The sequence below is a fragment of the Paenibacillus hebaui genome, assembly GCF_051934385.1.
GTDB lineage: Bacteria > Bacillota > Bacilli > Paenibacillales > Paenibacillaceae > Paenibacillus.
The window spans coordinates 1,614,799-2,076,171 of record NZ_CP196836.1 but is presented as its reverse complement, the minus strand read 5'-3'; the positions used below and the strand labels follow the sequence as shown (position 1 = coordinate 2,076,171).

Below are 461,373 nucleotides of genomic sequence, written 5' to 3'. Positions count from 1 at the left end.
TTTTGGACCGCAAACGGAATGATTTCGGCATCCAGATGCATCGTGTATCCATACCGGGTATATCCATCCACCTCAATGACCATGACCAGAAGGTTCGAGGAGTCCAGATCAATGTGCAATTCGTTCCAGCGACTTTCATTCAGAAATCCCCCGATTTCATGACGCAACAAGCCCAGCAGATAGTTATGACGCTCATACTGACTGCTGGTCACCACCTTCTGCTCCAGCTGTTCAAGCTGCCTACACTGTGCCTGCTCTTCCTCGATTACCTGCCTTACCTTCAGCACGGCACCGAGTATTTCTTCAGGGGTAAACGGCTTGAGCAGATAATCGGAAGCACCCAGTTTGATGGCTTCCTGCGCATATTGAAAATCGGAGTAACCGCTGATAAAAATAAATTTGGATCGCAGTCCGGCATCCAATGCACGCTTCATCAGTTCCAGCCCGCTCAGCCGAGGCATTTTAATATCACTAATCACGATGTCCGGTTGCTGCTCGAGCAAAAGGGACCAACCGCGCTCTCCATTGTTAGCCGTGCCCACAATCCGGACCTGATGATCCTCCCACGGTATGGTTGAGGATAAGCCTTTTACAACCGCCTGGATATCATCCATAACACACATCGTCAAGTGGTTCATACAACCCCTCCTCAGGTGATCGGAATCGTAATGATAACTGTCGTTCCAGCATCTGTACTGCTATGAAACACAATCGAAGCCGCATCCCCATAGTGCAGGCTTAACCTGCCATGGAGGTTGGATAATGCGTAACCCTTACGGCCTCCGTCAGGAGCATCCTCTGTATTCATCGTGTCCACATCCATTCCACAGCCATTGTCAGTGACTTCCAGCCTTAATGTGTCACCCTGACGATCTATGCGGATCACGATAACACCCAAATCTTCTTTGTCACTGAACCCATGCAGGATGGAATTCTCCACCAGGGGTTGAAGCAATATTTTTAAAATATCAATCGTATAACAGGAGGGGTCGCCCACCTCGATCGTGTAAACGAACAATTCCTCATAGCATTTTTGCTGAAGCTGCATGTATTGCTCCACATGTTTGATCTCCTGCTCTACACTGGTGATGTCTTTCCCATCATTCAGTCCCAGACGGAACAGTAAGGATAAGGAGACGATCATCTCACTTACATCTTTTTTCTCTCCGCTCTCACTTTTCCAGAACATCGTATTGAGCGTATTGTACAGGAAATGTGGATCGACCTGCGCTTGAAGCGCCTTCACCTCAAATCTCCGCTTGTCCTGCTCGGTTGTACGTACTTCTTCAAACAGGACTTGAATCTGATCCAGCATCCGATTGAAGCGATGTCCTACAGCGCTGACCTCATCGTCATACTTGCTACGAAACCGCACATCCAGATCATTATATTCCACCTCAACCATTAGGCGTCGCAGCTTGTTCAGTGGCTTCAGCAGCGCGGAGGCCACTAGGCTGGACAACCCCAGTGCGAGCAAAATGCAAAACAACATGATCAGGATTACAAGCCAGCGAATCTTTTTAAGCGGGGACAGCAAGTCAGCCTTGGACTGCACACTGACCACGACCCAATCCTCGTTCATCGACAAGGCCGAATAGTTAACGAGCATGTCCTCTCCTTGAGCGTTCCTATAAGTAAAGTCCCCAGCATCCCCACGTCTGTACTGACTGGCGAAGTCAGGTTCTGTAATATAGTCGTAATTTCGCGATGAAGGCCGAATGACTTCACTTCCGTCTTTATGAAGCAAAAACAGTTGAATCTGGTTGTTCATGAGATCCTGCGCCAGAATGTCCCGCATCGCCTCTTCCTTCATATTGACGACCATATACACATTCGAAAAGGTATGGTTATCAATCACAACGGGTTTGAGCAATAAAGACAATACATTGCCTTTCGATTGGAACAATTCACTCTGATGTGAACCAAACCACATCGTATTCCAGCCTTGCTGCTTTACGAAGCGTCCATACTCCTTGTTGAACGGGCTATTTCGATTCGGAAAATCCTTTGTCGAGAAAAAATCACCAATCGGTGTCGTTACATATGTGGTATCGATCAGTGGTTCTACGAGCTTCAGCTGGGCAAACGACGTTTGCAACAGCGAGAGATTCTGATAATAATGGGAAGAATTATGATTTCGGACATCCCTCATGACTTGTGTGAACGTTTCATTGAGCATAAAAGAATACGAAGACACAACGATGTGCCTCAGATGCTCATCCATAACCTGAACCGATTTGTTCAGGAGTCCTTGCTTCAGTTCAAGCGCATTCTGCTCAATGCTTCGGGCAGCAAAAAGGTAAGAGCAAATCCCGGTCACACTGATGCATAGGACAACAAGAAAAATGTACAGCAGCTGTATTCTCTTTTTCAGGGACATCTTATAAAAATTGAATATCATCGGCGCTCGCTCCTTGAACACGGATTACCCGCCCGCTGTGAATTAAAATGAGTATAGCACAGCGGAATTGCCCGTAATACCGTTTCCAGTATGTAGTGTGCGCCTATCCTTTCACAGCCCCCAGCGTCACCTGCATGAATGATTTATTGGCGAAAATATAGACGATCAGCAACGGCAAAATGGATAAACATGCCCCGGCCATCATAAGTTGAACCTCAGCCGCAGCTCCGATGCCGTATCGCAGATTGGCCAGACCTACAGGCAGTGTCTGCAAATCCGGATTACTCATGGTGAACACAAAAGGAAGGATATATTCATTCCATGAGCTTTGGAATACCCCCAAACCCGCAACTGCCAGTCCGGGCCGCAGGAGTGGAAGAATAATTCGCCAGTAAATGGTGAAGAAATTGCAGCCGTCAATCATCGCCGCTTCATCCAGTTCACGCGGGATGCTCTTGAAGAAGCCAACCAGAATAAAATAAGTGGCAGCGTGGGCACTGATCAATATAATAATGACGCCCCACAACGTTGTATTCAGGCCCAACTTAACCATAAGATCGAATTGCGGACGCAACACGACGGCACCTATGGAAATAAACAGGGTGGATGCCATGAGCAGGGTGTACGCCTTTTTCCCTTTGAAATTCACCCGATCCACAGCATAGGCCGACATGGAAGCTATCATCAGCGTGCCTGCGGTTGTAATCACACTTACAAAAATACTATTCAGCGTGAAGCCTGAAAAATTGGCGGTCTTCCAGGCCTGAGCGTAGTTGGAGAACTGCCAAATCTTAGGCCAGATGGTTGCTCCTCCAGTCAACTCCTGGTTCGTTTTGAAGGAACCGAGCAATACGAGAATTATCGGGAAGAGGGACATCAAAGCGATCACAATCAGAAATAGCCAGAGTACAGTCCGTTTGGTCCAGCGAATGAGTTGGGGAGACCCTGAGGGCGTAAGCACGTTTTGAGTCATCATCGTTTCCTCCTGATTGCTTTTAGTAGACATCATTGAGCTTTTTCGATATGCGGAAGTAAATGAGTGTGACAGCCCCTACAATGAGAGCCGTTGTGAAGCCGACTGCACTGCCATAACCCAATTGCTGGAGAGATTGCGTATCGGCTGACACCGGAAATAACAGTTTGAACAAGTACAGATACATCACTTCTGTTTTTCCATATGGCCCGCCCTCGGTCAGTACCATAATACTCTCGTATCCTTTCAGTGCCGTGGTAATCGCCAGCATGATAATCATCTGCAGAACAGGACCAAGCAAAGGAATCGTCACATTGCGCAGCTTCTGAAACTCACTGGCTCCATCCAGTGATGCCGCCTCGTAGAGCTCTTCGGGAATGCTCTGGAGACCGGCAATGAACAACAGCATATAGTTCCCCACAGCACCCCAGATGGCAATGATAATGGTCGTGAGCATGGCATGTTCAGCGCCCAGCCAGCCGATCGGTTCGGAGATCACATGATACTTGAGCAGCAATTGGTTCAGTATCCCGTTATATGAATTGAAAATAATGAAAAATACAATCGCCATGACAGAGGCACTAAAAATGGTTGGAAGGTAATAGATCGCTCTAAACAGAGAACGTCCTCTCCACTTGCGATTCAAGATAATAGCGAGAATTAAAGACAACGGAATCGTAACAACGAGCTTGCCCAGGGCATATACACCCGTATTGCCTACTGAAGTCCAGAACTGCCCGTCGCGCATAATACGTCCAAAATTATCAAGCCCGATAAAGACAGGCGTCCCGATGCCTTGATAATCATAGAACATGTAACGCAGCGCCCATAACAAAGGATAGATACCGAATACCAGGGTTAGAAAAAGACTTGGAAAGATGAACATGTAGGCATGCATTTTGGATGGCTTCACCAGAATCGGACCCCCTATAGCTTTTGAATGAAGTATAGAGGGATTGTCGGAGAAAGCGGGATAGGGAAATCAACTTTCTACAGGGGAGAATGTGACTGCATGCCAAAACACAAAAAACCTGTATCCAACGAACTTCCGTTGAAAATACAGGTTTAAACGTATAAACATTTTATAAACATTCATCATCAGACTCAGCAAAATGGTACAGCGTGAGGGCTACTCCGCTTCATTATATAGACGCAGCAGTTCCGTAAAATCAGAGATCAGCACATCCGAGCCCGCAAGCTCCTCATCGCGGCCGAAACCGGCATAGGCACAGCCGATGACCGTCTGACCGTTCATTTTGCCCGCTTCCACATCAGAGGAGCGATCCCCTACCATCCAGGCGTCCTGAATTCGATGCTTCTCTAGCAAGATCTGCACCAGATTGATCTTGGAGGGAGTCTTGTACTGGCCTGCACTATATACCCCTTCAAAGAATGGCATAATCTCGTGTGCAAAAGCTACACCCTTCACATAGTCCTCCAACCCGTTACTTGCGACAAATAGCCGTATCCCTTGTTCTTTCAACGCTTTCAGCGTTTCCTTCACCCCGGGATACAATTGGGAGCTGCCTTGATCGAGCCCTTCAATCTCCAGTTGAAGCAGCAATTCGTCTGCACGACGATGTGCTGCTTCCGATGCTTCTGGCATGACCACTTTCCATATATCTTCAAGCATCATGCCCAAGCTTCCAAGCATCCGCTCTTCAGGCGGGGTCTCTCCTTCAAAATGCCCTTCGGCACGCAACGTATCAAATAACTGCTGGTAAGCTGGCAACAAGAGAGTCTCTGTCTGGAACAGCGTACCATCCATGTCAAAAATCATCGCTTCCGGTTTGCGTAATACGGTCTCTTCAGTCATGTCCAATGTTCCTTTCGGATTGGGATATGTATATGTTCGCGTAATCGTTCCCTTCCCATGATAAACATAACGTTTGAACGTGTAAACCGACGATTGTAAAACATCGGTGACAGGCTCATATGAGTCTCTGCTATGCTTCTTTTGTTTAGAGGAAATTATTCGCCGAGATATATCCAGGTACCTCTGTGTATCTTGCCTTTTCTTACTCGGATTACTCCGTGTTTCGAAGGGCTTCCAGCACAACCTGTGCCTGATAGCCATCGTTAAAATCGTATATTTTGGCGGGCTTCCCTTGAATCCGTGCAATGACATGTTTTAGTAAAGGCAGTTCACTGGAGGATTCAAGCACTTTCACTGGTGAAAGTGACTGTCCAACCAGGCCACTCTTCAATTCCTCCCAATTTTCCAGGGCAATCGTGCCTTTCGTGCCGTATACCACCATGGATACCCGTTCTTCCCCAGCAAATTGTGAGATGCCGTTCAGCTGAATTCGGGTCCCGTCTTCCAGCTCCAGAGCAGCCTGTACTTCAAGTTCACATTCTCCATTCTCAGGATATTGAACCTGAGTGCTTACTACCCGGATTGCACCAAACACGTGCTGAATCATATGAATCCAGTGGATTCCCACTTCAAGAATAAATCCACCCTGTTCCCGGCTCGTAATCCATGCATTCTGTTGCCATGGTCGTGGCCACTGTGGAAATTGTAGAATCAGGTCTATTTTGCGAATCCTGCCCATTGTGCTCTGCTCGATCATCTCTTGCAGTTTCAGCACTGAAGGTTCATGGGGCATGGAGAAATGGATGGCGTGAACGACGCCAGCCTGTTCCGCTGCTTCCAGCATCCCTTTGGCTTCTTCTACACTATTGGCCAGTGGCTTCTCGCAGAACACATGAATTTTGCGCTCCAGTGCTTCCATGACAACTGGATAATGAAATTTGGGCGGAACTGCAATATACAGCAGTTCAATCTGATGTTCATTCATCAATTGCTTGTAATCGCTATACGTCCTAACCGCCGGATGGGAAGCTGCAAAAGCCGCCAAACTTTCCTTATTCGTATCACACACCGCTACAATCTCAACCTTCGTGTCCATCTTCGTATTCTCGACTTCATGAACCATATGTAATCCCATTTTACCTAGCCCAATCAGAGCCATCTTAATGACTGTCATTCCATTCACCCCAATCCATTTCCAGTATAGCAGAAAGAGAAAAATTGCCCATTCTTTTCGCTGATACGAAAAGAGGAATGAAACAAGCTTCCAACTGCTGATTCAGGATGAATCCAACATTTCCAGCCATCAATTTCATTATATGTAATTCATCTCCTTATAGGTAATTAGATTTAGGAATATTTAACCAATTTATTTTTATTTACCCGACAAGCACTTAAGCGTTTCCAACCTAAGAATCAGGAAGTTTGGTTCATAAAAATAGATTGACAAAAAACCACAAAAAAAGCTACTCTTCCTATTAACAAGGATTTTTTTCCTTTTACAACCTTAGACAACGACCTGCATTCGAAAATATGGAACACGGCCTATGAGTCTGAAAACCTATTTCATGAAGCGAGGTGCCCCGCATGAGAACAGTTGCGGACTATTTAGCAGAAGCTCTGCGTAATTTAGGTGTTACTCACGTTTTTGGTATTATTGGAAAATCCATATGTCCTGCTGTCCTGAAGATGGTTGATTATGGCATGGAGTTCATTCCGGGTCGCCACGAATCCAGTTCAGGCTTTGCTGCATCGGGCTATGCCCTCCAAACGGGGAAACTTGGTGTTGCCTTTGCTACATCTGGTCCGGGTGGAACCAATTTGCTCACTGCAGCAGCCCATGCCAAGGCCAACAACTTGCCTGTCTTGTTTATTACGGGTCATCAATCCATTAAGGAATTGGGACTTCCCCAATGTCAGGACTCTTCCTCTTACTTGGCCGATCTGGCGGAAATGTTCCGGCCTGCCACGCTGTTCAGCAAGTTAGTGGAGCGGGGTGATCATTTTAGCACCCTATTGAATCATGCTCTTTCCATTGCGCTCGGCCCCAACAAAGGTCCGGTGCATCTCTGTCTTCCATTTGATGTACAAACAGAACAGCTCGCTGACTTCCCGGTTGTGATCCCTGAGCCAGAACCCCTGATTAGCGTATCCAATCTCAAGCGTGTCCTCCCCTTACTTCAACAGTCCAGTCATCCTTTAATTATTGCAGGTAAAGGCATCAGTCGTGCCAAAGCCCATAATGAATTGCTGCATTTTGCCGAACAAATTAACATTCCAGTTATTACAACTCCAGGTGGAAAAGGTGCCATTGCTTGGGATCATCCTCTCTACCATGGGCCTTGCGGTGTTGGCGGCTACCCTCATGCAGATGAACTGCTGAATCAAAGTGATCTCTACATCGTGCTCGGTTCCCGTCTGAGTGATATGACGCTATGTAATTTGAAGCCTGAAAACCATCCTGCACAGCTTATTCAATTCGACGCCGATCCTACGTTTGTAGGTAAAATCCTGAGCGCTCAAACCTTACATATCACCGGTGATTTGAAGGACAATATGCAATTTTTACTTGGCACCCTGACTGACCAGCCTGCGCTCCAAAGAGAAATACCAACCGTAGATTATACCGTGTCTCTCCCGGATCTGCCGAACCTTTCCCTCGCTTCCGTCCTGGAGGAGATGAGCGAGCTACTACCATATGATCATAAGCTGTTTGTCGATGATGGCAGCCATGGTTTTCATGCGGTACAGCGATATAAAGTGAGGAAACCCGGCAGCTTTGTGTTTGACGCCTACTTTGCCTGCATGGGTAATGCCATTGGCATGGCGATCGGAGCCAAAGCAGCTTCCCCTGAAGAGACCATTGTATGTATTACTGGTGACGGATGCTTCATGATGCTTGGAACCGAGATCAACACCGCTGTATGCAACAACCTGCCCGTCATCTTCATCGTTGTGAACAATAAACAGCTAGATATGGCACTCAAAGGTATGGAGAAGACAACAGGCAGAATCGATGGCACTTTGTTTGAGGTTCCCATGGATGCAGCGAAGTTCGCTGAATCCCTTGGTGCTGTTGCCTTTCGAGCGGAAACCCGCGACGAATTTACCTCTGCGCTCCAGGCAGCTCAGCACCTGAATCAGGTTACCGTCATTGAGCTTTTAACTGACCGTAACGAGATTCCCCCCACAGCCCACCGTACCGTAACTTTGAATTAGGAGGAGCAAAACATGAGTGAACAAGTGGCTCAAGGTTTAGAGCGTTTTGCAAAGCTTTCCGGTGAATATGGCGCCAGAGCACTGGCACCGATAAAAGATCAGTTTCCTGAGCTTGCCGAGTTTATTATGGGGACGGTTTATGGGGATATTTTTCAGCGAACCACGATTACAGATCAGTGGAAAGAAGTCTCCATTATCTCCTCATTGATCACACAGGGACAATATGAACAATTAGGCGTTCATTACACGATGGCACTTAGCGTGGGTATAACTGTGGATCAGCTCAAGGGAATTCTGCTTCATCTGGCGCCATGTGTGGGGGCACCCCGCATCATCAGTGCTTTTAATATATTGCTCGCTACACTGGACGAAATCCAATAATTCACTCTTCTACATTTTTATACATGATTCGACTTTTTTATTGATCTTTTTACATCTCTACCTTTATAATATGGTTAAATTATCCTTCGCATCAGCCTACAGCTCAGAAGCAGTCAACGAGTGCTTTATGCCCTGGTCTCGGTTGCAGGATAGCATTAACTCATTTATAAGGAGAGAGAACAATCATGGGAAGTTTTATACTAAAGACTGACGTTCCAAATAAGGTGCTCAATATTGAACTGGAGGGATCTTTCTCTCAAGAAGACGGTTTGCGTTCCATCTCAGCATACCAGGACACGATCGCTCAGATTAACACCAAGGAGTATCACCTGAACATTGATTGCAAAAGGTTAAATGTTACTGCTCCTGAAATTGTGCCTCTTCTTGAGGGCTGCCTGCAGATGTTCAAAAAAGATGAGTATAAAAACGTGGTATTGACGCTTGAGAACAACGCCATTCTGAAAATGCAGCTTTCCCGTCTTGGACGAACTGTCGGACTGGAAAATCTTGAGATTATCTCCACAGTTACTACTTAAATAAACCAGTCGGACAAGGTTAGCGTTTACCCATACGCTCAGGAGGAGAATGAAGATGGCCGGAATTCGTATTGTAGATATCGATATCTATCATCCGATGAACACGGTGGGCAATGATTTTTACATTGAACATTTTGATGCCAGAGGTGTAGATATTCGAGGATTGTTAAAGGCGCTTGGGCGAGATACACGTTACAAAATTGACAATGATGATGAAAACTCTCTAAGCATGGCTTTTGAGGCCGTCAGTAATTTACTGGAAAAAACCGGACTCTCTGGTGAGAACATCGATCTGATTGCTTATTCAAGTCAAACGCCAGAATACATCTTTCCTACGAATTCCTTGATGATTCATCGCCTGATTAACGGGGCCTCGCATACGATCTGCATTGACAGCAATGCCAACTGTGCAGGCATGACCGCAGCCTTCGAGCAGGTTAGCCGCCAGATGCTGGGCAATCCCAGAATTCGTCGTGCTTTGATTATCGGCTCGGATTATATCGCTCCACATGCCAGTCCAGATGATCCCGTATATTTCGCCAACTTTGGAGACGCAGCAGCGGCTGTCATTGTGGAACGGGATGAGAATGCTACGGGCTTTATTGATTCCATCTATCAGACGGATACCTGTGTATACGGCAATTCACTCTTTCCGGCTGAAGGTCTGGCGAAGCTGGGCCAAACCGGTGTCGATGCAGGTGCCTTTCATGTGAAATTCACACCGTTTGATGATTCCATCTGTGTAGGCGCAGCCTCTGAATCCATCCGTACGCTCCTTGGTCGCAATGAAATCGGAGCAGACGAGATCAAAGCCGCTTGTTTCTCCCAATTATCCATCAGCAATATTCAAGCGGTATCCGAGAATATTGGTATTGCCGAAGATATTGCCGTCTACATCGGAGACGAATTCGGATACACCTCAACCAGCAGTCCATTCATTGCACTTCATCGAGCAATAACATCCGGTCAGATTCAGCGTGGCGATAAAGTGCTGTTCTGGACCGTCGGCGCTGGGTGGCAAAATGTTGCCATGGTCATAGAATATTAGATAGAAACTTCAAAACCAACAAAACCATCCCTTGTACACGACTTGGGATGGTTTTGTTTTCCTCGCTTTCTCACCCATATCACTCATATCACTCATATCATTAAATCTTCAATATTCACCATTGTGAAATATGTCACTTACATATTATTACATAAAAACTATGATAGGAAAGTAATTAAAATCCATAAAAGGAGATGTTTGTTTTTCTAAAACTACCTATTCATTATCAAGTATTGCTGCATTAAGACGTAGTGAGGATGTATATTGCCGTTCTTCAAGACACATTTCATTTTTAGAGAGGGAGTTTTTAGAATGAAAATAAGAAAATCACTGACTTCTTTATTATCTTTAGCTTTGTTATTAACTCCATTAAATCTTGTATTCGCAGAAGGTAGTATTGACACGACTACCATGAACAATGAACTTAAAAAAAATATCGAAATCAACATAGATTCATCGATCACGGGAAATGAGCGAGAAGTGATTGCAGACGTTATGGCCCGACTTGACGAAGAAGATCGAGGAAATGTTATCTATGTCGCAGAAGATGGTGCCATATACTCTAACAAGATGGAACTCAAAGCGACTACAGAAGTTTATGACCTGGTTGATAAAAACACCTATCGAAGTGCATCCGGAAAAGAACTTGTTGGACCTGGAGTATCCACGAATGAATTTTCAGCGTCTGCCGTTAGAGATGACATACAAATTTCGCCCACTGCCGAAGCACCTACTCCAAGCGGAGGTTCCGGTCCTTACCGGAGAGTTTTCTCGAATAATGGCTATAACTGGTTAAGCACTTATGTGACCATTCCAGGTGCTCCATACGTAAGAGGTAATGTTTCTACGGATACGCCTTATGTATATTTGGGAGGATGGGGATCTAACGGAAATGGGATAGATGCAGGTTTACAATATAGTACAGCGTTTGATAATTGGTCTCCTACGACGTTGGCCAACGGAGCGATGGTTCCTAGCAATACGCGCTATCGATCAGGTCAGGACATTTATATGAAATTTTATGTGACTAATCCCAATGAATGTACGTTGGCTGTATCGGGCATTACAACGAGTGGTGAACAATTGACAACAACCATTGTAAGAAGCGGAGTAAGCGGCTGGGATAAAAGTGGCACTGGGATGAGAGTAAAAAGAATGACCACCATCGGCCAAAAACCCGAGAACATGAACACAGGATCAACCATTAAAAATGTGCGCTGGCACGATATTACTGTAGGATATTATTCAGGAAGCAATCTCATCTATAACAGCTGGGGCAGTGGACAAACCGGGGGGTATCACTCTGTACCTTCCAGTAAAGTAAGTGTGAATTATATTAGCCCTGGTGAAGAAACCGTCAGTATACAACTTTAGCTATCCATTGAATCTGAAAGAAAAGCTCTAAAGAGAAAAGTAGCAGTTCCAAGATTATTTAATCTTCGGAACTGCTACTTTTTCAAAAAAAATCATAAACCGTTGTTATACGAATTTTAACTATAAGTTAAATCTACCCTTTCTGATTATCTGTAAACGGTCCCTTCGTATCTTGCAGCAACAATTCCATCCACAGTATGATAACTAACCAACACCAAGGTTCCAACATAACCGTCAATCGTCCGATGATCCGTAAGATATTTCGGTACTCCAAAACCTACAGGGTAATAAAACACTACAGATTCAAATCTGCTTTCAAGCTTAGCAGCTACTACGTTTGATACACTTGTACCGGTACTCGGTTGAATATCTGCCGCAGACACGCCTGCACTTGAAATAGAAGTGGTCAGAATAAAGGAACATGCAGTCAAAATAAGAACTTTACTAAGTCTCACAATGATCATCTCTAAATAGAGTTTTTAACTACAATTTCATTGTATAATATGTAAATAGATTTTACGATAATATTTGTAAAGAATATAACAATTTGTAATTTTATTTTAAAAATTAATTATTTAAATATACTACTTATTCACACAAAAAAGCAGCCCTAATTGGACTGCCATACTACTGCCTTTTCCATACAATCAGAAAATCTTCTTTGTCTGCCGATCGTCTTTCAGAATCTCTACCGCCTCACGGAAACGCAAAGAATGAACAATCTCCCGCTCCCGCAGAAACTTCAGACTGTCTTGCAGATCCACGTCATCGGTCAGATCGATCAACCACTGATATGTAGCCCGGGCCTTCTCTTCCGCAGCAATATCCTCGTACAAATCCGCGATGGGGTCACCCTTGGCTTGAATATAGGTAGCGGTAAAAGGTACACCTGCGGCGTTGCTGTAAAAGAGGGCCTTGTCGTGATTAACGTAGTGAGCATCCAAGCCAGCTTGCTCCAACTGCTCCACGGTAGCATCTTTGGTGAGTTTATAGATCATCGTGGCAATCATCTCCAGATGGGCAAACTCCTCTGTGCCAATATCGTTCAACAGGCCAATAATCTTGTCCGGAATCGTATACCGCTGGTTCAAATATCGCAGGGCTGCAGCCAATTCTCCGTCCGCTCCGCCATACTGTTCCATCAGTAATTTAGCCATATGAGGATCACATTTGCTGACCCGAACGGGATATTGCAATTTTTTCTCATACACCCACATGCAGACGCCTCCCTTTACTTTATAAGTTCCATCCTTTTTCTGAACCCCGAGTTTCCCGGCCTGTAATCTTACTAGGAAACCCGAGGCTACTGAATCGCTGCATCAAACCTGCCAAGGCCAAGGCGTCTGAGACCATTCCCACGGATACTTGGAGAATGCATGACCAAAGTTCATCAGCGGTCCGTACAATTGTTGAAACTCATGCGCCACCTTCATGCGTTCCTGGCTGAATTTGTTGTACTGCTCAATACTCTGATAGTCACCCGGGTGGGTGTCCAGATACAGGTTCAGCTCCACCAACACAAAATCCAGAGCCTGAAGTTCCTCCAGCAACTCGTAATATTTAGCGTCACAGGCTTTCGATGTTTCAGGCTCCATCTGCTTCCACCTTCCTGCCCTTTGATTTCTTGGATGTATAAGGGCTGTATAATGCAGGCCATAACGTTCCCAGTCTCAGCGCTTCTGTCGGACTATACTGTGGCCAACCCATGGGCTGAAAAGGTATAAACAACTGCGGTGGAACAAGATACGTGCGGATTTCCATCGGTTTACAAGGATCAAACGGCCCCACAAAAGGGGCGTAGGCTCGAAGCTGCGGATCTTTCATTCGAAACGCCTCCTTCAACGATGTTTAACGTGCATCCCACATCACATTTCAAACCATTGCTTCCCGTCTCTCTATCCATATGTTTCAACTCGGTAAATTAATCCCCTTTCAGTCAAAACTGCGCAAAGGAATTTCTCAAGGCTTTTTCACTTCCATACAAAAAGACCCTTGAAAGCACCTCACCAGGCACTTCCAAGGGTCCGTATAATCGCAAATTCATTATGTTCACACTTCCTGTTTGACTCATCCTCGTTCTGCAACGAGAACTATTCGGCTGGTTCATCATCCGAATTCATATCTTGTGGGACAGATTGCTTGTATACCCGGACCCGGGTAATTCGCAGCCGAGTGGACTCCTCCACTTCAAAAACGTATCCATTCCGTTCACGCGTCTTGCCTTTGATTGGACTACCTTCAAGTTCCTTGAACAGCCATCCACCAATGGTGTCCACTTCTTCATCCTCAATGATGGCTCCGGTCCACTCATGAACCTCTTCAATGAGAGAACGACCATCGATGGAAAATGAATCCCCGCTGCGCTCCATATGGGGACGCTCATCCTCAAACTCGTCATGCAAGTCCCCAACAATCTCTTCCAGAATCTCTTCAGCAGTCAGCAGTCCAGCTGTACCTCCGTATTCATCAACAACCAGTGTCATCTGGGAATGCTTTTTCTGCATCAGCCGCAGCACATGGCTGATTTCCATCGATTCAGGAACGTTCAATATCGGACGGACAAGTGAAGCCAGATCATGTTGTTGCTCCGGTTCAGCCAGCAGCAGATCGGTAATATGGATAAACCCAATGATCTCATCCTTGTCTTCTACCGCGACAGGATACCGAGAATGTTTCGTTGCATTAATAATCTTCAGATTTTCTTCCAACGACATATGAGTATATAGACAGTCCATGTCTGTACGCGGCAGCATGACTTCACGTGCCAGCATATCGGAGAAATCAAAGATGTTATCCATCAGCTTAATCTCATCTTTATCGATAACGCCACTTTTGGCACTCTGCTTCATCAAGATGCGAAGCTCATCTTCCGAGTGAGCTTCGCCTTCGCCCGCAGGTTCAATACCCGCCAGACGCAGCAATGCATTAGCCGATGCATTAAGTACCCAGATGAACGGGAAGAAGATTTTATAAAACAACAGCAAGGGTGCAGACAAGAATAAAGCCACTCCGTCTGTTTTTTGAATGGCTAAGGATTTAGGCGCGAGCTCACCCAGCACAATATGCAGAAACGTAATGATACAAAAACCGATAATGACGGACACGGTCGATATAAGCCCTGTATCTCCTACACCGAGCTTAAACATGAGCGGCTCGACGAGCAATTCGGAGATGGCCGGTTCTCCCAGCCACCCGAGTCCAAGCGATGTCAGTGTAATCCCGAACTGCGTTGCCGATAGATAGGAATCCAGTTTACCATTCACCTTCAATGCATAACTGGCCATACGGTTTCCTTCACTCTGCAACTGAGTTAAACGTGTCTGTCTTACTTTCACCAGGGAAAACTCCGCTGCAACAAATACGCCATTCAAAAATACGAGCAAAAAAACACAGACCAGATTAAACACCAGCTGTCCAAAATGAAATTCGGTATGAATATCCAAGTTGAAACTCCCCTTTTTGACCTATTTCAGGAATACACCTGGAACATCAACGTGTGATTGCCTTTCTCGACTTGAAATCCACACCTTTGTAATACATATCTGCCACCAGCAGATTTGGTCCGCAACAGGATGCCATATCACAATGGCAGTTGACCGTCTGATTCAACGGATGCTCAGCTGACCATTCATGGAATACATCATCCAGTTTCCGGTCACGAATGTTGCCAAATGCCGGGATATCCGCAAAATCCGTCACATACACATTGCCGGTAAACATGTTGACGTTAACGCGGTTGCGTCCATCCGGATCATTACGTACCGTCACATTTGGCTCGTTGTACAGGCGATTGATTAGTTCACGATCCTGCTCTGCTGCACTGCATGCAAAGAACGGGAGTGTACCAAACAGCATCCACATATCCTTGTCACGTGCATCGAGCAAACGATGGATCGCTGCCCTCATATGGTCCAGTGATAACACTGGCAGTGAAGAAGCAAAGTTTGAATTATACATCGGATGCACTTCATGACGGACACAGCCCATTTCACGAATCAATTGATGAATACCATCCAGCTTGTCGTGTGTACGGAAGTTAATCATAGACTCAGCAGAGATAAACATGCCTGCTTCACTCAATTTGCGGGAATTTTCAATCATTTTCTCATACATCTTCACCGCTACTTCTCGTTTCACAGGTCTGCCACTATTCGCAAATCCAACTTGATGGAAATCGTCAGCATTCAGATAGTTGAATGAGATGTGCATAACGTCCAGATAAGGTAATAGTTGCTCGTACCGACTAATATCTAGCGTTAGATTCGAATTGATCTGGGAACGGATTCCACGTTCCTTGGCATATTTGAGCAATGGGATGATCATCTCATCCACTGTTTTCTGGCTAAAGCTTGGCTCGCCGCCCGTCAGACTGATCGTCTGCAGATGCTCCACTTCATCCAATCGTTTCAACATCAAGGGTAGCGGAAGCGCCGGCGCTTCACGCATCGTAAGCATATCTCCCACGGCACAGTGCTCACATCTCATGTTGCACAGATGTGTCACCGTCATTTCTACACTGGTCAGCACATGGCGTCCATATGTACGCAGAGAGCCAATCGGATCCCATGGATCATTGGTCGGCGATAAAGGCATCGGTTGTACCGATCCTGAGTTTAGCATGGTCATTGTTCTTCACCTTATTCCTTTTATTAACCTAAAAAATTTTCTTTACAACATACTCCGTATTCTTTTTTTGGAGTTATCTTTAATCATAGCACAATTTTCAATGCTTCGGCATGAGCATGCTCTGTCCATTACATGACAAAAAAACGCCCCCGCAATTCCTGGACGGGATCAGCCAGGATATTACGATATGAGCGCTGACCCGTGCTCCGATAGACATCAGCTATCAAAGAATTTTCCGTGGGCTGAAGCTGGCGGTGAGTCTTCCACACCTTCGACACCTATAATCATAACAGACAAAGCTGTAGACAGATCTATTTCATAGGGAGCGCTCAACGTCTGTCCATCCGCATTCTTGAGAACACGAATGCGCGGACGTTGTGGAACACGCGGATGAATGGCGGCAACGACTCCCACCTCTCCTGTACTAAGTGTGACAGTAAGACCCATAGGGTAGATCGCTACACAATCCCTGAACTTCTCAAGCATCCGTTGCTCATAGAGAGTTCCTGAACCGGTATATAGCACCTCCACTGCCTGATGCGGCAACAAGGCTTGCTGATATACCCGGTTCGTTGTCATGGCATCATACGAATCAGCAAGCGCAATCCACTTGGCATATTCATGGATTTCATTGTCTTTCAAACCAAACGGATAACCACTGCCATCAATCCGCTCATGGTGCTGCAACGCACAATGCGCAGCCAGGAGCGGGATACCCGGTTCATCTTTGAGAATACGATGTCCATATGTAGTATGCTGCTGTATAACTTTAAATTCTTCATCACTCAACCTGGAAGGCTTGTGCAGAACTTCTGGAGCTATCTGTGTTTTTCCAATATCATGCAACAGGGCTCCCAGACCAATCTCCATTAATTGCTGACGCGTATACCCCGCTGCGACTCCGAGAACCAGCGTATACACACATACATTCAGTGAATGTTTATACAGGTCAAAATCACTGGAGTTCATGTCCATTAACATGATCATTGCTTCCTTCTGGCTACCAATGTCATCCAAAATCGTATTCATCAACCCGCTGAGTGCTTTGCCAAAGTGTGGAATCCGACCTTTGGTTTTCAGACCCGACATGCCCTGAAACTGCTGCTTGATTTCAACGAGCGCTTTACGCCTGGTTTCTTCCTGAAGCATATCCGGAATGATGATATCTTCTGTTGCCGCATCATTAATATACACATATCCGATCCCCAGATCCTTCAGACGGCCAATTAACCGGCTGGTGAGCTCTACTCCCTCACTGAGCAGAACCAGCCCCTCTTCACTATAAATTCGTTTCCCCAGCTTCATGCCAGGCTGCAATAGGTTTATTTGTACTAAACGCACAGCCTATCCTCTCCCGCTCCGTAGATGTAATTTCCACTAGCCGCCGCTTCAGCAGAAGGCAAGTACTTATCCGTTTTCATGCCAGCGGGATCGCAAACTGTCTTCCAGCGCCCCTGGTCTTTTCAGTTCCATTTCAAGTAGATCTCGTATGAATTCCGGAAGTCGATACAACGTATCGCTCCCAAGCGCAAGGGAAGGATAACCCACATTAAACGTAAACATGTCGAGTGTTCCCACCACATACTCATCTTCATCCCGGATGGGCTCACCATCAATATATATAGCACGAATCTTCTCATAAGGCAGTGCATGTGGATCATACTCCACTTCCATGCCATCCATGCACAATGTCCCAAGAATGTCCCCGCGAAATCCAAACCCGATGATCGGCTTAGCTGAGAACTCTGGCAACAGTGACTGCTCCAGTGCCTCACGAATCTGATTTCCATTCAAATATATTGTACAGGCATTGATGGGAGATGGACATAGGGAATGTAACATTCCCTTGGTGACATTCCCCTGTGGAAGATCCCCAAGAAGCTGACCGGCATTGACAAGAGACAACTGCGCTCCAGTAAACTGACGAACTGCCTGCGCCAGCAAAGACCCAAATGGAGATTCATGTTCGTAATCTATAGGTAGCATCCTGTCTGTAATAACGGCCGTCTGATCAAGCACACGCTCGGCCTCTGTACGATGAGTGGCTATAGCCAGTGAGACCTTTTCTTCCAGCATCATGCTCTGTACCGGCACGCAGCCACTGCTCACAAGTGTAGGTTCATTCTGCCCGCTTTCCCGCTCCAGTACCACTTTACCGAGCCACTGACCAAACTTCCCCGCTGCTCCGAGCACAGTCTGCCCAATGACCAATGGTTCTTCCAGAACATGATGTGTATGTCCGCCCAGAATGACATCAATGCCTGCGATCTGCTCGGCCAATCTGCGGTCTGTGGAAAGCCCCAGATGTGATAAAATAACCACGACATCCACTTGAGAACGCATAGCCTCAACTTGCTCACGCAGCGTTTCCACTGGGTCCAGCACATCCCATCCCAGAAGTTCGTAAAATGCTGTGAAGGGGGCTGTAGCGCCTAGCAGACCAACGCAGAATGGCCCCTTCTCCAGAATAAGAGAGGATTTCATCCAGGCTGGTGGCAGGCCCGTTGCCTGCTCTATAACATTGCCGCACACCACAGGAGACAGAAGCCCCGAGTAAGAATGCGCCAGCTGTTCCGGTGTGAATGTCAGTCCTTCGTTGTTCCCGATCGTTATGGCATCATAACCGGTCAGGTTGATCACATCCACGTTCGCGGCTCCCAAGGTCCCTTCCGTCTCAACCGCCATCCGGTCCATATGGTCCCCGATGTCCAGTACGAGAACCTCTCCAGCCTGTGCCCTCTCCCAAGCGATCATGGCGGCGATCGAACTCATAGATCCAAAATGACTATGAATGTCATTGCTGTGTAGAATCGTTAAAGTTTGCGTCTTTCTGGTGCTCATCACACCGCCTCCCCCTTATCCTCTACTAACGTACATTCCTCTAATGGATAAGCATAACATTTTCCGCGTCGTTATGATATATTTAAAGGGTTTAGAGATTAAAAAGAGGTGAGTAATTCGTATGAAATTGACCATTCAACTATTTGCGGGAATCGCTGAACGTCTGGGCACCTCTCTGCTTGAATATGAGTACCCTGGAACCAATCCAACGGCTGCCCAGTTAAAAGAAAGCTTGAGCCTTGCCTATCCTGAGGCGGCTTCTCAGATACGCACTTCCTTTCTGGCAGTCAATCAGCAATATGCTCCTGCTGATTCTACAATCAAGGCTCAGGATGAACTTGCATTGATTCCACCTGTATCGGGAGGAGACGGTACGAATATGGCGGATACCGAATATCCGTCTTCCCATCCAGAGCATCGCACGGATGACGGATTGTTCCTCATAACCGGGTCCCCTTTATCTGTGGAAGCGACAACAGCGTTAGTCATTACAGCGAATCATGGAGCGGCCCTTACATTTGTAGGCACTACTCGTGAAATGACTGGACAACAACGTACCGTTCACTTGGAATACGAGGCCTATATCCCGATGGCGCTTTCTCAAATGTCCGCGATCGGTAACGAAATCTCTGAACGCTGGCCAGGTGTTCGATGTGCCATCAGCCACCGGATTGGACAAGTGGACGTCGCAGAAATCAGCGTTGTTATTGCTGTTTCTTCCCCTCATCGCAATGACTGTTATGATGCAAGCCGCTATGCGATAGAAAGGCTGAAACAGACTGTCCCGATCTGGAAAAAAGAAATATGGGAAGATGGTTCCGAATGGAAAGGTCATCAACTAGGACCCTGGAACCCCATCGACAATTAAAAATTAGTCATTCCACCTCTTGATGGGGTGACGAAATTAGTAAATAAGTCGTTGTCAACCCATTTTTTTCTTGTTATTATAATTATATGTGTCGATATTAGTCGAGGAAAAGGTGATTTATACGTGAGAGTGCATGTTACTGATCTTAAACCTGGAGACCTGTTAAAAAATGATGTGTACAATAATTCGGGTCTCCACATGCTGATGAAAGGTGCCACACTCAGCGAAGATGATATTTCCAAGCTGCTGCAGCACGGGATCGATTACGCAGATGTAGAGCATACAACATCCAACCTACACTCTGATGCACAAACCTTACCTTCCGATCAAACCGTTCTGTTAACTACCCTGTTTAACGATACGATCAAAGGTACTGAATCTCTGTTCCAACAAGCGATGGAGAAAGGTTTTATTGATGAGACCCAGGTCGATGAGATTTTGATAACCCTAACGGGACAGCTTGAAAAACAAAAGGATGTTGTCTCCTTGCTGCTTATGCTCGACGGGGATAACGAATATACTTACAACCATTCATTACAAGTCGGAATGCTCGCTTTTTATATCGCTGGCTGGATGGGTTACGATCCTGAGGAATGTCTGACTGTTGCCAAAGCAGGGTATCTTCATGATATCGGCAAGTCCAAGATTCCTTCTGAAATTTTACATAAACCGGGTAAACTGACTCCGGAGGAATTCCAAGAGATGAAGAAGCATACGTTCTATGGCTACGATATCATTAAAGAATCGACCCAGAGCGAAATCCTTGCAACCGTGGCACTTCAGCATCATGAGCGTGAGGATGGTAGTGGCTATCCTCATGGACTAAAAGGCGATGAGATCCATCCATATTCCCGTATAACAGCTGTAGCAGACGTTTACAGTGCCATGACAACCAATCGGGTATATCAGACCAAACAGGAACTTATCTCTGTTCTATGCGAACTGTACAGCCTTAGCTTCGGTCAGTTAAACGCAGAAGCCACTCAGGAGCTCATCAAGCATATGCTGCCCAATTTTATTGGAAAAAGGGTTCTGCTTACAACAGGCGAAACGGGTCTGATTGTCATGAACAATCCAGCGGATTACTTCCGCCCACTCGTTCAGACCTCTACTGCCTTCATTGATTTAGCGAAAGAAAGAGATGTAGCCATCGTTGAGATTTATGTACAGTAGCATAAGCTGCACAGTTAGTTATGCGAAGTAATAGTCACACCAACTCAACATTAAGAGGATTGAACTGCGTTTGCTATACGTGAGAAAAAGGGAAGCCACAGTGGCTTCCCTTTTTGAGTATTCTGATCGTTCATGCTGGATTAAACGCAGAATGCTTTCGTGATGATAACCAACAGAATGAACAATACCAGGATCGCACCAGTGTTTGTGAACATATTGTATCCACCTACGCCACCTACGTTGCCCCCACAGCCATATCCTACTTCGCTCATGTGATTGCCTCCTCTTCATCAGGTATACCCTAACATATGACTTTTCCAGTGGGATGAACCGGGCAAACTGGCAACATTCGATAAATGGTTGTCTGCCTGCTACTGCATGAATAAATCGAACTTCACGATCACTCCTGATCCGTGAGCGGAGTTGAGGAAGTGGGAGAAACCCTAATTCCCTTTTCCTTGCGATACATAATGACAAGCAATCTCCAATAATCATAACTGCCTGTATCGTTCATAATAAACGGTTGGTAGTAGGTATAGGCTTCTCTCGCCCAAGCCGGACAATCCATTTGGGTCAGTTTCTTCTGTTGCTGAATCCAAGCTGCTTGAGTTTCCAGTGTCTTTTGCATCGCTTCAAATGTCTTCTTCTCAGCAGTGGTCAATGGCGTGTCCTCCTCTCCTCCGATGGATGAACTATATTCTGATTTCAAGTACATTCCTGGATCAACCACTCCGTTCTCGTTAGCTGTATATCCGTAGGATGGTGCACTGGCTTTACGTATCTCATAATGTACATGTGGTCCTGTGCTTTCTCCGGTACTCCCCTGATTGCCAAGAAGCTGACCTCGCTTCACCTTTTGTCCGACTTGCACAACCACACGAGAAAGATGCGCATAACAATGCAGGGCGCCCCGGTGATCCTGCACAGCAACGGTAAGCCCATAACCGCCGAATCCCGACCCCGTAGCGCCTTCTGCAGCAAAACGTACTATCCCGTCCATAAATGCATGTATGGGCCCATTCCACGGCTCTGTGACCAGATCAATGCCTCGATGAAACGTCTGCCCTCCAGAAATCGGATGAATACGGTAGCCAAATGAACTTGTAATTCGATAGCCTTCGAATGGATTCATGGTCATACACTCACATCCTTTTCTATCATTAGATGCTTAAATCTAGTAAATGGCTTGTGCTATTAGTCTTATTTTATTACAAAAAAACACCACTCAGAATATCATTGGAAAAACCATGCGGTCCTCCAACGTATATTCCAAGCGGCGCAGCTATACCGTTACGAACGCTCTATGAGATGTACATATTATGATTTCATTCCGATGAATACTCACTCCTCATTCAGAGGTCTGTATATGACACCAAGCTGATCCAACTCCTGTGCTGCTCTTCCATAAAATCCGGCAATATACCAACCTGCTGGTGCCTCAAGTTGGATTTGATCCGACGTCTTTTGCCCGCCTTCGATTTTATTTCCAAGATTGGTGGCCAACTCCACGTAAAAGATTCGTTTATCTCCATTTCGTGTCCCCTGACCAATCGTCGCCTGGGTTAAGTATTCTCCGTCTGCCAGATTTAGTGTGGCTGTGTTCGAATTGCCGCCATGTATCAGATTCGTTCCATCCCTGTACAAGGTTGAGATACCGTCTACACGGTTACCCGAGTTGAGCGTAACGGAACCAGGTCTGGCATCAGGTACATGATTCAGATCATTAAAACCGGTTCCCCCGGAACCTCCAATCGTTGAACTAAGTTGGTATTGAGGAGAAGTACTGTACACCAATTCCGCTGTAATCGGATAATGATCGGAGAGTTGATTCCCACTCGGGTCAACAAACGTTTGATCTTCCAAGCGGTAGCTCGCTGCATTAAGGGACAATGCCTTGCTTCCGCGATACAAAATTTTATCCACGATCTCATAGTTCGGCCCATTTATATTTGATGCATCCATAAGTGCGTCACCATCAGCGGGAATATCCCCACCCCGAATCAAATCGATCCATGGATCTCTTAATCCATTCTCAGACATGAGTAGCTCTATATTGTCAGAGGCACGGGTATACCGTGTATTCGTGTCTCCAAATACGATAACCGCGTTACCGTCCGAGTGTTCTTTTATGTAATTGGAAAGCTGTTTGATATTATCTCGTCTTGCCTCAAGCGACTTATCGTCGCCCCCTGCGTCCGCATGCAAATTGTACACATCCACCTTCACCTGGGGTGCAACTTCATAAGTAGCTGCTGTAAATCCTTTCGGAGTCAGTTCATCACTTCCATTGTCAAAAAGACCGGATCTCTTATTCCAGGTAATCCGCTTCAAGTCGCGGAATGGAAATTTGGATAAACTGTTTAGCCCACTGCCAAAACCTGCAACTCCGCTTGTTTTCGTTAAATACGGCAGCGTGACTTGGGAGATCAGTTCATGATGATAATTAAAGTCCTCTTGCACATTAATGATGTCATAGTCATTTAATTTGGGGGAAATCTGAACCGTGTACTCCTTGGGGTTTGAACTGGAGACAAGATCGGGAAGGCCACCTACATTATAACTGAGGATGTTGAAAGAACCGGTTACCGTTTCCCCAGTTGCAGCACTTGCAGGAGATGAAAATAGCGGTAGACTGCTCATAGTGACAAGTGCAGATAATAACAGGGCTGCTCCCCTCTTGGCTAATTGCTGTTTCATTAAGCTATCCCTCCTCATATTTGTATCCATTCAAATATATGTAACATTCATTAACAGGAGAATAACTCTAGTCTATGCATTTGTATAATTATGTCTTCTTGATAACTAAAACGAATCGATTGAACCTTCGTTCCACTTCTCGCCCTCTTTGGACAATAAAAAAAGATCAAGGGAATATCTCCCTTGATCTTGCTTGAGTTCATATGTGATCACCTGAAAAGGAGTCGGCACAACATCTGCACGATCCAGATTCACGGTTCCGAAAAGGCTATAGCAGTCGGATTAACCGATGGAGCCTTCCATTTCGAATTTGATCAATCTGTTCATTTCTACCGCGTATTCCATCGGCAGTTCCTTCGTGAACGGTTCAATGAAGCCCATGATAATCATCTGTGTGGCTTCTGCATCAGTCAGACCGCGGCTCATCAGGTAGAAGAGCTGATCCTCAGATACTTTGGATACCGTAGCTTCATGCTCCAGCATGATGTTATCATTCATGATTTCATTGTAAGGAATCGTATCGGATGTGGACTCATTATCCAGAATGAGCGTATCACATTTGATATTGGATTTTGCACCTTCCGCTTGGCGACCAAAGGAAGCCAGACCACGGTAGGTAACTTTACCACCATGTTTACTGATCGACTTGGATACAATCGTTGATGTTGTATCTGGAGCCAAGTGAATCATTTTCGCACCTGCATCCTGATGCTGGTTTTTACCAGCTACAGCGATGGACAGAACCGAACCTTTTGCTCCACGGCCTTTCAGGACAACGGCTGGATATTTCATCGTCAGTTTGGAACCGATGTTACCATCGACCCATTCCATCGTTGCATTTTCTTCCGCAACCGCACGTTTGGTAACCAGGTTGTAGATGTTTGGTGCCCAGTTTTGAATCGTTGTGTAACGAACACGGGCATTTTTCTTACAAATGATCTCAACAACCGCACTGTGCAGTGAATTCGTACTGTAGATTGGAGCTGTGCAGCCCTCTACATAGTGAACGAAGCTGTCTTCGTCCGCAATGATGAGTGTACGCTCGAACTGTCCCATATTCTCGGAGTTGATCCGGAAATAAGCTTGCAGAGGCACTTCACATTTAACGCCCTTAGGTACGTAGATGAAGCTTCCTCCGGACCATACCGCACTGTTCAGTGCTGCGAATTTGTTATCCGTTGGTGGAATCACGGTAGCGAAATATTCACGCAGGATTTCCGGGTGCTCTCTGAGAGCTGTATCGGTATCCATGAAGATTACACCTTGGTCTTCCAATTCCTTTTGCATGTTGTGGTATACAACCTCGGACTCATACTGAGCCGATACACCCGCGAGGAACTTTTGCTCTGCTTCAGGGATACCCAATTTATCAAAGGTTTCTTTGATTTCGGAAGGAACTTCTTCCCATGTTTTCCCTTGCTTTTCAGAAGCACGAACATAATACTGAATTTCATTGAAATCCAACCCATCAAGATCTCCGCCCCAATTCGGCATAGGCATCTTTTCGAATTGTTTCAGGGATTTCAAACGGAATTCCAACATCCACTCCGGTTCGTTCTTAATTTTGGAAATCTCGGTAACGACTTCTGCAGTCAGACCTTTACCGGTTTGAAAGATGGATTTGTGTTCGTCGCGAAAACCATATTTATACTCTTCCATTTCTGGTGCTTTTTTAGCCATCTTGCTCTACCTCCCTATCGTTTTTGTACATTGTCCTCTTCGTCAATTCCTTTGCGTAATGCATTCCAGGCCAGAGTGGCACATTTGATGCGTGCAGGGAACTTGTTCACACCGGATAGGGCTTCGAGATCTTCATAATCGTCGAAATCGACTTCTTCACCTTTCATGAGTGAGGAAAAACGGTCTGCCAGATCGAGCGCCTGTTCCATCGTTCTGCCTTTGACTGCCTCCGACATCATCGATGCCGAAGACATGCTGATGGAACAGCCTTCGCCCGTATACTTGGCGTCCTGAACGATTCCGTCTTTCAGCAAAAGCTGCAGTGAAATCCGGTCGCCGCACGTAGGATTGTTCAAATTCACCGTGACAGCATCATTCTCAAACGTTCCGCGGTTACGCGGGTTTTTATAGTGATCCATTATGACACGCCGGTACAGATCATCAAGTTGCATCGCCAAAGTACTCCTTTGTCTGGATTAAGGCGCTGACAAGCCGGTCCACGTCTTGTTCGTTATTGTATAGATAGAAACTCGCACGAGCTGTCGAGCTAACTTCCAACCAGCGCATTAATGGTTGACAGCAATGGTGTCCGGCACGAATAGCTACGCCACTCGCATCCAGCACTGTTGCCACATCATGAGGATGAACATCACCGAGGTTAAAGGTAACGACTCCGACATGACGCTTGGCTGGTCCATAGATGGTTAACCCATCAATTTCCGACAGTCGTTCGGTTGCATAAGCTGCCAGCACACTTTCATGGTGAGCGATCTCATCCATACCTATCTGCTCCAGAAAATCAATGGCAGCCCCTAATCCTACCGCACCTGCGATAATCGGGGTTCCGCCTTCGAACTTCCAAGGGAGCTCTTTCCAGTTGGATTCGTACAGACCCACATCATCAATCATTTCACCGCCGAACTCAATCGGCTCCATGGACTCCAGCAGCGCCTTTTTGCCGTAGAGTGCACCGATTCCGGTTGGTCCGCACATTTTGTGACCAGACAATGTGTAGAAATCACAGTCCAGATCCTGCACGTCCACCTTCATGTGAGGTGTGCTTTGTGCGCCATCGACAACGATAACTGCACCATTGCGATGTGCAATTTCAGCAATTTGTTTTACGGGATGAACTAAGCCCATCACATTGGATACATAAGCGATTGCCACAATTTTAGTATGGCTCGTAATCGTCTTCTCTACATCAGCAAGATCAATATGACCGTCCGGCTGAAGCGGAATGTATTTCAATGTGGCACCTGTCTCCTTGGCAACCTGCTGCCATGGAATCAGGTTACTATGATGCTCCATTTGCGTAATTACAATTTCGTCGCCTTCTTTGCAATTTGCGCGCCCGTAGGATGAAGCCACCAAATTCAGAGCTGTTGTTGTCCCACGAGTGAAGATGATCTCCTGCGTACGGCGGGCATTGATAAACTTGGCTACCTTTTCACGAGCACCTTCGTAGGCGTCCGTTGCACGGCTTCCAAGCGTATGAACACCGCGGTGTACGTTGGAGTTCTCATATTCATAGTAATGTTTGACTGCTTCAATCACAGCGTGAGGCTTCTGTGAAGTTGCAGCACTATCTAAATATACGAGCGGGTGTCCGTTGATTTCCTGGTGGAGGATCGGGAACTGCTCACGAATGGACGGGTTCATTGTCCAAGTTTCCGTTCAATGAGAGACTGCAATTGGGTACGCAGTGCTTCCAGAGGAATATCCGCCACCACCGGAGCCAGGAAGCCGTAAATGATCAGGCGCTCGGCATCCGCACGGTTAATCCCGCGAGACATCAAGTAATGAATTTGCTCCACATTGACTTGACCTACAGAAGCCGCGTGACCAGCTGTTACATCATCCTCGTCAATAAGAAGAATTGGGTTGGCATCTCCACGAGCTTTCGGGCTCAGCATCAGTACTTTCTCTGTTTGCTGTCCATCGGCTTTGGTAGCGCCTTTCTCAATCTTCGTGATTCCGTTAATGATCGCAGAAGCTTCTTCACGCATAACTGCACGTGTGATCATCTGGCTTGGCGTGTTTTTGCCGAAGTGACGAGCTTCTGTGGTGTAGTTAATTTTCTGCGAACCGGAACCAACAGCGATGACTTTGGAGTCAGAGCTTGATCCGTTGCCCTTGAGCACAGTCATCGTATTGCTCGCTGTATCGCCGTTGTTCATCTCACCAACGATCCACTCGATTGAAGCATCATTCTCCACCACTGCACGGCGGAATGATACGTCCGTAACATTCACGCTCAGCTGGTGAACCGATGCAAAGCGAACTTTGGCACCCGACTTCACGAATACTTCCACAACACCGTTATGGAAAACAGGTGCGGACAGTTCTCCGGATACGTAGTTATCCACGTAAGTTACAGAGCTGTTAGACTCCGCAACAACCAATACGTGAGGGGCAAACGTTGCAGATGCATCATCCGTGAGCATTACCGCTTGCAGTGGAATCTCGATCTCCACGTTTTTCGGAACATACAGGAATACTCCACCATTCCAGAGTGCTGCATGTAACGCAGCGAGAGAATGTTCATCCGCTTTAACAGCTGTATTCAAGTATGGTTTCACCAGATCGCTGTGTTCGCGAACCGCTGTAGCCAGATCCGTAAAGATAACTCCTTTGGCCGCCAAATCAGCAGACAACTTGGAGTACACCGTACCGGAATTGCGCTGGATTACCAGACTGCCTTCAGCTTGATCCTGAACCAGATCTTTAATCGAAGCAGGTACTTCTTCCAAAGAAGAAATGGCTTCGCTTGCTTTATATGTGCCGTACTCGCTGACATTCCAGCGTTCGATTTTTTGTTTTTCCAGTTTAGGAAGCGCAAGCCCGCTTGCAAGCTTTAAAGCTTCAAGCCGCTGTTCGGTCAACCAGCCGGGTTCATTGTTACTTTCCGACAAGGCGCGAAGCGCTTCAGATTCAACCGGAAGAATTGTTTGTGTAGTCATTGATTAACCTCCTCCGTTTTGTCTTTACGCTTCTTGGCCTACAGTTTCGTCTGTTATTCCCAACTCTTCCTTAACCCAGTCATATCCTTCTGCTTCCAGACGGTGAGCCAGTTCAGGTCCGCCGGACTTCACGATACGTCCTTGCATCATTACATGGACATAGTCAGGCGTAATGTAGTTCAATAGGCGTTGGTAGTGAGTGATGATCAGGAAGCTGCGCTCTTCGCTCTTCATAGCATTTACACCGTTTGCTACAATTTTCAGAGCATCGATATCCAGACCGGAGTCAATTTCATCGAGTACTACGATTTTTGGATCAAGCAGCATCATTTGCAGAATTTCGTTACGTTTTTTCTCACCACCGGAGAAACCTTCATTCAGGTAACGGTGAGCAAACTCAGGGTTCATGTCGAGTTCTTTCATTTTACCTTCCATTTGACGAATGAACTTGATCAGGGAGATCTCGTTACCTTCTTCACGACGTGCATTGATAGCACTGCGCAGGAAGTCGGAGTTCGTTACACCCGCAATTTCACTTGGGTATTGCATAGCCAGGAATAGACCTGCACGCGCGCGCTCATCTACTGCCATATCCAGTACATCTTCACCGTCAAGTGTTACTGTACCCTCTGTTACTTCGTATTTAGGATGTCCCATCAATGCAGAAGCCAATGTTGATTTACCTGTTCCGTTCGGTCCCATGATCGCGTGGATTTCTCCACCTTTCATTTCCAGGTTGATGCCTTTCAGGATTTCCTTACCTTCGATCGTCGCTTTCAGACCTTCAATGACGAAATTCGTAGCCATGTGTATTGTTTCCCTCCATTGATTAAATTGATATTTACTGTCGAAAACGAAAAAGCACCTATTAATTATCTAAACAGGGCTTCCCCTGAATTTCTCCTGTAGTCCGTACTACTTCTCCAAAGCAAGAATCACTTTAGAATAATTCTAAACTGATTCTCAGTGATAATCAAGTCATTTCCTAAGAACTCTTGTCCCGTACAGGAAACATTATTCTACCTGATTCTATCTTAAAAGCCCGTTTGAATCAAATGAGAAAACATCTCCGTCAGAAATAGACAGTGAGAAAAATCACGAAAAATCCACCTTTATCGAATCGGTTTCTATTACAAAAAAGGACTTATCCATATCATGGACAAGTCCTTTTGATCAATAATATTACATCTTGAGCGCTTTGTTAATCTTCTGTACCTGTTCGTCAAAATCCGCAACGTCCACCACCGGCGTCATTTCGCGCGGCACCGGACCATTCGGAATGGAAATCCATGAGCGGCAACCATGATATTCAGACAATACTGGAATCTCCATCGGTTCATTCAAAAGGTACACACGTAAAATCAATACATGGAGCGGATCTTTCCGTTTCCACTTAAGACGGTCTTCGGCAAAATCCGCTGTCCACATATGAAAGTCAAGAAGTTTATCCAGCATTTCCTGATCTCTGATCTCCAAATCCTGCGTTACCTCAGCATATGCCGTAACACGGATGGTCGAAGCTTCGGGCACCCATTCGGCCAGTGAATCCTCAACATAGGAATGATCAGAGGACTTTATCAGTTCTTTACGCTGATGTTCATAAGTCGGATACAGATAGAACGCTGGACTTTTCAGTTCAAAATGTCTGGTTTCCTCCACAATCCCGCCTTTACGCATCACCATAATCTGGCGACCATTTTCTAAAGCTTTGATTGTGGAGGCCCATTCTTTTAATGCCGGTATCGTTGTGCCTATCATAAACGTTCTCCTCCCGGAATCAGTCTTGTCAGCAGTATAGACGCTCGGCGTCTTATTGACAACTTGATGAGGGATTAAGGAGCAACTTTATATCCATAAGGCGATGGACTGACTTGGCTATCAAAGGGTGTGATCAGCCCAAGAAGGATCTAAGCATCCACATATGTTTCTCCAGATCTGCCTTGAAGCCTGTCAGCATATCGGATGTTGGTTGGTCTTCCGCAGCATCTGCTACTTCGATACCTTCCTGATATTCGTTCGAAAGTGTAGCGAAGTCCTCGATCAGGTTCTGCACCATCGTTTTGGCATCTTCGCCACCTGCCGCTTCCTGAATGGAGGAGAGTTCCAAATATTCTTTCATTGTAGCAACAGGGCTGCCTTTAAGCGTGAGAATACGCTCAGCAATTTCATCCATTTGTACAGTCACTTCATTGTAGAATTCTTCGAATTTCACATGCAGTGTGAAAAAGTTAGGACCTTTTACATACCAGTGATAATTATGGATTTTGACGTACAGGACGTTCAGGTTTGCCACCTGACGATTAAGTACTTGTTCCACCGATTTTGCTTGATCTGTTTTGTTTTTTGTAGCCATATTAATCCCATCCTTTTATTATAAAATTAGTCTATCATGCATTGCCAGGGTTCAACCTGTCATGCATAACAGAGATTTAACATCTCGGCACCGCTGAAATGCGGCGAGCCATGTCGGCGGTATTTCAGTGTACCGTCCGGCCTATTTATTTTTACCCTTACACATGAAGTTCGAAACAAGTCTGGCATGACCTGTCTCAAAAAAAGGTACAAAATCACAGCCATTTCCGATATACTGACATATACCAAGCAAAGAAGTGGGTTTTCCTGTTTCTTCATATATATGGAGGTGGCATCCTTGTCCAAATATCACCCTTTATCACCCCAGGAAGCAATCGAACTGGCCAAAACATTACCGGGTCCGTTTGGGGCAGATGCAAATCTGGAATGTCGTGAGATCGGCGACGGCAATCTGAATTTGGTATTCCACATCACGGATCTGAACTCCGATAAAAGTATCATTATCAAACAGGCGCTTCCTTATGCGAAAGTGGTTGGAGAATCATGGCCGCTGTCTCTGGTACGTGCACGAATTGAACGGGAAATTCTTCAGGAAGAGTACCGGCTGTGTCCGGGAATGGTACCTGAAGTGTACCACTATGATGATGACCTCGCCCTAACCGTGATGGAAGATTTGAGTGATCATGTGATTATGCGTAAAGGCCTCATGGATGGCGGGTCTTATCCTCTTTTTGCACAACACATTGGGGAATTTATGGCAAGAACATTATTTTTCACCTCCGATCTGGGTATGAACCAGCAATTAAAGAAGGAAAAGCAAGGCAGATTCGTTAATCCGGATCAGTGCAAAATAACGGAAGATCTGATCTTCGATGAACCCTACCGAATCGCCGAGAAAAATAATTATGATGCTTCAATTGAAGACGAAGCCGAAGCACTTCGTACGGATGGAGAACTTCATCTTGAAGTGGCCTTGCTACGGGAAAAATTCCTGACTCATGGTCAAGCTCTGCTTCACGGTGATCTGCATACCGGCAGTATTTTTGTTACTCCTGAATCCACAAAGGTGATCGATCCGGAATTTGCCTATTATGGCCCGATGGGATTCGATGTAGGCGCTGTGCTTGCTAACCTGCTTCTCCATTACGCTTCCTTGCCAGGTCGCATTCAGGATCAGACCGCTCTTCGGGAGCGTGAAACGATCTTGTTGGATATGGTTCGTGACGTATGGAATGAATTCGAATCCCGCTTCCGCGCCCTGTGGACTTCCGATCTGGTTGATCCTATGGCTAAGGCGCCTGGATACGAAGACCTTTATATGCAAAAATTATTCAGAGACTCTGCCGGCTTTGCGGGCGCTAAAATGGTCCGTCGTATTGTCGGCCTCGCTCATGTCGCAGATATTGATACGATTGAAGATGCAGCAGAACGGGAATGTGCTCAACGTAAAGCTCTGGCCATCGGTAAAGCGCTCATCATACGAAATCGCAACCTGAATACCATCGGTGAGTTGCTGGATACCGTAGCGACTGCGGTCACTTCCATTAAAGCTTAACTTATAGAGGTTGTTTAAAAAGTCCGCTTTTGATTACGAATCATGCCTAGCGGCATCATCAGCATCGAAGTTGAAATTTAGCCGAAATGTCCGTTGCTCACGTAGTTTCCCCTACGCTCCGCTACTCCATTTCTAGCTTCATTCCATCTTCTCGGTACTGAAAAACAGACTTTTTGAACACGCACTTAAAGAAACTCATACGGCTTAACTCAAGGAACGGAGGAACACCCATGACAACCCCTAAACATCAGCCTCTGTCCTCCCTTATATGGAAACAGGACAAGCTTGAAATGCTCGACCAGCGTCTCCTGCCTGAAACCATTCTGATGCTGAAGCTATACACGCCCGAGGAAGTATGGGAGTCCATTCACTCGATGAAAGTACGCGGTGCTCCTGCCATCGGAATCGCTGCTGCCTTTGGTGTAGTACTGGGTGCCAAATCGTATGACGGACTTGCTATTCAAGGCTGGCTGGATCATGTGAAATCGATCTGTGCTCATCTTGCCACTTCGCGACCAACTGCTGTGAACCTGTTCTGGGCATTGGACCGTATGATGCAAAAAGCAAGTGAGCTCGCTGAATCCGGCGCCAACATTGACGACAGCAATGCTGCTCTCGAAGCTGAGGCTCTCCTGATCCAGAAGGAGGACGAGGAAGTTTGCCGCATGATCGGTGAAAACGCTCTTCCTTTGTTCGAAGATGGCATGGGTGTACTCACGCACTGTAACGCAGGCGGACTGGCAACAGCCAAATACGGGACAGCGACTGCACCGATGTATCTGGCTCATGAGCGTGGCATCCATCTTAAAGTATTCGCCGACGAAACTCGTCCTGTCCTTCAAGGTGCACGCCTCACGGCATTTGAGCTGCAACAGGCTGGCATAGACGTTACGCTGATCTGCGACAATATGGCAGGTATGGTGATGTCCAAAGGGTGGATTCAGGCTGTAATCGTCGGTACAGACCGTGTTGCTGCCAACGGGGATGTGGCTAACAAAATTGGAACATACAGCGTTGCCGTGCTTGCCAAGGCACACAATATTCCGTTCTATGTAGCCAGCCCATTGTCGACCATCGACTTGTCCACACCATCCGGGGACCTTATCCCGATTGAGGAACGTGCTGCGGAGGAAGTGACTGAAGGATTTGGCAAACGTACAGCACCGCAAGGTGTGAAAGTATACAATCCGGCATTTGACGTCACGCCTAATGAATATGTAACAGCCATCATTACGGAAAAAGGTGTCATTCGCGCCCCTTTCAAAGAGAATCTGGCTGCGCTGTTTGCGAAGGAAGAAGTTTAATCAGTGAATATACTGTTTAATATAGAAATGCCAGGATTCATGTAAAGAAGGGCTTCCCAATTGTTCCAATTGGGAGCCCTTTTTTATTTGTGTAGATGTAGAGTTAAGAAACGTTGAGATATTTACTGTTTTTGCGGAACTCGATTAAAACAAAAGGACTGACATCCATAATTATTCGTAGTCATCCATGGACTCAGATCATCTTCAGCAATGCTTCTACACCCGTCATGCCAACCGTAATGCCCATGGCTTCCGCTTCCGTTGTTACCGACTCCATAGGTGCATGCAGCAACTGTTCCAATGTGCGCACACCAACCGCCCGAGCTGCAATAATTTTGCGATCTCCAAGCTTCTCATTAAGTAATCCTACGTCGAGTGCTCCGCACATGATATATCCTTTGGATGTATTAATTGTTAGTAATGTCGTTTTGGGCAGCTTCACTTCTACCCCAACCAAAACATGTTCTCCAACCACAATCGGCTCCATCGTCACCATAATTTCCCGATCCACCTCCTCTTCCACAGGTCACGATAATTGTATGCCTCATTCCGGTTTACCGTGTGGACACCTGCGGAAAAGCTGTAGAAATGCATTTTTGTTTGCTGGAAATCGGAAGTTAGCCCTCATTTACTGCGTCCCTAGTACTATGATTTTTACCCTTTTAATGATATAGTGTATTGAAGCGTTTAATCGCTGACATATCTTTAAACGGGGCTGGGATGAATGAAAGAAACCTTATCCAACGAAGAAGAAATCGGCTTTTTATTCAATGTCGATATTCTTATTAAGAGCCGCTCGAATGCATTGGCACTGCAGTCCCTGTTGGAGTTCATTAACAAAGAGGAACAAATTGCAGACTTTCGGATTCAATCCGGCATAGAGCTTGGCAAAATTATCGAAGTGACACTTCAGTCCAAAAAAGACTCCTTCGTCACACTCCACAACGAACGAAAAAAAACACAATCCAATGCAGGACAGAAGACGTCTACACCGACTCAAACGACGACCACACCTATTCCAGCCAAACCACAGAATCAGCAAGAAACATCGGCTACCCAGAAGGAAACTTCTCCCGAATCACCTACGGTCACCCCTGTTACCACTGGAAATTCATTCGACGCGTGGATCGACACCCTTATCAAAGAGAATCGTCTTACACGAATTGTTGTGAATAATAAGAACGGTAAACATCAGAGCATTCCATGCCGCATTTTGAATTTTGATCGGGATAATAATGTTGTAAGCGTCTATCACGTAGATGAAAAACAAGTGTATACCTTCCGAACCAATGAAATCGATGAGTTTCTTTGATTCAATGACCATTCAAACTAAAAGCAACTTACGGGGAATTCTCATACCATTCCCACGCAAGTTGCTTTTTCAGGTTCATTCATGTAACACGTAGCTAACACATCTTAATTTGCGAATAGCTTTGTTTATGTAGCACTGTATATCCTTCAAGAGCGATCTTTTCCCCGTTGCCACACGTCTAGTGCGAATAACAACCATCCAGCAATAAAAGCTACCCCACCGATTGGCGTAATGGCTCCCAACACTTTAATCCCTGAAATACTAAGTACATACAGACTGCCCGAGAATATGATAATTCCGATTAAAAGCAGACGTGCTGCCCACTTGAGCTTGGTAGACATCCCAAGCTGGCCTGCCGTCAAGCCAATGATCAGCAGAGCAATCGCATGTATCATGTGGTACTGTACTCCGGTTTCATACACAGCTATGGCATCTGCGCTTATAGTTCCCTTGAGCATATGTGCACCGAACGCACCTATAGCCACAGATAACATAGTAAGTATAGCACCCAGCATCATCCATTTCCGTTGCATTTGCATTCTCTCCCTTACTCATCTCTCCACCCTTATTTTAGCGAATACTTGCCGCGTTTACCAGCAAGCTACGCAGGACGGGAAGCATTCATATGTCTCGATATATATAATTTACTTGCCTTTTGCCCCAAAGTTGACGAAAACAGGCGTCTAACCTTGATTTTTATCGATAATTATGGAAAAGTAAACAGATATGCAATCGTTCTCTTCATGAGAAGCAACACATCCAGATGAGGTTAATTACACTCATGAGCCATGATTAGGGGAGGTTTATTACATTTATGGATAATCAAAATAACCAGAATAACTTCAATTCCTATCATTCGGGTTCCAGCACGAATCATTCAGATCCCCATAATAACGACATGTTCACACCATACCCACCTGTACCGGAGGATCCATCCCTGGGTCGACTGAAACATTCTGGTCCCGGTATCGCGAGTTTTGTAATCGGGTTGGTCTCCCTTGTCGGTTACATGCTGACTTTCTTCATTGCCACAATGGCTGTAAACAGTTCAGTTGGCGTCATGACCACGCCGATCCAACTGGAAGAGATCGCATTACATCCAGCTGTCGCCCTGGCTTCACTGTCTACTCTGGTCTGTCTGGTGCTCAATCTGGCAGGAACCATTCTCGGCGTCATTGGTCTTGTTCTCAAAAACCGGAAGAAAGTCTTCTCCATCATTGGGACCATACTTAATGGAATCATGATTTTGGCCTTTGCAGGGCTTATTATTGTAGGCATCTTCATCATGTAAATATTCTTACAACCAAATTCTCGTATCCAAAGGAGATAGACATGTCACGAATCAAAATTTTCACGGACAGCACCAGTGATCTGGCTCCAGCATGGATCCAGCAGCACGATATCGGCATCATACCTTTATATGTGGTATTCGGTGAGGAATCACTGAAAGACGGTGTTGAGATTACGCCAGAGCAGCTATACGAACGTGTCAGCAAGGACGGCCGTCTCCCCAAAACGGCTGCACCGTCCCCTGCTGATTTCATAACGGCATTTCAACCCTATATAGACTCTGGAGATAACATCTTATATATCAGTTTGTCCTCTGAACTTTCTTCAACTTATCAAAACGTGAGATTAGCCACTTCCGAGTTTCCAGAAGGACGGATCTCTGTTGTCGATTCCAAAAATCTCTCATCCGGGATCGCCCTGATGGTGATGAAGGCCGTACATGCTGCGGAAAAAGGGCAGAATCTGACTGAAATTACACATCTCGTTGAAGCCCTCAAACCGAATGTACGTACTGAATTTGTCATTGATACCCTGGAGTATTTGCACAAAGGCGGGCGCTGCTCTGGCATGCAAAACCTGATTGGCAGTCTGCTGAAAATCCGCCCTGTCATTCGGGTAACGGATGGCAAGATGGCGCCAGCGTACAAAGTCCGTGGCAAACGGGAAAAAGCCCTGGAACAAATGCTGCAAAACACACTTAGCCATAAAGAGCAGATTGACCCGGATCTCGTTATTGTAGTTCATACCTTGGCTGAAGAAGATGCACTTGTTTTGCAGAAGTCTCTACAGGAACAGACAGGTGCACGAGTTGAATTGACTACTGCGGGTTGTGTAGTATGTAGCCATTGTGGCCCCAAAACGATCGGCATCATTTATAACACCGTACTATAAAAAGGCTACTGTTACGGATCAGCAGGTTTTCCCCATAAGTCATAAGTATCCGATTAACATTGGCAAACTCTTACAAAATCAAAAGAAAAAGGGCATCCCAAGCTACAATAGCTCAGGATGCCCTTTTTCTTTTGTAAACATATTAATAGCTTTTTGTTTTTAGATCATTCAGGTTTTTGAATACATAACCCTGTTTGCGTGCTTCATCAATAATGGAGCCGAGAGCCTCCGTATTGTCTTTGGATACGGAATGAAGCAAAATAACCGCTCCTGGATGCAGCTGTTTGAGGACTTGCTGACGCGCATATTCTGCCCCACGCTGCACTTTCGTATCCCAATCTTTATAAGCAACGGACCAGAACACATTCACGTACCCTTGAGCATGGCTCTCCGCAAGAGTCCGGTTGTTGAAAATCCCGCGTGGCGGCCGCAAAAAGGCCGCTTGTTGTCCAGTCAACCGATTCACCTCGGAACGCACCTGATCAAGCTCTGTTCTCAGCTTGTCATTAGAGACTCGGGTCATATCCGGATGGCTCCAGGAATGATTGCCCACTATATGTCCTTCTGCTGCCATTCGTTTGACCAGCTCAGGTTGATCTTTCAGATAATGGCCCGTCACAAAGAAAGCAGCCGGTACTTTCTTGGCACGCAGAACATCCAAAATAGCTGGAGTAAACCCATTCTCATATCCATTATCAAACGTGAGATACAGCTCTTTCTGTTTTGTATCCCCCAGGAAAATAGCATCGTTATGCTGCAAAATCTGCTTGAAGCCTTCCTGATCAATGGAGGGTAACTGCCCATTCTGGCTTTTTTTGAAGCCAAAATGATAAGCGCCAGTAACCGGCGACGCTTCAGTTTGTGCCGGTAATATACCAAATGACAATATAGCCAGCAACATGTAAAGAACCATTCGCTTCATTGTAATCCGCTCCTGTTCCTGAAAATTCGGTTTTTCGTTTCCTCTCACGAACACCTTCAGGTAATATGCCACAGGAACAGATAATGTATGTAAATATCCCATCACACACTACATCATACACATGAATCCATGTTTATCCATGCTACCCATTTCATTGTTCAAACTTGTTTTCCCGCTGGGGTTGATGAAGCAATTCCAGTAGTGTTTGGGGTTGCCCACTGGAAACCAGCCACTCTCTGACCGTTTCAATGGCACGAGTCTGCCCGTCACCACTATCCCTCCAGGTCAGCAGTTCAATGACTTTAATAATTAAGGCAGACATATTATGGTTATCATGTTCGGACCGATCTGCCCGTATTTTTTGATACAATGCCTCCCGCTCCCAATCGAGCAAGATTTCGTCGCCAATGGTTGGCTTCAACAATGTATATGCTTTGTCACATAATGAACAGCGAACCCCACTTATCTGCTCTTGAGCAAAGCTCACTTGAATATCCTGTTCGCAATCTGCGCACTGGAAAGAAACTTGTATATTGTGTATTTTATTGTTCATATGGTCTTCCTCCTGCATATGTATATACTACATATATACCCGAAATGTCGTGGATTCACGCTAAATTCCGTCAAATTCAGAAGGTGCTATAAACTTGTAAATATGTTAAAATATTATACATATCTTGAACAGGAAGAGGCGGAAATCCATGTCGAAGGAAGAACGTAACATTACCTGGCAGCAATCCAACTTGAATAGGCAGGATAGGGAGAAACATCACGGTCATCGCAGCCGGGCCCTATGGTTCACCGGTTTATCCGGTGCAGGAAAATCCTCGCTTGCATTTGCCCTGGAGCAGTATTTGTATGAAAAAGGGGTTCACAGTTATGTCCTCGATGGGGATAATGTACGTCATGGACTGAATCGGGATCTGGGCTTCACAGCCGAGGATCGGCAAGAAAATTTGCGCCGGATTGGTGAAGTATCCAAGTTGATGGTGGATGCCGGTTTGTTTGTTCTTTCTGCCTTCATTTCTCCTCATGCACAGGATCGGGAGATGGTTAAACAATTGTTTGACCCTGATGATTTCATTGAAATATATGTACAATGTTCGATTGAAGAGTGTGAGCGGCGTGATCCGAAGGGATTATACAAAAAAGCCCGGAGTGGTGACATACCACATTTCACAGGTGTTTCAGCACCCTACGATATTCCAGAAAACCCTTCGCTCATTATTGATACCGAACAGCTCTCCCTTGAAGAAGCCGTGCATGAAATTGTTCAGCATCTGGAACGTACAGGGGCTCTTCAGCTGCCGCATTCGGTCAGCAACGCAATCTTTCACTAAACCATTCGCTGAGAATATGGACCACCTCTTATAATAAATGAAAGGCGCAGCCTCAATGGTGCGCCTCTTTGCTGCGTGAGAATTTCTGAATGAATCACTGAATCATGATACTGACTTATGACTGTAGACTTATGACTTTATCTCAAGTGTGTTAGTTCACTTCACTGCCCCACGACACCCGCCTGCATATTCAGCAGTTTGCTGAACGTTCCTACGGGGTCTGTAGACAACTGCTGATATCCACCTTGTTGGATAACCCGCCCTTCATCCAATACAATAACCCGGTCAGCTGTACGAATGGTCGATAGCCGATGGGCTATCACAATAATAGTGACATGTCCTTTCAGACGTTCCAAAGCCTCATGGATGTACTGTTCGTTCTCACTGTCCAGGGCACTCGTCGCCTCATCCAACACCAACACAGATGGATTACGGAGCATAGCCCGGGCAAGCACCAAGCGCTGACGCTCGCCACCCGATAAACGGATGCCTCGATCACCGATAACGGTATCCAATCCTTGCGGAAGTTTGCGGACAAATGTGGCGGAAGAAGAGAACTGTAACGCTTGCCACATTTGTTCTTCACTCGCATCCGGATCAACCAGACGCAAATTCTCACGAATGCTCGTATGAAACAGGAAAGGGTCCTGAGAGACATACCCTATTGAACTTCTCCAGGCCAGCAATCGATCCTCTGACAAAGGCACACCGTCAATGATAATCTGTCCACTCTCCGGACGGACAAGTCCCATGATCAGATCCATCATGGTGCTCTTCCCCGCACCGGACTTACCTACAATGGCTGTCATTCCCTTGGCCGGGATCGATGCACATACTTCGAGCAGCGAGTAGGTATCACTGCCTTCATAGCGGTAATTAACATGTTGGCACTCAATGGACTCCTTCAGCACCAGTGGTTCGATGGGACCAGCAGCCCCCTGTTCGTCCAGATCTGCATTTGCCTTACTTCTGACCGAACGTGGACCTGAAACCATGAAGTTCTGCTCATACGTTCCTGAGGTATTGTTAACCGTATCACTAATTTCACGGCTATTTTCGGTCTCCATCTGCAACTGTCTCACAATCTGAAACGCGGGCAGCATGGAGCTCATATACTCCAGATTGGACTGAATGGACGTGAATCTTGGCCACAGCCGGGAGAAAATAAGAATAATAAGCAGCAAGCTTGCTGGAGGCACAGCGAGCACACGAAGGGATAAATAGATAAACGCAGCAATAATGACAGCTGCCGAGACCCGATGAATCAGTTGTGTACCACTGTTTAGCTGACTAAACTGAATCACGTTACGTTCAATTCGTCCACAAATGCGCTCAAACCAGTTGATATGTGACTTTTCGAGCATGTTGCTCTTAATGTCCTTAATTCCGTTAAAATGCTCTGTGATGCCGTTATAATAACTTTGAGAATATTCGGACGTTTGATCTCCAATATGTTTTGCCTGCTTGACGAATTTTCTCAAAACAACAAATAATACCAATCCGCAGACCAGTACAAGGGCGGTTAACTTGGCGGACAACCAGAAAGCCAGACCAACCTGAATTCCCGTGAAGATCAAGGAAGCCGCCATTTGCAGCATAATATTCGTTCCCTGACTAACTCGCGCAAGTTCGGTCGTTAATATATGATTAAAATCGGATTTTCGTTTTTGGAGAAAAAAAGACCATTGTGCCATAATGATGGCACGATAGGTTTCCATGCGCAGCGTTCGAACAAATTGCTGCTGGATTCGGGTGTTCCGAATCGTCTGGAGACGCTGGAGCCAAGCCTGTCCGGAGACAATCACTACAAAGGTCAACAGCACCAGCAACAGGCGGCCATTTTCAGGAAAACGATTTAACACTTCTGAAACCCAGGGCAAATTTAAACCTGTTGAACCCATTTGAAATATACCAATGAGACTTAACATCGGAACAAGCATATATATGCCGATGCCTTCCATGAGACTGATGCATATCATACCCAGCAAGTTCCAATATAATATCGGACCCGTTACATGATGCAGCTTCCGCATAAAGAATCGCATTTCCAAAAACATACGTTATCCCCTCTCCGTCATCGTGTTCCTTCTTATGCGCCGCCAGAACCAGAGAAACGGACGTAATGGAAAATACAAAAAATACAATGATCGTGGAAGCGGAAATTGATCTACATCCCAGGTACTTGGATATAAACGTTCAATGAAGAAAAACAGCTTCTGCTTGGTACTTCGGAGTGCAAACAGATAAGAACGATAACTCTTCAGATCTGCAGGACTCTCAATCATCTCATTCATGAATAGTAGACCCTGTCCGGCTAAGCTCTTTCCTGCACGTTCGTGGGACGCCATCAAGGCAAGGTAGTCCTGATCTAACGGGGTATCCAGCAATATCGAGGCGAGACGAAGAGCTTGTGAACCGATGGATAACCTTCCTTCTGATTTCAGGCGTCGCTCCATTTTCTTCACGTCCAACGGCATGGAGCGAATCATCTGGTCGATATCCAGCAGCCACCGCAGTCTGAACCATCCATGCCTTGCTCCGTGAGTCACCAAGTAAGCCCATAGGTCTTCCCTTTCCAGCATACGGACAGGCGTCTGGGTGTAGGTGCTGAATCGGCTTCGTTTCCATAGTAACTCGAAATCGGTCTCTCTTCCGGAATCCGGATTAAGCCGCCAGTGGATTTCCACTTGAGTCCTTTTGACCGGGTGTATGTAACAGATATGATGCTCCCGCCATTTCCAGCTACGAACTGTGGCTGTTCGCTTGCCTTCCTTGGGTTCATAGCCAAGCGTTTCGAGGATCTGCTCGGCGGACTCCACATCATTGAATGGAATGAGGATGTCCAGATCTTTTGATGTCCGCAAGGAGATATCTCCGTAGAGATCATGAGCTAGCGCAGGTCCTTTCAGCGTAATATTACGAATTCCCCGTTCACGGAAGGCACCACATACCTGCTCCATTTCAGCCGTCAGATGTAACATGCGGAACGTATTGGCCGTATATTGCTGCCTCAGGTTATCCACAACAGCCGCAGGGATAATAGCGGAATCCAGATCTTTAATTTTCAGATAGAGAACAGAGTACAAGCGATGATGATAGGCTAGCTGCAAAAAGAGTTGCCAGTCTGTACCCTGCACCAGCTTTTCCACGTCCTCACGAGGTAAATCTGTCAGGTCGCTTCTAATCATGTTCAAAATCAGCTTCAGTTCCTGCGGAAAACCTGTTGTATAACGTTCGAATTCATGTGTCATAGACAATCTCCCCAGATCCCTTCTCTGGACACCGTTTGCCAAACACGCCGACAACCGTATATTGGTCCATAGTATCTGCTCCGGTCACGATCAATTTCCCACTTCGCAGCCAGGCATGAGCCATCATTTGTCCTTGTTCATTCCGCGCAGTTCCCATATAAAGCGTGCTGTCGATTTTACGACGTTCCAGCATCTTCATCGCAGCGATTGCCATCACAAGACAGCGACTTTCCCACAACGTGTATCTGCTGGCCGATAATATGGCTTTGGAGACGTTTCGTACGGTCTTCACCTCACTACGCTGGAGCCCCATCATCGGCGTTTCGTGCATTGAGGTACCCAGGCCCGGGGCAATCTTGGCAAAAGGCATCGCCTTAAGTATTCGCGCCCATCCAAGATGGATGTAGGCTTCCCATATCAATCCACGTACTTCTCGTGGCAATGAGCGATATGCTTTTATTTTTCGTAACATGGCTCTACTCTCCGGAAGAAACGTCAATTAATCCCTCACGGGTCAGATGCTCAAGGAATTGCACAACCTGCTCGCGGCATACCGCTGCTTCAATCTCGTATTCAGAGGCCAGCACTTCAACCAATTCATCCAGGGTACGTTCTTCACTCAGCAGATCCCAGATCCGTCCACCGGTACTGCCCAGATTATAGTATTTTCCGCTATCAATACTCATCATGACTTTCTCGCCACCCATGTCACTGACAAGGTTACCTTCCTTGCGCGTTACACGGTCTTCCCCATTTAGCGGCTTGGTCGCTGTCATTGTCCCGTATACACTCCTTTGCGTACATGATCTGTAATCCGATCTGCCATCTCAAATGCAGTAAAGTCAGAACCGGACCTCGTAATTCTGCTAACTTCAATACTCGCGGATAACCGTGAGACCGTCTCAAACAACCACTGTGCCAGACCTTGCCTGTAGACGAGTCCACCACGAAACGTATGAGAGCACAGCATGTGAAGTCGTTCCAATCCCGTAACTTCATCCAGTTGAATGGGGCTCTGCAATTCTTCAGGCCTCGGATTGAGTTCAAAAACCCCTGCAAGGGGAACCGGTCTCTCATAAAAATAGTGCTGAACAGGTATTGCATACTTCGTAATCTCCGCATGAACTGTTGCATAATTCTGTTCCTTCATCCCGAATCCGTCCAGACTGGGCTGCCACAGCTTTTGCTGTGGATATCCCGGCGATACGATCGCTCTTCCCCCTGCATCCCACGTCAGTGCCACCACGTCATCCGTCAAGAGCGGGTAGCCGCGTGAAGCAAGTGCAGCAGATAATGTTGACTTGCCCGCACCGGAATGTCCAATGAAGGCATACGCCCAGCCATCAATGACCACCGCGCTTCCGTGTAGCGGGAGGATGCCACGTTGCATCATGATGACAGCCATACACGTGCCCAGTACGAATAATCTAACCTTCTTTTCATCTGCTCCCAACTGAGGGTGCATCACGATGCGTCGCCCTTGTTCCATAAGAAACAGTCCCGTATCCTCGATTCGAAAAAAAAGACTGCCATTCTGAGCCACAAAGTTGTCACTCCCCACATTCCACTCATCCCACAATGAAGTTAGATCTGCTAACTGAATGTGTACATCAACACGAGCCTCATCAACATCTGTACCGTTCTGTACGGTTTGGAGTTCAGGCATTGGAATGTGGCTCAACCAACGCAAGCCATAAGCTTCATACTGCACAGGCAACAATGTATGACTCCTCCTTTGCAATTCTGATGTAGAAAAAAAACCCTTATATTTATATTGCTCAATATAAGGGCGGAGGCGAAAAGTTGTTTTTCCGCCCTTTAAGTATGATGGCACATGTTAAAACTTATTAACTATCGTAGAGGTCAGCATCGTGAACGGTAACCCAGTCGATTTGTCTGTAACCTGTTCCCGCCATGGTTTGGTTTACTTCCAATACTTCCAGTGCTGGTGCTTGCCATTCCTTTTTTTCCATTTGCATCGTGTTCACCTCCTTTCATGAGTCAAATGAATGATGAATCCGCGTCTACAAGGATGAACTCAATAGCTAGGTCAGAACTGTCGGATAAATCGGTATACGATTAGACTATGCATCATTAATCGCAAATCTGGATGGGATGCAAGCTCCGGCCTTGGGCTTGGAAAATTGGCGAGTGCCGATCGAATTCGCTCTGTGTTCAATATGCCGGCTACCCGGCTGTCAGAACATAACTCACGTAATTCGGCAGTGAAGGCACCCCAATTGGGAATCATTCGGTGCAACCAATCCGCAGGCTGAACACCTCGCACACGCTGGTTTAATCTCACTTTATCAGGCAGCTCCGGTGAAGTAGCCCGCCGAATTAACGCCCGGTCCGTTCCTTGATTAACATACTGCTCGATGGGCACGGACAGACAGAACCGAATGACTCTCGCGTCGCTCGTCGGGTCCCGCTCCCATGCCCGATAACGAAGAGAACATTTGGTGGCAACAGCACCATTTTTGTTAGCAATGGCCAGGTTGTTGAACTTCTCAGCCCTCACCTTGAGCGCATCCGCCTGAGTACCGCTTTGCAGAACAATCATCGATTTGAGGCGTTCCAGTACCCCCGTCCGCCTAGCAAAATCCGGATGGATTAATTGCACAGCTGCGGCCTGAGCTGCTCCATTGGACATGGATTTGAACATTTCCGGATACGCCTTTCGTCCTGTAATTTTGGCAATTCGCGAGAATTTCATCCCTGTCCGTTCACTGTACTGTTGCATTTCCCGGAAGCACCGGAACCAATGCCCGGTTTTGAGCAAACTGGCGTAATAATCCAAGGCTGGTCCCCAGGAGATGGTGAAATTGCCTCGAGCTCCAGTCAATAGAATACCCGCATCCTGCTGGCTCGCTTTTTCATAAAACCCGCGAATCCAGAACGAGTTCTCAAAGTATTTATAAGGCATTTCCATCATATTCAGCCAGGTATCCACTTCACTGAGAGGGCTTCTTCCTTCGAAATCAAGATAATTCTCGGAGATATTACCTACATGATCAACAGTCGATCGTATAAACGGGCGTTCATCTGCCAACAACGTTTTTTTAGTATAATCTGTAAAATCAGGTACCGGCACATAGCTATACGCATTCAATCTTTTCCCTTGGCTCCGCAGTGTTCCAGAGGCAAAACCAACGACGGCTCCAGAATCCAACCCTCCGCTTAATGCAGCAGCTACCTGTCTGTGTGTCCGTAAACGCGACCCCACAGCTTGACCAAATACCTCACGGAAAGCTTCGACATACTCCCCATCCGATTTGAGTCTTAGAGGCTCCACTTCATCCCAGCGATGATATTGTTTCTGTTCCATCCTTCCATTCCTGAAGGTAAGCGTATGTGCAGGAGGAAGCTGGCTTACGCCCCGATAGACAGTGGAATGAATATCCGCTGAATCATGCATATCCGGAATGGCAAGAAACTCGGATAACCAAGTCTCATCCAGTTCTTTATGTACACCCTCCAGTTGAAGCAATGGGTTCATTAATGTACAGAAGGCAAACCGCTGACCATCATGCCGATAATAAAAAGATCTCATGCCGGTGATGTCTCTTGCGGCAAAAAGCGTGCGTTTGCGATCGTCCCAGATCGCGAAGGCGAAGTCTCCAAGTAATTTGTCAGCTACATTTTCTTCCCATCGCTGATAGGCTCTTAAGATCAGCTCACTATCCGACAATCCCGCTAACTCTGCTCTCGATATTAGCAATTGGTCTGCCAGCTGTTCCCGATTATCCAGAATCGCATCAGCCGTAATCGTCAGACCGCTTACCTCATCATATAAAGGTAATTGCTCCCTGACCGACTCGGGTGTAATCCACTGGGCATGGCAACTCAAGAACGCTTCATTCCCTTTCCATACCCCCGTAGTATCCGCCGGGATATGGCCCAGACTGGCGTACAGGCGCCAACTGTCCTCCCATAACGCTTGCTGACCATCGGTGTGAACAATACCTGCTATAGCGCTCATGACTTTCCTCCCCGGAGTATCTTGCGCTGGGAAGCCCAGGCACTTATCTGATGACCGAACGGTATCCACGACTTGATACGTTGAATCTTGCTATGAGCTGAGGCGAGCTGTACCTTCAGACGTTCCCGCTCGTTGTAACCTCGCTCCAGTCGATTATCCGCTGCCCGCAATGCGGCTTCCAGCTGCCTGATCGTTGCCAATGCGGCAAGAGTCGGATCAGGTGCAATCGCTTCTCTATCATTTCTGTTTCCATTCTGATCGTTCCCTGTGACATCTGCAGGTTGCATCCGGTACTGTTGCTGCCAGCGACATCCCGTTGCTTCAGAGAACTGACGTATAAGCCGCTCTATGGCTTCCTCGTCGGGACTGGCCTCGTAACGGACACCCGTCCATTGCTCAGCCTCTTCCAGCTGTTCACTATATCCCATTCGATGGAACAGGTCTGCACCCAACACGCGACAGTAACCTTCAACTTCCTGTTGATTCAGTGTGTTTTTCCAGTTGTTAACAGAATCCTTGTGTGCTCCCTGATGCGAAGAAAGGAATGGGTCACCTACCCCCATACTGTAGAACATATTAGACTTCGTACTGTCCAAAAACCGTCCATATTGCTCCATGCCTTGCTCATATCCGATGCCAAGAAATCCGCATATCTTTTCGATTTCTTCTTGAGGTTTAGAGACGAGTTGTTCATATTGAATTTCATAGGCATTCGCGTGTTTATCCGCAAAATAATCGTTCAAACGGAGCATACCTAGTGTTAGGTCAATGGCTTTCATATCTAATTGTGGACTCTGCAGGCTATGGATAAGATCATATCCTTCTCCGGTATGCCGGTTCACCTTTTTGTAAGATGCAGCTATGGAAAGGGGATTACGCTGGAGATGAATGCGCTTGGACTGAGGAAACAGACGATCCAGCCATTCCAGCATATAATAATAACGAGGAGATTTATCCACGATGAAGTCTGCCCCGCTCCCCTCCAGAAATCCATTATAAATTTCAAGAGCAAAGCTTCTGCATGCCTTCTCAAAACCTTCGTCAGAGACCATGGCGCTGTAAAACTGACGGATGATTGCACTTCCGCCATAGGGGCGGGAATCTGCTTTCTGCAAATCTACAAGATTCATTAGAAACCACATTTCCTGTGTAGCAAATACACGGCTGTGATTTTGCAGCATCACGGTGGATAATGAACTTCCACTGCGAGGTACACATAATAAAAAGACAAGTCCGTTACCGTGAACATCTACCAATGGCAGCCTCTCCTCTGTAAAATTAAAATAAGCATGCAGTTGGTATAGCTCTCTATATATCAGCATTTTGTAACATCCAATTACATATCATGATGGGAAACAAGCAAAATGCTTATGTACTTTCGACAACTTTCAGATACAGTATGTATTCATAGTTTTACTCTATGATACAAATTGTATCGTGTCAATCTTTTATTTTCATCTTTTCATCATTTCTTTCTTAATCACTGTATTCCATTGTTTGTCGTTTCAGCACTGCTTGCATATTCAATAGTTATTTCGGTTTATAACATTTGCGCAAGCATGAAAAAGCCCCAAGTGATGTGTCATTCATTAACACACCATTTGGAGCTACGATTATTAAAGCTAACCCTCCGTTATACATTATCGTTCATATCTCATCCCATTGCTTTGCATCCGACATTCCCTGTTGAACCTTAACCGTCAACAAGACAGCGATACCTGCAATGAAAAAGAAGAGCAGCGACAGAATCCCAAAGCGGGTTGAACCCGTGATTTGGCCCACCCAGCCGAAGACAAACGGTCCAAAAATCGAAGAAAATTTTCCAGTAATATTGACAAAACCAAAATACTCTCCTGTTCTGTCGGAGGGCATCAGATTGCTGAACAAGGAACGGGCCGTCGATTGACTCACACCCTGCACTACGCCAACAAGTCCTGCGAGCATATAGAAATGGATTGCTTCCGTCATGAAATAACCCAGAATCACAATACATATGTAGATGGACAAGCTCACCATTAATACCTGCTTTGCACCCCATCGCCCTGCCCATGCCCCCAACAACAAGGTACATGGAAAACCGATGAACTGGGTAAGCAGTAGGGCTAACATCAAGTCAGCAGTACCTATCCCGATGCTTGTTCCATAGATCGTTGCCATCAGGATAATGGTGTTAATGCCGTCATTGAAGAACCAGAAAGCGACCAACATCCGAATCAACTGGGGTAAACGCCGCATCTGACGAAAGGTTTGACAAAGTCTACGCACGCCCACACCCGCATATCCTTTCCACGACTTCGGCATGTCCGGTGCTGCTGGTCGACGCGGAGCATAACGAAAGATAGGAATGGAGAACAGTAACCACCACAACGAAACAGAGATAAAGGCAAGCCTAGTACCTGCGAGTGTACTCCCCATCCCAAACCAGCCGGGTTGCTGAATCATCAGCATATTGACTGCAAGCAACAGCCCTCCCCCAATGTAACCATAGGCATACCCCTTGGACGAGACCCTGTCTCTTCGCTCTACAGGTACCAGATCGGGCAGCATCGCATCATAGAAGGTATTGCCACCCGCAAAACCGATGGTCGAAATGACCAGCAAAGCGGAAGCCAGCAGCCAATCGCCCTCCCCAATTATGCTGAACCCAAGCGTAGCGATAATGCCAATGATGGAGAACACCCGCAGAAAATCGCCCTTGCGTCCGGATAAATCCGCCAGTGTACCCAACAGAGGCGTTAACAAAGCCACGCATAACATGCCTATGGAATGTGTATAAGCCAGATAAGATGCCGCCGTGCCCGCATCCAGTGTAGCGGCTGCTACAGAAGCGTAGAAGACCGGAAGTACGGCTGCCAGCACCGTCGTCGCATAAGCCGAATTGGCCCAATCATACATAATCCAAGCCTTAACTGCCCGTTTATCCAATGGGTATCCATCCTTTGCACGCATCCTTCAAAGAGATGCCAAGTAAATGCCTGTTCTTATTGTAAAGGAAGTCCATCACACATGTTCACCGTTTCTGTAAATAAGTCCTGCATAATCTGTGCATTCCAGATGATCCCCGAAGTAAAACTCGCGTAATTGTATCATTTTATCTACTCACTCACTCACATATCGTCCCCGCCCGTGAATATACTTAATTACCGACAGGCCAAACTGTGCCGCGTAATCAATGGGGGGTGCCTACATGTCAAATTCACACCAGCCTTACTCGTTCGTCGTATCCCGGGAAGATTGGTCGCTTCACCGCAAAGGGTACCAGGACCAGCAGCGCCATCAGCAAAAGGTGAAAGATGTCATCAAGCAGAATCTGCCTGATCTAATTACCGAAGAGAACATCATTATGTCTGATGGAAAACAAATCATTAAGGTACCAATCCGCAGTCTGGATGAGTACCGTTTTGTGTATAACTACCAGAAGCAAAAACATGTGGGTCAGGGAGACGGTGACAGTCAGGTCGGTGATGTCATCGGACGTGATCCTGCTTCACAGAAACCAGGCAAAGGCGAAAAAGCCGGCGATCAGCCTGGTCATGACATTGTGGAAGCCGAGGTTAGTATTGAGGAATTGGAAGATATGCTCTTCTCTGAGCTGGAGCTGCCTGATCTGAAGCAGAAAGACAAGGACCTGATTGAGACACATACCGTTGTATTCAACGATATTCGCAAAAAAGGTATGCAGTCTAATATTGATAAAAAACGTACCATTCTGGAAAATCTGCGGCGCAATGCGACAACCGGTAATCCGGGTATTCATCACATCAGTCCGGACGACCTACGTTACAAGACATGGGAAGATAAGATCATTCCGCAATCCAATGCGGTCATTATTGCCATGATGGACACATCCGGGTCCATGGGTTCCTTTGAGAAATATTGCGCACGCAGCTTCTTCTTCTGGATGACCCGGTTCCTGCGCCGTCAGTATGAGAAAGTCGAGATTGTTTTCCTTGCTCATCATACCGAAGCCAAAGAAGTGACCGAAGAGGAGTTTTTCACCCGCGGCGAAAGTGGAGGCACGATCTGCTCCTCTGTATATATGAAGGCATTGGATATTATTGACAGTCGTTACCCACCCTCCAGCTACAATATCTACCCTTTCCACTTCTCCGACGGGGATAACCTGACCTCGGATAATGAGCGGTGTGTGAAACTGATTGGTGAGCTGATGAAGCGCAGCAACATGTTTGGGTATGGCGAGGTGAACCAGTACAACCGCAGCAGTACACTGATGTCCGCTTATCGTCATATTAAGATCGACCAATTCATGTATTATGTGATCAAAGAAAAAGGCGAAGTGTACAAAGCTTTGCGCAGCTTTTTCCAGAAAAGGGAAGGAGGCAGCGTAAGATGACAGAAGAAATCCGCGACCTTGAATACGCCATTGCCGAAATTATGGAAATTGCCGACGGGTTCGGCCTGGATTATTATCCGATGCGTTACGAGATCTGCCCGGCAGATATTATTTATACGTTCGGGGCTTACGGCATGCCGACCCGGTTTAGTCACTGGAGCTTCGGGAAAACTTTTCATAAAATGAAGATGCAATACGACTTTGGGCTCAGTAAAATTTATGAACTCGTTATCAACTCCAACCCTTGTTACGCCTTCCTGCTGGATGGCAACTCATTGATCCAGAACAAGCTGATCGTCGCTCACGTACTGGCTCACTGCGATTTCTTCAAGAACAACGCCCGCTTCTCCAAGTCCAACCGTAACATGGTGGAGAGTATGGCGGCCACCGCTGATCGGATCAGCAACTATGAGATGGAATATGGCACCGAGGCAGTCGAAGCGTTCATCGATGCGGTCATCGCCATTCAGGAACATGTCGATCCACAGATCATCAAACCCCGTCATTTGGACAAACAACGCTATATGGAGATGAAAATGCGGGAACAGCGTGGTGAGAAGGCTCCTCGACCGGAAGGGCAATATGATGATTTATGGTCATTAGATGATGTCCATACGGAAGAAACACCTGCTGAAGGAATTCAGGTGCATCACTTCCCGCCTGAACCGGAAAAAGATGTCATGTGGTTTATACAGGAATTTTCCGAAGTGTTAACGGATTGGCAGCGGGATATTATGAGCATGATGCGTGAGGAAATGCTTTATTTCTGGCCGCAGATGGAAACCAAGATCATGAACGAAGGCTGGGCCTCCTACTGGCATCAACGTATTATACGCGAACTTGATCTGAACAGCGAGGATACGATTGAATTCGCGAAGCTCAATTCCTCCGTCGTCCAGCCATCCAAGCAAAGTTTGAATCCCTATTATTTGGGGCTGAAAATTTTCGAGGATATTGAACGCCGTTGGGATAACCCCTCCCGGGAGGAACAGGAACGTTGGGGGCGTCAACCCGGTCAGGGTCGTGCCAAAATGTTCGAGGTGCGCGAATTCGATTCCGATACCTCGTTTATCCGCAATTACATGACCAAGCAATTAACCGAAGACCTCGACCTTTACGTATTTGAGAAAAAAGGCCCGGACTGGAAAATTACCGACAAGTCATGGGAAAACATACGGGATCAGCTTGTATTTTCACGCGTTAACGGCGGTTCTCCTTATCTGGTGGTTCAGGATGCTGATTACCTGCGGACGGGAGAACTTGTACTCAAACATCAATATGAAGGCATTGAGCTGGATCTGAAATATATGGAACGGACCCTTCCCTATCTGTACCGCCTATGGGGACGTACCGTACATGTGGAAACACGTGTCGAGGATAAACCGATCTGGTTCACGTATGACGGGAAAAAGCACCATCGCAAGTTTTTGTGAGGTTTTGGATGCCCCTTTTTTTTGCAAACGACCCTCTGAATGCGCTCATCTTGGATGAGATGATTCAAAGTTAAGCAAATAAAGCGGCAAGTCCCTGACACATGACAGGAACTTGCCGCTGGTATTATGAAGATGATGTTATCGATATTCAATCAAGTAGTGGTACAGGTTGGATATATCATGAAGCCATTTAATAAATTGTATTACAGTTTGATGAAAAAAGGGTTTGTATTCATTTCCAATATTTCTGTTTTTGATGAAAAAGATGGTAGACCGAGTTTGATGATTCATTGCCCTAACATTACAAAAGCAGAACTTGAAGAAGTGAAAGAATATTTGTTAACAAATTCCTTTTGGATGTCACTCATTACATCTGAAGGAATTTTACTAATGGATTCATTAATTTTAGCATCAGTTACTTGGGAATGTGAAAATGTGAAATTTTTAATTTCCGGAGATACTTGAATTGCCTTTTTTAAGAAATCAAAAAAATTCAATTTAGTATAATCTTTAATGTTCCCCAACGGATCTGAGGAGATGCCTTTTTATTGAATAAATAGGAATGGAACATTTGTTTATCCTTAAACATCAGTTCTATTCTACGTTCAGGTAAATCTCTTCCAAGAGAAGAAGAGTTGTCATAAAACAGCGCAAAGCTAGTTCTGGAAGAAACTTCATCTCTGACTATTCCAAAGTTATCCTGGTGTCTATCTGTGTTCCCTATAAGAGTGTCAAATATAATCATTTTATACAAATCATCCAACATGTCTCTCTAAGCAAACAACTTTAATAATAAATGATAACTATATATTTCTGTATTTCCCTTCAAACGCTGGCGATCGTAACTATCATCAAATTCCATAATCATATCAGCACCCTCAACAAGACTCTCCAAGTCTTCCTCAATAAACGAATGACATAATGCACCGTATATTAGGGCGTGTCTTCAAACTCAAGCAAGCCACACCATAATGAATGCCAAGGTCAAAAAAGACTTGAACGTACATGCTAATTTATCATAACGAGTCGCCAAACGACGATAATTCTTCACTTTATTAAAGAAGCATTCCACCAAATGGCGCTCTTTGTAGACATCCCGATCATATTTTAGGGTCACTCGGCGATTTTTCTTTCCCGGAATCACCGGTATGGCCTGTTGTTCCTTCAAAAAGGTCCGAATCGCATTCGTATCATACGCTCGGTCGGCTAACACTTGCTTCCGGGTCAGTTTCATGCTTTTAAGGATGGTGAAACCTTGGACGGAGTCATGTGCTTCACCTCCGGTCAAGTCGAAGCGAAGTGGATTCCCTAGCGCGTCAACTACCGCATGAATTTTCGTGCTTAATCCACCTGGGGAACGTCCGATCGATTGCTTGCTTTGCTCCCTTTTGCGCCTGATCCATGTTGGTGAACTCGCACAATCGTGGCGTCAATCATCACGCTTTCCTCGTCAGGATCTAGGGAAATCTGCTTTAACACTTCATCCCAAATGCCCGCTTTCTGCCAGCGTCGAAAGCAAGTGTAGACGGATTTCCAATGGGGGAAGTGGCCTGGGAGATCACGCCAAGGGGCGCCTGAACGAGCCACCCATAGCATTGCGTTTAACATGATTTGATTGTCCACTGCGGGACGTCCTCCTTGTGGTTTTCGTTCAGCTGGAAACAAATCTTGAATTAGGCGCCATTGTCTATCTTGAATTTCGTATCGTGTATTCATTTAATATAATTAACCCATGTATTACTATTCAATCAGTTTGAAGACACTCCCTAATGAGATACCTTTAAACCTTTCTTCATCTAAATAATAATCTCGAAAAAAACAGGACTTGCTTTAATGCACCCTATATCACTATGTACATTGAATCCTAATATTCCTCCCATATCAGAAGCTAATTTCTCAGACCACATCTCTCCTGTTACTTCCTCTACAATACTAATTCCACTTGTCAAAGACACGCGCAATTTAAATAAAACTAATTTATTATTTTCTGGCTGACCGTAGGATTACTAACAACGAATTAGCGTTCGTCGTATGGCAGTTAACGCCAGGATTCAAGAAACCGCAGCGGACATTATGAAACGGGCAATGCTTAACCTTCATGAATACGTAACTTCGAAGGGTTGGCGCATTGCCGGGACTGTTCATGATGAAGCTTTACTTGAAGTATCCTGTGCAATCACATGGGAAGAAGTAAAAGAAATTGAAAATTGTATGATGTGCGCCGCATCACTTGATATTCTTTTGAAAGTGGACGTTGAACTTATAGAACGTTGGGGTGAAGGGGTTAAACAGAAGATTAATGTAAGACGTATTTGTAAACTTTTTTATGTGTTGCTAGAGAAAAGGTGTCGTGTTACTTGTCTTTCAAAAGTTCCCCACATAATTCTGAAAACATAGATTGTCTATGCATAGCTTTTAATAGATATTCTGGATTAATATCATTGTTCATAAATTTTTCAATATAACCAGCAAATTCGATGTAATTAGGCATACTATTTGCATTTAATTCTTGATCTGTGATACCCAGATGTTGAAGCTTATTTAATGTATGTTCAGGAATCAAAACTGTACCATCATCTACTTCTTGACCATTTATTAAACAATGTCGGCGGTTATTCATTGAAGCTAACAAACTGTGAAGCAACTTCGATTGCTCTTCTGTTACATCATGATCTAGTAAATACATGAAATAAGGGTGACTATCACCGCCTATTACCATTTTCAACAGTTTAATTTGATACTTCAAAAGTTCAATATCTGCATTCAAATGATCACTTCCTTTATTTAGTAGTGTAGTGACGCTTGAGGATAACTATTGAATAATTATAGCAAATATGCAGAGAGTGCGGAAGTAATGACTCTAGCATACCCTTGCGGTATGTCACATTTAAATATTAAGAAGTCTAGCAATCTCTTCTCGAGTTCATCAGCTGTTTCTTCAATAAAATCAGCTATTTTCCCTGCATTTTTTGTAAGATATTTAGCTTCGGCACTATCAATTCCAAGCCAGTCTAGAACATTATCAAGGGCTTTTCCACCATATCGTAATGCCTTAACTATTACGTCTTTTTTGAGTCCCATTGTTTGAATTGGCTCATCGACTTGTGTTGGTGAAACTTGGGGCTGTGATACTTGGATTTGAGGTGTAGCCGCGTAGGATAATGATGGGCTAACAAAACTAAAACCTAAAGCAACCACTAGCGTTGCAGCAACATACTTAAATTTGCTAAACATAATTTTTCCCCCATTTAATTAAAAATTTAACTCAAGCGTCGTAAACAATACTATATTCTTCCAATATATATGTAAATAAAAATTATTTATTCTAAATTTTAGTTAAATATATATAAAGAAACTCGTCTTATTGATTGATTTATGGGTTTCGAGATCATTGTAATTGAAGGAGAGGTCATTCAAGCCTTTCCAATAAAATTCATGCAAAACGGTTTGTTTCAGTTGCATAAAAATAATCGGAATTCAAAGGGGGGAAGTCATGGAAAAGAAATCGCTTATCACTAAGAAGGCGAAGGATGCGAAAACTGAAATCGGGAAGGAAAAGAAGACGGTTGGTCGATCGTATCGCGCTCAAACTCTAGTGTCCATTATGTGTTCTGGTACTCGTGAGATGGCCGTCCAGCTCTCAACACACAGGAACACAAAAGCGGCAAGTCCCTGACACATGACGGGAACTTGCCGCTTGGCATTTCATTAATATTTAGAGAAGGGACGGCGTTCCATTTCCATGCTGCCGCAGCGGTACAAAAAAGTCATGCTCCACTTCATTTGCAGGCAATGGACGGCTGAAATAATACCCCTGTATTTCCTGGCAATCATTATGCATCAGAATATCCAGTTGGCCCTTCGTCTCAATCCCTTCTGCAATCACTTCCATCTTCAGATGCTGTGCCATCGAGATAATCGTTGCCACAATGGCCTGGTCACTCCGACTCTCGGTAATGTCCGTTACGAAAGAACGATCAATCTTCAGCTTGTGAATCGGAAAATGCTTCAAATAACTCAGGGAGCTGTACCCGGTGCCGAAATCATCCAGGCTGATTTTGACCCCGAGAGCTGTAAGTTCATTCAGAATTCCTGTAGATACCGTTGCATCCATCATCATACTCTCTGTGATCTCCAGCTCAAGATAACGGGCTTCCAGCTCTACCTCAGTAAGTGCATTTTTGACCTGATCCACCAGATTGGATTGATGGAACTGCAGGCTGGACAAGTTAACCGATACCGGAATGAGCGGTCCGCCACTGGCGTGCCACAGTTTCATCTGCCTGCACGCTTCCCGCAGGGTCCAGTTGCCGATCTCGTAGATCATGCCTGTCTCCTCTGCGAGCGGGATGAATACATTCGGTCCCAGCATGCCTTTAAGTGGGTGATTCCATCGAATAAGCGCCTCCACACCAATGATGCGGCTATCCTCGGTACGAATCTGTGGCTGATAATACAAGACCATCTCATCGCGCTCCAACGCTTTACGCAAATAACCTTCCAGTTCAATTCGTTCATATAATTCGGAATCCAGTTGGGTTGTGTAAAACTGAAAACCATTCTTGCCGTTCTTCTTCACTTCATACATGGCGGAGTCCGCATGTTTGAGCAGGGCGTCGGCTCCTTCTCCATGATTAGGGTACATCGCTATCCCGATGCTGGCTGTAACGTAAAAGTCATTTTCCTTCAATCGGTAAGGCAACCGGATCGCTCTGACAATCTGTTCTGCAAGTTCGGCCACCCGTTCCACAACCCCTTGCTCATTCGATACAACCAATGTGAATTCGTCGCCGCCCATACGGGCAAGCATGACATGTTCCATGGCTTTTGGGTCAGAAGCTTCTATCACTGTTATGATCCTGTTGCTGACTTCTCTAAGGAATACATCCCCGATGGAGTGACCGAGGGAGTCATTAATCATTTTGAAGCGGTCTATGTCCATTACCATAACGGCAAATGTATGCCCTGTTTCTTCTGAAGCTGCGATCGTACTCGCCAACACTTCGTCCAGCTTGCGCCGATTGGGAAGACCCGTCAGCGGATCATGCAAAGCCTGGTGACGGATACGCTCCTGAGCCTGCTTTTCCTCGGTGACGTCTTTGATCAGAATGTGGCTACCCTCATGTTTTCCATCAATCAGTACCGGTACGACAGTAATATTAAGGTCCAGAAGTTCATTCTGTACATTCCTCATCTGGGCTATGTAATGTAACCGCTCCAGACGATTGTCGTTCCAGTTGATCGACTGAAATTCAGTTATCCATTGGTTATCGATACGCTGAGCAATCTCATTAATGGTACAATGAATGACCTCTTCCTTAAGGTATCCCGTGATGCTTGTGACTGCAGCATTGATCCCCTTCACGGTCCCTTCTTTATCCACTGAAATAATGGCATCCGAATGATTATGATACAGAGCCTGATACCACTGCTCATTTTCACGAATCCGCTGATCCTTCTGAGACAGGTGTTGATTAATAAAGATACCGAACAAAGTCAAGCCCAAGGCAGTAAAGGTACCTGCCGCGATCAGATACGCAAGGATCGAAGGTCCAATCTGCAGCCCTGAGCCTGCCATTGCTTCATGTGCATGGTGGAATTGTGCCGCTGACATCCCCGTATAATGCATTCCCGTGATACCAACACCCATAATAAGTCCACTACCCAACTTGTATATCCACATGAACCGTGATTGATGCTGCTGGAAGAAAAACATAAGCCACAATGCAGCAAATGAAGCTAACGCCGCAATCAGCACAGATAATACCACTCTTCCTGCCTCATACGTAATGGAAACCGACATGGCAGCCATTCCCACGTAATGCATGCTGCTGATGCCTGTTGTCATAAGCACTCCTGCAATAATAAGCTTACTTATTTTGCCGGACTGCTGCCCTGCAATATTTAATGCTACACCTGATGCAATAATGGCAAGCAGAACGGAAAAAATGACCTCACCTGTGGAATAGGACACGTGCATCGGGAGAACAAAGGCCAACATGCCCACAAAATGCATAGACCAAATTCCCAGGCCCATGGAGACTGCCCCGCAGGTTAGCCATACATGCCGGGACATTCCTTTAGCCAGACTTACCCGGCCCGCAAGGTCAAGTGCTGCATAAGAAGCGAGCGTTGCAATAATGTAAGATAAAATAACCAGTTCTAAGTTGTATGTTCCATGTAGGTGCTCCACTCACTCTGTCCTTTCAACCGGGAAATGTCTCGTATGTATGCAAAATGTGAAATGAAAAAAAGAAGCGAGTGCGCTGTCTGGATGACAGGCACTCCCTCCGCATCACTTGACTTGTGACCACCGACTCATCTGAGCCCGCGCCATACATCTGGAACCCGTTTAATATGAATGTTTATAGTCTAAACGTCCCAGACTTTTAAATCAACACTTTTTTCCAGAAAAACAGATGTTTTATACGAACCATTTCCTTACAAAATGCCTTGGAGGCACTTATTTTCGAACCAGCAACAAGTTGCCAAAGCCAGATGTATCCATATAGGAGTTACCCGAGCGATCACTCCAGATCGACACACTGCTTCGCTGACCATTCCCAGCCTGATCGTCGTTCACCTGCAGGTCGAATCCGATCCATAAATTCTTAGCCGAAGGGACATGATCCAAAGGAATTGCTGCCTCAATAACATACCCTCCACTTGTCAGACGGGTAGCCGACTTGAATCGCTCCTTTATGGCATTTCCTCCAAAGGAAGATTCGTTATCAAAGTTAACCCGGTATTGCACGTCATCCTCCTGATAGTGGGTGGTCTGATTGTGGTTAGGGTCGATAAACATTTCGACGGAGTCCTGCTCATGTGCATTTTTGCTCACTTTGCTTAATAAAGGATCTTTGACATCTGCCAATACATACAGGTATTTCTCATCCCATAACAGCTGTACAGTCGCCGTTGCCCCCGAGTTTCCAATCACCCAGGTATCTGTCTTAACAGATGCTGCCTTTTTCCAGATGCCTTCCTTTTTCGCGTCAATTACAGGTTTACCATAAGTGACCTTGGTTTGTTTCAGTACGGAACCCAGCTTCAGTTTGCCCCGATTAGCAGGTTTATCGGGCTGCTGGTTGGAAATATCATTCCAAACGATGGTTGCTGTCTGTCCAGCAGCATGTTCATCCGTAATTCGATAATCCAGGGACAAGACCTGTCCTTCGGTAAGTAAAGCGGCTGACAAAGGCAGTGATGCGTATACGACATAACCCGTTTTTGTCTCCTGTACGCTGTATGCATTCTTATCCTTGCCTTTGCTGCCCTCCCGTTTGAACGTATACTGACCATTCGCGGGCGGCGGATTTTTCTTCTTGGCAGATAGATTATCTTCAGAGGTTGCAGCGACCGCATCCTTTACGTCTTCCGCAAGGAACACCTGCACCTGATCACCTTTGCGACGTGTAGTATCCTTCACTTCCACACGCATATTCACTTTTTTGGCATCCCACAGCACGCGAGCCTCACCAGTAACCCCTGATGTACCTTCTGCCAGATGATTAATAGCCAGCCCTTTCACTGCGCCCCAAAGAATATCCTCCTGTCCTTTGCGATCTGGTAAAGAAGGGCTGGCCTTCAATGCTGTCCATTCATTACGATAGATCGGAAGAGTGGTAGGGTCCACCAGTGCCCAATAGGCCGGTTTTGCTTTTAATTTACGATCAAACAGCAACGGTGCATCTTTGCGTCCTTTGACGGGATGGTTGTCAAGCCATGTACCATCGTCCGCAAGTCCCCAGACCGTAACACTGTCCATAACGCCTTGTTTTCCCAACTCATCGAACAGGTCAAATAGCTCACGATAACGATAGGCCTGTTGCAGCATTAATTCATCTGTTACCGGCATCTCCTGCTCGGAATTATTTGAATAGATCGAAACGTCCAGCTCTGTAACCTGTACATTCACACCAAGAGCGACAACTTTGTTAAAAGCCTCACGAATCAGCTTTACATCCGGTCCGTACATGGACACATGCATCTGGAATCCAACCGCATCAATCGGTGTGCCTTTAGCCAGCAGCTTCTCTACAAGCTTCACCATATCATTCAGCTTGCTTCCACTGCCCTCCAGTCCATAGTCATTAATCACCAGTACAGCATCGGGGTCAGCCTCGCGGGCATATCGGAAAGCCAGCTCAATGTAATCACTGTCATCTCCGTCGCCATCCACATCCCCAATAATATCTCTCCACTTGGAATTACTGGCCTCATTCCGCAAGCCGCCTCCGTCCGAGATGACTTCATTGACCACATCCCATGTATGAACCTTTCCTTTGTACCGGGTCATGATGGTTTGAATATGGGTTTTCATCCGTGCAAGCAACTGTTCCCGCGTGGCAGGTTTCGATGCATCATTCGGATCAGTAAAGAACCAATTCGGCACCTGACTATGCCATAACAGCGTATGACCTCTGATCTCCATGTCATTCGCTTTGGCAAAGCTCACCAGACGATCCGTCTCTGACCAGACAAACTGTCCTTCCTGGGGCTGCATCGCATCCATTTTCATAAAATTGTCCGCTGTAATACTATTAAAATGTTTCGTCAACAACTGGGAATGCTGGTTTTCCGCGTCTAGTGCAGACTGGTTGATGGCAGCTCCCATTGCGTAATTTTGTCCCACGATATCGACCAGATTCGGAATATTCTTTTCAATCTCAATTTTCTGAGCAGCCGTAATCAGAACATCATCCACGTAAAAAGAAATCGTATCTGCCGGCGTCACTTCCTCTGACGTCTTCCAAGGTGTCTCCACATACATTCGGAATCCGGTGATGCCACTATTTTCTTCGGGAATAACCACATCGGCCTCGACTTTTTTCCACTGTCCTTTGTTTAGGGTGGCGGAGGCAAAGGTAGCATATTCAAGACCCGAAGCGTCCTTATTGTATTCTTTCTCCAGTGCACCGTTAATGACCTGACTGTCAGGCCCTTCATCATACATGGCCCAAAATGAAATATGAACCGTGCTGCCCTTCTGTACATGGTCCAGCACCTCAATTAAGGGTCCATGGAACGTTTCAGTACGGGATGAGGTTTTCAGGCTGCGTGTACTGTCGTGGCCCACTCCAGACACAATCTCGAGCTTCTCACTCGCGCGTGCACGCCATTGTCCCAACATACCCTCTTCAAAATGAGCCTCAAACAGCGGTTCATCCCCTTCGCCTGCCTTAACGTCCGCCGCCTGAGCACGTGCCCCTCCTGTTCCCATACTCGGTAACAGACTTAAGACCAATACAGCCGCCAAACACAAGCCCCACCATTTTCTCAAATGCATCCGATCTCCTCCTTGGTTGTTTGTTAGACTAACCTTTACTCCGTCATGTGTCAGCCCTTTACAAGATCGTTGTTCAGGATTAGATAGACGTTAATGACCGGAAAATTTGTAAGCACTTTCATTATACGATTACAAACAAACTTTGTTTACCCGTTAAACTATAGGACTTGCTCTACAATGCTTAGGGATTCGAGTCCATTCCAGGCTCCTCCAACGGCATAATGATCTCCACACGTGTGCCTTTACCAAGGGTACTATCGAATCGGATGTGAAAACGGTGATCATATATCAACTTCAGACGATAAATCACATTCTGTACACCAACACGGTCCCCCATGGAATCTTCCGTCTGCACATAAGCAAGCAGCTGATTTATTTTTTCCTCCGTCATGCCTGCTCCCGTATCTTCCACAACACAGATGAGTTGCTTCTCCGTAAGTTTAATACGAAGCCGTATCTCACCCCCCACCTTTAGGGGTTCAATACCATGAATGCTGGCATTCTCGACAAAAGGCAACAGTGTCATCTTGGGAATCAAACATTGACCTGCTTCCGGGTCCAGTTCAATGGAGTAATTCAGCTTGTGCCCAAACCGATATTTCTGAATTTCGATAAAACAGGTCACATACTCAAGTTCTTCCTTTACACTAACTCGGTCACGATTCCAGGTCAGAGCATTTCGAAAAATTTTGGCCATATACTGGATAATTCTAGCCGTCTCATCTTCATCTTTCATCAGGCTTCGCATACGGATCGTCTCCAGCGCATTGAACAGAAAATGTGGATTGATCTGGCTTTGCAACGCATTTAACTGGGCATGGCGCCGCTGCAACTCCAGATTTTTATGTTGAATATCTGCCATATACACATCATTGATCAAGCGGTGAATCGTCGTCGTCATGCGATTGAACTCGGCCGTGAGCTGGCCGATCTCATCCGACGTTTCCGGTTGCCTGATTGGCTCGAATCGTTGAAGCTTCACTTTTCTCATATGCTCCAGCACATGTGCTAGCCTCACATGGATGTTTCGGGTCGTCCATATAATAATCCAGGTTGGCAGAATGATATTCAAACAAGCCAGCAGAATGACCAGATGAAGCGGTTGCCTCAGTTCTCTGTAAATTTCCCTTTCATCAAACAAACCAACAATTTTCCATCCCGTCAGTTCGCCAGATAATGGATAGACCATCTCAAATTCCTGTTTGCTCAGTTGACTCCTGATGTGGCTGTACTCCACATTTTGACTTGTCCAGGGAACATTCGAATCAGTCGCGTAATCCACTCTGTCAGCCGAATTAACCAGATACAGACGTCCTGGAGTGGTGATATTCGTAAAAATTTGGCGGATCGTTGACGTCTTCAAGTCCAGCCGAACGAATTTCTCCTTCCAACCCGAATTCGTAGCATAATAATCCAGTCTGCGGAGTATGCTGAAGGTCTGGTGAGTTCCTTCGGGACTCCATCGTATGAAAATGGGGGAGAATTGCGGGCCGACTGTCAACTGCCTGTAAGCCTCGGATTTCCTGATCTTCTCGTTCAGGAACTCAACTCCCCCGGAGGGCAATACCGATGTATTATCCACATAGATGGTTAGGCCCTGAATCGAATGAAAGCCGGAATGATACGTATTCAGGATTTTGCGGAGATACAGCGTATAGGCTTCAACGTACTGAATGGGATGGGCATACTCCTTGTCCAGCATGTCCGTCAACAGACTATCCGTGTACAAGTTGGATGAGATATCGACGGCATTGCGAATTTCACTGGTTAAATTGTTGCGCACCTGTTCCATTGCCTTGGATAGATCGGACATACGTTGTGATTTGACATTCGCAGTGGTCACCTGATAGAAAATAACATTACTGAGGATGACCGGTATGAGTACAAAAAAGACATACAAAATCAGCATCTTGTTCCGCAAACGAATATTGCTGAGAAAATTCAGCTTCAAGATCGCATCTACCCCTCACCCATCAAACGGTTCCGATATTCCGTGGGCGAGGAAGCCTCTGTTTTCTCGAATTGAGTGGCAAAATAATCACTGCTCCCGAATCCTACCCGCTCGGCCACCTCATATACCCGCAGATCCGTCTGTCTCAGCAGCCTTTTGGCTTCATCAATGCGAAGTTGAAGCAAAAAATCATTGAAATACATGCCATATACCTTGCGGAAGCGTTGCCCCAGATACACCGGATTCATATAAAATTCAGAGGCAATGCTCTTCAGACTTATATTCTTGCTATAGTTTTCCTCAATGTAACTTTTGATCTTGGGCATGGCTCCCTTCTGAATCAGCTGGCGCTGTTCAGCCAACCGCCGAGCTCCTTCCTGCATAAAAGACGTCAGCAATTGTTTGGCATCCGCCAGCCTTCCCCGTTCGGATTGCCAGTCCAGAACGGGTTGAATCGTAGTCATTGTACTCACGTCTGCTTGAACCGATTTCAGCATCGATACAATGGTAGACACCAGTTGATGTACAGCGGACGTCACGGCTGCCGGAGCATAACAGGAAGTCCGCATTTCAGTGAACCAGTCACCCAGCGTCACTTCCATGGCCTCCATCTGTTGCTCTTCCATCAATCTTAGCAACTGCTGCTGCTTTTCCTGATCTGTATGCATCCATTGCACTTGTTTATGCTGTACGTCATCGAAGAGCACGATCCCGTCATCCTCTGAAATGAACTTGTAGGCGATCGCTTTCAATGCTGTTTGATAGGCATGCCCAATGAGCAGCGGATCTTGACAGGTAGCACCTGCATAGATGCATACTCGGACATTTTCCATTTCAGTGAAGCTGGACTGTATCTTCTCCACGGTCCTACGCAAATTGTTCGCATCAGGACGCAGATGTTTGCCCGTAAGCAGAACTCCCACACGTTCGCCATGCTGCCTCAAGTACAGTAGTGAATCTCGCGGATACATTCGCTTCAGAACAGCTCGCACAATTGGATTCAAGTTCTCGTAATTCCGAAGCGAGGCCACGCCTTCTTTGACCGTATGTGTGATGTCCGATACGTCAGAACATAACACCGGATTATGCTCAATAAGCAGATATGCGAGCAGATCCCCCATACGCGTATCCGCCAGCTCAAGCCATTGTTCAGCAATAGCCGAATCAGCCTCACCATACATCAACTGTTCCAGACACCGCATGTATTGTCGCTCTCGCTTCTCCTGCTCCGCAGATTTATGATGCTTCAGCGCTGCCGACAATTTACACAAGGTTGCCTCCAGCTCAATCTCATCAATCGGTTTCAAAATATAGTCCTGTACACCGTACCGCACCGCCTGTTGTGCATAAGTAAAATCATTATATCCGCTCACGATAATAAAATAGGGTGTTTTCCCGCCTATTCGATTTTGCTCCCCCTCCTGGATCGTCCGCCGAATTAACTCCAGTCCATCCGTTTCCGGCATTCGAATGTCGGTAATGACAACATCAGGATGTAACCGTTCAATCTGCTCGTAAGCCTCATCCCCGTCATTGGCTTCACCAATGACCTCAAACCCGCATGCTTCCCAGCGAATCAGCTTCCTAAGACCCTTCCGTGCGTATACTTCGTCATCCACCAAAAGCACCTGATGCATCAGATCACTCCCCTGATTGAATGGACCACAATACTTCGCTAATATCAACCGTACAAAGTAAGCGGTTACAAAACTATGTTTATGGTATTTATTGTTAGTTACACGGTGGCAAAAAGTCAACAGCTTTTCCTGTCATTTGAATGGGTCAAGCTCATTCAAGCTCACGAACCCATATTCCCACAGGCAGATCCAGAACGCCAAAAAGCACAGCCTGTTAGCTGTGCTCCTGAGCTCCGTGTCAACGTCTTTACATTTTGACAGGTGCAGTCGTTTGACGAATCACCAGATTGGACGGCTCCGTAACAACCGGAGGAGAATAAGCCGGATTCTCAATCATAGCAATCAGATATTCAATCGATTTGATGCCAATGGAATGAATATTTTGGTTAATTGTGGTTAACCCCGGTTTAAATACCTCAGCATAATACGTGTTATCGAATCCGACAACAGATATATCGTCAGGCACACGAAGGCCATGCTTCTCAATTTCATGAATTGCACCGAATGCGGCCATGTCTGAGGCACAGACAATTCCCGTTGGTTGATCTTTCAGTGCAAGTAATCGACGGGCAGCCTTACTACCCCCATCAAAGGAGTAGTCACAAACCTCCAGGTACACGGTTGAATACGGAATGTCGCAGACACGCAACCCCGCCCGGTATCCATCCAAACGTAGGTTAGCTACTGCTGGTCCAAGTGTACCCGAAATATAGGCAATCCTGTGATGACCCAGTTCATGCAAGTGTTTAACGCTCATCATTATGGCATTTTCATTATCCGTCGTAATGTATCCTGCCCGCTTGCCAAACAAATCGGTATCAATGAACATCGTCGGGATCTCCGCTTCAACCAATTCCTCAATATTCTTATTATCTCTTCCTTCTCCGAAAACAACAACGCCATCCACATTCCGGCTACGGCAATGTTTAATAAACGAGTATCCCGGATCATCAAAGCGTGTAGACAATCGAACCAAATCGTAACCACTGTTCTCCAGCGCTGTCTTGATCCCTTCGAGCAACTCCGATACAAACGGATTCGTAAAAGGAACTGTTAAGAGTATACCAACCGTCCATGAACGGCGTTTTACAAGTCCACGTGCAACCACATTGGGTTGATATTTCAATAGTTCGATGGCTATATTGACTTTTTTGCGGGTTTTGTCACTTACATCCGGATAATCGTTTATCACCTTGGAAACGGTTGCAACAGATACGCCCGCTTCTTTGGCTACATCATGGATAGAAGCCATCTGATCACCTCAACCTCTTTCAGATCCCCTGTCTCCGGCTGCATTCGCTATAACATCGGCAGGTTTGTCTACCCATTATAGCTCAAAACAACCAGAAACGGTATCGTCAGCTCTATGTCGTGTTACAGCCTATTTCTGTTGATCGAGTTTTCTTAGGTCCAGTGCCAGTTTCTCCATTGTCGTAGCGAATACCGCAAGCTCTTCTGAGCGGGATGCCTGACGTTTCGCACCCGAGGATGTATGCTTGTATTCCTGTTGAACACTGCTCAGCTTCTTCATGATCTGTTCCAGATTCGACTGAATTTTCCCCTGAGCATCACGAGAACTGGCTGCAAGCTTACGAACTTCACTCGCGACCACTTCGAAGCCCCGACCGAACTCTCCTGCATGTGCAGCTTCAATAGCTGCATTCAAACCCACAAGATGGCTTTGATCCGAGATCTCACGAATGAGTTCACCCATTTTGCCGATCTGACTGATCTCTCCAGTCAATTCTCCCAGCAACTCATGAGCTTGATCCTGAGAAGCTGCTGTTTCTCTGGCTACGTCAGAGATGGCCTGAGCATTTTCGTTTAACTCGCTAATCATGCCCGTCAACTGCTGGGTAATCTGCGTAATTGCCTGCAAAGTATGCTGCTGATCGTTGGCGAGCTGATGTAATTTTTCCTTTTCCTTCTTCTCGTAAGCCTCAAGTACAAGCTGGGAATCGAGATTAAACATTTTGCTGAGCGCCTGAATCACAAGATGCCAGGAATCAGGAATAACTTGTTGCAATATGCTTGTTGCAATATCGAGATAGACCATGTAAGTTCCCAGATAATAATCTTCAGACAATCCGATTCGGGAATGAACAAGTCCAATGGCTATACGCTGATCAATATAAGCATCATCAACCACACCTTCAGTCATGGACATCCAGTACGTCTTCTGTGTTTCTTTCAGGCGGTCAATGGAAGAGAACCGAGCAATAAGATCGACCAAATCTGGATAATTTCCCACGTGATTGTAAAAATGGTCCACGACTTCGTTAACGACTTTCTGAAAAACGGGTCGATGATCGGCAAGCAGTTGAAGATCCTTTGCGGATAGTCCAATATAATCAAGTTGCTTCTGTCTTGTTGCGGAAATACTATTCATAACGTGTGCAGTCAGCTCCTTAATAGCCCCTAAAAAACTTTAAATTGTAAATATATGTATTGATTATAGACTAAAATACCTAAATTAACATATACCATTAGAACTAATTTATCATAAAACCTACGGCAGCGTCAAGATTTTTGTGTAAATGAAATAACCTTTTCTTATGTAGGGTGATGTTACTCTTTTGTGGTGAACATGGCTAGCAGTTCTGCTCGTGCTTGATCGAAGCCAATATGACAACGGGTAGCAAAACGTTGGTTATAGCTTTCAAACTGGGAAACCAGGAATTTTTCTAATGCCTCTTCATGAGGGAATTGTTCTTTCCGATTCGTGTATTTCTTGATTTGCTTGTTAAACGATTCGATCAGATTCGTCGAATACAGGCTTCTCCAGATGGGTTTGGGAAAGCTGTAAAACGTGAAAATATAGGGATTCTCTCTCAACGATTGAACCACTTTGGGATAGGTGGCTTTCCATTTGTCACAGAAGGTAGTCAGAGCAGCCTTACCTGCTTCTTCATCCTCAGCACGATACACGGACTTGAAATCTTCACAGATCTCTGCTCGATCCGTCACCCGAACTTTGTGGGCGATGTTACGAGATAAATGAACGCAACAGGTTTGGTACTTCGCTTGGGGATATACCTCTTGGATTGCATTCACAATCCCGGTCAGTCCGTCAGAGATAAACAGAAGGATTTGTTCGGTGCCACGCTGTTTGACGTCCTGAAGTAGTTCTTTCCAGATATAAGCGGATTCGGTCGGTGCAATCGCGTACGTAAGTACCTCTTTGGAGCCATCCTCACGAATGCCTACGGCAATATAGACCGCTTCCTTGGCTACCGTTTCACGCTTCACAGGGATGTACGTCGCATCAATATAGACGCAGACATAACGCTTCTCCAGCGGTCGTTTCATAAATGCATCGACATGCTGGGTCATGACTTTGGTCATGTTGGAAACCGTTTGAGGCGTGTAGTGATGGCCATACATTTTCTCGATGAGGTCAGCGATTTCCGTCATGGTGACCCCCTTTTGAAACAGGTGAATGACAAAGGATTCCAGGGTGTCATTGGAACGTTTATACGGCGCTACCGTCTGCTGTTTGAACACTCCATTCCGATCCCGAGGCATACTAAGCTGCAAGTCGCCATACTCGGTATGAAGCGTACGAGTGTACGATCCGTTACGAGAGTTGCCTGAATTCACGCCAGCACGGTCGTATTTTTCATAATCCAGAAACGCTGTAAGCTCCGTTTCGAGCAAGTGGTTCATGGCAGACTCTAAATGATTGCGAAATACTTCTGTAATATCTTGTTTGGTGACTAGAGCTTGAACTAAATCTGTTGTAAAATGATTCATAGGGAAGACCTCTCTCTGAATTGTTGTGTGGTAACTCAATTCTACTAGAAAAGGTCTTCCTTTTTCTATTTACACAATATATTTTACGCTCTCAAACCTACCCTCCTTGTCCGTTTATTAGATGCATTTGACCGTAATGGAAGTAAAAAGGCCCCGATCCTGCTGTGAAGGAGCCTCACAGCAGGCTTCTGGAGCCTGATCCGGAATGGTTCGATACAGATTAGCGATTCAACAGACTGCCCACATATCGAAGCAGTTCATTGGCGCTTGCAGCAGTGTAGCCATGTTCCTCAACCAATCGTTTAATCACTTCATTCATTCGTTTGAGCTGCGTTGCATCAGGTGTCTTGGTTGAAGTTGTAATCTTGACGATATCCTTCAAGTCAGTGAACAGCTTCTTCTCAATCGCTTCACGCAGGCGATCATGACTGCTGTATTCGAATTTACGCTCCTTACGGGAGTATGCGGAGATTCGGATCAGAATCTCTTCCCTGAACGCTTTCTTGGCATTCTCGGAGATACCGATCTGCTCCTCGATTGAACGCATTAAGCGCTCATCCGGGTCCATCTCCTCATCTGTAAGCGGATCACGGATTTTGGACCAATTGCAGAATGCTTCGATGTTATCAAGATAGTTCTCGAATAACGTTCTCGCTGACTCCTCGAACGAGTAGACAAAGGCCTTCTGTACTTCCTTCTTCGCCAGTTCATCATATTCTTTACGTGCCAGAGCAATAAAATTGAGATATCGCTCCCGCTCTTCCTTCGTAATCGAGGCATGCTGGTCCAGACCATCCTTGATCGCCCGGAGGATATCCAGCGCGTTAATGCATTCTAGATTTTGCTTGATCAAAGCGCTTGAAATCCGGTTGATGACATAGCGCGGATCAATGCCAGACATGCCTTCATCCAGATATTCATTTTGCATCTCACGCAGATCGGCTTCTTTGTACCCTTCAACTTCTTCACCGTCATACATCCGCATCTTTTTGACCAGATCCATGCCTTGTTTCTTCGTTTCTTTCAAGCGGGTAAGTATGGAGAAAATGGCTGCAGTCCGCAATGCATGCGGCGCAATATGGACATGCTTCATATCACTCTGCTGAATGAGCTTGCCATAGATCTTTTCTTCCTCGGAGACCTTCAGATTATAAGGGATTGGCATCACAATCATCCGGGATTGCAAAGCTTCATTCTTCTTATTGGAGATAAACGACTTATACTCCGATTCATTCGTATGCGCTACAATCATCTCATCTGCGCTGATTAATGCGAATCGTCCAGCTTTGAAATTGCCTTCCTGGGTTAAAGAGAGCAGATTCCACAGAAACTTCTCATCACATTTCAGCATCTCCTGGAATTCCATCAATCCACGGTTCGCCTTGTTCAATTCACCGTCAAAACGGTAGGCCCGCGGATCAGACTCGGAACCAAACTCGGTGATGGTCGAAAAGTCGATACTCCCCGTCAGATCGGCGATATCCTGTGACTTCGGATCAGATGGACTGAATGTTCCGATCCCCACCCGGCTATCTTCCGAAATGATGACCCGCTCCACCCGAACCTGGCTGATGTCGCCGCCATATTCGGTACGAAGCCGCATCTGGCAGGATGGGCAGAGATTGCCCTCAATGCGGACACCGATCTCGTTCTCCACTTCGGGACGAAGCTCAAGTGGAATCAGATGTAGCGGCTCTTCATGCATTGGGCAGCCCTCAATGGCGTACACGGCCCCTTTATCCGTACGCGAGAACTGTTCAAGACCTCGTTTCAGCAATGTCACCAGCGTTGACTTTCCTCCACTTACCGGCCCCATAAGGAGCAAGATCCGTTTGCGTACATCCAGACGGCGTGCAGCCGAATGGAAATATTCTTCAACCAGCTTTTCAATGGACCGATCCAGTCCAAAAATCTCCTGTTCAAAAAACTTGTAGCGTTTATGCCCACCCACTTCTTCTACACCAAATGATTCAATCATCTGGTACACTCTGGAGTGCGCCGTCATTGCCGGAGTCGGGTCCTCTCTCAGCAGTGCAATATAATCTTCAAATGTTCCGTTCCATGACAAACGGTCACTCTCTGCCCGATGTTCCGCAACGCGTTCAAAAATATTCATGCTTGGTACCTCCCATGGCTCCTTTAGTGTGATTGTCAACCATTCCGAATGGTATGAAGAAATCAATAGAATTACGGCTCCTGCTTGAATACCAATCTTGCGGTCCGGATTAGTCCCGCCACCCTCTGTCCAAACATCTTATATGGTTGTGAAAAGTGTATTACATACCTATGCGGCAAATCGGATAAGTTGACCTCTTTTTTTCAATCCGTGGGTCCCAATTTTGGCTTTTCCCCGTTCCTATCAAACATCTTATGCCCTCAGAAAAAAAAGACCGGATATGCTATAATGAAGGTTCTAAATTAAGGAAACCGGACAATACCTCGTCAGAGACAGACTACTTCAGGAAAGGAGCAACAACGATGGCGGTACAATACGAAACCGAATTATATTCGCCTGTTAAGGCTTTTTTTGAACAACGCGGCTTCGACGTGAAGGCTGAAGTCAAACATTGTGACCTCGTTGGGGTCAAATCGGATCAGCATGAACCTTTGATTGTGGAGATGAAAAAAACGTTTAACCTGTCTTTGCTGTTGCAGGGAATGCAGCGCCTGAAGCTGACGCCCTTCGTTTATCTGGCTGTTGAGCGGAACCGCAGCAAACGCGGGGCCGTCAACCAGCGCTGGGGTGAATTAACCGCACTGTGCAAACAACTTGGCCTGGGGCTCATTACAGTAACATTCTACAAAACCAAATCTCCCCTGATTGATGTATTATGCGAACCTACTGCTCAAGGTCATGGCGGCACCGGTATCCGTAAGAGTGGTGTCCGGCGACAACGACTGCTGCGAGAATTCGACGAGCGTAGTGGCGACTACAACACGGGAGGAAGCACACGCAGGCAGCTGGTCACAGCTTACAGGGAAAAGGCATTACGTATCGCATCTGCCCTGCGCACTCAGGGAGAAGCCTCCCCTGCCTCACTTGCCAAACAGACAAGTGTCGGTTCAGCCGCGGCTATTTTGCAAAAAAATTACTATGGCTGGTTCGAGCGACTATCCCGTGGGAGATACGTGCTGACGATTAAGGGCGTACAAGCACTGACTGAGCATGCTCACATGCTTGAGGATAATGATATGATCGATCGGAGCATAAATGAACTTGAAGTGGATTTTTCTCTGGTTCAACGTGAAGACGGTGAGTTGGAACAAATTGCGGAAATAGTGGAGCAATACCTGGTGAATAACGCAACATCTGAGTCCCGGTAGCTTACGGCAAACATGCAAAAAAAAGCCTGCCATCTCCAATGGAGATAACAGGCTTTTTCGTATTTCTATATGAAGCTATTAGAAGCTTGCTGCTACTTCGGAAGCCAATTTCAGACCCGCGTTAACGATTTCTTCAGCACGATCTGCAGAAGCGTTATGTCCTTCAACGATAACCACTTCAGGGTTTTGAATGCCCCACAAGCCGAGAACTGTTTTCAAGAAGTTCAGGGACATTTCAGCAGCTGCCATTGGGCCTTCGGAGTATACGCCACCACGTGCGTTAAGCAGAGCTACTTTTTTGCCGCCAGCCAGTCCTACAGAACCTTCAGCAGTGTATTTGAATGTTTTACCAGCTTGGCTCAGGTAAGAAATGTAGTTAACCAATGGTGCAGGAACGGTGAAGTTCCAGAGTGGGAATGCAAAGACAACTTTGTCAGCTGCCAAAAATTGATCTTGAAGTTGAGCTGCAAGTGAAGCTGCTTTTTGCTCGTCAGCTGTCAGTTCAAAACCGTTAGCTGCTTTGTAAGTACCAGTGATTGCAGTGTTGCCATAGAATGGGAATTCTGTATTGTAGAGATCCAGCTCGGTAACTGTGTCACCTGGGTGGGACTCTTTGTATGCGCTCAGAAATGCATCGTACAATTTAACACTGACTGCTTGATCCGCTGGGCGGTCGTTTGCTTTGACAAATAAAATATTAGACATGTTGATTTCCCCCGTTAAGTTAAAATATATGAGTGCTTCCCCTGAACTTGCAATGAATGCAGTTGGTATAAAGAAAACAACAACTCATTAATACATATTATATATAAAAATGTTAGTGGATGCAATAACGTAATCGCTTCGGCATGGATACAAAAGAAACCATTCCGTTGCCCGAAACGCAAAATAACCATTCCAGGCACGGATTTTGAGATATGAAGTATTTACTTTTTTCTATATTCGGTCTAGCTCCGGGCCGTAAACTCCGTTATGGACTCACTGATGAGGTTCATGCCAAGCAGCAATTCATCTCGGCCGGGATGGCTGAAGTTCAATCGGATGTGACGATGATCCTGCATCCCCGTAGAACAGAGGGAACCGGGAAGGAAAGATACCCCTTTTAACAAAGCCGCTTTGAGCAAGGCCCCGCTGTCCATTCCCTCCGGCAACTGTACCCAAAGGTACATTCCCCCTTCGGGAATACTGTACTGGCTCCCTTTCCAGCCCGGGCGCTTCAGCAGTTCGAGCATCAGCTTGAGTCTAGTTTTATACTCCTTATTCAGCATGGAAAGGTGATCGCTCCATTTAAAAGGAGACTGGGCCAGCAATTGATACAACAGCCGCTGATTCATCGGACTGGATTGTCCATCTGCTATCCGTTTTACTGAGGTCATAGCCTGAATCAGAGTCGGGTGTCCGGCAGCCCATCCTGTACGCAGAGCGGGTGCTACGGTTTTGCTGAACGAACCAATGTAAAGAACATGTCCACCCTGATCCGCTGTATCCAATGCGAACAGCGAAGGGTACCTGCGGTTGAAGTCTCCTGGCTCACGTCCATCGAAGTGAAGTTCACCATACGAATCATCTTCCACAAGCAACACACCATAACGTGAGCACAGTTCAAGCACAGCCTCACGCCGTTCCATGCTCCACAGCACGCCTGTTGGATTGGAGAAACTGGGTGCAGCAAAAAGCAGCTTCGGTCTCACCTGCTGCATGTGATGCTCCAAAAGATCAGGCAAAATACCATCAGCATCGCCTATCACTGGCACGATTTTGGCCCCCTGCATCTCCAGAACCTCAAGACAGCCCGGTGATGTAGGATGCTCAACCAGCACGGAATCCCCAGGTTCAAGCAGCAGACGCATCACCAGATCAATGGCCTGCTGGGTACCTGTTGTCAACAGAATCTGTTCCGGTACGGTTCGTATGCCCTTACGTGCATTCCAATCCTTGTCCAGCCACTCTCTCAAGGGTCTGTAACCTGCCGGCTCACCATACTGCAATGCGGAAGGTCCAGAACTAAACACAGAAACCGCTGCTGCTTCCAGCAATTTGAATGGAAACAGCTCCTCCGCAGGCAGCTCTTCTGCCAGAGAAATGAAATAATCTCGGCCAGACATCTCACGAATGTCCCTCAGCGGTGATGACAAAAGCCTGTTTGTACGGGAGGCGAAGAAATATTTCATCGGTCCGTTCCCCTTTCATCCCTATTCCGAACTATGCTCGCAGTCCGCGGCCCCCTACAACCTATTCCAGTTGAACACGTAATATGACCTGAACCAGACACTCGACGATTCATCGTTCATAAGGATTCATGGAACCATGCTCGTCAGGATATGGTTTTGGTCTGTCTTGCGTATAAAGCGTATCGCTCAATAGCCTGTGCTCTGCTGCTTACATCCAGCTTCACGTATATTTTACGCAGATAATTATCAATCGAACGCCTGCTAACATTAATCTCATTGGCTATTTTATCATAGGTTACGCCCTGGACAATTCTTTCCATGATAAAAGTTTCGGTTTCTGTTAATTCAACAACAAGTTCTTCAGCCGGAGACTCGATGGGCTGAGCCCATTCTGCACTGGTTAGCCAGGATAGCGGAATGGATACACAACCCTCACGCAGCCCGGAAATGAGATGAATGAGCTGGCTAGGGGAAGCCTGTTTGGACAGCATACCACTTACACCAAGACTCATCAGATGACGAAATAACTTTACATTGTCCTCATCTGTCAGAATAATGATGTGGCTATGCGCCGACAGATTTTTCATCTGGGCAATATATTGATCCGCCTGGCCCTCCGGAAGTCGATAATCCATAAGAATCAGATCAGGCTGGTGAATGTTCACCAGTTCGAGCCCCTCTGTCCCGGTCGAAGTCATTCCCCGCACCAACAGATCCTGTTGTTCTTCCAAAATCAATTTTGTACCCAGCATGCTGGTGGGGTGGATATCTACGATGACCACCTGCCATACTTTTTTCATTGTTGTTCCCCCTGTTATGTATTGGACAATTGCTTTTCACCCTTGTCTTGATGATGCCACTATGTCTGCGACAGTCCGAGTATAGAAGAAGCTCAAGTCGGATTATGTCGAAAAACAGAAAAACACTTGATAAAGCGGTATTAACAGCTCTATTTCTGCCATATTCCGCTGTAACAACATCAGGACTTTTGACTTTCGTGACTTGAAAAAATCAAAATATAGTATAAATTTCCTGCATTTCTATCTAAAAAAGTCGAAAAACATGCCCAAAGTTCCTACTTATTGCATCTATAAGAAATTGTATCCTAGGACTTCCTTCCGATGCAATCTCTTTTTATCCTATTACTTAAAGAATTTCATTTTTGCGTAATCAATAGTGGCATGATAGAATGAGGACTGGAAAAATTTTTGTACCTATTAATAACCAGGAGTGATGATATGAAACCTTCTGCCCAACCCTCTGACATCCATCACACCCGGAGCGCCAAAGGCAAGGCCGGATCTTCAATCAAGCTGTTTCTGGTAATGTGGATTGTTCTCATTGCACTTGGAGTACTTGGAACCTACTATTATAGTAACCACCTCCAGCAACAGATGATTACTCAGCTTCAGACCCATAATCAACAGCAGATTGCAACGCTCAAAGCCGACTACGAAAAGCAGCTAACAACGATATCGAAGGAAGTATCCGACCTGCAGGGACAAGTCCAGTCCTTTAATGAGTTGCTGACTTTCACTAAGGATAATGCAAGCAATAAAACGGATAACAGCAACAAACTGTATACCCAGCTGAGCGAAGTCAAAAAACAACTGGAGACACTCCAGAAAAAGATGGACCTGCTCAAATGATTACACCCGTCAAACAGGTTAATCGTTTATTTATGCTTGCACTTGCTCCTTTTGTTGGACTGATTTTATGTCTGCTGCTGATTCGTCCTCCGCTTGAACCCGGAGGCTTCATAGATTCCAATCTAGCTGAAGATTCCATCACACCCCGGACCCAGGCCATTAGCCAGGAGCTTTCAGGGGCAAAAGAAGCTGCGGTTCAGACTTCTTCTTCTATTAAAAGAACAACACAGCTATACACTCAAACAACAAGTACAATGTCTACGCTTGTACAGAAAGCAACAATCCAGGCTACTCGCCCGGAAAAGATCTATAATCAACGAATTTCATCCAAGCTGGGCGTTCCGTTTGAACGAGTGGATAGTGATCGGCTTACAATTGAACTGTATAGAGTCAATCCAGGCAGCTATAAGGGCTATGCGATGAAAATTAAGTTAAAAGACCCTACTGCCATGAAGATGGCTCTGGACAGCGAGCCTGGCCGATCTGAGACAACCATGCAGGCGGTCAAGCGCAACGGTGCTATTGCCGGCATTAACGCGGGAGGCTTCGCCGACAACGGGGGCAAGCGATATCCCCTGAGTACAACCGTTATGGATGGAAAATATGTGAATGGCTTTCAGTCCAGCTTTAAGGATCTTTTTTTTGTAGGTCTTAATGATACGGGTAAGCTGGTAGGCGGCAAATTTTTCGACAAAAGTTCCCTCGATCGCCTGCAACCGCAATTTGGAGCTACATTTGTACCCGTACTGTTACAGAGTGGACGCAAGACTGCGATTCCAGCCAAATGGAAAGTGTCACCCAAGCGGGCTCCACGCACCGTGATTGGCAACTACAAGGACGATCAATTGCTGATTATCGTTGTTGACGGGTATAACGAAGGCGGAAGTTCAGGAGCCACCCTTGAAGAGCTGCAAGGACGATTGTACAAGCTCGGTGTGGTGGACGCGTATAATCTGGATGGTGGCGGGTCTTCCTCGCTCATCGTGAACAACCGGGTTGTGAATAATCCTTCCGATGGTAACCTCAGACCGGTGCCTACTCACTTTTTATTTTACAAATGATGGTGTGAAGCATTCCTTTTATTCCTATTATGGTTATAATAGAAGTAAATGAGATTCTGCAGGAGGTGCCAAGAATATGTCATTTTCTTTGACATTTTGGATTATTGCAATTGTATTGACTCTTTTCATTACAGGCATTCTCACTTCATCCTACAACAATGACAAAACCAAGGGCCTCTAAGGGCCAAGCCTCTCCTCATGAGAGGCTTTTTTAATTGGTTCACATAAGTAAGAGACAAGGCTCCGAAGAATGCTACAATTCTTCTAAGCCTTGTCTCTTGCTATGTTGTCACCGTTTAATAAGCCATTCATGCAATAATGGACAAAAGGTACCATACTCAATAGCTTACCGCCTGCTCGCCCTGTACTTTCCCAGGGTAGTCCGTCTGAACCTGGAAATTTACCGAGCCACCCTCTACGAGTGTCACATAGATGCGCTCATGATCTACAGGTTCTCCAGCAATAATCTTGATTAATTGTTCGGCTGCCAGTGATCCCCATTTTCGTTTGGAATAATCGATGGTTACCAGCCTCGGCTGGACGTACTTGCTAAGCTCAATGTTGTCGAATCCGATGAGATCAATCTCCTGACCGATATTCAACTCACTCTCAGCGAGTCGATCACACATGCCAATGGCCATCTCATCATTAAGGCAAAACACTCCAACCGGTTGGGTATACTCCTGAATGATAAGATCAGCAGCCTGTTCTCCGCCACTTTTCTGGAAATCTCCAGTGATCTCAATCCATTCCACATTCGCTGCTCTCTCCGTTACCTGCCTTACAGCCTTCATCCGCTGTACGGAGTCAAATGAACCTTCCGGGCCTGTCACGACATAGATCTTCGTGTGTCCGCGCTCAATGAGATGCTCCATGGCAAGTGTTGCCCCTGCCTTGTTATCCAGCAAAACCTGATTGATGTTCGGGTGATCCAGCTCCCGGTCCAGAACAACAATCTTATGTCCTCTGTCCGCATATTGCATCAGTTCCTTGCTTGCAAATGTATGATCCAGAATAATGGCACCGTCAATCATCCGCTCTGGAAGCATTCGATGAGATTGTTTCCCGCTGCAGACGATCAGGTCATAGCCTTGTGCATTGCATACGGCCTTCATGCCGCTTAACAAGTCTCCATATACATCACCCCGAAAATCCGTCAGAAACACACCCAGAATTTTGGATTCTCTTTTCTTCAATGTTCTGGCAGCAGCATTGGGAACATAGTTCAGCTCTTTGGCGATGGCCAAAATTTTGGAACTGGTCTCATCTGTCACTTTGTTGCTGCCATTCAGCGCATACGATACGGTAGAGATCGAAACCCCCGCCTGTTTAGCGATATCCTTAATACTGACCACATTCTTCGCTCCCCTGTTATGTTCATCAGGCCCTCCGAATTCGAAGGACCTGACATCTTAAATATTAATGATTCATATAAATGCATCCAATTACACCAGCTTGAAGGTACTCTCCAATGTATCGCGGCTATTCGGCCCTACGAAGATGTGGAATGTCCCCTTGTCACTGCGATAGCTCAGATCAGAATGATGATAGCGAAGCTGTTCTTCATTTAACGTAAATGTAGCCGTACCACTTTCACCCGGCGCAAGTGCCAGCTTCACGTACCCTTTCAGCTCACGCATCGGACGTACCACTTCACCGGATACATCCCGAACGTACAACTGAACCGTCTCCACACCTGCACGCTCGCCCGTATTGGTTACACGCACCTTAATGGTCAGTGACTTATCAGCAGTCATCTCATGGCTCGATACTTCCAACTCACCATACTCATAGGAAGTATAGGAGAGACCGTAACCGAACGGAAGCAGCGGATCATTCGGGCTATCGATATATTTGGATACATAACGCTCTTCGGTCTTTTGTCGATTCAGTGGACGTCCTGTATTGAAATGATTGTAATATACCGGAATCTGACCTACCGATTGTGGGAAAGACATCGTCAGACGTGCAGAAGGATTCACGACACCTGTGAGCACATCCGCGATAGCCGCTCCACCTTCACTGCCCGGGAACCACGCTTCAAGTACAGCATCCGATTCTTCAAATACACCATGCAGATCCAGAGGACGTCCGTTGAAAATAACGCTGGCAATAGGTTTACCCGCTGATTTGAGCTGTTTAACCAATTCAAGTTGGGCCGCTGGCAGACGAATATCCGTACGTGAGCCGCCTTCACCGCTCATTTCGGAATCTTCTCCAAGCGCAAGCACAATCAGATCGGCTTTGCTAGCGACTTCAAGGGCTTCAGCGATCTGCTCCGTTGTAATCGTGTGAACGCCACTGCCTTGGGCAAAATATACCTGGCCACTAGTCAGACGTTCCTGTAAAGCCGTTCCCAGCTTAACGGCGTCTTCTTTGACACCTTCACAGGACCACCAGCCGAGAATATCCTCACTTTGGGCAAAAGGCCCAATTAACGCAACATGAGCTTCCGGCTTAAGCGGAAGAATGCTGTCATTATTCTTCAACAGTACAGCGGATTTGGTTGCCAGTTCGTACGATACCTGACGGTGCTCCTTCGAGAAAACAATCTCGCGCTCACGTTCAGGATCGGCAGCACGCAGTGGATTGTCGAACAATCCCAGCTTTTCTTTCAGTTGCAGAATTCTCAGAACAGCTTCATCAATAAGCTTCTCTTCCACTTCACCGCTCTCAATTAGCTCAGGCAAATGACGCACATAACAAGGTGTCATCATCTCCATATCTACCCCTGCAAGAATCGCACGATATGCCGCTTCACGGTCATCTTCGGCTGCGCCATGCGCAATCATCTCGCGGATCGAAGCCCAGTCAGAGATCAATACGCCTTCAAAGCCCCACTCCTCACGCAAAATACCCCGCATCAGCTTTTCATTGCCACTCGCCGGAATACCGTCGACCGTATTGAATGAAGTCATGACCATTTCCACGCCTGCATCCAACGCCGCTTTATAAGCTGGCAAATAGTACTCACGCAAGTTACGTTCAGACATGTCGACCGTATTGTAGTCACGACCACCTTCTGCCGCCCCATATGCCGCAAAGTGTTTTACGCAGGCTGCCAGACGATCCGGCTCATCCTTCAAGCTATCTCCTTGATATCCGCGCACAAAAGCAGCTGAAAACAGACTATTGAGATAAGGATCTTCTCCAGTAGACTCCATCACACGGCCCCAGCGTGGATCACGCACCAAATCTACCATTGGAGCAAAGGTAACATGCAAACCGGATACAGCCGATTCACGTGCTGCAATCTCAGCACTTTTCTCAGCCAGTTCTGTATCCCATGAGCAGCCAATCGCCAGCGGGATCGGGAAGATGGTTTTAAAACCATGCACAACGTCGGCCATGAACAAGAGTGGAATGCCCAGACGGCTTTTCTTCATATAAGCTTGCTGCACATCAATAATGGCCTGTGCACCGGACAACCCCAGAATGGAGCCACTGGCATCTACGGACTGCTCCGTGATTCCCATCTCTTCCATCGGCCCTGTGATCTGACCTTCGACATTCGTTCCTTCATAAAAGTTGGCAGTCAACTGAAGAAGCTGAGCTGTTTTTTCCTCCAAAGTCATCTGTTTCACCAGGTCTAGCAACTGCTCGTTATTCATAGACATTATCCTCCACTACATGTAGTTGAAATAAAAAACCCGGCTGCGTTCGGGGAGAGACCGCGCACCGGGTTCGAATTGACGTGACCGACAGAATACTCTGTCATGCCTTATCCTGCTAATTACTGAATGATTTACTTGAATTTCTCGTTCAGCTCATCCAGGTAAGGTTGGACCAGAGACTTTTTACTGTTGACCCACTCTTTCCAGTTGGCCTCCAGATCTCCATTTTTGAGGATCAAGTTGGCATATTCGTTCTGGTAGTCGAATGAAGCCTGACTTTTCGCTTTGGAATCATACAAGTTAACATCCCAGTCGTATGTTGCGAGCGATTTGCTCTCAGTACCGAGTTTTGCTTTTTCCTCGAACAATTTCACAGATCTTTCACGATATTCCTTTTTGATTGCAGGGTTTACCACACTGAAGTCGTCACCCAGCAGGTACAGACCTTCGAAACGTGCTGGATATTTGTCTTCCAAAACAGTTCCTTCTGGCAACAAGTTAACCAGTTCTTTGTTTTCATCATATTTCCAATCTTTTCCTTCGAAGCCCATGTTGATAAGCAGCTGTCCTTCTTTGGTTGCGGAGTAGTCGATCAGATCCATGATCCGTTCGAATTTCTCATCGCTGATCTCAGGGTTGAAGATCAGTGCGGACCAGAAGTTGGCTTGCTCCAGGTTACGGTATTTTCCGTCATCTCCAAGAACGATTGCCGTGTGGACCAGATCGTCACTGTTCACACCCAGATTTTTCTTTATATCGGAGTCCAGACCTTGTCTGTACGAAGCCAGTCCGCCCAGACTTGTTACTGCAGCCGTACCTGTTACTTTAAAGTTGTTTTGACCTTCATTGTTTTTCCAAGTGTAGAACTCAGGGTTAAGCAGTCCATCTTTATATGCTTTCTGCATCAATTTCAGGCCTGTCAGTGTCTCCTGATCAGCAGGTCCCCAGTGGAACTTGCCATCTTCACCTTTGTAGAACGGAGAGTCTGTCATGGCATGAACACTGTTCGGCATAATGATATTCGTCATGGCATCTCCTGCATTATAGGACAGTGGTACAAGCTTGTTCCCTACTTTGCCTGGATCTTTTTCTTTTACAAGTTGAGCGAATTCATTTAATTCAGTAGTTGTATAGGCATCCTTCAACTCAAAACCAACGGCTTTAGCCCAGTCCTTACGGAGTGCAATGACACCGATTTGGTTGGTGAGGGGATCAGCAGGTTTGTTCTCAAAATAAATCGGTCTAGGCAAGAGATACGTTCCACCTGTCAGTTCTTCCAACTTATCACCAAGTCCCGTTAACTTATACGCTGCGGCAACGTTTGGCCAGCGCTCTTTCCAGTCATCTGGGAATTTGTAGAACAGTCCTTGATCAATATTATTCAACGCATCGCCATGAACATAGTTCCATACCGATACATCCGGCAAGTCGCCCGAGTTGATCCACAGACGAAGTTTCTCACCCCATGAATCCCAATCGATGTAGTTGTAATCCCATGTTACATTGAATTTGTCTGTCCAGAACTTATGGAAATCATTATCCAGGTTCCCGTTTTTGATTTCCGTCAGGTTCGCTACGGAGATGGTGAGGTTGTCTTTGTAATTTCCCTCGGCATCTTTTTCGTTACCACTCGAAGCTCCTTGACTGGAACAAGCGGTCACCATCAGCATGACTGCACTCAGCGTGATGGCAAAGAGAGCTCTTACTGACCATTTTTTGTTCGTTTTCATGTTTTACCCCCATGTTATTAGTAGAATTTTAAGTCAAAATCCTATGCGTATATCAGGTCTTGATAGCCCCTGTTAATACCCCTTTGGCAAAGTGCTTTTGCAGCATTGGGAAGAAACACATAATCGGTACCATCGTTACAAATACCGCTGCCATCTTCATACCCATCGAGAAGTTACTCACTTGGGTTGCATCTACACTGGACGCGTTGGATGCATTGGTCTGGGATGTAACGATAATCGCCCTCAATACATTCTGCAGCGGTAACTGATCCGCTTTTCGTAGGAAGATCATGGCGTCATACCAACTGTTCCAGTAGGCTACTCCGTAGAACAGCGTGATGGTAGCCATAATCGGTGTTGCCAGTGGAAGAACAACCGAGAACAGAATTCTCCACTCTCCGGCACCATCCAATCTCGCCGATTCCATCAGCGATTCAGGCAAGGTGTAGAAGTAGTTCATCATCAAGATCATGTTGAATGCACTGAAGCTTCCCGCAAGGATGACGGACCAGAGCGTACCTGTAAGATGAAGTGACTTCATGATCAGATACAGCGGTACAATACCACCATTGAAGATCATGGTGAACAATACTAGGAAAAAGAGAAACTTTTTGAACGGGAAGTTACTGCGGCTAAGGCCATAAGCCATGCTTGTTGTCAGGAACAAGCTGAGCGGCAAGCCAATGACCAGCAAAATAACGGTGTTTTTGTACCCTGACAGGATTCTTCCGTCAGCGAATAGCGCTTTGTAGGAATCCAGTGTGAACTCTTTAGGGAACATCAGGAACGGATTTTCGGCATATTCTTTTTGTGTTGCAAACGAGATCATAATGACATTCCAGAATGGAATCAGAATCATCAGGGCAAGTCCAAGTAATATGGCAAATATGAAGTAATCGAGAAGTGTCATTCTTTCGGTGCCAATTCTCGGTTTTTTGTTAGCTTTCTTGCTCATCTCATTTCTCCTCCTCTCTTATCGGAACAAACCGTCTCCGCCAAGCCACTTGGCAAATCTGTCAGCGAGAAGCAGCAAGGCCATATTCACTAAGGAACGGAACAAGCTGACCGCTGTCGAGAATGAGAAATCGGTTGAAGACTGGAACGTAATCCGATAGATATATACATCCAATACTTCCGATACATTTTTGGTTGCGGCATTCGCTAAGTTGAAGATCTGGTCGAACCCCGAAGACATCAGTCCACCAACTGACAGAATAAACATGATCGTGATGGTTGGAAGGATGTTCGGCAAAGTAATTCGGAACATCTGTTGCATACGAGAAGCTCCGTCAATCTGTGCAGATTCATACTGATCCTGGTCGATACCGGAAATGGCAGCCAGGAAGATAATCGCACCCCATCCACTGGATTTCCAAATATCGGTCAACAACAGCATGGGTACAAAGTTGGACTCAGAACCCAGGAAGTTAATGGTGGGCAATCCAAGTAACCCGAGTGCGCTATTCACAAGTCCATCGTAAGCCAATACATTAATGACTACGCCGGATACGATGATCCAGGACAGGAAGTGAGGGAATGTAAGAACGGTCTGGAACAATTTCTTCCCTTTGCGCATCCGCAATTCATTCAGCAACAAAGCCAGAATAATCGGGAACGGGAACTGAATTATCAGTTTCAAAATATTGATGTACAGCGTACGCCATACTGCGTCGATAAAGGTTGGATCACGGAAAACGTATTTAAAATTCTCGAATCCGCTCCATGGACTTCCCCAGATGCCCAGGTTCGCCTTGTAATCTTTAAACGCAAGAGACAAGCCGCCCATTGGCATGTAGGCAAACAGGATCAGCCAGACGAGTCCCGGAATAAGCAGGGTGTACGTCATTCTGTGCTTCCAGATTTCACTCCAGAGCGAATTGCCTTTCAAGTTTCCCTTCAGCTTTTTGCTAGGTCCTTCGGCTGCAGGTTTCAAATTGCATCTCCTCACTCTACTATGGTCTTGTCGTTATACAGAAAATCAAACATCGTTCTCAGGTGTTGCTCCCAGAATCTCCATTCATGGGTTCCCGGTGTCTCGACATACCGAAACTTAAAATCCGTTTCCTGCATGTATTCGGCGAATGTGCGATTCATATCCACAAAGGGATCGATATCACCACAACAGCTTAGAATATCCGGTAAGGTTCCGCCCTGCTGCAATAGCTTGGCAGACAATGCGTACAGGTCCTGATTAGGTTTCACCTGTAACCGTTCTCCAAAAACCGCTTTCATTTCCTTGATCATGCCCGGGGACATATTTGGATCATGGAGCCGGGTCTGAATATCCGTTACACCTGATAAGGAAACCGCCTTGCGATACCTATCCGGGTAAGTCAGTGCACATTTCAATGCACCATATCCACCCATCGATAGTCCGGCAACATAAGTCTTGGCCGGATTCATATTCAGATTGAGCTGACGCCTGCACAATTCAGGCAGCTCCTGAGTGATGTAATGGAAGTAATTCAGGCCGTATTCCATATCGGTATAATAGCTTCGGTTCGCTTCCGGCATAATGATGGTACAGCCATACTGCTCTGCGTACATTTCAACTGTAGTCAAACGTTGCCATGTACTTGCATTATCGCCTGCCCCATGTAGCAAATATAGCGTACCGCCTGAAGTCTCTCCGGAGTCACTGGACACTACATGTATGCTTGTATTCATGCATAAAGTAGGCGATCCGGTTTCGATCGTTATATGCGCCATGTGTAACCCCTCTCATCATCGGCTGCTGTCTATACTCTTCTGTCTCTCTGCCCTTTTGTTGCAACCCATAGTGATTCCCCCGTACTTCACTTGGTTATCGAAACGATTTTCTCGAATCGTTTCAAACATAGCCAAGGTTGATTTACAAGGACTTGATTACAACACTTTTTATGTGGAAGCGATTTCTTCGAATCGTTTCGAATAAATCATAATCCCGAAGAGCAAACCCTGTCAATAACCTTTTTACAAATTTCGCGTTATTTTCTCGAAAACCTCTTTTTTTAGTTGAAAATTTGCGTCAAAAGGCACTTCAATTGTATAATTTTGTACATTTAGTAACCGGTTGTGCATTATTCATTGACATCAATTTGGGATTGTACTAACATAAATTCTAATTTTGCACCCAGATCACGGAAACGTTTCACCAGCCTGTTTAACTTGGGTTTTACTCGAAGGAGGAAGGTTATCATGTCTGAGAAACTCAAAGGTTTCATTCAATACATTATAGAACATCAATTGAACGTCTTCTCGGTTCGAGTACTACAGGGAGGGCATCTTTTTGACCAATGGCATCGTGACAGTGATCAGCGCCGCATACAGCATTCCATCAGTAAATCCTTTACCTGTATGGCTGTTGGTCTTGCGCTAGAAGAAGGTTTATTAACATTGGATTCTAAACTCGGTGATTATTTTACCTATGATCTTGTACCCAAAAAAGATCAATATGTACCTTTCCCTCAAGAACTAAAGCTACATGATCTGCTCCGCATGTCTTCTGGGCATGATTCACCGCCACTTCGGGCTGACGAACGCGCCTCTTTGACGGAGAAAGACTGGGCAAAGTATTACATGTCACTGCCTCTAGATAGAATACCTGGAGAACAATTTACATATAGCAGTGGTGATACGTTTATGATCTCTGCCATGTTTCAGGCAGCTACCGGTCAAACCGTGAGAGATTATCTAACTCCACGATTATTTGAGCCGCTTGGCATTCATGATGTGGAGTGGGAATCTTCCCCACTAGGGGTGACGTTGGGTTGTGCAGGTCTTTGGATAAGTAATGAAGAGTTGAGCAGATTCGGACAACTCCTGCTACAGGAAGGCCGCTGGGAAGGCAGACAGCTCGTCCCCGCCGATTGGATCAGAAAGGCTACTCAACAGCAGATCGAAACGACTGGAGACGGAGATTGGGGAAAAGGTTATGGCTATCAGTTCTGGATGTGTTCCCACGGCGCTTACCGTGCAGATGGAGCCTATGGTCAGTTCTGCATCGTGCTTCCCTCACAGGAAGTTGTTATCTGCATCAACAGTGAGGAAGAACAAATGCAAGGTATTCTCAATGCGGTATGGGATGAGATTTTACCTTTTTTTCATTTTGAACGATGCAGCCGGCTGGATAAATAGACAAAAAAAACGCCACGGAGTCTAATCGACCCCATGGCGTTTTTTCTTTACCCGTGCTGTGGAAGCTGGGTCATTTCATTTAAACATTGTGCGCATATGTAACGCTCTTTAAACTCATTGACTTCCTCAATAGATCCGCAGAAAATACATTTAGGACGATATCTTTCTAAGATAATATGGTCCCCTTGTACTAAGATCTCTACAGGATCTCCCTCATTCATTTGATACCTTTTACGCAAAGATTTAGGCAATACGATCCTACCCAATTGGTCAACTTTGCGAACGACTCCAGCTGGCTTCATAGCTACGGCACACCTCTCCTATCTTACTCTAAATTTCTAGGTACATTTGTACTATGTTTATTAATTCGCCAAGATTTTGTCGAATCCTGCTGGAAATAAACATTTTTTGTCCTTTTTTTTGAAAAATGTTTTTTTAGCGAATTTCAACCGGCATTACGAGTCTGATTTTATTAATCCAGACCCGGGAAATTCAGCTGACGTAATGCTTCATATACAATAATTGCTGCCGAATTCGACAGATTCAACGATCTCACATCGCCAGTCATCGGCATTTTCATACATGTGTCGGGATTCGCAGCAATCAATTCAGGTGGCAAACCTTTGGTCTCTTTACCAAAGACCAGAAAGTCACCATCCTGAAAATTAAAGTCGCTGTAATGATTCTTCGCCTTCGTGGTTGCATAGAAAAAACGTCCCTCCGGGTATTGCTCCTGAACCTCGGCAAACGAATCATGATATTCAATATGAACGGCATGCCAGTAGTCCAGACCAGCCCGCTTCAATGTAGCATCATCCGTCCGAAAACCCAATGGTCGAACGAGATGCAGATGAGTACCCGTTGCTGCGCAGGTACGGGAGATATTTCCCGTATTTGCCGGGATTTCCGGTTCCACCAGAACGATATGTAAAGCCATATGTGTTCAATCTCCTTTTTAGTCCATATAGACGACAATTCTCTAATCTTAAAGAAAAGCCCTCCACACGTCAATGTGGAAGGCTCTGGTAAGGCACGAGTTTGAACACTAAGGTTCATGCTTGCCGCCTCTTCTACTTATCCATTTGTCTTCTGAAAGTGGCTCATAAAGTCCGTCAGCGCCTTAACACTCTCATATGGCGCGGCATTGTAAATGGAAGCGCGCAAACCACCGACACTGCGATGTCCCTTCAGACCAACAAATCCTTCTTGCTCCGACGCCTTAATAAATTGTTTCTCCAATTCCTCGGAAGCGAGACGGAAGGTTACATTCATCAGAGAACGGTCTGCTGGGTCAACACAACCACGGTAGAAATCTCCAGAGGAATCAATGGCATGATAGAGCAGATCCGCCTTCTTGGTGTTCTTTTGCTCTATTCCAGTCAATCCACCCTGTTCTTCAATCCATTTCAACACCTCATTCACCATGTATACAGAGAAGGATGGCGGCGTGTTGTAAAGAGAATTGTTATCTACATGTGTGCTGTAGCGGAACATGGTCGGAATCGTTTTGGGTGACTCACTTACCAGTTCTTCACGTGCAATGATGACAGTAATCCCTGATGGACCCAGGTTCTTCTGAGCGCCTGCGTAGATCATGCCGAACTGATTAAGATCAAACGGCTTACAGAAAATGTCACTCGACATATCTGCAATAAGTGGTACCGAACCCGTATCCGGGAATGACTTAAACTGTGTACCCTCAATCGTTTCGTTGGATGTCAAATGAACATAAGCCGTATGATCCGGCAAGCTAAGATTCGACACATCCGGCAATTTCATGAATTTATCTGCTTCGGAAGATGCAGCAACCTGAGCCTCTCCGATCAGCTTCGCCTCAGACAGTGCCTTTTTGGCCCAGCTGCCTGTCATCACGTAACTTGCAGTCTGTCCTGCCCCAAGCAGGTTCATGGGCAGCATCGCGAACTGTGTGCTGGCTCCACCCTGTAAGAAGAGAACCTTGTATCCTTTGGGATTGCCTAGCAGCGACAACAAGCGCTCCTGAGCTTCATTATGTACGGACTCGTACACCGCTCCACGGTGAGACATCTCCATAATCGACATGCCTGTATTACGAAAATCAACAAATTCTGCTTGAGCACGCTCCAATACCTCAAGTGGCAGTGCCGCAGGTCCTGCATTAAAATTATACGCTCTGTTCGTCACAAAATCCCCCGCCCTTTCCATCCGTAACTGACATACCAAGTAAATATTATTGCTATGATATCAGTATTCCCTATCTGCTTCAAGGGCAATATGCACTGAAGCGTCGAATATAGCTCATCAAATTCCTTTATCACCCTGCAAAGTTAAAGCACTACATTGTTTAATTCAAGGAAAAGCCTCCGAGAGCGAGTCCCGGAGGCTTTGAGTTGGAACAGATCAATCTGTTCTGTTCCGACCCCGACCGATTAGCAGTCGAAGTAGAGGCTGTACTCGTGCGGATGAATGCGAATTGCTACTGCCTTTGCTTCGTCACGCTTGAGGTTGATGTAGTTTTCAATGAATTCTTTGGTGAATACGCCGCCTTCAGTCAAGAATTCGTTGTCAGCTGCCAGAGCATCAAGTGCTTCTTCCAAGGAAGCTGGCACGCTGCGGATATTTTCTTTGTCTGCATCAGACAAATCATAGATGTTTTTGTCCAGTGGACCGTATCCAAGCTCCGTTGGATTGATTTTACGTTTGATTCCATCCAGGCCAGCCATCAGCATTGCGGAGAATGCGAGGTAAGGGTTAGCTGTGGAGTCCGGTGTACGGAACTCAATACGACAACCTTTCGGTGTCACAGCTGCAACCGGAATACGCACTGCTGCGGAACGATTCCCTTTGGAGTAAACCAGGTTAACTGGTGCTTCGTAACCAGGTACGAGACGTTTGAACGAGTTCGTACTCGGGTTAGTCAAAGCGATCAGTGCCGGAGCATGGTACAGGATACCTCCGATATAGTGCAAAGCCATTTCACTCAGGTTAGCATATCCCGTTTTGTCATAGAACAATGGGGAATCACCATCGAAGATGGATTGATGCACGTGCATTCCGCTACCATTGTCACCGAACAATGGTTTCGGCATGAATGTTGCTACTTTACCATATTGACGTGCAGTGTTGTGCACGATGTATTTGTATGCAAGCAGGTTATCTGCTGTTTTCTTCAGTGTATCAAAACGGAAGTTGATTTCGGCTTGACCCGCTGTCGCCACTTCATGGTGATGACGCTCGATGGACAGGCCTGCTTCTTCCAAAAGACGACACATTTCGCTACGAATATCTTGTTGTGTATCCACTGGAGCTACTGGAACATATCCGCCTTTGGTGCGAACTTTGAAGCCCAAGTTTCCGCCTTCTTCTTTGCGGTTCGTGTTCCATGAAGCTTCTTCGGAATCTACGAAGTAAGAAGAACTGTTCGTGCCGCTCTCATAACGTACATCGTCGAAGATGAAGAACTCGGATTCAGGTGCGAAGAATGCTGCTGTACCTACACCGCTCTCTTTCAGGAAAGCTTCTGCCTTAACAGCGATGCTGCGCGGGTCACGCTCATAACGCTCGCCATCCGGAGTGAAGATATCACACATAACATTCAATGTAGGGTGCGCTGTGAACGGATCGACATAAGTCGCTTCAGGATCTGGCATCATAACCATATCGGACTCTTCAATTCCGCGGAAACCTTGGATAGATGAACCGTCAAAGGCTACTCCATTTGCAAAAGTGTCTGCATCTACTGCCGAAGCTGGCAACGAGATGTGATGTGCACGACCAGCTAAATCTACAAAACGAAAATCTACCCACTCGATGTTGTTCTCTTGAATTGATTTCAATACGTTTTCAACCGACATGTATTCGTCCTCCCAAGTATTCCGAACAATAAACAACCCCACTAAAGAAAATGTCCATATTCGAATTTTTTTCTGTCGTCATTATAAATTCTGAAACATGACATCGTCAATACTTATGTAAGGTATTTTTTGCGAGCATGTTAGATATACTCACATTTTATAAATCTATGAAATTCATTTAACAACATATAAACCATATATTTGACTGGTTTAATGCGGTAAAGCGCACATAATTAACACCTAAATTGTGGGAAAAACTTCACATCATAAATATTTCTTATCACTCTTGATTAATAAATGCGTTCAATAGCCCTTTGGACACAAAAAACCGGACATCCCCCGATTCCATTCTCTATGAATGAAGTCAGGGCCGATGTCCGGATTATATACTAACTGATGCTTATTGAATCATTATACGCCTACTCTGGCCGGGAAAAACTCCGCTGGTTGTTTGGGTGTGCTGAATGATTTACCCACGATTGGCGCCAATTTCTCCAGGTCCTGCAGCAGGTTGGCAAATTGGTCAGGGAACAACGATTGCACGCCGTCACCCGTCATGGAGTTGTCTGGATCTGTATGCATCTCAATAATCAATCCATTCGCGCCAGCAGCAACGGAAGCCTTGGTCATCGGTTCAACTAACTCACGGCGTCCGGTACCATGGCTCGGATCGGAAATGACCGGCAAGTGGCTAAGAGACTGTAATACAGGGATCGCCGACAAGTCAAGCGTATTGCGTGTGTAGGATTCGAATGTACGGATACCGCGCTCACACAGCATGACATTCGGATTACCACCAGCCAGGATGTACTCAGCAGCATTCAACAGCTCATCGTAAGTCGAACTGAATCCACGTTTCAGCAATACCGGTTTGCCGCATTCCCCCAGTTTGCGCAACAGATCAAAGTTCTGCATGTTACGTGTACCCACTTGCAGAATATCAGCGTACTCGGCACAGATATCCACATATTCAGGCGTCATCACTTCGGTAATGGTCAGCAGGTCATGTTTCTTGCCTGCTTCTGCCATCATGATCAGACCTTCTACACCTGTTCCCTGGAAGCTGTAAGGACCTGTACGGGGTTTAAATGCACCACCGCGCAGTACTTGCCCACCAGCAGCTTTAACAAGCCCGGCAATCTCATCGATCTGTGCAGCCGATTCAACTGCACAAGGTCCGCCCATAACAACGAGTTCTTTGCCGCCGATATCTACCCCTTTGATAGAAATCACAGTATCTTCCGGATGAAAGTCACGACTTGCCAATTTGTACGATTTAGAAATCTTAACAACGTTCTCTACGCCTTTCATTTGACGAAGGTGTTCCGCCATCTTGGGCTCCACTTTACCAATCAAACCAATGATGGTACGATCCTCTCCACGAGAGACATGAGCCTGAAGCCCTTCCTTCTCAATTGTAGCGACAATATCCTGGATCTGTTCCTCCGAAGTAGCCTTACCTGCAATAACGATCATTATAAATCCCATCCTTCCTTGTATAAGAACACTTAAAGAGGTTGTTCAAAAAGTCCGCTTTTGATTACGAAGGATGCCTAGTGGCATCCTCAGCATCGAATATGGAATTCAGCCGAAATGTCCGTTGCTCACGTAGTTTTCCCTACGCTCCGCTACTCCATTTCTAGCTTCATCCCATCTTCTCGGTACTGAAAACCGGTCTTTTTGAACACGCACTATAAGCGCGTCTGATTATTCTCCAAAACTCTGTCACGCTTAAACGCTTGTTCGCTTTTAAGCTTTTAAGCTTTTATTCGTTAAAGTAAATATAACATAATCCCCCTTTTTCGTCAAGCTTCCCTTCATCCATTCATGACAAAAAAAGAACCCTGCAGCCAGACACCGAATTTCGGTCTGTACTGCAAGATTCTTTAGAATGGTTACGTTGTACGTGTCTTCTCCCTCACCGGAGGCAGCAGCTTGCTCATGTTCACGGTACGCTTGATTTCCCACGTCTCCGGTTTATCATGTTCATACTGCTCCAGATAAAGGATAACTTCCTTCGTGATCGGTGTAGGCGTCGAAGCACCGGAAGTAACCGCCACCTTGTTTACCCCTTTGAGCCAATCCCGCTGGATTTCGGCGACATCCGATACACGGTAGGCGGTAACCCCTGCAATCTCTTCCGACACTTGTGCAAGCCGGTTGGAGTTATTACTGCGAGGATCACCTACAACGATGACAAGATCAGCCTGCCCCGCCTGTTCAGCAACAGCTTCCTGACGAACCTGGGTTGCCAGACATATCTCATTATGAACCTCTGCCCCCGGAAATTTCTCCAGTAGGCGACTCATAATGTGTTTAATGTCCCATTGACTCATTGTGGTCTGATTGGTAATGAGGATTTTGCCGGAAGGTACATCAAGTTCATTGATCTCCTCTTCCTTCTCAATGAGATGAACCTGATCAGGTGCAACACCAACAGCACCCTCAGGTTCAGGATGATTCCTTTTGCCGATATAGATAATCTGGTAACCTTCTGCCGTTTTCTCCCGAATGAGATCGTGGGTCTTGGTTACATCCGGACAAGTAGCATCTACTGTAGTCAAACCTTTGTCCCGCGCCATCTTGCGCACTTCGGGAGATACACCATGGGCTGTGAAGACCACGGTTCCACTCTCCACCTGACTCAGGATTTCAATCCGGTTGGGTCCGTCCAGCGTAATAATTCCCTCATCTTCAAAAGAGTCCGTGACATGCTGGTTATGCACAATCATACCCAATATATAAATAGGCCGTGGTAGGTCCAGATTGCGTGCCGCCTGGCGCGCCAACACCATTGCATCCACAACTCCATAACAATATCCCCGCGGCGAAATTCGCAGTACTTCCACTTGGTTGCCACCCGCTTTCTTTCTCGACAAGATTGCCGATGTAATTGCAGTCCAGTCTATTATACCTTTATTCGAGAGGCGGAGCAAAGACAACAGGCAACCAAATGATGAAGGTCGTTCCTTCCCCACGTTTGGTTACAACCTCAACAGAGCCTTGGTGTTCCTCAATGATCCATTTGGCGATCGATAGTCCCAAACCTATGCCTGGTGTGGCACCACGGGATTCATCCGCCCGATAGAACCGGTCAAAGATAAACGGAACTTCATCCCGATCCATCCCGATTCCCGTATCACTGATACGCAGTCCTACCTGACCTTTATATAATATGGCATCCAGGGTAACAGAACCCTCTGGTGTGTATTTGAAAGCATTCTCGATGAAAATAAATAACATCTGCTGCAGGTAATCCTTGCTTCCGTTCACATATATACCATTGAGAATCGCCAGATCTCCTGGACGCCAGTCCGCATGACGATCAAGGAATTGCGATCTTCGTGCGACTTCCTGTACCAGTATTTGCAGCGGAATTGGATTCAGTTCGATTTTCTGCCCCGTATCTGCTCTCGCCAGAGACAGCATGTCGCTGATCAGTCTGCTCATGCGTTTGCCTTCATCCGCCATATCCTCAATCGCTTCAAGAGACATCTGTTTAACCGTTTCTTCATCCAGATTCGGTCGGTCCGTGCTCTCCTGATCCCACAGCTTCTTCAGGAAATCCACATTCCCGCGAATGGTGGTCAACGGGGTTCGCAGCTCATGTGAGGCATCAGATACAAATCTGCGCTGGGCCACGTTGGTCTCCTCCAAACCACGGAAAGACAGTTCTGTACGTTCAAGCATGTTATTCACCGTTTCAATTAAACGTCCAATCTCATCCTTGGGACCCGCATATTGAATTCGGACACTAAGATCGTCACCCGATTGAATCTGATTCGCAGCATCGATGACATTGACGAGCGGACGCATCGATTTACGAGCCAGAACGAGACCAGAAGTAATGGCAAGCGCCATCGCAACAAGCCAGCCAAAAACCAAAATATTGCGTAAAGCTTCCAGCAATCTTTCCTGGGAACTGACATTTGCCCCAACCTGCAGAATTCCCCTTATTTCATTGGTTCCCTGAAGAGACAAGGGCTGCTGGTTCACCAGGAAAGGCGTCCCATTCACATAAATTTTGGATATTCCACGCTTTTCCATAATTTCATTGGATTTCAGAACGGGAAATTGAATGCGAAGCTTCTCCATGTTTCCCGATATCCTGCCAGATCTGCTCTGATAATCCCACAACTGGATGTAGATCTGTGCTTCCTGAAGCTGACTCTCGGTAAAAGGGTCCAGATCGAGCGACTGTGAAAGCGGGTTTACACCAATCTGATCCGTAATTCGCGAACTTTTATCTTTCAATTGCTGTTCAACTTCCTGATAGGTATTAAAATATACAAAAGCGTAGATCACGACGCCCCAAAAAATAAGCACGGCTGCCAGGATGCCGGAGTACCATGCGGTTAATCTTAACCGGATGGACATGTCAGGAGTCACCTCTCAGAATATAGCCGGCTCCCCGGATGGTCTGAATTAAACGTTTGCCACCGTATTCTTCGGTTTTTTGTCTAAGCATGGCGATATATACTTCAAGCACATTAGACTCACCGCTGTAATCATAACCCCAAATTTTATCCATAATCAGATCACGGGACAACACTCGCCGCGGGTTTTGCATAAACAGGTTCAACAGTTCGAATTCCTTGGCAGTAAGCTCAAGCCTTTGACCATCTCGCAGCACTTCTCGTGAATCATTGTCCAGTATAATATCCTCATACGTGAGACGGTTATCCGGCGTACCCGCGGTATCGGATTTGCGGCGCAGTAATGCACGGACACGTGCCAATAATTCTTCAAGTGCAAATGGTTTCACCAAGTAGTCATCCGCCCCGGTATCCAGCCCGGTTACCCGGCTCTGTACTTCATCCTTGGCTGTAAGCATCAGCACAGGAACCTTACTCCCCGCTTCCCTTAGCCTGCGACATACTTCGAACCCATCAATCTGTGGCATCATGACATCCAAAATAACGATATCCGGTTCTTTATCCATCAGTTTGCTAAGCCCTTCAGCCCCATTGGAAGCCGTTTGTACGTCATATCCTTCAAAAGCCAGCCCCCGCCGAAGCATGGACACAATTTTTTCATCATCATCAACAATCAGAATAGTTGAGCGCATTGGTGTTTCTCCTTTATCTCTAACGTTTTATTCCCATTGTAACAGGCCATACGGTAATCTGCATCTTCAAACGCCTTGTTACTTATCACACGCCGTGGATGGAATTCAACTTCATTCAGGGCAAAAAAAACGGAAGGGCCGTCAAACCCTTCCGTTTTCCTAAACTTATCCCATAACCAACGATCCGATTTATGGTTGCTGTTGCTGATTCGTCGTTTGTGAAGTATCATAATCATTTTTATTGCCGATTTTGAGTTTCACATCCAACTTTTTACCGTCCCGAACCACATTCAGTGTCACTTCACTGCCAATTTTCTGTTTCTTGATAAAATCAATCAGGTCCTGACTTGTGGCATATGGAGTGCCATTTGCACCTGTGATGATATCATAGGCACGCAGATCTGCCTGGTACGCAGGAGATTGATAGATCGTGCTAGCTACAACGGAACCTTCGGTAATATCTGTTCCCATTTGTTTAGCCACTTCAGGTGTGAGGGCCATTAACGATGCACCGATAAATGGTACGGGCTCTTTGGGAACTTCTTTGTTTTCTTTCAAATATTTCACGGCATCCGAGATAACGCTTGAAGGAATGGCAAATCCAATCCCTTGTGCATCTGCGCTTACTGCCACGTTCATACCGATAACTTCCCCATTCAGATTAAGCAACGGACCTCCAGAGTTACCGGGGTTTATGGATGCATCCGTCTGTAACAAGTGACTGTATTCACGAGTTTTGCCTGTTTCTTTGTCTGGAATGCTGATGGTACGTTCTTTGGCACTGAGTACACCGGCAGTAACTGTGTGCTCAAACCCTTCCGGATTACCAATCGCTACCAACCATTCACCTACTTTAGTATTGTTGGAATCGCCCAGCGGAGCTGCAGGGAAATCATTGTCACCGCTATTTTTCTCGATTTTCAATACCGCGAGGTCAAGGTCGAAGCTGCTTCCCAGCAGTTTGGCTTCATAAGGTTTGCTGTTGTTCTCCAGCGTAACCTGAATGACATCCGCACCCTGAACCACGTGTTGGTTCGTCAGAATATATCCTTCTTTGTCAAAAATAAATCCAGAGCCAATGCCGAGTGGAACTAACTGATTGCTACCTTGCTGTGGTTGCTGCTGGCTTTGGCCTTGATCGCTATCCATTCCGCCATTGCTTCCATTACCACCAAAGAAGTACTGATACAATGGGTCACTCATTGTGGAACCGCCCTGTCCGGTGCTGCCGCGTGTGGACTGCTTGGCGAGTGTTTCTATTTTGACTACAGCAGGACTGGTACTCGTTACCACGGAAGAAACATCTTCTTTACCGGTTGGCAGCAGCGATGCCGTTACATTGTTGCCACCACCCGTATTCGTGGAGGTTTCCTGACCCGAGCTTTGATTCTCAGCAGCTGTCAGCGCTTCCTGTGGTGTAAACATGTTGGTTCTGTCCGCTGTATACATCAGCACTGTAATGACCAACATCCCGGCGATGAAAGAGAACAGAAGCGATCTTACAGAAGAACGAGGTCGGCGATTGTTGTAATTCCAGTTACCGTTGTTCTTGCCGCCGTTCCCTTGATCTCCTCCGTTACCTGATCCATTCCCGCCGCCTCGAGCTGACTGGTTGGCCTGTTCAGAAGATTCGTTATTGTAGTAAATAGGTACTGGCTTCACGGGGTCAGGTCTTGTAATCTGCACATTCCCTTCATCACGTAGATTATTTTCTCCATTATAACTTGCTGTATCTTCCTGATTCACGGACTGAAACGGTCCATAAGAATAATAATAGGAGGAATCGTCCGTCCCGGATGAATTGCGATTCTCCGCTTGTTTAGTTTCGTTTTCCTCGTCTTGACGATTCGGTCTGTAATTACGTTCGTCCATGCCTCTCTACCTCCCAATCTCTTATTCGTAAGAGATATTCTTTAACTGTCCTTATTTTGTACTTTAAACCTTAACCGTACCTTAAAAACAATTAAAAAGGAGATAAAAGCAGACTGTTATAGACCATTTTTCCCGTCAATCTCACATTTCAACCCTTATTCTTCACCCAGCCCTGACGATGAGCGTAGATTGCCAGTTGGGTTCGATCATCCAATTCACACTTCATTAACAAATTGCTCACATGGGTTTTGACGGTTTTGATACTAATATGTAATTCTTCCCCGATGTCTTTGTTCGTTTTGCCCTCTGCAATCAGCAAAAGCACTTCCTTTTCCCGTTCTGTCAGCCCGGATTCATTCTCTCTCGCAGTGCGCTGTCTGATTCCACGGGTCAGTGCCTGTGATACATCGCCAGTCATAACAGGCATGCCTCTATAGGCTCCCTGCAGAGCATAGATCAGCTCCTCAGCAGATACGGTCTTTAAGACATAGCTGACTGCTCCTGCTTCAATCGCTTGTACTACAAGGTCGTCCTCCAGAAAACTAGTGAGCATCACAATCTTCATTCCTGGAAATTCAGTCATAATGGCTTGTGTTGCTTCGGCACCGTTCATCACAGGCATCATCAGATCCATTAGGATCAGATCGGGCATTTCACTGTCTTCCAGCTTCCGCAATTGATCAAGCGCAAGCTGCCCGTTTCCGGCTTCTCCCATCACATGAAATGTGGGTTCCAGCATCAAATAGGTTTTCAATCCCATTCGAACCATATCATGATCATCCACAATCATTACACTCACTTTTCCGTTCATTCCGTTTCCCCCTCTACTTCACTCAGGAACATTCGGGAATTTTGGGATGAGTACCCGTACCGTCGTTCCCGCTCCCGGCTTCGATATGATCTGCACCTGACCGCCAAGCTTCTCTGCCCTTTCCCTCATGGTGGATAATCCGTATGAACCTGGCCGTTCGGCTTGCTGTAAAAAACCTTGACCGTCATCGCTGATGCTCATGCTGATCTGATGTTCACTTTCCCGGATCGACAGGCTGACCAGTCCCGCTTCCGCATGCTTCACAACATTAGCAACCGCTTCCTGAATAACAAGAAACAGCTGGTGCTCAATGGCATCTGAAATTCCGCCATCCAGTTCCAGCTCTTTAACCCCTTTGAGGCCATTCTGTCTGCAATAATCCGGGAACCAGCTGTCCAAGGCCTCTGATAAATTACGCCCCTCCAGTTCCACTGGACGAAGCTGCGCTATAAGCCCTCGCATCTGCCGCTGTGCGATATGTGACATCTGAATTAACTGATCCAACACTTTACCACCATGTTCAGGATTCATCTCCAGCAGGCGCGGTAAGGACGAAGCAGACATATGCATTGCGAACAACTGCTGGCTAACCGTGTCATGCAAGTCTCTTGCCATACGTTTTCGCTCTTCAAGCACAGCTCGCTCGGAAGCCAGTTCCTTCTCTATGACTTCCTGCTCACCAAGGCGCTGAAGCAGTCTCATTTTTTTCTCAATCGAATCCATCATGACATTAAATTCCTGATATACTCGACCGAACGAAGCATCGTCTGCTTGAGGCATGCGAACCGCAAGATTACCCTTGGACACTTTCAGCATATTAAGATCCAGCAGGTCGATCTTGCGCTGAAGCCGTAAGGCAGCGATATAGCCGGTAATAATCGTAGCCAGCACGACAACGGCAACATAGGTCCATGCACGCTGTCGTCCTACTCCCATCAGCACCTCACCATACAGCAAGTAGAATCCTCCCAAAGTGATCAGCCCGGTCAGCGCAAAATACATCATCAGTTCCCACTTATTTGCCTTGAGAATCGTTCGAATCATGCGTTAACCCACCTTATTCACTTTGACATCTCCGATAAATACACTGACAATAATCCGCACCTTTTTGCCCGCTTCATTATAATGTGCAGTTTCGGCCTGAGCACTACTCAGAAATCCGCCGCGTTTTTGGTTTAACAATGACATGTCTCCAATGAACGAGTTGGTAGTCACCGTTACGCCCAGATCCATATCCTCAGGCACAAACACTTTCACATCTCCAATAAAAGATGAAATATTGATTTTCGTCTCTCCATATGGAATCTGCGCTTTCGTTAAGTCAATAACTGTATCTCCGATAAAAGCAGAGATATTCATCGGTTTCAGCGAGAACACTTCCTGGCCCATGTACAGATCGCCGATGAACGCTGATTTATTGATCGTATTTTCGTTGCCACCATAATAATGGGCATCATCATCATACTTGTCATCGTCATCGTATTTACCATGTCCATGCTTACCGGATCCATACGTGTCGTACTTCTGCTTTTGTTGATGTCCGTAGGACCCTTGATCTGCCTTACCTGTATAAAATGAGCCATGTGAATCGTTCTTCTGTTCCTGCTTCGGTTTGCCAAATGTCTTCTCGAATTGTTCATCAAAAGAAGATGGCATCTCCAGATCCTCCGGAGCGAGTGGCTGGTAAGGTTCCGGCGGTGGAGGCGGCTGCATTTTGTCATGATGCTTCCGGTCACGACGACGCGGTCCAACCAAAACAAACAATCCACCACCAATCAGCATCACCGGAATGAGATAACGAATGAACTCACCCATGGAGTACTCGATCCATCCCAGGTTACGCGCAAGAAAATATCCGCCAATCGCCAGTACAATAGCCGGTCCGATGAAGCTGTAACTTCCGTTGCGACGGATTTCCGAAATCCCCTTCGCTCCCCACCAGATTAAAAACAACGGCCAATATGTTCTAAAAATATATCCAACGTCAATGTCGTAACCTAATTGCCTGAACAAGATCATTGCACCAATAGCAATAAGAGGTATGCCAACCCACCAGCGGTCCCGCGTAGATCGTTTCATCGCTCATGTCTCCTTCTTCTTTATTCTGTATCCAGTGTACATCAGACAAGAGATGGTTAACAGCGGCGGCAGATGGAATTGATCTCGGTCTCCAGACCGAGTAAGAAGGATAATTATGTAAAATATTAAAAACACCCCGGAGCTGCTGCTCCAGGGTGCTGCCTAAATCTCTATTTATTTCTGGAATTTCCCTGCTCGGCCTACTTGGCCTGTGTTTTCTACACCGAACTCGGCATTGAATTTTTCATCAGGTGTTTGGAAATTTTCTTGTACTTTGTTTTGTTGCGATTGTTTTACTTTGCTTGCTGCACTCTCTTCACCAAATTCTGCATTGTACTTCTCGTTTGGCGTCAATGAACCTTGTGAATTCTTAGCCACGACGATCACCTCTCTCTTCATATTTACGCTGCATTTCTGCACCGTGGGGTTCGTCCCCAGAGATTATTATGTGAAAAGATCCTGACAGTTATTCATCCGAAAGAACTTAGCATCAAACCGCCTTGTCCAACCATGAATCAGGAACGGATTTGTACACATTGATGGCCTCTGATAACTCTTCCAGCATCTTTTCAGTGCATTTCCCTCCGCCCTGCTTAATTACTTGTACCTCAACGTCCTTTTTGCCCCATTCCTTATACACTTGCTTCGTTGTAGGGAAATACAGATCAATCTTATTGCCCTTAATCGCAGAGCCCGTATCTGCAACGATGCCATAACCGTATCCGGGAATATATAAAATGGAGCCCATCGGAAACAGCTTCGGATCAGCTGCAATCGTTGAGACCGTCTCTTTATCACGCCGTACTTTTACACCCGAATAGGTAATTCCGTATTGAGGATGTTTTGGTCCTTTTCCGGTTGATTCAATACCTGCCGTGTATCCGGTAGCAGTCACCTTCTGCGTAACCAGTACCTGTTCTGTACGTGGAGCGAGCACTGGTTTCGCAGGATCCATTACCCGCTTAACAGGTATCTCAGGTCTTGGAACAATCATGGGCTGTGGAGACCACAGTAAAGCCATATACACCATTGTTGTTAGTTGAGCCTCATCACTGAATACATGGCCTACATTTCCCCGAAGCTCCCCCTCAATCGGAGTTAAAGCTTGGTTGCTACGCTTCTCGACGTACAGCACTTCATTTTCCTCTTCAAATGTGTAAGCCTCCGCCTGATTCCAGCTCACCATAATACCGATACATATCACGCAACAAAAAATCATAAACCTTATGTTTGTCTTTTGAATTGAGAATAGCTTTTTCATTATAGAACCTCCCCCTTACTGCAAAGGTTTTCCAAAATGAAAAAATTCTATACTTTGAACATAGGGAAGCAAGCAGGCTGTCCGTTAACCCAGCGTAAAAACAATAAAAAAACCGTCTAAACCAGCACGGGTCAATCCATGCAAGTTAAGACGGTTTTATTTATAAAGCATGAGCAGCTAACAATTCTGGATTATACCAGTCGTGTTGTAATTTCTTCTTTCAGTTGAGCAACAATTTCGTCAAGCGGCTTCATGCCGAGATCGCCTTCTCCACGTTTCCGAACAGATACGGCCTGTGCATTGCGCTCGTTTTCACCGACCACAAACATATAAGGCATTTTCTCAAGCTGAGCTTCACGGATTTTGTATCCCAGCTTCTCGTTTCGCAGATCAGCTTCGGCAGAGATGCCTGCGCGTTTCAGTTTCGCTTCCACTTCACGTGCATAATCGTCGAAGTTCCCGGATACCGGAATGACCTTCGCCTGTACAGGAGAGAGCCACAGTGGCAGTGCTCCTGCAAAGTTCTCCAGCAAGAATGCTGTGAAACGTTCCATCGTGCTGATGACACCGCGGTGGATAACGACCGGACGATGCTTCTGCCCGTCATCTCCCACATATTCCAGTTCAAAGCGCTCTGGCAAAAGGAAATCCAATTGAACAGTCGACAATGTCTCTTCTTTGCCAAGAGCTGTTTTGATCTGCACATCCAGTTTTGGACCGTAGAATGCTGCTTCGCCTTCCGCTTCATAGAATGGCAGATCCAGCTCTTCCACAACTTCACGCAACATGCGTTGGGACATTTCCCACATCTCGTCATTTTGGAAATATTTCTCCGTATCCTGAGGGTCACGATACGACAGACGGAACCGGTATTCATGGATACCAAAGTCTTTGTATACCGTTTGGATTAATTCAATAACCCGCGCAAATTCTTCCTTGATCTGATCCGGGCGTGCGAAAATGTGAGAGTCGTTCAGCGTCATCGCACGTACACGATGCAGACCTGTTAACGCGCCCGACATTTCATAACGGTGCATCATGCCAAGCTCGGCAATCCGGATCGGCAGGTCACGGTAGCTATGCATGCTGGACTTGTACACCATCATATGGTGAGGACAGTTCATCGGACGGAGAACGAGCTCCTCGTTATCCATGACCATTTTCGGGAACATATCCTCCTGATAGTGCTCCCAGTGTCCAGAAGTCTTGTACAACTCCACATTGCCCAGAACTGGAGTATATACGTGCTGGTATCCAAGGCTTTCTTCCAAATCCACAATATAACGCTCCAATGTCCGGCGCAGCTTGGCACCATTAGGCAACCAGATCGGCAGACCTTGTCCAACCAGTTGGGAGAACGTGAACATTTCCAATTCTTTACCCAATTTACGGTGATCCCGTTTACGCGCTTCCTCTAGGAAATGCAAATGCTCATCCAACTGCGCTTTTTTCACAAAAGCCGTACCGTAGATCCGTTGCAGCATTTTGTTTTTGCTATCTCCACGCCAGTATGCACCAGCGACATTCATCAGTTTGAAAACTTTGATTTTGCTGGTGGATGGTACGTGTGGTCCACGGCACAAGTCGAAAAATTCGCCTTGCTCATAAATGGTGATCACACTGTCTTCCGGTAAGTCACGAATTAACTCAAGCTTGTAGGGATCGCCCACTTCTTCGAACGTTTTGATCGCATCAGCACGGCTGACCTCTTTGCGTACGATCGGCAGGTTCTCATTAACAATACGTTCCATTTCCTTCTCGATCTTTTGCAGATCTTCGGGATTGAGCGGTTGTTCCAGATCCATATCATAGTAGAAACCATCTTCGATGACAGGGCCAACGCCAAGGTGTACCTCTTTGTTTCCATATAGACGCTTCACAGCTTGAGCCATCAAGTGAGCTGTACTGTGACGCATTACTTCCAGTCCTTCCGGTGAATCCAATGTTACGATCTCCACCAATGCTCCCTCATGCAGCGTGGTGGACAAGTCCACTACGATTCCATCCAGCTTGCCAGCTACGGCATTTTTGCGAAGTCCGCTGCTGATCGAAGCGGCCACATCTTCAATGCTGCTTCGGTCGGCATACTCACGAACCGAACCATCCGGTAATTTAATGTTAACTGCCATTTGTCTCATTCCTCCTGTTAATGTATCCTGAATCCATTTATTGGATGGACTGATCATCTATTGCTGTTCCTGCCACACGGCAAAAGAACGCAAAAAACACCCGCCCCGGCAAAGGGACGAGTGTTATATACTCGTGGTTCCACCCTAATTCAGCTGCTTCATCCCTATCGGAAGTACAGCCCTCATTGGCATGACGGTAACGGGCATGACCCGGCATATCCTTACTCACGGATTATCACCAGTATAGGAACAGGTAACATTCATATCCGTTTTCAAAAATGCAGCTACAAAGGGGTAAACCAAACGTGGCATCCGGAGGAAATTTCAGCCTGGTTTCCTCTCTCTGCACCGACCGTGCGTGTGGCTCTTGTCTTTGTCAACGCTTTTGCTTATTGTCATCATTCATAACAATTAGATGAATGAAAAATTCATCAATCAACAGTTATTATAATTGCCGAGATCGCTTGCGTCAAGACTTGTCAATAATCCTGACCGCAGCACATCACACTCCGGGCAATGATGACATAATTGCACCTTGTCTTCAAAGATTTGACGGATGGTAGAAATGACTGGCAGATCCGGTGTACGTGTATGCAGCATCACTTTTTCAGGTGAGATGGATATAAGCGTGCTCACGATCATATCTTCGATGTCCATTTCCAATTCTAGTCCGGGCATCTCGACGACGACCTGTTCATCTTTTTGTACAGGTAATAAATTAAGGGCAGCATCGAACACCTGAAACTCATGCAAACCTTTGTGAACCAAATGTATAAGCGGGACTTTGGCTTCCTGAAAGAAGACAAAATATTTAAGCAGTCCCATAAACTCCTCATATTGACGATCCATCCAAAACTCATCAAGCGCATATTCCATCAGTTCTTGAAGCTCCTGCTTGTATTGCCGGATCCGGAAATTAAGAATGCCCTCCAGGTGGAAAAAATGAACGTCTTCCAAATCCTGTTTCAATCCGTTTGCCAGAGTAGCGCGGCGACGCTCCCGCAGACCCGGCTGATCCAGATCCCCATTCAATAATAGGGGCATGCAGATCCGATTTACCTTTTCTACCTCATGTTCATCCATAACAGAGCAGGCTTTTGCGATCATATCTTCCACCATGCTTCGCTCACGTGTATCCATAATAAAATCGGCTAATCCACGGGCTAACAAATCACTGATTTGAGGCAGCCATTGCTGAAAGTCAGCGTGATTCTCATTCCCCCTGCACACCCAGGCTGCTCTTCCATCATTATGCTTGAAGGTGAGCCGAAATCCTCTTTTGCTTATATGTAAACCTTTGGTTTTTTCCTTGACACAACGATAAAAATGATCCGCTTCCTCCTGACCCGAGACATCGGTCCATACGGCGAACAGTTCCATTAGAATCACTCCTTTCCATCCTCTTCAAAGTATATGGCAAGGCCGATAGGGATATACGAAGCGGATTGATGGAAAGCGTGTCATGATTTCTCAGTATATTATCAATTGGTTTGGAGTTGAGCCAAAATTGTGTTATTATTTTAATAACAGTATGTTTCACGGAAAAGGGGGGAAGCCAAAATGAGACAACAACCTAGAATAATGCGTTACGCCTTCATTGTCATTTTGTGCGTATTCCAAGCGTTGTCCTTCCCTATTCCGATGCAGTCGGAATTCGCTGTTGAGGTGACCGTTGAGGCTACTTCCAACAAGGAAGTACTGATCCACACATTGGAGTCTCAGCAGAAACCCGCCATTCGCAAAAACCCACAAGTGATGTCCAAGCTGATTGCGGTTACGCATAACAAGCCTGTATTTCTTGTAGTTGCACTGTTGTTGCTACTGCGAATTCCTACACCGCGTCTGCCCTTCAAACCGTTGATCTGTCTGTTCAAGCGCAGATTATTTCTGCTACCTATTAAATTCACCAGTATGTATGTGTCACCCACCCCTATTGCACCAAAATACGTGAGCGCTTTTAACTAATCGTTTCACCGTATTTTCAGGTTGCCTTGCATAGAGACACCTCTATCTATAAGACGGTGTGCTTATGCATAACTTATAACCCTTTTAGCAAACGTTAGATATTGACAATTTATACTTGTAATGCATATTTTGTTGTACTTTTTTTCAAACATTCCAAAACCCAAGTAATATGGCTGTGTGTCAGGAGTCCCTGGCTATGTTTACCCGCATCATTTAATGTTTCTATTAAGAGGTTGTTCAAAAAGTCCGCTTTTGATTACGAAGGATGCCTGGTGGCATCATCAGCATCGAAGTTGGAATTCAGCCGAAATGTCCGTTGCTCACGTAGTTTTCCCTACGCTCCGCTACTCCATTTCTAGCTTCATCCCATCTTCTCGGTACTGAAAACCGGTCTTTTTGAACACGCATTATACGTAACAGATCATTCTATTTTCGGGAAATAAGCCTGTCTTCTGTGGCCAGCCCTCAATTTAAGGAGGCAACTATCCATGGATGTACGCGAAACAGATTTGCCGGGAATCGGCAAGAAATTTCAGATTGAAACGAGCAGCGGAGATAAAATTATCATTATTATTCACGATGACGGCCGCCGGGAAATGTACCATTTTGAGTACGATGATCCAGACCAAAGCATTTCCATGATTACACTCGATGATTATGAAGCAAGACAGATTGCTGCGATTGTTGGCGGATTAACATATAGACCGAAGCAGCTTGATAATATTGAAGTTACGTTTGACAACCTGATTATCGAATGGTACAAAATTGAACCTTCCTACGGAAGTATAGGCAAATCCATCGGTGAATTGGATGTACGTCAGAACTCTGGGGCAACGGTTATTGCCGTTGTAGAGAAGAATCACAAAAAACATATCAGCCCCGGTCCGGAGGTAGTGATTAGTGCAGAATCGACGGTAGTAGCCGTTGGGGAACGCAATCAGCAGAAGCTATTTAAATCCCTCCTCCTGACTGGAAAGGGGTGAGTCGATGGATCATTTGATATTTGAAGTAGGTCTGGCACTTGTGCTTATTGCAGCAGCCGGCCTTTTATCAGCAAAACTAAGATTTTCGGTCGTTCCATTTTATATCTTGATCGGGATGGCCGTTGGACCACATGCCATGAAAATATGGCATCTGGACTTCCGCTTCATTGAAAGTCAGCCCTTTATTGAATTCATGGGCAGAATCGGTATTTTGTTCTTGCTCTTTTACCTTGGACTGGAATTCTCGGTTGGTCGTTTAATCAAGTCGGGCCGCTCGATCGCTGTTGGCGGTTCCATCTATATCGGTATTAACTTTACACTTGGATTGATCTTTGGTTTTGTTTCCGGTTTCCCCGTGGCAGAAGCCCTTATTATTGCCGGAATCACAACGATCTCGTCCAGTGCGATTGTCGCCAAGGTATTGGTTGATCTTAAACGAACGGCCAATCCGGAGACAGAAATGATTCTAGGTATTATTATGTTTGAAGATGTGTTTCTCGCTGTATATATCTCGATCCTGTCGGGACTTGTGCTCAGTGATTCATCCTCCATTGGAGGCGTAATAGTATCCGCACTAATTGCCCTTGGATTCATGCTCATTGTTATCATACTAGGACGTAAAGCTACACCGTTGCTCAACAAAGTGCTTAGAATTCGATCCAATGAATTATTCTCACTTGTCGTTTTCGGTGCCTTGTTCCTCGTAGCCGGTTTCTCGGAAACGATTCATGTCGCTGAAGCGATTGGTGCATTGCTGGTTGGACTTGTACTCGCGGAAACAGAACATGCAAAACGGATTGAGCATTTGATTCTGCCGTTCCGTGATTTCTTCGGAGCCATCTTCTTCTTCAGCTTTGGATTGTCCATTGATCCGTTATCTCTTGGTGGCGAAGCCGTATGGCTGGCTCTGATTGCAGTTGTTATTACATTGTTCGGTAACTTCCTGGCAGGCATGCTCGCTGGACGCAGTGCAGGACTATCTCCTAAAGCGTCGGCTAATATTGGATTAACCATTGTGTCACGGGGTGAATTCTCCATCATCTTGGCCAACATGGGTAAAGCCGGAGGACTGTTGCCACTGATTCAACCGTTTGCTGCGTTGTATGTCCTGATTCTGGCCATTCTGGGTCCTTTATTAACCAAAGAGTCCAAACATGTATTCCGTCTCTTAGATAAAATATTCAAGTTCAAAGATCATCGGAAAAAGAAAGAAGAACCGAAGGTATTACAGAAAGAAGGATAGATAATACGTATGTCTTTGTATCACAGGCATATGATCGCAATCCGCGGCTCTTCGCCGATCTTTCTGTGATGAATCCAGGGAAATTGGCTCGGAATCGCACAAAGGAGGATGACCTATGAAAGCACCTCTGATATCTGCTAATCCGGTGCCACAAACCGCCAAGACCAGCATATCATCTCCCCGCCGCTTGTTGAATTTATTGCTGGTGATTGTGGGCGGAATTCTGGCCTCCGTGGGACTTGAATTATTTTTACATCCCAATAAGATCATTATTGGAGGTATTACGGGCATCTCCTCTTTGTTCGCCCATTGGACTGAGATGAGAATTGGTTTGTTCCTGTTTTTATTCAATGTTCCGTTTATATTTTTATCTTATAGACTTGTACAGAAGAGATTCGTATTGATCACTGTTCTGGGTTTGGTTGTCTTTTCGATCGGTGCCATTGTGCTTCATCCCATGCCGCCACTTGTAGAGCACCCGCTGGCTGCCGCTATGTTTGGCGGATTATGCCTAGGTCTTGGAATTGGGCTTGTCGTGCGGTATGGCGGGACACTGGATACGCTGGAAATCGGTGATCCGTCCTCCCGTCCACCTGAACGAGTATTTAGCGGGAAACGGATGCTTATCGAAAAAATAATCATGCTGTTCAATTTACTGATTCTCACTGCCGCTGGAGTTATATTTGGCTGGGATCAAGCCATGTATTCTGTCATTGCGTATCTCATTGCTTATGAAATGGTATATATTGCGTTTCGCGGATTTTCAACCAAACGTAAAATATGCATTTTGACTACACAAAGCTCACAAGTTGAGAAAGCTGTCCGCAAACGGCTACGCCGTGAACCTAGAACGTTGGATTTTTCTTCCGATTCAGGAGAAATCGCTCTGGCCGAGGTGTGGCTCCACAACATTCCGGGTGCACTGTATTATGAAGTGCATTTCCTAGAAATGGTCTGGCTCAAATCCATTGTGCGTCACATTGATCCGCATGCGGGTATCATGACTAATCCAGAAAAATAAGAATAAATCTGTGAGGAAAACAAGAAACTCTCTCTTACACCTGTGGATATGGATTCCATTGTCCATACAGGTTTAGAGAGAGTTTTTGGTTATCTCCTTTTTTATAACTCCACTATCGCTTTGACTACTTGTGATTCTGGTTGCAACCACTGGTCCATCGAGGCAGGCAGTTGATCGAATTCCGTCCGATGTGTAATGTAACCATCCATGCTCAACTTCTTCTCTCGCAGGCTCGACATGACCTGTTCGAAATCTTCCCTCGTTGCATTTCGGCTTCCAAGCATGCTCATCTCACGCTTGTGAAACTCCGGATCATGAAATGTAATATCGGCTTTGACCAATCCTACAAAAATTAACTGACCCCCATGTGCAACATACTGAATGGCTTCATTCATCGAATTCACATTACCTGTCGCATCAAAGACAGCCGTGGCATAATCTCCCTTCGTGATCTCAGCCACTTGCTGCACGGCTTGTTCATTAGCTTGAACCAGTACATCCGCTCCAGCCCACGTTCGACTAAGCTCCAGTCTGTCCAGATTCCGATCCACCGCAATGACGCGTGCACCTGCCTGTTTGGCAAAGGCCATTACCCCCAGACCAATGGGTCCAGCTCCAATCACGACAACCTGTTCTCCTGGCTTCAGGGCTGCCCTTCGAACAGCATGAGCACCAATGCTCAGTGGTTCTACCATCGCAGACTCATCAAGTGTAAGCCCTTCTGCTTTGAGCAGATGGGAGACAGGTACAGCGATTTTCTCCCGCATGCCTCCATCCACATGAACACCCATAACCTGCATAGATGCACAGCAATTCGTTTTACCTGAACGACATGCAATGCAATGACCACAATGTAAATACGGAATAACACTCACCTGATCACCAGGCTGTAACCCGGCTTCGTTCGAGCCGATCTCTTCAATAATTCCGACCAGCTCATGTCCCAAGATGCGGGGATAGGTGAAAAAAGGCTGGTTGCCTTTATAGGCATGCAAGTCGGTTCCACAGATTCCAATCCGGCGGATGCAGACAAGTGCCTCATTCTCGGCTCTTTCCGGTTCAGCGATGTCCCGCAACATCAAACGATCGATCTCTTCACATATCACAGCTTTCATTCCCGTTCCCCCTTGGATGATTCATGTGGCTTTACACGATGTTCGATGTGATATTCAGGTCGCCCACTAGGCCAGCTCTCATTATGTACTGGAGCCAGGATACGCATGACCTCTGCCAACAGCTCCTGATCCAATACTTCTTCAATCCACGCAGCATTATTGATGATATTGTGCGGGCTGGCACTGCTCACCAGGGTCGTCGGGATTCGTTCATTCGCTGTAGCGAACTGCACAGCGAGTTTTGCAATATCACTGCCTTGCTCTGCACAGAACTGTGCAGCTTCCAGGCAAACCTGCTTCACTCTATCTTCTGCTGGATGCCAGGCGGGAGTTCCTCTTGTACTTAACAATCCCATAGAAAGAGGCGAAGCATTCACGAGGCCGATGTCTTTCTTTTCCAATAGCGGCAGCAAAGACATCAGTGAAGTATCATTCAGCGCATAATGGCAATAGGAGATGATGGCATCGGCATCGATCTGTGGCAGCACCTTCTCGAACAATGGCAAAGGCAGTCCACAAATGCCTGCATGGCCAATCACACCCTGCTCTTTGAGTCGGAGCAAAGTTGGAAATGCTTCTTCAATGATAATCTCTGCCGGTACAAATTCAATATCATGCAGGAACAGGATGTCGATATAATCGGTATGCAGTCTGTCCAGACTCTCTTGTACACTTTCCTGAATGCGCTTACATGAAAAATCAAACTCATTCTCCCCATAACGACCTGCTTTGGTTGATAAGATAAATGAACTGCGCGGCAAACTGCGAATGGCCTCACCAAGTACCGTCTCTGCCTTCGTCAATCCATAATAAGGTGAGACGTCTATATAGTTCATCCCTGCATCTACAGCGGCGTGTACTGTGCGAATCCCCTCACCTCGATCTATATCTCGAAATACGGAACCCAGTGAGGAGGCCCCAAAACTCAATACAGGTACTTCAAGTCCGGTCTTTCCAAGTATTCTTTTTTTCATCAGCTTACCCCTTCCCAGCATGTCTGTTTACTCCAGTGTCCTTTCATTGTAACAGTTCAATTTCAATATAAAATATCGCCACATGCGTAATATGTACTGTTTGATGATCTAATGATGTGGAATGGTCGTTATGTGTAAAGCCAAATGAAAAAGCCCGCCAATTCTCCTCAGAAGGAGTAACCAGCGGACTTCATACCCTAAACTTATTAAGCCTGTTGATGAATAAAGCAAATTGGAGCATGTTCTAATCAAAATTCGTTCTTAGTTCTGCATCACAAAATCTTCATGAACGGCGTTTTCTTCATCGAACATCCGCAGGATGTCATATCTGGTGTTACGCTGTGCCGGAATATAACCCGACTCCCGAATTAACCGCAGAATCGATTCGATGTTGACTTTATAGGTTGCACCCGCAGCAGATACTACGTTCTCTTCAATCATCGTGCTACCGAAGTCATTACAGCCAAATTCAAGCGATTTTTTACCCACTTCAGGACCCATGGTTACCCATGAGGATTGAATATTTTTGATGTTATCAAGTACCAGTCGGCTGATCGCTACGGTCTTCAGATACTCTTCCGGAGTCTGACGATCCAGCTTCAAGTTTGTATTATCAGGTTGGAACGTCCAAGGAATAAACGCTAGGAATCCTTCGGAATCATACTTATTAGCAATGCACTCGTCTTGAGCTTCACGGACACGAAGCAGATGCAGTGCACGCTCTTCCATCGTTTCGCCAAGACCGATAACCATCGTTGCCGTTGTGTTCATACCGATTCGGTGAGCCGTCTGCATGACGTCCATCCAGTCACGCCACGAACCTTTCAAACGACTGATTTTGCGACGTGTACGGTCATCCAGAATTTCAGCGCCGCCACCCGGCAAGGAGTCCAGTCCAGCTTCGTGAATAGCACGTACAACCTCTTCCAATGTAAGGCCATCGGACACTTCGACCATTTTCATAATTTCAGCCGGAGAGAAGGAGTGCATCGTAATATTCGGGAAACGCTCCTTGATTGCTTTCAGCAGATCCGTGTAATAACTGAAAGGCAAATTCGGATTCGTTCCGCCTTGCATCAGAATTTCAGTACCATTTACATCTTCCGTTTCCTGAATCTTCTGGAAAATGAGTTCATCGGGAAGTACATACCCTTCATCAGATCCAGGTCTGCGGTAGAAAGCACAAAAACGGCAGTACACATCACACACGTTCGTGTAGTTGACGTTACGCCCAATCACAAATGTTCTGTATGGTTCGGGATGCATACGTTTTACAATTACATTGGCAGCTGCCCCGATTTTGTCTACTTCATTGGATTCAAATAGCTGAATCGTGTCTTCCAAGTCCAAACGTTCGCCCCGAAGGGCTTTATCTAAGATACGGTCTACCGTACTCATCGTAAAAAAGCCTCCCTCATGAAGAGAAAATAATATCACGATCCGTCCCAACTTGTTCATATAGGAGCAAAATGCTGATATAATGAAAGTTTTGGTGGCAACATCGCATTTCTGTACTTTACATATCGTAACACAGGTTACATGTGAAAAAAAGCACCTTATGAACAGGTGCTTTAAATTTAAGTAAAAATTTTTACATATGGAATCGAATTCAATCCGTTAAGCTTATGATCCCTGAAGTGCCTGATCCAGATCGGCAATCAGATCATCAATGTCCTCCAGACCGACCGAGAAACGCAGGAGCCCATCTGTTATTCCACGATCAGCTCGCACCTCAGCCGGCATTGCCGCATGGGACATCATCGCAGGGTAAGAAAGAATGCTCTCAACAGCTCCCAAACTTACTGCCACAATTGGCAATTTCACACGGTTAAGCACCGCTTTGGCCCGATCACCCGAACCGACATCAAACGATACGACAGCACCGTAACCACTCGACTGACGCTCGTGAGCTTCACGGCCGGGATGATCAAGCAGCCCAGGGTAAAATACAGCTGTGATATCGCTGCGTCCACTAAGCCAGGCCGCCAGCTTGGCTGTGCTCTGTTCGCTATGCGCCATGCGAGCTCCCAAGGTTTTCATCCCGCGCATTAGAAGCCAGGATTCCTGAGCACCGAGTACGGTTCCAAGTCCATTTTGCAGCTGTTTCAGCTGTATTCCCAGGGAATCCGTACGAGCAACTGCGAGCCCTGCCAACACATCACTGTGACCCCCGAGAAACTTGGTAGCACTATGTACAACGATATCCACACCAAGCTCAATTGGACGCTGATAGTAAGGTGTCATAAAGGTGTTATCCAAGATCGTGATAAGCTCATGCTCCTTGGACCAGGAAGTCACGGCAGCGATATCCGTAATCCGCAGTGTCGGGTTAGACGGTGTTTCCATATAAACGGCCTTGGTGTTTGGCTTGAGCGCCGCTTTTACTTCATCTATATTAGTCATATCTACAAAGGTTGTCTCAATCTGCATACGGCTCAGTATCGAAGTAAGCAAACGGTACGTACCTCCATATACATCTTCCGTTACAATCACGTGATCCCCTGCGGAGAACATCATGAAGACGCTGGAGATTGCAGCCATCCCCGATGAATAGGCGAAGCCTCGTGCTCCACCCTCCAGAAGTGTGATGTAATCTTCCAAAGCCTGACGTGTCGGATTACCTGAACGGCTGTAATCATGTTGAGGAGGATTGAAGATATCAAAATGATGGAACGTTGAAGCTTGGTAGATCGGTACACTGGAAGCACCGGTAGTTTTGTCGATCTCATCACCAAAATGCAGCAGCTTGGTATCGAATTTCAGATCGGAATGGGCATTCCGTTCATGATTATTGGAATTGTTATTTTGCTCACTCATGATGGGTACCTCCTTCAATCTCCTGCTGTGCAGCGGTCAGTGCATTTCCCAGATCCGCGATCAGATCCTCTGCATGCTCAATCCCTACTGAGAAACGTAACAGACGGTCATCCACACCGACCGCATCACGAATCTCAATTGGAATATCAGCATGTGTCTGCACCGCAGGATAGGTCATCAACGACTCTACTCCACCAAGACTTTCGGCAAAAGCAATCAATTTGATGTGACGGAGCAATGGCTCCACATAACGGGCATCCTTCACTTTGAAGGAAAAAATGCCTGTATTTCCGCTCGACTGTTTATTCTGCACTGCATATCCCGGATGATCCGACAGCCCCGGATGATATACCTCTCCAACCGCTGGATGCTCCAGCAGATACTTGGCAATCCTCAAGGCATTATACTCATGCCGTTCCATACGAAGTGCGAGTGTTTTCATGCCTTTCATCAACTGGTAAGAGTCGCTTGGAGACAACACTGCACCAATGGAATTATGCAGAAAGGCCATTTCGGCCGACAATTCTTCACCTTTGGTTATAATCAATCCGGCCAGCACATCGTTATGTCCACCAAGGTATTTCGTGGCACTATGAATGATGATATCGGCTCCAAGTTCAATCGGACGCTGGAAAAATGGTGTTAGCAACGTGTTGTCAACAATGGTCAGCAGGTTATGACTCTTTGCCCAGGAGCTGACTGCTTCCACATCTGTAATCATCATTAGTGGGTTGGTTGGCGTCTCAATGAATACCGCTTTGGTATTGGGCTGGCGGTGACTTTCCAGAGCCGCAAGGTCATTGGTATCCACGTAACTTGCCGTCACGCCAAATCGGGACAGTATGCGTTCAAGCAAGCGATACGTTCCTCCGTACAGATCCAACGATACAATCAGATGATCGCCCTGTCCAAACAAGGCAAAAATAGTTTGCAAAGCCGCCATGCCGGAGCTACAGGCAAAACCAGCATCACCGGCTTCCAGTGCTGCTGCCGCCTCTTCCAACACCTTACGGGTTGGGTTGGTGGTGCGAATATAATCAAAGCCCGTGCTTTGTCCAAGCTTCGGGTGGCGAAACGCAGTGGATTGATAGATCGGAAAGTTAATGGCGCCTGTTACCGGTTCATTAATGGACCCAATTTGAGCTAAGCGGCTTTCGATTTTCAACTTGTTGTTGTCTTCCATTGCTGCATCCTCCTGTAATCTCGATTAAATTTGCGGGCCAATATCGTAAGGTGTTTCCTGATACACATAGTAATTGAGCCAATTAGAGAATAATAAGTTTGCATGTGCCCGCCATGTGGCTGGTGGAACACGGGAAGGGTCATCATTCGGGAAGTAATGTTTAGGCGGCGCTATATCCATTCCTTTGGCCGCATCCCGGTCATATTCCCATTTCAGGGACAACGGATCATACTCGGCATGTCCTGTAGCAAAAATCTGTTTACCGTCTTTGGTAGCCACCAGGAAAATACCAGCTTCCTCAGATTCAGCTAATATCTCAAGATGTTCATTCTTTTCAATATCTTCACGTCGCACTTCCGTATGACGGGAGTGTGGAACGTTGAATACTTCATCGAACCCTCGCAGCAATTGCACATGGGGTTTGTTAATCGTATGTGGGAATACGCCAAAGCACTTTTCATCCAGCGCAACCTTGGGAACACCGAAATGGTGATATAAACCCGCTTGGGAGGCCCAACATATATGCATAGTCGATGTCACATTGGTTTTGGTCCATTCGAAGATTTCCTGGATTTCATTCCAATAGTTGACGTCTTCGAAGTCCATCTGCTCCACAGGGGCACCAGTAATAATCATGCCGTCAAAACGACGGTGTTCAATCTCATCAAAGGTTTTGTAGAACAGGTCCAGATATTCCTGTGATGTATTCTTGGATGTATGGGATTTGGGATGCACCAGTACGATATCCACCTGAATGGGTGTGTTTCCGACCAGACGAAGCAATTGCGTTTCGGTCGTTTCCTTTGTAGGCATCAGGTTTAATATAGCGATACGGAGCGGACGGATATCCTGCTGGTAAGCAGAAGTTTCGTCCATTACAAAAATGTTCTCTCCTGCAAGCACTTCTTTCGCAGGTAATGTGTCAGGTATTTTGATCGGCATGGTGTGTCTAACTCCTCCTTGTGCATAGATAGATGCAGCGTAGGCTGCCATGAGCTTGTCTAAGGTCAATGGACCATAAATCCAGGCCATACGAAGCTCAAGTTCCTTAGCGAAAATCACTGCTGAGAAGTCGGGGCATATAACAATGACCTTCCTCGGATTCCGAGAAAGGTCATATGTAAATAGATATGCGCCTCTCTCATCTCTCAGTTACAACAGTGCCACATGGACACTTGGTCGCTGCAAGAATTAGCACCGTACGGATATACCGCCGGTTGCCGGGTTTCATCGGGCCAGTCCCTCCACCTACTCTTGATAAGATTTCGCTGTATTTAATTGTAATTAAGAATGGTTCACCGTCTACTTTATTACATTAATGCCCTCACGTCAAGTTACAGTTCATGTCTGTTCTCTGGATCGGAACCGTTCATCATCCGTTCTCATACACTGCCTCAGAGCGCGAAATCGACACATTTTTGCGCTTGAAAGCACCCTGTACCAAAGGTATACTAAACAAGTGTTATAAACCCTTATGTGAGAGGTGACATATTCAATGGATGGCGACCCGAGGCCTGACTGGCAGCCGAGTTCCTACAAACTGCATAGAGAATTGATATCAGCATGCCGGCAGCGGGACGTTACTTCCGTTTGTATATAGAGCGAACGCAGTCCTGATCTCCAGGCTCCGCTGCCGACCGGCTGATCTCTTCTTTTTTGCGCCCAAATTGATAAAAATCCGCCAGCTTGGCGGGTGCAGAAGGAGTAGATAAACAATGAAAATCCGGTTGGTAAACAACGGCGTATTTATCCCGGTGGACGACATTCAGCAGGCGCTGACTCCACCAGCAGAGGGATTTTACTGGATTGATGCGGACGTAGACGATTTGGCGGTACTTCAACCGCTGTTCTTAATGCATGATCTGGCCGTGGAAGACTGCTTGAGTGACGAAGAACAACGTCCGAAGATTGAAATTTATGAGAACCATTATTTTATTGTCATTAATAGCATTCGTTTCGATGATGAAGAGATTTTTTTGCGTGCCGTCAACCTGTTCCTTGGCAGACATTTTATTATCAGTGTTACGAAACAGAAAGTCAGCGAATTGCGGACATTGAAACCGATACTATGGGAACAGGAAATCAGTACCCCAGATCGGCTACTGTACCTTTTAGTTGACTTGATTGTTGATAATTATTTCACCGTAGGTGACCGGATTGAAGCACGCATTGAGAAGCTTGAGGAAGACATTCTGATGCACACCAAAAAGTCTCATTTGAATGAGATTATCGGGCTGCGCAGCGAGATTCTGTGGCTCAAGAAAGTGCTGGGGCCTCAGAAAGAGGTCATTAACACACTGAACAAAAAAGACCTGCGCCTCATCGATGATCAGCTGCAAAAATACTTTAGTGACATTTATGAGAATGCTGTGAAGATATCCGAAACCTTTGAGACATATCGCGACCTGATGGGCAACTTGCGAGAAGCTTACCAATCGAGTATTGCCAACCGGGCGAATGAAATCATGCGCGTGTTTACCGCCATCACGACGGTGTTCATGCCCTTGACCGTCATTACCGGTATTTATGGAATGAACTTCGATAACATGCCTGAGCTACACTGGAAGTATAGTTATTTTGTGGTCATCGGACTGATGGTTACTTTGGGCCTGAGCATGTTCTTTATTTTCCGCAAGAAAGACTGGGTTTGAAAAAACGAAATTTGAAAGACGAGGCACTCCATTCGGAGAAAACGCCTCGTCTTTTTTAGTACACCATATACTCAATACGTTACGTACCAGCCTATTTTTCTCTACCCTCTTCTTATACTAACCTGCATTCTGCTCTGTCTCTATGTGCCGACGAAATCGGATTCGAATCATACGCAATCTTTCATAGACCTGCTCCAGACTGCCTCCACCGGGCTTCTCCCCTCCGTATACCTTATGTAATACTGGCTTCAGGAACGTGTCCCCCAACTCCTCATACGCGCTCCACACGGCCTCTTGTTCCTGCTCAGGCATGATCGCCAGCTCGGCATCCAGAAGACAATCCGTATCATAACCTTCGAGATCCAATGTCTCCAACAGCTCAATTAACTCCCTCCGAGACAAGCCGGAACGGTTCACGATCTCCTCCAGCGTAAAACCCTCCTTCATGCCTTCAAGTACCTGCTTGCGTGTAGTGAATCTATCGAGCTCTTGCTTGTACTTCTGCTCTCTTTGTCTGTACAACCAACTTTCATACTCTTCCTCCTTCAGAGCAGTGTATACCCAGTCCAGCGGAAATGCAGTTGAACGCTCCACGCCGTTTGTAAGTTCCATCCATTCCGTACCATACTCGGATGCTTTGCTCTCTCCTACTCCAGGCAGCTGCATCAGTTCATCCAACGTTTGTGGAACAAAGGTACTAATCATGCGCAGCAGACGGTTCGTCGCAATAAAGTAAGGTGCCTTCCGGTCAGAGGCTGCTCTCTTCCTGCGCCATGCGCAAAGGTCCGTATAGAGCTCCTCATTGCTGTATAACTCACTGTAACAATGAAGACGCTGACCACCATAACTACGTGACTTCAGATCATCATTTTCGTGAAACAAACCCTGTAGTAACGGACGGTACCCTTCGCTCATCTGTACAGCCAATTGGTGACGATAAATATGCAGCAGTTCATCCCACGAACTGCCCTCATACCAGATGTTGTCCTCCCGATCTCCCTCCTCATACTTGCTCCACCCCAGATGCCACCCATCTTCCTCTTCACCAATCCACAACTGGGCATGTTCCTCATTCTGACCTGATATTCTGGACAATCTGTTCATGAAAATGACTTCCATTTCTTTTCCCTCCTTCGACATTTCAGCCTGCACAGGTTGTATATGCTACCTTCAGGCAGCACAAAAAAAACACCTCTCCTGCAAAATCCATGCAAGAGAGGTGCTTCCCCATTAACCGTGCTATGCTGTTGCTCATATTTTACCACAATGGAAAAATACGTCAAGTACTTGTTGAGCTAGTTGTACAAAGCCAATTTTGCGAGAGCGAGCGAACCACACAGTCCCGCATTATCTCCAAGTCCTGGTGATACGACATATTGATCAATCTCGGACTGAATTGCCGGATGCTGAACATAGCCAGCCAGTAACTCCTGCAGTTTGCTGCGAACCATCGGGAACAGATGCTCCTGCTTCATCACTCCGCCGCCCATGACGATTTTCTGCGGAGAAAGAATCAGAACATAATTCATCAGCGCATGCGCCAGATAATGTGCTTCCATCTCCCAAGCCTTGTGATCGGCTGGCAGTTCGTAAGCTGGCTGCTCCCAACGTTTGTTGATGGCCGGCCCTGCCGCAAGCCCTTCCAGACAGTCTCCATGATACGGACAGAATCCTTCGTACGTATCCTCGGGATGTCTGCGCACAATGATATGTCCCATCTCTGGATGTGACAATCCATGAACCATTTTGCCACCTACGACAGCTCCTGCACCGATGCCCGTTCCCACAGTGATATACAGACAACTCTCCAGCCCTTGTGCGGCGCCCCAAGTCGCTTCCCCGAGTGCAGCACCATTGACATCGGTATCGAACGTCATGGGTACATCAAAGTGCTCCTTAAGCTTGCCAATCAGATTGTACTGACCCCAATGTGGTTTAGGTGTTGTTGTGATGTAACCATATGTCGGACTTCCTTCGATCGGATCTATCGGACCAAATGAACCTACACCCAAAGCTTCAATACCTTTGCCTTCAAAAAAAGAAATGACTTGAGCCATCGTCTCTTCCGGTGTCGTCGTTGGAAAGCTTACCCGTTCAAGAACTTCTCCTGTTTCCGTACCGATACCACATACAAATTTGGTGCCTCCAGCTTCAATTGCGCCTAAGATCGTCATGTTAGTCACACTCCCAAGTTAGTTTAAAATGGCATTCATATCTGTTGTCTGGACAACGTTAGTTCTAACCCTGCTGCTCGCTCTCCAGCTTGGACAGACGCTTCACCAATGTCTGCCTCCAGCTCTCTGAGAGTGCAGGAATGGCGAGCAAAGCACGCATACCCTCAGCATCTTGCTTTCCCTGATGCATAATCCGATTGGCTTCAAGAATGGTCATCGATGCAGGATCAGTGCTCATTCGTCTGAATATCGACGAGGGGGTTACCTGGCCTTCTTGCAGCACCCGAAAGTAAAATCCGGTATGTCCGCTCTCCTGAAAATAAACAGGCAGTTCCTTGTAATCATACCGAACACCCAGTTTGAAGCAAGGCTGTCTCGGCTGGCTGACCTGAACAGTGGCTTCGCCCAATTCGTACACATCACCAATCCGGACGTCTTCTTCGGCACAGCCTTCAACCGTCAGATTTTCCCCGCAAGCTCCCCAGTCCAGCTTGCGATCCATCAATTGTTCGAGCGCCGGATAACGACTGTAATCGTATACACAAACAGCCTTATCTGGTCCACCATGATGCTCCAGATCCGCCTGGGCATCCCCTGTCATTCCAGTGAATGACAGGAAAACCGGGCTGGATACAGGATGTTTCACAATTCCGCTCATCACTTCACGCTTTTGGCCAAACAGTGGCTGAGGATGCCCGACATTAACGGACAATACAGCCGTTTGGCTTTCATCTGGCTTCAGGTTATGTGTGAGTGTCATCTGATCCTACCTCCCATAATAGCTGTTTTTTAGCGTACAGACCCACCAAAAACGAGTGTATTGCTTAACAAGCGTCCCGGGGAAGTAAGCATTTTACCACCAGCGTACATGCCTGATGATGCACCACCATCGAGATTCATTGCCTGTTTGGCACCTAGCTTCTGCATAACTGCTGCCCACTCCTTGACCGTCGCTCCCGAAACGGTAGCCAGCATAACCGAACCATCGGCCATAATGGCGATACCACTTCTTGCGCCGGAGGCATTCAGAATCTTGGTATCCTTAAAACCCTCGCTTGTTGGATTCACAGCAACCTTGCCGTCTTTCACCAAACGTGGACCTGCTCCCACAGCGGTTACTACCTCTTGCCAAGGAATTTCTTTACCTGATGCATTGGTGTATCTGTAGTTCATTTCTACGGTTGATCCAACTGTGAAACGGTCTGAAGAAGATTTCTGATTGCCCGTGAAGACCAGAACTGAGCCGTTCTTGGGAATCGCAATGTTGTTATTAGGCACTTTCTTGGTAACAACGCCTTTCTCCATCACAACTGCCGTCCCCCCTTTGAACCCAACCGTGGAGCCACGTTCCGGCGTGTAGAGCATCGTAATGCTCGCATTTGCGGAAGGTGTCCGATTAATAAAGGTCGCGTACCAGCTGCGCGATTTTCCTTTCGTGTCCGTAACTTTACCCGTCAGACTCACTTGAAGCGAATCCATGATGGGTGAGCCATCCTCCTTAAATCCAATCGTAGTTCCGTATCTTCCAATATGTATAACCTTACCATTTGCTATTAACATGCCATATGGATCTGGTGCTCCGTTATAGGCTTCGAAAAATGCTCCGTTTATGGCCGCCTGTGCGCCATAAGCTTTTACAATTGAAGGCAATGTTGCGGTCTCACCTACCTGCTTCTTCGCTAATCCTACAGTAACTGGTGTTCCCTTCGGAATGCTAACCGTCTGCACGGTAAAACTGCGTCCTGCTGCTTTTACTTTCTGTACTTTGGCACTAATTGCTGCTTTGGCATCCACTGTCTGCGGAGCACTCACCGCTCCTGAAAGTAATACTGGCAAAGCCAGGACAAGGGTCATAGCCCCTGCCCACCATTTTTCCCCTGTCCGTTTTGTCTGCATGCTACTCACCTATTGCCACTCCCATCCAAGAGCCAAGGCTCTTCATCTCAAGTTGTTCGAACTTGTCCATCACCATATCCGGATCAAGACGCAATTCACATACATCCAGTGCACAAGCTACCGGAACAGCACAGTGAATCTCTGCCAGTTTACGGGACAGATGCAGCATGTCGAGATCATTCTCAATCTTGTTACGTACCGAAGGGGTAAGCTTGTCCATATTGTCGAGAATTCCTTCAATGGAGCCATATTCCTGCACAAGCTTCAAAGCTGTCTTCTCACCAATGCCCCTGACTCCGGGATAATTGTCACTGGCATCCCCCATCAGACCCTTCATGTCAATCACTTGACGAGGTGTCAGCTGTTTCTCTGTCATTAGCGATTCAGGTGTGTACACCATATAATTGCCATGACCTTTTTTCATAATAATGATGCTAGTGCGGTCATTGATCAGTTGCAGCATGTCATGGTCGCCCGTCAGAACCATCACGTTCATGTCTGTCTGTTCGGTGTAATACTTGGCAAGTGTACCGATGCAATCATCGGCTTCAAACCCTTGAGCACCAATATTCGGGATTCCCAAACTATCCATCACTTCACGAATCAGAGCAAACTGGGGAATCAAATCATCCGGAGCTTCCGATCGGTTTCCTTTATACGCCGCATACTCTTCACCACGGAATGTCTTACCGCCCATATCCCAGCAACATACGACATGACTTGGCCCAAAGGTCTGAACTGCATCCCAGAAATAACGGATAAATCCGTATACTGCGTTGGTTGGCACTCCTGCCTTTGTACGTCTGATATAACCACTTGCCGATGTCGCATAAAAAGCACGGAACAACACCGCCATACCGTCTACCAGCAACAAAGTAGGTTCATTACGTTGATTCACTTGAATTTATTCTCTCCTATCTTTGTATCTATTAAATTGAACTAAAGAATATTTACACTTGCCACTACGATGACAGAATAACCTTCCAATCGCTGTTATCCCCAGATTTTTTCGATTCCCTTTTCTCAAGGGAAAATCCGGGGATAAAGGCGAACGCTTCGCTTTTCCAGGTTTTTTCTATCCTCTCCGTTAACGTGTAAATGATTAGTTCAACTTATATAGCAAATAAAATATCGAACTAATTCTATCATTATAGCATAGTTCCGCCAACCATCGACCAGCCAAAAAAGCCCTGAATTTTGAACATTCAGAGCCCTGTAAGCGTTAGTTCATTCGACAATCATAACAATCATCGAATGACCGATTCGACCAATAATCCATATTTTACGCGTTATTCCATTCCTGCTCATACGTGTCTTCCTTGAATCCAACGATAGCTTTATGGCCATCGGTGACAATTGGGCGTTTGATTAGGCGACCGTTTGAAGCCAGCAAACGAATCTGCTCTTCGGCGGATAACCCAGGCAGCTTGTCCTTCAATTGCTGTTCTTTGTATACTTCGCCACTTGTATTGAAAAACTTCTTCACTTCAAGTCCACTCTTCTGAATCAACTCCGTTAATTCTGCTTCGGATGGTGGTTCATCAAAAATGGGGATTAACTCCAGCTCATGACCCTGAGCTTCAAGCCATTTCACCGCTTTGCGGCAAGTACCACATTTGGCATATTGATATACTTTTAGATTACTCATCGTTTATGTTCCTCCCTTGTGGCTCCGGTATCGACTTCTCGCTTCCCTTGGTTTGCTTCGCAAATCCAAAAGTCGCTCCAAATCGATACCATCGCCACGTAATTTTACTGACTTTTGCAAATGAGACAAAAATTATATTTGCCATATTGTTTTAGGATCAAGACCTTAAGAACTAAAGAACTTAAGAGCTTAAGAGCTTAAGAACCCAAGAGTTTAAGAGCTTAAAGACTGAGGGCTAGAGGGCTCAAAGACCTTAGCATACGGCATGTTGTTCGGATACATCGCATCCCTCACATGGCTTATCTTACACCCAGTTGATATGCAGCCATACCTTGCACTGAAGTACTTCACATAGCGCATATCACGGGTGCTTGACAGCATTACAACGTTTCCCTTGGCGATGCCTCAGCATCTAAACGAGCCTCCAGAGCAGCCATATCTGCTGGGAAGGGTGCATGGAACGTCATCCGTTTTTGCAAAATGGGATGATCAAACGACAGCTCGCATGCATGCAGTGCTTGACGTTCAATCCAACGATCCCGCTCCTCACGGACAGCGCCTGTCCGCTCGTCGATACCATTCGTGGAGAGTGTTTTGTACATTCGATCTCCAATTAAGGGGCAATCAATCGATGTCATATGTACCCGTATTTGATGGGTTCTGCCACTTTCCAACTTAAGACTTACCGCGCTTGCGCTACCTTCTTCCCATCGGGTCAAGGTAGTATATAACGTTCTTGCGGCATAACCGTCAGGTGTTACAATTCGGCGATGCGGCTCTTCGGGATCACGGTCAATCGGTCCATCAATCGCTCCCTGTTGCGGAACGGGGCAGCCGTGCACAAAGGCTATATACTGTTTGTCCACAGTTCCAGCGATCATCTGTTCAGACACATGCTGATGCACATACGGATTCTTGGCGATGGCCAGCACCCCCGAGGTTTCCTGATCCAGCCGATGAATCGGCCTGAAGCGAAAACGTTCCCCTTTGGACTGCCAGTAATGAACTACACCATTAGCCAATGTACCTGTGTAATGTCCATGTGTCGGATGTACGATAATGCCTGAATCCTTGTTCACGATGAGCAAGTGTTCGTCTTCGTACAGGATTGAAAATGGAATTGGCTCAGGCAAAATATCATCTGATTCCTCTTGCTCCATCCGGATCTCAATCACGTCTCCCGCGGATACTTTGACGCTAATATACACACGTTCTCCATTCAGCATAATTCCCTGCTCTGTGAGTTTGATCTTCGACAGAAGCTTGCGCGACACCTGTAGCCTACGCTGAAGCACGGTCTTCAGCAGCCAGCCATCTTCATGTTCGGGAACCGTGTAGATAATCGGAGAATAGTAGGCGCTCATTCTTTGCGGCGGAACACTTTTTTGCTCCGCACATATTCAATATCGGCCACCTGTTGTCTGGCGTTGGCAGTCCGTGCAACCACGAAGAAATAATCAGACAGGCGGTTTAAATAACGTCGTACAGAAGGATTAATATCCGTATGTTGGCCCAGTGTTACAGCACGGCGCTCTGCACGGCGACATACCGTACGGCAGACATGCAGTGCAGAAGAGAGCTGACCCCCCCCTGGCAAAATAAATCGTTCCACCTTCGGATTCTCTGCGTCATATTGGTCAATCCATTGTTCAAGCCGAGTAACCATGTCATCCCGCACTTTATATTTGGTTTCACTAAGTTTCACAAAGGCGAGATCGGACCCGCAATCGAACAGTTCCTGTTGTACTTCCAACAGATGTTCGTGTAAATCTTCAAATTTCCCATCTGCATGATCAATCAGGCTGATCGCCTGGCCCACAAAACAATTCAGCTCATCAATGGTACCATAAGCTTCAACTCGATCATCATCCTTGATGACACGTCCACCGATGACCGAGGTCTGTCCCTCGTCGCCTGTTCGTGTATATATGCCCATCGTAATCCCTCCATTTAATAATTTGATTCGCATGGCAGAACATTCGGGTTGAATATGCAAATATGCTCTTCCTAACTTTAACTTAATCAGTATACTTGAGGAGCAATGATTACGGGAATGCTATTTTTTCAGAAACTAGTGACATGCTTCACACGTATACATGAATTGGTGTGCTCTGCCGAGTATACGCCAAATCCCTGCAAACCAAAAGTAGAGGAGACGATTATGCAAAACTGGATAACCGATTTCATGGAACAATACGGCTACATAGGCATTGCACTCATTATTGCTCTCGAAAATGTGTTTCCTCCCATCCCCTCCGAAATTATTTTACCCTTTGGCGGATTTATGACCACCTACACCAGCCTAACTCTTCCTGGTGTTATCATTGCCGCAACCATCGGCTCTGTGTTAGGAGCTGTCATATTATACGGGATTGGACTTCTGATCGATGTCCAGCGGCTGGAGAAGATTGTTGAACGTTGGGGACATATTCTGCGTATCAAAAAAGAAGATATCCACCGTGTCGATGCATGGTTTGACAAATATGGAATGTGGACTGTATTGTTCTGTCGTATGGTTCCCCTTGTCCGTAGCCTAATCTCAATTCCTGCTGGCATGTCCAACATGAAGTTTGGCTTATTCCTTCTCTTTACAACCATTGGAACACTGGCCTGGAACATTATTCTCGTTACCGTTGGTGCTGCTCTTGGCGCATCATGGGATAGCATTTTGCACTTTATGGATGTCTATTCCCTTGTGGTGTACGTCATTCTGGCCATCATTGTGGTCGGATGTATCATCTGGTGGATTAGACGAAGTAATAACCGGAAATAAAGAGGTTTTATCTGCAAATAAAGCCTCAGTACCACACTTTGTGTGGTTACGGAGGCTTCTTTGATTCACCCATTGATTAAACAACTCGTTGCTGTTAATCTTCATATCGCATTTCTTGACCTTTGAGATCAATAGCCAGGCCAGATACCAGCATGTACATCTTTTCCGAATGTGTCTGCAGCGCCCGATTAACCGACGCCATTCTTGCTGCAAATATTCGTTCTTTCTCTGACGGATACAGCGAGCCATGCATTTCATTAGTGATTACAAGCAGCTTTCCCTGGTAGGACAGCAAAGCGTCCAGCAACAACTGTGTCTCTGAACGTTGGTGATCCAGGTCATCACTTGCTCTAAACCCTGCTGACATCCATGCCGTCAGGCTATCTACAATGACGATTCGCTGATCTGCCAGAAACAGATTGGATTCACGGTTAATCTGGTGAAGTATTTCCGTCAGGTGTTGACCGTTCCCGGCCTGGATGGCACGATAATGAGCGGATGGCAATTCGGGAATCACGGGATCATGATCACCAGTGGATAAATAGATTCCCTCCCGGCTGATCCGGGCTGCATAATCAAGCGCAAATCGGGTTTTACCACTTCCTATTCCGCCTGTGACCGTAATCAGCAATCCGCTCCCCTCCTTCCGTAGCCATTCTATATCGCATTTACTCTGTCAGCGCCTTCAGCACTTTCTTCGATTCTTCGACATTGGCGGCCGACACCGGAATAGTGGCAAACAGATTTGAGGCAGCATAATCTACATCTTTGAACATCTGCATGTCCTCCAGCGGAATGCCATAGAGATGTGATTCCTTCTTGATATCTGAACCTCCATCTCCATCCCCCTTCTCAACCAGTACTCCGCCATCAAACACACCGCGTTTATACTTCTCCGGATCGAATGTATCATCCAACGGAATATTGGAGCCGTTGTTTCCGTATTGTTTCATATCAGCCTCAGGCAAGATAAAAATATCATGTTCTCCAGCCGCGTACTCTACCATAATTTTCTGAACATCATACATCGCGCTGGTGATCACTTCCACCTTGGGTTCCTCGCCTAACTTCTGCTGCAAATTAGCTTGCAACTTCTCCGAGATTACGGATGCATTCCCTTGGTTGTCAATAATAAAAATCGTAAAACCGTCCTTACCGCCACAGCCAGCAAGTAAAAAAATCAAAGAAATGATTGCGGTAAGCCCCCAAAATCTCTTCATTCCAGTTCCCCCTTTAGTCTCCTATGTCCAATATATCACAATTGTTCCACGCAAAAAAATAACCTTGCTTATCCAGGGGCATTCTGTTGATTTCCGAAAAAAAAGAAGACCCTCGCAGGTCTCCCATTTAACTTGATTTTGCGTAAAGTTTCGACCTAAGGAAAACGTCATTTCCCTTTAATCGGATTAGCCTTCATGTACTCATTGATCTTCAAATCCAGCAAACTGCTGATTTCAATTACAATATCGGATGTAAATGATTTCTCTTCCAGGAATATCTGTTCCATCTTAAAGCGAAGCGTACGGATCTCATCTTCCAAGGAAACGTTATGCAAAGATGCGTGATCCGGTTTCACCGACCATCGGTCGCCATGATCGCCTTCTGCCAAATAGTGACCACGATTAGTCGGTAAATCATATTCAACACAAAACAAAGCCAACCCCTCCTTGGAAAAATCAGTTTTTAAATATACGATAAATCCCTATCGATAGACACTCCGGAAGAAAAACTGCACTTCTTTGACATTTTTATTAAAATTACACAATCCGTATGCCGCGAAAAACGGGCATATTCTATAATTCGAGAAAAACTTATTTCAAATTGAAATTATATCACAATATTTTGTAAAATAAAGTTATTTTTTTCTATTTTTTAGAATGTTCACATTTGTCAAAAGTTTGTACTTTTTATTAACTCTCTTTTTGTAGTTTGTAAACAAAGTTTCCGATTCGTTCCAATGCTTCATTCAATTGGGTTACAGAGGTAGCATAAGAGCAACGAAGAAACCCTTCACCCTGCGGACCAAATACATTACCAGGAACAGCTGCAACTTTGTTTTCCGTTAACAGACGTTCAGCAAACAGATCGGAACTAAGTCCTGTCTTTTGGATGCTCGGGAATGCATAGAATGCGCCTTGCGGTTCATGACAATCCAGTCCAATATCCCGGAATCCCTGCACGATCAGGCGTCTGCGCTGATTATAGGATTCAACCATTCTGTCTTTCTCACCCAATCCATTCGTCAGAGCTTCAAGCGCTGCTACCTGTCCCATGGCTGGTGCACACATGACTGTATACTGATGAATTTTCAGCATGGCTGCAATTAATTCAGGATGTCCACACATATATCCAATTCGCCAGCCAGTCATCGCAAAAGCTTTGGAGAAACCGCTAACCAAAATAGTTCGTTCCTTCATATCCGGAATTGAAGCAAAACTAACATGTTTTTGCGTATACGTCAGCTCAGCATAAATTTCATCGGCGATGACAATCAGATCATGCTTTTTGATCACTTCAGCAATAGGCAACCAATCTTCATAGGTCATGATGGCGCCTGTTGGATTGCTCGGATAGCACAGAATGACGACCTTGGATTTTGGCGTTATTCCCGCTTCCAATGCCTCAGCGGTTAATTTAAACTGGTCCTTCGCACAGGTTTCTACACCAACCGGGATACCTCCACCAATGGAAGCGATTGGAGAATAGGCAACATATGAAGGTTCTGGAATCAAGATTTCGTCTCCAGCAACGATTAATGCACGTAACGCCAGATCGATGGCTTCACTGCCACCAACGGTAACAATAATTTCATCTTTGGGATCGTACTTCGTATCAAACTGAGTGTCCAAATAATCACTGATGGCTTCTCTCAGCTTCGGCATCCCGGCATTGGAAGTGTAACTGGTCATGCCTCTTTCGAGGGAGTATACACAGGCTTCTCGCACATGCCATGGTGTAACAAAGTCCGGTTCACCTACACCCAGTGTAATAATATCTTTGTTGTCTCCAACAAGGTCAAAAAATTTACGTATGCCGGATGGCGGTATTTGTTGAACCAAAGGTGCCAAATACGAAGCCATTTTCTTGTTATTTCCTGTTGTCTGTTCATTCACTATCATGACGCATCTTCCTTTACGGCGAGATCATGAGACGGTTGTCTTCCTGATGGTCTTCAAAAATAATCCCGTCCTGCTTATATTTTTTAAGAATAAAATTCGTTTTGGTTGAAAGTACAGAGTCAATCGGAGACAATTTCTCCGACACAAAATTAGCAACTTCACGCAGATTGCCACCTTCTACTTCTACGAGAAGATCATAGGCCCCTGACATGAGATACACGGATTTAACTTGTGGATACAGATAGATGCGTTCAGCAATACCTTCAAAGCCACGACCACGCTCTGGCGTAATCTGCACTTCAATCAAAGCCGTTACTTTCTCATCATCGATCTTGCTCCAGTTCACGACCGTTGCGTACTTCACAATGACGTGGTCCTGTTCGAGCTGTGTCACGGCGTTCTTAATATTATCTTCCGACTCCCCCAGCAGCGTCGACAGCAGTGCGGGAGTCCTTCTCGCGTCTTCTTTCAACAGATCCAGAACTTTTAATTGCAGATCGTTCAAATCCTTCATGTCTTTCCCTCCAACGTCATCCAGGTTCCTGAAAATGAATTAATACTTATATTACATGAATTCAACGTTCATGCAAAGACAAAAACCGCCCGCCCTGAATTCGGGCAAGCGGTGGTATGGTCTGCAGCAGGATATGCTTCAAACCACAATTACAAAGGTTACATGTAATAAGGGTTACTGTAATTCGCTTGATGCTGGGACACATTGGGTGCCTGGCTGTAAGGACTGAACTGTGTATTCTTTTCCTGAATGAACTGCTGGCATTTCTGTTGAGTCTGTTGGGCCGACTGAAGCTGCTTGTCCACATCCGAACGTAATGCCTTCGATGAAACAGAATACATGTTGTTCTGCTGCATCACATTGAACAATTCACCTTGCAGTCGAAGGGTATCATGGGTTAGATCTGTGAACATCCGGCGTGTGATCGGACAGGAAGCTTCAGTTGTAGCTGTCGTATATTCGCGCGAGGTTCGTCTTAAATCCGCAAGAATCGACTTCAGCAAATCCTGTTCCTGCATAAAAGATCCATTCGATGATAAAGATTGAGAATGCACACGATTTCCTCCAATACGTTAGTTTTAGCTTTCATTATTGTGCTTGTGTCGGCGCAATAGATTGATGATGCTGCAGAGCGTTTACGAGTGTGTTCAAATGCTGTTCATGAGAACGAACATACTGATTCAGTGCTTGTTGAATTTGCGGATTATGTGTGATGGAAGCTGTGGCTGCACACTGCTTGAGAAGCAGTTCTTCATTGGAAATTGAATCCGCAATATAGTTCAATTCTTTCGGACTCAGCGGTTGCATCTGATTGTTCTGCATGTGCTTTTTATCCTCCTTAATCAAAAGTTTATGCGAATTTATTGTACCCTGTCCTGTAAAAGTATACTCATTAAATCCATTCCTACCGAGGTGATTCCTATGGAACTTATAAATGGTAATCCATTCTGGCCGACCACATTAGAATCTAATTTCAGTTACCCCATTCTCGAAACCAACCTCTCCTGTGATACCTTGATCATCGGAGGAGGCATGGGTGGCGCGCTCTCCGCCAAGCTCTTGACAGAACGTGGAATAAACACGGTTGTCATTGATAAAAGAAAAATAGGCACAGGGAGCAGCATGGCCAACACGGGATTGCTTCAGTATACCAATGACAAAACACTGACCTCATGCATTAATACCTTTGGTGAGCAACGAGGGGTGAGATTTTATGAGTTGTGTCGCAATGCCATGCAGCAGCTAAAGGAAATCGCATCCGACCTTGAGATGGATCCATGGTTTGTCCCTCGGACGAGTTTGTATTGTGCCAGTACAGAAGAGGATGTGACCAAACTGGAAGAGGAGTACCATACTCTAAGTCGATACGGGTTCGACGTAGAGCTATGGAACCGTGAGAAGATCGAGAGTCATTTCCCATTTAGCCGAGCAGCGGCTTTATATACGTATGGTGATGCTGAGGTCAATCCTTACCGATTGGTACATGCTCTTCTTTGTTCGTCTATGCAAAAAGGCGCACGCGTATTTGAACACACCGAAATGACACACTGTGACTTTCAGGAAGATGGCGTAGTTTGTTACACGCCCAATGGCACGATTAAGGCAAAAAACGTCTTCTTCTCCTTGGGATATGAAACGCAGGAGATCAAAAATGATCGCGGTGCATTTCTACAGAGCACTTATGCGATTGCAACCAAACCAGTGGACCTTAGCAGTTGGTATGAGAAAAGCATGATTTGGGAAACCGCTCGACCTTATCTATACATGCGAACTACACCGGATGGCAGAATTATTGCGGGAGGCCTCGATGAAGAAACGCCTCGCGAGGAACAGAGAGCTATTCGGGCTCTGAACAGAGGTCAGGCTCTACTGGAGAAAGTGGCGGAATATTTTTCGCTGCCAGACCTCGAAATCGACTATGCTTGGGAAGCCATTTTTGGCAATACCCATGACGGGCTTCCGTTTATCGGACCACATCCGGATTACCCGCATTCCTATTTTCTGGAGGGCTATGGTGGTAATGGTACCGTATACAGCATGATTGCTGCATCCCTTCTGACAGACATTATCACAGGGAAAGAGAATAAGGATATGGAACTGTTCTCCTTAACCAGAACGAGTAAACCCTCTCCCGTCTAAAAATTAAAAACCGTCTCCAAAAAGGGTATAGCGTGGGATTCAACTCCTGCACTATACCCTTTTTCTCATGTATCTGACATTCTTTGATGCTTTGGATGCAACAGTATTTCACGCATGAACATCCAGCCGATGAGCGGGAAAGCGCCAAGGGCTACAATAAGCCAAGTTAACGACCGTAACGAAGGACCATTGATGACGATCATGATAAATACAGCAAGTCCGAGTAAACGGCCTACCATCAGACACAGCTCTCTTAATACGACAAGTTCAACTCTTTTCTCCACATTTTCGCCGCTCGTACCCATCATGTCGAATCCTGCCGAAATCATTGGCAAAATATACAGTGGCATCGACAGAGCTGATCCAACTCCCATAATCAAAAGGGTGCCATAGCTGACTTTCCATAGCAGAGGAATCAACACAACGAACAACAATAAGGCTCCAACAAACATTCCTTTGGACCTGTATTGTGGCTTAAACCATTTTCCTGCGGCCCAATAACTCACCAGAGCTACGGCAGATGTGATCAACGAGAACTGCCCCAGCTTATATTCCTGCTCCGTAGCTACATACACGAGCAGTGCAATCAGAAAGGCAAACACGCCTTCTCGCACACCTTGAGCAAATAACCCCAAACCAAGGGGTCTCCAGATGCTCCCCTCCGCTGATAACTGTCGCCAAGGTTCAGACCAGCGGTATGTACCGCTGACCTCCCTTCTTTTCAGAAAAAAACTGAATACCACGGCAATCACATAGATCACCAGTGACACCGTAAAAATAAGACGATACCCCGAGTTGTCAACCATTCGGGAGATAATGAGACCTGAAAACCATGGGCCGACAATACCAGTCATGGAACCCAGGAGCCCAACCCATCCGTTAAACAGGTCCCTGTTCTCCCGATCAGTCACTTCAAAGTAAACGACGTTGAACGCAATCCAGAACAATCCGAGCGCACATCCCAGCAACATCCCCAGAGGCCAAATCCAGTCCACCGCTTTTGGCCCTGCCCATAACACAAGCATGTAAAAAAGCCCTGACAATGCTGTACCCAGTCGCAACGCACTCATTTTGTTATGTTCCTTGACCCATTTTCCCGCAAGCCAGAATGTGAGTCCCAGCGCAAGCTGCTGGCTTACCGTAAACCATCCCAGCATGGCGTAGTCCGGGCGGCTTTTCCACAGATATACATTCAGAAATGTACCCGACAAAGCTCCAGCTAACACAAACAATCCATTCACGCCTAGCAGCAGAATGGATTGTCGGCCCAGAGAAATCTTCATCTGCTCCCTCCTTTTCCCTTCTGAAGTGAGCACTTCATAGGCAGGTCTAAGGGTTAACGTACCCCAAGCAGAAGAAAAACATGATGAATTTCCGGGAATATTATATTTTTCGATATATCGTATTTATTTCCGTGCGCTCAAATTCTGAATCAGACGCAGACGGTCATCTTCAGCCAAACTGTATTGAACCTGGAAGCAACCTGAGCATACATAGGTCAAAACATGAAATGGTGGGGATAACAATGCACCTGAACCGGATGCTGCATTGGCAACAGGACTGAACGTATCCTGTGTTGTGGCTTGTGTACCAGCGAGAATCATGAACTCACGACACTGAGGGCACTCAGGTACCTCTTCCTGCAAATCAAGCTGCTTCTGCACACCTTCTTCGTATTGAATCAGATCATTCCCCTCATCCGCATACTTCGTCAATGTACGCAGCTCGGGCAATTTCAGTTCCACTTCATCCCCCCACAGGGCGGAGAGATCCGTAGTCTGTTGATCATTCACTACATCATCCATATCATAGATATCTTCCTCGGCATCATCGTTTTCTTCATCACCCACGTTGATGTTTAAAGTTCGATAACCCTTCAATTCGTTGTGACAATAGGGGCATTCTTCTTCAGGACCCAATTCCTCGTCCCATACTATTTCGGTTTGGCACCATGGACATACTGTAGCTTCCATATTGAATCAACCTTTCTTTTTCAAATAATCAAGTGTTCAGGATATAGATGACGCCAATGGCAAAAAACACAATTGATGCAGCAAACAGAATCCGTATCAATATTTTCATGACCGGTCCCCCTACATAATGCTCGCGCCAATCACAAACGACAACGAGACGGAAATAATCATGGATATCAATCCAACAGCCCGGTTATCTGCTTCAATCTCCTTATCAATGGAGAAGACCGGGGTTAAAAACTCAAATAAAAAATAGGCAATGAGCAGAAGGACAAATCCTACAAATGACCATATCATGGCTTCATAGACTGAAGACTTGGCCTGAATACAGAAGTTAAGCACGTTACATATCCCGAAGATCTTCCCTCCTGTGGCCATGGCGACAGCAACGTTGCCCTTCTTGATTTCATGCCAGCATTTGTATTTGGTCACCAGTTCGAAGCAGGCCAGAAAAACAAGCAGTTCCATAATGGCAACTGAGAAGAACCCGAGCACCATACCCAACGGATGAGACAGCAATTGGTCAATCGTTCCTTTCACTCACCGTTCCCCTTTCCCATTCCGTCACCTTGATTCCTTTAGGTAGCAGAATTTCATCGATTCGTGGTCCGGCTATTCCAATTCTGCGACGGTCACACCGTTCCCGCCTTCTCCGTAGTTGCCCAGCCGGTAACTTTTAATATGTTTATGCTTACGCAGATAATCCTGAATACCAGAACGCAAAATCCCAGTGCCTTTGCCGTGAATAATATGGATTTGACCCAGATTAGCAAGGAAAGCTTCATCAATGAAACGGTCTGTCTCCATTATGGCTTCTTCCAGATTCGTTCCACGCAAGTCCAGTTCACTCTTCACATGATCATCGCGTGTGCGTTTCATGCCCGTTACCGGTTTCTGCTTCGACTTAGCGGTTTCCGGTGCAGATTTCTGCAATTCCAGATCATCCAGGGATACTTTCATTTTCATAATTCCCAGTTGTACCATGGCGTCCTTACTGCCAGACATCTCCACCACAAAACCTTTTTGATTCAAGCTATAGACAAGCACTTCATCACCAGGACCGATGGCACGAGACTTCGGTGCTGCCGTACTCTTTTTCACCGTCTTCCTGCGTTTCTCCGGTTCAGCTTCATCTAGTTGCTTGCGGGCAGCAATCAGTTTGTGCTCCTTAACAGAAGCACCTTCTTCCATGGCCAACTGACGAAGATCTGCTATAATTTTCTCCGCTTCCGCTCGAGCCTTCTCGACAATGGTGCGGGCATCTTCTTCTGCTTTTTCAATTCGGCGATCACGCTGCTGTTCCAACTTCTCCAATTCGGCTTGATGGCGGCTACGCAATTTCTCCATATCTTGGCGCAGATGCTCTGCTTTCTCACGTTCTTGTTCAGCCGTAAGCCGATTCTCTTCAAGCGACGCGATCATATGCTCAATGCGTTGGTCTTCTTCCTTCACTTCGCCACGGGCGTAATCGAGAATGTAACCCGGCAACCCCAATCGCTCTGCGATGGCAAACGCATTACTTCGTCCAGGTACACCAACAAGCAGGCGGTATGTTGGACTCAGTGTGTTTACGTCAAACTCCATGCTCGCATTAATAACCCCTTTGCGCTCATAGGCGTAGGCTTTCAGTTCGCTGTAATGCGTTGTTGCTACCATACGACATCCCGTTTGGTGCATATGCTCCAGCATCGAGATCGCTAGTGCGGAGCCTTCCGCTGGATCCGTTCCTGCTCCAAGTTCATCAAGAAGCACCAGACTCTTCGGAGTCATGTTTTTCAGAATCCGAATGATGTTAGTCATATGACTGGAGAAGGTACTCAGATTCTGTTCAATACTCTGCTCGTCCCCAATGTCCGCATAAATGGCATCAAATACACATAACTGGCTGCCGTCTTCGGCCGGAACGAACAAGCCGGACATGGCCATGAGACTTAACAATCCAACGGTTTTGAGCGTTACGGTCTTACCACCTGTATTCGGACCCGTCACAATAATGGACGTATACTCGTTCCCGAGTTCGATGTCGGTTGGTACCACATTCTCAATCGAAATCAGCGGGTGACGTCCTTTCTTGAGCTTAATGAATCCGCGGTCATTCATGCGTGGCAAGGTTGCTTTCAGTTCACGGGCAAGACGTGCCTTGGCAAAAATAAAATCCAGCGTTCCCAGCAGGTCGACATCATACAACAACCACTCTGTTTGTTCACTGACAAGTGCCGTCAATTTCTGCAAAATCACTTCAATCTCGCGTTCTTCACGAATTCGGGTCTCGCGCAATTTATTATTCATCGCAACGATGGATTCCGGTTCAATAAACAGGGTTGCCCCCGAACCGGATTGATCGTGTACAATCCCACCAAAGTATGAACGATACTCCGCTTTTACGGGAATGACAAAACGGTCTCCCCGAATCGTAATGAGCTGATCCTGCAGCATTTTGGATACCGTCGAGGAACGAATCATCGAATCCAGTTTCTCCCGAATACGAGCTTCACCGCCGCGCAACTCACGGCGAATCTGCCCAAGCGTAACACTAGCGCTGTCCGACACTTCGGCATTGTCGTCAATGCAGCTGCGAATCGCATCTTCAAGCGGTTTTTGCTCAGACAGCTGATCACTGATATAAAAAAGCGATTCCACTTTTTCATCATCATGGAGAGTAGCAATCTGGCGTTTCAATCGGCGTGCAGCAAAGGTCGTGTTGGATATCCCCAAAAGCTCATGCGGGTTCAACGTTCCTCCAATTTCGGCACGTTTGATGGATGCGGTAATGTCTACAATTCCTCCAAAAGATGGAGAACCTTTCAGGCGATCAAACATAAAGGCTTCATCCGTTTGCTGTAGCAGTCTCTTCACTTCTTCCAGCTCACTGATCGGTTCCAGTTGTTCTGCTTTCTTTTTTCCCATCGTAGTCTGGGCAAAGCTTTGTAATGTATTTAAAATTTTGCGATATTCCAATGTCTGTAAAATTTTCGTGTCCAAGTGTACAACTCCTTCCAAACTATAACTGTATTATAACGAAAGAAACTTTCTTACGCTATTTAACGAATCCTTCCACACATAACTTGGGCTTTAACGCCGCAAACTACAAATGTCAGGATTGTGCAACCTCTCCAATGAACAAGATGTCCATTGCCCAATCCGATCTTGAATAAAAGGAGGTACACATCATGAATTTCCTGGGACATGTCGTGCGATTTATCATCGCTGCAATTGTATTAATGGTTGTCAGCTGGATCGTACCCGGATTCGCCGTTGGTGGGTTCTGGAGCGCCCTGATGCTTGCTCTGGTTATCGCGCTGCTTGGTTGGATTGTTGAAGGCATCTTTGGCAAAAGGGTCAATCCTTTTGGCCGCGGTATTGTCGGCTTCATCGTCAGCGCACTGGTGATCTGGCTGGGTCAATATGTCGTCGATCATGTGGAAGTCAGCCTACTAGGTGCCATTCTGGCTGCATTGGTCATTGGGATCATTGATCTGTTCATCCCGGTTTCCACCCCTTTTGATGCCGGAAAAAGATCCAGAGATCACTCATAGCCCCAGTGTGCCTATCCCCATTTTTGTGACTGTTTTCCCCCTGAACCTCTGATGGCTTAAACGCCTGATGAGGTTTATTTTTTTGTGTGTTGCACCTTGCTTATGTTCAGAAAAATGACATAGGCAGCATGTACAGACATCAACAATTTGCGGTATGATGGCTTGAGATATCATTCAAATTTTATCCATATCACGCTTTTAAGGAGGCACATGATGAAGAAAGGTATGGCATGGCTTGCAGCCTGTATGTTGATCCTGGTTCTTGCTGCATGCGGAGGAACTGGACCAGCCGCAGATTCAAACGGCAATGGTGAGTCTGATTCAGGCGTTACGGCAAGCGAAGAACTAGTGATCAAGGCAAGCAACTACGAATTCGACAAACCTGAATACCATTTGAAAAAAGGTGTCCCGGTTAAGATTGTTTATGAAAATACAAACGGAAACCACGGCGTTCTGGTGCCTGAGCTGAAGCTTCAGTTGGACACTCAGAACAACTCCAAAGTAATTACCCCCGACCAAGTGGGAGAATTTGAAATGTCCTGTTCCATCTTCTGTGGAAGTGGTCACAGCAGTATGATCTCCAAAATTATCGTTGAAGAATAGTTTTCAAGACAAGGAGCCCCCGTAGCGACGGGAGCTCTTTCTTTATTATAACAAATTGTATAAGAGTGCGCTGTCCAGGAATCCGTTCATGATGTAATCATTCGGCTAGGTCTGATCCTGTTCAATCAATTCAATCCATTCGTTATATTCCGTCTGTAATTTCGTATATTCATCCCGCAATTGGCGGTACTCCGTGTTCATTTGTTCTGCCTTATCCTGCTCGATCTCACGTTCAACTTGCAGCAAACGTAATTGATTGGCTGCAAGTTCGTAACGTTCACCAATCTCAAGCAGTTCATTTTCCATGGTCTGCTTTTCTTCGACTGCTTCAGCGCGCAGCTTGTCCAGCTGTTGACGCTCCTGCTCTAATTCGCCTACCTTTTCGACACTTGCAGCACTTTCTTTCTGCCAGAGACTTAATTCACTCTCTAGTGCAGCCCAGCGATCCTGCCAGGACTGCTCCTGAGCAGCCCATTCATCTGCACGACGCTGCCAAACCTGGTCTTTTTGTTCCGCTTGTTCAATCCGCGAGACAAGTTGACCTTCCCGAGCAGTCGACTCCTGCAGGCGAGATGAGAGCTCAGCCTGTTTTGCTGACAATTCTTCATGCTTGATCTGCCATTCCAGTGCTTCTTCCTCAGTCTGTGAGAGCAAGCTTCCTTGTTCATCGATTCGTTCAGATAGCTGAATCACAGTCTGTCTGGATTCTTCAAGCGCTTGTACTATATTAGCCTTCTCTTCACTCAGCTCATCGAGTTTACGAGTATAGTTCTCTTCACGTTGTAGTGCATCACCGTGATCCTTACGGATTTGTTTATAACTTTCCTGCAACTTGCTCAGCTCTGCACGAACTTCATTCATCTCTTCCTCAAGCACTTTCCGTTCTTGCTCCATACGACCGGCCTGCTCCATATAACGTTCAGCTTCTTCACTGGCGTGGCGGGCTTCTTCTTTAACCACAGACAATTCATCGTGAAGGGACTGTACACCAGATTCCAGCGTTTCATTCTGTTCTACAGCTTCCAGTACCTGAGTCTCCAATTCACCGATCTCAATCAGACGTTGTTCAGCCTGCTCTTTCCAAGACTGCTCACTCTTCGTCAGTGTACCGACTTCGTGTTGCAATGTGCGTACTGCCGCATGAGCCTGTTCAAGCACTTTATGCAGTCTGCGTTGCTCATCTTCGGATCTCACTTCGGCTTCACGAAGTTTCTTGATCTCCTGTTCCAGCTGAACATGCTGCTCCTGTAATTTGCGCAGCTGGGCTGTCAGTGAAGTTTCACGTTCAACGGTGTCATTATACTGCTGCTTCCACTGCTCTTCTGATTCCCTGGACTGGTGCACTTCAGCTTCTGTTTTACGGAGCTGTTCCTGCATCTGGGCACTGTCTGCTATCAATTGTTCCAACTGCTGCTCCAGTTCCGTAATGCGACGAAGCTGAACATCCTGTTCCTGTTTACGTAGCACCTGTTCATTACGCAGCGTTTCAGTTTGACTACGCTCATGCTGAAGCTGCTGTTCCTGATCAACAACAACCTCCTGTGCATTCTTAAGTTGTTTACGCGCTTCGTTTAGTTGTCCTTCTACATCCGTCAAGCGGGATTTGGCCTGTTTGCGTTCTTCTTCTAGCTGCTCTTTCAGCTTCACGCGTTCTTCTTGTAGCAAAGCTTCGGCGGCGGTAGTTGCTTCGGCAGCGGTAGTCTCGGCTTTTTGTTGGATTTGCTGAAGCTGCTCCTCATAAGACGCTTCCTTTTCCATCCATTCTAATTCAGCTTGTTCAGATGTCTCTTTATACTGCACACTCAATTGTTCAATCTCAGCAAGACGCTTCTGCTCTGCTTGTTGCAACAGGACGGCTTGTTCTTCTTTTGCCTTTTCGGTCAGTTCTTGAGCTTGATTGGAAGCAGCTTGCTCTGCTTGCTGTATACGCTGATCCATTTGAATCTGAAGTTCATGCCGCTCGCGAGCCGCTTCCTCCTGAGCTTTCTTCAGATTAGCCTCAGCCTGCTCCAATTCAGCCAGGATTGCAGACTCGGCTTCTTCCTTCGCTGTCTGCACCTGCTGTGCAGCCTTCGCTTCTATTTTATGTCGCTCTGCAACGGCACGACTTTCGGCTTCTTTCAGTTGAGCCGTCAGCTTGTCCTGCAACTCTTTGTATTGCGTGGCGGCTTTGGCCTGCGCCTGCTGCAACTCGGCGGCTGAACGGTTCTGAGCTTCTTTCAGTTGTGCAGCAGCCTGAGCCTGTACATGTTTAAGCTGGTTCGCTGCTTTCTCTTCCACTTCTTTCAGACGCGCCTGCAACTTACTCTCTGCCTCTTTCAGTTGCGATGCTGTTTGGGTTTGAAGCTTTTGTTCTCGGCTTGCCGCTTGCGCGCGTTCCTGCTCAAGCATTGCTTGCAGCTTGGCTAGTTCTGCCTTTTTATCAGCCTCCATCTTCAAGATCGCCTGCTCCGCTTCAACCTTCAAATTCTGTGCTTCGGCAAGCGCTTGATCGCGGCGCTCCAATTCTTGCTGATGTTCACTTTGTATGGCGGTCAACCGGTTCAATTCGTTCCTCAGTTCAGTACGTTCTCCGGTCAGCATTTTCACTTCATTCCGTATTTCCTGTGTCTGAAGAGACTGTTCAGCCATATGTACCGCTGCCAGCACTGCAATACGCGGAGTATCCAGTCGGGAATGATGCTTGGAGATAGCGCTCATACGCTCATCCACCAGGTTAGCTACTTGTTTCATATAGTCGGCACTGCTGCCAACCAGTTTATAGGAAGTCCCGTAGATCTCTACGGTGACGCGTGTACGATCAGGTGTAGTCACAGTTGTGCCCTCCTTCAAGTCTGTATGTTGATTCTAAGCTGTAATCAAAAAAAAGTCACATCGATCCTCTAATGCTAAGGATTCGATGTGACTTCAAGCAATTCCTGCTAATCTTTGTTCAAAAAATCTCTTTCTGTCCTATTTACGCAATTCCGCTCCGAATTGCTCCTCCAGACGAGCCACTACACGGGCATGAACTTCAGTAACTTCCTCATCGGTCAGTGTACGTTCACGATTCCGGTACACAAGTGCCATCGCCACACTCTTCTTGTTCTCACCCAGCTTGCTGCCAGTGAACACATCGAATACCTGAACGGTTTGCAGCAATTCACCCGCAGATTCACGAATGGTACGCAGCATGTCTCCTGCTTCAACATCCTCGTTTACAACAACCGCGATGTCCCGCTCAACCGCTGGGAAACGTGCCAACTCACGATAACGGATGTCCGTATCTGCTTCATCATAGAGGGCATCAAGAGCAATCTCAGCGATGTAAACATCATTCAGATCATATTGCTGTTGCAATTCAGGGTGCAATTGACCCAGCGTACCAATCAGCTTGCCTTCGCCCCCATCTTTAGCCTCCAAATATACAGAGGCAGAACGTCCCGGATGGAATCCTTCAGGGCTGTTCGCTACCAAGCGAATGCGTTGCTCCAGGCCCACATTGGCGAACAGATTTTCAAGAGCACCTTTCAGATCAAAGAAGTCCACTTTCTCTGCTCCCACATTCCACTGCTGGGTGGCACGATTCCCGGTGAGCAACAAGCCCAGTACCGGAATCTCATGCGGTTGCTTGGTCAACTGATCTTCTTCGGTGAAGAACACATTGCCCACTTCAAATACAGCCAGTGAATCCTGTTTACGGTTCATGTTATACACCGCTGCATCCAACATTTGCGGTAAAATGCTCGTACGAAGCACACTGCGATCCTCACTCATAGGCATTGCGAGCTTCACGGCTTTACTGCCTTGTGTCAACGCCGGGAACAGGGCCGCTTTATCCGGGTGTACAAAGGAGTAACTGATCATTTCCTGCCAGCCACTGCCTGAGAGCAATCCACGAATGGTACGACGCATGGCTTGAGAGCGTGTATAAGCACCCGGTGTCGTTGGTCCTTCAATCCAAGTGGTTGGGATGTTGTCATATCCGTACAAGCGCGCAATCTCTTCAAACAGGTCTACATCCTGAGTAATATCCCCTCTGCGTGTTGGCACTACCACATCCAACAATCCCTGCTCAGCATCACCACATGCAAAGTGCAAGCGAGCGAAGATCGTTTTTACCTCAAGCAACGATAAATCTGTTCCCAGATAACGATTCAGTCTGCCCAGCGACAATTGAATAACACGTTTCTCCGCAACAACTGCTCCAGCTTCCACGATTCCCTGGTGCACTTCACCTTCAGCATAACGCTGAATCAGTTCAGCCGCACGATCCAAAGCCGTAATAACCGCACCCGGATCTACTTCCTTCTCAAAACGCATGCTTGCTTCGGAACGTAGCCCCAGTTGGCGCGACGTTTTCCGAACCGTTCCGCCATCGAACTTGGCGGACTCCAGCAACAGATTCACTGTGCCTTCCGATACCTCGGAATTCTCGCCACCCATAACACCCGCGATGGCTACCGGCTTCACGCCATCCGTAATGAGCAGCATATGCGGCTCCAGCTTGCGCTCCTGTCCATCCAGCGTAACCATCGTTTCGCCTTCATTGGCCATCCGTACTTCAATATGGCCTTTTTCCAGCTTATCCGCATCAAAGGCGTGCAACGGCTGACCATATTCCAACATCACATAATTCGTGATATCAACGATATTGTTGATTGGACGAACACCTGCAGCCATCAGACGGTTCTGCATCCAGAGCGGGGAAGCTCCAAGCTTGATGCCTGTTACATAACGGGCTGCATAGTGACTGCATTGCTCCTGCGCCTTAATCTCCACAGAGATATGATTCGCAGCCGCCTCACCAACTTCAACCAGTTGTTCTTTGGGATCGGGAAGCTTCACTTCACGGCCCAAAATGGCACCAACTTCATAAGCCGCACCACGCATGCTCAGACAGTCGGAACGGTTCGGTGTCAGGTCCAGTTCAAGAACATGATCGTCCAGACCAAGCACTTGGCTGATTGGCGTACCAATCTCCGTTTGTTCTGGCAGGACGAGAATACCTTCTTGCTGATCCTTAGGCAACAATTTGTCGTTCATGCCCAGTTCTTTCGCGGAGCAGATCATACCAAGTGACACGACACCGCGCAGCTTGGCTTTTTTGATGTCGAATCCGCCAGGCAGCTTAGCGCCAACCAGGGCTACAGCGACCTTTTGACCTGCATCCACATTTTTAGCACCACACACGATCTGCAAATCTTCTTCCTGTCCCGCATCAATGATACATACGTTCAGTTTATCGGCATCCGGGTGTTTCTCCTTGCTCTTCACGTAACCTACAACCACTTTGTTCACGCCCTGATTGCGGTTCTCCACTACATCAATCTCGATTCCCGCACGGGTGATCTTTTCTGCCAATTCCTGTGGCGTCACACCTTCAAGGGCAATATAATCAGACAGCCAATCTGTCGATACTCTCATGGACGTTCACTTCCTTAATCTATAAATTGGTGTTGCGGATTAAGCGTACTCGCTCTGAATGTGTATATCCTTGCTCCGTTACAGACGTCCGAATTGCTTCAGGAACGCCATGTCACTGTTGTAGAAATGACGGATATCATCGATGCCATACTTCAGCATGGCAATACGCTCTACACCCATACCAAATGCAAATCCGCTGTATTTCTCAGGATCATAACCGCCCATTTCAAGCACTTTCGGGTGAACCATACCGCCGCCCAAAATTTCAAGCCAGCCTGTTTGCTTACATACCCGACAGCCGCTGCCGCCGCATTGCACACAGGTTACATCGACTTCCGCACTTGGCTCCGTGAACGGGAAGAAGCTTGGACGCAGACGAATTTCCGTGTGAGAGCCGAACATTTCGCGTACGAATTGCAGCAAAGTTCCTTTCAGATCGCTCATACGAATGTTTTCGCTGATGACCAATCCTTCAACCTGGTTGAACTGGAATGAATGCGTAGCATCGTCATCGTCACGACGGTATACTTTACCTGGACAGATGACTTTGACAGGCACTTCGCCCTTCATGCTCTGCATGGTGCGGACTTGAACCGGAGACGTATGGGTACGCATCAACAAGTCTTCTGTAACATAGAAGGAATCCTGCATATCGCGCGCCGGGTGATTCTTTGGCAGATTCAGTGCTTCGAAGTTGTAATAATCCATTTCAACCTCAGGACCTTCCGCTACACGGTATCCCATACCGATGAAAATATCTTCGATCTCCTGTACCACCTTGGTCAGTGGGTGCAGTCCGCCTTGACGTCCACGACGTCCTGGCAGGGTCACATCAATTTTCTCGGATTGCAGACGCTTCGCTGTCTCTTCCTTCTGGAACTGCTCCTGCTTGCTGTCGATGACTTCCTCAATAGCCCCACGAACATCATTGGCTACTTGACCAATGACTGGACGCTCCTCTGCACTAAGTGCACCCATGCCACGCAAAATCTCGGTCAATGCACCCTTTTTACCCAAATACTTTACACGCAGATCCGTAAGCGTCTGCGGATCGTTCACGCCAGACAACTGCTCCAGCGCTTCGATCTTTAATGCCTCTAAACGTTCTTTCATGTGTAATTGCCCCCTTTATGTGGTGTTTTTGCAACAAAAAAAGGCCTTCTCTCCCCTGAAGGGACGAAAAGACCGTGGTACCACCCTTGTTAGACATCCCTTGCTGCACGACCCTTCCGGCCAGCACCTTGTTCTGTCTCACTCTATACGGAATAACGACCGTTAACCGTTACCCCCTACTAATTCCTGCAAAGATCGCAAGATATGGTTCAGGGAACCGCTCCGGAGTGAATTTCAGCAGCCTTGTTCTACAGAAACGCTCTCAATCTACGGCGCTTCCTCCCTGTCCAGAGGCACTGCTTACTTGTCTCCATCATCACGTTTAATTGTAAGGAAAACCTACATCGACGTAATTCACGATGATCGTCCATTATTATATGCAAAATTACTCGAAATAGCAAGCCAGTCAACGATCTAATTTACACTTGCACCTTACTCCCTGAGCTGTCTTAGCCTCTTCTGGATTTTCCGAATCTCGGCAGCTTCAGCAACTCGCCCATCAGCATGCTCGGACGGTGTCAGAACATCTTTGCCCACACCGCTCATCGGAGAAAGCAACTCGGACAATCGCATCTCTAATCGCAACCGTTCATCGTCCGACTCCCGAATCTCAAGCGCCGAATCACGAAGCTTTCTGGAAGTTTCCCAGTCCTCCACACCACCTTCGAACAGTGTTGTTTTTCCACCCGGCTCCAGATCAAGCAGCCGATTGGAAAGTACCTTTGTGAGCATGCGGTCATGAGATACGAGCACCAGTGCCCCGGATGCCTGCTTCAATATATTCTCCATGACTTCCTGTGTGTCAATATCCAGATAGTTGGTCGGTTCATCCAGCACCAGCAGATTGGCTCCGCCGAAGTACAGCCGCAAGAAGGCGACCCGACATTTCTCACCCATACTCAGATCACCAATACGCTTGAACACGTCATCCCTTGAAAATAAAAAACATCCCAAAATGGTACGTGCAGCGCTTTGTGTCATCGATGGAAGGCCTAGCAAACTGTCCAGAAGGGTAAGATTCTCAGGCAACCCCTCCAGTTCTTGTGAAAAGTAGCCGATCTTCAGCTGTGGATGGCGTGTTATCTTGCCTTGCGAAGGTTCCAGCTCCCCGATCATCAACTTCAGCAGTGTAGTCTTGCCCGTTCCATTCGGCCCGCGCACAGCAAGACGATCTCCACGTTCGACAGCAAGCCGAAGGTCGTGCAGCAATGGTTTGTCTCCCGTATAAGAAAAGCTCACCTCTTCGAGCGCAAGGAGCTGGCGTGCAGCCAGCGTGTTCATTTGCAGCTCCATGTTCAACTTGGCAGCTTCACGGGGTTTATCCACTCGCTCCTTCTCCAAACGTTCCAGCTGTTTTTGCTTTGCATGGTAACGTGAAATGTTCTTGTTGGCCTTGGCTTTGTAGAAGCTTTGGGTAATTTTGACCTCGACATCCGTAGCTGAGTTATGCGCTTTATGGAACCATTGCTGATAATTGCGAATCGTCTCTTCCAGTGCCTTCCGCTCCAGCTCTTGCCTGCGGTACGTTGCCTCCTGCTCACGCAATTCGCGTACCTTGTGGGCTTTATAATCTGTGTAGCCCCCCTTATATTTGGTCAAGGCATCCGGGCTAAACTCGATAACACCCGTTGCCACCTGATCAATAAATGTCCGGTCATGAGATACAAATAACAGTGTACCTTCATACGAGCATAGCCATTCTTCAAGCCAGCGCATACTCTCCTCGTCCAGATGATTCGTCGGTTCATCCAGAATAAGAAATTTTGGCTTACTAACCAACAGACCAGCCAATCGCGCCTTTGTTTTTTGCCCACCACTTAAGGATTGATACGATCTGTTCCAATGCTCCGACGATAATCCAAGTCGTGTTAATACCTTCTCCACCTCAGTCTCCCACAAATATCCGTTCAATTGTTCATATTGCTCCATTGCGATTGTATAGGCTGCCAGTAACCCTTGTTCGTCTCCTGCACTACTTGTGCTCAGTCGTTGTTCTAGTTCTTCCAGTTCCCGTTTCACTTCATAGATCCGACCGCTTTCCTGCCGAACGGCCTCAAGCACATTGATTTCGGATTCGATCTTGGAGCGCTGACGCATGAAACCCCACTCCTGCTGCGGAACGTGGCGCTCGATGCGTCCACCACCGTCTTCTTCTCCAAGAATTATGCGTAATAATGTGGTCTTACCACACCCGTTGCGACCCAGAATGGCGAGCCGCTCGCCTTCATTTATTTCCAGATTTAATCCTGTGAACAACTCATTTCCGTTCCACTCTTTCGATACTTCATGTAGGCGTACCATTGTCATCATGAGGCCTCATCCTTCCTGCAATTCAAAATAAAAAAACCGCTGGCAGCAGCCGGCGGTCTGGCAATTTAGGATTGGATCAAGCATCAAAAAACAGACATAAGGTACACCACGGCAAGAACAAAGAAACCCTAAACACAGGGTACATACAAGCCGTATAAGCTTGCTCGTTCCACACCTTGATCCCATAGCTGAATTTGGACACACGAATCCCCTCATTGCTCAGCCGCTTTGGCTGACTGCGTCATATAACCATCTGCAGTTAACTGGGGTTCATTTCATGTGTCTTACTTCATGGGACGTATGGTTACCTCTCATTCATGTGTAGTATCAATTTCTCCGCTATTGTATCAGATACGGCAGAAAAAGGAAAGTCGAGAATCGGACAAAAAGAAAAACCCTTGTTTTCACAAGGGTTTCGTGTGTTACATTTTTTTAAGCGGGTGATGGGAATCGAACCCACGCTATTAGCTTGGAAGGCTAAAGTTCTACCATTGAACTACACCCGCGCGAATGACGATCGGGACGACACGATTTGAACATGCGACCCCCTGGTCCCAAACCAGGTGCTCTACCAAGCTGAGCTGCGTCCCGTCAAGTTCCGAGGAATTAACATGAATTTTACAAAAACAAATATACCATGATCCTCCAATACTTGCAACTTCTATTTACCATTTTTTCTCTCCACGTATCAAATAAAAAAGACAGGAGCGTTTTTACGCCCCCTGTCCTACCCTATCCTGTCGGTTTATCCACATCTCTCAAAAACTGCTGTTCGAAATCAGCGGCCTCAATCGGTTTACTGAAAAAGTAACCTTGCGCTTCATGACAATGCTGATTGCGAAGGAACTTCATCTGTTCTTCGTTCTCAACGCCCTCGGCCGTCACCTTCAGATGCAAATGATGCGCCATGGACGTAATGGTGGAGACGATCGCTGCATTGTTGCTGTCCTCCATGACTTCATTCACAAACGAACGGTCGATCTTCAAACGGTCAATGGGCAGATCTTTCAGATAATGAAGCGAGCTGTACCCTGTTCCAAAATCATCAATACTGATGTGTACACCAATTTCTTTGATTTTACGCAACTGTTCAAACGCACGATCTTTATCAAATGTCATACTCTCGGTAATCTCCAGTTCAAGCCATACAGGCTCCAATCCCGTTTCCTTGAGAATACCGCTGATGTTATCCAGCAGATGGGAGTGCCTGAATTGCCTCATGGACAGGTTAACCGACACACACAGTTTACGGTAACCCGCTTCCTGCCATAACTTGTTCTGTGCACAAGCCTCCCGCAGTACCCATTCTCCAAGCGGCACAATGAGCCCACTCTCCTCAGCCAGCGGAATAAATTCCGCAGGGGATACCGAACCCCTCTGCGGATGCTGCCAGCGTACCAGGGCCTCCATCCCCACGATCAACCCACTCTCCAGATTGACCTGCGGCTGATATACCAGATAGAACTGACCCCGATCAAGCGCTTTACGCAGATCATTCTCAAGCTGCAAACACTCCTGGGCTTTCATCTGCATCGCCTGTGCATAACGATTAAGCTCCATCCCCTGCTCCTTGGCATCATGCAGCGCTGTGTCCGCATTCTGAATGAGCTCCTCCGGGGAGTCTCCATCATGCGGGAAAATCGCTATACCAATACCCAGTGTGAGATGATACTCGTTCCCATCTACCATTACAGGCTTTTCGAACAGCTGCAGAATCGACTTTGTCCGTTGCAATGCCATATCTGTCGTACAGAAATCCGTCATGGTCAGCACAAATTCATCTCTTCCTATGCCAAAAACTTCCTCCCCAGGTAGCGACGAATGCTTCAGGCGCTGTCCCATTTGGCGAAGTACACGGTTAGCCGCTTGTTGACCCAGTGAATCATTAATCGTTTTGAATCGATTGATATTCAGCACCAGCACACCAACAAGCTTTTGCTCTACCCTAGCTTCGTCCATCATTACTTTCAGTTGTTGAGACAAACGACGACGATTCGGCAGCCCTGTCACATCATCATGGTGAGCAATAAAATTCATTTTTGCTTCAGCCACCTGTTGTTTAAGGAACGGCGTATCCACTACGGATGAATATAACCCCTTTTGTATGAAGAAATAGGCCAGACAATTGCTTAATAATCCCAACAACAGATTGAGATCATTGATCCCCGTAGCAGAGACAAAATAACATTCTCCATAGAAAAAACAAAGGGTTCCACACAGGATGGAAGGCAGATCTCCATCTCTATTTTTTTTCCATTGCACAAATAACACGACTGCGGTGATTCCATACAGTATGCCTACCAGAAAATGAAACCGGTTAAACATTCCGCCGAGCACATCACCCTCAAGCAGGTTCGGCAGCACGCCCCATTCCTGAATGGCCAGTGTATATAGAATAACAAAAATTCCCAATGTTCCGCTGAACACTAGAAACTTGCGTGGTAACGCAACTTCTTTTTCGCCGGCTGTATATATGAACAGCAAACCCGCCGCGCAGACTAGCGATCCCAACGTCCTCATCCTCAGGGAGAACTCCGACTCCATCATCGCGCCGCTTGGAATTTCTTCTGCAAAAGAAACGATGTGAATCAGTTCAAACAAACCAATCAATAAAAACAGTGTTGTCATCAAAACTCTTCGCAGGGTCTGCCTTTGAGTCTGGAACAACCAGCTTTGATTATAAATGCCGATACAGGCCGCTGCCGCAGCGAATCCACCCAAGAGTGTCAGAACCGGGTAACCCGATATGATCAGATCAGAGCTTACAGAGGAACGAAACCATTGACTTGCGAGGAAACACAATAAGCCGCATACAGCGACCCAACCTATTTTTCTCTGATCTTGTAGATTAACCTTCATGCCGTGTTTTCCTTCCCGGGATCACCTATCCTGAAATACATTACCCAAACTTGCAATCTTGCTACATAATTCGACAAAAAATATATTTACCAACGTTCAATTCACATGAATGACATGCTATCTGGTACATAATAACATTTAAATCCGTATACGTGAACTAAAAATTAGTCACTCCTAGGAATATTTATTCATAAAAATGATATAAAACAAGGCATTAAGAACTAAAAAAAACATGAACTCTACATCAGAGTCCATGTTTCCCTAGTTTGCAACTGTATTTCAAACTATTTTATTTGTCGAAATTCACTTCTGGTGTTGTCAATTTGTCATAGAAATCAACAACCTTATCCTTATCTTCGGATGAACGAAGTGCCATCGCCGAACGTGGATGCTCATCCAATGCACCCGTAATCATATAAGGCAAGATGTAACCCCATTCTTCTTTTTCTCTGAGTGGAACCATCAATTGCTCCAATACAGCGAGTACTGGGCGCAGATTGTATTTCGTACCTTTCAGATGAGCTACGAGCAATTCCGTTGGGCAGTTACCTGCCGCACGTCCCATACCATACACAGAAGCATCCAGCAGTTCAACGCCAAGTTCCGCCGCTACCAATGTGTTGGAGAATGCCAGTTGCATGTTATTATGTGTGTGAACGCCAAGGCGTTTGTTAGGCAAGTGTGTCTTGAACTTCTCTACCAAGTATTTCACATCATTATGGTCCAGGCTACCATAGGAATCTACAATGTAGACGACATCCACAGAGCTTTCTTTGATCAATTCAAATGCTTCCAGTAATTCATTCTCCATCACATTGGAGAGCGCCATAATATTAAGTGTTGTTTCATAACCACGATCATGGAATGTTTGTACCAGGGCAAGTGCCTTATCTACATCCTTGCTGTAGCAGGCCACACGAATCAGATCCAGCATGCTCTCACTGCGCGGCAAAATGTCATTCTCGTCCACACGTCCTACGTCAACCAATGCAGACAATTTGGTATTCCCTTTTTGCGGAATAACCTTACGCAGGAAATCATCATTCAGAAAACGCCAAGGTCCTGCATCTTCAGCACCTTTTAACAGCTTAGGTGAGTTTTTATATCCAATTTCCATATAATCAACGCCAGCCTCATTCAATCCAGCATATAGCTGTTGAACAAAGTCCACGCTAAAGTCCCAATTATTCACCAACCCGCCATCACGGATCGTACAATCTACAATTTTGCAATGATTTGTCTTCATTAATGTCTACTCCTTTTCTGACCAGCTTGTGTATTCCTCTCATGATACTTGAACGTGACAAGAAAAGTAAAGGGATTCCCAACTTATTTACTTCGATAAGATTTCCAGATTCGATCAATTTCAGCCATTTCCGAAATATCCAGCTCTTTCTGCCCATAGCGTACTGCGTTATACGTATCTGGAAGCACTGCAGAGAGCTTCTGCCCCTCTTCTCCGGGGTCATTCCGAACAATCGTCTCGGCGGCCTCCAGCGGTGTGTGAGCCCTCTGTATATCCACTCCACGATGCTCTGCTCCACTGACCCACTTCCGATAATAGTAACGAACACGTTCAGCCTGCTGTGCAGGCGGTGCTTCCTTCTTGCGGAACCAGGATTTCCGTTTTTTTACGGGCGCCTCCAGCGTTTCGCTAATATCCATATACTCGGTCCGAGGAGCCACCTTCTTCTCACCTGGTTGCAGCATTCCCTTGAAGCGGTCCATGAGTTTGTTCATTGCTTTTTGCACTAACCTCAGAATCAGCCACAGAATGACGGTCCCAACCGCCCCCATGATGACCCACCCCAGGATATCCCAGATCAATGAGGGCTCTGATTGAGGTTCCATCATTTCATTCGGTATCATTGAGGGCTCATTAGGAGCGGTAGGAGGAGTAGGTGGTTCCTGATTGGAAGATTGACCAAACAAGGCTCTGATCCATGCAAGTAAACGATCACGTAACGGACCCAGCCAGGCAACAAGACTCGGAAAAGCGCCAATACCCGCGATCAAAATCAGCATCCATACTAAACGCTGGTGATTCGCTCGTGTAAACTCGCGTAGTACGATTCTTCGATTTGCATCATTTAATATCGCCCGGTCCAGTTGTACACTGTATTGACCTACCAACCAGCCAACAAAACTGATCACTCCAGCAGCATATATGGTTCCCGTATACGCCTGCAAAGGTTGCATCATTTCAATTTGGTTGAAGGCCACACTGAGCACAATCGCAGTGACCACACCAAAAATCTGTAAACGCCATAACAAAATGGAACGAAAGACGGGCTGAAATGTCAATCCCACATTAGCCGAAAACACTCCCCATACCGCTGCTGTGAATACATCAGGCAACGGAAGAACTAGAACTATTGCAATAACCAGCGATACGAGCAGACCCACAATGAGCGCTGTGCCGCCCCGTATAAATGCATTCTTCTCGCCAAATCCGGAAAACCTGTGCTGAATCCATTGACCTGAAAAGCCTGCCAGAATAAAGATAAGCATTAACGTGTATGGCAAATGTTCCATAGCGTAGAGCGAAGTGAGCGTTAACAGTGGAAAAAGATACACGCCGATTAGTAATACGGCCAACATGGGTATAAATATGCTTGTCTTCGTTGGATTCGAATCACTCATGCACTCACCGCCTTGGAATCGCTCTTCTCGCCCTCTACCGGAAGTATCGTTACACGATGCCCTTGTTCATGTAATCGTGCAATCTCATGCTCCATGGCAGCAGATACATAGGATGTAATCAAAAGATAACTTCGAATTTGCTGTGCTTCTTCATTACGCTGCACTTCATCATTCAGGAATTGCTCCATGGGAACCATGCATTTCAACTCCGTCTCCGCCATGGCTTCCAGCAACATTTCCAGGTGTGGACTGCCGTAATCCGGCTCAATCCGCAGCGGATCGCGCCCTCCGCTCACACGGTACCCGTTATGAGCAAATCCTGCCGGCAAACCTCTTCCAATGGCATCCACTGCAGCGGTTGCAGCATAACGAAGTGCGCGCTCAATCGTCCCTGGCCGGGTAACAACACTCCACATATCTGCTGACTCTTGAATATTGACCAGAATCCATGATTGAGGGTCCGCTGTCCATCCCTGTTTATAGACCTGCAATTCGCCCGTGCGTGCACTGGCTTTCCATTGAATACGGTTCATGGGATCACCTGCGCCATAAGGTCGCACACCCAGAATCAGGAAGGGATCTTCAACAATCCATCGGGATACCTCAACCTCTCCCTGCCACACCTGATAGATCGCGGGCAAGTCCTCTGCATGAACGAGTGATGGATACACGATCAAGGACAGATGGACGGGTATAGGTTTCGAGGAGCGCCATACACCAAAGAGATCCCCGCCGGTCATTGTTACGGTATTCAACGTATGGATCCCACGCTGAGTGCACACAAACGGATGCTTGCGCGTAATACGAGTAAACGGTTTCAATGTAAAAATGCTCTTGTGGTTCTGATAGATGTTTCCTTGGCTAATATCCATGCCCGAACCGGAGCGGAATACAAAGGACGCGGGCATCATCGCTTCAAGTCTGAGCCAGGGGACCGAGACCCGTTTTTCGTTCGCTATCGTCTCCACCATCTCAAGTTCATCTCCGGCGTAGCAACGGAGTTTGCTGAACTGTCTGGTATACTTGAGCTTGTATAAAGCGGGACGGCCGAACCATATGCCGTGTACTCCAATAACAATGACACCAACGATGACAAGCCATAATAATGCCATAAACTATCGCCCGTTGCCTGTAGCAAGATTCTCTGTCGGCACTTCAGTCTGGGTCAGAAGTTCCTGAATGATGCGTTCCGCCAAGCCCTCTTGTTGCCTTATGCGGTTACGGAAGACAAGTCGATGGGCCAGTACGGGCTCTGCCAATCGTTTGATATCATCTGGAAGCACATAATCTCTGCCGTGTAGGGAAGCCCATGCCTGACTCGCCTTGAGCAGTGCCTGAGCACCGCGTGGACTTACGCCAAGCGAAAGCTCTGGATGCTGCCTTGTTGCTTCTGTCAATCGAATGATATATCTCAGCAGATCCTCATCTATTTGAACTGTTTTGTAGGTAGCCTGAGCCTCCAGAAGTTGCTCGCGGCTGATGATCGGTGACAGGTCGTTAACATAGCGACTGGCTACAGTGCGTCTCAAAATTTCTACACTCTCTTCACTGTTGGGATACCCCATACGAATTTTCATCATGAATCGATCCATCTGAGCCTCAGGTAATGGAAAGGTCCCTTGGTTATCTACCGGGTTTTGTGTAGCGATAACGATAAACGGTCGTTCCAGTTGTCTGGTCGATCCATCAATACTGATCTGCCGTTCCTCCATACATTCCAGCAGACTGGACTGGGTGCGCGGTGTAGCCCGGTTTATTTCATCTGCCAGAACGAGATTGGCGAACAAGGGACCTGGCCTAAATTCAAAATCCCCTTCTTTTTGATTGAAGAAATGAATACCTGTCAAGTCAGATGGCAATAAGTCCGGTGTAAACTGAATGCGCTGAAAGGTACAATCCAATGAAGACGCTACTGATTTAGCCAGCATGGTTTTCCCCGTGCCGGGTACATCCTCCAGCAGAACATGTCCTGAAGCAATGATGGCAGTCATAACCAACTCAATCGTATGATTCTTCCCCACTATAACTTTTCCTACGTGGTCCATTAGTTGTTTGTTCATTTGTTCCATTCCCTGGATATCCATATTTGTACGTTCCTCCCGTAAATCAATCTTATGTATTCGCATTCATTCTAACTATAACCCTAATTCCCCCAACAAAAAACAACAGGAACCGGCGGGTTGGCCAATTCCTGTTCGCATTGCTCTTGCCATCACACCAAGGGAAGCATAATCATGAACCGGGTGCCTTCCCCTTTTTTACTGTCCACAGAGATCGTCCCCCCATGATTCTTAATAATGCGGTAACTCACGGAAAGTCCCAGCCCCGTTCCGCTCTCCTTGGTGGTGAAGAATGGATCGAACAGTCGCACAAGGGTGTTGTGATCCATTCCCTGCCCATTGTCGGCAATCGAAATCTGCACATGTTTGTCCTCGGTTCCTGTTGAGATCCGAATCAGGCCGGTGTGCTCTTCACCCACATCTTCAATGGCATCCATCGCATTTTTCACCATATTCAAAATAACCTGCTTAATCTGTTTGACATCAATGGAGACATTTAACGGAACTTCTCCTTCATCCAGTATGATCTCGCACCCCTTCATTAAGCCTTCGCTTTCTGTCAGCAGGACCACCTCTTTGAGCAAGGAGTCCACGGACATAATGGTCTTCTGAGGCGCTGACGGTTTGGAGGAATTCAGGAATTCATAGATAATGTCGTTCGCCCTGTCAATCTCCGTCAGTATGATTCGAGCGTACTCGTCTTTCCCCAATTGTAGCAAATGCGGCCGCAACAGCTGGATGAATCCGCGAATTGCTGTCAAAGGATTTCGGATTTCGTGGGCAATAGATGCCGAAATACGCCCCAGCATCGCAAGTTTGTCATTTTGATAAGCGGTCTGCTCAATTTGTTTATAATCGGAAACATCCTTAACACTGAATAGGAAGTCCCCATCCATCTGATCCCCGTACGTTACTGTAACCAGCCAATGCCTGCCATACTCGTCAATCAGCTCATGATAGCGCTTACGATGAAAGATAGTTTCCCGATAGATACGTAAAATTTTCTTTTTCTTGAAACGACTCATCTGTGGATGACGCAACATCTGCATCAAGGTGCAGCCGCTCAACAGACTTCTTGGAAGCTCCAACAACTTTGCCATCTGAACGTTAATAAACGTCAATACACCGTGACTGTCAAACAACATAATACCGCTATCCAGATGTTCCAGGACATTCTCATACTTGTTGTTATCCAGATGTATAGGCGGGAAACCATTCGTTGATCGAGGCACTGTATCCTGAAATTCACTAATCATGTCAGGTTCCTCCTTTTCACGTAAATGATAAACTTGCCATTCGGACATCATATCATCACAGAAACAGGAAGGGCCGATTTTAATTTGCATTACCGGTGCCCTTTCATTAGGGGCTGAGCCGGAAATACGGATGGCATGTCCGGAACCCAAGCAGGTCTATTCCGGGTAACCAACAATCGAACCGGAAATCAATATACGTTTGTTCCATTCTGACCTTCTCCTATTCCCAAACACGAACATTTTTTGCTCCGCCTCTTTTGCAAGTCTGTTTTTATCATAGACAAGTTTATAGAAGAGAGTCAATCGGAGAAAGTGTCGAATGGTAATTATTTTAAGAAAAACCGTGAATCGGATAATGTATGCACACAAAAACGAAGCCTCGTCGCTCAAATGGCGAATCAGCTTCGTTCGTATGGATATACATCTCAGATATTTCAATTCAATCTATAGTCCAGTCTTATTATGCTGGATTTTGAGTCTGCGCTGACTCATCACGGCTAATCGACGCTTAAGTTCGCTTTCCCACTTCTCATCCTTCATTTCCTTGGCAAGCCGGAGAAGATCCAGAGACATATCGATCTGACGCTGCACAATGACCATCGCATCCTCGCTTTCACGGTTCACGCAATTCTCAAAAATGGCATCCTCATCTTCCGTCACGTAATCTTGAAAATCAATCTCCGACGCACCGTCTCCATGTGCATACTCAGCCAGAATTTCATATTCATTTTCCACTTTATAATGCACTTCCACCCGGTGACACACCGGACAAAACAGCAGGGGAACATTATGAACCTGGGTGCGGTAATGCTTCAGCGTGCCCTTTGTTCCCACCATACTTGCCCCACAACAGTAACTCATTTTTGTTCACCCTCCTTATAACGTGCCGGGACTTATTTATTGAACATACAATCCCGTACACTTCCAGCACTTCCGAAAAAGGAATAGTTCCATCAGTGTATCACATTCATGTACAGATTATAAATGCAGAGCACCGGAATATTTACCGGGTTTCCATACCCTATTCGCTTTGATGCCCTTCGATTCCTCTTTTCCCCTTTCAAAGATGAAAAGAAGGCTTTCTTCCAATCGCTAACACGTTTACATGCCTGTTTAAACACTTTTCATTCAGTTTGGGTATACATTCTGGAAAAAGGGTGCAAAAAGCCCTCAATCCCGGGAGGGATGAGGGCTTGAACAACAATCGTTCAAGTTCAATCAGGCTTACAGGTTAGTGTCGCCTGGTTTCCAGTTCATTGCACACAATCCGCCGGATTGCAGAGCTTGCAGTACACGAAGTGTTTCTTCAACGCTACGGCCTACATCATTGTGGTTAACGACTTGGTATTTCAATTCGCCTTCTGGATCGATGATGAACAAGCCGCGCAGTGCAACGCCTTCTTCTTCAATCAGAATGCCATAATCTTTGGCAACTTGCTTCGTAATGTCAGAAGCCAATGGGAAGTTTAATTGACCCAGGCCATTGCTGTCTTTAGGTGTGTTGATCCAAGCTTTGTGGCTGTGTACGGAGTCAACGCTCACGCCAAGAACTTCAGTATCCAAAGCTTTGAATTGCTCAGCAGCATCACTCAAAGCTGTAATTTCAGTTGGGCACACAAAAGTGAAATCCAAAGGATAGAAGAAAAATACGAGCCATTTGCCACGATAATCAGACAGTTTTACGGAACCAAAATCTTGTCCATCTCCCGATACTGTTTCCATTGCAAAATCCGGTGCGGGTCTACCAACCAAACGTTCTGCCATAACTAAAAATTCCTCCTTTGGGATTATGTAAGCACTCGCTGTGGAATGCTCATCATCAGGAAAAACGCGGACGCTTTCCCTGCAATTAAAGTTGTTTGTTACTTGATAACAAGTACAAGTAAAATGTTATCATCCGGACTTCTCAAAGTCAAGATTATAATCGTTATTTTTTTATAATAATTATAAATAAGGATTTTTCGTGGCAAAAATCATAATAGAACAGCCCTCCATCATTCCTCACGGAAAGTAAAGGGCTGTCTTGTTATGATGTCGTATTACGCCTGTTTACGAATTGCTGCGACAATCAAGTCGCCCATTTCCGTTGTGCTGATCGCTGTGCTCTTGTCTACAGCAATATCACTTGTGCGGTGTCCTGCGTTCAGTACATCAGATACCGCTGCTTCAATGGCATCCGCACCTTCTGTATAACCAAATGTCGTGCGGAACATCAACGCCAGAGAGAGAATCGTTGCAATCGGATTGGCAAGGCCTTGACCTGCGATATCCGGTGCAGAACCGTGTACCGGCTCGTAGAGACCGAAGCTACCCTCACCCAGTGATGCAGATGCCAACATACCGATTGAGCCTGTTAGCATCGCTGCTTCATCACTCAAGATATCTCCGAACATGTTTTCCGTCACGATTACGTCAAAGCTGGAAGGACGACGCAGCAATTGCATCGCGCAGTTATCCACAAGCACATGCTCCAATTCAACATCTGGATAATCCGGTGCTACCCGGTTCACAACTTCACGCCAGAGACGGGATGTTTCCAGCACGTTGGCTTTGTCCACCGAAGCCAGCTTTTTGCGACGTCCTTGAGCAATTTCGAACGCCTGACGAACGATCCGCTCCACTTCCGTTACATTATATGCACAAGTATCCACTGCCTCTTCGCCCTGTGCACTTTCACGTCTGAACTTCTCTCCGAAGTAGATGCCGCCAGTCAACTCCCGTACCACCATCAGATCCGTACCTTCAAGCACTTCCGGCTTCAAGGTTGAAGCATCCTTCAGGCAATCAAATACAACAGCCGGACGAAGGTTGGAGAACAATCCCAGCGCTTTGCGAATACCCAGCAAGCCTGTTTCAGGACGAAGCTCCTTGCTGTTATTGTCCCATTTTGGACCACCAACGGCTCCAAGCAGGACCGCATCTGCACTTTTACATACCGCCAGTGTTTCTTCTGGAAGAGGTGTACCCTTCTCATCAATTGCGATTCCACCAAACAGCGCATGTTCTGTCTCAAAACGGTAACCGAATACTTCCTCTGTACGTTTAAGAACTTTCTCGGCCTCAGCTACGACTTCAGGACCAATTCCGTCACCTGCGATAACTGCAATTTTTTTTACGTCTGCCATGGGTTGTCCACTCCTTATATTCACTGAATCTGTTATTTGCTTCGATAATTTAAACGTGTCATTTTTACCTCTCTCTTTTGTATCATATTTAGAGGTCATTTGACCAAGATATACAATCTATGACTTTAATAGATTTTACCTATAAGTGCGTGTTCAAAAAGACCGGTTTTCAGTACCGAGAAGATGGGATGAAGCTAGAAATGGAGTAGCGGAGCATAGGGAAAACTACGTGAGCAACGGACATTTCGGCTGAATTCCATATTCGATGCTGATGATGCCACTAGGCATCCTTCGTAATCAAAAGCGGACTTTTTGAACAACCTCTATAAGCCAATAGAGTTTAACCTCCACAAGTTGTTCCACTCCTCCCAGTGGGGTAAACTATAGCTGAATTCAAATCAGGTACTCAGGAGGGATCATCAACATGCAATATTCGTATTTGGGTAAATCAGGCCTCAAGGTCAGCCGAATCTGTCTCGGTACCATGAATTTCGGGCCTGCTACAGACGAAAAAGAAGCTTTCCGCATTATGGACGCAGCACTCGATGCAGGTGTGAACTTTTTTGATACCGCTAACATCTACGGCTGGGGTGAAAATTCCGGTCTCACCGAGGAGATTATCGGGCGCTGGTTCAACCGGGGCGGTGGCCGACGTGAAAAAGTGGTTCTTGCCACCAAGGTATATGGCTCCATGCATGATGATACAGACGGCCCCAACAACGAAGCCGGCCTCTCCGCCTACAAAATCAGACGTCATCTGGAAGGTTCCCTCCGCCGCTTGCAGACCGATCATATCGAGCTGTACCAGATGCACCATGTTGACCCTGCTATATCGTGGGACGAGCTGTGGGGCGCCTTTGAAAACGCTGTCCATCAGGGTAAAATCGGTTACATAGGGTCAAGTAACTTTGCCGGTTGGCAAATTGCTGTTGCCCAAAGTGAAGCCAAAAACCGCCACTTCCTCGGTCTTGTTTCCGAGCAGCATAAATACAGTCTCAACTGTCGTTTACCTGAACTGGAAGTATTGCCCGCAGCGAAAGAACTGGGCCTAGGCGTTATTCCGTGGAGTCCACTTCATGGCGGATTACTGGGACGTAATGCACTGCAAAAGCTGGAAGGCACCCGCAGTGGCGGTATTGCTGGACGCATAGAGCAGCATCATACCCAGCTGAAGGAGTTTGCAACTTTGTGTCGCGATCTTGGTGAACCACAGGATACCGTAGCATTGGCTTGGGTTGCTGCCAATCCGGCAGTAACCGCACCCATTATCGGACCGCGTACCCTGGAACAGTTTGAAACTGCGCTCAAATGTCTGGATGTCACGCTGGATGAAGCGGTGCTCAAACGTCTGGATGAGATCTTCCCAGGTCCGGGAGGACAAGCACCTAACGCTTATGCCTGGTAAAAGCTCCATAGCTTAACCCATTTTTCATTTATATTATACGATGAAATGGTCTATATTCGATTAGAGTTATCATAAGACATAACAGCAAAAAAAGTCTGACCTTCAACTTGTGAGGGTCAGACTTTTTGAGTACCACACGGAAAATCAAAACAGATCAAAGTTGGCCCAAATACGTCCAACCAGCTCTGATCAATTCGACTTCCATTCCATTGAAGAGCCATGCTTGCTGCAAAGGAAAAGTTACAGATTCACGTTAACGCGATTGGTGTACGTTTTGCGTTTCTCAATCAACTTGTTCAAACCATCCACGTAGGCACGTGCACTGGCACCCAGAATATCAGTGCTCACTCCACGGCCCTGAACAGATACTTGATTTTGAGTAAGTACAACATGAACCTCACCCAATGCATCCTTACCGTGCGTAACCGATTTGATCGAGTAGTCGGATAGAATCACTTCTTCCCCGCTAACCTGATCAATGGCGTTATAGATAGCATCTACAGATCCATTTCCCTCTGCTTTTTGCTCCACAGTATTACCATCAAGCGTGGCAATACGAACTTTAGCCGATGGAGTCGATTCATCGCCATAGGTGACAAAGATGGATTCCAGTTTATACACCTCAGGTGCATCCTGCAATTTCTCTTCAATCACAGCCAAGAGATCCTCATCCGTGACTTCTTTCTTCTTGTCAGCCAGGTCTTTGAATTGGGCAAAAGCACGGTTTAATGCTTCATCTTCCAGTTCATACCCCAGCTCAATTAACCGTTCACGGAAGGCATGACGTCCCGAGTGTTTACCCAATACGAGCTTGCTTTCCTTCAGACCGATGGTCTCTGGTGTCATAATCTCGTAGGTTGTTTTCTCCTTCAACATGCCATCCTGATGAATTCCGGATTCATGTGCAAATGCGTTGGCGCCCACAATCGCTTTATTACCAGGTACAACCATACCCGTTAAACGACTGACGAGACGACTGGTTCGTGCAATCTCCGACAACTGCAACGAAGTTTTCGCCTGGAAAAATTCCTGGCGTGTTTCCAATGCCATTGCAATCTCTTCAATGGCTGTATTACCTGCACGTTCGCCAATTCCGTTGATGGTGCCTTCAATCTGATCGGCCCCGTTCAGAATTGCTGCGAGCGTATTGGCCGTTGCCATGCCAAGATCGTTATGACAATGGGCACTCAGCTGGACCTTTTCAATTCCGTGTACATTTTCCTTGAGATGTTTGAAAATATTTCCGTACTCATATGGGCTCAGATAACCAACCGTATCCGGGATATTCACAACAGCTGCACCCTCATCCACAGCCATATTCACCATCTCAACGAGGAAATCATACTCGGTACGACCCGCATCCTCCAGCGAGAATTCGATCTTCGAAAAAGTTTTTTTCGCATAACGAATGGCGGAACGAGCGGTATCCAGAACCTGCCCTTTATCCATACGCAATTTATGTTGACGATGAATGGGTGAGGTTGCCAAAAAGATATGGATGCACGGGTCCTGAGCGCCTTTAAGCGCTTCTTTTACCGCATCAATATCTTGCTCTCTGGAACGGGACAAGCCGATTACGGTAACATTTTTGACCGCATTTGCTACTGCATTGACAGCTGCCAGATCACCTGGAGATGCCGCCGGGAAGCCAGCTTCCATCCGGTCAATGCCAAGCCGCTCGAGCTGATGGGCAATTTCCACCTTTTCACGAGTGTTCAGATTAACTCCCGGGGATTGCTCTCCATCACGCAGCGTTGTATCAAATACATAGATTTTACGCACGCTTTGCACCTCCTGCATTTGTAATATATCTTTCTCTGAACCAGTAATAGCGGCTCACGCATAAGCACGGCCGCTATTTCCAGTTAAAGCTGTAAGTTTACTTGAATACCTTAAAGTCCATCTTCAAAAAGTTGATGCTTACTTCTTGATCCAGTGCATCATCTCACGCAACTGTCCGCCAACCACTTCGATTGGGTGTTCAGCTTCGTTACGACGAGTTGCTGTCAGGAATGCACGTCCGGATTGGTTCTCCAGAATGAAGTCGCGGGCGAATTTACCTTGTTGGATATCCGTCAGGACTTCTTTCATTGCTTTCTTCGTATCTTCAGTTACAATGCGAGGTCCAGTTACATAGTCACCGTACTCAGCTGTGTTACTGATGGAATCACGCATACTTGCGAGTCCGCCTTCATACATCATGTCAACGATCAGCTTCAGTTCGTGCAGACATTCGAAGTATGCCATTTCAGGAGCGTAACCCGCTTCTGTCAACGTTTCGAATCCAGCTTTTACCAACGCACTCACGCCACCACACAGAACAGCTTGCTCACCGAACAGGTCTGTTTCTGTTTCTTCACGGAAGGAAGTTTCGATAACCCCTGCGCGTGTACAACCGATACCTTTAGCATAAGCCAAACCGATTTCTTTCGCTTTACCTGTTGCATCTTGCTCGATCGCGATCAGGCCCGGTACACCAAAACCTTCCACATAAGTACGACGTACCATGTGACCAGGGGACTTAGGAGCTACCAGCAATACATCGCTGTTTTTTGGAGCAACGATTTGACCGAAATGAACGTTGAAACCATGTGAGAAGAGCAATGCAGCGCCTTCTTTCAGGTTTGGTTCGATTTCGTTTTTGTATACAGAAGCTTGAGTTTCGTCAGGCAACAAGATTTGAACTACATCTGCACGGCTTGTTGCTTCAGCCGGGGACAGAACTTCAAATCCGTCATTTTTTGCAGTGTCGAAGGATTTACCTTCACGAAGTCCGATGACTACATTCAATCCGCTATCACGAAGGTTTTGGGCTTGGGCGTGGCCCTGGCTACCATAACCGATTACCGCGATCGTTTTTCCTTTCAATACGTTAAGCTCTGCATCCTGTTCATAATAAGTAGTTACTGGCATGTTTATAAGTCCTCCTTTGTATTGTAAAGAACCCTTCATTAATGAGCGGGTGTCTCAAGGGACCGGCTCACTTGGTGTGTCGAAAGCATCTCTGGTCTGACCCGATCCGTTCAGACACCCGCCCATTAATGCGGGAGTGTGGCTATCTTTTCAAGCGTTACATCACTAAAATGTTACCTTGCAAGTTGTAAGGGACTGACACTCTCACATAAGATCAACTATACATGTTAGCTAATCGTCGCCCCTTTTTAGTAGGTGTTACTCTGCTGATGTGCATCAGACCGAGTATATATTCATTATAGCCTTATACGTTGCCGCGTACCAATGCAGTTATCCCCGTACGTGACAATTCACGAATGCCATATGGCTTGAGCAATTCAATCATAGCATCGATTTTGTCCGTATCTCCGACTACCTGCACGATCAGGCTGCCTGGACCAACATCTACAACGGATGCACGGAATGTTTCTACCACACCCAGTATTTCAGGACGCTCGGAAGGCTCTGCCTTCACTTTGATCAGGGCGAGTTCACGAGCTACCATCGGTTTCAGGCTGAAATCAACCACTTTAATGACATCGATAATTTTGTACAACTGTTTTTCGATCTGCTCCAGCGTTTTGTCATCACCAATCGTGACAATGACCATCCGGGAGAGTCCGGGTTCTTCCGATTGACCCACTGTAATACTCTCAATGTTAAATCCGCGTCGACCGAACAACCCTGATACCCGCTGAAGGACGCCTGGCTGATCGTTAACCAATATTGAAATCGTATGTCTAATCATTCGTCAGCATCCCCCATCAGCATTTGATCAATTGTTGCTCCCTGCGGAACCATTGGATACACATTTTCTTCTTTGCGTACCACGAATTCTACAACGACTGGTCCTGGTGTATCCAGAGCTTCCTGCCAAGCCCGCGCAGCTTCTTCTTTATTCGTTGCACGCAATCCTTTCACGCCATATGCTTCAGCCAGTTTTACAAAATCTGGACTTCCTGCCAGGTCAATGTGGCTGTAACGGTTCTCATAGATGAGCTCCTGCCATTGGCGAACCATTCCAAGAACCTGATTGTTAATGATAACAATTTTTACAGGTATATTGTTAATGGCACAGATTGCGAGTTCTTGGGAACACATCTGCATTCCGCCATCACCGTTAATGGAGATAACGAGTCTGTCCGGATTGGCCATCTGAGCACCAATTGCAGAAGGGAATCCAAAGCCCATCGTTCCGAGGCCACCCGAAGTTACCCATGAACGCGGTTGATTAAACTTGTAATATTGTGCTGCCCACATCTGATGTTGTCCCACATCCGTAGTCACAATCGCTTCACCTTTGGTTGTATCATTCAGCATTTCAACAACCCACTGAGGTTTCAGCACTTCGTCTGAATCCGTATAGCTGTAAGGCTTCTCTTGTTTCCACTGTTTAATCTGGTCTCTCCATGCATCTGCACGCTCTGCACGTCCAACTTCTTTGTTGGCTATTTCAAGTACAGTCTTCACATCACCCACGATTGGAATATCGGTCGCAACGTTTTTGCCAATTTCAGCAGGATCAATATCGATATGAACGATTTTGGCATGTGGAGCGAATCCATCCAGCTTGCCTGTTACCCGATCATCGAATCGTGCGCCGATGTTAATCAGCAGATCTGCTTTTTGAATGGCCTGATTGGAAGTGTATGTTCCGTGCATACCCGGCATACCTGTCCATAGTTCATGCCCACTTGGGAATGCACCAAGACCCAGAAGTGTTGTCGTAATTGGAATGCCTGTCTTCTCAACAAACTCGAACAACTCTTCGTGTCCACCCGAGTATACCACACCGCCACCGGCAAGAATCATCGGACGTTCAGCTTCCTGAATAGCTTGAGCCAAACGATCAACCTGAAGTTTGTTCGGTACTGTCCGTGGATTGTAACCTCTTAATGTCACAGGTTCAGTACTCGGTTCAAACAGGGTTTTGTTGGCTGATACATCCTTTGGAATATCGATCAGTACAGGACCTTTGCGTCCCGTGTTGGCAATGTGAAATGCCTCATGAATGACACTGGACAGATCTTTTACATCCTTCACCAGATAACTGTGTTTGGTGATTGGCATTGTAATCCCGGTAATATCCGCTTCCTGGAAAGCATCCGAACCGATCAGGCTGGAATTTACATTTCCCGTAATGACAACCAGCGGCACGGAATCCATATATGCTGTGGCTATTCCGGTAACCAGATTGGTTGCTCCCGGCCCGGAGGTAGCGATACAGACACCCACTTTTCCACTCGCCCGTGCATATCCGTCAGCTGCGTGAATTGCACCTTGTTCGTGACGGGTCAAGACGTGCTTGAAATCCTCGAAACCATACATTGCATCGTAAATGTACAATACTGCTCCGCCTGGGTAACCAAATACACACTCCACGCCTTCCAGCAACAAACTTCTCAGCAGAATCTCGGAACCGCTAATGACCTCCGGCTTCATCCATTTTTCACGTAATTCATCTGTCGATCGTACTTCTGGAATTTGAGCTCCCATTAGTCATCCTCCTCTCGGAATTTACACCATTCTGACATTTAAAGTTACAAAAAAACCTTCCATCCCCTGCAAACAAGTTCATGCTTGCGAGGGACGAAAGGTTATCGCTTCCGTGGTACCACCCAACTTTGTCCGAAATTTCGCAATTACGGACCTTACCAAGTACAACAAAACGATAGCTCAAACGAACATAGTCGTTTCCCATACCTGTTGTCTGTAACGCAGACATACGATTTTCCCTAATACGCGAAAGGAGTGACATCCAGTGCTTTTCAGGAAAACAGCTCCGAGGTGAGCTCGTATATAAGGGATAATGGTGGTGGTTTCAGCAATTCCAGCCACTCTCTGAGCAAAAGAGCCCTTAAAACTTCGTCCTCTTCATAGCCGATGAAATATTCTCGTTAAATGTTAGGAACATTATATGATTCCTCCAACCGATAAGTCAATACTTGTTTTGTATAAAAATTCAGAAATTCATCCTTCCTTCATCTCAAACTTTAGCGTTACCCTAATCCCTCCGCTTGGTTCAGTCACCTTTTAACTTCCTTCAGGCATAGGATATACGAGCAGCATGATTGGTTCTGAAAGGAGGCTCCCCATGGTGATTCGGCAACGCAAATCCAAGCTGGATGATGGTGCCATCATGAGGCTGATTGACTCTCAACTTGTTCCTCTATCTCATATGAGTGAAAGTGAAATCAATAAAATACGCAAAGAAATACCCCTGCGAATGAACAGGGGCATGACCTTTGTTGTCTCATCGGAGCCTGACAAAGAAGCTGTCGCATTCATCCACTTTCTCATGCACGGCGAGCTGCTGTATGTGGATATGATGGCTGTTTCCACGAAAGAACAGCGTAAGCGCTACGGACAGACTTTGCTGCTCAAGGCGGAAAGCTTCTCAGTATCCCGAGGTTGCAAAAGATCCAAAGTGATGGTGGATGAAGGCAATACAAAGGGGCTCCGATTTTATCAAAAGAATGGCTATAGTACAATTCGGTATATTATGATGAGCCGCTGTTATGAGATGGAAAAACGGTTATAAAGCGGCCTAGAAAAAGCCTGGTGGACGTGGACCCGGGCCATAAGGACCGAATCCAGCACCAGGTCCAAAGCCGCCACCAGGTCCTCCAGGTCCATAACCCGGTCCGCATCCTGGGCATGGCTTCGGTCCCGGGCCGTATCCTGGACCACCACCCTGACCAAAGCCGAATCCAGGACCAGGTCCGTAAGCATATGGTAGTGTAGCGATGGCGAGCAGATCAAATAATACCAGCGGCAAAATGGCCTTGGTACGAACTTTTTTGCCAACCACACGCTTCAACACCAATTTATCGCCTGATACTTTCAACAGCTTTCCAGTAACACGAGTACCGTCTTTTTTTATCGCGACAATATTTTTGCCTACTAGTTTCATCGCTTCATCACGCGTAACTTGTTGTTTCATACTTTCCCCTCCTCCTCGGATCGTTCAGAACAGTGTATTCGTCCATGGCTGGATTCGCTTGTTTCTTTGTCCATACCTGCAAATATGATTATCTGCACAAGCACTAAGGAAAACATGGAAAATTAGGAGGAGAGTTACAAAAAAAGAAAAAAAGGCCCGCACAATGCGGACCCTCTTATCAAACCATTGGATAGCTAACTTGATATGCTGGAGGTTGTTACCTTTTACCCGGATCATACGCTTCACCGAGTGCAGACGGAGCCGAAGAACGTCCGACCGCAGCAACGAGAACGATGATGGTAAGTAGATAAGGCAGCATATAAATAATTTCCTGGGGAATACTTTGTGACCATTCGAATAATTGTACATAGTTCCGGATCGCTTGAGAGAATCCAAAGAACACAGCCGCACCAAAGGCACCAATCGGATTCCATTTACCAAAGATCATAGCTGCAATGGCAATATAACCTTGACCGGAAACCGTATTGTGCGAGAACGTACCCGTTGTTGTCAACGTAATCGCAGCTCCGCCAATGGCTGCAAGCGCACCACTAATCATAACGGCAACATAGCGGTAACGACGCACTTTAACACCAACCGTATCTGCCGCACTTGGGTGTTCACCTACAGAACGAAGGCGCAGGCCAAATGGAGTTTTGAACATGATGTAATAGGTCAGGAATACGAACAAAATGGCCAGATAAGTCGTTGGGTATACGTTCTTGAAGAAAGCTTCCCCAAGCAAAGGAATGTCTTTCAAGAACGGCACATCAAGCTTGCTGAATCCTTGAACCAACGGTGAATCACCAGAACCTTCAAACAACAATTTAACCAAGTACAGTGTACTTCCTGCTGCCAAAAAGTTAATGACGATACCACTGATAATCTGGTCTGCTTTAAAGGTGATAGATGCAACGGCATGAATAAGCGATACCAGTACGCCTAACACAATCGCGAGCAAAACACCCATCCAGGCCGATGTTGTCCCACCCATGCCCGCTTCTTGAGCATAATGTGCCCCGATTCCAGCTGCAAAGGCACCAAAGACCATAAACCCTTCGAGTCCGAGGTTGGTCACACCTGATTTCTCCGAAAAAATTCCGCCCAATGATGCAAAAATCAATGCCGTAGCAAAGACAAGCGTCGTATTGATAATTTGCCCAATTGTCAACAAGTCCATCTACAACACCTTCTCTTTCTTGCGCTTCGAATAGAACGGTTTAAGTATCCAGCGTACGATACCTTGTGCCGCAATAAAGAAGATAATCGAACCGATCACAATCCGAATAATCTCAGGCGGAACATCCGCAGCAAAGCTCATTCCTGCAGATCCGTACGTGAGGGTACCGAACAGTACCGCACCCAGCAACACCCCAAATGGATGATTCAAACCAATCAGGGCAACCGCTATTCCGTCAAAACCTGTCCCTGGCGAACCCGACATTACAGTCTGGTATTGGAACACTCCCAGCACCTGGAATGCACCACCAAGACCAGCAAGCATACCACTGATGAACATCGCTTTGACGATGTTCCGGTTAACATGCATACCTGCATATTCAGCCGCATTAGGGTTGTAGCCTACTGCGCGGATTTCATACCCTTGTTTTGTTTTCCACATATAGATATAAAAGAGCACAGCCATCACAAGGGCAATTAATGTACCCATGTGTACACGGGAGTTACCCATCAGTTCAGAGAGCCATGTTAGGCTAATTGAAGCCGATTCACTGATATCCACTGAACGGTTCTCGCCATTCAACAGCAAGAATTGGCGCACAATAAGATTGGCCAGATACAGACCAATCCAGTTCAGCATAATACTGCTGATAACTTCATTGACCCCACGTGCGGCTTTCAGGTAACCAGCAATAGCTGCCCATAGACCACCAAAGAGCGCACCGGCAATCAAAGCCAGCGGAGCGTGAATGTATATCGGTAAACCTACAAATTTAACACCAACAAAGGTTGCAGCCGTCATTCCGACGAGAAATTGACCTTCCCCCCCGATATTAAACAACCCTGCTCGTGAAGCAAATGCAAATGCAAGTCCAGTCATGATCAGCGGCGTCATTTCCCGTACGGCTTCACCAAAGTTGTACATATCTCCAAATACCTTGGTGAACAAGGCGCCATAGGCTCCAATCGGATTGTATCCACCGATCAGCATGACTACACCACCGAGAATAAGCCCCATAATGATAGCCACTACAGGCAAAATGAATGAATCTCGGGTAAACCATTTCAATACGTTACTCATGCGCAGTACCTCTCTTTTGGGTGCTGCCCGCCATCATCAAGCCGAGCTCCCTGTCATTGGTTTCTTCCGGCAGCACCTCACCTACGATTTGGCCTTCATAGATGACAGCAATTCGGTCAGATACATTGATAATCTCATCCAGTTCAAATGAAATCAGCAGAACGGCCTTACCTTGATCGCGTTGTGCAATCAGTTGCTTTTGCACGAACTCAATAGCCCCTACGTCCAGACCACGTGTTGGTTGGGCAGCGATAAGCAGTTCAGGGTTTTTATCCACCTCACGGGCGATAATGGCTTTCTGCTGGTTTCCTCCAGACAAGGAGCGAGCCTTAGTCTCTATGCTTGGTGTACGCACATCGAACGCCTCCACAAGACGCTTCGCCTGCTTTTTGATAGCATCGAAGTTTAGGAACCCTTTACGGGTGTATGGTGCTTTATAATACGATTCCAGAACGATATTTTCACTCACTGAAAAATCAAGGACAAGTCCGTGTTTGTGTCGATCTTCCGGGATATGAGCCACACCCGACTCCGAAATATGGCGTGGAGAATGATTGGACAGCTCCTTGCCCTCCAAACGAATCGAGCCGCTCTCCACTTTACGAAGTCCGGTAAGAGCTTCAATCAGTTCACTTTGCCCATTACCATCAACGCCTGCGATCCCAACAATCTCTCCCGCACGGACGTTCAAGTTAAGTTGATTAAGAACCGAGATACCTTCTTTATTTTTGGCGGTTAATTTGCTGACTTCGAGCACATTGGCTCCCGGTGTCGCTGGCTTTTTGTCCACTTTGAATGTGACATTCCGACCAACCATTTTTTCTGCCAGTTCATTCGGATTCGTTTCCGATGTTTTGACCGAATCAATCACTTTACCCCGACGAATAATCGTAACCGTATCGGAGATTTCCATGATCTCTTTCAGTTTGTGAGTGATCAAAATAATGGATTTACCTTCAGCTACAAGCTTCTTCATGATGACCATCAGTTCTTTGATCTCTTGAGGTGTTAATACAGCTGTAGGCTCGTCAAAAATCAGAATGTCCGCACCACGATACAACGTTTTAACAATCTCCACACGCTGCTGCATTCCGACAGAGATATCATGTATCTTGGCATGAGGATTCACCTTTAGTCCATACTGCTCGGACAAGCGCTGCACTTCAGCAGCTGCCTTTTTATAGTTAATATTGAGACCCTTCGTAGGTTCAGATCCCAAAATAATGTTCTCTGTTACCGTGAACGGCTGTACAAGCTTAAAGTGCTGATGCACCATGCCGATGCCAAGATCGATCGCTCGGTTAGGACTGTCGATGACAACAGGCTTGCCATTCACTTCAATGGAACCTTCATCCGGCTGATAGAGACCAAATACAATATTCATCAACGTTGACTTACCAGCGCCGTTTTCGCCCAGTAGAGCATGGATCTCGCCTTTACGAAGCTGAAGGCTGATGGCGTCGTTGGCAACAATGCCTGGGAAACGCTTCGTGATTTGTTTTAACTCAACGACGGGGGTTGCTGCACCCATATAATCACCCTTATACCTGATATAGTGTGGTTCCGCAAACGTAAGAAAAACGTCTATCGACGTTTATTAAGGAAGATGGACCGCATGTAGCGGCGGTTTTCTTGAGATTATCGAATCCTTCAGCTCTGCTGAGAGTGAATTCCATAATCTTAAGAAAAGCTCCAACCGGAGCGATGATGAAAAGTTTTTCTTTTGCCATGGGCTGTTCCCCAAATACGTCCTGTGTACCTGTACAAATGTTATCAAGGCCTGATCAAATGTTCCCGGCCTGACAATCATAAGGCCGGTCAAGACCGGCCTCAAATGATTATTCTTTTACAGTTGAAATCAGATTACTTTGTCGGTACTTTGATTTCGCCTTTGATGATTTTTTCTTTGTATTCATCCACTTTGGCAAGTGTCTCAGCAGAAACGTTTTTTGTAGAAGTATCCGCGATACCTACACCGTTTTCTTTCAAAGTCAGGTTCTCAGAACCACCCTTGAATGTTCCATCGACGACTTCTTTGTTTACGCGCTTCACAGCTTCGTCAACTTTTTTGATCATGGAAGTCAATGTTATATCATCGCCAAACTCCAGGGATTGGTCTTTATCTACACCGATAACCCAAACATCTTGACCTTGTTTCTTACGAGCAATCGCTTCGTTGAACACGCCGTTACCTGTAGCGCCGGAAGCGTGGAAAATAATGTCTACGCCTTGGTTATACATTGTAGCAGCTGCTGCTTTACCAAGGTCAGGTTTATCAAAGGCACCTGTGTAGTTGGGAATGAATTCAGCTTTAGGATTAACAGCTTTAACCCCTTCTCTGAAGCCTACTTCAAACTTTTTGATCAGCGGGCTGTCCATACCACCAACAAAGCCAACTTTGTTCGTTTTCGTTGTCAAACCAGCTACAACACCAACCAGGTATGATCCTTCTTCTTCAGCAAATGTTACGGATTTAACATTAGGAACATCAACTACACTGTCAATGATCGCAAGTTTAGATTCAGGGTTTTGCTCAGCAACAGTCTTGATTGCATCAGCCAATTGGAAACCGATACCCCAAGTCAGGTCATATCCACCTTTAACGAATTCATTCAGGTTAGGAATGTACTCTTCATCGGATTTACTTTGCAGGTATTTAACAGCAGTACCTGTTTCAGTTTCAGTCGCTTGCAGGGCTTCCCAAGCGGATTGGTTAAAGGATTTGTCGTTGACTCCACCTACGTCAGTAACCATACCGATTTTCAAATCGGATTTGGCTTCAGTAGAAGTACCACCTTTATCTCCTCCGGCATTTGTTTCTTCTTTCGGTTTGCTTCCGCAACCTGCAAGCATGACCGATACTGCCAGCAACATGACCAAAGACAAGCTAAGCATCTTTTTCATTTCTCTTTTTCCCCCTTAATGATATATACCTAATTCCTATCCAGCCGATATTGAACGGACCAACAGATAGCAGAAATGGCTTTTATGCAGAATGTATGGTTTCTTCGACATTAAAAGCGCATTCTACCCCTTACAGTATCGTATCATCTGTCGAAAAACCGAACATTATGACTTGAAGAGAAAAGTTTAGGACTAGCCTACTAGAGGTGATTATACAATCAACCAGTGTTAAAATCCAGATGTTTCATCACCAAAATCCACTTATTTTTGTTCTTTTTTTATTGAAAGCGCTTAATAATTTAACGTTTTAACACACTAACGTCACATCGTTGTAACGTTATATAACAAAAACATATCACGTTTCCTTATTAGAAGTGGGATTCATTTCTTTTATTTGCATTATTCCACCGTTCGTATTTTATGTATTCCCACAGTCTGTTATTCACCAATCCTATGGTTACATTGTGTCCTTCCAGACTATAGCCTATTCGGCCCAGGAATGCTGCTATCTATATACTCAATTCCATTCTCAAGCCGTAAAAAAAGCCGCCATAGGTACGGCGGCTTGCATAAGCAATGTTAAGCGTTGATTTTGCCTTTAGCTACAGTAGCCAAAGAGTTGAACGCATTGATGTCGTTAACGGCCAGATCAGCCAACATTTTGCGGTTCATGTCTACACCAGCAAGTTTCAAACCATGGATCAGTTTGTTGTAAGACAAACCATTCATACGTGCTGCAGCATTGATACGAACGATCCACAGTCTGCGGAAGTTACGTTTCGTGTTGCGACGGTCACGGTATGCGTATACCAAGGATTTCATTACTTGCTCGTTAGCTGTTTTAAAAATACGGTGTTTGGAACCGAAATAACCTCTTGCCAGTTTCAAAACCTTTTTATGACGACGACGTACTACAAAACCGCCTTTTACTCTTGCCATATTAAAAGAACCTCCCAAAATATTAAATGTATCCGTGGTATGTGTACGGCCGTAGCCGATCCCCCATACGGATGTATTATTTTAAATTAGCCTTTCAGGTTAGCCAAACCTTGTTTCAAACGTTTTACATCCCCGGCAGCCATCACTGGGTTACCGTTCAGAACGCGCTTAGCACGTTTGGATTTGTGGGAAAGCAAGTGGTTTTTGTGAGCTTTGTAACGAAGGACTTTACCGGAACCGGTAATTTTGAAGCGTCCTTTCAAACTGCTGTGTGTTTTCATTTTAGGCATTTTGTGTTTCCTCCTCCAATGTTATCAGGCTTTAGGAGCCAAAATCATGATCATACTGCGGCCTTCCAGTTTCGGTTGACGCTCGATAGTACAAAGTTCTGCAACTTCTACCTTAACGCGTTCCAAAATCCGTTGACCAATGGCGGCATGCGCAATTTCACGTCCGCGGTAACGAACAGAACATTTTACTTTGTCGCCTTCATTCAAGAATTTAACTACATTACGAAGCTTCGTTTGATAATCGTGCTCCTCAATATTGGAACGGAACCAGACTTCTTTAAGATCAACAATTTTCTGGTTCTTACGGGCTTCTTTATCTTTCTTTTGTTGCTCATAACGGAATTTGCCATAATCCATAATGCGGCACACCGGCGGTTTAGCCTGTGGTGCTACATTGACTAGATCCAGGTTCAGATCAATCGCCATTTGCAGCGCTTCGCGAATGGGCGTAATCCCAATTTGTTCTCCTTCAGCTCCGACAAGGCGCACTTCCTTCGCCCGAATCTCATCATTAATCATGTGCTCTTTACTAATAACCGTCCACCTCCAGGTCATTTTGAATATCCTGTAATACAAAAATAAAAGGGATGCCGGTTAAGCTACCGACATCCCTGTAATCAACACAATTCTTCATGAGTATACACTTCATAAATTATTGGGATCGTTGACCAGCCAACATATTTGTTGGTCAGGTGAGAAGTCGGACTTCTTCTTGTGATTCCATTGCCATTCGCTTAACGCACTTAAATAGTGTACCATCCTGTAAAACTATTGTCAACACATTCACAACATTTATTTTACAACATGATTTACTTCAGTTGTTTATCCCTGTTTGCTCTGTACCTCATCCAAGCGTACAACACGTGTATGCTGGGTGTGGCTCCATTGTTTGTTGTTCTGCGTGAAGAACGCATAGAACGTAATTGGATACCAAGAGAGCAGATAAATTGGGAACAAAATCAAGTACAGATACACTTTAGCAAAGGTGACTCTCTCCAGCGCCATTGACAACAGGAATGTGAGAATGTTCAGACCAATGGCTAGAAAACCTACCCATAGCGGGAAGTATCCGTATATGTTCGCGATATTGGGACCACTGAACACTGCCGTATCCACCCACATGACAGCTGTCATTAGGAACGTAAGCAATACCACGTACACATTGGCACCATACACAGCAAGGTCAAATTTGACCAGGCTTCTTTCTTTAATACTTTGCCACAAAAGTGGGAAGAAATATCTCCGTGCAACTGTAAAGTGCCCTTGCATCCAGCGCAGACGCTGTCTTGCAGAAGCCTTAAACGTTAACGGCTTCTCGTCAAATACTTTGGCATCGTAGTTAAAAACAGGATATACATTGCGCTGTACACTACGCATCGTAAACTCCAAATCCTCAACCAGACTTGTAGCGCCCCAGCCAATTTCCTTGAGCAGGTTGGTCTCGAAGCACATCCCTGTACCTCCAAGGAAGTTTGCCATATTCAGATTATGACGGGACAACTGCCACAAGCGGTTGATGTACCAGTAAGATACACCGTATGCCGCAGTGATCCAGGAATCCTCTGGGTTCTTGGTATCGATATACCCCTGAATAACCCGTGATCCGTTACACAAATCATTATTCATTTCAAGCAAGAAGTTGTGATCAACCAGGTTGTCAGCATCAAACATAACCACTGCATCATACTGGCGTGGCAGTTTCCAAAGGTACTTAAGCATCCACTCAATCGCATAGCCCTTACCTCTGAGATCTGCGTTTGTACGTACACAAGCATTTAATCCATGATCTCTAACAATTTGTGCCGTTCCATCCGTACAGTTATCACAAATGACAAACACATCGTACAGATCTTTCGGATAATCCAGTTGCTTCAGGTTTTCCATCAACGCACCAATAACTTGTTCCTCGTTGTGCGCTGCGACGAGTACAGCGAATGATTTTGTCGCCGGATATAGTTTCTTTTTCTTTTTCTTATGCAGACCGAACAGCGAAAACGTGAATTGGTACACGGCTAGCAGTGCCAGAATGACCTGCATCGTGACGAATATAGCGTCCATCATCGTTCTCTGTTACCCCCTTTTTTTCAAACCCAGTTTACTTTAGAACGTTTCTCTACCTGCTTCTGCATCTTTATTTTTTTGTGATGTGCAGAATATGACCCTGTTCTTTTGAGTACTACGCAAATATTTCAGGAAATGTTTCAAGCATGGTTGCTGCCAATTGGCTGCTTTATCGATTTTGTATGCTTTTCAGCCATTTGTCAAAACCGTAATTCCACTCCCTGAAGCAAAAATGTGAACTTTAAACGCTGAATAGGCACTTCATGATACCGCAACCTCGCATTCATGCCTGTTATGTCTTATTTTCAGCCGTTTGCTTGATTTTTATTTCTAAAGTCCCTGCTTTTTTCAACTTTGATGCATATCGACAGAGCCTCTACATCAATTAACGTAAACAGAGCTCAAAAAGTTTAATCTAAAACTCACATTTTTTTACCTCAAATCAGCCATATTGAATCATTGTATCTTTTTTGGCTCATCCGAGTCAAAAATTAATTGGATGTTTATCCACTCTTTAACATGAATTTTATCTTCTTCACATGTGTTCTTCTTGAAAAGGACAACATTTAAAAATATGATAAACATATACCTGAAATAACCTCAAGTTCACGAAAAACGGTTATATACTAATCAGGACAAAGCTGGACACAGTAATTTTCCGCAAATACTGCCGCCAACATGGGCGGCCTGACTGGCAGGAGGCCAATATGAGCCGTTTATTCGTAAAGTTTCAAGAGTATGATCGAAATGTGTTTATGTGGATTAATGGTCGACTTCATAATCGATTTATGAATTTTTGGCTGTATTATTTCACCCATCTGGGCGGAGCAACTTCTTCTATTGCTGTATCCTTACTGATCTGGCTACTGGCTCCCGCTCCTTGGAGTACAACAGGGCTTCAGGCTAGCATCGCTCTGGCGGTCAGTCATATTCCAGTGGCGATTGCTAAAAGGCTGTATCCTCGCATTCGGCCTTACCTGGCCCTGCCGGATACGATTACGTTTCGCAACCCCCTGACGGATCACTCATTTCCTTCGGGGCATACAACCGCCATCTTCTCGGTAACAGTTCCTTTTATGGCAATGGAACCAATCTTTCTGATGGCGCTACTCCCTGTTGCTATAATTGTCGGATTTTCTCGGATTTACCTAGGATTACACTATCCTTCAGACGTGTTAGCAGGTGCTACAATCGGTACTTTAGTCGCACTTGCAACAGTTGCTTTATGGACTTAAAGTGGATATGTTAGACGAAGTAAACCTAGCAGGAACAGGTGAGGCAAGCGTGGAGAAAAAAAGAGTATTACTATTATCCGAAGGCTTTGGTGCTGGTCATACTCAGGCCGCTTATGCACTGTCCAGCAGTTTGCGAAAACTATCACCAGATGTGCAAACCAAAGTACTCGAGCTGGGAAGCTTTTTGAACCCCAGAGTTGCACCACTAATTATTACGGCATATAAAAAAACGGTGATTAACCAGCCCAAACTCATCGGGTACGTATACAGGCACCAATATAAGAAATCCTTGAACCGGCTGACCACCCTCGCGTTGCACAAATTGTTCTATACTCATACGCGCAGTATTGTACGTCAGCTTCGTCCAAATGTTATTGTATGCACCCATCCTATTCCCAGCGCCGTCATATCCAGATTGAAACGCCTGGGTGTACAGGTGCCACTATGTACAGTCATTACCGATTATGACGCGCACGGAACATGGATCAGCCCCGAAGTGGACCTGTATCTGGTCTCTACAGATGAAGTAAAGTCCAAATTAATGCTCAGGGGAGTATCTATAGATAAAATTCGGGTTACAGGCATACCAATTCACCCTAATTTCTGGGAGCATCCCGGACGGGATGAGATCCGGAGCAGATTCAACCTGAAAAACATGCCCACTGTGCTTGTGATGGGCGGCGGTTGGGGGATGCTCAGTGACGAAGTGGTTAATCAATTGCTGACACGCTGGCATGAGGACATTCAGATTATTTTCTGCCTTGGTCAAAATGACAAAAGCCGAATCAGAATGGAACAAAACCCTTTGTATCAGAGAGAAAATATCCATATCATCGGTTACACCAAGGAAGTGGACAAACTAATGGAAGTATCTGATCTCCTGATTACCAAGCCGGGTGGAATGACCTGCAGTGAAGGTCTGGCAAAGGGAATCCCAATGTTATTCCACAATCCCATCCCCGGTCAGGAAGAAGAGAATGTTCACTATTTCACCGCAAGAGGTTTGGGAGAGCCCATTACTTCACTGGATGTTGTGGTAAGATGGATGAACAAACTGCTCCACCATTATCCTGACATTGTACGCAAACGCAAACGCCATAACGCGCAGATTGCCAAGTATCATCCAATGCAGAGCGCACAAAGTATCATCGACCTTTTGGAGCTGCGTCCATATTCGGCAGATCAAGCGCAATCATAACGGGTTCTTCGTGTAAGCAGATTTCTACGAGCACTATCTAACTAACATTCGTCTGCCAGCAAACAGCTTCAAACAAGCTCACACGTACACAGTAAAGGTGCCTTCGATTCGAAGGCACCTTTACTGGTATCCTGGTTCTTATGAAACATAGTGCAAACTACTGAATCCCCGCCGACTTCAAGTACTCTTGCCATTGCTTGGTATACTCACTCTGGATTTTCTCCAGACCTGCCTGCTTGGCTTTCTCCATAAATGTGCTCAATCCTGCTTCCACATCTGCTACCAAGCCTACATTCAGCGGATACAAATATTGTTTCTCCACCTGCTCAAGTGCTGCCTTTTCGGCCTGATATGGTGTCCAGTCCTCAGCAAATCCGGTGTAGATATCCGGCTTTTTGATTTTGTCCAGATCCTCAAACATCGTCAGCACATCATCAAAGCTCTTGTCATAGAGCATGAATTCAGGATTACGCCATGCCCAGCCATTCATGCCTTCACGCGGGAATCCGTTGGTCTGAGCATCACCCACCATTTTGTAGTAGCCCTCTTGTACTTCAAAGTTCTTGCCTTCAACGCCGTATTCAGTGAGCCAATTATAACGTTTGTCCGTCACCAATTTTTCGTAAAATGCCAATGCCCTTTCCGGGTTTTTACTGCTCCGAGGAATGGCAAACCCATTATGAATCGGGTGAACCGGTTGTGCAAACCCTTTCGCATTCGGGTAAGGGAAATAAGCCAGCTTCCAATCCGGATGAGTGGACTGAACCTTGATCACATCCGCATTAAATTTGTTCGGGTTCTCACCCGATAGAACAACCGCCGCTTTTCCATTTTGCAGCAACGAATTGGAGGTATCCTTTACATTCAGCACATTTTTCGGAAAGAAGCCTTTATCCATCCAACGCTTGTAGGTTTTCAGGTCCTCCAGATGCTGTGCAGATCCCCAATAGGAAGTCACGGTCGATGGTGTGTCGTACATAATATCCAACCCATACGGAAGTTGACCTGCTGTATTAACCAGCTTGGAGGTTAGTTGACGAATACCATGGGTATGGTTGGCATTGCTATCCGCGATTGGAATCATGTTTGGTTCATTCGCTTTTATGCCCTCAAGATACGCTTCGAGCGTTTCCAGAGATTCCGGTTTGGGCAAATTATACTTCTCACGCAAGTCCTCACGATAGGCAATCCCCTCTGTCACATACTCCACCCATGTGGAAGGCACTGTATAGATTTTGTCGTTGATTTTGACTGCATTCCACATGTCGTCAGGAACATGAGATTTTAGTGCTGGCGCCGCCTTTGGTAACAGTTCATCCAGGGGCAGGAATGCTCCTTTCTTGGCATAAGACTGGTAAAATGTCCAATCGGCTGTGAAGATCAGATCGATTGGCTGGCCCGAAGACAGCAGTAGTTTGTATTTTTGATCCCAGTCTGTCCAGGAAGTGAAGTTGAATTTCACATTAACATTCAGATCAGCCTCAGCTAGTTTGTTGATCTCCGACTCAATCACAGGCAAATCTTTTGGTGCATCACCAAGCATGTAAAATTGCAGTGTTACTTTCTCGCCTTTGTTCTCAGAAGCCCCTCCCTGCTCGCTCCCTTGCGTCGATCCCCCCGAACCGTTATTACATGCGGCAAGCACCCCGGCGAACAGCATCAGGGCAAGTACCAGAGACAGGTGCCGAATTGTTTTGTTACGCATACGCATCCTCCCTTTTTGTGTAAACCTTATATGTTAGCGCAAACTCACTGTGGTTCAGATCAGACAGCCTTTAAGCGACCTGTATCCACAGCGCATTCACGTTCTAACCTTTGACCGCACCAATTGTAAGTCCCTTGACGAAATAACGTTGCACAAACGGATACAGGAACAGTATTGGACCCGTTACCACAATAGCCATCGCCATCTTGGTTGATTCGGTAGGTACATCCTGACTGAGCGTGATCCCCGTACCTATCGCCATCTGGTCAATGAAGGTGATCGTGTTCATCGTGTTGTACAAATAGAATTGCAGCTGGTACATATCCGGATTGTTAATGAAAAGAGATGAAGTAAACCAGTCATTCCAGTAGCCCAGTGCCAGAAATAATCCGACGGTGGCAATGCCGGGCATCGCCAGTTTCAGCACAACGCTGTAATAGATGCGGAAGTCATTTGCTCCATCAATTTTGGCTGACTCAATCAATTCATCAGGAACAGCTGAACGAATGAAGTTTTTCATCAAAATAATGAGGAACGGCGTCATCAACCCTGGGAAAATCAACACGGTATACGTATCTGTGAGGTTGAAGTAGTTCGCGAGCATAATGTACCAAGGCACTAATCCCCCACCAAACAGGGTAGTGAAGTAGATAAAGAAGGAGAACGTGTTACGGTATTTGAAGTCTTTGCGCTGCAGCACAAATCCCGCCATCGTAATGAGAAACAATCCAAGCACCGTACCTACAACCGTAGTGAAGACGGTCACGCCATAGGCTTTGAGCACCTTTGTAGGGAACGTGAACACCATCTTATAACCTTCCAGTGAAAAATCAGTGGGAAACAGGTGGTACCCATCCCTCACAATAGATTCATTGCTGCTGAATGAACCCGACAGAATGAGCAGAAACGGCAGCAAACATAAAATGGAAAGAATGATGATGAAACTGTAAGCAATCATTTGAAACAGTAAATTGAATTCAGAATCTTTGGCACGAGTCGTATGCATAGTGGTTCTCCCTTCTTCCCTGCGGGTGTTTTTAGAACAAAGCGTAGTCCTCATTCACTTTGCGAATGATATAATTCACGGTCATGATCAGGATAAAACCGAAGAGGGATTGGTATAAGCCGGCGGCGGTCGCCATTCCGATGTCAAAAGTCACTTTCAGAGAACGGTACACATACGTATCAATGATGTCTGTAGCGTTATACAGAACCCCGTTATTTCCAATAAGCTGGTAAAAGAGATCAAACTGCCCTTTCATAATGCTTCCGAGTGAGAACAATAACAGGATGACAAACGTCGGTTTCAGCATCGGTAAGGTGATGTACCAGATTCGCTGAAAGATATTGGCTCCGTCTATTCTAGCGGCTTCGTAATACTCATCGCTGATGCCTGTGATGGCTGCAAGGTAGATGATCATGCTGTACCCAAGATTTTTCCACAGATAAAAAATGATGATTAGGAACACCCAGATCCATGGTGTGTTGTAAATGTCAATCGGACCGGCCTCGAAACGTTTGAGCACCGTGTTCACAAAACCGGATTCATAGTTGAACATATTGTAAGCGATTACACTTAATAGTACAAAGGAGATGAAATACGGTAAAAACATGACCGACTGGGTGATTTTTTTGAATAATCTTCCCCGGATTTCACTGAGCATAATTGCACAGAAGATCGCCAGTCCATTACCTAATATAATGAAAGCCAGATTATAACCCACGGTATTGGTCGTGAGCTTCAGCAGCATCCCCGATTGCCATAAGAACTTGAAGTTCTCCAGGCCCACAAAAGGACTGCCGAATAAACCTCCTGCAAAATCATACCGAGTGAACGCATAATAGATACCGACCATCGGAAAATACGAGTTAATCAGAAAAAAGATTAGTGTAGGCAGCAGCATCAGGAACATCATTTTGTTTTTGTTCATTTCTTTGAGCATGGCTCGATCCCTCCCGAATTTCTTGCGGCGCGGCGCGCAGTGAAGCTCTGTTTTTATTGTAGATTGCCCTGCACGAACCTGGATACTGAATCATTCAGCCGGATCATGAACGATTCTGCCAAATTAAATATGAACAATATGCACGAACACTGAAATGAACAGCACACGTTCATAAAAGTTGATATCGTGCATAGGCTGAGCGTAGTGAACAATACAGCGAAAGTTGAATTTTAGCTAAGTAAATCAAGTATACAGCCCTCTTCCACCGTTGATGTAAACGCATACATAGTATATAATTCAAGATACATCCGTTATTCCCCCCATTTATATGTGAAGCCCTTTGCTTCTCTATGAAGCTGTACTTTGTTCGCCCAAAACAGAAGATTTAAGGGGGAAAGCTCATGCGTAAACGTTCAGAAGACAGCCAGAAGGTGTTTACACGAATTCTGATCGGTATCATTGTCAGCACCGTTGCTACGTTGCTTGTGGCCTCTGCCATCTTGTACGTCAACTATAATCGCATTGCTTTTCGCCAAGTATATCGAACCGATATGAACAGTCTCACCCAGACCAGCCGGGAAGTCTCCAAAATGACCGAGACCGCCAAATCCTTGTCTTATCAGATTTATCAGGACTATACCATCTCTTCACTACTGCTTTACTCCAAACCAAGTATCTATGAAATCACTTCAGCTATGGAACAGCTCGATAACTACCGAATGTCCCTTCCTTTTATCGAATCCATCTATGTATATAACTCCAAAAGCAATGAATTCTTTATCAGTTCCAATGAAGTGCGTAATGGACAACAATCCATCTCCGAAATCGATGATCAGGGAATTACAGATATCCTCCAGCGGTTTCATGAATACAAACCCTTTGTACCGATTCCGCGTACATACCAGGTGGGCTCTACCGAGGCCACAGAAGTCAGTAGCTATACCTACCTCTGTTATGACACGATTAATGATAACGCAAAATTAAACTATGCCGTCATTGTTAACATTAAGGATGATTGGCTTAGTCCCAATATGAATTCAGTCGATCAACCGGGCAAAACATTTATCATTAATGAAAACGGAGAACTTTTGTCGGATTTTAGTAATCGTGCGTTGATGCAAGATCTCTCCAGTGAAACGTTCATGCAACCAATCCTGATGTATACAGAACAATCGGCTTATTTTACCGCAGAGGTTGATGGAGAAAAGTCACTCATTACCTACACCGATCCTGATAACCTGGGTTGGCGCTATGTCCGCATAACGCCCTATGATCTAATTACTGCTGATATTCGGAATATGCGAACACACACGATCCTTTTTTGTCTGGGACTATTAGTTGCCGGATTGCTGCTATCTTACCTCGTCTCCAGGAAGTTGTATCATCCCATTGATAAGGTCCTTGTCCGTATGCGCGTAATGGAGGCAGAGCGTCGTGGCAGCCTGCATCTTTTGCGACAGGATTTTCTACGAGGAGCGTTACAAGGACGGGAAACGGTAACGGGAGGTATGCTGGAGGAACGCATGAAGTTCTACGGTTCGTCTGTCGCTGTCCATCGTGTATCCAGACTGGTGCTGCTCCGCATTGATCATTTTACCGAATTCAGTGACACCTATCGGGATGAGATTCAACTTGTCAAATACGCCATGATGAACATCTGCACGGAAACAGCTGATCAGTACTACCATACAGAAGCCGTGGATATGGGTGGGGATCTGATTACCCTTGTTTTCAATTCGAAAATTCAAGAACACATCGATCATGAGCCCAGCGATATTGAGGATTTGCTGCGTATGATGCAGGCCGCCGTTATGACGCATCTGAGATGCTCCATCTCTTTTACCATTGGGCCTGAAGAAGAGTCGCTTGAAAATAGCATTGCCTCCTATACACGATCGGCAGAGGCTTCACTCCATCGCTTATTCATGGGCCCAGGCTGCCTGATATATACATCGGACATTATGGCCTATCACTCCAAGGAGTATGCTTTCCCTGTTGGAAAAGAAAGACAGCTGATTGATTGCCTGATGACTGGCAAAACAGGAGAAGCCAAACAGATCTATGCAGACATCGTTGGCGAGACAGCAGCATATCCATTTACCGTATTTCAGTTGGCCTTGTCGCATCTGACGATGACGCTGAACCATGTGCGAAATACACTCAAGAAGAACAATCAGCTTACGCTGGACTCGATCTCTGACGGGTCAATGCTGCCGATCAAGGATACCGAGGATCTTAATGAAGTCCATGCCCACTTCTACCGTATGTTTGATGAGCTTGGTTCCAAAGTAGAGGAGAAACGAACACTCAAACACGAAGAGCTCATTCGCAAAATCAACTATATTATTGAACGAGACTATGCAGACACCAATCTCTGTCTCACCTCAATTGCAGATGAGCTGGCCATGTCACCTATTTACGTCAGCAGACTCTATAAGCAACTCACGTTAAAAGGACTAACTGATATCATTAATGAAACTCGCATAGCCAAGGCTCAGCATCTGCTAATTGAGACAGAAAACTCTGTTGCTGATATTGCTGAGAAAACCGGATTCTCGAACAGCTCCTATTTTTACCGCATGTTCAAGAAGTTCAATGGGGTTACCCCCAACGATTATCGACGTAAAGAGCTTCATTCAGAGCATTAGTGGAAGCAAAACTGGAGTAGCAAGTGTCACGAAAAGGACTTCAGTATAGGAGAACAATAACAATAAACAACAAAAAAGCGACACATGAATTGGAGTGCATCATTACACTCCTCATGTGCCGCTTTGTTTCAGTTATTATTCCTGATCTTCGCCTGACTCGTCCGCAGCTTCACGCACTTTGTACTTGTCCAGACGAATCTGCTGATATTCACGTAATGCCTCTTCACCAACAATCACTTCAACACGGTGAATGTTCATGCCTTTGCCCATGAATTTCTGCTCATACTCGGTCATCACATGCTCTTCATTCAATCCATCGCGGTGTAAATTCAGAGAAAGATTAGTCATTTGCAGACCAAAATCAGCAATCGCGTTGAGCGAGAAATCAAAGAGTGTCTCCGAATCCGTTTTGAAATGGATTTGGCCTTTCGGGTTAAGCAACTCTGTATACTTCTTCAGGAAACGTGGATGAGTCAACCGACGGCGTGCATGCTTGGCTTTCGGCCAAGGATCACTAAAGTTTAGATAGATCCGCTCCAGTTCCGCTGGTTCAAATACTTCCTCAATCTGTTCGATATTCGCCAGAGCCAGCTTCAAGTTGGGTGGTGTCTCTACCTCTGCCTGACTCCATGCATTACGAGCTTTCTCGCTGGCACGGCGTACCAATTCATCATACATATCAATTCCGATAAAATTAAATTCAGGATATCGATAACTCATTTGGCTGATAAATTGACCTTTACCCATGCCAAATTCCACAAAAATCGGATGGTCATTGCCAAAAAGTTCAGACCATTTCCCTTTGTGCTGTTTGGGATCTAAAACAACGAGATCAACTTGCTGCTCCAGATTTTCCCGAATCCCTTTTCTGCCACGTAAACGCATTTTATTCCTCCGTTTGTCCATACTTGTCTCAGACTTATTTTGCCGAAGAACCGGCAAATTGTAAAGAGCAATGAAAAGGGAATCTTCGGATCTGCCACTTTGGGCAAATCTCAAAGATTCCCTCTTCGATTTATTTGGAATTGGGGTCCAACTACTTTAATAGTTCATAGTCTACCTTATCTTGGTGTGAAAAATCAAATGTCTTTTCGAAAGCATCGCGAACTTTTTGTCTTGCAGCCGCTTTCACTTTCGGATTGCCATTAAAACGAACACCTGTCAAAGCCAGTGCCTCTTCTGCCGTCAGTTCAACAGACACATGATGAAGCTCATTGTTTTTAACTTGGGAATTCATTCATATCACCTCACGGTATAGTATGGTCCATGACGTCAACTTTGATTCAAATGTTATGATGAATAATACCCATTAGATGGTGTCTGACGTTGATTTAAATATAACATAATGTGTAAACTATAGCAAGAAGAAAACCTTGATTTCACGGCCTATTTTTGCATTCGGATTCCCCTTTTTTTGAGTTTTTTGATACAATGGTAAAAGTTCATGAAGACAACGAATATCGATCTATCGCCCATCTTTGAGACGTATAGATTAGCACTTCGTTTTTAATTAAATAGGATGATTAAGCAATCAGACAGCCAAAGGAGTACCCTGAAGATGAATGCACCTGCATTACAGACTCCTCTTCTGTGGGGAGATAAGCGATTCCATACATGGAATTACGAGATGAGAAATGAATTTAACAACAAAGTTTTTAAAGTGATGCTGGATGCCGGATTTACTTGTCCGAACCGTGATGGTTCCATTGCCAAAGGCGGCTGCACGTTCTGCAGCGCTCGTGGGTCAGGTGATTTTGCCGGCAGCAGACGCGACGATCTGGTTACCCAATTCAATACCATACGAGATAAACAGCATTTGAAATGGCCTACAGCCGACTACATTGGCTACTTTCAAGCCTATACAAATACGTATGCGCCGGTTGAGGAGCTTCGTGAATATTTTGAAGTCATTTTACAGCAGCCTGGTGTCGTCGGTTTGTCCATTGCTACACGCCCCGACTGTTTACCGGATGATGTTGTGGATTATTTGGCTGAGCTTAATGAACGCACATACCTGTGGGTTGAAATGGGGCTGCAAACGATTCACGATTCCACATCCACATTGATTAATCGTGCGCATGATACCCAATGTTACGAAGAAGCTGTTGCAAAACTGCGCAAACGGAATATCCGTGTCTGCACACATATCATTTACGGTTTACCCCAAGAGACTCATGAGATGATGCTGGACACCGGACGTGCCATCGCCAATATGGATGTACAGGGAATCAAGATCCATCTGCTTCATCTGATGCGCAAAACCCCGATGGTGAAGCAATACGAAGCCGGGCTTCTTCGCTTCCTGGAACAGGATGAGTACATCAAGTTGATCGTGGATACGCTCGAGATGCTTCCACCGGAAATGATCGTACACCGTCTTACTGGCGATGCACCGCGTGATTCGTTGATCGGCCCCCTGTGGTCCCTGAACAAATGGGAAGTGTTGAATTCCATTGACCGTGAGCTGGCGCAACGGAATTCATGGCAAGGAAAGTATTGGAGGCGAGCATAGATGGGCTTTCTATCGGTTCTGAGCTGTGCACATCAGTGGGTCGCTTCCCGTCTGCAACCTGGAGACCTGGCTATAGATGCAACGGTAGGCACAGGTGCGGATACGTTATTTTTGGCACAAAAGGTAGGTCAGCGCGGTCAAGTCATCGGTTTCGATATTCAAAGTGAAGCCCTGACTCTGGCACAGGCAAGAATTCGCAAACAAGAGGACAGTGCCAAGCTCGGCTCCATTTCTCTGCTTCAATTAAGCCATGACCGAATGGCTGAAGCGGTGCCTGAAACATGGCAGGGTGCCGTTGGTGCTGTCATGTTCAACTTGGGATATCTACCCTCGGAAGACGCAGACTCCTCCATTATTACGGAAACGGACAGTACCATTGCCGCACTGGAGGCTGCACTTGAATTGCTTAAGCCTCGCGGCATTATTACGGTTGTGCTGTATCCGGGTCATGACGGAGGTGCACAGGAAGCGGATTCCGTACTGAAGTGGTCCTCTGCTCTGCCTGTAGAACAGGGACAAGTTGTGATCTATCGCCAATTGCAGCGTGAAGCTTCCCCTTTTCTGATCGGCATAGAGAAAAAGTAATTTCCTTTGTTCACCAAATACAATAAACTAGACACAATCGTAACAAAGTACCTTTCCCGTTCTTTATCATGCGATTTGTGTACTACATAAAGATGTGCAAACGTATTCACTGTATGTTACATTCCTGCCGAATTGGCGGCAATGACTGATTAAAGCGATCCACCACTTCATATACTAGAGGAGAGATTAGGAATGCCTACGCCATACCCACTGCAATTTCAACCAGAGTTCAAAGAACGTGTATGGGGAGGTCGCGCGCTGGAGCAATTCGGCCTGACGCCGCCTGAAGGACATATTGGAGAAGGATGGATGATCGCGGACCATCCCAATGGAACAACCAAAGTATTAAATGGAACATTAACAGGCAAAGGTCTGGATGAAGTCCGTGAACAACTGGGCACAGCATGGCTTGGAACGAAAGGTGTATCGGAAAAAGGCGGAAGATTTCCCCTTCTGATCAAACTACTGGACTGTAATGATGATCTGTCTGTACAGGTTCATCCAACGGATGATTACGAAGCCCTCCCTTCTGGCGAGCTTGGCAAAACGGAAATGTGGTATGTTCTCGATGCCAAACCGGGAGCACACATCATCTATGGACTGAATGAGGGTGTTGATCGTGCTGTTCTGAAGGAAGCACTGGAGAACGGTACAGTAATGGATACACTTCGTCAGGTTCCTGTAGAAGCGGGAGATACGTTCTTTATCCCTGCTGGCACGGTACATGCTCTCTGTGCCGGTGTCGTTGTCGCTGAGATTCAGCAAAATTCAGATACAACCTATCGGATATACGATTATAATCGACCGGGCCTGGATGGCAAACCACGTGAGTTGCATGTGGAAGACTCCCTAAATGTAACGGCTTATGAGGGTGCTGGTGCCACTACGATGAAAACCAATGACGCAACGCCTGGGGAATGGCTGAAGCTTGCGGAATGCCCTTATTTCGTTGTTGAAAAAGGTATCGTTACGGACCGTTGGGAGCTCTCTACAAGTACTGACAGCTTCACTATTCTTGTTGTCTGTGAAGGCAGCGGAACGCTGGAGTGGGATAATAAGGAATCAGAGAAAATTGAATTGAAAGCCGGACAATGTTACTTGCTTCCTGCCAATCTGGGCTCTTATACGCTGGATGGCAATACCACTGTTCTCCGCTCATATCTACCATAGAATTAGTTCTAACGTAACCTGTGAAGGAGGGTTTACACGAGATGCAGGAATCTACCTTTGGCCTGGTTGGCAATGATGGTACCCGTATTCATGTGTACCGCTGGATCCCCGATCCGGAACGCCACGTCAAAGGCGTAGTACAGATCGCACATGGCATGGGTGAGACCGCAGCCAGATACGCTGAATTTGCCGAACATCTCACCAGACATGGTTACGCTGTCTACGCCAATGATCATCGCGGTCATGGCAAAACCGTTGAGAATCCTAATATGCTAGGCAATGCCGGAATGGATGCCTTTCGCTGGATGGCGAGTGACATGATCAATCTAGGCGAGGTTGCAGCCAAAGAACACCCTGCTGTACCTCTCTTTCTGATGGGACACAGTATGGGATCGTTTTTGGTACAGCATCTAATGTACGCAGGACACGAGCGTTACCATGCCTTTATTTTGTCCGGGACCAATGGCAAACGTGGTCTGCTGTATATTGGAGAGAAACTGGCCTTCTTGCAATGTGGTATTCAGGGGGCTGCACATCCAAGTATGTTGCTCAATGCGATTGTATTTGGTGGGTTCAACCGCTCTTTCCGTCCGGCAACAACACCGTTTGATTGGCTGTCACGAGACTCTGAAGAGGTGAAACGCTTCATTGATGACCCTTTGTGTGGGGCTGTCTGTACCGCAGGATTTTTCCGCGATTTTTTCAAAATGCTGCTGGAAATCCACAAGCCACGTAATATGAAAAGGATCCCCAAAGATAAACCTGTATATTTGTTCTCCGGTGAACAAGATCCGGTTGGACTTCATGGAAAAGGAGTCTTTAACCTGGTCTCACAGTATCGGGAACTTCAGCTTGAGCATATTGAATACCGCTTGTATCCTGGCGGACGCCACGAAATGCTGCATGAGACGAATCGGACGGAAGTAGCCCAGCACGTCGTGGAATGGCTGGAAAGACATACACCTGATTCTAGTGTCGAAAATCAGATGGCAGATAGTGAAATCATCGATTCTGTATAACTTATTGGATATAACGATGAAAAAGCCCCTGAACAGGTGCTCAGCTCTCGCTGCGCTCCATGTTCAGGGGCTTTACCTTTAACTTTATAAAAATGGCAAGTCACCTTTAAATATTATGGATGAATGGATTATCCTTCAATCAACAAGGATTCCGGATCTTCAAGCAGTTCTTTCACAGTCACGAGGAAACGAACGGCTTCACTGCCATCGATGATTCGGTGATCGTAAGAAAGTGCGATATACATCATTGGACGGTTCTCCATCCGTTCTGCATCAATGGCTACTGGACGAAGCTGGATCTTGTGCATACCGAGAATACCCACTTGAGGAGTATTCAAAATTGGTGTAGACAACAAGGAACCAAATGTTCCGCCGTTGGTGATGGTGAACGTTCCTCCTTGCAGATCAGATAGCGCCAGTGTGTTAGAACGAGCTTTGGATGCCAGATCAGCAATACTCTTCTCGATCTCGGCGAAGCCCAAACGATCGGCATCACGTACAACTGGTACGACAAGACCTTCTTTTGCAGATACGGCGATGCCAATATCATAGTATTTTTTAAGTACAACATCTTCGCCATCAATTTCCGCGTTGATCGTTGGGAACTTTTTCAGAGCGCCTACAACTGCTTTGGTAAAAAACGACATGAAGCCAAGATTGATTTCATGTTTTTCTTTGAACTTGTCCTTGCGACGTTTACGAACGTCCATGATCGCGGTCATGTCTACCTCATTAAAGGTAGTCAACATTGCTGCTGTCTGCTGTGCTTCTACCAAGCGCTTGGCAATGGTCGCACGACGACGAGACATGCGTTGACGCTCCACGGGTTTGGTATACGTGGAACCTCCAGCAGCTGGGGCACTAGGTGCTGCCGCGGGAGCTTTGGCAGGAGGAGCTGGAGGAGCCGCTGGCTGAGTACTATGACTCTTCACATCATCCTGATATACGCGTCCGATTGGGTCCTTGCTCTGAACCTGATCCAGCTCGATTCCGCGCTCACGTGCAAGTTTGCGGGCGGACGGTGAAGCTGTTTTGGAGCTATCCGAAGACTCTGGAGTTGCGGCAACTGGCGCTGGTGGTGGAGTTGGAGCTTCTGGTGCTGTTGTTGCCGCCTGTTGCTGCTCCGTTGCTGGTGGCTCGGAAGCGGACGTACCGCTTCCTCCTCCAGCTCCAGCAGCGAGCGTACCAATCGTTTCACCAATCACGACAGTCTCGCCTTCCTGACGAATAATTTTCTCGAGTACGCCAGTCTCTTCAGCACTGATCTCAATATTGACTTTATCCGTCTCCAGCTCCAGAAGGACATCCCCCTGATTCACGGTTTCCCCTTCTTTAACCAGCCATTTGGATACCGTTCCTTCTGTTATCGACTCGCCCATTGCAGGTACTTTAATTTCACTCACAGCTGTTACCTCCCCAGTGGAATATTATTCTTCGTCGTTTGTTTCAATGCGGATGTAATGATCTGTTGCTGTTCCTTGATATGCACAAGCTGATAACCGCTGGAAGGACTCGCATGTTCCGGACGACCTTCATATCTAACGGTTGTGCCTTCTGGCGCGATTTCACGTAGGCGAGGCTCCATATATGTCCAGGCACCCATATTTTTATTTTCTTCCTGAACCCACACTAACTCTTTCAGCTTGCTGAAACGTGCGAGTACACGTTTGATTTCTTCCGCCGGAAATGGATACAGCTGTTCGACACGAATAATGTGAAGCCATGACCGATCTGCTTTATCTTTTTCAAAAGCATCTTCCAGATCGATGGCGATCTTGCCACTGCACAAAATAATGCGCTCTACCTGATCCGGCTTCGTGCCAAGTCCTGCTTGCTCCAACACCAGCTCAAACTTGCCTTCGCTGAATTCTTTTGCAGGTGATGCGACACGCGGGTTACGGATGAGACTTTTCGGCGACATCATGACCAGTGGACGGGCATCTTCTGTTTCGGTCAATGAAGCCTGACGACGTAACAGATGGAAATATTGAGAAGCGCTCGACAAGTAAGCAACGGTCATGTTGTCTTCTGCACATAGTTGAAGGAAACGTTCGAGACGAGCACTGGTATGCTCTGGGCCCTGACCTTCGTTACCATGCGGAAGCAGCATGACCAGGCTCGATTTCTGAGACCATTTGGCACGACCAGCAGATACAAATTGGTCAAAAATAACCTGTGCACAGTTCGCAAAATCCCCAAATTGTGCTTCCCAGATGACAAGCGTATCTGGTGAATATACGTTATATCCGTATTCAAATCCAACAACGGATTCCTCGGATAAAGGACTGTTATAGATCGCAAAGGATGCTCGAGCTTGTGGTAGATGATGCAATGGGCAAAACTTTGTTCCGTTCTCCGAATCATGAAGTACCAGGTTCCGATGAGCGAATGTAGCCCGCTCTGCATCCTGTCCGCTGATCCGAATTGGTTTACCATCAGCCAGAATGGTTGCAAAAGCAAGTGTCTCCGCAAGGCTCCAGTCTACCTTTTCACCCTCGTTCAAAGAGATGCTTCTGCGCTGCAAAATACGTTGCAACTTCGGATACACATTAAAATTCTCAGGCCATTTCAGCAAATCGGCATTGATGCTCTGTAGATCCTTCAGCGGTACCGCTGTAGGAGTAACCGAAACCACCTCAGGTTCACTGATTTGCCGTTGGTAATATTCATGAACTTCATTTTTCTTCATCTGATCGTAAGCTTCTTTTAATCGATTCGTTACGGCATCACGAATGCTGGTAATAGATGCATCGTCGAGAACCGATTCCTGTTTCAATTGATCCTGATACAAGTGACTTACCGTAGCATGGTTCTTAACCTTGTCATAGACCGTTGGCTGTGTTGTTTCCGGATCATCTGTCTCGTTATGTCCGTAACGGCGGTATCCGATCAGATCAATCAGGAAATCTTTTTTGAAACGGTTGCGGTACTCAGCAGCCATGCGAATGGCCGCAATACAAGCTTCAGGATTGTCCGCGTTCACATGTACAATCGGAATTTCGTATCCTTTGGCAAGGTCACTTGCATAGTACGTTGAACGTGAATCGCTGCTGTCTGTAGTAAATCCGAGACGGTTATTTACGATAATATGGATGGTTCCACCATTTTGGTAACCTGGCAAGGCTTTGAAATTGAGCGTTTCTGCTACAATTCCTTCCCCAGGGAAGGCCGCATCACCATGCATAAGAATCGTTGCTGCTTTGGTTACATCCTGCTTTGGATAACCCGGATCACGGCGATCATCCTGTGCTGCACGTGCAAATCCCTGAACAACCGGGTTTACATATTCCAGATGACTCGGGTTGTTCGCAAGTGTTAGACGCGCCTGTACAGCCTCTCCCTCTTTGACAAAACGATTCGCACCCAGATGGTATTTGACATCCCCCGTCCAGCCATAGTTGATTCCTGTTGAACCTTCAGATGGAACCAAATCCTTGTTCGGAGAATGATGAAATTCAGAGAAAATTTTGCTGTAGGGTTTGCCCAGTACATGTGCCAGAACATTCAGCCGTCCACGGTGGGCCATCCCCATCAAAATATGACTTGAGCCGGCATGTGCCATTATGCGGACAGCTTCATCCAACATCGGTACAAGCACATCGTTACCCTCAATAGAGAAACGCTTTTGTCCAACAAATGTTTTGTGCAGGAAATCTTCAAATTGCTCCACTTCAACCAAACGTTCCAACAAAGCTGTACGTTCCTCTTGATTAAGCGGCGCAGGTGAAGTGCGTGATTCTGCACGACGGTTCAGCCACTCCCGCTCTTGAACTTCATGCACATGACTAAATTCATAAGCAATAGGACCGGTATAGATTTGCCGTAAACGCTGGATGGCATCTAATCCCGTTACAGTCTGTCCATCTGCACCTTCCCAAATCAGCGAAGCTGGCAGAGCTTTCAGATCTTCTTCATTTAATTCAAAATGCTTCGGTTCAAGCAGGGATGTGTCTGAAGCCTCGCTGATTCCCAGCGGATCAATATCTGCTGCAAGGTGACCATATGTGCGGATATTCCATACCAATTTCCCCGCTGTAACCGCTTTCTGTAATAAATGAATATCCACGCTTCCGGAAGCAGTTTGGGCTTTGACGGAATACGAGGTTGTATGTGCATCTCTGCCAGACATCGGCGGAGCACCCCATTGTTCAAATAATTCCCGATAGGCTGGTGTAACCGAACCAGGATCTTGAGTGTATAACTCATATTGTTCCTGTACATATCCCATATTGGGGCCATAGTAACTTTCCCAGGGCTTCTTGTTGCCTTCCACGATCGTCATCGACGTTCCCTCCGTCTTGATTTAGTCATAAGGTTTTGACGGAAATCATTGACTAAGCTGTAATTTGCGTTCGTTCAACATTTTAAGCGATATTTTTCATGAAGTCCAATAATCGTGCTGTTGGTGGTAGTAACGTTAGTCCGACGCTCCCGTCAAGGTTTGTCTGCGTTTTCAAAATCATAGTAAAATAATGATTGTATATACCGTCGCACAGATGCCGAATACTGTCCTGATCCGTTCGAAGGTTACACCATCTTCAACTTTATCAAGTGAAGTGCGTGTTCTACTATCTATTCTATAAACTTTTGCGCTCAGGAGCATTTCCTATTTTTACTTCAATTGATGCATAAATTAGATCAATCGAATAATTGATGCATTCTAGGCTACAATTATCGTCTGATTTTACCCCCTCTAGTTAGAATTGTGGTCCATTATGCTCAAAAACAAACCGTCCAGTTAAACATTAACCATTTGGAATGGTATTTAACAAAATAATGGGTGTTTGTTACGATTTGCGATTTCAATGTATTACGCCGAAAGCCACCATAAATGCATAAAGCATCATTGGTGGCTTTTTTGGATAAGAATTTTCATAACGTTCTATCGAGATGTTCTATCGAGCTACCTTGAATCCTTCAGCTCCCTACACCGAAGTAAGTCGTTTAGTGCGGTACCTGAGATTGAAAATCCTTCCGGCTGGACTGATCTGCATGGTATAAGACCACGTCACCATCCTTCATCGGCCATGTCCTGCCTTGACTGTCTACTGGGTTGCTGTTAAACCCCTCCATCTGCCATTGATTCATTAATGGCGCGTAAATATATTGCAGGTGTGGTGCATCAGTATTGCCATTCCGTAGTGACTCGATATTAAAGTTAACGACAATATAACCATTCTTCAAGAAGATGTCTGCCTTCTCATCCAACAGATTTTGTCTCGCGAGCGGTACGAGATCCGTTCCCTTCGCTACAGCGTAAACATCCGCTGGCAGACTGTATTCACCATACCAACGCTGAATGGCTGCATTCGCTCGGTCCGCATTGACTCCAGAGGGAATGTCTGTCCTAGGACCAATCAACGTGCGGATGGGAGCCGGCAGAATCATCCAATCGTAACGACCCACCCACGTTTTCTGGTGAGAGGTCTGATCCACCAGACGGACCATGTGTTCAGCAAGTGTATTCCGGCTCCGTTCCTCGTCAGTCAGTTCATAAGTATACTGGTATCGCGCCATATCGCCCAGTTCTGCGTTAGGTACATTCCGCAATCGCGAGTTTAGGATAACAAAGCGTTTTTCCAGATCCTGCGCCGAACCAATCCGAATGAGTCGTTCCTGACCTCGATGGTAGTACAAATCCACGTCTTGTCGGGAAGAACCGTCTTTGTTCACAAAAGCAAAAGTTGGTGTAATTCGAATACCATCCTGTTTGCCAGACATATTGCCTTTGGTCTTCAGGTCAAACTTGATGTGGTATCCCGTTTTTACGGCCACATTACGGAATCCTTGTACTGGATGGCTGCCTGGTCGAATGGGTAATACAAATGGGGCCAGGTTGCCTCGTGGATCACCATCAATGCTATTCATCCCAGTCCAGTAGCTATGCCCCGTTGGTTCGGGACTGCCCAATCGCTTACGAAATACATTTTCCCAGTTGTAATCCGAGATATCGGTGACGTGAAAATCATACAACCTTCCGATGACATCTACAGGTACGGTGTCGGCTGCAACATGATGTGCCAGATTGGTATTGGCGTCCTGTTGCTCCGTGAAGTTCGCAGGTGCATTCTCTGCAATATTGCGGAATTCAATACGGTATTTTCCCTCATCCACCCATACCGGAAGATAGAACGAAGTATCCAGTTGATTCACCGGAATATCTACCCATGTCGTGGCAGGGATAAACTGACTCCGGTCAGCGTTATAGACATCAAACGGGAATTGCACCTGTTTGATACGAAAATACTTCGCATAATCCCGGTTACCATAACCCGGGTAATTTGATACCTCCAGATGCTGCCCTGAGGTCGGGATACGCACGATAAACGGACGCTCCAGAATGAGCGCAGCGCTGTTTGGATCAGGTACTGTCTTCTGGTTATGCGGCTGGTCATCCGACACCCAAGCGTAGTTTACAACAGGGGTGTGCACCGTGACGGAGTTGATCCCTTGTATAAGAAACTTCTGATCACTCCCTCCGTTAATATTGCCGGGAACTAGACCATAGGTGATCTCACCAGTTGTTGCTTGCTTCGCCTTATTGACTAGTGAATTCTGGATCGTTAAACGGCTTTGGTACAGAACGTTGTCTCCAATCATTCCAGGCTGCGGAATCGTCCCAGGCCGTGGGGCCGCTTTGTCCACAGGAGCAGGGTCCATCACAATGGTACCATCAAACACTACATGGTCATTATTCACTTTGTTTTCTCTGACCTCAGCTTCTGCTTTGGATTGAAACAGTGACGTTTCAACTGGAGTAGAAGGCTCATCGGAACCACCAGGAACCGTTTGTGAGCCCAGGTCAATCTCATTACAAGACGCCGGCTTTACATGCTTGGCAACGCCACTATCACTAGCCGATTGCAAGGTAGGCGGTGTATATCCGTTGGGATTCAGGGTTACTATCCCGCCATAGCCGCCAAGTGCATAGTTAGATACCGTAGCCTGGTCCAACTTATACACTTCTAGGTTATCGATCTGCCAATAACTATACGTACGAATCACTTGCATGGACTTATCTCCAGGAACGTCACGTTCTCTCGGCTCTGGAGGTGTTCCCGGATCATCTTCACCTCTGGGTGGCCTTCCTGGTATGGTCCATGTTTTATGATAATTTTTCTTCACGTTAACGGTATACGTCACCGTTCCTGTCATGTTCACCCAACGGTACTTGAACAAATACCCCCTTGCCATAACGTTTGCGTAAAGATCTTCAGACGTCGGAATACCACGGGTAACATCAAATTTCTCAGCTCCCCGATCATCCGCCTTGAGAACGCCTCGAACGGATGGATCCATAACGGTTGCTTCGATAATGGTACCCTTAACAGGAGGACTGATAGTTACGGGGCAACCCACGACACTACCACCTGGATCGGTTTCACCTCCATTCCCATTGTCTGTACAATCCTTAACCTCAAGACTCTGAGTTCCTTGCTCATTCAGTTGCTGGTTAGTATCCAGGAAATGAGCGGTGATCGTCGTACTTCCAATGATACCCTTAATCGCGATTTTCCCATCCGAACCTATGGTCGCGACAGTCGGATTGGAGCTTTGCCAAGTCAATTTTGGATGTGCTGTAAGCTTATGAACAGATCGATCCGGTTTGGTTAGTACAGCTTCAGCCTGTATTGGTGTAGATGTGTTGGCTTTGCAGGCGTTGGGCAGATTCACAACAAGCCCCGGTTCAGATGTAACCGTAATGGTCGCAGTATCCGAGATCAGGTAGGTTCCATTGTTCCAGATAGCGCGAACAGTCACAGTACCTGGACTTTCAGCTTTTAGCATTCCAGTTTTGAGCTCAATGCTCGCAATCGTCTCATCAGAGGAGAACCATTTGATCTCCGCTTCTCGACGGGATACGTCGATGCCAGTACTAAAATCAATTGCACCATAGTTTCTGGTACTGACTTCGGCTTTCATCTGCTTGGTTTGTCCAATAGTTAAAGTTGTATCTGGGGTTACGTCGATTTCTTTTTCTTCTTCTAAATCGCCTTCCCAAACGATGTCCATTGGTGTGAAATAAGCAACATTGTGTTTAATACACCCTTCAGTTGTTCTTCCACCATTTTCAAATGGATCATTCTGAGTCCATTCATGATTTCCACCAGTTAATGTCCTGATACCAACTACTGTGCTTGGAGGTGTTATAACAGTTCTTCCCACCCCTGTATATGATTCTTGTTCTGGCTTTGTTTGGTATTCTACACTTTTTATTTTAACTTCTTTGAAACTTGAGGCTGACAAGTTGTTGCCGCTATACTGTGGCCATGAAACAGCAGGCCAACGCGAAAAGTCAACACTGTCCGGCACTTCTTTCAAAGCGGGATAGGGAGTTGAACAACTTCCCGCATTACTAGTATATGTGGGACCACCACTGTGATCTGCTCTGAATCTCCCATCATCTATTTGATACCAGTAAACCCCCGGTGTTCCAATTGTTTTTTCTGCTTGAACAGATTTTAAAATAGGACTCCTCATTGATTTTGGACCATAAGGATCACTTTCGGCATAAATAAAATTAGACACAGATAATCCCGTCACACCAATAGTTATGATACAGATTACAAGCAACATTATGGAACATTTGAACACGGGCAACCGTATTCGTTTCTTCATAAAGGTACATTACCTTTCCACTAATTCATATTTTGAATTTTTAATTCTCCAGCACCGTCTGATTGGATATGGTACGTTCCATTTTGGAAATCCAAAGTTGATCTAGTCCAGAATCGAACCTTTTTCCCTTTGACAATGAGCTCTCTAGGGCTGTTTGGGATAGTAATTAATCCATTCTTTTTTGCGTATTCCAAATCCAAACGTCTAAACTTCAATAATCCACTACTTAGGCCACTGCTATAGGTAATTAAGTCAGTTTTATCTGTGTTAGATGTAAAAGATATTTCCGCGAAAGTCATATAATAATTCCCATTTACAATGTTGGGTTCGATAAATAATTTAGTATATACCCCTTGAGGTTTACCGTTTTGCACCTTAATTACAATAAATCGATGCAGTTGAAGGGTGCCTGAATTGTTAGAAAGAGTAATATTTCCCTTCGATAAATCACTTACCTTGACCGAGTCTTTAGTATAAAAATAATTACTAATCGTCGTTAAATTTGTCCCGGTTGTGCCGACCTCACGCATTTCATTCAAATCACTGTATTTCCCCGCATCCGTACCCTCGACATCCATATAACGCAGCAAAATGGCGGATACTTCAGCCCGAGTGGTTGGATCAGTCGGTTTCAATGAACCATCGTCAAATCCTCCTACAATGCCTGTGCCACGAACAAGTGCAAGATAAGGAATCTGGTCGGCACGAATCGTGCCTCGATTTACTTCAGGTGTAGGTAACAGTGTGTTTTTGGTATCGTTAAAAGCATCTTGGAAACTCGCTCCGGACTTGATCAGTCCATTCGCAATCCACTTCATCATCTCATAGCGAGTCAGCTCGGCATTAGGATTGAATCCTTTCGGATAATCTGCGGCGTTAATGAACCCTTGTCCCACCAATTGTGTGACCGCCGTCTCAGCCCAGTGTCCCTTGAGATCTGCAAAAGGATTCGCACCCTCTACCAGCTTCAGTCCGGTCGCCCGGCTGAGAAGTGCAGCATACTCTCCACGAGTAATTTTCGCATTTGGACGGAAAGTTCCATCCTGATAACCCGAGATCAGCTTGAGGTCATACGCCTTGACAATGGTCGCTTGCGCCCAGTGTCCTTTGATATCTTTGAACTTGGTAAGGGCAGATGCCGACGTTCCCGCCTTACTGCTGCTTGTAGCAGCATCCGCTTTAGATCCCCCTCCTACAGGTCCACCAGTGAACAGTGCTCCTGCCATCAAGGCTGTCGCCAACATACCAATGACCAACGCATTACGTTTTAGTTTCTTTCCCTCTAATCTTCTCTGTTCCTTCAATCTACTCACTCTCCTATGTACCTTAGTGTGGGGCCTTTTTTCCACTGATTCAGCACTCGTACGACTCTTTGAACCAAATTCTAAATTTGTCATAATCATCAATATTCTACCATGCAAATCTAGGCTATTGGTATTATTTATCAGAAACCCCATCACCTCAAGGCATGCATCCCTCCTCCCTAAGACCCATTTAACCACTTAAAACACAAAAAAAGGCCACGAATCCGCAGATTCATAGCCCTTATGCTTTAAGGTAATGTTCCTATTCAATTTCCAGAAAAAATGAGTACCCTCATAGAATAAACGATTTCGTCTCATTTGACCAGCCTAAAAATTTGATGCAAAGTATCACATGTCTAGGGTCATCTATTCTACAGTGTAGCGTATCCTATTGATTACCCGCATTATGCTGCGTCCCTGACACTTCATTTCGTCGATAGATCATATACTTTGCAAATGGCGTCAATTGAATTTCTCTGACCTGCTCCAAAGTAAACCAACACGCACCCATCGAATCCTCACCATCAGGTTCCTTTTGAATATCTTCGGGCCGACTCGCGCTTGTCAAATATACATCGTACAAAATCCCAATATGGTGCAGTTCTTCCGGCTCATCTTGATGCAACCACTCCATAACGTTCGACTCAGCAGAATGAATCATCAATTGTACATCCGTAAGGCCCGTTTCTTCTTCAATCTCGCGGTGAAGAGCGGTCTCCGGTTGCTCACCAAACTCCAGCCTACCACCAGGCAAATCCCATTGACCACGATATACTCCGCGTGCCTTTTGAATCAACAGGATTTTTTGTTCCCAAGTAACCAAACCATATACACCCAGATGTGTATAACGATCCACTTAAAGGCTCTCCCTCTCATCATTAGATGCCTGACTTGTTCTTCCAATCTACGAATGCGTTTATTCATCTGATAGAACGATGGAGTGACCTGTTTCTCCGTCTACTCTATCCTCGGGTTTCAGGCGAATTATGTTCACTTTTGATCCTCCTCTGTAACACTATCCAGATCCAGCGCCATACGAATCATATCCACACACCTAATCCCATCTTCAATAATCTCTTCCTCATAATGTCTTACAAAGAAGTCCCGATCGACCCCGATAATGCGGAAACCGCAACGTTGATAGAGCTTCAATTGATGAAAGCTCGAGTTGCCTGTCCCAATCTCCAGAATGCGACAGCCAAGTCTTCTTGCAGCTTCTATTGCTTCCTTAATCATATGTTTGCCGACACCCTGTCCTTGTAGTTCCTCCTGTACGGCAATATTAACAATCTCTGCAGTCTCCGGACGAGTCTTCAACAATACGAACTCCCCTACCATTTCTCCTTCATACTCCGCAATAAAACAAACGCCCCGGCTTAAGTATTCGTCCACAATAGCTTTTGAAGGATCAGCCATTAATAAGAGTTCATAAGGTTTTTCTTCTTCCCAGTCCAAAATCCGGAACGACAATCTCACGACAATCTCCACCTTTTCATCGAACAATATTCACTAACGTTCCGTTTGCAGAAGCCTATGTATGGCTAGATCTCCAAATATATAACAATCATATCTATACAAATGTTTGATATACATTCAGATTATTTTCCCTTTTTAAAAAAACTCATGTTAGTACGGAACGATTTTGGTGTTACTTGTTTAGTCTAACTGTTTAGTTCACTAATTCTATCCGTTATCCGCAGCTCCGGATTGATTTTGATCATTGCGAATCATCATGCCAGAAGCTTTATGCACACCCTGTTTCGCATAGAAACCCTGGAGCTCGGCATTTCACACAAAAGATCAACCATATAGAGACCGCCTAGGCGATGCAGCATACGCTCTATGAGTTCCCTCCCTATCCCTTTTATCCTGGTATTCCGGCAACACCTCTAGCAAGGGAATGTATGCACTAAGAACACCATCTGAGATAGCTTGAATAAATCCCACCACATTCCCTGTATCTTCATCAACAGCCAGTTCAACAGCATAAGACTGTTCCATCAGCTTCAGAAAAGTAGACCGAGATGGAGGGTTCGGCTAACCATCAAAAAAATTCCCGCCAAGTTGTTCTGTACCTATTCCCTCCAACGTATCACGAAATGTGATCCCCATATAACAAGTCAACTCCTATAAAAAAAGCAAACTTCATTATATCATAATATCTGGATATAAATATATAGAACTGGATGATACAATATGATTCGCATTCCCTTTTACTTGTACATGCTGTATCCAACTGGTTAGGATTATCATTGTATCATTGAAAAAGATATCCGATGGCTAGTTCACTTTCTATTTAAGTGCAGCATCGGAATACTCCATAAATGTCTCTTTCAATGTACGCTGTGTCGACTTCTCCCAAATTACGCTCCGCTCAAACGTACCTGCATGAAAAAATCGAGGAAATCGTTCCGCAAACCAATCCTGCATGGGCAACTCAAGCACCTGTCTCATTGGCACCCATAACAGTTCTCCTTCCGGCGGCTCGTTCAGTAGCTCCCCCTCAAAGGAAGTCGCCAGGTAGTTGAATACCATATAACGCAATCCTTGCTCCGGATCACAAAATTCATCCAGTCCTTTATATGTAATCTCGTTCACCACAAGTCCTGTTTCCTCCTGCACTTCCCGGATGGCTCCTTCCACAATACTTTCTGGAAAGTCTACTTTGCCTCCAGGCGCAATGTATCCCGGATATCCTTTCCGATCTGGTCGATTCATTAACAGGACCTGATCATTCTGTTTGTCCCATATCATACACATCGTTAAAATCTCAATTCTAGTGTTCATGTTTGTCCTCCCACTTGCTCACGCTACTTCGTTGTATACTAACATTTCTGGTATGAAGATGGTTTCTCCTGCCCTATTCGATATAAAACATACAGAAGGCGGACACCGGATAATTTCGGGAGCCCGCCTTATTATGATATTCTATGTTGCCTGTGTCCTAGAGTATGGCATTATACGATTCTTAGCTCATGCCTGTAATCATCACACGACGTTCCTTCCACTCCGCCCGGCGATAAGCTTGTAACATGCCAAATTTACGGATACTTGCCTTCGGTACGGATTTGTAAGGCATAACGACCGTAAATTCCTCAGCAAATGGGACAAAAGAAAGCCCCACTTTCTCATTGGAGAGCCATTCGGCCTGAATCGGTTGTCTTGCACAAGCATCAAATGTGCATCCAAGTCCTTCAGCAAAAAAATCATAACGTGCAGCCGGTGTGCCCGGTTCCTCCATACAGAGAAACAGACTAAGCTGATCACAAAAAAGCATAATCTCGACATCACTTTGCAGCCTGCGTTTCAATGCCTCACCACCACCCAGCTGCTGCTCCCAACTCGATTGTTGCTCCCGTTCTTTGTTCAGATAATCTCTGATGTCTTCATCATCTTGGGCATTTGCACCCAGGTTATTTTGAAATAGCTCCGTGTACATCATGCTACACAATAGCCCGGCATATACGTTTTGCTCACGAACTTCTTCAATACCTTTACGGTAAAATACGAATCGCGGACGCAATGGAAAATCACGGAATGAATACGGTGATTGACTATAGTCATTCCAAAATGGAGCAGAATCCAGCTCAATCCATCCCCGATCATGCTCTCTTGCGGCAAGAACCAGCTCTTCCCGATGCGCTGCATCGCTCAACAATTCGGTTTTCCAATGGGAAGCCATTTCTCCAGCCACCAATCCATGTTCATGCTGCGCAGTCAAAACAAAATCATGCTCTCTCTCATATACGATCATTTGCCGTCACCCTTCCGCATGGTATACGTTGACTTTAACATAAATTGGTTTAAACTTTCTTATAAGTTGCTTTTCCTTCAACTTTCACGGAATATACAAGGGTACCGACAATGTAAAGGTGTTGTCAGTTCCCTGAAATTTGGTACACTAAACATTGTGTCAAAGATAACATTACATACAGAAAGCGGGATCTCATGAATTTATACTCTCCTTACATCGAGTTTAACCGCAAGGAATGGGCTGCACTGAAAGAACATCAGACCACTCTTCCACTCACGGAAGCCGAATTGGAACAGCTAAAAGGATTGAATGAAGAGGTATCCATCCAGGAAGTCGAGGATATTTATCTACCTCTTACCCACTTTATTGACTTATATGCAAGAGCTTCACGCGAGCTGAATCGATGCACGGCTTCTTTTTTGAAAAAAGAGGCACAGCCCGCTCCCTTTATCATTGGTATTGGAGGCAGTGTTGCTGTCGGCAAAAGTACAGCCGCCCGCTTACTTCAAGCTATGCTTGCCAGAGGCAAAGGCCAACCCAAGGTGGATCTGGTCACAACCGATGGTTTTCTGTATCCCAATGCCGTATTGCAAGAAAAAGGCATCATGAACCGGAAGGGGTTTCCGGAAAGCTACGACATCAAGGCGCTCATTCAATTCATGGGCGATGTCAAATCAGGCAAACCGGAAGTGCAGGCTCCGGTCTATTCTCATCTTGCCTATGATGTGATACAAGGTGAGGAGAAGACCATATGTCAGCCGGATATTCTTATTATTGAAGGCATTAACGTATTACAGGTCAAAAAGGAAACCCCTTTGCTGGTCAGTGACTTTTTCGATTTTTCCGTCTATATCGATGCAGAAGAGGAGCATATCCGTCACTGGTACATTGAGCGTTTCAAGTTGCTCCGCAATACAGCATTTCAGAATACGGATTCCTTTTTTCACAGCCGTTTCGCGAATATTGACGCCGAGGAAACCGTGCGTACAGCAAGTCAGATCTGGAAAGATATCAACGCCAAAAATCTGCACGAGAACATCTTGCCAACCAAAGGACGAGCCAGACTCATTCTCAAAAAGGAAGCGGATCATTCGATTCAGCACATCCAATTACGCAAATTGTAAGTCTAACCATGAGCAGAGATCCTTACTACCCTGCCTACTATTCAACTTAAGGAGACAAAACCACATGCAGACCCTGGTTATCCTCGGAAGTATCATGATGTTCCTTGCTGTTGCACTCGGAGCTTTCGGTGCACATGCGCTCAAACGCAGAATGTCTGCGGATATGATCAAAATTTACGAGACCGGAGTTCAATACCACATTGCCCACGGGCTTGGCATCATCCTGCTCGGACTACTTGCTGATCGTCTGGAGCAGCCTTCTCTCGTCTTGCTGGCTGGATGGCTGCTGTTCGCTGGAATCATCCTGTTCTCGGGCAGCCTGTACGCTTTAAGCGTAACGGGAGTTCGCAAGCTCGGGGCCATCACACCTCTTGGTGGAGTCGCTTTCTTGGCCGGATGGGTCATTGTAATCATTGCTGCCTTGTAGAATCATGACTGTAAACTGAAAAGAGTGTTCTAGCCGATCATAGATATCGCTGGAGCACTCTCTTTTCTGTATGTTTAATCTGACCATATACGGCGAATGATGTGCGGAACATTATCCCCCTGTTGCTTTTCCAGGACATAGACATCCGGATTGGTGAGTTGCTTCCACTCTTCATAACCAAAGGAGGTATCATAGTTGCGAAGGAGCAGTGATAACAAATTTCCGTGAGTGATGACCGCTGCACTACGCTCCGGTCGGGCCCACAATTCTTCCACCACTTCCATCCCTCGTGTAACTGCGGTTCGCGAGGATTCTCCGCCTTCTTCCACCCAGTCTTCATCCGAGTATGTACGTTTCAGAGCATCCATCCAGTTATCCAGATGAAGGGTGCTAAGCACCCTCTCCTGAAGACGTTCATCGGTATGTATATGTTTCAGGGCGGCTCTCCCCAGGGGTGCTGCGGTCTGTAAGGCCCTTTTCCATGGACTGGATACGATGTATTCGATGTTGTGCCCCATCAGCATCTCAGCCATTTTCTCTGCCTGACGAAGTCCTTCAACTGTAAGCACGGCATCCGGTTCCTGTCCCGTTGCTTTGGCATGACGGATAAGATAAATAGACTGCATAACGCTCACCTCCCTTCGTTCTTCTTACTCGGAGTGCAGCTGAAGATATCTGAGCGCAGCGCTCATGTTCTCCAGATCTTCCGAGAGACCAGATGAACTACGAAATGTAACATGCGGTTCTCTATTTGCAATTGTCTGATGCGTCAACCCAAGAAGGTGCTTCAAGCGGTTAACTGTGCCCGTACTGCCATCAATAATCTGAATATGATCCGGTAGAACCGTACGAAGAATGGACGTATAGAACGGATAATGAGTGCAGCCAAGTACAACCGTACCATATAAATTCAGATCAAAATCAGCCAGCTTCAGACGGAAATACGCTGCGATCTTCACTGGATCAAAATCCAGCTGCTCACACCATTCCACGAGCTCAGGCAAGGGAATGGAATCAACACTATGATGGTCATCCACACGGGATACCAATTCATTATATTTCGTTTGACTCAAGGTCAGGGCCGTAGCAAATACAAGCACTCGTTTCCCGCTGCTGCGATTCATCTCCACAGCCGGTTTCACAGCGGGTTCCATGCCAATGACGGGAATATCATATTTGGCACGCAAATCCTTCACTGCCAGACTGGTCGCTGTATTACAGGCAATCACGATTGCCTGAACATTCTCCTGAACAATGGCCTCCACGCAATCGAAAATGTGCCCTCTGACTTCCACCGCAGACTTGGTCCCATAAGGAACATGTAGTGTATCTGCATAATACAGATATTGTTCTTCCGGGAAATATTGCAAAGCCTTATGCAAAACGGTTAAACCACCGATACCTGAATCAAAAAATGCGATTTTCTTATTCAAAGGTTTCACCTCTATAACGAATTCTTTCGGGTTCCAGGAACCTCTATCTGTTGCTCATGATGACTGGAGGTGAGTGATGTTATTCTACCTTCATTTTATACTGTCTGAGCCAGTCTTTTCCACTATTCCAATCCTTCACAGGATTTCGCTCTCCGAGCATCTCAGCACTTGCCTGAGCCATAATCCATTCCTTGAGGCCATTATCTGTACTGGACTCCAACTGCTGAATCAGGACGCCAAGCCCCTCTTCGCCCGTACTCAAGATCTGCTCCCATGCCTCCGGGCTGTCAGCAATATATTTATTGGGATTACTGCTGCTCATACTTTCAGGTTCGCTTACGATCTGCTGAATACTGCTTTCAATCTTCCACGTCACGTCCTGACTTTTCGCCTGATTGGAGCAGGCTGCCAACATAAATGCTGTACACAGCACCAACGTGCCGATAAATCTACATTTGCAAATCATTGAATCACTCCTATCCTATACCAGAATAAGCTCCCATTTCTCTTCGGTTAGCTCTTGCCCTGACAGAATCTGCTTCCGGATTTCAACCACTTCAAACCCAAATAAGCGATACAATCTACGCCCTCCCGCCAGAGACTCGTTGGTCCGTAAAGCTATGATCATAATTATACTCATCCCGATCGATACGGATATGGGCTTCAATGACATATTGCAGGTCCTTATCTACAAAATTCCTAATCATTTGCAGCAACACCCACTTTTGATTACAGGCTTCAACACAGCGTAATGACGATCCTCATTTAATATACATGAATTCATTCTTCTATGAAGTCGTCGTGATGCTGAAATCGACACCAAACTGGATTAGTCCCAGCTTCCGGGCAACCGTCTGCGAAGCTGTATTATCCCATGATGTACTATAGATCGGTATCCGCCCGCTCTCTTTTACATGATGCTGCCAGCACTTTACCGCCTCTGCTGCATACCCCTGTCCTCTGAAATCAGGTGCCGTATACAGACTCGCCTCAGCCCCCTGCGTGGATACACGGGCTGAACAACATACAGCGATAGCCGAATCCTGCATGACATAAGCGGCAACGGGCATTTTCTCATGCAGACGCTCTATTAATTCAGGAAAATGCTCCGACAGCAGAAAAGCACGATGACGATCAATAAGCTGAACCTTTGCGTGCCATTTGCCACAGTTTTCGGGAAATGTATACGCCGGGCCCATCCATACACTCTTTATTGGCTTAAACGTCTCCACCCTCCGAATCAGCTTGGGGATATCTAGCGAAAGCCCAGATTCACAGCCTAGCTCCTCTATCAGAGTGGATGGCAACTGCTCATGATAATAGGAACATGAACCAGCAGAGGTTATTCCAATAAACAAGGCTGGAGCCTGCCCGCCATCCGGTTCGTTAATGCGTAAGAGACGCTTTTGATCGTCCATCGTATACAAGGTATCTGCCTGTATTTTCATCATATCCATGGGTGAAATGTTAGACATACTGTTCATAATGACCGAATCACCCTTTGCATCAGAAATTCAGAAATATCCACCTTCTCAAGCCATGCGGTGTATTTGAAAATTAGCATGCACCTCCTCATTAATTTCCATTATACGGTATATTTCTTCCAGATACGAATGAAGTTTGCGCAATTGCGAATGTGGGCTATGGAGCCTGTAACATCGCTTTTTTCCATGCCTCATTTAATTCTGCAACCGATCTATAGCGCTGATTACGCTCCGGGTTAACTGCACGAATAACTACCTTATACAATGCTGCTCCGGCATCCCATCTGGCATACGAACGATCCAGCTCTCCCCCAAGCAGCGAGAATGCCATTGCTCCCATGTTGAACACATTCGTAACTCCGTCAATCGGCGCACCCAGCTCCAATTCCTCAGGAGACATAAAGCGGGATGAACCCCACATCCGTCCCATCGTATTCGTGAAAGAGCCCTTGCGATACAGATCAATGTCACATATTTTCATCGTTTGTTTGTTAAAATCATAGATCAGACTACCGTCGTAAAAATCAACGGCTACATACCCTCTCTGCTGCACTTCAGTATGAAAATCCAAAATCTGCTCCATCGCTTGTATGCGCGCCTTTACCGGAAGCTGTCTGAAACGATAATAGGGCGAACGAGGGTCCTCATATTTCGCTGGCGGTGGAAAATCCCAGTGGGAATGCAGACAATCCCCTTCCACCCAATCGAATACACAGGCGTAGCCATGTTCTGTTGCAAAATGATCCTTTAATTGGATCAATGTATCATGTGCCAAATCCTTATATATCGAGACGGATGATTTGAGATTACGAATGGCTTCGGCTGGCTCTCCTGTATGACTCGCATGGATCGTACGTGCTCCCGCATATTTCACGAATTGCCGATTTCCATCCTGACCCAGAACACCAAAGGACAAATTGCCGGAATCCTGCTGATCAAACACATGAAATACGGTACCCAGGCGCACGATCCACCCGAATGAATGAGGTTCTTTTAATCCAAAAGAAATGCCATCAAGCTCAAGCTGAACCGTGTCGGTCATATGACTCCACCTCTTTCGGCATGCCCATCGTTCAAATTCAAACGCTCGGCATAAAAATATGTCATATGCGCCTCATCGTAGCCCTGCCCCTGTACAACCAGCGCATTTCGCTCAATGCCATAGGTCTCAAATCCGTATTGCTCATACAATCGTCTTGCTGACTCGTTCGTTGTAACCACACTGAGATTGATTTGCTCTATGCCTTCCAGCTCCCTGCCCCGATCCAACACTTCGCGCAGCAATCGGGAAGCAAGCCCACATCCACGATATGATGGAGAGACATAGACGCCCCAGATGTATCCTTTATGCCTCAGCTTAAGGCCAAGTTCTCTTTTGAAACCCATCATTCCTGCGAGTTGTCCGTCTTCTGTATAGGCCCCCAGAATGTAATCATCCGGTTCAGTATGTATGCGTTCCTCAACCTCATTCAGAGGAAGCTGAACCGATATTTCAAACGAAGCGCCGAACGCTTCCGGATGATTTTTCAGCGCCTCCAGTCGCAAAGGCCAGTATTGATCGGTCTCTTCTCTGCGAATATTGCGAATGATGAACAAATTCTGCTTGCGAGCTTCACTCATTGTTCAACCACTCCCTGCATTTCATAAGGATAATCGATCTGAAGCTTGACGTTCGCTGCTGCATCCTGGCCTGCAAGTAAACCTACAACATATATTCCCAGATCAATGGATGTAGCTACCCCTCCGGCTGTAATCACATTTCCGTCCTTCACGATCCGGCTCTGAATCACTTCGGCAACATAAGGCTCAAGCAGGTCATAGGCGTAGGGATGTGTAGTTGCTTTTTTACCTGATAAAAATCCCGCCGCCCCTAGCAGCAGTGAGCCTGTGCACACCGACACTTTCGTCGGAACATTCTCAGCCTGCCGAAGCCAACCTATGAATGCCTCATCAAACCGAAGCTTGCGGGTTCCCATACCACCAGGCACAAAAACGAGATCATATTCCGCCAAATTGGGCTTCACCTGGTCCACCTTCAATGTTAAGCCTGATTCGTCCGTAACCTGATCGGTCATGGCACACGTTTCCCACATCGTTCCTTTGGTTTGATCAAAGAAATTCAACCGATTGATCACATCATAAAATCCTGCAAAATCAAGAAACGTCAGTCCATCAAACAAAACAAAAGCGATTTTCATGTGAAAGTCCTCCTGTATTATTATTTTGATGCATCCCGCTCCATGGCTTCTTTTACCCAATTACGATCAGGCAACTTACTATTGATGTGGAAGAGCAGTCCAACAATGGACAGTAATAAAATAAATGACGATGATTTCGAACATAGCTCTGGACCTCCAGCGTTATTTGTTGAATGCTTCGTTGATTTTGTGTCTGGTCCTATTTCAGCCCACGCGCGATAATCCACTCCAGCCATTTCCATGGAAGCAGCAATTTACCGATGATAAGCAAACGTGAGCCTTTACCCAGCGCATAGCGAAGCCTTGGGGCACGCATCCGTGCAATACGGGCGATCAGATCGGCCACCTCCTGCGGATCAGGCGCAGTTTCTCCAGCTTGCTGGGAATAACGAAGAACCGCGTCCAGCTTATCCTTATAAGGAGATTGATCATTCCTATGAATTTCACCCAGTCCTTTATTCCAGATCGGTGTGCGGTAAGCACCCGGCTCTACCAATACAACCCGAACGCCGAACGAGGACATCTCATGACGCAAGCTCTCCGTGAAACCTTCCACAGCGAATTTGGATGCAGCATACGGCGCATAACCCGGAAAACCGGACAAGCCACTGACGCTGGACAAGTTGATGATCAGACCCTGCTTTTGCTCACGCATCATTGGCAGGACGGCACGCGTAACCGCGATCAGCCCGAAGACATTTGTCTCCATTTGCCGGCGCCAATCATCCATGGATACTTCCTCAATAAATCCGCCAAGCGCAAAGCCCGCATTGTTCACCAGCATATCGATTCGACCATTGTTCTGGAGCACCGTCTTAACAGCCTCCTGCACCGAATCAACATCGGTCACATCCAGGCGAATATACTGTAACCGATCCGAAATCCCCGCCTGTTCTGCCAGTCTTGCCAATGCTGCTTTCCGACTGAGATCACGCATCGTGGCCATGACATGATATCCCTGCTTCGCAAGTGTGATCGCTGTAAGCATGCCAAAACCGCTTGAGGTACCTGTAATTAGCGCCACAGGAGCGTTTGGAACAACTTCTTTCCATTGTCCCACTGGTATTTCTGTATCGCTCCGTTTATGTTCTGCCTGCATCTTCTGTTCTGTCACCTGCTTCACCTCTTCCCTCGGCGGTTCCATCAGCGTTTACTCTGATCCTTGTTCCTCTTTACTTAAGTTGGTTTTTCTCTGCTCCCGCGTGCTTTCTTTCCACTCTGCGCAGCTTGGTTACCCCCGGTTCAAACGTATAGGGAACGAATTCGATCTCTGGCACTCTGCATTCCAACCGCTCTCCCAGCTTCATCAGTTCACGCTTCACATCCACTTCCACCTGTTCCATCCCTTCTCCTCCTCCGAGCCGGAGCGAGATCTCCAGAGTCCCGTCACGCTGCTGTACGACGCGATAATGTTCGATCGTCGGAGAGGCTGCAATTACCGCACGCGTAATAAAATCCGGAAATACAGGCACAGATTCACCCGTTTGTCGATGTGAAAAATAAAGCGTATCATCACAGCGGCCTTCGATCCGCTCAATGGCAGTAAACAGCGAACCACAGGCACAAGGAACCGCCGCCTCGGTCAAAATGTCGTTCAGCCGATACCGGATCATCGGCTGTGAGGTTCTGGAGAAATCCGTGATAATGGGCACGAACCTCCGGGTCGCGGGATCAATGAACTCTTTTTCAATATGAACGATGTCTTCATTCAAATGCAGCGTGCCGAAGCGACAGGTCGCGCCAAGGAACCCTTCTGTACATTGGTAGACCTGGTGAACCGTTTGCCCGAACACCTGCTCCAGCACCCTGCGATCCAGCTGGTCCAGCACTTCGGCAACCGAGATGATTTTGTCCGGCACAGCGGTCAATATGCCTGACGTATAAGCATCAGCCAACATACGAAGCATGGACGGAGGCGCTACCCATACAGTGGGACGGTATGTTTCCATACGCTCGACCAAGGTATCGACACGTTCCAGCAGATCAAAGTATTGAAATTGCAGCTTGCCCCGCTGCACCGATTCATACAGATTACTATTAGCCCGCAGGAAAAAGGCAATCTTGGCTGGCTTCCACAGTCCGCCAGGCAGGAGCTTGGCCAGCACCGTTCCAGTCCACGCATCCTGTTCCCGATCACTGACCAGAAACAGTCCCCGATTTCCTGATGTGCCTGAGGACAACCCTACCGTCACGCCCTGAACGGATGGCTTGAAATTGCGTGTTTCCTCGCTTTCCCCGGCGAGAGCCATCGCTTCGTCCTTGGAAATGCCCACTGTGTTGAGCTGATCGAAATGCTGCATCATAATGGCCTTGTCAATCAGCGGAAATCTTCTCCAGTTCGATGCATCAATATCCCCCCACCATTTTCGGTAAAAAGGGGATTGGGCGCGGACCCGCTCCACATGCCGAATGATCTGGCGTTCCTGCCAGCGTTCGAGTTGCTCTCGTGTTTTCCATTTTCTCGATCCCCGTGCGAGTGCATAATGATAGACAATACGCAGTGTATTGCTCATATGTCCTCACCATCTATACCCCACGCATCCAGCGCCTCTCGGCAATGACTGGGTACAATCCGAATCTTCGGGAACTGTTGATGCAACCGAACGAGCCTGTCAAAATTACATCGATACGCCTCTCGATCCGACATAATGATTCCCGCGAGCGCATGAGGTCTGCGTTTTTCCTGAAAAGCCCGGCTCGACCACACTGCATCCGCGCACAGAAAATAGTCATGCGCCTCTGTACTGAGCACAATTCCCATCATGCCTTCCGCATGACCAGATACGTCCACGCCCAGCAAACTGCCATCACCGAAAATGTCGTATACCTCATGAAAAGGAAAATCCTCACCCGCTTTCATCCATCGCTCTGGCTGCTTCGTTATAGGCAACGATCGAGCATCAAAATCCTCCGGCAGCAGCCCCGACAGAAATCCCGCCCTAACAGCTGCAATCGGGCCAAGGGAACGCACGGCGTCGTAGGCTCTTGGCAGATAGACGAGCTGCGCCTGCGGGAAATCCCGTACACCTGCGATATGATCACCATGAAAATGCGAGAGGATGATGTACCGGATATCGGAAGCTTTCAGCCCTAAACGGGCCAGAAAATGCACAGCACTGTCTTCTTCACGATATACCACAGGAGTAATATGACGGTACAGCGCGTTTGGCAGATGATCGGTTTCCCTGAAAAAACGGGAGCTGTATCCCGTGTCCAGCAGAATCGGACCATGTACAGGATGAATGATGCAGGCAAAGCCTGCCGGAAAAGCCACTGGACGCAAACGTCCACCACGCAGCGTCAGAAACTCCGGATGTGTGCAGTAACCTGCTGCGCCCAAATGAAGTTTGACTGAGGTTGTTGTCAGCATGATTCAGCCCTCCACCAGTCAGCAAATTGTTGTAACCCCTCATCAATGGTCACCTGAGGCACATACCCCAGCTTCTCACGGGCATCCGTAATATCCAGTGTCTGCGGGATTGATAAGGAACCAACCGTATATCGTGTCAATTGAGGTTCACCTAGCGCAGGAATCAATCGATGTATACGTTCCAGCAATGCGGCTGCTACGTATGCTGCTTTGTAGGGAATCGTGCGACGTCGTAAAGGCAGGTCCAGCATCCCAAACAACGTACTTACCAAATCCCCGAACGCCCTTGGATCTCCATTGGAAATATTGTAGGCACGTCCCAGCGCTTCCGGCTTGGCATCCCGGCATAACAACAGCGCATCCACCACGTTATCGACACAAGTCAGATCAATTAAAGCCTGTCCGCCTCCGATCATCGGTACACCGGATTTGTCATTTGCTGCAACGATTCGGGGAAAAAGGGTCTGGTCATACGGACCAAAAATAGCTCTCGGACGAATCATGATTGATGGAAGTCCATGAGCATGAGCCTGCAAGACCACTTGCTCAGCGAGTCGTTTCGTTGCTGCGTAATGATTGGCTGGTTTCGACGGCAAAGGATCATTCTCATGTATGTCATATCGGGGACTGTAGTTAAAATACAGACTTGGCGTCGATACATGAATGAATCGCTGTACGCCACCTCTCATGCAGCGATCCACCAAATTCTGTGTGCCCTCCACATTGCTGCTGTAAAAATCCCGATACTTCCCCCATGGTGACGATAACGCCGCACAGTGAAATACGACATCCTGATCCGCACACGCCTCATTTACCGCCGCCTGATCCCGTATATCTCCGTTGTAAAATCGAATGCCTGCCGCTTCAAGCTGCGCACCATATTGGGGCTGGCGTCCCATACCCGTAACTTCCCAGCCTTGTTCTGTAAGCCGTATAGCGAGATGCCTGCCCAGACATCCGGTTGCTCCTGTCACCAATGCTCTATTCATCGTTGTTCACCGTTCCATTCTATGTCGTGAGTCAAAGCTTCAGTCAGCGAAAACTTGTGTGAACGTGTCAAACGCCAGGCGGACAGTACGACTGCAAACTGCTCAAACAGGGGCTTCACATCATTTCGCCGATACACCACGTCCCTCGTTCCTCGCCAGGCTGTCATCCATGCCTTTAGGCTGCCCTTGCCCCAGATCTGCTGCAATCCACTTCCCAGCATTGGAAGCATGAGCATCGCCTTACTGCCCAGCTTGGGGATGACCACTTCGGCTTCTTTTACCAGCTCATCTGGTGCAAGTAAAGCACGTACCAAGCCATCGCCAGGGTGAAACAAATGGATTCCACTGGTTGCCCTCGGATTACACTCAATGGCATACACTTGTCCGTCCTCAGCTTCGATAAAATCAAAACCAATCTGCCCGCTAAACCCAGTTGCCTGCACAAATTGCCTTACCCACTCATACGCACCCTCATGCTCCACCTGTTCAAAAAAAACACTGGCCCCCACGCTACCCGTTCGGTAGCGACTGTCGTAGGTAGCATGTGCAACGATTTTACCTTCGTAGGCCACGCTGTATGTACATAACATTTGCCCGGCAACGTAGGCCTGTGCAACCCAAGGAGAAGCCGCAGATATTTCCAAATTGTCAGGAGGACCGTTCTGTATACTGTGCTGCTTTATTTTACCGGCGTATGCCTTCTTCGGTTCGGCTTCTGCCCCATGAAAGTCTGCTGTGGAGGATATCGGCATACGCACTCTGGCGGCAAAACGGGAGTACACCGGCTTCCATACCCATTTCCCCTTCATTACCAGAACAGCTTGTGCCTCCATCCATTCCTGCCGACTGTTGATCAGATGGGTAGCCGGAACCGAAAGACCCAGCGACTCTGCAAGCTGGATAAAGTCATATTTATGATGCAATTCATGCAGCTGCTCCAAAGATGAAACAAGCACACCGCAATGATCGCGCAGCCGCTCTGCTCCTTGAGCAATATAGAAAACTTCCTCACACATCGGGATCAACAGATCGATCTGCCAGGCTTGAACCAGACTCACCATCTCTAACAAGTAATTCTCTGTTTCATGACGTGGAGATGGGACCGTAAAGCAATTCTCCACCGCACTGGACCATCTGCACAGATGACGCACCGCACTTTCAGCTACGTAGACCCGGTGCCCAGCCCGTTGAAGCATGCGTGCCAGATCAAGTGTTACCGGGGCCCTGCCGCCCGTGAGCAGTACATTGAAGGAGCCTGATCTTTGATGTCCAGCCTTCGTGAATCTAGTAGTCAAAAATGAGTCCTCCCAGTGACAATCCAGCGGCAGTACCAATCATCAGCACCCGATCTCCCCTCTGAATACGCTGCTGCTTAATCGCCTCATGCAGCCCCATCGGGATGGAAGCGGCAATTGTATTGCCGTGATTTCGTGTAATGTCCATAAAACGGTCCTCCGCGATCCCCAGTTTTTTGCGGATCAGTCGCATCGCCATTGCACTTCCCTGATGGGGAATCACCAATTGGAAATCCTCCATTTGATTCCCCGTTGCCTTCAACATATCATCGATAAATCCGGGCAGAAGTCTTGAAGCCATGCGGAAGATGGCCTGTCCATCCATATGAAAAAGGTAGGGGTCCGGCTGATCTGCCCTATAATTCGAGGCATGCAGACGAGTACCTCCACCTGCAATTTCCGAGAATCGTGCCCCTCGGCTGTACGTTTTCAGCGAAGCATGCACAATTTGTGAAGACGTCCCTTCAGTGGAACGCTCAATAATAACCGCAGCTGCTCCGTCACCAAACAGGGCAGCACTTTCCTTATCCGACCAATTCAATCCGGCTGAGGCAATCTCAGTGGCTACGAGTAGTACTCGATGGTAACGCCCGGCATCCACCATATAGGAGATGACGTCCAGGCCGTTCAGGAAACTTAAGCAGGTCGCATCCATGTCAAAAGCCGGTATACCCGAATCCTGCTCTCCCATCGCTTGCTGAATAAATACCGCTGTACTGGGCAAAGGTTGTTCCTTCGTGCCGCTCGTGCACACCAGACAGTCTATATCTGCAAACGTTAATCCTGCATCCGCAAGTGCGGCTTCCGCAGCCCTCGCCCCCATATAGGAGGATGTTTCTTTACCCAAAGCATAATGACGCTTGCCTACACCTGTTGCTTTGCTGACCCAGCCCGCAGGCACACGCAAGCGGCGATCCAGTTCCTCGTCGGTTACTTGCTGTTCAGGCAAATACTTGCCTGTCCCAGCAATTCTCACTCTTCTAAGCTGCATATACCCTACCTCTTTCTCTTCTTCTGACTGATTGGAATTGTTCAACTCATGAATATTTACGCATACGGCAGAAGGGGCTGTCCCATAAGTCATGATCATGACGAGGACATCCCTTTTTAACTTTATTTTGATATAGGACGTGTCTCAAAACTCGCTGAAGTGCATCTTTTACCGCCTTTTCGCCCCATCCTGCGTCACTTTCCCTTGACGTGCCCCGGCACGCCTGCGGAAAACTTCCTGGCTTGGAACGAAAATTCAGCAAAATCTGCTTCCTTCGGAGTTTTCAGACACGCCCTAATGAATCTAGCACACGCTATTCGCTCCGATTTGCGCAGGTCTGCGGTGTAACGAATCACAGAGATGTTATCTCGTCGATTTGGTCGATTTTTAGATTCTGACGACGTTTTGTAACGGTATAACGATCCTGAGATTCGTTACATTTGGCACGCCATGGTTAACCGCCTCATAAGACGGTAGATTCGTTAGCGCTTGGAGGAGAGAGAAATATCCCTTTCGGGAAATTCCCTCCCCCCTGCACTTTTTTTACTATCAATTATCTCGATCGCTGTTGAAGAAGCAAGCTTGGTTCTTGTACATTTCCACTGGTCCCCTCTGTGGACAAGCACACTATTTCCCTTGCTTGATAATTTCGGCCAGCGCAGAATCAAGCGTATCGTATACAAACGTAAACCCTTCCTGCTCCAGCCTCTCGGGAATTACCCAACGGCTCTTGAGGATCAACTCCGTTTCGGTTCGAATGAATCGCGCTCCCAGTTCAAGCATCCAGCGAGGTGAAGGAAGTCCAATGCGCACGCCCATCTGCTCTCGTAAACTCGCCATCAGTTGGCGGTTCGTGACCGGATGCGGGGAAGAAGCATTAAATACCCCTTCCAATTCTTTATGCTGCTGCAAATAGATCACCATGCGGAACAAATCCTCTATATGAATCCAGCTAAACTGTTGCGTTCCAGCACCCTGTGATCCCCCCAGGCCAAAACGAACCAGATTCGTCATAGGTTCCATAACGCCCCCCTTGCCCAGCACAATCGCAATCCGTAAAGCAATCTGACGTGTTGACGGCAGACTGAATTCAAAAAATGTCTGTTCCCATGCCTTGGCAACATCCACCGAAAAGCCGGAGCCAATCTCGCCCTCTTTTTCCGTCATGGGGCGGTCCTCGGCATGTCTGTAAATGGTTGCTGTACTCGAATTAATCCAACATTCAGGAGGATGGTTACAGGCCAGAACGGATTCGCCAAGAATGCGGGTGGTCCGGGTTCTGGATTCTAGAATGATTTTGCGATTCTCTTCCGTGTAACGGCAGTTTACGGATTTCCCGGCCAGGTTAATCAGTAATTCTGCATCTTCAAGTGCCTGTATAATCCCTGCTTTGTCCTCCCATGCGATATGACCGGACTGACGTGAGATGATAAGCACCTCATATCCTAGCTTCTTGAATCTTTGAGCAAAGTCCTGACCCACAAATCCTGTTCCGCCTGCCAACACAACCTTTTTCACGGTATCCCCTCATTTCCCTATCTTGGGTAAAGAAAAAAATCCACAAGCCGCTCTTATATATGAATGAACACCGTTTTCGCCCGTTTGTTTGATTTTAATTCACGCCTAATGCTGCGTATAAGCGATTCCGCTCTTCGGTGGCCCATGCGTTCGTTAGGTTTTGCTCCAGTCGGTATCGAAGCTCATCATGGAAATCATGAATCATGAACCCTTCCGGCAAATTCCCGAGCATGGCAGTAAAATTATACTCTGGCAGCTTTCTTTGTCCTTTACCAATCTGCTTCAACCACTCCATCCACGCGGCAAGCGTCAGCACCTCTTCCTGCCATAGTTCTGCCTGTAGTCCGAGCGCATCCTGAAGCTGCTCATAAGCCAATGGATCGGAGAATGGGCGGCATGCTTGCACAGCCAACTCATACAATTCGATTACTGCGCGTCGTCCCTCATGCTCAAGCTTGATCTCCAATCCTTCCAAGAAGTCCTGAACCTGAATGGTCAGTCCGTCATCATATAATAAAGGAGCATGTGCCAACAAACGTACAATCTCTTCCATGTCGTGCGCTGAAACTTTCTTTTGCTCGTAGAGAGCAGGTAACATATATGCTGTAATGATCATTCACTCCTACATCGTTCTTCTATTAATGACATATATTATATCATGATTTGGCGTTGATATATTTGAATACTTGATCGTTTCTTTCAGATCCTCATGGTCTGAATATATATTCATGACTTTACTATTCCTCTTTGAGAAGTGACGGCTCTCATTTCGGATACAGCATTAGTTGTAAATGATCTGCTCTCCAATGTACAAGATTCTTTCTGGCTGATGTGTTACTCACCAAAAAAAAACAGCCCCATGTAGACCGATTTTGGCGTACTGAGGCTGTCGAAATCAAGTAAAATGATCTATCTATTTTTAGCAAGTATAATACTATATCGGTAGAAAGTTTCATTCACTGAAAATTCGGTCGGATAGATCACTCAACACTTGTTCTGTTCGTTCAAGTAGCTTGTCGATGTTAATTGGCTCTATAGGCGATGAGTCCAGACCGTTTTCTATCGAGGATATATGTTGCATTGTACCAATGAATAAAACAAGGTCCAATCCGGGTTTCTTCTCTGTATGCACAAGTGTTAGGATTGCGTTCATTGTCATTTCCTTAGGTAAGGTGGTTGTCTGATTCTCATAGATGTACAATGCCTTAATCATGGCAGTCAAAGCCCAGTCACAGAGGGATCAGGCAAGCTTTACATTGATTGTGTTTACGCATCATTAGAGCAAGTCTCATATGATAGCCAGCATGTTTGTGGTAGTTGAACACCTCTCTTTTCCAATTGGAATTTTCATCCGTTAAGTGCAATACAGGTTTATCGATCTGCCGATTCATACAGGAGTCATTTTGATTCAAATCCATCAGCTCCTTACATCCGTTTTTCTTTATAAAAGACAACCCAAAACTATCTTCCCTCAAATATCCAGGACATATATATCATAAGTTTATGTCAGATCTTTTTGAATTACTGTATAGTAGTTTTTCTATCCTTTTACTTATTAACGAGTAGTTTATTCAGTTCTATACAAGTTGAACGAATCAATTTTACAAAGGACATTTTTCACTCAGAACCATCTTCCGATCACCGTTAACCTCATATTTTTTCTTTCCCCTGCATACTTTTCAAAACGTACGATAACAAATAACTAAAAGGCAACGTTCACTCGATTAGGAGTTAATCGTTGCCTTTTTTTCCTCTATATCTTTCTTGAGGTTTGCTATCCTTCTTTGAATTCGCGGAATAATCCGTTAGAAAAACGCCTTGATCACTGCAAAATACTCACGGATCATATTAATCGGCTTCAGATACCCCGGCGAGGGAGCCGATATGCCATATTCAGCGGCGTAGCCGTTTTTGGCAGCAATATACTTGGACCGGAACATATGATAGTCACTGGTGACAATCATAATTTCGGGATGCTCCAGCCCGGATGCGTCGATGATTTTTTTGGAAAAAGCCATATTCTCCTGGGTACTCGTCGATTGATCCTCCATGATGACCTGTGCGGGGCTAATCCCCTGATCCACAAGGTAATTCTTCATGGCAAGTGCTTCGGGGATGGATTCCCCCGGCCCCTGCCCGCCAGATACAATCACGGGCGTCTCAGGATGACTGCGGATGTACTCCAGACTGGCATCCAGCCTTTGCTTCAAGGTCAATGACAATTTCGTTCCCTTGATGCCCGACCCCAGAATGATGACATAATCCGCTTCTTCGGGATCATTCGCCCCAAGCTGAGTAAACACAAGCGCTTCAATAATGACAAATGAAACAGCAGCAACCCCAAACCCGGTAAGCAGAATGCGTTTCAGCAGGATGTGCTTTTGATAATCAATCCGTCTTAATACAATAAAGGTTACCGTAATCAGGGCAAAAAACTTCACCGCAAAGTTCCAGCCCCAGAACACCAGAAAGAACACAAAACAAGTGATCAAAATCAGATCAAGGATCAGTCCTCGTTCTCGTATGAACTTTTTCATAAATCCAATAACACTCCTTCTTGAGCCTGCACTTCCGTCACATGCCCTTGATTCAGGATCTTATAATCGTAAGCTTGGGCCACTGCTGTTGCCAACCCTTCTTATCTACACGCTGATTATAATAGTCTGCATCCATGAAAAACGGACTTTTGCGTACGATTAACGTATACAGATCCTCCAGCCCATGCGGGGCGCAGATACGCACCTGATCCTGTTCATCCAACTGTACACCTATGGCAGTCACGATTTCCGGCCAGTGCCGAAGAGCGTCTTCTGTGGATTGATACGGCTCTGCTCCATTGTGCAGATGCATCCTGGCCTGATTTTTCACGGACCACTTTGAATTGCCTGTTGCCTCGCGAAGCCCTTGTTCCAGCAGTGTATCCCGTTCTTCACGTATGTCTCCGGCATCATAATAGACCACATCAATATCACTGTGCAGCTCACGACGAGCATATCCATGAAGCAAATCCCATATATAATTGCGAATATAGCCTGCACCTATGTAACCCTGCGGCAGACCGAGACTGCGAACCCGCCGTAAATCCTGCATCATTGCTTCATTCTCCTGGATCGCATGCATGAAATTCTCCTCATACAACATCTAAATCCACTCCTTACTGCTCATGCTTGTAATCGCATCTATCGACAGTCGCTTCCTTCCAATATACCATGTTTATGTACCTGTAATAAAACGAACAAATCCCCTCAAGCCGCAATCTTCAAGCGCATCTGATTCGATGCTCAGTAAGATCACTTGTCCTGAGAGGATAAGCATTGATGTGCACCCTACCTCGGGTGGATAACAAACCATTTTTATCAAGCTATTAAGTCAATGGCCTGTTTTTATTTAATAGGTATCCAGATTTGAGGCGGTTGATTCATGCCCCGATATACTTCCAGTTCAGGCAACCAGGCATGCTCATAAGGATTAGAGGGAAACCATTCGGACACAATCTGTTTCCACAGGCTCTGCATGCTCTCTGGCATTGGGCCTTGCACTTCAAATACAACCCATTTGGAGGCTGGAATCGTGAACACAGATAATCCTTCCGGTACTTTACCTTCATATGCCGTAGCAATCCAGTATTCCATCTGTTTCTCCTGAATTTCGTCCTGATCCACACAGACACCAAGCAAGCCCGGAATAACGCCATTATTCAACTCAAACAAACGATCCTCTACCCCGTTCTTGTATGCCTCTTCCCACATGTTCCCGATCCCCTGCAAATGCTCTCCATCGACATACGAGAACACTTGTCTGATCCCTGAAATCGTAAAACCGTCATGTTCAACAATGTGATAATTCATCGGCTCTGCCCCTTCTAGACTCACTTGAATAACGAGACGATTATACGCTTTGACAGAAGCCCTGTTCTTCCGTATTTCACTTGGTGCAATGCCGTGTTGTCTGCGAAAAGCTTTGGAAAAAGATTCAGGCGTGTCATAGCCGTATTGGTGCGCCAAATCAATGATTTTGTGATCACTTTGCAAAAGCTTATGTGCCGCCAAGGTTAACCGTCTCCGACGGATATACTCTGCCACGGTAACATCCGTCATCAGGGCGAACGTACGTTGGAAATGAAACGGAGACATATGGGCTTGCGCGGCAATCTGCTCGATCGTCATAGGCTCAAGTAGATGGTCTTCCATATAATGAATAGCCTTCTGTAAAGATTCAATCCAGTTCATGTGATGCATCACTCCTTAAGTACAATCATACAGGAAGAACCGTCCACGAGCCTGTCATATTATGCTTTCATTTGTCCGTATAGAGATATTAAAGCTTGTCCGTTTTACCCCACATGCCAATCAGCAATATGCCGCCAAAAATAACAATGAATCAGAGTATGCGTTTTTTGCCCTGCTGCTCTTTTAACACACAGCATTTGACAATTTGAGCCATTTTCTATAATTCAAAAGTATAATGATCGTTCTATCTTATTATGAGGGGAGTTAAGACATAATGAGCAGCAAAAAGGAAATGCTATTGAACGTGGCTGAAGAATTGTTCTACCTCCACGGATTTCACTCCATCGGCTTGAAGCGGATTATTACCGATGCCGAGATCGCCATCATGACGTTATATAACCACTTCGATTCCAAAGACAATCTCATTGTCGAAGTGCTTCGGCGGCGCGAACAACGTTATCTGGAGCAGCTTCGTCAATATGCTGACAATAAGGCCCAACCCATATTCCTCAATCTGGCTGAAGGGCATGCACGCTGGTTGATGGAACATGAAGCCAGAGGATGTTTGTTTTTACGTGCGAAGGAAGAGTTTGGCGGTGATGCAGATCATGTGATTGTACAAACCGTTATTGCTCACAAGCAACATGTGATGACTCTGATCAAAAAATTAAATCCCTCGGCAAGTGACCGTAATCTGCTGCAATTTATCCTGCTGCTGGAGGGTTCCACTGCGCTCGCCGAGACAGAAAATGTAAATCACGTCTGCCGGGAACTGATCCATATGACGCAGCATAGTTTCAAATAATGCCACACAGGGTGAGTTAGTAGTTCAACTCACTTTTTTATTTCAAAGAAAATATAATGATCGTTCTATCTAGAAAGGCAGTGGATTTAATGAAAAAAATTATCTTTCCAGGCATTGCACTTATCGCTGTATGTTATGCATTCGGGAGATTCAGCTATGGGCTGTTTATGCCGGAAATTTCGGAAGCCCTTCAACTGGACGATGCTCAGTCCGGAGCAATCAATTCTATAACCTACATTGCATACTGCCTGTCCTTGCTTAGTGCTCCACTGTTGATTAATCGCATTGGGCACTATCATGTCATTCAAATAGCGGGTATTAGTGCTGTGCTCGGCCTACTGGGTATTGCCCTGTCTCCAAACGCATTTGTTCTTACGTTAAGTGTATTTTTCGCCGGATTAAGTACAGGCTTGGCCTCTCCAGCCCTGGGTAACACCGTCTATGCTGAGCTTGCACCTGAGCAACAAGCCAGAGGGAACAGCTGGATTAACACAGGAACCAGCTTTGGCATTATCGTATCCGGGCCAATCTACTTGCTGTTCACCGAATACTGGCGTTTGACCTATATCTTCTTCGCAGTAGTCGGTGTTGTTGTGGTGTTGTGGAATAGACGGGTTCTCTCCACACGCAAAACAGAGCCTTGTACCAAGTCCCTCTGGGCATGCATGAAGCCGACCAGACCTGGGATGGCGTTGCTCATAGCTTCCCTTCTGACAGGCATCAGTTCTGCGATCTACTGGACCTTTGCCCGAAACTTCCTCACGGACGAAAAAGGGGCCAGCGATTCGGAAGCCGTCTTGTTCTGGATTGTGATGGGGGTAATGGGGATTCTCGGCGGGTGTGCTGGCCGGATTATTGAACGCATTGGAATTGGATGGTCCTATCGAATCGGCATTCTGCTCTTGTCTGTTTCACTTGGCGTTATCCTTCTTCCATCGATGGCCGCCAGTCTGGTCTCAGGCATTTTGTTTGGCAGCACCTACATTTTTCTGACCAGTGTATTCATCGTTTGGGCAACTTGGCTATTCCGTCCCAATACGTCCATCGGGATCAGCCTTGCTTTTCTCGCGCTTGGTGCAGGGCAGTTCGTGGGTTCATCCATGGCGGGTTTCACGATTGAAATGTTCTCCAACACGACGGCATTTCTAGCCTTCGCTGTACTCGGTCTGTTCGGATTGTTCATTCGGGTGAAATAGCTTGTAACATTCAAATGTCCGTTATTCTACCCGGCGAATACTTCCGTTTACCCCATGTTGCAGCAGTACGTCTGTAAAAGTAACCGTAGTTCCTTCCCCGATGGGGGATTGGGCAACTATGCCAACTTTGATCTCTTCTGGACAGTCCAGGCCAAAATAGCGGACCAGCTTCCACTTCTCTCCATCCTGAGAATAATGGAAAGCAAAGCTATTGCCTGCCCGAGCTACGCGCAAATATGGCTTGCTCACGTCCACAGGGGATGATACACAATCATCCGAGTTACCACGGGTAACCACACTAAGAATGGACGGCTGACCTTCAAAAAATTCAAAGCATACTTTGGCCCAATTTGTATCGTCTACCATAACCATTAGGCAGCCCGAGTCGTACTGTTCCTTCATATCCACCTGTACTTGGGTGACGAGACTGAAATCTCCCTTCATTACTGTATGTAGAAATGGAGCTGATGCTTTCACCGGCGCACCTGCCGGATCAATGAAAAAGTCACTTACTGGGGAAACGGTAATCGTTACTTTCCCGTCCTGGATGGACCAATCTTTGGGCTCATTCAACCATTCCAGATTGGCAGATAACGTTTGGCCTGAGCATTGTTCGAATAGATTCGTCATGTGGCACACCCTTTGTCTCTAAGTTTGAATTAGCTAATTTTTCTATTGTATTCGGTGCATAACGGAACTAATCCTCTCGGATTGGACCAAAGCTTTACACCAATAACAAACACCCTTATTGCAATTGCACGTTATGGCACGGGTCAAGATGGAAGTCATCTTGGCTTAAATACGTGTATGAGGTTGGATGATATGTTCGTCCCACACCTGTACTTCAATATATCGTTCTGGGGCCTGATCGCCCTGACAGTTCCATTCCTGGGGCCAACCATAGGTCTGAATGACTTCCAGGATTTCATCCTTTGTATAGATCTGCTTACGGTAAGGCTTACCATCAGGATAACGCATTGTTGGAAAGAGGTCACCATAGGTAAAACTTACGGAATCAGCGGGCAGATCATCCCATGAGACCATAACCCAATCCGGTTCGGTATACCATGATTCCAGCCACGCACATGCGCCCAGGGTCATGTAATGAGGATAACGGTTCGTCGGTTTTCCACCTTTGGCGATATACTGTTCGTATGCTTTTTGCTCAAGCGTTCTGCGAATGGTCATGTAATCTGCCGATCGCTGACTGGCAAAATTCCGGCCCTCCTGCCGGATTTGCTGGGAAACAGCTTCCGCTTCATACTCGGACAGACTGGAAAGGTTAAGGAAAGGACCAAGACTTTTTTCGAAATAATGATACGCGCTCAAGTTTTTCATTCGAAGCTCGCCTCCATACTACATCTTTCCGTCCCCATATCCGTTAGTTATAGTGTACATCACGCCAACATGGATGGAAATAACTGTATTGAGATTTTCTTTTTATTTTGCAAAAATATTAGTCACCCTTGATGATACATATGGGGGTATCGAGATTTCCGCTAGAATCGGCGCAGCATATGGCACTTCTGAGCGAATATTGATCCGCACCACCAACCAATCCTACATCTTGTTCACTTCCAATGAGACCCTGTTCTTGAAAATCAGCGCCATGGTATCCAATAATGCAAATATGTATTAACTATAAATGAGCAAATTCGCTTCCAATAAACTGTAAAATACAAAAAAATAGAGACAAAGTGCAATCCTGTGTTAAAAAGTAGTCACCACAACAAACTTTTTCACGAGGAGCAATCACTATGTCTCATACTCACATCGTACCCGAACATGCCGCCATTCGCAACTTTTTATCGGAGCATCGCCTGTCCCTCTATTTCTCAAAACCGGTCATGAAGCATATCGAGTCGTACATGGTCGCTTCCACAGCCAAGGGATTTCGGGGGAAAGTCGTCGATGTAGCCGAATACAGTGATCGCCATCGGACAACCGTTGGGCATTTTCTGGCGGAAGGTAAATGGGACGAAAGCGTACTGAAAAATCGGATTAAGGCGGAAGCTTTGGCTCAGCTCACCGAAATCTCCAAGCAGACAACGGAGCCACTATTCGTTATTCATGACGATACGATTGCGGAGAAAACCAAGCCTTCGTCACAGGCGACATCTCCCATGGAACTTACGGGGTTCCATCATTCTCATTTGCGTAAAAAAGTCGTATTTGGTCATCAGCTTCAGGCTACCGTGGTCGCTTGTACTGACGTATCCTTGATTCACTCCATCGATCTGTATGATAAGAATCTGACGCATCCAGACGGGAAAATCGTTACGAAAATCGATCGAGTTTGTGCGCTTGCCAAAACACTTCCCTTGCCCCCTCATGGCGGTTATTGCTTGACAGACTCCTGGTTTACCTGTTCTCGAGTCATCGATACGTACGCTGCGGCAGGCTACCACTTCATCGGCGCACTCAAAACTAACCGAATTTTATATCCTCAAGGCATACGCATTTCTGTACTAGACTTTGCGAAGCACATCCCCAAGTCGGACGTTCGCCTTGTGACCGTGAACGGTTCCTCATACTGGATGTATCGCTATGAAGGCGCACTAAATCAGATCGCGAATGCCGTTGTACTCCTGTGTTGGCCTGGGCAGGCGTTTGGAGAACCCAAAGCCTTGCGTGCGTTTTGCTGCACCGATGTTTCACTGGAAACAGAGACCATCGCCACATATTACGCGAAGCGCTGGCCGATCGAAATCTTCTTTCGCCAGTCTAAAAACCTACTCGGTCTGGATACATACCAAGTGCGTACAGCCAAAGCCTTTATTCGGTTATGGGCGCTTTTGGCGTGGACACATCTGTATTGCACGGTTGGTTTAGGGCAGTCCTGTCCTTTTGGCGAAGGACTTCGTGTGGTCCGAAAGCAAGTTCAGCAAGATCGTCTTCGCTATGTCTACGAGTGCGCCCAAAAGGGGATTCCATTTGATATCGTCTGTGAGCGATTCCACATCGCCCAATGATATAATGGAGTTTTCTGTATCGATTTTTGCTCATTTATAGTATTAACCTATTTGCCTACCTCAATGACAAACCGTCCGCATTTTTTTTTAATAGTTGATCTTCTAAATCCAATATACTCCTAAGGTACAAACTATCTGGTAAGGAAGTAAACAAGCGCCCTAAAGATTTAGAGGTAAAGGCGCTTGTTTTTCTCCTTCTATTGCTCATCTACAATAACTTCAATTCTTTGGGTATTTGTTTTAAAAGTGTAGTTGCTGGCCTTGCCGTTCTTAGTTAAAGTAAATTCGGCAACAGCAGATATCTCATAGTCGCCTGGCTCTTTAATCTTATAATTAAATTTCTCGGTAATGGTTTTCTTTCCAGAAATTTCACGAATTTTGCCTACATCTGTGACAAACGAAGAATTAATCTGTCGTCCACTGCTATCTTTGACCAGAAATGTAAAGACCTTCTCCTTGCTGGCTATATGCAGTTTTTGGTTGGACTTCACATCAAAATTACCTATGACTGTAAACATTTCATTGGCCTTTACTTTCTTTGGAGCCGAGATATTGGCCGAGAAAAGAGAGTCTTCTTGCTTCTCCAATTTAGGTGATCCCTCCCATGCATTCAGCATAGCTTTATCCTCTTCTAGTAATTGGCAACCACACAAACTTAGGCAAACAAACAAAGCGATAAACAATTTCAAGCTAATTCACCTCCCTTTCAGAACAGACGTAGAATATTCAGAAATTGTTTCATAATTGGATATTTTATTGATCAAAAATTACAAAAATGGATATTATTCAATGAATTATCACCGAAATAAAACACAAATATATCATTTAATTGTATAATATTCCATGAAGGACGAAAATAAAAAAAAGGGGGGGGGAACTTACTACACTCTTCGTCTGTAAGTCTATTGAACAGTTCTAATACAAAAGAGAAAGGAAGATTAAGATGAAAGTCAAAAAATTAATAGGTTTAGTTACTCTAGTTTCGTCTATGCTACTTAGCTTCAATATGAGTGGAATTTCAAGTGCAGAAGCAAATAATGATTATCAATGGAAGACCTTAACCGGGTCCATCTGGGATATTGCAGAATACACACAGATAAACAATTTGAACGAAACTCCATATCCCTTGCAAATGTTCAACTCTCAAGAAAAGCTCCAAACTACATCTCTCTTAGGTAATTATGTGGAGAAAAACAGAATTAAGTATGATATTCCTATAATTAAAAAATTAATAGAAAACGAACCCACAAAATTTTCGGGACATTATTACTCTGAAGATAAGGGAACAGTGGTAGTACAGATTACTCAAGATTCAGAACAATTGAAAACAAAAGTTATAAATTCGGTTCCAAATGGCGACAAAATTGAGTTTCAGGTCACAAAATTCTCTTGGAAAGATATAGAAGATGCGAAGAAAACTATTAGAGAAAATATTGAGCCCGGTACCGTTCGCGCCCTTATTCCGGATGTACAAAATAATAGACTAATTGTAGCGATGGATGAAGGTGCTAAACTTAGTGAAGAAACATTTGCTAATCTTATTGAAAACTCAGATATGCTTGAATTCACAACTTTACCAGCTTCTTCACTCAAAATTGAAACGGATAATACTAATTACGGTTCTCAGTTCCCTATGGGCTCAAAAATAGGAGGGGATTACCAAAAAGTAAGTGAAGATAAATATAGTTACAGTGTTTGTACAGCAGGGTACTTCGGAGTAAATCAAAATAACCAAGAGGTGCTAGTTACATCTGGTCATTGCCAACCAACAAACACAGTCAATGCCTGGTACCAACCCACTTGGAGTTACTCTACTATTGGAAATTTCACATTCCGAACAACATCTTCAGGGGATGGTTCAAATGCTTCATCGGATGCTGGATATATAACATTAAACTCTGATTATTCAGGACGTCCAAGAGTTCCATACCCATCCACTTCAAATATGGCTATGGTTACCGGTGTTTATGTTAGTGATACCCCTGGAGATACAGTGTATTTAAGGGGAGCAAATAGCGGTACTACTACTTCAGGGAAAATCGCTTATTCAAATGTTGATATTTATTGGGGAGGGGCTGGGTACGGATACAAACATAATGAAATACTTGCCACAGGATATACTTCCATGGGAGGCGATAGTGGAGGCCCCATCTTGACTAACTACGCCTATGACAATTCGCTCCAGGGCTGGACATTTGACTTGGCTGGTACCCATACTGGCGTTGTGACTCTAACTAGTACCCAAAGTTCTGTACTGCCTGGAACCTATAAAGTGTATGAGCCTATCTGGACTACTTACAGTGATTTAAACCTCTCAGGAATTACAGTTATCTCCAAATAAAAAGGTAACATCCGGCCCAAGTTCTTTTATAGATCTCGGGCCTTCATATCTTGCCAAACCAAATGAATAGGCTGTACCATAAACTTCACTTTGGCGGATCTTCGGAAGTCTTGTTATAAAACAGATCATTATCTCCGCCAGAAGAGGCAGCAATCTCCCAATTAACCCACCTCACCGGAACGTTTAATACTCTCCATAAAATATCGCTGTACGAACAGATACAATATAATCAGCGGTGCAATCGCCAGAAAAATGCCCGGTGTTCACGAGGATGGAAACCCCACCGCTGTATGTGATTCGGATCACACCTGCCTGAATCTGTTCATGCTGTACGATCTGCTGATTCCTCATACCGCGAAAAACCTGGTTCGCTTCCTTGTACAATTCAACGGCTTCATCCACCCAATATGCATACTCTGTAGCGTAATCCGAATCATAATTCGTCAGTTTTAGCTTGGATGATGGTTCATAACTCTACTGAAAATGCGGTGATGCACCAAGTTCCAGACTACGCAGCAGATGTTTGCGCAAATCTTGATCCCCTGACGTGTTCATAGCGGAAGTCGGATAGTCAAGGTATCCATGAATAACCATTTCGTAAAAGGGGACTTCCTCATCGGTTATGTTGAATCGGCTGGAACTAGAAGGCACATCCACAATACGGAGAGCAATGTGGAGAAAAAACTGATTTTGGCTGATGTCATAATTGGGGAACAATACGGAAGACACAGCGGATAAGCGATACTATGCCAAGACATCAAAATACCCCCATAGCCAGTGATCTGCTGGCTTGGGGGTATTTCGGGTTCGTTGTCATAAAAACCAGTTAACCGTTCATTCTACGTATCTGTCCGTACATCATCCCAGTCCTGATCCAGATAACAGATTAGCCAATTGAGTGCACGGTGACGTTCGTAAGCTACTCCTCCATTTAGTCCCGCGGGAGGTGTTTGGTCCTTCACACAACTGTCCACACACACCCAATTGTATCGGTAGATCAGGTCTGCTGCATCCAGAATTTCGTTTTTGGAGCGGAGCTGTCCCCCGGCTATAAAGACTTCAACATCGTCACATTTTTGCAAATATCCTACAGCCTTTTCTACGTTACAGAGATCTACCGGAGCTCCAAGTTCCTTGACGTAGCCAAGCGCCCAGAACATCACATGATAAGCTTCGTAACCCCATGAAAAGGAGATAATCTCCTGATGCTCGGCCCCATGTTGCTCTATAAACCCTCTCTCCACAGGTGAAAAGAACGAAGCTGCATCATACTTGTCGATCACTTCCTGAACCAGTGCTGCTGTATCTTCGGCACTCTCCCCCGCTCCCAGGCACTCACCCTTGAGTGCTGCAATACACAGGGCAACCGCACGCCTTGCGACTTCCTCTTCACTTCGGATCACGGCCTGCTCATCCCCTGCTCTTGCAGGCAAATGAACATTGAACGGGATTCCTTGCTCTGTTAGAAGCTGTTCAGACCGCTCTTTACGCTGAATGGCAGACTCCGACGGAGGTCTGACATCGTCCAGAAAACTGGTGTGCGCTGTCACTTTGTAATCCTCAACCTCGGATTCTCCGTTAACATCCAGCAGTAGCTGGCCTTGTGCATTGAGCAGAGATCCACCTCCCCAGAAGATGACAGCATCCAAAGCATCGGCCAAGCGCAATAATTCGCCCAAGAATTCTTCCGATATGTCCTCTTCCGTCTCAAAACCAACCACCATGTTCAGTGTGGAACATTTGATCAGTACCTTTTCCTGAAGCGAAGCACTACGACCCTCAATCTGACTCAGAAACCCCAACATTCCCTGAATCATTGCTGTAAATTCCTCAGGATGTGTCTGGCTGGTCATGATATTGAAGCCCTTTGTTTTCTTAATGAACCATATCTTCTGAATCACTTGAATATGAGTTTTGTCTTCCTGACGCTCAATCGTATCCTCTGGATAAATGGATTGAATAAGTCCAAACAGCTGATCCAGGTCAAACCGGGAGCTGTATATCGCACAATTTCTCATGAGGTTCACCTTCTTCTCTCTATATAAGTTCAACTAATGAATATTTACACTGTCACTCCGATGACAGAACAACCTTCCGATCGCTGTTATCCCCAGATTTTTCGATTCCCCTTTTAAGGGAAAAATCAGGTGATAAAGGCGCACGCTTCGCTTCTTCAGACTGGTTCTGCACTCTCCGTTTCCGTGTGTTTTTAGTGATAAACTAATAACAAAGAGCGTTTATTCTCAGCAGCGCTTTAAGGGAGGGCGTATTATGTTAAGTATCAAAGTACAGCAAGTAGAGCATCAACTTGTGATTTGCTGGCAGTTTTCCAAAATTGAGATTCCGATCGCAGATATCAGAGTGGTTACTCTTGACGATACTTATGGTGGTAGCGAACCATCAGCCATTCGAATAGGCGCAGCGTATGGCGCATCCGAAACGATCCTAATCCGTACAACCAATCAGTCCTACATTCTGTTCACTTCAAATGAGGCATTGTTCCCGAAAATCAGTGCCCTGGTATCCAGCACCACAGGTTAGCTCATTCAGGACTCCACCCATTCACAAGAAAACGTCTCATATAAAAAAACGTCAGCATTCGCATAATTCACTTATGCCTTGCTGACGCTTTTTTAAGTTGGGTATACGTTCAGATGGTAGCCCCTCCTCCAGCTCCACTTTGGTAATTGATCCAGTGTAATGACCTCTTCGCTGTTGTACACTTCTTTTAAATAGGCTACTTCATTATGATTGACATCCCTCAGGAATCCACCCGTCCAGGTACAGAACCAACTCCAGTATACACGCTGTTCCTTCATCTGCTTCAGGGATGGAGCCGTTCTCGGCTAGTGCAATAATTTTACTATTCTGCACCAGCTCACGCAGGTTATCGTAACGTTCAGCAAGTGGATCGTGATCCCCTGCTTTCGCATATACATCCACACTCACAATGTCTACCACATCATCTCCCGGATACCATTCGGGCTTTTCGGAGTTCCAGACCCAGATCAGATTGTCCAGCTGGAACTCGTTAACCACCCGATCATATAACAGGCGGTATAGCCGCTTTGCAATGTATTCTCATTAATCCAGTTCAGATTGCTGTAATCCTGCTGACCCGAAAGTACTGCTTTCCCATAACTCTCCACCAAGTACTTCATCAGTTCTCTCGCCTCGAAAGTCGCTGCTTCGTTGACCAGAATACTGCTTATTTGACGATCCGTCACAACTACTCCCCCATCTATGGCATAGTGCACATCAGTCGAAACCTTGAAAGATTGAATCACATATGATGTATGCCTTAAGCCGACCCCGCTTAACCCACCACACCAGAACGTTCAATACTCTCCACGAAATACCGCTGTACAAATAGATACAATATAATCAGCGGTGCAATCGCCAGCAAAATGCCCGTATCCACGATCATCGCGACATAGTTGGGATCTGCCTTGATACCCGAGTTTGAACCAAAGCCCATCAGTTGGGGTATCAACTGGTTTGCCTGAGCAGGCAATGAAGCAATCTTCAGCGAGATCAGCGGACTTTCACTCATAAACAGTGCCGAATAGAACGTATCATTGTACTGCCAGACAAAGGAGAACAAAATCACGGTAATCAGCGGTGAAATCGCGTTGGGCAGCATAATGCGGGCAAATGTTCGAAATCCACCCGCACCGTCGATTAGGGCCGCTTCTTCGATTTCTTTCGGCATGCCTTTGAAGAACTGACGGAAAATATAAATGAACAACCCCGCCTTCAGCCCTCCTGCTGTTGCCGCGGTAATCATGGAAGGCCAGTACGTATTCAGCAGATTGATGCCATCCCTGCCCGTAAACAGCTGAATGATGCCCAGAAAGTCAAAGCTGCGGAAATGCAGATACATGGGTACCATCAACGTACTTGTCGGCACCAGAATGGTGAGAATCACCAATACGAACAGCAGATTGCTGCCTGGAAAAGAAAAACGGGCGAAGCCATATCCGGCAAACGCACAGGATATCGCTGTCAAGAGCGTCGTGATCGTGACGAACAACAAGGTGTTCGCCAGCAATGGCAGATAATCCATCACCTGCGCCGCAAGCTTGATATTATCCAGCGTAAAATGCTGGGGAATCATGTAGATGGTTGGATTATAGATATCCTGTTTATCTTTGAATGTTACCGAGATTTTAAGAAACAACGGATACAAAATAATAAATGAAATGCCAATGACCAGTGCATATCTGAATATGGAATAGAGGAGGTCCGAAGTCTTGTTTCTGACCTTCTGCATGCGGTAATTTTCCCTCGGAACCACCACCATACGATCCGTTCCCGACACAGCCATAGTCTGATGCCTCCTTCAACGTTAACCGTCAGTTGTAATGAACCCGCTTCGACAGTACCCAGCCGACAACGACCAGTACGAGACCGATCACCAGTGTATACAGCCAGGACATGGCTGAGCTCAGACCGAAGTTCTGGGTCTTAAACGCCGTCTGGTAGATGGCCTGCGTCACAGGGCTACCCGCAAACGAATCAATAATCGTATAGATGACATTCGTCAGAATCAACGGACTGACCATGGGAAATGTAATTTTCCAGAACGATTCATAAGCCGTTGCCCCTTCGATCTTGGCTACTTCGTACATCGAACCCGGTACCGATTGCAGCGCGGCGAGGAAGATCAGAATCTGTACCCCAGAGCTGCTAATAATCTCATAGATCCGCATGATGGCTTCAACGATATAATCCACGTACGCTATGGGTAAACCCACATTGGCCAGCATCTGCACAATGGAAACGACGTTGAATGAGGCTCCACCATCGGCAGATGCATCAACTGCACTAGCGTCTCCCATGAGATTGATCAGACCAGCGGACTCTGCAGCAGCTACCGCACTGGAGGCCAGAATAACCGGAAGGAAAAAGATGGCGCGTGCCATCGTTCTTCCCTTGAACTTCTGATTGAGCAGGGTTGCCGTGAACAGACTGAAGAACAGAATCATGGGCACATTCAGCAGCATCGCCCCAACCGAGTCAATCAAAATCCGATTAAATGTAGCGTCAACCAGAAGGGCATCCTTGAAATTTTTCAGTCCTACAAAGTCAAGAACGTACCCTCCAGGAGCAACGGATAAATTGCTGAAACTGAACCGAATCGATTGCAGTAGCGGCGTGGCAAAAAGGAAGATGAAGCCAATCAGCCACGGCGAGATAAATGCAAGCCCAAGCAGTGCTCTCCGTGATTTTAGGGATAATCGAATGGTTCTCATCCGTTCACTCCTTCCAGCGCATAATCCGCTCCGCCCACCGTAATTCCATCAACCGTCACCGGTTCAGCGGTATAGTTCACGAGGATGGAACCCCCACCACTGTATGTGATCCGGACCACGCCGGCCTGAATCTGTTCATGCTGGACGATCTGCTGATTCCTCACACCGCGTAAGACCTGATTCGCTTCCTTGTATAATTCAACGGCTTCATCCACCCAATACGCATACTCTGTAGCGTAAGCCGAATCATAATTCGTCAGCTTCAGCTTGGATGATGGTTCATAGCTCCACTGAAAATGCGGTGCTGCACCAAGTTCCAGACTACGCAGCAGTTGTTTGCGCAAATCCTGATCCCCTGACGTGTTCATGGCGGAAGCCGCATAGTCCATGTATCCATGTATAACCATTTCGTAAAAGGGTACTTCCTCATCGGTAATGTTGAATCGGCTGGAACCAGAAGGTACATCCACGATATGCTCGGCATATCCCCAAGCATAGGCGTTAGCCGATGATACCATCAGGTTTGGATAAACCTGCTGCAATTGGCCAAGCTGTTCCTTCACAATGTTCTTTGCCGTCTCCCGGTGAATCACACGGCTATCGCGATAATCAGAGGAAAGTACCTGCCCAAGATCACGCAGTGATAATCCGCTAAGTTCCAGTTTGTTTATTTTCTCGGCAAACTCACTCACCACATAAGGAAGTTTGGCGGCCGAAAGCAGATAATAGCTATCCTTGTTTTGGTCCATCCGATTGAGGGCTGGACTGTATGGATACAATTCGGCTGTCTCTTTGGTTACAAATCGTGCTGCATCAGAAGATGGCGCAAAACGCCAATCATCGTGATAGATCCGCTGGAAGGCTACATCCGGAAACAGGGCTCCTCCGGACTGCTTCAGCTGGGCAGACAATTCCTGTAGTTCGGAACGGCTCCCCACCTCACCGTCCAACTTCACCCGGGTTGGCATACGATGGCTGAAACCACCATTGAACCACCCCTGGTACCTCATCTGAATGTGGTTCACACCTTCCTGCTGCAACTTCGTGGCAATTTCTGAGGCCTGTTCGTAAGTGGTCATGGCAATCGCCGTCCGATAGGGCACACCCAGGAATGAAGCCTTTTTGTCCACCGCACCAAGCACATCGACGTAAAAAGGTAGTTCTGACTGATCTTCCAGCGGCTTCAGTACATCCTGTTGTACTAATTGCTGCTGATACAAGCGAGCCATGCCGGAATAACTGGCAGCTTTCCCGTTAAGGAAATGATATCTGACCTGAATGTCACCACGGAACGGCTCTTCACTAAGCAGCTGAATCTCCTGCATTTTCTGTGAAGTATACATCTCCAGCTCATCCTCACCCCGCAGGGAGAAGGTACTATAGACATGGTTGTAACTATTTTGCCTGCCTCCAATATCCGCAGAGATACTGGCAATGCCGTCCCCTTTTTCAATCACAGCAAACCAGGCATGTTCCCCGTTCTTCAAACCAAAGACAGGCATATGCGCAGACTCACTGACCTGAGGTCGACTGAGCGAATTATCGTTCGGGTCTGCACCGTACACGCGCTGTACATACTGCTCTTCCTTGATCTTTCCGTTGTTCAAATGGATCAGGCTGCCTGAGCCGTCGGGTACAAACATATAACCCTCATCCTTCGTATCCGCCGCACCGAAATAGGCGAGCAGATCCATATTGCGAATGCGGTATTGTCCGCTTTCTTTCACCTGACTTAGAGGCACCGTCACAACCAATGAACCTTGATCCAGCCGATATTCCACCGGAATGACGAAGCTGGGCTTATCCGATGCACCACCGCCTTCGACCCCGTTTTCCTGATTGTCAAAAGCAAGATCGTCCGCCGTATACCCCGCCGTATTGAACGCTTCAAGCATCTTGTTTAGTACCAGTTGTTTTGAGACCTGGCCGTCCAAACGTTCCAATACATCCGGATTATTCTTGGTTGGATAATAACGTGCAGATGTGTATTTTGCGACGGAAGCATCCAGTTTCGAAAGAACCTTCTCTTCCAGACGCTGTTTGCTGATCATTTTGGGCAGCGCGTCAATGCCAAGAGAAGTATCCCCAAGGGTGTAGACGATTCGAATCCCCTGATCCACATTGACGGCTGCAAATTGTTTATTGCTGATACTGGAGCTGAAATTCGGGAAGTTCTCCAGCGTCCCGATCGCGTCCCGGAAAGACACGTTCAACTGGGACGATAGAACGTCTTTCTCATAGCCGGAAGCAAGACCATCCTCAGCACGTTCTTTCGGATTGCTGTACCAGATTTCTCCGCTGCTCCCGTCACGCACAGCGATTTCGGTCGTCTCTTCGTTATAATACAGTGCCAGTCCCTGGTCCTCAGCGACCAGTTGCATACCTGGCACCCCCTGAGAAGAGTCGCTAAGAAATTGCATTGAACCCGCCTCAGTTGCCGTCACTTCTGCAGAAGCCTCAACATAAGCCGTTACCTCTACAGCAGGTACTCCCCTGTTGTTTATATACAGCAGTCCGGCTGCAATCAGGATCACAGCTGCACTACCGGCCAGCACCGTATATAATCGTTTTCTTTTGATCACGGATGCCGCCTCCTTTAGGTTCGAAAAATCAACTCGCGATAAATGTTGTACCCGAATTCATATAACTGCTGTAACATACTGAACACCAGTGCTCCGAGGAATACGATAATGCCCATCACAATAACTGTTAGCAGCATCGTTATCACCGTTTTAATCACCGTGTACTGGTGTACTGTCATCATGCCGATGAACAGGAGCAGCAGGAACCAGAAGAATGCGATGCTATTGAACAGATAATAAAAAGCAGTCTCCTCCTGCACCATAAACCGGCTGATGACGATCATCGGGGCATAGACCAGAATAACCGGAAAGAGCGAGTATCCTGTCGCCAGAAAGATTTCCCTGAACTTGCCTTCCCCTTCCATCAAGGTCGTTACCGCCCAATTGGCCGTGCACCAAAGAAAGAACGGCACCGCAATCGTCGCGATCTCTAGTATGCTGTTAATGGTGCGAGGATCGACGTAATTGACGAGAAATCCCGCGTATTGCTTTTGCAAGATCATCATGACAATGGTAAGCGCCAGTGCTGCAAAAGCGACAAGCAACCGGCCCCGGTTATCCGACTTGAGATCCCAGAATGCATCAATGGGGTGAAAAATGAGATGCAGTGGAAACTTAATGTAATCCTGCTTCACGATCAGTCTGCCTCCTCCGTCTCCATTTAACCGCCAATCGGGTCAGGATCAGAATGAAAATCAGCGCGATGGCAAGTGTCAGAAAGGTGCCGAAATGCTCCTTCATCATCTCCCGACGATACCTTTTGAACGCGACAGAATAACTTTTGCGATCCATCCCAAGTTCGAAGTAACCCAGAGCTTCCTCGTTTTTCTTCTCCATCAGCAAGGATTTGCCGATACCGATATAGGCAATATCATAGTTGGCGTTCAGCTTCAGCACTTCTTTCCATATATGTACAGCCTCTGTATCCTCACCTTGATAATGAAGTGCAACCGCCTCATTCACACGGGCTCCAAATCTTGTCGGCTCATAGACAACAAGATTACTCTTCCCCCGGTCAAGAACCAACTGATGATCACCGGATTGCTCAATGGCGACAGGTGTTTTGAGCGTGCCCACCTGGTTTCCTTTGCCACCGTAGATGTAGAGCAGATGACCTTCGTCATCGTAAGTGAACACCCGGTTCTGTGTTGCATCGAGCACACTGTACACGCCGTTGCCCAACACTTTCACATCAATCAGTTTGGATGGGCCCGGGTTATTACGGAACTTAATGTCCCCTTTCACCTCGAAATAACCAAACCGCTTCAGCACATCTTCACCCGACGGATTCAGACGTTTGATCGGTTCATTGGAACCGGGATCGATGTTCGTGGCATATACAAAGCCTTTATGGTCGATATCCGCATTGGAGAACTCCGTGGGTACAAACAGGACCATCTGTGCCCGCTGCGCTTTGGTCGAGAACATACGCCAGATATATTCGCCGTAGTCCCGCTCCACCTTGTTGGTACCGACGTATCCAATGAATTTCCCATTCTCGTCAAACTGCATAATTCCCTCGTAGACACCCTGTGCCACCACATACACTCGACCTACACGGTCAACCGTCAGTTTCACTGGCTGAAACTGAAAATTGGTCGCGAGAATGTCGGACTCCGGCTTCGTGATGATATGGTTCAGTGCGCCTTCCGCATCCAGAACAACCACACGACTGTTCCCCGTATCGGCGATATAAATCTGTTCCTCTTCATCGACAAATAGTCCACCCGGAACACTGAAATTTTCTTTACTGCCGTCCATCATGAAGCCTTCAATAACACCCAGCAGCTTATAATCCGTGTCCAATACGACAATCCGGCTGTTGCCACTGTCCAAAATATAGATTTTCCCCGAAGGAGAGACGTTTATATCACTGGGGTCTTTGAATTCGCCAATACCCAGATCACTGCCCGAAATGGTGAACTGCGGCAGATAGGCATCCGGTGATGGAACGGCTTCCTTCCAGTAGTTGTAGTTATAACTCTCATACGGCGCCGGGGAGGCCACCGCAGGCACGGCATTCACCAGCAGCAGGGATACTGCCGCCAGGAGAACAAGCCATCTTTTCACTGTGCGTGCCATATCGTTCCCCCTTATTCCTTCATGCCTGAGCTCGCCATCGTCTCAATGATGCGGCTCTGTGAGAAAATAAACAGTGTAATCGGCACACTCATTAAAATAAGTGCCACCGCTGCACCCGCTCCGGCGCGGGATATTCCGCCCTGAATAATCTGGCCTGCTGCATAATGCAGTGTCTTCAACTGCTCACTGTAAATATATCCATTGCCATCACTTCCCCACAGCATCTGGAACAGCAGGATAATCAATGTGAGCCAGGCCGGTTTCACATTCGGCATCACGATGGACCAGAAAATCCGGTATTCACTCGCTCCGTCAATCTTGGCCGCTTCCAGCAGTGCATCCGGGATCTGCTCCATGAACTGTTTCATCAGATACAAACCGAGTGAATAGGCAAATGCCGGAATAATGACGGCCCAATACGTATCGATCCAACCGAGCCATGACATGATCATATAGTTCGGAATCGCCGTCACGGCAGGTGTAAACATCAGGGACAGCACAACCACCTGGAACATGAACGTTTTGCCCGGGAATTTGTGCTTGGCAAGCGGGTAGGCTGCTGCGGAAGCGAGCAGCACGTGACCCACAATGCCAATGCCCGTAATAAATACCGTGTTGAATACATAACGTGAGAATGGTACCCACGAGTCACTCAGCAGATTCATCAGATCGGTGAAGTTGCTGAATGTTGGATTTTTGACAAATAGTGTCGGTGGAAAAGTAAAAATCTCATCCAATGGTTTGAAGGCATTGTTGATCGCATAGATCAGCGGCAGTACCATGAAGGCACCAAATACGAGCAGAAGGGCAAACAGGGAGAGGCTTCCCGATAAAGAGCGGTTCACCCGCTTTTTGCCTGTCGCAATTGCAGCCATAGCTATTCTCCCACCCTTCGAAGCAGTTTCTGTACCAGCAAGTTGGTGCCCACCATAATCATAAACAGCACGGTTGCAATCGCCGACGCATAACCCATCTCAAACCGCGTTGTACCGAAGTCGATCAAATGGGTAACGACCGTCTCTGCCGCATAGTTAACACTCGGGAACCCGGCCAGTGCAATCGAGACATCCGCCACAGCAAAAGAGGTTGTGAGTTGAATGACCGCACCGAACATCAGCTGTGGACGCATCGAAGGCAGGGTGATATACCAAAGCTCCTGCCAGCGATTCTTGATCCCATCGACCGCTCCTGCCTCATATAACGTCCGGTCAACGGTCTGCAATCCAGCGATAAATGCTAGGAATCCGGTTCCGAGACTGAGCCATAATTGCACCAGAATAAGGATCGGCATAATATAAGCTTCCGTCTTCAGCCATTGGATCGGCTCCAGCAGAATGCCCCATTTGATCAGGAGTCCGTTGGCAATACCGTAACGATCTCCCGAAAAAATCATGAGCCATATAAAATAGACGTTCCCCGAGATGGAGGGTGCATAGAAAATCAACGTCATGAACGCTCTCCATTTGGGCGTTAACTCATTAATAATCCACGCAAACACGAAACAGGCAATATAACTGATCGGTCCTGTAATAATGGCAAACAGCAAGGTATTTTTGATGGCAATCAGGAATACCTCATCCTCCAGGAATAGCCGGGTATAATTCTGCCAGCCAATAAACCGTGGAAACTCCAGCATGTTGAAGTATGTGAAACTCAGTAGGATTGAGATGACAACCGGAATCACGGTGAACATGGTGAACAGAATCATAAAAGGTGCAAGCAGCACATAGGAATGTTTGCTCGCCTTCATCTCTTGAAGCTTCCAGCTCCACCATGATTTCATGCCCATCCTTGGCGATTTCTCAGGAGGACTGTTTTGTCCGTCTCGGAGTGATATTTGTGGCACTGTTAACCCTCCCTCTGCTTACGGAAGACCAAATTCATTACGCTTGATGCGAATCTCGTCCTGGATATATTGGGTGTAATCCATAATGGATTCCCTGGCCTCCACTTCGCCAACAACCGTCTTGTAAAATGCATTGAACAGATGGCGTCCGGTGAAATAACCGCCGGGCACTTCGGGAATTCCCTTCACGGTTTCGAATTGTGCCTTAAGGTTCGCATAATCCTCGGCCGGCCATGGAAGCGAATCAAGCGCTTTGATGTTGGCCGTTGGATAACGTGCAGCCGCCCCCATCAACCCTTCCATCTCACGGCCGAATTCAGCCTGAACCGGTGTACTGGTCCACCATTTCATGAACTCCCACGCAGCTTCCTGATCCTTGGCGCTCTCCAGCATCATGACCGCACTGCCCCCGCCCGGAACGTCCCGATTCAATGTTCCATCCGCTTGCACCGTACCCGGAACAGGAACAAATCCCCACAGTCCGCGGATCTCCGGTGCGAATACAGACAATTGGTTGTACATGGTGTAATCAGTCAAGCCAATCGGCATCTGTCCTGTCCGGAAACGGTTGGCAAAATCATATTCCCGTTCCAGCTTGTAATCCGTATAAAACTCCGTCCACTGCTTGAACGTCTCGATACCGATACGGGAATCCAGATCCGATTCCTTGCCATCGTTGCGATAGAAGGAGCCGCCATTCTGAAGCAGCATGGTAGCATACTGCGAATTAGGTGGAATGTTGACGCCCTGCATATTGGCCTGGGTCACGACCGGCATGCCGAATTCCATATGGTTTTTGCTCAGAATGGCCAGCAGACCCTCGACATCCTCCCAGTTTTGGGGAACTTCAAGACCCAACTCTTCCAACACGTCTTTACGGTAAAACAACATATTAAAGGTCTGTGTTTCCGGCAAGGCATACACACCTGAATCATAGGCATACGGTACGATGGCACTGTCCCTGAACTCCTGCTCTACCGTGCTATAGTCACTGAACTGCGTCAAATCCACAGCCGAGTTCCTCATTGCAAAGTTCACGGGCAGATCATTGCCGATCTGCATCGCTACATCCGGCCCCTCACCCGATAGGGTTGCTGGCAATAACGTCCCCATGTTGACCAGCTTCAGATTGACGTTGATGCCACTCTCTGACGTAAACGTCTCATCAATCATCGCTTTCATCGTGTTCGCCTGGTCCCGTCCACTACCGATCCAGACTGTAACCGTGCGCTGATCTTCCGATGTGGCTACATTCCCGATCTGGTTATAATCAATGAAGAACGAATGATAGAACATCTTCGCTTCATGAGCTAGTTTCGCCAGCGGTCCCATGCCTGTTCCAGGAATACTGCGGTCGATCGAAGTGACGTACAATGCGTCAATCTCAAGCGGTTGCTCGCGTGCTTGCTGCACCCATGTCCCAAGTCCGCCTGTGTTCGTCTTGTAAGCGGCAAGCCTTCTTGGAATCGTATCCGGTTTGTCAATCATCTCGTCCAGCTGCTGGGCCATCGTTTTGATCAACGCTTCCTGATCGCTGGACTGACCTGACAGGATGCGAAGCTGCGCCGCAATTTCATTCAGCCTTTTGCTCTCGCCACTGAACACCTCCAGCAGATTTGGGATCTGCTTCTCCACCCGATAATCCCTGAATTCATCGGGCTTGGTGCCTGTGATCATCAGGATTCTTCGGTACATGGAGTTCAGGTTGTACAGACTGTCCTCCACATTGCGGATGAGTGGGGCGAAGTCACCGAGGCTATTCTCCAGCCGAATCACATGTTTGCCTTTTTCCAACTGAAACTTGTAGGCTTCCTTACCGCCCATCACGTCAATGCGATAGTCACTTTGGTAACGAAAAGGGGCTTTCGTCATCTCTGCAAACGGCACTTCACCGTCAATGGTCAGTTTGCGTGTGGAATAGATGCCTTTGACGAAATTTTGCTGTGCGGTAAAACCGATATGATAAAGTCCACTCTCCGGCACATCCACTTCCCATTCGATCCATTGTCCTGGCAGACGCCAGTTATACCCACCAATCGTATTGATGCGTACCTGGGAAGCACTGTAAGGAGATACCGCTGAACTTGATCTTTCGTTGGTCGGGTATAGCGTTGGAGAAGATTTGGCAACAGCCGCTTCCCCTTCAATGCGGATGAGTACATTCTTCGGTTGCCCGGAAGAATCCGTATGCTGTGCTCCTGTAGTCTCCGCATACGGTATGGCTGTCTTTTCATTGAATAGCCGTAAGGATCGAATAATCATTGGTTCACGAGAGGATTTAAGCGTTAGCGTGTGTTCCCCTTTTTCCAGATAAAACTTGAATGGCGCCTGTTCGTACCCATCTGAATCCTGAAACGTTTCTTCCATCCAGCGGGGTTTCTCCACTTGTTTCGGACGAAGGTCATTCCCCTGATTATCTTGCTCGACAGCTTTTTTCTCGTTGCCCCATATCCGGTCAAACTGCAAATAGGCGGCTTCCGCAAACGGAAGTTCACCGTCAATGTACAATGCGCGCTCAATCGCGGAACTCTTGCCTTCTACGGGAAAATAAACAGCGGAAAGGTTGTACAGGCCGGTTTCCGGCACATGGATAACCCAGTCGACCTCCCCAGTCTCTCCGGTATGCAGGGACACACCTTCCTTGCCTTCATAATCATTTAATGTGCGGACTTTCTCACCCTCAGCCCGTATGTAGTCTGATGCTTCAATGGTGATATCCACTCCCGGCTGTGAAGCCTCGCCTGCTTTGGACAGGTATTGCTCATATCCCTTCTTCTGCCGGGTCTGCTGCAAGATCGCATCCACCTCAATCGCAGGCAAACTGCTTGGCGAAACATCTGCACTCTTCACATCTGCACCGGAAATAAAATAAAGGTTGACGCAGACTGCCGCCGCTACGATTACTGTGGGCAGGATCCATTTCTTTCGTTGTAGAATTCCAGCCATTCTACGAGTCCTCCTCATCAAGGCTGATGCCAGCTGCACCCTATTGTCAGGGATTCATTCAGGAAAAGAGGTGCCCGTGTATGATCTCCGGCACGCGGCACCTCTGCCTGAGTAACTGCTGGTGTTATTGTTTGCCGAGTTTATCGATTGCGGCTTGTGCCTGTGCTTTATACTTCTCAGCTGTTGCAGTAACAGAAGCATTGTTTTTGATGATATCGTTTACATAATCACCGATCGGATATCCCGCGTAGGCATCATCCAGCAGGATGCGCCCCGTGCCCGCGATATGCTCGCGAATGATGGCGATGTCCTTCTCGTCGGTATAACGGCTCTCCAGATAATCCTGACCCGGATACTCTTCAATCTGTGGGATGTCGAAGGTCTCTTCATAAATTTGGTATACCATCTTAGGATCTTCCACACCTTTGGGAATGAACTTCGCTGAGGCCGCATTGTTGGCGTACGTTACATCCTTGCTGCCCTGAGGGCCGTTTGGAATCGGTACGACTCCAGCAGCAAAGGTGATATCTCCCAGTTGCCATTCTGCAGCGGTGAACAAGGCAACGTCCCCATCCTTGAATGTATTGCTTTCCTCCCAGTTCGTTTTATCGCCTGTTTTGACTTTCACGACACTCTCTACGTTATATAGGCGTTTGACGAATTCGGCAGCCTCAATCGTTTTCGGATCGGACAATCCTTCTTTCGAATTTTCGTCATCTACAATCGTGCCGCCATTGGCTGCAGTAAAGTGACGAAGTACATCAATGGCCCAGCCGGAAAACCCGTACACGTCAATTTTGCCGTCGTTATCCGTATCTTTGGTTGCCTGTTTGGCGAGTTCCATGAATTTGTCCCAATCCCATTCGCCTTTGTTATATAGTTCCTGGGGATCGGGCAGAGATAGTTTTTTGAACAAGTCACGGTTATAATGCAGCCCCAGACCGATGCTAGTTGGAGAATCGAAGGCGTAGTAGTTGCCTGCAATGGCAGGATATTGGGCCATAAGGTTGGCCTCTTGGTTGATGTTGTTCTCAGCTGTGGTGAATTCGGAGATGGGCAACAGTTGCCCTTTGAGGATGGCTGGAAGTGCGGATTTATATTCCATCTGTACGATGTCTGCGAACGGTTCGCCAGCCAGCGCAGTCGTTGTGAATTTATTCATGTATTCTTCGAATGGTACGTTTACAAACTCAATTTTCACGTTATATTTCTTCTCAACTTCAGCGATTTTATCCAGACGTGCTTTGTCAGACGCGGTCTCCCCCGCCGGTTTCAGATCCCACCAGGCAGCAACCTTGATGACACGTCCGCCCAAATCCGGCACATCGACTGTCGCTTCTTCCGCTCCGCCCTCTTTGTCTGTCTCTGCGGTCCCGGTGCTGTTGCCTGAATTGGCTGTTGCATCAGTACCCGTCGGAGCTGTCCCTCCACCGCTGCAAGCGGATACAAACAGCATTACCGCCAACAACATTAGAGGTAAAACGTTCCATTTTCTAATCATAATTTTAACAACCTCCCCGAAATATACCCATCATGGTCCAGCATAAATAGACGCCTTACTGATCACCTAATGAAAATACAATGACCACCACCATTTGTTATTTTTTTGTTTTCTTTTAACAAACAAAATTTAACATAGCCAAATGTAAGCGTCAACATTTTTGTTGTTAACATTTTCTTTTTATGCTGTTAAACTGCTGATAAATCACCAAAACATCTTTTAAAACAGCGTATTTACCGCTCTCAACTTCTGAGTACACAAAAATATACACCGATAATCAACCCACCCATTTTGTTATTTTCAATAAATAACAAATAGATAATTTTTAAGACAAAAAACGTCTTTTTTTTCTGAAATACGTTCATCTTTGAGTTTAACTTACATCATTAAATGGTAGTGATTCCTAACATTTTTAATTCTCCGTCCGTTATTAGATTAAGAGAAATACATCATGATATACTAGAATGAGTTTGATTCAACAATGTAAAGAATACGGCAGAACTACGAGTGTAAGGATGGTATGATGAAGACGAAGGTAACAATTCAGGAAATTGCACATTTTACAGGTCTGTCGAAATTCGCGGTGTCACGTGCTCTGTCAGGAAAATCCGGTGTTAGTGATCAGACACGGGACGTCATTCTCAAGGCCGCTGGCAAACTTGGATATTTCAAAGATAACAGCATGTTGTCTGGTGATATGTATAGCAGCAATGAACTTCAGGACCCGCAGAACACGCGCTGGAGTGGAACGATTTTGATCTTGTTTCCCAATGTTCGTTATCAGAATCAGGAATCCGTCTACTGGGGACCGGTCTTTAACGGAATATCGTCCAGACTGAACCAGAAGGGAATCAATATTCTCACCCTTACAGAACCTTCTGCAGACCAGTTGTTCACGCTATTAAACCCGGACGCCATTCGGGGCATCATCACGGTTGGTTCAATCTCGACACCCATCCTGCTTGAAATCAAGCGTCTTGGAATTCCGGTCGTCATGGTGGATCATCTGGACCCGGTCTTCCACAGTGACAGCATTTTCACCGACAACTTTGCATCCATGCGTGAAATCATGCTCTATCTGCTTCGCAAGGGGTTTCAAAGATTCCAGTTTGTTGGAAATACCAGTGATGCGCACAGCTTCTATGAACGCTGGGTAGCCTATACTTCTGTGTTAATGGGCCACGGGATGGAAATTAATCAGATTCCCGAACTCAGTAGCCCCGAAATGGATGAGTTCCGTCAAACCTTCACTTCGGTGATCAACACCGATAACTTGCCTGAAGTTTTTGTCTGTGCCAATGACTTCTATGCGCTCTATACCATTGAAGCCTTGGAGAGCATGGGCATTCGTGTACCTGATCAGTGCGTTGTCACCGGATTTGACAATGTGTACGACAATATCCCGGTGCTCGCCACGGTCAATGTAAACAAGGAGCTACTCGGTGCGCGCGCAGTGGACCAGATGTTATGGCGCATTGTAAACCCGGAGAGCAGTGTGGAGAAAAAACTGATTTTGGCAGATGTTATGATTCGGGAACAATACGGAAGAACTAGCGGATAAGCGATAATATGCCGAGACATCAAAATACCCCCATAGCCAGTCACCTGCTGGCTTGGGGGTATTTCGGGTTCGTTGTCATAAAAACCAGTTAACCGTTCATTCTACGTATCTGTCCGTACATCATCCCAGTCCTGATCCAGATAACAGATTAGCCAATTGAGTGCACGGTGACGTTCGTAAGCTACTCCTCCATTTAGTCCCGCGGGAGGTGTTTGGTCCTTCACACAACTGTCCACACACACCCAATTGTATCGGTAGATCAGGTCTGCTGCATCCAGAATTTCGTTTTTGGAGCGGAGCTGTCCCCCGGCTATAAAGACTTCAACATCGTCACATTTTTGCAAATATCCTACAGCCTTTTCTACGTTACAGAGATCTACCGGAGCTCCAAGTTCCTTGACGTAGCCAAGCGCCCAGAACATCACATGATAAGCTTCGTAACCCCATGAAAAGGAGATAATCTCCTGATGCTCGGCCCCATGTTGCTCTATAAACCCTCTCTCCACAGGTGAAAAGAACGAAGCTGCATCATACTTGTCGATCACTTCCTGAACCAGTGCTGCTGTATCTTCGGCACTCTCCCCCGCTCCCAGGCACTCACCCTTGAGTGCTGCAATACACAGGGCAACCGCACGCCTTGCGACTTCCTCTTCACTTCGGATCACGGCCTGCTCATCCCCTGCCCTAGCAGGCAAATGTTCATTGTACGGAATTCCTTGTTCAGTCAGAAGCTGCTCTGACCGCTCTTTACGCTGAATGGCAGACTCCGACGGAGGTCTGACATCGTCCAGAAAACTGGTGTGCGCTGTCACCGTGTAATCCTCAACCTCGGATTCTCCATTAACATCCAGCAGTAGCTGGCCTTGTGCATTGAGCAGAGATCCACCTCCCCAGAAGATGACGGCATCCAAAGCATCGGCCATACGCAATAATTCGTTAAAGAATTCCTCCGAGATGTCATCTTCCGTCTCAATTCCAACCACCATGTTCAGTGTGGAACATTTGATCAGTACCTTTTCCTGAAGCGAAGCATGACGCCCCTCGATCTGACCCAGAAATCCCAACATTCCCTGAATCATTGCTGCAAACTCCTCAGGATGTGTCTGGCTGGTCATGATGTTGAAGCCCTTTGTTTTCTTAATGAACCATTTCTTCTGAATCACTTGTATGTGAGTCTTGTCCTCCTGACGCTCAATCGTATCCTCTGGATAAATGGATTGAATAAGTTCAAACAGCTGATCCAGGTCAAACTGGGAGCTGTATATCGCACAATTTTTCATGAATTTCACCTTCTCTTTCCAACTAGTCCTTATATGGATCGAATTCATTGCCTCCGGCCATTGCAACTCCAACAGGGCGCAGCAGATGATTGATTTTCAAGGTGTGAGCATGAGCGTTTAGCACGTCTTGCAGCTTTTTGTACACAAACGGGCTTTCGTCTGTACCTGCTCCCCGCAGCTCGACACCATAGGCACGAATTGCCTCCTGCATCTGTGCCTCGCTAATCTCGCCGCCCATGCGTGTACGCAGCTTGTAGTTCATTTTGCCAGCCGCCTGGGTTCGGCTCATCGTGCGCCCTGCCCCATGGACGGTGCTGCGGAATGACTCGGTATTCTCCTCACTGTGGATACCCTCTACGATCACCGAGATATCTCCCATACTACCTCCAACAAAACCGAGTTGACCTGGTGACAGCGGGGTTGCTCCTTTGCGTACCACCACAACATCTTCACCTATGTGTCGTTCTTTCCAGGCGAAGTTATGATGATTATGAACGACATATTCGGCACTTGCCCCGAGAATTCCGAGCACCTGTTCAATGACATAGTCACGTCCTGCATAGGCGTATCGACCTGCCAGGGTCATACCATCCCAATACATATCCCCCATTTCACTGTTCAGGTCAAACAATGTAGGTGGTTGATCCATAGACTCTCCGGGAGCTTTGCCACTGAACTTGCGTCCGGCGGCCAGATTGAGAAAACCACTGGCGACCTTATGACCAAAACCACGGCTGCCAAAGTGATTGGCAATCCATACTTTTCCCGTTGCCTCTTCCACAAAAATATCCACAAAATGATTGCCACTGCCTACGGTTCCGAGTTGGTTACGTGCGAGTGTCTTCAACTTCTGTTGTAATCCCGGTTCAATGGTGTCAAACAGTTTCCAGCTCGAATCGTCGAACAGTTCATGATCCACGGGTGTTGGATTGTTGCGGCCTACGCCAAAGGATATCGTCGAATTGATGTCATCCATGATAGCTGCAATTCGATCCCGAATATCGTCCCACATCAGATTCGTGCGTACAGCCTTGTTTCCACAGGCAATATCATATCCCACACCTGACGGACTGATCATATTCCGGTAAGCGACGACACCGCCGATGGGCTGCGAGTAGCCTTTGTGATGGTCGGCCATCAGAGCCACACCCAGTACGTCTCCATGCTGCGAGCAAGTCACTGCCTGACTTACCGCATTCTCCAGCGGTTCCCCCCAGACTTTGATGTTATCCACGATACGCATGATTGTGTTAACCTCCTGTCTTATTAAACTCTTTGTATATATTACCAAAAATTATGTGATGTGGGCAGTAAATCACTTCCTGCTGGATGATACAATTGCCGTTTCAATTGCAGTCCCCTTCGCACGTTATTGTGTAATCTTGGATTGTTTTATTTTATCATATTATATTTCACATCATACAAAATGACATATATATATTGCAAAAAGACTTGAATAGTATTATCATGAAGCAAGAATAAGAAATATTTCCCACATTTTACACATCTCTATGAAGGAGAGGTCACCATGAAATGGTTCAAAAAAAACGGCAATCAGGATGAGCGTATCGTCAATCTGAAAAACAAGGTATACAAGGAAGCTTACAGTTTAATCATGTGGATCTGCGGCATCTCCATCATGATCAAAAGCTTTCTCAATTGGGAAACTTACTCCATGCTGACGGAAGTGATCGTCCTTCTCGCAGGAAGTATCTATTTCGGAGTTCGTTCCATCATGCTGGGCATTTATTCGGATGAAGTTGAAGTCCATGACCAGACCAGTAAAATTTCATATAACCTGCGCAGCATGATCACGGGTCTAATTATCGGTATTTCAATTGCCTTGTTCATGGGCATAAGAAGTTCCGTTTTGTTTGCCGAAACGGCGCATGAGAAGTGGTGGTATTTCTTCCTCGTATTTACTATTTCACTACTTCTTTACATCCCGTTCTTTGCGGGATTCAATGTCATCGTTCATCACTTTGCAAACAAGGCGAGTCAAAAAGCGGCTCGTAAAGATCAGTGGGATTCATAGAAAGGACACAAGGGTGAAAGGCATGAAAAATATACGATTAAAAGTCGCCCGGGTAGAAAAGGATCTATCGCAAGACGATCTGGCACGGATCGTTGGTGTTTCGAGGCAAACCATTGGTCTCATAGAACTGGGAAAGTATAACCCGTCCCTTAGCTTATGTATTGCCATATGCAAGGCGCTCTCAAGAACTCTGAATGACCTGTTCTGGGACGAAGAGCAGACATAAGCCGGATGGTTCCAATACTAAATCATTTATGATCACGCACATGATGAGGAGGAAATATTTTGATTTATTTCAGGAAAAGAAAAACGGGTGCTGTACTTGCACTGACTACAGCCATACTGGTGAGTTCGCTCTATCCAACAGGGCATGCTGGTGCAGCAGCATCCACCATGGAGACCATACAGGGTCAGGTCACCCAAGTGCAATCCGCAAAAACATCGGATGAGAAAATTGCGGAGTGGAACGAATGGGCCAAAGATCATGCGTATCGACTGGACAGCATACAGCCTGTGAAGACAGGTCAGGAGCGCGATTCATTTTCGGATCTGAATATGCTGAAGCCTCTGCTGCATGACAAACGAATTGTATTTCTGGGTGAAAGCTCCCATGGGGTTGCCGAATTTAACTTGGCGAAGACCCGACTGATACAGTTTTTGCATCAGGAAATGGGATACAATGTTCTTGCCTTTGAAAGCGGTCTCTCCAACACATCGCTGGCTAATGCCACGATAGCACAGCAAAGTCCGGAGCAAACGATGAAAAACTCCATCTTCGGCGTCTGGTGGTCAAAGGAAATCACGCCCTTGTTCGATTATCTCAAAACAAACGCACAAACTGAACAGCCTCTGATCCTGACCGGTTTCGATATGCAGCTGCAATTCCCGTTGTTGGACGGTAACTGGCTGAAGGATAAAAAACTCGCCAAGCGCCTTGCACAAACGGAACAAAAGCTGTCCGAATTCTCCGCCGGAACAGACCTGAAGGCCTACCGCGCTGAGAAAAATGAGATCATCCAGGTATACAAAGATGTCCTACAATCCCTGAAATCCGAAGCGAACCAGACTTATCTGCAAAAAGAATACCCGAATCAGCCGAAACTTTCCATGCTGCTGGAGCGAAGCCTCAATGATCGAATTCGTGTAGCGAGGGAATATGTCGATCTTTCGATCCGTTCAATGACTGAAATAAATGAAGGCAAAATGGAGTCGTTTATTGATTCAATGGAGTGGCGCGATCAAGCGATGCATGACAATCTCATGTGGCTCGCTACCGAAGTATATCCAAACGAAAAGTTCATCGTATGGGGACATAATGATCACATCCGCAAAGCCCAAAGCAAAGTGATGGGCTCACCCTATCCAATAGCCCTCATGGGAGAAAAACTTTCGAAGGAAATGAAGCAATCCAGTTATGTTCTTGGATTGTATGCATCCAGTGGTCAAACGGCTGATAATTCCGGCGAACTTCATGTCGTTGAGCCAGCGGAACCCGGCTCCGTTGAAGGAATTATGTCAGCGACAAATGCAAAGTACAGCTTCTTGGATATGCGGTATCAGAGCAGAGAAACAGGAAACTCCTGGATGTTCGAACCACGATTTGCATACAGCTGGGGCATATACCCTGAGAGTTTAGTCCCACGTGATCAGTATGACGGCATTTTAATGATTGATGATGTTCATCCACCGCAATATATCCGATCATTCTCATCCGGTTCCAAAGAACCAAGTAAGGAATAAATACAAAATACAAAAAGAGAGCTGCCAGCTCTCTTTTTGTATTTTACATTTCACATGTCTACTTCCCCGATCGATCGCCCCAGAACTCTCACGTCAAACATGATACCTAATAACCATCCCTGTTCTCGGTCACAAAAACAGAAAGATATGTCAATTAAAATGCTTCCGGTAACCCTGAACCTTCTCATCCTTGAAACCCAGCTTCTCATAGAACCTATGTGCTTCCTTGCGCTGATCGCCAGACACCAGAATCATGTACTCACATCCAAGATCTTTCGCAATATGCTCTATCTGAAGCATCAACTTCTGCCCGATGCCCTGCCTGCGTACCTGATCCGACACAATCACATTCTCCACAACCATGAACGGTTTGCATTGACCCACCAGATCCATGCATTCAATGCCCATAACGGAACCGACCAGTTTCCCGTTGTAAAATGCACCAAGTACATGGTAGTGTCCATTTTGCTGAATGTGCTGGAACATCTTCTGCATTTGCAGTTCATTGGTTGGTGTCCCCATCAACTCATTATACAGTTTGCTTAAAGCTGACAGATCCTGTAGTTCTATGGCCTTGATTGTAACCATGACATATCCCCCTGAATTCTCTCTTGTATGGCACTCTATATTCTATCTTAAGTGAGATTTTTCTTGAAATAGTAATGATGATGTCCGGTTGGTGCATTCTCGATGGTTGTAATCAGTTGGTATCCATGCTTCTTATAGAATTCTGGTGCCTGGTAGGAGAAGGTGTTCAGCATGACAAAATCACAGTGCTTCTCGCGCGCAAGACGTTCGACTTCACACAGCAACTGGGAGCCGTAGCCCTGATGTCGTTGCTTGGAGTCGACCCAAAGGATATCGAGTTCTACCCAGTTCCAGCATAGTGTGCTGAGCACTCCCGCAACGATCTCTCCAGCTTCATTTTTGATATTATAATTCATTTCCTCATACCGATTCTTCAATTCATCGCTCACATGTGCCGCGTTATACGATACTAATTGCTGGCGAACATACGCCGAATCCTCCACAGTACTTGGGCTTATGTTTCCCTTAGGCATCGTATTCTCCTCTCGATGATCTCTTCATTCCATAACCTTATATACGAAAAACTATTCCGATAACTGAAGCAACCATTTACGCAAGGATTCAATCTCTATAAATATATCTTGACCCTCATGTATCGTTTTGGATATATCAAGCTCACTCTGTGTTTGGTACTCACCCAACAACTTGCTCCATAGAAATTCTACAGCTCTCAATAGCTCCAACAAAAACGCCTTCTCAGCTGTAATGAACTGAGTCAGTATATCCTGAGGAACCAACTCCAAACGAATAGCACATCTTAATTGTCCATTTGCCAACTGCTCCATCTCAAGCAAATAAGGATCAGCTCCGTAACTCACACAGGCTTTTCCCTGCTCCATCAACTTGCGAATAGCTCGCAGATAATCCTGCCATATATTCAAGCCACTTGGGACCTCATATCCGATCAGTGGTTGTCCACTATCATCAGTCACATGAATAGCCATCTGAAGGTAGTCCAGACCAAATTTGCCACTCATCATCAACTGTTCAACCAGTTCACGATCATTTACATCTGCATACCGAACTTCCGGCCTTTGTGTCACGGCAACCAGCCAATTATTTATCCCTGTTTCCTCTTCAATGAATGATCCTGGTTTAACCAGGAAAACTTTAGCTTTAATCAGTTGCATTACGCCTCCTTCACCCTGACAATAATGACTAGTTTTAGCCTACTTTACTCCCAATCGAAGCATTCTATAGTTCGCCCATATGTAATTCAACCCGGATAAAAGAGTAACGCCCGTTGCAACCCATAGTAAGGCTATATCCACCCGTATATCGGTTAGTAGATGAAATGGATAATTGTTGAGCAATATTGTGAGGATTGCAGCAACCTGGAGCACCATTTTGATCTTGCCATATCGATCAGCTGCGAGTGCGATCCCCTGCTCCGTCGCTACCATCCGTAACGCTGTAATAACAATTTCACGTCCAATGATGATCACAGCAATCCACGAATTGATTAAGTTCTCCTGAACCATCATAATCAGCGCTACCGCAATTAACAGTTTATCTGCCAGCGGATCAAGCAGCTTTCCCAGATTCGTGACCTGATTATATTTTCTCGCCACATATCCATCCAGCTTATCTGTACCCGCCGCTACTGCAAAAATGATAACTGCAAGCATCACGCTCTGCTGATTCCAAAAACACACCATAAACACAGGAATCAACGCAATTCTAGCCAAAGTAATTTGGTTCGCCAGATTCAGATTCATTCGATCGCTTCACTCTTCGCATCCATGCTGGCTAACTGCACCTTTTTCCATTTACGAATCTTGGCACGAAAAGATTTAAACGGAGCTACCGAATTAATCTGAATCCACTTCACCATAGCCCATCCTGGCTTGGTTCCGGTCCACTGTCTCACCCCTTGTACGAATAACTCCTCATCGCTAAGCGAGTCAATCCAGTTCTGCCACTGCTGTTCTGTCTCCTGGAACAAAGAGCGCAGCTCTTCCAGAGTATAGTCTGAATACTTTTCGTAAAAAGATTCATTTAATGGCCCCAGCTGGTTCCATTTATATCCGGGAGCAGGCATAACACATTCATGTCCCAACTTCTCATTTCGCTCCCAGTCCAACACGAGGTTCATCCATCCCAACTGGTAGGCGATTATCTGGGCAGGCGTCTTATCCACACCTTCAACCCGTTTATCTTTGTTGCTGTTATGGATGTCATTGAATTCGCCCTCAAACAATAGATATGTGCTTCGAATCGTCTCACTTAACTCTTTCTTCGATGCATAGAGAACTCCAGGCATGTTACTCCACTCCTCTCGTTTCATCGTTATACATGAATCAGATTCATTGACTCTATCATCATTTCGACCCAGTTCCATGATCCTCCTTTTTTTCCACAAACGTGAAGTGTAGTAAGTGACAGGATGGTAGATAACATCGATCTGAAACCAGACGAAGTCGGGCAAATGACGTATGAATGGCTGCGAATTCACCAACTGCTCGATCAACAGCATGCCTTGACTTCTCAGACTGAACATTATCGGAAGGAGTCTTCGTCTCATTTTATTTTGCTGGAGCAGGAGAAGGATGAGATGTTGGCCTGGATTCATGAGGGCTTTCAGCGATCTCCAAATCCCCCGAATTATAGGTACGATCCCAGATGGTTAATTTTTTGTAGAAACGGGGCTCTTGGATATCTCGCCCAGATAAAAACGATGCATACCACCACATTCAGCACAACGATATACGTTATAGACCGGAATGAAATGGACGTGTCGATATAGGCCACAAATAACATGATGAGCTGCATGCTTACAAGTAAAAATAGCCAACTGAGCTTTTCCCGGATGTACTTGCCAATCATGCTTCCTCCTCTTCTGTTGCCATATATCCCTGACCAACTTTGGTTTCAATATAGTTATCCAGTCCAAGGGGTTCAAGCTTCTTGCAGAGCCGATTGACATTAACCGTCAGCGTGTTATCACTCACAAAATGCTCATGATCCCATAAACTCCGTATGAGGTCTTCGCGGGTGACAATCTGATTTTTATGCTCTACCAGCACTTTGAGAATGAACATCTCATTTTGGGTCAAAAGGGCAGATTCATCCCCACAAGTGAGTGTATTTTTCACGTATTCAATGGTTGCCCCGCGCCAGGTTTCAATTCGCTCTGTGTTGTAGTTGTACACCCTGCGCAGGGTCGCTTGTATTTTGGCAATCAGGACGTCGAAATGAAAGGGCTTCAGGATGAAATCATCCGCGCCCAACTGCATCGACATGACCATATCCGTAGGATGATCCCGTGAGGACAGAAAAAAAATCGGCACGTTGGAATGAGCACGGATAATCCGGCACCAGTGAAACCCGTCATATTGGGGAAGCTGAATATCAATAATGACCAGCTGGGGCTGAATCATACTGTACTCCTGCAACACCTTGCCAAAGTCCTGTACACCATACACATCATATGACCACTGAGATAACCGTTCTTTGATTTCACTGAATAACGATTCATCGTCTTCAATGAGCATAATTTTAAACATGTTTCGCCACCACATTTCTGTTCTTCTTGGGCACTGCCCCAAGCATATTGTTTGACAATCTACGGGGGACCGTTCCAGATACGGATCGTTCTTCCGATCGCTGTTGCCCCCAAATTTCCTTTATTAAATCTATTAAATGTAAAAATTAGGTGACAAAGGCGAACGCTACCGCTTCTTCAGAATCTATTCCGTCTCTTCCACTACTGCCGCTGTTAATAGAACAATACAAATTGTTGTGGCAAAGTAAAATCCATAATCTCTTACCAATTTAGATGAATCTAAACGTTTATAACTGTTAATCTGTTATCCCTCCATAGTATGGAGGACCATGCTTGTATCACTGATTTCTTCCATCCGTTCGATCAGTTGCTTTGCGACATCCTGTGGCGATCTTAATTGGCCTGCTTCATATACCTGACCGAATACCCCGGACAATGCAAATTCCTCTGCACTCTTGCCTCTTGCCACAGCCTGTAGCTCCGTATCCACCATCCCTGGATCGAATGCAATGACCTCCACCGGGTTTGGCTGCCCGGATTGTTCCATCGCTACACATTGGGTGAACATGTTTATCCCGGCTTTGGACGTACAGTATGTTGCCATCGAAGGCGCCGGATAACTGCCCGAACCGGAGGACACATTCATTATTTTTCTCCGTGCGGTCAGGTGGTTGGTATATTGTATAAAAGATGCAGTCAGGATCATGGGCGCTGCCAAACTGATATTCAGATTAAGGCTAATCTCCTCCGCGATGCACTGATCTATCGGTTTCAACGGTTCAAGCATGGCTGCATTGTTGATGAGCCCGATGAATTCTACTTCCTGCAGCGGAATCTGCTTCAATATTCCTGAAACAAGATCGTCGATGCTATGGATGTCTGCAAGATCAAACTGGACATGCTTATATCGCTCGTAAGTCTCCTCCAAGTCAGACGCTCCGCGTGCAATGCCGTAGACATGATCTCCCTTTTCCAATAACAATTCCGCGAGCTGTTTTCCAATTCCCTTGGATGTACCTGTGATGATAAAGTGTCTGTTCCCCATATTCTACCTGCCTTTCTCTCACTCCGTGCAAGATTGGTTAAACGTCAAGCCTATGAGACCCTATGAATCCAGGTCTACACGTTGAGTTTTCTCCACAAGGTCACCCACAAAATGGGCAAGCCAAAACAGTTCTCATTCTGACCCATCGCTTTCATCGGGCGCAGCTCCACACATTCAAATACATCTCCAAACAAATAGCGAAGCTTCTCCTCCGTAAAGGCGAGACCGCCTTTCATCGACTTCTCACGATATACCTCCCAATCGTCCATAACGCTCTCCGGTCCACCTTGACCGCCAAAGCCTGGCGCAAAGCAGGTCATCCCAAAATACCCTCCAGGCTTGAGTGCGTTGTGAATCATCTGTATGTAGGGAATTCGCTGATGGGGCAGCAGATGGTGAAGACAGCCCGAATCATAGACGAGATCGTACTTTTCCTGTGGCGCAAGTTCAAACACCGATTTGCATTCAAAATTCACGTCAAGCTGTTCTTCCGCTGCTCTTTCCTTAGCCCAGGCAATGGCCGTCTCCGAAAGATCATAAGCATCCACCTCATAACCCTGTCGTGCCAGATACAATGCATTTCTTCCCGGGCCACAACCCAGCTCCAATGCCTTACCCCCAGATAATACACCTGAGTCTACATACGCGACCAGATTTTCATCCGGCTTGTTTGGAAAAAAGGGGATCGGTCGGTCCCGATCCTCGTAGAAAGGCTCCCAAAATTGCTTTGCTGATCTGAACTCGGCATCAAGCATGTCATATAGATCCTGGACATTTTTGATCGTCTTCTCCAAAGTCGTATTCCTCCTTGTATGTATACAAAGTATCTAGTACATTCCTACTCTCTCGTTCGATCTCTGCGCATATCAATCGCTCGCTTCATCACGGTTTTTGCGCGCAATGAACTTCCATCTATTATAACATTTTCACCCAAAATAACTCTATTTTTCTTGTATAATTCGAGCCAAAAACGGCCTGATTTACATGTTGAAAAACGACGTTCAGAAGAAAGAAATCTCTTTCTCCCAGACGTCGTTATAGTCATCTCTATTCAGATTTGAATCAGCTTAACTTCTTCGTAAGATACAGCACCACATCATCATCGATGATCGTCTCATCCCCTGGCTGGATGTAACGATCATGCTTGTGAATGCCCTTACCGTCAGGAATATATCCGCGATGGGCATACAGAATTTGAGCTTTGCCATAATCGGAAAATACCCCAACACCAATTCCCGCTGTATCCGTTCGCTCTTGAATAACTTCCTCTGCCCGGTCCATCAACCGCGATCCGATTCCCTGGCGCTGATACTTAATCAGCACATTGAAATCATTGATTTCGGGAATGCCTTGTTCCCTAAACGATGGGTAATACGAATTCCACAATACATTCACGTATCCGGCAAAAGCTCCATTGAGCTCCGCTACCAGCGTTACCCGTGCACCATTCTGCTGTTCTGCTAGATAGTGAATATACTGCTCTGCGGATTTCTTCCACCCCTGTTCCTGAAACGCCTGCGAGATTACGGCAGGATCACTCTCGTTTAAAAGCCTGATATGTATGTTCATCGATGTATTCTCCTTAATATGACATTCAATATTTGTTTAAATCCTTACTAGATTCCCAATCTGCTTCGAAGCGACGTAATATGGGCAACATGATGTCTGCCGTGCCAGGAGTACACACCCAGATTATAATCCAGTCTGGTCGTTTCTTTCGATGCGGGATGATAAAAGGTTTTGGCATAATCTGCATCCGTTAATGTGTTTAAAAGTGCTACCCAACGACGATGTAACGCATCCAGGATTTGCAGCGAAAACTCGACGTCCAGCTCACGCGAATCACTCAGTTCAGCCCACCGCTCTTCGTAATACGGTCTGATCGTAGGGTTATCCTCCGTCAATGCCAGCTTGAAACGAACCATGCTGTTCATGTGGCTATCTGCCATATGATGAATAACCTGTTTGATCGTCCAACCACCTTCCCGGTAGGGCAGTCTTAATTGATCTTCACTTAATCCCTTTACTGCTTCTCGCGCGCGCTCCGGCAACTCGGCAATATCCTGAATCCACTGCTTCCGTAGTTCCAATGTAACCTCGCCAGTATGTTCAAATGTTCCAATTGGGTATCTCAAATCCATCGATCATTCCTCCTTGTTAAGATGTAATGTAACACAACCGATTGCCTACGGGGCATACTCCATCAGCCAGCAGTCTCTATTCTGTCCTTCATGCAGCTCATGCACGGCCCTCGTAATACTGAAGCACAGTTGGGTCAGACAACCATTGGACAAGGTGCTGCTCATCTTTTTTATCCAATAAACGTACCGTAATTTCATTCCATTGAAAGATTAACATCACTCTGCGTACTCCTCCAATATTTCAAGTGGCTCTCCTGAGACCCAGCTCAGGTCCTTCCCTAGCACCTTTTCCTGATGAACATAATAGATCATGGGTATCCGAATCGGTTCTGCTTCCTCACCCAAAGGATGAATGGTGAAACGCATCTTGTAGGTCCCCACCGCATCGGGTATAGAGAATCCTTTAAATTCAGTAATCGTCGTTGATGACTGACCCTGTAACGCTTGACGAAGAATTTCTTCCATCGCACCTGTACTGCCGACGGAAGTGGGCCAAATAAATCGGTTATCCTGTTTGTCATTAAAAGATATTGAACCCCAACCAGGTACAACGGGATATACGGTGTGCTGGCCCTTCTCTTCTTTTGTACGTATAATATGTAACTGTACCTCGTATTCATCCGCAGCTGTCTGCCGAATTGTACCTTTTATGCTAACATCCTGCTCTGTAACACTTGGAGCCAGATTATTAAATACAATGAACACCGCTACAATAACAATTGCAATGCCAGTCAGCCAAAATATCGTGTTTCTACGCATGTATTCAACCCCCAAGCTGATTAACCGTAAGTCTGAAGTAATTCACTCTCAATGAGTGTCTGTGTAACTCTGTCCAATTCCGGAGAAGCAGACCAATCACTATGTGTATTCAAACCATATTTAATCGTATGGATAACACTATTGGCTGACATATATAAATTATGGTGTGCTCCTGGATGCACAATGATGTGCTCTCCTTCACGCATAACTCTGATCTCAAGAGTCTGATCACTCGCAAAATTCGCATAAGCGACCCAACCAGACTGTACAACATAGAACTCGGTTACATTGTTATGAAAATGACTATTCTGCCACGCTCCCTGATGTGAAGCTACCGTTCTGCAATAATAACTGCCATCCTCTGAAACCATCTTGTATTTCCGTTCCCCATTAGCCATCTGCTCGAAGTTGGTAATTACGTTATCAGGTCCTAAATTTCGTTCTAAAGTTTCTCTATCCAAACCATTATACCCTCCCGGTCTATACATACGAAGGAACGAAAGCAGGCATTCAAATGTGTAATCTCTCTTTAACTCCTTACAGCTTTCCAGATATATTTGTGCTCACGCACAGCAAGTCTGCCATTTATCTGATTTTCCTTCAGCTTCACTTGCAGCTGTTCATGGTACTCAGGCCTTGTGAAATCCGGGTTGCCGGGAATATCGGAAAGAAAGAGAGCGAACTCTTTTTCATTAGAGAAAACCATTAAAGCCTCGTTGAATTCCTCAATCTCGATGTTTTCATAATCATTAGCAAACAGCCTTTCTTGTACCTTGCTTACATCGGTATGAATGCCAAAGATTACGCCACCCTTTCGCAGCAATCTCCCATGTTCAATAATGGACGTAGGCCCTCTGCGGTCATAGATCAGGTCAAACTGTTCGTCTTCAAATGGCATATCTGTTTTGGTTGAGGCGCAGACAAATTCAACATTCCTGACGTCACTGTTATCTAGCCCTGCCTTGGCGATACGCAGCAGTTCCTCCGAGTTGTCGAAACCCGTAATATGAGCCGTATATGCCGACATTTTCATCGTAAACTCACCATCTCCACAGCCTGCATCAAGCACGGATGTATACTGAGGTAGTAATTGCACCAAGCGCGCTTCAAACACCTCTTCTGCCGAATTGCCTTCCAGGGTAAATACAGACCTGCCCTTGTATCCTCCGTTACGCCTAGCAATCATGTCATACCATTCCATGCCCAACAGATATCCCTCCCAGAAGAAAATCCCATATTATTAAACAACATTCGACACGCGCAAGTCGATTCTCCTGTTCCACAGGTTAACTTTTTTCTTTTCAAAAGAATTTTATTCATTCACAACTTGTGCTTGTTAAAATTTGAAACGCTTCTCTCCCGGGCTCCGTATTAAGGTCGAAGTCGTATTTTTTTCCTTGGATAAACCAATCGAATGTGGAGGTTGAGCGCATGTCATTTTTCAAGAAAATGTTAGCCAGTGTAGGGGTTGGAGCCGCCAAAGTAAATACGGAATTGCATACACCAGAGGTCACGCCTGGAGGAATCATCTCGGGGATCGTGTACATTGAGGGTGGAGATGTGGAACAGAACGTAGAACGAATCTATCTTACCATTAAAACCCATTACATACGGGAGCATGATGACCGCAAAGTAAAAGAAACAGCGGTTGTAGCCAAATATTTGCTCACTGAAGGTTTTACATTACAGCCTAGGGCCAAACTGGAGAAGTCATTCTCATTTGACCTGCCAGAAAATCTGCCGATTACGCTACACCGTGCAGAGGTGTGGGTGGAGACTGGCCTGGATATCTCCAGCGCTGTAGACCCCTCGGACAAGGATAGACTGCATGTCGTTCCCACTAAAGACATGAACACCGTGCTGGATGCGATCGATATCCTGGGCTTCAAACTGCGTGAAGTGACCAACGACTATGCTCCGAAGCTAGGCGGTAATCTTCCCTTTGTACAGGAATTCGAATTTGTGCCAACAAGCAAGTTCCGCGGCTATTTGGATGAGCTCGAAGTCATGTTCTATCCGATGGGCGATTCGCTGGAGCTGTTATTACAGATCGACCGCCGCGCACGCGGACTCAGTGGTATGTTTTCGGAAGCGATGGGTACGGATGAAAGTTTCGTCCGACTGCATCTGTATGATCGACATCTGGAGCGTGGCGCACATTCTGTCGCTCAAGGACTGGAAGAAGTCATTTCTAAGCATATCTAATCTATAGTCTATGTAAACGAATAAAAACCGTCCTCTATCAGATTCGTCTGATGGAGGACGGTTTTTGGGTTGAGTCAGTTTCACATAGTAACGAGCTGAGCTGAGCCGCTAATACACCTCGGTACTTTTCAGACTCAACGTTTCGCATACAAGTTGGGCAAAGGCATCGAAGCTGTCACAGGATCGCAATTTTTCCAGTTGTTCCTCCTGGCGAATCAATTCTACAAACAGATCATAGATACCCATCGCCTGTTCGTAATCCTCTTTGCAGATGGATAGCATAAATACAGCATGTACTTCATTCTCCTCATCCCACGGAATTGGCTTCTCCAACAGACAGACTGATACGGTCGTCCGGGTTGAACTCAGCTCCATGGGATGTGGAATGGCCATGCCTTTTCCGAGCGCAGTTGAAGCCATCTTTTCTCGCTCCTGCACAGCTGGCCAGAACCGATCCGTCACGATTCCCTTCTCCAACAGTGCCCCACTCATCTCAGCCATAAGTGTCCTTTTGTCAGGCTGATCGGATCGATACATAAACAATTCAGGGTCAAAGTAACGCAGCAGCGTCATTTCCTCCCGCTCATCACTGGTTCGCACCAGATGGGTGATGGTTGCCATGTCACGTTCCGATGGAATTGCAGCAATCACAGCGGACGGCTTGCCTTTGGACTCACGTAACCGGATCGTGGAGATGACCAAATCTTCGGGTATACTGCCCATTTCCTCGTACTCCCGCAATGAAACCACACGAGAGACCTCCAGCTCGGCAAATAAAGAACGTAATCTCGATTCAAGAATGCGGGCTGTGCCGTATCCTGATCCACAAACCAGCAAGACGGATTTTCGTTTGCGATGAGGAATCTGATATTTACGCTCCAAAGCTGCACCAATGTGAAGAGCCAGATAACCAATCTCACTGTCATTGATCTCATAAGGTACGTATGTCTGTAGCCGTTTCACAGCACTGATCGTAATCTCATAAGCCAGTGGATAATATTTACGTATATGTCCCAGCAGTGGATTTCGCATATTCATGCCATGTTCCAAACGCGTAATCATCGGCTTCAGATGTGCATACAGATCATTCGGCAATCGTTCATCATCACGCAGATCATAGGTATATCGATCATAGATATGATCGAGCATCTGCAGGACAGCAATATATAACGGGTCACTTTGGAGTCCATTCCAATCGGTAGCGGTCATTTTTTTGCTAACAATATGCAGCAGCAGATAATCGCGTTCTCCACTTGGACAATGAATGGAATATAACGCCTCCAGATCCTGAATAATACGCTGCGCGAGTTGCTCATCCTGTTGGTTCGCTTCCACCTTCTCGAATTTTTCCAGTTCATGTCCCTGCATAACACGCAATACCATAACGGCCAGATGTGTGATCAGATCTTTTAGCGCGACATCGGCAATACGTACATCCTGGTTACCCAAATGACGAATGACCACCTCACGGATACGTGCGGGTTCTACGGGATGAAGCAAACGTTCCTGTGCAGCAGCCATTCCTTCCGTTCCCAGCTCTTCATCTCGCGCATCGGCGTACTCGGCCAGACAATAACGAAACCTTTGCTCATCTCCGACGACCTGAACACCATGTCCTGGCTTGATCCGAAGCTCAAGCTGGTAGTTCTCCAGAATCTGACGAATGATTTTCAGATCATTGTTCATCGTTGCACGGCTTATAAACAGCTGATCAGCGAGGTCTTCCATCTTGATATGACCCGGTTCCCCAAGCAGCTTGAACAATTCGTAGCGTATACGCTCATCGGGTGATCCAGGTACTGGCGCACCTGCTTGTCCCTCATCCTGTCGTTCCTCCAGCAGTTCATCATACCGCTTCGAATCATGTACACGGATGGAATAACCCCGTCCACGCTTGGACTCAAGTTTGCCGCCATGGCCTCCAAGAATGTGATCCAGCTTTTTCAGATCATCCCGAATGGTACGCACGGTAACCTCCAGCCTGTCTGCGAGTGCCTGGCTCGTCCAAGCCTGTTCCTGCCCTTCACCATGAATGAGGTGGAACAGCCTTTTCAACCGTTTGTATGGAAAAATCATATCGATATCCGACCTCCCTTCTGATCATCGTTATAAGTTCACTATATAGATTGAACTAAAGAATATTTACACTTGCCACTTCGATGACAGAACAACCTTCCGATCGCTGTTATGACTTATATCGATACATGAACAGTCATCAATTTGCAATACGCGAGTTCAGGCAACCGAACGACCTGTTCTCCCTCAGTTAATCTCTGCTGAGGATCAAGCGGTTGTTCAGCAAGGGATACACGCTGTGCATGTACAGGCTGATTGAATTGCAAGTTCACATTCGCAGACTGCTCCAAATACGGATTGAAGACACGGACAATATAGCCTTCGGTATGCTCTGCTTTCTTGAAGCTGCTTAACACCACGTTGGAATCGTCGCTGAACGACATCAGGCTATAGTCGGTTTCAAGCACACGCTCCTCATCACGGAATGCAAAGATCAGACGTCCGTTCAGAAAGTCGCATAGCTGATAACTGCTGATCGGTGTCATATACTCCCGCGCAGCACGAGCCACATTCGCTTCGTCGAATCCGGAGGACTGAATATGCAGTCCAAACGTGAAGGAAAGCTCGCCGAGCAATTGTGCGTCTGGCGTTGCGACGATTTTCTCACCAGAAGCCCGGCCAGGACGATACAACAGGTTTTCCTTACCCATGAAGCCGAAGGTACGGAACAGGGTCAGGGCGATGGTATCCTTTTGCTCACCCACAATCTCGTATTCACGCACACCTTCTGTCATGACAGCCATACCGTAAGAGCCATTATTCAACCCTGCATAACTCTGCATCGCTTCAATGGTAATCGGTTTCTCCTGCCATTGTTCACGCTCCCATACCTCCACTTCTGGCAATGAAGTTGGACGAGCAATAACACCGAACGGCTGGTCTGCAATGGATAGGGGTGAAGCAATTCCTGTATCAAAAAGGACACGCAGACGATGACTGAGCACCTCATTCTGGACCTGAACCTCAAAGCGGATCAGCTTCTCTCCTTTGCGAAGAGATACCTCCACCTGTATTGGCAATACACCCGACGTGATGCCTGCGGCGCGCTCTTCCAGATCATAGGGAACATCCAGCGTGAAACGCAGGGATAATGTCTGGGAAACGGACGTTTTGGTGGTCGTCGCACTCATCTGGCTGCCTGCCGAAGACACAATCAGATCCCGCTCGGGTGGGGAATAATTATAGGAATCACCGTCATCCCCGTTATCTTCAAAGACCATTTGATCCGTATACACTTGACCAGATCGCTTGTCCGTAATTTGCAAGGTGCCGTTCGCTTGCAGCGCAATGGTGAAATGTTCATTTTCAATCGTGTCCCCGTTACGCCGTTCAATGACAGGTGCAGCCCCCTGACTGAAATCAAAAACAATCTGAGTGTAGCCCATCGCAGGAACCTCTTGCAATTCCACCAATAGCTTCGCACGATATACCCGTTCCGGCAGATGAACTTTGCGGCTTGGATTCAGGTCGATATGCTGTCCAAGCACATAATCGGTCTGGTCCGCTTTTCCCACAATGGTATAGGCCAGCTCGCGCCCCCTCGTATCCCGAATCACAAAAGATTCTTCTGGAATATAGGCTTCGATCTCGGTAACCCCACCTCGCACATACGGAAGGGTGTTGAACAGGGTAAACGCAAATGTCTCCTCCTGCCGAATCGTTGAAGCAATCATACGCATGTGCAGATCAAGCAGATTCTGTGCGATATCATGCGCCTGTTTGTAACGGAACGCCACGTCCTGATTCGTCGTATCACTGTTGCAGCCACCGATGCTGTCATGTGCCGCATTCTCAAACAGCAGCTTCCAGATGTCCTCAACAATGCGATGCGGGTATTCATGCCCAAGCGAATGGCTAATCGCAAGCACAGGTTCGAGCGTATTGGCAATCAGGTTCTCAATCCGGTTGTTCTGCTGCTTGAGATCGGCACGGGTGGAAAAAATGGACTTGTGGATACGCATATGCTTCGCTTCCATCAATTCACCCCGCAGGACAGGCAGATCCGTGCTATCCGCTTCGATCTCCGCCAGAAATCGTTCCGGTTCATTCATCACATATTCACGTTCTGTATCCAGCGCATTGAACCGTTCAATCAAATCCGGCAGATTCAACCGCACAGGTGCCTGATCGAACCCGTTAGGGAAATAGATATGTCTGGTGGATGCTTTGCGTTCAAGCGCACCAATCTGTTTCTCCAAATAAGGAATCAGATCTTCCTCATTCTCCGGAATGTTGCCCCCGTAGTAATACCCGAATGGCATCTGTACAGCAAACACACGACTGCCATCCGATCCTTCCCACGTAAATTCGGTATGTGGATTCGTATTGTCAGAGACGCCCCTCCAGAACAGAAAACGCTCAATGCCGAACTCGCGGTAGATCTGCGGCATCTGTGCCGATTGCCCGAACGCATCCGGAACATAACCGACCTTCATCGCATGTCCGTACTTTTGTGCGGTTTTCATCCCATAATACAAGTTTCGTACCATCGATTCACTGGAAATGACCAATTGATCTGTCTGGGTATACCAGGGTCCTGTCATCAGCCGTTTGGCGGTCACCAGTTTGCGTATACGCTCCTCATCCTCGGGACACCAGCGAATGTAATCATCCAGCAGCGAGCCCTGTGCGTCCAGCAGGTAATAATGGAACCCGTCGATTCGCTCCAGTGCGTTTAATACTTCCTTCACATGTTTGACAAGATACACTTTGGAACGGGAGGTCGTAAAATACCATTCCCGGTCCCAGTGTGTATGTGGAATCACATGAACTTTGGTACGGTTTCTCTCACTCATTTCTCTATATCCCTCCAGATGCTTTTTTTAGTCAAAAACGAGTTCGATTTCTTCCCCGTTTTTCTTCACAGAAGCTTCCTGAGTCTTGGCAGGCTGTTTCTCCTCTTCATCGCGGAAGTTCACCAGCATGGTGCCGCCTGCGATAATAAGTGCACCAACGATGCCTCCGGCCAGATACGCCAGTGGTGTCCCTACTGATACCGCTCCGTATAATCCGCCGATTGGTGGCATGATGATATGTGCTCCCAGCAATGCGGTCAGAGCAGCACCGGTTGCACAGGCAAACATATTGACCAGAATCATTTTGGCCGGGTTACGCAGGGTGAACGGGATTGCACCTTCCGTGATGCCGATCACGCCCATAATGACTGCACCTTTACCAGCCTCCTGATAGGTTTTGGAAAAACGTTTCTTCATCAGCAGTGTCGCCAGACCATAACCGAGCGGCGGAATGCAGATCGCAATGTTGATAAATACATTCGGCAGATACACACCGGACAGGAACAGGGCATTACCTGCCATCCATGCCGCTTTGTTGACGGGTCCACCAAGATCGAACCCGATCATCGCTCCCAGAATAATCGCAAGCAAGACGGTATTCGTTCCGCTCTGGCTCATATTTTGAACCCATGCAATGAGATACTCATTCAGTGCGCCCAGCGGGCCACCCAGAATGACCGCCATCAGAAATCCGGTTAAACCTACGGTAATCAGCGGCAAAATAATTAACGGTACTGAGCCGGCGGCCGGTCCTGTAATTTTGACTTTGTTTTTGACCCACAACGTAATGTATCCGGCAAAAAATCCGGAGATCAACGCGCCCAGGAAACCGGCGTTGGTCTGTTGGGCCAGCACCCCGCCGATCAGACCTGCGGCCAGTGCAGGTTTGTCGGCAATGGAGTACGCAATGTAACCGGACAGGACAATCGTTAATAGTCCAATGCCGCTCCAGCCTACATTTTGCACGAGGTATAAAATATGCAAGAATCCGCTTCCATCTTTGTACGGATCAAGATCGGTAATGCCCATCGCCAGCGCGATTATTTTACAAATGGCAACAACCAGGGAACCCGCGATAATGACCGGAAGCAGATAAGAAATCCCTGTCATCAAGTGTGTTTTTGCTTCACCGAACCATTTTCTCATCGTACTCTCTCCTCATGTGGAAGGTGGGGTTAAGCTTGTGCGTTAACGGCCTCAACCGCTCTGGTTAACACAGCCTCTGCCTGACTTACGGCATGACCGATTTTGACACGAACGACTTTTTTGTCACTGAACCGATCCATATCTTTCACGGTCTGATCCGCTGCAATCAATACAAAATTCGCGGCTGCGATATCTTCCTCCGTCAGCTTGTTGACTTGCCCCATGGCTCCCTGCTGTTCCACTTTGATCTCGTAACCCAGTTGCTGTGCTGCTTTCTCCAGTGCTTTGGCTGCCATCGGGGTATGAGCAAGACCTGCGATACATGACGTTACACCTACGATTTTCATTATGACACCAGTCCTTCCGTATATTGATGAAGCAAAGCATATACCTCTTCTGGCTGTACTGCCTCTGCCATGGCTTCTTTGAATGAATCCTCAAGCAATAAGGTGGCAAGTGAAGAGATAATTTGTAAATGGGATACGTCTACGTGGCCTTTGGGCACAAGTATGGCAAAAATCGTTTTTACCGGCTTGCCATCATGAGATTGCCAATCAATGGGTTCACATAGACGGATTACCATCACTACTGGACGTGTTACAACTTCACTCTGGGTATGAGGAATTGCAAAGTGATCTTGTAGTCCCGTGGAGTAGACATGTTCGCGTTCCCACAGATCTGCCGCAAGTTGCTCACGGTTGGTAGTGATGTTGTAACGTTCCGCCTCCGCGGATATGAAATTCAATACGTCCTCTTTGCTATGCAATGTCTGATCGAGATAAATCTGATTGGTTGTAATCATGATCTATGTCTCTCCTCCTCTCTCTCTATCCAAAACGATAAGCGCTTACAAGATCATTGTAACGGATTCTCCCTTGACCTTGGATCTAGAAAATTTCCCCTTCGAAGCGGAAAAACATTAGCGCATAGATTCGAATGGAATGAGGCAACATGCTGGAATGACAAAAACCCCGAGTCGGTTTGACTCAGGGCAGGTTTGAGCGGGTTATACAGCAACGTGACGTGCACAATAATAACCGGACAGCAGTATATCATATTTCAAGGATGTCCGATCTCAAGAATGCTTTGTCCAGCGCTGTAAAGCTGATCGAAGGCCGTAATACGCAGCAGCAAGCAAGAGGAATCCAACAACAGCCATTAGAATGGAGGTCATCTCCCAACGGACAATAGCTCCAAAAGCAACCTTGGATTGTAACGGGGTAACGGATGAACCGCTGTTCATCAGATCAGGTACGTAGTTCATTGTCATGAACATGCCTTGAATGACGTTCCAAGCCACAAAGCCTAGTATGAATAACAGGGTAACCAGCAGGGATTCCATCGCTAATCGTTTGTTGATGCTCATCCTTATGCCTCCTCTTCCAATTCAATTAGACAAGATGTGCTCCATTTCCTCTTTCAGACGATCTTTGTTTGTATCCACATACTGATAAAGCAGGTCAAAGCTCTCTTCGTTATCCGATTGCATGCTTAAATTCTCAGCTTCCAGCTCCACCTGCTGCAAAACCTCATGAATCTGCTCCCCATGTGTTTGCAGACTTGTCGTTATGTCATGTTCAGATAGGCCATTCACATTGTCTCTTAATTGCCCGTTCGTTACACCACTTTCGGACAACATCCGCTCGATCTTCTTCAGAATCTCTGCATCTGCCTCATTGCCGATCCGCTCCATGGCTTCTATCGTTTCACCCAAATACTGCCCGCTGGCATTCTCAAGGAAACCGGTCATGCCGTTCATGGACAGCTCGGTATCCAGATCAATGATCAGAATCGTATCTCGCAGTACTTGCGGTAGTTCCGGTCCACTCTCTCGAATCGTCGCAAATTCAGCACGATAAAGATCCATGGCAACACTCCCCACCACTTCTTCACCCGACATCTCTTCAATCTGATTAAGTGGTAACAATTCCTGCAATTCTTCCTGTAACTTGTTCATCTTTCTCTGCCTCCTGTATCTCTCTGTCTATATACGCCGACACGTTATTCCATCATAGCAGAATACGCTATACAAGTTGAACATATAGTACGTGTTCAAAAAGATCGGTTTTCAGTACCGAGAATATGGGATGAAGCTAGAAATGGAGTAGCGGAGCGTAGGGAAGACTACGTGAGCAACGGACATTTCGGCTGAATTCCATATTCGATGCTGATGATGCCATTAGGCATCCTTCGTAATCAAAAGCGGACTTTTTGAACAACCTCTTATAGAAGTTGGTGTTGTTTATCTTGTTATCAAATTTACAGGGAATATCGTCAAGTTAACGTGCACTTGACCTCTGGAACATAATCCGCTGTTATGATCTTGGCATCACGAGTCTTGGGAGGGGTAATGATGCGCCTGGCCTTGTTCACAGACACCTATCTTCCTGAAACCAATGGTGTTGCTGGCACGCTCCACCGCTTGAGTAACCATCTGAACCGCAGAAGAATTGAACATCTGCTGTTTACTCCGAACTCCGTCATTGAAGGAAGCCATGAGACTCAAGTTAGATCCGTTGCCAACATACCTTTTTTTCTGTATCCCGAATGCCGAATTGCTCTACCCAGCAGAGCAACCACCCACAAGCAGCTACAAGCCTTTCAGCCCGATCTGCTGCATATCGCCACGCCTTTTAATATGGGACTGCTCGGCCTGAGGTATGCGCTCAAGCATCATCTTCCACATGTGATCTCCTACCACACCCACTTCGATCGTTATCTGGAATACTACAGGTTGAAAAGCATGATCCCTCTCTATTGGAAATATATCCAGTGGTTCCACCGTTCTTGTGATGCCACGCTAACTCCATCGCAGGAAACGTTAAACACATTGCAATCCCAAGGTATTCAGCGTCTAAAGCTTTGGTCTCGCGGGATTGACTGCAACCTCTACTCCCCTAATAAACGCAGCTCGGATATCCGCGAACGATACCATATCACCGCTCCTCTTATTTTACTCTACGTTGGACGCATTGCCCCTGAAAAAGATATCGCCACGCTCACAACCACCATGCAGCAGTTGCCTGAAGAGATGCAATCCCGTGTACACTGGATTATTGTTGGCGATGGCCCATCTCTCCCCAAAATGCGTCTGAAATCCCCATCCAATGTTACCTTCACAGGGTATATGCATGGGGAAGAGCTGGCTGTTATGTATGCTTCGGCAGATCTGTTTGTGTTTCCTTCCTCTACGGAGACATTTGGAAATGTGGTGCTGGAAGCCATGGCTTCAGGACTTCCCATTCTGGCAGCCAATGCTGGTGGGGTGAAGGACTTAGTATCACACCATCGGAGTGGTGTGTTGTTCGAGCCAGGTCAGTCTGATGCATTGATTCGGGAGATATGTCGCTGGGGAAATCACAGGGATCAATTGAAGTTGATGGGAATGGAAGGCAGAAAGCTTGCTGAGCAGCGGTCGTGGGAGCATATTTTTGATACACTGATCGGAGATTATGAAGAAGCGATTGAACATCGGAACAGACGAACGAAAAATCGAATCATTACAGCGTAATTTGATGAAGTAAGCTTGCTCCAACAACCAATGACAACCTATCCTGTCTCTGAAAGAATAAAACGGTTCGCTCGTTCAGGCTGCCGCAGCATATACACTCTGCTACGACAGCCTGAATAGCGGATACGATGAGCGTTAAGGTGTGACACCAGAGATCAGGGTACCATTCTGATGTAGGGTTACTTTGTTCCAAACGTCATAGGAAGTCTGCGTTGCACGGAAGGAATAGTCATTATTTTCGTTGAAATTGCCCCAATTATCCTTGTGCATACGCAACTGAATATCGCCCGTCTGACCTCCTGCAGCCAGAGAACCAGCACCCGAAGTGAAGCCAATCTCGACATAGCTATCTGCATTCGTGCCCGTGATACTTCCAATGTTCGTCGTGATGTTGGCTGCTCCGATCTGCGCCCAATCGATGACTGTGTTCAGACCCTCGGAGCCGTCTTTCGTAAAGTAGTAACGGATCTTCAGATCACTCAGGTTCACAGCGGACGTGCCATTGTTTTGGATATTAAAAAAGGGCTTGATATGATTGTTCGTTGCATCGGTATCTGCCGCACGATATTGCAGAACCAGATTCGAAGTTGGCGTAGTTGTGCCCGCCTGCGGTGTCGCACTCACATGTACAGAGCTGGCACTGATGCCCGCGCTGTTCACGGCTTTGATTTTGTAATAATACGTAGTTCCGTTCGTCAGAGACGTATTGGTGTAAGTTGTGCCGCTCACATTCGTGGCGATATCCGTATAGGTTCCCCCGCTTGTCGTTGCACGCTGCACAATATAACTCGCCGCTCCTGCGGATGCATTCCAGCTCAGGGTCACTTGTCCACTACCTGCCGTAGCTGTTACACCTGTTGGAGCTGCCGGGATCGTGACGACTCCCCCACCGTTATCGGGAACTGGCTGATATCCAGGGGTTGTATAGATCGTGTTCAACATAGAGGTAGCCAGCGTACCGTTTGTTCCATTGACCACGGTCTGCCCCCAATCCGTCAGTGAACCTGCTGGACCGTTGTTCAGATCAAGGTATTCCACACCACCACTGTTACCGTACCAGGACCAGGCCAGCCAACCCACTCCTTTTTGCTGCGCATAACTCATGATCGTTGCTTCATCTACATCGCCATCGGCATGTTTAAATCCGAATTCTCCAATGATGACGGGCACGCCTATAGCAAGAGCATTGTCGATATTATTTTTGACCATTGTGGCATTGCCGCCAGCATATTCATACATATGAATGGAGAAGATGGTGTTTGCCAGTGGATCGGCGTTAAACACGTCCAGCCCACGATTGAAGATCGCTGTAGGGTATTGTCCCCAGCCTGCGGTATCCACAACAATTGTATTTTTGATCCCTGCCTGACGTAGTTCAGGAATGACTTGTTGGTATCCATCCGCCCATACTGCGGTGTCCCATGACCCGTACCATTCATTCGCAATGTTCACGATCACCCGATCTTCCTTGCCAATCAGAGCATCCTTGATGCTGATAAAATAATCCGAGGCTTTCCGCAGTTCTGCAATACTGTCCGAACCAGTGGCATCATGCACTTCCAGCATAACGGTTAATTTGTACTGGTCACACAACGCGAGAATCTGCTCCACATCGGCCAGTGAATCTGCCGTCCAGCGACTTCCGTTGGACAACACAATTCGCACGGTGTTGGAACCTGTCGCAGCAATGGCCGGAATGGCCGCTTGCAGATCATTTTTGAACCAGGTATGGGCATGATTCACCCCACGCATGACGAAAGGTGTCCCCGTAGCATCCAGTAGTTTGGTACCGCTTACATGAAATCCTTTGACAGGTCCCGTTGCAGCGGAAGCTGGATGAGGTGAATACGCTATAGACACCAGCATTAACGACAGAGAGAACAGCATTGCTTTACGAAACATGTTTCCAATACGCTTCATAACAAAACCTCCTTCATGGGATGGGTTAAGCTATTCATACGGTATGTAGATACATAGAAGCCAAACAGATTGCCGACATGGATTACTTCATGCATCACCTCCTGGACAATCTAAATATACCATAAAATGTAATAATTGACCGGGACTATTTAGAGAATTTTAAATATTTCTATAATTCCAGAACTCACCGCATGTAAAAAAAGCATGATCCATTTTACTGAATCATACTGGAGACATCGTTTCATATGACCGCGCTATGTAGATTTCAATTACGCTGTCTGTTCGCGGTTAGAGCATGTGCTTTAGCTCACGTAGATGCTTGATGGTATGTAAAGGTTGGATCGTAATACTATTCTGCCAAGGCTGATTGACCTTCATCCAGATCGTATTCATGCCTACGCTCGCCGCTCCTTTGACATCGTTCACCGGATGATCTCCAATGTAGATACACTGTTCGGGAGATAGACCGAAATGATCCAGTGCCAACCTGAAAATACGAGGATCGGGCTTTTTGACCCCAGCCTCTTCCGAAACAATAATATGGTCAAAATCATCCCGAATGCCAAGCTGATCGATTTTTCCATACTGAATATCCGTTTGCCCATTGGTGATTAACCCGGTTTGGTATTTCCCTCTGATATGCTGAACCACTTCTCGCGCCTGTTCCATCAGTACAGCACTTCTCACATACTCTCTACCATAGAACTCCATAAGCTCCGCGTGCAGCGGTTTCTCCGCCCAAGGCAGTTCATGCAACAGCTCGTTGAACAACATATGTTTATCCTTGTAACCATCCTCATCGAGCTCAATGATTCTTTTGAGGATATCCTCCGTGGACACAAGATGGGCAAAATAGGTCTTGATCAAACTCCGGGTGAAGCCTTCAAAGGTACGTGTTCTGTTCAAAATCGTATTGTCCAAATCAAAAATAATCGCTTTGATATGCTCCATTTTAACTCTCCCCCAATTCCAGTACATGCGTTATTTTCTCCATATTCGTCACTTCTCTAAATCCCAAGGTGTGATAAAAAAAGCCAGCAACCGGTTGATCAGTGTACAGAACCAGTCGAGCGTAATGATTTTCCGCTTTTTGAATAACCGCATCAATCAGTCTGCGTCCAACCCCATGTCTTCGAAATTCTCTCATCACGTAAAGCCTGCGAATTCTTCCAGTGGCAGTCAATTCAGAATAAGGATCTCTGTTCAAACCGCAGATACCAACAATTTTATCGTGCATTCTGCATTCAAAAAGCGCTTCATCTTCTTGCTCGAATGTATTGATTCCTGTCTCATATTCATGGATTAATCGCTCGATATGTCTGAACCCCTCACTGGAGCTTTCGGCCAGCATCGCCACTAATTCATCACGATTCCATACCGATATTTCCTGAATTCGCATGATGTAACCGCCTCCATCATTTTAAATCAATTGTACACATGCAAACCCAACCATAGATTGAACGATGGCTGGGCTTACCTTGTAAAGCTCATTATCATTTTTTCTTTTTATGATAGTGATAACCCGTACACAGACCCTTTTGTTTGGATTTTGCTGAACAATTATGTCCACCCTTTTTATCCAATCTGCCTGGATGAGCGTAAGCGGAAGACGATACACCGACAAGTACTACGAGAGACAGAATTACGATAATAACCTTTTTCAAATGAGTCACCCTTCAATCATACCCTATGCTTTAGGGCTTAATATATTTATATTCTCCATCATTCTACATGAAAATCCATAATTGGGATATCCTCTCTCCATTCATTTCAGCATTAAATGACCTTAAACTTCTTTATAGGTAGTTTGATTTCCCATAATTCAAAAAGAGAGCAAGTGCAGAAAAACCTCATAGGTTCTATCTGCACTTGCCCTCAGATTATCGAATCTGGACGTCTTGGGTACGCTCCATGTACCATAATTGAAATGACTCTGCCGCTTCTGTTGGAATGTCGTTTGCCCTATGATGGAGTACAGGTTTAGCGCGGTTCACCGTTTGAATCGAAGCAACACCGAACCAGCGTTGCAACACATTTCGGGTGATCTTCACTTCGATGACTTTCTCACGTTTGGAAATGTACAACGTTGAAGTTAATGCACCTGCTCGAAGTTGAATAAAATTCTCATTCAGGATGTACCTTGCATAGAAAAATTCCACCACCCTACATGCTGCAATCCACAATAATAGAAGACCAGAAATGATCCACCATGCATGCTTCTGTCCAAACATCATCGGTTGGAAATACCCCAGGAAACCCGTGACAATGATCCATCCCCAGCTTGGTTTGAGCATGCGGAGCCATAATGATTTTCGTGGAAGCTTGTGCATCTCTTCCGTGACCTGATAGGACGGCAAAATCTCCGAGATCATGGCGTACGCTTGCTTCACAGGCAAAAAAGGATAGAGCGAGTTAACCTCCTGATCGGATTCGCCCACACCACCTGCGGTGGTCAGTTCTACTTCGGCAAGTCCAAGCAATCGTTTCATTGGAGACTGTGTGATCTTCACGGCCTGCACTCGTTCCTTTAAGATCGAAAATGCTGTTTGTTCCATCATGCCCTTCGTGATATAGATACGCTTGGAATCAGAGGATATCTGAAAATTTCCATACTTCACAAAGGTTCTGACAATGCCCAGACCAATGGAGACCATGATCAGCCCCATGATAATCAACCCAGTAATCCACCATGTATCCAGCCACGTTAATAGGAGGCTTTCCGTCACTTCTTCATCGGGGAAGAAATCTTTCACCCAAGAATAGAGCGTGCCCAGGACCGGAATGAGTACGAGAAAACTAAGCGAGGTGAACGAAGCTTTGAGTACATCCTTGCGGGTGGAATGATAATGAACAACCCGTTCCTGCTTTTCTTTTGTAGGCAGAGACATGGCTTCATCGGTTATAACGGGTTCGGATGGCTGCTCTCCTTGCTCCATTGCTTCAATATCACTGATCGGGACATGTTCTTCTGCCATATGACCTGCTACAATCTTCTCCAGCTGATCCGCTTCGGAAAGGGAAACAACATATAACTGAAAGGTAGCATCTTCTCCCTTAATCCCTGTCTCAAATCGCAATGACGTCACGCCGAACAAACGATGAAACAGGGTCGTATGGCGATTCACATTCTGGACCTTGGTATAAGGTATCGTTCTTCGGATACGGTTAAACACACCACTATAGATATGAAAGGCCGTATCGTCCGCTGCATAACGCGAGGTGAACCACTTCAGGATGGTTGACAGGATGCTAATGGAAACACCTACATAAAATGCGATTCTTCCATAGAAGATCCATTGGGATTCCGAGCCCTGACGGAAAACAAACAAAAACAGAACAATGGCGAACGAATTCTTCACCAGCTTCCACAAGCTCCACAGCATAGTTAATGGATGATGTCGCTTCATATCGATCATTCATCCACCTCATTGATCCGCGCATAAGAAGCAATCTGATTACGGAGTGCAAGCGCTACTTCCTCTGGCAATGCCGGGATGTCATGTGATGAACCCATCGTGCCGACCGATACGGAATAGAGTCCATATTTTCTCATCAAAGGTCCCTGATTCGTTGTCACCGCCTGCACTTTAGCCATGGGAATGATCTGATGTACCTTGGTCAGCGCCCCATGCTTCAACTGCAGGAACTCCTCATTCACATCATAATACCAATGCTTGTATAACCATAAAGGCTGGACGAAAATATCCCACACAGCATACGGTACAGATATAGCCGTAACCCCCCACAGAATCCAACCAATCCACGCCTTCCATCCATAGATGGAGTCAAGTATTAACAGTACGGCAAGTATCATGAATCCTATAATATTCCATATGATGGCGCTAATTCTCCACAGGTTTACTGCATGAGGAGATAAACGTTGCTCCGGTTTATTCCACTGTATTAACATATGTCCACTCCTTTTCCTAACTATAAGTTAACAGTATGCACTCTACTTTTCAATATATTTTTATTGTTTATCGATAAATAATTATTGATTTATATAATTATAAACCGTATATTGTTATAAAGAGGTGGCCACTATACCTTCCTCAATTTATCTACGAAAAGGAGTTTATCATGAAATCGAATTGGATGTTTAGTGTTGGATCTAAGATTTGTCAAATCTTGTTTTATGTTCTTTTTATTGTTACGTTTTTTATTATTATGGATCATGCAGCACATCTTTGGTTCCCAGACAGCGGGTTCACTCAGAGCCTAGGGCCCTTTCAACCCATATTCGGCCTGGGCAATATTTACTTCGATCAGGACCCGGAACTGTATACAGAAAAAGGCTTCATCGCACTTTCCTTTCTCTCCAACCTGAGTGTGATGGTTCTCGCTCACATGTTTCTATGGTACATGCATCGTCTTCTTCGTAATGTGGGGAAAAACAGTCTGTTCATGTATGAGAATGTCGCCATTTTGTTCCGGCTTGGCCTCTTCATTATCGTGATGGGTTGTCTCTTCTCCTACTCCGACGATCTCTTGTTCTCCAAAGCATTGAATCAATTAGACATTACCAACGGTCTTCTCATTGTGAGTACAATGTCATATATCGACTTTATATTAGGCGGACTGGTTCTCCTGATCATCGCTTTTGCACTAAAGAAAGCAGTCCATGCCGTAGAGGAAAATAAAAATACAATCTAACCCTAAAGTAGGCGATAACGTTGATCCGTATCAAACTGGATGTGATGATGGCAGAGCGGAAGATGTCATTGAATCGACTATCTGAAATCGTAGGCATTACTCCGGCCAATCTGTCGATCCTGAAAAATGAAAATGGAAAGGCCATTCGATTCACTACCTTGAATGCACTCTGCAAAGCCTTGCAATGTCAACCTGGCGATCTGCTGGAGTATATTGAAGATGCTGATGATACACTGTACGAAGAATAGCCCTCTACCGATGCAGAAAAGTTCAATTAGTAAAAGAGATGACCCCTGTTCAATACAGGCGATCATCTCTTTTTTCGGTTATGTTGCAGTAAAATCCTTCACTTCACATAACCACACTATATGGTCCGTGCCTTCACCCCAATAGTTTTTTGCCACCGCATAGGGTTCACCGAATTTTCGCTGCCATTTCTTCTGCGCTGTCCGGTATCCGCTGTCCAGGCAAAATTGCTGGATGCCTCTCCTCTGAAGTTCAGTAACCAGCGCTTGGATAAGAGCAGACGCAATCCCCTGACCTTGAACTTCAGGTAAGACGTATAGACTCCCCAACTCTCCGATATTGTTCAGTTGATGATCTGTACATTCTTGAATCTCCTTACCACAAGGCCCGAATGAAATGGTGCCCACAATGCGATCGTCCCTTTTGGCCAACAGAAAGAAGACATTAGATTTCTTAGTGTTGTCCGAATGCAAAGCGGAGTGGAGCAGGGCTTTTTTGTGTTCAATTTCACCCTGGATGTCTTCATGAAGGGAACCTATCCCTTCCTGGTTGAAGGCAAAGGGAATGGATGTCTCAAAAACCTGGTAAGCCCCCTCCAAATCCGATGATGTTAAAGGTAGAATGCTAATAAGGTGATCCATATGCTCATCTCTCCATTCCCTCGCACTAAACATAGGACAAAATAAATGCATGATTATCCTCATTAGCTCTTATTCATTCTAATATTTACATGCTACAACGCTGTGTCCCAGGTTTGGAACAAGACTATCAATCGCTGCGCGGTATCTGCCACAAACGTACTTACCATTTCATTCGTAATGTATTGAGGTACGATACCGGGTTCGTTGACGCTTTCATTTAAAAAGGAAAACGTATGATACCGCCAGCGCAGAATCTCCTCTGCTGTTAACAGATCAGCAATATCATAGCCAGGCGCAATCTCGAGCATCTGCCAGACTTCTCCACTCCAACTCGCATGTTGATAAAGGTTAAAATCAATTTGATCGGTTTCCTGGTAATACAGACGCCCAAGTTCATCCTTGGTTCGGTGTATGCCCGAATCTCGATCGGCAATGGTAACCTGCTCCACAAATTTCGGATAAACACTTCGGAACCAGTAAAAGTCCGTCAGTACATGCATAAAGTAGCCCCGCACAAACCACTTCCATCCCTCAACTTCGTGCTGTTGAATGTAGGTGAAATACCGTTCTTTCAATCGCTCAACATGATCTCCTTCATCCTTAGGGTTGAAATGGGTGTTTTCCTTATCCGCCCTTGTCCAACCCTCGCGCATATGGATGGAGTCCGGGGCGATATTTCCCAGATAGAATGGGCCGCGTTCAACATTCCCTTGCACGGAATCGGCAACCAGAATAGCTATATTCAGATGAACCATGGGTAGCGGCATAGAGATGTTCTCCTTTTATCGAAAAGTCATCTGCTTATAGACAGGTTTACTTTTACACTCGCTCTGCCTGGATCTTATTGAATAACTCTTCCAAATCCGTATGGAGATCTGGCTGTTCGCAGGCGAGCAAACTTATGTATTCCGATCCACACTCATAGAAAACAAGACGATTAAATGGCGGTGCATCTCCAAGATGATTGATTTTCAGACCGAATTTCTCCCGAATCAGATTCTCAATATACCGTGCGTAACCTTCGTTCCACTCCTGCCAGGTCCAGTAATCTACTTCTTCGTCGCTCAAGAGCTGAATTAATGCAATTCTTGTCTCTTTTATTTGGTTCATATCTTTATGCTTCAGAGCAGACAATAACTCTGTCATTAACAGCTTAAACGACTCCTTCTCATAAGGAAAGTCATAATCAATTTCCCAGGTAATACGTTTGCGTTCTTTCATCGTATGTGTGATCGCCAGACGGTCTCTTATACTTTCATAATGCTCACACACATAACAATGGACAAATTCATGGAACAGGTATATTTTCTGCTCAAAATTTTGGAACACCGCATCCGTCACCACCGCACACATTCGCCCGTCCATATGATGCACCGGAAATGCTGCGAGGCATCCTTCGGGAATATTCAGGTCATCCGGGACGGTTTTCACCCATTCATATTGCTGCGTCTTGGACGCATAATCATAGATATATAACAGAGATTCAAAAGCCACAACAACAGGATAATGCTTTGTAAATAAAGGATGTATATTAACCAAATCTTTTTGAATTTCCTGTAGCTCATTAATCTGCTCTAAAAAGGTATCCATGTCTTTACCCTCGCTTTAATGGAATGATGAGTTAATCATATCAATACAGGATAAATAAAACACTGAGAGAAAAATGATAATTTTATCTCTAGTACTTTCCTCCACGTTTATCACTTAAATACCAATCCAATGCCTCAATCCCACGACGGGCAAGTTTTATGAAAAAAATCTCCCAACCGAATACTGGCCGGAAGATTAGTACATGGCGGTTAGCGTACGATTTGTCCACTCTTATCTGATGTATGCCGCTTTTTTCAACACATACTCCGTGAACGGATTAATTTCTGGAACCGGCTCACTCAGATCAAAATATCGGAGTTCCAGTCCTTCATCATCCATAATGGTGGGACTACCCTCGATACCTTCAGCTTCATAAACAGCCATGACATTGTATACTTCATCACCATGTGGATACTGATAATACATGTCCTCACCTGAAAAGACGGTAATGAGTTTGTACGTCTCCGCCCTCAGTCCAGCTTCTTCATACAATTCCCGCGCAGCTGTTTCCTCCAAAGATTCACCGGGTTCCATCGATCCCCCAATGGTCCCCCAATCCAAACTATCTGTCCGCTTTTGCAGCAGCAGGTGACCTTCCCCATTGAAAACGAGTACACATGAGCCCGCCATAATCAGAGGACGTGATCCGACCAGTTTTCTTAGCTCCATGATATATCCCATACACACTTCTCCCCCATCTTCAGATGCATACGTAATACCTATCCTTATGGTTTGGTCAAGATTCCACGCTCTACGGAGTCGTGAATGAGCTGCTGGGCATATTCCCACAATGTTTCGGAACCATTCACAATCTCACGGTTTCTATTTAACACCTGATCACTTGTAATGTTAAATTTCTGCCACGTATCTCCCTCATTCTGATGATTGTGGATCAAAGGCTGCAATCGATCCAAAGACGCGGCAAATTGTGCTTCACTGGTCTCCTTTGCCTCGAACTCTAGCCACAGATTCAGCAGTTCTTCAGCCTGTATTTCGGGCAATATGCCAAACAGCCGATGAGCCGCCTTAATCTCACGGTCATATTTATCCGTATTCCCCGCCGTGTCGTAGGCAAATGTATCTCCGGCATCAATCTCAACCAGATCATGAACAAGGAGCATCTTAATGACTTTGAGGATATCCACCTCCCTGTTGGAATGAATTTGCAAAACCAGGGCCATCATCGCCAGATGCCAGGAATGCTCCGCATCATTTTCGAGTCTGTCCCCATGAATGATTCTCGTTTTTCGTTCAATCGTTTTCAGTTTATCAATCTCAATCAGAAATTGAATCTGCTCCTGTAATGATTCGTTCACACTCATTCTCCTTCCAAAGTAGCGGGTTAATATAAAGAGGCAGCGTACATTAAGTGATATTGTACCAATATACTTTATAGTTAAAATCCAGTGACATGCCTATCCCTTGTGCCAAACGGATTGAACCCGCATTATCTGGAGAACAATCCCAATAGGGATGGATGCCTGTACGTCTGCACTCTGCTGCATAAGCCTGCGCTACTAGCACACCGTAATTCCTTCTCCTGTAGGCTTCGATCGTTTCAATATCAATGGCATGTGTCTGATCTGCTATAAACGCTGAAAAGCAAACACTCGCGATGTCTTGCCCATGCACTGCAATATATCCAAAGCCATGTTCCAAGAAATCGTCCATGCTGTTCCAGAAGCTAGAGATTTTATCCTTCAGAAAAGATAGATTGTTGAACTTCTCAGCTTTCAGCAATACCTCATCTATTCTGAGAATCCTAACCACTTCATCCGGAGAAGGATTCCCTTCATGAATTGCTGGATGACTTAGATGTTCAGTTAAATCTGCGCCTGAATCCAATTGGAATACATGCTGAATATCGCTAAAGACCTCTCTTTTCGCGGGAATATGTTGAAGAACATCCTCCCAGCTTTCATCCACCACACCAATCTCTACGGCATGAATATGTAAATCTGATAATTGGGGTTCAATATGTTCCATCATGAACTCTTTCAATTCGTTCAGAAAGGGTTCACTTTGGGCGTTCCCGATCAATTGAAACCCATCTTGCCCCTTTATCCAAAATAAAGCTGCTGTGATATTCGTTGCATCATCAACATAGATTCGGCCAGGATTTAGTCCAGACGCCACAGCCTTTACCTCAATATTGCTGCATGAATCCGTGATGTGCTTTATCTTATAAAATTCATTCTTATTAAGCTCAGTAATCATATGGCCATACCCTCCTGGATTTGAGACAAGACTCTCTGGGCAGCCGTCTGAAACATGTCCAGCTTTTGCCGAATATTAGAAATCTCCAACATCCTTATGTTCTTTTCTTACTTATGATCTTGTATATAGCTCACTTATCAAACACAAGACGTACATCGCCGTATAACTCCACGGCTTCGCCATCAATAACAATCCCGTCACCGTCTTTGCAAGCATAGATTCTTGTCGTGTTTGCATGTGCATATTCTCTTAAGGAATCCAGAGCTTCTTCCGAGCCATCCCAATGAGGTGAAAACTCAAAATCGACGAGCCCAAGAGCTTTCTTATCATTCAGCCCCACAAGGTTATTGTCTGAATCCTCACCATACCCGGCAATTTCAATTGTTGGTGTAGTTAGAATACTGCCTGCGCTAACCCCGATCAGAATGCCGCCTTTATTCACATAGGAACGCAACGATCCCATTGCATTTCTCTTCTGCAATAAACTTAGAAAATAAAATGTATTCCCTCCAGATAAATGTATCGCATCGGCTTCAAAAATCGTATTGAATCTGCTCTCCTCGTACTTATAGTCCAGATCATAATAATCGATGTCTCGAATGCCCAGTTGGTTATAGTAACGCACAGTATGCTCGAAATATTTTCGATCTAGGTCAGAACAGGAAGGTACATAACCAATAGAAGGGTGGTCACACGCGAACAAGCTCAACATTTTCTGATCAAGTTCATCATTCGTTTCAAAATATAAATCACTTAGTAGTACCAGCTTAGTCATCTCAGTTCCCCCTTTGCCAGTCAAACTAGCTTAAACTCCTTATCCAAGATGGAGAAAAAATACTGATCCGTCCACTCATTGTTCCACCATAACTCTTCCTTGAAGACGGCTTCACGTCTCATACCCACATGCTGCATCAGTGCAGCCGAGCGGACATTTTGAGCATTGCACATGCCAACGACCTTATGAGCTTGTAAACCCTGAAAGGCGAATTGTAGCAAAAGATAAGCAGCCTCGCTTCCATATCCTTTCCCTGCATATTCTGGAAGTACGGCGAATCCGAGCTCCCAGCTCTTTCTATGATCCACATAGCTCCACATCTGCATAAGACCAATCGGTGAATCATCTTCATCATCCAAACGACGAATAATAAAATCATAGGCATACGTTTTTTCATCGGTCGTAGCAAAATGACTGCGATATTTCTCCCGGACTTTCTCAGCATCCGTTTCAACGTCCTCTTCAAAACTCCATATACTCGCATCACATTCAAGTTTGCATATAAAGTCGAGGTCCTGTTCTGTGACGGGTGTTATTCTTATCTTCTTTCCCGCAAATTCCATTTCAATTTATCCCCTTTGTTTGTGTATGTCCTCGTTCCCATGGAACTAATGCATCTGCCCATTAATATATCTTCTATAACTTGCAGATGCATCCTGAGCCCACAATCCCAACTCGGCTCTCTCCGCTGTTTCTTGGAGTGTCATTAATGGTTTATAATCAGGTACATCTTGCACTACAGCTTGTGCTGGCTCAAACATGCTCTCTTCATTCGATAATATTAGGCAACCAATAATAAAAGAGAGTCCCAGAATGACACTAGCTAACAAAATACAGTTTGGAATAGATTTCATTCTTCAACAGTCTTGTATCTGCTTTTGCAGCTTAGTCACCTGTTTCTCACCCTGTTCAGTCAGTCCGGGATGCAACCCGATTTAATTGATGGGGATAATCAAGCAAGTGTTCACCATGACCATGACGAATAAAGGTGATCTCCATTAACTTCCCTCTCCTATTGCTGAACGTAATGTTTAATACTCTCCATAACATGCAGGTTACTCAGTTCTTTTTTCAAAAACACAGGGTAGATCTCCATATTCTCCAACTCCTCAAAGGAGAACCATCGGAACATTAACTTCCCGTTATCCTCCAGCCCCTTGAATTCCATTTCATGATAAAGCCTATGATTTTCAGGTAATGTGATGACATAATAAAATCCGATCTCGTGGTACATCATCCCATCATAATCAAAGAAATCTTCGCTTACAAAGGCAACTCTCTGCGATTGTACATGAACTCCCAACTCCTCAAACATCTCTCGCACAATTGCCGATCCTGTCGTCTCATTGAATTCTACCCGCCCTCCAGGCAGGTTCCAGAAATCATCATGTTCTGTTGTGTGCAAGAGCACTCTTCCCTGATGTATGACGATACCAGCGACACGGAAATTGAATTTGTTGTTATCTTTTTCATACGTTATGTTATTGTTATTTGAATGGATCAAATGAGTCTCCCCCTTACCCTTTCAAAATCTTCTCCAGTTCCTTCTGACAAGCAGTACGGTTATAATCTGAATTATCCAACCAGTACTTGTCCATGTTCAATAACTGATAAATCTCCGTCTCCATGCGTTTTCTTTCTTGCAAAACCTTCACCGTGCCATCGACTCCATGATATCCTTTTGCTAGTCCGAAGCCTTGATTTGTATAATAATGAATGAATCCATCCGACCATTCCTTGGGTCTTTCCTGGATTGCCTTATCAAAGGTATGGGCAAGATCCAGCTGATGAAGGTAGATTAATAGTGGATTCAGTGATTGAACGATGCGTTCCAATTCCAGCACATATTGCACATTTGCTTCATTGGATTGATTGTATCTCACCAAACCCACGGTCAGTGGATTCTGGATAAAACAACATTCGAATACGGTGATGAAATCCTCATCCGCGCTTATCACGTTTTCCGTAAAGCTCTGCCATTTTGCGGTAATCAGCTTCACATTTTGTTCAAAAGGCAGTTCATAAATATCTTTGTTGAATATCTCTTGTACGATATAGTCGGGAAAATCCGTTCCCAGTTCCTCTTTCATCTTACGATAGGGAATCAGAAACCCATCCAGATAGGCTGTGGCTGTGCTTTCCAATAACTCCTTGTATGCCTCATGAGTATCCAATAAAGACCTTTACCTTTCTGAATCAGAATCTCCGATACCATCTTGGCAATCGTCGACTTTCCTGAACCCGGTAACCCCTCAATAAGTATTAATGATCGTGTCATGAATTCATCACCCTTAACTTCATAATAATCAAGTTGTTGTTAATCGATGTCTGCAAAAATCCATTGCGCAGCATCGCCATCCGCTTTCTTTTTCCAAAACACCATACTTTTCCAGACCTCTTCCTCATCCTCTCTTAATTCAGTAACCCTCACAACTGCCTCATAGAGCTTCTTTTGCTCTCGAATCGTGATCTCACTCATAGAGGTAACCTGGCGAATTTTATAACCTAACATGCCTGAGACGGGCGATTGCGGATCAAAAAGGCTCATATAGCTTTTCTCATCCCCTTCCCATAAATAACGCATGCGAGCGTTCATCAGTTTGATGATTTCCAGTTCATCACCTGTATATTTCGTTTCATCGAGATAAACAGGTGGAATGCCTTTGTCCTCTTTGGGTGCTGCTGCTTCATCGTCCTTCTGCTTGACTGCTTCCTCAGTATGACTTTCCGTCACTGGAATAGCTGGTTTCTGCACAGCTTCATTCGTTGTTTTATCCTGACAGGCAATGAGGAATAGAAATAATAATGAACACACGATTAACTTTTTCATACCGAACCCTCCAACATATGCAGAACTTCGGTAAGGTCTTTACACTCATAATCCGGTGTAATCTGCTTCGGTTTGGATTTGCCTTTCCGATTTAACCAGACCGCCTGAATTCCCGCATTTTGTGCTCCCTGCACATCACTGACCAGAGAATCCCCAATATGGATTACTTCAGTTCGGTACAAATCATACCTGCTGATCGCTTCATCAAACATCTCTGATCGTGGCTTATAGGATCGAACATCCTCGCTGGTAATCACACCAGTCACTTCAATGTCATGCGCCTTCATTGCAGCTCTCACGTCATCGGTATCGATATTGGACAGAATATATATAGGGATCTGAAGCGCTTGCAAAAAGGGAGTTGAATCAACAAATATATTCGGGTTACGCCAATGAGCCAACTGCTCCTGATTAAGTGAATCCGCCCGTAGATTCGATTCGAAATGACGAAGTGTTTCTGCCAGAGACTGCACATTCAGCATTCTTTGCGTGGTAAACTGGCTGCCATGGCTTGCATAAAATAACGTTGAGAATGCCTTCCACCAATATGCGCCAATCTCATCCGTTGTACATTCAACCTGCGCAGAAGCTTGAACCTTTTTATAAATCACTGGAAGAATATCATCATCTTCATGAACAACTGTCCCATAGAAATCAAGAAAAATGGCTTTCATCTTGTTCCTCCCTATTACTAAGCTATCTTCTATTTTGGTTCATCCAGTCTAATGCAAAATCAATCATTTCTCTCTGAGGTAGTAAATAACTCAGCCCTTGCCCTACTAAACCCTCTTTTACCAAGTTAGTTTTGGACTTGAAATCATCAAAAATAATATCAAAATCATCCGATTCATTATTAATATCATCATAAGTAATCCACTTTTCTTCTCCATTAATACACATTTTGACATCCCATACTTTGGGCTTAATGAAGGAATTCTTTTGCTTATACTCAGCCAGATGTAAAGAAGTGTTCGAATTCGTCGGTGCTCCAAGTAATAAAATAAACCCCTCCAATTCAGAAATTCTTCCCAATGGAGATGTCTCGCTTAGTGCATAATTCAGATTATGATTTTCAATAATTTTCTTAGCATCTTTCCCCCAAGCAGCAAATGAAACATGAGGATGAGAGCTGCGTAACACTCCATTTTGTTTGCGAAATGTTTCAGGAATGATCCCCATATAAGAAGTTGGCGTCAAATCAGGATAATATATGGGCATATTCTCTCGAATTACTTTGATTTCCTCCAGAGTCAAACTATCATTGTTTTGTGTTGGTTCACACAAATGTTCAGTTTGAGTAGGCATAACAATATTTCCATGAATACCCACTGCTTCTTCCAATGCCAAAAACTGCAACTGCTCCGCCAACCACATTCCCTAAAGATTTAAGAGAGGAGTGAACAATTAATGTCATTCCCTTTTCCACACCTAATCTTTCTAAATCATCTGCAATTAACCTTCTCGTTTGTAACGTTTGGGATTTGATCATCGTAGTCACCTCAATGATTTATATTGAAAACCTTTAAGTTTAAGCTTGAAAAATATGCAATCTATCAAAAAACAGAGATTTCCTATGTATGTTAAATTTTCTCTATAGGTACATCATAACCCATAATGTGGAATTTGCGAATAAACCAAGTAAGCTAACTCCCTTCCATTGGGTTCTCTCCAAACCCCAAAAAACACGCTCCTTCGCATGATTTACATCACACAAAGGGCGTGGTGTGTAGGTAAAACATTTTATCCAATTTCCATAACAAGAACAGTAAGTAATCCACTACCTATTCATAAACATTTTCAATATGCCAACCGCTTTGATTTTGATTTCTTTGCCTTCGGCATCCGTAAAAAGTTGATCATACGTTGTATAGATCCCCCAATGCTGAAGATGTTCGCTTCTGAAAATAAGGCTTTTTTCCTGTCCATCTACTGTCTGTGTATACGTTGTTCCTCCATTCACATCATACGAGGCATGAATATGATGCTCGCTTGCCAACCATGCGACGAAATCGGTTCTACTCGGATTGGTTAAAGCAAGAACGAGAACGATGAAGATGCTAGCAGCCTACTTCAGAATATTGTTAGCTCCTCCGCTTTTTCCCTGCTATCTATTCTAACATATAAATAAAAAGCGATAATGTGCACCACGATGGATAACAACCATATTCCGGGGAACCAGGGAGCAATCATTTGGATCATATTGAGTTTGATATAAAATAGCAGGTTTGTTGCATGAGCACTGTTTTTCAGCGCAAAGACATGATAAAAAGAACTACTCACTCACGAGTAGTCCTCCTTGTATCTCTTTCAGAATGTCATATGAATTCAGGTCACCGATCCGGTCTCCAGATACAACGCCTGATTTTGCCGAATCATCTCATTCATGTGTAATATAGCATCCTGAGCCGAGGCCTGATACTTCAAATATAATTCTTCCGTTCTTTGAAGCAGGGTTGGGTCCTTATCTAAATCCGTGGGCAGCACCTCACGCCACGTGTCTCCAACTTTACTTGTATCTGTAATCAAACGCTCGATGTCGTCCAGCAGAGTCACCATTTCATTTTGATTGAAGTAGCGCATTCCGTTCTTTATCCCATTCCAGCTCTTCATCTCAATGATGTTGTACGCCGAAAACCAGTAAAACTCCGCCAGGCTTTTCGTATGGTTATGGTAGGAATAGAACAAAAATATCGCTTGTTGTCCTTCGTGCAATTGCCGATACACCTCTACTTTTGCTGCAACATCTTTCCCACGAACGGAAATCAGCAACGGTTGAACACAAAGCCAGCTAAGCTGCTCTGAACTCAAATCTTCTGGTTTGATGGTAACCTTCAATAACATGCTCCTCTCTGTTTGCGATGGTTGTACATTCGAAATTCTCTTGAGTTTTACCCTAAGGATTCTTTGGTGTTTCTACTGCGGGATCATTCTCTCCACCCATTCTACGTCTGGACGTTTCCTTCCTGCCTGTCACAGGAACATGGTTAGACACTTTAGCCAATCCAAACTTGGGCATATTCGCATATATGGTCTCATACGAACCGGACTGAGCTTTGTAGGTTTCATGATAGATTCCCACGCTTCCATCCGATCCAACGGATTGGTTAAATCGTTTCCAAGCCTCCAAGTGCAGGCCTCCGCGTGCGTATTTCTCCAAATCATCATAAGATCTCCAATATTGCAATAGGGTCACCCCACTCCAGCTCACAAAATATTCCGTCCCCAGAAACCCGGTATCTGGGTTCATGTACAGTTATTTAATCATCGGGCCCATGGATTTAAAGATGGGTAACCACTTATGTATCGCCCACAGGCGGTTAATTCGCATACCAATAATAAACACAACAAACTCCCCATCGATCTCAGCTGAATATCTTCCCTTGTGTATGTTCGCCACGTTACAACTCCTTTTTGCCAAATGTGTACTTTTACGCCCGTAATCCGTTTAATAGTTCCATCCTACACCATGCTATATTGCAAAATAAGTTGCAGACCATGGATACCCATCCTCCGCTCTCCGCGATCGTGAAAACCAACTTTCAGATACAGCTTTTGTGCCGCTACATTCCCCTCATTCACAGCTAGAATAATTTCATTAACCTTCGGATCGAGCTGCTTAATCCATTCAGGCAGTGCCTTCATGGCTGCGAGTGCGTACCCGTTTCCCTGATGTTCTAACGTAATGGATAATGCGCGTACCAGTATCGTGCGGGAAGCATCCTTTTGTTCAACATACTCGGAATTTTTATGTAATATAAAGAAACCAACCGTCTTCTCTTCATGTAAAATAACCACCGGATACTTGTCTGGATTATAAATGGCCTCCTCGATAACATCGGCGGGCATAGCTGTGAATTGAGTTTGTTCACTACTCAGTGAAAAATTAGACAAGTCTTGGTTATACTTTTCATGGTATGGCGTTAGACGAATCATATGCTCCCTGTTGGAACGTGCCGCATCTTGGTTTGGCATAGGTCCCCTCCTCTATTATCTTCATCATCCATGATGTTGTTCATCATAAAACGCCTGCCAAGCTGTAAACAGTTGTTTCAGTTTCGAAGCCGTTGTATGAATGAACGTTTCTATCGTATCCATAGATAAAATGCTCAAATCACTTAAGGAATCATGTCCATGGTTGTTTAAAAAGTCCATTTTCTTCGCCCTATACGTATACACCTCTTGCTCCAACAATCCACCCAGCTCAAAAGCTTCACCTTTTTCCAGCTTGTTTATCCATTCATGAGCACTCGACCAATCCCGCAAAATCATAAACTCCAGCTTCATGACATCCTGCGTATAGATACTCCGTCCGTTGGGTTGAACTTCATATGCCGGATAAATATCGAAGGTCCACACCCGATCCGTATATATGTGGGCAATGTATCCGCTCAAATATTGCATAAACTTAGGATCACTATGAGCTCGCTGCTTATGGGAATCGAAAAATATCTTGAGCTCTTCGTCTGTTGCAAACCGGCCTGCAACCGGCATCAGATGTGTTTCTGCCTTTTCAGTTCTGTCATTGGTTCTCACATGGATGGAGTCCGGTGCGAGACTTCCCAATATAAACTCGGGGGTTGGATGTGATAATAATACGGATGCGATTGCAAAATGAACCATGGGCCAAGGCATAGTAATACTCCTTTCTCTATCCTTAGGAAGATTTAATATGGTTTTATCGCTTACAAAGCCAAGTGCTCACTTTCTTGCACACTCATCAATTCAATTTCGCCACAATAGAATCCCAACACCCCGTTTTCATAGTCCTCAACGAGATATTTCATCGGATGATAACCATGGTCTTTCAGATCTTTAATATTAAACCCACTGATCTGTACTAGAACACCATCAGGCCGATAATGGAAACTTTCAATGTCAGTGAATCTAAAAAGCAATTCATATGTAGCATTTGAGAATTCCATTAGAAATGTAATGTCTGCTATCATGATATTCTCATAATATTTATCTTGTTTGATATACAAATTCACACCCGCAACCCACTCCAAACCTTGAACAGAAAATGCAGGAATAAAGGGGTTAAGTAATTCTAAATTTTTTATCATAATCAATCCCCCACTTCATGTTTAGCTACGTTGTTTATGCATATTACACACGTAGTAGCTTGGACTCTCCTTGCTTCAAATCTACAAATACTGGCTTTTGTACCTTGTTAATTGTGGAAATATTAATCTCATCCAGACTTTTAAAAGCAAGCTGTAACGATTCATTCTGCTCATCTACAAATAAAAGAGTGGCCTGATCAACAGCAAGTTTACCATTCAATTCGGCAGTGACGTTAAATAGGAACATCACAAACACAACCTCGTTGCCGTCCGGATATGTATATTTCATTCTCTCCCGTAACGACAATACGCCTTGTCATTCATCATACTCCTCTCTACCTTCAGAAGATCATATTCCAAAATGCACAATGCATTTCCCACTTATCTCAGCATGTTTGGCCATATTGGCAAGCTTGTTTAATTCGTTTATCAATTCAACTCTGTTATATATGAGTGTCTCATAATAGCCCCTCGGTTCAGTTCCATTAAAACCATAATCTCCTGTCAGTTTGATCTGGTCAGGAGCAAGGGTAAATAAATCAATCCATACACGAATGAGTTGATGGAACTTCAACAAAGCCTCTTTTTCTTCAATAACAGTTATGCCGTAATTGTTCAGTCCACGACAGCTTTCACAGGTGGATGGATTCCACGTATCAAGCCAGAGAAGAGAATCGTAAATGTATGAAACGAACTCATCTTCCAGGCTAGCATGCTCCTCTGTTATGAGCCCACTTTTATGTATAACCCCATGACGATGCCATGAGTAAGAGGTATGGATAAATTCAGTTATATCGGATTTATTTTTCAATAACAAAATTATGCAGCGCCATGCTTCAAGTCCCCCTATACTAGGAAATAAGACCATGTATTTTCTTCTGTGAATTCCTTTTTTTATCATAACCCATGCATTGGTAAATACGAAGTTGTTTTGAACCATAATCCTGCATATCCTCCCCCCTTTGGCTACAGCAAATCCAAAAAAAATCCTGTCAGACTCCCAAACCAGGGAGATGCACAGAACCTTATTGAATATAAAGTGAGTTAAGTCGATTCAATTATGATACTGCCAACATTTAAAAGATCCTTCTTTTAACTAGAATCTCTGTACCTTCTTCTTTGTACCTCTTGATAAAATCATTGGTCACATGATCATGATGCAGTATGCCCATATAGTCTGTTCCAGGCTTCTTCGGTCTGTAATCGGAGTCAATCGTGTAAATATTGAAGTGCACTTCATCTTCGTCGCCAATACAATAAACAATTTGATCTTCCTTCCCTTTAAACTCTAACTCTCCGTTATTTCACGTACAAATGTCTGACACAAAATCCGATGGCTGCCAGCGATATTGTCAATCTCAATGCGATATTCCGACTGGATATGTTCAATCTGATGTTGTTCATAATACCTTTTCCAGAACAAAACCGCTGCTGAATTATCAGCAAACTGTTCCACTTTAAATTTACCCTGAAATTGCGCAAACACCAAGTCAATGGCTTTTTTTGCCAGCCCCTGTCCGCGATACTTTTTCACCAGGAACAGCTCCTGCACCGTATAATCTACATCCTCCGGCACATATGGAGGCGAGCAGATCAGTACAAATCCAATAACCTTGTCTTCATATTGAATAAAAAATGGATGTAATTCCCCACGTTCCAGATAGAGATATGTATTGGTCGGATCATACTTCCCCTCTTCAAGCAAATCCTCGCCCGAGAATTCGGACAGATCATATAAATACAAATTGTACAGATTCAAAAACAATTCCTTCTGTTCTGCTAAAATGCTCGTAATTTGTATATTCATCTTCGTTACACATCTCCCTTATCATGTGATTTACATCGACCTTGTCGGTGTTCACAGCGCGCTTGCGTGTATTGCTCTCAATATAACGTTTCAACCGCGGCAGATATAGGCAATGTTTGGTTTAAAACGAGAAATATACTGTCTTGAGAATTTGGTATCCATCCAGAAGAAGCGATTTGAATCGAATGATGCAATATGCTTTTCCTGGTAAAAAGTCGCAGCAAAAAAATAGACTCTTTGCAGAGTCAGGTTAAGCCGTGTTAGTCGTTTTCTTTTTCTGCCCAAGGTATGCAATGGCAAGTGCAACGGGGTTAACAAAAGGTACCCAAGTGATCCAACCCATGAATATAAGTATGGGAGCCAAGATCAATATCACACCGAAGAACAGCATAAGTGGCGATTTTTTCTTCAACCCCTGAATAACAAGTACCAAACCTGCAAAAGAGAACAATATGACCAAAGCAATATGAAGTACATTCATGACCATACCTCCATTTGGAAGTAGACCACTAAATGAGTTATGTTATAGATTTAACCGACACTTAATGGATTAGATAATCAACCACAGGATATGAGATCACATTGCGGTCCCTGTACGTGGACATCACCGCTTCGTGATGTGTGCTAAGAATTCCATTTTGCAACATAACAGGTCTAAATCCTCGCTCCATCGCACCATGATAGGTAAATAACACACATTCCTCTGCGGCAAAACCGGCGATGATCACCAGTTCAATACCACGACTCTTCAACACCTGCTCCAGATCAGTCTGCCAGAATGCATTGGAACTCTTCTTGGTAACCGTGAGATCCTTCTCATCCACATCAACCTCGGGAATAATACGATATTCATCAGAAGTTGCGTCCTCCATACCTTCCACGTCTTGCACATGAACCACCACATGGTCATTCGAACGAAGCACGTCTGCGACATGATTGATATATTCACAAGCGCGATCTATTGCTTTCTGATCCAACTTAGCCCGTACAATACTCTCTTGCATATCAACAATCAGCATACCTATTTTCATCTAATCTCTCCTCTGCATTTAATTGAAGTTTATCTTCTACTGATCCATCTGTATTCTCGTTTAAATATTGCAGCACGATATCCACTCGCGCCTGAACCGAATGACTCCCCTCTATTTTCAAAATCGGGCAGGTCAGATCCTTCATCCATTGTTCATGCAGCGCTTTGCTACGTATGTCCATTCCCCCATCCTCATATTGCGAGGCCCACGCCAGGAATGCCCTGGATTCTTCATACATGCTTCCACCCGGCAAAACCGCATCACCATACCGCATGACTTCCCTTTGCCTCAATCGCTCAAGCCTGATCTCATTGGGTACATGCAGGAAAATGACCAAATCAAAACGGGGCTTCAAACGATCCCCCCAACCACAAACCGCTCCTGAGAGAATCCACTGCTGGTATTGATCCATATCTTCTGATAACAGCTTGAATCTGTCCATTGGTTCCCTGGGTGAGGTAAACTTCTCATGCCAATAATAATCATCCCCATCCAGGTTGACTTGCGGAAGCTTTGTTGACAGTGCCTGACCCAGAGTTGAAGCTCCTGAGCCCGATGCGCCAAGGATATGTATTCGATGTTTCAAATCATTTCCTCCTTTACAACGGTGGTCGCTCCATAATTTTAGTCCTTGAACAACTCGTTCAGCATTCGGTCGCGGTTTTCCAGAAAACTGCGGGTAATCTGGTAATGGTCCGTCTCCTCATAGGCCACTTTCTGAATTTCGCCATCGTCAAAACTCAGAATACATGCCCCCGGATAACCCAGCAGAATCGGCGAATGCGTCGCGATAATAAATTGGGAAGTGTCTGACAGATCGTGAAGAATACGTAACAGCGAGAGTTGACGGGCTGGAGATAAAGCGGCTTCGGGCTCATCGAGCAGGTAGATGCCTTTGGAATTGAATCGGTTCACAAACAGATTGAGAAAAGACTCCCCGTGGGATTGTTCATGCAACGAACGCCCGCCATAATAATCGAGTGCCCCTACCTCATCAACATGCGAAGCAAATTGATAGAACGATTCGGAGCGCATGAAGAAGCCATTGGAGACTTTGGGCAACCAGGATAGACGTAAATAATCTCCTAATGCTGATTCTGCTGCATCAACCTCAAAGTAGTTATTTCTCCCGCCCCCGGCTGTGTTGAATCCACATTGATGCGCGATGCCTTCCAGCAGCGTGGATTTTCCCGATCCATTTTCGCCAACAAAAAAAGTTATATTATTCGTGAACTCCATTCGCTCCAATGACTGTATGGCCGGTATGTGAAACGGATATTGATCCGGTTGTTCGATTTTAGCAGACAATAACTCCACACTCCGAAGGTACATAGACACACTCCCCTTCCTTATAATGTTAGACCCCTGCTGGTTTCAGTCCTGTTTATTCAACCACGGATGAATGATTTTTTTGCGAATTCACACCAAAAGTTCCCCTTCCATCGTACCCTATAACAGGGTAAACATGAAACGGTTTTGGATGAAAAAAAGAGAGCAAGCGGTATGCTCACTCTTCTCTGTTAATAGACAAATCTGCGCTGCACCCAATAGCTGAAACAGGAAGATGGGCACCTTCTTCAACAGCTTGCTGCAATTAGCGGGATGGTTCACCTGCAAAAAGAGCATCGTACGCTGGACAAGGCCGCTTTTCCAGAAAATCCGTTAACGCTTGCGGCTGCTTGACATAGATATCCTTCAGGGACGTGCCTTGATAAATATTGCCAATCACAACCGGATGACATAACTCACAGATGAGAATATCTCCATTGCCATGCAGATGCAGTTGCTTCGTCCCATCCACACAATTGGAGAAATAGACTCCGGGTTGCTCACGTAAACCAAGTTGTTCGGCGAAACGATCCATACAGGTAAAATATAGCGTCGTATCTGGCTTCTTATGTTCAATCAGCTCCGTTACGGATCGAATGAGAGATTCTTGGGAAGCAATCTGGCTCCAATCGGTATGTGGCATCTTGATGCTGTTCTGAATCTCATGGATTCGAACACCCAGATCATAGACTTTATCGCTAATAGCCAGCATATTTTCTTGATTACCTTCAAACAGTAACGTTTCCAATACCGTCTCCAGACCGGCTTTTGTACACAGACGAATATTGTGCTCCAATCTCTCATACATGCGAGGATGCACACGGTAATAGGCAGCGTATGTTTCTGCATCTGTGTAGTTAAACGAAATATGAATGTTGGACAACCCTGCATCGCGCAAGGCATGAATTCGTTCTTCTGTCAGCAGGCTGGCATTCGTGTTTAATTGCGTGTCGATGCCCTGTGCCGTACAGTACGTTACAATCTCCAGACAATCCTCATATTTCAGCGTCACCTCTCCCCCGGACAAACGTACCCGTTTAAGCCGCGGAAGTTCACTGATGATTCGGATCACCTCCTGACCACCAATGCATTGTCCATCGTCCCGATTGTAGGCGCAGCAATAGTCACATTTGTAATTGCAATTGGAGGTTACTCCAACCTCCAGCCCTTCTAGCTCATACACGCCAGGTGTTTCAAGTTCAAGTGATTTATATCTGTTTTTTGCAGTCAATTCGACGTACCCCCTGGTTCCTTCGTTCATCCTAAGTTTCACAACTTGGAGATTATAGCGGATGGAGCCAGGTTTCCGATATGACATTATGTACGCTAATATGGAGAATATAAGCCTTGGTCGTATATAAAACTTAATGTATCGTTTGGTTTCCTAATATACAATCTGTGGCCTTGTCACTTTCATTGAGTTTCAGTCCTTCTAAATTCAGGATTATAGGCATATTCATGGGTTGCCATCATCAAGAATGACACACGTCCCTTCTGATCGAACGCCATGGACAAGCCCTTCATATTTTCATAGCCACCTTCGAGTGCTGCGTGATCAAATGACGATAATACATTGTATTGGCCTTGTTTATTTTTCTCCATGAAATACGTAATGCTTCTCACTTTTCCTTTCTTAGAATCCATAAAACCTTTCTTTCCGTATTGACCGATTACTTCTTGGATTGTACTGCCAAAGCCTATCCCTCTGGGCGTTTTATATGTTCTGAACATTGCCGAATCATCAATCATGATCCCATCCACGATGCCCTCTTTGTAATGAATTCTCATATCTTTGTAATGGTAGACATTCATATAGTAAAAATAATCCACGGGATATCCAAGTTGCTGCTCAACCTCTTCACGTGTATTTCCCAACTTAATGGCAATGTCCTTGGATTTAATTTGAAATTGAAATTCATCCTCTGTAAATATCATAGATGCAGGAGATTCATTTGAAGCGTTAATCAGGTTGTTTGATACTTCCGAGTTACTTAAAAAAAGAGTCATGAATAGAACAACGAATAGGACTTTTTTGATCAACATTAACATTCCTTTCAAACACACTCATCAAGTTATAATGATTGAAAATCTTCTTTTAAAATGGCATACATTTTCAGATCTTGGAGTTCATTTTTCACCCTCATAAAATTCCGCAAAACACCTTCAAATTTCATGCCTGCCTTTTCCATAACCTTGGCCGAGCCTATGTTGTTCACCATGCATTTGGCCTGAATTCGTTCCAACCCGATGTCTTCAAACCCAAATTGAATGATCCGTCTAACCGCTTCGGTGGTGATGCCTTGGCCCCAGTACTCATTAGATAATACATAACCCAATTCCACCTTCATACTATTGCTGTCGCACCCCAAATAATTGCAGCTGCCAATCAGCTTGTTCGTTTGTTTATCCTCGATTCCCCATGGTCCAAGCTTATTGTTCTCATATTGACTCATGAGAACATCAATAAAGGCTTTAGTATCCTCCTTGCTCTGATGTGCATCCCAAGTTGTGTACTCCGATACCGCAGGAACCGCGCAATAACGGTACATATCCTCCAGATCAGCATAGGTAATCGGCCTAAGGAGGGTGCGTTCTGTTTCCAATACTGGAAATGGTTCAAAATAACTCTCAATAGTTTTCATATGTATGCCTCCCATTTATATAATCACGGCCATAGTCTGCGGTGGCTCCATGTCCCCTCTTGCATTACATATTGGATTCGCATATGCTTCCGCTCCGGGTCTCCCTGCCAAAACTCAACTTCCTTTGCATTTACGGCGTACAGCCTCCAATTTGGAGTAACAGCATCTGGATCACGACTGATCCGTTCCTTCTGAGTAGCAATCGCATGTTCCAATTCTTCCTCGCTCCTCAACTCCTGACTCTGTCGTCCCATCATCGCCACTGCACGGGCCCCTGCTGCCCTTTTCCTGAAATCCGCTGCTCCCGCTTCCGCACCCAGATCCTCGGCAGTTCCCCTTATACGAATTTGCCTGCCTAACACAGGCCAGTAAAAGGTTAGGGCCACATGCGGATTATCCTCCAGTTGCTGACCTTTTCGACTCTCCGAGCCAGAGGCAAAATAAAAAGCCTCGTCAACGACGTCTTTCAAAATTAATACACGGGCATCTGGAAAACCATTCGCATCCACCGTCGAGATCGTCATCGCATGGGGTTCCTTCACATCAGCATCAATCGCCAGTCTCAACCAATCCAGAAAAAGCTCCCCCGGACGATCCGGCAACCGCTCGGTATCCCAAGTGGGAAAAGGTCCAGACAAGGATTTCAATCCGCGCAGCAAATCACTTGGTTTTTCACTCATATTAGCTTCCTCCTCAGTCTTCCATTTCGTACCATTGTAACGCAATTGTTTTATGTATGAAACCACCAGGTCACGGATTGATAAAATCCTAACTTCTATGACAAAAGAAGGCTATATTAAACAAGAGAGCGAATAACCTACCTATATTAGAATTTTTTATTTCGAGAGGAGTGATGTGGTATGAAGAATATCCACGTTGCTATGGTGCTAAGGAAGATTACGAAGTCATCGTAGAGGATGAATTCCTCTGCGAAGTAAAATTTGGGAGGAATTTTTGTATGGAATTAGTATTAAAGCCCGTGACTATTGAAAATTGGTATGAGTGTACCCAGCTTAAAGTTAAGCCGGAACAACTTCATGTTTTTCCCGCACCTGTCGTGTATTGGATTGCGAATCTAAATATGTGGATGATTTTGAAGTGCGTGCTATTTACGCGGAAGAGGTTTTAATTTGTGGTATTTACATATTCTGTTATAAAAACTTCGAGGACTTTCTCCTCCTGGAAACGGGGTATCCATTCCAAGGGTGTTAAAATAAACTCCTGCATATTTCACTTCAGCTTCCTTGTTTGGCATCCCAGCCAAATCTCCGTTGTTCATTTCTCTCCAATCTTTCAGATAATCTCCTTTTATATTCAGTCTTTTTTCAAGCTCTTTTGCAGTCTGAACTGCACGCGGAAGATCACTGCTAATCACTGTGTTTATGTTAAATTGCTCTAAATGATGGTACAGGTAATCTCCGAGTCTCTCCGATTGAATAATGCCTTGCTCAATAAGACCTCGCTGACTCCAGCCACCTCTGTAGCCTTCCTCATCCATCCCATGTCTCACTAAAAAAATCTTCAAGTTATCTCCTCCTTTTTTATGACCAGATTTATAATAAACCCCGGCTTTAGATCTTCCATCTTAGGCCGGGGCTTATGCTTTTATCTGATAAACGTATTACGAACTCGTTCTGATTTGATAAAATAAGGAATCCAGATTGCGCAAGCGAGTACTGACCTCACAATATCTCTCATTAAGCTTCCATCCTCTAGTTCCTGCGCCAACGGAATCTGAAGCAGTAACAGATAATCAACAATGCCCATAGCTAGACTCACACTATAAAATATAATCATCAGGCGAGGAAATATGGATTTTTTTCTATAAAAAGCTACGACCGCATACACACTAAAGATTAGAAACAATGCGTTGTATACCAATTCAAAAATGATAGCCGGACCCCATAATGGATGGTAGTAATGCGATTGGTCTTATGTTAAAAGCTGCCATGTTTCTGTTTTGAGTGATGGTATTGAAATTGAAAACAACTGGATTGAAAGCAATAGTATAGTAGCAAACAGTCCGATCTGAATTAGTATCAGCCAACCTCCCAATCCCGACACGCCTAGTGGACGATAGTCTGTCTTTTGCTCTTGAATATGTGGTTCCACCTTATAACACTTCCTTATCTGTTTTGTCTCTCTGGGATGAGTTCTTCCCTCTTCATATCACGATTTACGGATCTTCTTCTATTACTTTACGTACATTGTATGTATGATCTGCATTCGCCTTATAGCTACCTGTTTCCCCTCCTTTTGGATATAGAATTTCACACAGCTTCCTTATTGTACTATAAGTGCGGTTATAGAGATATCCAATCCAATTCGATCCGTCCCATTCACACGCTGTCAGGGGCAAAAGAAGATCTTCGCCATACTTCTGCCATGTTCAGACGAGTATGTGTACCTCATACTTCACATATACAGATGCAGATGTTGACTCTGCATTCTACGATGAGGAGGATACAACCATGTCTAATCCCAAAGTAAAACTATTGCCCTTTGCCGACATTTCGGCAAACATCGAAGGCTTTCAGATCATTTCCACACAGTGGGGCGGAGCAATACATTGAGGAAGTGGTCATTTGGGGACAAACGTTCAATTATCATTACGTGCAGCCGTTGCATGATCACCTGCTGCTGGTCGGTGCGCGGTGCGCTTATTATGGGAATGACACTGTGACTTAACCCATAAGTTTGCCAAAATACACATTTATGCTTCCAAATACTCATGGCAAACTTATGCTTCCAATACGTCAAATCCTAGCTGGACTTGGTTCCTCATAAGCTTACTTACCTGTTGCCCGTTAGCTAAATGAAAAAAGAGCAGCCTGCCAACCTGCAGTCTGCCCCATGCTTTTTGAACTAACGTTTTCCGTTAGCTTCATTAGAAATTCGTATGAAAAAGATATCACTATTATTCTATCACATTCTTGACGGGTGCCATAGTTGAAATGGAGAAGAAGAATGCTCGATATGGCTCTGCCAATTACATTGCTTTCAGAAATGTATCTCTTGACTATGCCCACGACTCCCCTATTTTATTCAAATTCACTAGATACACACACAAGCAAAATCCCTTTAGTTTACATCTATTAAATACTGTAACAAATATGAAACTTGAGGAGGTTTTATCATGGCAATCAAAAAGAAGATTACAAGAAAGACAATTGTAAAACAAAAAAGTATCATTAGATTAAGTGCAACAAAAGCACGTATTTCTGAAAACCTTGGGAATGGCTTTGACCGTTTTGTATTTACTAGAGTAGTGATCCCACCAGGAGGTAGCAGAGAACTCAGTATGTTAGCTCCAATGAATAGAAGGGTAGTCTCTGGTGGATGGTCGATTAGACCTGGTGATCCAAAAACCAAAGAAGTGTTCGCAACAGAATCTTATCCTAGAACTAGTAGAGAATGGGTCATAACTGTCTGGAATGATACTTCAGATTATCAAACAGTCATACCTTACTATATAACTAAGTTAATATAGCTAATATGAATTATTTGATCTGTTATAAATAATTCCCTTCTCCTACTTATGGACATATTCATCCATAAGTAGTTTTTTTATAGCTTGTTTGTATGCTTTGTTGCACTATCCTGCCCGTTAGCTTAACTGAAAGACAGCCGACTATTTAGCCGGCTGTCTACTTGAGTATCATTCTGAGTTCTATGGGGGACTCAAGACAAACTTATGCTTCCAGTTGCGTTGAAGAAAGCGTAAAAACATCTTGCAATATACGCCACACTTTTGGGTAAATAACTGATCCCTTTATGGGTTAAGTCATAATGACCAGTATGATCTGAACGCTAAAGTGTGTGATATGGACGGAAACACGATCCGCGAGTTTCTGCTGGGAGACGGTATTCAGAGCGTGCAGGTAACAAAGAACGGAACAATCTGGACCAGTTACTTCGACGAAGGCGTATTTGGGAACAATGGATGGAGCAATCCAATTGGCTCACAAGGTCTGGTGGCCTGGGATGAGCATGGTAACAAACTGTACGAAGACCATGCAGCCGATATTGCCGATTGTTACGCACTCAATGTGGTGAATGAGGAGCAGGGTAACATTTGTGAATCCTAACCTGTCCGGCTCCTCCGGATTTTGTACGGATGGGTATCACTTTTTGTTTGATGCCGGGTATGGTAAACACGGGGCGTTTGTTTTTAAGAAAATGGAGAAGCTCGGAAGTCTGACCAAGGGGCAGAAAGTTGAATTGGTGAATAAACAGAATAAACCCTTCAAGCAGGCACGTCAGGATTTCCGTCAAGACCGACTGCTCCTCAGTGAGGGAAACCTGTTGTATCAGGTGACGATGGAGGAGTTAGCTTCCGGTTTGGATTAAGGGAGATGTGAGTGAAGAGGGTCAATTGTTAAACGACAATCCCTCTTCTTCGAGTGCTTGTCGAAGTTTTGGCATCGCAGAAGGCCCAATTCCGTGCAGCTTCAGGATCTCTTTTTCACTATACTGCGAGAGTTTTAGCACTGTTGTAATCTTTTCATTTTCCAAGGCTCGTCTGGCGGGTGCAGACACCAAAGCTAGAAATCCCTCTTCTGGTTTACGTTCAGCCTCGCACGTTGGACAGGTTGGGCAGTCACTTTTTTTGTAATAGGAATGTCCGTATTCGCATGTTCTTAATGTTCCTTTGGCGTTTGTCATGCAGATCACACCTTTCTGGTTCATCGAATAACGAGTTTCTCATTTTTAGCTATACAGCCAGCTCTCCAGCTCTGAGATCATATTCTCGGATTGTTTTAAAGCCTCTATCGTCGATATCACTTGTGATGTTCCCATTTGCTGTTCTTCATGATCTGTACATTCAATCCACAACGAGCGTTTCAGATTATATTCGAGCCAGTCCAACTTTCCAGCAAAACCATTTTCGAGAACCACTCTCCAATGGGCAGTCAAATTCCCCACTTGAGCCCGGTATCCGCGTATAAAAGCCAGGAACTTTCCTTTGTTCACGTTTCCGGTACGATCTACGGACCAGTATACAGCTGTTTCCACCAGATCATGCATCGGGTTGATATAACCCGCCGATTCCCAATCAATGATAATAGGGATGTTCTGCTGCCACATGACGTTCTTCGGCTCCAAATCTCTATGACTTATCACCATATCCGAAGCCAGGATAGTAGATGCTTTTTTCGCCTGAGCGCTCCACTCATAGAGCTTGTGAAGATTATTACCGAATAGGATCGTCCACTCAGCATCTTCTTTCTGTCCTTCGTTTAGATAATAAGTCCAATTTATTTCTTTCGAATGATCCAATGAAGGGGTTGAAAGATAAAGCTGTGAAAAATCGGTGTTATGGATATCTGTAAGCATCGTTCCCATTTGCCCACAATAGATTTCGGTAACTCCATCAGGCTTCAATGTGATCCCATCAATCCAGTCAAATATCAGATAACATTGATCATCTAAGATTTGCATCGAAGAATGGTTTATGATTTTGGCAGGTTGAGCATGGATAACATTCGCTGCCACGTTTGCTATTTGTTCGGATTGAATATAATTCTGCATAGCTGCAGGTCTAGCCATAATTTGAGGATTTAATGCTTTCACAGCATATTTGGCTTGTGTGGTTTCAATCGCATACATTCGATGTAGAAGCCCGCCTGAGACCGCTTTAGGTGTACCGATCAACTCACCAAGCTGTAGTTCATGGCACAACTTCTCAAAATTCAAATGATATTGCATATCGCTCATAACGTAATTTACCTTTCGTTATATGTTGTTAACTCACATAAGTGCCGACCTGGAGATCAGACAAGGGGTGCAAAACTCCATAAAAATGCTGATCAAACAAGATTACATTAGGGTATTCTTCTGGGCCAGGCTTACATTCCGTACTCGGCAAAAATAGCTGCATATTTCTTTTCGAATATCGCCCAGCGCGTTTCGGCTCCGTATTTGGATTGCAGCTGCTGCAAATAATGCTCAGCCGCTTCCGTATCGCCAGCTTGCAGCAGAAAATGGAAGGTTTTTTCGCTTAAATATAGCGCTGTCTTGGCCATATAATACTCCACTATATCTCTGGCGCCTGTTATGGTGTGCAGGAATGTCATGGCTTCTTCCAAATGCGACAACAGCTCTTTCGAGAACGGGTCCGGGTCGATATCAGGCGTTAGGGAATATCGGTCCGGAGCGGATGCGGCTATTTCTCTGATCCGGCAGGTAAAATGAGCTTGGTTCTCCACGATATTCGCCCCGGGCTGCCCAGACTTCAATTCCGCCAACTCCGTAGAATGAATACTGCAATTGATATAAAACATGACATGACTCCTGGTGTTCCATTTCGCTTTTTGAATGTTGAACTTGGTAATGAAACTTTCATCCGCTTTGTAGAAATTCAGATCCTTTTTGGAAAAGTCGTGTTTGGTAATAAAGGGTTTAACGTCTTTTTATGATCTCCTTAAAAAGCTCCTGCAAAAGAAAGCCCTCCTCATTCGAAGTTATTAATGATCAACCTCCGCTTGCGCTGTGACAGATACAACTATAGCAAAAAGTCGCCAGAGACGACAAACCGGCCCTCTCGGCAAGCAAACACCGACCAGATTTGAACTCATCACCTATGTCCAGATTCATATATTCTGAATAACCATGCTGCGAATCGTTCTTTTTCTTCAAACTGTGGATAGTGAGCTGACTCTTCAAATAACACAAATTCCTTTACAGGTGCTTTCAGCTCATCAAAATAGTTACGTGCCGCACTCACGGATGTCATATAATCATATTTTCCCATCACAAAATAAGTCGGGATATCCAGTTGCTTTACGATGTCAGACAAATGTCTGGCGGATTCCTCTTTCAGGAGAATCTCCTGTGTGGCCCTTACTCCCAGGGAATATCGAATCACATCCAGCGCATTATATTCGGTTCCCAAGAGAAAGCCGAGTGTATAATCCCTGTTATCGTCAATCAGTCTGGCCGCACCACCATACTTGCGAACCAGATCTCTTGGGGTATACTTTTCTCCTCGCTCGATTGAACCGCGAAGAAGCTCCAATCGTTCGACATCATCTGAATTTCCAGCTTGTACAGCTTGTTCAATCGTATATTCCAAACTATCCAACTCACTCTGAGCAGTATCTGCCACTTGCCCAATACCTATATAAGCCATGAATTTGTCCGGTGCTTTGGCCGCTGCTTTGGTGCCTATGTATGTGCCAAATGAATGACCGACCAACACAACCTGTTCTTGTCCGAGCTTCGTAGTCACATCATCCGTTAAAGCGAGCAAATCCTCTACAAGCACATCTGACGTCAAATCCGAATAATCCTCCATAAAATGATATGACTTTCCGCTTCCACGCTGATCATAGTGCACGATAGTAAAATGTTTCTCCAGCTCCTCTTGGTATTTCCTCACATACGGAATCTCGGAGCAACCCGGACCACCATGCACAAAAAGAAGGACAGGATTATTCCGATCCCTCCCCCGAATCATGACCTCATGACCGGCACCGTTAATCTCAACCTGTCCTAACGTGCTAATGCTATTCTCTCCCTTGATTCCAGGGGTCCACGTAGGAAAGATCAGAGCGAGTATTACGATGGAAAGGATAATAACCATGGTACGTCTGAATATTTTAATGGACTTCTTACGCATGAAATGGCTCCTCCGGCAGATGATTCGTTTATTTGAAAATATGGCTCCAAACTCATTAATCGTTGTTGCCTCTCACTTCACTTGATAAAAATACGGTCCACATATTTCCTCATGGGTATGTACATAGCTCCAGGTGAACTCTCTGTCAAAAATATAGATATCTTGTTCGGAATCAAAGTCCGCTGCAATGATTCGATTCGCATTTTCGTATAAAAGTAACCAGCCTCCATTTTGATACATCACATATACTTCATCTTTCAGCTTGGCATTGAAGGCCTGACGTGCTGAATCTCCGGTTAAGCAATCCTGCTGTTTGTAACTGAACATATGCCACTTATACTGGCTATAATAAATAGTCTCTTTTACCTCTTCGCTGAGGTTCCCGGCAAACCTTTTGTCCCACGTATCCCTGATCTCTTCGGATTCTTCGAACAAATCAGTCACAAGGACCCCCTTGTCCTCCAAATTTTTGTTATACATATATTTGCAGTACACAAGCTCAATCCGCGAGTACACAACGTTCAGTTCATTGTCCGGTAGAGCATCCAACAACTCATTAATTTTATCTCTAATCATCATAACCTCCATAGGATATAGGATTTAAACATAACCTAATTCTTGCTACTCACCCTTTGCCTTCTTCTCGCAGCATATACGCCAGCTTATACATCTCCGCAATGTCATATCTACTCTGTTCTTCAAATCTCTTAATCGCTTCACCCATCTCCACAATTTCCACGGCAATCACCTGCTCCCCATCCACCGGATTCAGCGGTTGGCCCACAAGTTCAACCTCTCCATAACCAATGAGTCTCACAAAATGAGGATGCGGAATATGCGGTCTATACGGCTCAGACGCACTCGACATACAATGGAATTGTCCAAATACCTGATACGTAAGCAACTCCGCACCGAGTTCCTCCATCAATTCTCGCTTTAGTCCATCCATATACTTCTCTTCGGGTTCCAACGTTCCCCCCGGTAGCTCCCATAGTCCATTATCAATCTGAAAAACAACCACTTGATCCCCCACAAATGGAATGATGCTCACATTGCTTACCAACGTTTCATCCACGATGTCGTTTAACCTAAACTCGGCTGCAACAGTCCCCCAATGAATCGACGTACTCAGCGCCGGGAATTGGTCCGAATTCAAACTTTTCATCTTCTATCCGATCCTCTCTATGTAAAATTCTATGTAAAGTAAAATCTTCCACCTAAATCCTCTCACCCAATTATAGATGAAAACGAAGAAAGAAGGCCACTTTCCCACAGGGAATACATGACCTTCTCGTCCTTAATCACATAGGATAGTTCCGTCTCAGGCAACTTACCTAATCAGTCTATTTATGCGCCAGTTTCCCGTTCTCCAAAAAGAGAACCCGATCACAGAGCGGTAGAATCCGTTCATCATGTGTAACCATCACCGCACTTTTGCCCTGCTCTTTAACGAGCTTTGCTATCATGCCAACAATATCAAGGCCGCGTTCTGCATCCAGGCTGGCTGTTGGCTCATCCGCAAGCAGGACAGCCGGATCATTCATCAAAGCTCTGGCAATGGCGACCCGCTGGCGTTCCCCACCAGACAACTTCTCGGGATATGCTTTACGCCGCTGGGCTAAGCCTACCGTCTCCAGCAGCTCATCCACTCGCTTCGCCGCCTTGTTCTTGTCCGTTCCGGCAAGCTTCGCAACCACCATCAGTTGTTCTTCCACTTTCAGATACGGAATGAGGTTGGCACTCTGAAAAATAAAGCCGAGCTGCTGTAGGCGCACATCGGATAGGTCCTGCTTGTTTTTGCCTATAATCGATGCTCCATCTAGCAGAACCTGTCCCTCCGTTGGTTCAAGAAGTGCGCCAGCAATGGATAAGAATGTACTTTTACCCGAGCCGGAAGGCCCCATCACAGCCACAAGTTCCCCTTCGGCAACCTCAAGATCCAGCTTATCCAGAATCGTCCGTTTGCTTCCTCCATCTTCAAAGGTCTGTGTAATTCCCTGCAATACCAATCGGTTTCTCATGCTGCTGTCCTCACAATCGCATCAAGCGCATCAATTTTGGCAACCTTCCACACTGAGAACAACGAACCCGCCATAGACATCATCACAAATAACACGCAGGTTAGTGCCAGGGTAGACAAGTCTAATTGAAACGGCATTGAAGCTGGCAAGATCGACTCAAACAACTGAACCAGCAGAACACTAATTACCAGACTACCGACCGACAGGATCAATACTTGTAAAGAAACACTGCCCGCCAGATACACATTCCGCGTTCCAATGGCTTTCAATATCCCGAACTGACTCGTTTTCTGAATCGTGATCACGTAGAAGAATACCGCAAGCACAAACGCCGAAATGACATACAGAAAAGCGATCATCATGAGCAACGATCCCTGCTCTTCTTTATATCCAGGAATGGCCGATACAGCATCGGACTTTGTAATCACTTCCGTATTCGGCAAGGCAGCACTCAGGCTGTCTACCTCTTCGCCCGCATCCTTAATGGCAATGGCATTGTATACAGAAGCACTCGCGTCTGCCGTACCTTGTGAAGTTCGTGAACCTTCTTGAAGCGCGAGCCATTCTTGTTCATTCAGGAACACCACCGGGGAGTGACTGAAGGACTCATTTTGCACAAATCCACCGACGGTCCACTCCGTTCCTGAAGCTTGATCGACCAGTACGGTGCCAATCGTGACGCCAGATTCAGACAGCTTATGGTCCACCACAACCTGCCCGTTCGTCTGCTCCGTGATCGCAGACCCTTCGGTGACACTAGGAGCAAGCCAGCCTTCCGGATTGACCATGAACAGCGTGACATCGATCTTCTTCGTGTCGCCTGTTGGACTAACGGTTGTCATTTTCACACCGAGCGGCTCAGCATTCTCTTGCCCCACCACGGAGCGTGCCTGATGAAGCTGATCCTGATCCACTTGTGACCGGGTAAAACGATGATTCGAATCCTGCTCCAGTACAAAGTGGGTTGCTGCCATATTTTTGATCGAAGCCGCGTTATCATACGCCAGCCCCTGTGCAAGTCCTGTGACAAACAGTACCAGAAATGAAACCAGCACCATGATTGTTGCAATTAGAGCATAACGCCCTTTGGCAAACCTCATTTCCCGAATAGCCAAGTACATGTTCTGTGACCTCCCTCTTGATAATCCAAGTATAGGAGGCGAAAATGAACGGCAAATGAATAACAGATTACATCTGCGGAAGGGTCACGGTAAAGACCGTGCCTTCAGGCGAACTGGAGACCTCGATTGTACCGTCATGGATTCGGATAATTTTCTGCACAATGGCAAGTCCAAGCCCGGTTCGGCCGGAAGAACGTTCCCGCGCCCGGTCCACCCGGTAGAATCGGTCAAACAGGAAAGGCAGATGCTCCGCAGCGATTCCATCCCCCGTATCCCGAATCTGAATCACACACTGTGCATCTGTCTGCTCGGCACGGATCTCGATGCTTCTTCCCAGCGGCAGATGATTCACCGCATTGCCCAGCAGATTCATCCACACTTGCATGAGCAGCACTTCATTGCCAACCAGCTGGATGGATTCGGGTACCGAAATTCGGAGCAGTAACTCCTTTTCCTCCAACTGCCATTGCAGCACCTGAACCGCTTGGCGGAATTGATCCCGCAGAGAGAACTTCACTTGGGTCAGATCTTCGTTGCCTTGTTCGAGGGAGGACAGGAGGAGCAGTTGTTTACTCAGCAAAGAGAGATGACGACTCTCCTCCTCAATGATCGATGCATAGTGCTCCCGTTCCTGTTCAGGCAGATCCCGGTCCGCCACCAATTGGGCAAAACCCTGAATCGAGGTCAACGGCGATTGAATCTCATGGGATACATTCGATACAAATTGCTGCCGCGCCTGGTCTACCCTCTCCAATTCACGACTCATCGTCATGAAATGCTGGGCCAGCTGACCAATCTCATCACGCCTTGCGGTAGGCAATTGCAGATTATAGTTCCCTTGAGCAATCCGCTTGGTCGCCTCGGACAGACGTTCAATGGGATTGACCAGATAGCGGGTGCTGATCAGAAAGATCAGAATACTGATGCCCACGGTAAATGCACCAATCAGCGCAAAAAAGATTCGCAGCTCACCGAATTGCAGGATTACGTCCGGGCGCATAAAGAGCGCATAGCTTGCATTTTCCAACTGTAAATGAACACCAACGGTATTACTTAACTGATTATCGAAAAACCCGGTAATAAAAGGGTGGCTAGGAAACTGAGCAACGCCATGGTACACCTCACCACGCAGCACCAGATCTACAGCTTGTTTGTCCAGCTGCTTCTCGCGAAATTCACGACCATAGAATTGGTCATGCCCTTTGCCATCTGTCACATAGATCTCGTACCCCAGCGCGGCCGCATTGTTCAGATACAGCTCCATCGTGTCCGGTTGCCGCTCTACAAACTGTTGCATTTCCGTGGCGATGCCCACCAGTTTTTCATCGTTGAAATCCTTGAGTTTGGCATGATAATAGATATTCGACAAAAGAAAACCTAATAAGCCGCTGACCATAATCACCGCAACCGTAATGAGGAATACCCGGACGTACAAGGTCCTCAAGGTGCTTTCACCTCCATCTTGTAACCAATCCCTCGTACCGTCTGAATGACGAAATCGTCCGTATACTCGGCAAACCGGTCACGAAGCCGCTTGATATGTACATCAACGGTACGGTCATCTCCTTCGTAATCCGCTCCCCAGACGAGCCGAATGAGTTCATCCCGCGAGAACAAGCGGCCCGGAAACTGCGCAAGCTGTGAGAGTAATTCAAATTCCTTCATCGGCAAAAAGAGAATGGATTGCCCGTCGGTAACCTCCACGTTGTTACGGTCAATGACGATCCGATTCATGCGGATGATATCGCTGGACGTGCGATGGTATCGACGAAATAATGCCTTCACCCGGTAGACCAGTTCTTCGGGTTCAAACGGTTTGGTCACATATTCATCCGTGCCTCTCAGATAACCCTCTCTCTTGTCGGATAGCTGATCTCGTGCCGTAAGCAACATGATGGGAATGTCATACTGCTGCCGAATAAAATCACATAACTCCAGTCCGTCCATGCCAGGCATCATCACATCCAGGATTGCCAGATCAATCGGCGTTTCTTGCATCAGCTTGACTGCTTGCACTCCATCCTGTGCTTCATGCACCCGATACCCTTCCTTGGTCATGACATGCCGCAGGAGTGCTCGTATATTGGCATCATCGTCTGCCAGCAGCAGATACTTCATATGGTTGTCCGCCCTTCTATGTAGCAAGTACATCTCACTTTGATCCTGCACAGATGGTAGCATAAAAGCAATCTCATTCGCCAGTACACCTGCCATGATATGCCACGGTCATGTTTATAACTTTTCAAATCTGGTTGACACTACTATAGGGCACAACTATAATAAAGCCATAATATATGAACGATCGCTCATATATTCATATGTAGGCGATCAACCATTGCTAAGAATCATTTATAGCCACACTAGAAATCATATTACATAACGGAGCACGGCTCCAAAGGAGAGGGTTTTTTATGTCCGGACATCACCATAATCATGACCATGGGCACAACCACGTTCACACCACCAATAACAAGAAAGTACTGTTATTTTCATTCATCATTATTACCGTCTATATGATCGTTGAAGCCATTGGTGGATTTATTACCAACAGTCTCGCACTCATCTCCGATGCAGGTCATATGTTATCGGACTCCATTGCCCTGGGAATTGCCTTACTGGCGTTCACTTTCGGTGAAAAAGCGGTGAATACAGGCAAAACCTTCGGGTACAGACGTTTTGAGATTTTGGCTGCCACGTTAAACGGAGTCACACTAATCGCCATTTCTCTCTATATCTTTTACGAGGCAATTGGTCGCTTTATTAACCCGCCAGAAGTCGCAACCGTAGGCATGTTGATCATCAGCATCATTGGATTACTCATTAATATTCTGGTGGCCTGGATCATGATGCGTGGTAGCGATACGGAGAAAAATCTGAATATGCGCGGCGCTTATCTCCATGTCATCAGCGATATGCTGGGATCGGTTGGGGCCATTGCCGCAGCGCTGCTCATGATGTTCTTCGGTTGGGGCTGGGCTGATCCACTTGCAAGTGTGATTGTCGCGGCGCTTGTGTTGCGAAGCGGTTTCTTTGTAACCAAATCATCCCTGCATATCTTAATGGAAGGCACCCCGGCGAATGTGGATGTGAATGACCTTGTTCAGACGATCAAACAAGTCGATGGCGTGCAAGGCGTTCACGATGTGCATGTCTGGTCCATCACCAGTAACCTGAATGCGCTGACCGCACATATTGTGGTAGATGGAACGCTGAGTATTTATGAAGCTGAAGTATTGGTCCAGAAGATCGAGCATTTGCTGGAACACAAAGAAATCAAACATGTTACCCTGCAAGTGGAATCCGAGAAACATCTGCATGACACCTCGGTGCTATGTACCGTGAAAGGCGACACACCGGATGCCCATGCGCATCATCATCATTGAGATTTTGGGATTTACCGATCCCACAAAAACATAATAGGACGCTCCCCACTTGAAGGGAGCGTCCTATTGTTGTACCCCAACATTAATCCTTACACTGCTATTCATGGATTACTTGACCACAAGAGAGATTACAGCCTTATACAAATCCGACAGGACGCAATATTTTTCATTGCAAAGGGATTTTTTCATGGTAAACTAATATCTAAACGCAAAACGCTTCACCGCTGTGAAGTGAGCAAGTTTTTCCATATTCAATCCGGAGGGATATCATGATTACATTGCTGAACAAATGGAACCAATTTAGTTTGGTTAAACGAATACTTGCAGGAATTGTAGTAGGGGTTATTCTCGCTTTATCTTTTCCCCATGCGGCCGGAATCGGCATGTTTGGTTCCTTATTCGTATCTGCGCTAAAAGCGGTTGCACCTATCTTAGTCTTTCTTCTTGTGATCGCGGCTATCTCTCAGCATAAAAAGGGCCGTCCGACGAACATGAAAACGATTATTCTGCTCTATGTAGTAAGCACTTTTTTGGCAGGTCTGACTGCCGTCGTCGCAAGCTTTCTCTTTCCAGTCAATCTGTCCCTTATAGAAGGAACTGAAGGTGTGACTCCCCCCGGCGGGATTGCGGAAGTTCTTCAAACGTTACTGCTTAATGTCGTTGATAACCCGATCAGTGCTCTGATGAATGCCAACTATATTGGAATTCTTTCCTGGGGAATTCTTCTCGGTGTCGCTTTAAAAAATGCCAAGGACAGCACCAAGAACATGTTGTCCAATCTCTCGGATGCGATATCCATGATCGTCAAATGGGTCATTAACCTCGCACCGCTGGGGATTATGGGACTAGTATATGAATCCATTACAGCCAACGGACTTGCATCCCTGCTTGATTACGGAAGATTACTTCTTGTTCTGGTTGGATGCATGCTGTTTATTGCTCTAGTGCTAAACCCGCTGATTGTATATGTCGCTATTCGCCGCAATCCATATCCGCTCGTCTTTAGCTGCTTGAGAGAAAGCGGGGTCACTGCATTCTTCACACGCAGTTCCGCTGCCAATATTCCGATTAACATGAAAATGTGTGAAAAGATGAAGCTGGATCCTGATACCTATTCTGTATCGATTCCGTTAGGCGCGACAATTAATATGGGGGGCGCTGCGGTTACCATTTCGGTTTTGACGCTGGCTGCCGTTCATACCCTCGGCATTGAAGTCGATATCGGTACCGCGCTTATTCTCAGTGTTCTATCGGCCGTGTCTGCAGCAGGTTCTTCAGGCGTTGCTGGCGGCTCGCTCTTACTCATTCCGATGGCGTGCAGCTTGTTCGGCATTCCGAATGAAGTTGCGATCCAGGTCGTTGGCGTCGGTTTTATTATCGGTGTGCTGCAAGACTCATCCGAAACGGCTCTGAACTCCTCTTCCGATGTGCTGTTTACCGCAACTGCGGAGTATGCAAAGAAGCGAAAGGAACTAGGAAACGCTTGAGCAACGTTTTGCCAGTATTCATCCCCATCAGAATCGGGTGATGATACGATCTGGCAGAAAACAGAAACAGACTGCAAGTTTCATTTGCAGTCTGTTTCTGTTTCACCAAGTCGATCAGGTTTCTTCACTCTTTCCGATTTTGATTTTTCAATCCCCACCGCCGCCACAAGATGAGCAACTGGACGAGCTGCCAGAAGAGTCGGATGATGATCCTGAGGAGGAATCGGAACCTCCCGACGAACCACTACTGTCTGTGCAATGATCCGCATAACAGCTCGAACTGCTCGTACAACCACTGCTTGACGAAGCACCATAGGCTGTCTTTTCCTGTGAAAGAATTTCTTGCTCCAGCCGGCCCATATGCACCCCATATTTCGCCTCATGATGCATGGAATGGTACACCATGGCACTCGCCATGATGAGAGCCACATCGCTCGTACCGGAGGATTGAAAGGATAGCTCTTTCTCGCTTAGACTTGCCGATCTTTGTAGTTTTTCAATCAAGTAGGTAATCACCTGTGCAACTTCAGGATCCTCCTGCATGCGTCTCGCATGAAAAAGTTGCTTCACCAGTTCAGATTGATCTCCCTGTGCGATCAGCTTCTGCATATCACTGGAGATTGGATAGCTGAAGAAATCACCCCAGATCGCGGCACTGTAGGGAGTGAATTCGAATAATTGACAATACACCCAGTCAAACCAGGCACGTGCTCCTGGCGTTTCGTGGCGGGTGATTGCCGGCTCATGATGTACCGTGGAACCCATAAATTCGGCACAAAAGTCAGCGTAGGATTTCGTAAACATCAGCATTTCATGCCACAATTCATCTACCTCATCACTGAACATCGGCACCTGCTTAAGCAAAGAAGCCATAATAAAGTATCGCTTTAGCTCTATCAGTTTCCACCGATACTCCAACGTTTTCATGTGAGGATGTTCCTGTTGAATGCGGAGCTTGAGTTTGTTGGCAAAATGCTTATTGAAGCTTTTTTCCAATTGCCGAATGGTTTGCTGATACGAAATTTCTTCACGAAGTCCAAGATTCAAAGGTACTTTTTTGCGTCTGTACGTCACTTTCGTCTGCTTCCTGCGGCTTCCTGCTGGACGGAATATCCTGAGCTTACGCCAAACCATATAGGCTGCAACAATCAGTAAACCTGCTGCAATGTAGTAGATCGGCACAATAAAGCCTCCCCTCTCCGTTTAATCTTCTCTATGTAAGGGTTAAACTCCCATTAGTATAAATGACACCCGGTAACTATTAAAAGAGCCCTTTGGCATACATGCCAGGGCTCCAGCTTTGCAGATTTCGCAGTTACTCATTGTTATGAAATGGCGATGATTATACTGGTTATTAGCAGTAGTATAGTTACGGGCGCCCAGATTCTTCGTTCCCATACACTTCTCGTAATCAGATTCAATATCGTCCCGAGCACCAGATACGCTACAATAAACCAAATCGCTATATCTGCAAATGCAGACCATCCAGGCAAGAGCAGTCCCGATTTACTCAGAACAACTAAAGCAAGGAAGGCTAGAATCGCGATCTGAAACAAGCAAGCAAAACGCATGGATATAGGGTATTTCCCGGGAAACTTCCCACCCATAGCGTATTCTCCCCACGGTATACCCGCAGCTAAAGCAACCTGAAAGAGAATAACGATCAGAATCAGGACGGAGAATACGATTGCTGATGTCAATACGATCATGACCACATCCCTCTCCCCATAGTGTCTGCTCTTCTTTTATTTTATTTATGCGAACGGTTCAGTATACTATTCAAACTGAGGAATGTCGTCATAATACGTCCTTACTTTGGAATTTTCCGGGTCTATACAATCAATAGCGCTTTTACTTTTTTACTGATGACAAGTGCTCCTAACAAAATGCGCCCGTTCCTCTTGGTTGGAACTATAAATATAATTTGGATACTTGTTTGCAATGGGTGGAAGCTTATGCTCGGGGAAAAATTGCAGATCCTTCATCTCTTCATGATCAGGCGTTAGTTGTCCATCCTTGATCTTGCATTCAAATACGATAGTCAAATATTCAACCTGATGACCATTCCGGTATGTAAACCGTTGTTCTTCACCGCCATACACCCCAATAATTCTATCCGGTTCAATAACAAGACCTGTCTCTTCCAGTGCTTCTCTGATCATCGCTTGAGCTGGCGTCTCACCAAGCTCAATTGCTCCAGCAATCAAGCCCCAAGTTGTTTCATTATGTTTACGACCGAACAGGATCTCCTCTTGATTATTTCGGATAATGCCAGCCACGCCCGGCATAAAAATAAGCTCGTTACCGATCTTTTCCCTAAGGTTTCTGTAATAGTCTGACATGCCCATATTGATTGTACCTCCCTTTTGCGTTCTATACTTTCTCGTCAATCATATGTTTACTATCATCTTGTTGCTTATTGGGTTGCTGTTTTTTGATTTCAGTTCTCAGATAGTGTACTTCTTTGATTAAAACATCCAATTTTTTCGACGTTTTTGACGAATCAATGGCATATCGTACTATTGCAACAACAATAAGAACCACAATAAAACATATAAGTGATACTATTAGTGCCCCGAAAAATTCCATACAGGCCCAACTCCTCTAGCGTCTCCCGATCAACTGATGCAGCTTCTCTCCGATTACGATGTTGGGGTGACCGCCATGCCAATCTATTCAGGCGAATTAACAGAGCCCGATGCTTCCTAGCTAAGAACTAATATTACGATGATAAACACAGAAGTCGCTGTATTGCTCATTCTCAAAGGTTCAACCAGATGCATTGCACCTTCCCGACTCTGTCTCACTCTTCCTCTACCAGAATATCAGCACAGCGAACAATCAGTTCAGGCATATTCTCTCCATCAAATAGAACATGAAGCTCATATCCGTTATCGATCCGGTACAGCTCTTGATACAGCCAGTAGCTGCCTACAATCTCTTCATCTTGTTTGATGATTTTGGGCGCAACCAGCGTAAGTTTATTTATATTGGTGAAGCCCCCACGGGTGTCAAAACGAAAGACCACTTCATCCTCCGTCAGCAGTTCCGTTACCGTACAATCATGATATTGAATCCGGCTATGTATTTCATCTGGAATATCTTGTGCCATCATGACTTCCCTGTATTCTTTCGATACACGATCCATCTCTCTCCTATTTTCCGCACTCTGTTTCTTCAGCTGTAGCATAACTTCTCTCGTGCAATAACCCAACGTAAACACACGAATATCTGCAATTTGTTCAACGATTTCTTCAGGCAATTGCTCCGTATGGTATTTAAAATTCCACTCCATCGATTCTTTGTACTCTTCCTTGCATTTCATCTCATCAAAAGGAGGGCGTACGTCATATTCTATAATGAGTTTCTCAATATGCGCTCTTTGTTCGGGTGGCATGTGAAAAACGATCTGATCCTCTTCTGCCACCTGTTCCCCACTGAAAGCTTTGTCTACACGAGTGAGGACTTGACCATCATGCTCTAGCATGAAACGAGGATCTATATTATATAGCTCTCGCTCCTGCTTCACATGCGCCTTTTCCTTTCTTTTATACAACCTTAAAAATAGATTCTCATCTAACTCGTAAGCTCCACTATGTACTCTTAGGCCAAAATGAAGTCCTGTCTGCTGACACAGCTCATACCATTCTTTCGTTAGATATCTCATGTGCATCTCTCCTATCTCGGCTAATCCTTCTAGAGCCCTAAACCTAGTCTATATTAAGGTTTGGAAGAATTTATGTTTTACTTCTTTTTGATGACGTGCTGCCCATTCATATAATTCATCTAAAGCTGCGGTTTCCTGGCCTTTTTCAAAATAGAAACATAAATCTATAGGGACTAACCGCCGCCCATAGAGTTTGATGCCAATCCGTTTGTAATTCATGTAGATACAATCAATTTGAGATGCATCGTATTTCTGATTTTTCGTAGATATCACATGGTCGCTTCCCAGCGTAATGCTCGGTTTGGTGAAAAAGATTCATTTGATGAGAATGATGATATACGTAAAAACAAAGACGAACATAAACAGCAGCATGAACTTGAGTATACCGTTATCGCTAACGGTAAAATTCCTAATATAAAAAAATTCAACGAGCAGCATAAGCATTAAATTCAACTTGGCCCGTGGATATGTAGTCCAATATTTGATGAGTTATCCCTCCTATTTAACCTTCCCATCAATCCACAGTCATTTCGACGGAGCCTTCTTGGCAAAATGCTTTTCAACAAAATCCAAAATGTCATCAATTCCGGGTAATGCCGCGTTTTCTTTGGCTTCGTCAAACGTCATCCATTGGAACTCGGTATGTTCATGATTTAACCGGACAGGCTGGCCCTCATCAACATATCCTACGAATACCGGAGCGGAATAGATATAGTCTTCTATCGGTGAATAAAATTGCTCAAATTGATTAGCAGAATACAAGCTGACTTCAGTAATGCCTGTTTCCTCGTGAATTTCTCTTAATGCAGCTTCCCATGCCTTCTCGCCCTTTTCTATACCACCGCCAACATAACACCACTCATTATGCAACATACGACCAGCCCGTTTGAGCATCAGTACACGGTATTGATGAAGGCTCTTTTTCATTATGACTACAGCCACTCCTTCACAACGAATGGGGACTGACTGTTTAACGTGCTTTCCATCACTCACCTTCTAGCACCCCTCTCTTCAACTTTACTGAGAATCGAAGTCCTCCAGAACCTTGAACTTATCCCCGTGAACCTTCTCCAGATGCTCCTCTCCCCAATAGCACAAATGGTCCAGGGCAGGCTTTAATCCCCAACCGTAGGCCGTCAACTCATATTCCACTTTGGGAGGAACCTCCGAATATACCTTGCGCTGCACAATCTCGTCCTTTTCCAGACCTCTTAGCTGTGTTGTCAGCATCTTCTGCGTAATGTCCGGTATTAACCGCCGGAGCTCCGACGTGCGTTTCCGTCCTGTCATCAAGTGATAAATAATCAAAGGCTTCCACTTCCCGCCCATCACTTCCAAGGCCGCCTCCACACCTACTTTATATTTCTTTGGAGCGCTCGTTTTTCCATGTTCCGTCAACGTTCATCCCTCCTTCATTAACCTCTGGCTGAGGCGAAAACATTACCTTCATGTTTCTTTCCTCTAACTTATTTGTACTGCTTACTTTCTTCTCTTCATCCGTTATTTAAGCCCATCTCGAGGCAGTAAATTAGGGTACTTTGATGTTCCTATGGCACTTCATTCTTCCTATAGAACATCAAAGTGCGTACTTCCAGATGTTTTCATACCTGTTTATAATAGCATCAGCCATTGATTTATGGCTACAAGACCCCAATGTAGAAAGGTAGTGAAAGTTAAGATGAACGTACTAGTTGTAGTATCCCACCCGAGAAAAGATTCCCTGACCTTCCAGGTTGCCGATCGTTTTGTAAAGGGGCTTGCCGAGGCTGGTCACGGTTATGAGATATTGGATTTGCATGGGATTGGGTTTGACCCAATTCTCCGAGACATGGATGAACCGGACTATACCCAAGAAAAACAGGTGTTCTCGCCCGAGGTTGAAACGGAGATGGAGCGATTGAAGAAGCACGATGCTGTGGCTTTTGTATTTCCTCTCTGGTGGTGGCATCTGCCAGCCATGTTGAAAGGCTATGTGGATCGTGTCATGAACAACGGGTTTGCCTACGGCACGAACAAACTTCCTCATCAGCAGATATTGTGGATCGCTCTTTCCGGTGTGACGGAAGAACAGATGCAGAAGCGCAACTATGGGCAATCGATCGCCAATCTGCTCAATGTGGGTATTGCCGATTACTGTGGCGTGTCCCAATCGAGGGTTGAGTTTATATATGAAACGTTGGAATCCAAGCCTGAGCATTATGAGGCACTGCTGAACCATGCGCATCACTTGGGACTGAACTATGCCAACGATATTCCGACTCTATAAAGGTATCACGCCTCGAGGTATGAAGATCTGTTTCAATGTCTGTGGCTTGAAGCCTTCTTTGCGGAAAAGAAAACACGTTAACTATCGAGTTAACCTCTCCCGCTTAGGGTAATTAGAACAACTTCGCTTTAACATGGTAAAAAGGTCGCTCCGAAGAGCGACCTTTTCGTGTACATTGCATTATTTCACTGTCGAGAGAAGAAACTTCTCCAGCATGGTGGTATCGGTGATACTATGGTTGCAAGCCGTGTTATCCATGCATACGTACTGGGCAACGGAAGAAATGTTATCCGGCGTATAACTCTTGGTCTTCACGTTGAAGAATCCGAGCTCCTGATGGCGATGGCAAAACATGCAGTACCCTTTCTTGTTCGTGGCTGTAATTCGCCCCTCAATACCAAGGAACTTGCCTTCGTATGGGTACACGATGAACAAGCGGTTGGTCGCAATGTCGGTCCATCTCAGATAGGTTGTATGCGCGTAATCGATTAATTCCAGATCCGGCACTTTAAGCTTCTTTGCCTTCGGAAACAGCTTTTGAATCTGCTTTGCCGATATTTGCGGAAATGGAATCAGATGTGATTCGACTTGGTTTAGATACGTCTGCAGTTCATGTGCCGTGTCATACGTGGATAACTGCTCCAGCAGTTGCTTTTGTTCCGAAGTCAGTTCTTTGAAGATGCCCACTGCATTTGTGCCGACCGTATAACGGACGGTTTCCAATACTTTACGATCTACGACCGAGCGCAGCGTTTTGAGTAGGAAATCAGCTTGTCTGTGAATAAAATTAAATTGATGATTGTGAATAAATGGTGTTTGCATGGCGTTCAGCCCCTTATTTTTATTAGGAAATAAAGTAAGGTGCAAAGCCTGCGGGATGCAACATTATGATTCTTTCAGGGCGATCGATTTTCTTCTCGTCGCGCCCTACACAAAGTCCGCCCCTATCAGGCTTTGCGCAAGGCCTTTCTAGCGAACGAGCAATCCGGCACAGCCAATATTGCCACGGTATAACCCCCAATGCAATAGATATACCAGAATTATAACAGGATTGGGAGTGTATGGGCAACGGCTTTAGTAGAGTATTCATACTTTGGTTTGAGATTCGTTCAGTACCTCGATAATATTCTTTCAATTTTTTTCCACCTGAATGTAACATTAATTTAATTCACATAGTAAAATCTCTTTTTACATATTAATTATCCACTTCTAAATTAGTGACTAATAAAAATTAATTAAGTCCATAAAAAGAAGATTACAACCTATTAATTAGTAATATCCAAATCATATTTAATTTGCGTTTTGCTCTGCCCTGCTATTGTTTCGGTCTTTTCCTCCACTTCTTTAAACCCATTCTTCTCATAAAATGATCTTCCTATATGATTCTCTTGTGCCACCCAAGCAAAAAGCTTCTTGATTGGGGCTAGAACTTGAATAAATTCATGAACAAAGCCTTTCCCTATTCCCATTTTGTGAAATTCAGGTCGCACATAGATTCTTAGTAATTCATATTGCTCTTCACTCACTTGACAGGTTTGAGCATATCCAACGACTTCACCATTAAATTCAGCAATCAAAAAATTTCGTTTGGCGTTTTGAAGCTCTTTCTCTACAGATCTACTTAGATTGTCAGTCGAATAAGCGCTACTTAGAAAATGTTGAATGTAGTCTTTTGGGTAAATACCTTCATAAGTGTATAACCATGTTTTATGAGCTATGGATTGAATGTGGGGGATATCCTCACTTGACACAAATCTAATGTTAATCATGTGCGTTATCCTTCTTTCGTTAATTATTTTGTTGAAATATCTTTTTAAAATCTATCCACAGACCCATGCTCCAACGAGATGTTAAACGCTGCTGTCAACTTCCTCCAACTAGTGGTATTTAATTGTGCCACTCACTGGATAACATGCTATATGTCACAATATTCTCATAATGGTCGTAAATCCATTGCGCTTCTCTGGAAATACCTTCGTTTATAAAACCAATTTTTTCGGGTATCGCCCTACTTCTATGGTTATTCTCTGCACATTGAATAATGACTCGGTTTAACTTTAATTCAGAAAACAGAACATGAAGTAGTGCTTTAATTGACTTGGTAATAATCCCTTTCCCTTGATCTGACTCAGCTAAAAAATAACCAATACTGGTTGCTTTATTCTTCCAATCGATGTAATGCAATCCGATCATCCCAACCAATTTATGATTAAACCATATCCCCGCGTCAAATCCGTTTCGATCTTCATAATTTTGTGTCCACATCGCTATAATTGAATCTAAGTCGCTTGGTGATTGTCGTTTATCTACCCAGAGCAACCACTCTCGAAGATGTGTTCTGTTCTCATCAACTAACACATACAACTCATCTCGTTCTTTCAGTTGGATTAAATTTATTTCAATTGATTCATTGACTTGAAAAGGAAACATATTGATCCCTCCATTAATCTATGTAAACTCGCAGATACAAGGTTAATATAACCTGCACTTCATCACTTGCCAATTTCCACGTGGAAAAGTCCTCGCATATTCAACTACTTTTATCACCATTTCTTAACCGTATCCCTTACCTTGATTCGCTGATCAATCATCAATATATTTTGTGCTCTATCGAAGGATAGAGCTCCGTATAACGTCTTAATATCGTTCTTTAAATCTACTTATCCACCAATCCTTCTTCAATAAGTATTCAATTCCGATTGGCATAATAATATATTCTTCATTCACTTCAATCGGCTCACTAGAGCCCATATAGATTAATTCAATATTTAAATGAAATGTTTTAATTTTTCTACCCACTTCATCTTCAAATTCTTGAATATAACGTATAAGATCGGGTTTGTCCTCCCAGTACTGCATGGCATTTTGACCACCCGCAGGCATGTTCCACCAACTAATAAATGATGGCCATAGATTAATAAATGCTTCCCTTAATTCTTGTTGTTCAACCAACTCAAAATGGGGCGATCCGAGAACAAATGATGCATGATTATTATTTTTATGAGCTTTTTTCGAAATGCTACGATCCCAGAAAGATTTCCATTGTATTTCTAGTTTTCGATGAAGTTGACCTGATTCTTCTATTTGCCTGGATGGCCATGCATTTTGCTCATTGATCTGCTCTTTAAGAAGGCCATACGCACTCGCTACATAGATCAAAAAATTCAATTCAAAGTCACTTGATATACAAACGGACCATGAGTTGTAATTTTGAATCATTGATATTTCTCCTTTCACGCAAAAGCATGAGATCTACGTTAGGATAAGCTATTGTTTGGAAAATTTTCTAGGGTAACCATAACTTCTGCACTTCGTACACAACTCTATATAAATGAAAAAGGATATCAATATCTCTTTCATTGTTTCTATCGTACCATTTTATTCAAATAAAGGTAGTGCACTACAAATGGGTAACTTCTTTTTCCACACAAAAAGAAGCCACCTCCCTGGCCTTCCCCAGTTCAGTAGCTCCTCTTTCACAGCCCTATTCTAACCGTTAAACTACGAACTACTCCTTCACAGCCCCAACCACAATCCCGGTTACAAAATACCGTTGCAGGAACGGATATACCAGCAGGATCGGCAGCGCACTGATAAAGATCTGCGATGCGCGAATCGTGCGTTGGGAAAGATTGGCGACGAGTTCCGGATCAAGCCTCGACATGTCGGCCTGAACGATAATCGTCTGCATGAATGTCGCGAGAGGCAATTTTTCCGCATCACGGATGTAGATGATTCCGTCAAAATACGCGTTCCAATGACCAACCATCATGAACAGGGAAACTGTTGCAATAACGGGAATGGAGACCGGCAGATAAATTTTAATAAACGTCTGCAAGTGTCCTGCACCATCAATAAAGGCAGCTTCTTCCAGATCTTTCGGAACCGTACGGAAGAAATTCAGCAGAAGAATGATGTTGAACACGGCAACCAATCCTGGCAGGATCAAGGCCAGCAACGTGTTCATCAGGCCGAGCTTCAGAATCAGGATATATCCCGGAATGAGGCCACCGCTGAATAACATCGTGATCACAAAATACCAGAGATAGATGTTCCGTGCACGGAATACGCGCGTCTCCTTGGAGAGTGCATAGGCTGCAATCGTATTGACGATTAATGCAAGTCCTGTACCAAGCACCGTCCGCTGGACGGACACCCACAAGGAAGATAGAAAGTTGGTATTCGCAAACGTCTTCGTGTACGCTTCTAATGTAAAACCAATCGGCCAGAGTGTAACCAGCCCGGCATTGGCAGGTGCAGATGCGCTAAGCGATACCATGAGCAAATGATATAACGGCAGCAGGCAGAGCAGCGAAAGGATGGTCAGAAACACATTGTTGAATATGCTGAATATGCGATAAGGCATTGTTTTATGGTACATCTGTCGTCATCCTTTCTAGAAAATTCTGTACCCTGCGAATCGGTAAGCCAGTCGATAAGAGATCACAATCAGGATCAGGCTGATCACCGACTTGAACAGATTCACAGCGGTAGCGAAGCTGAACTGCCCACTAAGCAGACCCTCTCTATACACAAACGTATCAATAATATCTCCTTGTTGGAAAATCAACGGACTATATAAGTTAAAGATCTGGTCAAAGTTGGCGTTGAGCACATTACCCAGTGCCAGAGTGGCAATTACGATGCCAATCGGAATCAGTGCCGGGATGGTAATAAACATTGTTTGTTTCCATCGTCCCGCCCCATCCACTTCAGCCGCTTCATACAGCGCCGGATTAATACCGGACAATGCCGCGAGGAAAATGATTGTATTAAATCCAAATTCCTTCCAGACATCACTCGCAATAACCGTGAATCGGAACCAGCTGCCATCGCCCAGGAAGAAAATCGGCTTAATGCCGAACACCGAGGTCAGGAACTGATTGACGATGCCCGTCTGGGCCAGAATGTCGATCAGAATGCCTGAGAGTGTAACCCATGACAGAAAGTGAGGCAGGTACACCAGCGTCTGAATCGTTCTTTTGAGCGCCATCTTCCGAACCTCATTAAGCAATAATGCAAATATAAACGGAATAATCAGGTTCATCACAATCTTGGAGCAGGCAAAGAACAGCGTATTCCACGTAATTTGCAGGAAGTAATCATTTTCCCACATGTACCTGAAATGCTTCAGCCCCACCCATTCCGAGTTGAAAAAGCCCAGTGCAGGCTTATAATCCTGAAACGCCATCAGAATACCAGACATCGGTATATACGAAAAAATAAATACCATAATCGCCGCCGGCAGCACCATCAAGTGGAGTATCCATGGTTGTTTGTAAGCCTTTTTCCGTGTTCTCTTTGGCTTGCTTCCAACGTTTGCCTGAGGTACCCGCTTTGCCTCCATATTAGCCTCCATAGCGCGCTCCTGTTCCCAAAAAAAAGTTTTTGTGTGTACTCATGTTCTCTGCTATAAATAGTATCAGGCCTTTCTCAGGTCTGACTATATAACATTGTTAGGCTGGATAGGGTTTTGTTAGGAATCTCGTCTGAAGAGGTTATTTACACACGAATTTAAAGGAGACTTGTATGCATACATGGAAGCGTTTTATGCCAATTAGAGGAGCAGCTCGGTCTCGGTTTAGTCTGTTTGCGAAAATAAATACCCTCATTGTGGTGCTGTTCATCCCCATTATGATCATGTACACCTATTCAAACCGCGTCACTTATAATGTCGTCAGCAAAGAGCTACAGATTTCCAACACAAAGCAGCTTACCTTTTTGGCAAGTCAAATTGATGCCCGCATCGCTCAGATGATGGATTTCAGCCTGATTCTGTCCCGTGATCCAAATGTCAGAGCCTTCAACGGACTGAATATGTGGGATGATCGATATGACCAGATGCAGACTCGGTATGCCATTCAGGAGAAAATGGTGCTGCAAACCGGCGTTACCGACCTGTGGCCCACCCGCTACGCGGTGTATTCCCAGCAGAATGAAGATGTCATCGCCAACTACAACCGATCAACGGACTATGATGAGGCTTATTTGAAAAGAAACATGAGTGGACAATGGACCTATGGGGATCATAGCACCGAAGCGAAGGGCGGGCTGCAATCCTTCTACTGGTTCTTTACGGATTCCCTGGCGCAGCCGGGCATGTTGACGGGCAGCAACCTGGTCATTGAAGCCAGCTTCAGCTACGAGAACATCCAGAGCATGCTGGATACGTACAAGGCGGGTGGACAAGGTGACCCCTTCTTGTATCACAAGGGCAATGCCCCCATTCTAAACAGCAGCGCAGACCAGCAACTCTCCACAGAGCTCGATCGTTATCTGGATGACCACTCCCCGGAGAGTACCACACAGGATGTCGTCGAATTGGGTGGCAAAAAGTATCTCGTCAGCTCCGTGAAATCCGACTATCTGGACTGGCATCTGGTTGACGTGGTGCCGCTTTATCAGATTTTGCAACCGATCTCGCTCAGTCAGAACCTGTTCTATATCTCTATGATCCTGCTGCTGGTGGTAGGCATTTCCGCTTCCATTCTCTTGTACAGAAACGTTCAATATCCGATCCAAAAGCTGATCAAGGGTCTCCGGCGCGTAGAGAATGGCGACTATTCCGTAAGGCTCTATAGTAAAAATCAGAATGAATTCTCATTTCTGTTTCAACGATTCAATGATATGTCCCATCAGATTCAGGACCTGATCGAGAATGTGTTCCATGAGAAAATCCGGGCCAAAGAAGCCACGCTCAAGCAGCTTCAGGCGCAGATCAATCCTCATTTTTTATACAATTGTCTTGGCTATATCATTAACATGGCCCAAATGAAGGACGAAAAAGCCGTCGTCTCGATGGCGCATAATCTGAGTGCCTACTACCGCTATACCACCCGCACCGAACGGGAGACGCCAGCTCTACAGGATGAGATTCAACTGCTCGTTAACTATCTTGATATTCAAAAGCTACGAAACAGTCGGATTGAGTATTATATTGATATCCCTGAGCCGATGCTAAGACAGTCTGTGCCCCGTCTCATGCTGCAACCGATTGTTGAGAACTCCGTCATTCACGGTGTGGCGAAGTCATATTCATCTGGAGAGATTCGAATTAGCGGGGAAATGTCGGACGGGTTCTGTAAAATATATATTGATGACGACGGACCCGGCATGAACCCGGAGCAGTTCGAAGCGTTAAATCTCAAAATGCAGGAATCACTACAGGAGGAAATGGGCTGTGGTCTCTGGAATACGAATCAAAGGGTTATGCACCTGTTTGGCCATCAATCCTGCCTCATCTTTGGTCCCTCCCCACTCGGCGGTTTCCGCACCGAGATCATCTGGGAGATTCCTAAAGAAGATACAACATAAAAAATACAAGTCGAACTATTTAAGTTGAACGAAGCATTTACACGATAACGTAGAGGACAGAAATAAGCTGGAGAAGCAACGCGTTCGCCTTTATCCCCAGATTTTCACCTTTGAAAAAGTGAATCAAAAAAATCTGGGGATAACAGCGATCGGAAGGTTATTCTGTCATCGGAGTGGCAAGTGTAAATATGTCTTAGTTCAGCCACCGAGGAGACAAACAACATGCAGATGATCATCGTAGACGATGAAGCACACTGGGTAGATAACCTGTCCATGACCAAGCCCTGGCATACACTGGGCATCGAGCAGGTACATAAGGCGTACTCCGCCCGAGAAGCCCTGCAACTGATCGATACACACCCGATTGACATCGTCATCTCAGACATTCAGATGCCCGAAATGACCGGCATAGAACTGATCGAACGCATCCGCGTCCGCGACAAAAAAATAAAATGCATCCTTTTATCCGGGTACTCCGAATTCGAATACGCCAAAAAAGCCCTCCAATACGGGGCCGTGGATTACCTGCTGAAACCCCCGATGGACGAGGATTTGCTGGACGCCGTGCAGAAGGCGATTGACCAGATTAAGAGTGAATGGGAACTCATCAGCTCCCTCACCCGCACCCAGTTTACCCTGCGGGAGAATCTGCCGCTATTGCGCGGACGACTGCTGCTGGAGGCGTTGCAGGGGCATCGGTTTGCCACCGGTGAATGGGAACGAAAGCTTGCTAATTACGCACTGCCCTTCCACGCTGGTGACGCTGCGTTCATGCTTGTACGGATGGAAGAAGAATTCGGGCAATATGATAATAACGATCAAACCTTGCTTGAATATGCGGTTATCAACATGGCTGAAGAGATTATGGGTGAGTTTATGGAAGTGTGGGGCGTGAAGGAGGAGCATGGATATCTGGTGTTTCTGCTTCAACTGAAAGAAAACGATACCGACATTGGAAAAGAAACCATACTGGAGAAGCTGTCTGTACAGCTTCAGTCTAAGGTCAAGCAGTTTCTCAAGGGTTCCCTCTCCATTGTCATCACCGAGTGGTTCCCTTTTCCCGATCAGCTATATGATCGTTTTCGTCAGGCCTCCGCATATTTCCGGCAAATTGTCGGAGACGAGCGCGAATTCGTGATGCGGGTCAGTGATGTGGATTCGCCCGCTGCGCAAGGCCCCCTTGATGTACTTTATACTCCGCCCACTTTCATTCATCTGTTGGAAAGCGGACAGTGGGATGCCGCAGAAGAGAAAATACGCGCCGTCTGTGCAGAGCTGGATGAGAAATGGTCGGAATCATGGGAACATTGTATGGAGGCTGGTTTTTTAATTACAGCTTCGTTCACCAATCTTGCACACCGTAACAGGCTTACGCTCGCTAACTTATTGGGCAACGATATTGAGTCGATTCAGAGCGGGGAAGCCTTTTCTACCATCAGCAAACTGCGGAAATGGTCACTCAGTGTACTTGGCAAACTCAAGGAAGGCACATCCAACGAGATCAAGGACATCCGTTCCGAGTATGTGAAGAAAATTCAGGATTTTACGGATAAAAACCTGCATCTGGATGTGTCCTTGCGTGTACTTGCGGATCATGTCAATCTGCATCCAACCCATTTGTCCAAGATATATAAGATCGAAACGGGCGAAGGTATCAGTGACTATATCTCGCGCCTGCGAATGGATCGGGCCTGTCACAAGCTGGTCACGACCACCAAAAAAGTATATGAAATCAGCATGGAGATTGGCTATATGGACCCTGCTTATTTTATCAAAGTGTTCAAGCGCCAGTTTGGCGTTACACCACAAGAGTACCGAGACCAGCATTAATTGCATAAGAGAGTCCTATCGAAACTAACAAACTCATATAGATACCCTCCCCGCCGAATTGGTACAGTTACACTAGTAAAGATCATACACCGTAGGGGGATTGAACAATGATCAAATTCAAAACATGGTGGTCACTGCTCATGGTTATCGCACTTATCACAATCACTGCATGCGGCAGTGGCGAAACAGCCAATGAGAATGGTACCAAAGATAATACGCCGGGAACTGTCGGTTCAGCTGAAGCAGAAGCTGCTTTTGCCAAAGGTAAATACGATCCACCCATCGAATTCAGCTCCGTGCTGATGCCTAAGAAATACGTTCAAGGCGATACCAAAGAAAATAACGTTCACGATCGCTGGATGCTCGAAACGCTGGGCATGAAACATAAAGATACCTGGTATCCAGCCAATGATGATCAATACAGACAGAAGCTTCAACTGGCTGTCGCCTCTGGTGAGAAACTGCCTGATTTCGTCACTGTACCCACCAATGCCGTATTGACCAATCAGTTGATCGACTCCGGTCAATTCATTGCCATTGATGAGTTGTTTGACAAGTATGCGAATAAGACGCTCAAGGATCATGCGGCAGCGCATCCCGAGCTCTGGTATCCGTTCACCAAGGATGGCAAGAAATATAATATGCCAATCATGGAGTACACCGATAACGACGATACCCTGCTGTGGCTTAGAGAAGACTGGATGGAGAAGCTGAATCTGGAGGCTCCTAAGACTATCGCGGATCTGGAGAACATCATGGATAAATTCAAAAATGAGAATCCGGATGGCCTATCTCCAAATGAAGTTTTCCCATTAGCTATCTCGCTGAAAAGTAATACGAATACCTGGATGGGCTCGCTCGACTGGTTATTCGGCGCATACGGAACAGTACAAGAGCAATGGAACAAGGACGCCAATGGCAATCTGGAATATGGCTCCATTAATCCCGGTGCGAAACAAGCCCTTGCCAAGCTGAGTGAATGGATGGAAAAAGGATATATCCATGCCGACTCCGCCCTGTGGGACGAACGTAAAGCAGCCGAAAGCTGGACCAAAGGTGCCGCAGGTATTCTGCCTGGTGCCAACTGGGTTCCAGACTGGCCTGCTCCCGACCTCATCAAGAACTTACCTGACGCCAATTATAAAGCCTATCCCATTCCAGAAGGTCCAGATGGCAAAATCGGAACGAAGTGGCAGAACTCTGGCGTCAACGCGAGTATCATGATCAACAAGGATGCAAAACATCCCGAAGCGATCTTCCTGTACTACAACTATCTGCTCGATAACCTGGCGAACCCCGCTGCGGGCAGTGAATATGAACACGGCTTCGCTAAAGGCTACGATTGGGACATCGTAGATGGACAGCCGACCAGTAACAGAGAGAAGATCAAAGACTTCTCCAACGAATTTCCGTTCCTGACTGGTCCAGCACGTATCCCGGATCTGTATATGAAAACGCTCGTGAAACTGGCTAACGGCGAGAAGCCCGAAACGCCTTACGAGAAACAAATGGCTGAGTTCCGTAAACCCGAAAACTGGGACGCTGCCAAAGTCGTGATGTCGCAGATCGACATTCGTAAACAAAACTACTTCACTGGCGCTGCCACACCAACGATGGTATCCAAATGGAACCTGCTCCGCCAGTCCGAAATGGAAACCTTCAACAAAATCATCTACGGCAAACTGCCAGTTGATGCCTTTGACCAATTTGTCGCCAACTGGAAATCCAATGGCGGTGACCAGATCACGCAAGAAGTGAATGATTGGTTTAAGTCGGTAAGTGCGAAGTAAGAATTGAAGAAGTAACACGGGTCATAATAAAAGAATGAAAAAACAAGCCGAAGCGTGCATTGCCATCGCTTCGGCTTGTTTTCTTATTCAAGTTAACCAGCTTTAATCTAAAATTCGTTTTGGAAAACTTTCCTTTGAGCATTTATAGCTCCTGAATCCTCTTCATTTATATAAATTCATTTAGGACAGTCCCTTAGTAATCGTTTCCCAAACTAAAGAATAATTAAATTCGTTAAAATACAGGAACTTCAACAGAATCCGTACCCATAACTCTCTTTCCATCTTTCTCTTCTGACCCAACCTCAATACCAATTTTTAATGAATTAGAGGGGGACACACCCTTTTTATCCGGACTTAAATCGATCACAATCGTTCCAGTACCTCCGCCATTTGCTGTAAAATTCCGTTCTCTCCCAATTTCAATCATCGTGCGCCATGAAGAGTCATCAGAAGAATTCATCCAGGTGGATACATAATCAGCAGGCTTCAACTTCGATTGATGTTCAGGATAACTGCTGGTGATACTTGAGACACTCCATTGATCAGGGATATAAAATGCAACACCACCCCAGTCAGCGGGGCCAATCTCTACATGTGCTACTATTTTGATATGATCAATATGCTCCTTCTCACCCTCAACGAAAATCGTTCCTTGTGTCATTGTCTTTAAATTCGTTGATTTGGCATCCAGATCAAAGTTTTTAACTTGAATAATATTGCCATTAACCACTGGCTCATTGGCTTCATTCTTGTTGGTATTCAAAAAAAGCAGAATTAACACAATCGCAGTAAACATAAAAAGCAAGATTAAGTATTTAGATCTTTTTTTCATAATAACCATACCTCACTTTTACCTTTGTTTCTTTAAAGCTTAACACATCATTAACGCCTTCCTTTCCTTATCAGTTCCTCCCAAGCCTTTCGCAGAATTAATTCATGATGTACAGGTGTATACATATATAACGTTACAATCTGAATATAAGTAATAATTTGGAATTTAGAATTTAGAATTTGGAAAAGTAGAGCATTAAAACCGGAGCGGAAGCGCTATATAAGTTGAACTAAAGATATATTCACATGTACACTCCGATGACAGAATAACCTTCCAATCGCTGTTATCCCCAGATTTTTTTGATTCCCTTTTCTCAAGGGGAAAATCCGGTGATAAAGGCGAACGCTTCGCTTTTTCAGGTTTTTTCTGTCCTCTCCGTTTCTGTGTAAATGATTAGTTCAACTTATATAGATTCACGCTTCCGCTCCAGTTTTTAAGTTAAGATCGAGGCAGCTTCCCCTGACTTATGGGTTCGCCTTAGTGGATCAAGCCTCTGTATCGGTCTCCTCTGGCATCGACTGACCCAACAAGGATACTGTGAGCTGAATGCCATCTCGTAGTCCCTGCATGTACAACTGCTCATTTTCTATGCCTTTGCTGACAATATAACGATTCTCCCACTCGATATATTCAGGTGTCTGCTCGACATCCTTACCTGCAAACAAAACTTCAAACGCTTCGTCTGTTCCCCCACGTACTCGACTCAGTTCAGAATCATGTTCAATCCGGGCAGTCACCTCATTCAGTCTTGCTTGAATCGCTCGTTGCATCCACCGTGGAAAATCCATTGCTTCCCCTCCCCTACGCATTATGTACCTCGCTCATCATCGTGCAACTCGGCTATGTCTCGCCTTCATTTCACTCACTCGTGCCACCAGTTCATCCACCCTCCGGCTCTGTTCCTGAACCTCCGGATTGTCCCATAACGGAATCGCTTGCTTCAAGGATGCCTCTCCAAGCTGATTAAGCTTGCGCCGTTCCTCTTCCAATAAGTCAAGCAACCGGCTCATACATCCACCTCTCTAATGGGTCTAACTACGCAATGTCTTGTTAATGCTAGACATGAGCAGTCATTTTTAATGCGATTATCGGTTTATTTTATTTTAATTCGATATCCGCATTAAAACAACCATTATTTCTCATACAATTTGGTTGAAATGAGGGGTGTACATAATGAAGCATAGACAAGAACCACCTGGCGACAAAAATATTATCGGTTCCCGAGTCGTAGCTATCCGTAAAGGCAAAGGAATCAAACAACGTGAATTCCTTGCCAGATTGCAAACATTGGGTTTAGATATCAGTCAGACCAGTCTTTCTCGTCTTGAGGGTCAATATCGTCTTGTTCAGGATTATGAAGTAGTGATGATTGCGAAGGCTTTGGAGATTTCTGTAGGTTATTTACTTGGAGAAGAGATTTAATAAAGTTGACACAGTTGAATTATTAACTATAAAGATTACAGTGTAAGTATTCATCAACATAATTCCTGAAAAGCAAAAAACAATAAAAGGGTACTATGGTAACCATAGCAATTACCAACTTCCTTACTTGTTAATGGAGCCTCATGATGAACCTAGAGTAGCTAAAGAACAGGAATGCTGTCTAGTTTTCTATTGCCAAAGAATCTGTCAAATTTCCTTGCGAATCTGCATCCACTAGTAATACTTTTTTTTTACTTTACCAAGTCAATTCCCAAATTCACAGCCGTTGTTGTTTTTCCGATGCCACCACCCTTTTGATTAGCAAGGCGATTACCTTAATCATTGCTCTTCCTACCCTCGACGAAAAAACAACTACGCTGAATTTCGGAGAATCGGCTTACAAAGGATATCTATAAAAAAAGAGAGCCACCAGTAATCCTTGGTGCTCTCTTGATTCTATTAAATTGAGTTTTAGATTAATTACTCTTCTATTTTAAATAATTTATTTTCTTGAGATAATTCAACAACAATATGAGCTTTATCAAGTAAGCTTACAGGCAACTTATCCTTCAGAATAGAAACTACTAATTGAATATTTTCTTTACCTACATAATCCGCAACTTTAATCAGTTGATTATCATGCATTAATTCTTTTTTGTCATTTAGAAGAAAGTGTAAACTCGGTATTTTTTCCTCATCAGCAAATAATATAGCTGCAAGATCAAAACATAAAATTTCACCTTGTTTTTTTCCTGAGCTTAAATTAGCGTTGAATGCGCTAAATTTATATAGTTGTTGCTGGCTCTTTTTATGAATAACTTTATCATACTTCAATGCATACTTTTCACCATACAATTCAAAAGAAATTTCAGAAAAGTGTTTATTAAACTTATGAATCTGGCCTTTTAATTTTTCTTCAAAACTTCCTGAAAATAAAACATCATCAATTACTTTAATTTGAGCATCAATTTCACTAATATTTTTCTCTACTTCATCTAATTGCGAGATAATACTCTCGTATTCGCCCTTAGTCCTATGCTTATCATTCAAATCATTTATTATCTTTTCTAACTCTTCAAAGGAATCACCTTTAGATATGGTCATTGCCAACTCTTTCTCCTGAGATAACAATGTATTTAGGTTTCTTTCTTCTGTCTCAATTTTTATAGTTAAAGAAGGTAAATCAGCTGTTATAAACTTAATTTTTTCTAAAACCATATTATTGTGGTACGCTACTAAATCCTCAAAGGTCTTTTGAATGTTAGAAATATTTGCATTAGCCTCAGCATATAGTACTTCCAATTCCTTCAAATCAATATTAGCTTTACTATTCTCAATCTCTTTCTGGGCCTCTTCTATAAGGTTCTTTCTTATTTTCATTTTACTTATGTTCGAACTACTTTTATTAATTTGAAATTTTACGAAATTAAGTTGATCTAACTGATTTTCAAAATTTTCATTTAAATTGAAATTTAATTTTTTTTCATTTAATCGAGCTATTTCTGCTTCAATCATTTCTAAAGCAATCTCATAAGCTGTTTTTGTTTGTTTTTTTTCCAGTCTTTCCTTGAAAGCTTCTTCTTGTTTTATTTTTGCTACTAACGCCTGCTTCTTTGCTCCTTCATCAAAGTCACAACCTAATAGGAACAAGTATAAAGTCTCATATTCCACATCAGAGGTATATTTGTCCAAAGTCTTAAGAGTGTTACTGATATTCTCATCCTTGTATCTAATATTATGAGAGATTATCTGTCTAAAGGTGGGTTTCTCAGACTTATGATTGGGAAATAGAAGTCTCTGTAACTCATCCTCAAAATCCTTATCAAGTATTGACTTTCCATTAATTTTCCTAATATTCTTTTTTCTTGGTAGAAAATTGCGCTCAATTACTACTTCCTCTGAAGAATCATCTGATAAATTATCCACAAGAATAAGAGTAATCAATACTTCTTCGGTCACAAGAAAATCTTTAACCAACTCATAGACTTCCTTTTTATTCTCTGTATCAGAATATATTATTGAAGCGTTAGACCCTAAACAAAAGTCAATTAGCTTCAATACAGTTGTCTTCCCCACATTATTCCCAGTAGATTTCTCATCATTAGATGGTGTTTCATCAATGATTAGGTTCAAACCAGATTGAAAAGTCAGTTCCCTTATTATCTCTGTGCGACTCGTTATCTTAAGTGTTTTTATGAACATAATTCCACCCATCCATCATCGTCTATCTTTGCAGAATCAATTAGATAAAGCCAATCTAAACAAAGCATGAACGTGGGAAAAGACATGTTATATTGACTTTTAATCCTTTGATACAAATCAAATACTTGTTGTTTGGCATGTTGTTTAAGTTCTTTCAAAACTAAAGATCCATTATAATAAATGCTAAGCTGTGGATGTATATTATCCGGCAATAACATGGCTATATCCCTCCGGATTCTTAAAAATTTTGCATCGTATAAAAGCATCTACGACTAAAATACAGACGCAGAGCTCCAATTCTTCATACGGAATTTCAATATAATTCTTGCTCTCGATAATTATCTTGGTTATGTTATCGATTATACTGTAGAAAAGTTCTTTAGAGTTAGCTTTTTCATGTTGATACATTGTATACTGCTTTTTGATAATTTGAAAAACGGAAAAGCTTTTATTCGAGCCTTCCCTATCAAACTCAGCATATTTCTCATCTAACTTTTGGTAAAATATCTTGTATTCATCAATTGTGTCTTTAACATCCAATAAATCGTTAAAGGTTATTTTTTTATCAATCTCAAAAGAATTTATCTCTGGGGATTCAATACAATTAGTAAGATTCTCATTTGCAAGTACGTTTATAATGGTCGCAAGATTTGTATCTACTTTTAGTAAATCAACATCATTTCCAAGTTCCTTTTTTATAAACTCAAACACCTCACGCTGTTTGTCTATTTCCATACTCAGTATAACATTTAATAATGTGTTTATATCTACGATGTCTTCTGTGGGAGAAAAAGTAGCATTATATGGATTAATAAAACTCATATTTCGGAGTTTGGTTGCATCCTTAGAAATTGAAACAAAAATGAAACGGTAACCTGAATACTTTCGGAATATCTCCTTATTCAACGAGCCTTCAATTTTTTGTTTTGTACAGGTTGAAGATACTTGTGCAACAACTTTTTGGTCTACATCCACCAAATCAATACCTTCAACATTCTGCTTAAGTATATTCATATTAACTAACGTAAGTCCAAACAATAAATTCATTAATTCAGCAAAAAACGTCTCTGAATAAATATTCAAATCCAATAAATTGATCTTTCCTCGTTTTTCAATTCGTCTTGCCAAAACTTCCAGTTTTTCTTCTATATAATTGAAGTATTTACTTCGATTCATTAGCCATACATACCCCTATTCAAATATGATTTTAACCACGTTCATTGACTATTCGACAAATAATTGGAAATTCCTGTCCTAGTGAAGTCTATTAAAGACGCTCCATACACTTAACTAATGTCTACACATTCGGGTCAAAACAAGGTCCAGCACAACGAAAACCTCAAATGTCTCCTTCAAAACCTTATTGAAGTCAGAGCCATCCTTCGTAAATGTAGTAATCGGCGTAAAGTGTTGAAAACAAAGGAATTCTAGGTATCTATTCGTTCATTCCTATCATAACCTCCACATGCCTAGATGCATTCTCTGACATGGGGGAACGGGCCTCATAGTTATGTGAAAAATCATTCATTCTCCCATCATGAGCAAACTTTTATTTAAATACTACGCAAGGATTCAGGTGTTATCTCAACTTCTAATGGTCTATCTTGTTGCACATCATTACTAAATTCCTATCATAATCTAAGGTCTTTGATTTGATTAAAACTCTATATCTGCTATCTCCAATATGTCTGCTAAGTTCAGGAACCTTCGCTTAATCGGTTTGATATTGCAATTCCTGATTTGTACTGAATATCATGTTCTTCTGGCACAAGCTCCGCATAACAGTTTTGTATTCACGATGCCTGGCGTATTCCAGTTGAGTCCGGCTGCCACTACATTCATGAAACCGCTCAATGCCAGACGGAGAGCGCATACTGGATGTGTGAATATTATGTTATAAGATGTATCCGGCTTCTTTAATCAACTCCACAACCTTTTTTATGTCTTTTATATTATAGATATATTGATTATTCTCATTAGTGGGTATTCACGCTAATGAGCCACTGTAATCCTGTTAAATTATTTATAACGTTCATATTCATCAAACTATAAGTCAGCCTGTATTCTTGTATTTCTTTTAACTCCTCAGTAAGTTCTCTAAAAGAACTTTTATAAATTTTATCCTCTTGAATCACCGATACCATTCGTTTTACAAAGTTAACAATAAATTCTTCATTATCAATATTGAAACGACGATTTATTGATTCCTCGTCCTCTTGTTTTTTTCTTATTAAATCTAACAAACTAGTATTTTCAATATTTTCAGGCTCACTGCATGCAATAGAAATCTTTCCTTCTTTTAAATATGTATTTCTATGATGATTATTTAACTTATGAACTTCAGTAAAATTAGATTTTTTAATTATTTTTTTCTTTTTATAAGCTTTTACCAATTCGTTTACATCTTTTAAAGCGGGAGAAGCATATAATATTAAAACCTCATTTTTAAATGATGTATGCATATTCATCAATAACGTTTGCTGGTTTGGATCAATGTCATATCGATAATATTCAGAACCCCACAAGTTCCATTCTTTACCGTTTTTACTTGATATATATTCTGGTTTTTTATACTGAAATAATAGGTTCGTTTTCATGTCAGGAACATTTTTGATTTCTACTTGTAAGTAGCTTTCCATCATATCTGCCATTTCTCTTAAAGTAGCTCCTTTATAGTTTCTTCTAAAAAAGCTTCTATACGGTAAATTCCGCCACAAAAATATGTTACGAGAATAAGCAGAGGAATCAAAACCAAGTTTCCCTTCTGAAACTTGACCTAATGGAAAATATATTTGAGTCATTTTCCCCAATTCTGTATTAAAATAATTTTCATACGTTTTTTCTTCGAATGTTGCTCTCATTTTAAACCTCCTGAAACTATTTTGTATATAACATTCCCGTATTCACGACCTAGCGAATGCTAAGCTGTCCAGCATAAACCAGACCTATAAAGGATGTCCGCAGCGTAAATATTATGTTAGACGTAGTCCTCCAACTTCATGATCATGCTTACAGTAAATCTTCAATCAGATCTCCCTGGGTTTTAAATTTTTTAGGTTCTATATTTCACTATGTATTGTAAATCTCTTTGAGTTTTAACCATGTTTCATACCAAAATGATTTTTGATTTATAGGCTTTATCATTACAGTTTTTCCTTCTTCTCTTTTTAAATAAACGACATTATCTTGCTGTAACAGCTCATCATTGAACTTAAATACAAGGTCTCTACAGTCTTGTTTATACTTTCTTTCTCTTGTTTCTGACCATTCTGCTTTTTCAGTAGAAAATCTTCTTTGACCAGTAATTCCCTCCTAAAAGTAGTTCTACTGTTTGAACAACAAGGAAGCATGTTAATGCTTCCCTCCTTATTCTGAATGCTTTGAGGGTTTCGTCTAACGTTCCTGTATTCACGACCCGACGTATGTCGGGTGTCCGGCGAATGCCGGACCCAGGGCGTATGCCCGCAGCGTGAATATTATGTTAGGCGAAGATCACGTGTTCTGAATTATCCCTACTTATAGATTTCACCAATTAGGTCTATCACTCTGTTGAGTTTGTCTGCCTCTAATAAGATCATAATCATTTATCACACTATCAGTAACTTGTTGATATTCATTTTTCTGGAGCAAGGTGATTGCAAAGTCATGTAACTGTTCAATAGAAGTAAGCTCCTTTTTATAGATTGTCATAATACTCCGAATGATTAACGAGTGTATATCTTGTGAAACAGACATTGGATCCTCGCCCTCAATATCTATGAAAGAGGAACCAGCGTGAACCAATTTATTACGAATATTTGTGTATAAATGCTCAAACTTTTTCAACTCTCTCTCATACGAGTTGACATTACCCGCAGATGTAATAGCAGCAATGTAACTTCTATGTTTCCACCCTGTCCACCTACGCTTAGGTGAACAAAGACCATCAAGGGAAAATACTAAAGACAAAAATCTTGCTTCATCATAAATTGTATAAAAAGCCTGACTTATAGAAATGACAGCACTTCGAACCGATTGTTCAATTTCGTTATTAACCTCACCTTTAAGTAACCTTGCTAACCATTCAACAAAAGGATCAGATATATATTCTGCTTCTAATCCCAACCAGTTATTTGTAGTTCTCATAGAATAAACGATATGAACTAATAATTTTTCTTTGTATTCTCGCTGTTCAGGAATGATATACGCTGCCGTAAAACCATCAGCAAGTTGACCAGCCCTATCTGGCAAATATTCAATTCTATTATAATTACAGTGAGTAATCCTCAATAAATCTAAACCTCGATCTGCTTGTTCACTTGCAATTCGAATTAGTCTCACTTCTGACTCTATACTGTTATTCAAACCTATAAGATCAGCTTCATTTACTTCGATAGTTAACTCTATTAGCGGAAAACGTAGTAGATCCATTTCGGTTTTTAATTCTTCATTCCATTCTTCCACATATTCTTCACTATGTAGATGATATCCACCAAAGTAATCAATCCATGGACTTTTTAAATCATTAGGTGACCAAAATTTATAGTCCCCTATTTGAAACGAATCTTCAATTTGGAGACTTCTAATGGGTACTAGAATATTACATACTGACTTTTGATCTATCAATACATCTCTCATTCTATTATTTAATTCTGATAAATCACATTGCTCTATTTCTAACCAACTAAATGTTTTTACAAAGTCTTCCAGTGACTGTTCTGAGGAATATTCGTCTTTAGAAAACGTAATTCCATCTCCTTCAGGAAATGCACTTGCCCAATACCCTAGCTTTCTAAGTTCTTCAAGAGAGCTAATTACTTCCGCTTGATCAAATTGATTCTTGGAAGACCATCGCAGATTACCATTAACATTTTCATAAGGGTGTAATAAAAAAGCTTTCTTCAAATGAAATCACTCCTTTTGTCATTTGGTGAATTTCGCCCAACGTTCCTGTATTCACGACCTAGCGCATGCTGGGTGTCCGGCGCATGCCGGACCCAGGACGAATGTCCGCAGCGTGAATATTATGTTATAAGATGTCAGCTTCTTCTTAGTGACACTTTTACGATTTAATAATCAGCTCTTTCAAGCTTACTAACGCTATTAAAGATCAACCTACTGAATTAATTAAGTTATGCTTATTTATGAAACGAATAAACCCTTTGATAAATATGTCTCTCAATTCAGAGAACTTCATTGTATTTAAAAAAACAACCTCCTTTGCTTGACTGTTTTTATCAGGCTTTGCAAAAAATCTATTCAGCTTCGGTATTCTTTCATCTGCTTCTTCCTCTATAAAATGTAGGTTCCAATAAACACCTTCGTGTGCAACTTGGTTTCTTATGGATATAAGCAAAAGTGAAAATCTTTCATTATTTATCTCATAATTATAAGGTGCCCGTTCATCAGAAATTTTAATATTCTTTATAAGAAATCTACGTTCTTTGTCAGAAATATAATTCTCAAAAAAATCAATAATTATTTCTTGTTTCTTCAATTCATACTCGTTCAATGTATAAATTGATTCAATACACGATAATAAAAAGAAAATAGCTAAATCCCATTTTCCTGGCTTTACAACTATCAACTCATCCGCTAATGCCACTAACCTTTCAACAGTGTTAATAGTACGTCTTTGAATATTATCCTTACTGTCCCCCAAATTTTTATTTATGAAGTCTTCAAGTTCAATATTCGAGTTAAAATACTTTTCAAATAATTGTCGATGCTTTTTTATCAGATCATCCTCAATTTCTTTGTGCTTATCTTCACCAAATAAATAGAACATGTTTGGACATCCTTTCCTGGATTGATTTTTATCACTTACTTATCTGCTTCTGATCTTGCTGATTTCTTATAACATCTAATCTATGTACTTCGTAAATACCACACATCCTGCCAGATATCTGAACTACGTATATGATAACCCATGTTGTGACATTTGCGAAGAAAAAATTGGCGAAAAAGGGAGATTTATAAGTTTTTTTTAATCCCCCATATCTATACGATCCAAGGGGCTTTGAATACGCTGAATATTTTTCGTACTAACATGCGTATATCGCTGAGTTGTTCGTGCACTCGTATGACCGAGTAGCTCCTGAATGTATCGTAGATCTGTCCCGTTTTCCAGCAAATAAGTGACGGAGGAGTGTCTCAGAGCGTGAATACTTACCTTTTCCACAATTCCTGCACGTCGTCTTGCTTATTCAAAACCTCCTACACGTTCCGCTCAGTAAGATGTCGACCAGAAGATTGTTCATGAAAAAAACTAATGATTGACTCTATATTCAGCTATGTATTTCTGCACGATACCAGGCGAGATTTGAAAGAAGCGTCCTCTGATCCTATTTCCTCTTCCCCTGTCTCACGATGAGTGTTTGCCTTTCAATATTTAATCGTTGCAATAAAGACGCACAACTTAACCTACAACGAAGCCCGGAAGAATATGCTGCATCCTTGTAACTTTAGTAACTTCTGAAACTGTCCTTTGTTCCATTAGTTGTTTACTTACTAGCATTTCATTCGGAATGAAACAATCTACTTACAGATAACGGAAAATACTGATAGAATATAACGGATGATGAGTTGTTTTCATGTAGCAGTATTTGTTAGTAGTACAACATAAGGAGGGGGTTTATTTGATTAACAAGAAGCTAATAATTAGCGTCATCACACTTTGTATTCTACTCATATTGGGTTTTCTCAGGTGGGACAATCTTGAATCTAGCGGAGACATTAGTTATAAGTATGATCGATGGGCTGGTCAAAAATGGGTAGAGTTCTATCCGCCGCTAGCTGCTTCTTCGAACAGCATGGAGTTTCCACTTATATATATGGATGAAATCCATCAAAACGATATAAATAAATATTTAGGAAAACAAGCTCTCTCTGGAGAGTTAGTGAACAAGTGGATTGAACGAACAAAGTTAACGGATGGATATGTAGGTCTATTATTATTGAATATCCTTGTGATAATCTACAGTTGCTCCAAAATATTTATTTTGAGAGACAAAAAAATATGATGATCTTGATCCCCCTTCAATATGCCGAGGCACACGTTGCCAAAAGGCGCACTAACACAAAGACAGCAGTCCCCGATATAAACTGTACCCTATAGAGTAGACACTTTGAAAAAAGTCTCTCTATGGGGTATTTTTGTTGTATGCCACGAACGAGACGAGGATGGAGATAAGCTGATGAGTAAAAAAATGTTTACAGATCGAGAAATGAAACAACTTTCAAAAAACCCATATGTAAAGTCCGTATCGACCAAAGGGATTACGTATACAGACGAGTTCAAGCAACTCTTTATTGCATCGAATCAGCAAGGAAAGCCGCCCAGAGACATTTTTGAGTCCTGTGGGTTGGATGCGGAGATCGTTGGAATGACTCGCATCGAAGCCGCTGCCAAACGGTGGAGAGCCAGATACAGAGAGCAGGGCGATTTAGGTTTACACGATGCAAGAGGCAAGCATTCAGGAAGACCTTTAAAGCGAGAATTAACCTTGGATGAGAAGAACGCGAGACTCGAAGCGCAGATTCGTTTGCTCCAAGCAGAGAATGAACTCTTAAAAAAGATTCGGATGGCCGAACGGGGGTGGAACCACGAGTAAAACTAGTGCCTGGTCTTCGATACAGATTGATTCGATTCGTGATTCAGAAATACCATCTAAGGCGGATGGTGAGTGTTTTGTGCGAGGTCGCAGGTGTCTCTAAAAGCGGCTACTACCGCTACTTTAGCGCTCCAGCCATCCACAGACGCCATCGGAGCGAACAGGCCGATGAAGAGTTGCGCGTTCACGTCAGCCGGGCCTTCCATTTTAAAAAGCGCTACAAAGGTGCACGCTCCATCAAGATGACACTGGAGGGAAAGTTTCAAATCGTCTGGAACCTCAAGCGAATCCGAAGAATCATGAAGAAATATAGTATCGTATGTCCTATTCGAAAGGCCAATCCGTACAAGCGAATGATGAAGGCGACCCACGAACATCGGACCGTGCCTAACTTGTTACAACGTAACTTCAAACAGGGCGTGCCGGGCAAAGTGCTTCTAACCGATATTACCTACTTAACTTATGGAAAAGGGAAACGAGCCTACCTGTCCACCATCAAGGACAGCTCCACCAATGAAATTCTGGCTTACCATGTGTCGGAACGAATTACCATGGATCTCGCGACAAATACGTTGCTTCACTTACAGAAGAATCGAAGATGGAAGAAGACCAAAGACGCGTTCATTCATTCGGATCAAGGTACCCACTATACCCATCCGGATTTTCAGAAGAAAGTGAAACGTATGGGCTTTGGACAATCCATGTCCAGACGAGGGAACTGCTGGGATAACGCTCCGCAGGAGTCGTTCTTTGGTCATTTTAAGGATGAAGTATTGCTGAAGGACTGCACCACACTGGAAGAAGTCAAACGAGAAATTAAATCATATATGACCTACTACAACCACTACAGATACCAATGGAACTTAAAAAAGATGACCCCTGTAGAATACAGAGATCACCTTCTTCGGGCCATGTAGGTCTTTTTTAGAAATGTCCTTTACATAGGGTACAGTTTAATAAGGAGCCGCTGTCTTTACGTTTTTTTTATAATTGGACCCATCTATGTCCTCATTTATATATAGGAGTCATCCGCGAGCCATTGTAATGTTTGAATATCCACATTCAGCGTTTGCCACCCTAAACATACAAATTCCATCCCACAATAAAAGCAGCCAAGATGCACGCCGAGATGCCAGACATGATGTACATCACCTTTTGCTTTTTGCTGTAACTGCTCTTCCGCAGTTTGTAAAAAAGCAAGCCAAGATACGCCACTGCTAGAACCACATAAAGAAGGTTAAACATTAAATTGATACGCATCGACGAATAAGCAGGATAATTTGGAAACCTCAACTTCGTTTGTATGATGAAAAGATTAAGAAGGAGTACCACACCTGCAAAATTAATGGCAAGATGATATTTATCAAAATCGGTACGAGGATTCACTCGTTTATTTAGTTTGTTAAGAAGCATCCGGATTAAATAGCCGATCAAAGTACATAAACTGAAAATGATGGCTAGCGCAACAGGAATATACGAGATATAAATCAACTTCACCTTTAAATTCGATACAGGCAAATAATCAATGTAAGGAGTGACGGAAATTTTCTCAATAACACCATTATGCTCGACAACATTATAAGATTTTGCTAAATCAGCTTTGGTATATTTCGTTATATCAAGAGCCGTAAATAAATTAGTAAATTTAGCGGCTGCCCGTCGTGCGGATTGAAAATAACCTCCCCCCCTCGGAAGTAACTATATTAGAATTGACGTTATCACCGAAAATTTCTTTAATAAGTCCATAACCATAAATTTCTTCAAAAGACTGATTTGTCATGACCACCATCCCAAATTTAGATTCGGGATCAAAGACAACTTTGCTGGAGAATGCTTTCAAATTCCCCTCGTGCATCAGTGTAGGCACCCGGTATTCCATCTCAACCCTTGCTTGAAGCTCTTTAACAAATACATCAATTGGCTCTTGATAGTCGATGGGTTTGTATATGGATCTATTATTCCACTTGTGCCGTGTATCTTTGTCTTTAAATTTATCAGTTTCCCCTTCAAACGACTTCATCACAAGCATCGGGGTCACTACACTAACTTCATAGAGTTATTGGATGATTCCACTTTCCCGATTGATCTGCTCCCCGACCCAAAGGCGTTGATTCATCACGTTAATATATTGTTAGCAGAGGTTGATAGCTTAAAGATATACTTAGAAACTAGTTTTCACTTAATTATTTCGCCTTTCCAATTAACGATGTTTATTTCTTTATCTTTCAAGAGGCACCAATCAATGATTTCACCTATCCATTTTGGCGTGATGATCTCATCGCTCCATTACGGTGTTAATACTCTTCTGTATCCTATATATTCTTTGGTCCAGCCTTCGAATTCTTCTCCAATGATGACTATAAAGGGAATCTTATTCTTAATACTGTGTTGTCCCACTTCATAAGTGACGATTAACTTCTTATCCTCAGAAACGATATGTAATTTGATAATTCCTTCATCGTCAATATCCGGTTCAACATACCAATAAAACAATCGATTGGAGCGAACGATTTTACGTTTATATTTTTTTCTTACGCCCATAACTCACCTCACATATTCCTTTTTCCTTTGATCGCAGTATTTGGTCAGTTATTCAAGACACAGCTAGAGTAGCTTTGGTATCTGATATCAAAAGCCACACTGAGATTAAGGAGTAGTACTCTTGTAAAAATCAATTCCTCTATCAAAGATCTCGATCTCTCGTTTTTTTATGTGCGGTAATCTTTCGCAATGCTTTACAATATGATGTATATTATCTGCTACAGTCTCTGCTTTATGAATCCCCACATATCCAGGTACCAGTTCATTAAGGTAATGGAAGTATCTCATTTGAGGTTCAATCATGCGTAGATGTTTATCAAAATTACTTCTGGATCTTGTCTGATCCATCTCCTTTCGCTTGCGCAGCTCATCTTCTTCTGCCCAGAATAGTACATAAGCATCCGGTAATGATATTTCATTCTCCAATAACTTTCCTCTAAAAAAATTCGCTGTTTCATCTAAAGATAGGTGCTCGAAACCATATATCCAGCTGTACCAAATCTTAAATACATCGCCATCCAAAATCACATACTCATGTTGTTGATTCTTCTCATTTGCTATATGCCATCTATCGATTTGTCTCTCCAGCAACCACATCATAAGTTCCTTACCTGCAAGTTGAGGGGATTCAAAAAGGAACCCTGTTTCTGGAACAATAAATGCATCATACTGTGTAGCGAACTGTTGACAAGTGGTACTTTTACCTACGGAACTGGCACCTTCGAGACAAATTATCGTCATTGAAATAAATTACCTCCTCATATTACTCACAAAATGATTAATCAACCTTCACTGGCTCTTAAGCGATCATGTTGAATTTCATATTAGACTATGTATTGTAGATTTCTTTGATCTTTAGCCATGTTTCATACCAAAATGTTTTTCGTTTAAGAGGTTTTATTACCTTAATCTCGACTTCTTTTCGTTTCAAATAAACCGTGCCATCCACTTCAATGAGTCTATCGCCAAATGCAAATACAATATCCTTGCAGTCTTTGTGATACTGGTTCTCTCTTGTTTCTGACCACTCCGCTTTATCAATAGAATGCCGTTTTCTCATTATTTAAGATCCTCCTTTAAGGAAACACCACTATTTACAGCAAAAAGGAAGCCTGTCCCACATCATTACACTTTGTTATCCGATATTGATGAGCCTTAAGGTTCCTTTATTCCTATGATTTGTTCAATTGCTATATTAAATTCTTTAACATTAATGTTTAACTTAATTATTCCTTCTTTATCAAGCCCTTTTGTATCTAATCTAAAGGTACCTGCCACAGCTTCCGAACTATTACCATCAATTTTCTCGTTTATGTCTAATTTAATGTTTCTATCAATTAATCGTTTCTGAATATGCTTACTTATGATCGGTTCAACTGTTTTTATCATTATTGATTTATTGGTTCTATTCCAAAGATTGAAATTATATGTTACGACTGTTATACCTGCATCTTCTTCGCTCTCTCCCAGTCCAAATGAAATTGAGTTTATGTTCAACCCATCCTCAACAGTTTCATCCGTCTTTACACTGCTTGAAATACAACCACTTAGGGCTAGTATCATCAAAAGAAATAGCAAAATCATTAAACGCTTTTGATTCTTCAATTCGGAAACTCCTTTAATTTTTCTCTTCATTTTTAAGATCCATATTTGCAAGTTCAAGTGCGATCGCTAACGTAATCTGTGGATATTTCCTAAGTCCCTTTAAATAGGTATTGTCCAGCTGTTTGCTTTCAATTATAGGTTCAATATTGGGGTCGTAACGATCGATTTCTACACTTGCAATTGTATCATTATTAATCAGCAACGAAAAAATGTCTTCCCCTTGTTCAGGAGTCCAGAATAGTATATAAGCGGTTTTCATTTGTGGAAAATACCTCTTAATAACAGAAAGCAATCCTGATCTTATTTCATCATTAAATAATGACTCATGCGATCCTATTAATTCTCTTCTTAAATCTTCTTCAGTTTTACTACCCTTCAATTTTATTAACTTCATAATACCTCGCAAGAATGGCACAAATCTGTTATCCAATGCCTTTGACTTCCTAATACCCTTGTTCTATATTTCAATTGTATATTTTCTCGACATTATTTATTTCCCTTTACAAAATCACATAGATTATGTTCAAAGTCATCTGAATTACAATATGGCTGAACAGTTGGGCTATTTTGAATCTTAAAATCAATAGAATACTGATCGTTTGGATACTCTTTAAAGCTCTTATAATATATGAATACTCTTACTTCATACTTAGCTGAAGGTAAGGCATTAATTACGTTATTTAAATCCCCTGATGTCAGTGTTTCATTTTTCTTTCTTAATTTAATCCAAATATCATGTCCATTATTACTCCAGTAACGAAGAGTTTCAGTCTTGCTTTCGTTATAATCAAATTCCAATGGTGCTATTGTTTCAACAAAACCTGTTTTTAACTCATTCATATAACTTTCCACATAAGGCTTCGCACGGTGTGTTTGATAAGTACCAATTAGATTATTAGTGACATCAACTACTGGCAAAGTCAGAATAGCGGTAACAACAATGATTACAATACTTGGGCCAATATAGGAGTTGGAATTGTAAATGAGTCTGCCAAGCAGTAAAAAAACGATTGTTCCTACTATCGCCAAAGCAGCAACCCCGAAAGCGGCAGGCTTGTTATCATTACTAATAAAACCACCGCCAATATTAAAAATAAAAAATATGAATGAATAAAAACATCCAACGCCGACTCCTACAGCAGATAACAAGTAGATTGACTTCAAAAATATTCTCAGAATTCCCGCATCCCTGCTCTAAATTAATTATTATTTCATCCTAATGAAGCAACATAACTTTCATCTTTCTAGTATGTTTTAGAATACTCTCATCAAAATACAGTCTTTTGCTTAAGATTTAATTAAGTCCAAGTATAACTATATCCTCACTGGAGATTATGTATTTAATACTCATATCAATTGTCACTTCATCAGGAAGTTTCGGATAACGTTCCTGTATTCACGAACCCGAGAGGCTTAAGGGACCAACGGGAGCCGGGTCGAAGACTTAGCCTCGCAGGGTTGTCTGGTTGCATCCACTTCCCCGATTACTCCTCTGCCAGACCGAGGGCGTCAGCCCGATGCGTGAAAACAGTGTTAGATGAGGTTACCTTGAGCTACTCACAAAATCCCTCATGCCCTCTCTTAGCATGCTAACCCCTTCTTCTACACTCTTCATATTCTCATCGTCATTCATATTATTCCTTGCATGTAATAATGCCGGTCTTAATGATTCTACTGAATTTCCAAATTGGTACATCCATTCATATCTAGGAACCATCCATAAATGAAAGTGATGTGTTGTATCTTCATTATAAAAATAATAGACCTTATCAATTCCCAATCGTTTTCTTTGTTCACTTCTGAGCTTATGGATTAACGAAATAAATTCTAAGCGCTCTTCATCTGTTAATTCATCCATGCAGTAAAAATGCCTCTTTGAAGCTAATATAACTAACCCTTTAATTGGGTAAGCAATATCTTGATGGACATGAAAGTTGCTTGATTCAAAAATTACTCCACCTGTTGAAGAAATCAAACCACTTGTCAATGCGCAGCTTACACATTCAACTTCTACTGATCTTCCATCAGCCAATGTAATTAGTCTTGGCATTATGCACCTCATAGTTTTTGATTTTGATAAGAACTTGCATCGTAATTTCATCTAACGTTCCTGTATTCACGACCCAGCGTATGCTGGGTGTCCGGCGAATGCCGGGCCAAGGGCGTATGCCCGCAGCGTGAATATTATGTTAGACGGAGTCTTACTCTTCTCGATAGGCTTACTTCTTCTTATACTTACTCTCTTCTTATCGATGTGATTTTCCATTCTCCTTGTACGCTTTGAATGCCCTTTATCCAATTCACTTCTATAATTTCTTTTTGATCTTCGTCTTCATAAATAATGTTTACAACGGCTTCCCCTCTATGATCAGTCTCGTTGATCGTAGTTATAACTAGATCTTTAATTCGCTTTATCTTATGATTCGTTGCTATCTTATTCATCGTAGAGAAGTATTCAATAATACTTGCTTCCTTGTTATTCCAATCCAAAAGCTCTTGAGACTCTTCTAATCTCTGACTGTATAACAGCTCGTAATAATCATAAATAATATCTTCCATAGTTTTTCCTACCTGCCTTTGCTTGAGAAGTAAGAATAAAGAGCACCTTCATTCACTTCATAATCTTTTCTTTATGACTTCTCTCGCTTTGGTAAGATTTCGTCTAACGTTCCTGTATTCACGACGTCCGACGAATTCGGATGTGTCTGCTGAGTTCGCTTCCCTGAAATCCATCCAGCAGACCAAGGCTCCGTAAGGAGCCGCTGCGTGAATATATTGTTATCGGATGTCAATGCCTTCCTCGTTTTAACTCACATTTGTCCGGTGGAAGTCAGTTCTAGAGGTTTAACTCTTCTCTATGCTTTTCAACAAATTCGTCTTTCGTTAATCCATACAAAATGAAGTCCAGAAATTTGCCATTGATATAGACGACCTGTCTCCGTACGCCTTCCTGAATACATCCGAGATTCTCCATCATCTTTGCAGATGCTTCATTTCCCTCAAGAACATAGTCATTGAATTTATTAAGCCTTCGTTCAAGGAATGCGTACCTTAACAGAATCTTCATCGCTCTTGTACCATAACTCATACCACGATATTCTTTATCGATTACTATTCCGATACTGAACGTACCATTTCTTTCATCAATACTATTAAGATTGATACCTCCTATGCTTTCGCCTTCTAAGGTCTCAAGAGTAAACATTATTCTTCCATTTGTTGAGGAAAAATCAGCATTTTCCTCTGCAAATTTCTTTGAACCCGCAATAGTAGGCGGCAATTCTGTCGAACATTCTAGAAGACGACGTGCAGGAGTATCAAAATTACTAATATAATCTCCTTTCCAATCTGCTGAATGTATTGCACGTAATCTGACTTTATCATCCTGCCAAAAGTATTGACTATAATCTATTTTCATTGAATTATCCTCCATCGTTTGACCCTCCTCAATTTTCGTTTTCCCTAATACAAATATTGTTTGCATTGATTTCCGATAACATCTAATTTATGTACTTCGTGAATACCACACATCCTGTCCATTAGCTGAACTACGTATATGATAACCTATGCGGTGATATTTGCGAAGAAAAATTTGGTGAAAAAGGGAGATATCTTAGGCTACTCAATCTCCCAAATCCATCCGATCCAGCGGGCTTTGAATACGCTGGATATTTTTTGTACTAACATGCGTATATCGCTGAGTTGTACGTGCACTCGTATGACCAAGTAACTCCTGAATGTATCGTAGATCTGTCCCGTTTTCCAGCAAATGAGTGGCGAAGGAGTGTCTCAGAGCATGAATACTTACCTTTTTCTCAATTCCTGCACGTCGTCTTGCTTCTTCAAAAACCTTCTGCACGCTCCGCTCGGTAAGATGTCGATCAGAAGATTGCCCCGGAAACAGCCAACGATTGGGTCTGTATTCATCTATGTATTTCTGCACCATATCCCAGGCAAGGCTTGAAAGAAGCGTTCTCCGATCCTTTTGACCCTTTCCCTGTCGCACAATGAGTGTCTGCCTTTCAATATCGAGATCGCTGCAACGCAGACGTACAACTTCACCTACACGAAGCCCGGAAGAATAAGTCAGAAATAATATGGCCTTATGTTTAGGGTTGATTACGGATTAAAGTAATTGAGCAACTTCCTTTTCGGACAACACTTGCGGAAGCTTGGTCTGCTTCTTGGGACGAATATACTGGATATCCGTAGGATGATGGAGTACATGTTTGCAATAAAAGCGGAGCGCGCTAATCGTCTGATTCACGCTTGAATGGGAAATCCCTCGCTCCAGCAAACCTAAACAATACATCTGAACATTGGAAGTAGTGACATCCGTATTTTTAAGGCGAAGGCTGCTCAGAAAACGCTCGACCTGATTACAATACGCTTTGATCGTTTTGCGACTATATCCTCGTAACTTTAGCGCCTTCTGTAACGGTTCTTTGCTCCACTGGTTGTTTCCCCTACTGACTTTCCATTGCTGCAGTTCTTCATTCTCAACCCACAACTCCGGGGTAATCTGAACTTCATCTGGATCAAACTGTCTCGTAAACTCCTGGATGGCCGCAATAGTGTAGGGTATGATCCATATTTTCTGTTTGGGTTCCCACTTTCTGCCCGTAATCTGGCGAATGCGCTGAATATATGCAGGGTTATAGGGACAACGAATATGCAATGAATGAGTGGAGCCTTTAGTTATGGTGATCTTCTCTTCCGTTGTAGTATCATCGTTCATAGGAAACTCTCCTTTGTTTGAGTCTATGTCTTTCTCCGCAATTTTGAAAAATAAAAAAGGAAGGATCTCTGCATCCCAAATAGGGAATCAAATGACCTTCCGATGCTTTCGGAACATATATGATCTTTAAAAGTAAAGATGGGCACAGCCAGTACAATAAAAAACTGCCACTCCATGTAACTTACCAAAGCATACACTACTGATCAATTTGTCCTGATGGATAACAGTAGACGATTGAACCAGCTGGTGTTTTGTTTGGGGAGATCCCTTTTCCCAAACATATACCGATATTCTTCTTCCCAGCTATAGAATGGTTAATTTGAGTAGAAACAACTTCAAATACTTGCTCTTTCCCATCCGTTTTTTTGATGATAATCTGGTCACCGATCATCTCTTTGATTGTTGAAGGAAGTATTTCATCCAACTCTTCATTGGCCCCCATAACGATGGTTCCGAATTCGGGTGTATCGAAGACTAAGCCAACGCCAAACAGCATTTTAGCTTCCATTCTGTGACCACCTTATCTCTGATCTATGAATAGTTCACCTTTGACATCTCTTACCCTGAGATCGGCATTACGAAGTCTAACCATGGCATCTATCAATAATGCTTAAGTTATCCATTTAGCTTCTGCCCTTCTAAACATACAAATGCCACCCCATAATAAAAACAGCCAATATGAAAGCCGAGATGCCAGACATGATGTACATCACCTTTTGCTTTTTGCTGTAACTGCTCTTCCGCAGTTTGTAAATAAGCAAGCCAAGATACGCCACTGCTAAAACAACATATAGTAGGTTAAACAATAAATTGATGCGCAACGAAGAATAAGCAGGATAATTTGGAAAACTAATCTTCGTCTGTATGATGAAAAGATTAAGAAGGAGTACCACACCTGCAAAATTGATTGCAAGATGATATTTATCAAAATCAGTTGGAGTATTTCCTCGTTTATGTAGTTTCTTAAGAAGCATCCGGATTAAATAGCCGATCAAAGCACATAAACTGAAAATGGCGGCTAGCGCAACAGGAATAAGAGATATCTTAATTAAGTTCACCTTTAAATTTGATACAGGCAAGTAATCAATGTAAGGAGTGACGGAAATTTTCTCAACAACACCATTATGCTCGACAACATTATAAGATTTTGCTAAATCAGCTTTTGTATATTTCGTTATATCAAGTGCCGTAAATAAATTAGTAATACTAGCGGCTGCCCGTCGTGCGGATTGAAAATATCCTCCCCCCTCCGAGGTAATTATATTAGAATTACCTGGCTCGTTCAGGCGCCCTTTAGCGTGATCTACCAGGCCATTTCCCTAATTGGAAATCCGTCTACACCCGCTTTCGACGCTGGCAGAAAGCGGGCATTTGGGATGAAGTGTTAAAGCAGGTTTCCCTAGAGCCTGACGAGGAAAGCGTGATGATTGACGCTACGATTGTGCGAGTTCACCAGCATGGATCAGGCGCAAAAGGGGGCAAAGCAAGCGATCGGACGTTCCCGAGGTGGATTAAGCACGAAAATTCATGCGGTAGTTGACGCGTTAGGGAATCCACTTCGCTTCGACTTGACTGGAGGCGAAGCGCATGACTCCGTGTATAAAGGTAATGACAGATGCGATCGAATGCGTCTATGCCAAGGGACAGTTAATGGGAGAATTCAACAAAAGCTCTTCTCCAGCAATGATCTCTCGTGCCTATATCTCTTTCTTTAATGGAGTGGGCTTAACTCTTGGAGAAAGTATTATTCATCATCCCGAGTGGGAAAATCTGAAGGGGCATGCCTTTTATTTGTTCGCACCCATACAACCTAAAGAAAAAAAACTGGAGGAGTCTGAATGAGTCAAACATCATTACAACCCGATCTGACATTTAACGTTCGTGTAAAAAAAACGGAGCACATCGATGCCGTCAACCATTACCCCACTGAATATTTCCAAAGAGTAGATCGCTTTCTGGATGAGTATGTAGGAAAATAAATTCAATCCAAGAGAACCAACTAGTGAGGGAGCTTGTCCTGACGAAGTAATGTGCTTATTCGCCATCCGTATGTCCTCTGAGTAAATCCGATGAGATTTTATGATCGACCATGGTATCACCTCCACAACTACAATGTACATCATATTACCCCACAGTCGATGTAATATTTTTATCATGATACCATTATTATTGTTTATATATTTGACGATTATTATCCTGTATGGGTCGGAATGTGAAGAAAATAAAAAATAAGCCCACTAGACTTATCTAATGGGCTTTCGCTGTGGAATCGCAAATAATAGTGATTTATAGAATTTGACCGCCCACCATCGTCCAGAGAACCTGAAATTCATCATCCAATAGGACCAGGTCGGCATCGAAACCAGAGGAAATTTCCCCCTTTTGTTGAAATCCAAGAATATTGGCCGGCGTAGTTGAAGCCATCTGTACGGCATCTATCAAGGGAATTCCGGTTTCGACAGTATAACGTAAGGCTTCATTCATGGTAACTGTACTGGAGGCCAGTGTTCCATCCTCCAGTCTTGCAATGCCACCCGATACCGTGACATGATGGCCTCCAAATAGATAATTCCCATCGCCCATCCCCATTGCTTGTAAAGCATCTGTGATCAAGACCATTCCTTCCGGTCCTTTCAGGTTATGTATCAGTCGAATAATAGCAGGATGCAGATGGACATTATCCACAATAGCTTGAAGACTTACATGTTTCTCTTCAAAAGCAGCCACGATCAGACCCGGATCTCGATGATGGATCGGCCGCATGCCATTAAAACAATGCGTAACATGACTCGCACCTGATGTAAAGGCTTGTTTGGCTTCCTCATATGTGGCATCCGAATGAGCGATCGCTATAACTACTCCCTGTTCTTTCAAAAAGGAAATCAAGTCCATTCCTCCCGGCAGCTCGGGCGCAATAGTAACCATCTTAATGAGTGACCCTGCTTCCTGGAAAATGATCTTCATTTCTTCTATGTTGGGATGCCGCAAATACTTTTCATTCTGCATTCCTTTTCGCTTCGGGTTCAGATACGGTCCCTCTAAGTGAATCCCTGCGATCTTTGCTCCCACTTCTTGTCCTATTACACGCTTGACACTACGAATCATTTCCAGAAGATCCTCCATCGTAGAACTAACAGATGTAGCCAGAAATGAGGTACACCCCGTTAAAGCACATTGGCGTGAAACTTCTTGAATACTCTCTTCAGTACCGTCCATCATATCAAAGCCATTGGCACCGTGGATATGAACATCTATCATCCCAGGTACTAGCAAATGTCCTCTCCCATCAATCCGTTCATACTCTCCTTCTAGCGTAGGAAGATCACCTGTGTCTATCCTCATGATTTTCCCTTCAGAAATCCACACATTGGCTGATGGAACGATACGGCTGCGAAGTGCCATTTGTACATTATGCAAAATATAATACATAAAAACCCTCCTCTTCCCTATGGTTATCAGTCTTGCTTTCGAACCTCTTCATTTTCTTCCTGACACTCAATAACAGTGATGTTCTTCTGATCCAGAACTTCTCTGATCTCACTCGGAAGTTCCAGATTTGTGACTAAAATGTCAACGAAATCAAAGTCCAGCCGATGAATAGATTTGCCAATAAATTTTGTGTGATCGGCTACTACGATAACCTGATCAGATCTTCTGGCCATTTCTTTCTTTACCCGGGCATCTTCTTCATATGGATAATAGAGTCCATCAGACCGGATCGCCGATGCTCCAATGAAGGCTTTATCAGCACGAATTTCACTTAGTTTATCGATAATGGAAGAGCCATATAAAAAGCGGTGCTTTACATTCAAGTAACCACCGAGTATATAGATTTGGAGATCCTCTCGATTGGACAAGATCCCTACGTTATCAATGGAGTGCGTGACCACCGTGCAATTTTTTGCGCTAATTTGTTCCGCTACAAATTGCACCGTGGTTGATACGTCTAAAATCACAGTCTCATGGTCTTGGATAAGTTTTGCCCCAAACTTCCCTATTTTTTTCTTACTCTCGGATTCATCAATCAAACGATCCTGATAAGACAGCATTTCTTTCTGTAACTCAGGTAACGATAGCCCCCCATGAGTTCGAATCACAACGCCTTCTTGTACTAATCTAACAATATCCCTTCGTGCAGTATCCCTTGATACTTCAAACAGCGTACATATATCTGTAACACTCATCGATTGGTGTTGTTTCAAGTATTCGAGTATTTTTAACAATCTTTCCTCTTGATACACAATACATGCACCTCCTTTAAGTGATTATAAGCGTAATTCTGAGTGTTTGCAAGTTATTATAAGTAAATCTTAAGTTAGTGTAAGTATTTATTCCTGACCGTTCAATAAAAAAAGACGTTAGCCAGATGAATTCACATCCGTTAACGTCTTTTTAAGTTAAGATTTACTGCTAAGAAAAAATTAAGGAATGGATTTCGGAGCCATTTGCTTAACAAATTGACTTAAATCACTCAGATACTTGTCATCAAAAAGCGCTCTAGGAAAGAAAATGGCTGTCAGAAGCAAAAGGATTTAAACCAAATTTATGTTTCAGTTTCTTTTCTAAAGCTTGCTCAGTTATTTTTTCTGGAAATTCCGATTCAGTTGTAACCCATTCTGGCTCATAGTGAGTAATTGCATTTCTAACTTGAATTAATAAATATACATCTTGATAAGGGCTAACTCCCTTTTTAAAAAGATTTTTATCAGCTAATGTAAGAGCGATTTGATATTTGTCTAAAATACTGTATTTAGCTGTCTTTGGTATACCTAGTTCCCACATTAAGTTAATTAATTCTCTTTTCTTCGGTTTCAATCTCTTATTGTTATTATTATTCTCATCTTTTATGTTGGAGAAAAATTCATTTATTGTAGCTTCTAAATAACCAACTGTACACAATAGTGCTCCTGTAACATAAGATTCATATTGAATTCGAGCAACTACATCACTACTGTTGTTTTTATTTTTCTCCACTTGTAAAGCATTCCTTGCCAAAAATACTGCAGACTGTATATGGTTAAAAGAAAAATCCTTTTTTCGCTGGCATAACAAAAATCCCCTCCGGTTTCAAGTGTTTGAGTAACATGATCTCTTTTTTCACTGTCTACCATGAGGGGATAATACCAATGAGTTTTCACCTCTATGACATTCCCCTTACACTCCCTTATGGGCCTACTTTATTCCATCTTCGTTAGGCAGATCATACCGGATATTCAGATTGCAGTTATTTCGGGGGCAACCCATTCTTTTACCATTAAGCCTACAACTTTCTTGCTTTGATCACAAAAGTGACGGGAAACATCTTCGCTCTTTGGGCAAGATCATTGTCCTCGCCCTGCAGCCTCATGATTTCTTCGTCGGTTTCCTCCACCATCTGCTCGATTGCGAACCCGGCTTTTGCCAATGCATTGATGTAGGCGGACATCTTGCGGTCGGATAAAGTGAGTTCACCTTGGATAAACTCGGGAGCCACGGTGCACCAGGATTCATCAAAATAACTTTTGCTGAACACGAACTTTCCGTTCTCTTCGATGACGCATCTATGAATGGGATGAGACCAGCTGAAAATGAAGATACCGTCTTTTTTGAGATAGGAAGCAATCCGGCTGAACGTTCCTTCGAGGTCGGTGGTCCAGCCTATCGCATAGATGGAGTAAACATAGTCAAAGTATTCCTTCGGTATACCGCATTCTTCTTCCATGGGTGAGCAGATCAGCCTCGCCGAAATTCCGCGCTCCGCCAGATGCTGCCGTGCCTTCTCGATCTGCTGCGCGGATAAATCGATGCCCCATAGTTCAGCTGCCTGCCGCTCACCTTGATACTGCAAGGATTGACCGTTTCCACAGCCGATCTCCAGTACCTTTGTCCCAGAGACATCTCCAAACAGACGGTATTTCGCTTCCGAGACAAACGCTCCGTACAGAGGAAGCACGATCGCGCCTAAAAACTCATTTCCTCTTGTATCCCAATAGGAACGATTAATGTGATGAATCTTGTCCGTATTGATCGCAATAACCTCCGTCAGCGTAAAGCTGTATTTCTATAAACCCTTCATTCTATCTTACCGTTATTGCCACATTGCCTTTCTTGCGCCCGGTATCCACATATCTGTGGGCCTCCGCAATTTCATCAAGAGCATAGGTTCGATCGATGATCGGTTTTAGTTTGTTTTCCTCGATCAACTCTTTGAGAAAGAGTAAATCGGCTACTTCCATTTTCGGAAGTCGACTGTTGTTTAGAAAGACACCATTTGGCGTTAGGATTTTTTGGCATTGTGAGGGTTTGGCTTTTATTACGGCATCATAAACAATATCGTATTTGGTTTCTGAGGCTGTAAAGTCTTCTTCGGTATAATCGATTAGTTTATCTGCTCCTATAGATTCTACCAATCCAAAATTACTTTTACTGCACACCGCTGTGACTTCTGCCCCATAGTATTTCGCAAGTTGAATTGCATACGTCCCAAGACTGCCGGATGCTCCATTGATCAAAATTTTCTGACCTGGCTTTATTTTTGCTTTTTGCAAATTTTTCAAAGCTGTAAGCCCTCCCGATGGAACGACCGCAGCTTCTTCGTAGGATAGATGGTTGGGCTTTATTGCAACCATTCCCTTTTTTTCTCCGGTTCCGTTTTTCACTTTTTCAGGTAAACAAATGTATTCGGCATAACCTCCACTAAATCCTGTAAGCCCAAAGACCTTGTCTCCTTCCTTAAAGGATTGTACGTCTTTTCCTACCGACTCAATTACACCGGATATTTCTAATCCAAGTATTAAATTTTTCCTGGGCTTGAACATGCCGAATACAAGTCTCACCAAGAATGGATCAGCTCTTCGAATACGGGTATCGCCAATATGTGCAGTGGCTGCAAATACTTTAATTAAAACCTCATGGTCTTTTGGTTTCGGCTTTTCCACCTCTTTCATCTGCAGCACTTCTGGCGGTCCGTAATTTGTGCAAATCACAGCTTTCATATGAACCCTCCTATTTCTTAGTGTTTCACTGCCTGGTTCCATGATCGTTGTTAATACATCTGCAGTCCATACAATTGAGCCTGTTTTTACCGTTCGAATTTGTTGGGCCATGTTTTTGATTGATGCCGACTTCAATTTATATTCTGCAGGTCCTGCTTTTAGTGCTTTGGTCTGATAAATGGATGTATTGAATCGTGTTTTCCAAATGGAACAGGATCTATTTCGATTGTTTGAAGCCAGCTTACACTGTTTTTAAGATCTTCATAACTAAGTCGAAATGCTAGATGTCTGAGGGATGGATGATAAGACGTTTTATATTCTTCTCCCCCAATCTTGTCGGTTTCAGATAACTTATCTGTATTCACAAACCCTTAGTCACGACAACAACCCACCTATGGCGGTCAACATTGGGTGGGTTGTTATATTGGAATACTTTTTTATTCTGTTAACCTTCCATATTAAATGCTTCACTATAGATTTCACGCAGCTTAGTGGAGTTATCATGCCACTGAATGGTTGTACCATTGATAATTTGAACCAATACATCCAGACACCTATGCCATCCTGCAGCGGTATTCACTGCCCATGAATCATCGTTAAACGTATGGGTAAAGATCATTCGACATCCTTTATCTTCTTTCTGCAATGAGATGTTAATCAGATCATCCACTTCACGGAAACCAAATACATATGGCTTTTCCAACTCTGTAATGGTACCCTCATATGTCGTTCCTTCACCGTCATCGAAGGCAATCCTGCCACCAAGTCTGAGATCCATCTCTCCTGTTGCGAAAGGATACCATTGAGCGAAGGAACTAGGCTTCGTAATCACAAGGAAAACATCTTCTGCATTATAATGAAGAAATCGTTCAAATCTTAGAGCATACCGACCGTTTGACTCAAGTAATGTACCATATTCATTCACCATTACATCCTCCTTCATTCATCACATATATCCATCTTCAGGTTCACCAACATCAAAACCCAACACTTTTGACGCTTCTAATTTGAACGTTTCTATCCAAGAAGTCCAATCATCGTTATTCATCTGTGCATAAAATGATAATCCACTTGGTTCAACGGATGCTTCAATAAAAACATCATCCTCGTCAGTTCCAAACCAATATGGAATTCCACTTTTATAACCAATCCAGCCTGGCATATTCTCATATACTTTAGAAACTTTATCCCATACCTCATCAGGCAGATCATACCTTATATTTAGGTTGCAATGATGAGAGTTTATGTTGTCCATTTACATTCTCTCCTTCTCCTAGGCGTATATCAAGATATATCCTCTATTTTTATGTAAAGTACTACAACTCTTCCATCTTGCTCAAAGTTGTATCTCTTGGTCCTTACACACTTTTTCCGTTATCATTTTTGTATATTTTAATCTCGTGATTTCAATCAGGTCATTTGGCTGCATCATATTCAGAATAGGACTATCTTTGATTAAAACTTTGCTATTACCTCGTCCCAATCCTTTAACTATAATGATATTTTTATTCTTCTTCACATCTACAATTTGTCCGATCGTTATGAGCTGCTCTTGTTTCTTGAGATCGAGGCAAGTTACAAGGCCGAGTATACAAAATATAATAAAGTTAAAAGTTGATAATGCAGTTGTCCATGCAGAAGGATGATATGCTAAGTATCTGGTAGTTAATTGAATTCCTAAAAATAAATAAAACGTTGAGTAAACTGTACCCTATGTAAAGGACATTTCTAAAAAAGACCTACATGGCCCGAAGAAGGTGATCTCTGTATTCTACAGGGGTCATCCTTTTTAAGTTCCATTGGTATCTGTAGTGGTTGTAGTAGGTCATATATGATTTAATTTCTCGTTTGACTTCTTCCAGTGTGGTGCAGTCCTTCAGCAATACTTCATCCTTAAAATGACCAAAGAACGACTCCTGCGGAGCGTTATCCCAGCAGTTCCCTCGTCTGGACATGGATTGTCCAAAGCCCATACGTTTCACTTTCTTCTGAAAATCCGGATGGGTATAGTGGGTACCTTGATCCGAATGAATGAACGCGTCTTTGGTCTTCTTCCATCTTCGATTCTTCTGTAAGTGAAGCAACGTATTTGTCGCGAGATCCATGGTAATTCGTTCCGACACATGGTAAGCCAGAATTTCATTGGTGGAGCTGTCCTTGATGGTGGACAGGTAGGCTCGTTTCCCTTTTCCATAAGTTAAGTAGGTAATATCGGTTAGAAGCACTTTGCCCGGCACGCCCTGTTTGAAGTTACGTTGTAACAAGTTAGGCACGGTCCGATGTTCGTGGGTCGCCTTCATCATTCGCTTGTACGGATTGGCCTTTCGAATAGGACATACGATACTATATTTCTTCATGATTCTTCGGATTCGCTTGAGGTTCCAGACGATTTGAAACTTTCCCTCCAGTGTCATCTTGATGGAGCGTGCACCTTTGTAGCGCTTTTTAAAATGGAAGGCCCGGCTGACGTGAACGCGCAACTCTTCATCGGCCTGTTCGCTCCGATGGCGTCTGTGGATGGCTGGAGCGCTAAAGTAGCGGTAGTAGCCGCTTTTAGAGACACCTGCGACCTCGCACAAAACACTCACCATCCGCCTTAGATGGTATTTCTGAATCACGAATCGAATCAATCTGTATCGAAGACCAGGCACTAGTTTTACTCGTGGTTCCACCCCCGTTCGGCCATCCGAATCTTTTTTAAGAGTTCATTCTCTGCTTGGAGCAAACGAATCTGCGCTTCGAGTCTCGCGTTCTTCTCATCCAAGGTTAATTCTCGCTTTAAAGGTCTTCCTGAATGCTTGCCTCTTGCATCGTGTAAACCTAAATCGCCCTGCTCTCTGTATCTGGCTCTCCACCGTTTGGCAGCGGCTTCGATGCGAGTCATTCCAACGATCTCCGCATCCAACCCACAGGACTCAAAAATGTCTCTGGGCGGCTTTCCTTGCTGATTCGATGCAATAAAGAGTTGCTTGAACTCGTCTGTATACGTAATCCCTTTGGTCGATACGGACTTTACATATGGGTTTTTTGAAAGTTGTTTCATTTCTCGATCTGTAAACATTTTTTTACTCATCAGCTTATCTCCATCCTCGTCTCGTTCGTGGCATACAACAAAAATACCCCATAGAGAGACTTTTTTCAAAGTGTCTACTCTATAGGGTACAGTTTAGAGTAGCAATCGCTTTTTTAATTCCCTTTAACTTTTTCGTTCATGATCTCTCCTTCTAATCTTTACGGAGATGAATCACAAAGTCTTGATTCGACGTATGATATACAACGTTACCAGGCTCTACTCGAAAAAACTCTTTATTCGCATCTTGTTCTGATACGGTACGAATTGGTGCAACTTCATCTACGATTTTTTTGTTATCTTCCTCATGATAATGAATGATAGAAACCAGAACAAATTGGTCGGGGAACAGTTCTCTAACCTCTTGCCATTTCATGTGGTATACCCCCTGTTATTCGTATTGGTTCAACTTTCAATCATTTTAACATATACCCTTACTTCATATATCATTCCTGTATTCATAACACCCAACCTAGTCCAATGTATCCTCACTCTAGTATGTAAAATGTACAAAGAAACCGTCTCCTTTGGTATATGGTTGCTCTCACTTCCATTTACTTCGGAACGATTTCTTTTGTTTTTGAATTTAAGAAAGGATCTGTTCCTTCTCATTACGACTTAACACATCAATAGCTTCAACAACTACCATCGCTATATTGAAGGCAGGGTACAGACGCTATGCGAAAGAGCAAACGGCCACACTAGCATTGCGATCGCTCCGCCAGATCATCTGAATGTCATAACTTCGTGGATTGACATTCAGGCTTTCTACATTACAACCCTGTGCCGATCTTTGTTGCAGCAGAATCTGCATACCACTGTTCGAATATCTCAGCTCAGCATGCTGTGCTCCCTCCGGTCTCTGAAGTCCTCACGGTCAGCTTCCTCCATCCTGTGAATGTATCGTCGCAATGCTTCTTTATGCGCCTCCAATTCATCCATTCGGCTGGATGTCCCGTTCAGGAAAGATTGCATTTTGAATCCTAGCGTTGTGGCAGCATTTCCTGCCCAATCTTGCTCCAGTCTACTATGTATTGAACGCATCTTCTGCTCCTGCTGCACAAGCGCTCCTGCAACTGCTCACATTGCTGAACGGCTCTTCTCAGATCGGATAAAGATACCGATATTCTTCCCATGTCAATTACCTCCCGTTAAGAACTGGTCTGCTTGAACGAAATCTTCGTGCTTGCGTTCAATGTACTCGGCAATCTCGCTTATGGATTCCTGATACCAACGGTTAATTCGTTCCAGTGTCGCCGTAGCTTCGTAAGCGATTGACGTGAAGGAATGGCTTTCACTTGTGGAAGTATAAGCCTCGAACATTCGGATGGAAGCTTGTGCATCATTGGAAAACCCGCTCAGACTAAAGCGCATTTCCTTGGCTGCCTGTGCCAATTCCTCCGGCGTTAGTCGGATTGTGCCACCACCTTGACCTGACTTTCCATTGGATGCAGCCGCAATCAAGGGGGCCACCAACCCGCCAACGAGGTTTGACAAAGCCATCCGTGATTCCTGATAAGCATTCCAGCGTGGTGAGATGTCAATTTGTTTTCCTGTTGCGCGATCGATAAGTGGACCGACCAAGTTACCCTGTTCATCAAACTGATACTGGTTCATCGAGTGATATCCCTTGCCTTCTTTTTTGGAAAACGAGTCCATCAATCGAACAATATTACCGACCTGAAGCTTGTCCAGATCGATATCAATTGGGAAATTGTATGTGACTAACGGGCCGCTGGGCCCCATCGGACTAATCGGCACCATGAGCTGGAATTGCAGCCTCCAGTTTTGGTACATCGCATTGGCCGAGTCAAAATCCTGGCCTTTGTAGTACGTGCTGCCAACATGTCTGTCATATTCAAAAAGTCCTCCTGCACCTACTGAATCGTTTGGCTGAACGATGTTTACCACTTTTTTATCATAGTAACCTTCGTTCACTTTCGCCAAGCTTGCATCGTCCAGCAGATTGGTTACACTCGGAGCACTGTATGTCATGGCCGACAAATCCTGTCGCGCTGCCACATATTGTGCTAAACCACCTCCAAGCGAATGTCCCGTAAGAGAGATACTTGCGTCAGGATATTTTGCTTTGACTTGTTCATAAAGTACTTCCGCCTGATGAAATTGATTGTTCTCCCAATTGATATCGTCCTTAATGGATTGAATAAAGCTTTTCTTAAAAATGTTATGATGATTAGGGTCAGTTACGGCATCCTCCAGTTCTCTGGTGCGTCCACCTAAAACATCGAACACGTCTGTTTCGTAATCGGCTGCTCTCCCAAGCCAGCTCCCACCTGGCTCTGTTCCGCGGTAACCGATGACAATCTGATTCGTCTGATTGTTGTGGAGGATGACGGAATCGAAACCCGACACTTTATTGTGGAGCTCGGCACCTTCAGGTTCAATGACCTTCCATTGTGCATAATCTCCCTCATCTTTAAGTGGTGCTCCGGCAGAAACGTTGTCCTGGTAGGCAAGGTTAGATATTTTCTGATACAACTCGTCGCTTATGTAATCGTTCCGCATAAATACCTCCTGAATTGAACATTCCGATATGATTATGTAAACTAGTGATAATTCAATCTTTATAGTATATTAATACCATTCTATGAAAGTAGAGGTGTCCCTTTTGAGAAAACCTATCTTCTTGTTTGTAATCTTAATCATCTCATCACTCTTGCTTGGAGCATGTGCCTCCGAAGAAGAAAAGATGATTGTATCCTCCGCCGAGAAGTTCGCTGCAAATTATATTCTCGAAAAATACGGTGTAACCGTTCGTTTTAAAGAGTATAAATTCTCTCCTCCCGATCTATCCAATTCGTTAGGCCTCCATGGCTACATTGAAGGCGATAAGAAAAAGAAGGTATTTGTTCTGGTAAATTACGATCCATTAAGTGTCGAGACACTATCGCTTCCTGAAGGAATATCCAAGAAACCAAATTCCAAATAGAGAGGTAAAGTATATTTTTAAACTATCAATCGATATAAACGATTTTGAAACTATAGGGAATATATGGATTGTATCTTTTGTCAATTACTCCTGTCAACGTTCCCCGCAACAATAAAATGAAGAAACAAATGCGATCTACATAATAGAATGATTGTGTTCTTAAGTTAAGATACACCTCTGTTTAAAGAAGTTTTCCACTAATTCGATGAATCCTGAATATACAGAAATAGAGGGAGTCACAGCAGAACTCCCCCTCACCCCAACAACGCCTGCTCGATCTGATCCACAATCCCCTTAACACCTATCGGCCCATAACAGCCGATCCATGTCGCGGCATCAACAGAATGTACATACTGTTGCTCACCCCCATCCAGCATTCCCAAAACCCTCGTCTCTGTCGCAGATATCCCATCCTGCATGATTTCATTACTAAGCAAAAAGTAGTGGCTCGCCTGCACAGCCGGTAGTCTGTCAACGGAGATATGATAGGCCGTGTCGGTGGTATCTGCCACAAATAACGGAACGGGCAGACCCAGATCCCGGTACAACACAGCGCCTGTGCGATGAGCAGCAGAATGGACACGCACGAGGGAATCGAGTGGACGAATCAATGCCACACTTTTTCCTGCCAGTACAGAGGACAATTCCTCGGATAGCAAAGCTGTTCGGCGATGATAATCCGCAATAATCTGCTTGGCCTCTGCTCGCTTGCCTGTCAGTTCACCGAATAGACTCAGGATGGTCTGCCAGTTTTCATTACGCTTGAACATGAGCACTGGAGCGATCTGGCTTAACCGTTCATGATGCTGATCATGCACCTCGGTGCAAATAATCAGATCCGGCGCAAGTCGCTCTACCGCCGGGAGATCGGGGTATTCATACGTACCAAGTAATGCTGTATGCTGGAGTCCTGTCCGGAGTGATTGAGGGAACGTTAACACGGTACTTCCTAGTCCGACACTTCCTACCGGAGACAAGCCCAGTGCAAGCAAATGATCAGCATATTGCACATCGAGGACAGCGATACGCTGTGGTATTTCGGTGACGGTGTATTCCCCGCGAATATGGCAGATGACCGGGCCTTCGGCTGATTCATAGGAAGAAGCTGTCCGATGTTGCAGCAAAGCATTCGCATAGTCTGCATCTCTTCTCGAAGCGGCGGCATGCCGGTAATGTAGGGGTGGGACGCCATAATATTTTTTAAATGCTCTGCTGAAATAATACATATCGCGATAGCCCATTTTGTCCGCAATTTCACCGATGGAAGCATCCGTATGACGCAGCATGCGTGAGGCACTTTCCATACGCAGCTGAATGACGTATTCCATCGGTCCAAGCTGCTTCTCTTGTTTGAATCGTCGCTGCAGCTGTCTTACACTACAGCCCGCCAGGGCTGCCAGCTCTTTTAGCTCCAAGTTTTGACGATAGTGCGATGTGATATAAGAAACGACTACATCCACCATGTCGGACTCCGCTCCCCCTTGACCACGTTCATACTCCATGATCAGCTCGTAGATCATTCCCTGGAGCAAAGCGTTGGCATAGAAACGTTCCAGTCCTTCACCGCGTCGCCATTTGGCAACGATTTTTTCAGCATTTTCGATCCAATCCGCATGGGTTGCCGAGTTTTGAACAAATGACCTGCGCAGCGGGTGCTTGCGATATGAAGGCACAACAAGAGAGGCTCCCTCCATGGAAGAAGCCTTGTACATGATGACAATATAATGAATGTCCTCTGATCTGGCCGTCAGCGTAAAGGATGCTCCCTTCACCACATGACAGGCAAAAGAAGCTCCAATGTGGCAACCCTCGCCATCCATTGCAAGCTCCCCTTCCCCTCCATATGCCAGCAGCAGCACATTTGAAGTTATATCCGTTTCGTGTAAAATGCTGCCTGTCTGCAAAGTACCGCTATCCCCGTCAAGCATCTTGATCGCCGTATCACTCCATAGACTTGTCTGTTCTTGCAGCGGCATTTCTCTCATCTCCTGACAATAGCAAAGGTAAAGTTGTTGCTGTTGTCATTTTAGTTGAGATTCTTTCTCATTGTCAATTTTCGGACATTTCCGGCAATATTCCCCTGACATCTGATAATAAAAACAACAGGTGATCCGCTCGCTTTTCGCGACAGGTACATTATCCGTACAATCGGTAAAGCGGGTCAACGGATTCTTTCTTACACCGAATACCTGCCCGGATGCCACCTGCGTCAGATATGAAAAATCCGCCTGGATGTGCGCACTTTCCTGCCCGGCATCTTCTTCATCTGGTGTATACATCGGGCCAATACGTACCATGATATTCTCCCAGAGGATACTCATCGAAAGAGGAGCAATCGCAGCAAGCGTCTTTAACAGCGGTGTAAGCTGTACTGCAAACATCTCCTCGATCACCTTTTCCCGCCACGCTGCCCTGTCTCCCGTTATTCCTTCTGCCTGAAGCCCGTTCACCGCTAGAAAAGGAAATCGTGTACCGCCCTCATTCGCTGCGAGCGCCGGATGATAGAGAAAGCTGTTCTCCAGCTGAAACGAAACATGCTGATGATGAAAAGTCATCGCCGTCACCAGCGGAGCCGTCCACAGATAACCGATCCGTTTGGCTAACATGGAAGCGGCAACCTTCATGTCAGGCGCATCAATGTACTCCTGAAACCAGCTGATATACTGTCGGCATGCCGCTTCGTCATGCAGCTCACTTAGAGCAATGGTACGGACACTATGTTCAGGCGGCTCACCAAGCAAAATCGAATGATCCTCCACGGTCTCTTTCCATAAGTCTGTCGAGAGATACTGGTTCATATTAATTCGATCCGAGCAGGGCTTCCGATGCCTGATCTACAATAAGATTAATCGCAAGAGGTCCGTAGTATGCAATCCACAATGTTGAGTTTACGTCATACGTGCGGTTATTTTTCACAGCATCAAGAGACTTCCACACTGGATTACTCACCATCGCCTCTGCCTCTGCCGCAAACAGCTCATCCGACAGCACAAAATAACGATCTGCCTTAATATCAGGAACCTTCTCCATTGAGATTTCAACAGAGGTATCATCTTTGATTCCCTCAACGAGTGCAGGCATTTTCAAACCCAAATCCTGATACAGAATACCGCCTGTGCGATGCTCGATCCCATGAACACGAATGCCTTCTTTTCTCGGACGAATAAGAGCTACCGTTTCATCTCCCATTTTCTCTGACAGCTTCGCCTTCAGTCCAGCAACTTTCTCCTCATAGGCTGTGCGCACTGTCTCTGCCTCGTCCTGCTTGTCTGTAATCTTAGCAACTGTGGCTAACGTATCACGCCAATCTTCGTAAAAATCAAGTACCAGGGTAGGTGCAATTTTGCTTACACTCTCATACTGCTTCTCCTGGAAGTCCGTCATGATAATCAGATCCGGGTCCAACGCTACAATCGCTTCCAGATTAGGCTCGTCCCGTGTACCCAGAACCTGTACGTCACTCGGCTGATCACCCAAGTATTCTGGAAAATCGGTGTTGCCTCCAGCAATAACACTACCAGCCGGCTTCTCGCCAACCGCTAACATCTGATCCAGAAACTTAACATCAAGCACTGCAATTCTCTGTGGTTTTTCGTTTAGCGTCAACTCACCCTTCATGTGTGTGATCGTTACGGGAAAAGCTCCGTCTGTCTGTGTTTCTGCATTCGCAGGTGTCTCCGCTGGCGTTGCCGCAGGCGGATTGCCGCTATCTGTACCTGTTCCAGCACCGCAAGCCGTCAGGACAAGAATAAGGGCTAACATCAAGCCCACGAATAATCGTGATTTGTGAGCAGCATATGCCTTGCTTCTTGCCGCTTGCCCCTTTGTTCCTTGATTCATGATGAATCCCCCTTATGTATAGTACTGATAATGATTTTCATTATCGAAACATAAAGAGAGTATAAACGATCTCCGCCTCGCGTTACCATGTACTTTTGCGACATTTGAGCCGGACTAATGCGACATCGCCAGCCGCTTATCCGCCCTTTAATTGTTCAGCAATATACAATTGCAATCTGTAAATGTCTGCACAGAGCTCTTCTTCCTCAGGCGTATTTCCATATTCCCTAGCCAACGCGGTGTACGGATATGCCACTCGTTTGACATGTATTGCTGTTCATCCCGGTACTCTACGATGTGCTCCAAGAAATACTCCAAAGAGCCGAAGGATTGTTTACCAGTATCGTTTATGATGGATTGTGTTTGTTCGATGATCGCCTGTAACATGTGTTGGATATGATCTTCTGGATTCATAGTTTTCTTCCCATTTTAACCTGTATCTGAGCTACGTATATGATAGTCCTTGCGGGAAGAACACTCAAGCGAAATTCTGAAACAAAAGAAAGGCCTTTCCTTTCCCCTAGGGAATCAGATGACCTTCCGATGCTTCCGAAACATGTATGATCTTTAACAATAGAGACAGGCTCGACAAGTTCAAAAGAATACCGCGACCCCATGTAGCTTCACCAAACATACACTACTGATTAATTTGTTCGGATGGGTAACAGTAGACGATTGAACCGGCTGGTATTTCATCTGGGGAGATCTCTTTCCCCAAGCATATACCAATATTCTTTTTACCGGCTATAGAATGATTAATTTGAGAAGAAATCACTTCAAATACTTGCTCTCCCCCGTCCGTTTTTTTGATGATAATCCGGTTACCGATCATTTCCTTGATTGTTGAAGGGAACAGTTCATCCAACTCGTCATTGGCCCCCATAACGATGGTTCCGGATTCCGGTGTATCGAAGACCAAACCTACACCAAACAGCATTTTGGTTTCCATTCTATTACCTCCTTATCTCTGATCAATAAATAGCTCGCCTTTGACATCTCGTACCCTGAGATCGGCGTTACGAAGTCTAACCATGGCATCTCTCAGTAATGCATATCGTTCAGTAGAATGGAGTTCAGGAGCAAACCTTGCTGCCCGGATACTTGCTTGAGCCTCATCAAGAGCATAATTTCTTTTGATAACCTCTGGAGGGAGATCATAAAGTGGGAACGCTCTACCTGCAATAGAAGCCTACACCTGTACCAAACACACTTGCTCAATGTTCACTTAACCACGTATTTGTAGGTAAGACACCCTCCCTTATCGTTCCGTGGACCCCCAAATGTCAACCGGTTCAGAGTTTCTTGAGGTGACTCAAAAGCAAAGCTTTGTCAGCTCGAGCCACATACCCATTTACAAGTCCACTCGGAATACCGAATGTCCAGAAATCCACCTACACTATCATATCTCTTCTAGTATCGGTCATCTGCCGATTGTATAAATGCTTGTCCTAGCTCTTTAAACTATCTATGTACAGACTTCTCAACTATCTCGATCATCTACAACTTTCTGTGGACCACAAGCATTCGGTGTGGGCGGCAAACAGTTCCTGGTTATTCCGATTCGTAATCAGCTTGAAGAAATCTTTCTCCATAGTTATGTAACACAGTTGGTATCGAATTCATAAGTGTGACGACATCAGTCATAACAAGCTGTGACTTCTTGAAATCATAGTAGAACCTTTCTCTTGTACTCCCATCCCAGTTCACTTCAATATCAGTCATGCGGTAGCCCACAATATCTTATGCGCTGAACTTCTACCATGAAACGTTTCCAAAACTTACTCGGCGACCTCTTCCAATTGAGTCTGGAAAAAGTCGCCGTTTAGATAGGTCTTCTTATTATTGGCTAGTTTGATGAATAAGAATCATTCTTCGCTATTTTGTAAACGCTGAGGAGTCTTAGGATCTAATTGATGCCATTTCGGAACCTCTCCATCTCCATCCGTAAAGATATATTTAGTTTCTGGATCATTTGAAAATACAACGTATACAGGATATTTAGGCATGGAACTCAACTTAGCTTCTATACTAATAATTTCTTCTTCTTTATATCCCTCGATATTTATAAGGTGTTCTTTTAGGCTTGCTTCAAGAGAATTGTATTTGAACTGTAAGAATACATAAAAACCGACTATTAATAATAAGATTAGAATTATAGCTCCACTCAGAATCATTTTTATTCTTCCCGTTTTTTTCATATAAACCTCCTAACGGTAATATTAGCATTAATTCTATCAAACCAACTTTAATCTATAAAGAAAAGAAACTCTTTAACTTTTAAAAAGTCAGAGTTTCTGTGTAGCTTTATTTCATAATTAGTTGCGCACAGCTTTAAAAGAGGTTGTATAAACAAAATGGTTTGACTTAGTAAACGCTGAGGGGGTTACAAAAAAATTAGTATCACCGGTCTTACCTTTATCAGTAATATCAATACCCTCTCCATAGTAAAAAGCTTGCCACATAAATTTGGAACAATAGTTTGGAGTAAGTGTATCTAGGGGTGAATCGATTTGAATAAGGTATTGTGTAGCCTTTTTGTAATTGTACACCGCCCATTTAGCAGCTTTTACACCACGGCCATTTTTGGGTCTATATACTTTTATGGTTTCCCCTTCTCCGTGTCTCCACATGTAATTAGTCATGTTATCTACAGTCCCGCCGTTTACAGGCAGTGTCACATGTACCACCTTGAAATTTGAATTTACTATACCCACATGACCAACAATTTGTGAACTACCACCTATTGTTTTAGTAGAGTACAACACATCTCCAACTCTCATCGATACATTAGTTCCTGGATATGTAGGTCCAATCTCTGCAAACGGCCCAATGAAATCCTCGTTCTTAATTGCCTCAATAGCACTTAATTCTTCATCATTCCCATAGACCGAGTCAGGCACACTGATCTCCACATCCGATGATACCTGATGAGTAATGTACTGTGTCTCTGCACTAACTGTAGGTTGCCCCGCTGGAAGTATTCCTAGAACTACTAACATAGCTGTTAATAGAAGGAATCCTTTTACAAGAATATTTTTCAACAATACTCCTCCTTATAGTTTATGTTCTAAATTTATATTTATTTTCACTATTTTTCCATAGGAGGAATTAATCATTATTAAATTAGGTATTAATACTGATAATGAGTCATATGATATAAATATCAATAAGCCTTTGGAATTGTAAATTTTTATATATTATTACAGGATTATTTACTATTTAAAGCGAATCGACAACAGGCAGGACGAGGAGAACTTCTTCCATGTAACAGAAGTCATTTCTATGAGTTCACTTCTAACCTGACTCAGGACCAAATAGGCAATAGTCCCTATGCGTATGATGTTATCTGAGGCATTCAGCTTCTACGAAGCACTACTCTCTCTTCTACTTAATTTCTTAAATGCCGAGTATTCATGCTCGAACTTCATATAACTTAGTATTTTCTCGGCACATTCAGCTGAGCTAAGCTCCTCCGTGTTCACTTCCAGATCATATTCATCATAGACATAGACGCTGTCGAACTGGGAATGGGCAAGTCCAATCTCGCGATCTCCCCTGCTCTGCTCTCTTCTGGTGAGTTCTTCTTTCGAGCACTGCACGCCTACAAACAATATCGGATAATCCGATAGTAAATCATAAAAATCGTTAAACCACTTGTCATTGCTGATGACCGTATCCACGATGACATTCAAACCCATCTCCGAAAACAGTTTAATGGTTGCACAGTACAATGAATTGATGGGGTCGAACAGGATATCTGTCATTACATGGTGTTCCACTTCTCTTGTTGGTTTCATATCTGGATATGTATTGTCGATGAATTGATCATAATTATGCAGAAATTGATCTACAGATAGATGATGAAACGGAATGTCTCCCTGATTTTTCATTTCCATCGCAATGCTCGTCTTCCCCGAACTTGACGTACCGTTCAAAAATATAATAAGTCCTCGTTCCATATCTATCACCCTTATCATTAAAATTGGAAAACGCTATTCAGCCGAATTACCACTCTCTCCATTCTTCCGTAATATCTTCATCCTCCTGAATGTCTAATCCAGCCAGCCTAGCCGCCTTGTCTATAAAATCAGCCAATTCTTCACGTTCCATCGTCTCGATAAAGTAACCATTGGCCTCATTCATTTCATTAAACCTAACCACAACTTCTTCTACAGCCTTCATCATGCGCTCAGAATCTTTCGTTTCTTGTAATGCTATTAATTGGTGCAAATATGTATCCAGGGCTTGATCAGATATGAGTAATCTCTCTTCTGTAAAAAGCTCATCTCCGCCTTCAATCATTCTTTCATTCCATAACTTCGTTGGTTTTTGATGAAACAAGTTTTGTAACGTCATTGGATTCACCCCTCTAAAATTCAATTATATCTATATTTTACCTGTAAGCAAAATTATGAACAAGCGTTCTCGCCTTTTCACTTTCATCCTATTCGCCCCATAGCCTTGTCACGTTCTCTAATTCCATCTCGTCAAATTGTAATCGATAGATGTCCGGTTTCTTGGTTTGATTCATAAAATCCAATCCGTAACTCGAATCAAAGTAATTCATCATCAACGTCATTACATGTCCGTGTGTGCCGATCGCCACTTTTTTCCTCTTGTATTCTTCCAAGATCTGTTTCAACACATCCACTGATCTATCCTGGCAAACCGTATTAGACTTTCCTCCTGGTAATGCAAAGTCAGGGTCATCAAACATCTTCTTTGCAGCAGGCATAAATTCTTCATCCGCAATAGTATCGTCTGAAAAATGCCTTTCTCGAAGATCCTCCATGATCTGAATATCTAAGTCCAACTCTGTCGCCAGCCCCTCCAAGGTTAGAATGGCTCGGGCATAAGGACTTGATATAATCATATGTATTCCTTCCTCTTTTAATATTTCTCTTATTCGTTCTGCATTCATCTTGCCCTCCAAGGTAAGTCCCCTCGTTCTCTCCGTTCCTTCTGTATAGGGCGACTCTGCATGCCTAACCATGTAAACGATGGTTTTCATATGACCCTCCTTGAATTTCTTCTTTCAAAATTTATAGTCACGCTTTAGGTCCTTCAACATATTTTGTCTTTCTGTTCCAAAAATTAATTAAATGGTGCCACCATATTTTAAATTCTGAATTCAGGATTCATACTTTGCTAGACATTTAATTTACAATAATTTTCAGATATGTGTATAGTAGAAATGAAGCAAGATGCTTTTAAAAGAAGTTAAATCTAACGGAGAGGATGAGATCATGTCTTTTTTCAAAAGGAAGGTTGTACTAGTCTCTGTATTAATCGTGTTGACTATCTCTGCTGTTGCAATCGCTTACGCAAGTGGTCAATCGAAACCGGACGTGCCCATTCATAAAGTCGTCAACCTTTCAGCCAACTCTTTAATATTTCATGAAATAGATAAGCTGGATGCGTTTGCTGAACTGATCGTTATTGGTTATGCAACAGAAGATTTCAGAGATCGAGAGCATGTTATTACTGCATTTGATGATGGGACCATGCAATCCTTTCACACCAACACAAACATCAAGATTGAAAAGATATTGAAGAAACCCGAAGATTTCCCCTCAGATCAGAACAAATTGACAATCATTGAACCCGTTAGCCTCGAAGGAGACGTCAAATATACTGTTGATGACTATGTAGAACTGCAGAAGGGTGATAAAAGTGTGCTCTTTTTGATGAAAAACTCCTTTGGTGATTATGGATTAATCAATGATAACTTAGGCAAATTCAGCCTTGAAGGGGTAAGTCAATATAGTTTACCTCAATCCTCCACTGCACAAGCGTTATCAGAATACAAAACTTTCCGTGATTCCGTTATGGAAAAGTACCATTTGAATTAAGGTTTTATCAAACAACGGTGACCTTTGCGCACATAGCTGCCCTCTTTAATCTATTTCACTTCTTTATCAAGGCTTACGTCAAATGATGAAGTTATCGATTTTTGTCTAAAATCATTGGGTATCACTTTAATCTCCACGTTTAGATGTATAGATTCAGGCAGATTCATTTCAGTTATATTCTCATAACCAATGAAGTAATAATGCTTTTCGTCCAGTTCTATCACACCTCCACCTGTTGAGCCAGAAGTTGAAATCAAATGTCCGTCACGATAAAGCTTACAAGCAATATTATATTCCTCCAAACTGAACCCTTTCACCTCATATCCAACCTTGATTTGATTTTCCGTGTAATCAGCATTTCGTAAACTGATTGCGCCACCATCGAGCATTTGGGTCCGAACTGCAATATTTGCTTCGGGCATCTCTGGTTTCCTTAATAGATAGCCTACTTTTAGGTACCATATAACTCCTAATACAACTACAGCAAGTACAATCATAGCAATGATAAACTTCTTTTCTTTTTTATCCATAATCCTTACTCCTTACATCTGAACACCCTTAAAGTTCTTTCCAAACCTGTGTTTCAAATAATACATTACCCCTGCGCGATCAACATCAGAAAATTGTCTTGGATCTTCGATCATGCATTCATAGACCTTTACATTGTTCTCCATCCGATATTTGTGGTTTCATAGTGTTAGTCGAAGGAAGTTCTGGAAGCAGGCATTGCATTTAAGGCGTTCTCAAAATAGCTATATACTTCATCTGCAATTCCCAGAAACTCTTCAACAAGTACATTACTATCCAAGTAACAAGCATACAGATAATCAACTAAAGCGGAGTCAATCTCGCAATAGTTTAATATGGCATTCTTCATCTTAATAATGTCATCTTGCCATACACCTGTATCTTCTAAAACCAAAGAGTATAATGCACGAATTAATCTCTTCGAATAACCTTTAATATATCTAGTTTTCATTGTGTTATCACTAGCATTAGAAAGTAAACGATGTATACGATCTACTTCCTCCTTGGTCTCTGTATTTAAGTCTAATATGAACTCTGGAGAAATAATTATCGGTGGTACTTTTTCACCAACGTCATAACCAGATATGCAAACACAAATGATCTTAACCCAAAAACCCCACTCATTTGGTTTACTTAATACATCGTCAATCGAGCAAATGATCGTATCAATCTTAGTTACTACTGGATATTCTTCCAAAAGCCTGTCTTTAATATTTGACAATCTTTCGTAATCAATATCTTTGGGATTTACACATACAATAGTAAAGTCTGCATCTGACTTAAAAGGTTTAGCAGTTCCTTTTGGAATCGAGCCACACATATAAATGCTATGAATCTTACCTTTAAATTCGGTAAGTATACTATCTATATACTTATCAACAAAATTCTTATATTCACTTTGTATTACAATTCTATTTATAACTTTTTCTAATATCATATAAACTCCTCCTAAACTAAGAACTTCTTTCGGCTAACGTTACTGTATCTACGAAACCTCACCACCATAAATGAGCGTTAGCAAATGGCCTCGGCGCCGTTAGGTGGTGCAGAGTTGTCTGCTTGATTCTGCTTCTTCGAAAATCCTCGGGCAGACCAAGGAGCGTCCGCGACGCAGCGTAGATATTATGTTAGGTGATGTATGACTCTTCGAAGAACAACTATCTCCTTTTATTCTTCTTCATTAATTCTATCCGCTCGTATCCAACTCATCTCTTGAATGTTTAATAATTCTTTAAACTCTTCTACCAATTGATATTTAGATTCCAGTTGAGTATAGTAATTCTTATTCAAAATATTGTCTAATTGTTTAATTCGTTCATTATCTAATTCAAAAAGTCTAAATGTTTCTAGATTGCAATTTGTAAACTGTTTTACGATTTTCTCATTGTATTTATTAGTTCTTTGAACTTCTTCAATTAGTTCAATTCTGATTTTCTCTCCTCTAGGGTCGACATATAAAAATTCAATATGATCTTCTTCTGGATATCTTTCTTCCGCAAGTTCTATAATCATAGTATCTACTAACTCATATGATATATGAAGACTTGCTATCTCTTGTAAGTTGTAAACTACACGATAACCCCAACAATGATCTTCAGAATTATAAAAATATAACACTGGAGTTTTTTCTGAAATTTGAAATAAACTTTCCGGGATTTCTTCACTTACTCCTGTATCTTTGGTTATGAAAACAAACCATTTATCATTTAAATCCTTTATGTATATAGGATCATATTCAAGAATTTCTTCTTTATATTTCAATAAGGATAAGCTTCCTGAAGTAAACTCGCTCACGGTTTTAGCTCCTTTTTGTTTTTAGTCGTATTTCGCCTAACGTTTCTGTATTCATGAACCCCAAAGGGGTTGTCTGCCGAAATTCCTCTCCGAAATCCATTCTGCAGACCAAGGCTCCGTTAGGAGCCGTTGCTTGAATATTATGTTATACGACGGAATCAATTCTTCGAGTTAACCAACATCCTCTTATATTCTATTCTTTCATTAGTCTGTTAGATGTTCCAAAAGATCTCCAGGCTGGCATTCCAATGCCGTACATAATTTATCAATTACTTCTAAAGATACATACTCATTCGTGTTGAGCTTTGCCATCGTTGCCGATGAAATCCCCGTCATTTTCAATAAATCTTGCTTCTTAATCTCCCTGTCAATCAATAATTTTTGAAATGGTTTATAACTTATCATCTGGTATCCCTTCATATCCGAATTGAATTTTTCTTTAATTATATGAAAATATATTTTCTTAATCAAAAATATCTTTGATATGTATTGACAACAATTTTCGTTATGATAAAATAATATTTAATAAGTTAAACTTTTGTTCGTAAAATAAAACATAACGGACGGTGATCATTTATGTACAATTCTTTAGAAGTCTTACTTGATTCGTTGATACGTAATCGAATTGAAGCCTTATATAGCGCTCTTCTCAAAAACAACTCTATATATAATCAATTCTCATCTGATCGAAATCTTTACTTCAAACAGTTACATGAACTTCTACCTCAGGATATGCATAAAACTCTATTTCTTTACGATGATGCAGACCTCTCAGTTCAAACAATCCTAGAACGTGAAATCTACTTGCAAGGTTTTAAAGATGCTCTTCAATTACATAATGAATTAAATATAACTTCTAATTGAGAGCCAAACGACTCTCTTTTCATTTGATTCTGTCGTATAATGTTCCTCTATTCATGACCCCCGAAGGGGTTGTCTGCTGAAATTCCTTTCCAATATCTATCCGCAGACCCAGGCTCCAAAGGAGCCACCGCTTGAATATTATGTTATAGGATGTGGCTGACTTCATCGAGTTATCTAATGAAGAAATTCGCAATATATGGTCCAAAAATGATTCCTAATAGTGTAGTAATGATACCAGCAGCTAAACCTAAAAAGAAGTTAAACCATCTTTCCGTTTTCTTTCCTTTCTCTAATAGTGTGTCTACATGATTTATAAGGGGCGCGGCTTTGCTATGTTCAATTTCAGCTAATTTGTTATATCTTTCGTATTCGTTTCTGAGATAATTCAATTTTTCAGTTCGTTCTTTCAAAGTATCTTCTAGTTCAAAAAGTAATTTTGATGTTTCATGCAATGATTCGTACGCTTTTCCAATTTTTTTTCTATATCGACTCTTGATCCATATAAATCTCTCATTATGGATTCATACACTTCGTTTGTTATTGTTACTTGGAACCCTGGTAAATGTATCATTATCTTCATGAAACTCGTTAAAAAATTCCCTAATAGTGTAGCAATTTTTTTCTTCATTCTTTATCCTCGTCCTCCATGTATTGTTTAAAGCCATTTCGTATAACGTCTTTGTATTCACGAACCCTCACTGGCTTAAGGGCGCCAGCCCGGGTCCGACGGACTTAGCCAGTGCAGGGTTGTCCGGCTGACCCACTTCCCCGAAATCCCTCTGCCGGACCGAGGACCGAATGGCCCGAAACGTGAATATGGTGTTATGCGCCGTTACTGTCTTCGAAGCATCACCTAAAAACCTTTGTTCAAGATTCCAACTCTATTTTTTACTTTGGTATAAAAACTCAACTTCACCATCTAGCAAATATCGATATTCAAATAATTGCATTGTTCTTTCCCTAATTCTCTCCCGTATAACCGTGCCTAGACTTACCGATCCTTGTGATCCAAGGTAACCATTATTAATAAATGTCTTCTCTACAAATTTTGTTTCCTTTAGGTGATACTGTAACCATTCTTTCTGCGATTCAATTAGTGTTTCTCTTGGTTCTCTATCCAACTTAGAAAGAAGCTTTTTATATATTTGATTCAACTCTTTATCCCAAATCTCTGTATATTTGCTTTCCAACGCCCCCCATCCCAATGTTGTAATAATCTCTTTGGAATTTTGAAATTCATTAAATTCCACTTCATAATCATGATCTATAGGATTTCGAAGCATTTCATCATAAAATTCCCCAGTCAGATCATAGTTCCCAATGCTCATGGATAACACTTTTTTATTAGAAGGATCTGATTGACCTTCAGTTATTTCTTGCGATTCTGTTCCATTACCTGTACTTACTACATCAGGAGGCAGTTCTGAATTCATTATTGAATTAGTTTCGCTGTTCAAGGTAGTCGACTGAGTAATATTTTGACAAGATGAAAACACTATCGTTATAAAAAATAATAAGAGTATCTTACCTTTCATAAATTATCTCCTTAAATATTATCTTTAATATTTACCGGTAATGGCGCATAACGTCTCACGCATTCACGAACCCGAGAGGCTTAAGTTGCCGCGGCGATCAAACGAAGTGATCGCCGGCCGGGTCGAAGACTTAGCCTCGCAGGGATTGTCCGCTGAATCCGCTTCTCCGAAATTCCTCTGGCGGACAGAGGGAGCGGCAGCGACCGACGCGTTGAATGCGTTGTTATAAGATTTCGGCATCTTCGTTGTAGTCCCCCCCGTTTTAACTTATATCACTTTTGAATCATCGTGTTGTCTAGAAAACCATCTTATAACCTGATCAGAAAGAATTTTCAAACAGTTTGAGAACTCTTTCATTTCGCTCTTGGGACACTCATACCCCTTATTTTTATAATTTGTCTTTGCATGAGCAATCATATTTCTTGTATCTGAAACTGCGTTTGATAATTCTAGAAGTGCATGCTTCCTTTCTTCTCTCGTACTCTTAAGATTAATTCTGCTAAGATTCTTTAAATATTTTGGAGCAAATTCTTTTAACTCTAAAACATCACAACATACTTCGATTGTTATTCTAATTGCTTCTTTATCTTTCTTAAAATTTCCCAACTCATCAAACAGCTTCTCTAATTCGAGAACATATCCCGCATCCGGACTCAACGTTTTAGGGCTGTACAATTTTGTCATGACTGAATCTAGTAATTCTCGCCGCACGACTGTCTGGGAAACATACTCTATTACTTTTGTATACATAAGAACTAAAATCTCGGGGTCCTCTATACTGGCGCACGAGTTATAAATTTGGTAAAGTTCCTTATTCCCTCTCCGTGCTACTAAAGGTCGAAGTCTAGCCTTCTCCTCGCCTTCTTGCAGTTCATACTCCAATTCAAAATATACAGGTCTCGGGGAATAAAATAATTTTATATTTAATGAAGAACTAAGCTCAAACATATATGCTTGGGATAACTCCTCAATAAGTTCTTCAGTAATCTGTCTTTCTGAAGTAATTTCAATGAAGAGATCTTCATAAAGCACCGGTGGGAAGTATTTGTCGTAATTGTTCATTACGGTAACAACGATTGCAAAATTTGTTTGCTCTTTAACTAAATCAAAAAGAAGAGTTTGATTATCAACAGTAAGAGATGTATTAAATACCCCCTCCACTGTTTCTTCAAGGGCAATAATTTTTTCTCTATTTAACGAGTCCACTCTAATTAATAGTCTCCTCGGGCTAATATAGATGTAATCATCAACAATTTTTGAGTCTTTTACTTCCTCTATTATTGTAAGGACTTCACCTAAAGTTCTCTCTGCATAATCCTCGCAATGAGGCAAACCAAAATTCATCTTTGATTCCAAATCAATAATAATATCTTCTTCATAATCCTCGGGATTATCCAAATCATAAAATTCAAATTCAATTCGATTCTTCTCAAAAAATGATAATAACTCATAAGTTTGTGTTTTTAATTCATCATCAATAAAACGTAACATTTGATCCTCCTATGTCTTTATTTCTTTATGCCGATTTCTTATAACGTTCCTGTATTCACGACCCAGCGCATGCTGGGTGTCCGGCGGATGCCGGGCCAAGGACGAATGTCCGCAGCATGAATATATTGTTAAGTGATGTTGCTTCTTCCTCGATTACTCTAATAAAATTTACTGAAATCATCTACAAGGTACTTATCGTATTTGGGTTTGGCATATTCAATTCTTTCCTTGGTGACTTTGTCCGTTTTGAAACCATTAAACTTAATTGATCTCTTACCAATATTCTGTCCAGACTTATTTAAAACTGCTTCCTCAATGAACTCTTTTGAAGACATTATCCATGTTTTTTTCAATCTTTCTGAATAAAATACGAAATAATAATTCTTTCTATCTTTATGAGTTATAGCTGAAAACAAGGCAGCATCTCCCAGTTTAATATCTAGAGATCTAGCTTTAATTTGTATTTCAATATAACTGCCATCTGCCTTTTTTATTATTGCATCAATTGCATTATCATCAACTAAAGGCACGTAGACATCTATACCTTCTTTAAGCATCAGACCTATCAAATAGTATTCAATTCGTTTTCCAAACCCAGCAGAATGCCTAAATGATATACTCATTCTAAAAATCCTTTTTTATAGGTCCTAAGCAATTTCACTTAGCGTTCCTGTATTCACGACGTCAGACGAAGTCGGATGTGTCTGCTGGTATCCCTCCTCGAAATACAACCAGCAGACCAAGGCTCCATCGGAGCCGCAGCTTGAATATTATGTTAACTGAAGTTGTATACATCATTGAGTTACATATACATTAAAATTCTATCTTAAAACTCGACTTCCTTCTCATCAAATACATGCCCTTCTTTATAATATTCAATGTTAATCCTTCTTTTCTTATAATTCACTTCATAGTAAACGCCCAATGCATATCTACATACATGTTCCGGAAATGTCTTTCCATCAAAGGACCAAACATCATCATAACTGTCTTTGGTCAAAGCAATTAGTCTGATTTTGTCACTTTCTTTCTCTTCTTTTGTTCTATCGGATTTTTTCATCTCAATCGCTATTAAATTATCTTGATTAATGTTATTCCCTCGGCTATGAACAATAAGATCGCAATTTATCTTAACTCCAACATCCTTAGGTCCATAAATAGTTTTTACAATTGTTTTGATTTTCCCATTTTTATTCCGATTATATTCCACGTCTACCTTGTATTCTGCAAATTCAGATCTTTTTATTATGTTATTTATATGTAACATTAGTGCACCACAAAGCGTCCTCTCAGAAACTTTAGATATAAATAAGTCAAGATCACTTTTTAAAAAATCTCTATTTGCCTTCTCGAATATTTCAATAAGTCTTTCTATCAATGTGTACCTCCGAATATTTAATTTTTAATTGTTTATAAAGCAATTTCAGTTAACGTTTAGCATTCCTGACGTTCAAGCAGCTTAAGTGACCGAAGGGAACGGGTCGTCAGACTTAGCTGGTTGAATGTGTCACCTGAATTAACCTCTTCGATATTCCTCATGGCGACCGAGGAGCGAACGCGACGCAGTAGGAATGCTCTGTTATAAGATGTCGGGGGGCATCTTCGAACGTTCTTGCAAAAACTAATTGCCGGGCAGTTGGATGCCGCGCCAGCCGCTTACATCGCATTGGCCATATTCATTATCACCCACAGCAACCACCGTGCCGTCCGATTTAAGGCCGAGAGTATGAGCGCAACCCGCCGCTACCGCCACAATATCGTGCCAGCCACTTACATTGCATTGGCCCTGCTCATTCCAACCCACAGCCGCCACCGTTCCGTCAGATTTAAGGCCGATGGTATGATTACTACCCGCTGCTATCGCGACAATACCGCACCAGCCGTTTACATCACATTGGTCATGCTTATTCCAACCCACAGCTGCCACCGTTCCGTCCGATTTAAGACCGACGGTATGAAGATAACCCGCTGCTACCGCCACTATGTCGCGCCAGCCGCTTACATTGCATTGGCCATACCGATTATTACCCACAATCGTCACCGTTCCGTCCGATTTAAGACCGACGGTATGCCAGTCACCCGCCGCTACTGCCACCATATCACGCCAGTCGCTTACATAGCATTGGCCTTCATTATTTCGACCCACAGCCACTACCGTACCATCCGATTTAAGCCCGACGGTACGACGCCAACCCGCCGCTACCGATACAATATCGCGCCAGTCGTTTACATCGCATTGGTCATGCTTATTCCAACCCACAGCCGCCACCGTTCCGTCCGATGTAAGACCGATTGTATGAGCATTACCCGTGTTCGTCGCCATATGAACATTACCAGCCGCAACCGCCACAATATCGCACCAGCCGCTTACATCACATTGGCCATATTTATTATCACCCACAGCCGTCACCGTTCCGTCCGATTTAAGACCAACGGTATGACGACGACCCGCCGCTATGGTATCTTTAGGCCACCGTTTCACCTCTAACGCCGCTTCTTTCGGTGAATTATAATCCATGTTTTACCTCCTGCAACAAGACCTATTTTATTATGAAGAAGACATATCCAATATCATCCATTTTATCATGCTTGATAATTCTGACTCAGCCCTATCATAGCCAATAAATTTGATTAATCAATATCAGTATTAGAGTTATTTCCAAACAGCGGTACGATTCCCAATGACATTAGACTTCAATCATTGAGCTACAGGATGTTATTTGTTGAACCTTATCTGATTTTTTATGTAGTCCAAAATGATATTGTAGAGTCCGAAGAATTCTTCATGGAAAACGAAAATACTACTTCCTGCTCTAGCTTCTATATAAGTTGAACTAATCATTTACACGTAACGGAGAGGACAGAAAAAACCTGAAAAAGCGGAGCTACAAGCTTTCTGCAAGAAAGCTACTTCGAAAGCATACACTTCGCCCAAAAGCTATCTGAAAGAAAGCTGGCATCGAAAGCATAGGCTTATCACTGGGTTTCCCCTTTGGATAAGGGAGTCAAAAAATCTGGGGATAACAGCGATTGGAAGGTTGTTCTGTCATTGTAGTGTCAGTGTAAATAATCTTTAATTCAACTTATATAGTTAATGGTTTTCCCCCTGATTTCTTATAACGTTCCTGTATTCACGACCCAACGAATGTTGGGTATCCGGCTTCTGCCGGATCAAGGACGAATGTCCGCAGCGTGAATATTATGTTAGGTGATGTTAATATATGTTTTTCAAATCAAAAATCTCTACTAGGTTCAAAATTATAATAAGCTCCGAATCTATCGTAAATCTTATCTACTGCAACTTCAAAATTTTTGATGATAACTTTAAGTTTTTTGTCATTGATACTTAAATCCATACCTCCTTCATGAACAAATGTATTTCTTAACTCAACAATTTCTTCAATAGAATCAAAAAGAGAAACTTTTCTGTTTAAAATAGGCTTGTTTAACACAGTAAATATATCTAATTTTTCATCAAGCTTTTTAAAATTCTCTGCAACTATTCGTGGCCTTTGGAATGAAAATTTTTCAACTAAAGCTTCTTCAATTGAGGTGTTTCCAGCAGAAATATCTTTTAGATTATTTACTGAAAACCGCGCTTCTTTAAATAGCTTGTCCCTATTATCTGTATATTTCAATATCACAATAAAGGATTTCTTCAAATATTCTTCCCAAGTTGCTACCAAGTAAGGTATTAACAAGTTATTAGAAAAGAATCTTGGATTTAAATCATCTATAAATGAAATGCCTGTATGCTCTACCCTTGAAATATCACCTTTCAAATTCCTTGAATCTAAATATATTTTGGGTTTAATAAGTGCATTATTGTAAACCCACCTAGCGATAAATAGTCCTGCTTCTAACTCAGTAGGGACTTTTTCATCTATTATAAAATAACGGTTTTTGCCCTCATCCGTTGAAAAACTTCCTTTAAAATAATCTCTTATATATTTAATAGTTTTATTTTGATGTTCTAAATCCCAATAACTTCTCCCTGATCTAGTTCTTGTATAAACTAAAATATTACCGTCTTTCTTATAAATGTCGAGTTCTACTCCAACATACGATCTATAATTCTTATATTCATACCAAAAATAACTTGCTAGCATACCTTGATTTTTGAATTCGTTTCTTTGCTTTGTGTATCCCAACAAGTCTATTAAATTTATTAATTTATTGTAGGCTGTACCTTCAGGAAGAATATTTTCTGAAGTAAAACTCATCTTTAAATCATACTCCTTTGATTAAATACAATTAATTTCACCTAACGTTCTCGTATTCACGACGCTCGACGAAGTCGAGTGTGTCCGGCTGCCACTGCTTCCCTGCCAACTACATCTGCCGGACCGAGGGGCGAATGCCCCGATGCGTGAACATGGTGTTATGTGATTCCAACGACTTCCTCGAATTACTTATGGGTTTAACGTGAAGCAGTCATATACAAATTATATAAATTAGTACATTGGTCAAAACATTCCAGATATAAAATTCTGATTTCATCATTAGAGCATAACTTTAGATAACTTTCTGAATTTATGATCTCTTTGATGGGTAACATCTCAAGATAATATTCCGGGCTATTCTCCTTCATTAAGATATCTTTATATCTACTAAGTACCTTTACATAAACATTATCAATAAGTCGATATTGACACTTACTGAGCTCCATCAGGAAGAATTTCTGTATTTCTCTCGCCAAAAACGAACCATTATTATAGGGAGGAGTACCGAAAAAGCAATTACTTACAGGAGACCTATACCAGTACTGACCTTTGTGCCAATGCTTTGTAACAATAAAAGAGTGCCACTTTCGAATTTCTTCATAACGAGATCCTAACACTTGATAGTGGCTTGAATACAGTCGCTCAGTGGATTGTGATAGCAAGTAATTGATTATTTCTTCATTAGTATTTAATTGTGTGACCTTGGTTATCGAACACCAGCAAATATAGTTATTATCTATTTTTCCCAATAGGCATACTTCTTCACCAGGGCTAACATATATCTCAAAATAAAAATCTTTATTGCTAATATCATAATTCGGCTTAACACTATTCTTTGTTGTAATAAGGTTGTATTCAATCATTATAATGACTCCTTTATCAGAGTTTCGCTGGTTTCACATAACATCTAATTTATGCACTTCGTAAATCCCACAGTTCTTGCCTGATATCCGAACTACGTCTATGATAACCGATGCTGTGGTATTTGCGAAGAAGAATTTGGTGAAAAAGGTAGATTTATAGGAGCACTCAATCTCCAAGATCCAAACGATCCAGCGGGCTCTGAATACGCTGAATATTCTTCGTACTCACATGTGTGTAGCGCTGGGTTGTTCGTGCACTCGTGTGACCAAGCAGCTCCTGAATATAGCGTAGGTCTGTTCCGTTTTCCAGTAAATGCGTAGCGAAAGAGTGTCTTAAGGCATGAATACCAACCTTTTTTACAATGCCTCCACGTTGTCTGGCTTCTTCAAAAACCTTCTGCACGCTACGCTCGGTAAGATGCCGATCCGAAGATTGTCCCGGAAATAACCAACGATTGGGCCTATACTCAGTAATGTATTCCTGCACAATTTCCCAAGCAAGATTGGAGAGGAGCGTTCTCCGATCCTTTTGACCTTTTCCCTGTCTTACAATAAGTGTCTGACGCTCAATATCCAGATCGCTGCATCGAAGACGAACGACTTCGCCTACACGAAGGCCAGACGAATACGTGAGAAACAGAATCGTCTTATGCTTGAGGTTAGTTACGGATTTGAGCAATTGAACAACTTCTTTTTCAGACAATACTTGCGGAAGCTTGGTCTGCTTTTTGGGACGAATATACTGGATCTCTGTAGGATGATGGAGTACGTGTCTGCAATAAAAGCGAATCGCGCTGATCGTCTGGTTCACGCTGGAATGGGAGATCCCTCGCTCAAGCAATTCTAAACAATACGTCTGAACTATAGAAGTAGTCACATCTGTACTTTCAAGGTGGCAGCTACTCAGAAAACGTTCGACCTGATTACAATACGCTTTGATCGTTTTACGGCTGTATCCTCGTAATGTTAATGCCTTCTTTAATGGCTCTTTGCTCCATGCATTGCTTCCCTTACTAGCTTTCCATTGCTGTAAATTCTCGCTTTCCACCCACAACTCTGGGGCAATCTGAACATCATCTGGATCAAATTGTTTCATGAACTCCTGAATAGCAGATATGGTGTAAGGGATGATCCATACTTGTTGTTTAGCTTGCCACGTTCTGTTTTTGATTCGACGGATCCGCTCAATATATGCAGGGTTATACGGGATGTGGATGTATAGTAACTCAGCGGAACCTTTTGTTATGGTAATCGCCTCTTTGGTAGTAGCATGTTCATTCATAGGAAACTCTCCTTTGATTGAATTGGTGTTTTTCGCCAAAGTTATAAATAACAAAAAGGAAGGCCCTTCTTCATCCCATAGGGAATCAGACGACCTTCCGATGCTTTCGGAACATATATGTTTTGATAAAAGGTGAAGCGGGGCGCGGCTTGTACAATGGCAAGCCGCGTAAGGGTGAGTTGCGCTCCCAACAGGCAGCAACTCATGAGGTTGCACCACGCGAATAATCGCAGTGCTCACCATTGGAGCACCACGACGGCAAAGCCGGGGCGCTCCCCAATGCCGCTGCACCTACATGGCAGCGGCTTCTTCTCCCAGCGGCAGCGTGTAATACTGCGCCTGCTGCCCTTCATGCTGCTGGTATACGACCACCAGCAGCGTCCGGCCTTTCGCGGCAAGCGGGCTGGCGCCAGCAAGCACACGATCAAGCCGGAACGGAAGCACATCCAGTACGGTGTGCTTCTGCAGTTCTTTTTCGCCGAGACCCAGGTCGGCGAAAGCACGGGCACCCATGACCGTCTGTGCGGTCATGGCCGAGGTCATCGGCAACGCACGCGAAGCGTTGCCGTGTCCCCCGTCCGCCGCTCCATCGCTGGCGGACCCTATGGCGTCGCCCGCAGCAAGCGACGCAACACCCCCGGCTTCGCTACCGATCACACCCGCCGCATCCGCGGCAGTGTCTTCCCCGGCAGCAGCCGAACTGCCCGCAGCGGCAGTTACACTCGTGCCGCTGCTTTCCAGCCATGCCGTGCCAGTGGCACCGGCAATGCGTGGCAGACGAACGTCTTCCGGACGTTCAGCCAACGTTTTCATATAACCCGCCCACTGGTCTTTTTGGAGCGGATCTTCCCACCAGATTTTGCGTGGTTTGTATTTGTGGCCGAGGAAATAATCCAGCTTCATCAAGCCGAGCACAACATCCATATGCGGCGTGTTCCGCGACTCCAGGAAGCTGTGCAGACGGGTGAACAGATCCTCCAGCTGGTGACCAATCTTCTGCCAGCCCTGCCCTTCCCAGTAATCCCCGAACGCCTGGAAGAAATCAAACGGCGAATCAAACACCTGCTCCATCAGATACTTTAACGTATGATCCATCCGGTGTGCGTTCCAGTATTTCTCCAGCACATCCTCCAGCCGCTTCAGGCGCACGATGTCGCTAAACGGCAGCACATCACTGCCCAGAATCTCATACGGCGCGTGATCCATATACGTGTAGTTGTACTTCTCCGCATCCAGACGAAGACCCGTGCCGCGCAGCATTTTGAGGAATCCGAGCTGAAGCTCCTCTGGCCCCAGGGCAAATACATCGTTAAACGTCTTGCGGAACGTATTGTAATCTTCCTCCGGCAGTCCGGCGATGAGATCCAGATGCTGGTCGATTTTGCCGCTGGCTTTGACCTTGTTCACGGTACGGCTCAGCTTCGAGAAGTTCTGGCGGCGTTTTACCAATTCATTCGTTGGATCATTCGTGGACTGAACTCCAATCTCAAACCGGAATGTACCCGGCGGCGCATGCTCTGCCAGATAATCCAGTACCTCAGGACGCATAATGTCCGCCGTAATTTCAAACTGAAACACCGTCCCCTGATGATTCTCAATCAGGAATTTGAACATTTCGAGCGCATAATCCCGCTTGATGTTGAACGTCCGATCCACAAACTTGATCAGCTTCGCGCCCTTCTCAATCAGGTATAGAATGTCCGATTTCGTTCGCTCAATATCGTAATACCGTACGCCGACCTCAATACTGGACAGACAGAACTGACAGCTAAACGGACAGCCACGGCTTGTCTCAAAATAGACCACCCGTTTCCCCAGATCCGGGATATCCTCTTCAAATCGGTGCGGTGACGGTAGATCGTTCAGATCCGCCTTCGGGCGTCCTGGCATGAGAATGACCTCTTCCCCTTTGCGATACGCCAGTCCATATACAAAGTGGAACTTCTTGCTTCCCTTCAGCTCTGTCAAAAGCTGATGCAGTGTCTCTTCCCCTTCACCCATGACGATAAAATCGACATTGGGAATCCGGTTCATCCAATATTCCGTGTCGTAGGACACTTCCGGCCCGCCCAGCAAAATTTTCACGTCAGGCATAACCTTTTTCAAAATATCAATCACCTTGATCGTCTCTTCAATGTTCCAGATGTAACACGAGAACCCAATCACGTCGGCCCCGCGCTGGTACAGATCGGACACAATATTCATGACTGGATCTTTGATCGTATACTCCGCCAAGTCAATATCAAAATCCTTCTCACTGTACGCCTTGAGACACCGCAGCGCGAGCGAGGTATGGATGTACTTTGCATTTAATGTAGAAAGAATAACTTTCATGGTTCACAACCTTTGTCTGGACCACCAGACCCTATTTTTCATATCCAAAAGCGTATCAACGGAGAGCAGCTTCTACTCAGCTTCTGCTCCAATTCAATTCAAAACAATTCAAGTTAAGTTCGGTTTCAGCCTTAATTCCAACCCCAGCGCCAAATTCACTTTAAATTTACCCTGCGACCTGCAACCTTCGCCTTCACCCAAGCTCCCAACCATCTACAGCCCATTCATCTGATCAGCACAGATAAAGTTCAGTCAACAGACACTCAGACACTTGCCTTTAATCCTTCAATTTACCTTCAATTTACCTTCAATATGCCTCCAAAACACGTAGCCCACCAAATTCATCCCCCACACAAGGACATTTCAGGATTTTGTCTTTCAAAGAATGGACACTGTTTTCAAAAAGATACATACCGCTCAGCCAAGCAATAACACTACATATAGATACAGTTAAATCTTTAAATTCCATATACTGTGTAAGTAGCCAACCACCTTCTCTAAGGCCCATGTCCACCCTTTAAAAGACAATTCCGCACATTTTGTCCACCATACAGAGACGCGCGATAAACACGCAACAAAGATCATGCCAGTTCCATTTCACCTTCATACAACCATAAACATCGTCACATACAAGTCCACAACGTCTCAAAAGTGACGTATCCTGCGTATCCCGCTCGCTCTCGATCTAATCATTAGCGCAGCCATAGGAACTCACGTCCCATCTCCAACGCTTGCTCCATGTTTGCTCTAACTATGCTGTCGCCATGCTGCCAATCATAGAACTTTACGTTATGAAAACGTGTAAATACGCAGCTTACTCATACTCGTAAAAAGCGTCATCATCCGTATCCACATCTTCGCCCGTTTGCTTCTGGAAAAATTCCAGAAACGGCAGTCCGTACTTGCGATACTTGACCTCACCGACCCCTTTAATATCCAGCATGTCACGTTCTGTCTGTGGACATACCACACTCATCTCTCGCAAGGTCGCATCATTGAAAATAATGTACGATGGCACATGCGCTTTCGCCGCCAGATCGCGCCGAATCAGGCGCAACTGCTCAAATACCGTTTCGTTCACCGCAGATGGCATCGCATCGCGTCCTCGACGTCCACCGTAGTTTGTACCCGAAGCGGTTGCCGCCGTCTTGCGAACCACACGCTGCATCACTTCACGCTGGCCTTTGAGCACTTCCACCGCAAGGGGTTGCAGACGCACAACCGGATACTGTCCCTCGGACAGCATCAGATACCCTTCCGATACCATCACATTGATAATCTCGGCGATCTCACGCTCCGTTCGATTACCCATTACGCCATAGGTTGGCAGGGAGTTGAAGCCGTAATCGAGCACTTTTTTGGCACGGGAGCCTTTAAGTACCGAAGCGACCAGCGATACACCATACCGTTCACGCATGCGGTGAATGCAGCTGAATATTTTCTGCGCATCAATCGTCATATCCACCAGCTCGCGATCATCCGTACAGGAACTGCAAATGCCGCAAGGCTTGTCCTCATGCACCTCACCGAAATAATCCAGCTGCGCACTGCGCAAGCAACGCGTCGTGTAGCAGTAGTCCACCATCTGTTGCAGCTTCCGGTAATCGTTCTGCTTGCGGTCACCCTCCATCGGGTTCTGCTCAATCAGGAACTTCTGCGTGATAATGTCCTGTGCCCCGAATAGCAAAATGCATTGGCTCGGCTCACCATCCCGGCCCGCACGCCCGGCTTCCTGTACATACGCCTCCATATTCTTCGGCATGCTGTTATGAATAACGTAACGTACGTTGGATTTATCAATCCCCATCCCGAACGCATTCGTTGCCACCATCACCCGGATATCGTCATACAAAAAAGCTTCCTGGCTCTGGGCCCGTTCATCGTCCGCCATCCCGGCATGGTAGCGTCCTGCTGGCAATCCGGCCTGCAACAAACGCTGATGTAGATCGTCCACGTCCTTACGGGTCGCGGCGTAGATAATCCCCGGCTCGCTGGCATGCTCGCGCGCGTAATTCAGGACAAAGTCCTTCTTGCTCTCGCCGCGCAGCACGCTGAACGCCAGATTATCCCGCCCAAGTCCGGTCACATACGTCTGCGGGTCCTGCAAACGCAGCAGCCGCAGAATATCGCCCATGACCTCGGGCGTTGCTGTAGCCGTGAAGGCCGCAACCACCGGCCGCTCCGGCAAACTGTCCACAAACGGCGCTACCGCCAGGTAGCTTGTCCGAAAATCATGCCCCCACTGTGATACACAGTGGGCCTCATCCACGGCAACGCAGGAGATGGGCAATTGCGCCATCTCATCGCGGAACCAATCCAGCTCCAGTCGCTCAGGCGCGACATAGAGCAGCTTCAGCTCACCGCGCTGCGCCGCGCGGATGCGCTCATTCACTTCTTTGCCGCTTAACGTACTATTTATATAAGCGGCAGCGATCCCGGCCGTGGTCAGGGCATCGACCTGGTCCTTCATTAATGAGATCAACGGGGAGACTACAAGGGTTAGCCCCGAATACAACAAAGCGGGAATCTGGTAACAGATCGACTTCCCGCCTCCGGTAGGCATAATGCCCAGTGTGTCCTCGCGTTCGAGCAGGCTGGCGACGATCTTTTTTTGCCCCTCGCGGAAATCGGGGTAGCCATAATATTTTTGCAGGAGACCCTGCGCTTCTTCTAATGTAGGTGTTTGCACACTCATGGAAAGACTCCTTACTTATCACCGGTGTTCCTCCACCAGCTTGGTCCGATCCGATTCTGACATCCAAAAGCGGCACATCTGCCGCATCCTCGACAACAAAATGGCGTTCTCATGACTTGTCCGTCAAGCAAACGCCGCTCCCTTTAGTTTAACGGCCCAGCCCCGAATGAGCAACCGCGTTTTACTGTAAAACGTTTGAAGCTTCTTCATTAAAATAAAAACAACCGTCCTGCCCTAGTTGGACAAAACGATCGCATTCATTTCAACAAACCTACTAAGTCATACAGTGACTTGTTTCGTACTGATTTATGCTTTTAATCCTTCAACGACTCAACCTCAGTCTGAGATAGGCCGCTTGCCTTTGCAATAACAGAAACTTCGAGCCCTAATGAGAGCATGTTCTTTGCAATCTCTATAGCCTTCTTTTGTTCGCCTTTAGCTATTCCCTTTTCCGTAGCCCATTCAATCATGGAAGCTTCATCATGCAAATACTTCTGACGCTCTTCATACAAACGACGTGCTTTCCGATCCTGACTGAGAAACTCCAGCGTATCCATCGCTTTTTTCAACGTAGGTTCATTCATTTGCAGCACCTCCCAATTGGATTTTTCAGCACCTTTCAGGAACAAGAGCCAGTTGATCAGTCCACCTTCCATCGGAACGGATTGATCGTCCAGCTTGGACAGCTCCATGAAATGCACTTCAAGATCATCACTCAGTTCAAGTCCGGTGTGGTCTTCCCTCAGATGAAACACATTATGATAACGCTCATTCGCGATAAACGAGTAGTTCAAAATATTAATGGTAACTCACTTCTTCAGTTCCTTGTATGTCTGACCTTCCTGCAACTGGCTCGAATAGCGCTTGCTCCAGTAGTATAGGGTTCGCTTTTCAATATCGTAATTGTTAAATAACTGCATTTCAATGTTGATCAACTTACCCTCAGCTGTTTTCGCCCATATATCAAATATGGACTGTTTATCCAGTGGAGCATCTTTATCCGTATATGGATTGAGTAGTACGATCTCTGTCAGTGGCTGCTCACCCGACTCTGCAAACGTTCGGTTCAAGAACACCAGCAGGACATCTTTATTTTCTTCACTGCCAAAAATACGCTTGAAAACAAAATCGTTTCGAGGATCGAGCAAATCAGACATCTAACCATCAACTCCGTTTCTTTCTATTATACCATGACGGGTGTGGATATTTGCAGGATACACTTCGATATCCGTATGAATTAACTAACTCCAATCTCGTTCCTTTAAAAATGTCATCTCTCATTACGGTTCACACGTTAAATAAGAATAAATAAAATTCAGCATATCGTATCCATTAATTATTTCGAACAAGCTCACTCATCGACAACTACTGCTTTTGCATTCATGCGATAATACAATCCTTTCCTCTGCATCAGCTGTTCATGCGTTCCATCTTCGGCAATTCGGCCTTTCTCCATTACAAGGATACGAGAGCACTGACGAGCGACCTCCATCCGATGTGTGACGAGCAACCCTATTCTGCCTTTCATAAAATTCAGCAAGTGATTCATCACATTCTGTTCTGTCTGAATATCCAGTGATGACGTTGGTTCGTCCATAATATACAGATCGGATGACCTCATAAAGAGTCTAGCAAGCGACAGTCGCTGTTGTTGGCCTCCAGATAGATTGGCCCCTTTCTCTTGCAACATCGCAGCGTATTGTCCCTCCTGTGCCTCAATGAATTCATGCAAACCTGCCTGCTCCGCCGCAATCTGTACATTGTCCAACGTAGTATCTAAGCCAAGACGGATATTCTCTTCAATCGTTCCTGTAAAAAAAGTTGAGCTTTGTGGCATATACGTCAGAACGGATTGGTTATCCATTCCCATATGTTGCACAACATCCTGATCACCCAGCAATACGCTTCCGTTTGTTGGCTCGATCAGCCCTGCACACACTTGGCATAGTGTAGATTTGCCTGCACCGCTGGCGCCAACTACCGCAACCAATTCACCAGGAACCAGATTAAGCGTAATCTGATCCACAATCGTCCGACCACTGCCTTCATCTATTACTGTAACTTGTTGAAGACGTAGCATAGCAATTTCGTTCTCTTGATATGCTGTTTGTTGTGTATACCCTTGATCTTGATCATAACCTCCCTGTGCATGCTCCTCTTGCATATAATTGGATGAGTCTGTCTTCTTGTTCTCCGCCAATTTTAACCATGCAGAGATACGTCCAAATGCCCCCACGCTGGCTTGCATCTGACTCCACTGGCTGGACAAGCCGAGCACTGGCCACACCACCAATTCGAACAGCAGACTACTTGCAACAACCATACCCGGAGACAAGGTTCCTCTCGCTGCTGACATGGCAATGAGGAACAACGCTGCCAATTGAGCCAGACCAAATACCGCCATCGCCACGTTATCCGACATGCTCAAGGTCATCTGTAACTTCGCCTGAACATGGTTCAATGATTGCTGTTGTGTTCGAAATCGTGCGAGAAACCACGGTGATGCATTGTAGGTTTGAATCACAGGTATCCCTTCAACATACTGTTGGATCTGCTGTTGTGACTCGCCTTCCCTGGATTCGACCTCATCGGATAGACGTACAATTCGCTGATCATACAACCTAGCGGTAAACCAAATCGCCCCTGCACTCACTAATGCGATAACCGCAACCCATGCATCTGCTCTGTACAAGTATCCCAGTGATAATGCAATGATGAATACAACCGTAACACCCTCTGCAATAGCCTCTACAACTTCTGCACCATGCTTGGTGTCTTCCTTGATGCGAAGCATCACATCCCCGGACCTCTGTCTGCGCACCCATGCATAAGGCATCCTGTTTAATAACTTCAGCAGGTCCATAGACATATCTCTGTACATGGACTCCTTGAGCCATACCAGCACATAACGATGCATCGCGAGCAACACGATAAACCCTGCCAGAATGGCGATAAAGATCATCGCCGTAGCGTTTAACTGCTCTTGTCCACCATCATGAATGGCATCCACGAAGAACCCCTGCACGAAGGCAAGTCCCCAATCGAAGACCGCATCTGCTGCGATAAAAATGAGCAAGATCGCTACAGCTACTCCATAAGGCTTCATCCAGCGAACAATAACAGGCCATACCGTTGCCAGTGATACAACTTGCTTTGGGTCATCTGGAACATGACTTTCGTTCATCTTATATCCACCATCTATTTCGTTATCTTCGTTCATTTCGTTTGCTCCACTCTTCTCATGGCTGCTCTTCATTTCAACGTCATCAGCATACGCTGCATCTCCACTCTTGTTACTCATGCTGTCCCTCCACTTCCGCATCCTGCTCCGCAATATAGCTTCGATATCCGTTCAGACGATCCAACAATTCACGATGAGTCCCTGTATCTTCGACGCGTCCCTTCTGAATGTAGATGACCTGATCCGCCTGTTCTATCAGCGATAATCGATGGGTAACTGCAATAATCGTTGTGCCTTTGTCAGCAGTGACACGGGCAAACAGATCATTCAATCGCTGCTCATGCAACGGATCTTGAGATGACGTCGGTTCATCCAACAATAAAATATCCGGATTCCTTAGCATTGCTCTGGCTAAACTAATACGCTGAAGCTCACCACCCGACATTGTCCCGCCCTGTGGCTGAAGCTCTGTCCCATAGCCAAGCGATTGACGCATAATGGCGTCATGTGCATGAGTCATGTGGGCCGCAACCTCTACTTGATCGGCAGATATCCCCTCTTGTCCAAAAACAATATTCTCTTCCACCGTGCCTGTGAAAATAAAGGCTTGTTGCGGAACATACACCTGATTGACATGCTCTGTCTGAACTTCGTACATATCATTCAGTGGATTCTTCTGATTCATTACCTGGATCGAACCAGTGACAGGTGTATCTAATCCGGCTATTAATTTCAATAACGTGGTCTTCCCGCATCCACTTGGCCCCGTGATTACAGTGAGCTTTCCTTTCGTGGCTACAAAAGAAATATCAGTTAGCACTTCTTCTTGTTCCTCATACCTATAAGACACATGCTGTACGTTAATGCCCATCGGTTTAGATTGCTTTTCAAGTTCACCTGAACCCGTTTCGGATCGTACATATGTATTTGTACTGGTATTAGCAACCGTGTTCTTTTTCTCCAAATCCAGCACTTCAAAGATTCTGGACGCATGAGAAGCTGAACCGATAAAATCATTCCACAACCCGGATAGCGACTCAATCGGACGAGTTAACTGACTGCTCGCCACCAGAAAAGCCGCCAGTCCTCCCACATCCATATTTCCATTCAACACCTGCATGCCACCCAAATAAAGGATCAGAATCATACCACCGTAGGTTGAGACCCGTCCGGCTGCCTCCGAAAGACGTTGCAACAGGGATACCGACATCGTATGTCTGAACACTTGATCCATTCGATCTTTAAAATGATGGTGTACATAACCCGCGAGTCCGTAGCTCCGGATCTCAACTGGGGCTTGAATGATTTCAGTCAGCATCTCATCTCTTGACGCTGCACTGGCATTCAACTGATCATGTTGTCGTTGCAGACGTCTACCCAGTCCTACCGTTACAAGAGGATAGATCAATGTGAATGCAATGATAGCCAATGACAGTGGTAAGTTCACCCAACTGAAATAAGCAAAAGCAAGAATCAGTTGTATCATATTTTTTGCAAGTTCAATGCCGTGTTGGTTTATCCCTTTCTGTGCTTCCTTAGCAGAAGTCCAAACCCTGGAAGATAGGTCACCCGTATGATAGTGTGCCAGATCCCCTGTCTCTGTGTTGCCAAGGGATCTAAGCAACAGGCACTGCACAGACAATAATGTCTTTTGCTGGAATAACGTCTCGACCCACGTCATGAATGCGGTTACAATTAATCGTAATACTACAATGGAAACACCTATGATCAAACCTGAGTAGAGTAACGGAAACTGTGATTCCGTAGCGCCTTTGACCAATCTTCGGATCGATTCCAGATAACCGACTTCGATCAGGGAGACGATAAATGCGGCAAAAAGTAAAAGAATGATGAACATTCGGTACTTGCCCGTTAATGTCCATAATCGAGTTAGCATGCCTAACGTCGTATAAGTTCTTTTGTCAGCAAACATGGATGGTTTCTCCAATCTTGTCATTAAATTATGTACTTGGTTATGATATCATCGGTGATAAGGGAAAAATGAACATTTCTTGCTGTAAGTACTATCAGAAGTAAGGAGATCGCTATGCAACATGATTTGCTGAATACATTGGATAAGCTATTCGACTACATAGAAGACCATATTCAAAACAAATTAACGCTGGATCATCTGGCATCCGTGACTCATATATCCAAGTTCCACCTGCATCGCATGTTCAAACATGTAAGCGGACAACTGCCTGGAGAATACATTCGTTCACGCAAATTGGCACGCAGCCTGGAGCAATTGGTGAATCTGAACTGGAAGATTATCGATATCAGCGGACATTACGCTTTTGAACATGAACAATCCTACATACGTGCTTTCAAACAAGCCTTCGGCATCACACCTCTGCAATATCGCAAACAAGGAGCTGGAGAGCTTGAATTCACAGCCCGTATGACTTCGTCTATGATCACGATGCTTCCGTATGGATATATTTTCAAACCAACGTATGTACGAAAGCCGGCCATGAAACTCATTGGACAACGATCCCATATTCGGTATGCAGACAATGAAGAACACTATGAAGCTAATTCAGCAGGTAACGACTTTTTTGATAAACACTTTCATTCAATTCCTAACGTGTTGCAGCCCAACGTATATATCGGATTTACCAATGAAATTAACGAGGATTACAGTACATATCAACCTTCTGTCGAAGTCACCCACCTGGATGATATCCCCAACGAACTGGATGGAATCGAAGTACCGGCCAACCAATATGCCGTATTCAAATTCGTCTGTGATTTCCATCCAAGTCTGATCAACATTGATCACTTGGACAGTGTCTGGACATTTATCGATGAATATTGGCAGAGCCATTCGGGGTATGAGAAGAGTGATCCATACTATTTTGAAAGAATTGATGGCAGTCTGGCTCAAGACCACTACGGAGAGATGGACATTTATATCCCTGCAAAGCAAATTTCGCTGTAAGCTGCAAACGGAGGTTCAATGCTTATGGATCAAAATAATCAAGCTATTTCAAGTTCATCCAATACAGATTCTCGCAAATCTTGGATACGTAGACACCCAATTCTCACTACATTTACACTATTGATTTTTGTACTGTTCGTCGCCTTATTCCTGTATTTCTGGCTCCGTCCATACTTCTCCACGTTTGACCGTTCTGAGAAAGGAGAATTGAGCTATTCCATGCCTTCGCGAAACGGTGAATATACCGCCGAGATTTACGGCGTGCCCTATGGTGGTGCGGCAGGCGGGGTTACGATGTGGGTCGATGTGAAGAAGACGAATGCCCCTGATGACTCCATAGTAAAAACGATATATCGTGCCGAGCACCACGGGAATAACCATATCGAATGGGAAAGTGTAAACACACTACGAATCGAAAACTGGAATGAATACACGGATGAGACCATTACCCTCAACATTGATGATGAAATATATGATGGACGGGGCTGGGCATGCAAAAGCTTACGAATGAAAGACCAGCATGCGCGATGCCTGACACCCGAAAAGTAAAACATCTAAGCAGCAAAAATGACATATTGACTGCATAGCTGGTCATCGTGATGCATAGTGCTCACTGCATTACACATCAGAAGCTTCACACGGTACAAGCAGTGTGAAGTATAAAGCATAAAGTAAGCCCCACTCACCGACTTCCTCGGTCAAGCGGGGCTGCTCTTGTTCTACATATTATCTTTTATCCACTTATACTTATTATGGTCTGCACATGCTTGCTCACTAAGATCTTTGCAGCGATCTGAATAAAAGACATTCCAACCTCATGCTTCGTCTATCACATCTATTCTACTGCTTAATCTTGTGGACCTTTCTGCTTCTGCGTCCCAATTTGTCCCCCTACTTAAGAGGTGAAACTTCACCACGTTCTTCCCGCTCCTTCATCTCCTTGAGCACTACCACTTCCAGCTTCTGCCGATTTGCAAGCAGCCCCGGATCGTCTGGCAGATACTCCCGGGCTTTGGTGTTATGCATCAGTGCCTGCTCCCAGTTGCCCAGGTGGGCATAACAGAGAGATAGTCGAGCATGTGGCAGCCAAGTGCGGCAGGCCACGGGCACCGGGCGCAGACCCGGATCGCGGCTGCTCACATCGACCGCCTGCATATACCAGTAGATCGCCGAGACAGGTTCCTGCCGTTCATGGAAACAGGCCGCAATGGCGCAGCAGAAATCGGCATGTGGCAGGTCATACTGGAACGATTGCAGCAATGCGCCTAGCTTGCGACCCGGCTCACCAAGTCGTTCATGACATTCAGCCAGCCGCGCACAGGCAATCAGGCGATCCTCGCGGTAACCGCTCGGCTGCTCCAGCAGCTTCGCGTAGCCCCGTGCCGCCGCCGCATAACGCTGGCGGTCATAACATTCGCCTGCATAATAGAACAGCAGGCGACCTTGGGCTACGCCCTCTTCGGCGATCCATTTGCGCAGGATGCGCACGTTTCGCGCCGAGTGATGTCCCGCTTCGCGGCGGTGCGTAACGGCAATGTCTGCCGTGATTACCTCGCCCCGCGGGAAGCTAAGCTGCTCGTGCAGCCGGCCATGCCAGCGGCACCCGGCATCCCGCTTGACCAGGCGAAGCCGTCGGTCCGTCACGAGCGGACTTCCCTCCGGTCCTTCGGCCAGCGTATAGTTCATGATCACAGCAGCGGTCTCTCCGCCTGGCGGCAGCTGCTGTTTCAGCACCGCAAGCTTCGCCCGTTCCGCGGGCAGCAGCACATCATCCGCATCCAGCCACAGAATATATTCCTGCGTGGCCTGAGCGAACGAGTAATTCCGTGCTGCGGCAAAATCGTCCTTCCACTCGTACGTATAGACCCGGTCGGTATACTGCGCAGCTACATCCTTCGTACGGTCGGATGAACCGGTATCCACGATGACGATCTCGTCAGCGATTCCGACGACCGATTCGAGACAGCGCGCAAGTGTGCGTTGTTCGTTCTTCACAATCATACACAGACTGATAGTGATCACGTTTAGGCCCCTTCCTGTCATACGCGTATTGCCGTTTTCTGTCTTGTATCTTGTAACTTGTAACTTGTAACTTGATCTTGCTATCTTTCCAGCTTGTATTTTAATTTTGCTATTTTTCTGTCCTGCATCCTACTATCTTTCTGTCTGTTCTCTTCTCTTCTCTTCTCTTCTCTTCTCTTCTCTTCTCTTCTCTTCTCTTCTCTTCTCTTCTCTTCTCTCCTCTCCTGTCCTTCTGTCCTTCTGTCCTTGCTGTCTTTCTCCTTGCAGCCTTATATCCCTCTGATCTTCTCCCTGTACCTTACTCTCTATCTTATGCGTCAGATCTTACTATCTTGCTGCTTTCCTTGTTGCCTCTCATCCTTGATTGCATCGCATTGGTCATGGTTACCGATCAACTTCTCCCGCTGCTTCGACTCTATGGCTATCATTCGTTTTTTTGGTTGTCACCCTTCCACGTTCTCCTCACGACGCAGCCTTTTGACCTGCTCCACCGCATTGTCCAGCGCCTTTTTTCGCTGATTCATCAGGCGAAGGTGATTCTGTTCCACAGCGGCAAAATGCATATGATCCAGCTTCATCCACTCGGTCAGTTGGCTCACGGTGGGTGAGATATGCAACTGCGTTTCCCGCTGCCTGCGTGCCACGCAACATAGATATTTATGATGTACTTCCAGCTTCAATACTTCAAAATAAGGCATCAGGCACATCGCTAGATTCCCCGCGTAGAATGTCTGCTTATGATCATGAAACGGATGGTATCCGTAGGGAACCGTCACAACCAACGTCCCTTTTTCATGCAATAGGCGATGGATGTGCATTAGCAACGTTTCGGGATGAGCGAAATGCTCAAGGACTTCACCCAGCAGCACTGTATCAAACGGAGTTCTGCCTTTCCACTGCGTAATATCCATCATCCGAAAATCCACCTTGTCCTGAACCGGCTTGGATTCCTTCGCCAGCTCTTGCCTTGCATACCGTATGCTCTCTTCCTCCAGATCAATCCCGGTCACCCGAAAACCTTCCCGTGCCAGCAAAATGGACGTGATCCCCTGGCTGCATCCAATATCCAGTATCCGTTGTCCTGTCGCCTCCCGACACATCCAGTGGATGCGGGTACGGGTCGCTTCATGGGATTGTTCCGAATTGATCTCGCCATAGTAACGCTCGTTTACCCGGTCATGATTCGCCATGGCTGCCTCCTGACGGGTCCTCTGGATGATTGGAACCCCCATGCTCGGAATCCTGCTTAGGCAGCTCTGTATTCGGACAGATCACTCTTTCCCTTGCCGCAGCAACTCCCGGCTTCATCGTCTGCAACCCATGACCAGCCTGCAAGCCCAAACGTCCTTGTACGTCCTGCACTCCTTGTGCTTCCTGTAACTCTTGCACTCCCTTTATTTCTTGTACTCCCTGCTCCATCTGCCCTTCCTTCACCATACTCACATCAGCTCGAATCGGCTGTCCGAGCACCACAATGTTTCCCCCCACACATCCGGCGGTGGCATTGCGTGTATCAAAGACCAGCTTCGCATGATCGGCCATCACCTGATAATCAAAGCCTGTATGATCTGTTGTAATAATCACCAGATCTGCGCCAGCCCACAAGTCAGGTGAAGCTGGCTGGGCCTGAACAACCATACCATCATCCTTGCGGAACACAGGCACCATCGGATCGGTGTAAACGACTTCTGCCCCTGCTGCATCCAGCAGCCGGAAGACATCCAGCGCCGGTGATTCACGCAGGTCGTCGATATCTTTTTTGTAGGCCATCCCTGCCAGCACAATTCGAGCTCCCTGCATCGACAAGCCGTTCTGTTCGAGCAGCTCCGCGGCACGCTTCACCACGCGCTCCGGCATCTGCCGATTGGTCGCGTCTGCAAGCTGGATGAATCGCAGCTCCGATCCCTGACGCCCTGCGGCCCAGGACAGATAGATCGGATCAATCGGAATACAATGTCCACCAATGCCTGGACCCGGATAGAACGGCATGTACCCAAACGGCTTGGTCGCCGCAGCGTCCAGCACCTCCCAGATGTTCACGCCCATCCGCTCACAGGCGGGTGTCAGTTCATTCACAAGCGCAATGTTTACACTGCGGAACGTGTTTTCGAACAATTTTGCTGTCTCCGCTACCGTTGTTGAGCTGACCGGAACGATCTCGTTCAGGAACGAGCCATAGAATGCTTTCCCATACGATAGACAGGACAAAGTGGAGCCGCCAATAATCTTCGGTGTATTTTTCACGCCGTAATGCACACTTCCCGGATCTACCCGCTCTGGAGAATAACAGATATGGAACTGCTGCCCTACTTTCCACCCTTTTGCGGCCTCGATTGGTTGCTTGACATGCTCCTCGGTGGTCCCGGGATACGTGGTGCTCTCCAATATGACAAGACAGCCCTCCTGAAGATAAGGCGTTATGCCATCTACCGCAGCAGCTATATAGGAAATATCCGGCTGATGTGCTGCCGTCAGCGGCGTGGGTACACAGATGACAATAACATCCGCCTGTACAACTGCTGCGTAATCCGTCCCTGCCATGAATAATCCAGCCTGAGAAAGGGATTGCACCACCTTATCCTCAATATTGATCACATACGAATGCCCGGCACGCAGCCGCGACACCTTGCCATCGTCAATATCGATGCCATGCACCTGATAACCCGCTTGCGCCATCTCTACTGCCATCGGTAACCCGACATATCCAAGACCAATGACAGCGGCTTTGAGGGAGCGGTTGTTTATTTGTTGAAGTGTGGCACATTCCTGGTTCTTCTTCGTAACGTCATGCTTGCTGTCCTTTTCCATTCCTTCCACCTCCAAACGGTCCGCCTCCCTTCTATTAATCGATAAAGCCACCTGCTCGTAAAAATTGGGCAATTGCGGAACGGTTCATCATCGCGCTGTCCGAACGGTATTCGGAAAAGCTCACACGAGTCAGGCCGCTGTACGAATTGGTCAGGCGCTTGTCCGGTTCCTGTGGCAAAATCACATAATATTGCTCATCAACCTTGTAGGTACGCGGTGCCTCGAAAGGAGAAATGAGGACTTCATGCAATTTCTCGCCCGGACGAATGCCGGTTACTTTATAATCGTGAGCCGGACGACCTGCCTGTTCCAGCATGACCGAGGCCAGATCCGTCATCTTGCAAGCCTTCATTTTCATAACAAACGTCTCACCGCCCACCGCAGCCTCAGCCGCCTTCAGCAACAAATGAATGGCCTCTGTCCGCGTCAGGAAAAAGCGGGTCATTCCTTTATCCGTAATGGTCAGGCTCTTGCCTTCATCAATCTGGCGACGGAACAATGGCACGACACTACCGCTGGTTCCAAGCACATTCCCTCCGCGAATACAGACAAAGCGGGTGGACTCGCTCAACCCATTGGCACGAATCATCATCTTTTCCCCCAAAGCCTTGGTCATGCCATAAACGTTAATCGGATCTACCGCCTTGTCTGTGGATACATCAATGACTTTGGCCACCTGCATGCGAATGGCTGCGCGGATAATGTTCTGTGTACCAATGACATTGGTTTTGAACGCTTCATCCGGCTGATCCTCACAGACAGGAACATGCTTCAGCGCAGCCAGATGAAAGAGAACGTCGACCCCGCGACAGGCTTCCTCCACCGCCCGATAATCACGAATGTCTCCAATGACAAAACGCAAACGTGCATCATGACTGAAATCGCGCTGCATCGCAATCTGAGCATATTCATTTCGCGACAAAATCCGAATCTCGGCCGGATTCTGTTCCAGCAGTACTTCTGTCAATTTTTGTCCCCAGGAGCCTGTTCCTCCGGTGATTAGAATCGTTTGTCCTTTAATCATAGGTGAACCCCTCCTTCATTCAGATCATGAATTCGCGTAATACAGCAGCCATCTCTTCCCGGCTGAGCCGGTCTTTGGGCGGTACTTTTTTGATAGACGTATTGCTGGAATGCACAATATTCACGTAATTGCGCGGAGCCAGCAGCTCATGCGGCAGGTCGATGACATTGCCATGTGTTCCCCGACCCGGCAGCTTCACCCTGTACCCCGCGGCGTATTCATCCTTTTTGTAAAGGTAGACATAGAACTGCGGAGAACGGTGAAAGGCAGGAGCCATCTCGTTGTTCACACTATCCCACAGGTATCCATTCTGGTTAATGAGCGCCATCGTTTCGGGCTGCGGCTGCACATCATAGAGCTGCTGAACGAAGGTCCTATGATACAGATCATCCGAATCCAAACGGGCAATATAGATATGCTCTGCGCCTTCGGCAAAAGCCAGAATAGCCCGTACACTTTCGATATGCGTCCCAAACCGGATGTTGGCAGGTAGCGGCTCCTGTTCCGCGAGAATCTCCTGCATCAATTCCCCCGATTCCTTGGACAGCTTCACGACTGTCAGGAAATCCTGGTTGGTCTGCGCCTTGAGACAGTGCAGTGTAAATGTCCGAAAAATGCTCATTCGCCGCTCCAGCCACTCCCTCGTCAAGCGCTGCGGGTCCAGCCCGTAATTATTAAAGTTAATCTCAATAACAACTTTTCTGGACATATCCTTCCTCCTCATTCATGCTGTGATTTTGATTTTCTTCCGCTTCAACCTGACTGTTTTCATAAGTCTTTACAGCCGGCTTCACACCAAAGTCGCCTCTGTCTGCCTGAAAGCCCGCCATACAGAAACTCTCATCAATCCAGCCGACTCTATAACATATGGATAAAATAATAGAACCGACCCGGACACTTGCACGGGTTCTACCATAAATCAGCTTTTACATAAACCTCACAGCCACTTACTTTCCCGGAACCGGATTGACATACACCCGAAGATGCGCCCTGCGGTCGAACGCACAATACGTTATCAATACCAAAACATAGAATAGAGCAATTGAATTTTCAAAGGGGGCCTTAAACGACAATGAATCCAATCTATCTTGAAATGGATGGTGTGCTGGATCAACTTGAAGATGCGCTGAGAGAGAAGCGTCCTTTCTCTCTCGTTCGGGTGGGCGACGGGGAGAATATTGTCCTGTCCCAAGAAACCGTTTGGACCACGGAACAGGTTCTGCAGGAGCGCTGGGCCATCAAGGCGAATCTGGGTCAAAAAGGACTGCGCCTGCCCAATCTGAAGCTCCGGGATGAAGTTGCCGCTTCCTTGCAGCGAGCGGATATCGTAGGCGTTCTTCCACATGGGGACAGCACCATCAAAGCCCCGGAGCATCTCAAAAGACAGCTAACCGACATGGTGTTCGCGCATTTCGGTATCACTCCGGTACTGACTTGCCATGCCTGTGTGAATCGGGAGCTTGCGCAGGTGCCCCGCTTCTGGAATATGCTTGCAGACAAACGTGTACTGCTCGTCACCCGCGAGATTGAGCAGCTTCGGGCCATGCTTGTTCAGGAGCCGTATCAGCTGGATATTACAGCGGCGCTGCCCTTCGACAACGGGGATCAGCTGGAGGAAACGCTGCAATGGATTCAAACGAATCGGGATACCTTCGACGTCGCTCTCTTCTCCTGTGGCGTTAATGCGGTTGTCCTTGCCGAACGAACAGCTGCACTCGCGGGCAAAGTGGCCATTGACTTTGGCAAAGCCAACAACATCATTCTGAAAGGCCGTGCCAATTAATTGGCGGCCAGACCTCGGCAATTCTTGAGTATCGTTAGTAAACGAAAATGCTTGGAATGACAAAAACCCCGCGCTCCTTGAGCCGGGGTTTTCATGATGAGCGCCATTCGAAAAATTAGAATTACACTGGAATCATGGTCTAATCTGTTTCTGGGTATTCAGCAAACTCTGCTGGTCAAAAGAAGCGATATCAAGGCACTCTTCCTGTTCATATGCTGTTACCAGAAACTAGCTGGTAGCTGCAATGCCATAGAACATTTCGGGCCCGGTTCGTACCGCTGTGGACACACCGGAAATAAAGGAAGTATATACATTCTCCAGTGCAGGCGGTGCTTTCAGATCCTGTGCAGTGAACGAATGAAATTCAGCGCCACCGTTCTGACCTACCGTCCCTTCCGCACGATAGATTACAAAGAACGGATCGTATACACTCCCACGCACAAGCTCAACAATGAACGTATCCCCCACTTCGCCAGTTACACCAACCGTGCCATTCAAGGTGATAACGGGATTGGGGATGCCAAGGGTCTGAAGACCAATGGAGCCGAACACTTCCGGGGATGGACCCAGAGACAAACCGGGCTGACCTACGCTTCCCGAGTTCATCGAAGTTCTCATATCGAGAAACACACCCATGAGTAACACCTCCAATGTTATGGGATACGTTATTCTATGAATCTCGACTCTCGTTGGATTGGATGCGTAACAGATTCGATGCACCTATTTTTATTTAACCCCGGTTAATGGTATATTGAACTGCATAACGAAATGAACGGATCGTATGCACACAAGCGGTACAGGCTGTTCAGAAGGAGATTAATATTAATGAATAAACGTAAACGTCCTACAGGCAAAACATCAGCCAAAGGGAAAGCATCCACGGGCTCGTCCACAGCACGGGCTGGTCGATCCACCTTGTCATCCGCCAAACTAACAGGAACTTCCGAATCACGTCATACAGGAGCGGCGAAGAAGCCCGCAGCTGCCAAAACCTCGGCAGCACCCAAGAAATCCGGAGCCTCCAAACCCAAGGCGGCCAAACGCCCGGGCAATTCCTATTATCGCAAGCAGGAGCCACCACGCCAGTATAAAGTAACCGAACCGGATGAGCTGCTGAGTTTCTTACTGAAACATCTTAAGTCCGGGCGAAATGCGGTCAAATCCATCCTCGGTCGCGGGCAGGTATCCGTCGATCAGGTCGTGGTTACCAAGTTTAATCTGGAGCTGACGCCGGGTCAGATCGTATCCATCAGCAATGAGGGCGCAGTCGCTGCCCCGTCCTTGACCGGCATTAACATTTTGCACGAAGACGACGACATCATTGTGATCCGAAAGGAAGCCGGACTGTTATCCATTGCTGCTGACAAAAGTGATGATCTGACCGCTTATCGCCAGCTTACGGAACATGTTCGCCGCACCAACCCGTTGAACCGCATTTTTATCGTCCACCGTCTGGATCGCGATACGTCGGGTGTCATGATGTTTGCCAAAAGTGAAGAGGTGCAGCAGAAGCTGCAAAACAACTGGAAGGAAAATGTACAGGAACGCGTCTATGTCGCTCTTGTAGAAGGTGCTGTAGCCAAAGAAGAAGGTACGATCTCCTCCTGGCTGAAGGAAACCAAAACGCTGAAAATGTATTCCAGCTCTCGCCCCAACGATGGACAACATGCGATTACACATTACAAACGCCTGAAATCAAACCGCGAGTTCTCCCTGCTGGAAGTTCGTCTGGAAACAGGCCGCAAAAATCAGATTCGTGTGCACATGGAAGATCTCGGACATCCCGTTGCAGGGGACCGGAAATACGGCGCACGCACAAGAGACCTCGGTCGTCTCGGACTCCATGCACGTGTACTCTCATTTATTCATCCAACGACAGAAAAACTGATGACGTTTGAGACCGACATACCGAAGCCATTCCTGTATCCATTCCGTGCAGAAACCTCCCCTGCACAATAACGGAATTGTTCAGAGAATGGACATCGTTAACTCAGACATTTCAGCCGATTCTGGCAGCCTCGATTCTGGAACTGGCCGAAGGCTTGACCACGCCTGAAAGGAGGAACCGATACTGAAGAACCTGCTGATTACCGGTTACCGCGCACATGAACTACAGATTTTTGGACAGAAGCATGAGGGAATTCCCTATATCAAAAAGGCGATCTCCTCCCGTCTTACACCTTTGGTCGAAGACGGACTGGAGTGGGTGCTGACGGCTGGTCAATATGGGGTCGACCTGTGGGCCTGCGAAGTGGTGCTTGAGCTGAAGAAGATGTATCCGCATCTGAAACTGTCGATCATCACCGCTTTTCAGAACCCGGAGGAGCAATGGAAGGAAGACAAGCAGGAGTATTACCGTTCCATCCTGTCAGGGGTGGACTATTACGGTGCGATCAGCAAGCAACCCTATATCGGACCCTGGCAGTTCACAGCGAGGGATGACTTGCTGCTGCGCAAAAGCGACGGCCTGCTGCTCGTGTATGATGAGGATGCCGGGGAAGGCAGTCCGCGTTTTATCAAGGAAAAGGCCGTCAAAAAACAACTGAATGAAGATTACACGATCATCAGCGTCACATCGGAGGATATCCAATCGGTTGCCGAGGATGAACGGATGAACGATGTAATGGATTACGGAGATTCTTCATTCTAAAAGAATGACGGGTCACTTTCTCATGACGTACTGATGATGTACACAGGTTGTACTAATCCATGCACTTTTATTGTAGCGGCGAAGTCGTTTAAGAATTCGTACATATGTTTTTTTTGGCAGCAGGTTGGGTATAAGTAGTATTATTACTGCGATTACCATGTCGTATGGGACAAAGGGGAACTGCAACCATGACTTTAACGCCAGAGCAGCGCATTCAGCTGCACGGATTCAACAACCTGACCAAGTCGCTGAGTTTCAATATGTACGATATCTGCTATACCAAAACCAAAGATGAACGCCAAGCTTACATTGAATATATTGATGAACAGTATAATGCGGACCGGCTGAGCAAAATACTGAGAAATGTATCCGACATCATCGGGGCCCACGTCCTGAATGTCGCTCAACAGGATTACGTGCCTCAAGGCGCCAGTGTGACGATGCTTGTCTCGGAAGGGCCAATCGTGGAGATTCCCGAGGAATCCTTTGATGAATCTCCCGGTCCTCTGCCCGATAATGTCGTCATGCAGCTCGACAAAAGTCACATTACCGTTCATACGTATCCCGAATTCCATCCAAGCGAAGGCATCAGTACGTTCCGGGCAGATATTGACGTCTCGACCTGCGGTGAGATTTCGCCGCTAAAGGCACTCAACTATCTAATCCATTCGTTCGATACGGATATTATGACGATGGATTACCGGGTTCGTGGGTTTACACGTGATACGAGTGGACGCAAGCTGTTCATAGATCATGAGATCGGTTCGATTCAGAATTACATTCCGGATGAGATCAAGAGCAGCTTTGACATGATTGACGTGAACGTTTATCAGGAGAACATTTTCCATACCAAATGCAAGCTGAGGGAATTCGACCTCGATAATTATCTGTTTGGGTACACCAAGGATAAGCTGAGCAAGGCCGAGCAGCAGGAAATTACGGAGTGGCTGAAGCTGGAGATGGACGAGATTTATTATGGCAAAAATATTATTCGTCCCTCGTAATGGCTGATGCATATTTAAATGAGACAGGGATAAGATGTTATGCAGGCAGGGTTTCTTAATGGAAACCTTCAGCAGACACTTGTCCTTTTCTTTTGCTTAAGTTGACAGAGAGCAGCTCATTTCTTATGATGAAAGCAATTGCATTTTCCAGCGAAGGAGACTAAGCCGTTGATCGAAACTAACACGTCAAGACGTAACGAATCGCTGTTACAAGTGCTGACCACGCAGCACAATGTCATTACCAACAACATTGCTAATGCAGACACGCCCCACTACAAAAAGAAAACGGTGGAGTTTCAGGAAGAGCTTAGACGAATCGTTGAGAATGGCAAAACAGATTCGTTGGATATGAAACGGACTCATCAGAAGCATTTTCCGATCAGTAATCCCGGTGCTTCGATAGTCCCGTATCGGATTGTGGAGAACAACGAAACGGCGATGAACAATAACAACAATAACGTTGACATTGACATCGAAATGGCGAATCTTTCCGAGAATCAGCTCTTGTATAACTACATGGTTGATCGGGTCAGCGGACACTACAAAAAAATGAAAAATTTGTTGAATGATTTGAAATAACACATCGCACAACAGCCCTAGTGGCTGTTTTTTTGTTTTCTTTTTACCGGAGTGATGCCTGTTTGGTGGTCCTAATTTGGTGCTGCTCTTCGGTATCCTCCCCTGTTCGTAGTATAATGGGATAAAATGATCGATTTCATATCGAATAGAATAAAAGAGGTGCAACATGACTCCACGTAACTTAAATGTTTTTCATGGCTCCAAAGTCCGACTCGCGGCCCCTTGCCCGGAAGACTGTATGCGGCTCTCCCGGTTCACCGACAGTTATGATTACCTGCGTAATCTGGATACCGATATCGCTGTTCCGCTAACGCCGGATGAAACGGGATCATCCGCGGTTCGAAGAGACAACGGATTTGAATTTGCGCTCCGTACACTGGAGGATAATCGGTTCATCGGATTCACCGCCCTCTACCGGATCGAATGGAATAACCGTTCTGCACGCCTCGCTATTGGCATCGGTGATGAGAGAGATCGGGGTAAAGGATATGGGAGCGATGCCCTCGCCCTGATTATTCGCTACGGCTTCCATGAATTGAATCTGAATCGAATTGCACTGGACGTCATTGAATACAATGAAGCTGCCAGAAGGGCTTATCTCAAAGCTGGATTTCGGGAGGAAGGTCGCCAGCGCTGTGCTGTTTTGCGGGATGGCACGCATTATGATCTGATCTCGATGAGTATCCTTGCGGAAGAATGGTCGGCACAGACTAAGCTCCCATTGTCGTTCCAGTCTACTCGTGTCCAAGGAGCCGAGGAAACGGGAAGTGATGTGTCCATGCGATTGAATGCTACGGGACCTGCTCCCTCGGCCATGTTCAATCCTGATTCTATTGCCGCAGAGGATTCCCACGTCCAACCTCGCATTGGTGTAGGTGCTGTCATCCTGAACGAACGTAATGAAGTGCTTTTGGTCTGGCGGAATCGCGAGCCGGAACAACATACCTGGAGTATCCCCGGAGGTAAGATTGACCCTTACGAATCGATTGAAACGGCAGTCATTCGGGAAATCAAGGAAGAAGTAGATTTGGATATTGCCATCGATCAGCTGCTCTGCACCGCAGAGACGATTCGTCCTGAACGACAGGAACACTGGATATCTGTCCTCTATTCCACCCGTTTACTCAGCGGCATCGCTCGTAATCTGGAAGAAGGCGGAGCCATTAGGGAGATTGGTTGGTTCCCGCTGGATGATCTGCCTTCTCCACTCGCCTGTTTTGCTGTGCCCGGCCTTGAAGCCGTGAAGAAGCTCTACATCAAGGATTAAAAGTTTGGAGGTGTTTGCACATGTTCAAGATCCATACACCTCAATCTGCACCCTCCCCGTTCATATTGCATGAAGCGCGGTCCCAATTCGACTGGAGAGGCAGCGGATCGTTATCACTGAAAACATTTCGAAACGGGAAATCCCTGTATCAAGCGGGGCACGGTCACTTTGCAGTCAACAACGAGAGCTACCTGCTTCTGAACGAAGGACAGGAATATAGTCTGTACATTGATTCTTCCGTACCGGTAGAATCCTTCTGTATCTTCTTCCCTCCAGGTTATGTGGAAGAGATCTGTCGGAATGTAGTTAGCAGCGATCTCCGACTTCTGGACGAGCCGTATGCTTATTCATCTAATAGTGGGATGGAATGGATAGAACGTACATACCCGATGGACAATCGGCTTGGCTCAGCCCTGGATCATCTGCGTACTTTATACGGTCAAGGCACGCTGGATTCCTGGGCACTGGCGGAGCAGCTTCACCTGCTTACCATTCATATGCTCGATTTACACCGTGACATTCAGCAAGAGATCAACGATCTGGATATGATCAGACGCTCAACCAGAGAAGAGCTATATCGAAGAGTATACATCGGGCATGAGTACATATCGGCATACTATGATCAGTCCTTAACACTAGAAGAGACTGCGGCAGTTGCACATCTATCCGTGAATCATTTTCTGCGCAGTTACAAAAAGTTGTTCGGCACTTCACCCCATCGTTATCTGACTTAATGCAGACTACAGGCTGCGAAGCAACTTCTGCTTGATACGGACAAGTCAGTCACCCATATCTGTTATAATGTGGGATTCGAAAGTCTCGGTTCGTTCAGTTCATTATTCAGCAAACGATTCCATATCGCTCCTTCTCAGCTGCGGACAAAAAGGTGATTATGAAGAAGAACCTCTGAAGAGAAGTCCGTATAATCAAACTATCTCATCCGATGGAGGTCTTCATTATGAATCATTCAGAACAAATGAATATACTATTCCAGGCTGCACAGCATGGGGACGTAACAACGATAAGACATCTACTTGATTCCCTACCTGAACTGACGAACATGGAAAACATGGATGGACTTACTCCGCTTGGATATGCCGCGCATTATGGACAAGCCGACGCCGTGGGTATCCTGCTCGAACTCGGTGCCGATGTGAACGCGATTTCGCATTCGAAGATCACGTTTATTCCCTCCAACACTGCAATGCACGCCGCATTGGCTGGAGAACGGTCTATAGAGGTTATCCGTCTCTTACTAGAACATGGAGCATCCACAAGTATTCTCGACAGTGATGGGCAACATGCACTGCACTCTGCTGCATTCCATACGGATCAGACCGAGCTTATTGGACTGCTGCTCCAGCATGGTGCTGATCCGAATGGACTGAATTCAGCCGGTGAGACTGCGCTCGATATTGCGGTTGCACGCGGGAATATGGCTACAGCTGCCTGTCTGAGAGAGGTTATTGCAACGAAGCAGTGATCGCTGTTGGCACAGTTGAGAAATATGAATAACTGCCGGATTCCTCTTCTCTAGACACGAGGAAGAAGCTGGCGGTTGTTTGACGTTTTCGGAACGTCCTTTTCTCCCCACGAGCTTTAAGGAAGCGCATACATATTTTTTTCATGAAAATCAAGAACCGTTTTGCTCTTTCTCCGGTCTAATACCTGACACATCCATGAAAGGAGGAGCCTATGACCCCTATTCAACTCACCGTCGCCGCACAAAAAGGGGATGCTGAGGCTTTTACAGTCTTAATGGAAATGCATCAGAGCCGACTATACCGGATTGCCTATGCTTATCTGCACAACGAGGGCGATGCGCTGGAAGCGATACAGGAGTCTACCTACAGAGCATTCCGTAAACTCAAAAAATTAAAGGAGCCCTCCTACTTCGGCACTTGGCTGATCCGTATTCTGCTCAATTACTGTGCCGACGAACGCAAACGCAAAAGCCGGTTCAATCCCGTCACCGAGATTCATGAACCAAGCAGCTGGGACCAGCCTGAAGACCCGGATCTCGCCGAAGCAGTCTCCACGCTGGATCGGGATTGCAAACAGATTATCATTCTGAGTTATTTCGAAGGTTTCTCCTTAACTGAAGTCGCTGATATTCTCGAAATCCCGACCGGAACCGTAAAATCCCGATTACACCGGGCGCTTGGAAAGCTCCGTGATCAACTTGAATCGAAAGGAGATGTATCTTCATGACCGATGAACGAAAACCATTCGACGCATTGGAAGAACGATTGAATGATCGCAAAACGGAATATGACACTATGCCAGTACCGGATGCTGAGGCATATCAGGCTGTACAGGCTGGAGTACGTCAGGTCACTCGCAAGCGCAAGACCCGGCTGCGTTGGTACATGAGTTCCATTTCGGCTGCTGCCCTCATTCTGCTGTTTACGGGATGTATCCGTGTCTCTCCTGCCTTTGCGTCCTTTGTGGAGCAATTGCCGGGCATGGAAGGTGTTGTGAGTATGATCCGCCAGGATAAAGGATTAATGATGGCGATCGATCAATCCCTCTTGCAGAAGGTCGGTGTGACCGACGAGCATGACGGAGTTAGTCTAACCGTAGAAGGCGTTATCACTGACGAGTCACGCATGGTTATTTTTTATACGATGAAAGGCAATAAAGATTCAGAAAAAAATGAGTATGACATTGATTTGTTAGATGGAGAGGGCAAGCAACTTCCAGTATCGTTTAGTTACGCCTCTCCTAAACCAGCGTCAGAGCATGACGTCTATGAGGGCATTGTTGATGTATCTTTTACAGAATCCACTCCACCGGAAGAGCTGACCTTTGTATTTAAGGATCAGAAAAAGAAAACGCGCAAGGAATGGAGGGTCACTTTTCCTGTAGACCACAGCTTAACCAGAGATATGAAAAAAGTTGTACCTGTTAACCAAACGGTTACACTCGATGGGCAACGTTTTGATGTAAAGCAGGCCACATTGTATCCGACTCGTCTTGTCCTAGATATTGAGTATGACTCTGGCAACACCAAAAAAATCTACGGAATCAATGATTTACAGTTGGTGGATGAACAAGGCAGAGCATGGCGAACAGATGCGGGTTCGATCTCAGGCTCCGGGAGTTCTGTTTTTTTTGAAAGCATGTATTTCTCCATCCCCAAAAAACTTACACTTCATGGGTCGGGGATTACCGCACTGGATAAGGATGAACTGGTGATCAGCATTGATCCGTCTTCAAGCAAACTACAGGGCGGACCTCAAGGATTGCAACTCCTTGATTATGAGGTTAAGGGCAAAGATACCGTTATGCATTTCTCCATCGCAAACGCTCAAAGCGCCGGTCCAGGACTTTCATTTACCAATATCGCAGACGATAAAGGGAATGAATTCGATGTGAAGGAAGCTGGCTGGAGTCCTTCCGGTGAAAATGGCGTATCCGAGGCGTGGGTAACTGTCAAAAACGGAGCCACCGCCAAAGGAAATCTGTCAATGGAAATCTTCTCTTATCCTGCGCATAGTCGTTCACCTTTCTCCATTGAGATTCCGGTGAACCCTTAATATGAACACCAGAGGGGTGTCATCCCTGCTTCGATTCTATATAATGGAAATATTCGTTAGACGAACGATATCACAGGAAAGGATGTTTCCACAATGAATAAACGTTCGATCCGTTATCCACAACTACTCGCGCCGGGTGACATCATCGGTGTAGCGGCACCGTCAAGCGGTGTGGGTGAATCCCTGCACCATTATCTTGAAGAAAGCAAACACAATATGAAGCGCCTAGGGTTCAACGTACAGGAAAGCCCCTGGCTGCGGCATAATTCCAAATGTGTCAGTTCATCCAAAGAGAACCGCGCTTCCGAGATGAATGCATTTTTCCGTGATCCGGGGATTCAGGCCATCATCCCTCCTTGGGGCGGGGAGTTCCTTATGGATGTTTTGCCCCTGCTGGATTGGGAAGCTTTGAACACGTTGCCGCCCAAATGGGTCATGGGCTATTCGGATATCAGCACCTTTTTATTCGCTTATACCCTGATCACCGGAACGGCTTCGGCACATGGTACGAACTATGTTGATCTAAGATCAGGCGCACTCGATCCGGTGACCGCCCGCTGGATTGATGTGTTACAGACCGAATACGGCGGACAGATCACACAATCGTCCTCCACGCACTATCAATCGACATGGAAACCGGAGTTATCTGGATTCAACCTGGACACCATTTCCCGCTGGAAACAGCTTGGTCATCGTGATGATGAAGACTCATCTGCAGTATTCTCGGGTCGGCTGATTGGCGGCTGTATGGATACGATCACCTGTCTAATTGGCACGCCTTATGCACCTGTGGAATCGTATCTAGATCAGTACTGTGCAGACGAAGGATCGATTTGGTATCTGGAGAGCTGTGAGATGAGCGCAGGGGATATCTATCGTCATCTGTGGCAAATGAAACAAGCAGGCTGGTTTGCAGGCGTTAAAGGCTTCATGTTTGGCCGACCTGCCGGATATTCGGATACAGCGGATTTCCATTTCACCGATGCCCTATCCTCTGCGCTCGGGGATCTGGATGTCCCTGTACTGTACGATGTGGATCTTGGGCATATTCCGCCCCAGTTAACCTTTGTGAATGGAGCACTGGGCAAAGTGGATTATGAGAATGGACGCGGGACCCTTGAGATGACGTTTGTGTAATCACCTTTTGTAGGCAAATGCATACCTTGAAGTAAGAACTTATTTTGAGGAAGGGTTGTGCATCATGTCTGAATCCACATCCACGCCATCCGCGCGCATCGTATACCAAGCCAATCAACCAATGCTCCAATCCGTGCAAAGTGTGCGGAATATGCTTCATCATACAGCCCGGCAGCATGTGGGCAAGAAGGTACAAGTCCAGAATATGGATGGTCAGGTATGGGAAGGTGTCATCATAAGCGCAGATCGGGGGATTCTGTATCTCCAGGTTACACCGATGCATGGATATCCTGAACCGCGTGCCTTGTTTGGACCGACTATTCTGCCACTTGTGCTGTATGAGTTGCTAGTCATTACCCTGTTGATGTAGCTGGTTTATTGTACTTATCCGCAGCATCTTGCGCCAAGACAAAAAGCTCCGTTCCTGTGCCCTTCGGGCGTTGGGAACGTAGCTTTTTCTATGTTTTGCATGAACTCCGCATATTTATTTACGTGATATCGCCTTTGTTATGACGTTCTTATGACGTTCTTATGATGTGCTTGTGATGTGCTTGTGATGTGCTTATAGCCTGATTTTGGCTAGAACGTATGGATCAAGCTCTACAACCCGGGTGACTTAATGGCGCCGGTGCGGTATGTTTCCTTGCTAACGTGTGAAATATGATACAATGGTGTCGGCACCACGCCTTATTTCATATGAAACGGAGCTTGATCCGGTTGGAATACATACGTCATGATTCATCCCCCGCAGCTCAGACCGAGACGGGGAGCATGGTCAACAACCCTGCTGAGCAATCCCGTGTAATTGCCATCTGTCTGCTGGCAGGCAAGATCATGCTACAAAGCGGTGGTGAAACCTACCGCGTGGAAGATACGATGAAGCGGATGGCCGCAGCACTCGGGTTACCCCATTCGCATAGCTATGTTGTGCCCACAGGCATCTTTTTCTCAGTCGATGCGACCGAGCCTGCCAAGCTGATACGAATTTCCGAGCGTACGACGGATCTGGACAAAGTGTCCGAAGTGAATGCTGTCTCCCGTCGCATTGGACAAGGAGAGCTCTCGGTTGAAGAAGCTCATGCGTTGTTACAGCAAATTGAAGGCAAGCCCTCCTCCTATTCTGCGGTAGTGCAGCTTACGGCCGCGGCATTATCCAGCGGTTGTTTCACCATTATGTTTGGCGGGGGTTGGAGCGACTTTCTTCCCGCAATATTATGCGGAGGTATAGGCTATGCTGCCGTCATTGCCTTTCACCGACTGGTACGAGTCAAATTCTTTGCTGAGCTCACTGCATCCTTTTTCATTGGTTTGCTGGCCTTTTGGCTTGTCTATATCGGAGCGGGTCATGAACGGGACAAAATTATTATTGGCTCGGTTATGCCTTTGGTACCGGGACTGCTGATAACCAATGCTGTGCGCGACCTGATGGCCGGGCATCTAGTATCCGGTTTATCCAAGGGGGCCGAGGCGTTTCTCACTGCTTTTGCCATAGGTACCGGCATTGCTGTTGTATTTTCACTTTTTATGTAAGACGGAGGAATGCAGGATATGCTCCATTTTATTGAACAAGCTTTAACCAGCTTTGTCGCTTCGGCCGCATTCGGCATCATCTTCAACGCACCACGGCGCATGCTGCTTCACGGTGGTTTTGTCGGCATGATCGGCTGGATTATCTATATTGTGCTCGAATATGCTGCGGATGCAGTTCCTGCAACACTGGCAGCCACCATCGCGGTAGGTGTCATCAGTCAGCTGTTCTCCCGCACGTTTCGTGCACCTGTTATTATCTTTAGCGTTGCTGGCATCATTCCGCTGGTTCCGGGTGGGCTCGCGTATAATGCCATGCGCAGCTTTGTACAAAATGACTACGGTGCCGCCATGGAGATGGCTGCCAAGGCGCTCATGTTATCCGGTGCTATTGCGGTAGGACTTGTACTTTCCGAGGTGTTGAACCAGATGATTCGTCGTATACCTGGATCGATGCGAGCAAAATCATAACATCCGTTTCATATCATCAGCGCAATAAAGGCCCGCTAGAGACAGTATTCATGCTGTCCCTCTCGGGTCTTCAAAATTTCTATTCAATGTAATCGTAATCCGGGATCATTAATATACATTGTATCCATCGTTGTATCCATTTCAATCCGTCCACTATACAATTTATCCACAGGACTGAAATCCCTCGCATCTGCTTGCAGCTTGAATGTCTTGTCCATGGATGTGTTTAAACCCTGTTTCTCATGGCATTGCACGCTTCATAACCGATGCGAATAAATCTGCGGCCACGCCACTTCCTGATCTCATATAATGTTCAGCATCCGTGCGATCAAATCCCATCCAGACTGCCGCCGTCCACTTGCTCGTATACCCCACAAACCACAGGTCCCGATTGGCTTCCCTTCCTACGCCAGATAAAGCAGCCTGTGTGGTCCCCGTCTTCCCCGCGACCTTATGTCCACTAAGCTGTGCGCGGCTGCCCGTTCCCTTACTGACTACATCCTGAAGCATGCTGGTCATGGCATTCGCTGTATGTACGGAAATGACCTGTTTATTCTCTGGCTTAAAAGCATAGATCGTCCGGCCTCGCGCATCTGTAATGTCACGAATCAGATGTGCCGTATTCCACTTGCCGTTATTGGCAAAGACGGAATAGGCCTGGGCCATCTTTAACGGAGATACCCCTTTATGCAAGCCACCCAAGGCAATCGACAGATTACGATCCTCTTGGCCCAGTTCAATGCCTAATCGATCAGCAAATTGCTGCGCTCGCTCCAGCCCTGTCTCATTCAGTAGCCACACCGCTGGAGCGTTAATGGAATGTTCAATGGCTTGCGACATTGTGACGGCACCTGTGTAACGTCCGCCCAGGTTACTCGGTTGATAGCTGCCATAGTTCATCCGTTGATCAGGCAACATACTCTCTGGCTTAAACCGCCCAGATTCCAGCGCAGGTCCATAAGCAATAATCGGTTTAAAAGCAGAACCAGGTTGCCTCGCATCCGTGGTCACCCGATTGATGCCTCCTTTGACGGGATCACGCCCGCCCATCATCGCTTTGACTTCACCATTATGCTGGTCCATAATGACCATGCTCGCCTGCACTTGTTCATCCATGCGATCATCCGTGAACCGGGAGGACTCGCGGAATGCTTGCTCCATCGCAAGCTGCGCCTGATCATCCAACCCCGTACGAATGGTCCAGCCTGCGGATTGAATCTCTGCTCCACTCTTGCCTGTAAGACGGGAAGCTTCCTCGATCACCGCATCCACCGCAGACACGTAAACAGGCACAGAAGAGTTTGGAGTCGATAAAGAGGTCCTATCGGGCGGTGTATAGTCCACATTTTGCGCTGTCTCCATCTGTCGTTTAGTAATGATTCCTTGTTCATGCATTAATCCAAGAACTACAGCACGCCTCTCTTTGGATAGATCCTCCCGATCCACAGGGTTGTATATGGAAGGCCCTTTGGGAATTCCAGCCAGGGTAGCCATTTGCCAGATCTCCAACTGATGCAAATCCTTTATCCCGAAGTAGCGCCAAGCCGCCGCTTTCACACCGTATTGCTGACGTCCCATGAAAATATGATTCAAATACAGCTCCAACAACTCATCCTTGCTAAATCTCTTTTCCATCGCCATGGCAATCGACATTTCATTCACCTTGCGAACCAGCGTTTTATCTCCGTTCAAGTACAGATTTCTGGCCAGCTGCTGCGTAATGGAGCTGCCTCCCTGACTCAGATTCATATGTAATACATCCTGCACAATAGCCCTGCCTATACCGATAAAATCCAGTCCGTCATGACGATAGAAACGTCGATCTTCCGTAGCCAGAAACGCTTGTTTCAACATTTCCGGCATGTCCTGCAAATCAGCATATTCTGCATACCCTTTGGTCTGAATGGATGATCTGGAAATTTCTTTTCCATTTGCATTGGTAATGATTGTGGAAGAAGCCACCGAAATGGCCTGAGCATGATTGCGAAGTACACTCTCCCCGTAATAAACCAAATAAAGATAACCAAGAGCAAATATAATAACTGTGACTACGAGTGCATCAAAAATGTGATATATCCTGCGATTTATTCCAAACCTCAACATTTCGAGTCCTTGTATACCGGTGGAATGGAGTTCAAGTGCTCCTCAGGCCTCATTTCCCTGGAATCCAGAGCAAGCTCCAGCCTTAGCGTCTGTTCATATGCCAGCCTGACCCAATGCTGAATCTCCGCTTCATCCCTGCAGCGTCCCTCCATAATTGTATCCAGAGAGGATCGAACACCGTATAGGGTAAGTTTAGTTGGCAGATCGGTACTTAACCCCTCATCTCTTCTTGGCTCTCTATCTATCCACTCATGGTCTGAAATACTTAACCGCTCCGCCTGCATACGGAGCGCCACTTCATTCAGGTCGGCAGCAATCTGCCGCAGTTCGCCCCCGTTCAACACTTCAATCGGTGCAGGAATTTGACCATTTGCCATTTCATGAGTTCCACAACCAATAACCTTGAGGTCATCTGCAATCTTCTGCGATCGAATCCAAAAAAACAATGTAAACAAACCACCCCCGATCAATATAACCAATGGCGTTGTACCAATGTGGTTAATCAGCCAATGCATAACACGAGTTATCCATGTTGTCTCAGCCAGGATATGATGGTGAGCAAGACGTAACATGTGATAAACAACAAATAGGAGCGTCGCGCTAAGTAACGCGCTTGCTCCGCAGATATATATGTATCTTAGTCTGACTGTACGTAATAATAATCTCATATTCGGTATCCTCCTCCATTTTACAGTTCATATGTAGATTGAGTTTAAGGATACCGAATATTTCTTAATGAGGAAGTGGTTAACTTCTTATCATTTTCTTAATTCAGCACAATTGCATACATGCTGAATTAAGCAAGTTCTCTTACATTGAGACGAGAATTCTGATCGGTTACAGTTACGGTTGCTCTTGATTTCTGTTCATCGAAGGAGCAGTTACAGGAAAACGCGTAACAAAATCGGTTCTGCCCTGTTCACTGTATGCAGCAATACTTCCTTGATGTAATTCGATCATCGACTTGGCAATAGCCAGCCCGAGTCCCGTTCCGCCCGTATCACGAGAACGGGACTTGTCCACCCGGTAGAAGCGATCGAATAAATGTGGTAAATCCTGTACCGGAATCGGTTCACCATAATTACTAATGCGCACCACAGCTTCTTCACCTTCAAGAGACAATGCAATCTCCATCACTTTGCCCTGTGCCCCATAACGGATCGCGTTACTGAACAGGTTCTCATACGCACGAACCAGCTCCCCAGGAGCGGCCTGAATCCATAACGGTTCTTGTCCACCAATAATCTTGTAGGTCATGCCGGCTTCTTCCAGCATCGGAGCGAACTCTTCTGCAAGCTGCATCAGAAATGGGCTCAGGTTCAAGGAGGTCAATGACAAAGGCAGACTCCCGCCACTGACACGGGTATATTCGAACAAATCGTCAATCAGCTTTCTTAATGTCAATGATTTCTCATACGCAATGCTCACGTAATAGCGCATCTCAATTTCATCCTGATACCGATCCTTCTCAATGTACTCCAAAAATCCAAGAATGGAGGTCAGTGGCGTCCTCAAATCATGAGAAATACCCGTAATCAAGTCATTTTTGGCAGCAACCGCACTACGCTCCTCCTGCAATGACAGTTGCAATTGTTCAGCCATCTGATTAATACTGTCAGCGACAACGCCAAATTCATCCGAGGACTTTACCTCAATCCGATGAGACAGCTCCCCCTTGGCAACCTCCTGAATGCCCGCTGTGATCTCGTCCAGCACCAGCATTATCCTGCGCGTGAACAGGAAAAAGAACAACACAAAGCCAAGTATGCCAACCACAATCATCAAGGGCACAGAACCGATATTATTCACCAGCCACCTTATCCCCTGAGCCGGAATTGAGTAATCTGGATAGGTCTGGGCTTCCAGAATGGACTGTACAACTTTGCTGCCTCCGTACAACATAGCCGCTGTCAGTATACCGCTCAGCAGAAATGCATAGATAAATTTCCAACGGACTGTATTAATTAATTTTGAATTCATCTCAGAAACTCCCCGCTTACGCGTTTTAACCAGTTACGCCCTTTTAAGATGCACGTGTTTATTGTGATTTGATCATCTTATAACCAACACCCCATACGGTCTGAATAAACTTGGGATGTTTGCTGTCAAGTTCGATTTTCTCACGAATCTTGCGGATATGCACCATGACCGTGTTGTTGGACTCCATAAATTCCTCTTTCCAAACCTGCCTGTAGATCTGCTCCATGCTAAGCACAGAACCTTGATGGCGCGCAAGCAGCTCCAGAACGGCAAATTCACGGGGAGTCAGGCGAACAGGCTGCTCGTCCACCCAGACCTCATGGGTATCGGTATTGATGACTAGATCGTCGATCACCCATTCATGTTCCTTGTTTTCCCGGCCTTCATTGAAGGTATGATACCTGCGAAGCTGGGACTTTGCACGTGCCACGAGTTCAAGGGGGTTAAACGGCTTGGTCACATAATCATCGGCACCAATGCTGAGTCCTGTTATTTTATCCATATCCATGCTTTTGGCCGACAGCATAATGATCGGCATCTTCAGCTCCTCCCGAATTTTCATGCAGGCTTCAATTCCGTCCATATTCGGCATCATGACATCCAGAATAATCAAATCGACCTGCTCTTTCTTCAATTGCTCAAGCGCTTCGAGCCCATCATTCGCGGTGAGAATCCGGTAACCTTCATTGCCAAAATAAATTTCCATCAGTTTGATAATATCCTGCTCATCATCCACAAGCAGAATGGTTGCTGGCTGTGCCACGGCATTATTCCTTTCCATTCTACGAATCATTGATTGTTCAAAGTATACCACCGGGGAATGAATCTGCGAAAATCTTCATGATCTTCCCGAACCCGTTCAATCCTCACCATCATATCATCGGTCTCTTCGGGCTTCATCTGCTGAATCCATACTACAGAGGACACAAGGGCCATCGCCGTATAGAGAGAATACATTCTCCAGAACAGCTCATCCGGCTCTCCGCCGCCATAATAACCCTGGATCTATCCAATGCAATAAGGAATACTTGTCTCGGACACGAATAAACCAAGCTTCAAAAATTCATGAACCGGATCACCTTGGTCAAAACGATTAAAATCGATTACACCTGCCAGCTTGTCTTCTTGAATCACCAGATTCCCGAGATGAAAGTCATCATGCTGGAATACGTCCAGACGATTCTTCATCCAATCCAGATGTTCTTCAATAACGTTAAAATAGCTTGATCGTGATCCATCCTGACAGGACACTGTCTATATTTCTCTACGTAACGCTGATGTTTCTTGCTTTTGCGTATGTACGATGATTCGGGCTGCTGCTCCACCTTGGAATGTTTCTTACTTGCTCTCTCCACTCCGGATATGTATTATTCTGTTCCACATGAGCATCCTCCGTTGTTATCATATAGCACGTCTTGCTGATCCCCTTCGAATCTCCCTTGCTTCTGATTGCAAGCTTCTATGTAATCTATTCATTCTATGCCCATGCAGATTCCTTGGCGGTGTAGCCGATCTCCGAACACTAGATGAGGTTATACAAACAATGCCACTTTGGGCTCTATGCCAGTCAGAGTCAGCATCGTATGCAGTTGGCCCCTGTGATGATATACATGCCCCATAATTTCAAGAAGCCATTCCAGACGACTGTGCGAAGCTCCCCAATAGGAGTCCGTCACCTGTAATAGTTCCTCTGTATTAAACTGCCTGTATCGATGGTAGAGGTACATCTGATTCGCAATCAAGGCTTCCTTGATCTCGCTCAGCGTATTCGGTTGATTTTGTTCGTAAAACAAAGCTATTTCCTCTTCGGAAGCTCCCTCCGAAATATGTACATCTGCCCTACAAATGACGGATAGATGAGAAAGCAATTCTCCGATCGGCCGTTTGCCTTCAATCGGCGTTAACGCCAGATCCTGTTCGGATAGTTGGTCACATAAATCAATTAAGGATGACACTGCCACATCAATATGTTTAAATGCAGATTGAATCAACCGTCACACTCCCTTTTTATCCCATTATACGGAACATATGATCGCTATTCAACCACAAGATTCCCCCTTTATATATAAAACAGCTATGATCCAAAACTAACAATGACGAACAAAAAAAGTCCCTCCTTCCTCTTATAGACGGAATTCGGGACATTTTGTTGCTCATTTGATCGAGATCTTTGACTTAACTTGAATATAACGAACAATACGTTTGGTCAAATCGACCTGCCAGCAAATCAGCCTTGCGGATGAAGAATTGCAACTCCCCGCAGTCCCACCATTGAAAACCAATGGCATCATGCGTATCGATTTTCAACAGCAACAGGGTATCGGAAAGTTCTTGCCGCATCCGCTTCTCATCTCCGCCATAATGAGCTGTCAGCTTCTTCTCACAATCCTGCTCATTATAACCGTACTCTTCTCCAAGCACGATCTGTAACAAAGCCTGATGTTCTGCATCCGGATGCTGACCGTCAGGGTACCCAAACATGCCGCCCCAGTTTTGCGCACTCGGATGATTCCAGCTGGATTCGAATTCGAGGTATCGATCATACAGATCTGCTTCTACCTGCACTTCATTCTTCTCATTGGACTGCGAATCAGCCAGTGCATTCAACTCCTGAGAATCAATATATGCATATGTAGGAAACTCAAGATTGGGCAGAACCGTTACCGAATGCGCTACAAAATCAGCCTCATCCAGAGCGGTATCGCCATCAGGCGTTCGCCTTTTCAGGTTATGAGCGTCTGGTTCAAAAATCACACGGTGCTCAATATGATAGGCAGGTTCATCCACACCAATAAAAAAGTATAACATTCCTCGTTCAGGCAAACTTCCACGGCCATCATTCGGCGTATACGGTGACAAATCCACAAGATTCAGCTGGGCCAAAAATGTCATGGGTACCCCTTCTTCTGTCAACGGCCATTTCATGTTATCCGGTAGATCCGGATCTCCACCTACACGCGAGTTCCCTGTTCTGCGGTATTCATCAAGTGTTGATACATCCAGACGAATTCCCCAGCGGCTTGAAGATAACAACAGATCAGCAGCAGCACCCAAACCGTATTCCTCAAGAGTTTTGCGTGCTTTTCTGGTCAGACGTTCACATTGTTCTGGTTTAATCATCAAGATCCTCCCCTTCAGACAATACACCTATGGTGAGACATATTCAGGTTCACACCTGTATATTCTTCCGCTGTCTCTTCTTTCCCTGCTTCAAACGCAAAAAAGAGACCGACATCGGATGTCAGCCCCTTTCCTGTTATCTAATCTATTCCATTCAGACTTAACGATTCTGACTTGTTAAATCATCCTGGAATGCGCGAATATGTTCCTCGCCATCCAGGAATTCATGAGCCTGATGGGCTGCCATGACACCGTGATAGCTGATATCCAGACCCATATCTTCCTCTTCTTCCGTCGAACGAACGGGAACAATCTTGCCAATCAGCTTCAGGCCGATCCAGGTCATTACAAATCCCCAGACGACCAGAGCTGTAAGGCCAAGTGCCTGAACACCCAGCAACCTCCAGCCGCCTCCCATGAATAATCCGCCATCTGTTGCAAACAGACCTACGGCAATGGTTCCCCACATCCCTGATGCGGCATGAACAGGGAAAGCGCCCACCGGATCATCAATCTGCCGACGGTCGAGCCAATTGGTTGCAGCCATCATGAGTAATCCCGATACCGCTCCAATGAATATGGCAGCCACATCACCGACAAAAGCACAGCCCGCAGTAATCCCGACCAGACCGGCAAGCGATCCATTGATGACAGATGGTGCATCCGAACGATTAAAGCGGAACAAGGTGTACAGCAGTGTAGCCGCGCCACCTGAAGCGGCGGATAACATGGTGACGATAGCAATGTGACCAATTCTTACATCCGTTGCGCTCAGCGTACTGCCAGCATTGAATCCAAACCAGCCGAACCAGAGTAGGAACGCACCCACGGATGCAAGTGGCAGATTGCTTGGAAGAGCGATTGCACTCACGCCAAGTGGCGTGTATTTGCCTTTGCGCGGACCGATAATAATTGCTGCGGCCAGTGCCGAGAACCCGCCCAAGGCGTGAATAACAGCTGAACCAGCAAAGTCCTGCATTCCCAGATTGCTCAGCCATCCGCCGCCCCATGCCCAATGCCCACCGATCGGATATATAATGCCTGTCATCAATATGATGTACAGCAGGTAGGCACGGAAGTTGATCCGTTCAGCCACAGCACCCGATACGATGGAAATGACGGCAATCGTAAACGCAGCCTGGAACAGCCAAAACGTTTCCAGTGATACCGGTACGTCCAGGTGAGACAAGTCACCATTGAGGAAAAATCCGGTGATTCCCATAAAACCTCCAGCATCGGAGCCGTACATCAAACCAAACCCGATCGCATAAAAAAGCAAGGTACCAATCGTAATATCGGCAAAAACCTTCATAATAATGTTCACACTATTTTTATAACGTACAAAGCCAGCCTCCAGAAGGGCGAATCCCCCCTCCATTAACAGAATCATGGCCGCACTCAGTACAACCCAGACCGTATCGATCCCGGAGCTTAATGTCTCTAAAGTCATGCTTGTACATCCTCCGTTTCACTCAGCTGTCTGATCTCACGGATCGTATCAGGAGCTAGCTCGATCTCGTCCCGTTCAATGCTGTCAGGATGATTGATGCGTTCAACAATTCGATCCAGTTCACGTATGCGGCGGCGAATCTGTTCCATTTTACGAAAACGTTCCTTCACTTGGACCATATAATCCACCGCTTGGTGATGGGATGCAGGACGTCCTGCGAACCATTTGCGCACAGTAGATAAAGATTGATAAGCCACTTCCTCCGCTCGCTTCTTTTGCTCGAATTGCTCAATTTTATGTTTGAGCGTTTCGATCTCTGTTTCCTTTTTGACCCTGAGCTGTTGGATAAGGTACAATAAATCGGACGATGATATTTGCAATGCTGTATGGTGGTACACCTCATCAATCACTAACATATCATGTCAGGACTCCTTACATTTAAAGTTACTTGTTATCGATTATAGGGTGCGTTAGCCCTAACCGTCAATCCTTTTTTGGTGATGGTAATATTGGCGATGGTCCATTTATGAGAAACAACTTTAATTTCATCACATAAAATTCGTCTAACAAAGTAAATTAAACATGTTTTCACATTCATCTTTCATATCCTCTATGATATAGATCAAACATTCACATTTCATACTGCACCTACACCAGCTGTCATTATAGAACTCATATAACTCATATAAAGGAGAGGATTGCACAATGTTCACTCGTAATGACGACATTCGGAGCCAAATTCGGGAAGCGGTCTCTGGACTTAATGAAGAACAATTGAACCTCAGACCCGCACCTGAACAATGGAGCATCATGCAAGTGCTCCGTCATCTGAATCTGATGGAAGGCTTAATTGTGAAGCAATCCGAGCTGGCTCTTAAGAAAGAAGAAATGGTAACAGTAGATAAAAAGCCTTATGAACTTTCGCTGGATCGCAGTCGTTCCGTGGAGGCTCCGCCCCATCTTCAGCCCCCTGCGGAACCCGAAGCTCTGGCGGATGTCCGCCATGACCTAGCTGAATCCCATCAAGCGCTGGCCGACTTAGCAATACATCATGATCTCGATCTGCTGCGCAGCAAATCTTTCCCACATCCGGTTTTTGGTGAGATGGATGTTGCACAATGGGTTGATTTTGCTAGTTATCATGAGGAACGTCATCTCGCACAGATGCTGGATATCAAGCAGAGATTGAGTCTCTAGTACGGCAAGCAGAAGGCAGCAGCAGGAAAATGCTGCTGCACAAATCAAAAAAAGCTGTCCCATACGTCATAAACATGACAGGGACAGCCTTTTTTAGCGTTAGTACAATCTAACAAACCGCGCACAAGCTATTAGCGCCAATTACCACAGGTCTGTGTTTTAACGAATCAACGAGAAGTTATAGGCTTCATCGTTATGCCATTATTTTTTTGCCCAAAATCGCCAAATCCCGGTTCACGCCATCCAGCACAGCCACTTCGGGGTAATATCCCCACTGTTCAAAGCCATGCTTGCGCAATAACCTCAAACTCGGTTCATTATGTCCAAAGACAAAGCCCAAGATCGTCTTGATTCCAAGCGCAGGACATGCAGCAAAAACGGTATTCAGCAAACGCCCGCCAGCCCCAATTCCACGACATTGCTGATCTACATATACACTGACTTCCACCGTTTCATTGTACGCAGGACGTCCATAAAACGAACTCAGACTGGCCCAAGCTACAACCTGCCCTTCATGTCGCATCACCCAGAGTGGACGATGATCCGAAGAATGCTCCTCAAACCAGGGAATACGCTGTTCCACGGTCACCGGCTCCAAATCCGCCGTCACCATCCGGCTCTCAATCGTGGAATTATAGATCTCCACAATTCTTGGCAAGTCCTCACGACGCGCATACTCAATCTGTACACTATCCAGCTTCATTTCTACTCCTCCATCGTCCAGATCGAATCTGTCTTATGACGATATTATAACGGAGGCAGGAAGACGGCGTCATCCCCTAAACACTCTGATAAAATAACTCCTGACCCGACCTTGTGATCTGGTGACTTGGTAAGTTAATAAACTGACCTGTACAAAACCTGATTTTCGATGAATTCCTTGTCATCTGGTACTTAGGACTCCGGCAGTGCCTGAATGGTGTTTCCGCGGGTTAGCTGCTGACTCTTATCCGCCCAACGAATGTTGATGGAACGGGAAGTGAACAGGCCGGGACCGTCCGATACCTGGAAGTGTAGATGAGCTTCACTGGAGTTACCCGAATTGCCAAGCTCACCGATGAGGTCTCCCTGCTTGAGCTTATCTCCTTTTTTGACTGTTACACTTCCTTTTTTTATATGTGCCGTAATGCTATATTCGCCCTGCCCATGGTCAATGACCACATTATTCCCCGCTGGCTCTTCCGGATTCATAACGCCGGGTATATTGTCTGGAATGTCATTTTTGATATCGACAACTGTTCCGTCCGCAGCAGCATAGAGTGGTTCACCAAAAGCATGATAACTTGCGTTCACCTTGGTATCCCCCTTATAGCTGAAACCTTCTTTCGACCGAATGATATCCAGTGCATACCGCTGTGTTTCATGCTCATAATGATAGTTCGACATCACATCGTCGCCTCCCCAGAACACATACCATTCACCCTTTAAAGGGAAATGGAATTCGGTTTTGGTGAACTTTTGATCTGTATCCTCATGGGTTACCAGCGGCTGGATCAACAGACCATCAATCTGATTGGCTTCGGTAAAATAGGCTCGAATCCCTTTTGTTCCCGTTTGATCCTTCCAGGCGAACTCGGTCAAATTGTTTATCTCAGCTGCGAACACTTGATCCAGGGATGTTACTCCCTTCAGGAACTCGGAAGCAGACGTTTTGAACTTTTCAAGTGTGATCGCTTCCTTCAATTCCGGAGAAAACTGACTATAGATCGCATCCTTCGAACCATTCATTAATGTATCTATGAGATTGTCTGGCGTTACAGTCGTGCTCACCTCTGAATTTGTGTTCTGTTCCTGATTGGAGTTCTCGCTCGATTCATTATTATTGGATATCTGTTCGGCTGACTTTTCTTCCGCTTGGTCGGATGTAATCGACTTACCATTTCCGCAGGCAGACAATATCACGCAAGCACTGAGGGCAATCGCAAGCACTTTCCAGCCCTTTCTGCTCTGTAATTTGTTGTGTGAAGCTTGCTCTGAATTCAGATGACTTTCCCTGTTCATTCTCAACACCCCTTCTATTAATCGTTATACTTTCCAGTTAAGTGTACAGAATGAATCTTATGCTTCGTCTAACCCTTCCTTACTTGTAGTTAAATTGTGACGGCTTCCCTCGCCTCATAATTAAGATTCCGTTAAGATACCTCGTATGCTATACAGCACTTGTGGATGGTATGATTAGCAATAAACTCAAAGGAAGTACGAGGAGGTCATTTCACATCATGGATCACGTCTCCATACTGCTTGTTGATGATGAACAAGCCATTTTACATATGCTCAAAACCGTTCTGCTCAAAGAACAATTTGTAGACATTGACACCGTCACGACTGGAGAAGAAGCGATCACCGCCTGCGAAAATAAAACCTATCATTGCATCGTGCTTGACATCATGCTCCCTGGCAAAAGCGGACTGGAAATCTGTCCTTTTCTGCGGCAAGTGACCGATGCACCGATTCTATTTTTGACCGCCAAAACAACCGATTATGACAAGTTAACCGGATTCGCCGTTGGCGGGGATGATTACGTCATCAAACCCTTTAATCCACTTGAAGTGGTGGCTCGCATCAAATCGCTGCTGAAACGTTATTTGCCTACCAAAATGGCAACGACTAGAGCAGCAACTGCTTCCTCTTCTGACGCAACTACGTCATCCCCGGCTATGCAGGAAGGGATTTATGATTTTGGCCGCTTTCAAGTATTGGAACAAGCCGGTGAACTCCGGGTTGAAGGACAGGCTGTAACCTGTCCGGCTCTGGTCTATCAATTGCTGCTCTTCTTTTGCAAACATCCCAATCGTATTTTCACCAAATCGGAATTGTATGAGCGGGTATGGGGATCGGAAGCGATCAGCGATGACAACACCGTAATGGTTCATATTCACCGTATTCGTGAGCGAATTGAAGCCGATCCTTCGAACCCCGTCTTTCTTGTGAATGTCCGGGGGTTGGGTTACAAGCTCATTCAGCCAGAAAAAGCGCTTCGTCCATGAGTATTCGTCGCAAATTGATGACCCGGTTTGTCGGGATGCTTGCCGGTATAGTTGTGCTTATTATCCTGTTGGGTTCTGCGGCTACCTATTGGGTCGTTCAAAGGATAAATGAAGTAAGTCTGGTGGATGACTTCGCTACAAGCGGACTGGACCAATTAATCAATACCGCAGAGATGATGCCCGATGGCACGGTACGTTATGATCCCAAGCTGCTGGAACAGGTTAAACATAATCAGGGATGGTTGCAGGTTCTGGATAAGAAGGGCTACGTCGTTGATGACTTTAATACACCTCCCGATGTTCCTAAACAATACAAGCCCGGCGAGTTGATCGCTTATTGGGATGCCAATAAACCCTTCCCGTACCAGATCATCATTCAGATTCGGGAGAAAGACGGACAGAATTTCACCTTGCTGTACGGCGTGCGTAATCAGGCCAAATCCTTACTTGATCAGGCCCGTCAAAACAGTTACTACACCAATGGAGAGCTTGTTCTCCAGCCCAAACAACAGGATACCATTCGTTCCAAAGGCGCCTATCTGCAAGTTTTGGACGCTTACGGCCAAGAGCTGGCTTCCTTTAACAAACCCGCCATAGGTGTCTCCACCAGCTATGACATTCAGGAACTGGTTTTGCGTATTCGTTATCCCAATCGGTATGGAATATCCACCGCAACCTTTTACGATGAACAGAACAGCACAACCTGGATGATTAGCATACCTGTAGACCCATCTGCGTCAGGAGATCAGAATCCATATAAATTCATTTTGGCACCTGCTCTTCTCATGCTGCTTCTGTCCGTTGTCATTTTGATTAGCCTGCTCGCCCTTTGGTACGCCAATCGTTTTGGTTCCCCTATGCTGCATATGCTTCAATGGCTCCAGAGACTGGAAAAAGGGCATTATGAAGAGCCCAAGGGAGTGAGCGGCACACCCCGCAGCCAGCGGCGAAATGGCAAATGGAAGCGCAAATATCGCGTGTATGCTGAGGTGCTTCACTCCATCCAGGCATTATCTGCTACACTGACAAAAGACGAAGAACTTCGAAAACAGACCGAGTCTCTGCGTGAGGAATGGATTGCTGGCATAACACATGACCTCAAGACGCCTCTGTCGTCCATTCAGGGATATGCCCATATGCTGGAAGCAGAAAAATATACCTGGTCCACAGAAGAAGTCAGAGAATTCGCAGGCATTATGCTGGACAAATCCATGTATATGGATCGGCTTGTGAACGACCTTGCCATGACGTATCGCTTGCGCAGTGGTGGATACCAGCCACCTGTGGAAAAAACGGACGTGAATACGTTACTGCATGATCTCGTCCAGCGCGCCGAGCGAAATCCAGCATATGGTGAGGGTCGGATTACATTCCAACCTGCCCCAGTTCCGGTCTACGGCCATGTGCATACCCCGTCGTTTGAACGCATTGTGGATAATCTGATGGCTAATGCCCTGCTGCATAATCCGTTGGAGTCCACTTTGACGGTTAGTGTGCACCCTGGTGAGCAAGCAGACGAGTTCAGCGTTCATTTCGCCGATAATGGACAAGGAATGGACCCGGAGACGGTCTGGAAGCTGTTCGATCGGTATTACAGAGGGACGGATACGGAGACATCGGATGTTGGATCAGGGCTTGGCATGGCGGTAACTAAAGGGTTAATCGAGGCGATGAAAGGTCGTATTGAAGTCCAATCGACTTCCGGTGAGGGAACCATCATTCGGTTAATATGGGATGCACAATCAGAAACGGGTTGAAAATATTCCGCTTGACCTTTTCATTTTCAGTCTATATAATCGACACTCAATAACACCTGTTCCCATATATTGATATGAACTTCAACCATTTCAAGTGCAATATAAGATCAATTCAAGTGATATCGACTTTGCATATTTGGCGATGACCAGAGACAAGATTCCGTTTGCGTGCTGCCCAGAGAGAGAAGGGATTGGTGAAACCTTCTTCAGCGAACGGACCGGAATTACCCCTCTGCAGCCGTGACCTCGAACCTCAGCATTTCGGACTTCCCTCAGATGTTCGGCAATGCTGCCAGTAGAGTTCACCGCCTGATCCCCGATAACGGATTCCAATGAGGGTTATGATGTTTCCTGCTTGCGGCGGCTGGTCGAGAGAGGGAGCAATCATAACCAAATTAGGGTGGAACCACGAGCTAAGCGCACTCGTCCCTTTTCCGGGACGGGTGTTTTTTGCGCTTCAAATTTGAATATTGGAGAGTGGTTCACATGAACAATCAGGATAAAAATAGCCAATCAAGCAACGAAATAAGCAATCAGGCAAGTAGCCTATCGCAAGACGAAAGAAGTAAGCTATCCACTAATCCTCAGCATCCAGATTCTTCGATCCATATCCAGCTGCAAGGTGGGGCGGTACGCTCTTACGAAGCAGGCATCACTGTAGGAGCGGTAGCCTCATCCATCAGTACTAGTCTGGGCAAACAGGCCATTGGCGGTATTGTTGATGGCAAGAATGTCGATCTGGATTGGATGTTAGAGCAAGATTGCGAGCTCGTCATCGTTACACTGGACAGCGAGGAAGGTCTTTATCGTTATCGCCATAGTACAGCTCACGTGCTGGCACAAGCCCTTAAACGCATTTACGGTGCGGAACAAGTGAAACTGGGCGTCGGCCCCGTAATCGAAGATGGATTTTATTACGATGTTGATCTGGAGCATGCCCTTTCTATCAGTGATCTGGCTGCCGTTGAGCGGGAAATGAACAAGATCATTCAGGAAAATGAAAAGATCAGCCGCCGGATCGTTAGCCGGGAGGAAGCCCTCCGCATCTTCGGAGAGATTCAGGACCCCTATAAGCTTGAACTCATTCGGGATCTGCCGGAGGACGCCGAACTTTCAATTTATGATCAAGGGGAATTTTTCGACTTGTGTCGGGGTCCCCATCTCCCATCCACAGGCCGAATCAAGGCATTCAAACTGCTGAATGTAGCTGGTGCCTACTGGCGGGGCAACTCGGACAATAAAATGCTGCAACGCATCTACGGCACTGCTTTCCCGAACAAAGCCCTGCTGGATGAACATCTGCACATGCTGGAAGAAGCGAAGAAACGGGATCACCGTAAACTGGGCAAAGAGCTTGAACTGTTCATGTTCTCCGAAGAAGCCCCTGGCATGCCCTTCTATCTGCCCAAAGGTATGACTGTTCGTACTGAACTGGAGCAGTTCTCCCGGGAGCTGCAATTGCAGGAAGGCTATCAGGAAGTTCGGACTCCTCTCATGATGAACAACCGGCTGTGGGAGCAATCTGGTCACTGGGAACATTACAAGGACAATATGTACTTCTCGGAAGTGGATGATGCCACTTTTGCACTCAAACCAATGAACTGCCCGGGACACATGCTCATCTTCAAAAATACACTCCATTCCTATCGCGAATTGCCGATTCGCATGATGGAATTTGGTCAGGTTCATCGCCATGAATTCTCAGGCGCCCTGAACGGCATGATGCGTGTGCGGACTTTCTGCCAGGATGATGCCCATCTGTATGTCATGCCAGAACAGATCGAGGAAGAGATCAATCAGGCAATTTCTCTGATCGGACGCATGTACGATATCTTTGGATTCGAGTACAAGATTGAGTTGTCCACTCGCCCGGACGATTCCATGGGATCGGAAGAATTATGGGATCAGGCGGAACGTGCATTGCAAAATGTACTAGATCGGCGTGGTGTGGAGTATCGAATTAACGAAGGAGACGGTGCCTTTTATGGCCCCAAAATCGACTTTCACATCCTCGATGCACTCAAACGCAGCTGGCAGTGCGGAACAATCCAGCTTGATTTTCAAATGCCGGAGAAGTTCGACCTCACTTACATTGGTGAGGATAGCCTGAAACACCGTCCGGTCGTGATCCACCGTGCCATATACGGTTCCATTGATCGTTTCATCGGTATCCTGACTGAACATTACGCAGGAGCGTTCCCACTCTGGCTCGCACCAGTCCAAGTGAAGCTGCTGCCGGTGTCGGATCATTACGCAGACTATGCGCTCCAAGTACAAAGCCAGCTCCGGGATGCGGGGATTCGGGTAGAAACAGATCTGCGCAGCGAGAAGCTTGGGTACAAAATCCGTGAAGCCCAGATGGAAAAAGTTCCTTACTCGCTCGTACTTGGTGAGAATGAGAAAAATGCCTCATCCGCCTCTGTCCGTGCATACGGTCAGGGAGATCAAGGCATTCAGCGCATTGAAGCTTTTATTGAATTGATTCAGCAAGCTGTGAAGGCAAAAGCCTGAGCATCGCGGACCTGGACGGGCTGAAGCTTAGGGTCCTGACTTTGGTGGTCCGATGACGATGTTCTGACACTTCGGACCTGACACTTGGAGTCTGATGCAGAAGGTATGACACGGAAAAAGATGCTCCTATATTCTTACGTGTTCGAAACCCATACCTTCTGCGATGACTGCCTGTTACAACCTCTCGTCCGCCTTCAGTCCAACCTGTTCTTCACTCCACGTCCAGAAACGTTCAGCCGTAGCATCATCCGTGGCATGAGCTTTCAGTTGCTGCTCCTTTTGTTGGTAGAAGTATCGCCCGGTTACCCCGGCGACTTCAGGACTTGTGGCGAGATAGATTGCTGTCTGTGCCCCTTCTTCAGGAGAGAGAAAAAAGGGCAGCTTGGCCGCCAGAGCCATAATCCGTGTGCCAAACCCGGTATTGCGGTCTACACCAATGCTTGTGCCAACTGCGCCAGGATGCAAGCAGTTCACAGTGATGCGGGTATCCGCCACTTTGTGGGCCAGAGCACGAGTGAACAGTACGTTAGCCAGCTTGGATTGGGCATAGCTTTTGATCGGGTTGTACCCATGGTGTAGATGAGGATCAGCGAAATGGATCTTTCCAGCTTTGTACGCACCCGAGGAAACATTCACAATACGTCCCTGCTTCGCAGCCTTCAAAGGTTCGATCAGAAGTAAGGTGAGCAGAAAATGTCCGAGATGGTTAATCCCGATACTCTGTTCGAAGCCGTCTGAGGTCTCCTTGCGTTTAACCATGACGACACCGGCATTGTTAATCAGAACGTCCAGTGTGTCATAGCGCTCGCGGAACGTTTGAGCAAAATGACGGATGCTGTCCAGTGAACCCAGGTCACACAACATCAGTTCAATGGCATTAGAGCCTGACTGGCGCAAGGCCTCCTGTAGAGCCTGCTGTCCGCGCTTTTCGCTGCGACACGCCATAATCACTCTGTACCCTTGCCTTGCAAGTTCAATGGTGGTTGCCAGACCCATGCCTGAGTTGGCTCCCGTAACTATCGCTGTCTGAATGGACATTCAGGTACTTCCCTTCTGAACCAGAGGTTCCAAAATGAAATGATCAGCGAACCAGAACTCAATATGAGATAATGATGTGAAATGATCACATCACGGTTCCATGGGAGGACAAGTATGCTGAATAAAGAAGATTTTAAAAAGATCAAAAAACAAGCCAAACTTGAAATCGAGCAACTGGAAGAGGAATATCAGGATATTCGGCAAATTGCGGATTCCACACTGTTTGAAAAGTACGCCATCTGGAATGATGAAGAAACACGCGAACTCACCAGAATACGCAAACATCGGAGGTATGCTTCGCTGGTCATTGAATTATGTTCGATTATGGAACACATGCTAAATGATCTATATGAGCGCGTATACCAAAAAAGGTTTAATTCGACCGCGTTAATGAAAACTCCTGCCTACCGTGCACGATCCAACATGGAGATCATTCAGGCTGAGTTACAGAAACAGCAGATCGCGTTGAAATCCGGTGAGGAGAACTTCGGTGAGGCACTGAGTCTGGTCTTCCAGACGAGGAATAAACTGGTCCATGAGAACTTCTCGTTTGCCGCCATCGTGAAGGAAAGCCTGGATGAAGAACAAACCTTTGAAGCACTGCTGGAACCGATTAAAAGTTACAGAAAACATCTGAAGTACCAACGTCCTGAGTAATACCTCATTAAAATATCCATAAAGGAGGTGCGCCGGACTGGATTCCGGTAACCTATGAGCAATTCAACAAATTCACTAACTGTTCTGCATCTCCATATTCCTACACCTTCAGGGAATAGCCCCATCTATCCGGTCATGCTTCGTGATGAAGATGGCATTACACTAGTGGATACAGGCATGATTGGACAATTCGCACAACTTCAGTCTGCACTGGAGCAGGAGGGCGTTCAGCTCGCAGACATCAAACGTGTAATTATTACCCATCAGGATATCGACCATATCGGTAACCTTGGCGCTCTTCTGGATGTTATACCGGATCTGGAGATCTGGGCTCATGCGGACGAAATCCCTTATCTCACAGGGCAGAAGCCCCTAATCAAATTCACACCAGAGCGCCGGGCGATGCTGTCCACCCCTGTTTTGGCATTGGCGGAACAGCTCCTCGTACAGCTTCCCGAAGTAAATATCAGCAGAACACTGGAGGACGGAGACATGCTGCCTCTGCAAGGCGGTACCCAGGTCATTCATACACCGGGACATACCCCAGGTCACATCTGCCTGTACTTCCGGGATACCAAGTTCCTGCTCGCTGCCGATGAATTACGTGTGGTCGATGATGAATTGGTTGGCCCTGCTCCTCCCGCTACACCGGACATGCCTGAAGCGTTGCGTAGCCTGAAAAAGCTGACTGGCTTGAAACCGGAGAAGGTGCTCTGTTACCATGGCGGTGAGTACACCAATGAGCCTGGTCAACGTATTGCCGAACTCGCAGAACGTGCGGACTAAAGAGGTTGTGATTGGAAAAGGGAGAGCTGACGCTTTACGAAATCAGCACACGCTATTGGATGCTTTTTCGCAGATAGCCGTGTGTAACGAATCGTAGACGTCTTATTTCCAGGTTTCAGCGGTGATTTCACAGGTTTTTGCCATAATAACGCCGCTGAAGTTCGTTAAACTTTGCGGTTAACGCTAAGCACCGCAATAAGGTGCCTCCGATTCCTTAGCGTCTTGAAGTCCTTGCCTTCATGCCTTGAAGCATCAAGGTCATGGACTTCTGGACTATTGGAGTGACGCTCTTGCGAACTCCACACTCAGAACTTGCACGCTGTTGCAGCCAACATTATATTGACAAATCCCCTCTCACATTTACATCTCTCCCGCTCAATTCCCTGGTGTCAACACAATCAATTGGTCGTCACCATCACGCGGCGAACCCCGCCCATCCCGATTATTCGTAAGCACATATAACTTTCCGTCTTCTCCAGCGGTCACATTGCGAATGCGACCCCACTCCTCTTCAAAGATCGGCTCCACCTGCTCTACCTTTGTGCCATCTTCGGACAAAATGATTCTGAGCAGTTGCTCCCCACGCAAATTCGCAGCAATCAGTGAATCGGCCCATGGCCCTTCCTCAACAAAAGCTGCACCGGACGGAGCCCAGCTTTCATTGCCACTATGTGCAAGTGGTGCCTGATAAGTGCCGTTGTCATCCTCGTCCCCCTCCACTTCCGGCCAACCATAATTTTCGCCCGCTTCGATGCGGTTAATTTCATCATGATTGCGCTGTCCATGCTCTGTGGAATAGAGATATCCATTGTCCGGGTTCCAGGCCAGTCCTTGTGCATTCCGATGTCCCATACTGTAGACCGGTGAATCCGGCCATGGATTATCTTTTGGAATCGATCCGTCCAGACCAATCCGCAATATTTTGCCACCTAAACTATCCTTGTTCTGCGCCAATTCCGGTTCGTACCGCTCACCTGTCGTAATATAGAGCAGACCGTCCGGGCCTATCTTGATTCGTCCTCCGTTATGATTCGTTCCGCCTGGAATGTTACCAAGCAGCTCCTTGTCTATAACCGCCTTCCTGTCATTTACCTTCAAACGCAATACACGATTAGCGATATCATCACCCTCCAGATAGGAGTGATATGCATACAGATAACCGTTATCTTCAAAGTCTGGATCAGCCGCAAGCCCGAGCAGGCCACCCTCTCCTTCTTCATTAAATGGAGCCGTAAATTCAATCAGCGGTTCAGGTGCCAACTTTCCATCCTCAATTACACGAATGGTCCCCGGGCGCTCCGTCACAAACATCCGACCGTCCGGCACACTCACCAATTCCCACGGTGCATGAAGCCCTTCCACCATAACAGAAGCCTCATATGGAATAAGGTCATTTCCCTGCGTTCCATCCTCGTTTCCATTCGCACTGTTATGACCTCTAGCTGCCGTCTGACCCTGCCCTGTCTCCTCTCCCTGCGACGTCTGTTGCGATTCTGTCGAGGGTTCACCCGAAGCACAAGCTGTCAACAAAGCCACACTTAACAATGAAGCATATAGCGGAACACTCAATCGATTATTCATGATTACATCTCCCTACTACTGGAATGAGATATGATTATTTTAGTGAGCATTTTGCATCAACCCTTGGAGCGAATTCCTATCCGCATGATATAGATCGAAATGATTTTATTCGTCTATACATTGTATAAATCAGGATGATATTCTAGGATAATTGCTACTGAATTCGGTTCGTAATCCCAACGTGGTTTCGCCCTGTATTACCCTTCCCATGGATCAGTCAAACGGCAAATGATGGCTATTCTCATGACTTGTTGCCACGCCACTTTGGAATTCTCCACTATTCTTCTATAATAGAAAGAAAACGAACTGAAAGGTGGACATATACACTCATGAATCAAAACCCTTTATCCCGACTCGAAGCCGATCTGTCTGCGCAAGGTTTGGATGCCATGCTCATCACCGATCCGAAACATATCTACTATTTAACTGGATTTGCGAGCAATCCGCATGAACGTTTCCTCGGTCTTGTTCTCGCACGCGGCGAAGAACCATTGTTGATCGTACCTGCTCTTGATGCTGAAGCTGCCGCAGCCGCTTCCTCGGTATCCAACATTGCCACCCACACAGATACGGACAATCCGTACGCCTTGTTCGAACGTTACCAGGGACGCTTGGGCCGTGTTGGTGTCGAAAAGGAATACGTCACTGTCGCACGTTATGAGCAGCTGACCGCCGCTCTGGGCGCTGCCCAGTTTGAGGATGTCGGCCCTCTGCTTCGCACGTTACGTGTGAAAAAGACACCGGATGAAGTGGCTCGTATTCGCCATGCCATTTATCTTATAGAAGAAACACTCCGCCAAGGACTGTCTCACGTTCGCACAGGCGTTACCGAAATCGAACTGGTCGCCGAGATGGAATATCAGATGAAGAAACTGGGTGCCGACGGTCCTTCCTTTGATACCATGGTGCTCACGGGACCCAAAACTGGCTTGCCACACGGCACGCCGGGTGAACGGAAGCTGCAACACGGGGATCTGTTAATGTTTGATATGGGTGTCTACGCTGGTGGGTATGCATCTGATATTACGCGCACATTTGCCTTTGGGGACATCTCACCTGAACTCCAAACCATCTATAATACCGTGCTCGCAGCGAACGAAGCTGCCATCCGGGTGGTGAAGCCAGGTATTACCTGCGCGGAAGTGGATCGTGCGGCACGCCAGGTTACAGAAGAAGCTGGATACGGTGAGCGCTTCATGCACAGAGTTGGACACGGACTGGGCATTGACGTGCATGAGTATCCTTCACTACATGGAGAAAATAAGGACATCCTGAATGAAGGCACAGTGTTCACGATTGAACCGGGCATATATACAAGAGCAGGCGGTGTACGCATCGAGGATGATGTACTCGTCACGGATACAGGTATAGAGGTTCTGACGACCTATCCAAAAGAACTGCAAATCCTAGCGGACTAATCTCTTTTCGAGCATGCCGATCACCATTCAGTTCTTTGGAGCAGATATGGTTCCATATCGAAAGATTCAAAAATTATCACACGGCTGTCCATTGACGTTATCGTATACGAGAGTGGTTAAATCCAGATATTAAAAATGTCCCGCGAAACCATGTGTTAATGGTTTCGCGGGACATTTTCGCGTGTGCTTATCATCTTGCCAACGGGTTGACTTGCACAAAGCATAGCATAAACAGCAGAGATTACATCGAAACCAGAACAGCCATTAGGCTTCGTCCTTAAATTTAAAGCTACGTGCTGCATATAGAAATGGCGTTCCGACCGCAGTCAATACAAATTTGATGATATACGTCGTCAGGAAGATTTCGAGCCAGACATCCCACGGATAAATGAACGCAAAAGCGATCGTGCAAAATACCAGCGTATCCACAAATGAACTGATGATCGAGCTACCGTTGGTGCGTATCCACAACTGATTGCGCCCTGGGGCAACCTTGCGCAGCCAGGAGTACAGTCGTACGTCCAGGAACTGGCTGATGAAATAGGCTGTCAGACTTCCGAGTGCCAGACGTGGCAGCAGACCGAATAGTTTCGCCATGGGTTCCTGTGCAAAGTCCGTAGATGCTGGCTCAAAGAACAATACCATCTGCATCAACACGGTTGTCATGATCAATGTGAAGAACCCGAACCATACGGCTTTACGCGCCTCACCTGGTCCATACTTCTCATTGAGTAGATCACTGGTCAGGTACATGCTGACATACATCGTATTGCCCAGCGTCAGAACAATGCCCATGATATCTATCGTTTTGGTCACCTGAATGTTGGCAATAACCGTTGCCACACCGATCCAGGCATACAGACCTTTTTTACCGAACAAGCGATAACACAGTATGAAAAATCCATACGTCACGAGAACGAAAAGCGCTCCCCACCCTAAGTTAAACATAATTACAAACACTGCCTTCCTAGTTTTGATTACGCGGGATGGTTACGAACCGCGGTTTGGCTCCGGGCCAAAACATGAATACTCTATCACATTTCCCCGTCATTGAACAGCACTAAATAACCCCAACTGGCTTCGGCTGATATTTTCGGTATGCCCAACGGATGTGAATCCCCCCCCATGTATTTGAGCCATGTGCACCATAGCGAAAGCAACTTACAAACCGCATGATGCATGATATACGGATGCTAAAAGGAAAAAAGCCGCCCTTCGGATTAACCCGAAGAACGGCTGCTTTCGTGGCTGTATCTGCCATCCGCCTAGTGTAAATCTGAATTACGCCTGAACGGCTGAATCCAGATCACGGCTCTGATCATTGAATGTGTCATGATCGTTTTCTTTCAAAATCTTGCTGGTCACAAGTCCTGAAGTCATGGACCCGTTCACGTTCAAGGCTGTACGACCCATGTCGATCAGCGGTTCAACCGAAATCAACAATCCCGCCAGAGCTACCGGCAAGTTCATTGTGGACAACACGATCAGGGAAGCAAAGGTTGCCCCGCCGCCTACACCGGCTACACCGAATGAACTGATCATGACCACCAGGATCAGGGTAACAATGAAGTCCCAGCTCAGCGGATCGATTCCGACCGTTGGAGCAATCATCACCGCCAGCATGGCCGGATAGATCCCGGCACAGCCGTTTTGACCAATCGTGGCCCCAAAGGTTGCTGACAGATTCGCAATCCCGTCCGATATACCCAGTTTCTTCGTCTGTGTCTCCACGTTAAGCGGAATTGCTGCCGCACTTGAACGGGACGTAAAGGCAAATACCAGGGTTGGCAGAACCTTTTTCAGATACGTAAGTGGGTTGAACCCAGAGAGTGTAATGATAATCAGGTGAATGATGAACATGACAAGCAACGCAACGTAGGATGCAATCACGAATTTGATCAGCTTCAGAATCTCATCCGGATTCGTGGTTGCTGTCACCTTCGTAATCAAGGCCAATATGCCATATGGCGTCAATCGAAGCACCAGCGTTACAATCCGCATAACCACCGCATATACGGCATTCACCATGCCGCGGAACGTTTCCGCCTGCTGTGGTTTTTTGCGATCCAGTCCAAGTACGGCCACACCGATAAAAGCAGAGAAAATAACAACCGCCAGCGTGGATGAGCGACGCTCCCCTGTCATGTCCGCGAATGGATTCGACGGAATGAATTCCAGCACCTGCTGAGGAATCGTCTGATCCTTCACATCAACGAGACGTTCCTCCATCTTCTGCCCTTGTGCAAGCTCCCGGTCTCCACCCTCGATCTCGATTGAAGTCAGGTTAAAGCTCAGGCTCGTCACAATGCTGACTCCTGCGGCAATCGCCGTGGTGATCAACAGGATCGCGATAATCGAAAAACTCATTTTACCGAGATTCTGCTTGCCTTTTAAATTCATGATGGCCGATATGATGGAAACCATAATCAACGGAATGACGACCATCTGTAACAAACGAACATATCCTGAACCGGCCAGATTAAACCAATCGACCGACTTGGTAATGATGTTAGAATCGGATGTGTAGATCAACTGAAGAATAACGCCGTATACGACCCCCATCCCCAGACCCGCAAATACACGCTTTGTAAAGGAAATATGCTTCTTCTGCATCCAGAACAGGACACCCAGAAGAGCGAGCATAACCACTACGTTTAAAATGATTAAAAAGGTATTCATTTGTATAAATCCTCCTCAGTGTGAGTAACCGGACATCCGGTTTTCTACTCGCTCAAAAGCGATATTCAACAATATATCACATAACAAACTATTCTGGTAGGTATTAATTGATATTATGTAATATGTATGTAATCAATTCTTCTATTTCTAAAAAAAAATACACTGAATCGTGAAAATTATAGTATTCAACCTCAGGTTAATTCTGTAATATAGGTATATCCGCTTATTCCCACATTTTCTCAACGTGAAAATTAGGTCTTTCTTCGTTGGCATTTAGTCTCATGGCGATGGAAAAGCGATAATGTTAATGAACATGACGTGAAAGGATGATTGTATGTTTCGTAATCGCACCGTTGCCGGTAAAATCAGAGGTACATTGTTCCTCGTTCTGCTCGTTGCTTCCCTGTTGTTCAGTATTAGTTTTTATGCCGTATCCATGAATATTATTCAAAGCTACGTGCTTCCGCAGTTCGACAAAGTCTTGAACACGTCCATCCAGGATATATACAAGGATACATCTGCTTCAAAAATTCTACAGGTACAGAGTGGCGGAGCCGGTTCTGAAGGTGCAGCTTTGACCGTAGAATCCTATTTGGCGGATAAAGCAAAAGAACATAATTTGGATGCAGCTTACATTGTTGCCATACAGGATGGCTCAGCCAAAGTTGTCATTGCCAATTCCTCCTCTGGCATGAAAGCAGAAGATGAGATTACTGTAGAATCAGCAATGAACACAGCTATCGAGAAGAAAGAAATGGTAATCAGTGAAGTCTACTCCGATTCCTTTGGGATACATAAAGCAGCCTTTATGCCGATCGCAGGAAGTAACATGATTATGGCTGTAAGCATGGATGCCCAGTTCATTCAGGCCAAGATCACCCAGATCTTCTGGTTATGTCTGGGGATTACAGCCTTAGTCTTCTTGCTCGGCTGGCTTATCTCAACCAGTATGATCAAAAAAGTAACCCAACCGATCATCAAGCTCGTTCAACATAGCAAACAAATATCCCAAGGTGATCTGACCGCTGAGCTTCAGATTAAAGGCAAGGATGAAATTGCCCAGCTTGCCGGAAGCTTCCAGACGATGACACATAACCTGAAAGAAATGATTAGCCGTGCCTTGTCCACGTCCAATGAAGTAGTGCAAGGCTCCAATGACCTGCTTCAGCGGGTTGAATCCATGTCCGGAATGGTCAAGAACTCCAGTCGCTCTGCGGAAGATGCCGAGAAAGGCAGCGTAAGCATCGCTTCAAGCGCGTCCGAGAACGCCAGAGCCATGGAAGAGATCACACAGGGTATTATGCATATTGCTTCATCTTCTGCCGAAGTGTCCGAACAGATTGGTGAAGCTGCAAATGAAGCTGTTAATGGTAACCGCCTGGCTCAGGATGCCGTTGAACAAATGGAACGTGTAGGTCAGACTGCAAGCGAATCGCTGCGTTATGTAGAAACGATGAACGAACGATCCATCGCCATTGGCACCATTGTTGAATCCATTTTCGAGATTACCAGACAGATTAACATGCTGTCCCTTAACGCTTCCATTGAAGCAGCACGTGCCGGGGAGCATGGACGCGGTTTCGCCGTGGTTGCCGGAGAAGTCCGCAAACTCGCTGAGCAATCCAAAACTGCTACGGAGGAAATCTCCGATTACCTGGGAACCATTCGTGAAGACGCCGAACGTTCGGTGGATGCCATGAACCGCGTCACCCAAGAGATTGGATCAGGCACGCATGTGGTTCAACAAGCAGGCTCAGCCTTCCAACAGCTTAACGAATTGATCCAAAACGTCAATCTGACCATTCAGACGGTATCTGCTTCGACAGAGCAAGTATCTGCTGGTGCAGAAGAAGTGAGTGCTTCCGTTGAAGAAACGGCAGAGATTACATCCAAATCCCGTGAGAGTATGCAACAGATTGCTTCAACAGCAGATCTTCAACTCAGCGAGATGGATTCACATTCAAATACCGTTCGTCATCTGCATGAGCAAGCGGTAGAACTGCAATCCGCCATGAAGAACTTCAAAATAAACTAACAGGTATACCATTAACCCATCATTGCCTGAGTTAAACCTTATATAATCATAGGATATACAAATACCCCCATGCCGCTAACATTCCGTTTCCAGAGAACGGGTTGCCGGTCATGGGGGTATTCTATATATCAGATATGCTCTGGTGCCTGAACACCCATAATGGCGTACACTCGCTTCATATCCAGTGACGAACGCAAGGATTCGGCTACCCGATCGAACTCCAACTCTTTGCGTTCATGGACACTATACGTCTCCCGAAGTGGAGCCAGTCCCTTCCCTTCACGCAGGCCATTCAACCACGAACGTCTGAACAGATCACTTTCGAACAAGCCATGCAGGTAGGTTCCCCACACCTTTCCATCCGCTGTGCCCCAACCTTCACGGAACGGCTGACCACCTGGATGTGCAATTTCGAACAAGGTGACTACAAGTGCAGGATCATGGCACTCCGTAACACCCATATGAATCTCATATCCGTTAATGGATAATGGAGCAACGTCCGTATCGGGTTCCCGTTCATTATGCAGACGAATCGGATGATGAGACTGTACCCTTCCCGAAGCCCTGACGGTCTGCTTGTCCTGAAGAAACGTTGTGGAGAGGGGAAGCCAGCCAAGTCCCTGCGCTTCCTGAATCTGATTCACCTCCACTGCATACGGGTCCTTCAGATGACGCCCGAGCATCTGGTATCCGCCACATATACCTACAAGTTGAACATGCTCACATTCAGTCTGGCTGGCGATGGCTTGCTCTAGTCCCGATTCGCGCAGATACATCAGATCCCCTATCGTATCCTTCGTACCGGGCAGAAGAATGGCATCGGGACTTCCTAATTCCTCAGGTGAGGTCACGTAACGCACATTCACATCCGGTTCACGGGAAAGTGCGTCAAAGTCTGTAAAGTTGGAAATTCTCGGATATCGGATCACCGCCAGATCCAGGTCTGTCTTGCCGGATTTCCCATGACGCATGGAGTCCAGCACTACGGAATCCTCCGCTTCAATCTGAATATCTCTTATGTAAGGTAATACACCCAATACTGGAATACCTGTCCGTTCTTCGAGCCAGTCGAGTCCCGGCTGCAACAGAGACAGATCGCCGCGAAACTTGTTGATGATAAAACCTTTCACACGCTCGACCTCATGTGGCTCTAGCAGCTCCAGTGTGCCGACAATGGAAGCAAATACACCGCCCCGATCAATATCGGAGATCAGAATCACCGGTGCATCCGCCCAACCTGCCAGATTCATGTTCACGATATCCCGGTCCTTCAGATTAATCTCCGCAGGACTGCCTGCTCCTTCCATCAGTACCACATCGTATGTGTCCCGCAACCGATTCAGCGCATCCATCACCGTCTGCTTCGCTTCAGGCAGGAACTTCTGCCGATAATCCGATGCACTCATCTGTGCAAAAGGCACACCGTGTACCACGATCTGCGAATGCATGTCCCGCACCGGCTTGATCAGAATCGGATTCATATCCGTCGTCGCTTCAATACCGCAGGCTTCAGCCTGTGCTCCTTGGGCCCGGCCAATCTCCTTGCCGTCTTCTGTTACGTAGGAATTCAGTGCCATGTTCTGTGACTTGAACGGGGCTGGCTTGAAGCCATCCTGCTTGAATATACGGCACAGCGCCGTTGTAATCACGCTTTTCCCCACATCCGATGCCGTCCCTTGCAGCATGAGTACTGCCGCCGGTTGTTGTACAGGCGTATCTTCCATGCACCATCACCTCAGTCTCCTGTTATGTCTCACCTTACTCATTCCGTGCGTTTTTCACAGCCAAAAGAGTCCCTGAAGCACACTAAGCACCGTGAGCAAAGCCGCTTCCAGCAGCTCATTCATCGCTCCGTACGTGTCTCCTGTAAGTCCGCCCAGCCTTTCACTGATGCGTGATGCAACGAATTTACCAATGATGTAACACGCAAAAGGTACAACAATGACAACCGACACAGGATACAACCACCATGGCAATGTTCCCAGTCTACTCATCATGGCATCTGCGGTGCCTATATCCGGCCGAAATATCCATACAGCAGCAAACGTAATTACACCTGCAAGAAGGGTCAACCCGACCGCAGAGCTGCGCGCACGCTGGACTTCCCTCCGCTCACCCAATCCTTTGAATAAGACTGCAAGTCCGTCATCTCCACGTGCATTCGGCCAGGCTGAGATGGCATACACCATGAACCAGCGACTCCAGATCATGGGCAGGATCAACAGCGCACCATAGATCCAGTTACCACGTGCGATAAAATCTGCGATCAAGGCTGCTTTCATCATCAGCAGCAGGACACAGGCGATCACGCCCATCGCCCCTACACGGCTGTCCTTCATGATTTCCAGCATCCGTTCACGGGTACGATAGCTGAGCAATCCATCCGCCGTATCCATCCAGCCATCCAGATGAAGGCCACCAGTGAGCCATACCCATAATGTTAAGGTTAATACGGAAGCGGGAAAGGCGGGAAGTACCGCACCAGTTAAGGCCCCTGCGAGCCAAACGCATAGTCCAATCGCTGCACCCACCAGTGGATAATACACGACACTTTCCCGCAGTAGTGGCGGGACGAAGTCAATCTGCGTTTTTACCGGAAATCGGGACAAAAATTGAAAAGCGGCCGCAGCCGCGTGTTTACGTTGATGAGTGCTATCTGTCATAAACGATACTCCTTGCTTTTCAGCTCAATCGCAATGCCTACAGTCACCAGGAACACTTCACGGCATATGGCTGCAATCCGCTGATTTAATATGCCTGCCAGATCCCGATATTTTCTGCCGAGCGCATACTCTGGTACAATACCATCGCCCACTTCATTCGTGACAAGCACAAGCAGACCCGGGTACGACCTGATTGCTACTACCAGTGCATCCATGTGATCTTGCAACACCTGCTCATCTTCGTGTTCATGTGCAAGCAAAACATTGGTCAACCAGAGCGTCAGACAATCGACCAGAATCGTCGGTGCAGAAGTACCCGTATGGTCTTCTCCCATGCGTGTAATGAGTGCTGGTAATGCGAGTGGTTCCTCCAACGTGTGCCATAGATAACCTGATGCCTCGCGCTGATTCTGGTGCAGACTTATACGCTCGCGCATCTCGTCATCATACGCCTGAGCCGTAGCCACATACCACGCCTCCGAGGAACGCTGCATACAGAGACGCTCGGCAAATGAACTTTTACCACTACGCGCCCCACCCGTCACCAACACACTCATAGCGAGACCTCTCCTTGAACTGTCGAAGCACCTGCAGCATCAGAGTCCGCTACATCACCCTTACGTGCACCCGCATCGGCATCCAAAGCCTTATTTGTCCCATCGGATACCCCTGCACTTGCAAAAGTTGCCATCTCGTTCAAAAGGAGACAGGCTGCATCAATCAGATGAAGACTGAGCACACCTCCGGTTCCTTCGCCCAGCCGCATATCCAAATCCAGCATCGGTTTCAGGTCGAGTTCGCGAAGCAGGGTTGCATGTCCACTTTCATGCGAGGTATGGGAAGCAATCATATAGGCTGTGCTCACGGGAGCAAGCTGTCTTGCAATCAAGGCGGCAGCAGTGGAGATGAATCCATCCACGACAACAGGACATCCGTTCGCAGCTGCAGCAAGAATCACACCCGTCAGTCCGGCAATCTCCAGGCCACCCACTTTGCAAAGTACGTCCAGTGCATCTTCCCTATTCGGGGAATTCACACTAAGCGCCTGGCTAACCACGGCGGCTTTACGCTGCAATCCCGCATCATCAATACCCGTTCCTCGCCCAACCGCGGAAGCTGGTGCGACTCCTGTTAATGCACACATCACCGCTGCACTTGCGGTTGTATTGCCAATCCCCATTTCCCCGGTCACGAACAATTGTGTTCCCTTTGCCACCTCTGCCGATACGACGTCGACCCCTGCAAGAATGGCTTGAATCGCTTCATCGCGAGTCATTGCTGCACCCTTTGCCATGTTGGCCGTACCTTTGCGAACTTTGCGGGAAAGCAGGTCAGGATGTTCCAGATCGGCATTAACCCCGATATCCACACAGATTACATCGGCTCCGGCGTGACGGGCAAGCACATTGACTGCAGCCCCTCCAGCCAGGAAATTAAGGACCATCTGCGGCGTCACCTCGGCAGGGAAAGCACTGATACCTTCCGCCACCACGCCGTGATCTGCAGCCATAACAATAACGGATCTGCGATCAAAACACGGACGAGCCTCTCCGGTTATCCCCGCAAGACGAATAACCAGCTGTTCCAGTTTCCCCAGACTACCGGGTGGTTTCGTCAATGCGTCCACATGCGCAGAGGCTTCTGCCGCGACTTCTTGATTAGGACCCACGATCCGACCCATTAACTGTTTCAACACCTGTTCATTATTCATACAGCCAGCACTTCCTTCATCAAAATATGGGGTCGCCCCCGCTTCATTCACTTCTTTTCCCGTCTCAGCAGTAGCTGTGGCAATCCATTGTCGGGATGCTCCACCATGGCTGGATTCACCCGAAAGATATCCCGAATATTCTCTTCCGTCATCAATGAATGGGGTGTTCCACTACCTACGCATGTCCCGTCCCGCAGCGCCAGTATATGATTGCAAAATTGCGCAGCCAAGTTCAGATCATGCAGCACAGCCACAATCGTAATCTTGTTTTTTTGGCGCCAAACAGATAATAATTCCATAAATTGCAATTGATATTTGATATCGAGAAATGTGGTGGGTTCATCCAGCAATAGCAGTCTTGGCTCCTGGGCCATGACTTTGGCGAGAGCAACACGTTGCCGCTGCCCTCCACTAAGTGCATCCAAAGGCCGTTCGGCCATTTCGGTCAGGCCCAGCTCTTCGAGTACCCGGTCGACCACTGCTGCTCCATCCGAAGACTCACGTCCAAGCCAGTTCTGGTAAGGGTAACGCCCCATCTCGACAACATCCCTTACGGGATATGAGATTGCGGGCAGACCATCCTGTTGTAATACGGCAATCATACGCGACAAGTCTTTACGAGTGTATGAGGAAATGTCCCTGCCATCAACTTGTATGCTGCCAACGTTCGGATGTTCGGTTCCGGCGAGCAGTTGAAGCAGAGTTGATTTGCCACTGCCGTTTGGACCCACAACGCCCCACCATTCCCCCTCTGTGACTTGCCAGTCCACCGCATGCAGCGCCCGATGATTGCCATACATCTTGCCCGCTCCCGTGACTTCGATTATTGGCCTGCTCTCGTCAAGGTCTGTTCTCATGATCGTACTCATGGCATCATCCCTTTCCGCAGCTTTTTGTTCCGATGCAGCAGATACGCGAAGAATGGTGCTCCAACAAAGGCCGTAACCACACCCAGGGGTATTTCAGTCGGCGCCAGCAATGAGCGTGCAATTGTATCTGCCCAGACCAAGAAGATGGCTCCCCCAATCGCGGACAAAGGCACCAGCAAGCGATAATCAGGTCCAACGATGAGCCGAAGCATATGCGGAATGACCAATCCGACGAAGCCAATCACACCGGATACGGAGACTGCGCCTGCCGTAAGCAGTGTACCCACAGCGAGTACTGACAGCTTCAATCCATCCACCTGAACCCCGATATGCGCAGCCTGACGTTCTCCGAGGGCAAGCACATTCAACGAACGCGCACGACTCCAGAGGAATATCAGCCCCAGTACAAAATACGGGAAAAGGATGGTCGTATACGACCACCCGCGCAGTGCCAGACTTCCCATCGTCCAGTATATAATTTCATTGATGGTCTGCTTCGACATGGTTGACAGGAAGGAGACGACGGCTCCCAGAAAACTTTGCATGACCACGCCAGCCAGAATCAGGCTGTGTGTCGGTATTTTTCGCCCCTCACGAGCAAGGGCCAGCACAAACCACAATGTGATTACTCCCGTCAGAAACGCGACCAGTGGCAGGGTCCAGATCCCAATCAGCGCATACTGCAATCCGAAGAAAATCAGAAAAGCCGCACCCACCGATGCACCGGACGATACGCCCAAGGTAAACGGATCAGCCAGAGGGTTACGAAGAACCCCCTGGAATCCCGTTCCGGCAATCGCCAATGATGCACCTACAAGTACGGCCAGCAGTACACGTGGGAACCTGACCTTCCATATAATCTGTTCTGCTGCTGTATTCCAGTCAGGAACAATCCAGTCGCCCAGCCAGGGAATACGATGCAGCAGGATGCCTGCAATGTCCCGAACAGGCAGGGCAACCGAACCGATGCCCGTACAGATGAGCACGGTCAATACAAGCAGCACCATCCCGGCCGTTCCGTACACTGCCAGCTTTTTACTCATTTGAACAGATCAGGATAGATCGCTTTGGCTACTTCTATCAGACCTTGGGTTACCCGTGGTCCCGGACGGCTCAACAGGTTGGCATCCAGTCCGATGACTGCATCATTTTTCACAGCCGTGATTTGATCCCAGCCGCTACGACTCTTGATAATCTTGTCCAGCGTCTTGTTATCCTCCACCACGTCATTTGCATACAGAATCACATTCGGGTTGGAAGCAATAACATTCTCTTCGTTAATCTCATACCAGCCTTCTTTGTCCGAAGCTATGTTGTTACCTCCGGCCAGTGTAATCAATTCATCCATGAATTCACCTTTACCTACAGTCCAGCCTGGGGAGAATTCAACATATACCTTTTTCTTATCTTCCGGTTTAACCGCCTTTACCGCTTCAGTTACATCAGACACATCCTGTTTCATCTGGGTGATGATCTCCTGTGCCTTTTTCTGATGATCGGTGATTTTACCGAACGTTTCGATATTGTTCATCACATCGTCCACCGATTTAGGGTCTGTTTTGAAAATAGTAATGCCCAGATCGCGCAGTTTCTTCACCGACTCTTTACTCATCGAAATCCCTGTAAATACGATGTCTGCTTCGGCTGCAATGATGGACTCTTCATTAGGCTTTGATACGCCACCCATTTTTGGTTTTTTCGTTGCTGCTGCTGGATAATCATCAAAGTCGGATACCCCTACGATCTGCTCGTCCAGTCCGAGTGCGAACAAGGATTCCGTCTCAGCCGGAGATACGGATACAATTTTGGCAGGTGCTTTGTCAAAGGTAAATGATTCACCCGTAGCATCTGTAACCGTAATTGGATATTGTGTTTTGAGATCTGCGGATTGCTCCTGTGCAGGTTGCTGTGGTGTAGTCCCTGTACCCTCTTTAGTTGTTGTTGCCCCACATCCGGCCAACGTCAGTGCCAACATCGCTGCACTTAGCAATGACGCTATGCCTTTCCAATTCTTGATATTCATTCTGTTCGTTCTCCCCTTCTCTATCCATTCTGTTGAGTAGTGTTCCTGTCCCAATTTTCCTTGAATTTGTGTTCCGAAAAAAATAAAAATCCCCAATCCTTAGGTCAGGATTAGGGATGACGTCTCGCAAGTGGCGAATCTGCGCAGGGTCAGCTTGGCGCTGTACATGCACAGAGAACTGCCCGAAACGCTGTCCTTTCCTCGAAGGAACACCGGCTTGTACGTCCAGGGCAGGTAAACTGACTTACAGGAGTTCATCCTGATTTACAGTGGCGGGACCGTGCCGGATTTACACCGGCTTCCCTATTTCACCCGTTTGCCATCCATGGATTATCGGAATCCATGAGCCATTGCTGTATGCAATCGGGACCCTTGGTCGCTAATATTATTTAACCATTCAAGTGAACATGCTGCATCCATCGCAGGCTTATCGCGCCCGTATCCGATGATGCACTTGCTAAGTCACACTTCTGTTGTGATTATAGGTTATATTGTACATCCTTACAACCCGATTTACGGAAAAGTCAATCGGGTTCCAACCCAGTTCTGCCCATGGCCATCCAGCCGGATCTTTATCGCTTGTCCGGGTATCACCTGCGTATCCCAGAATCCCAGTTTTGAAATGAGACGAGATAGCGCGTAACGGATGACCCCGCCGTGCGTAATCACAACTATCTTCGGCACGTTTGTGTTGGTGTTTGTGTTACGGGAGTACAGTGTTGGTTGAATGGGCAACAGACATTCCTCCAGAAATGAATCCATCCGCGCTGCAAATGCTTTCCAAGGCTCGCCCTGCGGGGGCGTCACCTCTTGCGGAGCATCGATCCAGTCCCGGTATTGTGGATTTTCCTTGAGTTGATCATAGGTCAGGCCCTCCCACTGACCAAAGTCAATCTCCCTTAGACGGGCATCCAGCTTGGCTTGTCCCGCTTGCATAGGCGCAACCAGTGCCAGTGTCTGCTGACAACGCAGCAGATCACTGCAATAGAGGGCGTCCCATGTGACGTTGTTGAACTGCTCGCGCAGCGGGTCCAGTTCCTGCTCTGCTTCGGGCAGCAGACCGATGTCGGTATGCCCGAGATATCTTTTTTCCTGATTCCAGGCTGTTGTACCATGACGTATGAAGATAATCTCTCCACTTTGTACTACACCGTGCCCGTTCGTTATATCCATAACAGCGTACCTCCAGCAGCCCAGATCCCGAAGGTAACCAGCCAACATAACAACACAAAGGAACCCGCTGACCAGAACATAAGCCGTGTTGTTCGCACAATATCTTCTGCTTCCATCAGCCGTGTCTGCTCACCCATATAGGCGCGAAAAGAAGCTACACCATGGTAAACATTATGTCCACCGAGTCGTATTCCCAACGCTCCGGCCACCGCCGACTCGGGAAAACCGCTATTCGGGCTTGGATGCAGCCGCGCATCCCGGGATATCATGCACGCTGCACCTCTCGCATTCAACTTCATGAACCAGGCTCCCATAATTAACAGCAAAGCGGTAAGCCGAGCAGGAATCCAGTTGGCCCAATCATCCAGCCGGGCAGATGCCCAACCGAGATGCAGATATTTTTCATTTTTATAACCCACCATGGAATCGAGTGTATTCACGGCCCGATAGGCCATCGCAAGCGGCGCACCACCAATCAGGGCATAGAACAGTGGAGAGACGATGGCATCCACGATATTCTCGGCAACCGTCTCCACCGTTCCTCTCACAATCTCCGGTTCATCCAGATGAGCCGTATCACGTCCTACAATCATACCCAGTGAACGTCGCGCCGCAGGCCAATCCTGTTGAATTAAATGGCGGTAAACTTCCATGCCTGCATCTTTCAAACCTTTGGAGGCTATGGTAGTCGCGATCAGCACCACTTCAGCCACAACCGCAACGGCAGGATGAATGAGAGTCAGCACATAGAGCAACCCCCAGGTCACTGCAAAAGAACCGCCTGCAAGCAAAACGGGAAATAAAACGCCTGCCCTCTTCAGCCCCTGATTGGTGCTCACGTTGGAGCGAATAGCTCGCTCCAATGCAGTGATGGCCTTTCCCATGCCAATCACGGGATGAGGAATCCAGCGCGGATCTCCGATGCAACGATCCAGCAGGTATGCCCCAATAATAATCCAGGCTCCTGCCATCCCCGTCCAGATCGGCCAGGAAGCCCATTGACTCATCAGAGAGGTCATGGCTTGTTACTCCTCTCTTTCCACTCCTGCGCGGCTTGCAGGCTTTCCGTTATCGTGTTATACACCAGCCGGCCGATGGCTGCCCCCATTACAGTAGCTGTCCCGGCGTAAGAGATAAGCGGTTTATTCTCCTCCGTCTGACTTACCGCGAGCACGATGGCATCCGTTGTTGTTCCGGTCGCGGTTAGACCATTTTCCGAATCCAACACACCGAAGTCAGCCAGCGCAGCGGCTTTTGCTTCTACCGCAGTCTGTACGGCATTCACCATAGCTCCAGCAGTCAGATGCCCGTTCAGCCACAACATGATGTTAATCGTACCGGGAGTATAGGTTGAAATCGGACTCTCCCCATGTTTCTGAGACATCATCTCATTCCCTATCTCATTTCCCGCAGCATCAAACACGATCCTTGCAGAGCCTGCCCGCGCCGCATTGGATACTCCAGCCGTTGTACAGCATAGTAATCCGAACTCATCGCCCTCATATTCCTGGATGGCTGTATGCTGCAATCGGACCGCCGTCAGAAGTCCTGCGCATTGATCTTCCCGCTCCTGCCATTCACTCAAAAGGTCGGCAATATCACGCGGTGGATCATCACACCGATAATGTTTGTCCACGTAGATGTTGAATATGCGATCTAGTTCAATCATGCCGCCCCCATACACGGCACTGGAAAGTGCTTGTACAACCGAGGGGCTGGATGCTTTAATATGCCGTACATGTGCAGAGATGCTTAACCCCGGCCACACAGAGGATCTATATTCGCGTTGGTCTGTTTGAACATCTGTTTGTGCATCTGTTTGTACATCGGTACATCGTTCATAGACGTTATAGAATGGAAGTGCCATCATTCTGTCCTCCTGCCTCTAATGGGGTAGTCGTATTAGGCCCAATTACATTTCTCATCGTCTCCAGCAAACGTGCATTAGCCTCCGCATCCTTGACCGCAAAACGTACATGTCGTTCTCCAAGTCCCGGATACATCGCGCAGCTGCGGATCAGTATACCCCGTTTACCGAGAGCAGCCTGCATGGATGTCGCCGTCCACGGCTCGGGAAGAATGGCCAATATAAAGTTTGCTTCCCCTCGCGTCACTTTACATCCCAAAGCCTCCAGCCCAGCCGTCAATCTCTTCCGCTCGAGTGACACCAGCGCCATGGTCTCCTGTTCAAAACTCTCCCCGCTGCGCAGACAAGCTTCTCCTGCGATCAGCGCCAGTCCATTCACACTCCACGTCACTTGTTTCTCTGTCATGGCATGAATCAGTTCGGGACGACCCATCGCATAACCCAGACGTAAGCCTGGAATCGCATAAAACTTGGTCATCGAGCGAATGATGATCACCTGTGAGTACTCTTTCAGTCTGGGAGCAAGCGATTGCCGTTCCGATTCAGGAATAAAGTCCATAAAAGCCTCATCGACAACCAATATCGTATTGGTTGTCTCCGCTTTACGGGCAAGCCGTTGCAAAACCTCCACCGAATACTGTACCCCATTGGGGTTGTTGGGCTGTCCCAGGAAAAGCAAGCCCACCCGTTCCATCAGCTTTTCGATATCCTCCGGTTCTGCTCGCCAGTCCAGTTCTTCCCGTCCTAGGACATGATGGACCTCTGCTCCGAATTGTTTGGATAATGCACTGTATTCCGAGAATCCTGGTTCAACCGTCCCTACTCTGCGTGGCGCAAGTCCCTGCAAAATTAGAGCCATACTTTCCGCTGCCCCGTTACCTACGGATATATAATCCTGTGGCACGCCCAGACGGTCACTGAGTATAGATTTGAACGCCCGATGACCCGGATCGGGGTAACGAAGTACCGTATGCAATCCTTGCTCCAGAGCCTCCAAGACTTCCCGCGGTGGACCCAGAGGATTAATGTTTGCACTAAAATCGAGAAAATCTGCAGCATTCCCTCCAAAACGTGCCGCGGCCGTTTCCACGTCACCGCCATGTCCAAAAACTTCAATTAAACCGGTCATTCTGTCCGTCATCCTTTCTGCATGTCCTTTTTATTATGGATGGCGTGGCAGGCAGGGGTCAATCCTGTTTTGGCTGTTCAAGCCCTTTGCCGTTTCAATTCCTTTGTGTCCTATCGACAATTCGTTTACAATAGAGAAGGAATTTCGATTCCGTAACGTATCACTACATAAGGGATAACCAACCCTCACATACATTAATGGAGGAATGACCATGCTGTTTGTTGATAACCAGGGCATTACAGATCCTTCTGTAAACCTCGCCATTGAGGAATACATTCTGAAGCATCTGCCGATGGATGACAGTTACTTGCTGTTTTACATCAATCGCCCGTCCATTATTATCGGAAAACATCAGAACACTATCGAAGAGATCAATATCGAGTATGTTCAGGATAACGGTGTGCAGGTTGTTCGTCGTCTCTCGGGAGGCGGAGCAGTCTACCACGATCTGGGCAACCTCAATTTCAGCTTTATTACAGCGGATGACGGACAATCCTTCCATAACTTCCGCAAATTCACCCAGCCTGTGGTGGAAGCCCTGCAAGAGCTTGGTGTGAATGCCGAACTGACCGGACGCAACGATCTGCAAGTGGGAGAAAAGAAAATTTCGGGCAACGCCCAATTTTCTACGCGCGGCCGCATGTTCAGTCACGGCACATTGATGTTTGATCTGAACCTCGACCATGTCCAGGCTTCACTCAACGTTAACCCGGAGAAGTTCAAGTCCAAGAGCACCAAATCCGTGCGCAGTCGTGTTGCCAACATTCGGGATCTGATTGACAGCAACCTGAACATTGAACAATTCCGGGACGAGCTGTTGCGTCACATTTTCCGTATGGAGCCACAAGACGTCCCTCAATATGAACTCACGGAGAAAGATTGGGAGAAAATCAACGAAATCTCCGCTGAGCGTTATAACAACTGGGACTGGAACTACGGGCTTTCCCCGGAAAGCAATGTGAAGCATACCCGCAAGTTCCCTGTCGGCATCATTGATCTGCGGATGAACATCAAGGATGGACGCATTGAAGATATCAAAATCTTTGGTGACTTCTTCGGCGTAGGTGATGTGGCGGATATTGAAGACATGCTGCGTGGCAAGCGTTATGAGGAATCCGAGGTGCGTACTGCCCTGGGAGATCTGGATGTAAAACATTACTTCGGCAACCTGGAGCTGGAGGACTTTATTGGCCTTATTTTCCTGGAGGAGTAAGATTTAAATGTAAGCATAGTTTTAGAACGAAGTCTTTGTTTACACGTTAACGGAGAAGACAGAATTCATCGGGAGAAGCGAAGCGTTCGCCTTTATCAACGGATTTCCCCTTGGGGGAATGGAATCAAAAAAATCCGGGGATAACAGCGATCGAAAGATGAATCTGTATTCGGGGTGGCCTCGTGTAAAACTTATTTTTTCGTTCGTTATTATAGATACAGATAAAAAAGGAGAGAAACACAGATGACCTACAAATTAATCGCAATCGACATTGATGATACCCTGATCAACGATAACAAGGAAGTAACCCCTGCCACACAAGCTGCCCTGGAGCAAGCGGTTGCCCATGGTGTCGTTGTAACACTGGCGACTGGACGTGCCTACGCTTCCGCCCAAGCACTCGCACGCCAAACGAAGCTGAATGTGCCAATCATTACATACCAAGGCGCTTTGGTGAAAAACCTGCTGGACGAAAAAGTACTCTACGAGCGCTATGTTCCTCAGGAAGCTTCCCGCAAATTGTACGACTACTGTCTGGAGCATAATCTGCACCTGCAAACGTACATTGACGATAAACTATATGCCCGTGAAGAAAACGACAAGCTGCGGGACTACGCCAAGCTGAACGGAACGCAATATCACATCGAACCTGACTTCATCAAAGTCATCGAGCAAAAAACACCGAAGCTGCTCATCATCGATGAGCCAGATTACCTCGACGAGGTTGCGGTTGCCCTGCGTGAACTGCTCGGACCGGAAGTACACATCACCAAATCCAAGCCCTACTTCCTTGAAATCATGCATCACGAAGGAACGAAAGGTCATGCACTAACCTTCCTGGCAGATCACTTCGGTCACCAATTAAGTGAGTGCATTGCCATCGGAGATTCCTGGAATGACCATGAGATGCTGGAAGTTGCCGGTCTAGGTGTAGCGATGGGGAATGCCATCCCTGCTCTTAAAGAGCTGGCAGACTACATTACCGCGAGCAATAACGAAGACGGCGTAAAGCAGGTTATTGAGAAGTTTGTACTGAACGCGGAGTAATCCTTTTGACAAACCGCATACCAACGAAGGTGTGCATCATCCGAACATATCCAATCCAAACAGCCCTTTCCAGCGATAAACCGCTTGGAAAAGGGCTGTTTTTTGGTGTGCATACCTTCACAGATTACCATCGATGTTTCACTTACTCATGGCATTCTTAAAAGAATTCAGTAGTTCCTTTATTCGCCCATCAAACTCCAATTGAAATGACGGAATAAATTCATCTATTCTTTGCTGGAACAGCTCAGGATCTTGGATACTTTACAGTTTCGGAAGTTTGGACCAACGCACGCGCACGTTTTCCTTTCTTCAACCAGCTCATTACTTTCTCATTCATCGCCACAAGTCCTAAAACAACGAGCACAACACCGATCCACGTAATCCAGCTTACGTGCTCATTATAAACAACTGCACCCAGACCCACTGCAATCGGTGGCGAAATATACAGCCAGGTCGCCGGGAACAGCGGGTTCGTACGTGACATGATCCAGTAGAACAGACTATGCCCCACCATGGAGCCAATGACGGTCAGATAGATCAGGGACGATACAGCCGGTGCCCAATCCAGTACAGATGTATTCCACGACTCTGTTCCTGCCGAAAGTCCACTTAATAACAAGCCCCCATACATCATCTGCACCGCATTGATCGCTACAGGACTAGCTTCTCTGAACTGGTTAATGACCTTTTTGGAGTACAAGGCACCTGCCGAATAACATACCTCACCTACCAACACAGCGATACACCCCCACATAAACAGGGAATCAGCACCAAGCGATACGCCCGGCAACACAACGAGCACTACTCCGGTGAACCCGATCAGGCAACCTGCAATCATGCGAGCAGATGTCTTTTGCCGCAACAGTGCGGTCTGCATCACCATAATCATGAGCGGCCCTGTCGCTGACAGAATCGCACCAACACCCGAGCTCACATGTTGTTCAGCCCAATATAGCGTTGCAAAGGTACCAAATGTCAGACCTGCTCCCGTCAACAGCATCTCTTTGCGGAATAGCAGGGACAGGCTCACCTTGCCCTTCATCCACATCCATACAAACATCAATGCTCCGGCAATAACAAAACGCAATCCAGCAGACAGAAAAGGCGGCATCCCTGCCTCGACGCCAATCTTAATCGCCAGAAACGTTGTTCCAAAAATAAGACACATTATCGTAAATGCTGCTGCAACCATGCTAGCCCCTCCTTTATCTGTTCTCCATCATATAGCACGGTCAACAGAACAGATTGGATAAAACAGAACAGTTAGCTCCCTTTTGCTGTTACAATGGAGTTCAAAAGGAGCGTGAGTCGGATGGGCAAAGCGATGTTCATGACAGATAACAGCCTAAAACTATATGAGCAAGTGGTACATTATCTCGTTGTCCGTATGGAGGCCGGAGAGTGGAAGGAACATGAGAAACTGCCGTCCGTGCGGAGCCTGTCCGAATTGCTCGGCGTACATCGTCTTACCGCTTTCAAGGCATACCAGGAATTAAAAGAGCGGGGGAACGTTTACGTCAAGGACAAGTCCGGTTATTATGTGAGTCCCGCCGATCCTTCTCCTGTAACAG

At 45.5% G+C, this 461,373-nt stretch carries 452 protein-coding genes, 2 tRNA genes, 8 pseudogenes and 2 riboswitches (2 of these 464 cut by a window edge); of the genes and pseudogenes, 104 read left to right on the top strand and 358 right to left on the bottom strand.

Annotation, left to right across the window (positions count from 1 at the left end; all coding sequences use genetic code 11):
- From ACR32F_RS09450 to ACR32F_RS09420, 7 genes are all read right to left on the bottom strand, one after another.
- Positions 1-638 carry the beginning of a helix-turn-helix domain-containing protein gene (locus ACR32F_RS09450; RefSeq protein WP_440118292.1) on the bottom strand. The gene continues 967 nt to the left of window position 1, outside the view, so the window shows 638 of its 1,605 coding nt (coding positions 1-638); its start codon is at positions 636-638; its stop codon lies off the left edge, out of view.
- An 11-nt stretch (positions 639-649) separates the two neighbouring features.
- On the bottom strand, positions 650-2,401 hold the full coding sequence (locus tag ACR32F_RS09445; RefSeq protein ID WP_440118290.1) for a sensor histidine kinase: 1,752 nt from the start codon (positions 2,399-2,401) through the stop codon (positions 650-652).
- Between the two features lie 103 nt (positions 2,402-2,504).
- Positions 2,505-3,374 (bottom strand): carbohydrate ABC transporter permease, encoded by an 870-nt coding sequence (locus tag ACR32F_RS09440; protein WP_440119757.1) that lies wholly within the window; start codon positions 3,372-3,374, stop codon positions 2,505-2,507.
- Between the two features lie 22 nt (positions 3,375-3,396).
- Positions 3,397-4,287: a carbohydrate ABC transporter permease gene (locus tag ACR32F_RS09435; protein WP_105407817.1), complete on the bottom strand. Its 891-nt coding sequence runs from the start codon at positions 4,285-4,287 to the stop codon at positions 3,397-3,399.
- Between the two features lie 216 nt (positions 4,288-4,503).
- Entirely contained in the window at positions 4,504-5,190 is a 687-nt protein-coding gene (locus tag ACR32F_RS09430) for an HAD family hydrolase (protein ID WP_440118288.1), read from the bottom strand.
- Positions 5,191-5,401: 211 nt separating this feature from the next.
- Complete coding sequence (locus ACR32F_RS09425) at positions 5,402-6,364, bottom strand: Gfo/Idh/MocA family protein (RefSeq protein WP_440118286.1); 963 nt, start codon at positions 6,362-6,364, stop codon at positions 5,402-5,404.
- Positions 6,351-6,503, bottom strand: a complete 153-nt coding sequence (locus tag ACR32F_RS09420) for a hypothetical protein (protein ID WP_440118284.1) — start codon at positions 6,501-6,503, stop codon at positions 6,351-6,353. The genes ACR32F_RS09425 and ACR32F_RS09420 overlap by 14 nt, the downstream gene beginning before the upstream one ends.
- A gap of 271 nt (positions 6,504-6,774) precedes the next feature.
- Between ACR32F_RS09420 and ACR32F_RS09415 the strand changes: the two genes are divergently transcribed.
- From ACR32F_RS09415 to ACR32F_RS09395, 5 genes are all read left to right on the top strand, one after another.
- Positions 6,775-8,406, top strand: a complete 1,632-nt coding sequence (locus ACR32F_RS09415; protein WP_440118282.1) for a thiamine pyrophosphate-binding protein — start codon at positions 6,775-6,777, stop codon at positions 8,404-8,406.
- A gap of 12 nt (positions 8,407-8,418) precedes the next feature.
- Positions 8,419-8,787 carry a carboxymuconolactone decarboxylase family protein gene (locus tag ACR32F_RS09410; RefSeq protein ID WP_440118280.1) on the top strand — a complete coding sequence of 123 codons (369 nt, stop codon included), beginning with the start codon at positions 8,419-8,421 and terminating at the stop codon, positions 8,785-8,787.
- Between the two features lie 185 nt (positions 8,788-8,972).
- Positions 8,973-9,323, top strand: a complete 351-nt coding sequence (locus tag ACR32F_RS09405) for a hypothetical protein (RefSeq protein ID WP_440118278.1) — start codon at positions 8,973-8,975, stop codon at positions 9,321-9,323.
- 55 nt (positions 9,324-9,378) lie between these two features.
- The gene (locus ACR32F_RS09400; protein WP_440118276.1) at positions 9,379-10,371 is read left to right on the top strand and encodes a 3-oxoacyl-[acyl-carrier-protein] synthase III C-terminal domain-containing protein; all 993 of its coding nucleotides are present in this window, start codon (positions 9,379-9,381) and stop codon (positions 10,369-10,371) included.
- Between the two features lie 312 nt (positions 10,372-10,683).
- The gene (locus ACR32F_RS09395) at positions 10,684-11,745 is read left to right on the top strand and encodes a hypothetical protein (RefSeq protein ID WP_440118274.1); all 1,062 of its coding nucleotides are present in this window, start codon (positions 10,684-10,686) and stop codon (positions 11,743-11,745) included.
- A 146-nt stretch (positions 11,746-11,891) separates the two neighbouring features.
- Here ACR32F_RS09395 and ACR32F_RS09390 read toward each other — a convergent pair whose 3' ends face one another.
- The 8 genes from ACR32F_RS09390 to ACR32F_RS09355 all read right to left on the bottom strand — a co-directional run bounded on the left by ACR32F_RS09390 (position 11,892) and on the right by ACR32F_RS09355 (position 19,212).
- Positions 11,892-12,200 carry a hypothetical protein gene (locus tag ACR32F_RS09390; protein WP_440118272.1) on the bottom strand — a complete coding sequence of 103 codons (309 nt, stop codon included), beginning with the start codon at positions 12,198-12,200 and terminating at the stop codon, positions 11,892-11,894.
- A 192-nt stretch (positions 12,201-12,392) separates the two neighbouring features.
- Complete coding sequence (locus ACR32F_RS09385; protein ID WP_440118270.1) at positions 12,393-12,962, bottom strand: manganese catalase family protein; 570 nt, start codon at positions 12,960-12,962, stop codon at positions 12,393-12,395.
- A 102-nt stretch (positions 12,963-13,064) separates the two neighbouring features.
- On the bottom strand, positions 13,065-13,340 hold the full coding sequence (locus tag ACR32F_RS09380) for a spore coat protein CotJB (RefSeq protein ID WP_440118268.1): 276 nt from the start codon (positions 13,338-13,340) through the stop codon (positions 13,065-13,067).
- The gene (locus tag ACR32F_RS09375) at positions 13,330-13,569 is read right to left on the bottom strand and encodes a spore coat associated protein CotJA (protein ID WP_440118266.1); all 240 of its coding nucleotides are present in this window, start codon (positions 13,567-13,569) and stop codon (positions 13,330-13,332) included. Before ACR32F_RS09375 ends, ACR32F_RS09380 begins: the two co-directional genes overlap by 11 nt.
- A 266-nt stretch (positions 13,570-13,835) precedes the next feature.
- Entirely contained in the window at positions 13,836-15,188 is a 1,353-nt protein-coding gene (locus ACR32F_RS09370) for a hemolysin family protein (RefSeq protein ID WP_440118264.1), read from the bottom strand.
- A 46-nt stretch (positions 15,189-15,234) separates the two neighbouring features.
- Positions 15,235-16,371 carry a radical SAM/CxCxxxxC motif protein YfkAB gene (yfkAB, locus tag ACR32F_RS09365; RefSeq protein WP_440118262.1) on the bottom strand — a complete coding sequence of 379 codons (1,137 nt, stop codon included), beginning with the start codon at positions 16,369-16,371 and terminating at the stop codon, positions 15,235-15,237.
- A gap of 216 nt (positions 16,372-16,587) precedes the next feature.
- Positions 16,588-17,712: an HD-GYP domain-containing protein gene (locus ACR32F_RS09360; protein WP_440118260.1), complete on the bottom strand. Its 1,125-nt coding sequence runs from the start codon at positions 17,710-17,712 to the stop codon at positions 16,588-16,590.
- A gap of 66 nt (positions 17,713-17,778) precedes the next feature.
- Positions 17,779-19,212, bottom strand: coding sequence for a bifunctional metallophosphatase/5'-nucleotidase (locus ACR32F_RS09355; RefSeq protein WP_440118258.1), 1,434 nt, complete (start codon positions 19,210-19,212; stop codon positions 17,779-17,781).
- A 121-nt stretch (positions 19,213-19,333) separates the two neighbouring features.
- Here ACR32F_RS09355 and ACR32F_RS09350 point away from each other — a divergent pair, with 121 nt between their 5' ends.
- Together ACR32F_RS09350 and ACR32F_RS09345 are read left to right on the top strand one after the other, a co-directional pair.
- Complete coding sequence (locus ACR32F_RS09350; protein ID WP_440118256.1) at positions 19,334-20,080, top strand: molybdenum cofactor biosynthesis protein; 747 nt, start codon at positions 19,334-19,336, stop codon at positions 20,078-20,080.
- A 123-nt stretch (positions 20,081-20,203) separates the two neighbouring features.
- Positions 20,204-21,253, top strand: coding sequence for an HD-GYP domain-containing protein (locus ACR32F_RS09345; protein ID WP_440118254.1), 1,050 nt, complete (start codon positions 20,204-20,206; stop codon positions 21,251-21,253).
- A 140-nt stretch (positions 21,254-21,393) separates the two neighbouring features.
- On the opposite strand, the gene ACR32F_RS09340 is transcribed toward ACR32F_RS09345, so the two are convergent.
- From ACR32F_RS09340 to ACR32F_RS09295, 10 genes are all read right to left on the bottom strand, one after another.
- The gene (locus tag ACR32F_RS09340; protein WP_208642727.1) at positions 21,394-21,525 is read right to left on the bottom strand and encodes a YjcZ family sporulation protein; all 132 of its coding nucleotides are present in this window, start codon (positions 21,523-21,525) and stop codon (positions 21,394-21,396) included.
- A gap of 128 nt (positions 21,526-21,653) precedes the next feature.
- On the bottom strand, positions 21,654-22,391 hold the full coding sequence (locus tag ACR32F_RS09335; protein ID WP_440118252.1) for a M23 family metallopeptidase: 738 nt from the start codon (positions 22,389-22,391) through the stop codon (positions 21,654-21,656).
- 203 nt (positions 22,392-22,594) lie between these two features.
- The gene (locus ACR32F_RS09330; RefSeq protein ID WP_440118250.1) at positions 22,595-23,950 is read right to left on the bottom strand and encodes a jacalin-like lectin; all 1,356 of its coding nucleotides are present in this window, start codon (positions 23,948-23,950) and stop codon (positions 22,595-22,597) included.
- A 282-nt stretch (positions 23,951-24,232) separates the two neighbouring features.
- A complete protein-coding gene (gene sufB / locus ACR32F_RS09325) occupies positions 24,233-25,630 on the bottom strand; it encodes a Fe-S cluster assembly protein SufB (RefSeq protein WP_440118248.1) in 1,398 nt (465 codons plus the stop codon).
- 14 nt (positions 25,631-25,644) lie between these two features.
- On the bottom strand, positions 25,645-26,082 hold the full coding sequence (sufU, locus tag ACR32F_RS09320; protein ID WP_440118246.1) for a Fe-S cluster assembly sulfur transfer protein SufU: 438 nt from the start codon (positions 26,080-26,082) through the stop codon (positions 25,645-25,647).
- Positions 26,072-27,292 (bottom strand): cysteine desulfurase, encoded by a 1,221-nt coding sequence (locus ACR32F_RS09315; protein ID WP_440118244.1) that lies wholly within the window; start codon positions 27,290-27,292, stop codon positions 26,072-26,074. Before ACR32F_RS09315 ends, sufU begins: the two co-directional genes overlap by 11 nt.
- The gene (gene sufD / locus ACR32F_RS09310) at positions 27,289-28,593 is read right to left on the bottom strand and encodes a Fe-S cluster assembly protein SufD (RefSeq protein ID WP_440118242.1); all 1,305 of its coding nucleotides are present in this window, start codon (positions 28,591-28,593) and stop codon (positions 27,289-27,291) included. Before sufD ends, ACR32F_RS09315 begins: the two co-directional genes overlap by 4 nt.
- 24 nt (positions 28,594-28,617) lie before the next feature.
- Positions 28,618-29,400 (bottom strand): Fe-S cluster assembly ATPase SufC, encoded by a 783-nt coding sequence (gene sufC, locus ACR32F_RS09305; RefSeq protein ID WP_440118240.1) that lies wholly within the window; start codon positions 29,398-29,400, stop codon positions 28,618-28,620.
- Between the two features lie 375 nt (positions 29,401-29,775).
- Positions 29,776-30,351, bottom strand: coding sequence for a DUF1802 family protein (locus ACR32F_RS09300; RefSeq protein WP_440118238.1), 576 nt, complete (start codon positions 30,349-30,351; stop codon positions 29,776-29,778).
- A 133-nt stretch (positions 30,352-30,484) separates the two neighbouring features.
- Positions 30,485-30,946, bottom strand: coding sequence for a Dps family protein (locus ACR32F_RS09295; RefSeq protein ID WP_215076835.1), 462 nt, complete (start codon positions 30,944-30,946; stop codon positions 30,485-30,487).
- A 297-nt stretch (positions 30,947-31,243) separates the two neighbouring features.
- On the opposite strand from ACR32F_RS09295, the gene mtnK reads away from it, so the two are divergent.
- Positions 31,244-32,461, top strand: a complete 1,218-nt coding sequence (gene mtnK / locus ACR32F_RS09290) for an S-methyl-5-thioribose kinase (RefSeq protein ID WP_440118235.1) — start codon at positions 31,244-31,246, stop codon at positions 32,459-32,461.
- Positions 32,462-32,691: 230 nt separating this feature from the next.
- On the top strand, positions 32,692-33,765 hold the full coding sequence (gene mtnA / locus ACR32F_RS09285; RefSeq protein ID WP_440118233.1) for an S-methyl-5-thioribose-1-phosphate isomerase: 1,074 nt from the start codon (positions 32,692-32,694) through the stop codon (positions 33,763-33,765).
- 193 nt (positions 33,766-33,958) lie between these two features.
- Here the strand turns inward: mtnA and ACR32F_RS09280 are convergent, their stop codons facing one another.
- Positions 33,959-34,261, bottom strand: coding sequence for a YunC family protein (locus ACR32F_RS09280; RefSeq protein ID WP_017689545.1), 303 nt, complete (start codon positions 34,259-34,261; stop codon positions 33,959-33,961).
- A gap of 228 nt (positions 34,262-34,489) precedes the next feature.
- Here ACR32F_RS09280 and ACR32F_RS09275 point away from each other — a divergent pair, with 228 nt between their 5' ends.
- Positions 34,490-35,077 (top strand): hypothetical protein, encoded by a 588-nt coding sequence (locus ACR32F_RS09275; RefSeq protein WP_440118231.1) that lies wholly within the window; start codon positions 34,490-34,492, stop codon positions 35,075-35,077.
- Between the two features lie 146 nt (positions 35,078-35,223).
- Here the strand turns inward: ACR32F_RS09275 and ACR32F_RS09270 are convergent, their stop codons facing one another.
- A complete protein-coding gene (locus tag ACR32F_RS09270) occupies positions 35,224-35,610 on the bottom strand; it encodes a DUF423 domain-containing protein (protein WP_440118229.1) in 387 nt (128 codons plus the stop codon).
- 281 nt (positions 35,611-35,891) lie between these two features.
- Between ACR32F_RS09270 and ACR32F_RS09265 the strand changes: the two genes are divergently transcribed.
- Together ACR32F_RS09265 and ACR32F_RS09260 are read left to right on the top strand one after the other, a co-directional pair.
- A complete protein-coding gene (locus ACR32F_RS09265; protein WP_440118227.1) occupies positions 35,892-36,368 on the top strand; it encodes a hypothetical protein in 477 nt (158 codons plus the stop codon).
- A 41-nt stretch (positions 36,369-36,409) separates the two neighbouring features.
- Positions 36,410-37,258, top strand: coding sequence for a DegV family protein (locus ACR32F_RS09260; RefSeq protein WP_440118225.1), 849 nt, complete (start codon positions 36,410-36,412; stop codon positions 37,256-37,258).
- A 142-nt stretch (positions 37,259-37,400) separates the two neighbouring features.
- Here ACR32F_RS09260 and pdaA read toward each other — a convergent pair whose 3' ends face one another.
- Positions 37,401-38,180, bottom strand: a complete 780-nt coding sequence (pdaA, locus tag ACR32F_RS09255; protein ID WP_440118223.1) for a delta-lactam-biosynthetic de-N-acetylase — start codon at positions 38,178-38,180, stop codon at positions 37,401-37,403.
- Positions 38,181-38,331: 151 nt separating this feature from the next.
- Positions 38,332-38,733: a hypothetical protein gene (locus ACR32F_RS09250; RefSeq protein WP_440118221.1), complete on the bottom strand. Its 402-nt coding sequence runs from the start codon at positions 38,731-38,733 to the stop codon at positions 38,332-38,334.
- Between the two features lie 148 nt (positions 38,734-38,881).
- Between ACR32F_RS09250 and cysC the strand changes: the two genes are divergently transcribed.
- A complete protein-coding gene (gene cysC / locus ACR32F_RS09245; RefSeq protein WP_440118219.1) occupies positions 38,882-39,520 on the top strand; it encodes an adenylyl-sulfate kinase in 639 nt (212 codons plus the stop codon).
- A gap of 161 nt (positions 39,521-39,681) precedes the next feature.
- On the opposite strand, the gene ACR32F_RS09240 is transcribed toward cysC, so the two are convergent.
- From ACR32F_RS09240 to ACR32F_RS09200, 9 genes are all read right to left on the bottom strand, one after another.
- On the bottom strand, positions 39,682-41,577 hold the full coding sequence (locus ACR32F_RS09240) for an ABC transporter ATP-binding protein (protein WP_440118217.1): 1,896 nt from the start codon (positions 41,575-41,577) through the stop codon (positions 39,682-39,684).
- 3 nt (positions 41,578-41,580) lie between these two features.
- Positions 41,581-42,771: a nucleotidyltransferase domain-containing protein gene (locus tag ACR32F_RS09235; RefSeq protein WP_440118215.1), complete on the bottom strand. Its 1,191-nt coding sequence runs from the start codon at positions 42,769-42,771 to the stop codon at positions 41,581-41,583.
- Positions 42,761-43,243 (bottom strand): lasso peptide biosynthesis B2 protein, encoded by a 483-nt coding sequence (locus ACR32F_RS09230; RefSeq protein ID WP_440118213.1) that lies wholly within the window; start codon positions 43,241-43,243, stop codon positions 42,761-42,763. Before ACR32F_RS09230 ends, ACR32F_RS09235 begins: the two co-directional genes overlap by 11 nt.
- Before the next feature lie 4 nt (positions 43,244-43,247).
- Positions 43,248-43,547, bottom strand: coding sequence for a lasso peptide biosynthesis PqqD family chaperone (locus ACR32F_RS09225; RefSeq protein ID WP_440118211.1), 300 nt, complete (start codon positions 43,545-43,547; stop codon positions 43,248-43,250).
- A complete protein-coding gene (locus ACR32F_RS09220) occupies positions 43,544-44,491 on the bottom strand; it encodes an HPr kinase/phosphorylase (protein ID WP_440118209.1) in 948 nt (315 codons plus the stop codon). Before ACR32F_RS09220 ends, ACR32F_RS09225 begins: the two co-directional genes overlap by 4 nt.
- A 127-nt stretch (positions 44,492-44,618) precedes the next feature.
- Positions 44,619-44,744, bottom strand: coding sequence for a paeninodin family lasso peptide (locus ACR32F_RS09215; RefSeq protein ID WP_440119755.1), 126 nt, complete (start codon positions 44,742-44,744; stop codon positions 44,619-44,621).
- A 77-nt stretch (positions 44,745-44,821) separates the two neighbouring features.
- Positions 44,822-46,753: an asparagine synthase-related protein gene (locus tag ACR32F_RS09210; protein WP_440118207.1), complete on the bottom strand. Its 1,932-nt coding sequence runs from the start codon at positions 46,751-46,753 to the stop codon at positions 44,822-44,824.
- A complete protein-coding gene (locus ACR32F_RS09205) occupies positions 46,750-48,075 on the bottom strand; it encodes a sulfotransferase family protein (protein WP_440118205.1) in 1,326 nt (441 codons plus the stop codon). The genes ACR32F_RS09210 and ACR32F_RS09205 overlap by 4 nt, the downstream gene beginning before the upstream one ends.
- 325 nt (positions 48,076-48,400) lie before the next feature.
- Positions 48,401-49,678, bottom strand: a complete 1,278-nt coding sequence (locus ACR32F_RS09200) for an MFS transporter (protein ID WP_440118203.1) — start codon at positions 49,676-49,678, stop codon at positions 48,401-48,403.
- Between the two features lie 262 nt (positions 49,679-49,940).
- Between ACR32F_RS09200 and yhbH the strand changes: the two genes are divergently transcribed.
- The 3 genes from yhbH (at position 49,941) to ACR32F_RS09185 (ending at position 53,005) form a co-directional block, all read left to right on the top strand.
- Positions 49,941-51,107 carry a sporulation protein YhbH gene (gene yhbH / locus ACR32F_RS09195; RefSeq protein WP_440118201.1) on the top strand — a complete coding sequence of 389 codons (1,167 nt, stop codon included), beginning with the start codon at positions 49,941-49,943 and terminating at the stop codon, positions 51,105-51,107.
- Entirely contained in the window at positions 51,104-52,540 is a 1,437-nt protein-coding gene (locus ACR32F_RS09190; protein WP_440118199.1) for a SpoVR family protein, read from the top strand. Before yhbH ends, ACR32F_RS09190 begins: the two co-directional genes overlap by 4 nt.
- A 180-nt stretch (positions 52,541-52,720) precedes the next feature.
- Positions 52,721-53,005, top strand: coding sequence for a hypothetical protein (locus tag ACR32F_RS09185; protein ID WP_440118197.1), 285 nt, complete (start codon positions 52,721-52,723; stop codon positions 53,003-53,005).
- Between the two features lie 487 nt (positions 53,006-53,492).
- Here ACR32F_RS09185 and ACR32F_RS09180 read toward each other — a convergent pair.
- A protein-coding gene (locus ACR32F_RS09180; protein ID WP_440118195.1) for an IS5 family transposase occupies positions 53,493-54,256 on the bottom strand; the annotation gives its coding sequence in 2 pieces (ribosomal slippage) (positions 53,493-53,920 and positions 53,920-54,256; 765 coding nt in all).
- 315 nt (positions 54,257-54,571) lie between these two features.
- On the opposite strand from ACR32F_RS09180, the gene ACR32F_RS09175 reads away from it, so the two are divergent.
- Positions 54,572-54,937 (top strand): DNA polymerase, encoded by a 366-nt coding sequence (locus tag ACR32F_RS09175; protein ID WP_440118193.1) that lies wholly within the window; start codon positions 54,572-54,574, stop codon positions 54,935-54,937.
- Here the strand turns inward: ACR32F_RS09175 and ACR32F_RS09170 are convergent.
- The 10 genes from ACR32F_RS09170 to ACR32F_RS09125 form a co-directional block, all read right to left on the bottom strand.
- A complete protein-coding gene (locus ACR32F_RS09170; protein ID WP_440118191.1) occupies positions 54,894-55,307 on the bottom strand; it encodes a hypothetical protein in 414 nt (137 codons plus the stop codon). The genes ACR32F_RS09175 and ACR32F_RS09170 overlap by 44 nt on opposite strands.
- A 56-nt stretch (positions 55,308-55,363) precedes the next feature.
- Positions 55,364-55,774: a hypothetical protein gene (locus tag ACR32F_RS09165; RefSeq protein WP_440118189.1), complete on the bottom strand. Its 411-nt coding sequence runs from the start codon at positions 55,772-55,774 to the stop codon at positions 55,364-55,366.
- Positions 55,775-56,255: 481 nt separating this feature from the next.
- A complete protein-coding gene (locus tag ACR32F_RS09160; protein ID WP_440118187.1) occupies positions 56,256-58,733 on the bottom strand; it encodes an EAL domain-containing protein in 2,478 nt (825 codons plus the stop codon).
- 270 nt (positions 58,734-59,003) lie between these two features.
- Positions 59,004-61,829: an endo-1,4-beta-xylanase gene (locus tag ACR32F_RS09155; RefSeq protein WP_440118185.1), complete on the bottom strand. Its 2,826-nt coding sequence runs from the start codon at positions 61,827-61,829 to the stop codon at positions 59,004-59,006.
- 181 nt (positions 61,830-62,010) lie between these two features.
- Positions 62,011-63,780, bottom strand: a complete 1,770-nt coding sequence (locus tag ACR32F_RS09150; protein WP_440118183.1) for a sensor histidine kinase — start codon at positions 63,778-63,780, stop codon at positions 62,011-62,013.
- 8 nt (positions 63,781-63,788) lie between these two features.
- Positions 63,789-65,417, bottom strand: a complete 1,629-nt coding sequence (locus ACR32F_RS09145) for a response regulator transcription factor (protein WP_440118181.1) — start codon at positions 65,415-65,417, stop codon at positions 63,789-63,791.
- Positions 65,418-65,664: 247 nt separating this feature from the next.
- Positions 65,665-66,669 (bottom strand): LacI family DNA-binding transcriptional regulator, encoded by a 1,005-nt coding sequence (locus ACR32F_RS09140; protein ID WP_440118179.1) that lies wholly within the window; start codon positions 66,667-66,669, stop codon positions 65,665-65,667.
- Between the two features lie 129 nt (positions 66,670-66,798).
- Positions 66,799-67,806: a protoglobin domain-containing protein gene (locus ACR32F_RS09135; protein WP_440118177.1), complete on the bottom strand. Its 1,008-nt coding sequence runs from the start codon at positions 67,804-67,806 to the stop codon at positions 66,799-66,801.
- A 179-nt stretch (positions 67,807-67,985) separates the two neighbouring features.
- Entirely contained in the window at positions 67,986-69,170 is a 1,185-nt protein-coding gene (locus tag ACR32F_RS09130; RefSeq protein ID WP_440109429.1) for an IS256 family transposase, read from the bottom strand.
- A gap of 220 nt (positions 69,171-69,390) precedes the next feature.
- Positions 69,391-71,286, bottom strand: coding sequence for a PrkA family serine protein kinase (locus ACR32F_RS09125; protein WP_440118175.1), 1,896 nt, complete (start codon positions 71,284-71,286; stop codon positions 69,391-69,393).
- A 362-nt stretch (positions 71,287-71,648) separates the two neighbouring features.
- Here ACR32F_RS09125 and ACR32F_RS09120 point away from each other — a divergent pair, with 362 nt between their 5' ends.
- On the top strand, positions 71,649-72,494 hold the full coding sequence (locus tag ACR32F_RS09120; protein WP_440118173.1) for a DUF2161 domain-containing phosphodiesterase: 846 nt from the start codon (positions 71,649-71,651) through the stop codon (positions 72,492-72,494).
- 78 nt (positions 72,495-72,572) lie between these two features.
- Here ACR32F_RS09120 and ACR32F_RS09115 read toward each other — a convergent pair whose 3' ends face one another.
- From ACR32F_RS09115 to ACR32F_RS09105, 3 genes are all read right to left on the bottom strand, one after another.
- Complete coding sequence (locus ACR32F_RS09115; protein ID WP_440118171.1) at positions 72,573-73,199, bottom strand: FMN-dependent NADH-azoreductase; 627 nt, start codon at positions 73,197-73,199, stop codon at positions 72,573-72,575.
- A gap of 242 nt (positions 73,200-73,441) precedes the next feature.
- Complete coding sequence (locus tag ACR32F_RS09110) at positions 73,442-74,665, bottom strand: PLP-dependent aminotransferase family protein (protein WP_440118169.1); 1,224 nt, start codon at positions 74,663-74,665, stop codon at positions 73,442-73,444.
- 143 nt (positions 74,666-74,808) lie between these two features.
- Positions 74,809-75,465: a response regulator transcription factor gene (locus tag ACR32F_RS09105; protein ID WP_440118167.1), complete on the bottom strand. Its 657-nt coding sequence runs from the start codon at positions 75,463-75,465 to the stop codon at positions 74,809-74,811.
- A 438-nt stretch (positions 75,466-75,903) separates the two neighbouring features.
- Here ACR32F_RS09105 and ACR32F_RS09100 point away from each other — a divergent pair, with 438 nt between their 5' ends.
- Positions 75,904-76,314 carry a hypothetical protein gene (locus ACR32F_RS09100; protein WP_440118165.1) on the top strand — a complete coding sequence of 137 codons (411 nt, stop codon included), beginning with the start codon at positions 75,904-75,906 and terminating at the stop codon, positions 76,312-76,314.
- Positions 76,311-77,375: a phosphodiester glycosidase family protein gene (locus ACR32F_RS09095; RefSeq protein WP_440118163.1), complete on the top strand. Its 1,065-nt coding sequence runs from the start codon at positions 76,311-76,313 to the stop codon at positions 77,373-77,375. Before ACR32F_RS09100 ends, ACR32F_RS09095 begins: the two co-directional genes overlap by 4 nt.
- A gap of 338 nt (positions 77,376-77,713) precedes the next feature.
- Here ACR32F_RS09095 and ACR32F_RS09090 read toward each other — a convergent pair whose 3' ends face one another.
- The 6 genes from ACR32F_RS09090 to ACR32F_RS09065 form a co-directional block, all read right to left on the bottom strand.
- Positions 77,714-78,730 (bottom strand): LacI family DNA-binding transcriptional regulator, encoded by a 1,017-nt coding sequence (locus tag ACR32F_RS09090; protein ID WP_440118161.1) that lies wholly within the window; start codon positions 78,728-78,730, stop codon positions 77,714-77,716.
- Between the two features lie 90 nt (positions 78,731-78,820).
- On the bottom strand, positions 78,821-80,986 hold the full coding sequence (gene bglX, locus ACR32F_RS09085; protein ID WP_440118159.1) for a beta-glucosidase BglX: 2,166 nt from the start codon (positions 80,984-80,986) through the stop codon (positions 78,821-78,823).
- Between the two features lie 134 nt (positions 80,987-81,120).
- The gene (locus tag ACR32F_RS09080; protein WP_440118157.1) at positions 81,121-82,719 is read right to left on the bottom strand and encodes an ABC transporter substrate-binding protein; all 1,599 of its coding nucleotides are present in this window, start codon (positions 82,717-82,719) and stop codon (positions 81,121-81,123) included.
- Between the two features lie 52 nt (positions 82,720-82,771).
- On the bottom strand, positions 82,772-83,674 hold the full coding sequence (locus tag ACR32F_RS09075) for a carbohydrate ABC transporter permease (RefSeq protein ID WP_440118155.1): 903 nt from the start codon (positions 83,672-83,674) through the stop codon (positions 82,772-82,774).
- A gap of 18 nt (positions 83,675-83,692) precedes the next feature.
- The gene (locus ACR32F_RS09070; protein ID WP_440118153.1) at positions 83,693-84,652 is read right to left on the bottom strand and encodes an ABC transporter permease; all 960 of its coding nucleotides are present in this window, start codon (positions 84,650-84,652) and stop codon (positions 83,693-83,695) included.
- An 11-nt stretch (positions 84,653-84,663) separates the two neighbouring features.
- On the bottom strand, positions 84,664-85,428 hold the full coding sequence (locus ACR32F_RS09065; RefSeq protein WP_440118151.1) for an alpha/beta hydrolase: 765 nt from the start codon (positions 85,426-85,428) through the stop codon (positions 84,664-84,666).
- Positions 85,429-85,896: 468 nt separating this feature from the next.
- On the opposite strand from ACR32F_RS09065, the gene ACR32F_RS09060 reads away from it, so the two are divergent.
- Complete coding sequence (locus ACR32F_RS09060; protein WP_440118149.1) at positions 85,897-86,835, top strand: serine hydrolase domain-containing protein; 939 nt, start codon at positions 85,897-85,899, stop codon at positions 86,833-86,835.
- A 47-nt stretch (positions 86,836-86,882) separates the two neighbouring features.
- Here the strand turns inward: ACR32F_RS09060 and ACR32F_RS09055 are convergent, their stop codons facing one another.
- From ACR32F_RS09055 to ACR32F_RS08975, 17 genes are all read right to left on the bottom strand, one after another.
- The gene (locus tag ACR32F_RS09055; protein ID WP_440118147.1) at positions 86,883-87,137 is read right to left on the bottom strand and encodes an AbrB/MazE/SpoVT family DNA-binding domain-containing protein; all 255 of its coding nucleotides are present in this window, start codon (positions 87,135-87,137) and stop codon (positions 86,883-86,885) included.
- A gap of 170 nt (positions 87,138-87,307) precedes the next feature.
- Positions 87,308-87,772, bottom strand: coding sequence for a tRNA (uridine(34)/cytosine(34)/5-carboxymethylaminomethyluridine(34)-2'-O)-methyltransferase TrmL (gene trmL / locus ACR32F_RS09050; RefSeq protein WP_440118145.1), 465 nt, complete (start codon positions 87,770-87,772; stop codon positions 87,308-87,310).
- A gap of 137 nt (positions 87,773-87,909) precedes the next feature.
- Positions 87,910-89,019: a 3-phosphoserine/phosphohydroxythreonine transaminase gene (gene serC, locus ACR32F_RS09045; protein ID WP_440118143.1), complete on the bottom strand. Its 1,110-nt coding sequence runs from the start codon at positions 89,017-89,019 to the stop codon at positions 87,910-87,912.
- Between the two features lie 224 nt (positions 89,020-89,243).
- Positions 89,244-90,668, bottom strand: coding sequence for a type I glutamate--ammonia ligase (glnA, locus tag ACR32F_RS09040; protein ID WP_440118141.1), 1,425 nt, complete (start codon positions 90,666-90,668; stop codon positions 89,244-89,246).
- A 411-nt stretch (positions 90,669-91,079) separates the two neighbouring features.
- The gene (gene aroF / locus ACR32F_RS09035) at positions 91,080-92,144 is read right to left on the bottom strand and encodes a 3-deoxy-7-phosphoheptulonate synthase (protein ID WP_440118139.1); all 1,065 of its coding nucleotides are present in this window, start codon (positions 92,142-92,144) and stop codon (positions 91,080-91,082) included.
- 419 nt (positions 92,145-92,563) lie between these two features.
- The gene (locus tag ACR32F_RS09030; protein ID WP_440118137.1) at positions 92,564-93,517 is read right to left on the bottom strand and encodes a 4-hydroxy-3-methylbut-2-enyl diphosphate reductase; all 954 of its coding nucleotides are present in this window, start codon (positions 93,515-93,517) and stop codon (positions 92,564-92,566) included.
- 67 nt (positions 93,518-93,584) lie between these two features.
- Complete coding sequence (locus ACR32F_RS09025; protein ID WP_440118135.1) at positions 93,585-95,045, bottom strand: sensor histidine kinase; 1,461 nt, start codon at positions 95,043-95,045, stop codon at positions 93,585-93,587.
- A gap of 1 nt (position 95,046) precedes the next feature.
- Positions 95,047-95,736 (bottom strand): response regulator transcription factor, encoded by a 690-nt coding sequence (locus ACR32F_RS09020; protein ID WP_440118133.1) that lies wholly within the window; start codon positions 95,734-95,736, stop codon positions 95,047-95,049.
- Between the two features lie 189 nt (positions 95,737-95,925).
- Positions 95,926-97,608: a S1C family serine protease gene (locus tag ACR32F_RS09015; protein WP_440118130.1), complete on the bottom strand. Its 1,683-nt coding sequence runs from the start codon at positions 97,606-97,608 to the stop codon at positions 95,926-95,928.
- 148 nt (positions 97,609-97,756) lie between these two features.
- Positions 97,757-98,419, bottom strand: coding sequence for a response regulator (locus ACR32F_RS09010; protein WP_440118128.1), 663 nt, complete (start codon positions 98,417-98,419; stop codon positions 97,757-97,759).
- 18 nt (positions 98,420-98,437) lie between these two features.
- Positions 98,438-99,463, bottom strand: a complete 1,026-nt coding sequence (locus ACR32F_RS09005; protein ID WP_440118126.1) for a HAMP domain-containing sensor histidine kinase — start codon at positions 99,461-99,463, stop codon at positions 98,438-98,440.
- Positions 99,464-99,466: 3 nt separating this feature from the next.
- Positions 99,467-100,498: a cell wall-active antibiotics response protein LiaF gene (gene liaF / locus ACR32F_RS09000; protein WP_440118124.1), complete on the bottom strand. Its 1,032-nt coding sequence runs from the start codon at positions 100,496-100,498 to the stop codon at positions 99,467-99,469.
- 174 nt (positions 100,499-100,672) lie between these two features.
- Complete coding sequence (locus ACR32F_RS08995) at positions 100,673-100,876, bottom strand: hypothetical protein (RefSeq protein WP_440118122.1); 204 nt, start codon at positions 100,874-100,876, stop codon at positions 100,673-100,675.
- 112 nt (positions 100,877-100,988) lie between these two features.
- Positions 100,989-101,759 (bottom strand): 3D domain-containing protein, encoded by a 771-nt coding sequence (locus ACR32F_RS08990; protein ID WP_440118120.1) that lies wholly within the window; start codon positions 101,757-101,759, stop codon positions 100,989-100,991.
- Between the two features lie 191 nt (positions 101,760-101,950).
- Complete coding sequence (thrS, locus tag ACR32F_RS08985; RefSeq protein WP_440118118.1) at positions 101,951-103,888, bottom strand: threonine--tRNA ligase; 1,938 nt, start codon at positions 103,886-103,888, stop codon at positions 101,951-101,953.
- 37 nt (positions 103,889-103,925) lie between these two features.
- Complete coding sequence (locus tag ACR32F_RS08980; protein ID WP_440118116.1) at positions 103,926-104,117, bottom strand: hypothetical protein; 192 nt, start codon at positions 104,115-104,117, stop codon at positions 103,926-103,928.
- 206 nt (positions 104,118-104,323) lie between these two features.
- On the bottom strand, positions 104,324-105,268 hold the full coding sequence (locus ACR32F_RS08975) for a putative sporulation protein YtxC (RefSeq protein ID WP_440118114.1): 945 nt from the start codon (positions 105,266-105,268) through the stop codon (positions 104,324-104,326).
- 180 nt (positions 105,269-105,448) lie between these two features.
- Between ACR32F_RS08975 and ACR32F_RS08970 the strand changes: the two genes are divergently transcribed.
- The 4 genes from ACR32F_RS08970 (at position 105,449) to ACR32F_RS08955 (ending at position 109,100) form a co-directional block, all read left to right on the top strand.
- On the top strand, positions 105,449-105,853 hold the full coding sequence (locus ACR32F_RS08970) for a hypothetical protein (protein ID WP_440118112.1): 405 nt from the start codon (positions 105,449-105,451) through the stop codon (positions 105,851-105,853).
- Positions 105,854-106,341: 488 nt separating this feature from the next.
- Positions 106,342-106,836, top strand: coding sequence for a cation:proton antiporter regulatory subunit (locus ACR32F_RS08965; RefSeq protein ID WP_440118110.1), 495 nt, complete (start codon positions 106,342-106,344; stop codon positions 106,834-106,836).
- Between the two features lie 4 nt (positions 106,837-106,840).
- Positions 106,841-108,079 carry a cation:proton antiporter gene (locus ACR32F_RS08960; protein ID WP_440118108.1) on the top strand — a complete coding sequence of 413 codons (1,239 nt, stop codon included), beginning with the start codon at positions 106,841-106,843 and terminating at the stop codon, positions 108,077-108,079.
- Positions 108,080-108,194: 115 nt separating this feature from the next.
- Positions 108,195-109,100 (top strand): YitT family protein, encoded by a 906-nt coding sequence (locus ACR32F_RS08955; RefSeq protein WP_440118106.1) that lies wholly within the window; start codon positions 108,195-108,197, stop codon positions 109,098-109,100.
- 101 nt (positions 109,101-109,201) lie between these two features.
- On the opposite strand, the gene ACR32F_RS08950 is transcribed toward ACR32F_RS08955, so the two are convergent.
- The 6 genes from ACR32F_RS08950 to metA all read right to left on the bottom strand — a co-directional run bounded on the left by ACR32F_RS08950 (position 109,202) and on the right by metA (position 116,131).
- Positions 109,202-110,215: a zinc-binding alcohol dehydrogenase family protein gene (locus tag ACR32F_RS08950; protein WP_440118104.1), complete on the bottom strand. Its 1,014-nt coding sequence runs from the start codon at positions 110,213-110,215 to the stop codon at positions 109,202-109,204.
- Positions 110,212-111,189, bottom strand: coding sequence for an aldo/keto reductase (locus ACR32F_RS08945; RefSeq protein WP_440118102.1), 978 nt, complete (start codon positions 111,187-111,189; stop codon positions 110,212-110,214). Before ACR32F_RS08945 ends, ACR32F_RS08950 begins: the two co-directional genes overlap by 4 nt.
- A 261-nt stretch (positions 111,190-111,450) precedes the next feature.
- Positions 111,451-112,587 (bottom strand): cyclic dehypoxanthinyl futalosine synthase, encoded by a 1,137-nt coding sequence (gene mqnC, locus ACR32F_RS08940; protein WP_440118100.1) that lies wholly within the window; start codon positions 112,585-112,587, stop codon positions 111,451-111,453.
- A gap of 225 nt (positions 112,588-112,812) precedes the next feature.
- Positions 112,813-114,006, bottom strand: a complete 1,194-nt coding sequence (locus ACR32F_RS08935; RefSeq protein ID WP_440118098.1) for a trans-sulfuration enzyme family protein — start codon at positions 114,004-114,006, stop codon at positions 112,813-112,815.
- Positions 113,999-115,189, bottom strand: coding sequence for a PLP-dependent transferase (locus ACR32F_RS08930; protein WP_440118096.1), 1,191 nt, complete (start codon positions 115,187-115,189; stop codon positions 113,999-114,001). The genes ACR32F_RS08935 and ACR32F_RS08930 overlap by 8 nt, the downstream gene beginning before the upstream one ends.
- A 24-nt stretch (positions 115,190-115,213) precedes the next feature.
- The gene (gene metA, locus ACR32F_RS08925; protein ID WP_440118094.1) at positions 115,214-116,131 is read right to left on the bottom strand and encodes a homoserine O-acetyltransferase MetA; all 918 of its coding nucleotides are present in this window, start codon (positions 116,129-116,131) and stop codon (positions 115,214-115,216) included.
- A gap of 196 nt (positions 116,132-116,327) precedes the next feature.
- A riboswitch (SAM riboswitch) is annotated at positions 116,328-116,453 on the bottom strand.
- A gap of 451 nt (positions 116,454-116,904) precedes the next feature.
- On the opposite strand from metA, the gene corA reads away from it, so the two are divergent.
- The gene (gene corA, locus ACR32F_RS08920; protein WP_440118092.1) at positions 116,905-117,840 is read left to right on the top strand and encodes a magnesium/cobalt transporter CorA; all 936 of its coding nucleotides are present in this window, start codon (positions 116,905-116,907) and stop codon (positions 117,838-117,840) included.
- Between the two features lie 117 nt (positions 117,841-117,957).
- Here corA and ACR32F_RS08915 read toward each other — a convergent pair whose 3' ends face one another.
- The 8 genes from ACR32F_RS08915 to ACR32F_RS08880 form a co-directional block, all read right to left on the bottom strand.
- The gene (locus ACR32F_RS08915) at positions 117,958-118,959 is read right to left on the bottom strand and encodes an HRDC domain-containing protein (RefSeq protein WP_440118090.1); all 1,002 of its coding nucleotides are present in this window, start codon (positions 118,957-118,959) and stop codon (positions 117,958-117,960) included.
- A 176-nt stretch (positions 118,960-119,135) separates the two neighbouring features.
- A complete protein-coding gene (locus ACR32F_RS08910; RefSeq protein ID WP_440118088.1) occupies positions 119,136-120,014 on the bottom strand; it encodes an ROK family protein in 879 nt (292 codons plus the stop codon).
- 64 nt (positions 120,015-120,078) lie between these two features.
- Complete coding sequence (locus tag ACR32F_RS08905; protein ID WP_440118086.1) at positions 120,079-120,774, bottom strand: MOSC domain-containing protein; 696 nt, start codon at positions 120,772-120,774, stop codon at positions 120,079-120,081.
- 29 nt (positions 120,775-120,803) lie between these two features.
- Positions 120,804-121,910: a phosphodiester glycosidase family protein gene (locus ACR32F_RS08900; RefSeq protein WP_440119753.1), complete on the bottom strand. Its 1,107-nt coding sequence runs from the start codon at positions 121,908-121,910 to the stop codon at positions 120,804-120,806.
- A gap of 1 nt (position 121,911) precedes the next feature.
- Positions 121,912-122,808 carry a 5'-3' exonuclease gene (locus tag ACR32F_RS08895; protein WP_440118084.1) on the bottom strand — a complete coding sequence of 299 codons (897 nt, stop codon included), beginning with the start codon at positions 122,806-122,808 and terminating at the stop codon, positions 121,912-121,914.
- A gap of 384 nt (positions 122,809-123,192) precedes the next feature.
- Positions 123,193-123,558 carry an arsenate reductase family protein gene (locus ACR32F_RS08890; protein WP_440118082.1) on the bottom strand — a complete coding sequence of 122 codons (366 nt, stop codon included), beginning with the start codon at positions 123,556-123,558 and terminating at the stop codon, positions 123,193-123,195.
- A gap of 380 nt (positions 123,559-123,938) precedes the next feature.
- Positions 123,939-124,922, bottom strand: a complete 984-nt coding sequence (locus ACR32F_RS08885) for an RluA family pseudouridine synthase (protein WP_440118080.1) — start codon at positions 124,920-124,922, stop codon at positions 123,939-123,941.
- Complete coding sequence (locus ACR32F_RS08880; RefSeq protein ID WP_440118078.1) at positions 124,919-125,494, bottom strand: cob(I)yrinic acid a,c-diamide adenosyltransferase; 576 nt, start codon at positions 125,492-125,494, stop codon at positions 124,919-124,921. Before ACR32F_RS08880 ends, ACR32F_RS08885 begins: the two co-directional genes overlap by 4 nt.
- Before the next feature lie 225 nt (positions 125,495-125,719).
- On the opposite strand from ACR32F_RS08880, the gene ACR32F_RS08875 reads away from it, so the two are divergent.
- Positions 125,720-126,331: a DedA family protein gene (locus tag ACR32F_RS08875; protein ID WP_440118076.1), complete on the top strand. Its 612-nt coding sequence runs from the start codon at positions 125,720-125,722 to the stop codon at positions 126,329-126,331.
- A gap of 94 nt (positions 126,332-126,425) precedes the next feature.
- On the opposite strand, the gene ACR32F_RS08870 is transcribed toward ACR32F_RS08875, so the two are convergent.
- The 7 genes from ACR32F_RS08870 to ACR32F_RS08840 form a co-directional block, all read right to left on the bottom strand.
- Complete coding sequence (locus tag ACR32F_RS08870) at positions 126,426-126,962, bottom strand: bifunctional adenosylcobinamide kinase/adenosylcobinamide-phosphate guanylyltransferase (protein ID WP_440118074.1); 537 nt, start codon at positions 126,960-126,962, stop codon at positions 126,426-126,428.
- Between the two features lie 37 nt (positions 126,963-126,999).
- Positions 127,000-127,551, bottom strand: coding sequence for a hypothetical protein (locus tag ACR32F_RS08865; protein WP_440118072.1), 552 nt, complete (start codon positions 127,549-127,551; stop codon positions 127,000-127,002).
- A gap of 167 nt (positions 127,552-127,718) precedes the next feature.
- Positions 127,719-127,940, bottom strand: a complete 222-nt coding sequence (locus ACR32F_RS08860) for an aspartyl-phosphate phosphatase Spo0E family protein (RefSeq protein ID WP_440119751.1) — start codon at positions 127,938-127,940, stop codon at positions 127,719-127,721.
- Between the two features lie 301 nt (positions 127,941-128,241).
- Positions 128,242-129,450 carry an aminotransferase class I/II-fold pyridoxal phosphate-dependent enzyme gene (locus tag ACR32F_RS08855; protein WP_440118070.1) on the bottom strand — a complete coding sequence of 403 codons (1,209 nt, stop codon included), beginning with the start codon at positions 129,448-129,450 and terminating at the stop codon, positions 128,242-128,244.
- Between the two features lie 13 nt (positions 129,451-129,463).
- On the bottom strand, positions 129,464-129,964 hold the full coding sequence (locus ACR32F_RS08850; RefSeq protein WP_247901666.1) for an Lrp/AsnC family transcriptional regulator: 501 nt from the start codon (positions 129,962-129,964) through the stop codon (positions 129,464-129,466).
- 158 nt (positions 129,965-130,122) lie between these two features.
- Positions 130,123-130,482: a spore coat protein gene (locus tag ACR32F_RS08845; protein ID WP_440119750.1), complete on the bottom strand. Its 360-nt coding sequence runs from the start codon at positions 130,480-130,482 to the stop codon at positions 130,123-130,125.
- 70 nt (positions 130,483-130,552) lie between these two features.
- Positions 130,553-130,786, bottom strand: coding sequence for a hypothetical protein (locus tag ACR32F_RS08840; RefSeq protein WP_440118067.1), 234 nt, complete (start codon positions 130,784-130,786; stop codon positions 130,553-130,555).
- 99 nt (positions 130,787-130,885) lie between these two features.
- Here ACR32F_RS08840 and ACR32F_RS08835 point away from each other — a divergent pair, with 99 nt between their 5' ends.
- Positions 130,886-132,103 carry an NAD(P)/FAD-dependent oxidoreductase gene (locus ACR32F_RS08835; protein ID WP_440118065.1) on the top strand — a complete coding sequence of 406 codons (1,218 nt, stop codon included), beginning with the start codon at positions 130,886-130,888 and terminating at the stop codon, positions 132,101-132,103.
- Between the two features lie 65 nt (positions 132,104-132,168).
- On the opposite strand, the gene ACR32F_RS08830 is transcribed toward ACR32F_RS08835, so the two are convergent.
- The 4 genes from ACR32F_RS08830 to ACR32F_RS08815 all read right to left on the bottom strand — a co-directional run bounded on the left by ACR32F_RS08830 (position 132,169) and on the right by ACR32F_RS08815 (position 137,058).
- Complete coding sequence (locus tag ACR32F_RS08830; protein WP_440118063.1) at positions 132,169-133,386, bottom strand: MFS transporter; 1,218 nt, start codon at positions 133,384-133,386, stop codon at positions 132,169-132,171.
- 123 nt (positions 133,387-133,509) lie between these two features.
- Positions 133,510-134,076, bottom strand: a complete 567-nt coding sequence (locus ACR32F_RS08825) for a hypothetical protein (protein ID WP_440118061.1) — start codon at positions 134,074-134,076, stop codon at positions 133,510-133,512.
- 120 nt (positions 134,077-134,196) lie between these two features.
- Positions 134,197-134,616 carry a DUF350 domain-containing protein gene (locus ACR32F_RS08820; RefSeq protein ID WP_440118059.1) on the bottom strand — a complete coding sequence of 140 codons (420 nt, stop codon included), beginning with the start codon at positions 134,614-134,616 and terminating at the stop codon, positions 134,197-134,199.
- 72 nt (positions 134,617-134,688) lie between these two features.
- A complete protein-coding gene (locus tag ACR32F_RS08815; protein WP_440118057.1) occupies positions 134,689-137,058 on the bottom strand; it encodes an endonuclease MutS2 in 2,370 nt (789 codons plus the stop codon).
- A 188-nt stretch (positions 137,059-137,246) separates the two neighbouring features.
- Here ACR32F_RS08815 and ACR32F_RS08810 point away from each other — a divergent pair, with 188 nt between their 5' ends.
- Both ACR32F_RS08810 and ACR32F_RS08805 read left to right on the top strand, forming a co-directional pair.
- Entirely contained in the window at positions 137,247-137,612 is a 366-nt protein-coding gene (locus ACR32F_RS08810) for a phage holin family protein (protein WP_440118055.1), read from the top strand.
- Positions 137,613-137,822: 210 nt separating this feature from the next.
- The gene (locus ACR32F_RS08805; RefSeq protein ID WP_440118053.1) at positions 137,823-138,215 is read left to right on the top strand and encodes a cytochrome C oxidase subunit II; all 393 of its coding nucleotides are present in this window, start codon (positions 137,823-137,825) and stop codon (positions 138,213-138,215) included.
- A gap of 105 nt (positions 138,216-138,320) precedes the next feature.
- Here ACR32F_RS08805 and zapA read toward each other — a convergent pair whose 3' ends face one another.
- The 15 genes from zapA to leuB form a co-directional block, all read right to left on the bottom strand.
- Positions 138,321-141,029, bottom strand: a complete 2,709-nt coding sequence (gene zapA, locus ACR32F_RS08800; RefSeq protein ID WP_440118051.1) for a cell division protein ZapA — start codon at positions 141,027-141,029, stop codon at positions 138,321-138,323.
- A 138-nt stretch (positions 141,030-141,167) separates the two neighbouring features.
- Positions 141,168-143,621, bottom strand: coding sequence for a phenylalanine--tRNA ligase subunit beta (gene pheT / locus ACR32F_RS08795; protein ID WP_440118049.1), 2,454 nt, complete (start codon positions 143,619-143,621; stop codon positions 141,168-141,170).
- Positions 143,622-143,699: 78 nt separating this feature from the next.
- Positions 143,700-144,734 carry a phenylalanine--tRNA ligase subunit alpha gene (gene pheS, locus ACR32F_RS08790; protein ID WP_440118047.1) on the bottom strand — a complete coding sequence of 345 codons (1,035 nt, stop codon included), beginning with the start codon at positions 144,732-144,734 and terminating at the stop codon, positions 143,700-143,702.
- Positions 144,735-145,166: 432 nt separating this feature from the next.
- Entirely contained in the window at positions 145,167-147,044 is a 1,878-nt protein-coding gene (gene abc-f / locus ACR32F_RS08785) for a ribosomal protection-like ABC-F family protein (protein ID WP_440118045.1), read from the bottom strand.
- Between the two features lie 435 nt (positions 147,045-147,479).
- Positions 147,480-147,550: transfer RNA gene (locus ACR32F_RS08780), tRNA-Gly, on the bottom strand.
- A gap of 11 nt (positions 147,551-147,561) precedes the next feature.
- A tRNA-Pro gene (locus ACR32F_RS08775) sits at positions 147,562-147,635 on the bottom strand.
- Positions 147,636-147,776: 141 nt separating this feature from the next.
- A complete protein-coding gene (locus tag ACR32F_RS08770) occupies positions 147,777-149,903 on the bottom strand; it encodes a bifunctional diguanylate cyclase/phosphodiesterase (RefSeq protein ID WP_440118042.1) in 2,127 nt (708 codons plus the stop codon).
- A gap of 289 nt (positions 149,904-150,192) precedes the next feature.
- Positions 150,193-151,149 carry an aldolase catalytic domain-containing protein gene (locus tag ACR32F_RS08765; RefSeq protein WP_440118040.1) on the bottom strand — a complete coding sequence of 319 codons (957 nt, stop codon included), beginning with the start codon at positions 151,147-151,149 and terminating at the stop codon, positions 150,193-150,195.
- 83 nt (positions 151,150-151,232) lie between these two features.
- On the bottom strand, positions 151,233-152,546 hold the full coding sequence (locus ACR32F_RS08760) for a DUF4129 domain-containing protein (protein WP_440118038.1): 1,314 nt from the start codon (positions 152,544-152,546) through the stop codon (positions 151,233-151,235).
- A complete protein-coding gene (locus tag ACR32F_RS08755) occupies positions 152,543-153,658 on the bottom strand; it encodes a DUF58 domain-containing protein (protein WP_440118036.1) in 1,116 nt (371 codons plus the stop codon). Before ACR32F_RS08755 ends, ACR32F_RS08760 begins: the two co-directional genes overlap by 4 nt.
- 3 nt (positions 153,659-153,661) lie before the next feature.
- Complete coding sequence (locus ACR32F_RS08750) at positions 153,662-154,630, bottom strand: AAA family ATPase (RefSeq protein ID WP_440118034.1); 969 nt, start codon at positions 154,628-154,630, stop codon at positions 153,662-153,664.
- Positions 154,631-154,758: 128 nt separating this feature from the next.
- Complete coding sequence (locus ACR32F_RS08745; protein ID WP_440118032.1) at positions 154,759-155,862, bottom strand: ATP-binding protein; 1,104 nt, start codon at positions 155,860-155,862, stop codon at positions 154,759-154,761.
- 444 nt (positions 155,863-156,306) lie between these two features.
- Positions 156,307-156,723 (bottom strand): hypothetical protein, encoded by a 417-nt coding sequence (locus ACR32F_RS08740; protein ID WP_440118030.1) that lies wholly within the window; start codon positions 156,721-156,723, stop codon positions 156,307-156,309.
- 363 nt (positions 156,724-157,086) lie between these two features.
- Positions 157,087-157,626, bottom strand: a complete 540-nt coding sequence (locus ACR32F_RS08735; RefSeq protein ID WP_440118028.1) for a peroxiredoxin — start codon at positions 157,624-157,626, stop codon at positions 157,087-157,089.
- Between the two features lie 275 nt (positions 157,627-157,901).
- A complete protein-coding gene (leuB, locus tag ACR32F_RS08730) occupies positions 157,902-158,987 on the bottom strand; it encodes a 3-isopropylmalate dehydrogenase (protein ID WP_440118026.1) in 1,086 nt (361 codons plus the stop codon).
- A 424-nt stretch (positions 158,988-159,411) separates the two neighbouring features.
- On the opposite strand from leuB, the gene ACR32F_RS08725 reads away from it, so the two are divergent.
- Complete coding sequence (locus ACR32F_RS08725) at positions 159,412-160,392, top strand: aldo/keto reductase (protein ID WP_440118024.1); 981 nt, start codon at positions 159,412-159,414, stop codon at positions 160,390-160,392.
- Positions 160,393-160,632: 240 nt separating this feature from the next.
- Here the strand turns inward: ACR32F_RS08725 and ACR32F_RS08720 are convergent, their stop codons facing one another.
- The 4 genes from ACR32F_RS08720 to ilvB form a co-directional block, all read right to left on the bottom strand.
- Positions 160,633-162,174, bottom strand: coding sequence for a 2-isopropylmalate synthase (locus tag ACR32F_RS08720; protein ID WP_440118022.1), 1,542 nt, complete (start codon positions 162,172-162,174; stop codon positions 160,633-160,635).
- A gap of 138 nt (positions 162,175-162,312) precedes the next feature.
- A complete protein-coding gene (gene ilvC, locus ACR32F_RS08715; protein ID WP_017689654.1) occupies positions 162,313-163,305 on the bottom strand; it encodes a ketol-acid reductoisomerase in 993 nt (330 codons plus the stop codon).
- A 304-nt stretch (positions 163,306-163,609) separates the two neighbouring features.
- On the bottom strand, positions 163,610-164,092 hold the full coding sequence (gene ilvN, locus ACR32F_RS08710) for an acetolactate synthase small subunit (protein WP_024628317.1): 483 nt from the start codon (positions 164,090-164,092) through the stop codon (positions 163,610-163,612).
- Positions 164,089-165,840, bottom strand: coding sequence for a biosynthetic-type acetolactate synthase large subunit (ilvB, locus tag ACR32F_RS08705; protein WP_440118019.1), 1,752 nt, complete (start codon positions 165,838-165,840; stop codon positions 164,089-164,091). Before ilvB ends, ilvN begins: the two co-directional genes overlap by 4 nt.
- 601 nt (positions 165,841-166,441) lie before the next feature.
- Here ilvB and ACR32F_RS08700 point away from each other — a divergent pair.
- On the top strand, positions 166,442-166,885 hold the full coding sequence (locus tag ACR32F_RS08700) for a GNAT family N-acetyltransferase (RefSeq protein WP_440119748.1): 444 nt from the start codon (positions 166,442-166,444) through the stop codon (positions 166,883-166,885).
- Between the two features lie 6 nt (positions 166,886-166,891).
- On the opposite strand, the gene ACR32F_RS08695 is transcribed toward ACR32F_RS08700, so the two are convergent.
- From ACR32F_RS08695 to ACR32F_RS08650, 10 genes are all read right to left on the bottom strand, one after another.
- A complete protein-coding gene (locus ACR32F_RS08695) occupies positions 166,892-167,287 on the bottom strand; it encodes a hypothetical protein (RefSeq protein WP_440118017.1) in 396 nt (131 codons plus the stop codon).
- A 217-nt stretch (positions 167,288-167,504) separates the two neighbouring features.
- Complete coding sequence (locus ACR32F_RS08690) at positions 167,505-168,467, bottom strand: ABC transporter permease (protein WP_440118015.1); 963 nt, start codon at positions 168,465-168,467, stop codon at positions 167,505-167,507.
- The gene (locus ACR32F_RS08685; RefSeq protein ID WP_440118014.1) at positions 168,468-169,547 is read right to left on the bottom strand and encodes an ABC transporter permease; all 1,080 of its coding nucleotides are present in this window, start codon (positions 169,545-169,547) and stop codon (positions 168,468-168,470) included.
- Positions 169,540-171,078: an ABC transporter ATP-binding protein gene (locus ACR32F_RS08680; RefSeq protein WP_440118012.1), complete on the bottom strand. Its 1,539-nt coding sequence runs from the start codon at positions 171,076-171,078 to the stop codon at positions 169,540-169,542. Before ACR32F_RS08680 ends, ACR32F_RS08685 begins: the two co-directional genes overlap by 8 nt.
- Before the next feature lie 10 nt (positions 171,079-171,088).
- Entirely contained in the window at positions 171,089-171,277 is a 189-nt protein-coding gene (locus tag ACR32F_RS08675) for a hypothetical protein (protein WP_440118010.1), read from the bottom strand.
- 133 nt (positions 171,278-171,410) lie between these two features.
- Positions 171,411-172,451 (bottom strand): BMP family lipoprotein, encoded by a 1,041-nt coding sequence (locus ACR32F_RS08670; RefSeq protein ID WP_440118008.1) that lies wholly within the window; start codon positions 172,449-172,451, stop codon positions 171,411-171,413.
- A gap of 579 nt (positions 172,452-173,030) precedes the next feature.
- The gene (gene rplT / locus ACR32F_RS08665; RefSeq protein WP_017689664.1) at positions 173,031-173,390 is read right to left on the bottom strand and encodes a 50S ribosomal protein L20; all 360 of its coding nucleotides are present in this window, start codon (positions 173,388-173,390) and stop codon (positions 173,031-173,033) included.
- Between the two features lie 86 nt (positions 173,391-173,476).
- Complete coding sequence (rpmI, locus tag ACR32F_RS08660) at positions 173,477-173,680, bottom strand: 50S ribosomal protein L35 (RefSeq protein WP_440118005.1); 204 nt, start codon at positions 173,678-173,680, stop codon at positions 173,477-173,479.
- A gap of 24 nt (positions 173,681-173,704) precedes the next feature.
- The gene (gene infC / locus ACR32F_RS08655; RefSeq protein ID WP_440119746.1) at positions 173,705-174,199 is read right to left on the bottom strand and encodes a translation initiation factor IF-3; all 495 of its coding nucleotides are present in this window, start codon (positions 174,197-174,199) and stop codon (positions 173,705-173,707) included.
- A 303-nt stretch (positions 174,200-174,502) separates the two neighbouring features.
- Entirely contained in the window at positions 174,503-175,741 is a 1,239-nt protein-coding gene (locus ACR32F_RS08650) for a glycosyltransferase family 2 protein (protein ID WP_440118003.1), read from the bottom strand.
- A 707-nt stretch (positions 175,742-176,448) separates the two neighbouring features.
- Here ACR32F_RS08650 and ACR32F_RS08645 point away from each other — a divergent pair.
- A complete protein-coding gene (locus ACR32F_RS08645; RefSeq protein ID WP_440118001.1) occupies positions 176,449-176,976 on the top strand; it encodes a phosphatase PAP2 family protein in 528 nt (175 codons plus the stop codon).
- Between the two features lie 49 nt (positions 176,977-177,025).
- Positions 177,026-178,174, top strand: coding sequence for an MGDG synthase family glycosyltransferase (locus tag ACR32F_RS08640; RefSeq protein ID WP_440117999.1), 1,149 nt, complete (start codon positions 177,026-177,028; stop codon positions 178,172-178,174).
- A gap of 157 nt (positions 178,175-178,331) precedes the next feature.
- On the opposite strand, the gene ACR32F_RS08635 is transcribed toward ACR32F_RS08640, so the two are convergent.
- The 3 genes from ACR32F_RS08635 to ACR32F_RS08625 form a co-directional block, all read right to left on the bottom strand.
- Positions 178,332-179,879, bottom strand: a complete 1,548-nt coding sequence (locus ACR32F_RS08635) for an ABC transporter substrate-binding protein (RefSeq protein WP_440117997.1) — start codon at positions 179,877-179,879, stop codon at positions 178,332-178,334.
- A gap of 103 nt (positions 179,880-179,982) precedes the next feature.
- A complete protein-coding gene (locus ACR32F_RS08630; RefSeq protein WP_440117995.1) occupies positions 179,983-180,885 on the bottom strand; it encodes a carbohydrate ABC transporter permease in 903 nt (300 codons plus the stop codon).
- 31 nt (positions 180,886-180,916) lie between these two features.
- The gene (locus ACR32F_RS08625) at positions 180,917-181,822 is read right to left on the bottom strand and encodes an ABC transporter permease (protein ID WP_440117993.1); all 906 of its coding nucleotides are present in this window, start codon (positions 181,820-181,822) and stop codon (positions 180,917-180,919) included.
- Between the two features lie 401 nt (positions 181,823-182,223).
- Between ACR32F_RS08625 and ACR32F_RS08620 the strand changes: the two genes are divergently transcribed.
- Complete coding sequence (locus tag ACR32F_RS08620; protein WP_440117991.1) at positions 182,224-184,470, top strand: AraC family transcriptional regulator; 2,247 nt, start codon at positions 182,224-182,226, stop codon at positions 184,468-184,470.
- 135 nt (positions 184,471-184,605) lie between these two features.
- Here ACR32F_RS08620 and trmB read toward each other — a convergent pair whose 3' ends face one another.
- Both trmB and ACR32F_RS08610 read right to left on the bottom strand, forming a co-directional pair.
- Positions 184,606-185,355: a tRNA (guanosine(46)-N7)-methyltransferase TrmB gene (trmB, locus tag ACR32F_RS08615; protein ID WP_440117989.1), complete on the bottom strand. Its 750-nt coding sequence runs from the start codon at positions 185,353-185,355 to the stop codon at positions 184,606-184,608.
- Between the two features lie 151 nt (positions 185,356-185,506).
- Positions 185,507-185,707, bottom strand: a complete 201-nt coding sequence (locus tag ACR32F_RS08610) for a hypothetical protein (protein WP_440117987.1) — start codon at positions 185,705-185,707, stop codon at positions 185,507-185,509.
- A gap of 321 nt (positions 185,708-186,028) precedes the next feature.
- On the opposite strand from ACR32F_RS08610, the gene ACR32F_RS08605 reads away from it, so the two are divergent.
- The 4 genes from ACR32F_RS08605 to ACR32F_RS08590 all read left to right on the top strand — a co-directional run bounded on the left by ACR32F_RS08605 (position 186,029) and on the right by ACR32F_RS08590 (position 189,756).
- Positions 186,029-186,982, top strand: a complete 954-nt coding sequence (locus tag ACR32F_RS08605; RefSeq protein ID WP_440117985.1) for a TIGR01212 family radical SAM protein — start codon at positions 186,029-186,031, stop codon at positions 186,980-186,982.
- Complete coding sequence (locus ACR32F_RS08600; RefSeq protein WP_440117983.1) at positions 186,983-187,567, top strand: class I SAM-dependent methyltransferase; 585 nt, start codon at positions 186,983-186,985, stop codon at positions 187,565-187,567.
- Positions 187,568-187,759: 192 nt separating this feature from the next.
- Entirely contained in the window at positions 187,760-188,737 is a 978-nt protein-coding gene (locus tag ACR32F_RS08595) for a type I phosphomannose isomerase catalytic subunit (RefSeq protein ID WP_440117981.1), read from the top strand.
- A gap of 41 nt (positions 188,738-188,778) precedes the next feature.
- Positions 188,779-189,756, top strand: a complete 978-nt coding sequence (locus ACR32F_RS08590; protein ID WP_440117979.1) for an alpha/beta fold hydrolase — start codon at positions 188,779-188,781, stop codon at positions 189,754-189,756.
- A 128-nt stretch (positions 189,757-189,884) separates the two neighbouring features.
- Here ACR32F_RS08590 and odhB read toward each other — a convergent pair whose 3' ends face one another.
- The 8 genes from odhB to ACR32F_RS08550 all read right to left on the bottom strand — a co-directional run bounded on the left by odhB (position 189,885) and on the right by ACR32F_RS08550 (position 203,433).
- On the bottom strand, positions 189,885-191,159 hold the full coding sequence (gene odhB, locus ACR32F_RS08585; RefSeq protein ID WP_440117977.1) for a 2-oxoglutarate dehydrogenase complex dihydrolipoyllysine-residue succinyltransferase: 1,275 nt from the start codon (positions 191,157-191,159) through the stop codon (positions 189,885-189,887).
- 5 nt (positions 191,160-191,164) lie between these two features.
- A complete protein-coding gene (locus tag ACR32F_RS08580) occupies positions 191,165-194,038 on the bottom strand; it encodes a 2-oxoglutarate dehydrogenase E1 component (protein ID WP_440117975.1) in 2,874 nt (957 codons plus the stop codon).
- A 662-nt stretch (positions 194,039-194,700) separates the two neighbouring features.
- Positions 194,701-197,922 (bottom strand): DUF5704 domain-containing protein, encoded by a 3,222-nt coding sequence (locus tag ACR32F_RS08575; protein ID WP_440117973.1) that lies wholly within the window; start codon positions 197,920-197,922, stop codon positions 194,701-194,703.
- A gap of 473 nt (positions 197,923-198,395) precedes the next feature.
- A complete protein-coding gene (locus tag ACR32F_RS08570; protein WP_440117971.1) occupies positions 198,396-199,679 on the bottom strand; it encodes an S-layer homology domain-containing protein in 1,284 nt (427 codons plus the stop codon).
- A 388-nt stretch (positions 199,680-200,067) separates the two neighbouring features.
- Positions 200,068-200,535, bottom strand: a complete 468-nt coding sequence (locus ACR32F_RS08565) for an NUDIX domain-containing protein (RefSeq protein WP_440117969.1) — start codon at positions 200,533-200,535, stop codon at positions 200,068-200,070.
- A gap of 134 nt (positions 200,536-200,669) precedes the next feature.
- Positions 200,670-201,149 carry a GNAT family N-acetyltransferase gene (locus ACR32F_RS08560; RefSeq protein WP_440119745.1) on the bottom strand — a complete coding sequence of 160 codons (480 nt, stop codon included), beginning with the start codon at positions 201,147-201,149 and terminating at the stop codon, positions 200,670-200,672.
- A gap of 822 nt (positions 201,150-201,971) precedes the next feature.
- Positions 201,972-202,466 carry an 8-oxo-dGTP diphosphatase gene (locus tag ACR32F_RS08555; RefSeq protein WP_440117967.1) on the bottom strand — a complete coding sequence of 165 codons (495 nt, stop codon included), beginning with the start codon at positions 202,464-202,466 and terminating at the stop codon, positions 201,972-201,974.
- Positions 202,467-202,647: 181 nt separating this feature from the next.
- Complete coding sequence (locus ACR32F_RS08550) at positions 202,648-203,433, bottom strand: DUF3891 family protein (protein ID WP_440117965.1); 786 nt, start codon at positions 203,431-203,433, stop codon at positions 202,648-202,650.
- 194 nt (positions 203,434-203,627) lie between these two features.
- Here ACR32F_RS08550 and coaA point away from each other — a divergent pair, with 194 nt between their 5' ends.
- Together coaA and ACR32F_RS08540 are read left to right on the top strand one after the other, a co-directional pair.
- Entirely contained in the window at positions 203,628-204,557 is a 930-nt protein-coding gene (gene coaA / locus ACR32F_RS08545) for a type I pantothenate kinase (RefSeq protein WP_440117963.1), read from the top strand.
- A gap of 64 nt (positions 204,558-204,621) precedes the next feature.
- A complete protein-coding gene (locus ACR32F_RS08540) occupies positions 204,622-204,984 on the top strand; it encodes a DUF423 domain-containing protein (RefSeq protein ID WP_440117961.1) in 363 nt (120 codons plus the stop codon).
- A 74-nt stretch (positions 204,985-205,058) separates the two neighbouring features.
- On the opposite strand, the gene ACR32F_RS08535 is transcribed toward ACR32F_RS08540, so the two are convergent.
- From ACR32F_RS08535 to ACR32F_RS08445, 19 genes are all read right to left on the bottom strand, one after another.
- Complete coding sequence (locus ACR32F_RS08535) at positions 205,059-205,610, bottom strand: histidine phosphatase family protein (protein WP_440117959.1); 552 nt, start codon at positions 205,608-205,610, stop codon at positions 205,059-205,061.
- A 24-nt stretch (positions 205,611-205,634) separates the two neighbouring features.
- Complete coding sequence (gene murI / locus ACR32F_RS08530; protein WP_440117957.1) at positions 205,635-206,417, bottom strand: glutamate racemase; 783 nt, start codon at positions 206,415-206,417, stop codon at positions 205,635-205,637.
- A gap of 79 nt (positions 206,418-206,496) precedes the next feature.
- The gene (locus tag ACR32F_RS08525) at positions 206,497-206,883 is read right to left on the bottom strand and encodes a hypothetical protein (RefSeq protein ID WP_440117955.1); all 387 of its coding nucleotides are present in this window, start codon (positions 206,881-206,883) and stop codon (positions 206,497-206,499) included.
- Positions 206,884-206,898: 15 nt separating this feature from the next.
- Positions 206,899-207,045, bottom strand: a complete 147-nt coding sequence (locus ACR32F_RS08520) for a hypothetical protein (RefSeq protein ID WP_440117953.1) — start codon at positions 207,043-207,045, stop codon at positions 206,899-206,901.
- A 160-nt stretch (positions 207,046-207,205) separates the two neighbouring features.
- Positions 207,206-207,901, bottom strand: coding sequence for a GNAT family N-acetyltransferase (locus ACR32F_RS08515; RefSeq protein WP_440117951.1), 696 nt, complete (start codon positions 207,899-207,901; stop codon positions 207,206-207,208).
- Positions 207,902-208,058: 157 nt separating this feature from the next.
- Entirely contained in the window at positions 208,059-208,943 is an 885-nt protein-coding gene (locus ACR32F_RS08510) for a protein kinase domain-containing protein (protein ID WP_440117949.1), read from the bottom strand.
- Positions 208,940-209,521, bottom strand: coding sequence for an N-acetyltransferase family protein (locus ACR32F_RS08505; RefSeq protein ID WP_440117947.1), 582 nt, complete (start codon positions 209,519-209,521; stop codon positions 208,940-208,942). Before ACR32F_RS08505 ends, ACR32F_RS08510 begins: the two co-directional genes overlap by 4 nt.
- The gene (locus ACR32F_RS08500) at positions 209,518-210,099 is read right to left on the bottom strand and encodes a DJ-1/PfpI family protein (protein WP_440117945.1); all 582 of its coding nucleotides are present in this window, start codon (positions 210,097-210,099) and stop codon (positions 209,518-209,520) included. Before ACR32F_RS08500 ends, ACR32F_RS08505 begins: the two co-directional genes overlap by 4 nt.
- 199 nt (positions 210,100-210,298) lie before the next feature.
- Positions 210,299-211,243 (bottom strand): SDR family oxidoreductase, encoded by a 945-nt coding sequence (locus ACR32F_RS08495; protein WP_440117943.1) that lies wholly within the window; start codon positions 211,241-211,243, stop codon positions 210,299-210,301.
- A 28-nt stretch (positions 211,244-211,271) separates the two neighbouring features.
- Positions 211,272-212,612: a F390 synthetase-related protein gene (locus ACR32F_RS08490; RefSeq protein WP_440117941.1), complete on the bottom strand. Its 1,341-nt coding sequence runs from the start codon at positions 212,610-212,612 to the stop codon at positions 211,272-211,274.
- Positions 212,609-213,469, bottom strand: coding sequence for an MBL fold metallo-hydrolase (locus tag ACR32F_RS08485; protein WP_440117939.1), 861 nt, complete (start codon positions 213,467-213,469; stop codon positions 212,609-212,611). Before ACR32F_RS08485 ends, ACR32F_RS08490 begins: the two co-directional genes overlap by 4 nt.
- Complete coding sequence (locus ACR32F_RS08480) at positions 213,463-214,458, bottom strand: NAD-dependent epimerase/dehydratase family protein (protein WP_440117937.1); 996 nt, start codon at positions 214,456-214,458, stop codon at positions 213,463-213,465. The genes ACR32F_RS08485 and ACR32F_RS08480 overlap by 7 nt, the downstream gene beginning before the upstream one ends.
- Positions 214,455-215,753 carry an ATP-grasp domain-containing protein gene (locus tag ACR32F_RS08475; RefSeq protein ID WP_440117935.1) on the bottom strand — a complete coding sequence of 433 codons (1,299 nt, stop codon included), beginning with the start codon at positions 215,751-215,753 and terminating at the stop codon, positions 214,455-214,457. The genes ACR32F_RS08480 and ACR32F_RS08475 overlap by 4 nt, the downstream gene beginning before the upstream one ends.
- Positions 215,743-216,744, bottom strand: coding sequence for a beta-ketoacyl-ACP synthase III (locus ACR32F_RS08470; RefSeq protein ID WP_440119744.1), 1,002 nt, complete (start codon positions 216,742-216,744; stop codon positions 215,743-215,745). The genes ACR32F_RS08475 and ACR32F_RS08470 overlap by 11 nt, the downstream gene beginning before the upstream one ends.
- Before the next feature lie 627 nt (positions 216,745-217,371).
- The gene (locus tag ACR32F_RS08465; RefSeq protein WP_440117933.1) at positions 217,372-218,262 is read right to left on the bottom strand and encodes a TIGR01777 family oxidoreductase; all 891 of its coding nucleotides are present in this window, start codon (positions 218,260-218,262) and stop codon (positions 217,372-217,374) included.
- Between the two features lie 94 nt (positions 218,263-218,356).
- Entirely contained in the window at positions 218,357-218,878 is a 522-nt protein-coding gene (locus tag ACR32F_RS08460; protein ID WP_440117931.1) for a hypothetical protein, read from the bottom strand.
- A 1,189-nt stretch (positions 218,879-220,067) separates the two neighbouring features.
- Positions 220,068-220,799, bottom strand: a complete 732-nt coding sequence (locus ACR32F_RS08455; protein WP_440117929.1) for a YdcF family protein — start codon at positions 220,797-220,799, stop codon at positions 220,068-220,070.
- 52 nt (positions 220,800-220,851) lie between these two features.
- A complete protein-coding gene (locus tag ACR32F_RS08450) occupies positions 220,852-221,403 on the bottom strand; it encodes a nucleotidyltransferase family protein (RefSeq protein ID WP_440117927.1) in 552 nt (183 codons plus the stop codon).
- A gap of 242 nt (positions 221,404-221,645) precedes the next feature.
- Positions 221,646-222,491, bottom strand: coding sequence for an effector binding domain-containing protein (locus ACR32F_RS08445; protein WP_440117925.1), 846 nt, complete (start codon positions 222,489-222,491; stop codon positions 221,646-221,648).
- Between the two features lie 274 nt (positions 222,492-222,765).
- On the opposite strand from ACR32F_RS08445, the gene ACR32F_RS08440 reads away from it, so the two are divergent.
- Together ACR32F_RS08440 and ACR32F_RS08435 are read left to right on the top strand one after the other, a co-directional pair.
- A complete protein-coding gene (locus ACR32F_RS08440) occupies positions 222,766-223,296 on the top strand; it encodes a TetR/AcrR family transcriptional regulator (RefSeq protein ID WP_440117923.1) in 531 nt (176 codons plus the stop codon).
- 89 nt (positions 223,297-223,385) lie between these two features.
- Positions 223,386-224,492 (top strand): MFS transporter, encoded by a 1,107-nt coding sequence (locus ACR32F_RS08435; RefSeq protein ID WP_440117921.1) that lies wholly within the window; start codon positions 223,386-223,388, stop codon positions 224,490-224,492.
- A gap of 21 nt (positions 224,493-224,513) precedes the next feature.
- Here ACR32F_RS08435 and ACR32F_RS08430 read toward each other — a convergent pair whose 3' ends face one another.
- Both ACR32F_RS08430 and ACR32F_RS08425 read right to left on the bottom strand, forming a co-directional pair.
- Complete coding sequence (locus ACR32F_RS08430) at positions 224,514-225,122, bottom strand: DUF1349 domain-containing protein (protein WP_440117919.1); 609 nt, start codon at positions 225,120-225,122, stop codon at positions 224,514-224,516.
- Positions 225,123-225,287: 165 nt separating this feature from the next.
- Complete coding sequence (locus tag ACR32F_RS08425) at positions 225,288-225,830, bottom strand: hypothetical protein (RefSeq protein ID WP_440117917.1); 543 nt, start codon at positions 225,828-225,830, stop codon at positions 225,288-225,290.
- Positions 225,831-225,903: 73 nt separating this feature from the next.
- On the opposite strand from ACR32F_RS08425, the gene ACR32F_RS08420 reads away from it, so the two are divergent.
- Positions 225,904-226,131 carry a SunI/YnzG family protein gene (locus ACR32F_RS08420; protein ID WP_440117915.1) on the top strand — a complete coding sequence of 76 codons (228 nt, stop codon included), beginning with the start codon at positions 225,904-225,906 and terminating at the stop codon, positions 226,129-226,131.
- A gap of 118 nt (positions 226,132-226,249) precedes the next feature.
- Positions 226,250-227,464 carry an IS701 family transposase gene (locus ACR32F_RS08415; protein WP_440117913.1) on the top strand — a complete coding sequence of 405 codons (1,215 nt, stop codon included), beginning with the start codon at positions 226,250-226,252 and terminating at the stop codon, positions 227,462-227,464.
- A 197-nt stretch (positions 227,465-227,661) separates the two neighbouring features.
- Here the strand turns inward: ACR32F_RS08415 and ACR32F_RS08410 are convergent, their stop codons facing one another.
- Positions 227,662-228,153 (bottom strand): hypothetical protein, encoded by a 492-nt coding sequence (locus ACR32F_RS08410; RefSeq protein WP_440117911.1) that lies wholly within the window; start codon positions 228,151-228,153, stop codon positions 227,662-227,664.
- Positions 228,154-228,407: 254 nt separating this feature from the next.
- Between ACR32F_RS08410 and ACR32F_RS08405 the strand changes: the two genes are divergently transcribed.
- Complete coding sequence (locus tag ACR32F_RS08405) at positions 228,408-229,805, top strand: hypothetical protein (protein ID WP_440117909.1); 1,398 nt, start codon at positions 228,408-228,410, stop codon at positions 229,803-229,805.
- A 315-nt stretch (positions 229,806-230,120) separates the two neighbouring features.
- Here the strand turns inward: ACR32F_RS08405 and ACR32F_RS08400 are convergent.
- Together ACR32F_RS08400 and ACR32F_RS08395 are read right to left on the bottom strand one after the other, a co-directional pair.
- Positions 230,121-230,456: pseudogene (locus tag ACR32F_RS08400) on the bottom strand (DUF5696 domain-containing protein); the annotation flags it as partial.
- Positions 230,457-230,644: 188 nt separating this feature from the next.
- Complete coding sequence (locus ACR32F_RS08395) at positions 230,645-231,823, bottom strand: DUF4272 domain-containing protein (RefSeq protein WP_440117907.1); 1,179 nt, start codon at positions 231,821-231,823, stop codon at positions 230,645-230,647.
- Positions 231,824-232,076: 253 nt separating this feature from the next.
- On the opposite strand from ACR32F_RS08395, the gene ACR32F_RS08390 reads away from it, so the two are divergent.
- Positions 232,077-232,346 carry a SunI/YnzG family protein gene (locus ACR32F_RS08390; RefSeq protein WP_440117905.1) on the top strand — a complete coding sequence of 90 codons (270 nt, stop codon included), beginning with the start codon at positions 232,077-232,079 and terminating at the stop codon, positions 232,344-232,346.
- Between the two features lie 92 nt (positions 232,347-232,438).
- On the opposite strand, the pseudogene ACR32F_RS08385 reads toward ACR32F_RS08390, so the two are convergent.
- The 11 genes and pseudogenes from ACR32F_RS08385 to ACR32F_RS08335 all read right to left on the bottom strand — a co-directional run bounded on the left by ACR32F_RS08385 (position 232,439) and on the right by ACR32F_RS08335 (position 246,017).
- Positions 232,439-232,844, bottom strand: a pseudogene (locus tag ACR32F_RS08385) (glycosyl hydrolase).
- Entirely contained in the window at positions 232,814-233,032 is a 219-nt protein-coding gene (locus ACR32F_RS08380) for a glycosyl hydrolase (RefSeq protein WP_440117903.1), read from the bottom strand. The pseudogene ACR32F_RS08385 and the gene ACR32F_RS08380 overlap by 31 nt, the downstream one beginning before the upstream one ends.
- 89 nt (positions 233,033-233,121) lie before the next feature.
- Positions 233,122-234,132: a carbohydrate ABC transporter permease gene (locus ACR32F_RS08375; RefSeq protein WP_440117901.1), complete on the bottom strand. Its 1,011-nt coding sequence runs from the start codon at positions 234,130-234,132 to the stop codon at positions 233,122-233,124.
- A gap of 28 nt (positions 234,133-234,160) precedes the next feature.
- The gene (locus ACR32F_RS08370) at positions 234,161-235,060 is read right to left on the bottom strand and encodes a carbohydrate ABC transporter permease (RefSeq protein WP_440117899.1); all 900 of its coding nucleotides are present in this window, start codon (positions 235,058-235,060) and stop codon (positions 234,161-234,163) included.
- Positions 235,057-237,642: a DUF5696 domain-containing protein gene (locus ACR32F_RS08365; protein ID WP_440117897.1), complete on the bottom strand. Its 2,586-nt coding sequence runs from the start codon at positions 237,640-237,642 to the stop codon at positions 235,057-235,059. The genes ACR32F_RS08370 and ACR32F_RS08365 overlap by 4 nt, the downstream gene beginning before the upstream one ends.
- 14 nt (positions 237,643-237,656) lie before the next feature.
- The gene (locus ACR32F_RS08360; RefSeq protein WP_440117895.1) at positions 237,657-238,277 is read right to left on the bottom strand and encodes a YIP1 family protein; all 621 of its coding nucleotides are present in this window, start codon (positions 238,275-238,277) and stop codon (positions 237,657-237,659) included.
- The gene (locus tag ACR32F_RS08355; protein WP_440117893.1) at positions 238,258-239,724 is read right to left on the bottom strand and encodes a gluconolactonase; all 1,467 of its coding nucleotides are present in this window, start codon (positions 239,722-239,724) and stop codon (positions 238,258-238,260) included. The genes ACR32F_RS08360 and ACR32F_RS08355 overlap by 20 nt, the downstream gene beginning before the upstream one ends.
- A gap of 11 nt (positions 239,725-239,735) precedes the next feature.
- Complete coding sequence (locus tag ACR32F_RS08350; RefSeq protein ID WP_440117891.1) at positions 239,736-240,599, bottom strand: carbohydrate ABC transporter permease; 864 nt, start codon at positions 240,597-240,599, stop codon at positions 239,736-239,738.
- Positions 240,600-240,601: 2 nt separating this feature from the next.
- A complete protein-coding gene (locus tag ACR32F_RS08345; RefSeq protein WP_440119742.1) occupies positions 240,602-241,513 on the bottom strand; it encodes a carbohydrate ABC transporter permease in 912 nt (303 codons plus the stop codon).
- 75 nt (positions 241,514-241,588) lie between these two features.
- A complete protein-coding gene (locus tag ACR32F_RS08340; RefSeq protein ID WP_440117889.1) occupies positions 241,589-244,516 on the bottom strand; it encodes an extracellular solute-binding protein in 2,928 nt (975 codons plus the stop codon).
- A 124-nt stretch (positions 244,517-244,640) separates the two neighbouring features.
- Positions 244,641-246,017 carry an ABC transporter substrate-binding protein gene (locus ACR32F_RS08335; protein WP_440117887.1) on the bottom strand — a complete coding sequence of 459 codons (1,377 nt, stop codon included), beginning with the start codon at positions 246,015-246,017 and terminating at the stop codon, positions 244,641-244,643.
- A gap of 520 nt (positions 246,018-246,537) precedes the next feature.
- On the opposite strand from ACR32F_RS08335, the gene ACR32F_RS08330 reads away from it, so the two are divergent.
- Positions 246,538-247,578, top strand: a complete 1,041-nt coding sequence (locus ACR32F_RS08330) for a LacI family DNA-binding transcriptional regulator (protein WP_440117885.1) — start codon at positions 246,538-246,540, stop codon at positions 247,576-247,578.
- A gap of 101 nt (positions 247,579-247,679) precedes the next feature.
- On the opposite strand, the gene ACR32F_RS08325 is transcribed toward ACR32F_RS08330, so the two are convergent.
- Entirely contained in the window at positions 247,680-248,858 is a 1,179-nt protein-coding gene (locus ACR32F_RS08325) for a DUF4272 domain-containing protein (protein ID WP_440117883.1), read from the bottom strand.
- A 22-nt stretch (positions 248,859-248,880) separates the two neighbouring features.
- Positions 248,881-250,101: an RtcB family protein gene (locus ACR32F_RS08320; protein WP_440117882.1), complete on the bottom strand. Its 1,221-nt coding sequence runs from the start codon at positions 250,099-250,101 to the stop codon at positions 248,881-248,883.
- A gap of 285 nt (positions 250,102-250,386) precedes the next feature.
- On the opposite strand from ACR32F_RS08320, the gene ACR32F_RS08315 reads away from it, so the two are divergent.
- Genes ACR32F_RS08315 through ACR32F_RS08305 form a run of 3 tightly spaced genes read left to right on the top strand, consistent with a single transcriptional unit; the run spans position 250,387 to position 252,633 of the window.
- A complete protein-coding gene (locus ACR32F_RS08315) occupies positions 250,387-250,893 on the top strand; it encodes a DUF6773 family protein (protein ID WP_440117880.1) in 507 nt (168 codons plus the stop codon).
- A gap of 22 nt (positions 250,894-250,915) precedes the next feature.
- Positions 250,916-251,119, top strand: coding sequence for a helix-turn-helix transcriptional regulator (locus ACR32F_RS08310; protein ID WP_175399435.1), 204 nt, complete (start codon positions 250,916-250,918; stop codon positions 251,117-251,119).
- 59 nt (positions 251,120-251,178) lie between these two features.
- Entirely contained in the window at positions 251,179-252,633 is a 1,455-nt protein-coding gene (locus tag ACR32F_RS08305) for an erythromycin esterase family protein (protein WP_440117878.1), read from the top strand.
- A gap of 150 nt (positions 252,634-252,783) precedes the next feature.
- On the opposite strand, the gene ACR32F_RS08300 is transcribed toward ACR32F_RS08305, so the two are convergent.
- The 5 genes from ACR32F_RS08300 to ACR32F_RS08280 are packed head-to-tail and all read right to left on the bottom strand — an operon-like array spanning position 252,784 to position 255,484.
- A complete protein-coding gene (locus tag ACR32F_RS08300) occupies positions 252,784-253,221 on the bottom strand; it encodes a GNAT family N-acetyltransferase (protein WP_440117876.1) in 438 nt (145 codons plus the stop codon).
- Between the two features lie 47 nt (positions 253,222-253,268).
- Positions 253,269-253,694, bottom strand: a complete 426-nt coding sequence (locus ACR32F_RS08295) for a GNAT family N-acetyltransferase (RefSeq protein WP_440117874.1) — start codon at positions 253,692-253,694, stop codon at positions 253,269-253,271.
- 51 nt (positions 253,695-253,745) lie between these two features.
- Complete coding sequence (locus ACR32F_RS08290; RefSeq protein ID WP_440117872.1) at positions 253,746-254,351, bottom strand: hypothetical protein; 606 nt, start codon at positions 254,349-254,351, stop codon at positions 253,746-253,748.
- A 39-nt stretch (positions 254,352-254,390) separates the two neighbouring features.
- Positions 254,391-254,939 (bottom strand): CDP-diacylglycerol--glycerol-3-phosphate 3-phosphatidyltransferase, encoded by a 549-nt coding sequence (gene pgsA / locus ACR32F_RS08285; protein ID WP_440117870.1) that lies wholly within the window; start codon positions 254,937-254,939, stop codon positions 254,391-254,393.
- On the bottom strand, positions 254,936-255,484 hold the full coding sequence (locus ACR32F_RS08280) for a ClbS/DfsB family four-helix bundle protein (RefSeq protein ID WP_440119741.1): 549 nt from the start codon (positions 255,482-255,484) through the stop codon (positions 254,936-254,938). Before ACR32F_RS08280 ends, pgsA begins: the two co-directional genes overlap by 4 nt.
- A gap of 123 nt (positions 255,485-255,607) precedes the next feature.
- Between ACR32F_RS08280 and ACR32F_RS08275 the strand changes: the two genes are divergently transcribed.
- Complete coding sequence (locus ACR32F_RS08275; protein WP_440117868.1) at positions 255,608-255,967, top strand: hypothetical protein; 360 nt, start codon at positions 255,608-255,610, stop codon at positions 255,965-255,967.
- A gap of 76 nt (positions 255,968-256,043) precedes the next feature.
- Here the strand turns inward: ACR32F_RS08275 and ACR32F_RS08270 are convergent, their stop codons facing one another.
- The 8 genes from ACR32F_RS08270 to ACR32F_RS08235 form a co-directional block, all read right to left on the bottom strand.
- Positions 256,044-256,727 (bottom strand): response regulator transcription factor, encoded by a 684-nt coding sequence (locus ACR32F_RS08270; RefSeq protein WP_440117866.1) that lies wholly within the window; start codon positions 256,725-256,727, stop codon positions 256,044-256,046.
- 303 nt (positions 256,728-257,030) lie between these two features.
- The gene (locus ACR32F_RS08265) at positions 257,031-257,771 is read right to left on the bottom strand and encodes an SDR family NAD(P)-dependent oxidoreductase (protein ID WP_440117864.1); all 741 of its coding nucleotides are present in this window, start codon (positions 257,769-257,771) and stop codon (positions 257,031-257,033) included.
- A gap of 74 nt (positions 257,772-257,845) precedes the next feature.
- On the bottom strand, positions 257,846-258,526 hold the full coding sequence (locus ACR32F_RS08260) for a class I SAM-dependent methyltransferase (RefSeq protein WP_440119739.1): 681 nt from the start codon (positions 258,524-258,526) through the stop codon (positions 257,846-257,848).
- Positions 258,527-258,833: 307 nt separating this feature from the next.
- Positions 258,834-259,340, bottom strand: coding sequence for a GNAT family N-acetyltransferase (locus tag ACR32F_RS08255; protein WP_440117862.1), 507 nt, complete (start codon positions 259,338-259,340; stop codon positions 258,834-258,836).
- Between the two features lie 47 nt (positions 259,341-259,387).
- Entirely contained in the window at positions 259,388-259,912 is a 525-nt protein-coding gene (locus ACR32F_RS08250) for a YfiT family bacillithiol transferase (RefSeq protein ID WP_440117860.1), read from the bottom strand.
- 216 nt (positions 259,913-260,128) lie between these two features.
- Entirely contained in the window at positions 260,129-260,671 is a 543-nt protein-coding gene (locus ACR32F_RS08245; protein ID WP_440117858.1) for a hypothetical protein, read from the bottom strand.
- 20 nt (positions 260,672-260,691) lie between these two features.
- Positions 260,692-261,132: a hypothetical protein gene (locus ACR32F_RS08240; RefSeq protein ID WP_440117856.1), complete on the bottom strand. Its 441-nt coding sequence runs from the start codon at positions 261,130-261,132 to the stop codon at positions 260,692-260,694.
- 68 nt (positions 261,133-261,200) lie between these two features.
- The gene (locus ACR32F_RS08235; RefSeq protein ID WP_440119738.1) at positions 261,201-261,872 is read right to left on the bottom strand and encodes a class I SAM-dependent methyltransferase; all 672 of its coding nucleotides are present in this window, start codon (positions 261,870-261,872) and stop codon (positions 261,201-261,203) included.
- A 230-nt stretch (positions 261,873-262,102) separates the two neighbouring features.
- On the opposite strand from ACR32F_RS08235, the gene ACR32F_RS08230 reads away from it, so the two are divergent.
- Positions 262,103-262,876, top strand: a complete 774-nt coding sequence (locus tag ACR32F_RS08230) for a sporulation protein (RefSeq protein WP_440117854.1) — start codon at positions 262,103-262,105, stop codon at positions 262,874-262,876.
- A 108-nt stretch (positions 262,877-262,984) separates the two neighbouring features.
- On the opposite strand, the gene ACR32F_RS08225 is transcribed toward ACR32F_RS08230, so the two are convergent.
- The 7 genes from ACR32F_RS08225 to ACR32F_RS08195 all read right to left on the bottom strand — a co-directional run bounded on the left by ACR32F_RS08225 (position 262,985) and on the right by ACR32F_RS08195 (position 270,850).
- A complete protein-coding gene (locus tag ACR32F_RS08225) occupies positions 262,985-264,952 on the bottom strand; it encodes a BglG family transcription antiterminator (RefSeq protein ID WP_440117852.1) in 1,968 nt (655 codons plus the stop codon).
- A 116-nt stretch (positions 264,953-265,068) separates the two neighbouring features.
- Positions 265,069-267,747: a mannosylglycerate hydrolase gene (mngB, locus tag ACR32F_RS08220; RefSeq protein WP_440117850.1), complete on the bottom strand. Its 2,679-nt coding sequence runs from the start codon at positions 267,745-267,747 to the stop codon at positions 265,069-265,071.
- Between the two features lie 27 nt (positions 267,748-267,774).
- A complete protein-coding gene (locus ACR32F_RS08215; RefSeq protein WP_440117848.1) occupies positions 267,775-268,893 on the bottom strand; it encodes a PTS fructose transporter subunit IIC in 1,119 nt (372 codons plus the stop codon).
- 29 nt (positions 268,894-268,922) lie between these two features.
- Complete coding sequence (locus ACR32F_RS08210) at positions 268,923-269,240, bottom strand: PTS fructose transporter subunit IIB (RefSeq protein WP_047842192.1); 318 nt, start codon at positions 269,238-269,240, stop codon at positions 268,923-268,925.
- Positions 269,240-269,695 (bottom strand): PTS sugar transporter subunit IIA, encoded by a 456-nt coding sequence (locus ACR32F_RS08205; protein ID WP_440117845.1) that lies wholly within the window; start codon positions 269,693-269,695, stop codon positions 269,240-269,242. The genes ACR32F_RS08210 and ACR32F_RS08205 overlap by 1 nt, the downstream gene beginning before the upstream one ends.
- A 273-nt stretch (positions 269,696-269,968) precedes the next feature.
- Entirely contained in the window at positions 269,969-270,259 is a 291-nt protein-coding gene (locus ACR32F_RS08200; RefSeq protein ID WP_440117843.1) for a hypothetical protein, read from the bottom strand.
- 21 nt (positions 270,260-270,280) lie between these two features.
- Positions 270,281-270,850 carry a DMP19 family protein gene (locus tag ACR32F_RS08195; protein WP_440117841.1) on the bottom strand — a complete coding sequence of 190 codons (570 nt, stop codon included), beginning with the start codon at positions 270,848-270,850 and terminating at the stop codon, positions 270,281-270,283.
- Between the two features lie 393 nt (positions 270,851-271,243).
- Between ACR32F_RS08195 and ACR32F_RS08190 the strand changes: the two genes are divergently transcribed.
- Complete coding sequence (locus tag ACR32F_RS08190) at positions 271,244-272,404, top strand: glycosyltransferase family 4 protein (protein WP_440117839.1); 1,161 nt, start codon at positions 271,244-271,246, stop codon at positions 272,402-272,404.
- A gap of 135 nt (positions 272,405-272,539) precedes the next feature.
- Here the strand turns inward: ACR32F_RS08190 and ACR32F_RS08185 are convergent, their stop codons facing one another.
- The 6 genes from ACR32F_RS08185 to ACR32F_RS08160 all read right to left on the bottom strand — a co-directional run bounded on the left by ACR32F_RS08185 (position 272,540) and on the right by ACR32F_RS08160 (position 278,234).
- Positions 272,540-274,324, bottom strand: a complete 1,785-nt coding sequence (locus tag ACR32F_RS08185; RefSeq protein ID WP_440117837.1) for a cellulase family glycosylhydrolase — start codon at positions 274,322-274,324, stop codon at positions 272,540-272,542.
- A gap of 288 nt (positions 274,325-274,612) precedes the next feature.
- The gene (locus tag ACR32F_RS08180; RefSeq protein WP_440117835.1) at positions 274,613-275,275 is read right to left on the bottom strand and encodes an HAD family hydrolase; all 663 of its coding nucleotides are present in this window, start codon (positions 275,273-275,275) and stop codon (positions 274,613-274,615) included.
- 1 nt (position 275,276) lies between these two features.
- Positions 275,277-275,723: a GNAT family N-acetyltransferase gene (locus ACR32F_RS08175; protein WP_440117833.1), complete on the bottom strand. Its 447-nt coding sequence runs from the start codon at positions 275,721-275,723 to the stop codon at positions 275,277-275,279.
- 94 nt (positions 275,724-275,817) lie between these two features.
- A complete protein-coding gene (locus ACR32F_RS08170) occupies positions 275,818-275,997 on the bottom strand; it encodes a YHYH domain-containing protein (protein WP_440117831.1) in 180 nt (59 codons plus the stop codon).
- Positions 275,998-276,204: 207 nt separating this feature from the next.
- On the bottom strand, positions 276,205-277,740 hold the full coding sequence (locus ACR32F_RS08165; protein WP_440117829.1) for a PH domain-containing protein: 1,536 nt from the start codon (positions 277,738-277,740) through the stop codon (positions 276,205-276,207).
- Positions 277,737-278,234: a PH domain-containing protein gene (locus ACR32F_RS08160; RefSeq protein WP_440117827.1), complete on the bottom strand. Its 498-nt coding sequence runs from the start codon at positions 278,232-278,234 to the stop codon at positions 277,737-277,739. Before ACR32F_RS08160 ends, ACR32F_RS08165 begins: the two co-directional genes overlap by 4 nt.
- Before the next feature lie 170 nt (positions 278,235-278,404).
- Here ACR32F_RS08160 and ACR32F_RS08155 point away from each other — a divergent pair, with 170 nt between their 5' ends.
- Together ACR32F_RS08155 and ACR32F_RS08150 are read left to right on the top strand one after the other, a co-directional pair.
- Positions 278,405-278,977 carry a DUF2975 domain-containing protein gene (locus ACR32F_RS08155; protein ID WP_440117825.1) on the top strand — a complete coding sequence of 191 codons (573 nt, stop codon included), beginning with the start codon at positions 278,405-278,407 and terminating at the stop codon, positions 278,975-278,977.
- 20 nt (positions 278,978-278,997) lie between these two features.
- Entirely contained in the window at positions 278,998-279,225 is a 228-nt protein-coding gene (locus ACR32F_RS08150) for a helix-turn-helix domain-containing protein (RefSeq protein ID WP_440117823.1), read from the top strand.
- A gap of 78 nt (positions 279,226-279,303) precedes the next feature.
- Here the strand turns inward: ACR32F_RS08150 and ACR32F_RS08145 are convergent, their stop codons facing one another.
- From ACR32F_RS08145 to ACR32F_RS07985, 33 genes and pseudogenes are all read right to left on the bottom strand, one after another.
- Positions 279,304-279,864 carry a GNAT family N-acetyltransferase gene (locus tag ACR32F_RS08145; RefSeq protein WP_440117821.1) on the bottom strand — a complete coding sequence of 187 codons (561 nt, stop codon included), beginning with the start codon at positions 279,862-279,864 and terminating at the stop codon, positions 279,304-279,306.
- Positions 279,865-279,956: 92 nt separating this feature from the next.
- Entirely contained in the window at positions 279,957-280,631 is a 675-nt protein-coding gene (locus ACR32F_RS08140) for a hypothetical protein (RefSeq protein ID WP_440117819.1), read from the bottom strand.
- A 52-nt stretch (positions 280,632-280,683) separates the two neighbouring features.
- A complete protein-coding gene (locus tag ACR32F_RS08135) occupies positions 280,684-281,454 on the bottom strand; it encodes a hypothetical protein (protein WP_440117817.1) in 771 nt (256 codons plus the stop codon).
- 231 nt (positions 281,455-281,685) lie between these two features.
- On the bottom strand, positions 281,686-282,135 hold the full coding sequence (locus ACR32F_RS08130; protein ID WP_440117815.1) for an NUDIX hydrolase: 450 nt from the start codon (positions 282,133-282,135) through the stop codon (positions 281,686-281,688).
- A gap of 44 nt (positions 282,136-282,179) precedes the next feature.
- Complete coding sequence (locus ACR32F_RS08125) at positions 282,180-282,776, bottom strand: HD domain-containing protein (RefSeq protein ID WP_440117813.1); 597 nt, start codon at positions 282,774-282,776, stop codon at positions 282,180-282,182.
- Between the two features lie 43 nt (positions 282,777-282,819).
- Positions 282,820-283,671, bottom strand: a complete 852-nt coding sequence (locus tag ACR32F_RS08120; RefSeq protein ID WP_440117811.1) for a GNAT family N-acetyltransferase — start codon at positions 283,669-283,671, stop codon at positions 282,820-282,822.
- A 130-nt stretch (positions 283,672-283,801) separates the two neighbouring features.
- On the bottom strand, positions 283,802-284,446 hold the full coding sequence (locus tag ACR32F_RS08115; RefSeq protein WP_440117809.1) for a Type 1 glutamine amidotransferase-like domain-containing protein: 645 nt from the start codon (positions 284,444-284,446) through the stop codon (positions 283,802-283,804).
- A 20-nt stretch (positions 284,447-284,466) separates the two neighbouring features.
- Positions 284,467-285,009, bottom strand: a complete 543-nt coding sequence (locus ACR32F_RS08110) for a GNAT family N-acetyltransferase (protein WP_440117807.1) — start codon at positions 285,007-285,009, stop codon at positions 284,467-284,469.
- A gap of 449 nt (positions 285,010-285,458) precedes the next feature.
- A complete protein-coding gene (locus ACR32F_RS08105; RefSeq protein ID WP_440117805.1) occupies positions 285,459-285,950 on the bottom strand; it encodes an NUDIX hydrolase in 492 nt (163 codons plus the stop codon).
- Between the two features lie 13 nt (positions 285,951-285,963).
- Positions 285,964-286,620, bottom strand: coding sequence for a hypothetical protein (locus ACR32F_RS08100; protein WP_440120086.1), 657 nt, complete (start codon positions 286,618-286,620; stop codon positions 285,964-285,966).
- Positions 286,551-286,724 carry an adenylyl-sulfate kinase gene (locus ACR32F_RS08095; protein ID WP_440117803.1) on the bottom strand — a complete coding sequence of 58 codons (174 nt, stop codon included), beginning with the start codon at positions 286,722-286,724 and terminating at the stop codon, positions 286,551-286,553. Before ACR32F_RS08095 ends, ACR32F_RS08100 begins: the two co-directional genes overlap by 70 nt.
- 39 nt (positions 286,725-286,763) lie before the next feature.
- Complete coding sequence (locus ACR32F_RS08090; RefSeq protein ID WP_440117801.1) at positions 286,764-287,276, bottom strand: hypothetical protein; 513 nt, start codon at positions 287,274-287,276, stop codon at positions 286,764-286,766.
- Entirely contained in the window at positions 287,273-287,950 is a 678-nt protein-coding gene (locus tag ACR32F_RS08085; RefSeq protein WP_440117799.1) for an HAD family hydrolase, read from the bottom strand. Before ACR32F_RS08085 ends, ACR32F_RS08090 begins: the two co-directional genes overlap by 4 nt.
- A 22-nt stretch (positions 287,951-287,972) precedes the next feature.
- Positions 287,973-288,644 (bottom strand): aminoglycoside N(3)-acetyltransferase, encoded by a 672-nt coding sequence (locus ACR32F_RS08080; RefSeq protein WP_440117797.1) that lies wholly within the window; start codon positions 288,642-288,644, stop codon positions 287,973-287,975.
- 702 nt (positions 288,645-289,346) lie between these two features.
- Entirely contained in the window at positions 289,347-289,556 is a 210-nt protein-coding gene (locus ACR32F_RS08075; protein WP_440117795.1) for a hypothetical protein, read from the bottom strand.
- Positions 289,557-289,601: 45 nt separating this feature from the next.
- Complete coding sequence (locus ACR32F_RS08070; protein ID WP_440117793.1) at positions 289,602-290,111, bottom strand: hypothetical protein; 510 nt, start codon at positions 290,109-290,111, stop codon at positions 289,602-289,604.
- 58 nt (positions 290,112-290,169) lie between these two features.
- Positions 290,170-290,673: pseudogene (locus tag ACR32F_RS08065) on the bottom strand (DUF4188 domain-containing protein).
- A 62-nt stretch (positions 290,674-290,735) separates the two neighbouring features.
- A complete protein-coding gene (locus ACR32F_RS08060; RefSeq protein WP_440117791.1) occupies positions 290,736-291,248 on the bottom strand; it encodes a GNAT family N-acetyltransferase in 513 nt (170 codons plus the stop codon).
- 24 nt (positions 291,249-291,272) lie between these two features.
- Entirely contained in the window at positions 291,273-291,908 is a 636-nt protein-coding gene (locus ACR32F_RS08055) for a hypothetical protein (RefSeq protein WP_440117789.1), read from the bottom strand.
- Between the two features lie 50 nt (positions 291,909-291,958).
- Positions 291,959-292,339: a hypothetical protein gene (locus ACR32F_RS08050; RefSeq protein ID WP_440117787.1), complete on the bottom strand. Its 381-nt coding sequence runs from the start codon at positions 292,337-292,339 to the stop codon at positions 291,959-291,961.
- A gap of 43 nt (positions 292,340-292,382) precedes the next feature.
- A complete protein-coding gene (locus ACR32F_RS08045; RefSeq protein WP_440117785.1) occupies positions 292,383-292,628 on the bottom strand; it encodes a hypothetical protein in 246 nt (81 codons plus the stop codon).
- A gap of 60 nt (positions 292,629-292,688) precedes the next feature.
- Positions 292,689-293,279 (bottom strand): hypothetical protein, encoded by a 591-nt coding sequence (locus tag ACR32F_RS08040; protein ID WP_440117783.1) that lies wholly within the window; start codon positions 293,277-293,279, stop codon positions 292,689-292,691.
- A 348-nt stretch (positions 293,280-293,627) separates the two neighbouring features.
- Positions 293,628-294,146: a GNAT family N-acetyltransferase gene (locus ACR32F_RS08035; protein WP_440117781.1), complete on the bottom strand. Its 519-nt coding sequence runs from the start codon at positions 294,144-294,146 to the stop codon at positions 293,628-293,630.
- Between the two features lie 250 nt (positions 294,147-294,396).
- Positions 294,397-294,627 carry a hypothetical protein gene (locus ACR32F_RS08030; protein ID WP_440117779.1) on the bottom strand — a complete coding sequence of 77 codons (231 nt, stop codon included), beginning with the start codon at positions 294,625-294,627 and terminating at the stop codon, positions 294,397-294,399.
- 61 nt (positions 294,628-294,688) lie between these two features.
- Positions 294,689-295,177: a cysteine hydrolase family protein gene (locus ACR32F_RS08025; RefSeq protein WP_440117777.1), complete on the bottom strand. Its 489-nt coding sequence runs from the start codon at positions 295,175-295,177 to the stop codon at positions 294,689-294,691.
- On the bottom strand, positions 295,152-295,763 hold the full coding sequence (locus ACR32F_RS08020; protein ID WP_440117775.1) for an AAA family ATPase: 612 nt from the start codon (positions 295,761-295,763) through the stop codon (positions 295,152-295,154). Before ACR32F_RS08020 ends, ACR32F_RS08025 begins: the two co-directional genes overlap by 26 nt.
- 38 nt (positions 295,764-295,801) lie before the next feature.
- Entirely contained in the window at positions 295,802-296,509 is a 708-nt protein-coding gene (locus ACR32F_RS08015; RefSeq protein ID WP_440117773.1) for an AAA family ATPase, read from the bottom strand.
- 262 nt (positions 296,510-296,771) lie between these two features.
- Positions 296,772-297,737 carry a radical SAM protein gene (locus tag ACR32F_RS08010; protein ID WP_440117771.1) on the bottom strand — a complete coding sequence of 322 codons (966 nt, stop codon included), beginning with the start codon at positions 297,735-297,737 and terminating at the stop codon, positions 296,772-296,774.
- A gap of 182 nt (positions 297,738-297,919) precedes the next feature.
- Positions 297,920-298,549 carry a hypothetical protein gene (locus tag ACR32F_RS08005; RefSeq protein WP_440117769.1) on the bottom strand — a complete coding sequence of 210 codons (630 nt, stop codon included), beginning with the start codon at positions 298,547-298,549 and terminating at the stop codon, positions 297,920-297,922.
- 29 nt (positions 298,550-298,578) lie between these two features.
- Positions 298,579-299,148, bottom strand: coding sequence for a GNAT family N-acetyltransferase (locus ACR32F_RS08000; protein ID WP_440117767.1), 570 nt, complete (start codon positions 299,146-299,148; stop codon positions 298,579-298,581).
- 23 nt (positions 299,149-299,171) lie between these two features.
- On the bottom strand, positions 299,172-299,828 hold the full coding sequence (locus ACR32F_RS07995; RefSeq protein ID WP_440117765.1) for a pyridoxine/pyridoxamine 5'-phosphate oxidase: 657 nt from the start codon (positions 299,826-299,828) through the stop codon (positions 299,172-299,174).
- A gap of 425 nt (positions 299,829-300,253) precedes the next feature.
- Positions 300,254-300,673: a histidine phosphatase family protein gene (locus ACR32F_RS07990; protein WP_440117761.1), complete on the bottom strand. Its 420-nt coding sequence runs from the start codon at positions 300,671-300,673 to the stop codon at positions 300,254-300,256.
- Between the two features lie 80 nt (positions 300,674-300,753).
- A pseudogene (locus ACR32F_RS07985) lies at positions 300,754-301,044 on the bottom strand (DUF2569 domain-containing protein); the annotation flags it as partial.
- 1,240 nt (positions 301,045-302,284) lie between these two features.
- On the opposite strand from ACR32F_RS07985, the gene ACR32F_RS07980 reads away from it, so the two are divergent.
- From ACR32F_RS07980 to ACR32F_RS07970, 3 genes are all read left to right on the top strand, one after another.
- Positions 302,285-302,638: a hypothetical protein gene (locus ACR32F_RS07980; protein ID WP_440117759.1), complete on the top strand. Its 354-nt coding sequence runs from the start codon at positions 302,285-302,287 to the stop codon at positions 302,636-302,638.
- 334 nt (positions 302,639-302,972) lie between these two features.
- Positions 302,973-303,236, top strand: a complete 264-nt coding sequence (locus ACR32F_RS07975) for a hypothetical protein (RefSeq protein WP_440117757.1) — start codon at positions 302,973-302,975, stop codon at positions 303,234-303,236.
- Entirely contained in the window at positions 303,226-303,498 is a 273-nt protein-coding gene (locus tag ACR32F_RS07970) for a hypothetical protein (protein ID WP_440117755.1), read from the top strand. Before ACR32F_RS07975 ends, ACR32F_RS07970 begins: the two co-directional genes overlap by 11 nt.
- A 21-nt stretch (positions 303,499-303,519) precedes the next feature.
- Here ACR32F_RS07970 and ACR32F_RS07965 read toward each other — a convergent pair whose 3' ends face one another.
- From ACR32F_RS07965 to ACR32F_RS07920, 10 genes are all read right to left on the bottom strand, one after another.
- Complete coding sequence (locus ACR32F_RS07965; protein ID WP_440117753.1) at positions 303,520-303,813, bottom strand: RNA polymerase alpha subunit C-terminal domain-containing protein; 294 nt, start codon at positions 303,811-303,813, stop codon at positions 303,520-303,522.
- A 45-nt stretch (positions 303,814-303,858) separates the two neighbouring features.
- Positions 303,859-304,866 carry an aminoglycoside phosphotransferase family protein gene (locus ACR32F_RS07960; RefSeq protein ID WP_440117751.1) on the bottom strand — a complete coding sequence of 336 codons (1,008 nt, stop codon included), beginning with the start codon at positions 304,864-304,866 and terminating at the stop codon, positions 303,859-303,861.
- Positions 304,867-304,997: 131 nt separating this feature from the next.
- Positions 304,998-305,543 (bottom strand): DUF4304 domain-containing protein, encoded by a 546-nt coding sequence (locus ACR32F_RS07955; RefSeq protein WP_440119736.1) that lies wholly within the window; start codon positions 305,541-305,543, stop codon positions 304,998-305,000.
- Between the two features lie 182 nt (positions 305,544-305,725).
- Positions 305,726-306,769 (bottom strand): alpha/beta fold hydrolase, encoded by a 1,044-nt coding sequence (locus tag ACR32F_RS07950; RefSeq protein WP_440117749.1) that lies wholly within the window; start codon positions 306,767-306,769, stop codon positions 305,726-305,728.
- A 72-nt stretch (positions 306,770-306,841) separates the two neighbouring features.
- Positions 306,842-307,348, bottom strand: coding sequence for a DUF4275 family protein (locus ACR32F_RS07945; RefSeq protein ID WP_440117747.1), 507 nt, complete (start codon positions 307,346-307,348; stop codon positions 306,842-306,844).
- 46 nt (positions 307,349-307,394) lie between these two features.
- Complete coding sequence (locus tag ACR32F_RS07940; RefSeq protein ID WP_440117745.1) at positions 307,395-307,934, bottom strand: NUDIX hydrolase; 540 nt, start codon at positions 307,932-307,934, stop codon at positions 307,395-307,397.
- Positions 307,935-308,112: 178 nt separating this feature from the next.
- The gene (locus ACR32F_RS07935; protein ID WP_440117743.1) at positions 308,113-308,790 is read right to left on the bottom strand and encodes an ABC transporter ATP-binding protein; all 678 of its coding nucleotides are present in this window, start codon (positions 308,788-308,790) and stop codon (positions 308,113-308,115) included.
- Positions 308,787-309,911 carry an ABC transporter permease gene (locus ACR32F_RS07930; protein WP_440117741.1) on the bottom strand — a complete coding sequence of 375 codons (1,125 nt, stop codon included), beginning with the start codon at positions 309,909-309,911 and terminating at the stop codon, positions 308,787-308,789. The genes ACR32F_RS07935 and ACR32F_RS07930 overlap by 4 nt, the downstream gene beginning before the upstream one ends.
- Positions 309,912-309,978: 67 nt before the next feature.
- Positions 309,979-311,355: a sensor histidine kinase gene (locus ACR32F_RS07925; protein ID WP_440117739.1), complete on the bottom strand. Its 1,377-nt coding sequence runs from the start codon at positions 311,353-311,355 to the stop codon at positions 309,979-309,981.
- Positions 311,352-312,029, bottom strand: coding sequence for a response regulator transcription factor (locus ACR32F_RS07920; protein WP_440119735.1), 678 nt, complete (start codon positions 312,027-312,029; stop codon positions 311,352-311,354). The genes ACR32F_RS07925 and ACR32F_RS07920 overlap by 4 nt, the downstream gene beginning before the upstream one ends.
- Positions 312,030-312,322: 293 nt before the next feature.
- Here ACR32F_RS07920 and ACR32F_RS07915 point away from each other — a divergent pair, with 293 nt between their 5' ends.
- Together ACR32F_RS07915 and sstT are read left to right on the top strand one after the other, a co-directional pair.
- Positions 312,323-313,294, top strand: coding sequence for a cation diffusion facilitator family transporter (locus ACR32F_RS07915; protein ID WP_440117737.1), 972 nt, complete (start codon positions 312,323-312,325; stop codon positions 313,292-313,294).
- Between the two features lie 269 nt (positions 313,295-313,563).
- Complete coding sequence (gene sstT / locus ACR32F_RS07910; RefSeq protein WP_440117735.1) at positions 313,564-314,781, top strand: serine/threonine transporter SstT; 1,218 nt, start codon at positions 313,564-313,566, stop codon at positions 314,779-314,781.
- 147 nt (positions 314,782-314,928) lie between these two features.
- On the opposite strand, the gene ACR32F_RS07905 is transcribed toward sstT, so the two are convergent.
- From ACR32F_RS07905 to ACR32F_RS07880, 6 genes are all read right to left on the bottom strand, one after another.
- Complete coding sequence (locus ACR32F_RS07905) at positions 314,929-315,963, bottom strand: hypothetical protein (RefSeq protein ID WP_440117733.1); 1,035 nt, start codon at positions 315,961-315,963, stop codon at positions 314,929-314,931.
- A gap of 143 nt (positions 315,964-316,106) precedes the next feature.
- Complete coding sequence (locus tag ACR32F_RS07900; protein ID WP_440117731.1) at positions 316,107-316,490, bottom strand: hypothetical protein; 384 nt, start codon at positions 316,488-316,490, stop codon at positions 316,107-316,109.
- A gap of 150 nt (positions 316,491-316,640) precedes the next feature.
- Complete coding sequence (locus tag ACR32F_RS07895) at positions 316,641-317,129, bottom strand: NUDIX domain-containing protein (protein ID WP_440117729.1); 489 nt, start codon at positions 317,127-317,129, stop codon at positions 316,641-316,643.
- 25 nt (positions 317,130-317,154) lie between these two features.
- Positions 317,155-317,370 (bottom strand): hypothetical protein, encoded by a 216-nt coding sequence (locus ACR32F_RS07890; protein ID WP_440117727.1) that lies wholly within the window; start codon positions 317,368-317,370, stop codon positions 317,155-317,157.
- A gap of 214 nt (positions 317,371-317,584) precedes the next feature.
- Entirely contained in the window at positions 317,585-318,448 is an 864-nt protein-coding gene (locus tag ACR32F_RS07885; protein WP_440117725.1) for a DUF4085 family protein, read from the bottom strand.
- A gap of 48 nt (positions 318,449-318,496) precedes the next feature.
- Positions 318,497-318,721 carry a hypothetical protein gene (locus tag ACR32F_RS07880; protein ID WP_440117723.1) on the bottom strand — a complete coding sequence of 75 codons (225 nt, stop codon included), beginning with the start codon at positions 318,719-318,721 and terminating at the stop codon, positions 318,497-318,499.
- Between ACR32F_RS07880 and ACR32F_RS07875 the strand changes: the two genes are divergently transcribed.
- Complete coding sequence (locus ACR32F_RS07875; RefSeq protein ID WP_440117721.1) at positions 318,722-318,895, top strand: hypothetical protein; 174 nt, start codon at positions 318,722-318,724, stop codon at positions 318,893-318,895.
- 78 nt (positions 318,896-318,973) lie between these two features.
- Here the strand turns inward: ACR32F_RS07875 and ACR32F_RS07870 are convergent, their stop codons facing one another.
- Together ACR32F_RS07870 and ACR32F_RS07865 are read right to left on the bottom strand one after the other, a co-directional pair.
- Positions 318,974-319,390, bottom strand: a complete 417-nt coding sequence (locus tag ACR32F_RS07870) for an NUDIX hydrolase (protein ID WP_440119733.1) — start codon at positions 319,388-319,390, stop codon at positions 318,974-318,976.
- Positions 319,391-319,465: 75 nt separating this feature from the next.
- Positions 319,466-319,777, bottom strand: a complete 312-nt coding sequence (locus ACR32F_RS07865; protein WP_440119732.1) for a winged helix-turn-helix transcriptional regulator — start codon at positions 319,775-319,777, stop codon at positions 319,466-319,468.
- A gap of 349 nt (positions 319,778-320,126) precedes the next feature.
- Between ACR32F_RS07865 and ACR32F_RS07860 the strand changes: the two genes are divergently transcribed.
- A complete protein-coding gene (locus ACR32F_RS07860) occupies positions 320,127-320,714 on the top strand; it encodes an NAD(P)H oxidoreductase (protein WP_440117719.1) in 588 nt (195 codons plus the stop codon).
- 180 nt (positions 320,715-320,894) lie between these two features.
- Here ACR32F_RS07860 and ACR32F_RS07855 read toward each other — a convergent pair whose 3' ends face one another.
- From ACR32F_RS07855 to ACR32F_RS07830, 6 genes are all read right to left on the bottom strand, one after another.
- Complete coding sequence (locus ACR32F_RS07855; protein WP_440117717.1) at positions 320,895-321,536, bottom strand: FusB/FusC family EF-G-binding protein; 642 nt, start codon at positions 321,534-321,536, stop codon at positions 320,895-320,897.
- A 443-nt stretch (positions 321,537-321,979) separates the two neighbouring features.
- Positions 321,980-322,483, bottom strand: coding sequence for an N-acetyltransferase family protein (locus ACR32F_RS07850; protein ID WP_440117715.1), 504 nt, complete (start codon positions 322,481-322,483; stop codon positions 321,980-321,982).
- A gap of 118 nt (positions 322,484-322,601) precedes the next feature.
- Positions 322,602-323,144, bottom strand: coding sequence for a GNAT family N-acetyltransferase (locus ACR32F_RS07845; RefSeq protein WP_440117713.1), 543 nt, complete (start codon positions 323,142-323,144; stop codon positions 322,602-322,604).
- Positions 323,145-323,351: 207 nt separating this feature from the next.
- A complete protein-coding gene (locus tag ACR32F_RS07840; protein ID WP_440117711.1) occupies positions 323,352-323,933 on the bottom strand; it encodes a hypothetical protein in 582 nt (193 codons plus the stop codon).
- Between the two features lie 289 nt (positions 323,934-324,222).
- Positions 324,223-325,095 carry a carbohydrate ABC transporter permease gene (locus ACR32F_RS07835; RefSeq protein WP_440117709.1) on the bottom strand — a complete coding sequence of 291 codons (873 nt, stop codon included), beginning with the start codon at positions 325,093-325,095 and terminating at the stop codon, positions 324,223-324,225.
- 15 nt (positions 325,096-325,110) lie between these two features.
- Positions 325,111-326,061, bottom strand: a complete 951-nt coding sequence (locus tag ACR32F_RS07830; RefSeq protein WP_440117707.1) for an ABC transporter permease — start codon at positions 326,059-326,061, stop codon at positions 325,111-325,113.
- A gap of 182 nt (positions 326,062-326,243) precedes the next feature.
- Here ACR32F_RS07830 and ACR32F_RS07825 point away from each other — a divergent pair, with 182 nt between their 5' ends.
- From ACR32F_RS07825 to ACR32F_RS07815, 3 genes are all read left to right on the top strand, one after another.
- Positions 326,244-328,028: a cache domain-containing sensor histidine kinase gene (locus tag ACR32F_RS07825; protein ID WP_440117705.1), complete on the top strand. Its 1,785-nt coding sequence runs from the start codon at positions 326,244-326,246 to the stop codon at positions 328,026-328,028.
- A gap of 222 nt (positions 328,029-328,250) precedes the next feature.
- On the top strand, positions 328,251-329,858 hold the full coding sequence (locus ACR32F_RS07820; protein WP_440117703.1) for a response regulator transcription factor: 1,608 nt from the start codon (positions 328,251-328,253) through the stop codon (positions 329,856-329,858).
- Between the two features lie 107 nt (positions 329,859-329,965).
- Complete coding sequence (locus ACR32F_RS07815) at positions 329,966-331,648, top strand: ABC transporter substrate-binding protein (protein ID WP_440117701.1); 1,683 nt, start codon at positions 329,966-329,968, stop codon at positions 331,646-331,648.
- A gap of 232 nt (positions 331,649-331,880) precedes the next feature.
- Here the strand turns inward: ACR32F_RS07815 and ACR32F_RS07810 are convergent, their stop codons facing one another.
- The 3 genes from ACR32F_RS07810 to ACR32F_RS07800 form a co-directional block, all read right to left on the bottom strand.
- Positions 331,881-332,480: a hypothetical protein gene (locus ACR32F_RS07810; protein WP_440117699.1), complete on the bottom strand. Its 600-nt coding sequence runs from the start codon at positions 332,478-332,480 to the stop codon at positions 331,881-331,883.
- Between the two features lie 485 nt (positions 332,481-332,965).
- Positions 332,966-333,268, bottom strand: coding sequence for a hypothetical protein (locus tag ACR32F_RS07805; RefSeq protein ID WP_440117697.1), 303 nt, complete (start codon positions 333,266-333,268; stop codon positions 332,966-332,968).
- A gap of 36 nt (positions 333,269-333,304) precedes the next feature.
- The gene (locus tag ACR32F_RS07800; RefSeq protein WP_440117695.1) at positions 333,305-333,490 is read right to left on the bottom strand and encodes an aspartyl-phosphate phosphatase Spo0E family protein; all 186 of its coding nucleotides are present in this window, start codon (positions 333,488-333,490) and stop codon (positions 333,305-333,307) included.
- A gap of 163 nt (positions 333,491-333,653) precedes the next feature.
- On the opposite strand from ACR32F_RS07800, the gene ACR32F_RS07795 reads away from it, so the two are divergent.
- Positions 333,654-333,902: a helix-turn-helix domain-containing protein gene (locus ACR32F_RS07795; protein WP_440117693.1), complete on the top strand. Its 249-nt coding sequence runs from the start codon at positions 333,654-333,656 to the stop codon at positions 333,900-333,902.
- Positions 333,903-334,382: 480 nt separating this feature from the next.
- Here the strand turns inward: ACR32F_RS07795 and ACR32F_RS07790 are convergent, their stop codons facing one another.
- From ACR32F_RS07790 to ACR32F_RS07760, 7 genes are all read right to left on the bottom strand, one after another.
- Entirely contained in the window at positions 334,383-336,104 is a 1,722-nt protein-coding gene (locus tag ACR32F_RS07790; RefSeq protein WP_440117691.1) for a DUF2326 domain-containing protein, read from the bottom strand.
- The gene (locus tag ACR32F_RS07785; RefSeq protein WP_036651942.1) at positions 336,095-336,322 is read right to left on the bottom strand and encodes an ABC-three component system middle component 6; all 228 of its coding nucleotides are present in this window, start codon (positions 336,320-336,322) and stop codon (positions 336,095-336,097) included. The genes ACR32F_RS07790 and ACR32F_RS07785 overlap by 10 nt, the downstream gene beginning before the upstream one ends.
- A complete protein-coding gene (locus tag ACR32F_RS07780; RefSeq protein ID WP_440117689.1) occupies positions 336,306-337,280 on the bottom strand; it encodes an ABC-three component system protein in 975 nt (324 codons plus the stop codon). Before ACR32F_RS07780 ends, ACR32F_RS07785 begins: the two co-directional genes overlap by 17 nt.
- 800 nt (positions 337,281-338,080) lie before the next feature.
- A complete protein-coding gene (locus tag ACR32F_RS07775; RefSeq protein WP_440117687.1) occupies positions 338,081-338,965 on the bottom strand; it encodes a hypothetical protein in 885 nt (294 codons plus the stop codon).
- A gap of 664 nt (positions 338,966-339,629) precedes the next feature.
- Positions 339,630-340,988, bottom strand: coding sequence for a hypothetical protein (locus ACR32F_RS07770; RefSeq protein WP_440117685.1), 1,359 nt, complete (start codon positions 340,986-340,988; stop codon positions 339,630-339,632).
- 205 nt (positions 340,989-341,193) lie between these two features.
- On the bottom strand, positions 341,194-341,871 hold the full coding sequence (locus ACR32F_RS07765) for a hypothetical protein (protein WP_440117683.1): 678 nt from the start codon (positions 341,869-341,871) through the stop codon (positions 341,194-341,196).
- Between the two features lie 198 nt (positions 341,872-342,069).
- On the bottom strand, positions 342,070-342,264 hold the full coding sequence (locus tag ACR32F_RS07760) for a tyrosine-type recombinase/integrase (RefSeq protein WP_440117681.1): 195 nt from the start codon (positions 342,262-342,264) through the stop codon (positions 342,070-342,072).
- A gap of 457 nt (positions 342,265-342,721) precedes the next feature.
- Here ACR32F_RS07760 and ACR32F_RS07755 point away from each other — a divergent pair, with 457 nt between their 5' ends.
- Positions 342,722-343,105 carry a hypothetical protein gene (locus ACR32F_RS07755; protein ID WP_440117679.1) on the top strand — a complete coding sequence of 128 codons (384 nt, stop codon included), beginning with the start codon at positions 342,722-342,724 and terminating at the stop codon, positions 343,103-343,105.
- Between the two features lie 174 nt (positions 343,106-343,279).
- Positions 343,280-344,613 (top strand): IS3 family transposase gene (locus ACR32F_RS07750; RefSeq protein WP_440117677.1). Its coding sequence is split into 2 segments (ribosomal slippage): positions 343,280-343,681 and positions 343,684-344,613, totalling 1,332 coding nucleotides; the frame shifts between segments, so codons are not numbered across the junction.
- Positions 344,614-345,341: 728 nt separating this feature from the next.
- On the opposite strand, the gene ACR32F_RS07745 is transcribed toward ACR32F_RS07750, so the two are convergent.
- The 13 genes from ACR32F_RS07745 to ACR32F_RS07685 form a co-directional block, all read right to left on the bottom strand.
- Positions 345,342-345,734 (bottom strand): hypothetical protein, encoded by a 393-nt coding sequence (locus ACR32F_RS07745; RefSeq protein ID WP_440117675.1) that lies wholly within the window; start codon positions 345,732-345,734, stop codon positions 345,342-345,344.
- Positions 345,735-345,982: 248 nt separating this feature from the next.
- Positions 345,983-346,237, bottom strand: coding sequence for a hypothetical protein (locus tag ACR32F_RS07740; protein WP_440117673.1), 255 nt, complete (start codon positions 346,235-346,237; stop codon positions 345,983-345,985).
- 105 nt (positions 346,238-346,342) lie between these two features.
- Positions 346,343-346,978, bottom strand: coding sequence for a chloramphenicol acetyltransferase (locus ACR32F_RS07735; protein WP_440117671.1), 636 nt, complete (start codon positions 346,976-346,978; stop codon positions 346,343-346,345).
- Positions 346,979-347,066: 88 nt separating this feature from the next.
- Positions 347,067-347,297 (bottom strand): hypothetical protein, encoded by a 231-nt coding sequence (locus tag ACR32F_RS07730; RefSeq protein WP_440117669.1) that lies wholly within the window; start codon positions 347,295-347,297, stop codon positions 347,067-347,069.
- Between the two features lie 95 nt (positions 347,298-347,392).
- Complete coding sequence (locus tag ACR32F_RS07725) at positions 347,393-347,842, bottom strand: hypothetical protein (RefSeq protein WP_440117667.1); 450 nt, start codon at positions 347,840-347,842, stop codon at positions 347,393-347,395.
- 13 nt (positions 347,843-347,855) lie between these two features.
- Positions 347,856-348,272, bottom strand: a complete 417-nt coding sequence (locus ACR32F_RS07720) for a hypothetical protein (protein WP_440117665.1) — start codon at positions 348,270-348,272, stop codon at positions 347,856-347,858.
- A 56-nt stretch (positions 348,273-348,328) separates the two neighbouring features.
- Positions 348,329-348,991, bottom strand: a complete 663-nt coding sequence (locus ACR32F_RS07715) for a hypothetical protein (RefSeq protein WP_440117663.1) — start codon at positions 348,989-348,991, stop codon at positions 348,329-348,331.
- A 394-nt stretch (positions 348,992-349,385) separates the two neighbouring features.
- Complete coding sequence (locus tag ACR32F_RS07710; protein ID WP_091033306.1) at positions 349,386-349,892, bottom strand: HIT family protein; 507 nt, start codon at positions 349,890-349,892, stop codon at positions 349,386-349,388.
- 185 nt (positions 349,893-350,077) lie between these two features.
- Positions 350,078-350,401, bottom strand: a complete 324-nt coding sequence (locus tag ACR32F_RS07705) for a hypothetical protein (protein WP_307215111.1) — start codon at positions 350,399-350,401, stop codon at positions 350,078-350,080.
- A 277-nt stretch (positions 350,402-350,678) separates the two neighbouring features.
- On the bottom strand, positions 350,679-351,275 hold the full coding sequence (locus ACR32F_RS07700) for a GNAT family N-acetyltransferase (protein ID WP_440117660.1): 597 nt from the start codon (positions 351,273-351,275) through the stop codon (positions 350,679-350,681).
- 189 nt (positions 351,276-351,464) lie between these two features.
- Entirely contained in the window at positions 351,465-351,890 is a 426-nt protein-coding gene (locus ACR32F_RS07695) for a tyrosine-type recombinase/integrase (RefSeq protein WP_440119731.1), read from the bottom strand.
- 78 nt (positions 351,891-351,968) lie between these two features.
- Positions 351,969-352,580, bottom strand: coding sequence for a phage integrase N-terminal SAM-like domain-containing protein (locus tag ACR32F_RS07690; RefSeq protein ID WP_440117658.1), 612 nt, complete (start codon positions 352,578-352,580; stop codon positions 351,969-351,971).
- A 196-nt stretch (positions 352,581-352,776) separates the two neighbouring features.
- On the bottom strand, positions 352,777-353,088 hold the full coding sequence (locus ACR32F_RS07685; RefSeq protein WP_440117656.1) for a hypothetical protein: 312 nt from the start codon (positions 353,086-353,088) through the stop codon (positions 352,777-352,779).
- Positions 353,089-353,877: 789 nt separating this feature from the next.
- Between ACR32F_RS07685 and ACR32F_RS07680 the strand changes: the two are divergent.
- From ACR32F_RS07680 to ACR32F_RS07670, 3 genes and pseudogenes are all read left to right on the top strand, one after another.
- A pseudogene (locus ACR32F_RS07680) lies at positions 353,878-354,178 on the top strand (IS5 family transposase); the annotation flags it as partial.
- The gene (locus tag ACR32F_RS07675; RefSeq protein ID WP_307417096.1) at positions 354,168-354,422 is read left to right on the top strand and encodes a hypothetical protein; all 255 of its coding nucleotides are present in this window, start codon (positions 354,168-354,170) and stop codon (positions 354,420-354,422) included. The pseudogene ACR32F_RS07680 and the gene ACR32F_RS07675, both read left to right, overlap by 11 nt.
- A complete protein-coding gene (locus ACR32F_RS07670; RefSeq protein ID WP_440117654.1) occupies positions 354,419-354,559 on the top strand; it encodes a hypothetical protein in 141 nt (46 codons plus the stop codon). Before ACR32F_RS07675 ends, ACR32F_RS07670 begins: the two co-directional genes overlap by 4 nt.
- A 307-nt stretch (positions 354,560-354,866) precedes the next feature.
- On the opposite strand, the gene nagA is transcribed toward ACR32F_RS07670, so the two are convergent.
- The 11 genes from nagA to ACR32F_RS07615 form a co-directional block, all read right to left on the bottom strand.
- A complete protein-coding gene (gene nagA, locus ACR32F_RS07665; protein ID WP_440117652.1) occupies positions 354,867-356,009 on the bottom strand; it encodes an N-acetylglucosamine-6-phosphate deacetylase in 1,143 nt (380 codons plus the stop codon).
- A gap of 26 nt (positions 356,010-356,035) precedes the next feature.
- Positions 356,036-356,821: a DeoR/GlpR family DNA-binding transcription regulator gene (locus ACR32F_RS07660; RefSeq protein WP_179282962.1), complete on the bottom strand. Its 786-nt coding sequence runs from the start codon at positions 356,819-356,821 to the stop codon at positions 356,036-356,038.
- Between the two features lie 256 nt (positions 356,822-357,077).
- Positions 357,078-357,632 (bottom strand): hypothetical protein, encoded by a 555-nt coding sequence (locus ACR32F_RS07655; protein ID WP_440117650.1) that lies wholly within the window; start codon positions 357,630-357,632, stop codon positions 357,078-357,080.
- A gap of 208 nt (positions 357,633-357,840) precedes the next feature.
- Positions 357,841-358,605 carry a class I SAM-dependent methyltransferase gene (locus tag ACR32F_RS07650; protein WP_440119730.1) on the bottom strand — a complete coding sequence of 255 codons (765 nt, stop codon included), beginning with the start codon at positions 358,603-358,605 and terminating at the stop codon, positions 357,841-357,843.
- Between the two features lie 31 nt (positions 358,606-358,636).
- The gene (locus ACR32F_RS07645; protein ID WP_440117648.1) at positions 358,637-359,554 is read right to left on the bottom strand and encodes an NAD(P)-dependent alcohol dehydrogenase; all 918 of its coding nucleotides are present in this window, start codon (positions 359,552-359,554) and stop codon (positions 358,637-358,639) included.
- 445 nt (positions 359,555-359,999) lie between these two features.
- Positions 360,000-360,482, bottom strand: coding sequence for an SRPBCC family protein (locus ACR32F_RS07640; protein WP_440117646.1), 483 nt, complete (start codon positions 360,480-360,482; stop codon positions 360,000-360,002).
- Between the two features lie 18 nt (positions 360,483-360,500).
- Positions 360,501-360,809, bottom strand: a complete 309-nt coding sequence (locus ACR32F_RS07635; RefSeq protein WP_440117644.1) for a hypothetical protein — start codon at positions 360,807-360,809, stop codon at positions 360,501-360,503.
- 484 nt (positions 360,810-361,293) lie between these two features.
- A protein-coding gene (locus ACR32F_RS07630; protein ID WP_440108848.1) for an IS3 family transposase occupies positions 361,294-362,627 on the bottom strand; the annotation gives its coding sequence in 2 pieces (ribosomal slippage) (positions 361,294-362,223 and positions 362,226-362,627; 1,332 coding nt in all).
- A 151-nt stretch (positions 362,628-362,778) separates the two neighbouring features.
- Positions 362,779-363,000, bottom strand: coding sequence for a hypothetical protein (locus tag ACR32F_RS07625; RefSeq protein ID WP_124113519.1), 222 nt, complete (start codon positions 362,998-363,000; stop codon positions 362,779-362,781).
- A gap of 455 nt (positions 363,001-363,455) precedes the next feature.
- A complete protein-coding gene (locus ACR32F_RS07620; RefSeq protein WP_440117642.1) occupies positions 363,456-363,668 on the bottom strand; it encodes a hypothetical protein in 213 nt (70 codons plus the stop codon).
- A 93-nt stretch (positions 363,669-363,761) separates the two neighbouring features.
- Positions 363,762-365,150 (bottom strand): lipase family protein, encoded by a 1,389-nt coding sequence (locus ACR32F_RS07615; RefSeq protein ID WP_440117640.1) that lies wholly within the window; start codon positions 365,148-365,150, stop codon positions 363,762-363,764.
- 103 nt (positions 365,151-365,253) lie between these two features.
- Between ACR32F_RS07615 and ACR32F_RS07610 the strand changes: the two genes are divergently transcribed.
- On the top strand, positions 365,254-365,574 hold the full coding sequence (locus ACR32F_RS07610; protein ID WP_211081312.1) for a hypothetical protein: 321 nt from the start codon (positions 365,254-365,256) through the stop codon (positions 365,572-365,574).
- A 254-nt stretch (positions 365,575-365,828) separates the two neighbouring features.
- On the opposite strand, the gene ACR32F_RS07605 is transcribed toward ACR32F_RS07610, so the two are convergent.
- The 10 genes from ACR32F_RS07605 to ACR32F_RS07560 form a co-directional block, all read right to left on the bottom strand.
- Positions 365,829-367,550, bottom strand: coding sequence for a helix-turn-helix domain-containing protein (locus ACR32F_RS07605; RefSeq protein ID WP_440117638.1), 1,722 nt, complete (start codon positions 367,548-367,550; stop codon positions 365,829-365,831).
- Positions 367,551-367,595: 45 nt separating this feature from the next.
- Positions 367,596-368,372: a (2Fe-2S)-binding protein gene (locus ACR32F_RS07600; RefSeq protein WP_440117636.1), complete on the bottom strand. Its 777-nt coding sequence runs from the start codon at positions 368,370-368,372 to the stop codon at positions 367,596-367,598.
- A gap of 1 nt (position 368,373) precedes the next feature.
- Positions 368,374-369,414: an ABC transporter substrate-binding protein gene (locus ACR32F_RS07595; RefSeq protein ID WP_440117634.1), complete on the bottom strand. Its 1,041-nt coding sequence runs from the start codon at positions 369,412-369,414 to the stop codon at positions 368,374-368,376.
- 147 nt (positions 369,415-369,561) lie between these two features.
- Positions 369,562-369,828, bottom strand: coding sequence for a hypothetical protein (locus tag ACR32F_RS07590; RefSeq protein ID WP_440117632.1), 267 nt, complete (start codon positions 369,826-369,828; stop codon positions 369,562-369,564).
- A 223-nt stretch (positions 369,829-370,051) separates the two neighbouring features.
- A complete protein-coding gene (locus ACR32F_RS07585) occupies positions 370,052-370,363 on the bottom strand; it encodes a hypothetical protein (protein ID WP_440117630.1) in 312 nt (103 codons plus the stop codon).
- 916 nt (positions 370,364-371,279) lie between these two features.
- Positions 371,280-371,612: a DUF3139 domain-containing protein gene (locus tag ACR32F_RS07580; protein WP_440117628.1), complete on the bottom strand. Its 333-nt coding sequence runs from the start codon at positions 371,610-371,612 to the stop codon at positions 371,280-371,282.
- 117 nt (positions 371,613-371,729) lie between these two features.
- The gene (locus ACR32F_RS07575; protein WP_440117626.1) at positions 371,730-372,455 is read right to left on the bottom strand and encodes a hypothetical protein; all 726 of its coding nucleotides are present in this window, start codon (positions 372,453-372,455) and stop codon (positions 371,730-371,732) included.
- A 321-nt stretch (positions 372,456-372,776) separates the two neighbouring features.
- On the bottom strand, positions 372,777-373,373 hold the full coding sequence (locus ACR32F_RS07570) for a chloramphenicol phosphotransferase CPT family protein (protein WP_440117624.1): 597 nt from the start codon (positions 373,371-373,373) through the stop codon (positions 372,777-372,779).
- Positions 373,374-373,419: 46 nt separating this feature from the next.
- Complete coding sequence (locus ACR32F_RS07565) at positions 373,420-373,770, bottom strand: hypothetical protein (protein ID WP_440117622.1); 351 nt, start codon at positions 373,768-373,770, stop codon at positions 373,420-373,422.
- 88 nt (positions 373,771-373,858) lie between these two features.
- The gene (locus ACR32F_RS07560) at positions 373,859-374,425 is read right to left on the bottom strand and encodes a histidine phosphatase family protein (protein WP_440117620.1); all 567 of its coding nucleotides are present in this window, start codon (positions 374,423-374,425) and stop codon (positions 373,859-373,861) included.
- Positions 374,426-374,660: 235 nt separating this feature from the next.
- On the opposite strand from ACR32F_RS07560, the gene ACR32F_RS07555 reads away from it, so the two are divergent.
- Complete coding sequence (locus ACR32F_RS07555; RefSeq protein ID WP_440117618.1) at positions 374,661-375,266, top strand: hypothetical protein; 606 nt, start codon at positions 374,661-374,663, stop codon at positions 375,264-375,266.
- A 50-nt stretch (positions 375,267-375,316) separates the two neighbouring features.
- Here ACR32F_RS07555 and ACR32F_RS07550 read toward each other — a convergent pair whose 3' ends face one another.
- From ACR32F_RS07550 to ACR32F_RS07535, 4 genes are all read right to left on the bottom strand, one after another.
- Complete coding sequence (locus ACR32F_RS07550) at positions 375,317-375,796, bottom strand: hypothetical protein (protein WP_440117616.1); 480 nt, start codon at positions 375,794-375,796, stop codon at positions 375,317-375,319.
- Between the two features lie 167 nt (positions 375,797-375,963).
- On the bottom strand, positions 375,964-376,731 hold the full coding sequence (locus ACR32F_RS07545; protein WP_440117614.1) for a nucleotidyltransferase domain-containing protein: 768 nt from the start codon (positions 376,729-376,731) through the stop codon (positions 375,964-375,966).
- Between the two features lie 230 nt (positions 376,732-376,961).
- Positions 376,962-377,588, bottom strand: coding sequence for a hypothetical protein (locus ACR32F_RS07540; RefSeq protein ID WP_440117612.1), 627 nt, complete (start codon positions 377,586-377,588; stop codon positions 376,962-376,964).
- Positions 377,589-377,792: 204 nt separating this feature from the next.
- Positions 377,793-377,993 carry a helix-turn-helix domain-containing protein gene (locus ACR32F_RS07535; protein ID WP_413376360.1) on the bottom strand — a complete coding sequence of 67 codons (201 nt, stop codon included), beginning with the start codon at positions 377,991-377,993 and terminating at the stop codon, positions 377,793-377,795.
- 171 nt (positions 377,994-378,164) lie between these two features.
- On the opposite strand from ACR32F_RS07535, the gene ACR32F_RS07530 reads away from it, so the two are divergent.
- Positions 378,165-378,452 carry a hypothetical protein gene (locus ACR32F_RS07530; protein ID WP_440117610.1) on the top strand — a complete coding sequence of 96 codons (288 nt, stop codon included), beginning with the start codon at positions 378,165-378,167 and terminating at the stop codon, positions 378,450-378,452.
- Between the two features lie 881 nt (positions 378,453-379,333).
- Here ACR32F_RS07530 and ACR32F_RS07525 read toward each other — a convergent pair.
- The 13 genes and pseudogenes from ACR32F_RS07525 to ACR32F_RS07465 all read right to left on the bottom strand — a co-directional run bounded on the left by ACR32F_RS07525 (position 379,334) and on the right by ACR32F_RS07465 (position 397,989).
- Positions 379,334-379,987, bottom strand: coding sequence for a lysozyme inhibitor LprI family protein (locus tag ACR32F_RS07525; RefSeq protein WP_440117608.1), 654 nt, complete (start codon positions 379,985-379,987; stop codon positions 379,334-379,336).
- Between the two features lie 267 nt (positions 379,988-380,254).
- Complete coding sequence (locus ACR32F_RS07520) at positions 380,255-381,478, bottom strand: hypothetical protein (protein ID WP_440117606.1); 1,224 nt, start codon at positions 381,476-381,478, stop codon at positions 380,255-380,257.
- Positions 381,479-381,636: 158 nt separating this feature from the next.
- Complete coding sequence (locus ACR32F_RS07515; protein ID WP_440117604.1) at positions 381,637-382,101, bottom strand: hypothetical protein; 465 nt, start codon at positions 382,099-382,101, stop codon at positions 381,637-381,639.
- A gap of 203 nt (positions 382,102-382,304) precedes the next feature.
- Positions 382,305-382,856 (bottom strand): hypothetical protein, encoded by a 552-nt coding sequence (locus ACR32F_RS07510; RefSeq protein WP_440117602.1) that lies wholly within the window; start codon positions 382,854-382,856, stop codon positions 382,305-382,307.
- A gap of 243 nt (positions 382,857-383,099) precedes the next feature.
- Positions 383,100-383,996 carry an RCC1 domain-containing protein gene (locus tag ACR32F_RS07505; RefSeq protein ID WP_440117600.1) on the bottom strand — a complete coding sequence of 299 codons (897 nt, stop codon included), beginning with the start codon at positions 383,994-383,996 and terminating at the stop codon, positions 383,100-383,102.
- Between the two features lie 715 nt (positions 383,997-384,711).
- Positions 384,712-385,701, bottom strand: coding sequence for a HEPN domain-containing protein (locus ACR32F_RS07500; RefSeq protein ID WP_440117598.1), 990 nt, complete (start codon positions 385,699-385,701; stop codon positions 384,712-384,714).
- 197 nt (positions 385,702-385,898) lie between these two features.
- Positions 385,899-386,564 carry a hypothetical protein gene (locus ACR32F_RS07495; RefSeq protein ID WP_307414456.1) on the bottom strand — a complete coding sequence of 222 codons (666 nt, stop codon included), beginning with the start codon at positions 386,562-386,564 and terminating at the stop codon, positions 385,899-385,901.
- 166 nt (positions 386,565-386,730) lie between these two features.
- Complete coding sequence (locus ACR32F_RS07490) at positions 386,731-387,846, bottom strand: tyrosine-type recombinase/integrase (protein ID WP_440117596.1); 1,116 nt, start codon at positions 387,844-387,846, stop codon at positions 386,731-386,733.
- 291 nt (positions 387,847-388,137) lie between these two features.
- Positions 388,138-390,180 (bottom strand): B12-binding domain-containing radical SAM protein, encoded by a 2,043-nt coding sequence (locus tag ACR32F_RS07485; RefSeq protein WP_440117594.1) that lies wholly within the window; start codon positions 390,178-390,180, stop codon positions 388,138-388,140.
- Positions 390,181-390,994: 814 nt separating this feature from the next.
- Positions 390,995-392,875: a DNA helicase RecQ gene (gene recQ, locus ACR32F_RS07480; RefSeq protein WP_440117592.1), complete on the bottom strand. Its 1,881-nt coding sequence runs from the start codon at positions 392,873-392,875 to the stop codon at positions 390,995-390,997.
- A gap of 314 nt (positions 392,876-393,189) precedes the next feature.
- A pseudogene (locus ACR32F_RS07475) lies at positions 393,190-394,032 on the bottom strand (Rpn family recombination-promoting nuclease/putative transposase).
- A 194-nt stretch (positions 394,033-394,226) separates the two neighbouring features.
- Positions 394,227-396,176, bottom strand: coding sequence for an ABC transporter ATP-binding protein (locus ACR32F_RS07470; protein ID WP_440117590.1), 1,950 nt, complete (start codon positions 396,174-396,176; stop codon positions 394,227-394,229).
- On the bottom strand, positions 396,169-397,989 hold the full coding sequence (locus ACR32F_RS07465) for an ABC transporter ATP-binding protein (RefSeq protein ID WP_440117588.1): 1,821 nt from the start codon (positions 397,987-397,989) through the stop codon (positions 396,169-396,171). The genes ACR32F_RS07470 and ACR32F_RS07465 overlap by 8 nt, the downstream gene beginning before the upstream one ends.
- A 114-nt stretch (positions 397,990-398,103) precedes the next feature.
- Between ACR32F_RS07465 and ACR32F_RS07460 the strand changes: the two genes are divergently transcribed.
- Together ACR32F_RS07460 and ACR32F_RS07455 are read left to right on the top strand one after the other, a co-directional pair.
- On the top strand, positions 398,104-398,997 hold the full coding sequence (locus ACR32F_RS07460; RefSeq protein WP_440117586.1) for an AraC family transcriptional regulator: 894 nt from the start codon (positions 398,104-398,106) through the stop codon (positions 398,995-398,997).
- A gap of 24 nt (positions 398,998-399,021) precedes the next feature.
- Positions 399,022-399,546 (top strand): DUF5412 family protein, encoded by a 525-nt coding sequence (locus tag ACR32F_RS07455; protein ID WP_440117584.1) that lies wholly within the window; start codon positions 399,022-399,024, stop codon positions 399,544-399,546.
- Positions 399,547-399,888: 342 nt separating this feature from the next.
- Here ACR32F_RS07455 and ACR32F_RS07450 read toward each other — a convergent pair whose 3' ends face one another.
- The 5 genes from ACR32F_RS07450 to ACR32F_RS07430 form a co-directional block, all read right to left on the bottom strand.
- A complete protein-coding gene (locus ACR32F_RS07450; protein WP_440117582.1) occupies positions 399,889-401,019 on the bottom strand; it encodes a glycosyltransferase in 1,131 nt (376 codons plus the stop codon).
- Positions 401,020-401,462: 443 nt separating this feature from the next.
- Positions 401,463-402,209, bottom strand: coding sequence for a class I SAM-dependent methyltransferase (locus tag ACR32F_RS07445; protein WP_440117580.1), 747 nt, complete (start codon positions 402,207-402,209; stop codon positions 401,463-401,465).
- Positions 402,196-403,836 (bottom strand): nucleotide sugar dehydrogenase, encoded by a 1,641-nt coding sequence (locus ACR32F_RS07440; RefSeq protein ID WP_440119729.1) that lies wholly within the window; start codon positions 403,834-403,836, stop codon positions 402,196-402,198. Before ACR32F_RS07440 ends, ACR32F_RS07445 begins: the two co-directional genes overlap by 14 nt.
- A gap of 25 nt (positions 403,837-403,861) precedes the next feature.
- A complete protein-coding gene (locus ACR32F_RS07435) occupies positions 403,862-404,851 on the bottom strand; it encodes a polysaccharide biosynthesis protein (protein WP_440117578.1) in 990 nt (329 codons plus the stop codon).
- Positions 404,852-404,870: 19 nt separating this feature from the next.
- Positions 404,871-405,560 carry a glycosyltransferase gene (locus ACR32F_RS07430; RefSeq protein WP_440117576.1) on the bottom strand — a complete coding sequence of 230 codons (690 nt, stop codon included), beginning with the start codon at positions 405,558-405,560 and terminating at the stop codon, positions 404,871-404,873.
- A 363-nt stretch (positions 405,561-405,923) separates the two neighbouring features.
- Between ACR32F_RS07430 and ACR32F_RS07425 the strand changes: the two genes are divergently transcribed.
- Entirely contained in the window at positions 405,924-406,634 is a 711-nt protein-coding gene (locus ACR32F_RS07425; RefSeq protein ID WP_440117574.1) for a GT-D fold domain-containing glycosyltransferase, read from the top strand.
- A 228-nt stretch (positions 406,635-406,862) separates the two neighbouring features.
- On the opposite strand, the gene ACR32F_RS07420 is transcribed toward ACR32F_RS07425, so the two are convergent.
- Positions 406,863-407,270 carry a hypothetical protein gene (locus tag ACR32F_RS07420; RefSeq protein WP_440117572.1) on the bottom strand — a complete coding sequence of 136 codons (408 nt, stop codon included), beginning with the start codon at positions 407,268-407,270 and terminating at the stop codon, positions 406,863-406,865.
- Positions 407,271-407,459: 189 nt separating this feature from the next.
- On the opposite strand from ACR32F_RS07420, the gene ACR32F_RS07415 reads away from it, so the two are divergent.
- From ACR32F_RS07415 to ACR32F_RS07345, 15 genes and pseudogenes are all read left to right on the top strand, one after another.
- Positions 407,460-408,593: an RluA family pseudouridine synthase gene (locus ACR32F_RS07415; protein WP_440117570.1), complete on the top strand. Its 1,134-nt coding sequence runs from the start codon at positions 407,460-407,462 to the stop codon at positions 408,591-408,593.
- Positions 408,594-408,705: 112 nt separating this feature from the next.
- Positions 408,706-409,284 carry a DUF1273 domain-containing protein gene (locus ACR32F_RS07410; protein WP_440119728.1) on the top strand — a complete coding sequence of 193 codons (579 nt, stop codon included), beginning with the start codon at positions 408,706-408,708 and terminating at the stop codon, positions 409,282-409,284.
- Positions 409,285-409,472: 188 nt separating this feature from the next.
- Positions 409,473-410,288 carry an adenosylmethionine decarboxylase gene (gene speD / locus ACR32F_RS07405; RefSeq protein ID WP_440117568.1) on the top strand — a complete coding sequence of 272 codons (816 nt, stop codon included), beginning with the start codon at positions 409,473-409,475 and terminating at the stop codon, positions 410,286-410,288.
- A 168-nt stretch (positions 410,289-410,456) separates the two neighbouring features.
- Positions 410,457-410,867 (top strand): flagellar basal body rod protein FlgB, encoded by a 411-nt coding sequence (gene flgB, locus ACR32F_RS07400; RefSeq protein WP_440117566.1) that lies wholly within the window; start codon positions 410,457-410,459, stop codon positions 410,865-410,867.
- Positions 410,868-411,033: 166 nt separating this feature from the next.
- Positions 411,034-411,525, top strand: a pseudogene (locus ACR32F_RS07395) (GNAT family N-acetyltransferase); the annotation flags it as partial.
- Positions 411,526-411,681: 156 nt separating this feature from the next.
- Positions 411,682-412,134, top strand: coding sequence for an NUDIX domain-containing protein (locus ACR32F_RS07390; RefSeq protein ID WP_440119727.1), 453 nt, complete (start codon positions 411,682-411,684; stop codon positions 412,132-412,134).
- A gap of 20 nt (positions 412,135-412,154) precedes the next feature.
- Positions 412,155-412,868: a helix-turn-helix transcriptional regulator gene (locus ACR32F_RS07385; protein ID WP_440117564.1), complete on the top strand. Its 714-nt coding sequence runs from the start codon at positions 412,155-412,157 to the stop codon at positions 412,866-412,868.
- Positions 412,869-412,880: 12 nt separating this feature from the next.
- Positions 412,881-413,024, top strand: a pseudogene (locus tag ACR32F_RS07380) (helix-turn-helix domain-containing protein); the annotation flags it as partial.
- Positions 413,025-413,092: 68 nt separating this feature from the next.
- Positions 413,093-413,617, top strand: a complete 525-nt coding sequence (locus ACR32F_RS07375; protein ID WP_440117562.1) for an ankyrin repeat domain-containing protein — start codon at positions 413,093-413,095, stop codon at positions 413,615-413,617.
- Positions 413,618-413,829: 212 nt separating this feature from the next.
- A complete protein-coding gene (locus ACR32F_RS07370; protein WP_440117560.1) occupies positions 413,830-414,345 on the top strand; it encodes a sigma-70 family RNA polymerase sigma factor in 516 nt (171 codons plus the stop codon).
- On the top strand, positions 414,342-415,673 hold the full coding sequence (locus ACR32F_RS07365) for a DUF4179 domain-containing protein (RefSeq protein ID WP_440117558.1): 1,332 nt from the start codon (positions 414,342-414,344) through the stop codon (positions 415,671-415,673). Before ACR32F_RS07370 ends, ACR32F_RS07365 begins: the two co-directional genes overlap by 4 nt.
- A gap of 93 nt (positions 415,674-415,766) precedes the next feature.
- The gene (locus tag ACR32F_RS07360) at positions 415,767-416,810 is read left to right on the top strand and encodes a S66 family peptidase (RefSeq protein WP_440117556.1); all 1,044 of its coding nucleotides are present in this window, start codon (positions 415,767-415,769) and stop codon (positions 416,808-416,810) included.
- A 64-nt stretch (positions 416,811-416,874) separates the two neighbouring features.
- Positions 416,875-417,180: a hypothetical protein gene (locus ACR32F_RS07355; protein WP_440117554.1), complete on the top strand. Its 306-nt coding sequence runs from the start codon at positions 416,875-416,877 to the stop codon at positions 417,178-417,180.
- 401 nt (positions 417,181-417,581) lie between these two features.
- Positions 417,582-418,340, top strand: coding sequence for a threonine/serine exporter family protein (locus ACR32F_RS07350; RefSeq protein WP_440119726.1), 759 nt, complete (start codon positions 417,582-417,584; stop codon positions 418,338-418,340).
- An 18-nt stretch (positions 418,341-418,358) separates the two neighbouring features.
- On the top strand, positions 418,359-418,808 hold the full coding sequence (locus tag ACR32F_RS07345; protein WP_440117552.1) for a threonine/serine exporter family protein: 450 nt from the start codon (positions 418,359-418,361) through the stop codon (positions 418,806-418,808).
- Positions 418,809-418,891: 83 nt separating this feature from the next.
- On the opposite strand, the gene ACR32F_RS07340 is transcribed toward ACR32F_RS07345, so the two are convergent.
- From ACR32F_RS07340 to ACR32F_RS07290, 11 genes are all read right to left on the bottom strand, one after another.
- The gene (locus ACR32F_RS07340; protein ID WP_440117550.1) at positions 418,892-419,026 is read right to left on the bottom strand and encodes a hypothetical protein; all 135 of its coding nucleotides are present in this window, start codon (positions 419,024-419,026) and stop codon (positions 418,892-418,894) included.
- A gap of 22 nt (positions 419,027-419,048) precedes the next feature.
- A complete protein-coding gene (locus ACR32F_RS07335; RefSeq protein ID WP_440117548.1) occupies positions 419,049-420,911 on the bottom strand; it encodes a transglycosylase domain-containing protein in 1,863 nt (620 codons plus the stop codon).
- Positions 420,905-421,579 carry a hypothetical protein gene (locus ACR32F_RS07330; RefSeq protein ID WP_440117547.1) on the bottom strand — a complete coding sequence of 225 codons (675 nt, stop codon included), beginning with the start codon at positions 421,577-421,579 and terminating at the stop codon, positions 420,905-420,907. The genes ACR32F_RS07335 and ACR32F_RS07330 overlap by 7 nt, the downstream gene beginning before the upstream one ends.
- A 175-nt stretch (positions 421,580-421,754) precedes the next feature.
- Entirely contained in the window at positions 421,755-422,891 is a 1,137-nt protein-coding gene (locus tag ACR32F_RS07325; protein ID WP_440117546.1) for a sensor histidine kinase, read from the bottom strand.
- 58 nt (positions 422,892-422,949) lie between these two features.
- Positions 422,950-423,672, bottom strand: a complete 723-nt coding sequence (locus ACR32F_RS07320; RefSeq protein WP_440117545.1) for a response regulator transcription factor — start codon at positions 423,670-423,672, stop codon at positions 422,950-422,952.
- Positions 423,673-423,680: 8 nt separating this feature from the next.
- Positions 423,681-423,848 (bottom strand): hypothetical protein, encoded by a 168-nt coding sequence (locus tag ACR32F_RS07315; protein ID WP_440117544.1) that lies wholly within the window; start codon positions 423,846-423,848, stop codon positions 423,681-423,683.
- Positions 423,849-423,896: 48 nt separating this feature from the next.
- Complete coding sequence (locus tag ACR32F_RS07310; RefSeq protein WP_440117543.1) at positions 423,897-424,142, bottom strand: phosphotransferase; 246 nt, start codon at positions 424,140-424,142, stop codon at positions 423,897-423,899.
- A gap of 281 nt (positions 424,143-424,423) precedes the next feature.
- The gene (locus tag ACR32F_RS07305; RefSeq protein WP_440117542.1) at positions 424,424-424,882 is read right to left on the bottom strand and encodes a DinB family protein; all 459 of its coding nucleotides are present in this window, start codon (positions 424,880-424,882) and stop codon (positions 424,424-424,426) included.
- A gap of 184 nt (positions 424,883-425,066) precedes the next feature.
- Entirely contained in the window at positions 425,067-426,011 is a 945-nt protein-coding gene (locus tag ACR32F_RS07300; RefSeq protein WP_440117541.1) for a DUF1963 domain-containing protein, read from the bottom strand.
- A 160-nt stretch (positions 426,012-426,171) separates the two neighbouring features.
- The gene (locus ACR32F_RS07295; protein ID WP_440117540.1) at positions 426,172-427,461 is read right to left on the bottom strand and encodes an ammonium transporter; all 1,290 of its coding nucleotides are present in this window, start codon (positions 427,459-427,461) and stop codon (positions 426,172-426,174) included.
- On the bottom strand, positions 427,458-427,877 hold the full coding sequence (locus ACR32F_RS07290) for a hypothetical protein (RefSeq protein WP_440117539.1): 420 nt from the start codon (positions 427,875-427,877) through the stop codon (positions 427,458-427,460). Before ACR32F_RS07290 ends, ACR32F_RS07295 begins: the two co-directional genes overlap by 4 nt.
- A 289-nt stretch (positions 427,878-428,166) precedes the next feature.
- On the opposite strand from ACR32F_RS07290, the gene ACR32F_RS07285 reads away from it, so the two are divergent.
- Positions 428,167-428,658 (top strand): DinB family protein, encoded by a 492-nt coding sequence (locus ACR32F_RS07285; protein ID WP_440117538.1) that lies wholly within the window; start codon positions 428,167-428,169, stop codon positions 428,656-428,658.
- 193 nt (positions 428,659-428,851) lie between these two features.
- Here ACR32F_RS07285 and ACR32F_RS07280 read toward each other — a convergent pair whose 3' ends face one another.
- Both ACR32F_RS07280 and ACR32F_RS07275 read right to left on the bottom strand, forming a co-directional pair.
- Entirely contained in the window at positions 428,852-429,361 is a 510-nt protein-coding gene (locus ACR32F_RS07280) for an N-acetyltransferase family protein (protein WP_440117536.1), read from the bottom strand.
- Between the two features lie 191 nt (positions 429,362-429,552).
- The gene (locus ACR32F_RS07275; RefSeq protein WP_440117534.1) at positions 429,553-430,659 is read right to left on the bottom strand and encodes a M23 family metallopeptidase; all 1,107 of its coding nucleotides are present in this window, start codon (positions 430,657-430,659) and stop codon (positions 429,553-429,555) included.
- A gap of 218 nt (positions 430,660-430,877) precedes the next feature.
- Here ACR32F_RS07275 and ACR32F_RS07270 point away from each other — a divergent pair, with 218 nt between their 5' ends.
- The 3 genes from ACR32F_RS07270 to thrS (ACR32F_RS07260) all read left to right on the top strand — a co-directional run bounded on the left by ACR32F_RS07270 (position 430,878) and on the right by thrS (ACR32F_RS07260) (position 435,913).
- The gene (locus ACR32F_RS07270) at positions 430,878-431,645 is read left to right on the top strand and encodes a response regulator transcription factor (RefSeq protein ID WP_440117532.1); all 768 of its coding nucleotides are present in this window, start codon (positions 430,878-430,880) and stop codon (positions 431,643-431,645) included.
- Complete coding sequence (locus ACR32F_RS07265) at positions 431,642-433,402, top strand: sensor histidine kinase (protein ID WP_440117530.1); 1,761 nt, start codon at positions 431,642-431,644, stop codon at positions 433,400-433,402. The genes ACR32F_RS07270 and ACR32F_RS07265 overlap by 4 nt, the downstream gene beginning before the upstream one ends.
- A gap of 486 nt (positions 433,403-433,888) precedes the next feature.
- Positions 433,889-435,913 (top strand): threonine--tRNA ligase, encoded by a 2,025-nt coding sequence (gene thrS, locus ACR32F_RS07260; protein WP_440117528.1) that lies wholly within the window; start codon positions 433,889-433,891, stop codon positions 435,911-435,913.
- Positions 435,914-436,087: 174 nt separating this feature from the next.
- Here the strand turns inward: thrS (ACR32F_RS07260) and ACR32F_RS07255 are convergent, their stop codons facing one another.
- Complete coding sequence (locus tag ACR32F_RS07255; RefSeq protein WP_440117526.1) at positions 436,088-436,951, bottom strand: SDR family oxidoreductase; 864 nt, start codon at positions 436,949-436,951, stop codon at positions 436,088-436,090.
- A 114-nt stretch (positions 436,952-437,065) separates the two neighbouring features.
- Between ACR32F_RS07255 and ACR32F_RS07250 the strand changes: the two genes are divergently transcribed.
- Both ACR32F_RS07250 and ACR32F_RS07245 read left to right on the top strand, forming a co-directional pair.
- Positions 437,066-437,608 (top strand): hypothetical protein, encoded by a 543-nt coding sequence (locus tag ACR32F_RS07250; RefSeq protein WP_440117524.1) that lies wholly within the window; start codon positions 437,066-437,068, stop codon positions 437,606-437,608.
- 54 nt (positions 437,609-437,662) lie between these two features.
- Positions 437,663-438,394 (top strand): MBL fold metallo-hydrolase, encoded by a 732-nt coding sequence (locus ACR32F_RS07245; protein ID WP_440117520.1) that lies wholly within the window; start codon positions 437,663-437,665, stop codon positions 438,392-438,394.
- 375 nt (positions 438,395-438,769) lie between these two features.
- On the opposite strand, the gene ACR32F_RS07240 is transcribed toward ACR32F_RS07245, so the two are convergent.
- The gene (locus ACR32F_RS07240) at positions 438,770-439,975 is read right to left on the bottom strand and encodes a PQQ-dependent sugar dehydrogenase (RefSeq protein WP_440117518.1); all 1,206 of its coding nucleotides are present in this window, start codon (positions 439,973-439,975) and stop codon (positions 438,770-438,772) included.
- Between the two features lie 329 nt (positions 439,976-440,304).
- On the opposite strand from ACR32F_RS07240, the gene ACR32F_RS07235 reads away from it, so the two are divergent.
- The gene (locus ACR32F_RS07235) at positions 440,305-441,393 is read left to right on the top strand and encodes a M24 family metallopeptidase (protein ID WP_440117516.1); all 1,089 of its coding nucleotides are present in this window, start codon (positions 440,305-440,307) and stop codon (positions 441,391-441,393) included.
- Positions 441,394-441,657: 264 nt separating this feature from the next.
- Here ACR32F_RS07235 and ACR32F_RS07230 read toward each other — a convergent pair whose 3' ends face one another.
- Both ACR32F_RS07230 and ACR32F_RS07225 read right to left on the bottom strand, forming a co-directional pair.
- Complete coding sequence (locus tag ACR32F_RS07230; RefSeq protein WP_440117514.1) at positions 441,658-442,341, bottom strand: queuosine precursor transporter; 684 nt, start codon at positions 442,339-442,341, stop codon at positions 441,658-441,660.
- A 333-nt stretch (positions 442,342-442,674) separates the two neighbouring features.
- Positions 442,675-444,072, bottom strand: coding sequence for an L-cystine transporter (locus tag ACR32F_RS07225; RefSeq protein ID WP_440117511.1), 1,398 nt, complete (start codon positions 444,070-444,072; stop codon positions 442,675-442,677).
- Positions 444,073-444,406: 334 nt separating this feature from the next.
- On the opposite strand from ACR32F_RS07225, the gene ACR32F_RS07220 reads away from it, so the two are divergent.
- Positions 444,407-446,107 carry a methyl-accepting chemotaxis protein gene (locus ACR32F_RS07220; RefSeq protein ID WP_440117509.1) on the top strand — a complete coding sequence of 567 codons (1,701 nt, stop codon included), beginning with the start codon at positions 444,407-444,409 and terminating at the stop codon, positions 446,105-446,107.
- A gap of 128 nt (positions 446,108-446,235) precedes the next feature.
- Here ACR32F_RS07220 and ACR32F_RS07215 read toward each other — a convergent pair whose 3' ends face one another.
- From ACR32F_RS07215 to cobD, 11 genes are all read right to left on the bottom strand, one after another.
- Positions 446,236-447,831, bottom strand: coding sequence for a cobyric acid synthase (locus ACR32F_RS07215; RefSeq protein WP_440117507.1), 1,596 nt, complete (start codon positions 447,829-447,831; stop codon positions 446,236-446,238).
- Positions 447,832-447,885: 54 nt separating this feature from the next.
- The gene (cobS, locus tag ACR32F_RS07210) at positions 447,886-448,770 is read right to left on the bottom strand and encodes an adenosylcobinamide-GDP ribazoletransferase (RefSeq protein ID WP_440117505.1); all 885 of its coding nucleotides are present in this window, start codon (positions 448,768-448,770) and stop codon (positions 447,886-447,888) included.
- Complete coding sequence (cobU, locus tag ACR32F_RS07205) at positions 448,767-449,327, bottom strand: bifunctional adenosylcobinamide kinase/adenosylcobinamide-phosphate guanylyltransferase (protein WP_440117503.1); 561 nt, start codon at positions 449,325-449,327, stop codon at positions 448,767-448,769. The genes cobS and cobU overlap by 4 nt, the downstream gene beginning before the upstream one ends.
- Positions 449,324-450,481, bottom strand: a complete 1,158-nt coding sequence (cobT, locus tag ACR32F_RS07200; protein ID WP_440117501.1) for a nicotinate-nucleotide--dimethylbenzimidazole phosphoribosyltransferase — start codon at positions 450,479-450,481, stop codon at positions 449,324-449,326. Before cobT ends, cobU begins: the two co-directional genes overlap by 4 nt.
- Positions 450,482-450,528: 47 nt before the next feature.
- The gene (locus ACR32F_RS07195; protein ID WP_440117499.1) at positions 450,529-451,350 is read right to left on the bottom strand and encodes an ABC transporter ATP-binding protein; all 822 of its coding nucleotides are present in this window, start codon (positions 451,348-451,350) and stop codon (positions 450,529-450,531) included.
- Complete coding sequence (locus tag ACR32F_RS07190) at positions 451,347-452,393, bottom strand: FecCD family ABC transporter permease (protein WP_440117497.1); 1,047 nt, start codon at positions 452,391-452,393, stop codon at positions 451,347-451,349. The genes ACR32F_RS07195 and ACR32F_RS07190 overlap by 4 nt, the downstream gene beginning before the upstream one ends.
- Complete coding sequence (locus ACR32F_RS07185; RefSeq protein ID WP_440117495.1) at positions 452,390-453,373, bottom strand: ABC transporter substrate-binding protein; 984 nt, start codon at positions 453,371-453,373, stop codon at positions 452,390-452,392. The genes ACR32F_RS07190 and ACR32F_RS07185 overlap by 4 nt, the downstream gene beginning before the upstream one ends.
- A gap of 212 nt (positions 453,374-453,585) precedes the next feature.
- A riboswitch (cobalamin riboswitch) is annotated at positions 453,586-453,740 on the bottom strand.
- Positions 453,741-453,886: 146 nt separating this feature from the next.
- Positions 453,887-454,546 carry a histidine phosphatase family protein gene (locus ACR32F_RS07180; protein ID WP_440117493.1) on the bottom strand — a complete coding sequence of 220 codons (660 nt, stop codon included), beginning with the start codon at positions 454,544-454,546 and terminating at the stop codon, positions 453,887-453,889.
- Positions 454,537-455,517 (bottom strand): adenosylcobinamide-phosphate synthase CbiB, encoded by a 981-nt coding sequence (gene cbiB / locus ACR32F_RS07175; RefSeq protein WP_440119725.1) that lies wholly within the window; start codon positions 455,515-455,517, stop codon positions 454,537-454,539. Before cbiB ends, ACR32F_RS07180 begins: the two co-directional genes overlap by 10 nt.
- Positions 455,518-455,561: 44 nt before the next feature.
- Positions 455,562-456,416 (bottom strand): adenosylcobinamide amidohydrolase, encoded by an 855-nt coding sequence (locus ACR32F_RS07170; RefSeq protein WP_440117491.1) that lies wholly within the window; start codon positions 456,414-456,416, stop codon positions 455,562-455,564.
- Positions 456,394-457,542: a threonine-phosphate decarboxylase CobD gene (gene cobD / locus ACR32F_RS07165; RefSeq protein ID WP_440117489.1), complete on the bottom strand. Its 1,149-nt coding sequence runs from the start codon at positions 457,540-457,542 to the stop codon at positions 456,394-456,396. The genes ACR32F_RS07170 and cobD overlap by 23 nt, the downstream gene beginning before the upstream one ends.
- 211 nt (positions 457,543-457,753) lie before the next feature.
- On the opposite strand from cobD, the gene ACR32F_RS07160 reads away from it, so the two are divergent.
- Both ACR32F_RS07160 and ACR32F_RS07155 read left to right on the top strand, forming a co-directional pair.
- Positions 457,754-458,755, top strand: a complete 1,002-nt coding sequence (locus tag ACR32F_RS07160; RefSeq protein WP_440117487.1) for a lipoate--protein ligase — start codon at positions 457,754-457,756, stop codon at positions 458,753-458,755.
- Between the two features lie 243 nt (positions 458,756-458,998).
- The gene (locus ACR32F_RS07155; RefSeq protein ID WP_440117485.1) at positions 458,999-459,802 is read left to right on the top strand and encodes a Cof-type HAD-IIB family hydrolase; all 804 of its coding nucleotides are present in this window, start codon (positions 458,999-459,001) and stop codon (positions 459,800-459,802) included.
- Positions 459,803-460,046: 244 nt separating this feature from the next.
- Here the strand turns inward: ACR32F_RS07155 and ACR32F_RS07150 are convergent, their stop codons facing one another.
- A complete protein-coding gene (locus ACR32F_RS07150; RefSeq protein ID WP_440117483.1) occupies positions 460,047-460,994 on the bottom strand; it encodes a DMT family transporter in 948 nt (315 codons plus the stop codon).
- Between the two features lie 120 nt (positions 460,995-461,114).
- Here ACR32F_RS07150 and ACR32F_RS07145 point away from each other — a divergent pair, with 120 nt between their 5' ends.
- A protein-coding gene (locus ACR32F_RS07145) for a PLP-dependent aminotransferase family protein (RefSeq protein ID WP_440117481.1) crosses the window boundary here: on the top strand, positions 461,115-461,373 show its 5' portion. Its footprint extends 1,160 nt past the window's final position; only the first 259 of its 1,419 coding nucleotides appear in the window; its start codon is at positions 461,115-461,117; its stop codon lies off the right edge, out of view.

Excerpts from the sequence above, each read along its gene's own strand:
- ACR32F_RS08470 (WP_440119744.1), bottom strand. The coding sequence starts at position 216,744 with ATGCAGCTTAGAAGAGTGAGAATTGCTGGGACAGGCAAGTATTTGCCT.
- ACR32F_RS07570 (WP_440117624.1), bottom strand. The coding sequence starts at position 373,373 with ATGGAACGAGGACTTATTATATTTTTGAACGGTACGTCAAGTTCGGGG.
- ACR32F_RS08155 (WP_440117825.1), top strand. The coding sequence starts at position 278,405 with ATGAAATCGAATTGGATGTTTAGTGTTGGATCTAAGATTTGTCAAATC.
- ACR32F_RS08005 (WP_440117769.1), bottom strand. The coding sequence starts at position 298,549 with ATGTTGATCAAAAAAGTCCTATTCGTTGTTCTATTCATGACTCTTTTT.
- ACR32F_RS07915 (WP_440117737.1), top strand. The coding sequence starts at position 312,323 with ATGTCCGGACATCACCATAATCATGACCATGGGCACAACCACGTTCAC.
- ACR32F_RS07515 (WP_440117604.1), bottom strand. The coding sequence starts at position 382,101 with ATGAGTATATCATTTAGGCATTCTGCTGGGTTTGGAAAACGAATTGAA.
- ACR32F_RS07615 (WP_440117640.1), bottom strand. The coding sequence starts at position 365,150 with ATGCGGAACGATTACATAAGCGACGAGTTGTATCAGAAAATATCTAAC.
- ACR32F_RS07155 (WP_440117485.1), top strand. The coding sequence starts at position 458,999 with ATGACCTACAAATTAATCGCAATCGACATTGATGATACCCTGATCAAC.
- ACR32F_RS08395 (WP_440117907.1), bottom strand. The coding sequence starts at position 231,823 with ATGAGAAATTGTGCGATATACAGCTCCCGGTTTGACCTGGATCAGCTG.
- sstT (WP_440117735.1), top strand. The coding sequence starts at position 313,564 with ATGATTACATTGCTGAACAAATGGAACCAATTTAGTTTGGTTAAACGA.
- ACR32F_RS08330 (WP_440117885.1), top strand. The coding sequence starts at position 246,538 with ATGATGAAGACGAAGGTAACAATTCAGGAAATTGCACATTTTACAGGT.
- ACR32F_RS08275 (WP_440117868.1), top strand. The coding sequence starts at position 255,608 with ATGGTAGATAACATCGATCTGAAACCAGACGAAGTCGGGCAAATGACG.
- trmB (WP_440117989.1), bottom strand. The coding sequence starts at position 185,355 with ATGCGTTTACGTGGCAGAAAAGGGATTCGGGAAAATCTGGAGCAGCAA.
- ACR32F_RS08675 (WP_440118010.1), bottom strand. The coding sequence starts at position 171,277 with ATGGCAAAAGAAAAACTTTTCATCATCGCTCCGGTTGGAGCTTTTCTT.
- ACR32F_RS08525 (WP_440117955.1), bottom strand. The coding sequence starts at position 206,883 with ATGATTTGCAAATGTAGATTTATCGGCACGTTGGTGCTGTGTACAGCA.
- ACR32F_RS07560 (WP_440117620.1), bottom strand. The coding sequence starts at position 374,425 with ATGAAAACCATCGTTTACATGGTTAGGCATGCAGAGTCGCCCTATACA.
- ACR32F_RS07605 (WP_440117638.1), bottom strand. The coding sequence starts at position 367,550 with ATGCCGCTGCAAGAACAGACAAGTCTATGGAGTGATACGGCGATCAAG.
- ACR32F_RS08915 (WP_440118090.1), bottom strand. The coding sequence starts at position 118,959 with ATGGAAGTCATTTTCATGAACAGATTGTCCAGAATATCAGGTCAGAAT.
- ACR32F_RS08885 (WP_440118080.1), bottom strand. The coding sequence starts at position 124,922 with ATGAGCGCCTACTATTCTCCGATTATCTACACGGTTCCCGAACATGAA.
- ACR32F_RS07180 (WP_440117493.1), bottom strand. The coding sequence starts at position 454,546 with ATGGATATAACGAACGGGCACGGTGTAGTACAAAGTGGAGAGATTATC.
- ACR32F_RS09330 (WP_440118250.1), bottom strand. The coding sequence starts at position 23,950 with ATGAAACAGCAATTAGCCAAGAGGGGAGCAGCCCTGTTATTATCTGCA.
- ACR32F_RS08325 (WP_440117883.1), bottom strand. The coding sequence starts at position 248,858 with ATGAAAAATTGTGCGATATACAGCTCCCAGTTTGACCTGGATCAGCTG.
- ACR32F_RS09145 (WP_440118181.1), bottom strand. The coding sequence starts at position 65,417 with ATGCATCAGGTGCTTTTGGTGGATGACGAAGTATACGCACGGAAGGGT.
- ACR32F_RS08160 (WP_440117827.1), bottom strand. The coding sequence starts at position 278,234 with ATGTTAATACAGTGGAATAAACCGGAGCAACGTTTATCTCCTCATGCA.
- ACR32F_RS07620 (WP_440117642.1), bottom strand. The coding sequence starts at position 363,668 with ATGCGTTCAATACATAGTAGACTGGAGCAAGATTGGGCAGGAAATGCT.
- ACR32F_RS08210 (WP_047842192.1), bottom strand. The coding sequence starts at position 269,240 with ATGAAAATCGTAGGTGTAACGTCATGTATCGCAGGTCTTGCTCATACC.
- ACR32F_RS07375 (WP_440117562.1), top strand. The coding sequence starts at position 413,093 with ATGAATCATTCAGAACAAATGAATATACTATTCCAGGCTGCACAGCAT.
- ACR32F_RS08635 (WP_440117997.1), bottom strand. The coding sequence starts at position 179,879 with ATGCGTAACAAAACAATTCGGCACCTGTCTCTGGTACTTGCCCTGATG.
- ACR32F_RS08110 (WP_440117807.1), bottom strand. The coding sequence starts at position 285,009 with ATGGAATTTGCGGGAAAGAAGATAAGAATAACACCCGTCACAGAACAG.
- ACR32F_RS07730 (WP_440117669.1), bottom strand. The coding sequence starts at position 347,297 with ATGAGAAAACGGCATTCTATTGATAAAGCGGAGTGGTCAGAAACAAGA.
- ACR32F_RS09430 (WP_440118288.1), bottom strand. The coding sequence starts at position 5,190 with ATGACTGAAGAGACCGTATTACGCAAACCGGAAGCGATGATTTTTGAC.
- ACR32F_RS09340 (WP_208642727.1), bottom strand. The coding sequence starts at position 21,525 with ATGAGCGAAGTAGGATATGGCTGTGGGGGCAACGTAGGTGGCGTAGGT.
- ACR32F_RS08455 (WP_440117929.1), bottom strand. The coding sequence starts at position 220,799 with ATGAAAAAGTTCATACGAGAACGAGGACTGATCCTTGATCTGATTTTG.
- ACR32F_RS08340 (WP_440117889.1), bottom strand. The coding sequence starts at position 244,516 with ATGGCTGGAATTCTACAACGAAAGAAATGGATCCTGCCCACAGTAATC.
- ACR32F_RS07705 (WP_307215111.1), bottom strand. The coding sequence starts at position 350,401 with ATGGAAGATATTATTTATGATTATTACGAGCTGTTATACAGTCAGAGA.
- ACR32F_RS07550 (WP_440117616.1), bottom strand. The coding sequence starts at position 375,796 with ATGGATAAAAAAGAAAAGAAGTTTATCATTGCTATGATTGTACTTGCT.
- ACR32F_RS07940 (WP_440117745.1), bottom strand. The coding sequence starts at position 307,934 with ATGAAAAGTTTGAATTCGGACCAATTCCCGGCGCTGAGTACGTCGATT.
- ACR32F_RS09355 (WP_440118258.1), bottom strand. The coding sequence starts at position 19,212 with ATGAGCACCAGAAAGACGCAAACTTTAACGATTCTACACAGCAATGAC.
- ACR32F_RS07435 (WP_440117578.1), bottom strand. The coding sequence starts at position 404,851 with ATGATTAAAGGACAAACGATTCTAATCACCGGAGGAACAGGCTCCTGG.
- recQ (WP_440117592.1), bottom strand. The coding sequence starts at position 392,875 with ATGAGTGTGCAAACACCTACATTAGAAGAAGCGCAGGGTCTCCTGCAA.
- ACR32F_RS08485 (WP_440117939.1), bottom strand. The coding sequence starts at position 213,469 with ATGCTGACAACAACCTCAGTCAAACTTCATTTGGGCGCAGCAGGTTAC.
- ACR32F_RS07230 (WP_440117514.1), bottom strand. The coding sequence starts at position 442,341 with ATGTTTAACTTAGGGTGGGGAGCGCTTTTCGTTCTCGTGACGTATGGA.
- ACR32F_RS07960 (WP_440117751.1), bottom strand. The coding sequence starts at position 304,866 with ATGAGCGATATGCAATATCATTTGAATTTTGAGAAGTTGTGCCATGAA.
- ACR32F_RS09175 (WP_440118193.1), top strand. The coding sequence starts at position 54,572 with ATGGCAGTTAACGCCAGGATTCAAGAAACCGCAGCGGACATTATGAAA.
- ACR32F_RS07530 (WP_440117610.1), top strand. The coding sequence starts at position 378,165 with ATGTACAATTCTTTAGAAGTCTTACTTGATTCGTTGATACGTAATCGA.
- ACR32F_RS08520 (WP_440117953.1), bottom strand. The coding sequence starts at position 207,045 with ATGATCATAGCTTTACGGACCAACGAGTCTCTGGCGGGAGGGCGTAGA.
- ACR32F_RS09375 (WP_440118266.1), bottom strand. The coding sequence starts at position 13,569 with ATGAAAGATCCGCAGCTTCGAGCCTACGCCCCTTTTGTGGGGCCGTTT.
- ACR32F_RS08695 (WP_440118017.1), bottom strand. The coding sequence starts at position 167,287 with ATGAAACAACAAGTTACGCGTGATGAAGCGATGAAACTAGTAGGCAAA.
- ACR32F_RS09005 (WP_440118126.1), bottom strand. The coding sequence starts at position 99,463 with ATGATTCGAACGATTCTCAAGGCAAATAAGTGGGAACTGATGATGTAT.
- ACR32F_RS08735 (WP_440118028.1), bottom strand. The coding sequence starts at position 157,626 with ATGGCAGAACGTTTGGTTGGTAGACCCGCACCGGATTTTGCAATGGAA.
- ACR32F_RS07390 (WP_440119727.1), top strand. The coding sequence starts at position 411,682 with ATGTTCAATCCTGATTCTATTGCCGCAGAGGATTCCCACGTCCAACCT.
- ACR32F_RS07250 (WP_440117524.1), top strand. The coding sequence starts at position 437,066 with ATGCTGAATAAAGAAGATTTTAAAAAGATCAAAAAACAAGCCAAACTT.
- ACR32F_RS07815 (WP_440117701.1), top strand. The coding sequence starts at position 329,966 with ATGATCAAATTCAAAACATGGTGGTCACTGCTCATGGTTATCGCACTT.
- ACR32F_RS08605 (WP_440117985.1), top strand. The coding sequence starts at position 186,029 with ATGAATGCACCTGCATTACAGACTCCTCTTCTGTGGGGAGATAAGCGA.
- ACR32F_RS07465 (WP_440117588.1), bottom strand. The coding sequence starts at position 397,989 with ATGTTTGCTGACAAAAGAACTTATACGACGTTAGGCATGCTAACTCGA.
- ACR32F_RS08515 (WP_440117951.1), bottom strand. The coding sequence starts at position 207,901 with ATGAACAGTATGTCTAACATTTCACCCATGGATATGATGAAAATACAG.
- ACR32F_RS08355 (WP_440117893.1), bottom strand. The coding sequence starts at position 239,724 with ATGGCACGCACAGTGAAAAGATGGCTTGTTCTCCTGGCGGCAGTATCC.
- ACR32F_RS08040 (WP_440117783.1), bottom strand. The coding sequence starts at position 293,279 with ATGGTTCAAAACAACTTCGTATTTACCAATGCATGGGTTATGATAAAA.
- ACR32F_RS08290 (WP_440117872.1), bottom strand. The coding sequence starts at position 254,351 with ATGCAACTGATTAAAGCTAAAGTTTTCCTGGTTAAACCAGGATCATTC.
- ACR32F_RS09230 (WP_440118213.1), bottom strand. The coding sequence starts at position 43,243 with ATGTTACGAAAAATAAAAGCATATCGCTCATTGCCACGAGAAGTACGT.
- ACR32F_RS08450 (WP_440117927.1), bottom strand. The coding sequence starts at position 221,403 with ATGTTGTATGAGGAGAATTTCATGCATGCGATCCAGGAGAATGAAGCA.
- ACR32F_RS07470 (WP_440117590.1), bottom strand. The coding sequence starts at position 396,176 with ATGAGTAACAAGAGTGGAGATGCAGCGTATGCTGATGACGTTGAAATG.
- ACR32F_RS09395 (WP_440118274.1), top strand. The coding sequence starts at position 10,684 with ATGAAAATAAGAAAATCACTGACTTCTTTATTATCTTTAGCTTTGTTA.
- ACR32F_RS08955 (WP_440118106.1), top strand. The coding sequence starts at position 108,195 with ATGAAAGCACCTCTGATATCTGCTAATCCGGTGCCACAAACCGCCAAG.
- ACR32F_RS08265 (WP_440117864.1), bottom strand. The coding sequence starts at position 257,771 with ATGGGGAACAGACACTTTATCATCACAGGTACATCCAAGGGAATTGGA.
- corA (WP_440118092.1), top strand. The coding sequence starts at position 116,905 with ATGAAAATCCGGTTGGTAAACAACGGCGTATTTATCCCGGTGGACGAC.
- ACR32F_RS08970 (WP_440118112.1), top strand. The coding sequence starts at position 105,449 with ATGAGACAACAACCTAGAATAATGCGTTACGCCTTCATTGTCATTTTG.
- ACR32F_RS09010 (WP_440118128.1), bottom strand. The coding sequence starts at position 98,419 with ATGAACGGAAAAGTGAGTGTAATGATTGTGGATGATCATGATATGGTT.
- ACR32F_RS08095 (WP_440117803.1), bottom strand. The coding sequence starts at position 286,724 with ATGACACGATCATTAATACTTATTGAGGGGTTACCGGGTTCAGGAAAG.
- ACR32F_RS07335 (WP_440117548.1), bottom strand. The coding sequence starts at position 420,911 with ATGTTGAGGTTTGGAATAAATCGCAGGATATATCACATTTTTGATGCA.
- ACR32F_RS08490 (WP_440117941.1), bottom strand. The coding sequence starts at position 212,612 with ATGAGCAATACACTGCGTATTGTCTATCATTATGCACTCGCACGGGGA.
- ACR32F_RS08685 (WP_440118014.1), bottom strand. The coding sequence starts at position 169,547 with ATGAGTAACGTATTGAAATGGTTTACCCGAGATTCATTCATTTTGCCT.
- ACR32F_RS08945 (WP_440118102.1), bottom strand. The coding sequence starts at position 111,189 with ATGAAAAAAAGAATACTTGGAAAGACCGGACTTGAAGTACCTGTATTG.
- ACR32F_RS09080 (WP_440118157.1), bottom strand. The coding sequence starts at position 82,719 with ATGAAAACGAACAAAAAATGGTCAGTAAGAGCTCTCTTTGCCATCACG.
- ACR32F_RS09105 (WP_440118167.1), bottom strand. The coding sequence starts at position 75,465 with ATGAAAAAAGTATGGCAGGTGGTCATCGTAGATATCCACCCCACCAGC.
- ACR32F_RS07735 (WP_440117671.1), bottom strand. The coding sequence starts at position 346,978 with ATGACGATAATTTGTCTCGAAGGTGCCAGTTCCGTAGGTAAAAGTACC.
- cobT (WP_440117501.1), bottom strand. The coding sequence starts at position 450,481 with ATGAATAATGAACAGGTGTTGAAACAGTTAATGGGTCGGATCGTGGGT.
- ACR32F_RS08055 (WP_440117789.1), bottom strand. The coding sequence starts at position 291,908 with ATGCCTTGGCCCATGGTTCATTTTGCAATCGCATCCGTATTATTATCA.
- ACR32F_RS07875 (WP_440117721.1), top strand. The coding sequence starts at position 318,722 with ATGGTCGCTTCCCAGCGTAATGCTCGGTTTGGTGAAAAAGATTCATTT.
- ACR32F_RS07500 (WP_440117598.1), bottom strand. The coding sequence starts at position 385,701 with ATGAGTTTTACTTCAGAAAATATTCTTCCTGAAGGTACAGCCTACAAT.
- ACR32F_RS07520 (WP_440117606.1), bottom strand. The coding sequence starts at position 381,478 with ATGTTACGTTTTATTGATGATGAATTAAAAACACAAACTTATGAGTTA.
- ACR32F_RS07840 (WP_440117711.1), bottom strand. The coding sequence starts at position 323,933 with ATGATTCAAAATTACAACTCATGGTCCGTTTGTATATCAAGTGACTTT.
- ACR32F_RS08035 (WP_440117781.1), bottom strand. The coding sequence starts at position 294,146 with ATGAATATACAAATTACGAGCATTTTAGCAGAACAGAAGGAATTGTTT.
- ACR32F_RS07150 (WP_440117483.1), bottom strand. The coding sequence starts at position 460,994 with ATGGTTGCAGCAGCATTTACGATAATGTGTCTTATTTTTGGAACAACG.
- ACR32F_RS08115 (WP_440117809.1), bottom strand. The coding sequence starts at position 284,446 with ATGACTAAGCTGGTACTACTAAGTGATTTATATTTTGAAACGAATGAT.
- mngB (WP_440117850.1), bottom strand. The coding sequence starts at position 267,747 with ATGAGTGAGAGAAACCGTACCAAAGTTCATGTGATTCCACATACACAC.
- ACR32F_RS08345 (WP_440119742.1), bottom strand. The coding sequence starts at position 241,513 with ATGGGCATGAAATCATGGTGGAGCTGGAAGCTTCAAGAGATGAAGGCG.
- ACR32F_RS09100 (WP_440118165.1), top strand. The coding sequence starts at position 75,904 with ATGAAACCTTCTGCCCAACCCTCTGACATCCATCACACCCGGAGCGCC.
- ACR32F_RS08690 (WP_440118015.1), bottom strand. The coding sequence starts at position 168,467 with ATGGACTTGTTGACAATTGGGCAAATTATCAATACGACGCTTGTCTTT.
- cobU (WP_440117503.1), bottom strand. The coding sequence starts at position 449,327 with ATGAGTGTGTTGGTGACGGGTGGGGCGCGTAGTGGTAAAAGTTCATTT.
- ACR32F_RS07635 (WP_440117644.1), bottom strand. The coding sequence starts at position 360,809 with ATGGACAACATAAACTCTCATCATTGCAACCTAAATATAAGGTATGAT.
- ACR32F_RS08145 (WP_440117821.1), bottom strand. The coding sequence starts at position 279,864 with ATGGATCACCTTATTAGCATTCTACCTTTAACATCATCGGATTTGGAG.
- ACR32F_RS09075 (WP_440118155.1), bottom strand. The coding sequence starts at position 83,674 with ATGAGCAAGAAAGCTAACAAAAAACCGAGAATTGGCACCGAAAGAATG.
- ACR32F_RS07490 (WP_440117596.1), bottom strand. The coding sequence starts at position 387,846 with ATGAATGAACATGCTACTACCAAAGAGGCGATTACCATAACAAAAGGT.
- ACR32F_RS09315 (WP_440118244.1), bottom strand. The coding sequence starts at position 27,292 with ATGAACCCGTCCATTCGTGAGCAGTTCCCGATCCTCCACCAGGAAATC.
- ACR32F_RS08135 (WP_440117817.1), bottom strand. The coding sequence starts at position 281,454 with ATGGATACCTTTTTAGAGCAGATTAATGAGCTACAGGAAATTCAAAAA.
- ACR32F_RS08430 (WP_440117919.1), bottom strand. The coding sequence starts at position 225,122 with ATGACGAATCTATTCGAACAATGCTCAGGCCAAACGTTATCTGCCAAT.
- ACR32F_RS07805 (WP_440117697.1), bottom strand. The coding sequence starts at position 333,268 with ATGGATTTTCCACGGTGGATGCAACGAGCGATTCAAGCAAGACTGAAT.
- ACR32F_RS08535 (WP_440117959.1), bottom strand. The coding sequence starts at position 205,610 with ATGCAGTCTATTTATCTTATCCGTCATGCCAAAGCAACGGGACAGGAA.
- ACR32F_RS07795 (WP_440117693.1), top strand. The coding sequence starts at position 333,654 with ATGAAGCATAGACAAGAACCACCTGGCGACAAAAATATTATCGGTTCC.
- cysC (WP_440118219.1), top strand. The coding sequence starts at position 38,882 with ATGTCGAAGGAAGAACGTAACATTACCTGGCAGCAATCCAACTTGAAT.
- ACR32F_RS08180 (WP_440117835.1), bottom strand. The coding sequence starts at position 275,275 with ATGGAGCATATCAAAGCGATTATTTTTGATTTGGACAATACGATTTTG.
- sufU (WP_440118246.1), bottom strand. The coding sequence starts at position 26,082 with ATGCAACTTGATGATCTGTACCGGCGTGTCATAATGGATCACTATAAA.
- ACR32F_RS07625 (WP_124113519.1), bottom strand. The coding sequence starts at position 363,000 with ATGAAATGGCAAGAGGTTAGAGAACTGTTCCCCGACCAATTTGTTCTG.
- ACR32F_RS08315 (WP_440117880.1), top strand. The coding sequence starts at position 250,387 with ATGAAATGGTTCAAAAAAAACGGCAATCAGGATGAGCGTATCGTCAAT.
- ilvB (WP_440118019.1), bottom strand. The coding sequence starts at position 165,840 with ATGGGAGCTCAAATTCCAGAAGTACGATCGACAGATGAATTACGTGAA.
- ACR32F_RS07780 (WP_440117689.1), bottom strand. The coding sequence starts at position 337,280 with ATGAATCGAAGTAAATACTTCAATTATATAGAAGAAAAACTGGAAGTT.
- coaA (WP_440117963.1), top strand. The coding sequence starts at position 203,628 with ATGAATTTATACTCTCCTTACATCGAGTTTAACCGCAAGGAATGGGCT.
- ACR32F_RS07845 (WP_440117713.1), bottom strand. The coding sequence starts at position 323,144 with ATGTTTCCTTTTCAAGTCAATGAATCAATTGAAATAAATTTAATCCAA.
- ACR32F_RS07290 (WP_440117539.1), bottom strand. The coding sequence starts at position 427,877 with ATGTTAGTGATTGATGAGGTGTACCACCATACAGCATTGCAAATATCA.
- ACR32F_RS08350 (WP_440117891.1), bottom strand. The coding sequence starts at position 240,599 with ATGGCTGCAATTGCGACAGGCAAAAAGCGGGTGAACCGCTCTTTATCG.
- ACR32F_RS08965 (WP_440118110.1), top strand. The coding sequence starts at position 106,342 with ATGGATGTACGCGAAACAGATTTGCCGGGAATCGGCAAGAAATTTCAG.
- ACR32F_RS08165 (WP_440117829.1), bottom strand. The coding sequence starts at position 277,740 with ATGATCGATATGAAGCGACATCATCCATTAACTATGCTGTGGAGCTTG.
- ACR32F_RS08370 (WP_440117899.1), bottom strand. The coding sequence starts at position 235,060 with ATGAGAACCATTCGATTATCCCTAAAATCACGGAGAGCACTGCTTGGG.
- ilvN (WP_024628317.1), bottom strand. The coding sequence starts at position 164,092 with ATGATTAGACATACGATTTCAATATTGGTTAACGATCAGCCAGGCGTC.
- ACR32F_RS07275 (WP_440117534.1), bottom strand. The coding sequence starts at position 430,659 with ATGAACAGGGAAAGTCATCTGAATTCAGAGCAAGCTTCACACAACAAA.
- ACR32F_RS08810 (WP_440118055.1), top strand. The coding sequence starts at position 137,247 with ATGAATTTCCTGGGACATGTCGTGCGATTTATCATCGCTGCAATTGTA.
- ACR32F_RS09295 (WP_215076835.1), bottom strand. The coding sequence starts at position 30,946 with ATGGCTACAAAAAACAAAACAGATCAAGCAAAATCGGTGGAACAAGTA.
- ACR32F_RS08750 (WP_440118034.1), bottom strand. The coding sequence starts at position 154,630 with ATGGATATCCAGGGAATGGAACAAATGAACAAACAACTAATGGACCAC.
- ACR32F_RS08770 (WP_440118042.1), bottom strand. The coding sequence starts at position 149,903 with ATGAAGGTTAATCTACAAGATCAGAGAAAAATAGGTTGGGTCGCTGTA.
- ACR32F_RS08755 (WP_440118036.1), bottom strand. The coding sequence starts at position 153,658 with ATGGCATTATTATGGCTTGTCATCGTTGGTGTCATTGTTATTGGAGTA.
- ACR32F_RS07765 (WP_440117683.1), bottom strand. The coding sequence starts at position 341,871 with ATGTTCTATTTATTTGGTGAAGATAAGCACAAAGAAATTGAGGATGAT.
- ACR32F_RS07535 (WP_413376360.1), bottom strand. The coding sequence starts at position 377,993 with ATGATAAGTTATAAACCATTTCAAAAATTATTGATTGACAGGGAGATT.
- ACR32F_RS09410 (WP_440118280.1), top strand. The coding sequence starts at position 8,419 with ATGAGTGAACAAGTGGCTCAAGGTTTAGAGCGTTTTGCAAAGCTTTCC.
- ACR32F_RS09060 (WP_440118149.1), top strand. The coding sequence starts at position 85,897 with ATGTCTGAGAAACTCAAAGGTTTCATTCAATACATTATAGAACATCAA.
- sufC (WP_440118240.1), bottom strand. The coding sequence starts at position 29,400 with ATGGCTACGAATTTCGTCATTGAAGGTCTGAAAGCGACGATCGAAGGT.
- glnA (WP_440118141.1), bottom strand. The coding sequence starts at position 90,668 with ATGTCGGTTGAAAACGTATTGAAATCAATTCAAGAGAACAACATCGAG.
- ACR32F_RS07565 (WP_440117622.1), bottom strand. The coding sequence starts at position 373,770 with ATGACGTTACAAAACTTGTTTCATCAAAAACCAACGAAGTTATGGAAT.
- ACR32F_RS07320 (WP_440117545.1), bottom strand. The coding sequence starts at position 423,672 with ATGGAAAGGAATAATGCCGTGGCACAGCCAGCAACCATTCTGCTTGTG.
- ACR32F_RS08045 (WP_440117785.1), bottom strand. The coding sequence starts at position 292,628 with ATGAAATATACATATCCGGACGGCAACGAGGTTGTGTTTGTGATGTTC.
- sufB (WP_440118248.1), bottom strand. The coding sequence starts at position 25,630 with ATGGCTAAAAAAGCACCAGAAATGGAAGAGTATAAATATGGTTTTCGC.
- ACR32F_RS08960 (WP_440118108.1), top strand. The coding sequence starts at position 106,841 with ATGGATCATTTGATATTTGAAGTAGGTCTGGCACTTGTGCTTATTGCA.
- ACR32F_RS07595 (WP_440117634.1), bottom strand. The coding sequence starts at position 369,414 with ATGAATCAAGGAACAAAGGGGCAAGCGGCAAGAAGCAAGGCATATGCT.
- ACR32F_RS07895 (WP_440117729.1), bottom strand. The coding sequence starts at position 317,129 with ATGGGCATGTCAGACTATTACAGAAACCTTAGGGAAAAGATCGGTAAC.
- sufD (WP_440118242.1), bottom strand. The coding sequence starts at position 28,593 with ATGACTACACAAACAATTCTTCCGGTTGAATCTGAAGCGCTTCGCGCC.
- ACR32F_RS08555 (WP_440117967.1), bottom strand. The coding sequence starts at position 202,466 with ATGAACACTAGAATTGAGATTTTAACGATGTGTATGATATGGGACAAA.
- ACR32F_RS07740 (WP_440117673.1), bottom strand. The coding sequence starts at position 346,237 with ATGGGCGTAAGAAAAAAATATAAACGTAAAATCGTTCGCTCCAATCGA.
- ACR32F_RS09025 (WP_440118135.1), bottom strand. The coding sequence starts at position 95,045 with ATGTCCATCCGGTTAAGATTAACCGCATGGTACTCCGGCATCCTGGCA.
- ACR32F_RS09335 (WP_440118252.1), bottom strand. The coding sequence starts at position 22,391 with ATGACCATGAATCCATTCGAAGGCTATCGAATTACAAGTTCATTTGGC.
- ACR32F_RS08255 (WP_440117862.1), bottom strand. The coding sequence starts at position 259,340 with ATGAACATACATATCAGGCTTTTAAACGAGAGTGATCCTGCCGTAATC.
- ACR32F_RS08250 (WP_440117860.1), bottom strand. The coding sequence starts at position 259,912 with ATGGATTTGAGATACCCAATTGGAACATTTGAACATACTGGCGAGGTT.
- ACR32F_RS07980 (WP_440117759.1), top strand. The coding sequence starts at position 302,285 with ATGGCAATCAAAAAGAAGATTACAAGAAAGACAATTGTAAAACAAAAA.
- ACR32F_RS09205 (WP_440118205.1), bottom strand. The coding sequence starts at position 48,075 with ATGCTGATATATAGAGAGCTATACCAACTGCATGCTTATTTTAATTTT.
- ACR32F_RS07855 (WP_440117717.1), bottom strand. The coding sequence starts at position 321,536 with ATGCAAACACCATTTATTCACAATCATCAATTTAATTTTATTCACAGA.
- ACR32F_RS08235 (WP_440119738.1), bottom strand. The coding sequence starts at position 261,872 with ATGGAATGGTATGACATGATTGCTAGGCGTAACGGAGGATACAAGGGC.
- ACR32F_RS08830 (WP_440118063.1), bottom strand. The coding sequence starts at position 133,386 with ATGAAGATTTCTCTGGGCCGACAATCCATTCTGCTGCTAGGCGTGAAT.
- ACR32F_RS08195 (WP_440117841.1), bottom strand. The coding sequence starts at position 270,850 with ATGAACAAGTTACAGGAAGAATTGCAGGAATTGTTACCACTTAATCAG.
- ACR32F_RS09440 (WP_440119757.1), bottom strand. The coding sequence starts at position 3,374 with ATGACTCAAAACGTGCTTACGCCCTCAGGGTCTCCCCAACTCATTCGC.
- ACR32F_RS08375 (WP_440117901.1), bottom strand. The coding sequence starts at position 234,132 with ATGGCTGTGTCGGGAACGGATCGTATGGTGGTGGTTCCGAGGGAAAAT.
- ACR32F_RS07580 (WP_440117628.1), bottom strand. The coding sequence starts at position 371,612 with ATGAAAAAAACGGGAAGAATAAAAATGATTCTGAGTGGAGCTATAATT.
- ACR32F_RS07370 (WP_440117560.1), top strand. The coding sequence starts at position 413,830 with ATGACCCCTATTCAACTCACCGTCGCCGCACAAAAAGGGGATGCTGAG.
- ACR32F_RS08185 (WP_440117837.1), bottom strand. The coding sequence starts at position 274,324 with ATGAAGCGTATTGGAAACATGTTTCGTAAAGCAATGCTGTTCTCTCTG.
- ACR32F_RS07645 (WP_440117648.1), bottom strand. The coding sequence starts at position 359,554 with ATGAAAGCTGTGATTTGCACAAATTACGGACCGCCAGAAGTGCTGCAG.
- ACR32F_RS08440 (WP_440117923.1), top strand. The coding sequence starts at position 222,766 with ATGAGCAGCAAAAAGGAAATGCTATTGAACGTGGCTGAAGAATTGTTC.
- ACR32F_RS08280 (WP_440119741.1), bottom strand. The coding sequence starts at position 255,484 with ATGCCTGGAGTTCTCTATGCATCGAAGAAAGAGTTAAGTGAGACGATT.
- ilvC (WP_017689654.1), bottom strand. The coding sequence starts at position 163,305 with ATGCCAGTAACTACTTATTATGAACAGGATGCAGAGCTTAACGTATTG.
- ACR32F_RS09420 (WP_440118284.1), bottom strand. The coding sequence starts at position 6,503 with ATGAAATTGATGGCTGGAAATGTTGGATTCATCCTGAATCAGCAGTTG.
- ACR32F_RS08865 (WP_440118072.1), bottom strand. The coding sequence starts at position 127,551 with ATGAAGAGATTTTGGGGGCTTACCGCAATCATTTCTTTGATTTTTTTA.
- ACR32F_RS09425 (WP_440118286.1), bottom strand. The coding sequence starts at position 6,364 with ATGACAGTCATTAAGATGGCTCTGATTGGGCTAGGTAAAATGGGATTA.
- ACR32F_RS09265 (WP_440118227.1), top strand. The coding sequence starts at position 35,892 with ATGGATAATCAAAATAACCAGAATAACTTCAATTCCTATCATTCGGGT.
- ACR32F_RS09380 (WP_440118268.1), bottom strand. The coding sequence starts at position 13,340 with ATGGAGCCTGAAACATCGAAAGCCTGTGACGCTAAATATTACGAGTTG.
- ACR32F_RS08805 (WP_440118053.1), top strand. The coding sequence starts at position 137,823 with ATGATGAAGAAAGGTATGGCATGGCTTGCAGCCTGTATGTTGATCCTG.
- ACR32F_RS07265 (WP_440117530.1), top strand. The coding sequence starts at position 431,642 with ATGAGTATTCGTCGCAAATTGATGACCCGGTTTGTCGGGATGCTTGCC.
- ACR32F_RS08480 (WP_440117937.1), bottom strand. The coding sequence starts at position 214,458 with ATGAATAGAGCATTGGTGACAGGAGCAACCGGATGTCTGGGCAGGCAT.
- ACR32F_RS08335 (WP_440117887.1), bottom strand. The coding sequence starts at position 246,017 with ATGATTAGAAAATGGAACGTTTTACCTCTAATGTTGTTGGCGGTAATG.
- ACR32F_RS07710 (WP_091033306.1), bottom strand. The coding sequence starts at position 349,892 with ATGCCAAGACTAATTACATTGGCTGATGGAAGATCAGTAGAAGTTGAA.
- ACR32F_RS07485 (WP_440117594.1), bottom strand. The coding sequence starts at position 390,180 with ATGAAAGTTATTCTTTCTACATTAAATGCAAAGTACATCCATACCTCG.
- ACR32F_RS07700 (WP_440117660.1), bottom strand. The coding sequence starts at position 351,275 with ATGGAGGATAATTCAATGAAAATAGATTATAGTCAATACTTTTGGCAG.
- ACR32F_RS08850 (WP_247901666.1), bottom strand. The coding sequence starts at position 129,964 with ATGAAGGATTTGAACGATCTGCAATTAAAAGTTCTGGATCTGTTGAAA.
- ACR32F_RS08620 (WP_440117991.1), top strand. The coding sequence starts at position 182,224 with ATGCGTAAACGTTCAGAAGACAGCCAGAAGGTGTTTACACGAATTCTG.
- ACR32F_RS07930 (WP_440117741.1), bottom strand. The coding sequence starts at position 309,911 with ATGTACTTGGCTATTCGGGAAATGAGGTTTGCCAAAGGGCGTTATGCT.
- ACR32F_RS08905 (WP_440118086.1), bottom strand. The coding sequence starts at position 120,774 with ATGACACTCACACATAACCTGAAGCCAGATGAAAGCCAAACGGCTGTA.
- ACR32F_RS09065 (WP_440118151.1), bottom strand. The coding sequence starts at position 85,428 with ATGGCGCATATAACGATCGAAACCGGATCGCCTACTTTATGCATGAAT.
- ACR32F_RS08030 (WP_440117779.1), bottom strand. The coding sequence starts at position 294,627 with ATGAATGTACTTCATATTGCTTTGGTCATATTGTTCTCTTTTGCAGGT.
- ACR32F_RS07325 (WP_440117546.1), bottom strand. The coding sequence starts at position 422,891 with ATGAATTCAAAATTAATTAATACAGTCCGTTGGAAATTTATCTATGCA.
- pgsA (WP_440117870.1), bottom strand. The coding sequence starts at position 254,939 with ATGAATCTGAATCTGGCGAACCAAATTACTTTGGCTAGAATTGCGTTG.
- speD (WP_440117568.1), top strand. The coding sequence starts at position 409,473 with ATGACTTTAACGCCAGAGCAGCGCATTCAGCTGCACGGATTCAACAAC.
- mtnA (WP_440118233.1), top strand. The coding sequence starts at position 32,692 with ATGACAACCCCTAAACATCAGCCTCTGTCCTCCCTTATATGGAAACAG.
- ACR32F_RS07800 (WP_440117695.1), bottom strand. The coding sequence starts at position 333,490 with ATGAGCCGGTTGCTTGACTTATTGGAAGAGGAACGGCGCAAGCTTAAT.
- ACR32F_RS07315 (WP_440117544.1), bottom strand. The coding sequence starts at position 423,848 with ATGTATTCTCTCTATACGGCGATGGCCCTTGTGTCCTCTGTAGTATGG.
- ACR32F_RS07245 (WP_440117520.1), top strand. The coding sequence starts at position 437,663 with ATGAGCAATTCAACAAATTCACTAACTGTTCTGCATCTCCATATTCCT.
- ACR32F_RS09400 (WP_440118276.1), top strand. The coding sequence starts at position 9,379 with ATGGCCGGAATTCGTATTGTAGATATCGATATCTATCATCCGATGAAC.
- ACR32F_RS08050 (WP_440117787.1), bottom strand. The coding sequence starts at position 292,339 with ATGATAAAAAATTTAGAATTACTTAACCCCTTTATTCCTGCATTTTCT.
- ACR32F_RS08140 (WP_440117819.1), bottom strand. The coding sequence starts at position 280,631 with ATGCCGCTACCCATGGTTCATCTGAATATAGCTATTCTGGTTGCCGAT.
- ACR32F_RS09095 (WP_440118163.1), top strand. The coding sequence starts at position 76,311 with ATGATTACACCCGTCAAACAGGTTAATCGTTTATTTATGCTTGCACTT.
- ACR32F_RS07835 (WP_440117709.1), bottom strand. The coding sequence starts at position 325,095 with ATGTACCATAAAACAATGCCTTATCGCATATTCAGCATATTCAACAAT.
- ACR32F_RS08725 (WP_440118024.1), top strand. The coding sequence starts at position 159,412 with ATGCAATATTCGTATTTGGGTAAATCAGGCCTCAAGGTCAGCCGAATC.
- ACR32F_RS08500 (WP_440117945.1), bottom strand. The coding sequence starts at position 210,099 with ATGAAAATCGCTTTTGTTTTGTTTGATGGACTGACGTTTCTTGATTTT.
- ACR32F_RS08610 (WP_440117987.1), bottom strand. The coding sequence starts at position 185,707 with ATGAATTCCCAAGTTAAAAACAATGAGCTTCATCATGTGTCTGTTGAA.
- ACR32F_RS09130 (WP_440109429.1), bottom strand. The coding sequence starts at position 69,170 with ATGAATCATTTTACAACAGATTTAGTTCAAGCTCTAGTCACCAAACAA.
- ACR32F_RS09240 (WP_440118217.1), bottom strand. The coding sequence starts at position 41,577 with ATGTTTTTGGAAATGCGATTCTTTATGCGGAAGCTGCATCATGTAACG.
- ACR32F_RS09250 (WP_440118221.1), bottom strand. The coding sequence starts at position 38,733 with ATGAACAATAAAATACACAATATACAAGTTTCTTTCCAGTGCGCAGAT.
- ACR32F_RS07365 (WP_440117558.1), top strand. The coding sequence starts at position 414,342 with ATGACCGATGAACGAAAACCATTCGACGCATTGGAAGAACGATTGAAT.
- ACR32F_RS08845 (WP_440119750.1), bottom strand. The coding sequence starts at position 130,482 with ATGCAGGAACAGGATTTGCTGAAGTCGATTCTTGCGGATTTAAGACGA.
- ACR32F_RS09165 (WP_440118189.1), bottom strand. The coding sequence starts at position 55,774 with ATGTTTAGCAAATTTAAGTATGTTGCTGCAACGCTAGTGGTTGCTTTA.
- ACR32F_RS07195 (WP_440117499.1), bottom strand. The coding sequence starts at position 451,350 with ATGAGTACGATCATGAGAACAGACCTTGACGAGAGCAGGCCAATAATC.
- ACR32F_RS07995 (WP_440117765.1), bottom strand. The coding sequence starts at position 299,828 with ATGAGTGAAAAACCAAGTGATTTGCTGCGCGGATTGAAATCCTTGTCT.
- ACR32F_RS07965 (WP_440117753.1), bottom strand. The coding sequence starts at position 303,813 with ATGACAAACGCCAAAGGAACATTAAGAACATGCGAATACGGACATTCC.
- ACR32F_RS07885 (WP_440117725.1), bottom strand. The coding sequence starts at position 318,448 with ATGAGATATCTAACGAAAGAATGGTATGAGCTGTGTCAGCAGACAGGA.
- ACR32F_RS07425 (WP_440117574.1), top strand. The coding sequence starts at position 405,924 with ATGAATCCAATCTATCTTGAAATGGATGGTGTGCTGGATCAACTTGAA.
- ACR32F_RS08420 (WP_440117915.1), top strand. The coding sequence starts at position 225,904 with ATGGAAATAACTGTATTGAGATTTTCTTTTTATTTTGCAAAAATATTA.
- ACR32F_RS07860 (WP_440117719.1), top strand. The coding sequence starts at position 320,127 with ATGAACGTACTAGTTGTAGTATCCCACCCGAGAAAAGATTCCCTGACC.
- ACR32F_RS08990 (WP_440118120.1), bottom strand. The coding sequence starts at position 101,759 with ATGAAAAAGCTATTCTCAATTCAAAAGACAAACATAAGGTTTATGATT.
- ACR32F_RS07235 (WP_440117516.1), top strand. The coding sequence starts at position 440,305 with ATGAATCAAAACCCTTTATCCCGACTCGAAGCCGATCTGTCTGCGCAA.
- ACR32F_RS08540 (WP_440117961.1), top strand. The coding sequence starts at position 204,622 with ATGCAGACCCTGGTTATCCTCGGAAGTATCATGATGTTCCTTGCTGTT.
- ACR32F_RS09185 (WP_440118197.1), top strand. The coding sequence starts at position 52,721 with ATGAAGCCATTTAATAAATTGTATTACAGTTTGATGAAAAAAGGGTTT.
- ACR32F_RS07280 (WP_440117536.1), bottom strand. The coding sequence starts at position 429,361 with ATGAAGCTGGATAGTGTACAGATTGAGTATGCGCGTCGTGAGGACTTG.
- ACR32F_RS08505 (WP_440117947.1), bottom strand. The coding sequence starts at position 209,521 with ATGAGTGAAGCTCGCAAGCAGAATTTGTTCATCATTCGCAATATTCGC.
- ACR32F_RS07825 (WP_440117705.1), top strand. The coding sequence starts at position 326,244 with ATGCATACATGGAAGCGTTTTATGCCAATTAGAGGAGCAGCTCGGTCT.
- ACR32F_RS08670 (WP_440118008.1), bottom strand. The coding sequence starts at position 172,451 with ATGAAAAAGATGCTTAGCTTGTCTTTGGTCATGTTGCTGGCAGTATCG.
- ACR32F_RS07900 (WP_440117731.1), bottom strand. The coding sequence starts at position 316,490 with ATGATCGTATTGACATCAGCAATCGTATTCTCCGTCCTGATTCTGATC.
- cobD (WP_440117489.1), bottom strand. The coding sequence starts at position 457,542 with ATGACCGGTTTAATTGAAGTTTTTGGACATGGCGGTGACGTGGAAACG.
- ACR32F_RS09020 (WP_440118133.1), bottom strand. The coding sequence starts at position 95,736 with ATGCGCTCAACTATTCTGATTGTTGATGATGATGAAAAAATTGTGTCC.
- ACR32F_RS07585 (WP_440117630.1), bottom strand. The coding sequence starts at position 370,363 with ATGGAAACCAAAATGCTGTTTGGTGTAGGTTTGGTCTTCGATACACCG.
- ACR32F_RS08295 (WP_440117874.1), bottom strand. The coding sequence starts at position 253,694 with ATGCCTAAGGGAAACATAAGCCCAAGTACTGTGGAGGATTCGGCGTAT.
- thrS (WP_440117528.1), top strand. The coding sequence starts at position 433,889 with ATGAACAATCAGGATAAAAATAGCCAATCAAGCAACGAAATAAGCAAT.
- ACR32F_RS08320 (WP_440117882.1), bottom strand. The coding sequence starts at position 250,101 with ATGCGTATCGTGGATAACATCAAAGTCTGGGGGGAACCGCTGGAGAAT.
- ACR32F_RS08930 (WP_440118096.1), bottom strand. The coding sequence starts at position 115,189 with ATGGAAGACAACAACAAGTTGAAAATCGAAAGCCGCTTAGCTCAAATT.
- cobS (WP_440117505.1), bottom strand. The coding sequence starts at position 448,770 with ATGACAGATAGCACTCATCAACGTAAACACGCGGCTGCGGCCGCTTTT.
- ACR32F_RS08890 (WP_440118082.1), bottom strand. The coding sequence starts at position 123,558 with ATGAGTAATCTAAAAGTATATCAATATGCCAAATGTGGTACTTGCCGC.
- ACR32F_RS07675 (WP_307417096.1), top strand. The coding sequence starts at position 354,168 with ATGACTCCGTGTATAAAGGTAATGACAGATGCGATCGAATGCGTCTAT.
- ACR32F_RS08460 (WP_440117931.1), bottom strand. The coding sequence starts at position 218,878 with ATGATCATTACAGCATATATGTTACCTGCTCTCTACGAGCAAAAGAAA.
- rpmI (WP_440118005.1), bottom strand. The coding sequence starts at position 173,680 with ATGCCTAAAATGAAAACACACAGCAGTTTGAAAGGACGCTTCAAAATT.
- rplT (WP_017689664.1), bottom strand. The coding sequence starts at position 173,390 with ATGGCAAGAGTAAAAGGCGGTTTTGTAGTACGTCGTCGTCATAAAAAG.
- ACR32F_RS08435 (WP_440117921.1), top strand. The coding sequence starts at position 223,386 with ATGAAAAAAATTATCTTTCCAGGCATTGCACTTATCGCTGTATGTTAT.
- serC (WP_440118143.1), bottom strand. The coding sequence starts at position 89,019 with ATGGAAAGGGCGGGGGATTTTGTGACGAACAGAGCGTATAATTTTAAT.
- abc-f (WP_440118045.1), bottom strand. The coding sequence starts at position 147,044 with ATGATGACAATGGTACGCCTACATGAAGTATCGAAAGAGTGGAACGGA.
- ACR32F_RS07255 (WP_440117526.1), bottom strand. The coding sequence starts at position 436,951 with ATGTCCATTCAGACAGCGATAGTTACGGGAGCCAACTCAGGCATGGGT.
- ACR32F_RS08840 (WP_440118067.1), bottom strand. The coding sequence starts at position 130,786 with ATGCAGAACAATCAGATGCAACCGCTGAGTCCGAAAGAATTGAACTAT.
- ACR32F_RS09015 (WP_440118130.1), bottom strand. The coding sequence starts at position 97,608 with ATGGACGAACGTAATTACAGACCGAATCGTCAAGACGAGGAAAACGAA.
- ACR32F_RS08760 (WP_440118038.1), bottom strand. The coding sequence starts at position 152,546 with ATGAGTGATTCGAATCCAACGAAGACAAGCATATTTATACCCATGTTG.
- ACR32F_RS08935 (WP_440118098.1), bottom strand. The coding sequence starts at position 114,006 with ATGAGTGAGCAAAATAACAATTCCAATAATCATGAACGGAATGCCCAT.
- ACR32F_RS08875 (WP_440118076.1), top strand. The coding sequence starts at position 125,720 with ATGCAAAACTGGATAACCGATTTCATGGAACAATACGGCTACATAGGC.
- ACR32F_RS07300 (WP_440117541.1), bottom strand. The coding sequence starts at position 426,011 with ATGATTAAACCAGAACAATGTGAACGTCTGACCAGAAAAGCACGCAAA.
- ACR32F_RS07525 (WP_440117608.1), bottom strand. The coding sequence starts at position 379,987 with ATGAAAGGTAAGATACTCTTATTATTTTTTATAACGATAGTGTTTTCA.
- ACR32F_RS08025 (WP_440117777.1), bottom strand. The coding sequence starts at position 295,177 with ATGAAAATAGGTATGCTGATTGTTGATATGCAAGAGAGTATTGTACGG.
- ACR32F_RS09055 (WP_440118147.1), bottom strand. The coding sequence starts at position 87,137 with ATGAAGCCAGCTGGAGTCGTTCGCAAAGTTGACCAATTGGGTAGGATC.
- ACR32F_RS07160 (WP_440117487.1), top strand. The coding sequence starts at position 457,754 with ATGCTGTTTGTTGATAACCAGGGCATTACAGATCCTTCTGTAAACCTC.
- ACR32F_RS08495 (WP_440117943.1), bottom strand. The coding sequence starts at position 211,243 with ATGGAACCGCCGAGGGAAGAGGTGAAGCAGGTGACAGAACAGAAGATG.
- ACR32F_RS09135 (WP_440118177.1), bottom strand. The coding sequence starts at position 67,806 with ATGAATAGTATTTCCGCAACAAGACAGAAGCAACTTGATTATATTGGA.
- bglX (WP_440118159.1), bottom strand. The coding sequence starts at position 80,986 with ATGAATAACGAGCAGTTGCTAGACCTGGTGAAACAGATGACTTTGGAG.
- ACR32F_RS07830 (WP_440117707.1), bottom strand. The coding sequence starts at position 326,061 with ATGGAGGCAAAGCGGGTACCTCAGGCAAACGTTGGAAGCAAGCCAAAG.
- ACR32F_RS08825 (WP_440118061.1), bottom strand. The coding sequence starts at position 134,076 with ATGGAAGCTACAGTATGTCCATGGTGCCAAACCGAAATAGTATGGGAC.
- ACR32F_RS08645 (WP_440118001.1), top strand. The coding sequence starts at position 176,449 with ATGAGCCGTTTATTCGTAAAGTTTCAAGAGTATGATCGAAATGTGTTT.
- ACR32F_RS07185 (WP_440117495.1), bottom strand. The coding sequence starts at position 453,373 with ATGAATATCAAGAATTGGAAAGGCATAGCGTCATTGCTAAGTGCAGCG.
- ACR32F_RS08215 (WP_440117848.1), bottom strand. The coding sequence starts at position 268,893 with ATGAGAAAATGGTTCGGTGAAGCAAAAACACACTTGATGACAGGGATT.
- ACR32F_RS09415 (WP_440118282.1), top strand. The coding sequence starts at position 6,775 with ATGAGAACAGTTGCGGACTATTTAGCAGAAGCTCTGCGTAATTTAGGT.
- ACR32F_RS09300 (WP_440118238.1), bottom strand. The coding sequence starts at position 30,351 with ATGATAGGCACAACGATACCGGCATTAAAAGAATGGGCCTCCACAATC.
- ACR32F_RS08590 (WP_440117979.1), top strand. The coding sequence starts at position 188,779 with ATGCAGGAATCTACCTTTGGCCTGGTTGGCAATGATGGTACCCGTATT.
- ACR32F_RS07455 (WP_440117584.1), top strand. The coding sequence starts at position 399,022 with ATGGATCAAAATAATCAAGCTATTTCAAGTTCATCCAATACAGATTCT.
- ACR32F_RS08000 (WP_440117767.1), bottom strand. The coding sequence starts at position 299,148 with ATGAAAACTATTGAGAGTTATTTTGAACCATTTCCAGTATTGGAAACA.
- ACR32F_RS08120 (WP_440117811.1), bottom strand. The coding sequence starts at position 283,671 with ATGATTACTGAGCTTAATAAGAATGAATTTTATAAGATAAAGCACATC.
- ACR32F_RS08630 (WP_440117995.1), bottom strand. The coding sequence starts at position 180,885 with ATGCATACGACTCGTGCCAAAGATTCTGAATTCAATTTACTGTTTCAA.
- ACR32F_RS08270 (WP_440117866.1), bottom strand. The coding sequence starts at position 256,727 with ATGTTTAAAATTATGCTCATTGAAGACGATGAATCGTTATTCAGTGAA.
- ACR32F_RS08900 (WP_440119753.1), bottom strand. The coding sequence starts at position 121,910 with ATGCAGACAAAACGGACAGGGGAAAAATGGTGGGCAGGGGCTATGACC.
- ACR32F_RS09225 (WP_440118211.1), bottom strand. The coding sequence starts at position 43,547 with ATGACAGCGACCAAGCCGCTAAATGGGGAAGACCGTGTAACGCGCAAG.
- ACR32F_RS07810 (WP_440117699.1), bottom strand. The coding sequence starts at position 332,480 with ATGAAAAAAAGATCTAAATACTTAATCTTGCTTTTTATGTTTACTGCG.
- ACR32F_RS07295 (WP_440117540.1), bottom strand. The coding sequence starts at position 427,461 with ATGACTTTAGAGACATTAAGCTCCGGGATCGATACGGTCTGGGTTGTA.
- ACR32F_RS09140 (WP_440118179.1), bottom strand. The coding sequence starts at position 66,669 with ATGGCTTCTATCCATGATGTAGCCAAAGAAGCGGGCGTATCTGTTGCA.
- ACR32F_RS07865 (WP_440119732.1), bottom strand. The coding sequence starts at position 319,777 with ATGGGCGGGAAGTGGAAGCCTTTGATTATTTATCACTTGATGACAGGA.
- ACR32F_RS07950 (WP_440117749.1), bottom strand. The coding sequence starts at position 306,769 with ATGCGTAAGAAGTCCATTAAAATATTCAGACGTACCATGGTTATTATC.
- ACR32F_RS08600 (WP_440117983.1), top strand. The coding sequence starts at position 186,983 with ATGGGCTTTCTATCGGTTCTGAGCTGTGCACATCAGTGGGTCGCTTCC.
- trmL (WP_440118145.1), bottom strand. The coding sequence starts at position 87,772 with ATGGCTTTACATATCGTTCTGGTGGAACCGGAAATCCCGGCAAATACG.
- ACR32F_RS08580 (WP_440117975.1), bottom strand. The coding sequence starts at position 194,038 with ATGACGATCGTGGAAGGCAACAAGAAGCCCTGGGAAAGTTACTATGGC.
- ACR32F_RS08060 (WP_440117791.1), bottom strand. The coding sequence starts at position 291,248 with ATGCCAAACCAAGATGCGGCACGTTCCAACAGGGAGCATATGATTCGT.
- ACR32F_RS08425 (WP_440117917.1), bottom strand. The coding sequence starts at position 225,830 with ATGAAAAACTTGAGCGCGTATCATTATTTCGAAAAAAGTCTTGGTCCT.
- ACR32F_RS07170 (WP_440117491.1), bottom strand. The coding sequence starts at position 456,416 with ATGATGGCACTTCCATTCTATAACGTCTATGAACGATGTACCGATGTA.
- ACR32F_RS07445 (WP_440117580.1), bottom strand. The coding sequence starts at position 402,209 with ATGGCGAATCATGACCGGGTAAACGAGCGTTACTATGGCGAGATCAAT.
- ACR32F_RS07670 (WP_440117654.1), top strand. The coding sequence starts at position 354,419 with ATGAGTCAAACATCATTACAACCCGATCTGACATTTAACGTTCGTGTA.
- yhbH (WP_440118201.1), top strand. The coding sequence starts at position 49,941 with ATGTCAAATTCACACCAGCCTTACTCGTTCGTCGTATCCCGGGAAGAT.
- ACR32F_RS08175 (WP_440117833.1), bottom strand. The coding sequence starts at position 275,723 with ATGCGAATTCAGGAAATATCGGTATGGAATCGTGATGAATTAGTGGCG.
- ACR32F_RS07920 (WP_440119735.1), bottom strand. The coding sequence starts at position 312,029 with ATGAAGTATCTGCTGCTGGCAGACGATGATGCCAATATACGAGCACTC.
- ACR32F_RS08415 (WP_440117913.1), top strand. The coding sequence starts at position 226,250 with ATGTCTCATACTCACATCGTACCCGAACATGCCGCCATTCGCAACTTT.
- pheS (WP_440118047.1), bottom strand. The coding sequence starts at position 144,734 with ATGAAAGAACGTTTAGAGGCATTAAAGATCGAAGCGCTGGAGCAGTTG.
- ACR32F_RS07420 (WP_440117572.1), bottom strand. The coding sequence starts at position 407,270 with ATGGGTGTGTTTCTCGATATGAGAACTTCGATGAACTCGGGAAGCGTA.
- ACR32F_RS07225 (WP_440117511.1), bottom strand. The coding sequence starts at position 444,072 with ATGAATACCTTTTTAATCATTTTAAACGTAGTGGTTATGCTCGCTCTT.
- ACR32F_RS09270 (WP_440118229.1), bottom strand. The coding sequence starts at position 35,610 with ATGCAACGGAAATGGATGATGCTGGGTGCTATACTTACTATGTTATCT.
- ACR32F_RS08405 (WP_440117909.1), top strand. The coding sequence starts at position 228,408 with ATGAAAGTCAAAAAATTAATAGGTTTAGTTACTCTAGTTTCGTCTATG.
- ACR32F_RS08300 (WP_440117876.1), bottom strand. The coding sequence starts at position 253,221 with ATGGTTACAATCAAGGCCATAGAACTACAGGATCTGTCAGCTTTAAGC.
- ACR32F_RS08090 (WP_440117801.1), bottom strand. The coding sequence starts at position 287,276 with ATGAAAAAGTTAATCGTGTGTTCATTATTATTTCTATTCCTCATTGCC.
- ACR32F_RS08130 (WP_440117815.1), bottom strand. The coding sequence starts at position 282,135 with ATGGGATATATCATGGAGCTAAGAAAACTGGTCGGATCACGTCCTCTG.
- ACR32F_RS09120 (WP_440118173.1), top strand. The coding sequence starts at position 71,649 with ATGGCGGTACAATACGAAACCGAATTATATTCGCCTGTTAAGGCTTTT.
- ACR32F_RS09385 (WP_440118270.1), bottom strand. The coding sequence starts at position 12,962 with ATGTGGGTGTATGAGAAAAAATTGCAATATCCCGTTCGGGTCAGCAAA.
- aroF (WP_440118139.1), bottom strand. The coding sequence starts at position 92,144 with ATGATCGTTATTGCAGGTAAGGCTACTTCGGAGGAACAGATCCAGGAT.
- ACR32F_RS09125 (WP_440118175.1), bottom strand. The coding sequence starts at position 71,286 with ATGAATATTTTTGAACGCGTTGCGGAACATCGGGCAGAGAGTGACCGT.
- ACR32F_RS09235 (WP_440118215.1), bottom strand. The coding sequence starts at position 42,771 with ATGACACATGAATTCGAACGTTATACAACAGGTTTTCCGCAGGAACTG.
- ACR32F_RS07820 (WP_440117703.1), top strand. The coding sequence starts at position 328,251 with ATGCAGATGATCATCGTAGACGATGAAGCACACTGGGTAGATAACCTG.
- ACR32F_RS08680 (WP_440118012.1), bottom strand. The coding sequence starts at position 171,078 with ATGGGTGCAGCAACCCCCGTCGTTGAGTTAAAACAAATCACGAAGCGT.
- ACR32F_RS08880 (WP_440118078.1), bottom strand. The coding sequence starts at position 125,494 with ATGGGCATATATACACGAACAGGCGACGAGGGACAGACCTCGGTCATC.
- liaF (WP_440118124.1), bottom strand. The coding sequence starts at position 100,498 with ATGAAACGATCTACGCGGGACCGCTGGTGGGTTGGCATACCTCTTATT.
- ACR32F_RS07505 (WP_440117600.1), bottom strand. The coding sequence starts at position 383,996 with ATGGATTATAATTCACCGAAAGAAGCGGCGTTAGAGGTGAAACGGTGG.
- ACR32F_RS08245 (WP_440117858.1), bottom strand. The coding sequence starts at position 260,671 with ATGCGTAGAAACACGATATTTTGGCTGACTGGCATTGCAATTGTTATT.
- pheT (WP_440118049.1), bottom strand. The coding sequence starts at position 143,621 with ATGAGAGTATCGACAGATTGGCTGTCTGATTATATTGCCCTTGAAGGT.
- ACR32F_RS08745 (WP_440118032.1), bottom strand. The coding sequence starts at position 155,862 with ATGATTAGTGAATTTCAGGATACAGTGCCTCGATCAACGAATGGTTTC.
- ACR32F_RS09260 (WP_440118225.1), top strand. The coding sequence starts at position 36,410 with ATGTCACGAATCAAAATTTTCACGGACAGCACCAGTGATCTGGCTCCA.
- ACR32F_RS07340 (WP_440117550.1), bottom strand. The coding sequence starts at position 419,026 with ATGGACAAGACATTCAAGCTGCAAGCAGATGCGAGGGATTTCAGTCCT.
- ACR32F_RS08740 (WP_440118030.1), bottom strand. The coding sequence starts at position 156,723 with ATGAGTTACTGTTGTGGGGCAAGTATGGTGGGAACAAAGGGCACGCTG.
- ACR32F_RS07240 (WP_440117518.1), bottom strand. The coding sequence starts at position 439,975 with ATGAATAATCGATTGAGTGTTCCGCTATATGCTTCATTGTTAAGTGTG.
- ACR32F_RS08445 (WP_440117925.1), bottom strand. The coding sequence starts at position 222,491 with ATGAACTGGATTGAATCTTTACAGAAGGCTATTCATTATATGGAAGAC.
- ACR32F_RS09210 (WP_440118207.1), bottom strand. The coding sequence starts at position 46,753 with ATGAGCGCTATAGCAGGTATTGTTCACACCGATGGTCAGCAAGCGTTA.
- ACR32F_RS09275 (WP_440118231.1), top strand. The coding sequence starts at position 34,490 with ATGAAAGAAACCTTATCCAACGAAGAAGAAATCGGCTTTTTATTCAAT.
- ACR32F_RS09110 (WP_440118169.1), bottom strand. The coding sequence starts at position 74,665 with ATGAAATATTTCTTCGCCTCCCGTACAAACAGGCTTTTGTCATCACCG.
- ACR32F_RS08200 (WP_440117843.1), bottom strand. The coding sequence starts at position 270,259 with ATGAGCATCAACAAACGATTAGCGATGGAATCCCTGCTGGTTACCCTG.
- ACR32F_RS08835 (WP_440118065.1), top strand. The coding sequence starts at position 130,886 with ATGGAACTTATAAATGGTAATCCATTCTGGCCGACCACATTAGAATCT.
- ACR32F_RS07220 (WP_440117509.1), top strand. The coding sequence starts at position 444,407 with ATGTTTCGTAATCGCACCGTTGCCGGTAAAATCAGAGGTACATTGTTC.
- leuB (WP_440118026.1), bottom strand. The coding sequence starts at position 158,987 with ATGGCAGACGTAAAAAAAATTGCAGTTATCGCAGGTGACGGAATTGGT.
- ACR32F_RS07285 (WP_440117538.1), top strand. The coding sequence starts at position 428,167 with ATGTTCACTCGTAATGACGACATTCGGAGCCAAATTCGGGAAGCGGTC.
- ACR32F_RS08910 (WP_440118088.1), bottom strand. The coding sequence starts at position 120,014 with ATGACGATCTTAGGCGCAATTGAAGCTGGAGGCACCAAATTTGTATGT.
- ACR32F_RS07945 (WP_440117747.1), bottom strand. The coding sequence starts at position 307,348 with ATGATGATTAGAGATAAAATTAATGAGTTGTTGGATGCTCTACCGGAC.
- ACR32F_RS07495 (WP_307414456.1), bottom strand. The coding sequence starts at position 386,564 with ATGATTGAATACAACCTTATTACAACAAAGAATAGTGTTAAGCCGAAT.
- ACR32F_RS07545 (WP_440117614.1), bottom strand. The coding sequence starts at position 376,731 with ATGATATTAGAAAAAGTTATAAATAGAATTGTAATACAAAGTGAATAT.
- ACR32F_RS07690 (WP_440117658.1), bottom strand. The coding sequence starts at position 352,580 with ATGAACGATGATACTACAACGGAAGAGAAGATCACCATAACTAAAGGC.
- ACR32F_RS07600 (WP_440117636.1), bottom strand. The coding sequence starts at position 368,372 with ATGAACCAGTATCTCTCGACAGACTTATGGAAAGAGACCGTGGAGGAT.
- ACR32F_RS08085 (WP_440117799.1), bottom strand. The coding sequence starts at position 287,950 with ATGAAAGCCATTTTTCTTGATTTCTATGGGACAGTTGTTCATGAAGAT.
- ACR32F_RS08975 (WP_440118114.1), bottom strand. The coding sequence starts at position 105,268 with ATGGAACTGTTCGCCGTATGGACCGATGTCTCGGGTCAGGAGGAAGCG.
- ACR32F_RS07355 (WP_440117554.1), top strand. The coding sequence starts at position 416,875 with ATGTCTGAATCCACATCCACGCCATCCGCGCGCATCGTATACCAAGCC.
- ACR32F_RS07935 (WP_440117743.1), bottom strand. The coding sequence starts at position 308,790 with ATGAGAAACCGATTGGTATTGCAGGGAATTACACAGACCTTTGAAGAT.
- ACR32F_RS07430 (WP_440117576.1), bottom strand. The coding sequence starts at position 405,560 with ATGTCCAGAAAAGTTGTTATTGAGATTAACTTTAATAATTACGGGCTG.
- ACR32F_RS07785 (WP_036651942.1), bottom strand. The coding sequence starts at position 336,322 with ATGTTATTGCCGGATAATATACATCCACAGCTTAGCATTTATTATAAT.
- thrS (WP_440118118.1), bottom strand. The coding sequence starts at position 103,888 with ATGGCAGTTAACATTAAATTACCGGATGGTTCGGTTCGTGAGTATGCC.
- ACR32F_RS07385 (WP_440117564.1), top strand. The coding sequence starts at position 412,155 with ATGTTCAAGATCCATACACCTCAATCTGCACCCTCCCCGTTCATATTG.
- ACR32F_RS08950 (WP_440118104.1), bottom strand. The coding sequence starts at position 110,215 with ATGAAAGCTGTGATATGTGAAGAGATCGATCGTTTGATGTTGCGGGAC.
- ACR32F_RS07345 (WP_440117552.1), top strand. The coding sequence starts at position 418,359 with ATGCTCCATTTTATTGAACAAGCTTTAACCAGCTTTGTCGCTTCGGCC.
- ACR32F_RS08205 (WP_440117845.1), bottom strand. The coding sequence starts at position 269,695 with ATGATTACAACCAATCAGATTTATCTCGATCAGACATTGCATAGCAAA.
- cbiB (WP_440119725.1), bottom strand. The coding sequence starts at position 455,517 with ATGGCAGGAGCCTGGATTATTATTGGGGCATACCTGCTGGATCGTTGC.
- ACR32F_RS07790 (WP_440117691.1), bottom strand. The coding sequence starts at position 336,104 with ATGTTCATAAAAACACTTAAGATAACGAGTCGCACAGAGATAATAAGG.
- pdaA (WP_440118223.1), bottom strand. The coding sequence starts at position 38,180 with ATGAAGCGAATGGTTCTTTACATGTTGCTGGCTATATTGTCATTTGGT.
- ACR32F_RS09155 (WP_440118185.1), bottom strand. The coding sequence starts at position 61,829 with ATGCATTTGAGAAAATGGTGGGGCTTGTGTTTGGCGGCTGTATTGGTC.
- ACR32F_RS08125 (WP_440117813.1), bottom strand. The coding sequence starts at position 282,776 with ATGAGTGTGAACGAATCATTACAGGAGCAGATTCAATTTCTGATTGAG.
- ACR32F_RS07215 (WP_440117507.1), bottom strand. The coding sequence starts at position 447,831 with ATGGAAGATACGCCTGTACAACAACCGGCGGCAGTACTCATGCTGCAA.
- ACR32F_RS07555 (WP_440117618.1), top strand. The coding sequence starts at position 374,661 with ATGTCTTTTTTCAAAAGGAAGGTTGTACTAGTCTCTGTATTAATCGTG.
- nagA (WP_440117652.1), bottom strand. The coding sequence starts at position 356,009 with ATGTATTATATTTTGCATAATGTACAAATGGCACTTCGCAGCCGTATC.
- ACR32F_RS07270 (WP_440117532.1), top strand. The coding sequence starts at position 430,878 with ATGGATCACGTCTCCATACTGCTTGTTGATGATGAACAAGCCATTTTA.
- ACR32F_RS07360 (WP_440117556.1), top strand. The coding sequence starts at position 415,767 with ATGAATAAACGTTCGATCCGTTATCCACAACTACTCGCGCCGGGTGAC.
- ACR32F_RS07460 (WP_440117586.1), top strand. The coding sequence starts at position 398,104 with ATGCAACATGATTTGCTGAATACATTGGATAAGCTATTCGACTACATA.
- ACR32F_RS08510 (WP_440117949.1), bottom strand. The coding sequence starts at position 208,943 with ATGACCGACACGGTTCAGCTTGAGCTTGATGGCATTTCTTTTGGATTA.
- ACR32F_RS09405 (WP_440118278.1), top strand. The coding sequence starts at position 8,973 with ATGGGAAGTTTTATACTAAAGACTGACGTTCCAAATAAGGTGCTCAAT.
- yfkAB (WP_440118262.1), bottom strand. The coding sequence starts at position 16,371 with ATGACCATGCTAAACTCAGGATCGGTACAACCGATGCCTTTATCGCCG.
- metA (WP_440118094.1), bottom strand. The coding sequence starts at position 116,131 with ATGCCGATCAAAATACCTGACACATTACCTGCGAAAGAAGTGCTTGCA.
- ACR32F_RS07350 (WP_440119726.1), top strand. The coding sequence starts at position 417,582 with ATGGTCAACAACCCTGCTGAGCAATCCCGTGTAATTGCCATCTGTCTG.
- ACR32F_RS08765 (WP_440118040.1), bottom strand. The coding sequence starts at position 151,149 with ATGAAGACAAATCATTGCAAAATTGTAGATTGTACGATCCGTGATGGC.
- ACR32F_RS08855 (WP_440118070.1), bottom strand. The coding sequence starts at position 129,450 with ATGATAGTGAATGAACAGACAACAGGAAATAACAAGAAAATGGCTTCG.
- ACR32F_RS09215 (WP_440119755.1), bottom strand. The coding sequence starts at position 44,744 with ATGGAAAAAAAGGAATGGCAAGCACCAGCACTGGAAGTATTGGAAGTA.
- ACR32F_RS08260 (WP_440119739.1), bottom strand. The coding sequence starts at position 258,526 with ATGCTTGATGCCGAGTTCAGATCAGCAAAGCAATTTTGGGAGCCTTTC.
- mqnC (WP_440118100.1), bottom strand. The coding sequence starts at position 112,587 with ATGAGTACGGTAGACCGTATCTTAGATAAAGCCCTTCGGGGCGAACGT.
- ACR32F_RS07975 (WP_440117757.1), top strand. The coding sequence starts at position 302,973 with ATGGACGGAAACACGATCCGCGAGTTTCTGCTGGGAGACGGTATTCAG.
- ACR32F_RS09190 (WP_440118199.1), top strand. The coding sequence starts at position 51,104 with ATGACAGAAGAAATCCGCGACCTTGAATACGCCATTGCCGAAATTATG.
- ACR32F_RS07640 (WP_440117646.1), bottom strand. The coding sequence starts at position 360,482 with ATGGTGAATGAATATGGTACATTACTTGAGTCAAACGGTCGGTATGCT.
- ACR32F_RS08625 (WP_440117993.1), bottom strand. The coding sequence starts at position 181,822 with ATGCTCAAAGAAATGAACAAAAACAAAATGATGTTCCTGATGCTGCTG.
- ACR32F_RS08650 (WP_440118003.1), bottom strand. The coding sequence starts at position 175,741 with ATGATGGACGCTATATTCGTCACGATGCAGGTCATTCTGGCACTGCTA.
- ACR32F_RS09115 (WP_440118171.1), bottom strand. The coding sequence starts at position 73,199 with ATGTCTAATATTTTATTTGTCAAAGCAAACGACCGCCCAGCGGATCAA.
- ACR32F_RS07415 (WP_440117570.1), top strand. The coding sequence starts at position 407,460 with ATGAATAAACGTAAACGTCCTACAGGCAAAACATCAGCCAAAGGGAAA.
- ACR32F_RS08015 (WP_440117773.1), bottom strand. The coding sequence starts at position 296,509 with ATGTACCTTCGGAGTGTGGAGTTATTGTCTGCTAAAATCGAACAACCG.
- infC (WP_440119746.1), bottom strand. The coding sequence starts at position 174,199 with ATGATTAATGATGAGATTCGGGCGAAGGAAGTGCGCCTTGTCGGAGCT.
- ACR32F_RS07685 (WP_440117656.1), bottom strand. The coding sequence starts at position 353,088 with ATGGAAGCTAAAATGCTGTTTGGCGTTGGCTTAGTCTTCGATACACCC.
- ACR32F_RS07330 (WP_440117547.1), bottom strand. The coding sequence starts at position 421,579 with ATGAGATTATTATTACGTACAGTCAGACTAAGATACATATATATCTGC.
- ACR32F_RS08230 (WP_440117854.1), top strand. The coding sequence starts at position 262,103 with ATGTCATTTTTCAAGAAAATGTTAGCCAGTGTAGGGGTTGGAGCCGCC.
- ACR32F_RS07190 (WP_440117497.1), bottom strand. The coding sequence starts at position 452,393 with ATGAGTAAAAAGCTGGCAGTGTACGGAACGGCCGGGATGGTGCTGCTT.
- ACR32F_RS08310 (WP_175399435.1), top strand. The coding sequence starts at position 250,916 with ATGAAAAATATACGATTAAAAGTCGCCCGGGTAGAAAAGGATCTATCG.
- ACR32F_RS07850 (WP_440117715.1), bottom strand. The coding sequence starts at position 322,483 with ATGATTAACATTAGATTTGTGTCAAGTGAGGATATCCCCCACATTCAA.
- ACR32F_RS08595 (WP_440117981.1), top strand. The coding sequence starts at position 187,760 with ATGCCTACGCCATACCCACTGCAATTTCAACCAGAGTTCAAAGAACGT.
- ACR32F_RS08190 (WP_440117839.1), top strand. The coding sequence starts at position 271,244 with ATGATGCGCCTGGCCTTGTTCACAGACACCTATCTTCCTGAAACCAAT.
- ACR32F_RS09280 (WP_017689545.1), bottom strand. The coding sequence starts at position 34,261 with ATGGTGACGATGGAGCCGATTGTGGTTGGAGAACATGTTTTGGTTGGG.
- ACR32F_RS09445 (WP_440118290.1), bottom strand. The coding sequence starts at position 2,401 with ATGATATTCAATTTTTATAAGATGTCCCTGAAAAAGAGAATACAGCTG.
- ACR32F_RS08550 (WP_440117965.1), bottom strand. The coding sequence starts at position 203,433 with ATGATCGTATATGAGAGAGAGCATGATTTTGTTTTGACTGCGCAGCAT.
- ACR32F_RS07775 (WP_440117687.1), bottom strand. The coding sequence starts at position 338,965 with ATGAGAGCAACATTCGAAGAAAAAACGTATGAAAATTATTTTAATACA.
- ACR32F_RS08225 (WP_440117852.1), bottom strand. The coding sequence starts at position 264,952 with ATGATTTTTCCATACAAACGGTTGAAAAGGCTGTTCCACCTCATTCAT.
- ACR32F_RS07890 (WP_440117727.1), bottom strand. The coding sequence starts at position 317,370 with ATGGAATTTTTCGGGGCACTAATAGTATCACTTATATGTTTTATTGTG.
- ACR32F_RS07590 (WP_440117632.1), bottom strand. The coding sequence starts at position 369,828 with ATGAATCCAGAAGATCATATCCAACACATGTTACAGGCGATCATCGAA.
- ACR32F_RS08390 (WP_440117905.1), top strand. The coding sequence starts at position 232,077 with ATGTTAAGTATCAAAGTACAGCAAGTAGAGCATCAACTTGTGATTTGC.
- ACR32F_RS09350 (WP_440118256.1), top strand. The coding sequence starts at position 19,334 with ATGAAATTGACCATTCAACTATTTGCGGGAATCGCTGAACGTCTGGGC.